This is a genomic window from Sphingobacterium sp. UBA3549, from assembly GCF_002376635.1.
Lineage (GTDB): Bacteria > Bacteroidota > Bacteroidia > Sphingobacteriales > Sphingobacteriaceae > Sphingobacterium.
Map to the genome: position 1 here is coordinate 1 of NZ_DFOE01000002.1, position 364,870 is coordinate 364,870.

268 protein-coding genes, 4 tRNA genes, 1 pseudogene and 1 riboswitch are annotated in these 364,870 nt (G+C 41.2%); of the genes and pseudogenes, 107 read left to right on the top strand and 166 right to left on the bottom strand.

The features are described 5' to 3' along the window. Positions 1-97: 97 nt before the first annotated feature. The 3 genes from B2W36_RS00925 to B2W36_RS00935 all read right to left on the bottom strand — a co-directional run bounded on the left by B2W36_RS00925 (position 98) and on the right by B2W36_RS00935 (position 3,160). A complete protein-coding gene (locus B2W36_RS00925) occupies positions 98-1,345 on the bottom strand; it encodes a hypothetical protein (protein ID WP_293881600.1) in 1,248 nt (415 codons plus the stop codon). Between the two features lie 133 nt (positions 1,346-1,478). Beyond that, positions 1,479-2,555, bottom strand: a complete 1,077-nt coding sequence (locus tag B2W36_RS00930) for a Gfo/Idh/MocA family protein (RefSeq protein WP_293881602.1) — start codon at positions 2,553-2,555, stop codon at positions 1,479-1,481. A gap of 14 nt (positions 2,556-2,569) precedes the next feature. Next, complete coding sequence (locus tag B2W36_RS00935; RefSeq protein WP_286776925.1) at positions 2,570-3,160, bottom strand: phosphatase PAP2 family protein; 591 nt, start codon at positions 3,158-3,160, stop codon at positions 2,570-2,572. Positions 3,161-3,632: 472 nt separating this feature from the next. Here B2W36_RS00935 and hisG point away from each other — a divergent pair, with 472 nt between their 5' ends. Together hisG and hisD are read left to right on the top strand one after the other, a co-directional pair. Further along, the gene (hisG, locus tag B2W36_RS00940; RefSeq protein WP_293886155.1) at positions 3,633-4,484 is read left to right on the top strand and encodes an ATP phosphoribosyltransferase; all 852 of its coding nucleotides are present in this window, start codon (positions 3,633-3,635) and stop codon (positions 4,482-4,484) included. Positions 4,485-4,505: 21 nt separating this feature from the next. Next, a complete protein-coding gene (gene hisD, locus B2W36_RS00945) occupies positions 4,506-5,795 on the top strand; it encodes a histidinol dehydrogenase (protein ID WP_293881609.1) in 1,290 nt (429 codons plus the stop codon). 94 nt (positions 5,796-5,889) lie between these two features. Here the strand turns inward: hisD and B2W36_RS00950 are convergent, their stop codons facing one another. From B2W36_RS00950 to B2W36_RS00960, 3 genes are read right to left on the bottom strand one after another with little or no spacing between them, the layout of a single operon-like run. Then, positions 5,890-6,783: a YARHG domain-containing protein gene (locus B2W36_RS00950; protein ID WP_293886156.1), complete on the bottom strand. Its 894-nt coding sequence runs from the start codon at positions 6,781-6,783 to the stop codon at positions 5,890-5,892. Beyond that, on the bottom strand, positions 6,783-7,442 hold the full coding sequence (locus B2W36_RS00955) for a DUF2306 domain-containing protein (protein ID WP_293886157.1): 660 nt from the start codon (positions 7,440-7,442) through the stop codon (positions 6,783-6,785). Before B2W36_RS00955 ends, B2W36_RS00950 begins: the two co-directional genes overlap by 1 nt. A 9-nt stretch (positions 7,443-7,451) precedes the next feature. Next, a complete protein-coding gene (locus B2W36_RS00960; protein ID WP_209574629.1) occupies positions 7,452-8,696 on the bottom strand; it encodes an ABC transporter permease in 1,245 nt (414 codons plus the stop codon). A 185-nt stretch (positions 8,697-8,881) separates the two neighbouring features. Between B2W36_RS00960 and queA the strand changes: the two genes are divergently transcribed. Further along, positions 8,882-9,931, top strand: a complete 1,050-nt coding sequence (gene queA / locus B2W36_RS00965; protein WP_209574631.1) for a tRNA preQ1(34) S-adenosylmethionine ribosyltransferase-isomerase QueA — start codon at positions 8,882-8,884, stop codon at positions 9,929-9,931. 79 nt (positions 9,932-10,010) lie between these two features. Then, positions 10,011-10,694, top strand: coding sequence for a 2-C-methyl-D-erythritol 4-phosphate cytidylyltransferase (locus tag B2W36_RS00970; protein ID WP_293886158.1), 684 nt, complete (start codon positions 10,011-10,013; stop codon positions 10,692-10,694). Positions 10,695-10,700: 6 nt separating this feature from the next. On the opposite strand, the gene B2W36_RS00975 is transcribed toward B2W36_RS00970, so the two are convergent. The 9 genes from B2W36_RS00975 to B2W36_RS01015 form a co-directional block, all read right to left on the bottom strand. Next, complete coding sequence (locus B2W36_RS00975; RefSeq protein WP_209574636.1) at positions 10,701-10,856, bottom strand: lmo0937 family membrane protein; 156 nt, start codon at positions 10,854-10,856, stop codon at positions 10,701-10,703. An 81-nt stretch (positions 10,857-10,937) separates the two neighbouring features. Then, positions 10,938-11,705: an MBL fold metallo-hydrolase gene (locus B2W36_RS00980; protein ID WP_293884272.1), complete on the bottom strand. Its 768-nt coding sequence runs from the start codon at positions 11,703-11,705 to the stop codon at positions 10,938-10,940. After that, positions 11,702-11,971: a hypothetical protein gene (locus B2W36_RS00985; protein ID WP_349678844.1), complete on the bottom strand. Its 270-nt coding sequence runs from the start codon at positions 11,969-11,971 to the stop codon at positions 11,702-11,704. Before B2W36_RS00985 ends, B2W36_RS00980 begins: the two co-directional genes overlap by 4 nt. 89 nt (positions 11,972-12,060) lie before the next feature. Beyond that, positions 12,061-13,188 (bottom strand): glycosyltransferase, encoded by a 1,128-nt coding sequence (locus B2W36_RS00990; RefSeq protein WP_293884274.1) that lies wholly within the window; start codon positions 13,186-13,188, stop codon positions 12,061-12,063. 6 nt (positions 13,189-13,194) lie between these two features. Further along, positions 13,195-14,145, bottom strand: a complete 951-nt coding sequence (locus tag B2W36_RS00995; protein WP_209575127.1) for a glycosyltransferase family 2 protein — start codon at positions 14,143-14,145, stop codon at positions 13,195-13,197. Positions 14,146-14,243: 98 nt separating this feature from the next. After that, positions 14,244-14,846 carry a DUF4199 domain-containing protein gene (locus B2W36_RS01000; protein WP_293884276.1) on the bottom strand — a complete coding sequence of 201 codons (603 nt, stop codon included), beginning with the start codon at positions 14,844-14,846 and terminating at the stop codon, positions 14,244-14,246. A 4-nt stretch (positions 14,847-14,850) separates the two neighbouring features. Further along, positions 14,851-15,525 (bottom strand): hypothetical protein, encoded by a 675-nt coding sequence (locus tag B2W36_RS01005; RefSeq protein ID WP_209574645.1) that lies wholly within the window; start codon positions 15,523-15,525, stop codon positions 14,851-14,853. A 5-nt stretch (positions 15,526-15,530) separates the two neighbouring features. After that, positions 15,531-16,799 (bottom strand): dihydroorotase, encoded by a 1,269-nt coding sequence (locus B2W36_RS01010; protein ID WP_293884279.1) that lies wholly within the window; start codon positions 16,797-16,799, stop codon positions 15,531-15,533. A 215-nt stretch (positions 16,800-17,014) separates the two neighbouring features. Further along, entirely contained in the window at positions 17,015-17,584 is a 570-nt protein-coding gene (locus B2W36_RS01015) for a UbiX family flavin prenyltransferase (protein WP_209574649.1), read from the bottom strand. Between the two features lie 347 nt (positions 17,585-17,931). Here B2W36_RS01015 and B2W36_RS01020 point away from each other — a divergent pair, with 347 nt between their 5' ends. Continuing rightward, positions 17,932-18,582: an ankyrin repeat domain-containing protein gene (locus tag B2W36_RS01020; RefSeq protein ID WP_209574651.1), complete on the top strand. Its 651-nt coding sequence runs from the start codon at positions 17,932-17,934 to the stop codon at positions 18,580-18,582. Here B2W36_RS01020 and B2W36_RS01025 read toward each other — a convergent pair. Next, positions 18,579-19,862 carry a DUF2851 family protein gene (locus B2W36_RS01025; protein ID WP_293884283.1) on the bottom strand — a complete coding sequence of 428 codons (1,284 nt, stop codon included), beginning with the start codon at positions 19,860-19,862 and terminating at the stop codon, positions 18,579-18,581. The genes B2W36_RS01020 and B2W36_RS01025 overlap by 4 nt on opposite strands. A gap of 61 nt (positions 19,863-19,923) precedes the next feature. Continuing rightward, positions 19,924-20,970: a bifunctional diaminohydroxyphosphoribosylaminopyrimidine deaminase/5-amino-6-(5-phosphoribosylamino)uracil reductase RibD gene (gene ribD, locus B2W36_RS01030; protein ID WP_293884285.1), complete on the bottom strand. Its 1,047-nt coding sequence runs from the start codon at positions 20,968-20,970 to the stop codon at positions 19,924-19,926. A gap of 34 nt (positions 20,971-21,004) precedes the next feature. Here ribD and prmC point away from each other — a divergent pair, with 34 nt between their 5' ends. The 3 genes from prmC to B2W36_RS01045 all read left to right on the top strand — a co-directional run bounded on the left by prmC (position 21,005) and on the right by B2W36_RS01045 (position 23,372). Then, positions 21,005-21,865: a peptide chain release factor N(5)-glutamine methyltransferase gene (prmC, locus tag B2W36_RS01035; RefSeq protein ID WP_209574658.1), complete on the top strand. Its 861-nt coding sequence runs from the start codon at positions 21,005-21,007 to the stop codon at positions 21,863-21,865. Between the two features lie 116 nt (positions 21,866-21,981). Then, positions 21,982-22,054 (top strand) — tRNA-Lys (locus tag B2W36_RS01040). 280 nt (positions 22,055-22,334) lie between these two features. Continuing rightward, positions 22,335-23,372 carry a LacI family DNA-binding transcriptional regulator gene (locus tag B2W36_RS01045; RefSeq protein WP_293884288.1) on the top strand — a complete coding sequence of 346 codons (1,038 nt, stop codon included), beginning with the start codon at positions 22,335-22,337 and terminating at the stop codon, positions 23,370-23,372. A gap of 99 nt (positions 23,373-23,471) precedes the next feature. On the opposite strand, the gene B2W36_RS01050 is transcribed toward B2W36_RS01045, so the two are convergent. From B2W36_RS01050 to B2W36_RS01080, 7 genes are all read right to left on the bottom strand, one after another. Further along, complete coding sequence (locus B2W36_RS01050; protein WP_293884290.1) at positions 23,472-24,317, bottom strand: hypothetical protein; 846 nt, start codon at positions 24,315-24,317, stop codon at positions 23,472-23,474. Beyond that, complete coding sequence (locus B2W36_RS01055; protein WP_293884292.1) at positions 24,314-24,697, bottom strand: GntR family transcriptional regulator; 384 nt, start codon at positions 24,695-24,697, stop codon at positions 24,314-24,316. Before B2W36_RS01055 ends, B2W36_RS01050 begins: the two co-directional genes overlap by 4 nt. 1 nt (position 24,698) lies before the next feature. Beyond that, positions 24,699-25,508 (bottom strand): hypothetical protein, encoded by an 810-nt coding sequence (locus B2W36_RS01060; protein WP_293884294.1) that lies wholly within the window; start codon positions 25,506-25,508, stop codon positions 24,699-24,701. Then, positions 25,492-26,343, bottom strand: coding sequence for an ATP-binding cassette domain-containing protein (locus B2W36_RS01065; protein WP_293886159.1), 852 nt, complete (start codon positions 26,341-26,343; stop codon positions 25,492-25,494). The genes B2W36_RS01060 and B2W36_RS01065 overlap by 17 nt, the downstream gene beginning before the upstream one ends. Positions 26,344-27,533: 1,190 nt before the next feature. Then, positions 27,534-28,310, bottom strand: coding sequence for an enoyl-CoA hydratase/isomerase family protein (locus B2W36_RS01070; RefSeq protein WP_293886160.1), 777 nt, complete (start codon positions 28,308-28,310; stop codon positions 27,534-27,536). Positions 28,311-28,319: 9 nt separating this feature from the next. Continuing rightward, positions 28,320-29,159: a hydroxymethylglutaryl-CoA lyase gene (locus B2W36_RS01075; RefSeq protein ID WP_293886161.1), complete on the bottom strand. Its 840-nt coding sequence runs from the start codon at positions 29,157-29,159 to the stop codon at positions 28,320-28,322. Positions 29,160-29,163: 4 nt separating this feature from the next. Then, on the bottom strand, positions 29,164-30,312 hold the full coding sequence (locus tag B2W36_RS01080) for an acyl-CoA dehydrogenase family protein (protein WP_293884304.1): 1,149 nt from the start codon (positions 30,310-30,312) through the stop codon (positions 29,164-29,166). Between the two features lie 153 nt (positions 30,313-30,465). Here B2W36_RS01080 and B2W36_RS01085 point away from each other — a divergent pair, with 153 nt between their 5' ends. Next, positions 30,466-32,073, top strand: a complete 1,608-nt coding sequence (locus B2W36_RS01085) for an acyl-CoA carboxylase subunit beta (protein WP_293884306.1) — start codon at positions 30,466-30,468, stop codon at positions 32,071-32,073. Positions 32,074-32,155: 82 nt separating this feature from the next. On the opposite strand, the gene B2W36_RS01090 is transcribed toward B2W36_RS01085, so the two are convergent. After that, complete coding sequence (locus B2W36_RS01090; protein ID WP_293886162.1) at positions 32,156-34,084, bottom strand: acetoacetate--CoA ligase; 1,929 nt, start codon at positions 34,082-34,084, stop codon at positions 32,156-32,158. 121 nt (positions 34,085-34,205) lie between these two features. Next, complete coding sequence (locus tag B2W36_RS01095; protein ID WP_293884310.1) at positions 34,206-35,252, bottom strand: ferredoxin--NADP reductase; 1,047 nt, start codon at positions 35,250-35,252, stop codon at positions 34,206-34,208. A 443-nt stretch (positions 35,253-35,695) separates the two neighbouring features. On the opposite strand from B2W36_RS01095, the gene B2W36_RS01100 reads away from it, so the two are divergent. Then, positions 35,696-36,412 carry a superoxide dismutase gene (locus B2W36_RS01100; protein WP_293886163.1) on the top strand — a complete coding sequence of 239 codons (717 nt, stop codon included), beginning with the start codon at positions 35,696-35,698 and terminating at the stop codon, positions 36,410-36,412. Positions 36,413-36,466: 54 nt separating this feature from the next. Here the strand turns inward: B2W36_RS01100 and B2W36_RS01105 are convergent, their stop codons facing one another. Next, on the bottom strand, positions 36,467-36,865 hold the full coding sequence (locus tag B2W36_RS01105) for an SRPBCC family protein (protein ID WP_293886164.1): 399 nt from the start codon (positions 36,863-36,865) through the stop codon (positions 36,467-36,469). A gap of 20 nt (positions 36,866-36,885) precedes the next feature. Next, complete coding sequence (pyrE, locus tag B2W36_RS01110) at positions 36,886-37,536, bottom strand: orotate phosphoribosyltransferase (protein ID WP_209574687.1); 651 nt, start codon at positions 37,534-37,536, stop codon at positions 36,886-36,888. Between pyrE and B2W36_RS01115 the strand changes: the two genes are divergently transcribed. The 4 genes and pseudogenes from B2W36_RS01115 to B2W36_RS01130 all read left to right on the top strand — a co-directional run bounded on the left by B2W36_RS01115 (position 37,535) and on the right by B2W36_RS01130 (position 40,576). Then, positions 37,535-38,146 carry an NUDIX domain-containing protein gene (locus B2W36_RS01115; RefSeq protein ID WP_293886165.1) on the top strand — a complete coding sequence of 204 codons (612 nt, stop codon included), beginning with the start codon at positions 37,535-37,537 and terminating at the stop codon, positions 38,144-38,146. The two genes, pyrE and B2W36_RS01115, sit on opposite strands and share 2 nt — an antisense overlap. A 59-nt stretch (positions 38,147-38,205) precedes the next feature. Then, positions 38,206-38,922, top strand: coding sequence for a 3-ketoacyl-ACP reductase (locus tag B2W36_RS01120; protein ID WP_293885073.1), 717 nt, complete (start codon positions 38,206-38,208; stop codon positions 38,920-38,922). 118 nt (positions 38,923-39,040) lie between these two features. Continuing rightward, entirely contained in the window at positions 39,041-40,102 is a 1,062-nt protein-coding gene (locus tag B2W36_RS01125) for an NADH:flavin oxidoreductase/NADH oxidase (RefSeq protein ID WP_293886166.1), read from the top strand. Positions 40,103-40,182: 80 nt separating this feature from the next. Next, positions 40,183-40,576, top strand: a pseudogene (locus B2W36_RS01130) (VOC family protein). 68 nt (positions 40,577-40,644) lie between these two features. On the opposite strand, the gene infB reads toward B2W36_RS01130, so the two are convergent. From infB to B2W36_RS01150, 4 genes are all read right to left on the bottom strand, one after another. Continuing rightward, the gene (gene infB / locus B2W36_RS01135) at positions 40,645-43,791 is read right to left on the bottom strand and encodes a translation initiation factor IF-2 (RefSeq protein WP_293885070.1); all 3,147 of its coding nucleotides are present in this window, start codon (positions 43,789-43,791) and stop codon (positions 40,645-40,647) included. A 103-nt stretch (positions 43,792-43,894) separates the two neighbouring features. Beyond that, complete coding sequence (gene nusA / locus B2W36_RS01140) at positions 43,895-45,136, bottom strand: transcription termination factor NusA (RefSeq protein ID WP_046675481.1); 1,242 nt, start codon at positions 45,134-45,136, stop codon at positions 43,895-43,897. A gap of 5 nt (positions 45,137-45,141) precedes the next feature. Next, entirely contained in the window at positions 45,142-45,606 is a 465-nt protein-coding gene (rimP, locus tag B2W36_RS01145) for a ribosome assembly cofactor RimP (RefSeq protein ID WP_293885069.1), read from the bottom strand. A 135-nt stretch (positions 45,607-45,741) separates the two neighbouring features. Continuing rightward, positions 45,742-46,518: an XRE family transcriptional regulator gene (locus B2W36_RS01150; RefSeq protein WP_209574703.1), complete on the bottom strand. Its 777-nt coding sequence runs from the start codon at positions 46,516-46,518 to the stop codon at positions 45,742-45,744. 101 nt (positions 46,519-46,619) lie between these two features. On the opposite strand from B2W36_RS01150, the gene B2W36_RS01155 reads away from it, so the two are divergent. Continuing rightward, positions 46,620-46,943, top strand: a complete 324-nt coding sequence (locus B2W36_RS01155) for a hypothetical protein (protein ID WP_293885068.1) — start codon at positions 46,620-46,622, stop codon at positions 46,941-46,943. Between the two features lie 73 nt (positions 46,944-47,016). On the opposite strand, the gene B2W36_RS01160 is transcribed toward B2W36_RS01155, so the two are convergent. After that, a complete protein-coding gene (locus tag B2W36_RS01160; protein WP_293886167.1) occupies positions 47,017-49,305 on the bottom strand; it encodes a transglycosylase domain-containing protein in 2,289 nt (762 codons plus the stop codon). 447 nt (positions 49,306-49,752) lie between these two features. Here B2W36_RS01160 and rpoN point away from each other — a divergent pair, with 447 nt between their 5' ends. The 3 genes from rpoN (at position 49,753) to B2W36_RS01175 (ending at position 53,342) form a co-directional block, all read left to right on the top strand. Further along, positions 49,753-51,219, top strand: coding sequence for an RNA polymerase factor sigma-54 (rpoN, locus tag B2W36_RS01165; RefSeq protein ID WP_209574710.1), 1,467 nt, complete (start codon positions 49,753-49,755; stop codon positions 51,217-51,219). 81 nt (positions 51,220-51,300) lie between these two features. After that, a complete protein-coding gene (locus B2W36_RS01170; RefSeq protein ID WP_293886168.1) occupies positions 51,301-52,176 on the top strand; it encodes a carbon-nitrogen hydrolase in 876 nt (291 codons plus the stop codon). 89 nt (positions 52,177-52,265) lie between these two features. Beyond that, positions 52,266-53,342 (top strand): agmatine deiminase family protein, encoded by a 1,077-nt coding sequence (locus B2W36_RS01175; protein WP_209574714.1) that lies wholly within the window; start codon positions 52,266-52,268, stop codon positions 53,340-53,342. 96 nt (positions 53,343-53,438) lie between these two features. Here B2W36_RS01175 and agaR read toward each other — a convergent pair whose 3' ends face one another. The 3 genes from agaR to proS form a co-directional block, all read right to left on the bottom strand. Beyond that, positions 53,439-54,200: a transcriptional repressor AgaR gene (gene agaR, locus B2W36_RS01180; protein ID WP_209574716.1), complete on the bottom strand. Its 762-nt coding sequence runs from the start codon at positions 54,198-54,200 to the stop codon at positions 53,439-53,441. Positions 54,201-54,438: 238 nt separating this feature from the next. Continuing rightward, on the bottom strand, positions 54,439-55,227 hold the full coding sequence (locus B2W36_RS01185) for a GDP-L-fucose synthase (RefSeq protein WP_293886169.1): 789 nt from the start codon (positions 55,225-55,227) through the stop codon (positions 54,439-54,441). 11 nt (positions 55,228-55,238) lie between these two features. Then, entirely contained in the window at positions 55,239-56,711 is a 1,473-nt protein-coding gene (gene proS, locus B2W36_RS01190) for a proline--tRNA ligase (protein ID WP_293885064.1), read from the bottom strand. Positions 56,712-56,888: 177 nt separating this feature from the next. On the opposite strand from proS, the gene B2W36_RS01195 reads away from it, so the two are divergent. The 6 genes from B2W36_RS01195 (at position 56,889) to purH (ending at position 63,854) form a co-directional block, all read left to right on the top strand. Continuing rightward, entirely contained in the window at positions 56,889-58,067 is a 1,179-nt protein-coding gene (locus B2W36_RS01195) for a hypothetical protein (RefSeq protein WP_293885063.1), read from the top strand. 72 nt (positions 58,068-58,139) lie between these two features. Continuing rightward, a complete protein-coding gene (locus B2W36_RS01200) occupies positions 58,140-59,732 on the top strand; it encodes a hypothetical protein (protein ID WP_293886170.1) in 1,593 nt (530 codons plus the stop codon). Between the two features lie 121 nt (positions 59,733-59,853). Continuing rightward, positions 59,854-60,609 carry a hypothetical protein gene (locus B2W36_RS01205; RefSeq protein WP_293886171.1) on the top strand — a complete coding sequence of 252 codons (756 nt, stop codon included), beginning with the start codon at positions 59,854-59,856 and terminating at the stop codon, positions 60,607-60,609. Between the two features lie 11 nt (positions 60,610-60,620). Then, positions 60,621-61,544 (top strand): LysM peptidoglycan-binding domain-containing protein, encoded by a 924-nt coding sequence (locus B2W36_RS01210; RefSeq protein ID WP_293886172.1) that lies wholly within the window; start codon positions 60,621-60,623, stop codon positions 61,542-61,544. Continuing rightward, positions 61,526-62,215, top strand: coding sequence for a uridine kinase family protein (locus B2W36_RS01215; protein WP_349676356.1), 690 nt, complete (start codon positions 61,526-61,528; stop codon positions 62,213-62,215). Before B2W36_RS01210 ends, B2W36_RS01215 begins: the two co-directional genes overlap by 19 nt. 112 nt (positions 62,216-62,327) lie before the next feature. After that, positions 62,328-63,854: a bifunctional phosphoribosylaminoimidazolecarboxamide formyltransferase/IMP cyclohydrolase gene (gene purH / locus B2W36_RS01220; RefSeq protein ID WP_293886173.1), complete on the top strand. Its 1,527-nt coding sequence runs from the start codon at positions 62,328-62,330 to the stop codon at positions 63,852-63,854. A gap of 46 nt (positions 63,855-63,900) precedes the next feature. On the opposite strand, the gene B2W36_RS01225 is transcribed toward purH, so the two are convergent. Next, a complete protein-coding gene (locus B2W36_RS01225; RefSeq protein WP_209574734.1) occupies positions 63,901-64,272 on the bottom strand; it encodes a YkvA family protein in 372 nt (123 codons plus the stop codon). Positions 64,273-64,588: 316 nt separating this feature from the next. Here B2W36_RS01225 and B2W36_RS01230 point away from each other — a divergent pair, with 316 nt between their 5' ends. Continuing rightward, on the top strand, positions 64,589-65,302 hold the full coding sequence (locus tag B2W36_RS01230; protein WP_293886174.1) for a DUF4397 domain-containing protein: 714 nt from the start codon (positions 64,589-64,591) through the stop codon (positions 65,300-65,302). Positions 65,303-65,395: 93 nt separating this feature from the next. Here B2W36_RS01230 and B2W36_RS01235 read toward each other — a convergent pair whose 3' ends face one another. Further along, a complete protein-coding gene (locus tag B2W36_RS01235) occupies positions 65,396-65,701 on the bottom strand; it encodes an FtsB family cell division protein (RefSeq protein ID WP_209574738.1) in 306 nt (101 codons plus the stop codon). Positions 65,702-65,932: 231 nt separating this feature from the next. Here B2W36_RS01235 and lpxB point away from each other — a divergent pair, with 231 nt between their 5' ends. Then, positions 65,933-67,048, top strand: a complete 1,116-nt coding sequence (gene lpxB, locus B2W36_RS01240) for a lipid-A-disaccharide synthase (RefSeq protein WP_293886175.1) — start codon at positions 65,933-65,935, stop codon at positions 67,046-67,048. Positions 67,049-67,104: 56 nt separating this feature from the next. Next, positions 67,105-67,740: a hypothetical protein gene (locus B2W36_RS01245; RefSeq protein ID WP_209574742.1), complete on the top strand. Its 636-nt coding sequence runs from the start codon at positions 67,105-67,107 to the stop codon at positions 67,738-67,740. 67 nt (positions 67,741-67,807) lie between these two features. On the opposite strand, the gene B2W36_RS01250 is transcribed toward B2W36_RS01245, so the two are convergent. From B2W36_RS01250 to B2W36_RS01260, 3 genes are read right to left on the bottom strand one after another with little or no spacing between them, the layout of a single operon-like run. Then, on the bottom strand, positions 67,808-68,890 hold the full coding sequence (locus tag B2W36_RS01250) for a DUF3810 domain-containing protein (protein ID WP_293886176.1): 1,083 nt from the start codon (positions 68,888-68,890) through the stop codon (positions 67,808-67,810). Positions 68,891-68,906: 16 nt separating this feature from the next. Further along, complete coding sequence (locus tag B2W36_RS01255) at positions 68,907-69,965, bottom strand: nucleoid-associated protein (protein ID WP_293886177.1); 1,059 nt, start codon at positions 69,963-69,965, stop codon at positions 68,907-68,909. Positions 69,966-69,974: 9 nt separating this feature from the next. After that, a complete protein-coding gene (locus tag B2W36_RS01260; protein ID WP_293886178.1) occupies positions 69,975-70,901 on the bottom strand; it encodes a histone deacetylase family protein in 927 nt (308 codons plus the stop codon). A gap of 178 nt (positions 70,902-71,079) precedes the next feature. Between B2W36_RS01260 and B2W36_RS01265 the strand changes: the two genes are divergently transcribed. The 3 genes from B2W36_RS01265 to B2W36_RS01275 are packed head-to-tail and all read left to right on the top strand — an operon-like array spanning position 71,080 to position 73,807. Beyond that, on the top strand, positions 71,080-71,721 hold the full coding sequence (locus B2W36_RS01265) for a YceH family protein (RefSeq protein WP_293886179.1): 642 nt from the start codon (positions 71,080-71,082) through the stop codon (positions 71,719-71,721). A 6-nt stretch (positions 71,722-71,727) separates the two neighbouring features. Continuing rightward, positions 71,728-72,918: an MFS transporter gene (locus tag B2W36_RS01270; protein ID WP_293886180.1), complete on the top strand. Its 1,191-nt coding sequence runs from the start codon at positions 71,728-71,730 to the stop codon at positions 72,916-72,918. Position 72,919: 1 nt separating this feature from the next. Further along, positions 72,920-73,807 carry a DUF72 domain-containing protein gene (locus B2W36_RS01275; RefSeq protein WP_293886181.1) on the top strand — a complete coding sequence of 296 codons (888 nt, stop codon included), beginning with the start codon at positions 72,920-72,922 and terminating at the stop codon, positions 73,805-73,807. Positions 73,808-73,927: 120 nt separating this feature from the next. Here the strand turns inward: B2W36_RS01275 and eno are convergent, their stop codons facing one another. From eno to B2W36_RS22605, 3 genes are all read right to left on the bottom strand, one after another. Then, a complete protein-coding gene (gene eno / locus B2W36_RS01280; protein ID WP_293886182.1) occupies positions 73,928-75,223 on the bottom strand; it encodes a phosphopyruvate hydratase in 1,296 nt (431 codons plus the stop codon). A gap of 210 nt (positions 75,224-75,433) precedes the next feature. Further along, a complete protein-coding gene (gene carA, locus B2W36_RS01285) occupies positions 75,434-76,534 on the bottom strand; it encodes a glutamine-hydrolyzing carbamoyl-phosphate synthase small subunit (RefSeq protein WP_209574758.1) in 1,101 nt (366 codons plus the stop codon). A gap of 231 nt (positions 76,535-76,765) precedes the next feature. Continuing rightward, positions 76,766-76,966, bottom strand: coding sequence for a DUF2752 domain-containing protein (locus B2W36_RS22605; protein WP_414712058.1), 201 nt, complete (start codon positions 76,964-76,966; stop codon positions 76,766-76,768). On the opposite strand from B2W36_RS22605, the gene B2W36_RS01290 reads away from it, so the two are divergent. Continuing rightward, positions 76,901-77,047 (top strand): hypothetical protein, encoded by a 147-nt coding sequence (locus B2W36_RS01290; RefSeq protein ID WP_293886183.1) that lies wholly within the window; start codon positions 76,901-76,903, stop codon positions 77,045-77,047. The two genes, B2W36_RS22605 and B2W36_RS01290, sit on opposite strands and share 66 nt — an antisense overlap. 23 nt (positions 77,048-77,070) lie before the next feature. Here B2W36_RS01290 and B2W36_RS01295 read toward each other — a convergent pair whose 3' ends face one another. From B2W36_RS01295 to B2W36_RS01320, 6 genes are all read right to left on the bottom strand, one after another. Continuing rightward, positions 77,071-77,424 (bottom strand): TM2 domain-containing protein, encoded by a 354-nt coding sequence (locus tag B2W36_RS01295; protein WP_293886184.1) that lies wholly within the window; start codon positions 77,422-77,424, stop codon positions 77,071-77,073. Positions 77,425-77,601: 177 nt separating this feature from the next. After that, complete coding sequence (obgE, locus tag B2W36_RS01300; protein WP_209574762.1) at positions 77,602-78,600, bottom strand: GTPase ObgE; 999 nt, start codon at positions 78,598-78,600, stop codon at positions 77,602-77,604. A gap of 36 nt (positions 78,601-78,636) precedes the next feature. Beyond that, complete coding sequence (locus B2W36_RS01305; protein ID WP_293886185.1) at positions 78,637-79,206, bottom strand: adenylate kinase; 570 nt, start codon at positions 79,204-79,206, stop codon at positions 78,637-78,639. Between the two features lie 74 nt (positions 79,207-79,280). Beyond that, positions 79,281-79,354: transfer RNA gene (locus tag B2W36_RS01310), tRNA-Arg, on the bottom strand. Positions 79,355-79,523: 169 nt separating this feature from the next. Beyond that, positions 79,524-79,597, bottom strand: a tRNA-Arg gene (locus tag B2W36_RS01315). A 29-nt stretch (positions 79,598-79,626) separates the two neighbouring features. Further along, a tRNA-Arg gene (locus B2W36_RS01320) sits at positions 79,627-79,700 on the bottom strand. Positions 79,701-79,886: 186 nt separating this feature from the next. Here B2W36_RS01320 and B2W36_RS01325 point away from each other — a divergent pair. Continuing rightward, positions 79,887-80,729, top strand: a complete 843-nt coding sequence (locus B2W36_RS01325) for an alpha/beta fold hydrolase (RefSeq protein WP_293886186.1) — start codon at positions 79,887-79,889, stop codon at positions 80,727-80,729. A 90-nt stretch (positions 80,730-80,819) separates the two neighbouring features. Here the strand turns inward: B2W36_RS01325 and B2W36_RS01330 are convergent, their stop codons facing one another. Then, positions 80,820-81,155, bottom strand: coding sequence for a DUF3276 family protein (locus tag B2W36_RS01330; protein ID WP_209574768.1), 336 nt, complete (start codon positions 81,153-81,155; stop codon positions 80,820-80,822). Between the two features lie 266 nt (positions 81,156-81,421). Between B2W36_RS01330 and B2W36_RS01335 the strand changes: the two genes are divergently transcribed. From B2W36_RS01335 to B2W36_RS01390, 12 genes are all read left to right on the top strand, one after another. Next, the gene (locus B2W36_RS01335) at positions 81,422-82,303 is read left to right on the top strand and encodes a LiaF transmembrane domain-containing protein (RefSeq protein ID WP_293886187.1); all 882 of its coding nucleotides are present in this window, start codon (positions 81,422-81,424) and stop codon (positions 82,301-82,303) included. 3 nt (positions 82,304-82,306) lie between these two features. Continuing rightward, positions 82,307-83,353, top strand: a complete 1,047-nt coding sequence (locus tag B2W36_RS01340; protein WP_293886188.1) for a sensor histidine kinase — start codon at positions 82,307-82,309, stop codon at positions 83,351-83,353. Then, positions 83,346-84,086 carry a LytR/AlgR family response regulator transcription factor gene (locus B2W36_RS01345; RefSeq protein ID WP_209574772.1) on the top strand — a complete coding sequence of 247 codons (741 nt, stop codon included), beginning with the start codon at positions 83,346-83,348 and terminating at the stop codon, positions 84,084-84,086. The genes B2W36_RS01340 and B2W36_RS01345 overlap by 8 nt, the downstream gene beginning before the upstream one ends. A gap of 31 nt (positions 84,087-84,117) precedes the next feature. Beyond that, positions 84,118-85,548 (top strand): serine hydrolase domain-containing protein, encoded by a 1,431-nt coding sequence (locus tag B2W36_RS01350; RefSeq protein ID WP_293886189.1) that lies wholly within the window; start codon positions 84,118-84,120, stop codon positions 85,546-85,548. 106 nt (positions 85,549-85,654) lie between these two features. Continuing rightward, complete coding sequence (locus B2W36_RS01355; protein WP_293886190.1) at positions 85,655-86,629, top strand: 2-hydroxyacid dehydrogenase; 975 nt, start codon at positions 85,655-85,657, stop codon at positions 86,627-86,629. Positions 86,630-86,640: 11 nt separating this feature from the next. Then, on the top strand, positions 86,641-86,799 hold the full coding sequence (locus tag B2W36_RS01360; protein ID WP_209574778.1) for a hypothetical protein: 159 nt from the start codon (positions 86,641-86,643) through the stop codon (positions 86,797-86,799). A gap of 562 nt (positions 86,800-87,361) precedes the next feature. After that, positions 87,362-88,228, top strand: a complete 867-nt coding sequence (locus B2W36_RS01365; RefSeq protein WP_293885048.1) for an AraC family transcriptional regulator — start codon at positions 87,362-87,364, stop codon at positions 88,226-88,228. Positions 88,229-88,230: 2 nt separating this feature from the next. Beyond that, entirely contained in the window at positions 88,231-88,656 is a 426-nt protein-coding gene (locus B2W36_RS01370; protein ID WP_209574781.1) for a DUF983 domain-containing protein, read from the top strand. A gap of 35 nt (positions 88,657-88,691) precedes the next feature. Beyond that, entirely contained in the window at positions 88,692-89,861 is a 1,170-nt protein-coding gene (locus B2W36_RS01375; protein ID WP_293886191.1) for a cysteine desulfurase family protein, read from the top strand. 81 nt (positions 89,862-89,942) lie between these two features. Then, on the top strand, positions 89,943-90,269 hold the full coding sequence (locus tag B2W36_RS01380) for a HesB/IscA family protein (protein ID WP_293886192.1): 327 nt from the start codon (positions 89,943-89,945) through the stop codon (positions 90,267-90,269). A 295-nt stretch (positions 90,270-90,564) separates the two neighbouring features. Beyond that, positions 90,565-91,572 (top strand): aspartate--ammonia ligase, encoded by a 1,008-nt coding sequence (gene asnA / locus B2W36_RS01385; protein ID WP_293886193.1) that lies wholly within the window; start codon positions 90,565-90,567, stop codon positions 91,570-91,572. Positions 91,573-91,758: 186 nt separating this feature from the next. Continuing rightward, positions 91,759-93,063: a DEAD/DEAH box helicase gene (locus tag B2W36_RS01390; protein ID WP_293886194.1), complete on the top strand. Its 1,305-nt coding sequence runs from the start codon at positions 91,759-91,761 to the stop codon at positions 93,061-93,063. A gap of 727 nt (positions 93,064-93,790) precedes the next feature. Here B2W36_RS01390 and B2W36_RS01395 read toward each other — a convergent pair. From B2W36_RS01395 to B2W36_RS01410, 4 genes are all read right to left on the bottom strand, one after another. Beyond that, a complete protein-coding gene (locus B2W36_RS01395) occupies positions 93,791-94,519 on the bottom strand; it encodes a menaquinone biosynthetic enzyme MqnA/MqnD family protein (protein WP_293886195.1) in 729 nt (242 codons plus the stop codon). Beyond that, positions 94,512-95,138: a histidine phosphatase family protein gene (locus tag B2W36_RS01400; RefSeq protein WP_293886196.1), complete on the bottom strand. Its 627-nt coding sequence runs from the start codon at positions 95,136-95,138 to the stop codon at positions 94,512-94,514. Before B2W36_RS01400 ends, B2W36_RS01395 begins: the two co-directional genes overlap by 8 nt. Before the next feature lie 13 nt (positions 95,139-95,151). Beyond that, positions 95,152-96,351, bottom strand: a complete 1,200-nt coding sequence (mqnE, locus tag B2W36_RS01405; RefSeq protein ID WP_293886197.1) for an aminofutalosine synthase MqnE — start codon at positions 96,349-96,351, stop codon at positions 95,152-95,154. A gap of 103 nt (positions 96,352-96,454) precedes the next feature. Beyond that, a complete protein-coding gene (locus B2W36_RS01410; RefSeq protein WP_209574794.1) occupies positions 96,455-98,278 on the bottom strand; it encodes an ABC transporter ATP-binding protein in 1,824 nt (607 codons plus the stop codon). Between the two features lie 267 nt (positions 98,279-98,545). Here B2W36_RS01410 and B2W36_RS01415 point away from each other — a divergent pair, with 267 nt between their 5' ends. Both B2W36_RS01415 and B2W36_RS01420 read left to right on the top strand, forming a co-directional pair. Beyond that, positions 98,546-99,706 carry a pyridoxal phosphate-dependent aminotransferase gene (locus B2W36_RS01415; protein ID WP_293886198.1) on the top strand — a complete coding sequence of 387 codons (1,161 nt, stop codon included), beginning with the start codon at positions 98,546-98,548 and terminating at the stop codon, positions 99,704-99,706. A gap of 130 nt (positions 99,707-99,836) precedes the next feature. Continuing rightward, complete coding sequence (locus B2W36_RS01420; protein ID WP_293886199.1) at positions 99,837-100,676, top strand: prephenate dehydrogenase; 840 nt, start codon at positions 99,837-99,839, stop codon at positions 100,674-100,676. Positions 100,677-100,734: 58 nt separating this feature from the next. Here B2W36_RS01420 and B2W36_RS01425 read toward each other — a convergent pair whose 3' ends face one another. The 3 genes from B2W36_RS01425 to B2W36_RS01435 all read right to left on the bottom strand — a co-directional run bounded on the left by B2W36_RS01425 (position 100,735) and on the right by B2W36_RS01435 (position 105,101). Beyond that, complete coding sequence (locus B2W36_RS01425) at positions 100,735-101,955, bottom strand: tetratricopeptide repeat protein (protein WP_293886200.1); 1,221 nt, start codon at positions 101,953-101,955, stop codon at positions 100,735-100,737. Positions 101,956-102,001: 46 nt separating this feature from the next. Then, the gene (locus B2W36_RS01430; RefSeq protein ID WP_293886201.1) at positions 102,002-102,388 is read right to left on the bottom strand and encodes a hypothetical protein; all 387 of its coding nucleotides are present in this window, start codon (positions 102,386-102,388) and stop codon (positions 102,002-102,004) included. Positions 102,389-102,488: 100 nt separating this feature from the next. Next, the gene (locus B2W36_RS01435; protein WP_293886202.1) at positions 102,489-105,101 is read right to left on the bottom strand and encodes a TonB-dependent receptor; all 2,613 of its coding nucleotides are present in this window, start codon (positions 105,099-105,101) and stop codon (positions 102,489-102,491) included. A gap of 355 nt (positions 105,102-105,456) precedes the next feature. On the opposite strand from B2W36_RS01435, the gene B2W36_RS01440 reads away from it, so the two are divergent. The 10 genes from B2W36_RS01440 (at position 105,457) to B2W36_RS01485 (ending at position 113,656) form a co-directional block, all read left to right on the top strand. Next, positions 105,457-106,086: a Crp/Fnr family transcriptional regulator gene (locus tag B2W36_RS01440; RefSeq protein WP_293886203.1), complete on the top strand. Its 630-nt coding sequence runs from the start codon at positions 105,457-105,459 to the stop codon at positions 106,084-106,086. A 65-nt stretch (positions 106,087-106,151) separates the two neighbouring features. After that, positions 106,152-106,994 carry an NAD(P)-dependent oxidoreductase gene (locus tag B2W36_RS01445; protein WP_293886204.1) on the top strand — a complete coding sequence of 281 codons (843 nt, stop codon included), beginning with the start codon at positions 106,152-106,154 and terminating at the stop codon, positions 106,992-106,994. A gap of 97 nt (positions 106,995-107,091) precedes the next feature. Beyond that, a complete protein-coding gene (locus B2W36_RS01450; protein ID WP_293886205.1) occupies positions 107,092-107,835 on the top strand; it encodes a dienelactone hydrolase family protein in 744 nt (247 codons plus the stop codon). Positions 107,836-108,111: 276 nt separating this feature from the next. Beyond that, a complete protein-coding gene (locus B2W36_RS01455) occupies positions 108,112-108,948 on the top strand; it encodes a VanW family protein (RefSeq protein ID WP_293886206.1) in 837 nt (278 codons plus the stop codon). A gap of 68 nt (positions 108,949-109,016) precedes the next feature. Further along, positions 109,017-109,109: riboswitch (TPP riboswitch) on the top strand. A gap of 81 nt (positions 109,110-109,190) precedes the next feature. Beyond that, the gene (gene thiM, locus B2W36_RS01460) at positions 109,191-109,994 is read left to right on the top strand and encodes a hydroxyethylthiazole kinase (protein ID WP_293886207.1); all 804 of its coding nucleotides are present in this window, start codon (positions 109,191-109,193) and stop codon (positions 109,992-109,994) included. After that, entirely contained in the window at positions 109,984-110,616 is a 633-nt protein-coding gene (gene thiE, locus B2W36_RS01465) for a thiamine phosphate synthase (protein ID WP_293886208.1), read from the top strand. Before thiM ends, thiE begins: the two co-directional genes overlap by 11 nt. After that, complete coding sequence (gene thiD, locus B2W36_RS01470) at positions 110,613-111,452, top strand: bifunctional hydroxymethylpyrimidine kinase/phosphomethylpyrimidine kinase (RefSeq protein ID WP_293886209.1); 840 nt, start codon at positions 110,613-110,615, stop codon at positions 111,450-111,452. Before thiE ends, thiD begins: the two co-directional genes overlap by 4 nt. Then, positions 111,439-112,095 (top strand): thiaminase II, encoded by a 657-nt coding sequence (gene tenA, locus B2W36_RS01475; RefSeq protein ID WP_209574816.1) that lies wholly within the window; start codon positions 111,439-111,441, stop codon positions 112,093-112,095. Before thiD ends, tenA begins: the two co-directional genes overlap by 14 nt. A gap of 243 nt (positions 112,096-112,338) precedes the next feature. Continuing rightward, on the top strand, positions 112,339-113,082 hold the full coding sequence (locus B2W36_RS01480) for a GIN domain-containing protein (protein WP_293886210.1): 744 nt from the start codon (positions 112,339-112,341) through the stop codon (positions 113,080-113,082). A 274-nt stretch (positions 113,083-113,356) separates the two neighbouring features. Then, positions 113,357-113,656, top strand: a complete 300-nt coding sequence (locus B2W36_RS01485) for a DUF1572 family protein (protein WP_293886211.1) — start codon at positions 113,357-113,359, stop codon at positions 113,654-113,656. A gap of 120 nt (positions 113,657-113,776) precedes the next feature. Here the strand turns inward: B2W36_RS01485 and katG are convergent, their stop codons facing one another. The 5 genes from katG to B2W36_RS01510 form a co-directional block, all read right to left on the bottom strand. Next, positions 113,777-116,056: a catalase/peroxidase HPI gene (gene katG / locus B2W36_RS01490; protein ID WP_293886212.1), complete on the bottom strand. Its 2,280-nt coding sequence runs from the start codon at positions 116,054-116,056 to the stop codon at positions 113,777-113,779. A 302-nt stretch (positions 116,057-116,358) separates the two neighbouring features. After that, positions 116,359-116,814, bottom strand: coding sequence for an Hsp20/alpha crystallin family protein (locus B2W36_RS01495; RefSeq protein ID WP_293886213.1), 456 nt, complete (start codon positions 116,812-116,814; stop codon positions 116,359-116,361). Positions 116,815-116,893: 79 nt separating this feature from the next. Then, positions 116,894-117,187 carry a hypothetical protein gene (locus B2W36_RS01500; protein WP_293886214.1) on the bottom strand — a complete coding sequence of 98 codons (294 nt, stop codon included), beginning with the start codon at positions 117,185-117,187 and terminating at the stop codon, positions 116,894-116,896. A 223-nt stretch (positions 117,188-117,410) separates the two neighbouring features. Beyond that, complete coding sequence (locus B2W36_RS01505) at positions 117,411-117,749, bottom strand: hypothetical protein (protein WP_293885039.1); 339 nt, start codon at positions 117,747-117,749, stop codon at positions 117,411-117,413. A gap of 10 nt (positions 117,750-117,759) precedes the next feature. After that, positions 117,760-118,317, bottom strand: coding sequence for an RNA polymerase sigma factor (locus tag B2W36_RS01510; protein ID WP_209574828.1), 558 nt, complete (start codon positions 118,315-118,317; stop codon positions 117,760-117,762). A 319-nt stretch (positions 118,318-118,636) separates the two neighbouring features. On the opposite strand from B2W36_RS01510, the gene B2W36_RS01515 reads away from it, so the two are divergent. Further along, positions 118,637-119,578 (top strand): alpha/beta fold hydrolase, encoded by a 942-nt coding sequence (locus B2W36_RS01515; protein ID WP_293885038.1) that lies wholly within the window; start codon positions 118,637-118,639, stop codon positions 119,576-119,578. Between the two features lie 173 nt (positions 119,579-119,751). On the opposite strand, the gene B2W36_RS01520 is transcribed toward B2W36_RS01515, so the two are convergent. From B2W36_RS01520 to B2W36_RS01540, 5 genes are all read right to left on the bottom strand, one after another. Further along, positions 119,752-120,861 (bottom strand): family 43 glycosylhydrolase, encoded by a 1,110-nt coding sequence (locus tag B2W36_RS01520; protein ID WP_293886215.1) that lies wholly within the window; start codon positions 120,859-120,861, stop codon positions 119,752-119,754. 43 nt (positions 120,862-120,904) lie between these two features. After that, positions 120,905-123,379 (bottom strand): glutaminase family protein, encoded by a 2,475-nt coding sequence (locus tag B2W36_RS01525; RefSeq protein ID WP_293886216.1) that lies wholly within the window; start codon positions 123,377-123,379, stop codon positions 120,905-120,907. Positions 123,380-123,468: 89 nt separating this feature from the next. Then, complete coding sequence (locus B2W36_RS01530) at positions 123,469-125,313, bottom strand: glycoside hydrolase family 2 protein (protein WP_293886217.1); 1,845 nt, start codon at positions 125,311-125,313, stop codon at positions 123,469-123,471. Between the two features lie 38 nt (positions 125,314-125,351). Next, positions 125,352-127,397: a beta-L-arabinofuranosidase domain-containing protein gene (locus tag B2W36_RS01535; RefSeq protein WP_293886218.1), complete on the bottom strand. Its 2,046-nt coding sequence runs from the start codon at positions 127,395-127,397 to the stop codon at positions 125,352-125,354. Between the two features lie 200 nt (positions 127,398-127,597). Next, a complete protein-coding gene (locus tag B2W36_RS01540) occupies positions 127,598-128,758 on the bottom strand; it encodes an aldose epimerase family protein (protein WP_293886219.1) in 1,161 nt (386 codons plus the stop codon). 174 nt (positions 128,759-128,932) lie between these two features. On the opposite strand from B2W36_RS01540, the gene B2W36_RS01545 reads away from it, so the two are divergent. Both B2W36_RS01545 and B2W36_RS01550 read left to right on the top strand, forming a co-directional pair. Continuing rightward, complete coding sequence (locus tag B2W36_RS01545; protein ID WP_293885032.1) at positions 128,933-132,088, top strand: sensor histidine kinase; 3,156 nt, start codon at positions 128,933-128,935, stop codon at positions 132,086-132,088. 2 nt (positions 132,089-132,090) lie between these two features. Then, positions 132,091-132,858, top strand: coding sequence for a response regulator transcription factor (locus B2W36_RS01550; protein WP_209574840.1), 768 nt, complete (start codon positions 132,091-132,093; stop codon positions 132,856-132,858). Between the two features lie 232 nt (positions 132,859-133,090). Here the strand turns inward: B2W36_RS01550 and B2W36_RS01555 are convergent, their stop codons facing one another. From B2W36_RS01555 to B2W36_RS01575, 5 genes are all read right to left on the bottom strand, one after another. Then, entirely contained in the window at positions 133,091-135,268 is a 2,178-nt protein-coding gene (locus B2W36_RS01555) for a hypothetical protein (protein WP_293886220.1), read from the bottom strand. A 167-nt stretch (positions 135,269-135,435) separates the two neighbouring features. Then, positions 135,436-136,248 (bottom strand): DUF3823 domain-containing protein, encoded by an 813-nt coding sequence (locus B2W36_RS01560; protein WP_293886221.1) that lies wholly within the window; start codon positions 136,246-136,248, stop codon positions 135,436-135,438. 157 nt (positions 136,249-136,405) lie between these two features. Further along, positions 136,406-138,466 carry a RagB/SusD family nutrient uptake outer membrane protein gene (locus B2W36_RS01565; protein ID WP_293886222.1) on the bottom strand — a complete coding sequence of 687 codons (2,061 nt, stop codon included), beginning with the start codon at positions 138,464-138,466 and terminating at the stop codon, positions 136,406-136,408. A gap of 105 nt (positions 138,467-138,571) precedes the next feature. Next, positions 138,572-141,754 (bottom strand): SusC/RagA family TonB-linked outer membrane protein, encoded by a 3,183-nt coding sequence (locus tag B2W36_RS01570; RefSeq protein ID WP_293886223.1) that lies wholly within the window; start codon positions 141,752-141,754, stop codon positions 138,572-138,574. A gap of 125 nt (positions 141,755-141,879) precedes the next feature. Continuing rightward, positions 141,880-143,337 carry a glycoside hydrolase family 76 protein gene (locus B2W36_RS01575; RefSeq protein ID WP_293886224.1) on the bottom strand — a complete coding sequence of 486 codons (1,458 nt, stop codon included), beginning with the start codon at positions 143,335-143,337 and terminating at the stop codon, positions 141,880-141,882. Positions 143,338-143,510: 173 nt separating this feature from the next. On the opposite strand from B2W36_RS01575, the gene B2W36_RS01580 reads away from it, so the two are divergent. Together B2W36_RS01580 and B2W36_RS01585 are read left to right on the top strand one after the other, a co-directional pair. Continuing rightward, positions 143,511-143,684, top strand: coding sequence for a hypothetical protein (locus B2W36_RS01580; protein ID WP_293886225.1), 174 nt, complete (start codon positions 143,511-143,513; stop codon positions 143,682-143,684). A 15-nt stretch (positions 143,685-143,699) separates the two neighbouring features. Beyond that, a complete protein-coding gene (locus B2W36_RS01585) occupies positions 143,700-146,210 on the top strand; it encodes a kelch repeat-containing protein (protein WP_293886226.1) in 2,511 nt (836 codons plus the stop codon). Between the two features lie 8 nt (positions 146,211-146,218). On the opposite strand, the gene B2W36_RS01590 is transcribed toward B2W36_RS01585, so the two are convergent. From B2W36_RS01590 to B2W36_RS01660, 15 genes are all read right to left on the bottom strand, one after another. Beyond that, the gene (locus B2W36_RS01590; protein ID WP_293885024.1) at positions 146,219-146,968 is read right to left on the bottom strand and encodes a YoaK family protein; all 750 of its coding nucleotides are present in this window, start codon (positions 146,966-146,968) and stop codon (positions 146,219-146,221) included. Next, positions 146,952-147,452, bottom strand: coding sequence for a hypothetical protein (locus B2W36_RS01595; RefSeq protein ID WP_209574856.1), 501 nt, complete (start codon positions 147,450-147,452; stop codon positions 146,952-146,954). The genes B2W36_RS01590 and B2W36_RS01595 overlap by 17 nt, the downstream gene beginning before the upstream one ends. After that, positions 147,439-147,957, bottom strand: a complete 519-nt coding sequence (locus B2W36_RS01600) for a hypothetical protein (RefSeq protein ID WP_209574858.1) — start codon at positions 147,955-147,957, stop codon at positions 147,439-147,441. Before B2W36_RS01600 ends, B2W36_RS01595 begins: the two co-directional genes overlap by 14 nt. 129 nt (positions 147,958-148,086) lie before the next feature. Beyond that, on the bottom strand, positions 148,087-149,517 hold the full coding sequence (locus B2W36_RS01605) for a TolC family protein (RefSeq protein ID WP_293885023.1): 1,431 nt from the start codon (positions 149,515-149,517) through the stop codon (positions 148,087-148,089). A 7-nt stretch (positions 149,518-149,524) separates the two neighbouring features. Continuing rightward, on the bottom strand, positions 149,525-150,886 hold the full coding sequence (locus tag B2W36_RS01610; RefSeq protein WP_293885022.1) for an HlyD family secretion protein: 1,362 nt from the start codon (positions 150,884-150,886) through the stop codon (positions 149,525-149,527). Continuing rightward, positions 150,876-151,877 (bottom strand): ABC transporter transmembrane domain-containing protein, encoded by a 1,002-nt coding sequence (locus B2W36_RS01615; protein ID WP_293885021.1) that lies wholly within the window; start codon positions 151,875-151,877, stop codon positions 150,876-150,878. The genes B2W36_RS01610 and B2W36_RS01615 overlap by 11 nt, the downstream gene beginning before the upstream one ends. A gap of 67 nt (positions 151,878-151,944) precedes the next feature. Beyond that, positions 151,945-152,430: a hypothetical protein gene (locus B2W36_RS01620; protein WP_293885020.1), complete on the bottom strand. Its 486-nt coding sequence runs from the start codon at positions 152,428-152,430 to the stop codon at positions 151,945-151,947. 126 nt (positions 152,431-152,556) lie between these two features. Next, complete coding sequence (locus tag B2W36_RS01625) at positions 152,557-153,915, bottom strand: HAMP domain-containing sensor histidine kinase (RefSeq protein WP_293886227.1); 1,359 nt, start codon at positions 153,913-153,915, stop codon at positions 152,557-152,559. Positions 153,916-153,925: 10 nt separating this feature from the next. Then, positions 153,926-154,642, bottom strand: a complete 717-nt coding sequence (locus B2W36_RS01630) for a response regulator transcription factor (protein WP_293885018.1) — start codon at positions 154,640-154,642, stop codon at positions 153,926-153,928. Between the two features lie 261 nt (positions 154,643-154,903). After that, complete coding sequence (locus tag B2W36_RS01635) at positions 154,904-157,366, bottom strand: phosphocholine-specific phospholipase C (RefSeq protein ID WP_293886228.1); 2,463 nt, start codon at positions 157,364-157,366, stop codon at positions 154,904-154,906. Next, complete coding sequence (locus tag B2W36_RS01640; protein WP_293885016.1) at positions 157,366-158,859, bottom strand: SusD/RagB family nutrient-binding outer membrane lipoprotein; 1,494 nt, start codon at positions 158,857-158,859, stop codon at positions 157,366-157,368. Before B2W36_RS01640 ends, B2W36_RS01635 begins: the two co-directional genes overlap by 1 nt. 12 nt (positions 158,860-158,871) lie before the next feature. Beyond that, positions 158,872-162,093: a SusC/RagA family TonB-linked outer membrane protein gene (locus B2W36_RS01645; protein WP_293885015.1), complete on the bottom strand. Its 3,222-nt coding sequence runs from the start codon at positions 162,091-162,093 to the stop codon at positions 158,872-158,874. Between the two features lie 151 nt (positions 162,094-162,244). Then, complete coding sequence (locus B2W36_RS01650) at positions 162,245-163,084, bottom strand: glycine betaine ABC transporter substrate-binding protein (protein WP_293886229.1); 840 nt, start codon at positions 163,082-163,084, stop codon at positions 162,245-162,247. A 1-nt stretch (position 163,085) separates the two neighbouring features. Further along, positions 163,086-163,913 (bottom strand): ABC transporter permease, encoded by an 828-nt coding sequence (locus tag B2W36_RS01655; RefSeq protein ID WP_293885013.1) that lies wholly within the window; start codon positions 163,911-163,913, stop codon positions 163,086-163,088. A 5-nt stretch (positions 163,914-163,918) separates the two neighbouring features. Then, on the bottom strand, positions 163,919-165,157 hold the full coding sequence (locus B2W36_RS01660; RefSeq protein ID WP_293886230.1) for a quaternary amine ABC transporter ATP-binding protein: 1,239 nt from the start codon (positions 165,155-165,157) through the stop codon (positions 163,919-163,921). 384 nt (positions 165,158-165,541) lie between these two features. On the opposite strand from B2W36_RS01660, the gene B2W36_RS01665 reads away from it, so the two are divergent. Further along, on the top strand, positions 165,542-166,387 hold the full coding sequence (locus B2W36_RS01665) for a cold-shock protein (RefSeq protein WP_293885011.1): 846 nt from the start codon (positions 165,542-165,544) through the stop codon (positions 166,385-166,387). Between the two features lie 179 nt (positions 166,388-166,566). Here B2W36_RS01665 and B2W36_RS01670 read toward each other — a convergent pair whose 3' ends face one another. Together B2W36_RS01670 and B2W36_RS01675 are read right to left on the bottom strand one after the other, a co-directional pair. Then, positions 166,567-167,850 (bottom strand): Gfo/Idh/MocA family protein, encoded by a 1,284-nt coding sequence (locus B2W36_RS01670; RefSeq protein ID WP_293886231.1) that lies wholly within the window; start codon positions 167,848-167,850, stop codon positions 166,567-166,569. A gap of 254 nt (positions 167,851-168,104) precedes the next feature. Then, positions 168,105-169,091: a Gfo/Idh/MocA family protein gene (locus tag B2W36_RS01675; RefSeq protein ID WP_293885009.1), complete on the bottom strand. Its 987-nt coding sequence runs from the start codon at positions 169,089-169,091 to the stop codon at positions 168,105-168,107. A gap of 400 nt (positions 169,092-169,491) precedes the next feature. On the opposite strand from B2W36_RS01675, the gene B2W36_RS01680 reads away from it, so the two are divergent. The 5 genes from B2W36_RS01680 to B2W36_RS01700 all read left to right on the top strand — a co-directional run bounded on the left by B2W36_RS01680 (position 169,492) and on the right by B2W36_RS01700 (position 176,257). Continuing rightward, positions 169,492-170,532 (top strand): sensor histidine kinase, encoded by a 1,041-nt coding sequence (locus B2W36_RS01680; RefSeq protein ID WP_293886232.1) that lies wholly within the window; start codon positions 169,492-169,494, stop codon positions 170,530-170,532. Continuing rightward, the gene (locus B2W36_RS01685; RefSeq protein WP_293886233.1) at positions 170,522-171,235 is read left to right on the top strand and encodes a LytR/AlgR family response regulator transcription factor; all 714 of its coding nucleotides are present in this window, start codon (positions 170,522-170,524) and stop codon (positions 171,233-171,235) included. Before B2W36_RS01680 ends, B2W36_RS01685 begins: the two co-directional genes overlap by 11 nt. Positions 171,236-171,359: 124 nt before the next feature. Then, the gene (locus B2W36_RS01690; protein WP_293886234.1) at positions 171,360-173,891 is read left to right on the top strand and encodes a TonB-dependent receptor domain-containing protein; all 2,532 of its coding nucleotides are present in this window, start codon (positions 171,360-171,362) and stop codon (positions 173,889-173,891) included. A 321-nt stretch (positions 173,892-174,212) separates the two neighbouring features. Further along, positions 174,213-175,094: a helix-turn-helix domain-containing protein gene (locus B2W36_RS01695; RefSeq protein WP_293886235.1), complete on the top strand. Its 882-nt coding sequence runs from the start codon at positions 174,213-174,215 to the stop codon at positions 175,092-175,094. A 164-nt stretch (positions 175,095-175,258) separates the two neighbouring features. Next, a complete protein-coding gene (locus tag B2W36_RS01700) occupies positions 175,259-176,257 on the top strand; it encodes an alpha/beta hydrolase family protein (RefSeq protein ID WP_293886236.1) in 999 nt (332 codons plus the stop codon). Here the strand turns inward: B2W36_RS01700 and B2W36_RS01705 are convergent. From B2W36_RS01705 to B2W36_RS01730, 6 genes are all read right to left on the bottom strand, one after another. Continuing rightward, a complete protein-coding gene (locus B2W36_RS01705; protein ID WP_293886237.1) occupies positions 176,190-177,185 on the bottom strand; it encodes a hypothetical protein in 996 nt (331 codons plus the stop codon). The genes B2W36_RS01700 and B2W36_RS01705 overlap by 68 nt on opposite strands. Positions 177,186-178,304: 1,119 nt before the next feature. Then, complete coding sequence (locus B2W36_RS01710; RefSeq protein WP_293886238.1) at positions 178,305-180,803, bottom strand: sugar-binding domain-containing protein; 2,499 nt, start codon at positions 180,801-180,803, stop codon at positions 178,305-178,307. Between the two features lie 29 nt (positions 180,804-180,832). Further along, positions 180,833-182,734 carry a family 43 glycosylhydrolase gene (locus tag B2W36_RS01715; protein ID WP_293886239.1) on the bottom strand — a complete coding sequence of 634 codons (1,902 nt, stop codon included), beginning with the start codon at positions 182,732-182,734 and terminating at the stop codon, positions 180,833-180,835. 104 nt (positions 182,735-182,838) lie between these two features. Further along, on the bottom strand, positions 182,839-184,554 hold the full coding sequence (locus B2W36_RS01720) for a RagB/SusD family nutrient uptake outer membrane protein (protein WP_293886240.1): 1,716 nt from the start codon (positions 184,552-184,554) through the stop codon (positions 182,839-182,841). Positions 184,555-184,569: 15 nt separating this feature from the next. After that, positions 184,570-187,662, bottom strand: a complete 3,093-nt coding sequence (locus tag B2W36_RS01725) for a SusC/RagA family TonB-linked outer membrane protein (protein WP_293886241.1) — start codon at positions 187,660-187,662, stop codon at positions 184,570-184,572. Between the two features lie 253 nt (positions 187,663-187,915). Next, a complete protein-coding gene (locus B2W36_RS01730) occupies positions 187,916-191,932 on the bottom strand; it encodes a hybrid sensor histidine kinase/response regulator transcription factor (RefSeq protein WP_293886242.1) in 4,017 nt (1,338 codons plus the stop codon). 336 nt (positions 191,933-192,268) lie between these two features. On the opposite strand from B2W36_RS01730, the gene B2W36_RS01735 reads away from it, so the two are divergent. Further along, complete coding sequence (locus tag B2W36_RS01735) at positions 192,269-194,560, top strand: family 20 glycosylhydrolase (protein WP_293886243.1); 2,292 nt, start codon at positions 192,269-192,271, stop codon at positions 194,558-194,560. Positions 194,561-194,668: 108 nt separating this feature from the next. Here the strand turns inward: B2W36_RS01735 and B2W36_RS01740 are convergent, their stop codons facing one another. Both B2W36_RS01740 and B2W36_RS01745 read right to left on the bottom strand, forming a co-directional pair. Next, positions 194,669-195,355: a class I SAM-dependent methyltransferase gene (locus B2W36_RS01740; protein ID WP_293886244.1), complete on the bottom strand. Its 687-nt coding sequence runs from the start codon at positions 195,353-195,355 to the stop codon at positions 194,669-194,671. Positions 195,356-195,521: 166 nt separating this feature from the next. After that, on the bottom strand, positions 195,522-195,971 hold the full coding sequence (locus B2W36_RS01745) for a protein-disulfide reductase DsbD N-terminal domain-containing protein (RefSeq protein WP_209574944.1): 450 nt from the start codon (positions 195,969-195,971) through the stop codon (positions 195,522-195,524). A gap of 346 nt (positions 195,972-196,317) precedes the next feature. On the opposite strand from B2W36_RS01745, the gene B2W36_RS01750 reads away from it, so the two are divergent. Continuing rightward, positions 196,318-196,875: a ClbS/DfsB family four-helix bundle protein gene (locus B2W36_RS01750; protein ID WP_293886245.1), complete on the top strand. Its 558-nt coding sequence runs from the start codon at positions 196,318-196,320 to the stop codon at positions 196,873-196,875. A gap of 71 nt (positions 196,876-196,946) precedes the next feature. Further along, complete coding sequence (locus B2W36_RS01755) at positions 196,947-197,099, top strand: lmo0937 family membrane protein (protein WP_112376008.1); 153 nt, start codon at positions 196,947-196,949, stop codon at positions 197,097-197,099. 87 nt (positions 197,100-197,186) lie between these two features. Here B2W36_RS01755 and B2W36_RS01760 read toward each other — a convergent pair whose 3' ends face one another. Continuing rightward, positions 197,187-197,693, bottom strand: a complete 507-nt coding sequence (locus B2W36_RS01760) for a pyridoxamine 5'-phosphate oxidase family protein (protein ID WP_293884989.1) — start codon at positions 197,691-197,693, stop codon at positions 197,187-197,189. A 187-nt stretch (positions 197,694-197,880) separates the two neighbouring features. Here B2W36_RS01760 and B2W36_RS01765 point away from each other — a divergent pair, with 187 nt between their 5' ends. Continuing rightward, positions 197,881-199,134 carry a putative DNA modification/repair radical SAM protein gene (locus tag B2W36_RS01765; protein WP_293886246.1) on the top strand — a complete coding sequence of 418 codons (1,254 nt, stop codon included), beginning with the start codon at positions 197,881-197,883 and terminating at the stop codon, positions 199,132-199,134. Continuing rightward, entirely contained in the window at positions 199,134-199,892 is a 759-nt protein-coding gene (locus B2W36_RS01770) for a TIGR03915 family putative DNA repair protein (protein ID WP_293886247.1), read from the top strand. Before B2W36_RS01765 ends, B2W36_RS01770 begins: the two co-directional genes overlap by 1 nt. Positions 199,893-199,925: 33 nt before the next feature. Here the strand turns inward: B2W36_RS01770 and B2W36_RS01775 are convergent, their stop codons facing one another. Further along, positions 199,926-200,099: a hypothetical protein gene (locus B2W36_RS01775; RefSeq protein WP_209574955.1), complete on the bottom strand. Its 174-nt coding sequence runs from the start codon at positions 200,097-200,099 to the stop codon at positions 199,926-199,928. A 579-nt stretch (positions 200,100-200,678) separates the two neighbouring features. After that, the gene (locus B2W36_RS01780) at positions 200,679-201,695 is read right to left on the bottom strand and encodes a zinc-binding alcohol dehydrogenase family protein (protein WP_293886248.1); all 1,017 of its coding nucleotides are present in this window, start codon (positions 201,693-201,695) and stop codon (positions 200,679-200,681) included. A gap of 397 nt (positions 201,696-202,092) precedes the next feature. On the opposite strand from B2W36_RS01780, the gene B2W36_RS01785 reads away from it, so the two are divergent. Then, positions 202,093-202,956: an AraC family transcriptional regulator gene (locus tag B2W36_RS01785; protein ID WP_293886249.1), complete on the top strand. Its 864-nt coding sequence runs from the start codon at positions 202,093-202,095 to the stop codon at positions 202,954-202,956. 17 nt (positions 202,957-202,973) lie between these two features. Here B2W36_RS01785 and B2W36_RS01790 read toward each other — a convergent pair whose 3' ends face one another. From B2W36_RS01790 to B2W36_RS01845, 12 genes are all read right to left on the bottom strand, one after another. Then, entirely contained in the window at positions 202,974-203,945 is a 972-nt protein-coding gene (locus tag B2W36_RS01790; RefSeq protein ID WP_293886250.1) for a glycoside hydrolase family 43 protein, read from the bottom strand. Between the two features lie 5 nt (positions 203,946-203,950). Continuing rightward, positions 203,951-205,102 carry an endo-1,4-beta-xylanase gene (locus B2W36_RS01795; RefSeq protein ID WP_293886251.1) on the bottom strand — a complete coding sequence of 384 codons (1,152 nt, stop codon included), beginning with the start codon at positions 205,100-205,102 and terminating at the stop codon, positions 203,951-203,953. A 12-nt stretch (positions 205,103-205,114) separates the two neighbouring features. Continuing rightward, entirely contained in the window at positions 205,115-206,527 is a 1,413-nt protein-coding gene (locus tag B2W36_RS01800) for an MFS transporter (RefSeq protein ID WP_293886252.1), read from the bottom strand. Between the two features lie 322 nt (positions 206,528-206,849). Then, positions 206,850-208,949 (bottom strand): hypothetical protein, encoded by a 2,100-nt coding sequence (locus B2W36_RS01805; protein WP_293886253.1) that lies wholly within the window; start codon positions 208,947-208,949, stop codon positions 206,850-206,852. Positions 208,950-209,046: 97 nt separating this feature from the next. Continuing rightward, positions 209,047-210,423: a glycoside hydrolase family 43 protein gene (locus tag B2W36_RS01810; RefSeq protein ID WP_293886254.1), complete on the bottom strand. Its 1,377-nt coding sequence runs from the start codon at positions 210,421-210,423 to the stop codon at positions 209,047-209,049. A 6-nt stretch (positions 210,424-210,429) separates the two neighbouring features. Then, positions 210,430-211,986 (bottom strand): glycoside hydrolase 43 family protein, encoded by a 1,557-nt coding sequence (locus tag B2W36_RS01815; protein WP_293886255.1) that lies wholly within the window; start codon positions 211,984-211,986, stop codon positions 210,430-210,432. Positions 211,987-212,014: 28 nt separating this feature from the next. Next, positions 212,015-214,471 (bottom strand): glycoside hydrolase family 95 protein, encoded by a 2,457-nt coding sequence (locus B2W36_RS01820; RefSeq protein ID WP_293886256.1) that lies wholly within the window; start codon positions 214,469-214,471, stop codon positions 212,015-212,017. 107 nt (positions 214,472-214,578) lie between these two features. Beyond that, on the bottom strand, positions 214,579-215,412 hold the full coding sequence (locus B2W36_RS01825) for an alpha/beta hydrolase (RefSeq protein WP_293886257.1): 834 nt from the start codon (positions 215,410-215,412) through the stop codon (positions 214,579-214,581). A 12-nt stretch (positions 215,413-215,424) separates the two neighbouring features. Continuing rightward, the gene (locus tag B2W36_RS01830; RefSeq protein WP_293884980.1) at positions 215,425-216,384 is read right to left on the bottom strand and encodes a transketolase family protein; all 960 of its coding nucleotides are present in this window, start codon (positions 216,382-216,384) and stop codon (positions 215,425-215,427) included. Positions 216,385-216,412: 28 nt separating this feature from the next. Further along, a complete protein-coding gene (locus B2W36_RS01835) occupies positions 216,413-217,270 on the bottom strand; it encodes a transketolase (RefSeq protein ID WP_293886258.1) in 858 nt (285 codons plus the stop codon). 7 nt (positions 217,271-217,277) lie between these two features. Beyond that, entirely contained in the window at positions 217,278-217,946 is a 669-nt protein-coding gene (fsa, locus tag B2W36_RS01840) for a fructose-6-phosphate aldolase (RefSeq protein ID WP_121123024.1), read from the bottom strand. A gap of 183 nt (positions 217,947-218,129) precedes the next feature. Beyond that, positions 218,130-222,206: a two-component regulator propeller domain-containing protein gene (locus B2W36_RS01845; protein WP_293886259.1), complete on the bottom strand. Its 4,077-nt coding sequence runs from the start codon at positions 222,204-222,206 to the stop codon at positions 218,130-218,132. 441 nt (positions 222,207-222,647) lie between these two features. Between B2W36_RS01845 and B2W36_RS01850 the strand changes: the two genes are divergently transcribed. From B2W36_RS01850 to B2W36_RS01885, 8 genes are all read left to right on the top strand, one after another. Then, entirely contained in the window at positions 222,648-225,830 is a 3,183-nt protein-coding gene (locus B2W36_RS01850) for a SusC/RagA family TonB-linked outer membrane protein (protein ID WP_293884977.1), read from the top strand. Positions 225,831-225,843: 13 nt separating this feature from the next. Continuing rightward, positions 225,844-227,742, top strand: a complete 1,899-nt coding sequence (locus B2W36_RS01855) for a RagB/SusD family nutrient uptake outer membrane protein (protein WP_293886260.1) — start codon at positions 225,844-225,846, stop codon at positions 227,740-227,742. Between the two features lie 26 nt (positions 227,743-227,768). Further along, a complete protein-coding gene (locus tag B2W36_RS01860; protein ID WP_293886261.1) occupies positions 227,769-230,648 on the top strand; it encodes a SusC/RagA family TonB-linked outer membrane protein in 2,880 nt (959 codons plus the stop codon). 24 nt (positions 230,649-230,672) lie between these two features. Next, positions 230,673-232,433 carry a RagB/SusD family nutrient uptake outer membrane protein gene (locus tag B2W36_RS01865; RefSeq protein ID WP_293884974.1) on the top strand — a complete coding sequence of 587 codons (1,761 nt, stop codon included), beginning with the start codon at positions 230,673-230,675 and terminating at the stop codon, positions 232,431-232,433. A 16-nt stretch (positions 232,434-232,449) separates the two neighbouring features. Then, positions 232,450-233,475: a DUF5627 domain-containing protein gene (locus B2W36_RS01870; protein ID WP_293884973.1), complete on the top strand. Its 1,026-nt coding sequence runs from the start codon at positions 232,450-232,452 to the stop codon at positions 233,473-233,475. Positions 233,476-233,498: 23 nt separating this feature from the next. Then, positions 233,499-235,184 carry an endo-1,4-beta-xylanase gene (locus B2W36_RS01875; protein WP_293886262.1) on the top strand — a complete coding sequence of 562 codons (1,686 nt, stop codon included), beginning with the start codon at positions 233,499-233,501 and terminating at the stop codon, positions 235,182-235,184. A gap of 30 nt (positions 235,185-235,214) precedes the next feature. Beyond that, positions 235,215-236,945, top strand: a complete 1,731-nt coding sequence (locus tag B2W36_RS01880; RefSeq protein WP_293886263.1) for an RICIN domain-containing protein — start codon at positions 235,215-235,217, stop codon at positions 236,943-236,945. Positions 236,946-237,016: 71 nt separating this feature from the next. Continuing rightward, a complete protein-coding gene (locus B2W36_RS01885; RefSeq protein WP_293886264.1) occupies positions 237,017-237,868 on the top strand; it encodes a sialate O-acetylesterase in 852 nt (283 codons plus the stop codon). A 131-nt stretch (positions 237,869-237,999) separates the two neighbouring features. Here the strand turns inward: B2W36_RS01885 and B2W36_RS01890 are convergent, their stop codons facing one another. The 7 genes from B2W36_RS01890 to B2W36_RS01920 all read right to left on the bottom strand — a co-directional run bounded on the left by B2W36_RS01890 (position 238,000) and on the right by B2W36_RS01920 (position 248,313). Next, complete coding sequence (locus tag B2W36_RS01890) at positions 238,000-239,142, bottom strand: TlpA disulfide reductase family protein (protein WP_293886265.1); 1,143 nt, start codon at positions 239,140-239,142, stop codon at positions 238,000-238,002. A 51-nt stretch (positions 239,143-239,193) separates the two neighbouring features. Continuing rightward, on the bottom strand, positions 239,194-240,642 hold the full coding sequence (locus B2W36_RS01895) for a PKD-like family lipoprotein (protein ID WP_293886266.1): 1,449 nt from the start codon (positions 240,640-240,642) through the stop codon (positions 239,194-239,196). 1 nt (position 240,643) lies between these two features. Further along, positions 240,644-241,450 carry a DUF4843 domain-containing protein gene (locus B2W36_RS01900; RefSeq protein ID WP_293884967.1) on the bottom strand — a complete coding sequence of 269 codons (807 nt, stop codon included), beginning with the start codon at positions 241,448-241,450 and terminating at the stop codon, positions 240,644-240,646. Between the two features lie 11 nt (positions 241,451-241,461). Then, positions 241,462-242,955, bottom strand: coding sequence for a RagB/SusD family nutrient uptake outer membrane protein (locus B2W36_RS01905; RefSeq protein ID WP_293886267.1), 1,494 nt, complete (start codon positions 242,953-242,955; stop codon positions 241,462-241,464). Between the two features lie 23 nt (positions 242,956-242,978). Further along, complete coding sequence (locus B2W36_RS01910) at positions 242,979-246,350, bottom strand: SusC/RagA family TonB-linked outer membrane protein (protein ID WP_293886268.1); 3,372 nt, start codon at positions 246,348-246,350, stop codon at positions 242,979-242,981. Between the two features lie 112 nt (positions 246,351-246,462). Beyond that, the gene (locus B2W36_RS01915; RefSeq protein ID WP_293884964.1) at positions 246,463-247,659 is read right to left on the bottom strand and encodes a FecR family protein; all 1,197 of its coding nucleotides are present in this window, start codon (positions 247,657-247,659) and stop codon (positions 246,463-246,465) included. A gap of 66 nt (positions 247,660-247,725) precedes the next feature. Next, the gene (locus tag B2W36_RS01920) at positions 247,726-248,313 is read right to left on the bottom strand and encodes an RNA polymerase sigma factor (RefSeq protein ID WP_293886269.1); all 588 of its coding nucleotides are present in this window, start codon (positions 248,311-248,313) and stop codon (positions 247,726-247,728) included. Between the two features lie 234 nt (positions 248,314-248,547). On the opposite strand from B2W36_RS01920, the gene B2W36_RS01925 reads away from it, so the two are divergent. Continuing rightward, positions 248,548-250,239 (top strand): trypsin-like peptidase domain-containing protein, encoded by a 1,692-nt coding sequence (locus B2W36_RS01925; RefSeq protein ID WP_293886270.1) that lies wholly within the window; start codon positions 248,548-248,550, stop codon positions 250,237-250,239. A 20-nt stretch (positions 250,240-250,259) separates the two neighbouring features. Here the strand turns inward: B2W36_RS01925 and B2W36_RS01930 are convergent, their stop codons facing one another. The 3 genes from B2W36_RS01930 to B2W36_RS01940 all read right to left on the bottom strand — a co-directional run bounded on the left by B2W36_RS01930 (position 250,260) and on the right by B2W36_RS01940 (position 256,872). Then, positions 250,260-251,894: an alpha-L-fucosidase gene (locus B2W36_RS01930; protein WP_293886271.1), complete on the bottom strand. Its 1,635-nt coding sequence runs from the start codon at positions 251,892-251,894 to the stop codon at positions 250,260-250,262. Between the two features lie 249 nt (positions 251,895-252,143). Further along, the gene (locus tag B2W36_RS01935) at positions 252,144-253,757 is read right to left on the bottom strand and encodes a RagB/SusD family nutrient uptake outer membrane protein (RefSeq protein WP_293886272.1); all 1,614 of its coding nucleotides are present in this window, start codon (positions 253,755-253,757) and stop codon (positions 252,144-252,146) included. Positions 253,758-253,764: 7 nt separating this feature from the next. Next, positions 253,765-256,872, bottom strand: a complete 3,108-nt coding sequence (locus tag B2W36_RS01940; protein WP_293886273.1) for a SusC/RagA family TonB-linked outer membrane protein — start codon at positions 256,870-256,872, stop codon at positions 253,765-253,767. A 553-nt stretch (positions 256,873-257,425) separates the two neighbouring features. On the opposite strand from B2W36_RS01940, the gene B2W36_RS01945 reads away from it, so the two are divergent. Continuing rightward, positions 257,426-257,641: a hypothetical protein gene (locus B2W36_RS01945; RefSeq protein WP_293886274.1), complete on the top strand. Its 216-nt coding sequence runs from the start codon at positions 257,426-257,428 to the stop codon at positions 257,639-257,641. Positions 257,642-257,717: 76 nt separating this feature from the next. On the opposite strand, the gene B2W36_RS01950 is transcribed toward B2W36_RS01945, so the two are convergent. After that, a complete protein-coding gene (locus B2W36_RS01950; RefSeq protein WP_293886275.1) occupies positions 257,718-261,125 on the bottom strand; it encodes a family 43 glycosylhydrolase in 3,408 nt (1,135 codons plus the stop codon). 248 nt (positions 261,126-261,373) lie between these two features. On the opposite strand from B2W36_RS01950, the gene B2W36_RS01955 reads away from it, so the two are divergent. Continuing rightward, a complete protein-coding gene (locus B2W36_RS01955) occupies positions 261,374-264,103 on the top strand; it encodes a DUF5695 domain-containing protein (protein WP_293884956.1) in 2,730 nt (909 codons plus the stop codon). Between the two features lie 145 nt (positions 264,104-264,248). Here B2W36_RS01955 and B2W36_RS01960 read toward each other — a convergent pair whose 3' ends face one another. From B2W36_RS01960 to B2W36_RS01980, 5 genes are all read right to left on the bottom strand, one after another. Further along, complete coding sequence (locus B2W36_RS01960; RefSeq protein ID WP_209575022.1) at positions 264,249-264,905, bottom strand: response regulator transcription factor; 657 nt, start codon at positions 264,903-264,905, stop codon at positions 264,249-264,251. An 83-nt stretch (positions 264,906-264,988) separates the two neighbouring features. Continuing rightward, positions 264,989-265,816 (bottom strand): CheR family methyltransferase, encoded by an 828-nt coding sequence (locus tag B2W36_RS01965; RefSeq protein ID WP_293886276.1) that lies wholly within the window; start codon positions 265,814-265,816, stop codon positions 264,989-264,991. Next, a complete protein-coding gene (locus B2W36_RS01970; protein ID WP_293886277.1) occupies positions 265,813-266,187 on the bottom strand; it encodes a response regulator in 375 nt (124 codons plus the stop codon). Before B2W36_RS01970 ends, B2W36_RS01965 begins: the two co-directional genes overlap by 4 nt. Before the next feature lie 37 nt (positions 266,188-266,224). Continuing rightward, positions 266,225-269,845: a response regulator gene (locus B2W36_RS01975; RefSeq protein ID WP_293886278.1), complete on the bottom strand. Its 3,621-nt coding sequence runs from the start codon at positions 269,843-269,845 to the stop codon at positions 266,225-266,227. A gap of 138 nt (positions 269,846-269,983) precedes the next feature. Continuing rightward, positions 269,984-271,708, bottom strand: coding sequence for an FAD/NAD(P)-binding protein (locus B2W36_RS01980; protein WP_293886279.1), 1,725 nt, complete (start codon positions 271,706-271,708; stop codon positions 269,984-269,986). A 199-nt stretch (positions 271,709-271,907) separates the two neighbouring features. On the opposite strand from B2W36_RS01980, the gene B2W36_RS01985 reads away from it, so the two are divergent. Continuing rightward, entirely contained in the window at positions 271,908-272,375 is a 468-nt protein-coding gene (locus tag B2W36_RS01985) for a PA2169 family four-helix-bundle protein (protein ID WP_209575031.1), read from the top strand. Positions 272,376-272,545: 170 nt separating this feature from the next. Here the strand turns inward: B2W36_RS01985 and B2W36_RS01990 are convergent, their stop codons facing one another. The 7 genes from B2W36_RS01990 to B2W36_RS02020 all read right to left on the bottom strand — a co-directional run bounded on the left by B2W36_RS01990 (position 272,546) and on the right by B2W36_RS02020 (position 288,640). Next, complete coding sequence (locus B2W36_RS01990) at positions 272,546-275,029, bottom strand: glycoside hydrolase family 2 TIM barrel-domain containing protein (RefSeq protein ID WP_293886280.1); 2,484 nt, start codon at positions 275,027-275,029, stop codon at positions 272,546-272,548. A 64-nt stretch (positions 275,030-275,093) separates the two neighbouring features. Beyond that, positions 275,094-276,125 (bottom strand): glycoside hydrolase family 53 protein, encoded by a 1,032-nt coding sequence (locus B2W36_RS01995; RefSeq protein WP_293884950.1) that lies wholly within the window; start codon positions 276,123-276,125, stop codon positions 275,094-275,096. 36 nt (positions 276,126-276,161) lie between these two features. Then, a complete protein-coding gene (locus B2W36_RS02000) occupies positions 276,162-277,214 on the bottom strand; it encodes a DUF5111 domain-containing protein (RefSeq protein WP_293886281.1) in 1,053 nt (350 codons plus the stop codon). Between the two features lie 107 nt (positions 277,215-277,321). Continuing rightward, positions 277,322-278,797 (bottom strand): RagB/SusD family nutrient uptake outer membrane protein, encoded by a 1,476-nt coding sequence (locus B2W36_RS02005; RefSeq protein WP_293886282.1) that lies wholly within the window; start codon positions 278,795-278,797, stop codon positions 277,322-277,324. A 122-nt stretch (positions 278,798-278,919) separates the two neighbouring features. Then, positions 278,920-281,901, bottom strand: a complete 2,982-nt coding sequence (locus B2W36_RS02010; RefSeq protein WP_293886283.1) for a SusC/RagA family TonB-linked outer membrane protein — start codon at positions 281,899-281,901, stop codon at positions 278,920-278,922. 110 nt (positions 281,902-282,011) lie between these two features. Further along, positions 282,012-284,588, bottom strand: coding sequence for a hypothetical protein (locus B2W36_RS02015; RefSeq protein ID WP_293886284.1), 2,577 nt, complete (start codon positions 284,586-284,588; stop codon positions 282,012-282,014). A 149-nt stretch (positions 284,589-284,737) separates the two neighbouring features. Beyond that, positions 284,738-288,640, bottom strand: coding sequence for an ATP-binding protein (locus B2W36_RS02020; protein ID WP_293886285.1), 3,903 nt, complete (start codon positions 288,638-288,640; stop codon positions 284,738-284,740). Between the two features lie 694 nt (positions 288,641-289,334). On the opposite strand from B2W36_RS02020, the gene B2W36_RS02025 reads away from it, so the two are divergent. The 5 genes from B2W36_RS02025 (at position 289,335) to B2W36_RS02045 (ending at position 298,393) form a co-directional block, all read left to right on the top strand. Further along, positions 289,335-289,517 carry a hypothetical protein gene (locus B2W36_RS02025; protein ID WP_293884945.1) on the top strand — a complete coding sequence of 61 codons (183 nt, stop codon included), beginning with the start codon at positions 289,335-289,337 and terminating at the stop codon, positions 289,515-289,517. A 39-nt stretch (positions 289,518-289,556) separates the two neighbouring features. Beyond that, the gene (locus B2W36_RS02030; protein ID WP_293884944.1) at positions 289,557-290,288 is read left to right on the top strand and encodes a PRC-barrel domain-containing protein; all 732 of its coding nucleotides are present in this window, start codon (positions 289,557-289,559) and stop codon (positions 290,286-290,288) included. Between the two features lie 237 nt (positions 290,289-290,525). Continuing rightward, positions 290,526-290,684, top strand: a complete 159-nt coding sequence (locus B2W36_RS02035) for a hypothetical protein (protein WP_293886286.1) — start codon at positions 290,526-290,528, stop codon at positions 290,682-290,684. A 91-nt stretch (positions 290,685-290,775) separates the two neighbouring features. Beyond that, positions 290,776-296,097 (top strand): translocation/assembly module TamB domain-containing protein, encoded by a 5,322-nt coding sequence (locus tag B2W36_RS02040; RefSeq protein ID WP_293886287.1) that lies wholly within the window; start codon positions 290,776-290,778, stop codon positions 296,095-296,097. Continuing rightward, positions 296,063-298,393 (top strand): BamA/TamA family outer membrane protein, encoded by a 2,331-nt coding sequence (locus B2W36_RS02045; protein WP_293886288.1) that lies wholly within the window; start codon positions 296,063-296,065, stop codon positions 298,391-298,393. The genes B2W36_RS02040 and B2W36_RS02045 overlap by 35 nt, the downstream gene beginning before the upstream one ends. 274 nt (positions 298,394-298,667) lie before the next feature. On the opposite strand, the gene B2W36_RS02050 is transcribed toward B2W36_RS02045, so the two are convergent. Continuing rightward, positions 298,668-298,853 (bottom strand): CsbD family protein, encoded by a 186-nt coding sequence (locus B2W36_RS02050; RefSeq protein WP_046675215.1) that lies wholly within the window; start codon positions 298,851-298,853, stop codon positions 298,668-298,670. A 94-nt stretch (positions 298,854-298,947) separates the two neighbouring features. Then, positions 298,948-299,931 carry a YihY/virulence factor BrkB family protein gene (locus tag B2W36_RS02055; protein ID WP_209575065.1) on the bottom strand — a complete coding sequence of 328 codons (984 nt, stop codon included), beginning with the start codon at positions 299,929-299,931 and terminating at the stop codon, positions 298,948-298,950. A gap of 392 nt (positions 299,932-300,323) precedes the next feature. Here B2W36_RS02055 and B2W36_RS02060 point away from each other — a divergent pair, with 392 nt between their 5' ends. Continuing rightward, complete coding sequence (locus B2W36_RS02060; RefSeq protein ID WP_209575067.1) at positions 300,324-300,779, top strand: PA2169 family four-helix-bundle protein; 456 nt, start codon at positions 300,324-300,326, stop codon at positions 300,777-300,779. A gap of 144 nt (positions 300,780-300,923) precedes the next feature. On the opposite strand, the gene B2W36_RS02065 is transcribed toward B2W36_RS02060, so the two are convergent. The 7 genes from B2W36_RS02065 to B2W36_RS02095 form a co-directional block, all read right to left on the bottom strand. Beyond that, positions 300,924-302,804, bottom strand: a complete 1,881-nt coding sequence (locus tag B2W36_RS02065) for a sialate O-acetylesterase (protein WP_293886289.1) — start codon at positions 302,802-302,804, stop codon at positions 300,924-300,926. Positions 302,805-302,875: 71 nt separating this feature from the next. Then, positions 302,876-304,837: a RagB/SusD family nutrient uptake outer membrane protein gene (locus tag B2W36_RS02070; RefSeq protein WP_293886290.1), complete on the bottom strand. Its 1,962-nt coding sequence runs from the start codon at positions 304,835-304,837 to the stop codon at positions 302,876-302,878. 11 nt (positions 304,838-304,848) lie between these two features. Next, on the bottom strand, positions 304,849-307,932 hold the full coding sequence (locus B2W36_RS02075) for a SusC/RagA family TonB-linked outer membrane protein (protein WP_293886291.1): 3,084 nt from the start codon (positions 307,930-307,932) through the stop codon (positions 304,849-304,851). Positions 307,933-308,012: 80 nt separating this feature from the next. Continuing rightward, positions 308,013-309,752, bottom strand: a complete 1,740-nt coding sequence (locus tag B2W36_RS02080) for a glycoside hydrolase family 43 protein (RefSeq protein WP_293886292.1) — start codon at positions 309,750-309,752, stop codon at positions 308,013-308,015. Positions 309,753-309,934: 182 nt separating this feature from the next. After that, complete coding sequence (locus B2W36_RS02085) at positions 309,935-311,983, bottom strand: alpha-glucuronidase (RefSeq protein ID WP_293886293.1); 2,049 nt, start codon at positions 311,981-311,983, stop codon at positions 309,935-309,937. Beyond that, the gene (locus tag B2W36_RS02090; protein ID WP_293884935.1) at positions 311,983-312,117 is read right to left on the bottom strand and encodes a hypothetical protein; all 135 of its coding nucleotides are present in this window, start codon (positions 312,115-312,117) and stop codon (positions 311,983-311,985) included. Before B2W36_RS02090 ends, B2W36_RS02085 begins: the two co-directional genes overlap by 1 nt. Before the next feature lie 27 nt (positions 312,118-312,144). After that, complete coding sequence (locus tag B2W36_RS02095; protein WP_293886294.1) at positions 312,145-314,712, bottom strand: glycosyl hydrolase 115 family protein; 2,568 nt, start codon at positions 314,710-314,712, stop codon at positions 312,145-312,147. Between the two features lie 314 nt (positions 314,713-315,026). On the opposite strand from B2W36_RS02095, the gene B2W36_RS02100 reads away from it, so the two are divergent. Further along, positions 315,027-319,031: a hybrid sensor histidine kinase/response regulator transcription factor gene (locus tag B2W36_RS02100; protein WP_293886295.1), complete on the top strand. Its 4,005-nt coding sequence runs from the start codon at positions 315,027-315,029 to the stop codon at positions 319,029-319,031. A gap of 84 nt (positions 319,032-319,115) precedes the next feature. Continuing rightward, complete coding sequence (locus tag B2W36_RS02105; RefSeq protein WP_293886296.1) at positions 319,116-323,162, top strand: hybrid sensor histidine kinase/response regulator transcription factor; 4,047 nt, start codon at positions 319,116-319,118, stop codon at positions 323,160-323,162. A gap of 121 nt (positions 323,163-323,283) precedes the next feature. Here the strand turns inward: B2W36_RS02105 and B2W36_RS02110 are convergent, their stop codons facing one another. Further along, positions 323,284-325,275: a RagB/SusD family nutrient uptake outer membrane protein gene (locus B2W36_RS02110; protein WP_293886297.1), complete on the bottom strand. Its 1,992-nt coding sequence runs from the start codon at positions 325,273-325,275 to the stop codon at positions 323,284-323,286. Positions 325,276-325,286: 11 nt separating this feature from the next. Beyond that, a complete protein-coding gene (locus B2W36_RS02115) occupies positions 325,287-328,559 on the bottom strand; it encodes a SusC/RagA family TonB-linked outer membrane protein (protein WP_293886298.1) in 3,273 nt (1,090 codons plus the stop codon). 509 nt (positions 328,560-329,068) lie between these two features. Here B2W36_RS02115 and B2W36_RS02120 point away from each other — a divergent pair. From B2W36_RS02120 to B2W36_RS02145, 6 genes are all read left to right on the top strand, one after another. Then, positions 329,069-329,659 carry an RNA polymerase sigma factor gene (locus B2W36_RS02120; RefSeq protein WP_209575077.1) on the top strand — a complete coding sequence of 197 codons (591 nt, stop codon included), beginning with the start codon at positions 329,069-329,071 and terminating at the stop codon, positions 329,657-329,659. A 73-nt stretch (positions 329,660-329,732) separates the two neighbouring features. Then, positions 329,733-330,830, top strand: coding sequence for a FecR family protein (locus tag B2W36_RS02125; RefSeq protein ID WP_293884928.1), 1,098 nt, complete (start codon positions 329,733-329,735; stop codon positions 330,828-330,830). A gap of 53 nt (positions 330,831-330,883) precedes the next feature. Further along, the gene (locus B2W36_RS02130; protein ID WP_293886299.1) at positions 330,884-334,093 is read left to right on the top strand and encodes a SusC/RagA family TonB-linked outer membrane protein; all 3,210 of its coding nucleotides are present in this window, start codon (positions 330,884-330,886) and stop codon (positions 334,091-334,093) included. An 18-nt stretch (positions 334,094-334,111) separates the two neighbouring features. Beyond that, positions 334,112-335,491 carry a RagB/SusD family nutrient uptake outer membrane protein gene (locus tag B2W36_RS02135; RefSeq protein WP_293886300.1) on the top strand — a complete coding sequence of 460 codons (1,380 nt, stop codon included), beginning with the start codon at positions 334,112-334,114 and terminating at the stop codon, positions 335,489-335,491. 12 nt (positions 335,492-335,503) lie between these two features. Next, entirely contained in the window at positions 335,504-336,637 is a 1,134-nt protein-coding gene (locus tag B2W36_RS02140; protein WP_293886301.1) for a TlpA disulfide reductase family protein, read from the top strand. A gap of 25 nt (positions 336,638-336,662) precedes the next feature. Then, complete coding sequence (locus B2W36_RS02145) at positions 336,663-339,509, top strand: M16 family metallopeptidase (RefSeq protein ID WP_293886302.1); 2,847 nt, start codon at positions 336,663-336,665, stop codon at positions 339,507-339,509. Positions 339,510-339,680: 171 nt separating this feature from the next. On the opposite strand, the gene B2W36_RS02150 is transcribed toward B2W36_RS02145, so the two are convergent. Further along, a complete protein-coding gene (locus B2W36_RS02150) occupies positions 339,681-340,484 on the bottom strand; it encodes a hypothetical protein (protein WP_293886303.1) in 804 nt (267 codons plus the stop codon). Between the two features lie 208 nt (positions 340,485-340,692). Here B2W36_RS02150 and B2W36_RS02155 point away from each other — a divergent pair, with 208 nt between their 5' ends. After that, the gene (locus tag B2W36_RS02155) at positions 340,693-343,140 is read left to right on the top strand and encodes a mechanosensitive ion channel family protein (RefSeq protein WP_293886304.1); all 2,448 of its coding nucleotides are present in this window, start codon (positions 340,693-340,695) and stop codon (positions 343,138-343,140) included. A gap of 79 nt (positions 343,141-343,219) precedes the next feature. On the opposite strand, the gene B2W36_RS02160 is transcribed toward B2W36_RS02155, so the two are convergent. From B2W36_RS02160 to B2W36_RS02200, 9 genes are all read right to left on the bottom strand, one after another. Then, positions 343,220-343,675 (bottom strand): hypothetical protein, encoded by a 456-nt coding sequence (locus B2W36_RS02160; protein WP_293886305.1) that lies wholly within the window; start codon positions 343,673-343,675, stop codon positions 343,220-343,222. An 11-nt stretch (positions 343,676-343,686) separates the two neighbouring features. After that, positions 343,687-344,301 carry a CHAP domain-containing protein gene (locus B2W36_RS02165; protein WP_293886306.1) on the bottom strand — a complete coding sequence of 205 codons (615 nt, stop codon included), beginning with the start codon at positions 344,299-344,301 and terminating at the stop codon, positions 343,687-343,689. Beyond that, positions 344,220-344,606, bottom strand: a complete 387-nt coding sequence (locus tag B2W36_RS02170) for a hypothetical protein (RefSeq protein WP_293886307.1) — start codon at positions 344,604-344,606, stop codon at positions 344,220-344,222. Before B2W36_RS02170 ends, B2W36_RS02165 begins: the two co-directional genes overlap by 82 nt. Before the next feature lie 26 nt (positions 344,607-344,632). Next, on the bottom strand, positions 344,633-345,208 hold the full coding sequence (locus B2W36_RS02175) for a DUF6266 family protein (RefSeq protein WP_293886308.1): 576 nt from the start codon (positions 345,206-345,208) through the stop codon (positions 344,633-344,635). A 91-nt stretch (positions 345,209-345,299) separates the two neighbouring features. Beyond that, positions 345,300-345,944, bottom strand: a complete 645-nt coding sequence (locus B2W36_RS02180; protein WP_293886309.1) for a DUF6266 family protein — start codon at positions 345,942-345,944, stop codon at positions 345,300-345,302. A 145-nt stretch (positions 345,945-346,089) separates the two neighbouring features. Beyond that, a complete protein-coding gene (locus tag B2W36_RS02185; RefSeq protein ID WP_293886310.1) occupies positions 346,090-346,218 on the bottom strand; it encodes a hypothetical protein in 129 nt (42 codons plus the stop codon). Between the two features lie 239 nt (positions 346,219-346,457). After that, a complete protein-coding gene (locus B2W36_RS02190; protein WP_293886311.1) occupies positions 346,458-346,916 on the bottom strand; it encodes a hypothetical protein in 459 nt (152 codons plus the stop codon). After that, on the bottom strand, positions 346,913-347,959 hold the full coding sequence (locus B2W36_RS02195; protein WP_293886312.1) for a hypothetical protein: 1,047 nt from the start codon (positions 347,957-347,959) through the stop codon (positions 346,913-346,915). Before B2W36_RS02195 ends, B2W36_RS02190 begins: the two co-directional genes overlap by 4 nt. A gap of 170 nt (positions 347,960-348,129) precedes the next feature. Next, positions 348,130-349,134 (bottom strand): hypothetical protein, encoded by a 1,005-nt coding sequence (locus tag B2W36_RS02200; protein ID WP_293886313.1) that lies wholly within the window; start codon positions 349,132-349,134, stop codon positions 348,130-348,132. A gap of 236 nt (positions 349,135-349,370) precedes the next feature. Between B2W36_RS02200 and B2W36_RS02205 the strand changes: the two genes are divergently transcribed. Beyond that, positions 349,371-349,985: a hypothetical protein gene (locus B2W36_RS02205; RefSeq protein WP_293886314.1), complete on the top strand. Its 615-nt coding sequence runs from the start codon at positions 349,371-349,373 to the stop codon at positions 349,983-349,985. A 270-nt stretch (positions 349,986-350,255) separates the two neighbouring features. Then, complete coding sequence (locus tag B2W36_RS02210; protein ID WP_108632577.1) at positions 350,256-350,480, top strand: hypothetical protein; 225 nt, start codon at positions 350,256-350,258, stop codon at positions 350,478-350,480. A gap of 54 nt (positions 350,481-350,534) precedes the next feature. Here B2W36_RS02210 and B2W36_RS02215 read toward each other — a convergent pair whose 3' ends face one another. The 4 genes from B2W36_RS02215 to B2W36_RS02230 are packed head-to-tail and all read right to left on the bottom strand — an operon-like array spanning position 350,535 to position 356,799. Beyond that, entirely contained in the window at positions 350,535-351,779 is a 1,245-nt protein-coding gene (locus B2W36_RS02215; protein ID WP_293886315.1) for a TlpA family protein disulfide reductase, read from the bottom strand. 2 nt (positions 351,780-351,781) lie between these two features. Continuing rightward, positions 351,782-353,131, bottom strand: a complete 1,350-nt coding sequence (locus B2W36_RS02220; RefSeq protein WP_293886316.1) for a RagB/SusD family nutrient uptake outer membrane protein — start codon at positions 353,129-353,131, stop codon at positions 351,782-351,784. 4 nt (positions 353,132-353,135) lie between these two features. Further along, complete coding sequence (locus B2W36_RS02225; protein WP_293886317.1) at positions 353,136-356,441, bottom strand: SusC/RagA family TonB-linked outer membrane protein; 3,306 nt, start codon at positions 356,439-356,441, stop codon at positions 353,136-353,138. 4 nt (positions 356,442-356,445) lie between these two features. Next, the gene (locus B2W36_RS02230) at positions 356,446-356,799 is read right to left on the bottom strand and encodes a hypothetical protein (RefSeq protein ID WP_293886318.1); all 354 of its coding nucleotides are present in this window, start codon (positions 356,797-356,799) and stop codon (positions 356,446-356,448) included. 512 nt (positions 356,800-357,311) lie between these two features. Between B2W36_RS02230 and B2W36_RS02235 the strand changes: the two genes are divergently transcribed. Further along, complete coding sequence (locus B2W36_RS02235) at positions 357,312-357,581, top strand: helix-turn-helix domain-containing protein (RefSeq protein WP_293886319.1); 270 nt, start codon at positions 357,312-357,314, stop codon at positions 357,579-357,581. A gap of 2 nt (positions 357,582-357,583) precedes the next feature. Here the strand turns inward: B2W36_RS02235 and B2W36_RS02240 are convergent, their stop codons facing one another. The 5 genes from B2W36_RS02240 to B2W36_RS02260 are packed head-to-tail and all read right to left on the bottom strand — an operon-like array spanning position 357,584 to position 361,414. After that, positions 357,584-358,453, bottom strand: coding sequence for a HEPN domain-containing protein (locus B2W36_RS02240; protein WP_293886320.1), 870 nt, complete (start codon positions 358,451-358,453; stop codon positions 357,584-357,586). Positions 358,454-358,487: 34 nt separating this feature from the next. Then, the gene (locus tag B2W36_RS02245; RefSeq protein ID WP_293886321.1) at positions 358,488-359,375 is read right to left on the bottom strand and encodes a restriction endonuclease; all 888 of its coding nucleotides are present in this window, start codon (positions 359,373-359,375) and stop codon (positions 358,488-358,490) included. Positions 359,376-359,400: 25 nt separating this feature from the next. Continuing rightward, positions 359,401-359,640: a hypothetical protein gene (locus B2W36_RS02250; protein ID WP_293886322.1), complete on the bottom strand. Its 240-nt coding sequence runs from the start codon at positions 359,638-359,640 to the stop codon at positions 359,401-359,403. 21 nt (positions 359,641-359,661) lie between these two features. After that, positions 359,662-360,210, bottom strand: coding sequence for a hypothetical protein (locus B2W36_RS02255; protein ID WP_293886323.1), 549 nt, complete (start codon positions 360,208-360,210; stop codon positions 359,662-359,664). Between the two features lie 10 nt (positions 360,211-360,220). Then, positions 360,221-361,414, bottom strand: a complete 1,194-nt coding sequence (locus tag B2W36_RS02260; RefSeq protein WP_293886324.1) for an ImmA/IrrE family metallo-endopeptidase — start codon at positions 361,412-361,414, stop codon at positions 360,221-360,223. 240 nt (positions 361,415-361,654) lie between these two features. On the opposite strand from B2W36_RS02260, the gene B2W36_RS02265 reads away from it, so the two are divergent. The 4 genes from B2W36_RS02265 to B2W36_RS02280 are packed head-to-tail and all read left to right on the top strand — an operon-like array spanning position 361,655 to position 364,666. Further along, positions 361,655-362,704 carry a CHAT domain-containing protein gene (locus tag B2W36_RS02265; protein ID WP_293886325.1) on the top strand — a complete coding sequence of 350 codons (1,050 nt, stop codon included), beginning with the start codon at positions 361,655-361,657 and terminating at the stop codon, positions 362,702-362,704. Between the two features lie 6 nt (positions 362,705-362,710). Then, positions 362,711-363,202 carry a hypothetical protein gene (locus B2W36_RS02270; protein WP_293886326.1) on the top strand — a complete coding sequence of 164 codons (492 nt, stop codon included), beginning with the start codon at positions 362,711-362,713 and terminating at the stop codon, positions 363,200-363,202. 35 nt (positions 363,203-363,237) lie between these two features. Continuing rightward, positions 363,238-363,951: an AAA family ATPase gene (locus B2W36_RS02275; protein WP_293886327.1), complete on the top strand. Its 714-nt coding sequence runs from the start codon at positions 363,238-363,240 to the stop codon at positions 363,949-363,951. 10 nt (positions 363,952-363,961) lie between these two features. After that, positions 363,962-364,666 (top strand): hypothetical protein, encoded by a 705-nt coding sequence (locus tag B2W36_RS02280; protein WP_293886328.1) that lies wholly within the window; start codon positions 363,962-363,964, stop codon positions 364,664-364,666. Positions 364,667-364,870: the final 204 nt, after the last annotated feature.

The following is a 364,870-nucleotide window of genomic DNA, read 5'->3' on the forward strand; positions in this document are numbered from 1 at the left end:
AGTCGACACGAAAAATTAGTCCCATAAAAAAAGCTGCCCTTGTCGGACAGCTTCTTTTTTTTGTAACCGCTAAAACATAGATTGTATGGATTTAAAATTACTTAACATAAGAATTTAAGAAAGTATTTAAGTCCATCTTCTTCGTTTCTTCGCCCTCTTTCTCGCGAATCAAAACATTCCCGACGTGATCAGCATCTAGAAATAGTAGATTCGCTTTTAATATAATCTTTCCCTGTTCGTCCAGCAATCCAATTTTACCATTTTCAGAGAACATCAGATAATTGTCCAAAAATTTACTGATGTTTTCTTTCTTATCGAGCAGAATTTTCCCTTCTTCTGTGACCAATCCAAAATTACCGTCTTTTTGGAATATGGCAATTTTTTGATTTGCTGGCGTCAGCCAGTCAAATCCTTCTTTATTTACCTTTCCCCCCTTCTTATCCAATAACCAAAAATAATTATCTTTATCTGAAACAATGGCAGTGTGTTCATTAAAGTATGCTAAAGAGAAAAGAGAGCAAGGCAATACTTCTTCTCCTGCCGTGTTTTTTATACCATAATATTCATCATTGGTATTTTTATCCTTAACCATCGTCCATTTAAGTGATCTATCCAATGGAAAAGTGTCTTCAAATAAACCGACATCTTCTGCCTGGCTATCATTATCTCCCCCGGAGATATCAATAACCTTCGCGTTTTTAGGCAATTGAAAGTCTGCAACAAAAGATGTATTGGCCACTTTTGTTGTTTCGAAACCAAGCTCATTGCTTTCACCTAAAGACAATTTAAGCACACCACCAGGCAAATCATTTATAAATGGAAAGGCAGTCAAATAATAAGTCGGTACTGCTTCCGAATACCAAACAGTTGCGATAGCCGAATCCGCATTGTTTTTAAAAAACAACTTTGCTTTTTTACAGGTAATGCCCGCTATTGATTCTATTTCGCCCATATCTTGCAGCTGCACATAAGGGCCTTCGGATTCTTCCGGCTTTACACCAACAATCTTATACGATGGATGATATACTTCAGCAGTGACGACATCATCTCCTGCTGAATACGAATACGTTTTTGCTAACTTTCGATTTAAAACAGCATGTGTCTTTTGATTCACTATAGTGGAAGAATAATAGGCATCAGCCAAAACCTCTACATTCCGATAAGCCATTTTTCCTTTCAAAAATGGCTCATAAAACTCCTTTGCAAATTCTGGAACGTCATTTTCAAACTTTTCAGGCGACACTTCACCTTTAAAAACCAACTCCATCTGCCATTGCTTATCTTGCGCATAAGTTGTCGAAATTGATAATCCAAATAATAGTGCAACTTTGAGTAAATTATTCATAAGAATGTTAAATATGTAGCTAAATAACAAAAGACAGACCAAAAAGTCTATTTTTTTAAGCTATTTTTTTATTTAAGCACTTTCTAGCTGTATATTCTAGTACAATATTCATAAGATATTTTGTGAAAAAGCACTACAACTTTATCATCAATTTAGTTTTCACAGCTTCATCGCATGCCAAAGCGATTCGCAGACTGTTAATAGCATCTTCCATTGAATCAGTAAGATCCAAATTCTCTAAAATTGCCCGCAGAAAGAATAGCTGCTCCCGATTACATAATTCTTGATGACCAGGCTCATCCGATAAGTTAATCCATTCATCGGCCTTCTTAAATTCATTGGCTGAATCTAAATCACTATAATGTATTCTTAGGCTTTCCGTTTGTGTGTGTGAGGCGACCGAATCCGATTTCCCCTCATCGCTGGCTTTGTTAGCGACAATGGAAACTGCACCATTTGGTCCAAAAATATCTTTTACAAAAAAAGCGTTCTGACTCACCATTGGCCCCCATCCGGCTTCGTACCATCCTACAGAACCGTCCTCAAAATGCAACTGAAGTTGCCCATAGTTATAGTTCCACGCTGGAATCTCATCGGTTAATCGTGCACCTATTGCAGATACATACAATGGTTTTGCGCCCACCATTTGACACATGACATCAATATAGTGGACCCCGCAATCAACAATGGGACTTAAGCTAGACATTAAATTTTTATGCACATCCCACATATATCCATGACTCTGTTGATTGAGGTTCATACGCATAACAAGTGGCTTTCCCATCGTTTTAGAAATCTCGATGAACTTGATCCAGGATGGATGGTATCTCAAGATATAACCAACAACCAATTTTCTATCGTATTTTATTGCCGCATCCACTACCTGCTGTGCTGAAATTACGTTTTCAGCTATGGGCTTCTCGATAAAGACGTGAGCCCCAGCCTGAAAGGCTTTTATAGCATAATCTCTATGCGTATCTGGATAGGTGGCTATACACACGGCATCCGGTTTCGTTTCCTCAAGTGCCTGCTCATAAGACGAAAATAATTTATAGTTTCCTCCCAATTCTTCATTCAGCTTACCTTTGCTCTCTCCACGAGCTACTAGACCTACAATTTGAAAGCCATCTAAATCGTGATAAGCCCTTGCATGAGATGCGCCCATATTTCCACATCCAACAACTAATATTTTAACAACCTGTTGCATCATTTTTTCTTTTTATATTATCTCTTTAATCCATCTAAAGCGAATGCTGCTCCTGTTCCCAGTGCAGCACCAGCCAATACATCGGTGGGAAAGTGTACGCCCAAATACATCCGTGAATAACCAACACTACTTGCCCATAAAAGGGATGGGGCGACGACGTACCACTTCGAATAGGCACGTGACAAAGCAGTTGCGGTAGCAAAAGCGGAAGACGTATGCCCAGAGGGAAAGGAATATCCACTGGCCGTACGAACCGATATGAAATTAGGATATTTTTTAAAAGGTCTACTGCGCTTAAACAAATGTTTCAAACCCACATTCACCAAAGCAGTTACAGCCGTACTGCTAGCAACATACAAAGCATTCTGACGCATCATTTTATCATCATTGACTGCACCAGCAACCAGTAAACCGACGGGAACTGCAATCTGAACATAATTATTGATATCAGAAAGCACTTTAAATGTTTGTGTTTGCGGCACAGTCCTGGTTTCAGCAATCGACTCCAATATCCGGATATCTAATGTAGAAGCAGGTATTTCCTGCGCTACAGCGCCTATATAGGAACAATTCAACCAGCAAACAAAAATAAAAACTAATCTTTTCATCCAGTAAATAATCTCTCTATTTATAATTTCTTCACCCCTTAAAAATAAGGAAATTTATGTGAGTTGTCACCTTATTAAAGACGTTTAAATTTGAATCAAACTCATTACTGGTCTGTAAAGTATACGAAACAGTATGCTCCAAGCTATCAAATCAGTATTGTCATACGCCCAGATTTTGCATGTAGTATACACTAGCCATATTTTCACTTATTTTTGTATCCAAATTAGAATCCGCTTAATAATAAGCCTGTTTAGATGACAATTTTAAAATGATGGCCTTGGATTTCCAATTAATTTACTATACATTTGCTTACAGTTATTAATACAAACATGGTTTATACTTACGTACATCATTTTCATTTCCATCATCGCCGTTGTGGCGATATGTTAATTTAATGTGTTCTTACGTAGAATACCTTCCCTCTTGTTTGATTTCTTATTATTAATAATTTACTGCTAACATTATAAAGCGTTGAAAAATCTTAAAATTGCTATCCAAAAATCGGGTAGGTTAAACGAAAAATCTGTTCAATTACTGAAAAACTGTGGTTTAGACTTCGAGAACTACAAGAGCTCTTTAATTACCACTGTGGGAAATTTTCCATTGGAAATATTGTTTTTGAGAGACGATGATATTCCGGGTTATGTAGAACAAGGCATAGCCGATCTTGGTATCGTCGGTGAAAACATCATTGATGAGACTGAATCCAAAGTAGAATACATCAAGAGACTCGGTTTTGGAAAATGCACATTGAAATTAGCTATCCCCAAAGATAGTAGCATTCAGGACATTAAAGACCTTAATGGTAAAGCAATCGCGACCTCTTATCCAAATATCCTCAAGAACTTTCTAAACGAGTACAATATTAATGCAGACATCCGTTTGATCTCTGGCTCCGTTGAGATTTCTCCCGGCTTGGGCCTTAGTGATGCAATCTGTGATATCGTATCTACAGGTGGAACGTTAAAAAGCAATGGTTTAAAACCTTTTGCTGATGTGAAGAATTCAGAAGCCATTTTGGTGGGAAGAAAAGGATTAGAGGGTAATGAAGTTTTGACTGAATTAGTACAACGCATCGAATCTGTTCTTTTAGCAAAAGAAACCAAATATGTGGTATTGAATGTCGAAAAGAAGAATTTGCCGGCTATTACTTCTTTACTCCACGGCGTTAAGAGCCCTACGGTTGTTCCACTTGCAGAAGAAGGCTGGGTAGCCGTACATACCGTTATCGCCGAAGATGACTTTTGGGATAAGATCAACAAATTAAAAGCTGAAGGTGCCCAAGGTATCGTTGTGATGCCCGTTGAAAAAATCATTCTTTAAACTTGATGCACTTATACAACCATGTTAAAAAAATATGATTACAAGACGTTAGGAAAATCCGAAATTCAACAACTGGTTGCCAGGAACACGGATCCGAACAATGCAATACAAGAGGTTGTCCAGGAAATTATTCAACAGGTACGCCAGCAAGGAGATGTCGTGTTACGCGAATATGCTGCTAAATTTGACAATGTTGAACTCGAGCGACTGTATTTGGACGAGGACGATATCGATGCGTTAGCATCTACCATAGACCGTGATCAGCAAAGAGCACTGGAAATTGCTTTTCAAAATATTCATAAGTTTCATAGTACGCAATTAAAAAGAGAACGCACTGTTGAAACCATGCCCGGCGTAAAATGCTGGCGGGAGGTGCGCCCTATTGAAAAAGTCGGTCTCTATATCCCTGGAGGATCAGCGGTCTTACCTAGCACACTTTTAATGCTTGGTATTCCCGCAAGAATAGCTGGGTGCAAAGAAATTGTCGTTTGTTCTCCCCCCCAATCCAACGGAAAAATTAATGGATTTGTCGCTTTTTGTTTAAAATTACTGAAGATAAATAGAATATACTTGGTTGGAGGTGCTCAGGCTGTTGCTGCTATGGGATTTGGAACAAAGACAATACCCAAAGTCGATAAGATTTTTGGCCCAGGCAATCAATTTGTCACGAAGGCAAAATCCATTATACAGGGTCTGGCAAATGTTAGCATAGATATGCCTGCCGGCCCATCCGAAGTATTAGTCGTCGCTGATGACTCGGCTAATCCGGCTTTTGTTGCCGCCGATCTTTTGGCACAAGCCGAACACGGCGTCGACAGCCAAGCTGTCTTGGTTGCAACTTCTACGGCTATAGTTGATGCGGTCAACACAGAACTAGCAGCCCAATTGGCGGTCTTACCGCGCAAGGAACTTGCTGCAAAAGCTATTGACAATTCTTATGCGGTAACTGTTGATAACCTTCAGGAAGCGCTACAATTTTCAAATGATTACGCTCCAGAACACCTTATTTTGGAAACGGATCAATGGGAGTCTTTAACACGCTATATCAGTAACGCTGGTTCAGTATTTTTAGGACACTTAACCCCGGAAAGCGCGGGTGATTATGCTTCGGGTACTAATCATACGCTGCCTACATCGGGATATGCACGCTCCTACTCAGGCGTATCGGTGGATTCTTTTGTAAAAAAAGTTACTTTCCAACACATTAGCGAAACTGGGCTCCAACACATTGGGACTGTAGTTGAAATACTCGCTGAACTTGAGGGTTTGCAGGCGCATAAAAATGCGATTTCCATTCGAAAAAAATCATAAAACATAGACCGTTTAAATCACAAAAAGGGCTTTACAATGTAAAGCCCTTTTTGTGAAATTGATCTTTCGAATGTTTCGGAATGGATTTTATACCTTATCTTCCAAAGGTGTCATAATTATCCGTTGCATATTTTTCAAATCTCGTCAATAAAGCGATATTATCTTTTTCCAATGGACTCAAATCTGCATTCACATCTTTTGAAATAGGCACATACCAGTCTACAGGCTCAAAAAATTGGCGAATGCTTGGTTTAGTAAACGCATAGCCATGTCGGGCAAAAATCGTATTCCGAATAATCTCAAGATCCAACTTCTTAAGATTTTTCAGGTCTTTCTCGGTCAACTTTTGTTTAGATGCATTGACCGTAAAAACTGCAGGGGATGCCGACCTATAATATTGTATAACGTATGTATAAGTTGAATCTCCATCTACATCGGTTTCCTCTTTTCTCTTTTCGTTAATCCAGTCAACCAAAGTCCCATTTTCCTCATCCTGATTTTTCAGCATCAGATTAGGATTATATGCGAATTGCTTTTTCAACAGTTTGAAACTTCGTTTTTTTATCTTTACCCCTGGATCGTAGGCAGTCCAACTGCCAATTAACGTATCATGATTAAGCTTAATTTCAAAACGGCCATCGGACTTTTTATCGCCGGGCTCATCCAACAATAGCCGAAAGTCACTACCGTTTTCTTCCAGCTTTCCCACAAAAGAACGCAGATTTCCTTTCACCACATTCTGTCCGAATACACGCCCCTTATCTGTGATTTTTTTTATGGTCAAATTTATCTTTGGAGAATAATCTGTAATTGGCAAACCGTCCCCATCTTCCAGTGTATTTTCATCAACCACAAATTCTCCCACCCAGTTGCCGTATAGTTCCTGATGTGCCTCATGCTCAACAACAACGCTATCTTTTGTTCCGGGGGCTTCATTCTTTCTGTCTCTCCCTTCCTTACATCCTACAATGACCACAAGCAATAACACTAAACAAATATTTCTCTTAATAATTTTTGATTTTTTTGATAAATAATAAATTCCGCCAATAACAAATTTGGTATCCATCCCAGCCATGCGATAATCTGGTACACGTCCATTGGATTGGGCTGGAACAAATAGACTAAAGCCAGCTTCCAAAAACGTAGCGTCAGTGCAGAACAGGTTAATGCAAAGCTACGGATCATAAAATCGTGGTGTTTATTAAATTTTCTCTGACGCGCAAAATGAACTGCCTGGTAGGTAAAATAAAACCATCCCAATCCCAGTAATTCAAATGCAATAATAGATGTTATCCCACCATTCGCAACCAAACCAATCAGTAATCCTGATGGAGCGGCGCAAACCAAAATGGCGTATACATACAAATATCCTATACTTCTATGGACTCGCGGATATTTATTCAATAGGTAATTACTAAACTGAGTGAAGCCAGCCGGCAGCGCGAAGATAGCAGTACAGACATGGACATAAAAGACGTAGCGATACCACCAAAGTTCTTCTATTTCAGTTTGCTTGATCAGTAATAAGTTAGCATCCAGCTCAAACCCACGGTAGCGCAGTGTAATCTCTACCATTAGCATACAGCTATAGGCAAAAGTTAAAAGCCAAAATCCCTGCAGTATCGAAAATTGAGCTTTTTTAAACATATCTTCTCTTTAATTGCTTCGGATAGCTTCCACGGGATCCAATCGAGAAGCCATTAAAGCAGGAACAATGCCGGATATTAGCCCGATAAAAGTAGAAAGTGAAATTGTCAGGATAACCATTTTCAAACTAACGACGATAGCAACACCAGTCGCAGCCTGCACAAGAAATGCTAAAAAATAAACAACGATCAGACCTATTCCTCCTCCCAAGAGGCAGAGCACGATAGATTCTATTAAAAACTGAGAAAGGATAAAGAAATTTTTGGCTCCCAGCGCCTTTTGAATTCCGATGATGTGTGTACGCTCCTTAACGCTGACAAACATGATATTGGCAATACCGAAACCACCGACTAGGATTGAAAAAATACCAATCGAAAAACCCGCAAGATTAATTATTCCAAAAAGCTGATCCAGTGCACCTGTAATCATTGTTGTCTGATTAATAGAAAAATTTTCCTCCCGTTGAGGAGATATACGACGAATTGAACGCATAAGTGTCTTTGCTTCACTCTCTGCTTCAGCCAGCGTATAGTTCGGTTTAATTACCATCGCTATACTTGGTGAAAAATTATCATAATTGACCAAATTCCTCGCGAGCTCAAATGGAATAAAGGCGGTATCATCAGGTGAGGTATTGATTAATACACCATTTCCTTCTTTCTTTAACACTCCAATAACTTGAATTTTTCGGCCTAGCATGTTGATATATTTACCAACCGGTTCATCATTAGGAAAAAGTCCTTCCGCTATATTGGCCCCCAATACAGTCACGAGGGCGCCCCCCCTCGATTCACTTTCGGCAAAGTAACGGCCATCTACGATATTTAAATTTTGAATATATAGGTTTTCATAGGTCGCGGCATTAACCGATGAGCCCTGTGCAGAATTACTTTTATATTTTATTGTCGTATTGCCAATATTGATCATATAAGCCATATATTCAGCAGTCGTCATTCGGCTTTTTAAATCCAAGTAATTATTATATGTGGGTTCCGGTCTATTCAAGTACTTCCACCAGGGGAAATTTGGTCCTCCATCCCAAGGCCATTTTTCTATGTAGAGAGTTTTGCTTCCTATCTTCTTTACTGACTCCTCGATATTATTTCGAAGTGTATCTACAGCGGAGAATACGCCAATAATCGTAAAAATACCAATGGTCACACCCAACAGCGACAGTAAGGTGCGTGTACGATTGTCTTTTAATGCCGAAAAAGCAAACTGACAACTCTCCAATATCAATCTAAAGAATAGCATAATTTGTATTCTAAAATACAATATAGTTTTGATTTAATGTCAAAATCCTTAAAAATATCTACATAAATTAGAATTACCGCCCTTCTATACCCAAAAAAGTTATAACTTTGTATGCTTTTTGCAACCTAATATTTGGTGCACTGTAATGCACTAAAAGGTAGACATTAAAATATATATCATTAAAGATGAAGTTATCTCAATTTAAATTCAACTTACCAGAATCATTACTTGCTTCTGAACCTTCTGAAAATCGTGACGAATCGCGCTTGATGGTCCTACACAGAGATAGTGGTAAAATTGAACACAAAATTTTCAAAGATGTATTGGATTATTTCGATGACAAAGATGTCATGATTTTAAACAATACTAAAGTTTTTCCAGCGCGTCTTTATGGGAATAAAGAGAAAACTGGAGCTACTATTGAAGTTTTCTTGCTGCGTGAATTGAACAATGAGCTTCGCCTTTGGGATGTATTGGTCGATCCTGCACGCAAAATACGTGTTGGCAATAAATTATATTTCGGCGATGAAGACTTACTGGTTGCTGAAGTAGTGGATAATACAACTTCTCGGGGCCGTACGATCCGGTTTTTATTTGATGGTACCGATGAAGAGTTCCGCCGTAATATCGAGATCTTAGGTGAAACACCACTACCTAAATACATCAAGCGTAAAGCTACACCAGAAGACAAATTCCGCTACCAAACTATTTATGCAAAAAATGAAGGGGCTGTTGCCGCTCCTACAGCGGGACTTCATTTCTCTAGAGAATTGATGAAACGCTTAGAATTGAAAGGCGTTGATTTTGCAGAGGTTACTCTTCACGTTGGTCTTGGAACTTTTCGTACTGTTGAAGTGGAAGATTTAACTAAACATAAAATGGATTCTGAACAGTTTATCATAACTGACGAAGCTGCAAAAGTTGTCAATAAAGCTATCGACAACAAACGTCGCGTATGTGCTGTAGGAACGACTTCTATGCGGGCAATAGAATCTTCTGTGTCTGCTGACCATCATTTAAAGGCGGCATCGGATTGGACAAGTAAGTTTATTTATCCGCCTTACGATTTCAGTATTGCAAATTCCATGATCACAAATTTCCATACACCGGAATCCACTTTGCTTGTGATGATTGCCGCGTTTGCAGGTTATGAAAATGTAATGAATGCATATGAAGTTGCTGTGAAGGAAAAATATAGATTCTATAGCTATGGCGATGCGATGTTAATCGTTTAATCCTATGTTTAATAATAAATAAAAAACGTGGATAGTCTCAAGCTATCCACGTTTTTTATAAATCTTAAATTTCAATAACATGAACTTTGTCATAATCGTTGCAGCCGGAACAGGAAGCAGAATGAATAGCGACCTTCCAAAGCAGTTTCTTTGCTTAAATGAACTGCCCATTGTCATGCATACAATTAATCGATTTTGTCAATGTAAGATTGTATCGGAAGTAATACTAGTGATCAGTGAGGTAATGGAGGAATTGTGGAATGAACTGTGTTCGGAACATGACTTTACTTTACCTATCCATCTCACTTATGGTGGTCGAACCCGATTCGAAAGTGTTAAAAATGGAATTAATTACATTGAGGAAAATTTCAAAATCCGTTCAGAAGATTATATTGCAGTACACGATGGCGCTCGTCCTATTATTACTGAAGAGCTAGTGAACAAAGCATTTCAAGGCGCTTATGCCCATCAGGCAATTGTTTTGGGACAAAAGAGTATTGAATCCGTCCGCATGGGAGATGTTTCCTTTAATGCTGCTGTAGATAGAAACCATACCTGGTTAATTCAAACTCCGCAGGTATTTCATGGAGAGTTGCTACTAAAATCATATCAGCAAGTGGAAGACCCCCTTTTTACGGATGATGCGTCTGTGGTAGAGAAGATGGGCAACAGTATCGCTATTATTGAAGGTGATGCTAAAAATATAAAGATCACCTACCCTCAAGATCTACAAATTGCCCAGCTTTATTTAAATTTGATTTGAAATGTATTACGCGTTACCACGGATGACACGCAATAATACCACAATAATTGCAATCACCAAAAGGACGTGAATAATGTTATTGCCAGCTGCATAACCTCCAAAAAAACTTATCGCCCAAATGATGACCAAAATAACAGCGATGATATACAGTAAATTTCCCATTTTCTTTTAATAATTTAATACCTAAATCTATTTTTATAGGTATAACAAAGAAAATGGAAATATAGTTTTATAATAAATAGATTAGCTGATCTCCAGCTGTAACCTATCGTAGGCTAGCAACATATTTTTCGGCAATTCTTTTGAAACAATTTCATGCAATCCCATTCGGTGCCCTATATGTGTAAAATAAGTTTTATCTGCCTGAATATCATAGGCAAATTCAATCGCTTCGTCCAATGTTAAATGGGAAATATGAGATTCTTTCTGAAGTGCATTTACAACAAGTACCTTAACACCTTTCAATAGCTGCCGCGATTCTTCACTGATAAATTTTGCATCAGTGATATATGCAAACTCTCCGATCCTGAAGCCCAAGACTGGCATTTTATAATGAAGCACCTCGATAGGCATAATTTCCGTACCGAACAAAGGCAAAGATACACCAGCCCTTACCTCCTCCAAATCCAATCTCGGCGCTCCTGGGTATTTTGTTTCAGTAAACGCATAATAAAATTCGCGCCTTAGCGCTTCGTGTAGATCAGCTGTACCATAAATGGAAATAGAACTATGCTGCTGATAATTAAACGCTCTTACATCATCCAAACCAGCAATATGGTCTTTATGCGAGTGTGTCATTAACACAGCATCCAAGTGCATAACTTTCTCACGCAACATCTGATACCTAAAATCCGGACCAGTATCGACCACTAATGTGTGTTGATTATATTCAATAAGGATAGAAGAACGCAATCTTTTATCACGCTGATCTTCAGATTGGCAGACCTGACATTGGCACGCTATGACAGGTACCCCCTGGGATGTTCCGGTTCCTAAAAATGTAACTCTCAAGCTATAATTTTTGATTTCAATACCTCTTCATAAATTGGAAGAAGCTTCTCAGAAATGGCTTCCGAATCAATTTCAATATCCAATAATATGTTCCACAATGACTGGATTTTTATTTCAAGATTCGAAAACTTATTGACTACTACAACTTTTGTCGTCTGCAACATACAAGCACCTGTACGGAATGACCCTTTTTCATACCTAACTTTATACCCCTGTTCCTTAAAAAATTCTTCTAGCTTAGTTAAGCTGCTTTGTGTAAACGGCAACAAAATCTCTCCTTCTTTTAAAATTCTACCTCAGTATTCCAAACTTAGATAAATTTGATTTTATATACAAATAAAATAACCCTTAGCGATCAATGCGCCAATTTAAGAAGTTCATTACCGAAAGTTTCCCAGCTATATTTTCTTTTTTCGTCTATGATATTTGTTCTAAATTGTTCTTCTTTGTTGTAATGGTAAAAAGAAAAAATGCGTTCTGCGATTTCCTCTGCTTTGGGCTCGACAACATAACCAACATAACTATCTCGAACCAATTCGGGCAACCCACCGACATTACTTACAATCATTGGAAGATCGAAATGATAAGCAACTTGGGTGATTCCACTTTGAGTAGCGCTACGATAAGGTAACACGACACAATCCGCGGCTGAAAAATAACGCCCTACCTCCTGATTTGGAATAAAATCGGTATGCATAAAAATAAACTCTTCGAGTTTATACTTCTTTATAAGATCCAAGTATAACGCAGGGTCATCATAAAATTCTCCAGCAAGCAATAATTTAACCCCCATCTTACGTAGCCTGGTATCGTTTAAAGCTTGCAACAAGATATCTAAGCCTTTGTATTGACGAATAAATCCAAAGAACAAGATCACTTTCCCCTCTTGATCAATGTTAAGTAGTCTACGAGCTTCCTTTTTACTTTGATGAGTGCCATAGTTATCGTAAAGGGGATGAGGGGTATACACTGCTGGCATTTTCGGGCTTAGCAATTTGAGGTCCAACAGAACGCTTTTACTCATGGTGAGACAAGCATCAACAGATTTCAAAAAGTACCGGATCAATAGCTTATCCCCTGGTCGCTGTTCATGGGGAATTATATTATCAGCGATACATACTATTTTAGTATGCCTATTCTTCCGAACCTGTCGCTGGATTGTTCCCAAACACGGCCCGAAAAAGGGCATCCAAAATCGTACGATAAGGAGATCATATTTGGCATTTCTAAGTTCCTTGCCCACACTAATCCAATTAAATGGATTGATAGAATTTACTTTTGTTTTGATATGGAGTCCCTCTGGTGCAGGCTCATCCGAGTATTGTGACTTTCCAGGAAAAAGAAAATTTGGGTACTGCAGACTGAAGGAGTAGATATCCACTTCATGGCCCAACTGCTGAAAGTGGGATGCTAACCGTTCATTAAAAGATGCTATCCCTCCACCCCTTAATGGGTAAGCAGATCCTAAAATCACAATGCGCATAACGACTTAAATGACTTTCTCAATTTGATAGTCGTTCCGATCGGAGCTGCTTCTAGAGACTAATTCTGCCAAGAAACCTGTCAGAAATAATTGCGTGCCCAAAATAATAGCGGTTAGCGCAAAGAAAAACAATGGTTGATCTGTTATATCTCTAAAAGGTGTTCCGCTGGCAATACTTATCAATTTATGGCAAATTAGATAAATAGATATAAATAAACCTGCCAGAAAACTAATAACGCCCATAACCCCAAAAAAATGCATCGGCCTCTTCGAAAACTTACCAACGAAAAATATGGACAATAAATCGAGGAAACCTTTCACAAAGCGGCCAGGGCCGAATTTGGTTGTACCGTACTTACGTGGATAATGCTGTACGATCTGTTCTTGTATATTTGTAAATCCTGCCCATTTTGCAATTACAGGTATATAACGATGCATTTCACCATACACTTCGATATTTTTAACAACTTCCTTTTTGTAGGCTTTTAGACCACAGTTAAAATCATGCAGGTTGTGAATTCCAGACATCGACCTCGTCACCCCATTAAACAATTTGGTAGGTAGTGTTTTGGTTAATGGATCATATCGTTTTTGTTTCCATCCCGATACTAGGTCAGCCCCCTTATTTATGATTCGGTCGTACAATTCAGGAATCTCATCGGGACTATCCTGGAGATCCGCATCCATTGTAATAACGACATCACCCTGTGCAGCAGCAAAACCCACATTTAATGCTGCAGATTTTCCATAGTTACGTCGGAATTTGATAGCAGAAATATTCGTGTTGTTTAACTTTAACTCTTCGATAACCTTCCAGGAATGATCTTTACTTCCATCGTCAACTAAAATAATTTCGTATGAAAAATGATTGGCCGCCATAACACGGTCGATCCAAGCTGTTAATTCGGGTAAGGATTCTTCTTCATTAAACAAAGGAACAACAACAGAAATATCCATGTGAATGTTAATCATGCTAAAAGTATAGTGTTATAATACCAACAAAGGTATTACTTTTTCAGCAATACCTTGTAGGAACAGTTTTATTTTGTTAGGCACTAAATGGCGTCTTGTCTAATCGCTAATTTTTCTCGCTTTGTCAAAGCTGATAGTAACAATGCAAAAACAAATTGAAACATCAAGGTGATCGCCAACCCCTTCAAAACTTGTCCTAAGGTAATTTTGCCGATAGAATCAACTTGTTTTTCAAGCTCCGCTATTTTTGAATCTATAACTTCGTCAGGAACATTATTCTTTTCCATATACTCAATGGTTACGTTAATGGTGTGAGTCACAACCTTTTCTTGTAACGTTGGATTAACGAAGTTGACATAGAGCTGTGTACCGATCGTGGAAATAATAGTAGAAATAGCAAGCATCATAAAGATCGATTTTAATGCTATTGAAAAATTCCAGTAGCCACCATTTGCTTTCCGAAGAGCGAAAGCGAACAAGGCAGCGATGATAACAAAAACCGCTGTATTAACGATAAATGACATCGACATTACCCCCCAGAAGGAATTTAAGTCTTTGACAACAAACAGGACAATTAGTCCTAGGATAAAAGAAATTATTCCCAATATGACACCATAGATAATACTTTTCTTTTTGTCGATTACCGCATCAAATCCTACATTACTTGGGTTGATTAAATCTGCCATAAAATTATTTATTATAGTAAGTACTCATTATTTGGTAAAGGGCAATATCAAAAGCCTTATTGGAAGACGCTTCAGCATATTCCTCAAATTGCTTTTCAGAGGGCTTGAATTCACTAAAGAAGCTCATAATAGGATAGAAAAGTTCATATACCTCGCTTTTCGGATTTATTCCTTTACCGACTTTCGCGATTTCAGCATATGGACTATCTACCACAATTTGGTTAGCAATGATATCTTCATAAATTTCATGCTCGTCTTGAAATTCGTCTTCATCAACCAGTAAAAACTCTTTTAAGAAGTCATCCAATTCAGGTTCAATCTCATCGTCTTTACATTCCCCTAAATAAAGAAAAATATTCAATAATTCAGTCCCACGATCTATGGTTTCATCTTCGATTGCTTCCCATTCTTCTGAATCCAAATAATCATCTTCCAGCTTCAATACATCGTTGGAGAAAAAATTCATCAATAAAAGATCAACATATACTTCGCGAAGTTCGTCAAACAAAGGATAGTCATCGAAAGACTGATCCAACAGTTCTAACTTTTCCAAATAGCTTACTTCCGTGTTGAATACGCGAATAATCTTTTCAAGGAATTCCGGGGCTGTCGAAATTCCATCTACCTTGCCATAATTTAATATACCTGCCTCAACGGCTGCTTTAATATTTGCTTCCATGGTTTTTAATCGTTTTTAACAATTTGACTATTATTAATGACCAATTCGACAGCACCGTTTAAGGTCTTTCCGAATAAAGGTGAATTTTTTGATTTGGATTTATTGGTTTTCTCATCGAAATTCCATGCTTTCGATGCGTCAAATAAAACAAGATTGGCTGCTGCTCCCTCTTCAATCTGAGGTACTTCAAGTCCTAAAATTTGCCTTGGTCTGACGGACAGACTATTTACAATTTGTTCTTCGTTCAATCCGGCACGAATCAACAGCGGCAGCACGGTCTGTAAACCAATAATGCCATTTTTGGCAATATGGAATTCGACATTCTTGAATTCTACTTCTTGCGGTGTATGTTGCGAGACAACAGCATCAATAGTTCCATCCTTGATTCCTTTAAGTAATACCTTAAGATCTGCTTTCGTTCTTAATGGGGGGCTAACCTTGTAATTGCTGTCGAAACCAACGATATCTTCGTCAGTAAACACCAATTGATGTGCGGCAACATCGCATGTGACTTGAAGACCTTTTGCTTTCGCTTTTTTTATCAGATCAACAGCTTCTGGTGTGCTTATGGAAGCAAAATGAATAGGAGCTCCTGTATATTCTGCTAGATAGAGATCGCGAGAAACCATTAATGATTCGGCAAGGTTTGGAATACCCTTCATACCTAAATAAGTACTCATAGCGCCTTCATTCATCTTGTTTCCTCCTGCCATCGACTCATCTTCCGCATGCGAAAAAATTAATCCATTAAACCCCTTAGCATACAACAACGCTCTGCTCATTAGTCCCGCTTGTTGAACACTCCTGTTTCCATCACTAAAAGCAACAGCCCCGGTTTGCTTCATATCAAATAATTCGGCCAGTTCTTTGCCTTCTCTCTTTTTGCTGATCGCACCAATTGGATGTACATCCACAATATTTCCTTTCGCAGTATTGACAATTAGAGCGACCTCTGAACGGCTTTGAATAGCTGGCTCAGTATTGGGCATCACGGCTACTCCAGTGAAGCCACCTGCAGCAGCTGCTGCTGTTCCGCTTAAGATATCTTCTTTGGTTTCTAGCCCAGGCTCTCCAAAATTGGCATGTAAGTCAAAAAAGCCAGGCGCTAATATTTTTCCGGAGCCATCAATGGTCTCACTATCTTTATCCGCTAATTTGACAGATTTTCCAATCTGTGCAATCTTTCCATCTTCAATAAATACATCCACTTGCTGCTGATGAAATTTATTCCCAGGTAAAATTACTTTAACAGAAGTAATCAATAAGCTTTTCATATATGATTGTGATTGAAATTAAAAGGATACAAAGTTTTAATCGAAGCACATAGATTGTGCATTGTGAACAGATAGAAAGGCGCTTTATCACTATAAATCATATAGCTATAAATAACTTTTTCGCTTGATGCTTGTGACTGCTTCATTTCGAGAAACAAAGTTACAAAATACAAATTTATTAAAGAACATTAAAAATAGATTTCGGCAACGATTACCTAGGAATTTTCCCCCCACTGATAATGCTTAAAGTCAAATCCAGCAAGACTCAAAATACGATCAACAACGGTTTCTGCTACCTCTTCAAACGTCTTTGGTAAGCTATAAAATGAAGGTGATGCCGGACAAATGATGCCACCTGCCTCTGTCACCAGTTTCATATTCTGAATGTGAATGATACTTAAAGGTGTCTCACGTGTAACCAAAATCAGTCGTCGCCGCTCTTTTAAGATGACATCAGCAGCGCGTGTTGTCAGATCAGAAGATATGCCATGCGCTATTCGCGACAATGTACCCATCGAACAAGGACAGACAATCATAGTATCATAGCGGGCGGAGCCCGATGCAAAAGGAGCAAAAAAATCACCTTTATCATAAAATTTGAAAGGTACATCCTGGTAACTTTCATCGCCTAATTCCGCACGCCATACATCCTTCGCATTATTCGACATGACAATACCAACTTCAGCGATTTGTGTTTTTAACACCAAAAGCTTTTTAAGTAAAACTTTAGCATAAATTGAGCCGCTAGCTCCCGTAATAGCTATAACTATCTTCCTTTTAGACATCTCTTTTAAAATATAAAACAAAGCTATAAAAAAAGGGTCGTAGTGAGAAACACCCGACCCTACATCTACCTATGAAAAACATGCCCTTGGGAGGGGCTTAACAAAAGTACATCTACTTTTTAATTTACGGAAATATTATGTGCATTACTACACATTTGTGTATATAAAAAATCAAAAAGCACGCTTTTTGGGCTCTTTCCATCTCAACAAATCTTTCAAAAACAGCTAACCGCCCACTTTTAATTGGGATATGGAGCTTCATAAAATATCAATAATTTCTCCCATCAAACATTTATTCTCATGAATAAAGTTTATTTTAGTAAAGAACTTAGACAATTAACAAACACATGAATCTCTCTATTTTAGAACAATACATAGAACAAGGAAAAAGCCACGACATAGATCTGTTATTAATTGGAAATCCCGAACTTTTACAGGAAACAACAAGTCATGGGATTTCGCCCCTTCTATTAGCTTGCTATTACAACAAACCTCAGATCATACGGGTGCTTTTACAACACACCAAGTCCATGACTATACATGAGGCTTGTGCAGCAGGATTAACATCCTATCTTGAGGCTATTATTTCGCAGGTACCTTCGGTTATCAATGAATGGTCATCGCAGGGTTTTACGCCATTGACCTTAGCTACATATTTCAACAAAGTAGACATTGTACGTCTATTGCTATCCAAACGGGCGAATCCAAACACCGTAACGAAAAATGAACAACTCACTACAGCACTGCATATTGCCGCCGCTAACAACAATGAAGAAATCGGGAAATTGCTTATCGATGCGGGCGCTAATGTCAATGCCATTCAGGCCACAGGCGAAACTCCACTCCATTTTGCGGCCCAATATGGTAACATCGATTTTATTGTTGCTTTACTTGAAAATGGAGCCGACACAAGAATAATCAATAGTGCCGGATTATCTCCAATGGATCTGGCGTATGAAAAAGGCCATAAAGAAATTGCAGAAATTTTAAAGAACTAGGTACTTTTTAAGATCTCCATACCGATTCTGCAATGAAGACAACGTTTCCTATCGCAGTAAAACTCCTTCAACTGCAACATTCCCTGCGTCTTGCCTGCATCTTTAACATCCCAATCATATTTAGCAAATTGCCGCACGATATTATTTTTTTCAGCAGGAAGCTCCTCCAATAACTGTAATGCCTTTTCGATATAGGACTGAATGCCAAAATATTTACCATATGAAAAAAGAAACACAACAACTACATTAATTACCAGAAGATCAACAGTTTCTTTCCCGATCCACGCACATTTTTTAACTTTTTCTTTTGTACTTAAGGAAAAATGTGATTCCCAAAAATCACCTGAAGGTTCTATTTTGAACAATTTTCTCGCCGCCTCCAAGCTATCTACGGCCAAAAGCTTTGCCACCCCCAACTCATTCTTACTGAATAAAACAACTAATTGAGCAATACGCCGTTCGGGAAAATTATATGGTCTCATCCTCAACCTCTTCCATACACCAAAAACGATTTCTATCTTGTGAATGTGCTGTTGGTACTTAAATTCGTCGACTAATCGCTTCACATACCCACTAGTTGGTCTACCAAGCAATAAACCACTGATACCAAAAAAAATAGCTTCCGTTTTAAATAAGTTTGAACGGTATTTTTTTAGAACATGCAAAGGCAGTTTTTCGCCGAATTCCTGGAAAGTATCTGCGTTAACTTTTAAACCCATAGATCTACACATCCATATCCAGAAGGTTTTTTCCCAATCAGTATCAAAATGTTTCAGTATTTCGAAAATCCGCTGAACTTTCATTTCCAAACGCTCAATTGACAAGGTATTCAACCACATTGATTTTTTAAAAATATTGATAGGCCCAAGCTGATATTCGCAGGGAATCCAGCTTTTGGTATTCATCATATTGGCATATTTTTCCAATAGATTTTTATCTACGTAGTCCGAAAGCACTAAAGTAGGAATAGACGTGCCGTCACTTCGGTAGATAACTTTATCATTTTTCCAAACTACATGTAGGATCACGTTATTGTAAGCAACATCTTCTTGATGAGCATGTCGATCCCAATCTGAGGATTGAATATGCATTTCTACATGACCGAACCAATCCTTATCTCCATATCTAATGTGCGACATGAGAAAATCGGGGCCAGAATCTGTGTTGTATCGCCCCACTTGAACAACGGCTAAGGCCCCACCATCTGTGGAATTTAACCCATTTGCACGGAATAGCCGAAGTTTCCAGATAAACTGCATTAAGTTTTCTGTAACTAACATAATTGTAATTTAAGAATTAAACTAACCGGCTATGGCTTATAATTCCCTAAATATACAAAAATTACTGTTTCTTATAGATCTTTAAAATATCATTGGAAACTAATTTACTTTCTAGTAATTGCCCCTTGAATAGAGGAGCCTTAATCCCGCTCAATAAATTCGCCTCAGACTCAAAGACTCTTGCCTCATCCCACAGGTTCGCATCTATAAACATCTGCAAGGTCGCACGCCCGCCTTCTATGATTATAGACTGAACATCCATTAAATAAAGTTGATAAAGGATATTTTGCGGTAGATATAATCCATAATTTTCAAGCTCAATATACTTAACATTTGCTGTCCACTCTGTCTTTTTAGCATTAAACACAATAGTATCGGCCTGATCATCGAGAATAGGGGCATCCATCGGAATGGCAAGGTCTCTGTCTAAAAGAATACGCAATGGATTTTTACCCTTCCACTTTCTTACGGTCAGACTGGGATTATCCACAATTGCAGTATTTGTACCAACCAAGATAGCATCCTCTTCTGCTCTCCAACGATGAACGAGCTGTTGGCTTGCAGCATTACTGATCCAAACCTGCTTATTTTTTTTTCCTATAAAACCATCCCTGGTTTGCGCCCACTTTAAAATAACATACGGGCGGTATTCACCAATACGGGTAAAAAAACGGCGGTTGAGCCAAATGGACTCTTTTTCGAGCAGACCAATTTCAACTTCAATACCAGCTTCTCGCAGTATCTGCGCTCCTCTACCATTGACTTTTCCGAAGGGATCCAAACATGCTATAAAAACTTTCAAAGGTTTTAGATCAGCAATCATATTGGCACAGGGAGGTGTCTTCCCATAATGCGCGCAAGGCTCGAGGCTGACATAAAAATTACTTCCTTCGATAAGCTCCTTTGCTTTTTCACCGTACCTTTGCATAACCTGCTGTACAGCATTGACTTCAGCATGCGCTCCACCGTAAGGAGATGTATACCCTTCACCGATAATTTTACCATTAAAAACGATGACAGCCCCAACCATTGGGTTGGGACTTACTGAACCTACACCGATTTGGGCTAGTTCCAAACAACGCTGCATATATTGGCTGTGCATATCCATAGATACAAATCTATGAAAATCGTACCTTTGCTGAATGAAAATACTTCAAGATTTCGAATTATTATTTCAACAAGAGCTTCATAAGTTATACGATAATGATGAAATAAAAGCAATATTCTTAGTCGTTATTGCTGAAAAATTAGGGTTAAATACCGCTAATTATCAGTTGAGCAAAAAAGATCCTGTAGATGATAAGAATAGCGCTGAAATACTTAGCATTCTTCGGGATTTAAAAAAGCATAAACCTATACAGTATATACTCAACAAAGCAGATTTTTACGGTGAAGTTTTTCAAGTCAACGAATCAGTTTTAATTCCTCGACAGGAAACTGAGGAGCTTGTTGATCTGATTATTAAGAACCACAAATTTTCTCAAAACCTCAATATTATTGATATAGGAACTGGTTCTGGCTGCATTCCGATCACTTTATCAAAACATCTCACGAATGCTAGAGTAACAACGATAGACATCTCAAAAGAAGCGATAAAAACCGCGCAAGAAAATGCTAATATCTTAAAAACTGCAGTTCAATTTATCAACGCAGATATCTTTGAGTGGGAATATATATTCTCCAATCAACACTATCATATCATTGTATCCAATCCGCCATATATTACTCCTGGAGAAAAAAAATATATGAATGAAAATGTATTGGCTTATGAACCCGAGCTAGCGCTATTCATTGAAGAAAGCACTCCATTGATTTTTTATGACGTTATTTCATCCTTTGCCCTTAAACATTTAGCTCCAGATGGAGATCTATATTTCGAGATCAATCAGTATCTGGGTGCAGAAATGAAAGATCTTATGATCAAAAAAGGATTTGAACAAGTCAAATTGATCAAAGATATCAATGGAGCAGACCGAATAATCCATGCAAAAAAAGCATGGTAAAAAAATAATCCTTTTATTTATTAAGCAGTTAAGTTGTTTCAATCAAATTTCACAACCAATTATTTGGCATATATCAAAAGAAATTCTACCTTTGCATCACTTTCAAAAACAGAAAAGATTCCGTAGCTCAGCTGGTAGAGCAATACACTTTTAATGTATGGGTCCTGGGTTCGAATCCCAGCGGGATCACAAAAAAAAAGCTAATCGCAAGATTAGCTTTTTTCGTTTAATACTCCCCTACATTCCGCAAACTGATTCGTTAAAATGAAAAGCTAAAAAAACAAACTTCTCGTTCATGATGGTTTTCTTGGTCCTCATTTGAAAACATCTTTTTTATCTTATCTTTATAATTTCAAAATTTTACGGGCTTAAACATTAAAGATAGCAACCGATAATTCAACAATAATTCTAGTTATATCTTACCCTAGTGAATCTAGGATATTGTAATCAATGAAAGAAGATCGAGCACATGAAGAGATTTACGTTAAAAGAGATTGGCCAACAGTTAAAATTATCTCCGGGCACTATTTCTAAAGCACTCAACGATAGCCATGAAATAAGTGCAGAAACAAAAAAAATAATTTTAGATTTTACGAAGAAAATCAATTATATACCAAATTTCTCTGCCAAAAGCTTAAAGACAGGACGCTCAAATACTTTGGCCATCATTGTTCCATTTATTTCAAGCTCATTTTTCTTCGATTTCTATGAAGAGATCTCTCTTATTCTGTCGCAGACGAATTATAAACTCATCCTTTTACAGACCTTTAACGATGAGAAAAAAGAAAAAGAAGCACTAGAACTCTGCATACAAAGCAATATTGAAGGAATAATCATTTCCCCTGTAAAAAATGATTCCAGCTTATCGCTCCTGTTCTATATAATGGATCAGATTTGCCCTGTCATTATTTTCGACCGAATAAACCATCAGCTTGACACTTTCAAAATCGGAATTCAAAACAATAAGGTGATCTATCAGGCAACGGAAGAAATGATCAAAAACAGAAGGGAAAATATCATTCTTTTATTATGTAAGGATATCGGTGGAAATGTAAGCAGAATAAAAGGATATAAAGATGCGCTCTTTAATGCCTCTATACCCTTCAAACAAGAGAATATGATAGAAATATCCTATTCTAGCCCTAAAGACAATATCGATGATGAGTTAGAACGCAAAATAAGTGACTTATTAAACCGCCAGATACCACCCAACGCGCTCCTGTCGACAACCGACACCTTGTCATTAAAAGTGTTGCATATACTAAACAAATTGAAGGTAAAAATTCCTGATGACATGAACTTAATAGGATTCAGCAATACCCCTTTTGCCAACAGTCTTAACCCTTCCTTGACAACAATCACTCAGCCAACAAAGCTTATGGCGGAAAAATCAGTAGAACTCCTACTAGAGATGTTAAAGAAAAGAAACAAAAAGAATTATTTCGAATTCGAGACGTATTTTTTGGACTGCAGCATTGAGCACCGAAAATCTACATCTTCCATTTAATAGAAAAGGAACAAGTTCCGTACAGAATTTGTTCCTTTTCGGCGCATTCAGTCGATATGATATCTTTGGTAGCCAATAGCTGTATTTCGTAAAAAAAACTTATTTAATCAAGGTTCGCAATGCATGTATAGGTAAATCTATCTTAGTATCATTAGATAAACTTCCATTCAATGTACCCCATTGCAAACTATCTAATCGAACAGATGACTTCCCTTCTGTTTTAATCTTTAGAAGGTCAACCTTAGCATTAGCCCCTTTACCATTGAAATATACCTCTGAATTGTTGGCAACGATATCTGCACTTTGATAATTAACACTTGGCAACCCCAAAACAGTATTCGTAGTGTTAACAGATAAATGGCCCACAACAGCATTTCCCCGCGCATCTGCTCCACCGAGATCTTCAATAAAAGAATTTGTCAGACTCAAATTCAACGTATTTATAACAGATTTATCAGAAACGTTAAGCACCTTAACACTATCGCCTATAACGGTCAATTCATTCAGCTTGGCAGACAGCTCACTAACACCCACATTTTTTAATTTCAACAGTTTAAGATCAGGTGAAAAAATATAAATTGACTTATAGCCACCCTCACCTCCCGGCAAAAGATTTAAAGTAAGACTTCCCGATTGATCAACATTCGCTTTCACAAAATCAGCTTGACTCTTATTAACTTTAACCGCAAACTTATCACTTTTCACCCAGTACAACCCAACATCACTAGCATTGTTTCCAACCATAAAAAGCTTATCAAAGGAAGTCAGCGGGAACGATCGGAAATAAACATCCTTACCACCTGGATTAGACACTTCGTGTTCAATATCAGCATTATATTGTTTTGCATCCACTCGATTTATACGAAAAAGGTAGGATGCGACAAGCATCGGAATTGCGAATAAGCCTATTGCTAATACCATTGTTATTTTTGCACTTAGTTTCATAATTCATTTTGGTTAAAATTCTGACTAATAAATTGTTTATAACGCTTCTCTAGTTCATCCAGACCAATTTCCAATAAATAAATATTACGGAAAAACAGCGGAAGATCTTCCTCTAGAAAAATCCCCTTTCTATACAACTTCACATTTTTCACCGATTCTTGCGTCAGAAAAAAGCCAATTCCACGTTTATTTGCTATAATTTCTCTCTGCTGAAGCATATCATAGGTTCGCATCACCGTATTGGGATTAACCTCCATTTGAACCGCCAATTCCCTTACAGAAGGAAGCTTTTCATTAACCTTCCAGGTTGCTAGCAAAATATGGTCACATACATATTCAGCAATCTGAAGGTAAATAGCTTTATTTGCATTGAATTCCATATTAAATCTCCTTTTCCTTTAATCTTAAAAAAGCAACGCACCATAATACCAATGTAAGGAATAACGCTCCAGCGCCGATCAGTGCAAAAATGTGATTTGAATCAGACCAATAATTATTGCTCATTACCCCGACTGTATCTTGGGTTTGCATTTTTATCAGATAAACAAAAAAACATATCCAAACAACGCAGTAAATCACTACGGAAATAGCTGTCTTTACATATTGATAGTTTTGAAAGACAATCCCGCCGAGCAAGAAAATAGCATTCAGAAGAATCGGCGCGAAATAAAAATAGTATGCCGAATGCGGATACTGAACCTTATAAAAGTATTGCCAAAGATCTATACTGCCCGCTTTTCCTGTGGACGCCGTTTGATTTAAAACCATCGAACCAAAACCCTTCAAATATGCTACAAATGCCAAGTCAATCAAGTAAAATACCAACAAATAAGAACCAATACTTACCACAACGGTATAGAATAGGCTAACCAGAAATTTTTCCAACTGTGAGGCTGGAATCATTAATTCAAAAATAGCACGTGTCTTCTTCCCTAGATCGGCAAAATAGCTGCTGGAAACAACTGTTACAAAGAATAGTCCCAAGATACAAAATAACGGGGTCCTGAAATTTAGCAGCGAGTAAGCAGTTTGATTTTTCATCCCGTCATAATTCGAAGCAAAGTTAACCGCGTAAAAGCCAAAAATCACACCTGCAATAATTCCTATTGACATTAGGTAAATTCTTCCAAAACCAATCCACTGTCTTCGAATCAGTCCTAAAAATCGCGTAGAATTAAAAATGTTTGACATCTTTATCAATTTTATTAAGGTTCGTAATTTTTTCTTTGCATTGCAAAACAGCATTAAATAGCAATTCTAAATCCAGCTTTGAATCTTCCATTGCTGTGTTTGGAAGAATTACATTGAAACCACCTACTCCCTCTTCGTGGTAAATCGCATCCAAAGGCAACTCTCTTACTCTTTTAAAGCATAGATGATCAGTAATAACATGCACCGGCGCGTTTAACGCAACCTTATGATCGTCAAGCAAAATAACGGCATCAATAAGATTATCGAGATCTCGCACTTGGTGTGTCGAAATGATTACACATCGCTCGTCCGTTATTGCTGACGCCATGATCTTACGGAACTGAGCTTTTGAAGGAATATCCAGACCATTCGTTGGCTCATCCATAATGATCAATTTTGTATTGGATGCTAATCCGAAAGAAATAATGTATTTCTTTTTCTGACCATAACTCATGTTTGCCAATTTTTGCTTAATAGGGATATCGAACTCATGGACGAGCTGATCAAAATACTTCTGATCGAAGTTGGGATAAAATCCCGCATTTGCCTTTAGAAAATGTTCAGATTTTACTGCTGGGAGATAAAACTCTTCTGGAATAAAACTAATCTCCCTTAACAATGAAGGCTCCCTTCGAGTTGGATTATGTCCAAGTACATCAACCTGCCCCGAAACAGGGTATACTAAGCCGGCGATATTCTTAAGCAAAGTCGATTTGCCAGCACCATTCTTCCCCAACAAGCCATAGATATGGCCCTGCTTCAATTCAAGATCCATATGCAGAAATAAGGGCCTTGATTTACTATAGCTAAAATTTAGATTTTGGATAGTAACCATACTACTGTATTATTTAATTAATACACTAATATAGAAAACAATTATTTACAATTCCAAAAATAATTTCAAAAGAATAGCGCTAGAACATTACTTCGACTCGCCCAGCTGCGACAGAAAGCATGTAAACTTTACAACAGATTAACTTAAATATTAAATTCATATAAAACACAAAATACCATGAAAAACATACAGTTAATAAATAAAATTACGAAATTCATAATCACCAAAAGCGATATTATTCTACATTCAATACCTACTCTGTTCATTGCATAAATCACGCCTCAGGTACAAACGCGAACAACTACATTTAAATCAAAACAGCCCATCAATTCTACATTGACTGATAAATAAAGTGGCAGAATGGCTAAAAGCAACCGAAAATAGCACCTGTGGTATATACATACTAAGCAAGATGGGCTCTTTATTATATCCTCGGCACGGTCATTCCTCCGAGTTATTCCTAATTGCCCACCTGTCAACAAACAATTAAATACGGTCGCGAGCAGTATTAACCGACAGTTAAACAAAAGTTTAAAATACTTGTTAATCAAAATAATATAAAAAATACCTCAACAATAAATACATATAATATTTAACAAAAACAGCTTCGCACCTCGCAAAAGAACCGCTATTTTGTATGTTTTTTATCGCTTGAAATTGCTTTAGATCTATTTTATTCTCCATCTTTGTCTGTATGATGAATCACACATATCCTTTTATTTTAGCGTTCCATTCTTTATGGCGATGGGAAGTATTGATTATACTGGTATGTAGTCTTTCAATCTTTTTTTATAAAAGAAAGCGGAAGCTACCATTTTCATCTACTGATCATTTTCTATTGAAAGCAACGGTTATTTCTTTCTACATTCAGCTATGTTTAGGATTTATCCTCTATGTATCAAGCCCAATAACACAGTATTTTCTGCAACATTTCGGTGAATCCATTCACCTCAGGCAAATCCGCTTCTTTGGCATGGAACACAGCAGCATGATGATTATTGCTGCAATTTGTTTGACCGCAGGTATGCTTAAAAGCAAAAACGCCGATACAGACGATCGACGTTTTAAAATATTATTAATCTGGTTTTGTATCGCCCTAATGATTGTTCTTAGCTCTATCCCTTGGGAATTCTCCCCTTTGACCAGCAGGCCCAGCTTTAGATCATTTTAGTTAATTAAGGAATAAGTGATCAGCTATTTTTCCAATTGGCTTTTCGTTTATTATGCATTGCGTCCATTCCCTCTTTGAAATCATTGGTTTTCCGCAACGCTGATAAGCTCTGTAAGAGAAAGGTATACTTATCATTAAAATCTTGCTCTTTTAATTTTCTAAGCGCAGCAAAACCTCTTGAAATAGCCAAGGGAGCATTCTCCAGAATTGTTGCTTTCAATTCCACCAACCCTGTCTCTTCTTTATCGAGAATTTCATACAAGATTCCCTTTTTTAAAGCCTCTTGAGCAGAAAAAGAACTTCCTCTGATACAAAGGTCCATTGCCTTTCTCTCCGGCATAAATTCTATTAGCAAAGCCAGTACCTGAAATGGGAAAAGTCCAATTTTTACTTCTGGCAAAGAAAAACGCACATTTGGGAGAGCAAACAAATACGTACAGGATAATGCAATTAAAAAACCACCTGCAATAACATCACCTCTCAACACACAAATTGATGGTTTGTCTAGACAGGAAAATATTTCCGCCAATGATTTTTCAACCTTGGGAATTGCCGCATTTCTGGTATCCGAGGTTGGATCCGCAAAAGCTTTTAGATCCATACCAGCACAAAAGACAGGCCCCTCAGCTTCTATCTGCACTAAATAAATATTTGGATCATTATTCGCAAGATTCAATGCATACGCAATTTCGCTCACCATAGTCGGACTAAAAGCATTTCTCTTTTCCGATCGCGCTAGCGTCAGGTTGAACACATGCTCTTCAATGTGCACTTTTATAAAATTCAGTCTTTCCATTAAAAAATATTACAAAATCAACTGCCTAAAACTATGCTCCAATGTATCTATTTCAGCATCTGTTCCTCGTCTAAAATAGTGTAATAAAAGTTCGGAAGGTATATTACCAACTAAATCATTTTTCGCAAATGGACAGCCGCCATAGCCAAGTAATGCACCTTCAAATTTACGACAGCCCGCAATATAGGCAGCTTCAATCTTTGCGAGACTTTCTGCTCTACTTGCATGAAAATGCGCACCAATATCGAATGTTGGAAAACGGGCATTGACAGCGTTGAATAATTCGGCAATTTGGTTCGCATCGGCTTCTGATGTGGTGTCTGCCAAAGCAAACTCCCGGATGCCAAGATCGATTAGCTTTTCAATCCACTCTTTCACTAACACCGGTGACCAAGGATCGTTGTAAGGGTTCCCAAAGGCCATGCTAATATAGACAACCAGCGATTTATGGTACGCCGCAGCCAAAGCTGTCATTTCTTTTACCTGTTGGTAAGATGCAGCTAAGTCCATATTGGTGTTTCGCAATTGGAATGTTTCTGAGATTGAAAATGGGTACCCTAAATAGTCGATTTTTTCCTCTTGAACCGCTTCTATCACCCCTCGTAGATTAGCAACAATGGCTAAAAGCTTCACCCTCTCACTCTTTCGGATTCCCTTTAGCACCGCTTTTGTATCGGCTAACTGTGGAATAGCCTTCGGAGAGACAAAAGATCCAAAATCAATAACATCAAACAGTCCACTATCGATTAACGTATTAATATGTTTAATTTTTTTATCTGTATCAATAAAGCTGTGAAGCCCTTGAATAGCATCCCTTGGGCAATCAACCAATACAACTTGATCCCTCATAACACTATAAAATATCTTTCTGGATCTCTCTGGCGATCACCATTTTTTGAATACTTGAAGTCCCCTCCCCTATTGTGCATAGCTTAGCATCTCTAAAAAACTTCTCCGCGGGATAGTCCTTAGTAAACCCATATCCGCCAAAAATCTGAACGGATTCGTTGGAAACGTTGACAGCAGCCTCTGAAGCATAAAGCTTAGCCATCGCTCCTATTTTAGAAACACGTTGCCCATGATCCTTCAAATAGCCGGCTTGTCTTGTTAACAATTCGCTAGCTTCAACTTGGGTAGCCATATCTGCAAGTGAAAATGAAACTGCTTGAAAGTCGTAAATCTTTTTTCCAAACTGCTCACGCTCGTGTGCATATTTTAGCGCACACTCATAAGCTCCTCGGGCGATACCTAACGAAAGTGCCGCAATAGAAATACGCCCCCCATCCAATAACTTCAACGCCTGTACAAAACCTTGTCCTTCTTCTCCAATAAGTTGATCGCGATGTATCCGACAGTTATCAAAAAACAGACAAGCTGTTTCCGAAGCTCGCATCCCCAATTTATTCTCCTTCTTGCCAGCGGTAAATCCGGGAACTCCTTTCTCAACAATGAAGGCTGACATTCCTTTTTTATCACCTTTGGTCCCCGTTCGCGCGATAACTACCGCTACGCTCGAACTGATAGCATGGGTTATAAAATTCTTGGAACCATTTAAAATATAATAATCACCATCCCTTTCAGCAAACGTCGTCATTCCGCCTGCATCCGAACCTGACCCTGTTTCGGTGAGCCCCCAAGCGCCTATCCATTCGGCTGTCGCTAGTTTCGGAAGATAATGCTTCTTTTGCCTTTCACTGGCAAAGCTCAAGATATGATTTGTACATAAGGAATTATGCGCCGCTACAGAAAGTCCTATAGAACCACATACTTTAGAAATCTCATCCAAAACGGTAATATATTCCTGGTATCCGAGCCCAGACCCACCATATTCTTCGGGAACAATCACGCCCATGAAGCCGTGTTCGCCTAACTTTTTAAAAACTTCTATTGGAAAAATTTGGGCTTCGTCCCATTCCATCACATAAGGTTTGATATGATACTGTGCAAAATCTCGCGCACTTGCTCTGATCATATCCATTTGTTGTTTATTTTCAATAAACATAAGCATGAATATTAAATTTACAATCGGTAATTCTATTCAAATATATCAAAATATTTAGGAATAAAATTGCAAATATTTTAAAATTTTATTTTAAATTTATCTAAAAATAAGAAATCCTTAATTCAACAGCTTTTTAAACCAAGATTATAAATTATGAAGGAGCTACTTGCATTACTTCGCAAAAAAAGAGAAAATCTAAAATTCGGTGGTGGTATAGATAAAGTCAAAAAACTTAAAGAAAAAGGGAAAATGTCGGCTTGGGAAAGAATAGAATATCTACTCGACCCAGATCGGGAATATATCGAAATAGGAATGTTTGCCGGCGAAGGGATGTATAAAGAATATGGTGGCTGCACAAACGCAGGCTGTGCCGCTGTACTGGGCTACGTAAAATCGAAACTATGCGTTATTGTCTCTAACGACGCAACGGTAAAGGCTGGAGCCTGGTTCCCTATTTCTGCTAAAAAAAATCTACGCGCGCAAGAAATTGCTATGGAAAACAATCTGCCGATTATTTATTTGGTAGATTCTGCCGGTGTTTTTTTACCCATGCAAGATGAAATATTTCCCGATAAAGAACATTTTGGACGCATATTCCGTAATAATGCACGCATGTCTTCGATGGGTATCCCTCAAATTGCAGCAATCATGGGAAGCTGTGTCGCTGGTGGAGCTTATCTTCCAATTATGTCTGACTACGCCTTTATCGTGGAGGGGACAGGGTCTGTATTTTTAGCAGGTCCTTATCTAGTTAAATCCGCGATCGGTGAAACCGTAGATGCCGAAACACTAGGTGGAGCTTCTACACATTCGGAGATATCTGGTGTAACAGATAATAAATTCCCCGACGACCAGAGTTGCTTGGAAGCAATAAAAAATGTTATTGATAAAATTGGAGGACATGCCCAAGCTAATTTCAATAGAACGATAAGCCAGCCCCCAAAAACAGATCCGGGTAAAATAGCGGATATTCTCCCCGAAGATAGAACCAAACCGTATCGTATGCAGGATATTTTACATGCAATCGTCGACGCAGAAACTTTAGAGGAATACAAACCAGATTATGGGAAAACAATTGTATGCGCCCTTGCACGTGTAGATGGTTGGGCTGTTGGAATCGTTGCCAATCAACGTGAAATTATCAAAGCCAAAAAACCAGGTAACGCTATGGAAATGCAAATGGGAGGAGTTATTTACAGTGACTCTGCAGACAAAGCTGCACGTTTCATTATGAATTGCAACCAGCAACGCATTCCACTTGTATTTTTCCAGGATGTCACTGGGTTTATGGTAGGAAGCCGCTCCGAACAAGGCGGAATCATCAAAGACGGAGCAAAAATGGTAAATGCAATGGCTAATTCTGTAGTTCCGAAGTTTACTTTTATTGTCGGGAATAGTTATGGTGCCGGAAACTATGCCATGTGCGGCAAAGCGTATGACCCACGATTAATCTATGCATGGCCTACTGCCCAAATGGCTGTTATGAGTGGTGCTGCTGCTGGCAAAACTCTCTTCCAAATCCAAGAATCAGCTTTAAAATCCAAAGGTCAGGAAATAACCGAAGAAGAGAAAAATAATCTTCTCAAATCAATTGAAAATCGCTATAACGAACAACTCAGCCCCTATTATGCCGCAGCGAGATTATGGGTTGATGGAATAATATCACCCGAAGAAACTAGAAAAGTCATTAGCATGGGTATAGAAGCGGCCAACGAAAAGCCTATCCTGGAGCGATATAATGTAGGCGTTATACAGGTTTAATGGTAACAATCGTAAATTCCCCTCACCCAGAAGAGCCCGTGAAATGTGAGGGGGATCGATAATAAATGATAATACGGAACATTTAATGTTGTTTCCAAGTTTTGCTAAGTTCTTCAAAATCGGACAAGCACTCTGGGTTTCGCATAATATCTACTGAAACCGCTTTCTCTATAGCCATCCCTGAAAAAATCTTCTTGACCGGTAACTCCAGCTTCTTTCCGCTTAACGTGTAGGGGATAGCTGCTACCTGAAAAATATAGTCAGGTACGTGACGTGGACTATACTGCTGCCTAAGTGCTCGCTTAATATCTCCTTTTAATGCATCGCTCAATAGACTATCGTTCAATTGTACAAAAAGTAACATGTCAGAAGATCCATTTTCGTGATCTACACAAACAACCAGGCTATCCAAGACTCCTTCGGTTTTATTTAACACATTATAGATTTCTGCTGTGCCAATACGTACGCCACCTCGGTTCAACGTAGCATCTGAACGCCCATACATAATGACTCCATCGTGTGATGTAATCTGAATCCAATCACCGTGATTCCACACCCCTGGGTATTTATCAAAGTAACTATTAAAGTATTTTTTATTAGCTGGATCATTCCAAAAATAAATAGGCATGCATGGCATAGGTGCTAAGATAACAAGTTCTCCTACCTCTTTATAAAGATTATGACCATCGACATCAAAGGCTTCAATCTTAGCTCCTAATGCACGGCATTGAATTTCACCGGCATACACATCGCGCAATGCACAGCCAGAGAGAAAGGCACTGCAAACATCCGTTCCACCACTCAACGAAATAATTTGACTCTTCGGAAACTGTTCATTTAGCCACTCAAAAACATCAGGTGGAAGCGGTGAACCAGTTGATCCTATTGTTTTGGGCTGATAAGACAGCGACCTTAAATCTTGATCCTGACACGATATGAGATAAGCTGCGCCAACACCAAAGTGATCCACCTTATTTTCCTGCGCAAATTTCCATAAACTAAGTTTATCAGGATAATTTGTTGCTCCGTCATATATACACAATGTATTTCCCATTAAGAGGGCCGAAAGTGCGTAATTCCACATCATCCATCCGGTAGTTGAATACCACATAAAACGTTCGCCATTTTGTACATTTTGATGCAACCCGACTGCTTTCACATGCTCTAGTAGCATGCCTCCAACTCCGTGTGTAATGGCTTTAGGTTTTCCTGTCGTTCCGGAAGAATACAAAATCCATATTGGAGAATCAAACGGTACTGCTGTGAACTGAAGCTTATGTTGGTTAACATCTTTTCCCATAATCCCTTCCCATATATTGTCATCAATAAAAACGCAGGCCAATAACGAAGGTAACTGTTCTGCGAGTTGTTTGATATTTTCAGACTTCTCAAAATGACGACCATTATAGGAATAACTACTGTTAGCGAACAGAACTTTAGGTTCTATCTGCTCAAAACGATCCTGAATACTTGCTTCCCCAAAGTCGGGAGAACAACAGGACCAAACAGCTCCGATGGAATTTGTAGCCAAAAATAATGCGACTGCTTCAATACCATTAATTAGCACACCTGCTACACGATCTCCGCTTTGAACACCTATTTCTTTCAAATAGATCTGAAGCTTGAGCACGATAAATTCTAATTCAAGCCAAGAAACCTCTCTCCTAACTTGCTGCTCCGATTGAAAGATTAACGCCGGACGCTGCTCTGAAGCTTTGCGAAATACGTGTTCGGCATAGTTCAAGGTCGCTCCAGCAAACCACTTTGTACCAATAAAGCTTGTTGAATCTGCAGGCAGCTCGATAATATTTGTAAAATCTGAATGAAACGCCAAATTGAAATAGGTCGCTATACTCTTCCAAAAATTGGATAGATCTGTCGTTGACCACGCCCAAAGTTCATGATAGGAACTGAAGCACAAACCATACTCCTTTTCAATATATTGTTTAAACTTATTGATCTCAGATTGAGATTTCTGCTCTTCTGTTGGGCTCCAGAGTAATTTCCCCATAATAGTTAGATATAAAATGGTTATATCCAAACATAAATAAATTTACTTGTATGTGCAATTTTAATTATTACCAATAAACATAAAGAACAACCATATCGCTACTTTAAATACTAGATCTAGTTTACAACACTTCAACCTCTGTATCCATCTCTAACGGGTGACTAGTACACAATAGTGTTCTTCCCTGCTCTACCTCTCGATCTGTTAGTACTTCATTATAATCCATCTTCACCTTTCCTTTAATACACTGCGCAATACAGGTACTACACATGCCGGATCTACAGGAATAAGGTAATTTGATTTTATGTTCCAGAGCTACATCTAAAATAGATTTATTGTAGGGAACTTCAAGAATATAAGTCTCCCCTTGAAAATATAATTTTATAGCATAGACTGCTTTGTCGACTTTCTTTTCAGTTTCATCATCATCGTCCTCTTCATTTTCAGGCAACAAAAATGTCTCCCTTTTTATCTGATCAAAACCAAATCCCATCCCCAAAAGTGTAAAACGGCATAGATCCATGTAAATCACAGGACCACAGGTATAGAACAGGGCCTCCTCTCTACTTCCAAACAAATGATTTTTGACAATATCATAAATATAATCTCTGTTTAATCTAGCTTTCATCAAGTTTTTACTATCGGAGTAAATCCATATAATTGTTAAACGATCAGGAAATTGATCCGCCCAATGTTCCAATTCCGATCGAAATGGGGTAGATTCCAATGTACTATTGCTATAGACTAGTACGACTTTAGATTTAGATTCTGCAACAAGTGCTGTTTTTAAAATAGCATATAATGGTGTGATACCAATTCCTGCGGCAAACAGAAATAGTGTTCGAACCTTTTCCGGTTCAGGTTCATATACAAACAAACCTTGAGGCTCCATGGCATTGACAACATCTCCCTCTACAATAGTATGATGGAGCAATCTAGATATTTCGCCATTTTCGACACGCTTCACAGTGATACTAAGGGGCTCATTATTATCTGGCGAACTATTTAAAGAATAAGAACGACGTATCTCCCGCTCACCAAACACAAAAGAAAGAGTAATGAACTGCCCAGCTTTATAAGGAGGATAGCCTCCTGCTACTGGCTCAAGCTGAAAGGTTATATTATTGTTGGGTTGAGGGATAATTTTTGAGATCCTTAATGTATACATAGCTCAAAATTACATAAAAATCAGAAATTATAAGTGCTTTGATAGAATGGAGACGACCCGAATACCTAAGCACTATCTAAGCTTATCCAAAAAAATCATTCAAGCATAATAAACAATATATTAGACTCCCAAGCCCCGTCAATGCGACATGAATCAGAGTTCAATCAGTCTTGAGAGCAAATACATTACGTCCTCAAGTTGGTGTAACCTTCTAAGCACCACGAAAGCACCTCTATTGTTAATACAATCTAAACTGTATCTCAATCCAAACTATAATGACCATGATTCATCTCTTAACAATGGTACTAATCTGAAAGACTATGGCAAGGGAAAAAGTCGAATTGATAACAATTTTATTGTATTACAATTAACAGACAATTGGAGAACAATAATTGCAAAATTTCACGTTATATTTATATCAAAACTAATCACAATAAGATTATATGCAAACACGCAGAAACTTCCTTCAAAATGCAGCAAAAGCAACACTTGGCATTGCTGTATCTGGATCAATATTACAAGATATTGCCTCCGCGAAAGCAACGGAATTAAATGCCGCTACATTAAAGTTTTCCCAAGTCAAATTACCGTTCAATTATGCCGCTTTGGAGCCTAATATTGATGCGTTGACCATGGAAATCCATTATACAAAGCATCATATAGCGTATATTAATGCTATTAATGAAGCTATCCTTGCTGAAAATATCAAAGAAGCATCAGAGGAACAACTTTTAGCAAACATATCCAAATATTCTCCCAAAGCAAGAAATAATGCGGGTGGGGCTTGGAACCACAATTTCTTTTGGGAAAGTATATCTGATAAGCCGGGCGAGCCTTCCGAGAAATTATTGAAGATGATCAATAGCACATTTGGCTCATTAGACAAATTTAAAGAGCTATTTGCGGCTGCAGCAACCTCAAGATTCGGTTCGGGATGGGCATGGTTAATTTTGGATGATTCTGGTAACTTGAAAATTACCTCTACCCCAAATCAAGACAATCCTTTGATGGACGTTGTTGAGGTGACAGGAATTCCTATTTTAGGTCTTGATGTATGGGAACATGCTTATTACCTACACTATCAAAATAAAAGAGCTGATTATATCAAAAATTGGTGGAATATTGTGAACTGGAAAAAAGTTAACGAAAGGTTAGCATAAAGAAAAGCTCGATTAGTACTAATCGAGCTTTTTTATATATCCGTTATAAACAACCTACCCAAACACTTCTTTTAACTTGCTGATCTGAAAATCAACTAATTTTTGAAGGGGGCCAGAAGCGATCATTTTCATCATCATATTCAGCTCCGCATCAATAATAAAGGTTGCTTTTGTCACTGTAGCTTTAACATCTTGTAATTCCCAGCGGAGCGTAACTTCGAAAGGTGCCTTCTCCAAAGGAACCAACTTAATAGCTTGATTTTCAATACGATCCTCAACTTTGAGAGCCAGTTTTGCCATATTCTGTATCGTAAATCGAGCTTCGTCCGAAGTAGAAGACCAATTATAAATATTTTCGGGCATCAACTGTTCATGATTGTTGAGGTCTGCCAAAAATCTATACACCTCAGCTACATTTTTATTGATCTCAGTTGTGTTCTGAATAGTCGTCATAACGATAAATTAATGCTTTTTTATTGAAAATTTTCTCCCCAAGCAGCGGGGTTCAAGCGCCATTTCTTCAAGATTTCGATATCCTCTTCCAATACATAACTATTTTCTGCTGCGACCTGAATCAGCGCATCATAATTACATAAGCTAAAATAAGGACACTTTGCTTCCGCAAAATTATCAACTGCTTGCTGTAGCCCATAAGTAAAGATAGATACCAATCCAACAACATTACAGCCAGCCTCACGTAACGCTTTTACCGCAATTAGGCTACTTTTACCCGTCGAAATTAGATCTTCAATTACAACGACACGTTGACCGCTAACCACTTCACCTTCAATTAAATTTTGACGACCATGATCCTTAGCTGAGCTTCTAACATAAGAAAATGGCAGTCCCAAATCCTGTGCTACCAAAACTCCTTGTGGAATACCTGCCGTAGCAACTCCAGAAATCATATCCACTGATCCAAACTCCTCTTGTATAAGCTTAGAAAGCTTCTGACGAATGTATGTACGAATCGACGGATGAGATAAAGTGATACGGTTATCACAGTAAATTGGAGACTTCCAACCTGATGCCCATGTAAAAGGACTTTTAGGTTGCAATTTTATTGCTTTAATTTGCAATAAGGATTCAGCAACTTTTTGTTCAACCTCATTTAAATTATTCATGGCGCAAATTTATAAAATTTATATGAACGAAACCCTGCTAATTTTAGCAGATTTCGTTCCATCGAAAACTAAAAACCCGCAAACAATTAGTTTTCAAGAGATTGACCTCCAAAAACTTTTCAAACAATCTGAAATTGATAAGGTTCCAAAAACATATCTCTACATCAACAAAGATTTTGAAACAGTATTTCAAAACTTAAAAAACAAAATGAAGATTATTAAGGCAGCCGGGGGGCTAGTTAAAAATGGTGATGGAGATTATTTATTTATCTACCGCCTCGGCAAATGGGATCTTCCTAAAGGTAAAGTGGAAAATAATGAAAAAATGCGAGAAGCGGCAGTACGTGAAGTCGAAGAAGAATGTGGTATAAAAATTGACTATTTAGGGAAGAAAATTACTACGTCATATCATACTTATTTTTTGCGTAACGGTGAATTCGTTCTAAAAACAACAAATTGGTATGAAATGGGTGTTAACAAAGTCCCTAAATTAATACCGCAAACATCGGAAGATATTACAAAGGCAGAGTGGCGTCATGCAGACCAATTTGAAGAAATACGGGCAAATACCTACCCAATTATCGAAAACATTATAAAAAAAGTAAAGTAACTTACCTTTTTTGAGTTTTATTTGACACGAGTAAAAATGTATATACTTAATTTTATGTTATGGAAAATATAACAGGAAAAAGAGCCTTAATTACAGGGGCAGCTCGAGGATTGGGAAAAGCGATTGCTTTTGCGTTGGCTAAGGAAGGTGTTCATATCGCCATTACAGGAAGAAATGAATCTAGTTTAAAGGTTACCGCTGCTGAGTTGGCTGAGTTGGGTACTGAGGTTACTTATGCTGTTTTTGATGTGTCCGACTATTCAGCCGTACAACAGGAAGTTCAGCGACTTACAGAAAGTTTTGGAAAATTTGATATTCTAATTAACAACGCTGGTGTGTCATCTTTTTCCACTGTACTTGACATGGATATTGCAGAATGGACATCTATCATTCATGTCAATCTATTGGGTACATATTTTGTTACAAGAGCAATTCTTCCACAATTGATTGAGAAAAATCAAGGTGATATTGTTATGGTCTCTTCTACTGCTGGATTAAATGGATCGGCAACCACCTCTGCTTATAGTGCTTCAAAATTTGGCGTGATAGGCTTTGCGGATTCCTTAATGCGCGAAGTAAGAAAAAACAATATTCGTGTCTGTACGCTAATGCCAAGTACTATTGCTTCGGATATGTCCAAAGACCTTGGCCTAACAGATGGCAATCCAGAAAAAGTTCTACAGCCTGAAGATTTTGCAGAGTTGGTCGTAGCCAACTTAAAACTACCTAGACGGGCTATGCTGAAATCGGCTTCTTTATGGTCTACAAATCCGTAATGATCGAAAAAAGATGGGATGGGCTAAATAAAAGCCTTTCAAAGGCTGCTTTTAATGATGTATTATATGTATTAAGGCAGGAGCGTTCTTTACTCCTGCCTCATTTAAACAAGGAATTATGAGTCAATTATTTTCACCAATAAATATTGGAAATATACTATTAAAAAATCGCCTGGTTGTGTCTCCAATGTGTCAGTACTCGGCAACGGATGGATTTGCGAATAATTGGCACTTAGTACACTTGGGCCAGTTTGCCGCCGGTGGTGCTGCCGCAATAATACAAGAAGCAACGGCTATTACTGCTGAAGGCCGAATCAGTGAGGGAGACCTTGGTATATGGGACGATCGCCACATCGGCAAATTAAAAGAAATAACCACGTTCATCAAAGAAAATGGCTCTGTTCCGGGGATACAGCTAGCGCACGCTGGCCGCAAAGCCAGCAATAATAAACCTTGGATAGGCCGAAAACAACTTTCGCCAACCGATCCTCAGGGCTGGCAAACAGTGGCTCCATCTCCCATCGCTTTCCATGCGGGAGACCACGAACCACAAGAGCTCAGTATTGCCGCTATTGAAATATTGATTGAACAATTCAGAGCAGCAACGAGAAGAGCGATACAAGCCGGTTACGAAATTATTGAACTTCATGCTGCACATGGATACCTGATCCATCAATTTCTTTCCCCATTGAGTAACTTACGAAGGGATAGTTATGGTGGTACATTCGAAAATAGAATCCGTTTTCTTGTTGAAATCGTGAAAAAAGTAAAACAGGAAATAACAACTCAAAATTTATGGATACGTATTTCTGCGACAGATTGGGCTGAGAATGGTTGGGATCTACAACAGTCTATCTCTTTATCAAAATTATTGTACACATTGGGCGTAGATCTCATTGATGTGTCAAGCGGAGGCTTAGTCTCTCATCAAAAAATAGCTATCAAGCCTGCATATCAGCTCCCTTTTGCCACAGCGATTAAAGAGAATACTGAGAACAAGGTGGGCACTGTAGGTTTGATCAAAACAGCTTTTCAGGCCTCCGAGATCATTGAAAAAAAACAAGCTGATTTAATTTTAATCGCTAGGGGATTTCTTGACGACCCTCACCTTCCTTTACATTTTGCGAAAGAATTAGCTGCTGACATTCCATGGCCTAAACAATATGAAAGAGCAAAATAACTTTCAACATAATATCATATGTTTTTTTACCATATAAAGGCAGAACTGTATAAACAGCTCAAAGCTATAAGTATCGATAGATGAAATTAAACCTAAATAAAATACATCATATTGCCATTATATGCAGCAATTATGAGCGTTCAAAAGAATTTTATACCGACGTACTAGGCTTGGATATTATACAAGAATATTATCGCAAAGAACGCGATTCGTATAAACTGGATCTCAGACTAAATGATCACTATATTATCGAACTTGTTCTCTTTTCCTTCGCCACACAAAAGGCTTAGCTTCCCAGAAGCTGCAGGTTTAAGACATCTTGCGTTCGAAGTAGATAATCTCGACTTAGAATTAAATAAGCTTGAAAAAGCAGGGATATCACACGAAGGAATCAGAATAGATGAGCTAACAAATAAACGCTTTACATTCTTTTTTGATCCTGATCAGCTCCCGATTGAATTATATGAAGGGTAAAAACAAAGCGGCATTGATTTTATTTAATCAATGCCGCTTTCTATTTTATACGTATATCACCTCAATGATTACAATTTACGTTTCACTTCAACTTGTTCGTAAGCTTCAACAATGTCTCCCACTTGAATATCATTGAAACGGTCAATATTTAAACCACATTCGTAACCCTGTGAAACTTCTTTCACGTCATCTTTGAAACGCTTCAAAGATGCCAGTTTACCAGTATGGATCACAACACCCTCCCTAATTACACGGATATCATTGTTTCTATTAATTTTACCCTCGCGAACCATACATCCCGCGATGGTACCAACTTTAGAAATTTTGAATGTTTCTCTGATTTCAACCTCAGCAACAATTTTCTCTTCAAATTTCGGAGCTAACATACCTTCCATCGCAGACTTGATTTCATCAATCGCATCATAGATGATCGAATATAAACGTACATCAATTTGCTCGTTCTCAGCTAACTTACGTGCGTTTTGTGTTGGGCGTACTTGGAAACCTATGATGATCGCATCGGAAGCAGAAGCTAACAATACATCCGATTCAGAGATCGCACCCACTGATTTATGAATGATATTAACTTGAATCTCGTCAGTAGACAATTTCAATAATGAATCTGATAATGCTTCGATAGAACCGTCCACATCACCTTTAACGATAATATTAAGTTCTTTGAAGTTACCAATAGCTAAACGACGACCGATTTCATCCAAGGTGATATGCTTAGTAGCACGCATGCCTTGCTCGCGTTGTAACTGAAGACGTTTGTTGGCTACAGTTCTAGCTTCAGACTCGCTTTCAAGAACATAAAGCTTATCCCCTGCTGTCGGCGCTCCTGCCATTCCCAAGATTTGTACTGGAACAGACGGTCCCGCCTCTTTAACACGTTCACCTCTTTCATTAGTCAACGCTTTAACTTTACCGGAATGCGATCCCGCTAAAATAGGATCTCCAACACGTAATGTACCACTTTGTATCAATACCGTTGTCACAATACCACGACCTTTATCCAAAGCTGCTTCAATTACTGAACCAACAGCTCGTTTTTTCGGATCAGCTTTTAGATCTAACATCTCAGCTTCCAATAAAACTTTCTCTAATAATAGGTCGACATTCTCTCCAGTTTTTGCTGAAATCTCTTGCGCTTGGAACTTACCACCCCAGTCTTCAACTAAGATATTCATCGCAGAAAGCTGCTCGCGGATTCTATCAGGATTTGCTCCAGGTTTATCCACTTTAGTAAAAGCAAATACGATTGGCACACCTGCCGCTTGCGCGTGGTTGATTGCTTCTTTTGTTTGTGGCATGACAGCATCGTCCGCTGCAATAACGATAATAACAATATCAGTAACTTTGGCACCGCGGGCACGCATAGCCGTAAAAGCTTCGTGACCAGGCGTATCCAAGAATGTGATTTTACGGTCATCTTCCAATTTAACCGCATATGCACCGATATGTTGGGTGATACCACCGGCCTCACCAGAAGTAACGTTTGCCTTACGAATGTAATCCAGTAATGAGGTTTTACCATGATCGACGTGTCCCATTACAGTTACAATAGGTGCTCTCGAAATCAAGTTTTGTTCAGTATCGGATTCTTCAAGCTCAGCAGTTTCTTCATCCTCAGGTTTGATAAACTCTACCTGATAACCAAATTCATCCGCTACTATTGCTAAAGTTTCAGCATCTAGACGTTGATTAATTGACACAAACATACCCAAACTCATACAAGTTGCAATAATCTGAGTTACTTGAACGTCCATCAAGTTAGCTAATTCGTTTGCAGTTACAAACTCTGTAACACGCAATACTTTCGCCATCATCTCTTGCTCCATTGCAGCTTCTTCTGCATGTTGGGCAACATCATCACGTTTCTGTCGTCTCAATTTGGCGCGCTGCGCAAATTTCCCCGACTTACCTGCACCACTTAGGCGAGCAAGTGTTGCTTTGATTTGGTCTTGTATTTCCTTTTCTGTAGGCTCTTCCTTATTCTCAACAGGTCTTCCTTTTCCTCTATTGTCAAAACGATTTCCGTATTGCGGTCTGGTCCCTTGCCCCGGTCTGCCTGGGTGTTGGTTATTTCCACCACCTTGCCCTGGCCTACCTTGTTGGTTTCCGGTTTGCCCTTGACGATTGTTAGGATTATTGTTATTACCATGATTCCCACCACGATTACCTTGTTGGTCTCGGTTATTGGGATTATTACCATCACGTGGCCCACGGTTTTGATTATTATTACCATGACCTTGAGCCGCGTTCGGATTAACTGGACCATTTGGATTCGTACGCTTACGCTTACGTTTCTCGTTGTTATTTCCAGCATTTGAAGATGAAGCCACAGGTTTGTGGGAAGGTCTCGCTGTTGGCAATTCAATTTTACCAACGACTTTAGGACCTGTCAATCTCTCTGCGCGAGCAGAAAAAATATCATCACCTTGTTTTTTTACAGGCTCCACTATTGGAGTTACTGGTACAGCTTTTGGCGCTGTTTCTTCTTTTTTCTTCTCTTCTACCTTCACAGGTTCAGTTTTTGTCTCTACAACCGGAGTTGCTTTTACTTCAGTTTTATCTACTTCCGGTTTTTGAATCTCCGCTTTGGGCACTATAGCTTCTTGCTTATTCTCAGTAACCTTTGGTTCTTCTTTTTTTGCTTCAACATTAGGCGTTTTCACTTCGGCATCCTTCTTTTCTTCCGCCTTAACTTCTGCTTTTACCTCCGCTGGTGCTTCCTTGGTAGTTTTAGGCTCTTCCTTAACAGGTTCTTCCTTCTTAACCTTATTTCCGCCTCTACGTAAAGCGTCAAGATCAATTTTACCAACAACCTTCATACCACCTTGGTGCGTAGGTTCCTCTACCTTTTCAGGAGTAGCTTCTTTAGCTGATGGAATTTCTACCGTATTCTTGACCAAGATTTCCTTGGACTCATCACGATCTTCGTTATCCTCATTCTTAGATGATTCCTTAGGAGAAGTGGACGGCGACTCCTCACGACGAATTTTGCCAATAACGATTTGTTTAGCTTCATCTTTCAGTGATTTGTCTCCCTGAAACTCTTTTAACAGCACACCATACATCTCTCCGTTCAATTTAGTGTTAGGCTTTGCTTCTACATCATATCCTTTTTTCACTAAACATTCGACGGCGGTATGTATCCCGATGTTGAGTTCCTTTGCTGCTTTAAGCAAGTTTGTTCCTTTTCCTTCAGTCATCTATAATATAAACTATTTTAATATAATTACAAAAATATGTTTTTTTCCATCCATAAACAATTTATTCCGAATGTTAGATAGAAAAAAATTAATGAGCTGAATTTTATTCAAATTCAGCTTGCAAAATACGTACAATCTCGCGAATTGTATCTTCTTCTAGATCTGTACGTCTCACTAACTCTTCCTCACTAAGAGATAGCACAGACTTCGCTGAATCCAAACCAACACGTTTTAATTCATCGATTACCCAGCTTTCAATCTCATCGCTGAACTCTTCTATATCAACATCCTCATCGAACTCATCATTCTCGCGATAAACGTCAATTTCATATCCAGTCAATTTTCCTGCCAATTTAATATTGTGCCCACCACGTCCAATTGCCAACGAAACTTGATCGGATTTTAGGTATACAGCTGCAGTTTTATTTTCTTCATCAATTTTGATTGAACTAATCCTTGCAGGACTCAGAGCACGAGCGATATATAAGGAATGGTTTGTCGTAAAGTTAATAACGTCGATATTCTCATTACGCAGTTCACGTACGATACCATGAATACGGGACCCTTTCATACCCACACAAGCTCCTACCGGATCAATACGGTCGTCATACGATTCAACAGCAACTTTCGCTCTTTCTCCAGGTTCGCGAACGATTTTTTTGATGGTAATTAAACCATCAAAAATTTCAGGGACCTCCAGTTCAAACAAACGTTGTAAAAACGCTGGTGCGGTACGTGAAATAATAATCTTTGGATTATTATTCATCATATCAACTTTATGCACGACTGCACGTATACCATCGCCCTTTTTGAAGTAGTCGGCAGGAATTTGTTCAGACTTCGGAAGAATTAATTCATTACCATCCTCATCTAATACCAAGATCTCTTTCTTCCAAATCTGATACACTTCACCAATAACCAACTCTCCTTCTCTATCCTTATATTTTTTAAAGACCTCATCTTTTTCTAATTCCAAAACTTTCGACACAAGCGTTTGGCGAGCCGCTAGGATTGCACGGCGACCAAAACTTTCTAAGGTGATCTGCTCAATAAAATCATCACCTACTTCTAAGTCTTCGTCATGTTTTCTAGCTTCAGCTAATTCGATTTCAAGATCATCATCCTCTGAAAATTCATCTTCAACAACGACACGAGTCCTCCAAATCTCCAAATCCCCGTTATCTGGATTCACGATAACATCCACATTTTCATCCGTACCAAAACGACGACGGATCATACTACGAAAAACCTCTTCCAATACTGTGATAACAGTAGGTCTATCGATATTCTTAAACTCCTTAAACTCTTGAAAAGAGTCTATCAGATTGATGTTGCTGTTACTCATTATTATTAAAATGAAATTACCACTTTTGTTGCTTTTATTTGATCAAAAGGAAGTTCTTTTTCTACCTCTTGCGCTTTTTTACCTTTTTCTTTAATCTTCTGAAGAACATTGATCTTCGTATCATCCAGCGTCACCAATGTACCTTCAATTTTAGTATTATCAATCAACTTAACCTGAATCGTACGACCTATATTCTTTTGATACTGTCGGATATTCACAAAATTAGCATCGATACCTGGTGAGGAAACCTCTAAACGATAGGCATTATCAATTACATTTTCTTCTTCCAGATGAAAACCCACATGACGGCTCACCTGTGCACAATCGTCAATATTAATACCATTATCCCCATCCAAAAGAATCTCTAGAATTTTATTTGGATGCATCTTCACGCTGACAATAAATAAGTCATCGCGATCCGCTATTTTCTCTTCTATGAGTTCAACAACTCGTTTCTCTATATGCTGCATTGTTCTTTCTGTAGAAATGCTATTTAATTGAATTAAAAAAAGGGGGCAATACGAGCCCCCTTCCTTTCAGATATGCAAATATAGCACTTTATAAAATAAAAAACAAATATCGCTCAAAATGCTAAAAATATTTCACTACTTTGAATTGTCAACAACTGCATTAATCGTTTTCTGCATTTGTGCCATCATACTCGTCAATGTTTCCATTGTCGGCTCAGGCGTCGGTTCAGGGAGCTGCGTACTTATAAAAGCCTTCGCCTTCCACACTTCAAGGATATCCGACGTCTCAACCCAATAAGGCACATATGTTTTGTTATCAGAAACGAGCTTCAAGCCTTTATCCTCTTTAAATTTAAAAGCGATACGTTTATACACCACGCCATCTTCCTTCGACACGACTACGTACGTACTTCCAGGCTTAATATCATGCCAGTTTTCCACATACTCCGCCACGACAATAGATCCTGACGGCAAAGGCAACATCGAGTCTCCTTTAATTTCAAAAGCGCGAAATGTGCCCTGACCAAACATTGGAAGCGAAAACTTAGGTAATTCTGCGACATACTCCGGATCACCATACCCATTTAAATACCCAGCACTAGCCTTTACAGGCACCAGTTCAATATTCTCACGGTTATCCGTATCCACAGTGACACTTAGCACCCTTAAATTGGATGCATTACTTTTGGGAACTGGCTTCCACTTGTCGTCAATAACATCGTTTGCCAGTTCATCCATAGTCAACCCATAGAATTCAGCAATCTTCTTCAACAACTCATATTTAGGCTCAGCCCTATCTTCTTCATACGCCCCGACAGACGCTCGCTTAATTTCCATGATATCAGCAAATTGTTGCTGTGTAATTTTCTTTCCTTTTCTAAGGAACTTCAGATTGGACGAAATATTTGACATGTTATTTTTTCAAAAAATATTTTGCAAAAACTAATTTTATTAGTAATATTGTGCCAATAAAATTAGTAAATATATTTTAAACGTCCAAATAATTTAGCATTATGAGCAATTTTATTCTATATATAGTGACAGATAGCAATCGGAAACGCTTCGAAATTGGTCTCAGCACCAACATATTCACTACAGTAATGAAGCTACAGCAATCCAACAGTTTCATCTTCAATCAAGGCCCAAGCCTAAATAGAATAATCTATACGGAAGATTTTACAAGTTTAGAGACAGCAAACAAAAAGATAGACGAACTACAGCATTTTACAGCCATGCAGATTGAAAGACTCATCCGTAAATCTAATCCAAACTGGAATAATCTTTTCCCGCAGCCACACCGAGATTTCGCCAAAAGAGGCACAAGCTACGCCGCTTAGCAAAAAAAAGCCACCTGTATAAAAACTAGGCGGCCATTTCATATTTTTGAAGACAAGTATTAAAAGCAGTTATTTAATTCTGAACAGGCCCATCTTCAGACGATGATAATTTTTCACTTTGCAAACTATCCGCACCACCTTCAGTATTGTTACGCTCAAGTTGATCCGTATTATTGCGTTCAAGTTGACTTTCTTCACCACCCTCTTCTTCCGGCCCGATAAATCCTTCATCAGTAGGCACCTCTAACTGAGTAGAATCCATCTGCTCTGGTTCCGGATCACTGTAACGCGGCGTTTCACATTTGTATGATTTTGTAATTTCAACAGTAGGGCTTGGAAACTTACCCATGGTGTACCCTAAATTCTTATCTTTATAAACGGATTCAAGGTAAACTCCGAAAATCGGCAATGCAGTACGAGAACCTTCTCCCGTATGCGAGTTCTTAAAGTGAATGCTCCGCTCGTCACACCCTACCCAAATACCTGTAACCAGATCTTTTGTCACCCCCATATACCAGCCATCTACATATTCAGAAGAAGTACCTGTTTTCCCTCCTATTTCATTTTCCTTTTTAAATAAATCCCACTCCCACAATCCTTGAGAAGTACCACCTGGCTCTTCCATCCCACCACGGAGCATATACGTCATTAACCACGCATCTTGCTTATCAACGACCTGTTTACGTTCTGCCTGAAACGTTGCAATCACGTTACCATCATGATCTTCAATCTTAGAAACCAGCAAAGGTGTCACGCGCTCGCCATGGTTCATCATTGTTGAGTACCCATTCACCATTTCAAAAACAGAAACATCATTAGGTCCAAGCCCTACAGAAGCAACCGGATTTAATTTACTCGTAATACCACAACGGTGAGCCGCATCAACAACTTTCGAAGGCGTGACCATATCAGTTAACTGAACTGTAACCGAATTGATGGAGCGGGCCATCGCATGCCGCAAAGACATTTCACGGTAGGAGAAATTCCAGTCAGCATTTTTAGGTTCCCATATCTCAACAGAATCACCTTTATCAATCTTGATGGTAACAGGCTTATCTGTAATTTTATCACAAGGAGACATTCCCGATTCTAAGGCTGCTAAGTATACGAAAGGCTTAAACGTAGATCCCGCTTGTCGTTTCGCTTGCATCACGTGATCATACTTAAAATATTGATGATTTATTCCACCAACCCATGCTTTGATTTCACCTGAATACGGATCCATTGACATCATCCCCGCATTCAGCATCATCGCATAATATTTCAAAGAGTCCATTGTAGACATCTCCTTTTCAATCTTGCCTCCATCCTTCCAATTATAGACTTCCATCTTCTTCTTCTTGTTGAGGAAATAAGAGATACTATCAGGAGTATTGGCGTACTTTTTACTCAAAAAAGCATAATAAGGGATCTTTTTAGCCAAATTATCCAAAAAATTAGGAATAACTTTGCCTGACAAATCGCGCCATGGCTCCTGTCCATCCCAAGTATTATTTAAACGTTGCTGCAATTCTACCATTTGCTTGGCGACCGCTTCTTCAGCATGCTTTTGAAGTTTAGAATTTATAGTGGTATAAATTTTCAGCCCGTCAGTGTAGATGTCATAATTATTTTCCTCTGACCATTTCTCCAACCACTTCGCTACAGCAGTACGTAAATAAGAGTCTCCACCAGCATTTATATCTTGACTATTCGTATTCAAAACAATCTTTTCTTTAATCAGACCATCATACTCTTCTTTTTTTAAAAAGCCACTTTTATACATTTGACTTAATACGATATTTTTTCGTACAAATGCATTTTCAGGATTTCGAATCGGATTATACAATGTAGTACCTTTTAGCATCCCTATTAAAACAGCCGCTTGGTTTTGAGTCAACTGATTCGCTCCTTTTGAAAAATATCGTTTTGCAGCCGTTTCAATTCCATAAGCGTTATTACTGAACGAGACAGTATTCAAATACATTTCCAATATCTGGTTTTTGGAGTAACGCTGCTCCAGTTTGTAAGCTGTCATCCACTCCTTAAATTTAGTCACCACTAATCCGGCAACAGGAAGACGTGTCAACAAACCACCCGACTTATTATAGCGAGTACGATAAAGATTTTTAGCTAATTGCTGCGTAATTGTACTTGCACCCCGCTTATCTCCTTTTAAAGTCGATAAAATTCCCGATCCTAATCCAAAAAAGTCAACACCCTTATGACTATAAAAACGTACATCCTCGGTTGCTATCAAAGCATTCGTTACTGTTTTAGGGATACTGTCAAACGGAATTGGATTTCTATCCTCATCGAAATACCGGCCAATTAAAACACTGTCCGCGGTATATAACTCCGTTGAGATATTAACACTAGGCATAACAATATCCTTTTTAGTCGGAGAATAACCGAAAAGCCAAAGAAAATTCAATTGTATAGCACAAACCAATATAATGACAAAGTATATTGCTATAACGAAATAACGAAGAATTCTATTCTTAATACGTTTAAACATAAATGGAAATTTACCTTATATTCAACACATCCGACCAGCAAAAGGTTTAACCCCGCCTGACATGCCTTTCTATCTATTTTCAGGGGCTAAATATACAACTAAATAAATCGCTGTAATCAACTATTTACATTTTTTAACAATAAATGGTATGCGTAAAACAACCCAAAAATTGAGCATAATTCGATAGGTCAAATTTCCCTTTTTAAGCCGCCTTCCACAAATATTATACCCCTTTTTTATTTATTATCGATTTTATTTTAAAATAATAATGATATTTGTTTAAATTTAGATGTAAAAAAGTCAACTATTAGCATGTTAAAACAAACATTACAACAAAAGCTATTACAGAAATTGTCTCCGCAACAGATACAATTTATAAAATTGTTGCAGGTTCCGACTGTTTCATTAGATGCAAGAATCAAGGAAGAATTAGAGGAAAACCCTGCGTTAGAAGATGGTAGCTTGACTAATATGACCGATCCTATAGAAGAATATCCTGACAAAGATCCCGATGATAATTTTGACAATGAAGATGGATTCGACTCAGACGACTTTAGCTTGGAAGACTATATTCAGGAGGACGATTTCAAAGATTATGGTAACGGCTATGAGTATGGCGATGATGATGATGATCGGAAAGAAATGCCTGTTGCAATCCAGCATTCCTTTTATGAGCAGTTACAACAGCAATTAGACCTGTTGGCTTTAGATGACAAGCACTTTCTAATTGGCCAGCAAATTATTGGCAGTCTTGATGACGACGGGTACTTACGCCGTCCTATTATCAATCTTGTAGACGATCTAGCGTTTGGGCAAAACGTAATGACTGAAGAAAATGAAGTGCTTGATATGTTGAAAGTCATTCAAGATTTTGAGCCGGCCGGAATTGGCGCTCGGGATTTACAAGAATGTCTTTTGATCCAGCTGCAAAAAAAAGACACTCAAAATCCTACAATTAAACTTGCTATTAAAGTAGTAGCGAACTACCTCGAAGAATTTACCAAAAAGCATTATGATAAATTAGAAAAATCATTGGGTATTTCATCCGAGGATTTAAAAAATGTAGTGAATGAGATCCTAAAACTTAATCCAAAGCCTGGAGACTCTGGCGCGGTGGCTGGTAAACAGCTTCATATTATCCCGGATTTCCATATTAGCAACAATGATGGTATTCTACATTTGACTTTAAATGGCCGAAACGCGCCCGAGCTCCGTATAAGCCGTGATTACCAGCACATGTTCGAGCACTATGAAAAATCGGATCAAAAGGATAAAAAAATGAAAGAAGCTGTACAATTCGTCAAGCAAAAGCTTGACTCAGCAAAATGGTTTATTGATGCCATAAAGCAACGTCAGCAAACCTTACTCAAAACAATGAATGCCATCATGGAATACCAATATGATTATTTCCTGACAGGTGATGATCGAAAGCTAAAACCCATGATATTGAAAGATATTGCGGATAGAATTGACATGGATATATCGACAGTATCGCGGGTGGCAAATTCAAAATATGTACAGACAGAATTCGGCACTTTTCTCCTAAAATCTTTTTTCTCCGAAGCTATTCAAACAGATTCTGGGGAAGAGGTATCCAATAAAGAGGTTAAAAAAATATTGGAGGAGTGTATTTCAAAAGAAAATAAACGGAAACCGCTAGCTGATGAAAAGCTTACTGAGATCCTGAAAGAAAAAGGCTATAATATTGCACGACGAACAGTAGCAAAATATCGGGAGGCATTGAATATCCCTGTAGCAAGATTACGAAAAGAGCTCTAAGAGCTCTTTTTGTTTTTACCTAAAGACCAAATCCAAATTAAGAATAGTATCTTTGTGCTTGAATTAAATAAGCATTAAAGAATGAGCAAAGTAAAAGTTGGAGTTGTACAGATGAGCTGTACCGCAAGCAAACAAGAGAATCTCGAAAAAGCTATCGCTAAAGTAAAAGAGGCCGCTGCAAAAGGTGCGCAAATTGTGTGTCTGCAAGAACTATTTACCTCTTTATATTTCTGCGATGTAGAAGATTATGACAATTTCGCATTGGCTGAATCCATCCCCGGTCCATCCACAGATGCGCTATCGGCTATCGCCAAGGAAACTGGAGTCGTCATTATCGCTTCATTATTTGAAAAAAGAGCCGAAGGACTTTACCATAATACAACCGCGGTACTAGATGCGGATGGCTCATATTTAGGAAAATATCGGAAAATGCATATTCCAGATGACCCCGCTTTTTATGAAAAATTCTATTTTACGCCGGGTGATCTAGGCTACAAAGTATTCAAAACACAATTTGGCAAAATAGGAATTTTAATCTGTTGGGATCAATGGTACCCTGAAGCATCTCGGATTACCGCCTTAATGGGCGCTGAAATTTTATTTTATCCTACGGCTATCGGATGGGCAACTGATCAGGACGAAGAAACCAACAAAGATCAATATAACGCATGGCAAACCATACAACGCTCCCATGCAGTTGCTAACGGCGTTCCAGTGGTATCTGTTAACCGGGTTGGATATGAACAAAATGGTGCCATGAAATTCTGGGGTGGAAGTTTCGTAACAAATGGACAGGGGAAATTGCTTTACCTAGCTTCTCATGACAAGGAGGAAATTGAGGTCGTCGAATTAGACTTAAATGAATTGGATTATTTTAGAAAACACTGGCCATTTCTGAGAGATCGAAGAATTGAAACATACTCCCCAATCACCAAACGTTTTATTGACGAAGACTAATATTGCATATACTTGCCATTTCGGTTGCGAAGGTACATAGCTGTGCTGAGTTGAACTGAAATGGCTTTTTTAATCCCCTTAAAATAAGTATGGAACAGAAAAATACATTTATACAGACCTATTTTGACAATTCCCCAAAAAAACAGGGATTCTCATTTCCTCCAGAATGGGCTAAGCAAGAGGCCTTATGGCTGAGCTGGCCACACAAAGAGGAATCGTGGCCTGGAAAAATCGAAACCATATACGAACCTTATTGTCAATTTATTAAGGTCGTATCCGAAGGCCAAAAGGTAAGAATTAACGTCGCTAATGAGGAAATGCAAAATTTTGCTATACAGGCCCTGAAAGACGTGACGACAGATTTTAGCAATATCGAATTTTATTTTAATCCAACCAATGATGCTTGGTGTAGAGACCACGGCCCTGCTTTTATCATTAACCCGTCGACAAATCAAAAAGCAGTTGTTGACTGGGGGTACAACGCGTGGGGTGGTAAATATCCTCCATTTGAACTTGACGATATCGTTCCAACTCGCATTGCCCAAAAATTGGGTCTTCCTTTATTTACCCCTGACATCGTCATGGAGGGAGGATCAGTTGAATTTAATGGTGCAGGAACAATTATGACAACAACGGCGTGCCTGTTGAATAAAAACCGAAATCCGCACTTAACGAAAGAACAAATAGAAATATATTTAAAAGAGTTTTACGGTCAAGAACAAGTGTTATGGCTTGGTGATGGTATAGTTGGAGATGATACAGACGGCCACATTGATGATATTACACGCTTCGTTAATGAAAATACAGTACTAACTGTTGTAGAAGAAGATCCTTCAGATGAGAATTACCAGATTCTTCAGGAAAATCTGGAAATGCTTCGTTCATTTAAACTCTTAAACGGAGAACCCCTGCATATCATTGAGCTCCCAATGCCGGCCCCTGTTATTTATGATGGTACCAGATTACCCGCTTCTTATGCTAATTTCTACATTGCCAATGATGTTGTTGTTGTGCCAGTCTTCAACGACAAAAACGACCAAAGAGCACTGGACATCATCCAAAGCTGCTTTCCTAAACGTAAAGTCATTGGAATAAATTCGGTCGACATCATTTGGGGACTGGGAAGTTTCCACTGCCTGAGCCAGCAGGAACCAGCGATTATTTAAACGAACTATTCAAAAATAGAAATTCCCCCATAAAGTCATTCAGTTATTGGGGGAATTTTAATTAAAAGATCAGAATGGTCTTGAGCTTAATTCTTATTAAACAACAATCACGTTTACACCAGCTTTTTCCAATGATTCTACAAAGCTTGCATTAACCTTATCATCTGTAATTAACATATCAATTTTTTCAAAACCACAAATTCTCCCAAAGCTTCGCCGGCCAAATTTAGAAGAATCTGCAAGCACCACCACTTTTTGAGCAGTATCGATCATAATCCGATTTAATTGTGCTTCCTGGGCGCTTGAAGTTGACACACCATATTCCAAATCGATACCATCCACTCCCAAAAACAATTTACTGCAATAAAAATCTTTTAACAAATTTTCTGCATATTTCCCTGTGACGGAAGTAGATGTCTTGCGAAGCGTCCCTCCCAGCTGCATAATTTCAACAGAAGGATATTTTATTAACTCCATAGCAACATTCAATGCCGAAGTTACTACAGTGATATTGCCTTTTGGAACAATCTGCTTGGCAAGCGACTGCATCGTTGTGCCAGAAGCTATAATGATAGAGTCGTTTTCCTCGATCAGCTCAGCTGCTTTCTTTCCAATCCTACTTTTATCATCCGAACGAAGTTTCTCTTTTTCGAATACAGTACGGTCAGTCGTATACGGATTATATTGTGTCGCCCCGCCATGCGTTCTAAACAACAATCCACTATCTTCCAACAAAGTCAAATCCTTCCGAATAGTTACAGAAGAAACTCCCAATTCTTCACACAGATCAATTACTTGAACTACGCCGACTTCTTTTAATTGTTTTAAGATATATTGATGTCTCTCTACATTTGTCATGGCTTTATATAATAAGCTGTTAAAATAATAAATCTATTACTCGGTTTGTTTAAAGGAAATCCTGATGTCCGGAAATGATCCGTGGCTATCGACAAATTTCAGCGCACAAGATCTTTTAAGTGAATTTAACGTAACTGAATTTGCTTCGCAAGGACTAAGGTTAAATTAATCAATTTATTTAATTTTCTCCACCCAGACAATCAAAATTTCTTTTTCATTTTAAAAAAGAAAAATAAGACTAAAACTGCAATGGGTCAGGCAAAACAAATTGATAGTCCAGCTCTTCTTGCAGTAATTCTCCGCTCACTATTTTCTGAGTCGTTTCAGCTGCTTCGAACGCGAGAGGCAAAGCATAACCATATTTTTTTGCAGAAGCAATAATGACATCTTTTTTCTTAGGATGTAAGGGAGCAACAACATTATAAATGGTATGTTTAAGTGTGCGGTTAGTGGTCGCTTCCAGCAGAGCGACAACGTCGTCAATATGAACAAAATTAGCAGGCTGCTCTCCAGTGGTACAGATACGCTCAGAGAAATATTTTGCAAAGACACGATTCTTACCAAATAGGCCGCCTAAACGATAAACAACGGTATTGGCCAATTCCAACATAGACTCTTCAGCCATCAAGAGCTTTGGTGCAAGCTCAGCCCTATTCGTAAAAAATTCATCAAACACCACATCTTTAGAGGGATAAATTCCAGTAGAACTTAAAAACACATGCGTTTGCCAACTAATACGGCTAAAAAATTGCTTGATATTAAAAAATCTGTTATCTAGCATTTCTACGCTATTTTTCTGACTTGCTGGTATACTATTTAACACGAAGTCAAATTGAATGGGTATATCAACCTTTTCCGGAAAGCTTTCTCCATCAAAATCAAGCATAAACGAAAAAATACCCTCAGCTTTTAGCCGATGGTATTTTTCATATGTTGTTGTGCTTACCCAGACTTCATGGCCTTGATGCTTCATGTATACCGCAAAAGACTCTCCAAGCCAACCACATCCTAAAATGAGTATCCTCATATTGCAAACGATTAATAAGCTTTAGCAAAAAGCACACGCCTACTGGATGGTTTGCCGGTAAATATACAGACCCCTTGCTCTTCCTTTGCTTCCAAAGGAATACAACGAATTGTTGCTTTAGTTTCTTCTTTTACACGCTTCTCCGTTTCTGTTGTCCCATCCCAGTGACAGGAGATAAATCCACCTTTACCTTCCAGTACTTCTTTAAATTCTTCATAAGAATTTACTTCCGTATAATGAGAAGTTCTGAAATTCAACGCTTTTTGATAGATATTTTCTTGTATTGTATCCAATAACGTATTAATCGTACTGGCTAGGCCCTCTTGAGCAACAGTTTCTTTAGTTTGTGTATCACGACGGGCCAATTCTACTGTACCATTTTGCATATCTCTTGCACCGACAGCGACGCGAACAGGTACTCCCTTTAATTCCCATTCAGCAAATTTAAAACCCGGACGCTGTGTATCGCGATCATCATATTTTACCGAAATATCTTTCACCCGCAGTTCAGTTGTTAACTGATTCACAAATACATCAATTTGCGCCTTTTCTTCCTCAGTCTTAAAAATCGGAACAATCACAACCTGAATCGGGGCCAATTTCGGTGGCAATACCAACCCTTGATCGTCGGAATGAGCCATAATCAATGCACCCATGAGTCGGGTAGAAACCCCCCACGAAGTTGCCCATACATGTTCTAACTTGCCTTCTTTAGAAGTAAATTTCACATCAAATGCCTTGGCAAAGTTTTGGCCAAGAAAATGGGATGTCCCTGCTTGCAATGCTTTACCATCTTGCATCAATGCCTCAATACAATAGGTATCCAATGCTCCCGCAAAACGCTCATTTTCTGTTTTCCTTCCACGGACAACGGGTACAGCTAAAATCTTTTCTGCAAATTCGGCATATACATCAAGCATACGTTCTGTTTCCGCAATAGCTTCCTCTTTTGTGGCATGTGCAGTATGCCCCTCCTGCCATAAAAACTCAGCTGTACGTAAGAAAAGACGTGTTCGCATTTCCCAACGCACCACGTTTGCCCATTGATTGACCAAAATAGGGAGATCACGATAAGATTCAATCCATCCGCGATAAGTATTCCATATAATCGTTTCTGAAGTTGGACGCACGATCAACTCTTCCTCCAATTTCGCCTCTTCGTCCACGACGATCTTACCTGTACCATCGTTTTTTAACCTATAATGGGTAACCACGGCGCACTCTGTAGCAAAACCTTCCACATGCGCTGCTTCTTTAGAAAAAAACGATTTGGGAATGAATAAAGGGAAATAAGCGTTGCTATGACCAGTCTCTTTAAATCTTTTGTCTAAGATTGCCTGCATTCTTTCCCAGATAGCATATCCGTATGGTTTGATCACCATACATCCTCGTACAGCTGAATTTTCAGCCAGATCAGCTTTGATTACAAGCTCATTATACCATTGCGAATAATCTTCTGCACGACTTGTTATTCCTTTACTCATATGTGATTGATAAATTATTGTAACATTATTACCTTAAATCCCGTCTGTAATTCCAATGCGAAAAGCGTTCAAAAAAAATATTTGTATTTTTGATTACTTCGATTAAACCACCTCGAGAAATTTGCGTCTAAGATAGTAAATAAGGCTGTATAATCGAAAATAACGATTTAGGATATTATGAAAAAAAATAGATTATTTATCGGAGCACTTGCCATAACAGGAGCGTTCATTTTAGGTTCCTGCGGTACAAGTAGGCAAATTTATGGCGACGATGTCTACGGCAATAATGGGCAAGCGAGACAAAAGGTTTACCAAAGCCCAGATTATTATTACACAGACGCAGATCAATCCGAACAAAACGGACAGTCGCAAGGCGGCTATTATGAGGATGAATATTCTGATCAGGATTACAATAGTGATTCTTATGAAGATCTTGAATATGCCAATCGTATCAACCGTTTTTACTACGCTAGTCCAGGTATGACCTACTTCGACCCATTTTTTGATCCATGGTATGGTTATGGATTTGGAGGATGGTACGGATACGGTCCATCATTCGGAATGGGATGGGGATGGAACTCTGGATGGGGTTCTTCATGGTCAATTGGTCTCGGATGGGGATCTAGCTGGGGATGGGGATCGCCATGGTATGGTGGCTACAGACCTTGGGGTGGCTGGTACGGCGGAGGCTACTGGGGATCTGGTTGGTACGGAAATGGTTACTGGGGTGGTGGTTACTGGGGCAACTCAAGACCACGTTATGCTTCAAGTAGATCAGTTTATAGGGACAACTATAACACGCGTAGTTCATCCTCAAGATCCCGCACTTCTGGAGGATATGACCGCAATAGCGTAGCTAGAAATTCTGGCGGATACGATCGTACTGGGGTAGCTCGTGATTCTAGAGGTCGTATTACGTCTGTTTCCAACAGGTCAAGAACTTCTGACGGTTCCGTAACACGCAGTTCTTCTTATGATAGATCAGGAAGCCGAACAAGAACATCTGATGGTGTATCAAATAGAGCTTACTCAGATGGTACACGCTCAAGAACATCGGATAGAGTGAATGGTTCTTATCAAAATAGTACCAGACGCACAAATGGTTACTATAATAATGGTTCGAGAACACGAAACAGTTCTGGTGAAGTATCACGGCCAATGAGCCGGTCTGTGGAAACACGCTCAAGCAACCCGAGTTCAACATCACGACCTTCATATACACCACCGACTAGAAGTTATGATAGTGGTTCTTCTCGCTCTAGTGGAGGCTTTTCTGGAGGCGGAAGCTCAAGATCTTCGGGAGGAGGTTTCTCTGGAGGAGGTAGCTCAAGATCAAGCGGAGGACGTACTCGCTAATTAAAGGCATTTTGAATAGTAGCATACACTTCGTTGTGTGCTACTACTTTATTATTGATGATATTTCAGCATATGACAATCAAAAGATTACTTTTTGGAACTGCATTCATTTTAGGTGCAGCAGGGACTACTCAAGCGCAATATACGAAAGATGTACTTCTATTCTCCCAAGGGGACAATGGGGGAACAGCTCGTTTTAAAGCCATGGGAAACGCATCTACCGCATTAGGTGGAGATATAAGTTCGATTACTGGCAACCCAGCGGGTTTGGGGTACTTTAATCAATCTGACGTATCAGTAACAGCCAGATACCTTAACAACAAAAATAAAACCGACTATTTTGGTCAAAATTCAAACAGCAGTAAGAATAATTTCAATCTGGATAATGCGGGTATTGTTTTTCACCTGCCAACCTACCGAAATGGTGGAAATTTAGATAGGGGCTGGTTAAATTTTAATGTGGGTATTGCCTATAATCGCAACAATATCTACAATAATTTATTACAGTATAATGGTGTCAACAACACAAGCTCAATTGCGAATGCCTATTCTGACCGGCTATCGTCACCTGACGGTATGAATGGCTGGGGACAGGAAGTTTATGGTAATTCATTATTATTCGATGTAGATCCTAAAAAGGCAGGATCATATATACCGATCACGGTTGGCGGGACTTACGATGGAAAGAATGGCTTTAATCAAGTCAATTCCATATTAGAAAAAGGCAGTAAATCCGAATCTGTTTTGTCGTTTGGTGCGAATTATAGCAACAAACTATATTTGGGAGCTGCTCTAGGATTTACAGCGTTTAGCTATGACAACTCAAGTTGGTTTACTGAATATGGTAAAACCGTAAATGCCGAAAATTTGGCCAAAAGTAATCCAGACTCTCAATTTTTAGATCCTAAAAACGTCAGCAAGAATGAGATGTTGAATAAAGATTATGAACTGTATGATGATTATGCCCAAGCAACGGATGGTACTGGTGTAGATTTTAAACTTGGGGTCATATACAAGTTCACACCTACTTTCAGCATGGGATTTACGGCCAAATCTCCAACATTTATGAGCATCAGGGATGAATCATATAGTAATTCAGAATTTCGTTATTTCAGACGTAATGAGGACAAGTCATTTAAAGATTACCGAACCAGCGATGACGCAGGACATAGTTACCTGGAGTACAATATGAATACACCTTATAAATTAGCTGTGGGTGCAAGCCAAATTTTTTCAAGAGGATTAATAACCGCAGATGTGGAGTGGGTGGATTATGCTGCTATGCGTTTTAGGGATGTAGGTAACTACAGCAAAACGTTAGAAAAAAACATGAATCAAAATATCAAAGATACGTATCAAGGCGCATTTAATGCCAGAATCGGTGGTGAAGTTTTGTTTGATAATGTCTTCAGTGGGAGAGCTGGCTTTAATTATAGTGGTAACCCTTATAAAAATGCAGATTATACAAATTATACGGCCTCGCTGGGCATCGGCGCAAAACTAGGCCGTGGCATGTATATTGATTTGACGGGAGCTTACAATGCCATCAATTACAAAGAAAGTCCTTATACTATCGACGAAAACTATTGGAATACTGCAAGCCCCGCTGCAGATATAAAAAACCAACGAACAAATGTTATACTAACAATTGGTTCAAAATTTTAAGATATATTTTTCTTCAAGAAAGTCCAGCGTTGTCTGGACTTTTTTTTGCCACGTCCATTGGCAATTATTTTTGCATTTAACTCATACTTTATCTAAGTTTGTCCCCTTGGATTTAAATCACATGGCAAATCAGGAAATTTCAAAAGCTTTCAATCTCATTTTTACATACCCAATTTGGCGCATAGAAATTGATGCAAAAAATAAATTGATCGCCATAGAAACAAGAAATCCAGAAGATACCTTCCCTTATTTCAACGTCATCACTTTTGAAGGAACTTGCGTCCTGCAAGACTTCAAGGCAATCACCAGAGAATGGGTACTTGGTGGAATCCAATGCAAAAAATTAATACTAAAGAAGATTTCCAATAATTCACCGATCGATGCAGGGGTACAGGTAATCGATTGCTACAACCCACAGTATCAAGAAACCTGGTTTAATTACGTTTTCATAAGTCTGGTTGATCAAGGATTGCTCATTAGGCCCAAAACGGTAGCGCAGGGCCAACAATTGTTTTTGAATATCCAATCGATGTCAATCGAAAGCAAAAATTTGATTACCATTAAACCTTATACCAGTGAGCTCGTCTATCCAATTATCTATAATGGTGAAATACCCCTATTTCTGAAGGACTTCCCTATTGATGGTGATATCTGGATAAATAGAGTAAATGACTACTTTATTTGGGCTTTCTATGAAAAACAAAAAAATAATCACTATCAAGTCAGGTTAGTTCAATCAACAAGAGAAATGTTGACAGAGTCTATCCTTGCGGTTTCGGGACTGGAATTAAAGCTCTTCAACATTTATTTTCTTATTCACGGACAAATATTCCTTTTGACAGATAATAAACGGGAGTTTGTTTCGTATTTAGTATAATTGCAAAATATATGAAAGTTTTATTCGAATTAAAGACATATAAAAAGATAGCTATGCTATCCATCGCGCTAGTAGCTATTCAACAAGTTGAAGCGAAAAATTCAACATCTTTATCTACTTATTCTATTCCCGATTCAATCGGAAATGAGGTGATGAATGGTGAAGAATTCGTACTATTCAAAATTGAAAAAGGAGACAATTACTACCAACTAAGTAAGAAGTATAAAACAACGGTAGGACAATTGACTCAAATAAATGGTAATGGTACGCTAAACCTTGGTCAGATCGTTAAGATTCCGACCGGTCGAAAAGCGAAACCTGTCATTACTAACGACCGTAGCAATCCGGTAGCGCTAAATCCGCGTAATCCGCAGCAGCAAGAAGGTTTTACGGAATACATTGTTGGTGAAAAAGAAACACTTTACGCGATATCCAAAAGGTTTAGTATTTCTGTTGAAGATATCAAAAAGGCGAACAATTTAAAAAATAATATCATTAGCGGTGGAATGAAACTCATGATCCCCAATCAGCCGCTCCCACCGGAAAGACCAAAATTAGTAGAGCCTAAAGGAATCGAAATTGTAAGACCCGACTCCACAGACGATGATAACAAAGAAGAAAATCAAATTTCAACAAACCGTTATGGAATCCGTGAGAAATCAGAACGTGGTATTGGTGTGTGGATTGATGGACTTTCATCTCAAGGCACCAATAACCTCGCATTACACAAGTCGGCTCCAGTAGGTACCATTCTAAAAATTACTAACCCGATGACGAAAAGCGTTACATACGCAAAAGTAGTGGGCAAATTTAATGATAATGCCGAGAACCAAAATGCAATTGTCGTGTTGTCAAAATCAGCTGCCGCAAGTATAGGAGCATTAGATAAACGCTTCCAAGTGGAAATTGCGTATGGATTACCGCTAGAAAATTAACACAATCAAATAGCTTTTATAGCACAATACAAATGAATAACAAACCGTATGTCATAGGAATTGCCGGTAGTAGTGGCTCTGGGAAGACTTTTTTCTTAAATAGTTTTTTAAAACATTTCAAGCCCAGTGAGGTCACCTTAATTTCCCAAGATGATTATTACATCCCTGCCAATACCAAAACTCAGGAGGAAAATAGGCTCTATAACTTCGATATTCCAACATCAATCGACAGACAAGCTTTTTACAAAGATATCAAAGCACTTTTTAACGGTGAAACAATACATAAGGAAGAGTATACCTTTAACAATCCTGCCCTAACACCAAAAATTTTAGAGATTAAACCGGCTCCGATTTTAATTATCGAAGGCTTATTCATTTTCTATTATACAGAAATTAATGATTTAATTAATCATAAGATATTTTTAAGCGCCGATCAAGATATCGCATTGAGACGACGCCTACACCGCGATTTGGTTGAAAGGGGCTACTTTGAAGACGATGTGATGTACAAATGGGTGAACCATGTACTCCCATCTTATAACGAGTATCTATTACCCTATCAAGATACTTGCGATCAGGTAATATTCAATAATACCGATGAGCCAGAACCAATATGGGAGATCACCAATCAAATTTCTAAAGAGCTAAAGTTAAAGCTCAATTTGGTATAAAATTACGAAGGAGAAGCTATCAAATAGATTCTCCTTTATTTTTAAAGTATTTGATTTATTGATATCAAGATTTTAAATACCTATCTTTGCGCCACGAAACAAATCCATCATAATGAACCATCCTGTAAAGATTAAAAATGCTTTGGTTTCAGTCTATTATAAAGACGGCCTAGCTCCTTTAGTTGAATTATTAAACAAATACGGTGTTACCTTCTATTCCACTGGCGGAACAGAGACATTTATCAAAGATTTAGGTATAGATGTTGTTCCAGTGGAAGACCTCACGAGCTATCCTTCTATTTTAGGTGGTCGTGTAAAAACTTTGCATCCAAAAGTGTTTGGAGGTATTTTGGCTCGCCGCCCCCTTGAGTCTGATCAACAGCAGCTAGCCCAATACGAGATACCTGAGATCGATTTGGTTATTGTGGATTTGTATCCGTTTGAAGAAACAGTTGCTTCTGGTGCATCCGAACAAGATATTATCGAAAAAATTGATATCGGCGGAATTTCTCTGATCCGTGCGGCGGCTAAGAACTTCAACGATGTTGTAATTATCTCTTCCAAAAATGATTACCAAGCATTGGAAGAAATACTCGCGAATCAAGAAGGTAATACTTCGCTAGAACAACGTAAAGAATTTGCCAAATGCGCATTCAATACATCGTCGCATTACGATACCGCAATCTTCAATTACTTCAATCAAGAAAACCCACTTCAAGTTTTTAAACAATCTGAACAAAAAGCCCAAGTACTGCGCTATGGTGAAAATCCTCACCAAAAAGGCGTTTTCTTTGGCGATTTAGATAACATGTTTGATAAATTAAGCGGCAAAGAATTATCCTATAATAATCTTGTTGACGTTGATGCGGCGGTAGATTTAATTGATGAGTTTATAGAACCTACATTTGCGATTCTAAAACATACAAATGCGTGTGGAGTTGCCTCCAGACCAACCATCAAACAAGCCTGGTTAGACGCATTGGCTTGTGATCCTGTTTCAGCATTTGGTGGAGTTTTAATAACAAACGGTCAAGTAGATGCTGCAACAGCTGAAGAAATTAATAAATTATTCTTTGAAGTATTGATCGCACCTTCTTATTCGGAGGAAGCTATCGCTATACTTACCGCGAAAAAGAATAGAATTATTCTTGTTCGTAAAGAGGTTACATTACCTAGTCAACAGTTCAAAACATTGTTGAACGGCGTTATTCTACAAGATAAAGACAAAACAATTGAAAATGCAGAGCAAATGGTTACTGTAACGAAAGTAGAACCTACTGACGAACAACTTCAAGACCTATACTTTGCGAACAAAATCGTTAAACATACCAAGTCAAATACAATCGTTTTTGCCAAAAATGGCACTTTATTAGCGTCAGGAGTAGGTCAAACATCTCGTGTAGACGCATTAAAACAAGCTATCGAGAAAGCTGTTTCTTTCGGTTTTGATCTCAAAGGCTGTGCGATGGCATCAGATGCTTTCTTCCCTTTCCCTGATTGCGTTGAAATCGCTTCGGAAGCAGGTATTGCAACCGTATTGCAACCCGGCGGTTCAATCAAGGATCAGTTGTCGATAGATATGGCCAATGAAAAAGGAATTTCAATGGTGACAACGGGGGTTAGACACTTTAAGCACTAAGCAGTCTTCAACCATTAATAAAAAAGCTACTNNAGTAGCTTTTTTATTAATGGTTTATTTCAAAGTTCAATCTTTCGAGCTTATAACGCTCTATCTCCTCCGACAGCTTACGGATGGCATAAGCTACAATAGCAACATCATCTATCCAGCCGCCGACAGCAATAAAATCAGGGATAGCATCTATCGGAGAAATCACATAAATGATCGTTCCGATGATGATGGATAGATTCCAGTTGTTCATCTTAAACTTACCTGTGATTGCGTCTTTACACATCGCGATCAGTAATTTAAATTCGCCAACATAGCTACCTAGGTTTTTTGCCTTAGATTCCGCCTGAGATAACTCCGCCTCCGTAATTTTACGTTGTCTAAAGCGCTCAAACATACCTGTTGCAATCTTCTTAATTCTACTGTTCATAATCCAAAATTAGGATTACTAGATTAATAATCCAAATCCCAACTTTTCAGCGGATTCACTCTCAATAAGGATCACTAATCAGGACGACCAACTATTTGCACTACAGTGATAATATGATACGACAAACATTTACTATCAAGCTGCTATACGACCTATTTTACACTTGGAATAGCCGAAGCACGCTTGATTAAATAACAACTACACACAAATTTATTATTTTTATAGCTAGCTGTAGCAAACTATCTTTAATGTGCGTATAATAGACAACACAAGCGCAATGTGTTTTATACAACAAAAGATTTAATGTTACACAGTTATGAAAAACTATAGATTATTCAATTTTATCTCCATCGTTCTAGCGACATTCTTACTTTCAAGCTGTCTGAAAGATAATGATGACCAAAAAATTCCTATGGCGCTCTTTACCATGGTTAATGGTTACAGCGACGCTAATGCTGTCGTCTATTATGCGGATGGCGGGGCTTTACAAAACCCCAATTATCCTATGGAATTCAAAAGCTATAGGCCAATCGTTGGACTATTCACCGGAGCTCGAAAAATAGCTGTTTCCTCCGAATATAACAGTATCTTGACAGATACAACAATTACTGTAAAAGACAGTACGATATATACATCCTTTCTATTTGGAACAAAATCAAAACCGGTACAGATAATCACGACCGACAGAATCAACAAGGAAATTAAAAACACCGAATCCGGTTTACGTTTCTTTAATCTTGCGGAGGGAACAGATCAGGTCACCCTTCAGATCGGCAGTGAGACCTCCCCGTCAGAATGGACAAATAGAGCTAAAGAAACACAGAACTCAGCAAACGCGCATCAGGGATTTATTGCGCAAAAAAGTGGAACATTCACTGTCACAGCACGTGATAAAGCAGGGAAAACAATCGCGACCCGGAGCGAAATTAAATTGGCTGAAGGCTATTATTATTCTTTAATACTCATCGGTAAGGCAAATGATGAAAACAAACCATTATATATTGGTTTAGTAGCTCAAGCTGCAAATTAAAATACCCATATCTATACACTTTTTATAACGGCGGCCATCATGTACATGTGATGGCCGCTCGCTTTTTATTTCTCTGAATATACTTCTCAGCTATTAAGGATTTTCTTTAGGTGCCACTTTAGAAATAACATAAATATCCTCATTATCTTTTTTCATCTTATACTTCTCACGGGCAATACGCTGTACTTCTTGCGGGTTGGAACGAATATCGTTAATTGTTTTAATGATTGCCGCATTTTCCTTAAGGTAAAAAGAGCGCTCACTCTCCAGGTTCGCTTTCTGTTTTTGATAACTATACTGTGTGGCAAAGTCATTTCTATCAAAAAATAACATCCACACCAAAAAAGCCAAAGCGGCTAACAAATACTTATTTCTTATTAAATACCACAATCGTTGCATAAGGCAAAAATACTATTTAGCTTTTATACTCAAGATTTTTTCTTCACAAGTTGACCATCTTTGATTAAATATATGGAATATTATAGGCAAATTCATCATATGCCTAGAATAATCTTATCTTTAACAGTTCATAAACAATCATTTCAAGGGAATATCCATTTTAAAACTACACCCGATTTTAAAATAGAAAGGTATATTCGATGGGATGATTAAAGAATAAATCATTGACATATGAAATACTATCTTATAGCAGGCGAAACTTCAGGAGACTTACACGGTGCAAACCTTATTAAAGCATTAAAAATTGAAGATCCCGATGCAACTTTTCAAATTGTTGGAGGAAATCTAATGCAGGAAGAGGCTGGGAAAAAGCCATTAATTCATACATCGCAAATGGCTTTTATGGGCTTTATAGAAGTTATAAAAAATCTGCCAAAGATATCAAGGAACCTCAAACAAGTTAAAAATGATCTATTAAAAGAAAAACCAGATACTGTCATTCTGATAGATTTCCCTGGCTTCAATTTGAAAATTGCTGATTTTGCGAAAAAACATGGAATTAAAACCTGCTATTATATTTCCCCTAAAGTATGGGCCTGGAATCAAGGCCGTGTAAAGAAAATCAAACGGATTGTCGATCACATGTTTTGCATTCTGCCTTTTGAGGTGGATTTTTACAAAAAATGGCGCATGCCCGTAGATTATGTTGGAAACCCACTATTAGATGCGATTTCAACCTACCAATTCAACCCCAATTTCAGAGCAGAAAATGGTTTTTCAGAAAAACCACTCATCGCCCTCTTGCCGGGAAGCCGGGAAATGGAAATTACTAATATTCTGCCTATCATGGCCGAACTTCCGTTCTTTTTTCCTGTTCATCAATTTGTAATTGCAGGTGCTCCCAATTTTGATGAAGCGTTCTACAAGCAGTTTTTTAAAGGTATCGATATTCCCATAGTTTTCAATCAAACTTACGATATTCTCAATAACGCGGAAGCCGCAGTCGTTACGAGTGGAACTGCTACGCTCGAAACAGGTATTTTGAAAGTACCCCAGGTAGTCGTCTATAAAGCTAACCCAATATCGGTATGGATAGCTAAACTAGTTGTCAAAGTCAAATTTATCTCGCTCGTAAATCTAATCAATAACTTTTTATCAGTAAGGGAATTGATTCAAGACGACTGCACAGCGTATGATATTTCCTATGAAGTAGGTGAATTGATCAATAACAAAATGCATCGCGAAAGTGTGATGGAAAACTACGATATCCTTGCCGAAAAACTGGGTTCTCCTGGGGCTTCAGAGAAAACTGCCAAATTGATTGTAAAATATCTCGCTAAAATTTAAACTCTTTTACCTTTCATTTGTCAAACTATCAGTAGTCACTATTAATTAAAAGGGTTATGAAATGTAAAATTATTCTAGGCTTTTTTCTTTGTTTTGCAATGACCTTAACAGGTAAAGCACAGGAAGTACAACATATTTCTAAATTAGAAATTGGTAAAAAGGCAAAAAAAAATATCGATAATAGAGATTCTACTGTCGCTATACACATCGATACCTTGATCATGAAGGATAATTCTACTTTTTCTTTCTATGGTAAGAAAAATGTTAAGCTCACCATTGGTTATGCTGAAATTGGAAACAAAGCAACTATCCATGGAACAGATGGGAAGAATAACGGAACTAATTTTGACATCAGTGCTAATTTTCAAAAATTAGGGTCCCTATATATCATTGCAAAAGGAGATGACGCTTTCAATGGAACCAAAACTTTTCCGAACGGAAATGGAGGAAAAGTTAAAGTCACTTTAACAAACGGAAGTATTAAACCTCAAACAACGGACAAGAAAGCGACAAATTATATTTATGCAGATGTAGTAGCAGGTGGACGTGCCGTCAATGCAAATTCGGACTTAAGAAATATTTACGACCGGATTAAAACCGCCCCCACCGGATTAAGAGGACTACCTCAAGGGCAAATTTTCTCTGGGAGCCCCGGAACAGAAGGAACATTTGAACTAATTTCAACCCAATAACACTAAAGTTAAAATCATAAAAAAGCCGTATTGTTTTTTTAATACGGCTTTATATATAATCCCTATCCTACTGCCTACACGCTCTTGTTTTAAGCTCATAGGCCAATACCAGCCGCGTCATCCGATCATATCGGGCTATTCCTTCCTGCTGATTATTGTGTTTTAGGTATTGGTTATAGAACAAGCCCATTACATCGTCGACCCACCCAGTATATTGACTCCAAAATTGTCTTTCTCCTGCTAAGTCTCTCAACACCTTTACACTTAATCGCCCTTTAAAATCTTTCCATAACTCAGGATACATGCCCTGAAGCTCACGCAACATATATAGGGAGGTCTGTAGATAGGCCGAATACCGGTAAAAGGTTTGAGGATGATTCTGTAAGCGCACGAAAGCAATAAAATTTGCCTCATCTTCAAAACCGATGCCTTGCTGGTGAGCAAGTTCATGCACAGTAGTAAATGGTAAAAAAGTTGCTGGCATGGCTTTATTCACTTGAGCTTCGTGGGTAAATGGATTAAAATATCCCGACACACCAAAAAAAGAAACCATACGGCTATTAATCGGTGATTTTACGCCAATTTGATCTGTTGATAAAAAATCCGCAAACGTTGTATCGTTTTTGACCCATCTTGTCAACTCTTTTTGAATAAACTCTTTACGCTCTTCCCATTGCGATGGATTTACATGTTCACGCAAGGTATTTGTACTATCCAAAAAATCATTCAATACCATTAGATAATCCGCTAGTCTTAAGCTATCGACTTGCAGATGTACATTTGTACTGATTGGCTGACGGTAATAGTTGAGCCCCCAAGATAGGTAAAAGAAACAATAGAGTCCGAATAACAAATTGATCATGGACAATACTAATCGAACAAATCTTTTCCATCTTCTTTTCCATATGTTTCCAATTAATTTCGCAGCTAAATAGAAAAAAAACACAACAACTGCAACATACAAGAGATCGCCTAGACTAAAGGGAATATAACCAAACACAAACCTCGGCACATGACTATAAAAACGATAAAATCCCTGTGCATAAAAGACCTCAATCCATTGGCTGTTTTTCTCGGTCACGGAGAAAAATAAAGTCCCAATAAATAGAGCGAAAAAAGTAAAAACTGCTATTTTATCCCGCTTTTCCATTCAATAATTAAAACGATTAACTTTCGTTCTCAAAATAAACCTTATAGAAATTCATACCCTTATCCTCATCATAACCTTTTTCCAGATATTCACGTTTACCATGAACATAGATATGAAAATTCTTATCAAGCTTTAAAACAGACTTGTAAGAAGATTCCATTTTTTTTACGGCTTTGTCTGCTATTTCAAAATTTGCCTGAAATGGCGTGTCAAATTCATCCTCAAAACCAGCTTTAAAATCTTGGAATAAAGCAATTGCCTGTGGATTCCCCAACACTTCCTCCTCAAACTCTTCTTGTACAAATGTTTCCTTTTCCTTAAAGTAGTTCATGGATTTATTTAACAGATCAATCTTGTCCGCTTTTTCCAATTCAAAAGTCTCATCCAATTTTTGCTCCACAAAATTCTTATAAACTTTCAGATAATTGCCTGTTTGATTAAAGTTATCATTGCGCACGCGCAATTGAAGAAAATCATCCTTCCAGTAAACCGCCTCCTGCTGCCTATTTGTCTGGTCAAGCACCAATACCTTATATCCTTCTTCCTCTTCTACATTGATAATAATACAGCCTTTATCCAGTTTATTAATATTAATTGCTTCTTGTTCATACTCCAATAAAAATGCACCTTGTTCTGGATATACTTTCAGATAAGTTTCTTTATTCTCGGATTTGAATATACCGATGGCATCATATTCTTCCCCTTCGATCTGAACGTTCTTCAACGCTACGACATACACCTCTCCTGCTTTGATTTTAGGATGATTGGAAACTTCATACAGGTGTTTTGAAATTTGTTGGGAAAAATCATGAAATGGAAGCTGATTCTTGAAATACTGTCTTACAAAATAGAAAATCTCATTCAGCTCTAATTCTTCATTGGGATGATACAGACGATATACCTCGTTCACCTTTGCAAAGGGACTCATAAAATATTGCATCAGTAGCCCAGGTAGCACTTCATCTTCCGCAAGAGAAACGGGGGCATCTGACAAAATATAAAATTCATCCTGGGCCTTATTACCCACGCGATGAATAGATAACGCTTCAAAAGTTGCATCTTGGTGAAAAAACATATTTTTATCTTATAAATTATATAAATCTATTGCTATTTTAAAAGTCTGACAATGTGCATTGACAATATCTTTAATTTCGGGAGAATAGCCTCCTCCCATGCTTACCTGAATAGGGATGCCGTTTTTATGGCATATCTCAAAGACCAGTTCGTCTCTGCGACGACAGGTGCTAATACTTAAATTTAACTTCCCTAGCTTATCTGTTTCTAAAATATCCACCCCAGCTTGGTAGAAAACAAAGTCAGGCTCAAATTTCCTGAATATATCCGCTAAGTTATCTTCCAATAAACCAAGATATTCTGCATCCGAGATATCATCTGATAAACCGATATCCAGATGCGATCGCTGTTTGATAAAGGGATAATTTTTCTCGCCATGCATCGAAAATGTAAATACCTGCTGATGTCCTTTAAAAATATGCGCAGTACCATTACCTTGATGTACATCCAGATCAATGATCAGGATACGACTGGCATATTGCTGCTTCAGTAGGTACCCAGCTGCGGTTGCCTGATCATTTATCAAACAAAAGCCTTCACCAAAATCATAGCCAGCATGATGGGTTCCTCCGGCAATATTAAATGATACCCCATACGCCCTTGCATAGTTTGCACTTTGGATTGTCCCATCGAGAATATAGCGTTCCCTGTCAATAAGACCTTGGGTCAATGGAAAACCTATTCTACGGACCATTTTGGAATCCAGTGTAAGCTCAAATAACTGCCTTACATATACCGGATCATGCACCAGACAACAGGATTCAAAGCTCGCAAGTTCAGGACTGAAAAAATTAGACTCATCCGCCATCCCTTCATGTTTTAACTGTAGAGGAATGAGCTCATACTTCAACATCGGAAAACGATGCCCTTCTTTTAGGGGGTGGACAAATTCTGGACGAAAAGCTATCTTAAGCACCTTAAATCTTATATTACTCATGCGAATATAAGAAATCTAAATACATAACCCGTACCAATTTATTTCAACAATATCGATTGGATCTTTGGAGTTATATGAGAAAAAGGGCATCTTTGAGAAAGAACAACCGGCAAGCCAATGTTATTACACCATAACAGCATACTTGTACTCGATCATAAATTTTTATTATTGAAAATAAATGGAAACAACTAATTTGCCTCAATTGTCTGCCATGGAACAACGTGTGCTAGGCTCACTAATCGAAAAATCGAGAGTTACCCCTGAATATTACCCAATGACCATCAACAGCTTACAAGCTGCTTGTAATCAAAAAACTTCCCGTAAGCCAGTTGTACAGTATACAGAAGAAGATATTGTTGCTACGCTGGATGTATTGAAGAAAAAGGGCTTAATCGCTACTGTTATAGGTGGCGGGTCACGTGTCACGAAGTATAAACACAATTTTGCCATCCAGTTTCCACTCGTGCCTTCTGAATTATCCATTATTTGTTTATTGCTTCTTAGGGGGCCAATGACCGCAGGTGAAATCAACTCAAACTCCGGAAGATTGTATGAATTTGAGTCATTGAGCGAAATCAATGCACAATTGGAAAAATTAACCCAAGAAGGTTACATTAAATCTTTACCGAAACAGATGGGACATAAAGAAGTCCGCTATATTCATTTATTGGGAGAAATCAATCTTGAAGTTTATGAAACTAGCGGTCCCGTGGGCAGCGCCTCAAATGACCAGCTCTTACTAGATCGAGTAGCTCAATTGGAGGAAGAAGTGGCAGCGTTGAAACAGAAGTTTCAGGATCTTTGGGATGAATTACATTAAACACCCATGTTGCAAACAATAGATTCAAAAAAAGAATTACCGAAAGCAACCTTGTGGCTTATGACCATCGCCACTGGTTTGGTTGTCGCCAACAATTATTACAATCAGCCCTTACTAGGATTGATTGCCAAAGACCTCCATGTTGATGAGGCTACGGTTAGCAATTCAGCTATGTTGACTCAGATTGGATATGCATTTGGTCTCTTACTGATTGTTCCTTTAGGAGACATGTTTAAACGGAAAAAAATGATCTTGATCGACTTCGTTTTTATTATCTTTTCCTTAATAGGTATGGCTATTTCCACCTCAATTCTATCGATTTTAATATTCAGCTTTTTGATAGGTTTTACGTCCGTTATTCCTCAAGTTTTTGTTCCTATGGCTGCGGAACTTGCGCAGAAAGAAAAGCAGGCTTCGGCCATAGGAATGGTCATGTCGGGTCTGCTGATCGGTATATTACTTTCGCGGGTTTTAAGCGGATTTATCGGTTCTTATTTCGGATGGCGTGAAATGTACTGGATCGCCGCAGTAATCATGATCGTTACGGCCATAGCCATAGCCATCAGGTTACCTGAAGTGATGCCTAATTTTAAAGGTACCTATAGCGAATTGATGCGTTCGGTCTGGGGCTTTGCCAAGAAACAGCCCGTACTGCAATTAGCTGCATTCCGTGGAGCCATGGGCTTTGGCGCTTTTTCTGCATTCTTCACAACACTTGTGTTCCACCTTGCGGCCCCACCTTTCTTTGATGGCCCGGCAACCGCCGGAGCATTTGGCCTCGTAGGCGCATGCGGCGCACTAGCCGCTGCTTTCGTCAATAGACTGACTGTATACATGAGCAAAGCAAAAATTATCCTGTACGCTATTCTATTAATGTTGTTTAGCTGGTTGTTATTTGCCCTCTTTGGTAATTATTATTGGGGACTGATCTTCGGCGTTATTTTGATTGACCTTGGCCTACAATCCATGCACATCCTAAACCAAAGTGATTTCTATGCACTAAACCTTGGCGCCAATAACCGACTTAACACGGTATACATGGTCAGCTATTTTATTGGCGGATCAACAGGCACCTTTTTTGCTGCACAGGCATGGCAACACTTTCAATGGCCAGGCGTTATTTTCGTAGGTACATGCTATACGCTTTTGGCCCTGTTGGCTCATGTATTATTTGATTATAAATTAAGAAAAAACTGATATGAAATTCGGCCAAGTAGAACATCCTGAGGAAATCGACTTTACCCTTCCCCCAACTCCACCAGAAACATTAAACCTATTGCAGCATTTCAAAAATGACAAGCCTTTCGAGGTATATGTAGGTTGTGCAAAATGGAATAAACAGGATTTAAAAGGTTTTTACCCGAGAGGTACAAAAGATGAACTTGCGTATTACTCCACACAATTTAACAGCATCGAACTCAATGCTACATTTTACAATTCGCCTAGCATAGATCAGGTGGAGACCTGGAAACATAAAACACCTGCTAACTTCAAGTTCTTTCCAAAGATTCCACAATCTATCAGTCATTTCAGCCGATTGTTAAACACTGCTGATAAGGTGAAACTTTTTACAGACGCTATCGTTCATTTCGATGAAAAACTGGGTATGGCCTTCCTACAGATGCATGACAATTATAACCCAAAGGATATGGCCCGTTTAAAACTATTCTTACATGACTGGCCTACAGAAGTTCCTCTGGCATTGGAAGTGCGAAATAAAGAGTGGTTTTCAAAACCCGCTGTCACAAAAGAACTATATGCTCTGTTGGAAGAGACCAATGTGACTAATATTCTGGTCGATACTGCAGGCCGACGAGATATGTTGCATATGCGTCTAACCACGCCTACTGCTTTTATCCGTTATGTCGGTGCCAACCACGCGTCAGATTATGATAGACTGGATCAATGGATCGATGTGTTGAAGTTGTGGCGAGAAAATGGCCTACAAAAACTGTATTTCTTTATTCACCAAAACATTGAGGTGGAATCCCCCCTACTGGCGACACATTTTATCAAAAAACTGAACACAACATTAAACTTGGATCTGACTCATCCAAATAAAAATACTCCCAATACCCTGTTTTAATAAAGACAAAGCACGAGCGTAAATGAGTTGACCATCGAGAAAATCGTTTGAAAATTCATTACTAAAGAAAAGCCGAAGTAGCATATACTTCGGCTTTAATATTTAAAAACAAGCTTTTGCTTACTTTTTAGCGTATTTAAAGTTTTTACCTATAAAACGGGCATTACCACCCAATTCTTCTTCGATACGCAACAATTGATTGTATTTAGCCATACGGTCAGAACGGGAAGCAGAACCTGTTTTGATCTGACCACAGTTTAACGCTACAGCTAAGTCAGCGATAGTAGCATCTTCCGTCTCTCCAGAACGGTGCGACATGACAGAAGTGTATCCAGAATTTTGTGCTAAAGTCACTGCGTTGATCGTTTCAGTCAATGAACCAATTTGATTTACTTTTACCAAAATAGAGTTTGCAGTATGCGTATCTATACCTTGTTGAAGACGCTTTGTGTTTGTTACAAAAAGATCATCACCAACCAATTGAACATGGTCACCGATTTTGTCTGTCAATGTTTTCCATCCTGCCCAATCATCTTCAGCCATACCATCTTCAATAGAGATAATTGGGTATTTTGCTGTCAATTCTGCTAAATAGCTCGCTTGTTCTTCGCTCGAACGTACAGCACCTTTATCCCCTTCAAACTTGGCATAATCGTATTTACCGTCTTTGTAGAATTCAGAAGAAGCACAATCCAATGCTAAACAAATGTCTTGACCTGGTTTGTAACCAGCAATTTCAATCGCTTTGAGCACGGTTTCAATAGCATCTTCAGTACCTTCAAAAGTTGGTGCAAAACCACCTTCGTCACCTACAGCTGTTGAAAGACCTCTGTCATGCAATATTTTTTTCAACGTATGGAAAACCTCAGTACCCCAACGCAAAGCTTCAGAGAACGAAGGAGCACCAACAGGCATAATCATAAATTCCTGAAATGCGATAGGCGCGTCAGAGTGAGAACCACCATTGATAATATTCATCATCGGGATAGGCAACGTATTTGCATTTACACCACCAATATAACGGTATAATGGTTGGCGTGACTCTTGGGCTGCAGCCTTTGCCACCGCTAATGATACACCCAAAATAGCATTTGCACCCAAATTACCTTTATTTTCGCTACCGTCTAAATCAATCATGATTTTATCGATGGCATTTTGTTCGAAAACATCTACACCTTCTAAAGCTTTGGCAATTGTAGTATTTACATTCTCAACAGCTTTCAAAACACCTTTTCCCAAATATGTTGACTTGTCGCCATCGCGCAATTCAACTGCTTCGTGAATACCTGTTGAAGCACCTGAAGGTACAGCTGCACGACCAACAAAACCATTTTGTGTAGTAACATCTACTTCAATTGTAGGGTTACCGCGCGAATCCAAAATTTGACGCGCATGAACATCGATAATTAAACTCATCTCTTTATTAGACTATAATTTATTTTCATTACTTAGTGTAGATAAGACACACTCTCATCTACAGACATTTTTCACAACCAAATATAACAAAAAATGTATTTATTCCCTTATTTATTCTGAATAAAATGTGCGTATTCTGAATAATTGGTATGGTGGCTTCAATAAAAAACCCCTCAAAATATGAAGGGTTTTTATATAATATTATACGTTTTAGTTTTTGATCAGTGCTACAAAATCATCAAACAAATAACGTGAGTCATGAGGACCTGGTGATGATTCGGGGTGATATTGCACCGAGAATGCTTTTTGCCCTTTGATACGGATTCCCTCAATAGACTGATCGTTCAAATTAACATGCGTTACCTCAACGCAATCAGAATTTTCAATGTCTTCAGCTACAACCCCAAAACCATGGTTTTGCGACGTAATTTCACAACGATTAGCAATGATATTCTTCACTGGGTGATTGATCCCACGGTGCCCATTATGCAATTTACTGGTGCGGATACCATTTGCCAATGCGAGGATCTGATGACCTAAACAAATGCCGAACATTGGTTTATTCGCGTTCAAAATAGCTTTTACTGTCTCGATAGCGTAATCCATCGGAGCTGGATCACCAGGACCATTGGAAATAAAGTAGCCGTCAGGATTCCATTGTTCCATTTCTTCGAATGTCGTCTTCGCAGGAAATACCTTCGTATATACATCCCGAGCTTCAAAATTCCGCAAGATATTTTTCTTGATTCCCAAGTCCAAAACCGCTACACGCAACGAAGCATTTTCATTACCGAAGAAATAAGGTTCTGCTGTCGTTACTTTTGAAGACAGCTCGAGTCCATCCATTGAAGGAACTTCCGCCAATTGACGCTTTAATGCTTCCACATCCAATGTTTCGGAAGAAATAATTGCATTCATTGCTCCTTTATCACGTATATGTCTTACCAAAGAACGCGTATCCACATCAGAAATACCAACTAAATTCCCCTCTTCAAAATAGCTTTGGATAGATTCATCAGCCATTTTACGACTATAGTTGATGTTGTAATTCTTACAAACTAATCCCGCAATCTGAATGTGATTTGATTCGGTATCGTCCTCATCAATACCATAGTTACCAATATGGGCATTGGTCGTTACCATGATTTGTCCAAAATAAGATGGATCTGTAAAAATCTCTTGATAACCGGTTGTCCCTGTGTTGAAACAGATTTCCCCAGTAGTCGTACCAATTTTACCAGCGGCTTTACCGTGATAAACTGTACCATCTTCTAAAACTAAAATTGCAGGCAATTTGCTGTAGTTGGTCATTATCGATGTAATATTATAAAATGTGTATCCTTACTTTTATGAATTTTAAAGCCTTCTTGATTGGATATAAAAAAAGCCCTCAAATGGGCTAAATATCAATTAACAATGCATCATCACGATTGACAAACCGTTTCCTAAGGCACCTACCAATAAAGTCTTTTCTTTAATTTTCACGGGAGACAAAGTTAAGACTTATCGCTTAAAAGTGAAAACATTTTTCATTTTTTTATTTCACCTTGATTCCAACTGCCAAAAACGAATAAAGTCTCTCAAAGTCAGCGCAGTCAACACCGGCACAATCAAGTAAATCAATGGATTTTCTAACCACGCCTCTTGCCACCGCAAGTGCAACAACGCAATAAAAGCATGCGTAAGGCCACAGCCCGGACAGTTATATCCACTTATCGCCTTCCAAACACAGGGGATAAGAATGTGTATATCTGCCAAAAGGTGCAAGCCAATGGCGATCCCGAAATACCCGATGATCAGCGAGTATATCCAATGATGTTTTAGATATTTCAGGAAAAACATAATCATTAATTGTTGATCGGACTTTTGATATAATTGCCGTCCGCATCCTTATATTTTCCGACAATAATCATAATCAAATCGATCAGATACCAAATACCACAGCCGCCTAAAGTGACCAACTGAATAACTGCCGTACCAATTTGTCCCAAATAAAACCGATGCGCACCAAATGGCCCCAAAAAGATACAAAACAACAGGGCCGGCAACCATCTATCGTCCTGGAACGTACTATTTTGCTGCTGAAAGGGCTGGTTAGCATAAAATATCGGCTGTCTTACACCGCAATACGGACAAACTTCGGCCTTGATCGTAATCAATTTACCACACTGCACGCAATACTTTTCGTCTTCTGTTTTCATTTAGATTTAGTTTGGCGACGGAATGGAAACTTTCCTCCCATCATGGATAAAATAATGGAGTTAAATTAGCAAAAAAACTTAAAAAAAAATCTCTTTTTTTATTGCCTATGGAAATTAACATAAACAGTAAAGGCGCATCGTATCTTGAAGCGCCCTTACTATTTATATTTTCGAATTTTAAGAGTTGATCGCTTTCCAGATCATATCTTTCAATGGCAATATATTCTTACCAGTCACCGAAGAAATGAAAATATAAGGAATATCTTCCGGTAGTTCCTGTTCCATCTCCTTCTCCAACTCTTCGTCGAGCATATCAGACTTGGTAATAGCCAACAGTTTTGGTTTATCGGCCAATTCAGGATTATAAGCGGTCAATTCATTTAAAAGAATGGCATACTCTTCACGGATCGTCCGGTCCGTATCAGCAGGGACCATAAATAACAACACTGAGTTCCGCTCAATATGTCGTAAAAAACGATAACCCAAGCCTTTCCCCTCAGAAGCCCCCTCAATAATTCCCGGAATATCAGCCATTACAAAGGAACGATTGTCCCGATAGCTCACCATACCCAAATTAGGTACGAGCGTCGTAAAGGGATAGTTCGCGATTTCTGGCTTTGCAGCAGATACGACCGACAGCAACGTCGATTTACCCGCATTTGGGAATCCTACCAATCCAACGTCTGCAAGAACCTTCAGTTCCAGTATCATCCACTGCTCTTTACCAGGAAGGCCTGGTTGCGAAAACCTTGGTGTCTGTTGCGTAGGCGACTTAAAATGCCAGTTACCCAGACCACCTTTTCCACCCGGCACCAGTATCCTGGTTTCACCCTCCTCTGTAATATCAAATAACACCTCGCCAGTCTCCGCATCCTTTGCTATAGTACCCAGCGGAACCTCCAATATCTCATCGCGACCAGTTGCACCCGTGCGCAGCGAGCTGCCTCCAGATTCACCGTTTGATGCGATAATATGTTTACGATATTTTAAATGAAGTAACGTCCAGAGATTAGTCGTTCCTTTTAGGATAATATGCCCTCCACGACCGCCGTCACCACCATCAGGCCCGCCTGTAGCCGTGTGTTTATCACGGTGCAAATGAGCCGAACCCGCCCCTCCATGTCCAGAACGACAACACACTTTCACATAATCAACAAAATTCGAACCTTGCGCCATTATAATTTATTACAGTCTAAAAAGTATTTACCTTAATTAATAATTATCGATGATATCGGTTAAGCTCTTAAAGATAGTCTCGATCTCGCCGATACCATTCACTTTAGAAAGCTTACCCTGGGCCTCATAATAAGGCAATACATGAATCGTCTTTGTGAAATATTCATCAATACGCTTCACTAATTTATCTGCGTCATCATCCGCACGTCCAGAAATCTCCCTCCGTTTGGCAATACGATCTTTCAATTCATCCTCATTTACATCCAGTGCGATTACGACTGAGATGGAGGTGTTGATACCTTCTAAAAAAGCATCCAAAGCCTCAGCCTGCGCAACAGTGCGAGGAAATCCATCGAAAATAAATCCTTTTGCATCTGGATTTTTCTTTACTTCCTCCTCCAGCATTGCTATTGTAATCGAATCTGGCACTAAATTCCCCTCAGCAATAATCTGGCTCACTTGTTGACCAAGCGGGGTTTGACCTTTAATATGTGCTCTAAAAATATCACCAGTAGAAACGTGTACCAATTGATATTTTTCAATAAGCTTTGCAGATTGGGTTCCCTTACCTGCACCCGGAGGGCCAAATATTACAAGGTTTAGCATAGTTTTATTTAAGAAATTAAAACGAGTTAAAAAATAAAAGCCTAATCACAGATGATGACTAGGCTTTTCAGTCGTGCGCTCCAAGGGAGTCGAACCCCTAACCTTCTGATCCGTAGTCAGATGCTCTATCCAATTGAGCTAGGAGCGCAATAAACCAATACGTTTAGAACTCTGTCCCATTTGTTTTGGTGATGCAAATATAGTCAGAATTCGTTTTTTTACAAATTTTTTTTCAAAAAGAAGTCTATCGCCTTCCTTTGACAACTGGTAAACAGCTTCCAAAATAAAAGCCAATCAAATTGACTGGCTTCATTACGTGCACTCCAAGGGAGTCGAACCCCTAACCTTCTGATCCGTAGTCAGACGCTCTATCCAATTGAGCTAGGAATGCCTTTTTTTTATCGTACAGAATCTGTATCGTGCGCTCCAAGGGAGTCGAACCCCTAACCTTCTGATCCGTAGTCAGATGCTCTATCCAATTGAGCTAGGAGCGCTAGGCAACCAAAATAAAAGAGTATTCATTTCCGTTTTGGTGATGCAAATATCGTTATATTTATCAATTTAACAAACATTTTTTCTCTTTTTTCAACTTTACACAACAACATTTCTTTTATCTCGTTGATAATATTATATTTAAAATATCAACTTTTTTTTTCAGACACGGACAAATGCTATTATTCATGAACAAAAGAGAATTAAAGCGCAGTAAAATACGCATTGGAGATATTAGTATCTCCTATTACATCAGACCGAGCATCTTAGCCCCTTCCCCCAAAACCATTATATTTATCCACGGTTTCCCTTTTAATAAAAACACCTGGAAACAACAGCTTCAAGATTTGGATGAAGACTATACGGGTATAGCAATTGATGTTCGAGGACATGGCCTCAGTACCAACGGTCATGGTTTTTTCTCCATTGATGTCTTTGCCAAAGATCTGGTAGAATTTATTCGCAAACTCGACCTCAACCACGTCATCCTGTGCGGCATTTCCATGGGAGGCTACATCGCACTGCGAACCTACGAATTGATCGGGCAACAGCTTAAAGGGCTTATCCTATGCGACACTAATTCCCTTGCTGATGACAACAAAGCCAAGCAAAAAAGATTTGATTCTATCCAGGCTTTACTAAAATATGGCAGACGGCCTTTTGCCATTGGTTTTATAGGCAATTTATTTCACGACAAAACAATCCGCGAAAATCCCGAAGCTGTTGAACTGATCAAAAGCTGTATACGCAGAAATGAAGTCGCCAGCATCTGCGCGACACAGCTCGCTCTCGCATCCCGGACAGACACAAGCCATTCACTAAAAACAATTATTATCCCCACATTGGTTATAAAAGGAAAACACGACAAGCTGATGAGTGAGGAACAGACCAATATACTCATCGAAAATATCCCCGATGTCCGCTATGTGGAATTTGAAGAATCTGGTCACTTGCCCAATCTTGAGGAACCCGAAAAATTCAATATCGTATTAAATGATTTTCTGCGAAGCATTCCGCTAGTCTCATCCTAGGACGGCATACAGGGAATACTCGTCAAACAATAAAAAAGCCACATCAGTGGCTTTTATTTCTTTTTTTCATTAAGATTTCGCTCTACAATACTAGAACGAAAAATCGTCTTTGGAACGCGCTCCCGCTTCTTCAGCGTATGCATCGTCAAAGTTAGGCTCATAACGTTTCTCGATTACCTCCTGGTTAGATTTGATGTAGTTCACCACATCCGTCAAACCTTCTGCGAACTTTTCAAAATCTTCTTTGTACAAGAAAATCTTATGCTTAATAAACTGGCCATCCTCAAAGCGCTTCTTGCTTTCTGTGATAGTAATGTAGTAATCGTTCGATCGAGTTGCTTTTACATCAAAAAAATAAGTACGCTTACCTGCTCTCACCTTTTTTGAAAAAACTTCTTCACGTTCTTTGTTTTCAAAATCTCCCATTGGTTGTTATTTAAGTTTAAAGTAATCTTAATCTTTGATAAATATATAATAATTCATTTTAATCCACCAAATAATATTAAAAAAAAACACAATAACGCGTAAAAATGGCAGTCTACTCCTTTTTATAATAGGGAGAAAAATTGAACAACGAGATTTTTTACCGACGAAATCATTACATTTACCGAAAATATAAGTTGTATTACCTAAAGCAAATGTGTAGAATATATTGGTGACGCTATCTTTGAGTCATAAATAGTAAAAACATTATGGAAAAAGAACCCATCATACCAAACAGCAATAATAGCCGCAATATTGTAGGAGCGATTGTGATTATCGTAGGTATATTCTTATTACTGAATAATCTAAATCTAGGAAGCTGGTTTCCAGATTGGTTATTTGGTTGGCAAACGATATTAATTATTATTGGATTAGTCATTGGAATAAATTCCCAATTTCAGAAAAAATCGGCGATTATTCTATTGATCATCGGTGGAGCAAGCCTCATCTCAAGAATGATGCGTACCGACTTTGGTTCGGTAACCGTTCCTATCATTATCATTTCTCTTGGGATTTACTTTATTATGAGTAAAAGGAAACCTCCGATGGTTCCACCCACTTACACCAATCCGCCTCAAGGATCTTACGACTGGGACAAGCGAGTAACTGTGCCGACCGAAGGGAATACAGACGTTAGCCTTACTGACCAGGAATCAAGACCATTTAATGAACAATACGATCCAAGCCAACAAGCCTCGCCTAATCAGCAGGCTTTTGGCGACAAAGGAAAAGATCCTTTTCAACAGTCGTTTGAGGATAACCTCAATCTGAATACAATCTTTGCGGGACAAAAGAAAGTAATTTACTCTAAAAATTTTAGAGGAGGTAATTTGACCAATGTATTTGGAAGTATAGAACTGGATTTAACAAAAGCTGACATCCAACAGCCGATTGTGATCGATACGTTTCAATTGTTTGGTAGCGCACGCATTATAATCCCTCCGCATTGGACGGTGTTCAGTAACGTGGCTTCCATCTTAGGATCTGTCGATGACCGCCGATTCCAAACGATCTATAATCCCGATACGGATAAAAAAATCTATATTACAGGCACCTGTATTCTAGGTAATTTAACCATAAAAAATGCTTAATAAATGAAAAACAAGCTGTTCCTCAGTGTTAAAAGTCGTTTAATTGGCATTATATGTATATCCGTATTTATCGGATATCTCGCGTTACAATACTTATTGATGCTTCGTTCTGGCTTTGACCAACAACTCGCATTCAAAGATTCCTTTATCAATAGTGTAGTCATGATGTTCTGCTGTTATGGCATGTCATCTGCACTAAACTTCTATACCCCACAACCAAGGGAAATATGGAAAGTATTGATTATCGGCTTAATCATGGGCGGAATAAGCATCGGATTAAGCCGATTCTTAATGAGTTATTTTATTCAATCTAACTTCACCCCTCTTCTGGATTTAACTTTACCGTATCGCGGCATTGTTAATTTCCTCATTTTAACATCGGTTGCCATTATCAACATCGTTTGGAATATTCAAGAAGACAATATCAATAATATCAAACGAAAACAAGAGTCCGAAAATCTGCTTCGGGAAGCCGAATTATACAATCTCAGGCAACAATTGCAACCACACTTTCTATTTAATAGCCTCAATTCCATTATAGCGCTTATTGGTGCAAATCCCGACGAAGCCCGTAATATGACATTCCAGCTCTCGGATTTTCTGAGAGGGACGTTAAGGAAGGAAAATAACCAAATCATCACACTCGAAGAAGAACTTGACCATCTACAGCTTTATCTCGATATCGAGAAAGTACGTTTTGGTCACAGACTAAATACATCCATTTCTTCGTCAGAAGAAATTTTTAACAACAGACTACCCGCAATGATCATCCAACCCCTTGTAGAGAACGCTATTAAGCATGGACTCTACAACGTGAGGGATCAGGTCGAAATAAAAATAAAATGCCAGTCAAATGAAGGTCAATTATGGATTCAAATCACCAATCCTTTCGACACTGAAGAACAATCAAAACAAAAAAAAGGCACCGGGTTTGGACTCTCGAGCATTCAACGTCGATTGTATCTGCTCTATGGAAGAAATGACCTGCTGGAAACGCAAATACTAGACAATATATTTATCAGTACCCTAAAAATACCTCAATATGATTAAAGTCGTTATTATCGATGATGAACCCTTGGCACGCTCCATTATTGCCGGTTATTTAAAAAACGAGACCGATGTAACTGTCGTTGCCGAATGTGGAGATGGTTTTGAAGGCGTTAAGGCTATTCATACCCATGAACCTGACTTAATTTTTCTGGATGTTCAGATGCCCAAATTAACAGGTTTCGAAATGCTTGAACTCATAGACAGTCCGCCAGCCGTTATCTTTACGACCGCTTTTGATGAATACGCTTTAAAAGCTTTTGAAAAAAATGCATTAGATTACCTGTTAAAACCAGTATCACCTGCGCGTTTCAAAAAAGCATTAGAAAAATTTAGGACAAACTTCTCGGCTCCAGAAAAAAAAGTACAGCCCAATTATGAGGTACTTACAGCCCAAGACGAAACAAAAATTGACCGTATTGTTGTCAAAACAGGTACACAGATCAAGATTATTCCAATTGACACAGTCAAATATCTCGAATCTTACGATGACTATGTTAAAATTCATACTAAAGACGGTATGTACCTTAAAAATAAAACCATGGCATTTTTTGAAAAAGCGTTGGATTCAAATCAATTTGTGCGTATCCATCGTTCTTTTATCATTAAAGTCGATCAATTAGCCAAACTAGAACCTTATGAAAAGGATTCTTACATTGCAGCACTAGTATCAGGCGAAAAGCTCAACATCAGCAAATCAGGCTATGCGCGATTAAAACAATTGATTGGAATTTAAACATTCCGTAGATTTGTGCCCATCAATAGTTATGAAAAATTTTATTACACTCATATTGCTGGGCATCTCATCGTACTCTTTCGCCCAAACAAGTTCCGAAGAACAGATCAACAGAGGAGTATATAATAAGCTGGAGTTTTTTATCAATTCGCAGATGACTGACTCAGCCTATAATTTGGCTAGCGATTCATTCAAACAACAATTTAATCTTTCTCGATTCACGCAGGTACTCGAAAATCTATACCCATTAGGAAGAGTAAAAAGCTCAACACGAAAAGGATTTGAAAAAGGGATCGCAACTTATCAGATGGATTTCGATAGCAAATCTTACGATGTCCTGTTCGCAACAGATCCGACCCTAAAATTCCATACGCTAAAGTTTACTCCTTCGACTACAACACCACAAGTCGAAAAAACGATCATGGTGCCTGCCACACAAAAATCGGTAGATAACGACGACCTGTTTATTGATTCTGTTGCGCACGCTTACCTCAAACAACAAAATACACAATCCCTTGCCATTGGTATTATAAAGAATGGACAAACCAAAACTTATCTTTATGGCGAGACGGCCAAAGGAAACCAGACTCCGCCCACAAAAACGTCTATTTATGAAATTGGCTCGTTGAGTAAAGTTTTTACCGCTATCCTTTTGTCAAATCTTGTCGAAGAAGGAACAGTCACTTTAGATCAACCTATAGCCCTATTCCTTCCTGACTCACTCAAAAAAAATGAAGAGCTTTCAAAAATAACATTTCAAATGTTGGCTAATCATACCTCCGGCTTACCGAGGCTTCCAGATAATTTTGACAAAGTAAACGGTTTCAACGAGAACGATCCTTACAAAACGTATGACAAAAAAGCACTTTACAACTATCTTTCAGGATTTAAAAACAAGAAAAATCCGGGCGAAGAGTATGAGTACAGCAATCTAGGTTATGCTGTTCTCGGGGATATCATATGCAGTCTTTATAAAAAAAGTTACGATCAGCTTGTAAGGGATATCATTTGTAAACCACTTGAAATGAACAATACTTTTCAAGTATTAGAACCTAAAAGGAAAGATACTTTTAAAGTATACAACAAAGAGGGTCACGAAGCATTACCTTGGTCATTTGACGTATTTGCCCCAGCTGGTGCGCTAAAATCCACGCTCGAGGATCTACTGAAATTTGCGAACGCGCAATTCAAGATGCCGCAGACTCCACTCGAAAATGCCATGGCAAATACCAGATTATTTACATTTTTTCTACCACCCGACACAGACCTCGGCCTGGCATGGCATATGAATTTGATTGACAACCTTACGGTCTTCTGGCACAACGGCGCAACGGCCGGAAGTAGCTCGTATCTCGCCTTATCCCCAGATAAAAAAAGTGGAGTGGTCATGCTGTCAAATTCAGCTATCTCTACCGATGATCAGGGTAAAGCTATTTTAAATTATCTCCTTCATCAGAATTAAAGATTAAAACATCACGAATAATAAGCCATATTGAAACAACAATATGGCTTTTTTTGTTGTCCTAATGACAATAAGTTTTTATAAGAATAAAAAAGCATTTACATACATGAAGATATTCATCACAAAAAAAATTCCACAAAAAGGTATAGATCTATTGCAATCTGCAGGCCACGAGATTACAATTCACGAATCGGCCAGCCCACTTTCCGAAAACGAGCTCATCGAAGCCTGCCAACAATGCGACTACGTCCTTAACGGTGGGATGCAAAAGTTTGATGCCGATTTTTTTGAAAACTGCCCCAACCTTAAAGCCCTATCACTCATGAGCGTCGGCTATGATAATGTGGACATTGCAGCCGCAACACATCATCGGGTCCCTGTGAGCAACACCCCGGGTATACTTTCTGGGGCAACCGCAGACGTCGCCTTTCTTTTAATGCTAGCGGTATCGAGAAAAGCCTTTTTCAACCATAAAAGAATATTGCAGGGTAAATGGGAAGGGTTCGATCCTACTGAAAACCTAGGGATCGAACTCAACAATAAAACTCTGGGCATCTATGGACTGGGGCGGATTGGCTTTGAACTGGCCAGAAAAGCCAGAGCAGCATATAACATGGAAATTATCTACTATAATCGGAGCAGAAATGAGGAAGCAGAGCGAGTTTTGGGTGCCAAATATGTAAATTTCGATGAATTGCTAATGCGTAGCGATGTACTTTCCATACACGCTGCTTTGACAGCGGAGACTAAAAGGCGGTTTGACAAAAATGCATTTGCACGCATGAAAAACTCCGCTATATTAGTGAATACAGCAAGAGGTGGATTGGTCAATGAATTCGACCTGACAGCAGCACTGCAGGCTGGCGAATTATGGGGTGCAGGACTTGACGTGACAGACCCTGAACCGATGAGGCCAGATAATCCACTCTTAGCAATGGAAAATGTATGCATTCTTCCTCATATCGGGTCTGCCACCGTAGAAACCAGGGATAATATGGCCTTAATGGCTGCCAACAATTTATTGGCAGCAATCAGAGGTGAAAAAATGCCACAAGTCATCAATAAAGAAGTATACCAATAATAAATATACGAATGAAAAGAAGATTTTATCAGCTGTTGAACAACTTAAATAAGGCCATCTTACCTCGATACAGTCAGATGGATCCTCTAAAATTAAAAAAGTACCAGCAGGCGATTATTGCCTACAGGTACTTTGTTCTCCTCAATGCCTTGGGAAATGATCAGGATTGAATTTTCGGAAGGGCTTCGTTAATTAAATTGGAAGTCCTATAAATTTCCTTTCTCTTCAACTCCAGCATATTCTCCTGCGTGGAATTTCGGGCATTTCGCTAATCAGCTCTTCTCGTTCAGGCACAAATAGTCAATATCGTGACACTATCGCCCGAACCAGAATAAAACAGGTGGCCTGCGACTTTTACATACGTTTCCAGTTGAGAGGAGCACGCTCAAGGTGATTTCCCCCTCCGCTTTTATATTTCTACCGTACGAAGAGTATTGATCGCATGCTCAAACATCCATAGGAGCATTCTGCCCGCAAAATTACTCAAGCGTCCCTAAGACATCATATCCACATCCTATTCAAAAACAGAAAACTTAGCGATAAACAATGTGCTCCAAATCCCAATCTGGTTTGCGTCATGAGCAGTAACATGTGTCAATACCGAATAAAAGCTAAGAACACGATTTTGCCAATAGGATCTTCTTGTAATCAAAGTGACAAAATCATTGAAAAACACCACAGAATAAAAAATAAACACCACTTTAGAAAGAATATTTAACTTAATTTTGTCATATGATTAGAAAAAACACCATACCTATTCTTGATAGTTGTAGTATTGACCTGAACAATAACACAACGCTTCATATTGATGATCTTAAAGCATATATCATCAAACATCAGGATATGGTGTTTCCACACAAACATAATTTTTTTCATTTTGTTCTTTTCACGCAAGGTTCGGGCGAGCATATCATTGATTTTAATCAGTATAAGATTGAGCCTTATCAGATTTATTTTATGGTTCCTGGTCAGGTCCATACCTGGAATTTTGTGGGAGATGAAGCCGGTTATGTTGTCAATTTCTCTATCGACTATTTTCAATCCTTTCTTTTACGTACGGATTACCTCGAACGCTTCAGTTTTTTACAGGGCAAAATTGAACATCTAATATTCGTTTTGGCTGAACAATATCGAAATCAAGCAACAGCTATTCTGGATCAAATCATATTTGCGAAAACCGAGCGGCTATCGGAAGATTATATCCGTACACTTTTGTTGCAGTTTATATTATTTATATCAATTGGTACAGAGAAGGAGCACCTCGAAAAAGGCAACCCTTACAATCATAAAATATTCAATAGCTTTCAGCAATTAGTTGAGCAGCAGTTTAAAGCCACAAAGCTGCCCAGCATTTATGCAGATCAGCTATTTATCACACCGAATCATCTCAATGCGATCTGTAAATCCTACATTGGTCAATCTGCTGGAGAAATTATACGGAACCGTATTGTTCTTGAAGCGAAACGACTTCTGGTCAATAGGAATTTAAATATTACCGAAATTGCAGATGAACTGCAATTTAAGGACAACTCTTATTTCACTAAATTTTTCAAAAAATCTGCTGGACTCACACCTGAAGAGTTCAGAAAACAACTATAACTATGGAAGAAGTTAAATACGAATTATCTGAATTTAAAGCTGCATGGCGAGCAAAATGTCCAAGATGCAGAATCGGCCATGTGTATCAAGGACCTGCCTACGGTATGAAAGTCCAAAAAATGAACAGCCACTGTGAATACTGCGGCCTGCGCTATGAGCGTGAACCAGGATATTTCTATGGTGCGATGTACGTAACCTATGCTTTTGCAATCGCTGAAATGGTTACCGCCTGTATGGCAACTTATATTTTAACCGGCAACGATTCTTCATTCATACTCTATGCCACAGTCGCTATTATGAGCGTTGTGTTAATGTCTCCATTCAACTACCGCTATTCCCGTATCATACTGATGTATTGGTTAACTCCAGGCTTAAGGTATGACCCAAATGTCAAAAAAAAGGAAGTTGACGTTAAGGCTTCAGCATAACTTTCATTATTCATATCTTTATCCGAATGAAGGATATGATATATTTAGACAATAATGCCACGACGCGTATTTTGGATGAAGTATGGAACGAAATGACACCTTACTTCCTCCAAAACTATGCAAATGCATCAAGTGTCTATCACCAAATGGGCCGTGAGTGTAATGCAGCGGTACAGCAAGCCCGCAACAATATTGCAGCTGCGCTTAACTGTGCTCCAAAAGAAATATTCTTCAATTCTGGCGCGACGGAGAGTATCAATACCGTCATTAAAGGTATATTCGAAAAATATCAATCGAAAGGAAAGCACATTATCACCGTCGCAACAGAACACAAAGCCGTATTAAGTTGCTGTGAGCAATTGGCTAAAAAAGGAGCAAAAGTTACCTATCTTCCAGTAGACGCCCAGGGCATGATTGCCCCGCATGATCTAAGAAGTGCGATAACCGAGCAAACAATATTGGTCTGTATTATGGCGGCCAATAACGAAACAGGTGTATTGTCTGCGATCACGGATATTGCCGAAATCTGCACCGAAAAAGATGTTTTGTTTTTTTGTGATGCGACACAGGCCATCGGAAAAGTCAATATCGATTTACAGCAGTTGAATATTGATATACTCTGCTTAAGTGCCCACAAAGTTCATGGGCCAAAAGGAGTCGGCGCACTCTACATCCGGAGAAAGTCGAGACCGATTCAGATTAGCCCGCTTATTATAGGTGGAGGCCAAGAAAATGAATTTAGGGGCGGTACATACAACGTTCCTGCAATCGTAGGATTTGGAAAGGCTATCTCCTTCATTCATCCAGCACTATATAGCACAGTTGAAAGAAACCGTGACCTCTTGGAAGATTTGCTAAACGATATCCCCGAAATTATCATTCACGGGAAAAATGTACCGCGTCTACCAAATACCAGTTACATCAGCTTCAGACATATCCTAGCCAGTGAAATAATGAATGCCTGCCCCAAACTTGCACTTTCCTCTGGCTCGGCTTGTGTGACCGGATCCAGGGAACCTTCGCATGTGCTAATGGCCATGGGACAATCCAAAGAAAACGCATTATCTGCTATTCGATTTAGCTTAAGCCTATTGACCACCAAAGAGGAGATTATCCAGTGCGCAGAAATGATCAAAAAAGCTGTCAAAAAAATACGCGATCAATCGCCTATATGGCAAATGTTCAAAGATAGTCTGATCAATTAATTTATGACATTCTAAAAACTTTATTACAGCAGAAATATAGCAAGATTGTACGTATCTTTGCGGTATACAAAGGATAATACTATGATTACAGTTACTGACAAGGCAAAAACTCGTATCGAGGAAATCATGAAGGATGAGCAATATGACAGCAATTACTTTGTGCGCGTTGCTGTAGAAAGCGGAGGCTGCTCAGGTTTAAGCTATAAGCTTAACTTCGACAACGAAGAAAAAAAAGGTGATCAATTTTTTGAAGATAAAGGAATAAGAGTCTGTTTGGATATTAAATCATTTTTGTATTTGGCTGGTACAGAGCTTGATTATTCTGACGGTTTGGAGGGAAAGGGATTTGAATTTCACAATCCCAATGCAAGTCGCACATGTGCTTGTGGCGAAAGCTTTTCCGTATAGCCAATACCTATAATGCAGTCTATACAAAAGAGCCTTGAAGATACTTCAAGGCTCTTTTGGTAACTAACCCAACACTTTTAGCTGTTCAAAAGATTATTAGTTTTATAATTAAATATTAGCCTGTCTCCATTTTGTTAGAATTTTTTTATTTTTTCAAGTTTTTAATAGATAAATATTAAAAATCACAATCAAACACATTAACCAATGATATTTTCATACTTTTGTAGGAAATAACTGAATAAAAAAATAAAAAACTGTGCGTAGCAGTCCGCGCATGGTATTTCATTTAACACATATGGAGGGAAGAAAACTTTTAAATACCGAAGTTGCTATCAGCTTCGTTAAAGATACATTTGTCCAACAATTAAAAAAAGCCTTAAATTTAATTCCAATCTCTTCACCACTGGTGGTTTTGGACGGGACCGGGTTAAATGATGACCTGAATGGAATTGAGCGTCCGGTATCATTTCCAATAAAATCATTGAATGAAAAAAGAGCTGTCGTCGTACATTCCCTTGCAAAATGGAAAAGAGTACGTTTAAAAGAGCTCGAGATGTTATCTGGCGAAGGCATCGTTACAGATATGAAAGCACTGCGTCCTGATGAAGATTACACCCCTATTCATTCCATCTATGTAGACCAATGGGATTGGGAAAAAGTAATTGATAAAAATCAACGCAATTTGGCTTCATTAAAAGAAACAGTACTAAAAATTTATGAAGCTTTGCGATTTACCGAATTACAGGTTGAAAGCAAGTATCCAACTATAAAAGCGATTCTTCCAAAAACCATTACATTCATTTCATCTGAAGACTTGTTGCAAAAATACCCCAACCTAACTGCTAAAGAACGTGAAAATGCAATTACAAAAGAACACGGTGCCGTATTCTTACATGGCATTGGAGGCGCCCTCAGCAATGGCGTAGCTCACGATGGTCGCGCAGCGGACTACGATGATTGGAGTACAGCTAATGAAGCCGGTCACAAAGGATTGAATGGAGACATTCTTGTATGGAACCCAATTTTAAATTCAGCTTTTGAACTTTCATCCATGGGAATCCGCGTTGATAAAGTGGCGCTAGCACATCAAATGGAAATCAGAAACTGCACAGAAAAATCAAAACTGACTTTTCACAGCATGCTGCTGAATGACGAATTGCCTGAATCCATGGGCGGAGGTATCGGACAATCGCGCGTCTGTATGTTTATGCTCAAGAAACAGCATATAGGCGAAGTTCAAGTCAGTATATGGGAAGAGGACAAAAAAGAGTCTTTAAGAAGAGAAGGTATTGATATTTTATAAATCGATACCTATTAGGAATCAATATAATCCTATCTCCAACCTTATTCTAGTTATACTATAAATAAGCACCCGGTAACTATCTTTTGTAGACCGTTAACCTGGTGCTTACTGTATCGATCAACTTGTGTTTGAATATTCATTGCTGTTTGTTCTCTGCAGAATAGTAGTATTTCGTATTTTTGTCGAATGCAGTTAAAAGCTATTTTAGACAAATTAGATATTTCATCCTTAAATGAAATGCAAGAAAGGGTGTTGGAATCGTATCAGAAGGATCGCGATTTTCTCCTACTTTCGCCAACCGGATCTGGCAAAACTTTAGCCTTTTCATTACTCATCTTGCAACAATTGAAGGCGGAGGCTCGAAAAGTTCAAGTATTAATAGTAGTGCCTACACGCGAGCTTGCTTTACAGATTGAACAAGTGCTACGCAAGGTCGCTACAGGCCACAAAATCACTTGCGCATATGGTGGACATCACACACGCATCGAAAAAAATGCTTTCAAGGATGCCCCTGCAATTATCATTGGAACACCAGGACGTATAAAACAGCATATTGAAGAGCAAAATTTTGATCCCTCCAACATCCATACTCTTGTGCTGGACGAGTTTGACAAATCATTGGAACTCGGATTTCAGCATCAAATGGATTTTATTATTCAACACATCCCCACGATCAAATCAAGAATATTAACTTCCGCAACGATGATGGAAACGCTCCCACCGTTCACGCAAATAAAACAGCCCATCCTTGTTGACTTTCTTCACAACTCAAAACATACCCCGCAGATTACAATTAGAAAAGTAGTTACTCCAGTTCAAAAGAAATTAGAGGCACTACTTAAACTCATCTGCAAGATTGGCACAAAAAAAATGATTGTCTTCTGTAATCACCGCGATGCAGTAGATCACATTAGTGAACTTCTCGACAACCGCAATATTATCCACGATACCTTTCATGGGGGACTTGAACAACAGGATCGCGAGCTGGCACTTCTAAAATTCCGAAACCATTCTAATCATGTACTGATCACAACAGACCTTGCTGCAAGGGGATTGGATATTCCAGAAGTTGATGCCATTATACATTACCAGTTGCCACACAAAGAAGACGATTTTACTCACCGTAATGGACGCACAGCCCGTATGCAAGCTAAGGGTGATGTCTATGTAATCCTCAAACCGGAAGAAATATACCCTTACATTCCAACAGAAATACCTGAGGAAGAATTCCCGGAATTCTATAATCTCCCTGAAAACTCACCATTTACGACACTCTATATTAGTGCCGGGCGAAAGGATAAGATCAACAAGATCGATATTGTCGGATTTTTGCTCAATTTGGAAGGAGTTGAGAAGGATGACATTGGTATCATAGAAGTAAAAGACAAATCAGCATACGTTGCTGTCCGAAGAAAATTTGCTTCCATTATTATCAATAAAGCGAATGGGCAAAAAATTAAGGGACGTAAAGTGAAAATTGGACGCACCTAATTACCCCAAGATAAATCCATTAGAGATGCAAGTATAAATCAAATTTTATGCTTGCATTTCTTTTTTCAGGATATGATGCCTTCTCCCCCCGTATTAATTCCATCCTTATTTAGCTTATATTCTCTCTTTCAAGAGATAAATTCTTGATCAATCATTGCGCGTGCCGTTGCCATGGAACAATGATCCATCATTTATGATACGGGAAGCGCCTTTTAAAAGTCGAGATTCGACACGTGTGACTAATGAACTAGCACTCGACATAGCGATAGCAATTTAGCTTTAAAACAAGCGCGTTCCCAAGAAATTAAGACTTTTCTTGGCGATTAAATTAACCTTTAAACAACACCACCTTGACCATTATCAAGGGGATAACAGGGGGTTAACAGGGGGTCATCAGGGGTATACCGGTGCTACCCCCTTGTTAAATCGGTGTTAAATTAGTGTAATGCCCTTTTTAATGATGAATTTGGTGCACACTTGGTTATAATAATTACTGGCAAGGGCAATATAATGGATAAACAATGCGAGTTATCCATATAACTATTCATACGAATTTGATGACAGAAAAATTCGGTGATAAGATGAAGGTAGGGTTAGTTTAGGCTACAAATACAATCGTCAGATAAGCAGTATACATCAATGTAAATAGCTCGTCTGGCGATTGAATCCGAAAATCTTTAGGGTAGTAATTTTAAGCATTATTCCGCCCAGGTCAAACACCTCACGATTAATCCAATGCTTTTAAGTAGCGAAGATACAATTGTACAGCCTCTCGCTTTTTATCTGTTAAATGGAAATCGAGATGCTGTGTTAAATATTTTGTGTAATCAAAGCCTTCAAACTCGGGTAGACCGGCAATAACATCAGTTGCATGTTCCACACCATACGCTAAAGCCTCATTAAATTGTTCCACAAAAGATACTGGAAGCACTTTGTTGCTTACCCATAAAGCGAAAGCGAAGGGCAGTCCTGTAAAATTAAACCACTCTTTTCCCAAATCATAGACATAGGGAACTGCGTTCTTTTTACCGAAGGTGCGATCTCCAATTAATACATAAGCATCTGGCTCGGTAGATTCGTCAGTGATCAATTCTACTTCTTTTTTCCAATAGTTCTTAATCAATACACGGGCTAATCCGTTTGAAGTGCGCGATTGTCTATCCAAGCGTAAGGTTTCCACCTCTTCAATAGGTTTATTAGCAAAAATAAATACGGAATCGACGGCACCTTCTGTACCTATACAAAAATCCGTATTGATATAATATTCAGGAAGACTTAACAAAGCAGCTGTCGGGATAATACCGATATCAGCTTCGTCATCAATTACTTTCTGTGCACATGCACTTGGGTAATCGACACTCAAGTCAATCTGTTCCATTATTTTTGATTGACGTATACCATTCAGAAATGGATACGTATTTGTATACGATACGGCAGAAACTCTAATTTTATTCATCTATCAATGCTTCTAAGTGTGCAATATTGTAATGGTCTACAATCTCAAATTGACCATTATCATACAGCAATTTATATAAAGCAGTATTGGTGTGCGGAAAATCATCCATATAGCGGGCCTCTACGCCCGTCATGAGGCAAAGCATAATCCTTAATGCACGTCCGTGCATACATACGAGAATATTCTTTTCGTCTGTCTGAGCTAGCATATGATCCAAGGCGACCTGCTGACGGGCCATCAGCTCATTGGGAGACTCTCCGTTTTCAATACTTACATCCAATTCTCCATTGCGCCATGCTGCTACTAATTTTTCAAAACCAGCTAACAACTCCGGTGTTTGCTCTTTTCCCTCATAAACTCCCCAGCTTATTTCATCCAATCCAACGAGCTGTTCCCAAGGTAAGTTCAAATCAAGAAATCCCTGCACAGTTTGATGCGTACGCAATAAGGTTGAGGTATATATTTTATCAAAAGGCACGGTATTGTAACGATCAAAGAAAGCCTGAGCTTGTGCTATCCCCATCTTGTTCAGCGGCGAATTAACTCCTCTCCCCTGTACAATGCCTTTTAAATTTAGATCAGTCTGTCCGTGCCGTATAAAATAAAATGTCTTTTTCAAAGTATGAGTCTAGTTATGAATTAACAACGGGTAATGCGTAATAGCTTTTCTTTTGATTACCTTGATCAAATACAAAATCTTTATAATCTGTAACCACGTTATACAGCGTATCTCTTTCAATAGGATGACGGCCAACATTTTTTATGAGTTCAACAACTTCTTGTGTGGTCATTCCCGGCTTTTGCTCCTCCGCTCCTGCCATGCTGTATATCTTTGTTGTATCGTCCAATGTTCCATCGATATCATCTACGCCAAACGCCAAGGATAACTGCGCTGTATCTCTTGAGATCATTGCCCAATAGGCCTTAATATGATCAAAATTATCCATGTATATCCGAGCAACGGCATAATTTCTCAAGTCCTCTATCACGGATACTTCTGGAATATGGGACATTTGGTTCCCTTTATTTCTAAATTTCAAAGGAATAAATGTCTGAAAGCCCCCCGTCTTATCCTGCAATTGTCTTAAGCGATCCATGTGATCTACGCGGTGCCAAAACTGTTCTATATGACCATAAAGCATGGTTGCATTGGTGTGCATACCTAGCTTGTGTGCCTGCTCGTGAATATCTAACCATTGTTCAGCCGTACATTTATCATGCGCGATCTGTTCTCTGATTTCTGGATGAAAAATCTCTGCACCTCCCCCCGGCATAGAATCCAACCCACAAGATTGCAAATACTTGAGGCCATCGTAATGGCTCAGTTTTGCCTTCTTAAAAATATAGTAATATTCAACAGGTGTAAGTCCTTTGATATGCAGTTCAGGACGATGCTCCTTACATCTACGGAAAAAATCGGCGTAAAACTCGAGGTTTTGTTTAGGAACGACACCTCCCGTGATATGAACTTCCGTCACAGGCTCATTGTCATACTTTTTGACAATATCCATCATACCGTCAACCTCCATCTCCCAGCCTTCTGCCCGCTCCTTTATGAGCCTGGAATACGAACAGAACTTACAGTCATAGACACAGACATTGGTCGGCTCGATGTGAAAATTACGATTGAAAAAAGTACGGTCACCATGACGTTTCTCACGGATATAATTCGCAAGTACACCAAGATAGCCCAATTCACCTTTTTCATACAAAAGAACTCCTTCATCAAACATGATACGTTCCTCTCGCAAAACTTTCTCCGCTATATTTCTCAATTCGACTGCTAAGTTTTTGTCGTTAATCAAGAAATTCAAATTATCTATTGCGTTCATTAAATGTATCTCCTATCTTAAATCAAATGTACCGAAAAGGCTACAAAAGTTATAATAAAAAAATGTGACAACAACTAATTTGACAAAGCGCTTAAAAAGTGGCCTAATCCGTAAATTGTTGCATTTCGATTAATTTCCGATACAATCCTTCGCGCTGTATCAGCTCACTATGGCTGCCCATCTCTACAATCTTCCCCGCTTCAATAACCACAATTTTGTCAGCATTCTGAATGGTACTTAAGCGATGCGCAATGACAACTGTTGTTCTATTATCCATTAATTTATAAAGAGAGTCCTGTACCAATTTCTCAGATTCAGTGTCTAAAGCGGAAGTCGCTTCATCGAGTAGCATGATTGGCGGATTTTTTAAGACGGCTCGCGCAATACATATGCGCTGACGTTGACCACCTGATAATTTGCCGCCCCTATCGCCGATGTTGGTCTGGTAACCATGCTCCGTTTTTAAAATAAATTCATGCGCATTCGCAATCCGTGCAGCAGCTTCTACTTCCTCCTGACTCGCAGAAACATTGGCAAAAGCAATGTTGTTAAAGATCGTATCATTAAATAAAATAGATTCCTGATTGACTACACCGATCATATCCCGTAAAGAATCCTGATTTAACGCCCTTAAATCTGTACCATCAAAGAGAATCTGCCCATCCGTAACGTCCATAAATCGCGGAATTAAATCGACTAAAGTCGATTTACCACCTCCTGAAGGACCTACCAATGCAACGATTTTCCCTTTCTCTATCGTTAAATCAATATGCTGTAAGATTTCTTTGTCTTGGCTATACGAAAAACTCACCTGATTAAATACGATACTTTTCTCAAAGCTTTTAACAAGTTTGGCATCTTTGGAATCTTTGACTTCAGTCTTTTCATCAATAAGTTCCAAAACCCGTTCACCCGCGGCAAGACCATTGTGGATACCACTAAAAGAATCTGTTAAAGCTTTTGCAGGACGCATGACCTGTGAAAAAATAGCGATGTAGGCAATAAACTCCGGTGCGGTCAAGCTTTTGTCGCCTGAAAGGACCAAATGACCTCCATACAGAAGAATAATTGCCACCATAATAACGCCAAGCAATTCAGAAACGGGTGAACTTAACTGTTGCCGTTTAGCCATAGCGCGTCCGATATTCGCATAATGTTCGTTCTCATTATGAAACCTGTTCTTAATAAACGATACCGCATTAAAAGCTTTAATTATTTTGATGCCAGACAACGCTTCATCCAAATAGGATATCATATTTCCATAAGATTCCTGAGCAGCATGGGCCTGAGTTTTGAGATTTTTAACAATCCTAGCGATAAAAAACCCAGAGATGGGAATAACCAAGAGCGAAAAGAATGTCAATTGTGCTGAAATGTTAAACAGCATGACAATATAGGCTATTAGCTGCAAAGGCTCTTTAAAAACAACTTGTAAAGTGCCTGTAACAGAATATTGCACCACCTGTACATCTGAAGCAACCTTAGACACAATATCCCCTTTTCGCTGCCCCGTAAAATAGCCAACATGCAGATCCATCACGTTATCAAAAACCGCTCTGCGCAATTTGAGTAAAGTATGAATGCGAAAGTTTTCCATGATACGTTGGCAGAAATAACGAAACAGATTGCTGATAAAAACTGAAATTACAATAACAATACACACGTATTTCAACGCACCATAGGCTCCAAGCTGGTTATTGGCAACACTTGCATAGTAATTAAACCACGCGAGAATGTCGGTATAAGTCTCGGGTTTTACCGCTTCGACGGTCGTATTACCAGCGTTAAAAAGTGTATGGAGTAATGGAGCAAGCAATGCTAAATTTAATGTACTAAAAATAACCGTGATCAGCGTGAAAATTACATATGGGATTGCAAATTTCTCAATGGGTTTAGCAAACGATAAGAGCCTAAAATATGTTTTCATTTAATTTCAACTTAGACAAACTACTCTTCAACAAAAAAGTAACTCGTCGATCTCTCCTCTTCCTTTCAGATTTTTATGGAGGAAATTGAACAAAAATAACAAATTAATCAAGAAAAGCACCTATCGTGTTAAGTGACTATAAAATTGTTGCATCCAAAGAACAAAAGCGTTCAACCTGCTCTGCTTGAAAAATCGATAAAAAAATCTCATTTTAATGGATAATTCCCTAATTTAGCCTTATTCAAACACCATATTTAGTAAAATAAAATGCAAATAGACGTTGCCAAAAGATTGCAGCACACCGAAGAATATTATTTCTCCAAAAAATTAAGGGAAATAGATGATTTAAATAAACAGGGTATGCGCGTGATCAACCTAGGAATCGGAAGTCCAGATTTGCCCCCGCATCGGGAGGTAATCGAGACATTAAGTACGAATGCCCAACTCCCAAATGCGCATGGCTATCAAAATTATAAAGGTGCTCCTGCCCTACGACAAGCCGTTGCGGATTGGTATCAACGTTATTATCATGCAACTTTTAATCCAAACACAGAGATACTCCCCTTAATTGGATCAAAAGAAGGGATTGTGCACATCTGCATGACCTATCTTCAAGAAGGAGATAAAGCGCTTATCCCCAATCCTGGATACCCCGCTTACGCTGCAGCCGTACGGCTGAGCGGTGCCGAAGCGATTACCTATAACCTAACGCAAGAGAAGAATTGGCTTATTGATTTGGATGAGCTCAAAAAACAGGACTTGTCAAAGGTTAAATTGATGTGGATAAACTATCCCCACATGCCAACCGGTGCCTCTGCGCCTGATGCATTTTATCAGGAACTGATTCAATTTGCCAAAATGCACAACATCCTGATTTGCCACGACAATCCATACAGCTTTATTTTAACGGATACGCCAAGAAGCATTATGAGCATGCCTGGTGCGAAAGACGTGGCCATTGAATTGAATTCCCTGAGCAAATCTTCCAATATGGCCGGATGGCGAATTGGTGTACTTGTCGGTGCCGAAGAACGTATAAATCAAGTGCTGCGTTTCAAAAGCAACATGGACTCCGGTATGTTTTTACCTGTTCAGCTGGCGGCTGCAAAAGCCTTACAACTTGATGCATCCTGGTATGCCGATCTAAACAAAATTTACGCCGAAAGACGTCAACAGGTTTATGAAATTATGGATTTACTTGACTGCTCCTATCAAAAAGACCAGGTAGGCCTGTTTGTCTGGGCACGTATCCCCGAAAAATATAAAGATGGGTATGCGCTCAGCGACGCTGTTTTGGAGAAATCACGCGTATTCATCACACCTGGGGGAATTTTCGGAGATAAAGGCGATCAATACATCCGCATCAGTCTCTGCGCTACAGTAGCGGTACTCAAAGAATCAATACAGCGCATTCAAGATAATTTCTAACCCCTTTAATGTCTGGAAGCCTTAAAAAAGCGTAGAATTTTAATTAGTATAATTGATCAACACACAACCAAGGTATAAGTGTTCATGTATAACCCTTGAACACTTATAGGCTTAATATAATTGTTTACATATGAACATTGCCATTGTAGGCGTAGGCTTGATCGGCGGATCGGCTGCCATTCGCCTAAAAGAAACAAAATTCTGCGACAAAATCATCGGTGTAGATAAAAGTCAGAAGAACTTAGATAAAGCAATGCATATCGGCTTCATTGACGAAACGGCAAGCTTAGAGGATGCGATTAAAAGGTGTAAAGTATTGGTGCTTACGATTCCTGTCGATGCCATTTTACATGTTGTTCCTCAAATTTTGGATCTCGCCACCGATCAGGTCGTCATTGACATGGGATCAACGAAAACAAATATTCTTCATAAAATTAAGAATCATCCTAACCGGGGGCGTTATGTAGCAGCCCATCCAATGGCCGGAACAGAATATTCGGGACCGGAAGCAGCTGTAGCCGGCTTGTTCAAAGGCAAAATGATGGTATATGTCGAAGCATTTAAAACCGATGAGGATGCGTTCGAGATCGCCGATGCTATTACGGACCAACTGGAGATGCGAAGTTGTTTTATGAATGCCGATGAACATGATGTACATACCGCTTATGTATCCCACATCTCCCATCTCACTTCTTTTGCACTTGCCTTAACGGTATTGGAAAAAGAAAAATCTCAAGGACGTATTTTCGAACTTGCAGGCTCAGGATTTGAATCCACCGTTCGTCTGGCCAAAAGCTCACCGGATATGTGGACACCTATTTTCAAGCAAAATCGAGAAAACGTACTCGAAGTGCTCGAAGAGCATATCAAGCAACTTCAATCCTTGCATGACGCTATTGCCACAGAGGACTATGACAAATTACACAAACTCATTACCCGTTCCAATAAAATAAAAAGGATTATCAAATAAGGGTTTATCACTAGAAAACAGTGCGCATAAACAAGGCCCCTACTCAGGTCGGCCTTGTTTATTCATCTTCCAATTCATTGAACTTATCCAAGTCTGCTCTCGCTCCGACAGCGTCACCCAGTTTTTCGCGAATTGCGGCACGATAAGAATACAAATCAGAATAATATGGATTCAGATCGATCGCTTTGGAATAATCTGCCAGCGCTTGCGTAAAATTCTCGAGCTTTTCATTCAGATCGGCTCGCAATGAATACACATAAAAATCTTCCGGATTGAGGCTTACAAGGCGGTCAAAATCCAGTAATGCTTCCTTAAAATTACCCAAACGCTCGAATAAAGAGGCTCTTTCTTCATACACAATTGACGAGTTACCATCGATTTCTTCTGCCTGAGCATAGTCTTGCAATGCACTCTGGTAATTGCGGTAAGATTCAAAAACTTTTGCGCGAAATATATAAGCAGCAGCTCGGTTCTTATCAAGAGCGATGGCCTGATTGAAATCAAACAATGCCAATTCAAAACAGGTCAATTTCAGGTACAAACTTCCCCTGAAAACAAAAAGATTACTATCGCTACTCTCAGAATTAACAATAGCCAAGGAATAAAGATTGATCGCCTTTAGATAGCTATAGGAATGAACATATTCAAGCCCCAGTGAATTTATCTCATCTATACTTAGCTGTTGAGATTTTGATTCCAGCTCCTGAATAACCAGGTTTTCAGCTTCGAAGTAAGTTAATTCAGCCTGATTTTCCTGCCATTCCAATACACTATGATAATTAAAATCCAGTCTCTTCGCAATCTGATAGTCATAAAATGCCCCCTCATCTTCTTCGATCTGTCTGTAGATTAAACAACGGCTGGCATAGAAAAATGGTTCTTCTGGAAAGTGCTCGATAGCATTAGTGAACGTTGCAATGGCCTTGTCATAAGTCGCTATCTTAAGATAATAAAGTCCCAAGTAGCTATAGGCAAGCGCGTGATCTGTCAAATCAATGGCCTCCTCAAACAAAGCAACAGGATTACCGTTTCCAAGGATACCAATATTAAACCCTTCCAATAAGCATCGAAGAGCGCGATCGCCAACTGCAGAAAGCCAATCAGACGGAAAAGGCGGACAAGATTGAGGAAAAAACGATGCAATGGGCAAAAAAGAAAACTTAGCAAGAAGTATGGGTACTGGCAGTGTAAAATCTGATTCCACAAGAGTATTGTTTTGAAGAATAACAGCTAGATTCGAAAACATATGCTTCATACCCAAAACTAAGCTAAATTTCATTACAAAAGAAATTTAACCAGCGATCAGTTCCCCTATTTAGATATTCTTATCCATGAATTTCTCCGGTTAGGTACAAATATTTATAACGGATAATATCTCTTGAATTGGTAAACCGGATTAATTTTTCCTTTTTAAAAACATAATTGGAAACTTTTTCTTCCATCAAACGCAAAAATTCGACAAATTCGGCAAAAAAGTTTTGACGTTCAACGGGTGTAAATTGACTATTTTTAACAATCCAGAAGAATTGCTCTTCATTCACATGGAAGGAAACCTCATTGTGCTTTTCTTTTCGAAAAATAAAGATTGGATCATTTTCCTGGTTAATAAATAAAGCAAAGCCAGTATTTCCACCATCCAGATTAACGACAAAAGCAGAAAAATAGATAGTACCGATCTGTAAACTTTCCAGACAAATTAATTTATGCAACATCAGGTTGACAATTAGATCACCTAAAATTATTAAGTTTTTATTTAAAAACAAAAAAAGCTCACAAAATATTGTGAGCTTTTTGTAAATAGAGTAAAATTTACTAGAAGGTAAATTTCACCGATGCGTTCCACGTTCTACCCTGTCCGATTAAAACGAAATTGGATGTATCTATACCATTCCAAGAATTGTTAACATCTGTGACCAAGTTGCTGGATGTTGCTTCAGAAATATAAAACTTATTCAACACATTGTTCATGTTAACACGGAAACTTATATCGTTCTTATCACTCACCTGCAGATGGTAAGAAAGACCTGCGTCCAAAAGATTGAAAGACGGTAATTTCAGATAACGCCCATAAGTTTGCCCATCGATTACTTCTCTGCGATAATTCGATGCGTACAAACGCTCATAATATCTATAATTTGCGTCTACAGATAGCCCCTTAAACACCTTATATTTAGCACCAAATCCATAGGAAGTTTGGGCAGCGTTACCAACATGTTCGCCTGTCAAGTTTACCTGTGAGCGTCCCAATTCTATGCGGTTATCGTTACGCACGACCGAGTTTACTGCGCCATCGTACTTCCAATCACCGATAGATAAAAATCCTGTCAGACTCAACTTTTCTACAGGACGGGCTTCAAAATCTACTTCTACGCCTCTATGGACCTGCTTAACACCGTAATTTGTTGTATATAAATAGGCTCCCTCTACCAAAATGCCAGGGTCGTTTGTCGGGTTATATTTTTTCACATCATCTGCTGTTGCTAAACTTGAGCTTCCAGTAACACGATTTTCCCAGGTTGTGCGGTAAACATTGACGTTCACATCCAAAAATCGAGAAGCAAATTTATAACCAGCCTCTAAACCCAGGATTTTTTCGTTTTCGGCATTTTCATTGATATCATTGGCATAATTCATGAAAATATTGTTTTGATATGGCTGACGGGAATAATACCCTGCATTACCAAAAATACTATGATGCCCCAAAGTATAACTTACACCACCTTTCGTATTGTATCCAAAGTTGTTCACGTCTTTAGAATCCTCATTACCCGGTGTATATTGAAAATAATCAGAACGTTTGTTTTGCTGTTCAGAAACCGATCCTTGGAAAAATGCCGTAAAGCCATTTTTCGCATACTCCAATTGACCAAACAGACCTCCATAACGGATGTACTGATTGTAATCCCAAGCTAAACGTTCATCACGCGAATCAGGTTTACTGGAGAACGCCTTCCATGGATTTGTCGAATAGGTGTTCGTAACTAGCGGTTTGTTAGGAAAATTAACATTACCACCTAATACAACACCATTTGTATTACCTAGCGGATTGGTCAATTTACGATAGTGTGTACCTTTGTAATCCCTTACATCAAAGCCCACATTAAAATTAAGGGATTCTGAGAGCTTACGGTTATAATTAGAAACTATACCAAACCATTGGTGATTGTTCACATCAGCAGCCAAATATTTACCTGTATTGTATTTATCACTCCGCAAAGATTGGCCCCCACCTGCCGCTAAAGAAGCATATACAACGGTAGATAAAGATGATTTATCGTCGATCGTCCAGTCCCAGTTTAAGTTGGCTACAGGCTTATGATAAAAATTCTTCTGCGCATTCATCATCACGCCATTTGCATCCTTATAGTTGTCGTTGTAACGTCTGCCATTAGCAAGATAGTTCGACAATTTTGAGGTATATCCTTGGTTATGCCATTGTGGAGCACCTGTTACCATAAAGTTCAGGTTGTGCTTTTCATTTGCTTTATATCCAACAGACAAGAAATAACTTTGTCCAGCACCTTCTGTATGGTCCATATAACCGTTACCTGACCACTGTGTAAACATAGCCGAAACAGCAAAACCGTTTTTCATAAGACCGGTATTGTAACCTACCGTTGCCTTCATAAACATATCGTTACCAACAGTGGTGCGGACAAAACCGCCCTCTTTCATTGCAGTGGATTGTGTCACGTAATTTACGGTTCCGCCGACAGATGAAATCGCTAACTTAGATGATCCCAAACCACGTTGAATCTGCACTAAAGAGGCGATATCTGTAAGTCCCGACCAATTTGACCAATATACACTTCCATTGTCCATACCGTTGATCGGCTGGCCGTTCAACAGAAATGCGGTATTGGACTGATCAAAACCACGTGTTGTCATAGAAGACTCACCAAAACCTTTTGCCTGACCAGTGATATAAACCGAAGGGGTATTAGCTAATGCTGAAGTAATATCCTGTGCTCCTACCCTTTCCTCTAAATCCTGCTTACGGATCGTCGAAACGGCAATCGGCGTCTTTCTTCCTGCCGCAATATCGATAACCCCATGACCGACAACAACAACCTCATCCAAATTTGTTGAAGATCCAGCCGTAAAAATTGGATTGATATTCAACGATTCCCCCGATTTCAGCATGATGTTTTCGAAAACAACAGGCGTTTCGCCAATGTAAGTTACCTCTACTTTGTAGGGGCCTCCTTCTTGAAGATTTGAAATTTGAAATTTTCCTTCGGCATCGGCTGAGCCACTTATTACTTGTCCACTTGGGATGTGGGTAATTTTAATGGTTGCTCCTTTAACCGTTTGTCCAGTAGCTTCTTTGACAACTCCTGAAACCGAACCAGTATTTGCTGTTTGACCTTGAACGGCACTATAACTAGCAAAGACAAGGGCAAAAAAAAGTAAAGACTTTTTCATGGTAGATGTGATTGTTTTGTTTTTGTGCTGCAAAACTAGGAATTGATTGTCTTTTTAACTAATTTTAACATGCGTGAAGTCCCATCTTATCTCGATACGTAAAAAAATATTTTTAGCCTTCCTTATAAAAACATGGATTCCCTGAAAAAATGGGCAACAGATAATAAATATGGCTAAAATAAACACAATGTATTCATCATATTTTTGAAAAAACACTAAATTTAACAGGAATAAAATTTTGTCTTATTTGAATAAGTAACCTTTTTGAGTTTCATGCGGGGATTTTGCAGTAAAGTTTTTTCTGCAAACAATCCAATAAGGTTATATTATAGATACATTCAACTAACTGAAAAATATGTTGTCAATCCAACAAGCTTATAACGGAATTCTTGAACCGTCATTAATCGCGGAAATAGCGGAAAATGCGCAGATAAAAACGTTTAATGAGGGGGATCTCATTATCGATACCAATCAATATATCAAGTCCATGCCCCTGCTCTTAGATGGAGCAATAAAAATTGTTCGCGAAGACGAAGATCAGGGAGAATTGCTGCTTTATTATCTGGAGCGAGGTCAAACCTGTACGATGTCAATTGCCTGCTGTCTAGGAAATAAAAAGAGTGAAATCCGTGCACGTGCTGAGAAAAAAACTACGGTGGCCATGATTCCCAACGAACTTGTCAATCTTTGGATGGGAAAATATCCTTCTTGGCGAAATTTCATAATCTCAAGCTATTCAAGCCGCATGGAGGAAATGTTGCAAGCCATTGATAGCTTAGCCTTCTCTAATATGGAAGAACGAATTATCAACTATCTCCAGGCGAAGGTAAAACTGAATGACGACCGAATACTCACCCTCACCCATCAAGATATTGCTTCCGACCTCAACACATCCCGTGTGGTTGTCTCCCGAATTTTAAAAAAGCTGGAACAGGAGGATAAAATTGTATTGCTTCGGAACGAAATCAGGGTATTAGTGGATTGAGCAAAACATTCGTATCTTTAGCTATAAGTAAATTTCGAAAGGTACTCATATCATTTTTATTTTAGATGAAGATAGAAAAATTAGGATTTATAGGACTAGGAAATATGGGTTATCCCATGGCTAAAAATCTAGAAAAAGCCGGATTCCCGCTTTCTGTTTATAACAGAAACAGCAGTAAGACACTGGGTTTTGAAGAGCATTTGATCAGAAAAGATATCGCCGAACTCGTCGATCAAAGTGATATCATATTTTCCATGCTCACGAATGATGATGCTGTCGAAGATGTATATGAAAAAATCCTTCACTGCAATGTCAAGGGTAAACTATTTGTCGATATGAGTACGATCTCGCGCGAAGGCTCTGTTTCTACTGCATCGAAATTAAAAGAAAAAGGCGGGGCTTTTATTGATGCACCTGTAGCCGGCAGTACTAAACCAGCGGCTGAAGGTTCCCTTATTATTATGGTCGGTGGCGAATCAGAACATGTTCATCGCGCTACACCTTACCTTGAGAAAATGGGCAAATCGATCAAACATCTTGGGGAAAATGCCCAGGGGATCTCGGCTAAACTTGCCATAAACTATTTTCTTTCCACCATTTATCAAGGGCTTGCGGAGACGATCCTGTTTTCAGACAAATTGGGCATTAATCGGGGGCAAATGCTCGAAATTATCAACGATAGTGCCAGTGGCAGTGGTGCGACAAAAGTGAAAACACCTTTGCTTGTGGAAGAAAATTATGCTCCAGCGTTTGCACTGGATCTTATGCTAAAAGATATCCGGCTGGCCCAACAGGCTGGCGCCGATTATCCGCTTTTAAAAGCACTGCTTGAGACGTACGGAAAAGCGCATGAAAACGGTTTTGGACAACTCGACGTTATCGGCATTATTGAATCTATAAAGTCTTGATTCACGTTGCAAAGAGCAAAAGGTAACCCAATCAAAAAGGATAAATATAATAGCCTAACGACGATTGCAAATACATAGACAGAAAAATTATTTACATATGAAAAAAGTAATGACCCTATTGCTGCTTACCATGGTTACCATGACTTCACAAGCGCAAGAACTAAAACAAATTTCGTATCAAGATGGTGAGCAAAAACTCAAAGGATTGATTACCGCCAATACGGCAAAAAAAGGAGCAGCTGTCCTCATTCTCCCGGCATGGAAGGGAATTGACAACGAAGCGAAACAAGCCGCATTACAACTGGAAAAAGAAGGCTACATTGCTTTCATTGCTGACATTTACGGTGAAGGGAACATTCCCTCAGACAACACGGCAGCATCGAAAATAGCTGGACATTACAAAACCGACTATAAGGCTTATCAGCATCGCATCACGCTAGCATTAGAACAACTAAAAAAAGAAGGAGCGGATCCCAACAAGATTGCTATCATTGGCTACTGTTTTGGAGGTACCGGCGCGCTCGAAGCCGCAAGAGCACATTTACCCGTCAATGCAGTGGTCAGTATTCATGGCGGCCTATCCAAATCTGCAGACAGACCCAATGGTGCTATCAAAACAAAAGTGCTTGTTGAGCATCCTGCAGACGATAAAAGTGTATCCAAAGAAGATTACGATGGGTTGGTCAAGGAATTAAACCAAGGGAAAGCAGATTGGCAAATAATCACCTATGCAAATTCTGGACATACCTTTACCAATCCAGAGTCGCCACAGTATAATCCAGTGATGGCGGAACGCGCCTGGGCGCATACGTTATTATTTTTGAAAGAAGTGTTAAACTAGCTAGCAACACGAACAACAGCAATATCTCTCCACATGAATGATAATTCGAAGCTGAAAATCTATCCGACTATTGTTCATTTCTTGATATTGCTGTTGTAAAGCATCATCGCAATCCCCCATCCTTTAAAATCACTAAAGATAGCAAGCCCTCAAAACCAGGGGACAAATCGTGTCGCAAATCGTGTGACAAATTGCGGGACAAACTTTTAAAAAAGGAGAAAAAAAGTGTGAACACATACATTTCTTGATTAATTTTGAAAGCAAAATAAGGTCGAATTGAGAAAAAGAATACTAATAAGTCAACGTCATCCAATACTATATTTTCTTGCGGTATGGGCACGAAGAATGCACCGAAAAGCCGTTTGGCTGTTGGATGATAAAAAATACGCTGCTGTTAAATCAGCTGATAAACTTCCCTTCCGCGTTAAAAAACACCAGTCTGTATTGTTAAAGAAACTGGGCGAAAACAACATGCAATTGCAGATCAATAAAGTTATCAATCTGAAAATTGCAGCATCACAGATCACGAGCATTCTGATCAGGCCAAAAGAAACTTTTTCATTTTGTAAATTGGTAGGACTACCTACCGCAAAAAAAGGGTATCTGCCGGGAATGGAACTTTCTTTCGGCGAAGCGCGAGCGGGCATTGGTGGTGGAATCTGTCAAATATCAAATCTCATCCATTGGCTTGTCATTCACAGCCCGCTTACGGTCACTGAACGCTACCACCACTCTTTTGATCCTTTTCCCGACGATGGTCGTGTACTACCTTTCGGTAGTGGCGCTACCGTATTCTATAATTATCGGGACTATCAGTTCACTAACAATACCCCTTACACCTTTCAAATAAATCTGTGGTTTACCGACAAATGTTTAGAAGGTGAATTGAGAATCGATCAAGAGCTGGATTTTGCGTACCATGTATTTGAAAAAGAGCACCAATTTCTTAAAATAGACAATCAGTTCTTTCGGAAGAACGAGATCTGGCGCGAGAAGTTTTTAAAATTTCAAGGTGGAAAGATTTTAGAAACAGAACTTTTAACCAAAAATTTTGCGCGCGTTACTTATACCCCGGATGAATATACTGAAATTAGTTCCGACCGAAAGGCGTAATTCATTTTCATGATGATGATGATGCACGTTCTTTTAATATGAAAAGTCCACTTTTTTGTTTAAGTTTGGGATGGCTTTGGGGGTATTCTGTATAGAATTGAGATAGTCCCTTTGAACCTGATTCGGTTTATACCGGCGTAGGGAAAAGCAACAATCCACTGTACAGCATACCTTTATACTGCACAGCCCATCGCTCTTCCTTCCCTCAAAGCCACACGAATATAGCTTAACATGCAAAAAGAATGGAAGATTCTATTATCAATTTATTGGAGAAGGTGAGGTTTGAAAAACCGCTCGTGCATAACATCACAAACCTCGTTGTGATGAACACTACGGCCAACGCACTTTTGGCCTTAGGAGCATCCCCTGTAATGGTACACAGCCCATTGGAAGTACGCGAAGTTGTGGACATTGCACAAGCGCTCGTCATTAATATCGGTACTTTAAGTGAACATACAGCCGAAGCGATGCTGGTCGCTACGGAACACGCCAATACCATTGGACGACCGTGGGTATTGGACCCTGTTGGTGCCGGGATATCAGCATTTCGCAATGACTTACTTTCCAACCTATTAGCACTAAAACCAACAGTAATCCGTGGCAATGCATCGGAAATCATAACGCTGTACAATTCCAACCAACCGAATACAAAGGGTGTTGACAGCACCGCGGATAGTAAAGATGCGCTCAGGTTTGGAAAGCTATTGCAACAACATACTGGCTCCATCATCTGTATTTCTGGAAATGTAGACTATATTCTTTCGGAAAAACACACGGTTGAAGTGTATAACGGCCACCCCTTAATGACGCAAGTGACAGGACTTGGCTGTAGTGCTACTGCACTCATTGGTGCATTCCTGGCTGTTACGGATGGCCACTTTGAAGCTGCTGTCGCAGGGGTCTCCCTCTTAAGCCTGGCCGGAGAGCTCGCAGCCAAATCGGCCAGCGGCCCGGGCACACTGCAATTGAATCTTTATGATGAACTCTATCGGCTTAATGCAGAACGTCTGCAATCAAGTCTCAAGATCAAACACTATGCACATTAATCCGCTTTTCCCATATCCTTTATATTTAGTCATCTCAGAGCGGGATTGTTATCCCAAAAATTGGCTTCAGGTCGCCGAAGAGGCTATTATTGGTGGTGTTGATCTGATTCAATTGCGAGAGAAAACGGATAATCCCGCTACCTTTTTAGCAAAGGCCATACGCTTGAAAAAGATTACCGATCACTATGGTATTCCTTTGGTAATTAATGATGCCGCAGCAATTGCCCACCAGATCGGGGCCTGGGGAGTGCATGTGGGTCAAAACGATCTCAAACCAATCGCCATTCGAGAAAAATATGGAGACAGATTAACTATTGGATGGTCCATAGAAGCTGTGCAACAGCTAGAGAGCCAACAGCTGCTAGTCGTCGACCATCTTGGTGTAAGTCCCATCTTTTCAACACCTACCAAAAGAGATACTGTTACCGAATGGGGAATTACGGGTTTAAAGCACCTTCGGAATAGGACCGAAAAGCCATTGATTGCGATCGGAAGCATGAATTTCCACAACGCACAACAAGCTTGGAAAGCGGGCGCAGATTCCATTGCAGTTGTTTCGGCCATCTGTCAAAGTGCCGATCCCAGACAAGCCAGTGCACAATTAAAAGCCTTACTAAAATGACAAAAAACAAAAAATATAGGGTTCCTACTGTACTCAGCATCGCAGGATTCGACGGAAGCGGCGGAGCCGGCATACAGGCAGATACCAAAACGATATCGGCACTGGGCTGCTATGCGATGAACGTTTTAACCGCCCTCCCCGTTCAGAATACGCAAGGTGTGAGACGTATTTATGAGATACCTACCTCGGCTGTACAAGATCAGCTGGATGCAATCTTTGAGGATATTTATCCAGATGCAATCAAAATAGGCATGGTGCACAATATTGAGCTTGTAGAGCTCATCAGTAACTATTTGACAACGTATAAGGGACCAATCGTATTTGATCCGGTCATGGTATCGACGAGTGGGCACAAACTTATTCATGACGACACCATCCAGGCCTGCGTAACACGTCTTTTTCCCTTAGCAACACTGATTACACCAAATTTAGATGAGACGAGTGTCTTAGTGGATGAACCTATTCATACTGTCCAAAAGATGGAAAAAGCTGGAAATAGTTTACTGGCTGCGGGTTGTCAATCTGTTCTGATTAAAGGTGGACATCTACAGAGTGAAGAGTTAACATCCCTCTTATTTCAACAGCAAAAGCCTCCAATTGAATTCAAGTCACAAAAAATTAACAGCAAAAATACACACGGTTCCGGCTGCTCGCTTTCTTCAGCAATTGCGAGCCAATTGGCACAAGGCATTGCTCTCGATCGCGCAGTAGACATCGCATTATCCTATATACACGCGGCGATTTTGGGAAGTAAAAATCTTCGCATTGGCAAAGGAAATGGGCCATTAAATCACTTCCATAACCCCCTTAAACTTATGCAATATGAACTGGACTGATCATGCCTGGGATGCTATAACACCAATTTATTCGGATATACTTGCTATGCCATTTATCGTTGAGCTTAGTGATGGAAGTCTTCCCTTGGATAAATTTCAATTTTACATGCGGCAAGATGCATTCTATTTGGAAGAATTTGGTCGTGTCCTTGCTTTTATAGGTGCAAAGAGCGCTGACAACCAACAAGCATTGGACTATTTCGAGTTTGGGCGCAATGCACTTCTTGTTGAAAGAGCACTGCATGAAAATTACTTTCGAGAATTTGGTTTAACATCTGGAGACAACAGTAGCAAAATTGAGCCAACCTGCCATCATTATATCCATTTTCTCAAAAGCGTAGCTGCATTCGAAAGTATTGAAGTCGCCATGGCTGCAACACTCCCATGTTTCTGGATCTATAAAGCAGTAGGTGATCACATTGTGTCGACCGCAAATACGCTTGATAACCCTTACTCCAAATGGATTGAAACCTATAGCGGTGACGATTTTGCACAGGGAGTTATCAAAGCCAAAAATTATGTTGATAAAATTGCTGCAGAAACTACTGCAACAAAACGGGAGAAGATGCGACAAGTATTTATAACAGCTTCCCAATTAGAGTATCAATTCTGGTTAGCTGCGTACATAGGGCGCATATGGTAAAACAAATAGACTGTCCGATACCGAACAGTCTATGTTCAAAAATGAGCACTAAGGAAATCCGAAACACATAAAAAGACAACTATGAATCAACACCTTAGATATATCAATAATTTTGGCACTACTATTATACTATATGTTCAACAAAACAATCAGGTGCATGTTTATGTAAATTGGAAATGATAAATGGGAAAATAAAATAAAACTTTTAATCTACAATAATTTTAAACTAATAACAAAAAGATAATGAAAAGAATCTTAACCATTGCCTTTATTTCATTTTTATATGTAGCGCAGGCACAAGAACGGGAAACACGTAAGATCGCTGCTCCAGATGGCATTTCATCGGCAACCTCGCTTCGTGTGGATTACATCCATTCTAATCGCAATGAGGTTGTTGTTGAAGCGGATAATCCCGAGCATTTATCCCTTATCGAAACGACTGTAAAAAATGGTACCCTCTATGTACAGTATAAAAGAAACAGTTCAATCAGAAATGCAAGAAACAATCGTGTAATTGTTTATTCGAGCAAGATACCGTCACGTTTCTCGGCATCTTCAAGCAGCTCGATTTATACCGATGAGATCATTAAGAGCAACAAAATTACTGTAGACGTGTCGTCTTCAGCCAGCGTATCCCTGAAGAAAATAGTAGCGGATGACATTAGTCTTGCAACAAGTTCTTCGAGTAAATTAACAACCGAAGTAAGCAGTAAAAATTTGCAGGTTTCGGCAAGTAGTTCGTCCAGGCAGAATATTTCAGGGAATGCTTCAAATTTAAATTTGAACACCAACTCATCCGCATCGGTTGATATGAGTCGTTTTACAACGACAAATGCTCAAATACAAGCAAATTCATCTGCAAATGTAACGCTAAGTGTGAAAGAAAACTTACTAGGAAAAGTTTCCACATCTGCAAAAATTGTATTAAAAAATCAACCAAAAAATGTGCAGGTTGACAAATCGACCAGCGGCAGAGTAGTCATGTAATTTTTAGTGTGGTCTTGAAAAAGACTGTTTATTTATGTTTAATGTTTAGTTAGCAAAAAAGGTGGTACTTCCCCAGTATCACCTTTGCTTTACCTGCCCTTAGACTGCTTATTCTTACTCCTTCTTCAATGCCTTGTCAATAATAGCGTTAACATGCACATCCGTGAAATTAACTGATCAATAACCACTAATCTCGCGTTACACAACTTAAGTTGGGATTAGTTTCACGACATTTTTGTATATTGATACCATAAGTTGACGATTTAATAGGGCTATGAATAATTTTTTAGGGACTTGTATAAAACAATTTCAATATTATAAATCATTGGGTGATAAAACATTTGAACAGTTGAGCACGGAACAATTATTTTGGCATCCAAACGATTCGAGCAACAGCATTGCATTAATTGTAAAACATTTAGGCGGCAATATGCTTTCCCGTTGGACTGATTTTCTAACCACCGACGGAGAAAAAGATGATAGAAACCGGGACCGAGAATTTGAAAACACCTGGACAGACCGTGATGAACTGATATCGTATTGGAATGCTGGGTGGAAAATTTCTAACGGATGATCAGGAGAATACGCCTGAACATTAAAATACAATCAGGGCTGGCACCACAAATGTACCAGCCCTGATTGTAAACTAACCCTAATCTTAAAATACGATGATCGAATTAATTGTCCAGTCGTATTAGCGATGTAAATCAAAACGATCTAACTCCATCACTTTAGTCCAAGCCTTCACGAAATCTTGTACGAATTTATCTTTCGCATCGTCACTTCCATATATTTCGGAAACTGCTCTCAACTCCGCATTCGATCCAAAAACAAGATCTGCCCGTCCCGCTTCCCATTTTTTAGCACCGGATTTGCGATCTGATCCTTCAAAAACTTCCCGATCCTGCGAGATTGCTTTCCAAGCTGTCCCCATATCCAATAGATTAACAAAAAAGTCGTTGGTCAATTGGCCCGGACGATCTGTCATTACTCCCAGTTGAGAACCGTCAAAGTTCGCTTGAAGAACACGCATTCCGCCAATAAGCACAGTTAATTCCGGTACAGAGAGTGTGAGCGATTGTGCTTTGTCAATCAAAAGGGACTCGGTAGATACGGTATAAGCGCCTTTACGGTAGTTTCTGAATCCATCTGCAATTGGCTCGAGATATCCCACAGATTCAACATCAGTTTGTTCCTGAGATGCATCCATACGTCCAGGACGGAATGGGACTTCGATGTCATGTCCTGCCGAGCGAGCTGCCTGTTCTATCGCTGCCACCCCACCCAGGACAATTAAATCGGCCAAAGAGATTTTCTTTCCAGCTTGTTGTTTTCCATTAAAATCCTGTTGAATTTGCTCGAGAGCGGTAAGCACTTTTTGTAATCGTGCTGGATTATTAACTTGCCAATAACGCTGTGGAGCCAGACGTATCCTAGCGCCATTTGCCCCGCCTCTCTTATCTGATCCTCGGAAGGTAGATGCCGAAGCCCAAGCTGTTGTAACAAGCTCGGAGATACTGAGCCCAGTATTCAATATGGTCGTTTTCAACGCACGAATATCATCCGAATCAACAAGAGCATGATCAACAGCCGGAATGGGATCTTGCCACAATAATTCCTCAGCAGGAACCTCGGCACCGAGATAACGTTCGCGCGGTCCCAAATCACGGTGTGTTAATTTAAACCATGCCCGGGCAAATGCATCTGCAAATGCTTCTTGATCTTCATAAAATTTACGCGAGATCTTTTCGTAAACTGGATCAAAACGTAAAGACAAATCGGTGGTCAGCATCGTTGGCCGGCGCTTTTTACTTGGATCGAAAGGATCGGGAATAGTTGAATCGGCACCTTTAGCTACCCATTGGTGTGCTCCTGCAGGACTTTTTGTTAATTCCCATTCATTTTCAAACAGATTTTTAAAGAAAAGATTCGTCCATTCTGTTGGTTTTTGTGTCCAAATGACCTCCAGTCCACTGGTAATGGCATCAGCTCCCACTCCACTGCCGTAAGTGCTTTTCCAACCGAGGCCTTGTTGTTCTATACCAGCGGCTTCTGGTTCTTTTCCGACATTGTCTGCAGGTCCTGCACCGTGAGTTTTCCCAAAAGTATGTCCTCCTGCAATCAAAGCAACGGTTTCCTCATCATTCATAGCCATCCGACCAAAAGTGTCCCGTATATCTTTTGCTGCAGCAATCGGATCAGGATTTCCATCCGGTCCTTCTGGGTTCACATAAATTAATCCCATCTGTACCGCAGCCAATGGTTTTTCAAGATTGCGCGTGTGCAGCTTACCATCTGCATCATCATCGGCAGATAAGACTCCGTGCGGTTCGGCCACTCCTTCCGAGCCGTGCGCATAACGCACATCGCCACCCAACCAGGTGGTTTCAGACCCCCAATATACATCCAATTCTGGTTCAAAAGCATCAACACGTCCACCTGAATAACCGAAAGTTTTGAAGCCCATAGACTCAAGGGCAACATTACCCGTTAATATCATTAAATCTGCCCAAGAAATATTCTTACCATATTTTTGTTTGATAGGCCACAACAGGCGGCGCGCTTTATCCAAACTAACATTATCTGGCCAGCTATTTAGAGGAGCAAAGCGCTGTTGACCAGATCCTGCGCCACCCCGACCATCACTTACACGGTATGTTCCTGCACTATGCCACGCCATCCGGATGAATAATGGGCCGTAATGTCCAAAATCTGCTGGCCACCAATCCTGAGAATCAGTCATCAATGCATGCAAATCTTTTTTTATGGCTTCTAAGTCCAATTGGTTGAATGCCGCTGCGTAGTCAAAGCCTTCATCCATTGGATTTGACTTGCTCGCATGCTGTCTCAACAGGTCTACACGTAGTCTATTTGGCCACCAATCTTGATTCTGAGTTCCACCTCCTGCGACGGAGTTGCTCATCGTACCATTGTGAAAGGGGCATTTGCTAATGTCTTTTTCGTTGTTGTCCATATTAAAAGAAAGTTTTTTTATATAATACCTTAATTGATCAAATTGTTTGAATTCAACTTTCATAAAAGTACATAAATACAGTCGATCCGCTCCATCGAATGATTTGATAAACTATAGACAAAACTTATATCATAATAAATACACTATCTAAATGAATGATAATACCTTTTCGACATTTTAAGCGTCGTATAATGGAAAGTGGTATGATAGACATACGTGGAAATAAAAAAGGACAGCTAATTTCTGTATGCTGCCCTTTTTCAAAATCAGCTCAAATACTGATTTACGTTTACTATTTGTTGCTAATCAATAACAACCTCTTGTGGCCTCGCTACCTTTTCGAGATCTTTTGGGAGAATGACCGTCAACACCCCATCCTCAAAACTGGCATGTACATTATCGGTAAGCACGTGTTCATTTAATTGGAATTCACGCTCAAATGCTAATCCATCGTCCTCTTTATAAATATAATCTATGGCATTGTCTTGTCTGTTTGCAGTACATGAAATTTTAAGTATCCCTTCTTGGATGCTGACTTGGAACTGTTCTTTCTTGCGGCCAGCAGCAAAAAGCTGTACTTCAAAGAATTCTTGATTCTCGACAATATTTACAGGAAAAAATTGCTGTCTCCTTCCGCTTTGCATGGGTTCGCCTTCAAAAAAATGCTGCTGAAATTTTTCAAAACGGTCCTTGAAATGCTTTCCGCAAAATTTATTATGATTTGAATATCCGCTGTTGTAATTATCTCTTTTAAACATGACTTTAATTTTTAATGTTGAATACTAAGTGTAAATTGATGATCGCAGGATTGTTTCCACAATCGGGATTTTCTAACTATTAATAAACGGGAACTATTGTTGCCCTCTTCGAACGGCTTTGTGCATTTAACGGCACGATCGCTACGACTGTATCATAGTGACGCTGAACATTCGGGTGTACTGGGGTCGTGTCCATTTGGAAAGCCCGCCGATCTCTTCTGCGCATTCTTGCTGCGGCAAAGCTTCCTATACCAAACAGCACTGTTCCAAACAACAAGAGTTTAAAGATCGTCCCAATAATTAGCGTTGCTAATCCTGCTATTGCCGTAAGCACGATCAGGCGCGGCAATATAAATCGAAGTTTATTTTTCATTTGAATACATCTTTTTTAAGGTTTCCGTCAGCACATACCTTCATCTGTCTGAAATTGTACTTCTTCTTGACCTTCATATTTGTAATTAATTTAGTGTCGCCAACATCCATTCTGACAGATCATCGCGTTCTGTCATTTCTTTCGGTATATCGACATAAAAAAGGCGCCTTTATAAAAGAAGACGCCCAACAACAGTTTTTACTTTAAAATTTTTATTGTTTTTTCAGAATCCGCATCGTCCGCTGAAACGACGCTTCCATTCCTCACGCAAACGCTCCCTCTCCTCTTCGGAAAGATCCTCTCCGTTTTCCATTTGAGTTGGAAAACCTTTTCGAAATCTCCCGCCCCCCGGTTTACCAAATCCCCTGCCGAACAGGATTCTTGACAAAACAAAGAGTCCTAGTGCCTGCCAATAGGTAATTGCTTTTAAATGGAAAATATCCACCATTAACGTATTCCATAAATATTGTAACAACGCCACCAATAAAAAAACACCAACAATAATAGCGACAAACATAAAAGCGAATTTACCCTTCCGCTGTCTTTTCATTCTTCCATTCATAGCTTAATCCTTAAAATTTTAATTCTTCATATAAACTCCGCAATCGTACTCTTAGATGCTTCACTGCATACCCTTTGCGACTGATGATTGTCTTTAAATGCTCATTTTCCATCACAGCAATTTCTTGAAGTGTTTTGTCTTCCAGTTCATTCAACATAAAAACCCGGCGTTGCTTTTCAGGCAATTCGTCCAATGCTTTCATCAATTCGTCCCAAAAAATATCCTTAAATAATTTTAGCTCGGGATTGTTGGAGTCGTCAGCCAAAAGAAACTGACGGATGGGAAATGAACTTTCACTATCATCGTCGCCTGCGATCAGATCATCAAGTGATTCACTTTTCTTTTTTCGATAGCTATCTGTAATTTTATTGCGTGTGACGGCATAAAGCCAGGCTCCAGCATTCTCCAGTTCATCCATATTCGTTAAACGGCTGAATTGATACCAAACTTCCTGTAAGATATCCTCTGCATCCTCAGTTTTCTTTACTTTCCCCTTAACAAAACGCAGCAGCTGACTCCCATAAGTCTTAACGGTATCCGTAAATGATCTGGAATTTTTCTCTGCCATATGATTTTGGTATGCAATGTCCATAGCAGCCTAGACGAACCAGCAAAACTTTTACTTTAAATTATTTACAGCAATCTCTTCTCACTCACTCCGCATCATGAACAACATGTCAGGTTTCTTTTCTTCTTGTTTCGTGTACGCTTTGTACATTCTAAATTAAGTAAAATCTAAAAAATATGCTCAAACAACAAAATTAATAGTGCTTTTTTTTTGTCCCTATTTTAGGCAATAACAGTAATGTTCTTGAAAGCTACAACGATTACTGACCTTGTAAATACCATAAATTTGTCTTAGTTTACTATAAATAACAAAACGCACCATGAATAGGGTATCGTCAAATTTTTATGCCGTTAATACGGCAGAAAATAAGTATAAAATTTCTTATAACATCTATGAGCCTACAGATCATCCTGTATTGGCCACGATCCTCATCATCCATGGTATGCAAGAGCACAGTGGTCGATATCAGGAACTGGCCAGTTATTTGACAGCACAGCAATTTGCAGTTTTAACCTACGACCAATTGGGTCACGGATTAACGGCTTCACAACCCGCTCTTTTGGGCTATTTCCAAAAAGAAAAGGCCAAAGAACAGCTTGTCGATGACGCAATTGCGATGAGTAGTTTCTTACGGGAAGCCTATCCAAAAACACCGCAATTTATTTTAGGACATTCCATGGGATCCTTTGTTACACGTTGCGTATTACAAAAAATTGGGGGCCAATTTAAGGGGGCGATAATTGTGGGTACCGGACAGCGTCAAAAGGGCTCCACCGCTTTTCATCTTTTACTCGCTTTTCTAAATACTGTTGCACCCAAAAAAAGAAGTAAATTGATTAATCGTATTTTTGACAAACGCAACAACGCCCGTTTTAAGAACGAACCGAACCAATGTAACAGCAATTGGCTAAGCGTTAATAAGACAAATCGTATTTCTTTTTTGGAAGATCCACTCTGCGGAGGTCTATTTACCAATAATGGGTTTCATACGGTACTGGATCTTTCACTACAGGCGACAGATCCTATTCCTACACAGCTTATCCCAAAAACGCTTCCGATAGCTTTTATCAGTGGACAGGATGATCCAATTGGCGATTTTGGCGCTGGAGTTGAAAAAAGTGCAGAGCAGCTCCGCAACCAAGGGCAAGCTGATATTACGGTCAAATTATATCCGGGAATGCGACATGAAATTTTAAATGAAGAATGCAAAAAAGAAGTATTCGAGTTTATCAGCAGCTGGCTCCATAGCCATTTAACTTAGCTACCGCTCACAAATATTTACCACAACGCTCATCGCACCCCAAAACAGCATACAGCACTTCGAGATGTTTTTTCTTTTGCTGTATCTTATGGTGCTATATCGTGTAAGGAATAGGCAGCGGAAGTCCTACCCGACAAAGATCGGCCATCCGCTGCTACTAGCTATTGAAAATGCTATTTAAAATTAAATGTTGGTGCCGGTTGCACTGCAACACTACTGGTTGCCCCTTCAATTTTGGGCCAGTCCTTATCCCAGACGATCTGATCCAAAAATAGCATCCGACGATTTCCACCCGTCGCAACACGAGGCTGCTTTGGGTCCATACCATGATAGAGTATCCAATCTTTTCCCTTATCGTCTGTAATAATGCGCGAAGTATGACCTGTCCCCACAAATTGATCATTTCCCCTTAACAGCAACGTTCCGCTCCCTCGCTGTACCAGATTGCGTCCCTCCCGATCCATATAAGGCCCTTTCAAATTTCTAGACCGTCCTACAAGAACATGGTAACTGCTTTTTTCCCCTTCACAACAAGATCCTTTGGATCCGATAAAGTAATAATACCCTTTCCGCTTATGAATTACAACAGCCTCAAAATCACCGGCAGCAACTTTAAATTTTTTATTTAGATCAGGTACAGCTGTTCCATTTTGATCTAATTCCACACCATAAGTGCCCTGCGTTTCAGCATCGCTAAAACTACCCCAAAACAAATAGTTCTGTCCATTCTCCATAAAAAAGTAAGGGTCAATTGAATTGGGTACATTGATCTGCTTGCTATCGAAAAGTTTACCTTGATCTATAAATGGTCCTTCCGGTGCATCAGCAAGAGCAATTCCTATCCCTGGATTAGGATCTCCCCATGTCGAATAGGCATAATACATCAGGTATTTCCCATTGAGCTCTACTACGTCGGGAGCCCAGATTCCACCTTCGGCTTTCCAGCTCGGTTTTGAGCTGAAGGCTGTACCAATCCAGGTCCATTGAACTAGATCGGAAGATTGTAGAATGGATACCAGACGCTGGCCTTTGCCATCTCCCCAATTGTCGGCTGTCCCGTAGGCATAAAACATGTTGCTTTTGGGGTCTCTAACAACTGTAGGATCAGCAAGTATAGGCTCAAAAACCGGATTGGTATAGGTCTTTTGCTGCACCTTATTAGCTCTTGCAATTGTCTCTGGTCCAAGTTGCGTTACTGAACCTGAAAAGCTTCCGCAGGAGCTTAACACGTTCAGTACAACAACTCCACCGATCCAATATCTTAACAACATTGTATTCAACATCTTATTATTTTATTATATTATTTCTCTACATCATAGGAAAACGCTATTTCGCCTTTGCCAATTTCTCTTCCAGCATTTTGATAAAATAGCCTCCTACAACGGATCTTGCCTTAAATCCAGCTCTTTTAGGTCGATCCGTATACGTCCAGTCGGACATCGGAACCCGATCTGTTGTCTCATTCATAAAACGGTATACTGGCTTTACAAAGGTTTCAAATGTAGGTTTATCATTTGCCATGGTCGCCGTCCAAATAATCCAATCCGTCTTGGTGTAAGGCTGACGGTTATCCAGTGGTAATCCATATTGGTTTTGTTTGCTGAGATAGTAGCTTAGTTCGGTTTCGCGAATAGCAGGATCAAAAATATTCATCTTGAGCAATTTATCCCATACCATATTATACTTTTGGCTCCAGGTTCCTGCCTTGTCAAAAGTCAACTTATAATGATCCCCATCTTTGGCCATGCCTTCCCATTTCATAGCCATCGCTTTCGCTTCCGTCAAGTATTTTTTAGCAGTAGCCTCTTCACCGAGCATTTGGGCCAGATAACCATAAGAAGCAATCCCCAAGATAGCTTTGATGGATAAATTAGCATTGTGTGCAAAATGGCCAGCGAAATCGTCTGTACATAATTGATTTTCGGGATCCAGACCTTTATCAACTAAATAATCTGCCCATGTCGACAACACTTTCCAATGTTTATTTGCATAAGTGGCATTTCCTTCCACTTTAGCTAATGCATAGGTTAGTATCAACATATTTCCGGATTCTTCCACAGGCATATCTCCACCATAGGTTTGACCATTTGCCAGCGGATAAGTTCCAACGTCGTGCGCAGCAAAAGGTTTTGTCCACTTATTGCTTTCGCTGTAATAAAAAATAGCGTTCATTAGCGCTTTTGCCAATTCCGGATTATAGTACAGGAAAATCGGAGCCGAAGGATAGGTTACATCAACAGTTCCTATTGACCCATTGCTATCATTTTCTTTGGATAATAAAAGTAAATCGCCATTGGATGCCTTCACAAGTTTATGGGCAGCGATTGCTTGCCGATAGGCCAAGGCACACAATGCGGCATAGTCCTCTCCCCCATTACGAAGAGCTGTACTCCATAATTCGGCATCAAATTTATCAGCAGCCTTTTTGAGAGCAGCATACTCTTTATCGGCCAATTCAAATTGTTTCTCAATTGTATGATTTCCATTTGTATTCCAATACGGCCGTAAATTTTGTTCGAAATATTGGATAGAATACAAGTCATCATACCCCAATAAGATCTTATCCTGATAGCTTGATGAGACATCAAAAGTTTGTATTAAAGCCAGCTGCTTACCTTCTTTTGAAGGTAATGTATGTTCGTTTTTTAGAAATTTAACACGCAATTCCTGACTGTTGCCAACAATAGATTTCGTTTTTGCAGCGTTACCAGCCATATAAAAATATCCCCAATCTATTCGTAAATCATCTCCTTTTTTTTCGAGAATCTGCTGACTTTTACTTCCAGTCTTCACAAACTGCAGGTTTCCACTGCGGAATGAGCTGCTTACAGCGTCTTGTGCCGGAGAATTCAAAGCCCAGTTTGGAGCAGCTTCCAAATAAAGCTGTACGTGATGTTTTTTGCCATCCTTTACCTGGATCTGATAAGAAAGGTAATTTACGGGTCGCGACATTAGGTCCAAATTATCCATGAGCAACGGTGCCATAAAAGTAATATTTAGATTGACTGGACCGCAATCAAACGAATAATGTGTTTGTGTGGCCTGAACATTGGCGGCAAGCTGCTTTGCTTCCCTTTCGAATTGAATACTACCTTCTTTTTCTGCAAACAGTCCAAAATCAAAATAACCATTCGCTACCCTATTATGGCAATAACCAGCAAGTATATTTTTCCCCTTTTTCAGTGTCTTCACGATATGTTCGGGCAGTTTGACCCGATTATTTTTGCCTGTCGAATTCCCCGTATTAACAACTTCAAATCCGTTGACATACAAAATGGCATCATCATCGTGCGTAAATTCGATAAAAACAGGCTTTCCGGTGAGATCTTCATCAAGTTCAATTACTCTCCTGATCCAGATCTTAGGTTCCTGCCAATCCGTATTCACCTGAGGTTCTTTATCTTTGGTACCGAAAGGAGCGACGCCAGTTTTCCATTGCTCTGCATCGTACGAAGGTTTCATCCAATCTGAAGCGGGTTCGCTAATGACATAACTTCCGGTCCAGGCCGCATGTTCGCCCATCCGTGCCAAAGACAGAGGTTCAGCTTCTTCTTTTCCTAGGAAGCGATAGGATTTCCCATCCACTTTAAGGACACCCAGTAAAGGAAATGACTTTCCAGTCCAATGGTGGACAACATCTGCATTCAATTCGTTGCTATAGGACCAAGCACTTGTATTGGGATCTATTGTTATTAAGGGATAGGCAGGCGCCCGAAGGTCATTCTTAGGAGGCTGTTTTTGTGCAAACGACGATACCGACTGACATACAATAGCCGCTGCAATTAGTAATTTTAATTTCATTGATTTGTATCAAATAGATTTAGGTTGACCGGTATATTTTCACCGTTAAATTTAGGCCGCAACTCGAGTTGCGGCCATATCGCTATCAATTACTTGGTAGGTGCATTGTAGAGCGCACGATGAGCAGCGTTCAACTCTGCCTCAGGCATTTTGACAACTTTACGGTCATAAGTCATCAAGCCATTTGTTTCTACTTCCACATCTGTTGTCTGGGTATACACAGCGGCAGACAATCCCATAGGAATTAGACGTGTCAAGTCATGGATCAGGCGTTTGTAACGCTCCAATAATTCCGTTTTATTCTTAAAACTTTGGTATCCCCAATTATCTTTTTGTTGCCATGAGTGTCCATCTATCGGCAAACCCAAACCTCCAAATTCACCCAATGCAAGCACTTGTTTGGCCCCAAACAAATTTGGATCAGGCATGGCTGCGTCTGGGTAATTATGGATATCCAAGATATGTCCAGTTTCCATAAAGTTACCGCCACTAGCGCTATTAACCAGTCTTGAAGGGTCATTAGCCATAGTCCACTCGGTAATTTCCTTGGTTTTGAATTGTCCCCAGGCCTCATTAAACGGCACCCAAATAACAATGCTTGGATAGTTATGCAATACCTCCATAATGGCTTTCCATTCTTTTTTGTAGTAACCTTCAGATTCCTGCGAACGCTGTTTATCCCGATTTCCACCAGAAATTTTCCCTGGCTGCATATCCCAATGATTTCCGCCAAGATCACCACTAGGCATATCTTGCCAAACGAGCATACCTATACTGTCGCAGTAACGGTACCAGCGCGCCGGCTCTACTTTGATATGCTTGCGGATCATATTGAATCCCATTTCCTTTGTTTTGATCACATCAAATTTCAAAGCCTCATCCGTTGGTGCTGTATGTAGTCCATCCGGCCACCAACCTTGATCCAATGGGCCATACTGGAAGGTAAAATGATTATTCAGCATCAACCGCTGAATACCATTTTCGTCTTTTTGCATGGCTATTTTTCGCATGGCAAAATAGCTTTTCGCTTGGTCAACAATCTTGCCCTTACGAATTAACTGGATTTCTAAGTCATAAAGTTTAGGGTTACTCGGCGACCATGGTTGCAAATTAGGTACTGCAAGATCAAAAGATGTATTGGGCTGCCCGACCTGTTCTTTCACAACTTTCCCCCCATCTAATGCACGGACCTTTATTTCATCACCCGCTTGGCTTCCTTCGACAGTAGCCTGAAATGCTAAGATCCCTTCATCCAATCGTGGTGTTTGTTTGGTATTAACAATATAAGATTGTGGAACACTTTCCAACCACACGGTTTGCCATATTCCTGTGACAGGCGTATACCATATCCCATTCGGCTTGTTCACCTGTTTACCGCGTGGTTGAGGTCCATCATCCGTAGGATCCCATACCCGGATGGCAATTTCCTGCTTTGCACCTTTTTTTAGAAAACTGGTCACGTCCATGGAAAAAGGGTCAAAACCACCCTCATGTCTTCCAACCAATTGGCTATTTACATACACATCACATTGCCAATCCACTGCCCCAAAATGCAACAGAACCTTGTTTTTATTGACAGACTTATCCAGTGTTATGGTATTATTATACCATAGTGCCTTATCTTTTCCTACTTCTTTACCAACACCCGACAACGCCGACTCAATAGCAAAAGGAACAAGGATATTCCCCTCCCATTGACGCGGAATCTCTTTATTACCTACTGGAGTAATTGCATATTTCCATAAGCCATTTAAATTTTGCCAATTGTTGGTTCTGGTTAATTGTGGTCTAGGATATTCAGGATGTGGCTTTTGTGCTGTTACTTTCTCGCCCCAAGGGGTTAATATATGTGACCCCGCGGGTTTCCAATCCTGAGCAAAGTTCAATTGTGCTGCCATCATCAAACTGGCAAAAAATAAGGTTTTCTTCATCATAAAAATCGTTAAGTCATTTATTTTATATCGTATTTACATTATTTCACGGTTGGAAAAGCAGCAATGCGTAAACGTGCTGCTCCCATGGGAATCAGTTCGACTTCCTGTACCTCGCCCATACTTTCCACTGGACTAAGTGGCAATACGCCTGTCAGACCATTTTCATCAATTTTCCACCCGTCAATACGTTTCGCTTTGACAAGGATAGAAATAGGTACTGCCTCTGCATCGAAGGGAAACGCATCCTTAGGCCACGCCCTTTTCACAACTTTCAATTGGTCTAATGTTTGCAACTGATTTTGTACAAGTCCGTAATTCCAGTCACTTGCAGGAAGGATTTCATAGGATGGCCATTTTGATGGATCTGCAGTCTCCTGCCATTTCGAATCGCCAATTGCCGAGGTTTTAGTATCTTTTTTTACGTAGTTCTCTTTTATTTTGAGGGCATAGGTCAATGGTCCCCGTTGGATACTCACTGAATTTTTATTGGCGTTCCATGTTTTCAGATCAATGGTCATCGGTAAGGAGAGTTCGACTTTGTCACCGTCTTTCCATTTCCGTTCAATCCGAATATATTTTGCTCCAGCTTCAACCTGCTGGCTTTTACCATTGACAGTAACTTTCGCTTGTTTGGCCCAGGCAGGTATACGGAGATAAAATGGGAAATCAACAGTTTTACCCTGGGTGCTTATTTCAAATCGCAAAGACTCTTCAAAAGGGTAATTGGACTGTTGTTTGATCTGAACAGCTTGGTTGTTTCCGACTTTTATTTCAGCCTTCGATGCAGCATATAATAACGCCGCAATACCATTGTCATTGGTTGCCATGTACAGATGTTCGGCATAATAGGGCCAACCCTGACTGTGGTTGTGCTGACAGCAGCGGGAACTGAAGGGATTCATCATTAAGAATGGTCCATTGTTATCAATTCCAGGAGCATGATTATGACTGTCGCTGATGGTCATATTGGGACTTGTAATATACCTTAGCGCTTTAAAATCGGCTGTTACAGCTGCGGGGTAGGTATTAAATGCAACTTCTTCGGCATGATCTGCCCAAAAAGGGTCTCCGGTTATTCCGAGAAGGATCTCGTTAGAGGCCATCTGTTCCACCATACCACAGGTTTCTACCCCTTGACGGGGGTCGGTATATCCAGGACGGGCATTTTCATCAGCACCGAACATACCCCCTGGAACCTGACCAAATACCTGCCGGACATAATGAAAGTTAGCGTAGGTCGCTTTCAGATCGTCACTCGACTTGCTTTTCAAATAATAGGTTGCTGGCTCTCTGAAACATTGGGCAACATTGACGTTATGCCAATTGGGCAAATCGTCTTTTTGTCTCCAATTGGCGGTATTCCGATGGATTTTATCCGCCAAATCCATCAACCATTCATTACCTTGTGTTCTGTTATAGAGCCAATAAACGGATAGCAAATTGTCACCACCACGACTGTTCTCCCAATAATCCTTGAGAAAAAAACTATCCGGCAAATTGGCCTGCCATTTAAAATAATTGGTCATCAACGTTAAAACACGCTGGTCAGCGCTATATTCATAATAAGATTGCAGGCACCATAACATTAACATATTACCCCAAAGATCCGGTTTGTTATTACGCAGGATCAATGGGCCAAAGTATCCATCAGGACGCTGGCTTTTAAGGGCCGCTTCTAACCAGATCTTCGACTCCGCTATGATTTTAGGATCTTTCAAGATGTAGCCCAAATTAGCGTAGCCTTTTAACCAATAAGGAACTTCTTCCCAACCATAGTCTCCTTTCCCATCTGTACTTAGCCAAGCATTATTTTTCTTGGATAGCCAAGCGCTAATTTCTCCCAGATGGCCTGTAAGACCATCTTTCTGCAGCTGCAGATATTTCCCAAGCCAACCTTCGGGTACGATGCTTCCTACAGGTAATTTTAGCAGGGCATTCTGTTTTAAAGGCAATCGGTTATTAATATAGTTTAAATTTTTCCCCTGCACCGGCAAATGATCAACAGCAATTACGACATTGCTTTGCGCTGAACTTAGAAAACAAATTCCAATCAAATAAGATAATAAACCGATTTTTTTCGTCATTGTTGGCTTGATTAGTTTATAACAGATTATCCAAAAATAAGGTTTAATGAATGAGTTGGATGATTGATTTTTCTCAAAAAACTGCCTATTTGTATCAAATCAATAAAACGGAACTGCAAAATGCATTTAAGCCTATTAAATGAAGAAAGCGCACCACTTCACAGCGGTGCACTTTCAAACCAATCACTATTAAATATGTATTATTTTACCGAAAAACGATACAGGGATTTCGTCTGATAAACTTCTCCAGGGTTAAGGACTGTAGTTGGAAAAGCAGGTTGATTCGGAGCATCCGGGAAATGCTGCGGTTCTAGACAAAAAGCGGTGCGAAATGAATCTTTTTTTCCATTCTTCAATTGTACCTGCTCATTCATAAAATTGCCACTGTAAAACTGTATACCCGGTTCAGCCGTCAATATATCCATGACGACACCTGATTTATCACCGACCACATGCGCCGCTTTATACCAGTCTCCTTCCTTTTCTCTACTCAATATAAAATTATGATCATATCCCTTTCCAAAGCTAAGTTGCTGGTCATTTGCGTTGATATCTTCTCCAATCGACTTTAAATTCGTGAAATCAAAAGGCGTTCCTTTCACCGAAGTCAACTGTCCAGAAGGTATCAAGGTGCTGTCAACAGGTGTATATTGGTTGGCAAACAACTGAAGTTGATGATCCAGAATTGTACCGCTTCCCTCACCATTTAAATTAAAGTAAGCATGATTTGTTAAGTTGATCACCGTCTTTTTATCGGAGGTAGCCCGGTAACCAATCATCAATTCGTTATCGTCGTTAAGCGTATACGTCACTTCCATTTGAATATTGCCCGGAAAGCCCTCATTTCCGTCCGGTAAGGTATAGGCAAAAGTAAGCGATGATGGATCGGAAGATTTTAATGACCAATGGGCAAAATGCACCCCTTTGAAACCGCCATGTAAGGTATTGGGGCCATTATTTACCACCAACGTATAGGTTTCGTCACCCAGTTTAAATTTCCCTCCGGCGATACGATTGCCAAAAGGTCCAACAATGGTACCGAAAAATGGCTCTTTTGGATTATTATAATCAGAAGCTTTAGAAAATCCTAAAACTACATCGCATAACTCCCCTTTATTATCTGGAACCCACAAACCGACTAATCGTGCGCCAAAGTTGGTGAAGTAAGCCTGCACGCCATTTTTATTGCTCAATTTATAGAGGTAAGCCTGTTTTTGATCAATGGTTGAGCGGAACTGCACAGTATCCATCAGGGCCGCTAAAGAATCTGCTTTAGGAGTTTTGGAACCAGTCGATTGCTGACAAGACACACAAAAAGCGAGCATTGCAGAAAGACCAAGCAAGGTCATTTTTCCTTTCATTCGTCGTATTTTAAAATGGTTTATAATCTTTGTTTAGATAGAACTTGTGTCCTTTTCTAGATTTTTTATAATTTTAGCGATTACTATACATAGGCTAAAGTCTTAAATTTTTGAGAAATTTTAAGATTAAATTGTTTCATTTTAGCACTATTTTGTATCAATAACCAAATGATCATGATCAACCTGAAGTCTCTACGCTTTCTATTCTTTCTGTTTCTTCCACGGTTGCTCTATGCACAGCCCTATTATTTTAATCATTATCAAATTAATGAAGGCTTGTCAAACAATGCAGTTATCTGTAGTATGCAGGACAGTCATGGCTTTCTTTGGTTTGGTACAAAGGATGGGTTAAATCGCTTCGACGGCAATAATTTCAAACATTTTGACGCCCCGAGCCTTGGGAAAAACACCCTAGGTGGCAACAACATCATTTCGCTGACAGAAGACTTTCGAAAAAGAATATGGATTGGTACAGATCAGGGAATCTACTGCTACGATCCCGTGGATGAACAATTTAGACTTTTGAGCAAACAATTTGAAAATGCAGATGTCCCTGTTATCATTACCGATCAACGCAAAAAGATTTGGTTTATATCCAATGGAATGCTCTATTACCATGATTTGATGAGTCATGAAATTCGACAATTGACTAAATCAGACCTGTACATCACCTCCATCAGCTGCACGAAAAACGGAACGGTGTTTTTTGGCACTCCTGAAGGGAAGATTTTCCAAATAGATGCTGCGGGCACCCCTGTGCTGATGCTCGACTTTCAAGCAAAATATGGTGCTAAAGATTGGTTTAGTATTGAGAAAATAAAAGAAAATCGCGAAGGAGATCTATTGATCGGCACTTCCAAAACGGGGGTCTATAGCTACCGATTCAAAGACAAATCGCTTAAACCCATACTGGGCCCCCAACAATTGAAGCAATTTCTCTATGTAAGAGATATTTTACAGCCAAACGATCATGAATATTGGTTTGCAACAGAATCTGGTCTCTTTATATATCAAATAGCTAGTCAACAATTCATCAATATTCAAAAAGAGCAAGAAAACCCTTGGGGCATATCCGACAATGCTATTTATAACGTCTTACAGGATAAAGACGAAGGTATCTGGTTGGGGACGTATTTTGGTGGAATCAACTATTATCATAAAAACAACAGTATAATCGAAAAATTCCTGCCACAGGACCGCCCAGGGAGCTTAAAAGGGTCTGCCGTACGCATTATAAAAAAGGATATCGACCATAATATTTGGATAGGCACCGAAAACGGTGGATTATCAAAACTCGACCCCATATCGGGTAGAATTCAAAACTTCTCGGACAAACAAGGCAATCTGGCAAATAACAACATCCATGGAATTCTCCCTATTGGCGACAAATTGCTGATAGGCACTTTCGTCAATGGTCTCGACATTTTTTCGCCCAAGCTTCAAAAAGTTATCTATCACATCGACCGCAACAGTAATGTGGCATCATCCGATCTCCAAAGTAATTTTCTATTTTATCTCTACAAAACCCGGAAAGGGGATATTCTCGTAGCTTCAACGCGTGGATTATACCGCTTTGATTTTGATAAAAAATCGTTCCACCTCATCAATAATGTTCCAGAATATATGTTTTACACAAGCATTTTGGAAGATAAAAAGGGGAATATCTGGGTTGGCACGTGGCGAGATGGACTGTTTTGTTATCACCCGACGACGCGTTACTTCAAACATTACACACATCGGCAGAACGACCCTAGCTCCTTGCCAAATAATAGGATCAATAGCTTATTTGAGGACTCTCAACAGCAGATTTGGATAGCCACAGAAGGTGGAATGGCAAAGAAAAAAATAAATCAAGAGGGCTTTCAAAACATTGGTCTAGCCGAAGGAATGCCCAGTAATGTGACGCTAGCCTTCTTAGAAGATAAACAAGATAATCTTTGGGTGAGTACGTCTAAGGGCTTGGTACGCTACCACCTTCCCAATGGTAGAAAACGGATTTTCAACTTGGAGTCAGGCCTTCCGACTATTCAGTTCAATTACAATTCATCTTTTGATGATGAGAATGGAAACTTCTATTTCGGCACCATCAATGGACTTATTCGCTTCAACCCGGAAAAGCTAAACCAAATTAACTATAAGAATCAAATACCGATTTATATCACTAATTTTTACATCAACAACAGAGCGATCAATCAATATACCGATCCCAATATTCTATCCAAATCAATATTATTCACTAAGAATATAAAACTAAAACACGACGAATCATCTTTCAGCCTTGATTTTGCGGCTTTGCATTATCAAGCCCCCCACTCTATTCATTATAGTTATAAGATGGAAGGCCTTGACGACAAGTGGATAGACATTACAAGCAATCAACGTGCATATTTTACCAAGCTCTCTCCCGGAAAATATATTTTTACAGTAAAAGCAGAAGATCCCAATGGCAATACAATCCCTACTTTTGCTAGTCTTAAAATCACGATCCTTCCACCGATCTGGGCAAGTGTACCGGCCTTTATTTGCTATGCATTAATAGCCGCTGGACTGATTATATTTATAATTTATCATTTTAATGAAAAGATCAAACAACGCAATCGCCAACATCTCTTAACCGTACAGAACCTACGCGAACAAGAACTCTATCGTTCAAAAATCAATTTCTATACCGATGTTGCGCATGAAATACGCACGCCATTGACCTTGATCAAAGCCCCCCTAGAAAAACTTATGGATAAGGTAGATCACAATCCCGTCACCGACAAACTATTATTGACCATGCAAAACAACACGGAGAAACTAATTGCCCTTAGCAATCAATTGCTGGATTTTAGGAAAGTCGAAACGGAAGGGTTTAAATTGCACTTTGAATCAGAAAACATCAGCCTGATGGTTCAGGAAATCATCGGTAACTTTACAGTGACTTTACAGTCGCAAGGAAAACAGATTGTATCGAAAATTATACCCGATATTATCGGTCAAATCGATGCGGACGCATTTGACAAGATATGCTATAACCTATTGAATAATGCCCTTAAATATTCCTTATCCTTTATTGAGGTAAATTTGAATATGGATATACAGAAAAATATTTTTATATTGACCGTGAAAAACGACGGCGCTTTAATTCCTTCAGAAGAAAGGGAAAGAATTTTTGAACCATTCAATCGCTTAAAACAAAATAAGAATGTTCCTGGAAGTGGTCTGGGCTTGGCATTGACAAGATCCCTAACGTTGAAACACCAAGGTACCTTGTTATATACTACAAATGACCTTCAATTGAACGTATTCACTTTGACGTTACCTTTGAATCACAATACAAATCCATAATTATGAATGCCAAATCCAATTTATTACTAGTAGATGACCATACCGAACTGCTCGAATTCATCGCAGATGATCTCAATGAAGATTATCAGATAACGACAAGTTCTAATGGAAAGCAAGCGTTGGATTTACTCGCTTCTGAATATTTCGATCTGATTGTAAGCGATGTAATGATGCCGGAAATGGATGGTTTTGAGCTTTGTCAAAGAATCAAGGAAAATATCGCTTATGCACACATTCCAGTGATACTTTTGACTGCAAAAAATAGTATTGAATCAAAAATTCAAGGACTGGAATTTGGTGCTGATGCTTACATTGAAAAACCTTTTTCGCCTGCTTTTTTGAGGGCGCAAATAGCTAGCTTGTTAAAGAACCGGATAAAGGTTAAAGAGTTTTTTATCAAAAATCCAATGTCCCAAATACAGCAGATTGGCCAAAACCAAAGTGAACAGGAGTTCTTGCTGAAGATTGAAGAAATTATTATGCAGCACCTCGATGATCCACAGTTCAATGTGGACCGCATGGCCGACATTCTCTGTATGAGTAGACCTACACTGTACCGCAAAATCAATGTTGTATCGAGCCTCTCGCCCAATGAATTGATTAATTTGACCAGGCTCCGAAAAGCAGCAGAACTGCTTATTCAAAAACAGTATAAAGTGTACGAAATTTCAAATTTACTAGGTTACAGTTCCGCAACACATTTTTCGCGTAATTTTCAAAAACAGTTTGGACAAAGTCCAACTGAATTTCAGGAATCACAATCGAGGTGACCTATTACTTGAACCATAATCTCCATTCTAGACACATTAAACTTAGGTTAACAGGCAGCCTTTCAATACATATGTCCGAAATTAAATTCAAATTGCTCTTCAATTGGAATAAATAAAAGAACCAGATTTGCTAGGAATCTGGTTCTTTTTTTAGAATCGGATCTGCCGATTGAAGCATATTTTAGCTCAGGTTTTCCTGATACAGATTGGTATCTTTATCTTAACATCGAGGTTACCATTCAATATCTACCTGAACACCATCAGGACTATTTTCAAATCCCAGTAAATAGGTTTTTGTTCTCGTATCCCAATTTGCTTCTGAAAAGACATTGTGTTTACTTACCAAAATACGTTTTGGCTTATTAGGCAATAATATACGCGAAATGTTGGTCGTATTAATCGGGCTTTTTGCAGTAAATGAATACCGATAATTAGCCGTTATTTCGTTGTAGATACGACTTGCGGAGGCCAACACCTGTGGTTGTTGTTTGTTCTTTATGTGATCGATATTCACAAACAAACACTGCTCATTCGGCTGTATACTTTTAGACGTGATAATGGGCAAAGTCGGATCGTAAAGATCGATTAGATTTCCCTTAACCTGATAAGGAAGATTGCTCACACTCTCATCCAATACAGCTACCAGATCGTAATTGCCTCGCGTCAGTGTAAAATAATTTTTAAATTGCAGCTTTTCCCCTTTACCATTACTTTCATAAAGATTCTTGGTCACATCCAGCAGTTTCTGACTGTTATCAGGTTTAATCACAAATTCCTTAGGATCGGATCGTAATACGTACAAAGTGCCTTTCCCATACCTGTATTTTCCCTCTTTTGCCATTTCGTCCTTCAGTCCCATCTGCTCAAATAGATGATCGGATGGCCTTTGATACTTTCTACCATTCATATTCCACCATTCCTGCACCGTTTGAAAAGGATCAAGATCCGTTCCACAATACATCAAGACGCCACCATTTTTTACCCAATCTGCAAGGTACTGATGTGCTTCAGGGACTAATGGCTTCATATTGGAATAAGACATGAGCAGGACTTTCGTGTCCGCGAGGGCATTCTTTACCGCTAAATTCTCCAAATGAACTGTTTTTATAGGTACACCGCGCTTTAGGAAAGGAAGGGCGAGCCCATAAAAGTTGGCTAGTTGTGGATCATCATATCCGGCATGTGTCGGAAAACGCTGGAACATCAATGAATTTGCCAAAAGCACACTGATCCCTGTCGATCCAGAGACTTTGCCGGTTGATTTGGGCATACTGTTCAGGCTATTGATCATAACCTGCATCTGGGTCGAATAATGTCTTGGTATTTTTTCTTTTTGATCACTATTAGGGCTTGTTTTATACAGTCCCTCATAAATACGTTCGGGCCAGGGCATCACCTCATAATTGGCGATATTTGGATATAAAAGCTGTGCTGTGAATGTCGCCTGATAGTTTTTCTTATAATCGGCCCAATCCCGGGGCCAATCTTCGATCGGATCTGTCAAAAAAAACATCTTCCTTCCGGTAGGAGCCGTCATAGATTCCATTGCACCATATTCCAAAAATGCCGTTTCGAAAACGCGTTCTTTCGCTAATCCATTAAAATAATTCGGTTCACGTGAAGTTCCTGTCCATACCTGCGCGATATAACCATCCACACAGGGAAGAGAAGCCAAACTCGCTTCGGGACTGACGATCATCCACTGCGAATAATTGATCAAAGAGTGCGTCGGCACATAACATTTTACGTCCATTCCTTTGGTTTTACCGTAAGATTTAGCATAAGTAAAGACTTCATTCAGCGCATGGAGATATAAAGCATACTTTAACTTATTGGATAAGTAGGTGTTCTCTGGCGACTCATGCTGTGGTCGCCATTCAAAACCATAGTATTTTTTCCATTCTTTTTTAAACGATTCACTGTATCCGGCACGTGCCCAGAATTCCGGTTCCTCCATAAATATGGCGTCGATGCCAGCATCAATGACCCTTTTGACATGCATCTGCTTGATATATTTTAAATAATTTTCAGTAGGAACGATATAGGGTACCATATGACCATGCCAGATGGTATCGCCTTTGACATCGACCTGTCCCTCATCCAAGTGCATCTTCCCATCCCATTTCCCTGTAAAGTAATCTTGGTACTCGCCCCAGGCAATCCCAGTCATAAAATGAACAATATACCCCTTATCGCGCCAGGACTTGACACGTTCTTCAAAAGGGGGCTTTCGGGATTTGTCTGATGGATTCCCTCCTGTTCCATAGACCATCACCGCGTCCGCCCGATTATCGATTGTAGGGCGCCACTCGCTGGAGGTTTGAAATGTCGTCTTTACCGGATCTCTCTCTTGGGCGACCGTCGTCAACGCCGCCAACATTATTAACGAGAGTATATTCGTTTTTATCATAATTTATTGTCTACTTCTTTACGTACGGTTTACGCCTATATTCCCCCTACTATTCAACAGGTTTACCCCATTAGATCGAGCAAATGAGGAGTGAGCCAGTCCTATTGAAAATTCAAATTTTATCATGGTATTTTTAACAGACTGGCTCAACATGGCTACAGATTCCCTTAGGGAATATCGACCCTTTTGGCTTCGTTGTAATTCCATCTGCGCGTTCCCGTTCCACGGGGAGTGTCGTAATTAATTCGCGAGGCTGCCCGAATGAAAACAGTCCGCCCTTTTGGGATTTCTCCCACAGATTCGAGATCAATAACCTGCCCTAATTTTGCGTTAAAACTGTTGCCCCCATACTCGATTTTGCTAGACCAACGTTCGTCCCGCGCTCTATACCCTACCGTGGAGGAATAGCTGACAAAGAATTGTATATCTGTCACATTTAAAAAATCCCCATTATAATTTCCCAAAGGTTCAATTTTATCCCGAAAAAACTGTTCGGTTATGGCGCGGGTAACTTTTACCTTGGCTTTTACCTTTCCGTTTTCCACAACCGGATTTCCGACCCATTCGACTTTGAGAAAAGGATGCACCTCCATCTTGATTTCATGAGAGCCATTCAGCTCCATGTTTTTGCTGTCATCTGATAGCACCTTCCCATCGCCATCGGTACGCACCAATGGAATAAAAGGTCCATCAACAGTGATATTGTAATTACCTTTAAACAATTTCGTGTTCTGAAACGTTCCGTCAGGCATACAATAGAAATCAGGGTTGTGTTCCACATTATCGCCCCAACTGAGTTCTTTTAACCGAACGCGAATCCCCTCACTTCCCTGATCGGTCAATATGGGTTCGTCGGTCGATGCGTCGACCACAACACCTTTTAATGCCACCGAAGGCGCTTCATAATTATCTGCCTCAAAAAGGCTGCACGAACTTAGCATACATAGGATGCCTATCGCGCCGAAAACACTATTTTTCATCTCTTTTACGTTTAGTGATGGTTTGAATATTCCGAATTGATTTGCTTGCTATTTTCCGGAACGCTGCTCCACCAGTCATTCACTTTGTTATTAGAATTTCAGACCTTCCAAGTGACCTGTGCTTAGCGCCTCTACGCTCTCAGCACAGCATACTTGTTTATCGGTTAGGTTGCTGGTCAATCACGGGACTTTTAGCTACCTCTCCTCCGGGGATTTCAAAATAATAGTCTATAGGTGTATACCGGAATGTTTTGGTACTTACCCATTGAAATCGTGCATCAAAGAAGTATTTACCCGTTGAGGTGGAAAAAAAAGGATATAACCCCCTGAACCTAAAATTTTCATTGTTGCTATATAAATTTTTATCCTTCTGTGTTCCCCAAAAACCATCCCGGCCTTCAAAATGCAGCACTCGCCATCGACGCAAATCCCATTTTGCTTTATGTTCAAACGCAAGTTCCTTGCGACGCTCTCTCCGGACAATATCTCTTCCGGCATTATCTCCAGAGATCGCACCTGTTAGCAAATCTGCTCCCGCGCGCGAGCGAATCTCATTGACAGCACTGGTTGCCATCTGTAAAGGGTCGCTTCCATCAGTAGGATTCGCACCCAGCATTTTGAGTTCGACAGCTGCTTCAGCTGCATTTAATAAGACCTCAGCGTAACGCATTAAAATAAAGTGCTGATCAGATTTCCCTTCCCCTACTTCTTTTGCTGGATTTGTATTCAGCCATTTACGCACATAAAAACCGGTTAATGTCGCTTCACCATTATCAAAGAATGGTCCTTCGTTTCCGGCAGCATTCATTTTTTGTCCATTATAATCAACAGTTTGCTGACCACCACCATCTCTTGGACTCAGGTAAAGCGTCTTTGGTGAACCTGTGTAAGCACCCAGCTGTTGGTAACGTGTATCCGCGCTTGCATAAGAATAATCCGTGAACAGCGGCTTTATGGGTGCTGAACCGGTGTAAATGCCCGCCCGTATTTCCATTTTTCGATCCTTAAAAATATCATCGGGAAAGATAACATAAGCACGCAAGCGAGGTTCAGCATTTTTAAAGAAGTCCATCGGTTTGTCGTACAGTCTATACTCCCCGTCCTTGCTGCTTTGTCCGGTAGTCACTTTAACTGTGCCGTCGGCGTATTTGTCAAATCCATCAAACAGTTCCATAAAATCTACCGTTGGACAAGTACCCGCAGACAGTGGCGATCGAAAAGTGAAGGGCGAACTAAATGCATCAAAACTATGTGTCAATGTCGGATAAACATATTGTTTAACGTATATATTTTCCGGACTACTGAGGTCACTAAACATGTCCACCATATTTTGATACTGAGCTTCTTTATCGTTAGCTGCCCATTTCTTTTTATACAGCGAATACCCCCCAGCTGCTATTACCTGTCGAGCTGCGGCGTAAGCTTCTCCAAAGTACTTTTGTGATGCAGCTCTTGCTGTGGTGGCATCGAAACCGATCACCCGTACACCAGTTTTTCTTCCGAGACCAGTCAAGCGACCAGAAACAGTTTCATTATATTTGGCCACACTTCCAGCATAGAGCATGGCTTCGGACTTAAAAGACAGGGCTACAAACTTGTTGGAATAACCTGTTTTGGGACTCTTCGCCATGAGTAATTTAATGGCCTCATCGTAGTCTTTGAGGATTTGATTCCAGGTATCTTCCTCACTGGAACGAGGTATTTCCAGATTATTCAATGTATTCGGATATTGCAGTTCTTTCGTCACCAAAGGAATTCCCCCGAAGCGTCGTGCCATGGCGTAGAATACGGTTGCCCGAACATAGTATCCCTCACCTAAGTAATGATTATAAAGTTCTTCAGAAAATTTATCCTTGTAATTCGGTAGAGTTTCAATGAGATGATTGGCATCCCGAAGTAATTCGAACGCTCTTTCCCAATACGCTGTCCGCTCGCCAGTAAACGAAGTACTTATTCCATCCCTGGTCACAGCTTCGCCCGTTCCTTCAATTCCAATGGCAGCCAGCCAACCATTAAATTCTATCCCCCATTGTGCCATATACTTAAAATCTTCAAAAGGCATTAGGCTGTACATCCGAGCCATATAGATATCCATACCGGCTGGGGTATTCAATAGATCTTGATCTGTGACAATATTTTTTGGCGTGATATCCAGATCGGCACAACCTATAAATCCGATGGAGCCAGCTAATGATAATATAACGAGTAATTTTTTCATCTGTATAAATTTGCTTTTCAATTGTGATGAAGCTATCCGATTTATCCATTCCCCAATAAGATTAAATAAATCATGATGGCTCCATCGTAATGTATTTTTTGCTTGCTAAAAAGTAAGCGATAAGCCTAATGAATAGGTTTTATTCAATGGATACATCCGACCTAAATTATCGTCTGGGTGTTCGGGATCCACATATCGCACGCCTGTGATCGTAAATAAATTGTAAGCATTTGCATAAACACGTAATCGCATCGATGAGGAGGATGGTTTTAAATTCGAAAAGGTGTAGCCCAATTCAATGCTTTTAAGACGTAAATAAGCTGTACTCACCCGATTAAATTCAGAATTGGATTTTGGGTATCGTCCTGTGAAACCATAATAGCCCTGCACCCATTCTGTTACGGGATCATAAGGATCGGCCAATGGATTAACAGGGTGCCAGCGGTCAAGATATTGCTCAAGCGTTCCGCCTCCGTTTGTGCCCCATATTGCATAAAGAGGTTCTTTATATTCCATTGACCCCAAAGCTGAGCCTTGAAATAAAAGGTTAATATCGAAATTTTTATACGCAGTTTCGATATTCAAACTATAATTGACCCAAGGCGTTTGGTCAAAGGCAAATGGATGTTCATCCTGATCGTTAATTTCGCCATCCCCGTTCCAATCCAGGTATTTATAATCTCCAGGCAATACATCACGTTCCTTGTAAATTGGATAGCTCCAGATATCGGCCCAATTTTCAAACCGTCCTGCCGATTCATAGCCAAATTGTATTCCTTGATACCGGTCATTGAAGTTGTCATTACGCCAACGGTCGTACGAGTTTTTGTACGGACCATTTTGAACTGCTGTGAGATATTTATTTCTGGTCACCGTGGCAATCGCGCGAATATTATAGGAGAAATCGTTGATTTTATTACGATGTTTCAATTCCAATTCCATTCCCATATGACGATCACTATTGGCATTTTCCATCGGAGCTATGGCCCCGATTACCGTAGGAAATTCACTTGTACGCCGTTGAAATAGCCCTGATCGCGTTCGTTCAAAATAATCTAAGGTAAAACCAAATAAACCGTTCCAGCCTTCAAAATCTAAACCGACATTGAAGGTTTTCGCTTTATACCAAGTAATTAATTCATTGGCGATAGCCTTTCGGCTTACGCCCGTAATGTATTTATCACCGAACATATAGCCTGGCGCGTATTGATTGTTATATCCATTTTCAGCATTTCCGCTTGTAGCAGGATAAACATAACCAGGCACCCAACCAAAATCCCATGAATCTGACAAGTCGTCACCCAGCACACCGTAGCTACCGCGTAATTTGAGTTGATTGACAAAAGAGAGTGCGTCAATCGATTTGAAAAATGGTTCTTCAGAGATACGCCATCCTATAGAAGCGGAAGGGAAAAAACCCCATTGATGCCCTTTTGCAAAACGGGAAGATCCATCATAGCGAAACTGGAATTCGGCAATATAACGTCCAGCAAAATCATAGTTAACACGTCCAAATAGCGCAGACTTCGCTTCATTATAGTAGTCACCGATTCCGCCATACATGGAAGTCATTTGTCCGTCTTCTACACCAGCGAGCAATTGATCTGAACCAAAAGCAAGATTTTTCAATCCATAGAAGTTATCACCATCGTTTTTTTGTGATTCCCAGCCCGCAAGCACAGCTAGCTTATGTTGCTCCGCAAAAGTTCGATCATAATTCAAAATAAATTGTCCCAATACCTGTTGCTTATCGTAAAACTCCCGCTTCATTTGATTTGGACTGCTCAAGTTATAGAGTTTCTGATCATATTTACCTGTTGTTTTATTCAATGCATACTGATAATATTCCTTTCTGAACAGGGAATTGTTATCCGCACGGTAATCGTAACTAATTAACGCTTTTGCTGAAAATCCTTGAAGCAAAGGGGATAAATTACTCAAATCATAATTTAACGCAGCGGAAGATTGAAAAGTCTTCTTTTTGAATTTGCGATAGCCGGAAATAGCGGCATCCATCATCGCGACGGTATTTTGTTCTAAATCTAGTCCCTCATAATTTAACAAAGTATTGTCAGGATCTGCGTATGCAGGAAACAATACACCCTGACGCCAATAATTCCGAATGATATCAACAGCACTGTTGTAAGGATTATTTTGTTGATCGGCCATGCCGCTGATATTTAAGTCAAGTTTCAATCCCTTGGCCAATTCTGCCGAAATGTTGGACCGCAAGTTGTATTTATTATAATTAAGATCACCTGATTTAAAAAAGCCTTGCTGGTATGAATAACCGCCCCCAATATAATATTGAACTTTATTACTTCCACCCGAAAAACTAATATCGTGTTGAGTCTGCGGCGCATATTTTGAAAAGATCAGACCAGTCCAATCGGACGAACGTCGTGTCCCATTTCTAAAATCTTCAAAATCTTTTTCGGTATATATGGGACTGCCACCATTGATATTATTCATGGATTTCTCATTGTAGACCGTCATGGCACTGATCGCATCAGCCAATACAGGCAGTCCCGAAGGCCTTTGAAAAGTATAAGATCCATTATAATTGACGTTCGTCTTCCCTTCCTTTCCCTTTTTTGTCGTTACCAGTACAACACCATTTGCCGACCTCACTCCATAAATGGCAGCCGATGCATCCTTTAGTACCGAAACGTCTTCAATATCACTCGGGTTGAGACGTTGAAAGTCTTCACTTGTACGGGGTACCCCGTCAATTACGACTAAGGGAGCTCCCATGCCACGTATATCAAAATTTGCACTATAAGCTCCTGGCTCTGCACTCTTCTGCCAAACGCGTACACCAGCCACCCGACCAGTTAGCATATTCTGCGGATTTTCGTTTTTCGTCTGCCTCATTTCTGTCCCCTTGACAGATGCAATGGCACCGGTTAGTGATTGTTTACGCTGCGTACCATAACCGACTACAACAACTGTTTCCAACTGCATATCATCGCTTTGCAATACAACATTAATCGTGGATTTCCCATCAGTAACCTCTTCCTTAGCGCTGAAGCCAAGAGACTTAAATAATAGTTTTTTACCTTCAGGAACACTAATGGAATAGCTTCCGTCCGCGTTGGTCGTTGTCTCTATACGGCTATCTGCGTTCTGAACCGATATCGTCACTCCAGCAATCGGCTTATTGTTACTATCCAATACTTTTCCCCTGACATTCCGTTGTTGGGCCCATCCGATGGACGGAATACCCAGCGCCATCAGCACAAGCAGTGTGCTGAGTCGCCGCCTCGATTTCCCTATATCCTTTTTCATCTTAATAAATTGGTTTTAACTAGTGATTGTGCTATTTGAAGTATTTCATGAGCTTGTAGGCTCGGTTTTATTGGTATTTGTTTCTAAAGTAAATCTTGCTTCCGTTGATCTTCTACCTCATCCGGTTATTTCCCGTCATGATCCTGAGCCAGCATTGCGTACTGTGCCGCATAGGCAAACATGAACATTCCCTCTAGGTTATTTTTACCTTTGTCTGCATGCCATCCCCCGAGAAGATCTTGTGGTAATAAGCCTGAACGTAAAAAGTGTGTATATCCATAGTCCAAATTCTGTTGAAAGGATTCCTTATAACTTCCAGCTTTTTTGAAAATTGGAGAAATCTGAAGAAACCCTCGAAGCAATACACCATTAAACCAGTTGTTAAATCCATCCGAAGCATAAGTATAGTGCGCAGGAACCTGCGAACCTAGTTTAGCAAAATATTGGAAACTGGCATCGGCCAACTGCTCGCCGTCTTCCAAATAGATTTTTGATTGGGTCGCCCGATACAGATCAGCAGCTCCAGAAATCATCGTGCCGCTGTTATAGGAAAAAGAGGTGCCAACGGCTTTCCTCAGTTGGGTGTTTTTTCGGTACTTTATGCCATCCACTATTTCGTAGGCAATACTGCAATCTGGATAACAATCGCCCAGCATATCATCATATACACCTTTATCGTTCAATAGATGATCCTTTTGCCAAGCGTAAATCCTTTTAGCAAAATCCAAATAAAACTCGCTCTTCCGAATCGTTTTGGAACGACGGGATTGTTGGTCTTTTATATCAATATACCGGTATGTTATGAGGTCCTTCTTGGATTTATAGATTTCGTGTAACCAAATCAGCGGGCTAACCATTGGTGCATTGCTACAGGCATGTTTCGTTACATAGCCCGGTCCCCAAGGTATTCCACCATTTTCATGCCCTCGATTATCACGTGTACAGTCCCATCCATCGAGGACATAAGCAGTCAGATACTCGGCTTCCTTTAGATATGTATCTTTACCAGTCAGACGGTAACCCTCTATCAACTCCCGTATAATCCACATCTGATCGTCATAAACATTGAGAACGCCGGTTACATTGGCTTTACCTTTTTCCCCAACACGATCTACAGCGTAAACTGTCCAGTCCTGTGTCTGCGTAAAGGAAATAAGGTTGAAGGAACCTAAATAATAGGCTGCATTACCATGGAGCTGGGCCAACAGGTTAACATAGCGCTTATAGTATTGATCAAATAAACGATGGTTCCCATTTTCTTTCTGCGACTTGAGACCACCTAAGATGGCATTGACAGCCTCTATCGAGGCGGAATACATCCATACACTTGCTTTTTCTTGGGAACGCACCTTTGTATCCGGGTTATAAAAACGATACATAGCTTGTCCATCAGCCGAGAAATAAACTTCCATTGATCGTTCAAAAAGTTCCATCGCACGGAGTAAGTTTTGCTCTTGAATATTGTGACTGTTTTTGATATCGGCAACGGAAAAAGATGTTTGTGCCTCGGCATATCCATACGGAACAATCATCATGGATACAGAAGCAACAATAACAAATTGCAGCTTTTTAAAGACTTTCATAAGTAAGATTTTCGATTTATAATTAGTTCGAGTTTCTACCGGAAATACCTGTAGGAATTCGAACGCAAGGTAGTATTGACTGATTATTTTTTGGGTTAAATTTGGGTTAAAACGCAAAAATAAAACGATAACCCTTGCCGCTATTTGTTTTTATATAATCATTAATGATACAAATGCCACTTGGTGATTGTAACATAGGTTTTATTTTATTGGCCGCATTTTTTTGCATACTTTTAACGCTGTTAGATATTGATAAGGGATATCCTAACCGTTACGATTTCATTAAAAGCCGACAAGGGGCAACAGGTAACATGAAGCAGCTCATTGTCGACGACGAATTGGTTTAAGTTTTTGATTGTGCTATGCCACGCTGTACACTATATATTGTTTTTTTGCTTTTAATTCCGATACTTTCCCTATCTCAGGGGCTCAAGTTTAGCGCCGGCCATGAACCTATAGATAAACGAACCTCCTATGAATTATTTAATAAAAAGGATATTTCATTTGAGAAGCAGTTTACCTTAGCATTTGAATTATCCATTTATTCATCCAACTCATTAGGTAATATCTTCCGTGTCAAGAATAAAGACAACAATACGATTTATAATCTGTTTTATGATGAAGAGGGAGAAAATTGTATCTTCCGACTGAATGAAGAAGGTAAGACTAGTCTGATCATCGCGAAAATAAATCAACAGCGCCTGTTTAAGGAGGAATGGATAAACATTCAGTTGACCTTTGATCTTGAAGAGCAAGCATTTAAGCTCAAGATCCAGGATCAGACGTATGAATCACCAAGGGTCAAGCTACCACAAGTATACACTCCCCGGATTATTTTTGGAAAAAGTGATTATCTAATTGATGTACCTATGATGTCCATCAAAAATGTACGTATTGGAAATGCAACGCATCAGTACTTCTTTCCACTAAAGGAAAATGCGGGAGGTATTGTCCACGATGAAGACGGCAATGCTTACGGGAGCGTTTCCAATCCAACATGGCTGATTCTAGATTCTTACAAATGGAAAAATATTTTTTCAAACAGTTCACCGTCGCAAGCTGGCTCATGTTACAATCAGCGAACAAAAGAGATTTACTATTTTAATCAGGATTCCATAACCATATACAATATAAAAACCAATCAGACAAATAAGTTGGCATTTCAAAACCCCTGTCCTGTTAAACTGGTTTTAGGAAATAATTTCATCGACTCCGCGACAAATAAACTCTATGTTTATGAACTTTTTTATACGCAATCTTATTTCGGTCCTACAGTCGCGAGTCTCGATCTTGAAAGTTACAAATGGACAGTTGAGAGCTCCGACCTGATCAAGAAGGAGCTAAATCATCATGGCTCTTTTTATGACGAAAGAAATCGGCGATTCTATATTTTCGGGGGCTATGGCAATATGACATACAGTGATGAATTTAGACGTTACGATGTCGACTCCAACAAATGGCAAACCGTACAGGGATGGTCAGGTGATAAGATCTTCCCACGTTATTTTCTTACTGCTGGAAAAGGTACCGAAGATCATACCGCCTATATATTTGGAGGTATGGGCAATGAATCCGGAGAACATATTGTTGGGCGAAAATATCTGTATGATTTTTATCAAATTAATTTGAACAGTAAGAAAATCATTAAAAAATGGGACATCATGTGGAAAGATAAGCATATCGTACCGGCCCGAGGTTTGGTCTTCCCTGATGAAGCGCACTTTTATGCTTTATGCTATCCAGAGTATCTAACAAAATCACATATTCAACTTTATCGCTTTTCGATTCAAGATGGAAGTTTTGCCATAGTAGGCGACTCCATCCCGATCTACTCAGATAAAATAAGTACACATGCCCAACTTTATATGGATAAGCAGTTAGGCCGACTCCTAGTATTGGTTCAGGAATCAAAGGATGATATCCAATCGACATTAAAGGTTTATTCATTAAACATGACTCCTATAACCTTGACAGAGCTAAACAGCTTTCCCAGATATGGTTCACAGCGCAAGGTATTCCTATGCTTGATGGTATTGGGAATATTTGGATTGAGTACTTACTTTATTTGGAGGCAAAAAAGAGGAAAAAGACAATTAACTAATCTACTAGAAGAGACGGCCGTTATCACTAATCCAATAGTAGTAACTGCTCAATTGCCACAAAAAAACGATTCTGTCCGTCCGAATGCAATTTTTCTATTCGGTGAGTTCCGTGCGTTTGACCGAAACAAACGGGATGTCTCCTATTTATTTAGCACAAAACTTAAGCAGGCATTTTGCCTCATCCTATCCCACCGATGGGGTATCAGTTCTCCATATTTCAGCCAGATGATGTGGCCTGACAAATCAGAAGATAAGGTCAAGAACTCACGAGGAGTTACGATCAACCATTTAAGAAAAGTACTGAGCGAATTTACAGGAATAGAACTTGTACATAAGAAGGGCCGATTTATTATTGAAACAACAGAAGAATTCTATTGTGATTATGTAGCATGTACCCAGTTAATGGATGATCCTTCGTACATCAATGAAAGCAGATTAACTCAAATCATTCAGCGGGGAAAGTTCTTGCAGGGATTGGATCACCCTGTATTTGATACCTTAAAAACTGAAGTTGAACAAAATTTGCTCCCTATTTTGCTGTCGAAACTTCAGCAAGCGGACCTCGCACATCAACATAAAAAAAGCATTGCGTTAGCCCATGCCATACTGTTATTGGATCCTTTGAATGAACAGGCTATATTCTCTCAAGTAAAAGCGATGTTTGCCTTACATCAGCAAGAGGATGCCCGTATAAAATTTCAACAATTCTGCCACAATTATAAACAGCTGATGAACGAAGATTTCCCATACCAACTGGATAAAATTATATAGCCCCCAGTTTAGGTCGCCACTCCCTCACGATGACGATTTACAAATTGTTTTTTCAACATATACAATTTATAATGATCGTACAAGCCGATAATTAAAAGAACAAAACAGACTATGTAAAAAGTTTTATTCGATAAGTAGGTAAAAGAAATACCGCTTAAAAGCCCTCCAAGTACATAAGCTCCAACAATGCTCAAAAGCAAATGAAATTTGTCCACCAATGCCTTATTATTTCGGTTTGATTCTTTAGTGAACATCGAAATTAATATTGCAAGATCTGTCGTCAACCCTGTTAGATGTGTCGTTTTTACGACAAAATTTGATATGCTCGCCGTTAAACCATTTTGTAGTCCCATCGAAAACAATAGTGCACCAACAAGTATCTCTGTTTCTTTTAATGAATCCTCATAAAATACATCCAGATATATCCCTACAAACAATATACTCAGTATTTCCAACGCCAAGGGAATAGAATGAGTCAGGTAGGAACTAAAACGTCCTTTACCATGGATAATAATAAGATTCGAAAGCATGCTTCCCGTCAAAAAAAGTAATATCCAAAACAGCACCACTGCCCCTTGATACCAATTTCCTTTCGCTATCTCCTGCGCAAAAACGGCGTAATAGCCGGTTACATTGGATGTAAACGAGAAAAAGACGATGACGGAAGCGACATTAACCATTCCCGCCGAAAAAGCGGTAATCCCTCCCAACTTAATATTATCTTCGATGGTCCTATGATTGCTATATTTTCTCAGCATATTTTTCCTTTCCTCCTTTTTTCAACACGATACGCGCTATCCCTTTTGTCTGCATATCCAAATTAAGGTGCAGCACCAATTGGTTTTTATTCAGTTTCTGAATAACAAAACTTTCGATAAGCTCATCATTCTTTCGAAGCTCAAGGATGTGCCCCCTCCCCTTCAAAAACCAGTTGTATTGTTTATCCTCATGATGCGCAATAAAATTTTTATCGCCCATCCTCTCAAAGTGCCATAACCCATCCTGCAAAGGCGGAAGATGAGCTATTGCGGCATCCTTTATTCCTTCATGAATAACCGTCTGCTTTTTAAACATAGGAGACTTCTCCACTTTCTCAAAGTACCAACCTTGCTCTTCCCATTCCCCCTCTAAAAGCCGCTCAGGGTTTTCATAAAAAACAACCATTGAACTTGCTCCCAAAAGCAAAAAAGTCAACAATACAAAGTTGAATTTTGCCAGTATTTTTCTCTTAATAATTAACATCCCATTTTTTGTTAAAAAATAAATCCGCTAACACATTTCTCCCTGTTTTATTTGTTCCAGGTTTTTCTACAATCCTGACATTCTTCTGTTTGCTTCTATTCAAATGAAGCAAAGCCTGTCCGACGTCAAAAAAATGCCGTGTTCTTTTTTCAAATTCATAATCTGTTGGAACTTTGACTTCATCAATCCGAGCTCCACGCAAATAATGCTGTAAATAATTGAGATTGTCCGAGCTGAGGATATCGGTATAGATTGTTAGCTTACGATTTTCATACCGATGACAGATCATTTGGCAGGCTTTCAAGAAATCTTCGGATTGAAGATTGCTGAGTTGGTCTTCCAATGTAATTCCTAATAGTTCACTGATCGAAGCACTACTCTTATTGCCATAGACTAGAATGATGTCAAGCTCTTCCGCTGTAGATTGTTCGATGCTGTGAATAACAAAAAAAAGCGAATCAATTGTAAAATCACTTGGGATCAATACCCGCGTTGCCTTTGCCATATCCAATTATTTTTATACAAAATTAATAGGCCACCATGGCAATCGAATGAATCTGGAATTAACTTTCTATTAGAATGTTCGAACGGATATTAAAATGAGATTAAAAAGAATACCTAGATTAAAATCAGATTAAAATTTGGTTCCGGCCTTGTAGTATAACTCTGCTAGTGCCTTCCGAAAATCCGTAAAAAGCTTCTCTTGCTTTATGCGCATTTCGATCAGTTTGCTTTCTCTGCTATTAACCACAAACAAGGTTGATTCACCTAGTTCAAACTTGTTTAACTCTCCCTTAAGTAAACGTTCCTGGTTACTTACATTTAAAGCATGAAGTTCGAATTGCGTACTATAAGCTGTTAATTCGTTGTATTTTCTAATAACATCATTGTAAATGTTGCGCTCGGTAACCACCTGTTCGTAGTGTAATTGATCTAACTTAATTCTCACTTCTTTTAATTTCCCCCTTTCACTTCGAATAAATAGGGGAAATGCAAATTCAAACCCCAGTTTATAATTCTGCCAGTTGAAATCATACTGTGGTGGTATAAAATCATTGAAACTGCGGCGGTTCGATATCAATGTGCCTGAAACCGTAAGTTTTGGTTTCAGCATTTCCTTACGGTAGCGTTCCTCAAATTCGAGCTGTTGATTTTTACTCGCCAATTTGATCAATTCAGGATGGGCAATTTTAGCTGAATCAAGAAGTGCATGGATCACTTTATTGTCCGGTAAGAGAATTTCGCCAGCTGCCTTATGAGGAACTGCATAGTCTGGAAGTTCCACTGGAAATTGCTGATCATTCCAAAGGTGATTGGACAACAAAATTCGGGCATTTTTTAACTCGGCTTCATACTTGGAAAGCTCTATCCACCTTTCTTTGACCACAACAGAGGCCTCAATCGAGTCAATCACAGGTTTATCACCCAAGGCAGTTTGTTCGCTGATAGCCTTAAAGCGTTGATCTGCTAATTTTACACCTTCCAGTAAAAATTGATACTGCTGATAGGCAAAATACCAATTCCAGTAGTCTGAAACTGCCTGAAACCAAATGCTGTTGATTTGCTTTATCTTTTCGCCTTCTAAATAGCGTATCATTGCTTTTGCCTGCTGTAACGTATTTCTTCTGCTATCAATAATCAATCCTTGTCCCAGTGGTATACTTAAGCCCACGGCAGACAGGCCAGCGTTGTTCGTCCTAGATTGAGGGTTGGTATAGTCACCGACATTTCTGTCGTAAGCAATTTTAAGGTCGGCTCCAGCCAACCAAAGTGGAATTTTCAGCTCACTATTCCACTCGTTATAGTATTCCTTACTGCCGAAGTATTTATTTTTAAAACTTGCATTGATAGTTGGATCAAACTTACCTAATGCTTGCATCACATGCGCTTTAGCAGTCTCACTCAATAGATTGACTTGTTTAACAATCGGATGGTTAGCCATCAAAAGTGCTTCCATATCATCCAAAGTGAACGTTTTTCTTGCCGTATTCACCTTTTCCTGCGCGGGAAGCAAATGGCATAGAAAAACATACAATACAATAAAAATGAGATTCAATTTGCACATAGTATAATCACTTTTTTCCACTATCCTTAGGTTCACGCTCCAAACTCGGCGGAAATCCATTTAACTGTCGCCATATCTCGTACCATAAAGGGACTTTATTTAAAATAACTCTTCCGAATGCTCCTGACCCTTGATTTAACTGGACCGGCCAAGGTTCATCCCCTTCAGGCACCGGCGCTGTTGCGCGCACCAAGATCCTAAATTGACCATTCGTACTGCTCACTTTATCGATAACCGACACTTTTCCTGCAAAAGTACCAACTGCCACCGAAGGCCATCCGGAAAACTGAATCGATGGCCACCCATCAAATTGTAGCCGTACATCGCTTTCCGGTGCTATCAATGGCACATCCATCGCATTTACATAAAGTTCAACGGCAAGCAAGGGGGTTTTTGGCTGCAATGTCGCCACAGACTCTCCCTCCTTCATATTTTCACCTATTCCAGCTTTGAAAGTCTTGACAATAAATCCGTCCTGTGGAGCTCTAACAATATACAGTCCTCTTCTCACATCGATATTGGAAATCTCATTTCTAAGCTTAGCGATATCACCTTGCACAGAAGCTTTGGAGGAAAAAGCCGAACTTAAATCAGATTGTGCTTTCGCCAAAGACTCGTTATATTTTGCACGAATGTTATTTAATTCTATTCGGGCATTGGTTAAAGATTGCCTTGAATTTGAAAGCTTATTTTCGGCACTAACAACTTTAGCTCGGTCATTTTGTAGATTCAGACGTCTTGTTTCAATATCTGTCAAAGAAAACAGCCCATCTCGATACCCCTCTTCGTAGCGCTTAAGCCGCTTTTCACTGGTCTCGAAAAAGCTCATAACCGCAACGAGTTCAGCACTATCAATTTTCACTAGATTTTGAGACTGTATCACCTTATTTTTAGCAGACTCGAGCTGAAATTCCAAACCGTTGCGTAAAGCCAGAATCTGCGCTTCTGTAGCTTTCATCTTTTGATCTGCGGCATCCTCGCCGCTTTGTTTAGCATGCAATTGTTCTTTCAAGCGCAAGGGTAGCATTGGATCAAAATAAGATTGGGCAGTTTCCGAAAGCACTAAAATTGTGTCACCTTTCTTTACTTCCTGTCCCTCTGTAACCGCCCAATACTCGATACGACCGCCAATTTGATTTTGTATCGTCTGTGGTCTATCTTCTGGCCGCAGCGCAGTTACCGTACCTATTCCAGCAATTGTCTGCCTCCAAGGCAGGAATAATGCAAGCGCAAAGATAACCGCAGAGCATACCAAAAGGCGTCCCAAAACAAGTGATCCCCGTTCTTTTAATAGTTTAGATACTGCATCCTGAGAGAGATCTCTCCACGAGACTGTCTTTTGACTCGTCTCATCCTTGTTAATCCACATAATTAGCAGCGTCCTCCTCCAACGCAAGATCTGTTATCGCCGCTAACTTGACTACTCCTGTCAGCATATCAAAAATTGTATTTAGATTGGTCATCAGTTTCTCGATCGCATAACCGATTTGAACGATAATGACTTCGGCAGCCACAAATTGCCCAAAAGTCATTTGTCGCTCAACAACATAATAAGATCCCAGTAAAAGCATCGCCCCAAACAGTAGGGTACGAAGCATGACAGAGCCTATGAAAAACCTTTTTAAGACCTTAAAATGATCATTGCGAGCTCCTAAATATTTACCGACAATATGATCTGTATTGTCTGTCACTGCCTGCATTTTTTCTTTGTCCCCGCGATAAAGCGCTATATTCTCCGCAACAGATTCTAGATAGGCCACCGTCTTATATTTGTATTCGGACTCTTCTATGCTCGTCCGTAATCCCCTTTTATAGTATAGCGCCAATATAATGATAACAACACAGATCACGACCAGCCCAAAAGCCAAAAACACAGGATGGTAAAAGGACAATAACACCACGCTAAAGAAGATGGTTACAACTGCAGCAATGATATCGATCAAAAGTTTAATAATCCCTTTTTGAATAATGATCACATCAAAAAATCGATTCACCAATTCCACAAGATTTTCCCCTAACAATTCCTTGGGATCAATTCGCGGAAGGCGATACGAAAATTCCATTGCTGATTTTAGAAAGATCTTCTGTTCTAAATATTCAACCAGCGTGAGTTGTCCGATCAGTAACGTGCCGGCCATGACCACGCCAAACAGCACAAAAGCAATTAAAATATAAGTAGAGCTATACATGGCTCCGTTGCTTAAAAAATTAAATATCGCTGTAATCCCTATTGGAATTGTCAGACTAAACATACCAATGACGATAGCATAAATAAATATAAAATTGATTGTTTTACGTTCGGGATGTAGGAGGCTAACCAAACGCTGCAAAGGGGATGGTCCGCCATGTAATTTCGCCATAAAAATAAAAAATAGATAATTTGAAAATTATGATTTAATCCAAAGACAGTTGGACAATTTCTGCTGATTATCCATTCGTCAGTGCCATTTTATGATGAGAGGGATCTCCCTTATCGCTAAAAAGTATGGTCGAACGAATTTGGCCCCCGAGATTTCCAAGCGCTTCAGCAACATTAAAAAAATGACGTGTCTTCTTTTTATAGTTATAATTGCATGGAATTCTAATTTCGTCAACAGCTTGCCCACGGAGGTAATGTCGGAGATAATTTTTATTGTCTGTACATAAAATATCGGCAAAGATATTGAGATGGCGGTCTTGATAAAGCTGATACAGCACACGACAAGCATTTAAGAAAGATTCAGATTGGAGCATATCGAGCTGATCATCCAATCCAATACCGAGCAATTCACTTGCTGAACTACTGCTTTTATTACCGTATACCAGGATGATATCAATTTGCTCGGCCACCGATTCTTCTATACTCTGCCGGACAAACTCAAGCGAATCAACCGTAAAATCGCTGGGAATTAATATGCGCGTTGTTTTAGCCATGCTATTTTTTTAAGCAAAGTTAAAACGCAGTTATGGCAATGGTATGAATCTAAAATTAGCTTTTCATTAGAAAGTTAACAACAGTATTAAAATTGGATTAGAAAATGCACTGAAATTAAAACTGGATTAAAATCGCAGATAAGTCGGTAATTCCACTTCAACAGTTGTCCCTTCCCCTACAATAGAGTTGACTTTCAACGAACCGCCATGCAGCTTAATGATATTTCTTGCCAAAGGTAAGCCAATTCCATAGCCATCGATACCACTCGTATTCGAAGCTCTAAAATAGGGGTCGTAAATATGATCTAATTCTCGGGATGGTATTCCTATACCCTTGTCTTTTATAAGAATAAAAACTTTGTTGTCCAATGCACCCAATGCGATGTAAGCGGTTCTATCGGATGAATATTTACAGGCATTACTGATAATATTAGACAGTGCAAGCTGCAGCAAAATTTCATTTCCATTCACCTTAAGTCGCATGCTATCATCCGGCAATAGGCTAAAATCTGTTATAATCTTAAATTTATCATTGATAGCCTTCACTGTCAGCTCGGCATCCATTACGATCTGATCAATACGAACCGGATTGAACGCTGTCGCGTTGTTCACAAAACCTGTACGCGCCAGCAATAAGAGTGCTTTAGTTTTTTTCTCCAGATGCTCTGCAGATTCAATGATTTTGGATAATGTGCGTTGGTACTCCTCATTGCTACGTTCTTTAGATAAGGCAAGATCTGCCTGCCCGATAATGGAAGTTAATGGCGTGTTCAGTTCATGGGATGCATTGCTAATAAAGTTTTTTTGAGTTTCAAAAGAGGTCTCTAACCGCGTCAACATCCGGTTGAATGTCTGTGCAAGACCATGAAGTTCACCTTTATACTTTTCTTCATCCAATCGCTTATAGAGATTTTCGGAACCAATCGCCTGCACCTCCTTCATCATGGTCAATATTGGCTTTAAGAATGAGCGTTTCATGAAAACCGAAACGACGAAAATAAACAGAATACCCAAAATCAGGCTTATAATAAGCAAGTTCCGGAGATAAGCCAGATGATGGGTATAAAAATAATTTTCCGCAGATGCCCCAACGATATAGTGACGCCCGTTTTGCGAGAAATATTTGGTTGAATAAAATTGCTTGCCCGACTTGAAATTTGACGTTCCCTCTTTACTAATTTTATCCCAAAGTTCATTGTGGAATCCCTGGCTTCTTAAAATAGAATCCTTGCCATCAAATTCCACTAAAAATTCATGCTGATTATTGAGATTCTCAATAAAATCAAGGCTCCATTGATCCGATTGGGAAGCAGATTTACTATTCAGGAACTTTTCAGCGGCAATATTTCGCCGAAGATCCAGTCGCTTATAAAAATCAGTAAAAGCAAAATTCGTAACGGAATAAAAGATAAAGCCAACAAAACAACTCACGTATATGACTAGAATTGCAATGAGATAGATAAGCTTTCGGTTATAGTTGTGCATTTCGGAATATTCAATCTTCAATTTTTAGTACATATCCCATACCAATAACCGTATGGATCGCCTTCTTTCTCGTTACTTTTTCAATCTTTTTTCTCAGATAATTCACATAAACATCGACAACATTTGATCCAATATCAAAATTAATTCCCCATATTTTGTCTAAAAGCTCGGTTCGCTCAAATACCTTTTTCGGACTTTGAATAAACAATAAGAGCAAACGATATTCGGTACTTGTTAAATTAAGTTCCTGGCCGTCGCAATAGGCTGTTTTTTTATAATCATCGATACTTAAAAAACCATAACTATAGGTGTCTTTTGATGGTTGAAGCTCACGCTGTGTGGCCTGGACAATAGACTTTTGCCGGCGAATCAATGATCGAATGCGTGCTTTAAGCTCAATAAGTTTAAATGGCTTTGAAAGATAATCATCAGCTCCATTATCAAGCCCTAAAACCACATTTTCGGGTGTTCCCAAGGCTGTGAGCATCATTACTGGAAGATCCGTATACCCCCATTGCCTGATTTGTTTACAGATATCCAGTCCATTAGTTCCTGGCAAGAGGATGTCCAACAGCACAAGTGAAACATCTTGCTTCGCCAAAAGCTGCTCCAATCCGTCCGACCGACCCAAATGAATGACCCGATAACCATCCTCGCCTAAGCCTTGTACAATCAAATCAGCGACGTCCTGCTCGTCCTCAACCAAAATAATTTTTTGCTTCTCCATATTCGTCATTACGTTTAGCTCTGTTTAATGAACTCCCATCCAAACCATAAAAATAACGTTTTGACTTAAGAGACACAAATCCCATTTTTTGCCCGAATGCACACAAAAAGAAACTTGCTCTATTTTGCAAAAGCAAAAGCGCTGTGTTCATCGATCGTGAAACAGCGCTTTCGTTTAATGCTTCAAGTTAAAACATGAGGTTAAACATCATCCCCTCGAACTTTTCTGCCAAGCATAAGTTTCTCTGATTAGCACTGATAGCTACAACTTTACTTTGCCCATAAGCGGGTCTGTCTTACTCGACTTGCCAGTCTCGATATGTCCAGCATAGCGGAATCTTATCGCTTGATCATTTGAACATGTAATTTCAATATCATACCAACCTTCACTCTTGCTGCAATCGATTTCAACCAAAGCAGGATCATCCTTGCGCATGGCTTTAGTTTGGAAAAGATCATAGGAACAGTCCTTCAGAATTAAATCCAAATTTGGCGACACTAATTGTACACAAAGAATAGGTTTTCCAGCGACAACTTTCGTATACACATCAATTGCAGGAATATATGACTTTGCGGCTTCAATCGCACGGTAAAAACCGTTGGGGCCATGCAAAGCAAATGATATGTACTCGCCCACAATTTTATCGAGTTCCCATTCATACGCTAATTGCTCCCCTTCCCGTACCGTAAAATTCCAAACTTTACCCACTGGATGTCCATCGTAAGCCACATAGGAAATAACCTGATAAGGCAAACCCGCTCCCGCTTTAGCCGTATTGAGTCTTCTTTCCAAAGTTGAAGCGATGGAAAATATAGTTGATGTTTGCCGTACTTTTAACTGCAATTCATATGGTAAAGCACAGGCATCCTTCCAACCCTCCTCTTGCATCTGCATCGCAGCTTGATACTGACCTGTCAATTTGATTTCCTCCAGTTTTTGGCTGTCTATTTTCACAAAATCTGTTGGAAGCTTTTTATTTCTGGCGGAGAATATACGTTCAACATACCCATCTCGATCCACTGGATTAAGCCTTGTTTTGGAAATTTCATCTATAGGTCGAAAAGAAGTTGTTAAGTCGCCACAGACCATTCTTCGCCACTGGCTGATGTTTTCTTCCTGTACCACCTTACCCGTTTTCTTTTCTAAAAAAAATTCTAAAAACTGCAGGCAAGAAGTGTGATCAAAAACTTCGGAATTGCCCCAGCCCCCCTTCGACCACGGAGAGGCTATCACCATGGGTACACGATAGCCCAAACCAATAGGACTTTCAAAACTTACATTCTTACTATTTTTCCTTTTTCGCTCTTGTTCTAGCGTAACATATTCATCCGAAGTATCGATTTCCGACACAGCGCCCTGATCGCTATCCGAGCTCAATGGTGGAACAAAGGGAGCTATATGGTCAAAATATCCATCATTTTCGTCATAAGTTAAGATGAAAATCGTCTTTTTCCAAACCTCAGGTTCTTTGGTCAATATATCGAGGACTTCGGATACGTACCATGCCCCGTACCAAGGCGAGCCCGGATGATCCGAGAACCGACAGGGAGCCACTAACCAAGATACAGTAGGCAGTTTGCGGTCTTTAACATCTTTTCTAAACTGATACAGGACATCTCCGGCCGGCACCTCAACTTCCTGCCGCTTTCCACCTTCTTTATAACTTAATTTATCAAGTTTGTGAAAATTGGGATCAGCTAGATTAGTGACAAATGCATTGTGATGGATATCTTTTTCGAATTGGGATAGCTTCTCAAAATTCTCAGGGGTATAATGAATGACATCTTTTTTCAAATCTTCCAATTCCGCTTTGGCTTTGTGCAGCAATTCTTCTTTTGGATTTGTTTCCAAAAATTTATGCAGCTCTTTTACCCGTTCTTTCATCCACTGATAATGTGCCAAATGATATCTTACACCATATTGTTGATGAAACTCCAGGTTGTTATCTGTAAAATTAGCCAACCAATCTTCCTCTTCTCCTTTAAAGCCTACTGGTAAACTTAGTTCATTTTGATAAACTTTCCACGAGACCCCTGCTTTTTGCAGTCGTTCAGGATAGGTTTTCCATTTGACATCCTTGTAGTTGATCTGACCATTGTCTACATGCGCAACAGATTCGGGATTACGGGGTTCTTCGCGCACTGTACCAGTCCAAAAATACGATCGATTAGCGCTCGTTCCCGTCAGTGACGAACAAAAATGCTGGTCACAAACCGTAAATGCATCTGCAAAAGCATAATAAAAAGGAATATCTGCACGGTTATAATAGCCCATTGTTAAAGGCATGGCCTTATATTCTGAATTACCAGAGCTCTTTGCTTCCAACCAATTATCCATTTTCCCGTCATGACGAGCCGCAACCATATCACGCCAGCCATGCGGAAGCGACCCCATCCAAGTCGATTTACTATTGACGATATCTAAATGGAAAGGTGCAAAATATGCACCTTCCTTATTTCCTTGTATCCATACAGGTAAACCATTCGATAATTTCATTGCGCGGGGATCGTTAAAGCCGCGTACGCCCTTCAACGTCCCAAAACAATGGTCAAACGATCTATTTTCCTGCATCAAAAATACAACATGCTCGGCATCCAAAAAAGTTGATCCTTTTGGAGCTTCAATCGCCAAGGCTTTTTGTATTGATTCAGGCAGCCAGTTTATAGCGACTGTACTCCCAGCCAGCATGGCTGCTTTTTTTAAAAATACCCTCCTTGAATCCATTATTTTAACCACCAAGCCTGTAAATTAATATTGTCATTTCCGCCAAATTGTGATTTGATCGCTTCAGATACATTCGCAGTATTATTATTGTACTCATCTTGAGGATACATCCAGCGATAGGCTGTTTTCACATTCGCAGATTTACGGAAACTCGGATATCCTGTGCGCAAATGATCAAAATAAGCCGAGTATCCCCCCTGATGAAATGAGCGTAGGTATTTCTGCATCAAGATACGTTCTAGCTTTTGCTCATTGGAGCTAGCTCCGTCAAGACTTACCGAATTTTGTGCAAGATATTTGGCCGCTTGTGCTTCATTTGTATAAGTTCCTAAATTTTTCGCATACTTTTCATAAAATTTGAACGATGCCTGTACTCCTTTGGTATACGTTGCATTGAGATCGCCCGTTATCCAACCTTTCAAAATGGCTTCAGCCAAAATAAACTGCATCTCCGAACAGCCCAATAAGACCAATGGCTCAGCTGTAGGATCTTGATAAAATCGCTCGTGGACTTTCGATAATTTACCTAATACAGCTTTTGCATTCACCTGTGCATAAGGAACAATCGGATCACCGCCTTCATAAGCCGTAAAGTCATTAATCGCTTTACCCGCTTCTTTACCCAGTCTTGTTTGTGTAGCGACGACAAATAACCGCGGATCTTTCAGGTCCTGCAATCGTTGGATAAATGTTGAATCCATATACATTCCCGATCCATAACCGCTAGAGTTAAACTCCGGATAACGATTACCCTCTTGATTCAAAAAGACGAGTTGCCCATCTTCAGCACCACTAACATCAGTGATTCTAGACTCATTGGTAAATATTTTTGAAAATTCTGTTGCTGCATTAAATGGGAGATCAGTCGATTTCTTCGAAAGCGTAAATAATACTTTTAGGCGAAATGAATTGACTAACTTGTTCCAATTACCACTATTTCCACCATAAATAATATCCCCATTTATGGTGTTATTGTTCTTCTTCAGAATAATACTTGCTTCCTCAAGTTCCTTCAATACCCCCACCAAAACGTCTTTCTGTGTATCGTATTTCGGTGCAAAAATTGCAGAATTTTCACCCTTTGCTGCTTCTGAATAAGGTACATCGCCAAACGTTAAAGTAAGATTATAAAAATAATACGCACGGAAAAATTTTGCTAATGCCAAATAACTTTCAGCGCCAATACGTTCAGCTTCTTCAGTCATCTTGGTAATATTGCGAAGATTACCATATTGCTCAAAGCTTCCTCGTTGCCAATTATAAATTTGATTCGCATTTTCACCATCCGTTTGCACAATCATTTTCAAGGCATATAGTGGTGAGGTACCGTGCCAGGTCCGAAAAGCATCCCATTCTACCTTCGTCAATAAAGCTTGCGGGTGGGTTGTTGTCGCTTCATTTGGATTAACATTTACTTCAGTCAATTTCTGACAAGAAGTCATGATTGAAAGAGAAAATAATCCAAGAAATATATGTTTATTAAATAATTTCATCGTACTATTTTGTTAAAACTTAAAATCTAGAGAAAAACCGATATATCGTGTGGAAGGATCCTGAAGATTACCATCATTTCCAACGCCAAAATCAGGATCGATATAAGGCACTTTCTTCCACATGGCTAAATTATAGCCAAATAGTGATGCATTTAAGGCCGTAAGCTGTTTTAATTTAAACACCTTATTGACATCATAACCTACCGACAGTCTACGTAGTTTTACAAATGATCGATCAAATACATTGGCAAACAGTTTACTTTCAGACTCTGTAACTCTGGCCTGGTAAGGATAATTTTGACTCCAAGCCTGCCAATCAACAGCTTTTGTATTACTAGTATACGTTCGGGTATCTGAAGTAATATTACCGTTCACGTCGCGGGTAAGCTCACCTCCTGTTACGATCACCCCATCTGGCACAAAAACTGGTTTTCCAGCATCATATTGTTCTTGACGATATAATACCGAAGAAGGATGCTTTCCACCCCACCACATTTTTTCTATGGTAGTCGAATTCATTACACCACCAATAGATCCATCGAAATCAAGATTTACCTGGAATCCCTTAAACTTAAACTGATTTGCAAAACCAAATTGCCAGTCCGGCTGAAAGTAACCTAGATACTGTGGAAATGGGTTTTTAGTCGGCATACCCGTATTTGGATTTAAGATCACCTTACCATCAGCCGACTTTTCCCAAACAGTGCTATAATAGCTGTCTGCACGATCGCCTTTTTTAAGATTGCCGTATTTCCCCTGATTATTGTAGATCTCTTCCAAACGCTGAATTGCCCGAGACCAGTTAATGGTAGATGTCCACGAAAATTGGTCATTTTTAATTATATTTCCTGTTAAGGAGACCTCCAATCCTTTTGTGCGGTATTTATTTCCATTTACTTTACGTGAAGTAAAAGCGGAAGCTTGAGAAATACTCAAATCGATAATCTGATTTTTATCAACAACATTATAGTACGTCACATCAGCCGAAAGCCTATTTCTAAAAAAAGCCATAGCAGCACCAACTTCTAAAGAAATGGACTGCTGAGGAAGGATATTGGGATTAATAATACCTGCTGGATAAGTCACAGAAGGTGTTGAACCATAAGTAACATCTTTCTTATAAGTCGCGGTAATGCTATAGGGATCCAGATCTGAAGATACCGATGCCCAGGAACTGTACAATTTGATAAAGTCAATTTGCGCTGGCAGTTTGAAATAATCTGAAACAACACTGCTCAGTGAAACCGATGGGTAAAAGAATGACTGATTAGCTTTAGATAAAGTTGATGACCAGTCGTTTCTTCCAGAAAAATTCAGATAGGTAGACTTAAATACATTTAAATTTACCGAAGCATAAGCGCTTCGAATTATTTTCTCAGTCGTTGTATTTGTTGCCTTAACTGGGCCTTGGGTATTGCCCAAATTATAGACAAATGGTACAACCAAACCATCCGTAGTTTGATAAAGTTCGCGATAATCCCTTTTGAAAGTAGACGATCCGGCATTAACAGTTACACCAAAATTATCAGATAATTGTTTAATATAGGTTGCCAAAACATCCGCATCAAAATTTAGTTGTTTACTATCCCAGTTTTTATAATCCCCATTACGCGAATCCCCATAATTCATATAGGATTTGGGGCTTTGCATATCTTGGAATAGATTTTTTTGTCTTGCTGCTGCACGACCTTTGATGGTAATTTCGGGTGAAATACGCCAAGTTAAAGCAGTCTGCCCCGCCAAAATATCCTGATCGTATACCTGATTTAGCTCATTGGCCGCAAAGTAAGGGTTGTTGTACCAAGCATAGTTGTAGTTTGCCTGGCGGTAACCCTCCTGTCCTGGAATGTAGAGGTGATCCTTTAATTCCTGTCCATTTACATCATTTCCCATCCACAACAAAATGGTATACATATGATTTTTAGGCCCATATCCATACCTCGGATAATTTGGAGATTTTACTTTATTATAGGATAAGTTAAGATCTAATTGAACTTCGGGTGTAAAACGGTAAGAGGTATTTAAATTTAATCCACCTGTGGAAAGCTTTGTATTGGGTACCTGACCTTTTTGATAGGCATATTTTCCTGTTCCAAATATGCTTACCTTTTCAGATCGATACGATAATGTCGCATTGTTTTCTGTGATCAATCCGGTGCCAAGGAAATCCTCTAAATTGTTATGTGCAATCCAATCAATCGGCACTCTTTCGTAACGTGACTTATCGTTATACTTGGTTCCACTCACATCACCCCACCAAGGAATCACTTCACCTGTTTGCTTATCGCGAATCGGACTGTTCCACTGTGCAACCTTTATTCCTGAGTTCAATTTGGGTCCCCAGGTCATATCCCCATCTGAAATCCCCCCATCGGCACCATCCCAAAATTCATATTTGCCATTAGATCCACTACCAAACTCTTTCTGTGACTCAGGAAAAACGGTAAATCCTGCAGAGAACATATTACTGGTTCCAACCGAAAACTCCAATCGATCACTTTTTGCACTTTTGGTTGTAATTAAGATAGCGCCGTTTTTACCACGTAGTCCATATAAAGATGAAGCAGCCGTTCCCTTCAGTACATTGATATTCTCAATATTTTGACTGGACATGTCATAAAAATCTGATTCTACAGGAATACCATCTACAACAATCAGCGGGGTTTTACCACGCAATTGAAAAGATGGTGCCTGAAAAATTCCCGTTGGATTATTAACAATTAGACCCGATACTTGCCCTGTTAGGGCTGTACCAATATTCATTGTTTTGGACTCTTTAAGTACGTCTAATTTGACTTCTTGGGTAGCGTAACCAATTTGCTTCTTTTGTTGCTTAATACCAATTGCCGTTACAACAACCTCATCCAGCTTAGAATCATCTTTTTCCAAAACTATCACAAGATCCCCATCTGTCGCAGTGATAGACGCTGTTTTGTACCCTAATGAAGAAACACGGATTTGGTCGCCAACGCGACCTTTCAGATTGAATTTGCCATTAAACTCAGTACGCGTGCTTTGCTTGCTGCTTTCATTGATAATCGTGCCGCCATCAATGGGTTTGCCGTCCTGATCCTTAACAATACCCTTGATAGTAGATTGGTCGTTAATTTCGAGTTGAATAGTTTCACTCGCCGGGTTTGCCCGTGCACTATCGACAAGCGCTGTATTTAGCAATGCGATAGCCAAGGATGCCTGAGCAGTTTTCCTAAATTGAGGTAGTAATATAGGTTTCATTATTTTAAATTTTCACCAAAAAAATGAAAGCTATATTACTAAAAGATCAGTAGCATGTTAACAATACAACCTTAAAGATTGCTTAACCTAACATTAACACCACATCCCTTATTTTTCTGAGAACCAAATTTAAATTTATGCATTTGGACACTTACTCTAACCATCCCGCTACAAGATTGTTATGCTGCTCAATCCATTGCTTTGCGGTACGATCCTTATCCTTGCTATCTTCCATCTTCGATAACAAGTCTGCCATTGTTGATTCGTCAAAACTAACTTTAGAGAAAAAGACGGCCAACTCGGGCTGTTCAACGTTAAAGTTTTTCCGGGCAAAAATCTTAATTTGCTCGGCTTCGCCCAATGTCTTTTTGGGATCTTCCAAAAACTTCAATTTCATTTTAGCAAACATCCAATGCGGTTGCCATCCAGCCACCACAATCCATCGCTTTGCTTTGATCGCGTTTTGTAATTCAGTAATCATGGCGACTGTAGAAGAATTCACATGTTTATAATCGAGTCCATAATCTGTGACTACTTGGTCTATTGCACGCGTGATGCCAGCGCCCTTTTCTATACCAATGATGCGTTTATCAAATTCTTTCTCATGTTTTTTTAACTCTTCAATCCTATCTATAGTTACATAATCTGGTACAACGAGGCCATTTCGGGCATGGTTATAACTTGTTCCAAGCGCTTTAAGATTTGGGAACTTAGCCACTTTGCTGCCATGAGTCAATGGCAGCCAGACATCCATATATAGATCGGTATCACCATTATTCATGGAGGCTAATATCATATCAGGGGTAGCCCGTTGGATAACGACACGATACCCTTTTTCCTCCATAATTACCTTTGCAATATGTGTCATTGCTACCCCTTCGGCCCAGCCGTCCACCATCCCAATATGGATAATATTTTTATTTCTGCCTGTCGTGCATGCGGTAAACATACACACGAACAGACAAAATACCATACTTTTTATTTTCATCATACTATGCTTTCTTTTTTACAAAACCCTGAGTAATACGATCCAAAATAATAGCAAGAATCACAACAGACAATCCGCTTTCAAAACCAAGACCAATATCCAAGTTGTTAATACCCTCAAGTACTTTTTCACCCAATCCCCCTGCAGCAATCATTCCGGCAATAACAACCATAGATAGAGACAATAGTATAGTCTGATTAATTCCTGCTAATATCGTTTTTGCAGCCAAAGGCAATTCTACTTTAAATAAGATCTGACTATTAGTTGCTCCAAATGAACGCGCAGCTTCCACGATATCTTTCGGAACAGCATCAATCCCCAAGGTTGTCAAACGCACAGCTGGAGGCATAGCAAATATAATAGTCGCAAAGGCCCCTGGTACTTTACCAATACTAAAAAATAACACTGCCGGAATCAAGTAGACAAAGGCTGGCATTGTCTGCATCAGATCCAGTAAGGGGCGAATAATGCTTGCCGCTAATTTATTTTTTGCTGCCCACACGCCCAACGGAACCGAGATAACTAATGCCGTTGCCGTAGCGACTAACACTAATGCCAAGGTCTCCATAGTAGCCGTCCAAAACCCCATCACATAAATCAATGTTAAACCTAGAACTGTGGTCAATGCAACCCCCTTTCCTGATTTCCACCAGGCTAATGCCGTAAAAAGACCGATGATGATAAAAAAGGGAATTGTGATTAATATCCACTCTAATCCAAGAATTGAGGCATTGCCAGTATTCTTTATCAGATTAAAAAATGGCTCTAAATGCGCTGTTAGCCAATTGACCGCTACGGCTATATATTGTCCTATATCAATTACTTTATTCATTTCTACTACTTATTTGCTTTCTCTTTTAATTCTATTATTTCCTCTTCATTATACTTTGTTGCTTCAATGATCAAAGACGTTTGGGTGACTATACCCAATAAACGATTATCATTATTCACAACAGCAATAGGCGACCTAATCTCAGATATGAGCGGCAACATTTCTTCCACAGTTACTTCTTTAGATACTGTTGGAACATTTGTATGAATAATCGATTCGACGGTAAGCTCCTTGCGCTTGGCCGATTGGATGACTTCACTTATATGCACAAAACCAAGAAAGGTTTCATGTGCATCTACTACAGGAAGAATTTCTATTCCTGTGCTACGCATTTTACGTAAAGCTCCCTCAGGGCCATCTTTTTTGAAACGTACTACAGTCGGTTTTTCAAACATTAAAGAGCCAGCGGAAATAATGGATTTGCGATCGACTTTTTCGACAAAGGCTTTAACATAATCACTTGCTGGATTTGTCAAGATATCTTCCGCTGTACCGATCTGTTCGATTACACCATCTCTCATAATGGCAATACGATCGCCTAATTTGATCGCCTCGTCCAAATCATGGGTAATAAAAATGATCGTTTTTTGTAAATTATCTTGTAACTCAAGCAACTGATCTTGCATTTCCGTTTTAATCAGCGGATCAAGCGCTGAAAACGCCTCATCCATAAGCAATACTTCGGGATCATTAGCAAGTGCACGAGCCAATCCAACACGTTGTTGCATTCCCCCAGATAACTGTGAGGGAAGCTGCTGTTCAAACCCGTTCAGTCCAACGGTATCAAGTGCTTGCTGCGCTTTAGATTCCCGTGTTTCACGCTCTTCCCCTCTTAATTCTAAACCAAAAGCAGCATTGCTCAATACGGTGTGATGTGGCAACAGACCAAATTTCTGGAAGACCATGCTCATCTCCGTCCTTCTCACTTCGAGAAGATCCTTATTATTTTTTCTCGTGATATCCTCCCCATTGATAAATACCTTGCCTGAAGTTGGCTCATTTAAACGATTAAGGCAACGAAGCAACGTAGATTTTCCACTTCCTGAAAGTCCCATGATAACAAAAAATTCGCCTTCAAAAATTTCGAAAGTAGCTTTATTGATGCCAATTGTACAACCTGTCTTTGCCAAGATTTCCTTTTTGGAGCATCCTTCATTTAGTAACTTCAAAGCTTCTTTCTTCTGCTTTCCAAAAACCAGCACCAAGTCTTCAACTTTTACCTTTAACTTTCTAATTTTATCCATATATTAATTTTTTTAAACACCAATAAACCACAACGGCATAAGTAATCCACTAAGGCCATACGCCTACGTTATATTTTTTTAAAATCAAATAACACTCCGGTGGAGTTCATTTGATTGAAATCCAACGAATAACAGTCCAATCAACTTATTAACTAACATACTTTACTCTCCGTTCGGTAAGAGCAATGATGAAAAATAAACTAAATGGTCTTTAAGAAACACAACAAACTGAAAAACAATATGTTATAAATAACGCAAAATGCTAGTAAATACTTTTACCTTTTAACCAAATGTTTGGATAAGTGTACGATGGATCGAACAACATGGTATATAGAACAATTTTTCATTTTCAATACGTAATAAACGCATTTATTACTTATCTTTATGCTATTGAAACAAAACTCAACCCCAGCCATGTTTATCGGCGCAGTCAAATGGTTCGACAATAACAAAGGATTTGGTACGATTGCATTACCTGCCGGAGAAGAACTCTTTGTACATATACGTAGGTTTAAAATTCCTCCAGAACATATTATTCAGCCTGGAGAAGTTATTGTCGGTGATAAGAAGGCCGATCCCAAGAGGAGTGGCTATCTCGCTCATAACTGCAGGATTCTCAAAAGGCCCGAAGATTGGAAATTCGTCATCTCACTCCTCAACAAAGAACATACAGTACACCTCCCCGACAGCCACGGTCGAGAACAAAAGCACAATTTAACCTCCTTAACAGCAAGACAACTTTTAAGAATCCAGCCCAAAGAACTTATCCCCAAAATGCTCACCGCTAATTTTGATGTTGATTTTGAGAGCACAATTTTTATTCCCTATGCCGAATTGATTGACAAAAGCATTACGGGCATATTTGAGCGCGAAACCGCATGCGATCTACTTTCCAAGGTATTCGAATACTTCGGAAAACATGTCTCCCATCAGATTTTATTTCGTGTATGGAAGGAAAGCATGTTTAAGTATATTGGCTATCCGTCGGAAGGTGACTACGAAATTCCTGAACTTGTATTTAATTTGAATGCTACAGAAATCAATTATGAGGATCTTACCCGAATTAGCACCTATAGTTTTGGAAAATCCTTCTGTGCTGATTTTGTAAATGCTTTATTTGACGACGTAGAAACAATGGACAAGAACGATCTCGAACCTTTGCTACCTTATATTGAATTTTTGGAGAACGAAGCGTCTATTGAAAAAATTCATACTCTTCTGCAAGAATAGCTGCAATGGATTACGTGTTGAAAATCGATATTCAAACCATTGCAGCTATCCATGGTGCAGACTGATCAATCGTCTGCCTTACTTTTGTACATATCCTCAGTCTTTATCTGCTATCGTAAGGAAGAATGGCTAGCAATTCATTCTGCTAAGATCACATAGACCAAGGTTGTTTGCAGGTCTTATACCTTGGGCAAATTATAGCCATTATGATACACTTTTGCCAAGTATTGGTCTGCATCTTTATCGTTAAAACTGCGCTTTTGTTTATCCCAAAATAATTTCTTTTTAGACCTATACGCTATGTTTCCCATCTGCGAGAAAATGGCTATATGCGCACCGGCTTCTATCGGAGCATTTAAACTTTCTGCTGACTTATTTCTAACGGCTTCGACAAAATTTACCATATGCTTGTCCAATCCATTATCCTGTGAACGTTGAAAAGAGACAGCATCCATTCGCCCTTTTTCTGGAATAACTTCCCAGCCCTCGCGATTTACCATCAGGGTACCGTTATTACCAATAAATGCTACTCCGTGATTCTTTTGGTAAGGCCCCAAATCAATACCTGTTGCCTGCTCCCATTGAACATTGAATCCCTCAAACTCATAGACCGTAGTTAAGCTATCTGGTGTTTCAGCAGCGTCTTCTGGATAAGCAAATTTACCCCCCGCAGCCATTACAGACACCGGATCCGACACTTTCATGCCAATCAAAGCGTAATCCAGCATATGTACTCCCCAATCGGTCATCAGACCACCTGCGTAGTCCCAATACCATCTAAAATTGAAATGAAAGCGATTGGGATTAAATGCTCGTTTTGGCGCTGGTCCTAGCCACTTATCATAATGCACTCCGGCTGGAACAGAAGCATCTGGCTGCACTGGAACACTCTTCATCCAGCCCTGATAAGCCCAAGCCTTAACAAGACGTATCTTTCCAAGTTTTCCGCTGTGGACAAAATCCATAGCATCTTTGAAATGCTGCTGACTTCGTTGCCATTGCCCGACCTGAACAACACGTTTATGCTTTTTAGCAGCTGCAACCATAATTTCACATTCGTGAATGGAGTTACCGATTGGTTTTTCGACGTATACATCTTTTCCGGCTGCAACAGCATCAACCATTTGCAGGCAATGCCAATGATCTGGCGTAGCGATAATAACAACATCAACGTCTTTTGCTTTCAGAAGATCTTTATAATCAACGTAAGCTTTCACATTTATCTGGCGCTTCTTTAATTCCTCAACTCGATTCCGCAACACATTTTCATCGACATCACATAATGCTGTACACTCCACCCCAGGTATATGCAAGATCGCATTCAAATTTGACCAGCCCATACCGTTGGTACCGATCAGCCCCACACGGACTGTATCGGCTTGAAAACCGAATACTTTAGACTGTGCAAAAAATGCTGATGCCGCCAATAGGCCCGTGCTTCGGATAAATTCTTTTCTCTCCATTGTTTAATTTGGTTTATATTGATATTGTGTTCAACACGAAGAAGATGATTAGCTTGGCATCTCCCCAGTTATAGTACTAATATAACATTTAGTCTTTAGTATGAAGAATATTAATTCAAACAAACAACCTGAGATAAAGTCGTTTGAATGTCTCAGAAGAGTCTTCGGTGAATATCAGTGCATAAGACGAACTTAATAGTAACTGACACAAATACTGCAGCGAGCAGACACCGGTGTATCAACAGCGCCATGTATTATGATCTTATTGCCGAAAAATTATCAATAATCTTCATCAAAACCAATGCTTCTTCAATCGGAGATGGATTTGGCCCGGTACCCGTGAAATATTCTACTGTACGCGAAATCATCGGCAATTGAATATTTTCAGGATGGTCAAATGTAAATTCCTTCTCTTCTAACGTAGTATGAACAGAAACAGTATTTCCAAAAATGGGAAAAGTAATACGACCAAGGCTTCCAATAATTTCACACCTGTCTATCTGATTTTCTTTGGCAACATTGAAACACCAACTTCCTTGAAACACAAGCCGGTTTTCAAACAAAATGGTCCCTGTCGTTTGATCTGCAACGGCACTTTTATCATCCTGAATTAAACTAAAACCATCATAGGATACAGGCATCCCAAAAAGATGGAGCATCAAGTCTAGCTGATGAGGGGCTAAATCAAAAAAATAACCTCCTCCGGAAACGGCAGGATCAGTACGCCAATCGCCGGCATCCTTCGTCACCAAATCTGGTGTTCTGCTTTGCCACAAACGTAGTTGCACCGTTCTCAACTCGCCGATTGCACGTTGGTCAATAAGTTCCTTAACTTTCAAAAAAAGAGGCAATGCTCTTCGATAATGTGCTACAACCAACTTTCCGCCCCTGGCTTTTACTTCCTCCAGTAAAGATTCAGCTTCCTGCGCATTTAACGTGACAGGTTTTTCTACATAAACATGTTTTCCTTTACGTAAAGCAGACAGTGCGTACGCAAGATGAGACGACGGCGGTGTCGCAATATAAATCGCATTGATATCGATATTATCAAGTAAATCTTCGGCCTGTGAATACCACAAAGGAACGTGGTGTCTCTCGGCATAGTCAGCAGCTTTGGCCGCATCCCTTCGCATGACAGCCATAAGCTGACTATTAGCAACAAGATTTAGCGCAGGCCCGCTTTTTTTTTCCGTGACATCACCACATCCGATGATGCCCCAAACAACTTTATGATTTTCCATAAGATATTTTCAAATTATTGCTAAAACGCCCCCCCATTTCTTCCCTCATCTAAGACCAATTATGTGATACCAAGATCCAAAGCGGCAACTGCTGTTTTCCGCTATACAGATTAAATATCAAGTTCATGTTCTGCTATCGGTTTGGACTGATTGCCGCATGCTAAAATTTATACCTGCAAAATACAAAACTATTTGCAACGGTTCAGCTTATTTTCCGCTTTCATATGGTCCAACCGAATGCCTTAAATATCCTATCGATTAGCAGCAAGATCAGATGAATTTGTACAATAGGCTTTGCTGAATAATTTTTTTTGCTTTGAAAAGCATTTATATTGCATATAAAAAGCATTTTATCTAAGTTTGGGGTTATCCAAAACTAAAGGGATTAATTAGGCATCACATGATCGGCAGATTTTTCAGAAAATTCTATTTACATATTGTCATATGGACAATATTACTGCTCTTACCCTTTATTATCTATCTTTACCAACCAGATAAGATTGCAGATTTCAAGCCCTATTCAGCATTATCGCATTTAGTAAATATCGTATTCCTGGCTACCCATTTTTATTTACATTGTTACATTGTCGCTCCGACCTATTTTTTCGGCCGTAGAAAGATCTTTGTGCTATTGATAGCACTGGGATTCGCTACTTATGTAGCCCTGAATTATACCATAGTCTATTTTAACCCAGATGGAGAACTCGCTCATCTGATGAAGGAGAATATTCTTTTTGTCCGCCTGGTGATCGGTCCGGGTATTATTTATTCCCTCTGTATGATTACTTCTTCCATGATCTTTCTGTATGACGAACAGGCTAGACAAAAAGAACTCAATAAACAGATTGCACTGGAAAAAACGACGGCAGAACTAACCATGTTAAAACTTCAGATCAGCCCGCATTTCCTGTTCAATACACTCAATAATATCCGTTGGCTTATCCGCAAACAGTCTCCCGATTCCGAAGGGACTATTGTTAAGCTATCTGAAATGCTTCGGTATATTCTTTATGAAGTAGATGGCCCCAAAGTCGAGCTGTTTAAAGAAATCGATCATATGCGCAACTTCATTGATTTACAAACTCTTCGTCTTCCGATTGAAGGAAATGTAAGCCTAGTTATTGAAGATACCGTCAAAAACAGGCTCATCCCCCCTCTTCTGTTCATACATTTTGTAGAAAATGCTTTCAAGTACGGTGTGGACAGTAAAACTGCACCCCAGATACAATTTCAATTTAAGGAAATTGAAGGTGGAATTGTCTTCACATCCCGCAATAGAATCTTAAAACATACAGAAACACGTCCAAATGAAGGTATAGGACTGATGAATGTACATAGAAGATTGCAATTACTATATCCCAATCGTCATGATCTTAAGATTATAAAGACCGACGACGGAGATTTTGAAGTAACACTCAAACTGATGACTGATGAAGATTAAATGTATATTGATTGATGATGAACCCTTCGCGCTCAATATTCTTGAAGACGACTTATTAAATTTTGGACATATTGAGGTCGCCAGTAAATTTAATGCCACGGCCGAAGCTAAAGAATATTTAAAAGATCACCGTATTGACTTGATTTTTCTTGATATCGAAATGCCCGATCAATTGGGCACGCAATTTATTCGGGAACTCACTCCTCGCCCGCTGGTTATCTTTACCACTGCCTACCACCAATATGCAGTCGAAGGTTTCGAACTAAATGCCCTAGATTATCTCCTTAAACCGATTTCAAAGACCCGACTTGCCGCCGCAGTCCAAAAAGCGGAAGAAAGCATGCTGCTCCGTTCGAAACAACCTGCTGTACAAGATCACATTATGGTCAATGTAGAATACAAAAAGACAAGAATATCACTCCATGAGATCAGTTACATTGAAGGTTTGAAAGACTATGTAAAGATTTATCTGGTAGACCGAGAATCGCCACTTCTTACGCGTAGTAACCTACGCGGGATGGAAAAAATATTACCTACTACAGACTTTCTCCGCGTACATAATTCCTTTATCGTCAACAAAAACCGTATTGAGAAAATCTCCCAAAATAGACTAATCTTACCCGAAGCAGCTCTTCCTATTGGTAAAAAATACATCAAAAATATTGAACAGTTTACATCATATCTCCGGATTTCATCGCTCTAAAGATCCATTCGTCTACACATTCGCTCCTTCGGTCTACAGATGGTTGCATAGCTAAAAAATCCTTTTCAAATTTGTGTACTATTATGTAGCCTAATCTGCATAAAGATAGTATAGCAAAGAAAAAATGAAAAGATTGATAGCAATAGCATTAATGGCAACCACAGTTGCCGCTGTACACGCTCAAGCCCCCGCAGGAGGACGACCTGCTTTCGCAATTTCTGAAGGCCAGATCTCGGGCCAAATTGTAGACAACGAAGGGAAACCTATTTCGCAAGCTTCGGTTAATTTATTAAAGGTCATTATAGACCAAACGACAGGTAAGGAAAGGGAAATTCTTGTAAAAAGCACCAGTTCATCGGAAAACGGAAAGTTCAATTTCTCCGCCATTTCGGCAAGAGAAAAATGGAAGCTTAAAATCAGCTCTGTCGGATACACTCCAATAGACCTTTCGGTAGATTATAGCGACAATAAAGCAACAAGTAAAGATCTGGGTGCAATCAAATTGGAAAATGACAACCGTAAACTCGATGAAGTTACCGTCACCGGCCGCAAGGCACTTCTCGAAATGGACATCGACAAAAAAGTATTCAATGTGGAGAAAAATATTGTTGCTGCTGGTGGAACAGCAATTGATGTACTCCGAAATATGCCTTCGGTACAAGTCGATATTGACGGAAACGTAAAACTGAGAAATGCAGCTCCGACCATTTTTGTCGATGGAAAACCGACCACACTCACTCCCGACCAGATTCCTGCCGACGTGATCGACAAAATCGAAATTATTACAAATCCATCGGCCAAATATGACGCTTCGGGAAGTATGGCCGGTATCCTCAACATTATTCTGAAGAAAAATAAGAAAGCCGGATATAACGGTATGGTCACCCTGGGTGGAGATCGTTTTGGCGGCACCAACTTTATGGGTAGTCTAAATCTACGTCAGAATAAAGTCAATATATCACTGACCGGAATGAATATGCGCATGCGCACGAACACCGAAGGCGACAGTCGCCGTATCAGTACAATTAACGGTGTGGAGTCTGAAGTAGATCAGGATATCGAAGGCAAAACAAAAGGTATGATCACCTTTGGCCGATTGGGTGTGGATTACGATTTAAGCCCCAAAACTACCCTATCTGTTGCAGGAGTATTGGTACAAGGTAAATTTAAGCCCAATGAAAACTCAACAATATCGACCACTTCTGCGAGCAGTACCTCAATGAGCGATCGGATCTCCGAAGCTGAAAGAAGCTTCAAACCACGCGGATTGCAAGCAGGCCTTGTCCAAAAATTCAAAACTGAAGGCGAGGAATTGTCTGTCGATTTCAACTACTTTGGCGGCACCAACACATCAAACGGCCTGTATACAACCAACTATCTCAATTTCGACAGGAAGATCAGCGGAACACAGATCCAAAAAAACATCGGTTCCGGAGACAATCAGTTCATGACTGTTCAGGCAGACTATGTCAAACCATTCAAAAATGGCATGAAACTCGAAACTGGCGTACGAGCGCAGATCAATAAACTTAAAAACCTCAACAATAACTTCTTAAAAGCCGTAGATGAAGATGATTTTGAAAATATCACCGCAGCTTCAGCAAACTATAACAATAAGAACAGCGTTTATGCTGCCTATGCCTCATTGGGTGGCAATTTAAAAGATTGGGTTTCTTATAAGGTTGGTTTACGTGCCGAGAGTTCAACTTACGACGGAGAACTTCTGAATACACATGAAAAGTTCCACAATAAATACCCGCTTAGCTTATTCCCTTCGTTATTTTTGAGCAAAAAAATAACCGAAAAAGACCAAATACAGATGAGTGTAACCCGTCGTGTCAACCGTCCTAATTTTTTCCAGCTCATCCCTTTTGTTGACTACACGGATAGCTTGAATATTACGCGCGGTAACCCGGATCTTGTACCTGAATTTACTACATCCGGCGAATTGTCCTATAGTCGTACACATGGAAAAGGTACATTTTTGGCAACGGTATACTATAAACGTACAAACAACCTGATTACACATTATCTGACACAGGAACTGAATCCGGTCACAAACAAAATGGACTTCATTAACACCTATATCAATGCCAACTCCAGCAAAAATTATGGGGCGGAATTCACGTATACCAATACGCTTAAAAAATGGTGGGATCTGACGGCAGACCTTAACTTCTACAATTCTAAAATTGAAGTCGACGAACAAACACCATCGGAAGGTATGTGGACCGTATTTGGAAAATTGAACAATACGTTCAACTTACAGAAAAACTGGAATCTGCAGCTTGCCTTTGAATATCAAGGCAAAACAAATATGCCTGTAACGCAGGCTCAAACATTTGGCCCACCTATGAACCAAGCGCAAAGCTCTTCACAAGGGTATATCAAACCATTCTATGGCATCGACTTTGCCATCAAAAAAAGCTTCTTAAAGAATCAGGCTGCCTCAGCAACTCTGGCAATCAAGGATATCTTCAGAACACGAGGCAATACAATCGTTTCCTCCGGAGAAGGGTTTTCTCAAACCTATTACCGTCTTTCAAATCCACAATTGATCAAATTGAATCTTTCCTACCGCTTTGGAAAAATGGATATGAACATGTTTAAGAAAAATAAAAACACGAATGCCATGGAAGGCATACAAATGCAATAACGAATATTTTATAAAAAAAAGGGTATTTTCTAACGAAAATACCCTTTTTTTTTGTTTAATAGCCTCGAAGAAGTGGACCTCTAAAATCACCGTATCACGATCCATTATTCATTATTCAATCGATTATCTTTCAATAAAAATACCATATTTCAAAAAAAAATATTAACTTGAATACTAGAAACATTAATCACAAATGTTTTTCAATCAAAAAAGTTTGAGCGTCGACTGCGCCGAATACATCAATATTTTTTTTCACGTGTGAATAGAAAGCGGAAACGTCCGTCAAATACGCACGCAAACATTATAAAATAGTTAAAATTTGTGCCAAATTATCCTCTCGCATTAAAATGGATTACATTCTGTGCAGGCAATGTAAAAGTTTGTGGTTCACATGTAGAACATCAAGGTTTTTTATTCAAATTATGGAGGGTTACAAATTACACCATTCAAGTTAAGAACAATGAAAAATTTGTATTTACTTTATTGCAATCAAAAGGTGGTATTCATCTAATTGACCAGAAAAAATATCCGTTAGAAAGCTATCAAATTCATTTAATTTTTCCAGGACAGTCAAGTTCCTTCTCTTGTATGGAAGAGACCACTGCTTATCAGTTTAAACTCTCTAGACAAAATTTCGAAAAGCTATGTCTTTGCCTTCCTATCAATATGAAGTTACTAATGCATCACCCTATAATAGACATCACGGAATACCAATTTGAAATACTACGTAACGATTTACAACAAATAGGATCGGAACTTTCTCGAATTCAACCGCTATTTCCACTTTTAGGGAATCGTGCATCAATTAGCTTACAGGAAATTAGTCGGATTCTGATGGATCGGATTGGATATCCCCAATCGTCATCCCTTTCAGTAACTTTAAATAAATTCCTGGAGTTGATCGAGCTACATTACAAGGAGCACCATGATGTTGCCTATTATGCAGATGCGCTTAATATGACTGAAAATGCACTTAGGAAGCTCACTAAATACCATATGAGTGTTGCTCCACTTAAATTGATACACCTGCGCTTATTAAGAGAAGCTATGCATCTCCTAAGCGCTGCGCCTAATCCGATCAAGGCGACCATGATTGAACTCGGGTTTCAAGACCTGTCTACATTCTCGCATTTTTTCAAGAAACGAACAAAAATGTCTCCATCAGCATATCAACAAAAATACTTCCCGCCTAAAAATTCTTAAAGTGATTAGCATGCGATCTGATCCGGCGTTGGAATAGTCCTAAATTCATTCACAGCGGAAAAACTGCTATTTACCGACATAAATGGACAGTCTGCCTAAAAAACAAATTATTTAAAGTTCAAGTGATTAACTTCGATAACAACAAATATAACAGAGAAATTCTTATGCCTAAGATCCATTTATTAGACTATTTTCCGTCGAAGCTCATTTCGGTAAAAAGGATCAGATTCAACATGCTGCTATCGTTGATGGTTCTATATTTTATACCCTATCCACAGAATGCAAAATCCCAACAATCAGATTGGTTAACAAAAGATATCATATTTAGGAGTGAGGGCATTCAATTGGCAGGTTCCATACTTCAGCCTAAACATGCCCGTGCGGCCATTGTCCTTGTTCACGGCTCTGGGCAAGAGAAAAGGATGACGGAGTTCGCTTCATTTTTAGCCCGAAATGGTATCGCTGTATTTACCTATGACAAACGCGGGGTTGGAAAATCGGAGGGAATCTATGCGGGCCCTGAGGTTGGTACAAATAATATTGACTCCGCTAACCTCAACCTGCTTGCAAAAGATGCACAGGCGGCTGTAACAACTTTCCGTCAACAACTGGACAACCCGAATATTCCAATCGGACTTTTGGGATTTAGTCAAGCAGGATGGATCATCCCGTTGGCGGCCAACAAAAATCCATTGATCGACTTTTTTGTCTTGTATAGTGGTGCAGTAATTCCGGCACGCGAACAGCTCCGATTTCAGTTTTTCACAAACGGAAGAAAAGACTTTTGGGATAAACATACGGAAACTGAGGCTCGTCAACATGTGATGAATGATCCAGACCGTTATCAATTTATCAATACCGATCCAGTCGCATCGCTAAAAACGACAGCTGCACCTGGACTTTGGCTGTTCGGTTCGCAGGATATTCAAATACCGGTAGGCTTATCCATAGAACGCCTCAATGCATTGAAAGCGCAGGGAAAACCGTTCGAGTATTGCCTATTCCCAGCACTAGATCACAACACAAACCTTTCAGCCTCGGATGAACCAAGTGCTATTGCACTTCAATGGATTAAGAGCAGGACTAAACTCAAATTCACTCCTTCTCCTCCCGTACAAGAAAATCATAAGAATACCAAAATTTTAGGTGTCCATAAGAATTGAGATCACCTAGACTATAGCTAACAGGATAATCATAGCTATGCTGTTGCAATTCAAGTTCATTTTTATAATCTGCAACAAGTTTTTTAATGGGATTGAGACCTGTTGCGCGTCTAATAAAGCCTTTTTGTCGTCCGCCGCGCAGATATATTAATACGTCTGAACCATTTAAAATCGCTTTATCCAGTTCGGTCAGTTCTTGGTTGTAAAGTAATTTTTCCAGGACATTTTTCAGATCACCACGCGGAAAATCGCTTTCTCCCATTACAATGGAATGTGTACCGTAATTTGCGGATGAAACATAATAAGGATGATATCCAGTCTTTTTTAACTTTTCAACTTCCTCCTTGTTAAAACCCTTTACATAATCCGCTAGATCAACTTGAAGGCTAAATGCAATATGTTCCCGACGCAATAGTAAGCTGTTTGCCCTCTTTATTGTGGTCGAATCGTGATGGCGAATCAACTTCAGCACACTATCTACGTCAGGGCTGTTATTGAGATGATAACGTATCGCCCTATAGTCGAAAAACGCGCCTACAGAAGATTGCTCCAAAACAGCTGGTTCGCCCCTGCTTTTCTTTGCAAAAGCTCGAATAGCATCATAACTTGGGATAATACGAATCGAAGGTAAAGTTGGCTGTGTGGATGAAACTGTGTTTTTAAAAGGTTTATAATAAGAGCGAAGAGCGGTTAACTTTAGCTGCGGCGTCGTGTCTTTCAATCCCCATACCGTGCCCAAATAGAAATTTTTATCTACCGTACCATCTACGTAAAACTGACTCACAGAAAATCCAACAGAACGTCCTTCAAAATGATACCTTTTGCCCATTGCTATTCCATCAATCTCTGTAGCGTCAATATCAGCATCCTCTTTGTCACAACTTGACAAAAAACAAATGCTTAACAACAACAGGAATAGATATTTCATAATTTAAAAAATCAATAGTCGCTTCTGGTGAAGCACTTCTAACTCATCTACCCGTCGGACAATGGCCTTTAGATTCTTCTCAAATATATACAAAATTCCTAACCCAACATACATAAAAATAAGAATAACAACACGATACAATGCTAAGGGAGGCTACGCACCTAAAAAATTAAAATAAGATCAACTATTAATACGTGCAAAAAGATCATCTAAAACACGAAACTTTATTCATCCTTATGGAATCGACAATTTTTTTAATGATTGCCACCATTAAGTCTAATTTCCACAATCAAAAGACTATAAATAGCCAATATAGCGATTAAAACTAAAAAAACCTAACACCAAATTACAACTAATAACAGTTTTCATTTACTTTTAATACAGTAGTTACTCATTGCTCATTCAGTGTTTACTGAATCATCAGTGAGCAAGCACTGAACGAGCACTGAACAAGCACTGTCATAATGCAGGATTTGGTTGCCCTTTGATCATAAGGTAATGCCGCTAAAAATTGAAGAAAAAAAAATGAAAAAGCTATGCTTACGTAACAAAAGGTGGATGCTGTATAGGAAGAAAAAATACTGATGACAAAATTTCGGTATAGCCCGATCATTTAGGGCCTCATAGAAGGTGATAATTAATCAAAAAAACACCCGAAAGCATGGGGTACCCCGGGTGTTTTAGCCATATTATTAACCTATTTTATGAAAAGTGCCCTTGAATGGGCAACACTAAAGTAGAAAATAACTTTGTATAAACAAAATAAAACTTTAAAAAAAAGCATTTTTTATCATTCACTAAATCGGTTAAACAGGACTTTAGCAATACGAATAGAAAAAACTAATCGTTGTTAGAAATATTGAAAGCCAGTTGCTTACAACCGGCTTTCAACCCTATATACTTTTCTTTGAACAATCTTAAAAACCGACCCCATTAATCACAACAATCTCCCCTCCTTTTTTGAGTTTAGCTGCATTTTTATTTTATAACGAAGTCAGTTTTTCAATTCACCTTAAATAAAAAGAGCATTGGAAAAACTTCCAATGCTCTTTTAGCTTGATGATTTAAAACGCTAATTAAATCAACCAGCCTTCCTATTTCTTGTCACTTATTATGCCCTTATTTTATCAGACACTGTACCGTTGCTGTTTTTAGCCAAGGTGATGTGAACCTTATATCGACTTTGTCGCCAGATTGACCTAATACTTGAACATAAGCAATCATTTTACCATGATATACCCGCTGTTTGTTATCAGTGTAATCGCCCATGTCGGCATTATTTCCTGCTTCCATTCCCAGCAGTCGTGCATTTCCAATGAGGTCGCAGGTTACTTCATCTTCTGACAGTATGACGGGTTCATCGTTGGCATCTACCAACTGCAAAGCAATTTGAATGATTGCGCCCGATTTTATGTCTTGTTCTCCAAGAATGGTGGCATGAATAGCCGTGGGCCGTTGAGTTGATTGTATTGCATGACGGACGATCTCCTTTTTATGATTGTCTAAACCTACAACTTCCAATTTGCCCGAAGTATAGGGAATATCCCAAAAGATAATACCTGTTTTCTCATCATATTTCTTTTCTTCGCCAACAAGCTTACCATTGAGTTCCAATCGTGCCTGCGCACTATTAGTATAGCAAACGACCCGAATTTTTTGTCCCTCTTGATAATTCCAAATTGGCCAAGCGTCCATAGAAGGGGCTTCATTCTTGCGCTGCCCTTCCTCCGACTCCAATGCCGACCACACATCGGTTGCTCCTGCCCCTCCTTTCAATGGATAAGTACCTAAGTAAGCCATAGGTTTATCCGACCACAGCGATTGGCGATAATAACCTCTCGGTTTGACAAATCCCGCAAAATCCAGCAGTCCCGAATAGAATCCCCGGGAAGGCCAACGTCCGGATTCGCCGAGATAATCGATTCCTGTCCATAGAAATTGACCAAAAATATGCGCATTGTCACGTACCGCTAACCAAGCAGAAAGATCATGCCTATTTTCGCTGCCGAAAATAACGCGTTCAGGAAAGCGTTGATGATCCAGTTGATAACGGCTTTCTGTATAATTGTATCCAGCGATGTCAAGTGCGCCTGGATAGGCGGTTTCGTTAGACATTGCTACACCTGCAAGCCCTGCTGTAACCGCTCTGCTTTTATCGTATTTTTTTACAACCGCGACCAAGCGTTTGGCAATATCACCCAACCGCATCGCATCAGGTGCATCCTTTTTGTAGCCCCCATACGAAGCTTGTGTAAAGCCACCCTCTTTCTTTTCTCCGTTAAGAATAGGATGTGAGTAAGGATCATTTGGATAATCCACTTCATTGCCTATACTCCACGCAAAAATCGAAAGGTGATTGCGATCTCTTTTGACCATGTCAGCAAGATCCTGCTCTCCCCAGGATTCAAAAAAGTCGTATGATCCTTCGAAGCCGGGCGTACCAAAATTCCACCCCTGCAACCATTTTCTTTTTGGAAATTCCCATTCATCAAAAGCTTCATCCATCACCAAAAGACCAAGCTCGTCACATAGTGCATACAAAGAAGATGCCTGCGGATTATGACTTGTACGAATAGCATTGACTCCCAGTGATTTTAAGGTTAGGAGACGTCGACGCCATACTTCTGGATACACTTCAGCTCCCAATACACCAGCGTCGTGGTGCAAACACACTCCTTTTACCTTCATCCACTCTCCATTTAAAGCAAACCCTTTGTTGGCATCGAACGTAAATGCTCTGAAACCAGTCTTCACCTCCGACCGATCGATCTGCTGGCTATTTTGCGTCACAATTGTCCGTAAGGTATACTGTTGGGGTTGATCCAAACTCCATAGTTTGGGGTTCGACACGCTCAACTGCTGTTGTACGGTTGCCTTATCAGTGGCACCGACTTGTACTTTTTGCGTTTTCTTTGCGACAATACGGCCTGTCATGTCAATCAACTGCTGCTCGACTGCAATTGCAGAAGATGCTGCAGCGCTATTGACCACAGTTACTTCGGTATTTAAAATTCCCTTTCCGCCTTTCATTTCTGGATAGGCGTACACACCCCATTGGTCGATATGCAGCGGATTGGCCTTAACAATCCATACATCCCGATAGATTCCAGACCCAGTATACCACCGCGAATCGGCGCTTTGGCTATGGTCTACCCTAACGGCTATGGTATTTTCTTTGCCAAACTCAATGTATGGCGTAATATCGTAAGAAAAGGACACATAACCATTAGGCCTTTTGCCAACAGATTTACCATTGATAAAGACTTCACTTCGGTTGTACACTCCCTCAAAATAGATAAAAATCTTTTTACCTTGATCGTCTGCGGGTATAGTCAATTGTTTGCGGTACCATCCTATGCCGCCGGGCAAATATCCTGTCGCACTGGCTAAATTAGGACTTAACGGGTATTTTACACTCCAATCATGTGGCAAACTCACCTGTTGCCATCCAACGCGATTCATTTCCGTTCCCGCTTTTATCTCCATGTCCCCCAAATGGAAGCGCCAGTCTGAGTTTACGCGTTCGGCGATGCCAAACCCGGGCTGTGCATATAGGGTATTGATACCTATATAGCTGGAGATCGCTAACACGGCCAACTTTCTTATTATTCTTTTCATTTTATTTATATGTAGATTTGGTTTAGTGATTAAAGCGTGGGAACTACTGGTATTACATGGCCCTCATCGTCAAAATACAACCGATCCATACACACCTCGCGATTAAATCCTGCAGCGTCACCCATATCGATGCCTTTGGGATAATTAAAACGATGGTAAACAATATACCATTCATCTTTCCCTGGAATCTGCAAAATAGAATTATGTCCTGTTCCATATATCCCCTTTGCAGGATCTTTTTGTAAGACTAGATTATTTTCCGGAACAGTGATCGGTCCATCGGGGGAAGTGGCTGTTCCATAACGTACCCGATAATTTTCACTCCGTGTATCGTCTTCTGACCAAAAGAAATAATAGCGGCCTTTACGGTAGACTACATATGCACCTTCGCGAAACGTCTTATCAGGAGTTATGACTTTTACAGTGTTTTTTTTGATGCTAACCATATCCTTGTTGAGTTCAGCTACCGCTAGATAGCCATTTCCCCAATATAGGTAGCTTTTACCAGATTTTGGATCGTTAAACGCCGCCGGATCTATCTCCTGACCACCTTTTACACCTTCAGGTTTAAAATCTATCAATGGTTTTCCCGAATCCTTAAAAGGACCTGTCGGCAAATCTGCTACCGCAACGCCTATCTTTTGCGCCGCCGTGAAATAATAATAGTATTTATAGTCGTTCTTAACTTTCTTTTCCGTAATTGTTGGTGCCCACGCATTTCTAGGTCCCCAGGCAACATCTTTTTTCAGGTCCAAAATCACCCCCTCGTCTTTCCACTTGCTGAGATCCGAGGACGAAAAGGTCTTAAAATAATAGCCGCCCCAACCGTCAAAACCATCGCTCGTAGGGTAAATGTAGTATTTTTTGGTTTTATTGGAATAGAGTACATCCGGATCAGCATAAAAACCATCCAAAACTGGATTCTTTCTAAATGTGAATTGCATGTCTTTGGGTTTTCCCCATTTGCTGGTCAGATCAATTAGTTCTTGTCTGGAAACGGGGATAATGGTACCATGTCTTGGATGGAAATCCATATCAATTTCATGATCAATAACTTTAAAACGATCAAGATCATCAGAGATGCAAAATTGATATTTTCCTTTGCCATATACATCATACATAAGGATGTATTTGTCGGACTGATTGATCTTAAAGACGCTAGATCCTTCCACAGCATCGTTCGTCTGCTGTTTATACCCTGGCTGTTCAATCCATTTTCCTGATGTCAGTGAGTCTGTTATCGCTAGTTTGATACCATTGCCGTGACCTTCAGTCTTATAGAAGAGGTAGAATAGACCATTCTTTTCAATAATATCACCATCAATACAAGATTTACCGTTTTTCGGCAGAAAAAGTACTTTAGGATCAGACTCAAAATCGGTAAACTCCTTATTAGCATAAGCGTAATAAATGATATCGGGATCGTTTCCATGCTGCATAGACCAATACACCATATATTTTCCTACCGAAGGATCAAATATTGTCTGCGGTGCCCACACCCTTTTCAAGGCTTCCTGGCCTTTAAAGCGCAGCTGAATGTCGATTGTTTGATGCGACCAATGCACAAGGTCTTGGGACTTCAACAAGACCATTCCGCGGTTGGAGTCCCAGCCTTTGGAGGAGGTCATGTCAGTCAGTACCATATAAAATGTTTTCCCATCGTCGCCACGAAGAATATGCGGGTCTCTTACACCACCAGTTTTACTGATAACCTTTGAGTCTAAGATGGGTTGATTATCGTTTAGAGCCCTATATGTATAGCCATCAGTGCTAATCGCAAAACACACAGCCTCATCAGCTACAGCGTTCCCTTTAAAATAGGCGAATAGATAACCGGCAAAATCTTTTTCTGCTGGGCCATACTTGTATTCTTGTGCGTAAACTGCCGCCGCAACATTCATCAATAAAAATGTAATAAGTGTTAATCGCATGGAGTATTTGATTTATTAAAGGTTTTTTTATTTCTCAAAAACATCCTCTTGACTCTTATTAAAGAACCAAGAGGATGAATAACTTACGTAAACAAATATGCTAATTAATAGCCAGGATTTTGCTCCAATTGTCCATTCGAAGATAATATCTCAGAGCGTGGAATCGGTAGCCAATAGTGCTTTTCTTCAAATCGGCGTCCTGAAAGCGCTTCCTTGCGTGTATACGTAAAACTCTCACCATTTTTATCTATAGTCACGCCATAAGCAGGGATATTTTCTGTTACCATCGCAATCTTCCATCTTCTGACATCGTAAAAACGATGTTCTTCAAACGCTAACTCAACTCTGCGCTCGTAACGCACTTGCTTTCTAAACTCATCTTTCGACTGTCCCATAGGAATTTCGGGCATATCGACAGATGGCCGTGTTCTAACCAAATTTAAAGCCTGTCGCGCTGTTAAGCTACCACCAGCAGGTAACACATCTGGACCGTAAGCTTCATTTGCTGCTTCTGCAAAATTCAAAAGGATTTCTGCATAGCGGAAGTAATTCCACGGTTGAAATCCCGCATTACCCCAAGGATTTTGAAGCGGATAGGCATCGTTCATAAATTTACGCAGATAGTATCCGGTTTTAGAAGTATTCCAGTTGTCACTTCCTTGCGGACTATCTTGTCCCTTTGGTATAAATGTTTCCACGGCCCTACCCCTGTATAAAGCGCCATTATATAAAATAGTCGCGTCAAAACGGGGGTCGCGGTTAACATAAGGATTTTTCGGATCGTAACCTGAAGCCGTGTTGACGGTGCCGTCCTCGTTGAAAGGGGCTTTTCCATTTTTCATTTCATAGGCATCGACTAAGTTTTGGTATGGTGTATTTCCGCCCCATCCGCCATAGCCATTCGGTCCGTTGGCAATTTCGAGGTGCACGTGATTGGCATTTTTGGTATAGTATCTTGCAAAAATAGTTTCCGGATTTCGGTCTGTTAAAAACAACGATTGGTATCCGCCCGTGTATAGCTTGTACTTATTAAGGGCGATCACCTCCTGCGCTGCATGGGCAGCGGCCGCCCAAGTTCCGACATTATACAATGGACTTGCAGCATACAAAAGTAATCTCGATTTTAAAGCCATGGCTGCAGCCTTTGTGGCCCGTCCAGCGACCCAGGTTTTGTCGTTATTTTCAGCAGGCAGCTTTTCAATCGCTTCATTCAATTCTTTGATCACATAATCCATACCTTCTTGCATGGATTTTCGCTCAAAAAGACTTGCTTTGGTTAGATCATCCTTCAATCCATATACTGTATCTCCCACCAACACAACCCGTCCAAAATTTCGAATGAGATCATGATACCTAAATGCTCTTATAAATTGAAGTTCGCCTTCCAATTGGCGCTTATGCAACGTACTCATCTGTATATTTGCCAATACTTTTTTAGCGTAATTGCACTCGCGGATACTTCGGTAGCTACGCGCCCAAAGCGACCCGGCAGCACCTAAATTTTCTGGAGACAATTGTCCCCGGGTAATAAGCCAGGTATTATCATCATTGGTATACATGGATTCGTCTGTGAGAGAAGACCACAGCGCATATTCAAATCCGCGACCGAAGCCCGGATTAGTACCATCTGCCTCATTTGATATTATTTTCTCGCCAATATATCTATTGATGACAAAGGCTTCTAAAACGGCTGTATCTGTTTCAATTGCTTCTGTAGAAATACGATCAGTTGCTGTAACGTCCAACAAATTTTTGTTGCAAGCTGAAAAGATAGTCGTTCCCAAAGCCAAAGGCAGGAAATATTTACTTAAAGATTTCATCTGTTATGTTCCTCCTTAGAATTTTAAATTTACACCTACATTAATAATTCGTTGTTGCGGATAAAATTGTCCGCTGCCGCTACTTCCCTCTGGATCATAATCTTTGACTTTTGTCCAAGTCAACAGATTGAATCCATTCGCGTAGAAGCGCAGTCCACCCAGTTTCCATCGCGAAAGAACCTCATGTGGCAGTGTATACCCTATTTCAACATTTTTCAAACGCAGAAAGGAAGCATTATTCAACCAAAAATTATTTCCATACAGCCCTCCGCTGACCGCAGAAGAAGCACGTTCGGGAACCATTGGATATGTGCCATTCGGGTTATTAACGGCATTAAATCGGTTGTCGGCCCAACTGCTGTAGAAGTTCCCTACCGTACCAGATTCGGGAAGTACATGTTGGCTAACCCTGGCTTGCCCAGAAAATAATACTGCTGCATCAAAGTTTTTATAAGCCGCATTTAAGCTAAAACCATAGGTTATCTGTGGTATATTTCCATACTTTGTCCGCAGCATATCATCTGCGGTAATCTTACCATCTTGATTATAATCTTCGAAAATTAAATCGCCTATTTGCGCACCAGGAGCTTGCGGAGATCCTTTAAGATCTGCCTCAGTTCTATTTAATCCAATAGCATTATAGAGCAGATAAGTTCCCAAAGGTCGTCCTGTCTGACGTTGGTAATCTAATGTCCCGCTTGCCTCGTCAATAAAGATAATTTTACTCTTAGCAAAGGTAAAATTACCCGACATTCCCCAGCTAAATTCTCCCGGTTTTTGATAAGACAAAGTTCCTTCAAATCCTTCGCTATTCACCCTGCCGATATTCTCCGAAGGGACTAATGGTTTGGAACTGCTCTCTTTATAGGGATTGACAATACCTGAAACTCCCGGAATCGATGCATTTCGTTCGGTCAGAATATCTGATCTCTTTTGTTTGAAATAAATGGCCTCTAATGTAAAATTCTTAAGAAATTGTGCATTTAGTCCGACGTCAAGCTTCTTCGATACTTCCCAAGTGATATCAGGATTGGCTAATTTCGCTAATTTAACATTCGGCTCGATCTGACTTTTTTCATTTAAAAGTGCGACTAATCCATTTCCCACGAGTGTATAATTATCAAAATATTGGAATGCATCCACATTATCGTTTCCAAGGCTACCGTAAGAAGCTCTCAGTTTTAAGTCATCTAAAAATCCAATCTTGTCGGAAAACCAATCTTCTTTGCTGATTCGCCATCCAGCGGACACGGAAGGGAAGTACCCCCAACGCTTATTTGAAGGAAAAATTGACGAACCATCAGCCCTGAGTTGTCCTTCAAACAAATACTTTTCGCTATAATTATACGCTATACGGCTAATGATACTTTTACGCGTGTAATTGTTGCTATATCCGGAGTTGAGATAATCTGTAGCAGCGGATCCACCTTGGGATAATTCGGGCAATTGCGTAGAAAGATAATTGAAACGCTGTGCATCGAAATACTCCAAATGTCGTTTACTCTGCTCATATCCTACAAAGGCATTGATAGCATGATCTCCAAATTTTCGTTCGAAATTCAACTTAATATTACTTGTAATCAACGACTCGTTCGTATGCGACTCAGTCAGTGTAGCTTTATTATTGTTTCCACCAACAATCGACTCCTCATAGCTATCTTTTTCTTGCTTATATTCATTTAAAACATACGGAACACTAAAATTCTTACTAAAATTTGTGGATTTATCTATTGAAAGAAAACCATCTACAGATAATCCTTCTACCCAAGGAAGTTGATAACTCGCTTTGAGGATACCGTTAAACACCTGCTTGGGATTGACAACAGTGCCACCTATATCGGTCACCATTAAAGCTGGATTAGAGCCTTCGATGCCCCGTGTAGGCAAGCCATTCGGATAATATGCACTTACTGTGGGGTAAGCACGGTAGATCGAACGGAAAATATCTCCAGCCGACGCTATCGGGAATTTGCGGTCTTCTTGTCTGCCCGAAAGCGATAGGCCAACTTTAAATCGATCGGTGATATTGGCCTCCAGATTTGTTCTAAAATTATATTGCTTATATTTCGTGACACCTTTTTTGTAGATCCCGTCTTGATAGACCGAACCTAAGGACATAAAATAGCGGACATCCTCCGTTCCTCCTGCAATAGATAGATTTTGTTGACTTTGTAAGGCGGTATTTTTCAGGGTGACATCAGCCCAGTTGGTATTGGGATACAATAAAGGATCGGATCCATCCCTAAACTTTTGAATCTGTTCTTCTGAATAGATTTGGTTCATTCCACCTGAGGAACTGTTACCATAAGCGATTTCGTTCCGCAACAGCGCATAAGTTGCCGCATCCGCCATTTTGGGCAATCTCGTTGGTGAACTAAATCCAAGATTCCCGCTATAGGTGATGGATGGCTTACCACTCTTTCCGCGTTTGGTGGTTACTAAAATTACTCCGTTAGCAGCCCTATTTCCGTAAATTGCAGCGGAAGCATCTTTCAACACCGAGATACTTTCAATATCGTTGGGGTCTAGGCGCTCCAGACCTCCTATCTGCCCCGGCACTCCATCGACAACAACCAACACGTCATTACTACCTGTTGTCGCTTGGCCCCGCACCGTGATTGATGAACCATCGTATCCAGGCTCTCCACTACGATTGTTGATCACCACTCCCGAAAATCTTCCAGCTAAAGAGTTGGACAAATTTGGCTGCGGACTTTTTACGAGATCTTTTCCTTTTACTTCTGAAATGGATCCCGTTAACGTCGCCTTTCGTTGCGTACCGTAACCTACAACGACGACATCTTCCAATACATGTTCATCACGTTCTAACTGAATAGTTAAATCTGATTTTCCATCCAATGGAATTTTTAAAGTTTTATACCCGACAAATGATACGACGAGAATACCTTTATTGGCATTGAGTTCAAACTTACCTGACATGTCTGTCTTCGTCCCTTTACCCGCCCCCTCGACGATAACACTTGCGCCAAGAATCGGTTCGTTTGATTTGTTCAAAACCTGCCCCGTAATTTTCCCTTGTTGTGCGTATACCAATGTTGGCGCAACGCTCAACAGGGTATAAAGAGAAACAATTTTTAGGTTGTTCATAAAGTAATTATGCTAATTAAACAGTAAAAAATATAATCAGGTCAGAATAGACAAAAAGATGTCGCACCATGGTTTATATTGGTTATATCAGCGGCATCGCTGCCCTTCCTCCCTAGATTTATAATTGAATTGTAAGCCAAACTTAGCGAGTTTTACCTCACCAAAACATATATAAATCCGTCAAAAAACATACAATATTCGGTCAAAATCAATGATTAGAAACCCCTAGAGCTTATTTTTCGGCCTATGGAAGCTATTTCCCCTTTCCATCTGATTTTTGGTATTCAGACGGAAGTTTGCCAAACTCTTCTTTAAAACATTGACGAAAATAGATAGCGCTATTGATACCGACCAAGAAGGAAACTTCTGTCACATTATGATTCCCGGAACGAAGCAGTTCGGCTGCCTTATGTATCCGGATCTTACGTACCAGTTGGTTGATATTCTTCCCCGTAATCCCTTTAAGTTTCCTATACAGTGTGGACTGGCTCATATTCATCCGTTCTGCTAGCGTAGCGGCGTCCAAAACTTCATCCTGCATATGCTCTTCTACAATAGTGATAAAATCCTGAACGAATGTATTCTCACGCCATAAATTATCTTTTTCCATCATTTCACCTTTTAGTTCCGGCGGATTATCCGATTTTATCTTTTGCAATACAACGGCGTTCATTATTTTTTGCTTCTGCAAAAGATTTTCAATACGTTTCAACAAAAGCATGCTCCCAATAGGCTTAGTTAGATAAGAATCAATCCCAAGCTCATAACCACGTTGTCTATCCAAATCGGTATCTCTTGCAGTTAATAAAATGATGGGGATATGACTTGTCACCCGCTCTGCTTTGAGCTTTTCAGCCAAAAGAAAGCCGTCCATATCGGGCATCATGACATCACTTAACACTAAATCAGGAACGACAGCTTGAGCACGCTCAAATCCTATAGCTCCATTTTCGGCCGTCAGTACATCATAATGATTGCTTAACACCTTCACCATGTATTCGCTCAAATCCACATCATCCTCAACCAAGAGTATCAGCGGACGAATAGGATCAAGCGAAGGACGACTTTCTTCCACAATTAACGCTGGTTCTTCAGATTTTTTAGAGACCACTCGATTTAATAAAAATCGGACTGAAACTGTTGACCCAACACCTTCCTTACTTACTACACCTATTTTTCCTTGGTGAATTGCTGTTAACTCCTTAACTAAGGCTAGACCTATTCCTGTACCTTGAACTCCAACTTTGGAGATTTGATAAAATTTTTCAAAAATTCGTTCAATATCCTTAGCAGGAATACCACAACCAGTATCTTCTACCGTTAATACCGTCCAGTTGGCAAGATTGGTTTCCTCATATTTGAGACTCAATCTGATATAACCTGCATCTGTATATTTATAGGCATTTGATAGAAGATTATCAACAATCAATTGCATAATTTCGGCATCAAACAGCGTACGAGTTTCAACTTCGGGAAAATCCGATAGTATTTGGAGTTGCGGCTTAGTGTTTAGCGTTTTATATTTATGAATGATGTCGTTGAGCAAGTCACGTAAAGATCCGGATTCAAGTACCAAAGGTTTAAATTGTGATTCCACTTTGCGAAACTCCAAAAGTTGATTCACCAACGTAAAAAGTCTATTTGCACTTTTCTGTACAGTCTGAACCAAACTTCTATTTTTTGCTGACAGCTCCCCTTCTTGTGATAAATCATCCAGAGGCCCTAAAATAAGTGTCAATGGTGTACGGAGCTCATGCGTAATTCGCGTATAAAAATTCATCCGTTCCGAGTGTAACTGCTCATCCTGTTGATGTTGCCTCTCTTTAAGTTTCAATTCGGTTTCCGCTTTCATTCTTTTGAAGTAAAAGAATATGAGTGTATAAACGATAAGCAGTATCAGAATCAAATAAACTATTTTAGCGCCTAAACTTAAATATATCGGCGGTGCAATCTTAATAAGCAGTCGTTCATATGTCTTGGACCATTGCCCATTCTTCATCCGCGTCCGGATCAACAATTCATGATCCCCATATGGAATATTCCGAAAATCTAGATTCGTCTCGTTCCCAAGGAAGATCCAATCATTGTTGAGTCCTTGTAGTTGATAACTGAATTCAACCAATCCATCCAACGCAACATCCATTACGGCAAGTTCGACACGAAAGCTATTCTCCTTATAGTTGAGGTTAATCTCATTTTTAGGCGAGGGATATTCGTCTTGTTGGGTATTTGATTCGCCGGATCTAAAAACAATAAATCGGCTTACCCGGACAGGCGATAACGGTAGATTTGAGGGGATCTCATTCGGATCAAAATAACAGATTCCGTCTTGCATTCCAAAGAACAGCCTATTTTTCAAATCTTTTCCCACGCTACCATTAATAAACCCGCCAAGTGGTAGGCCAAATGACTGATCATATTGTAGAAAGCGATTTTCTAAAGGTAGGAACCTGAGCATTCCAGACTTCGTCGAACACCAGATGTGACCATTCTGATCCTCCGCAAGACCATTGATAAACAGCCAGGCATTGCCGCCAGGAACGGACAATATTTTTAAGTCTCCAATTTTTTTCTGAGACTCCTGCAGTGCCAAACCTTGGTTTGTTGCCACCCAAATGTTATTATTCCTATCACGCAAGAGATAGTTGATGGTATTATTTCGTAACCCATTCTCACTATCCATTTTTCGAATTAATTGATGATTGCTGTTGTAGATATAGAGGCCTTGTCCATAGGTGCCTACCCACATATTATGCTGCCCGTCCTCGACTAGCGTCCTAGGCGCATAGTCACCTAACATAGGGTTATTAATCAGCATTTTTTCTACAGTATGTTTTATGGGATCATATATAAATATACCTTGATATCCAGCAATCCAAATTCCTCCGCGGTGATCTTCATAAATTGCACGGACTTCTGTAACGCGCTCTCCAAGATCAATTTCATGCCATGCGGACGAGCCAGCATATCTAACAGCTACTCCACCTTTCCGCAAACCTGCCCAAACATGTTTATTGTGATCGCTAAAAGCAGTCAATATATAATCGTCCGGGCTGCCTTGCTTATGCGTTATCTGTTTGTTCAAACGACCATCTTTGTCCATCTCAATAATACCCGATCCTTCTGTTGTTAACCAAATTGTTTGGCTATTGCGAACGATGATATTACTTACTGTTGCTAGGCGATCAGGCAGCGTATTTTCTTCGGGGAATACATTAAAAAAAGGGCGTATATGATTTATAACACCAACACCTCCACCATACAACCCTAGCCAAACATTCCCAAATCGATCTGCTACAATACGTTGGACCATTGCATTATTGCCCTTTCCCAAATCAATAGTTTTTAGCTCTTTAACACCCGAGATTTGCTGATCAAAACCATATGCTGGTTGAAAAAGAAAAAGCTGAGAAGATTCAGCCCCGATCCAAATCGTATTTCCGATTTCATCAATCGTATATACAAATGGTTCATTTCCATTTTTTGATGCTCCGGCCAACGGTATGTGCATAATTTCACCTGTTGAAGGAGAATAGACAGCAAGCCCTTTTCGGGTACCTATCCAAATGTTATCGAAACGATCACAAAACAAAGCTTTCACTTCGTTATCAGGCAATTGCCCATTTGTATTTTGAACAGTCAATCTTTTGGAAGATTGACTAATAGGATTAAATATGGTCACCCCTTCATTTACATGACCAATATAAAGTATCCTGTTTCTATCTTCAGCCAACGACCAGATACTATTTTCGGGAAGACCAGGCAAACTCTTTTTATTGAAACAGCGAAATTCTTTCTTTGTGATGTCAAAATACTGTAATCCCTGATGGTAAGTTGCCAACCATAGATTGCCGTCCGCACCTTTGATCATGTCCGTAATATCGTTGGTGGCGATAGACTTCGGATTATTCGAATCGTGCGTATAATAACTGAATTTATTGGTCTTCAGATCGAGAACATTGAGCCCATTGGCACGCGTACCTATAAAAACTTTTTTATTATCGTACAGTAAGGTATTGATTTCATTACTATTGACAGACAAGCCTTCTGGTTTCTCCAAAGCGTAATAGCTCTTAAATGCTTTTCCTGCAAATCGATTTAAACCAAGCTCTGTCGCTATCCACATAAATCCTTCATCATCATGAACAAGGTCCAAGACCTGTTGATTGGTCAGACCATCTTGAATAGAAAAAAAATGAGCGCGACTAGGCTGCGCAAAAACTTGGCTCAAGTGCCACAGAAAAATAACGACAACTAGCAAATTTTTCATAGATACAACATTCACAACACCATAAAATCAAACGTCACAATAACCACAGTTTACATTCAATTGGGATACACTGCGCCCGGTCAGGAAACAGTACATTATCAAATAGTAAACAGGTTAAAATATCAAAAATAGGGTGTATTACACAATATTTCCTCGTCTAAAGGTTATTTCAGCGCTAAATATACTACATTATTCATAAATGTCGGTCAAACAGTTATAAACAGAAATTAATCGTATTAGCAACAGTAAGTGAAGCGTTTTGCGATCGAATACCTGAAATATTGGTATATTGCAGCTCATTCTAACATACTTGTGGATTACTAAAGAGTACAATTTATGAATAAAATTCTATCAACCATTCTTCTGTCCTGCGCCCTATACTTGCCAACGACAAACTTTGCGCAAAACAAAACTACTGTTCCGCAACTCATTCCTTTTCCTCAACAATTAGCATCCAATCCCGGTCTTTTTCAGCTAAAGGGACAAGAATTGGGTTACTACATCGATCCAGCGCTATCTTCTCCATCTTTATCGGGATGGATCGACCATGCGCTGTTCGGGAAATTGAATAAAAAAAGCGTTAAGCGGGCTGGTGCTTCGCTACAATTGATCAAAGGTCAAGGGCTCTCAGATGAGGCCTATGAATTGAAAATAGATCAAAAAGGCATTCAGATCGTTGCTGCTTCGGAGAAGGGGGCATTTTATGGTTTACAGACAGTTCAGCAATTATATTTACTTTCGGGCACAACAGCTAAAGTGGCTCTTCCGTATATTACAATCAAAGACCAGCCTGCTTTTCAATGGCGTGGGGTCGAACTCGATGTTGCACGCCATTTTTTCCCAAAAGAGTATCTCTATAAATTTATCGATCTCATTGCAAGCTACAAGTTCAACAAATTCCACCTCCACTTGACGGACGATCAGGGTTGGCGGATAGAAATTAAGAAGTACCCTAAACTTACCGAAGATGGTGCCTGGAGAACGTATAACAACCAAGATTCCGCCTGCTTTGTAAAGGCCAAAGAAAATCCAGACTTTAATTTGCCCAAAGAATTAATACGCACAACAAACGGAAAAGAAGAGTATGGGGGATTTTATACCCAACAGGATATCAGAGACATTGTTGCTTATGCGCAGCGCCGACAAATAGAAATCATTCCCGAAATAGATATGCCAGGGCATATGATGGTAGCTACAAAAGCTTATCCCGAACTGCTGTTGGACAGTCAAACCGCCGGCTGGGGAAAACAATTCTCCGTACCGATCAGTCCGTGGAAAGAAAGCAGTTATACTTTTGTTGAAAATGTGCTCAGTGAAATCATTGAACTATTCCCCTCCCACTATATTCATATCGGTGCCGATGAAGTAGAAAAAGATTCTTGGGCAAAATCTGCTGCTGCTAAAGCTTTTATGGAAGAAAAGCAAATTGCCAATTTACATGATCTTCAGAGCTATTTCGTCAAACGGGTAAACAATTTTATCCGTTCAAAAAATAAACAGAGCATCGGCTGGGATGAGATATTGGACGGCAGCTCAGACACTAGCATGATGGTTATGTACTGGCGTGGCTGGGAAAAAAATGCACCTAAGGAGGCTGTGAACCGCGGTCATAGGGTCGTTATGACACCCACCAATCCGCTATATTTTGATTATCTTCCGAATAGCAGCAGCCTTGATGCTGTGTATAACTTGAACGTGATACCTTCAGATATATCTAGTTCAAAAGCTCATTTGATCAAAGGTGCTCAAGCCAATATATGGACAGAAATGATTCCAACCACTGCGCGATTAGAGTTTATGATTCTCCCGCGTTTAAGTGCGCTATCTGAACGCGTATGGACCAACAAACCGTTATACGATAGCTATAGAAATCGAGTAATTTCCCACTTTGGAATCTGGGACAAAATGGGTTTGCGCTATCGCATGCCTGACCTCGAAGGTTTTGCCGAAACACAGGTGATTGTTGATGGACATTCTATATTAAAGGTCGCGAATGAACTTCCTCAAAATCCAATACACTATACCACCGACGGTAGTCTTCCAACCCAACAAAGCCCCGTACTGAAAGATTCTCTCGCAGTAAAAAAAGAAGGTCCTATTCGATTTGCAACAATCTCGTCTTCAGGTGCAAAAAGTGAGCTCTACCAAATTAATTTTAAGTATGATACCTGGAAAAAAAGTGTGAGAGTGGATGAAACAACATTGGCACCAGGCCTTAAAGCAACTTTCTTTAATGGAACTTTTGCTAATACATCTGCCATTGCCGGTCCCGAAGTACGCCACGAAGTGATCAGCAATGTATCACTAAGCGATACCATCAAAATGCCTTCTTTTGGTGCTAAAATAAGAGGATATCTCTATGTCAAAGAAAAAGGAGTCTATAATTTCTATTTCACTTGTGATGATGGTGGTGTCCTTCGGATACACGATCAGCCTGTCGTCGATAATGATGGACAGCATGCGCCAATTATGAAAAGTGGACAGATTGCGTTAGAACCTGGCTACCATTCAATTGCTATAGATTTCATCGAAGCAGGTGGAGGATTCACCCTAAAACTTCAATATAGCGTCAAAGATTCACCGGTGATCGATATCCCCAAAGCATCTTTTTTCCATAAGAAAGATTAGTAAGATCAATAGAAAATGTATAGTAGCATATCCCCAGTGAAGTTGATAGCACTGGGGATATTTAATGGTATATGAATGTGGGGCTTTCCTTTAATCCCTTTGCTTTTGCTAAGAAAAGGAAATAATATCTTTTTTTCGGGTTATCCAGCCCATATATATTGAGGATTGAAAGAATCGAACAGGAGGTTCAAATCCAGCTTCTTCACAGAGTTCGGCTAAGCGCTCTTCAGAAACATGCAACAATTCATGTTCGATTCGTTGCAATCTTTGAGCGACCTGTGTCTCATCTATGCCCTTAGGCAGAAGAAGTCTCAACAGCCGCAAGTTTTGCTGAATTTGCTCCTTATTGCCTGTTATATCTAATAATACCAATGGTGCTTGAGACATCATTCTTTTACAAATATCTTGCAACATACCCAATTTTTCGCCATCGTCTTTTAAAAAGTGTAATACAAGCAAAAGCGTCGCGGCGCCATATTGTTTTCCTTCATCCAAATCACTTACTAGACCTTCCACAAGGTTAACATTCTCATCTGCTTCAAATTTCTCCCTCGCTTGACCAATCATCTCGGGTGAGGGATCGACCCCTGTTATTTTCCAAGATTCTGATGTGTCGACAAAGCGTTCGATTTCATTTCCTGTACCACATCCGACCACTAATAAATCTTTGTGCTCTATTTCGGACAGGATCTTAGGCAACTGATCTAAAAAATAATGGTAATTGGGGATCCAGGTTTCAACAAATTCATCATAGCCACTTGCACGTTCATTTTCAAACAGTTCTACTGTATTCATAATCATAAGAATAATCGTTTAACTTACATAAGTAGAGATATACCCTATCTTATTCCAATATACAAGCAAAGATAGTTATTTAAAATAATTCTAAATAACTATATTCATAGTCGTCCAACTGTGGTAGATGAAGCATCCAATTGCTTTAGTTTTGAATTGCTTTAGGCTATTTGACCGTTACAGCAAAAGCGTATTCATCTGGAGGAAGACATTGTGAAGCATCACAAGCTTGCCATTCCACAGTGCCTTTTACTGTCGCCGCTCCTTTAGTAAGAGAAACTTTTTGTTGAAAGATTACCTCATTGGTGAAATACCCTACATCCATTTTGAAAACCTCTTCGTGTTTGATCTTGGGTTTTGGTTCGGCCGTATTACCGACTAGCGCATAATCAGTAGCTTTACTGAAATTAAAGGAAGTTGATATCGGGCCACCATCTTTCACATGTTGGGAATATATGTGCCAACCATTTTGAATAGTCGCCTTAACGTAAATAATTGCTTCCTTGTTATTGAGTTTTTTACTAGCAACAGTCCATTTAACAGGTTTATGAATCTGAGCAAAAGCACCTGTAATGGAAAACATAACCAAGGTTGCTAAAATTAAAATCTTTTTCATCTTTTTATAAATTTTTCAGTTTATTATTTTATTGGCATTAGATATAAACAGTATCCTTACTACAAGAACCTGCACCTGAATACACACGTCAATATTCGTTATAAACAGAATAAAACACAACCATATTATATTTAAACAATAAATTTTACAAAAAATAACGCCATAAGCCATATTATTTTCATTTTAAATAATGGAATTTTATCAAATTCAATAATAAGTTCAAAAGAACTATTGCTTTGAAACAATAGCTCAATTCAGATAATGCTGTTTGCCGATCAGCATTTCAGCAACGCTAAGAGCATAACATTATTTTATAATCACCTTTTTGAGAAATTAGCTGTAAATTATGTTATTTCAAATTTATATCATGGCAATACCAACTACAAAAGAGGAACTCCTTAAAGCGATCCAAACAAATCACAACAAGCTCGTCCATGAACTGTCCAGTATTCCCATTGATCAAACCAGTTTATTGACATTAGAAGGACATAGCAAAGGAACGCTAATGAGTGTAAATAACCTACTTTCTTATTTGATTGGATGGGGTGAATTGGTTCTCAAATGGAATAGGAAAAGCGAGGAAAACAGCCACATCGAACTCCCTGAGACAGGCTTTAAATGGAATGAACTAGGCAAATTAGCGCAAAAATTCTACCGGGATTATGCCGATTTAGATTTTACGACTCTGTGTACGAAACTCAATCAAACATTTTTTAAAATCTCGGATTTAATTGAGCAAAAAACAAACTATGAACTCTATGGAGTGACGTGGTATGGCAAATGGACCTTAGGCCGCATGATACAATTTAATACCGCTTCACCATATCAAAATGCAACCGGGAGAATTCGTAAATGGAAAAAAATACAAAAAAATAACCAGCAATTGGATTCGGTTAATGAATAAAAAAGATTAAATATAGTAAACCATCGTTCGATAAATATTGTTATTCAATAAACAGATATATATTTATTACTATGGGAAATTTATTATATACAATTGCAGTTATTTTGGTGCTCATATGGGCCATCAGCTTTTTTGGCGGCTTTGTGGGCGGGGGACTAATCCATATACTATTGGTAATCGCTATCATTGCGGTTCTCCTTCGTGTTATTAAAGGAAATGCATAACTGGTCGGGCCGTTGCTCCTGTCATAAAAAAGGCTCCCCAATTTTCAATACTGAGAAGCCTTTTTTATACATTTAATATGAAGCACACTATATATTAAGATCTCCCTCTTTACCTATATCTTCTGTCTCGCCTGTTACTCTCGACTTAAGCATTTTAAACAAGTTGACAATCATATTAGAGTTTGAATCCCAATAATGAGCATCTTGGGGAATAACTTTTAACAATTTAATATTTGGATCTTCTTTCCCTTTTTCAAACCAGCCTTCCATCATCTTGTTCCAATAACGATCTATCCTTTCTTGATCCCGCGAAAGACTCGCCTCGCCATTTATACTGAGAAAGGTATAATTTCCAGGATCTGCGTAAAACAAAGAAACTCTTGAATCTTGTGAAAGATTTGTAAAGGTTTCACTTTCTGCCGAACAGATATACCAAATGTTACCTTCTTTATCAACTTCTTGTCTACTCATCGGGACACCATGGGGATAGTCCGAATCTTTTGGAAAAGAGCACACTGTACCTACGTCAATCTTATCAACGATTTCTTTTAGCTTTTCTAAAGCGTCTTTATCACTTAAATTATTCTCTGCCATAATACTATTTTTAATAAAGAACAACGTCCCCTCATAAATCGTTTTCTATTTAACCAAATTCAGGCAGTATACTTTATACTTTACATAAAAGGGGACTATACTTTTTAAAATTAAAACACGTAATTCTACGCGCGTTATTTACTAACAATATTAGTATTTTTACCTATGTAAAAATGATGTATTGAATATGTTTGGATTTGATGATAAACTACAGATACTAGCGGATGCTGCTAAATATGACGTAAGCTGCAGCTCAAGCGGAAGTAAGCGAAAAAATAGTGGTGGTATCGGTGATTCATCAGCAAGTGGTATCTGCCATACGTATACCGAAGATGGGCGCTGTGTTTCCCTTCTAAAAATCTTAATGACTAACTTTTGCATTTACGATTGCTCCTTTTGTGTGAGTCGGCGCAGCAATGATGTGCAGCGGGCAGCATTTTCGGTTAAGGAAGTTGTCGAATTGACGATGAATTTCTACCGTCGAAATTATATTGAGGGACTTTTTTTAAGCTCAGGTATTTTTAAATCTGCAGACTATACCATGGAACGCTTAATGTTAGTTGTCAAGAAGCTTCGAACTGAAGAGCGGTTTAATGGTTATATTCATCTTAAGGCTATTCCTGGAGCAAGTGAATCTCTGTTAAAAGAAGCAGGTCTATATGTTGACCGTATGAGTGTAAATCTCGAAATACCTACTGAGGAAGGACTAAAACTTGTCGCTCCCGAAAAAGATCATCAATCTGTTCGCGAACCGTTGACAATAATTAAAAATGAAATCCAAAATCTTCAGCAGGACCGAAAAATCAATAAGAAAACACCTTTATTTGTGCCGGCAGGACAAAGTACACAAATGGTTATTGGGGCAACACCAGAGAGTGATTTCCAAATTATGCTGGCTGCAAATACATTCTATAAAGATTATAATCTCAAAAGGGTTTATTATTCGGGTTACATTCCTATAAATGCAACGGACTCCAACCTTCCTCAAATTGGAACAGCACCACCGCTGGTTCGTGAAAATAGACTTTATCAAACAGATTGGTTACTTCGATTTTATGGCTTTTCGCTTCATGAAATACTTAATAGTAAACATCAGGACCTCGATCTAGAAATAGATCCTAAACTTGCTTGGGCACTTCGCAACCCACAATTCTTCCCTATTGACATTAACACCGCTACCTATAATTGGATCATACGAATTCCGGGGATAGGAAGACAATCCGCTAAAAAAATAATACAGGCACGCAAATATGGAAAATTAAAAGAACAGCAAGTGCAAAAAATTGGAATAGCTTATAATCGAGCGAAATATTTTATGCTTTGTCAGGACACATTGATCACTGCGGGCTTTCACTATCCGGAAAAAATCAGAAAGTCCATTCTGGAACATAATCCCCAGTCGCAAATTAAAGGTCCGAATAGCCAGTTAACTTTATTTTAATGGACTATATTTTTGACGGCAGTTATTTGGGTTATCTGTGTTGCGTATTTGAAGCGTTTGAAAGGAAAGAGTTCGACAGCATTCCTAAAACAGGAAAAGCGGCAGAAATTACTCTTTTTTCGGAAAAACGACTGATTTCAACAGATAATAAGAAAGCTAACCGCATTCTCACAGGGATGGAAAAAATAATTGGAAAGCAAGAAACGATTTTTTTTTACCATAATTTTCTGTCCGATAATCAGATCGAATGGCTCAATGGATTTCGGCTGATTGTCGAATTATTTCGCAAAAAACAATTGGATATTCATAATTATGGTTATCCTCCTATACTACGTTTGCATCAATCGATTAAAAAGATCAATCGGGAACGGCACCGTATGAAAGCATTTATACGATTTGTCAAATCTAATGACCATCTGTATACAGCGGTTGTTGAGCCCGATTTTAATGTCATTCCACTTGTTGTACAATTTTTTAAAAATCGATTTGCAGACCAATGTTGGTTAATTTATGATTTAAGAAGAAATTATGGCTTTCATTATGATGGAAATACTATTGTCGAAGTATCGCCAAATGAAAGTGATGAAATTCGAGATCCATATCAACTAGAAGTGGATCTCGATCCTCAAGAAAAGGCTTATCAGCATCTTTGGAAAACCTACTTTAAGAGTACAACCATTGAATCACGTAAAAATCTGAAACTTCATTTAAGGCATGTTCCGAAACGTTACTGGAAATATCTAGTAGAAAAAATATAGCTTTCTAAGCATGTAAATATCAAATATTCGTCATCATCTTGATCCACCAAATAATTTGCTTACCAACCAAATTACAAGAGCAACAACCACTACAACTAATAGAATACCAGACCATACGCCGGCTTTAAATATACCTTCAATCGCTGCACAACTTGATACGAGCACCAATAAACTCGACATCAGTGCAAATGGAATTATCTTTTTCATAAATACCTGTTTTAATTATTAATCTGAAATAAAGACAATATTGGCCTGAAAATGTTTTACCTCAAACATGTTCAGGTTATTATTACGCCAAACTCGGGTCGAACTTATAATTGCATCGCATTTAATACCCGCATTACACGTATTTTTTTGTTAAAAAGTGAAAACTCTACGCGATTTAACGCTTAAAAATACGGGTAGCTCGTAATTAGCGGATTTTAGGTATAGCATTTGATTCTACTTAACCAAATACAAATTAGTTAAGAAACAATAATTGAATAAAGATATGGACACTATCAACCAAAAAGCACAAAAAATGGGATTAGAAAAAGGCTATTATCTACTATTGATGGCTATTTTAGATTTACCTGCTGAAGAAGAGAAAAAATCCAGAAAGAAAAAATAAGTTTGAATCTCCGCCACATCAGTTATGGACGGATAAGAGATTTAAGTCAAAGCCTTTTCCAGCTATATGAAAAAGGCTTTTCGTATTTTTTTAAAAACAAATTATTGCTCCATTATTGGGCATAAAGATGATGCATCGCACTATTGTTCGGTCCTTGACAATAGACATATAGAATTTTAAAATTCGATTAAAAGCCTAAAAACGCGCCCAGGATCGCTTAGCCATGATTCTAAAGCTAACTGTGCATCTTCTACACGATATACTCCTGTTATAAGCCGTTCGATTGGGCACTTTTTCATTTTCAAATAATGCATTACCGCTGCAAAATCTTTCGCTGTGGCATTGCGTGAACCTCTGATATCCAACTCTTTTTTGACAAAAAACTGTGTATCAAAAGGGATAGCTTCTTTTGCATAACCTATATACATAACCCGGCCTGTATACGCAGCGGCATCAATCGCCGCTAAATAGGTTTCCTTGCGTCCTACGGCTTCAATAACAACGTCAGCTCCCATAGAGTGCGTCAATATATCCAAGCTAGCCGCCAAGTCTTCCTCAGCGCTATTGATGGTAAATGTCGCTCCGAGACTTTTTGCCAACTCAAGTTTTTCTTTGCTCACGTCAACTGCTATAACGGTGGCACCCCGTAAAGCAGACCGAACAATCGCTCCAACTCCGATCATACCACATCCCAACACCAATACGATATCGCTGTCGGTGACATCGGCCCGATCAACGGCGTGGAAACCTACACTCATAGGCTCCACCAAGGCCAATTCTTTGGACGATAGTTGTCCACCCACAATGACCTTTTGTATTGGTACGACAAGGTATTCTGTCATGGCACCGTCGCGCTGTACCCCCATCGTTTCATTGTAGCGGCAAGCATTAGGTCGATTATTTTTACATGCAGTACAAATACCGCAGTTCGAATACGGATTTACGGTAACTCTGTTACCAATCTTAATATCAGGTCCAACATCAGTCCCCAATCCAACTACTGTTGCCCCAATTTCATGTCCAGGTATAACCGGTAGCTGAACTAATGGATTCAAGCCCCGAAATGTATTCAAATCAGAGCCGCAGAAACCAACATAATCTATTTTTAAAAGGACATGTCCATCCTTAACGGTAGGCTGAGGAATATCCGTGATTTCCACACGTCCCTCTTTTACTATTTTTATAGCTTTCATTTATAAATGGCATCAAGATTTAAATAGCACTTGCGATTGTTATTTATCACAACAAAGCTCAAGCTCAAACTTAAGAGATTTACTGGCTTGAGATCTTTGATACTATGGTATAGCCAAAAATAATTATATAGAACGGATAAAGAAACTCCATTAACGATAAAAAATAACACGATATCGATGCAAGCGCAATGATCCACTACCATACTGCTAGCAACGAAAATAAAAAATTAGCAAACTAAATACCAAACACTTACATACTGTTTAAGAGAGAAAAATATGTAAAAAAACGCTATATACAGATAAATCAACTATAACATTATCGATATTTACACTTTAAAAACGCTATTCTTTTTAAGAAAACGACTAATATTGTATCTAACTATTTCTTCTTCGCGTAATGATAAATAACGAAAATAATAAACTTGATTTTACACTATTGAACATTGGCTATGCGGAACATCAGGCGAATTGGAATTTCAAAGATATTCAGAGCCCTTTTGCGCGGATACACTATGTGTGTGAAGGAGAAGCATCAATAATTTTAACGGGCGAAACCATCAAACTTCGGCCCGGCCATCTCTATCTCACACCTGCGTATATCCAACATAGCTACGCTTGTTCCACTAAACTATCACTCTACTATATCCATATCTATGAAAATCCAGAGTTAAGATCGAGTATTTTCGACCGCTACTCTTTCCCGAAGGAAATCAAATCAGATCAGCTGATAGCAACAGTCATTCAGCATCTCTACGATTTAAATCCCGGTCGTGAGTTAAAAATGTATGACCCGAAAGGTTATGATAATTCAACAGAATTAATGAAAAACATGGCGCTGCAAACGGCGTCACCTATCGCCAGAGCAGCCGAAAACCAAGCTATCATCCATTTACTAATGAGCCGATTTCTAGCCGAAGCAACGAACAAAATACCACAGGTGGAAAAACGACTCTTGCGTGTACTTGATTACATAGACGAAAATATCCATCATCCGATCGCTATAGAACAACTTGCCAATCTGATTTTTATATCCAAAGATCACCTTATCCGACTGTTCAAAAAACACATGAATGCCACACCTGTACATTACATCAATCAAAAGAAAATAGAAAAAGCACAATTGATGATGTTAATCGATGAAGATAATATCCAACAATTGTGCTTTAAATTAGGTTTTGAAAATATCTCTTACTTTAATCGACTATTTAAAAAATTCACAGGTGAAACACCAATGAGTTACAAACGCCGAATAAGTAGATAAATCGTGCTTCACATCATCTATGACGACAATCCATCGATTGGTATAATGTGACCTTTCTCATCATATGTTAACTCAATAACTTTCATGCTTCTCAACCAGGTCTTTCCTCCTGAGGGCACTGAATCATGATAAAATAGATACCATTTACCTTTGAATTCCAAGATACTATGATGAGTGGTCCAACCGACAACCGGTGATAGAATTACACCCTGATAGGTAAATGGACCATATGGATTGTCTCCAGTGGCATAACAGATTAAATGACTATCTCCTGTAGAATAGGAAAAATAGTATCTCCCTTGATATTTGTGCATCCACGAAGCTTCAAAAAATCGCTTTTCCGTGTCCCCATGTTTCAATGGCGTGCCATTTTTATCCAAAATGACAAGATCCTTTGGCTCTTCCGAAAATTCCAGCATATCAGCAGACAGCTTGACAACTTTTGGAGACAAAGCATCTTCGTGATCTTGAGGCAATTCATTGGGAGATATAATCTTATTATTTCGATAAAATTGGAGCTGCCCCCCCCAGATACCGCCAAAATACAGATAATAGTCTCCACTAGTATCTTTAAATGCACAAGGGTCAATACTATAACTACCCTTAATTGGATGCTCCTGCGGAATAAATGGCCCATAGGGCTGACTTGCAACAGCAACACCTAGTCTGAAAACATCATTTTTATCCTTCATGGAAAAATACATATAGTACGTTCCGTTTTTCTCAGTCACATCTGAATCCCAAAGCTGACGACCAGCCCAAGGAATGTCTTTTACATCTAACACCTTACCATGATCAACCACATCCCCCTCAATATCCTCAAGAGAAAATACGTGGTAATCCTGCATATCAAAATGGTCTCCATTGTCATTTTCCGGTATTCCACTTTCTCGATCATGAGAGGGATAAATGTAAATTTTATCTTCAAAAACATGTGCTGATGGATCAGCCATATAATCTTTGGGATATAAATACTTGCTCTTATTCATGCTTACTATTTCTTTTTTTTTTGTGTTAATGAAGTGATATCTTTTAAAAAGGGCTTAGGCTGATAATTCCGGTCAAATAATAATGGATAGTCTGTACGTCCCGGAATAGGCCAACCGTTCTTCCATGAGTCTCCGTCACCAACACCCCACAACGTCACACGTGATATTTTATCCTTATGTTTGAGGTATAACTTAAAAAACGCTACGTATCGACTCCCCAACTCATCCATTTTCGCTGCAGGCAACCCTTTTTCGTATGGATTCATCTCCTTGGTATAAGCATATTGCTCTCCAATTTCGGCGCCCATATTAGGTCGAGCATGCGGCAAAACCGAAATATCCATTTCAGTAACCATTACTTTCGCATCAAGTCCCGCAAATCCAAGTATAGTTTTTTCGACCTCATCAATAGGTGGATTATCCAGTGCATTGTGCTCTTGCATACCAATTCCGCTGACGCGACCACCCGCTGCTTTTACTTGACGAATCATTTTAATAATGCCTTTTCTTTTTTCTGGAACGGCGGTTGAATAATCGTTATAATATAACTCCGCATTTGGATCTGCCTCATGTGCAAATTTAAATGCCAATTCAATAAACTGAGGACCAATAATATCGTAAAATTTACTTTTGCGCCATTCTCCATTATCCAATATGGCCTCATTCACCACATCCCATCCGTGCACCCGTCCTTTATAGCGGGATACTACAGTATGAATATGCTTCCGCATGCGTGCTATAAGTACGTCTCGAGACACCTCTTTTCCATTTTTATCTACAAAAAACCAATCTGGTGTCTGGGAATGCCAGATGAGCGTATGCCCAATAATCTGCATTTTATTCTTTTCGCCAAACAATACGAAACGATCCGCATCTTTAAAATCGAACACGCCTTCCTGTGGCTGCAGGAACATACTTTTCATACAATTTTCCGCTACAATGGAATTGAAATGCTTTTTGACGACCGCTACTGCGGCGGCATCCCGCTCCCAGATTTGATCAAGGTTTAAAGCCGTTCCTATAAAAAACTTACCTTCAAATGCATCCTTTAAAGTCAACGTATCAGTTGCCACCTTCAGTTTTTGCGAGGTAGCTGAAGCAGGTAGATTTGATAGCAAGGCTGCTACGGCCACAACAATAGTTTTTAACATCTTCATGATTATTTTTAATTAATAAGTATGTCTAGACTCTATGTCCTGATTGATTGCATCAATAGTCTTATCGTCCAGTTCGTATTTGGAAATAACATACATAGCCACTACCAAGAGTATTGCCGGAATAATGGCTACCAACCATAGAATTCCCATTTCAGCACGTGCTGACTGGGCTGTTGCATTATCTTTGTCAAAGTTAACATATGCCAACACCAGTCCCGGCACCACACCTCCAAGGGCCATCCCGGCTTTGTAAAAAATACCGGTAAGCGCATTGACAATACCTGAAATACGCTTCCCAGTTTTATATTCGCCATAGGAAATGACTTCAGGAACGAGCGCCCACATATATCCCGTTGCGACAATTACTCCGGTTGACTTGATAAACTGAGCAGTCAATACCAAAACAATATTCCCCTTGAGGTTTTCATTGGATGAAATGACATATAGCATCAGCATTCCGAGGATTGCAATAGTCAAGAAAACATAGAACATCTGCTTTTTACCAATTGCGCGTTTGATGGCTGGCACTAAAGGCATAAAAATAAAAGCAGGCAAAGATCCTAATGCCATAAAATATGGTAGCATATCCGGAGCATGTACATTATAAATCATGTAGTATGATCCTGCCGAGTTACCGATTGCCATCATAGCAAATGCAGTAATGAAAAAAAATGCCAAAATACGCAAAGGGCGATTATGCTTAAATTCTCGCCACAGGTCGGAAACGTGAACATTATCCGTATCCTTCTCATCCATAATGACACGTTCTTTTGTTTGTGAAAAGCAAAAGATTAAAAGCACTAATCCAACTAAAGCATAGATCAGCATCGTTGCAAACCAGGCTTCGGCAGAATCTTTCGAGTTTATCTTTCCATCTGGAGAGAAATACTTTACGACAAGCGGTACACCATATCCAACGGCCAGTCCCCCCACGTTCGCCATAAACATACGTGTAGATGTCAGTTTTGTAATCTCATCCGTATCTCTGGTCAAGGAGGCATTTAAAGCACCATACGGAACATTCACCAACGTGTACAACATCGATAAACCAACATAGGTGATATAAGCATAGGTTAAAGATCCCGAAAAGCCATTCCAAAAACACAAAATTGCAAATCCTGTCAGCGGAATTCCTCCCAGCACCAAATAAGACCTATACTTTCCCATGCGGGGATTTCTTTTATCAACAAATGCGCCTACGATGGGGTCCCATAGTACATCGACAATTCGAACAATGAGAAACATGACCCCTGCAGAAGCTGCAGAGATCCCATAAACATTGGTATAAAAAATCAGTAGATACATCGAAACAGTCTGGTAAATGAGATTCTGTGCGAGGTCGCCAGCACCAAACCCTACGCGCTGCTTCGTTGAAAGCTTGTAAAAACCTCTGAAAGGCTTCACTTCTGTCATATTTTGGTCCATATAATTGGTTATTCGATTAGTTATATTACAATGGTAAAACTACAAGTAGCTTTTTTCCATTACCCATTACAAATGTTTTATATTCCAATAAAAATGTTTAAAAAACCAACTTAACAAAGAATAAATCGATAAAAATCTTCATCGTAAGCACTGAGCCCTTCCTGTAAAAAAGAACTTCTTTAAAAATAAATCTAACTGTCGCTATGCGGATAGCAGAAATGATATTATCAAAGATATTACGTAGCCTGAAAAATATAGGCTGCCCAAACTTTTTTTGGACAGCCCATTTCTACCTGCTATTAAACTGCTTAGTTTTTACCGTTTAATTCGTAGTATATTTTACCACATAGCTTTTTGTTTGCCCCCTATAAAGGCAATCAACTTGAGCGTAATCCGTCGGCGAAGTGGCTTGATTCACTTTAATCTTAACTTCAGGATTATCGGCGGTCGCTTTTACCAAAGGAATGTTTTTACTTTTTGCTTCCATCGGAAAGGAAACTTCATAAACATGATAACCAATAATACCGTTCTGATCCGTAGATCGTACAGGAATGGATGGCAAAGCTAGTTTGGTCCCATTTACTGTAATGGTGACCGAAGGTGGTATTGGACGTTCAATTTTTTTATCTTTTGAACTAAATCCTAGGCCTATAAAATCGAAAAGCGGCTTTCCTTCCTCACCCTCAGCAACTAAAAATAACGCGTGTTTACCGTCCAATTGATCTACAAATTTGGAGACGTCGACCGTGAATTGCTTGACTTCAGCAGCAGAATTCGCCGGAACAGAAATTTGGGCAATTCGTTTACCTTTCCAGGTTTCGTTATCCCAAGGGCCATCTAACCATACGTTGACCTTAAATGCAGCTTTTGTTTTTGGTGTAATAAACACATTGAAAGCAGTTTGATTTCCAATTTTGGTTCCCTCAAAAGCTTTCAATCCAAACTTATCCTGATCTAAACCTCCAAATCCGAAATATTTAAAACCTGCAATATTTCCGTTTTTCATATTTGTCACCGGCATATGATTATCCCATACATCCCATGAATCCTGTTGCAAACTGATATCAGACAGGTAGCAAGCATATCCAGCCGAATAATACTGATAGGGATTTAATCCATAAAAATGAAATCCTTCCGATGTCACCTCTGCACCTTTATACTCTTTGCCCTGTTTATCTTTAATAGTCAAATTCTCTTGAAAAGGGTCAAACGCTCTTAGGGACACCATTCCGCCATCTTTAACACTTTTCTCATCCCAAGATACTTTGATAGGTTCAACCACCGCCTGACGTGCAAAGCCAAATCCACGCGGTGGTCTATGGTAAAATACATACCATTGTCCATTGATCAGTTCGATACTACCATGTGTGTTATGACCTGCATTGCTCGTTTCAATAGCAGATCCGTCCTTGTTTAAGACTGGAGCACGTGAATCGACTAAAACGCCGCCGCTCTTCCATGGTCCTAGTGGTGAGTCTGCTACCGCATAGCGCAAAGTGGAATTTGAACTTCCTACGCCATATTCCGGGCCGGAGTAACCACTATATACCGAAACATACTTGTTTCCCACTTTACGAATGGATGATGCTTCAAAAAAATTAAAGGTTCCCAAATCCTCACCTTCGAAAATATTAGGATAGGAAGTTCCTTTTGGGTCGCGTAATTCGCCATATCGCGCACTTGCCGGCAATAAATAATTGATCACCTCCGTACCAGGCCTCAACGAATACATTGTTTTCTGATCCAGTTGTGCAGCCATAGAACGTTGGAATCCCCAAAAACCATATGCCCGGAATCCAATGTCAAAATCAGGATCTTGAGGGTCCGTAACGTATTCGATATAAATTGCAGGATCAAATCCTAAGATACTTCCAGGTAAAGTACGCTTGCCATCTTCAGTCAGATTGACAGGTTTAAAGGGACCATTAGGCCTGTCACCTTTAACAACCATCGCTTCACGGCCCTCACCCCTGCTATGGGGAAACAAGTAATAATCCTTTTTTCCATCTTTTCGCTTAACCTCTACAAGATCTGGCGCGTACATCACATCCCATTTACCATCGATCGCGTATGTAAAAATAGCTCCCTCGTCCCGCCAGCTGCTCAAATTCTCAATGGGAGCTGACCACATTCTAATGTCAGGCCCACAATAACTGCTAAAACGTAAGTCGTGGGAACCAATGATGTAAGCACGATATTTCCCAGGCTGGTCAGGATCTTCGAAAACACGGGGTTCGCCATCCGGAAGATGCTCCCATAGCGGTAGGTAAGGATTTCCTATAGACTGGTGCACAAACCCCTTACTAGGATCGTTGAGGTGGTTTTGCTGCTGCCCAAGGGCTGTTGCTGCTGATAAAATTCCTGTAACGGATAATAAAAATACCATTGTCCGTTTTTTTAAGACAATATTTAGTCCCTTCATAAATTGAGTAAATTAATTTTTCTTAAATTGCTGAGTTATCTTGTATGCTGTTGCATTTTTTCTATTGGCTCAAATTACTTTGCGTCAAGTTACTATCTTACCTCCCAAATTTCCAGCAATCGAAAAACAGGATATTTGATGGTGCCTTACCTTTAAAAACAAAATATAGATCGTGTAGTCCCGATACTTTATCCGACAGTGCAGTCTCAACTGTAGTCCATCTGTCATCTCCCCCCGTCATCGGCACCTGTATCGTAGCTAACAACGCTCCATCAAGCGCTCCCGAGCGTACTTCCATACGGATACCTCCATTATGAGTAGTTCCTACCCGTGCAAAAAAATTACGCGCTCCATCCGCGCCAAAGTCAACATTCTTCACACAGGTGAAAGCTCCATCTTTTTTTGCCTTTATAAAAACACCCACCTTTTTATTTTGGTAGGATTTAACGTGTTCGGACCAAGCGATCGTTTCAGCCTGATGAAGTTCATAGGGATTCACTTTGCCGGTCGCATGAGTAATTCCAGTCGTCATTTTCATTGGATCGATACTGCCGTCTGGATTAAAATTCAGTTCCTGAACAGCGACAGATCGCGTAAAGCCCCCCCCTCCAGGTAAGGCCCCATTATGGTAAAAGAAATAGGTTTTTCCTTTAAAATCGACAATGCCAGGATGATTTGTGAATGCTTTTCCTTGCGCAGGCATGATTATACCCCCGTACTTCCAAGGTCCCTCGGCTTTATCGCTTGTGGAATAACCAATAAATTCAGGCAAAGGACCTCCCGGCCAAAAAAGATAATACAAACTATTTCTTTTATACAACCAAGGCCCTTCCTCATAGGTCGTAGGTCGCTTCGGGTCGCCCTCCCTCTTTCCGAACGATGCTGCAGTCATCGGAACCTCAACAATATCACCTTTATAGGAGATCATATCTTCATTTAGCTTAACATATTTCAGCTGGGGGTTACCCCAATACATATGAGCTTGGCCGTCATCATCAATAAACACAGTAGGATCGATATCTCCCCATTCAGTTTGCAATAATGGTTTTCCCAGAGGATCATAAAATGGTCCCAATGGGCTATCTCCGACAGCGACGCCGATCGCACCTCGATTGTTCACTTTGGAAATAACAGGTACATAAAGATAAAATTTACCATTTTTTTCAACACATTGCGCCGCCCAAGCATCCCCTTTTGCCCATTCAAAATCTGTATAAGAAAGAATTGCACCGTGATCGGTCCAATTCACCATATCATCGGTTGAATACACACGCCAATTGTTCATGTTAAACCAGGTGGATTCTTCCTCATCCTGTGTAGTATACAGATAGAGTCGGTTGTTATACACCAAAGGGGCTGGATCCGCAGTATAAGCAGTCTGCACAATGGGGTTTTGTGCCCTTAATTTACCCACCATGACGAAGAATAGGAGCAAAAATCCGAATTGGGATTGTATAAAAAAACGTTTCATCATATCATCTTAATTTGTCAAATGGAAATAATCAAAATCTACATAACCACCAGCGGATTTAGCTGCATAGTTGAATAGTCCGAACCGATAGCCCATAAAATGAGGAATGGTATAACTCATTTTTAACTCATTACCTATCCTGTTCCAATTGCGCCCATCGGTACTATAAAAAAATTGAGCGAGATCTCTTTTGTTTGTAAAGTCACAGCTTGCTTTAAGATAGATGCGCTGCTGTTTAAGGCCAACCTTGGCCACCTCTTGCGGTACGCCTGTCGTCGCATTGATCATCACCAATGATTTTGTATTTCCTTCCATACGGACACCAACTAACCCATAATTTTTTTGCAATAGCGATAGGCCCGCAAAATCACCATCTTTCATGTTAGCAACCTCTATAGCAATAGCGGCACTGCAAGTCGGCCCGATGGTACGCTGGGTGAGGGTGTTTTTGGCCGAGAGAAAATCGTCGGTGCGATCGCCAGTATGCATTCTCAAAAAGCCCGTTCGCGCTGTTACAGACCATAGATTATTGTCTGGATTATGGTTCCACTGCCACACCAGTGGAAGAGCCGCATCTCCATGTTTCCGGTCAAAATCATCGGAGTTAACGATTCCGGGAATTAAACTTTTATTTGCAGGAAGATTTAAGGTAGTCGGCACTTTTCCGCCGATACCGAGCACGGGCCATCCATCTTCCCATATGACAGGGACCAAAAATGGAATACGTCCTACAGCACCATAATCCTGAAAAAGATACGCATACCATTTTCCTTCGGGCATATCAATCAGCCCCCCCTGGGCCACACCTTGATCCTGCAAAACCACTTTCCCTTCATACGGACCTTCCAGTTGACTTGCCCGATGGACAATCACCGTGCGCATTCCTCCAGCTGGCCATGAAATATTAAAAAGGTAATAAAAGCCATTGATCTTAAACATTTGGGACCCCTCAGCCGGTAAACCCACTTTACCTTCTTTAGGTTTAGCAGGTAAAGAAGCATCATCTAATAACACGCGTTCTGTCCCAGCTTTAATACCTGAAAAGTCGGGCGACAATTCGGCAATATGGATCTGTCCGCTACCCCAGATCATATAAATTTTTCCTTGGTCAAAGAATAAACTATGATCGTGCATCATCGGCCTAAACTCGGTAGAAACCCAAGTTCCCCCCTCAATATCTGCCGTGCGATAGACATGTGTTTTACCTGTATTGGAAGAAAATGTACTTACATAGTACTGTCCATCATGAAAGCGTAAACTGCTTGCCCAGGAACCGTGCCCATAGGCATTCTTCTGATTCGACAAATTGAGCTCATCCTGATCTCCAAGACGATCATACACATAATTAACCAAGGTCCAATTGACTAGATCTTTGGATTTCATTATCGGAACCCCGGGGTTCATGTGCATGGTGGTGCTACTCATGTAATAGGTATCACCAACGCGTATCATGGACATATCGGGTACATCGGCAAAGATGATTGGATTACGGGCTTGCTGCGCTAATGAATCCAAAAACAGGATCATAAAGCAGAAGACAAAAGCACTAATTTTCATTCTTAACATAGTAAAATGATTAAATGGTCACATTAATTCAGTCAGCCGTTAAAGTGTAGTATTTTCCTGGCATGGTCAGCACATCGTATTCGTAATAGTGAGGTAATTTAATTCCTTTCAGATGTGATTCAGCTGACTGGATAGGTTTTGGTGTTCGCATTGGAGCGAGCAGCGCATTGCGCTGATGACCTTTTGCGATCTGAATTCCAGGCCCTTCCAACGCCGAAGCTGCACGAAGCCGCAAATTGCCCCCTACGGTAGAAAATACCCTCACTTCCTTTATCTTTCCTTCTTTCCACTGCATTTCAATTTCAAATCCGCCACGCGCCTTTATGCCTTTTACCCATCCCTCGCCCCACCGATCGGGAATTGCTGGCAGGAGATGCACAGCACCATCGTGACTTTGGACCAGCATTTCTGCCACACCTGCTGTTAGCCCAAAATTACCATCTATCTGAAATGGAGGATGTGCTGTAAAAAGATTAGGATAGGTACGTCCCTCTGGATGCTTTTCATCAGAAAGGGTTAGCATATTTTTTATAATTTCGTACGCATGGTTTCCATCCAAAAGGCGGGTCCATAAGTTTATTTTCCAGCCGATCGACCATCCTGTTGCGAAATCCCCGCGATAAATCAATGAATTACGGGCTGCTTCAAACAATTCAGGTGTGCCAAAAGGTGAAATTTGGCTCCCTGGAAATAATCCATATAGGTGTGAAATATGCCGATGTTGATTTTGCGGATCGTCCACATCTTCCATCCATTCTTGTAGCTGGTTATATCGACCGATATGCATCGGTGGAATACGGCAAGCCGTAGTTAGCAATGTATCCCTGTAACTAGAATCGATACCCAAAACTTCTGCAGCCAAAGCGGTACGCATGAGCATGTCATAACACAGCTGGTTATCCATCGTCACTCCGGCAGCGAGTGGACCTTGTTCGGGCGAAATTGAAGGACTCAAAACAAGCCACTGCTGATCTGGATATCCACGATGCACTATAAGTGTAGACAAAAGAAAATCACAAGCGCCTTTCATAGCGGGGTAATATTGCTTTAAAAAAAAACGATCTCCCGTAAAAAGGTAATGCTCCCATACATGTTGCGACAACCACAGCCCCCCACTGGGCCACATTCCAGCTGCCGCAAAATCAATAGGACTCGTCACACGCCAAATATCTGTATTATGATGAGCTACCCAACCGGATGCATTATACAATGTTTTTGCCGTCTCTTTTCCACTTTCACTGAGTTCTTTAATCATGGAAAATAATGGCTGAAGGGTTCCTGACAGGTTAGTTACATTCGCAGGCCAATAGTTCATTTCCGTATTGATATTGATCGTATATTTACTGTCCCAAGCGGGCTGCATGGAGGGGTTCCAGATGCCTTGTAAGTTAGCAGGTTGACCACCTGGCTGCGAAGAACAGATAAGTAAATATCGGCCGAATTGAGCCAATAGGGTAACTAGCGCTGGATCCTGCGTATGGGCAAAATTAGCAATTCGTGTTGAAATAGGCTGTTGCTGTTCGTCGTTGACGCTGCCCAAATGCAGTTGAAAAAGGTTAAACTGCTTATTGTAAGCGGTTTTATGCTGCTGAAAAGCTAACTGATAATCCTTTCTCATCGCTTTTTGCAACCTTTCCGTAGCCCCCTTGGAGGGATCCGATCCCAACTGTTTATAATTTTTGAAATTACTCGCCATTGAAATATAAAGACGAATGGAAGTGGCATCTTTTATAGTAATCGATTCGTCATCCACAACTAGCTCTCCATCCGTAAGGTTTACTCCGGTATGGATCTGATAAACAACCTCCCCTTTAACACCTTCATGATCAGTACCTCGTCCTTCCAAAACAAGTCGATCACCGCTCTTAAAAATAGTATGCTTCGACTCATTCTCATACGCCAAGGTGCAGTTAAGTTTCCCTTTCATGCTCGATCGGATCTGCATTACGATCACATCATCAGCAAAGGAAGTGAAAACCTCCCTCGTATATTTTACTCCATCTACTGTATAATGAGAACGCGCTACAGCGTGCTCGATATCCAATTCACGATAATAGTCCTGATAGTTATCATGCCCCGGAAATCGCAACAGAATATTGCCGGCAGTTTGATAAGGCATACCATGGGTCTTTGTAAAGAAAGTTTCATTTGCAAGCTTTTCAGCTTCAGCTGATTTCCCATCAAATATATAATCCTGAATAGTTTTTAATGCCCCACTGCCTTTCGGGTTATCGTTCCGATAAGGGCCACCCGCCCAAATAGTTTCCTCATTGAGCTGCAGGCGTTCACACGATGGAATTCCATAAAACATAGTACCCAACCGACCATTTCCTAGCGGTAAGGCTTGCTCCCATATCTTTTCGTCTGCCGGCCGATCATACCATAGGGTTAAAGCCGACTGCTTTTGCGCAAACAAAAGTGTTGTATGCAATGTTACGATTCCAATGAATGTGATGATATGCTTCCAAATAAGGTTTTCAATCATTTCTCTTAATCCTAATTTTTACCGTTTCGGACTTAAACCTCAGTCTTATCCACGTTAAACCCAGACAGGCAAAATGCGTACTAGTTTATTCCTACTTAAAAGGGGATTTATTTTTTATTTTTAAATAGCAATTGCGAAACATTATAAAGGTCATTTTTCCACACATTGAAATCATGTCCTCCAGGCTCCAGATAATAAATATGAGGCACCCCATTTTGCGAAAGGTATTCGTGCGTACGTTTACTAATATGAAGCAAGCCATCCTGATCACCACAGGATATCCACAGTAGTTTTAGTTTGTCTTTAGCTTCTTGTGGATTAGGGAGTAAATCTTGTGGCATCTTCGTATTGGGTGCAGAAGAAAAGCCTCCTACCCAAGCGAACGTGTCCATATGAGCCAGTCCAAAATTCAGCGACTGACCGCCCCCCATCGATAATCCAAAAATCGCACGGTGTTCGCGATCTTTGATAACGGGAAACTGATTTTCAACATAGGGAATAAGGTCATTGAGAAGATCTTGTTCAAAAGTCGAAAACGCTGCAACCCGATCAGGTGCCATCACATTACCACCAGCTCGATCATCCTGCATAGCGCGGCCATTCGGCATAATCACCAGCATGGGTTCCATTTTTCCCTCGGCATATAGATTATCGAAAATAACCTGCGGGGTTCCATGTCTGAACCATTCCCTTTCATCCCCACCTATTCCATGCAGCAAGTACATTACAGGATATTTTTTTGCAGCATTATATCCAGGCGGCGTATAGATTAAGGCTTTTCTCATTACCCCAACAGTTTTTGAAGGATAAACTATGGAATCTATTTTTCCAGTTGAGCCCAATGCTCGCTCAAGATCAAATCCTTGTGGAGCAGCCTGCTGAGCTTGAGCGATTAAACTGACGGAGAAAACACACAATAGTGTGCAAATTATCTTTTTCATATTATAATTGATTTACATCTCTTTCCTTTTAAGTACCCGCAGCGCAGCTGCTACGATTGCGTCTGCATTCAGGCCATATTTATCCATCAATGCACTCGGTGGCCCCGATTCACCGAAGCTATCATTCACAGCCACATATTCCTGCGGCCTCGGCATTTTCTTTGTCAGCAATTGTGCGACACTATCGCCAAGTCCACCGATACGGTTATGTTCTTCAGCGGTAACGACACAGCCGGTTTTAGCAATAGAATTCAGTATGGCATGTTCATCCAAAGGTTTGATGGTATGGATATTAATGATCTCGGCGTCAATACCCAAAGTTTCCAACTCTTCGCCCGCACGGATGGCTTCCCACACAAGATGCCCTGTCGCCAATATAGTCACTGCGGTGCCTGGATTCAGCATCACGGCTTCACCAATCACAAATTCCTGATCTTCGGGCGTAAAAACCGGCACCACGGGACGACCAAATCGCAGGTAAACTGGCCCCTTATGTTTAGCAGCAGCTAGTGTCGCGGCCTTCGTCTGGTTATAATCGCAAGGATTGATAACAGTCATTCCAGGAAGCATTTTCATCAATCCGATATCTTCCAATATCTGATGGGTCGCCCCATCTTCACCCAACGTCAGACCAGCATGTGAAGCTGCTATTTTTACATTTTTATCCGAATAAGCAATTGATTGCCGAATTTGGTCGTATACTCGCCCTGTTGAAAAATTAGCAAACGTTCCTGTGAAAGGTATTTTTCCACCGATGGTAAGTCCAGCCGCGATTCCCATCATATTTGCCTCTGCAATCCCTATCTGAAAAAAGCGTTCAGGAAAGGCTTTGATAAAATCGTTCATTTTTAGCGAACCGATCAGGTCGGCACATAGTGCGACCACATTTTCGTCCTGCTTTCCTGCTTCAAGCAAACCGGCTCCAAATCCCGAACGCGTGTCTTTCGACTCTGTATATGTATATTTTTTCATGTTAATCTATTTCAAAATCCTTTGCGTATTAAGCGATATAATCCCCCAATGTTTCTGCATTCTGATTTAAGGCCAAGCTTAGTTGCTCATCGTTGGGAGCAATGCCATGCCATTTATGTGAACCCATCATAAAGTCGACGCCATTCCCCATTTCCGTATGTAACAACACCATTACTGGCATGCCTACGCCAATTGAAGCTTGAGCTTTTCGAAGTCCCGAAATCACCGATTCAATATCATTTCCTCGCATAATTTCAATAACGGTCCAGCCAAATGCCATCCATTTTCGCGGTAGATCGCCCAGCGAAAGCACATCATTGGTAGCGCCATCAATCTGAGCGCCATTGTAATCTACAATGGCAATCAAATTGTCCATTTTGTTATGCGCGGCATACATAGCCGCTTCCCATACTTGGCCTTCCTGTAATTCGCCATCCCCCATCAATGCATAAACTAAATGATTGTCATGGTTTAGCTTTTTAGCCTGTGCAGCACCAATAGCGACAGAAAGCCCCTGTCCTAAAGACCCTGAAGCAACACGAATACCAGGAAGTCCTTCATGCGTCGTGGGGTGTCCCTGAAGGCGTGAATTGAGTTTTCTGAAGGTGGAAAGTTCATCTACCGGAAAATAATCTGCCCGTGCAAGAACACTGTAAAAAACGGGAGATATATGTCCATTGGAAAGGAAAAATAGATCCTCTCCTATGCCGTCCAAGTCAAAATGGTCGTTTCGCTGCATCAACTCAAAGTATAGGCACACCAACAATTCGGTACAACCCAACGATCCCCCAGGATGTCCTGACTGGCATCCATGCACCATTCGGATTATATCTCTCCGTACCTGCTTAACAATAGCTTCTAAATTATGTATACTATGTTTTGTCATGACCATCTCAATTGTTACTTTGCGCAGCAACGCGTTTATGATCAGCTAAAAATTGCGCTAGTCCACTATCCGTTAACGGGTGTTTTAATAGTGAAAAGATCGCCTGCAAGGGCCCTGTCATCACATCTGCGCCTATTTTGGCACAACCCAGAATATGCGCACTGTGGCGTACCGAAGCCGCAAGAATCTGGGTTGGGAAAGCGTAATTATCAAATATCGTCCGTATTTCGCGGATCAGTGCCAGCCCATCGACAGATATATCATCCAGCCTGCCCACAAAAGGTGATACATAGGTTGCTCCGGCTTTAGCGGCTAAGAGCGCCTGACCAGCTGAAAATACCAAGGTACAGTTGGTCTTAATTCCCTTAGTACTAAAATATTTGATAGCTTTAATACCGTCTTCGGTCATCGGGACCTTAACCACAATCTTATTGTCTAAAGCCGCCAAGAGCATACCCTCTTCAATCATTGAACTGTAATCAGTTGAGATCACTTCAGCACTTACATCACCGTCTACAATATCACAGATAGCTTTGTAATGTGCGTGAACATGAACCGTTCCTGCAATTCCCTCTTTTGCCATCAGCGAAGGGTTGGTCGTTACACCATCTAGGACACCTAAATTCTGAGCCAAGCGAATCTCACTGAGACTTGCTGTATCGATAAAAAATTTCATTTTTTTTAGTTGATTAGTTTTGTATTCGCTAGCTCCCTAGCGATTGGTTATAAGACAAAACTATTGTTTTCAGGTAGATAGGATTGCAACAAATAAAAAAAAGAAGGGTAAAAATGTTTAAAACAGCATACCCTTCTAAAAAAGTAATCTAACACAACCTTTTAAACAACTATTATATACCGCTCACACAGACGCGCTTTTCTGCGATTGAATATATTCACTCGGCGTCATCTGATACTTCGCTTTGAAGACTTTTGTAAAATAGTTTGGATTGGCAAATCCCGTTTCATAGGCAATTTCAGAAATAGACTTATCACTTTTCTCTAACAGGCTCGCAGCCTTTTCTAATTTTACTGAACGGATAAAATCTACGGGTGACATACCCGTAAGTTCCAATAATTTGTTATACAGGGAGGCTCTGCTCATCAACGTATGAGCACTTAACGCTTCCACCGATAATTGTGGATTGTCAACATTATCGTGGACATACTTGAGTACCTTTTGTAAAAATTTATCCTTTTCGGATTCTATAGTGACTTCGGGCGCCAAAATAGATACCTGTTTACTATAGACTTCCTTGAACGCCTGATTTAGCTGCAACAAGCTATTAACCTTAGCGACTAGTACATCCATATCAAACGGCTTAGTCAGGTAACCGACTGCTCCCGACTCAAGGCCACAGACAAGTCCATTATCGACATGTGAAGCAGTCAGTAAAACGACCGGGATATGTTTTGTCCGTTTATCCTGGGCAAGCTTCTGAGAAAATTCCATACCATTCATATAAGGCATCTGAACATCGCTCACCACGAGATCGGGATGATGAAAAAGCGCCTTTTGCCAGCCGTCCTTCCCGTTCGTAGCTTCAATGATCTGATAATGCTCTTTTAAGGACTCGTAGAGATAATACCTAAAATCTTCATCGTCTTCAATAATCAGTACTAGTGGGCTCTGCCTAAGTTCAGTTGGCTGTACCGCCGTTATCGCTTCACAATCGGGCACCTCTTCATATTGCGGTTCAGCCTGATCCAACCACAGATCAAATTTAAAGACACTGCCGCTGCCCGGTTGGCTGTCTACAGAAATCTCACCACGGTACATCTGAACAAATGATTGGGCAATCGATAGCCCAATTCCAGAACCTTGACTTGCCACTTTACCCTCATTATCGTATTGGAAAAAGCTTTCAAATATGGACTTTTGAAGCTCCTCCGGAACACCGATACCTGTGTCACGAACTTCAAGATTGACATGAAGCTTTTTGTCGACCATATTTGCCATTGTTATACTTACGGCGATATCCCCGCCCTTTTTTGTAAATTTAAAGGCATTATAAATTAAATTAAATAAAATACGTTCAATCTTATTGCGGTCAAAACGGCAATACAATTTTTCCTGACAGGGAACAAAGGAATAATCTATACCTTTTTGTAAAGCCATGTCCTGAAAGGAGCGGTATACTTCCTGTACAAACGACACCAATTCACCATCCTCGTCCTGCAATTTTAGCTCATGGTATTCCATTTTACGAAAATCGAGCAACTGATTGACCAAATTCAATAGCCGGCGGGCGTTGCGGCTGATCAAATTAAGCTGATCGCCCAGTTTGTTATCTTTACTTTTGGCCAATAACGCATCGATGGGTCCCATGATTAAAGAGATTGGTGTGCGAAATTCATGACTCAAATTGGTTAAAAACCTGATCTTCATCGCATCCAACTGATGTTTGGTCTCAGCATCTCTTTTTTGCTGTTCAATAAGCTGCCTCGCCTGAATACGTTCCTGCTCCAGCGCAAATTTTTGCTTTAACTTTTGAATTCCTCGATGCCTGATAGACAAAAGTACCCCAGCAAAGGCAAACACATAAAATAAATAAGCATAAATTGTTCGCCAAAAAGGTGGTGCAACGTGAATAGCTATCGATTTAATTTCCCTGTTCCAAATGCCATCATTGTTACTTGCACGTACCTCAAAGACATAATCTCCAGGATCTAAATTAGTGTAATAGGCGCTGTTTTCCTTTCCGTTTCGAATCCAGTTTTTGTCAAAACCGACAAGGCGGTACTCATATTGGTTATCTTCGGGCACGGTGAGGTTCAGCGCAGCAAAAGAAATGGAAAAATTCTGCTTATACTTCAGGTTGATACGATCCGCAGTCAGGAGCGACTGTTGTATTGGACCTTTGTCTGAAGGTTGAATAATCACATTGTCAATTTTTAGATCCGTTAGTGCGACCCTGGCAGGATTACTATTCGTTTTTAAATGAGCAGGATAAAAATGGTTAAAACCCTTCTGACCGCCAAAGTAAATTTCACCATCATCTGTTTTCAACGATGCTCCAAGCATAAAAGCCCCTTCTTGTAATCCTACGGCATTTGAATAGTTTTTAAACTTATTATTTGTCAGAGAGTAACAACTCAATCCTTTATTAGTCGAAAACCAAATCCGCCCCATATCGTCTTCAATAATACTCTGGATCGCGCCATTCAGTAAACCATCTTTCTCGGAAAGAGTCTCAAACAATGTCTTCCCTTTTCGTAGCAAACCCACCCCATTTCCATTTGTTCCGACCCACAAATTGCCCTTTTTATCGGTATGTACAGCTAATATATAATTGCTTGGAAGCTTACTTTTTGCTTTATCATAAGTTATAGTATGTCGTTTAATAGGGTCGTACATCACTAGACCCGATCCATAGGTACCTATCCACATGTTATGTTCTTCATCTTCCGCCAGCGCACGTATAAAATTCCCAGGCAACTCGATCCCATCATCTGACGGCTCCTCTCGCTTGTATTTTTTGACAATCCCGCTTCCCTTTTGGATGATGTTTATACCACCTCCATTTGTCCCAACCCAGGTGTCTCCCCGGAAGTCAACTTTTAAACAAAAGATGTCGTTATTATTTAAGTTGTCTGTCCTATTGCCAACGGTGTATCGTTTGACATTTCCAGAATTGAAATCATAACAAACCACCCCTTGCTGATAAGTACCGATCCAAAGTTGATCGAGCTTTCTTTCCAAGGCTAGTACCGTAAGATCTTTAGGCAGGCTAGCAGAAAGTGTAAAAGGTGACAATCGATCAGCTGTTCGATCATATTTCCAAATACCACCACCATCAACTCCCAAAAAGATCTTATTTTGATAAGCAGCAAACGAGGTTACGATGGCCGGATCGCCATTCCTTCCTTCCAAAAAGTCAAGACTTTTTAAGCTAAACTGGCTTAAATTGGTATCAAACTTATTTAAGCCACCCTGAAAAGTACCAATCCAATAGATCCCGCTGCTATCCATACAAATCGACCGTATCGATTTATGAGAAAGGCTATGGACATTACTTGGGTCCGGCTTGAAGGTCCGAACGGTAAAATTATTGGTATTCAATACATCGAGACCATTATCCGTTCCGATCCATAATTCCTGCTTTTGATTATAGCACAAGGTATAAACCCGGGGGCTGCTCAACGCTCCTTTTCCGACCTCCGATTTAAATTTCTTGAATTCGGTATCTCCAGGCGTCAAATATTTAAGTCCTAGCATAGATCCCATCCAAATCCTGCCTTTATCATCTTCCACAATGGAAGTAATATCAATACCATTTCCGTAACCATCCTGTTCCGAAAGAACCTCAAAACGCTTTATGGTCTTTAAGTTTGCTGATATACGGAATATTGCGTTCTCCGACGATACCCACATATTGTTATGTCTATCCCGGAATACGCAACCCGTTACTTTACCAGCAAACGTTTCCAAAATGTATCTATAGGTGGGATCCATCTTCTTTTGTAGATTATCTACATCCAAAACATATAAAGCACCGTAAGAAGCAATCCAAATATTTCCATTCGCATCCTGGTCAATCGAATTGATTGCAGTACTCACCCATTTACCATCAGGCGTAATATTATAGGAGCGAATTCGGTCGGCTTCCCGATCATAATAACTCAATCCACCACCGTTCGTACCAATCCATATCCTCCCCTTTCTGTCTTCCTTTAACGCCGAAATATGGTTAGCCATTAAACTATTCTCCTTATTGGCGTCATACCGGTATACATTGTAATGACGTCCGTCGAAGCGATTAAGTCCATCCTCTGTTCCCAACCAAAGAAAACCATAACTGTCACGACAGATGCTATAGATAGTATTGGAAGCAAGGCCGTCCTTCGAATAATAGCGTTGAAAGGTTACGGGTTGGTTTTGCCCATAAGAAAAAAACGTCAACAACAGCCAAGTAAATAACAGTAATGTCCGTATCATATATTTAGGTGTGTAATCTGCAGCACAGAAAATCGATGCTGAACTGTCAACTAAATTATCAAATTAATACCTACTAAACTAGTCGAAACGATTATTTATGCTGTATGGATGGCAATTTTTGACATTATTTTCCTTCATTTAAACATTCTTGCTATCCAAAAAATTTAACATTGGCTAGCTTTGATTTACAATTATAAACTGATTTGAAAGGCATCTCCTAGTGTTGGAAATTGCATCTCAACCATGCAACCGGTTGCGAAACAGTTATAATAGAGAATTTAACCAATTATAATATACAATTTATGACAGTATCTGATGATCCTTGACTGTCCCCTCATATCTATCAATATGAGCTAAGGGGATAGGGATACAAAAGTATCACGCCAATTAAAGAACATTTAACCAATAATTCTTCAACCTATTTATCAATCCAAAAATGCGATGATGATTACATATAAAATCACACGAGTAAGGCGTTGGAAAAAGCTATGGGGTATAGCTAAACCATTCACTTTACTGCTTTTCCTACTTTACGTGGGGCAAGCAACACTCTTTGCACAGGCCAAAAGACAGATAAAGGGCATTGTCGTCGATAGTAACCATAAAAAAGTGAGCGGTGCATCCATTCGGGTAAAAGGCACATCGCTGGCCACGGCTACTGATGATAATGGAGCATTTACAATCCAGGTCCCGGCAGATAACACTTTGTTGACTGTTTCTAAGCTAGGATATGGCAAAATAGAAGTCGATATCCACAATAAAAACACCATTGAAGTACAGTTAACCGATCAGTCAATCGAAATCGAAGAAACGGTAGTTGTCGGGTACGGTCGTCAGAAAAAGGAGACCGTTGTAGGAGCTATTACGCAGACTTCCGGTAAAATTCTTGAGCGCGCAGGAGGTGTTTCCAGCGTAGGTGCCGCACTGACAGGCAATCTACCGGGCGTAATTACCACTGCAAGTACTGGTATGCCTGGTGAAGAGGATCCTCGTATCGTGATCCGCGGCCGTAGCACGTGGAATAATACCGACCCTTTAGTGATGGTCGATGGTGTGGAAAGGCCGTTATCCGCGGTAGATATCAGTTCTATTGAAACAATCTCTGTACTAAAAGATGCCTCGGCAACTGCTGTCTATGGTGTTAGAGGGGCAAACGGCGTTATTTTAATTACCACTAAGCGGGGTAAAGAAGGACAAATGATGATAAGGGGTACCGTCAACAACATTGTAAAGACCGTTTCCCAGCTTCCAGGCAAAATGGATTCTTATGATGCATTGATGCTACGCAATAAGGTGATTGAGTATGAATTGGGCATCAACCCTACAAGTTGGGCCGATTATTCACCGCAGGATATTATCAATAAATATCGTTTCCCGGTAGATCAAACCGAAAGAGAACGCTATGTAAATACCGATTGGGCGAAGGAACTCTTTAGAAGTCAAGCGTTTTCACAAAACAGCAGTATTAATATTGCCGGTGGCACCCCATTTGTCAAATACTTTGCTAACGCGGATTACCTCTATGAAGGCGATATGTTCCGCCAATTTGAAAACGCCAGGGGTTATAAAGCAGGCTATGGCTTCAACCGCCTTAATGTGCGCTCAAATCTGGATTTCCAGCTTACGCCAACGACCAAATTTTCAACAAATCTAGCGGGCTCCCGTGGTGTCCGAAAAAGTCCATTTGGCGGCGGCAACAATTATTCCTATTGGATTGCAGCCTACACCGTAGCTCCCGATGTAATATATCCACGATATTCGGATGGTACCTGGGGATTCAATGCGCCAAATCCGAATGCGGGAATAAACTCCGCACGTGTACTGGCCATCAGTGGAACAGAGTATACAACCACCAGCCGAATCACAACCGATTTTACACTAGAACAAGACCTCAAATTTTTGACAAAAGGACTGAATGTACGTGGAACGCTGTCACTGGACAACACCTTTGTGGAAGCCAACCGCGGTATCAACGACGCGAATAATAACACACAGAGCAAGTGGATAGATCCCAAAACTGGACTTCCGACTTACCAGATCCCTTTCGATGGCACCAATAGATTTGATTTTGTGGAAGGGATTGACTGGACAACAGGAGCAGGATTTGTTGACGACAGACTCACTTATAGAAGATTATTTTATCAGTTGCAATTAAACTATGCAACTACCATTGCTCAAAACCACAATATTTCGGCTATGGGATTAGTCAACCGGAATCAATACGGAAAAGGCAGTACTATTCCTTCCTATCGGGAAGACTGGGTATTCCGTACAACCTACAACTATAAAAACAAATATATGCTCGAATATAACGGTGCTTATACCGGTTCAGAAAAATTCGCACCTGAAAATAGATTTGCTTTTTTTAACTCAGGAGGTATTGGTTGGTTAGTTTCAGAAGAAGAGTTTTTAAAACCATTATCCTTTTTGAGTATGTTAAAGCTGCGTGGTTCTTATGGTGATATTGGTGACGACAGTGGTGGTGGGCAATTTCTCTATCTTACGCAATGGGCTTATGGCGGTACTTCAGGAATGGGTGTCGACGGTCGGTTCTCCTACTCCGATGGAAATACCAGTCCGTACATCTGGTATAAAGAAAATATACTGGGAAATCCAAATATCCGCTGGGAAAAAGTCAAGAAGCTAAACTTCGGTGTCGATTTTGGACTTTTCAATGGACAGATCTCCGGAAAGGTAGATTTCTTCAAAGATCACAGGACGAATGTGCTTATTACCGGTAGCGGACGGTCTATTCCATCCTATTTTGGTGTTGAGGCCCCAACGGCCAACCTTGGAGAGGTAGAAAATAAAGGTTATGAAGTTGAACTTAAATTTAATAAGCAACTCAATACCGAATGGAGAATATGGGCTGATATCAATTTTACCCATGCTAAGGATAAAGTCATCAATGCTGATGCAGCTGAATTGCTACCAGAATATCAGAAACCGGATAACAAACAGGTAAATCAAACCTATTCCTACGTGAGCTCGGGATATTACAATACTTGGGACGAACTTTATGGCAGCACCATTCACGAAAGCAATGATCTTGCAAAGCTTCCCGGTAATTATCACATCTTGGATTATAACGGTGATGGTATTATTGATGCCAAGGATAATATACCTTATGCCTTTCCTTCGGTTCCCCAAAATACATACAACTGTACAATTGGCTTCGACTGGAAAAATTTCAGTGTCATGACGCAATGGTATGCTGTCAATAATGTCACCCGGCAGGTTGTCTTCAATAGTTTCTCGGGACAGCTTAATCTGGCCTACGATGAAGGCTCCTATTGGTCAAAGGATAATATCAATGCCGATGTGCCACTCCCACGCTGGCTATCGCAACCGAGCAGTTATAACGCCGGCAACAGGTATATGTTTGATGGCTCATACATTCGATTAAAGACCGCTGAAATAGCCTACAATTTTAATCGTGAATCGAGCGTAATCAAGCGCATGGGGCTACAGAATCTGCGCCTATTCCTAAACGGCAACAACTTAGTATTCTGGTCGAAAATGCCCGATGACCGAGAATCCAATTACGCCGGTACAGGCTGGGCCTCCCAAGGAGCATATCCTACTGTAAAACGGTTTAATCTAGGTGCAAACATTACTTTTTAAAGCAATTAGACAGATGAAAAAATATTTCAAGGTAATCTTTATAACTGGTGTGCTGTGGTCATCCACATCATTACTCTCCTGCAATAAATATCTAGATAAAGAAGAGCAGTCCAACGTATCATCCAAAGAAGCATTTAAAAATTTTATAAACTTCCAGGGGTACACCGAAGAGCTGTATAACTGTGTAGTCAATTTCAGCAACAACTACTGGACCAACTCCTGGAACTGGGGCGAAGATGAAATAACTTCCACAGCAAACAATTTTCATTTCGTCAACAAAATAGACGAAGGTAATTTTTGGGGTTGGCAAAGAGACTTTGATGGTTGGGGTGCCGGTTGGATGGATCAGGGTGATTTCACCACCAAAAACGACGATGTATTCGCCAACCGTGCCTTCCGCGACCTATGGAGCGCCTCATGGTTTGGGCTTCGCAAAATAAGCTTAGGCTTAGAAAACATCGATAAACTGACCGAAGCAACACAAGAAGAAAAGGATCTGATCAAGGGGCAATTGTTATTTTTCCGAGGTTGGTTTCACCACCGGCTGATGGAATATTTTGGCGGTATGCCCTACATTAATTATGTACTTCCGAGCGACGAGAAGCTCCGGTTACCACGACTGAGCTATCAGGCCTGTGCAGATCTTGCCGCAGCCGATTTTAGGGAAGCGGCAAACCTTTTACCCATCGACTGGGACAATACTACTGCCGGAAAACGTACGCTGGGTAAAAACCAGTTGCGCATCAATAAGATCATGGCACTGGCCTACCTTGGCAAAAACTACCTTTGGGCAGGTAGTCCGTTGATGAACTTTCAGTCTACAGGAAGTAAAACCTATCACGCCGATTATTGTAAAAAAGCTGCCCAAGCCTTTGGCGAATTGCTTTCTCTGGTCGAAAGCGGCCAGACAAATTATGCGCTGGTACCGCTAGCGAATATCCATTTAAACTTTTATACTACCGGACAAAACTGGGCCATGCCCGGCAGCACAGAAGCTATTTTCAGAGGGCCTTACATTGATGCATGGGCATCTAACTGGGGGACGAGCAAACAATATATCCCATTGGAGGTCGGAGATGGCGACCTTAAGTTCAATCCAACCGCAAATTATGTCGACTACTATGGCATGAAAAGCGGCTTACCGATAAAGGACATTACTAAGTCCGACTCGGAGTCGGGATATAATGCCGAATATCCTTGGAAAGATCGGGATCCACGTTTTTATAAGGATATCATTTTTGACGGCACAAAAGTAGTTCAGGGCAACATGTCCGCATCAGAAGAAAAAAACCGCAACGCCAACCTATATACAGGCGGAAGCTATCGAGATACCCGTACCGGTAGTCAGACAGGCTACGTCTTACGTAAATTTATCCCTTTGACAGCCAATAAATATGACCAAGCCTATAGTTACGGAACCACGCTCCATATTTACGTCCCTTACATGCGCCTTGCCGATGTTTATCTGATGTATGCAGAAGCTGCCATGATGGCTTCCAATTCGGCTACGGGCAAAGCAGACAATTATGGTAAAACTGCGGTCGACGCAATCAATATCGTACGCGACCGGGCTGGCGTGGGACATGTGGACAGTAAGTTTCTCGGTTCTGCCGAATCCCTGCTTTCCGAGTTACGCCGCGAACGTGCTGTCGAACTTTCTTTCGAAGGGCACCGCTTTAATGATCTGCGCCGCTGGTTGTTATTGACCGAAGCGCCTTACACCTTAAAAAAAGCGGTTTCCTTTGATCGAGCAGGCGTATTTAACAACCAAGATCCGTCTCAAAATCGCGTCGTCAATATTCAAGAAAATATCATTTTGGAGCGCAAATTCACGAGCAAACACTACTGGTTGCCACTAAAAGTCAGAGATGTCAGTATGTATCCCGAGTTCTATCAGAACCCAGGCTGGTAACAAGTTTTCATTTAATCATTCAAAAAATGAAGTACAAAAAATTAACGATAGCACTATGTCTTGGATTAAGCTCGATCGCCACCACTGAAGGAATGGCCAAAGCATCACATGATCCAAACGTTATAACAGATAAAAATATATTCCGGGAATTTTTGACAGTCGCAAGTCCAGACAGTAGCGGCACAGATAGTACATCAATTGTACAAATCGCATTCCGCAAAGTTCATAAAAATGATCTCATGGGCAATGTGCAGACCATCAATATTCCTCAATTGCTCGATAAGAGCTATAATACCTACAGTCTAGAAAATCTCGACGCATTTATTCCAGGTTATAATGGAAATATTTGGGGAATGAGCGGTTATCTGGTCTTAGTGGATGGATTTCCGCGCGATGCCAACAATGTGATGCCCACAGAGATTGAGCAGATCAGTGTGCTAAAAGGAGTCAATGCCATTGCACTTTATGGGAGCCGGGCGGCCAAAGGCGTCATCAGCATTAACACAAAACGTGGAACGGCCGGGGGGCAGAAGATCAAAATCAGGGCGAATGCTGGTACCAACGCTGCGATAAGCTATCCGCAATATTTAGGCTCAGCAGAATATATGACATTGTATAACGAAGCCCGACAAAATGATGGGTTAACACCGCTTTATAGTGCTGAAACGATCTATCAGCATGCAGCTGGAACAAACCCCTTTCGCTACCCTAACGTCGATTACTATTCATCGGACTATATTAAAGATCATTACAACCGCTACGATGCTACTGCCGAAATATCGGGGGGCAACCAGCGGGCGCAATACTATACCAACTTTGGATTCTGGTCAGAAGGTTCTATGCTCAATTTTGGACAAGCGAAAAAAAATGGTGGTGCCAATAGATTTAATATGCGCGGTAATATAGATGTCAAAGTCAGCGACCTCATCTCATTAAATGTAGATGCAGCAGCCAGTTTCTATGTTTTAAAAGGAGTAAATGCAAACTATTGGGATGCAGCGGCCACGATACGGCCACATCGCTTCTCCCCACTCATCCCGATTGATATGATTGAAGAAGGAGACATCAACTCGATGGTCTATGTCAACAACAGTAATTTTCTTATCGATGGCAAATATCTCCTGGGGGGAAGTCAGCTTGACCAAACCAATGCTTTTGCAAATATTTACGCCGGTGGCACAAATCGTTATCTCAACCGGCAGTTTCAATTTAATACGGGTTTGAATTTTGACTTGAAAAATATACTGCAAGGCCTTGTTTTTAAAACTAACCTCGCCGTGGACTATCAGTCAAATTACAACCAGTCTTACAACAACAATTATGCGGTGTATCAGGCTTCATGGAATAACTACGATGGAAAAGATCGAATCAGTAGCCTCACAAAGTATGGCGATGACCGCATTTCAGGTATCCAGAATATCAGCAGCAGTACCTATCGGCAGACCATCGGACTCAATGGCTCCCTAAACTTTAACCGCACCTACAATAACAACCACCATGTTTCGGCAATCCTTTTGGCCAATGCATTTCAGATCGCTGCCTCCGGCAGCTATCATAAAGTCAGCAATGCTAACCTAGGGCTACAATTAGGCTACAACTATTCAAGCAAATATTATGTTGACTTTAGTAGCGCTTACAGCCACTCTGCAAAATTACCACAGGGAAACAGGCAAGCCCTATCCCCAACACTGGCACTTGCCTGGCGTTTGTCAAAAGAAAACTTCCTCGCCAACAGTAGTATCGTCAACGAGTTAAGATTGTCCGCTTCAGCAGGTATTCTAAACACCGATCTGGACATTAGCGATTATTTCCTTTATCAAGGCTATTACACCTACAACGACGGAGCTTGGTATAGCTGGGCAGATGGTGCATTGGTGCACTCTTTTGACAGACGAAGAGGGGACAATCCAAGCATGAAGTTTCCAAAACGCAAGGAATTTAATGTCGCCCTGGAAGGAGGACTTTACGATAACCTGATCACCTTCACTACCGCTTACTTTTTTAATCGTATGAGCGGCGGTTTGGTACAGGCTACAACACAATATCCCATGTATTTCATGACAGGTTGGCCTGTTTACTCGGATCTTCCCTATATCAATTATAACATTGACGAACGCCGGGGAATTGACTTCGGCATCAATCTGAACAAACAGATCAACCAAACTTTTGTATCGCTGGGTTTCAATGGCATGTATTATACAACAAAAGCAGTCAAGAGGGACGAACTCTATCAGTTTAGCTATCAAAATAGAGCCGGAAAGCCGCTCGATGCATTGTGGGGTTTACAGCACGACGGTTTCTATATGAGCCAGTCCGATATCGACAATTCGGCCTTCTCTTCATTTGGGGAAGTAAAGCCAGGGGATATTAAGTATAAAGATCAAAATGGAGACGGCACCATCGATACACGAGACGAAGTATATTTGGGCAAAGGCGGATGGGCGGGGTCGCCACTTACACTAGGACTGAACCTAACAGTGAAATGGAACAACTTTACCCTATTTGCAGCTGCTACAGGCCAATTCGGTGCCAAGGCCATGAAAAACAGTTCATATTTTTGGGTAGATGCAGAGGATAAATATTCGGTGGCCGTGCGTGACCGTTGGACCGAGTCGACCAAGGAGACCGCAACTTATCCACGCCTAACCACTTTCAACAGCGATAATAACTTTAGAAGTTCAGACTTTTGGCTTTATAAGAACGATCGTATAAATCTGTCCAAAGTGCAGCTTTCCTATGATTTTCCCAAACGTATACTCAGCTCCAAATTCATCCATGAACTGGGAATTTATGCCAATGGATCCAATCTGTTGATGATTGCAAAGGAAAAAGAAACCATGCAATTGAATATTGGACAAGCGCCCCAAACCCGATTTTTCAACGTCGGTCTAAAGGCTTTATTTTAATCATGAATAGTTAAAAAGAGAATGATGAAAAAAATACTAACGATAGCTATCCTGAGCAGCCTGTTATTTTCTTCCTGCGAAGATATGTTTGAGCCGGCTCTAGAGAACAATCTCGAAATTGAAACAGCCAATAGCCGTCCTTTGTATGCCCAGGGACTGCTCCTAAATGGATATAACCGGATTCCGAGCAACAGTTACAGCTTTGACGATGTAGCAACCGACAATGCCGTGAGCAACGACAAGAACAATACTTTTCTAAAAACGGCAACCGGACAGTGGACAAGCATAAACAACCCTTTCGATCAATGGCGAAACAGCTACGCAGCCATACAATATCTAAACAATTTTCTGTCCTTAACCGATCAGGTAGAATGGGCAATGGAACCAAAAGTCAGCGCCCTATTCAACGACCGGATGAAAGGCGAAGCCTACGGTCTTCGTGCGCTATTTATGTTCCATCTCCTACAAGCGCATGCCGGCAAGTCAAGTACAGGGGAAATACTGGGCGTACCTATTCATTTGACTCCCGAGACCGTCAATTCGGATTTCAATCAACCTCGAGCTTCATTTGAAGCCTGTATGCAACAGTTGTACGATGATATAAAAAATGCAGAAGACCTACTACCAATGGATTACGAAAATATAACTAGCGATGGTCAGGTTCCAGCCAAATATGCAGGATCCATAAACGCCAATGATTACAATCGTGTATTTGGCGCTACATTTAAACTACGGATGACCAAACGCATCGCACAAGCTATTCGAGCCAGAGCAGCGCTGCTGGCTGCAAGTCCAGCGTACAGTGAAGGGAGCAAAACCACTTGGGAACAAGCCGCAAACTATGCAGGACAGGTCATTCAAGCCAAAGGTGGAGCCAGTGGCATCGATCCTAAAGGATTTACCTGGTACAATAAAGATGTGGTCGATGGCCTGACCTCCGGATCCAATCCGGCCGAAATTCTTTGGCGCACCGACAAAGGAAATAGCAATAGTATGGAGCAAGACCATTTTCCGCCCACATTATTTGGCAGAGGGCGACTCAACCCGACACAGAACCTGGTCGATGCCTTCCCCATGGAGAATGGATATCCCATTGGCGATGCCAATTCGGCCTATAATACGGCCAATCCTTACGACAAAAGGGATCCCCGGTTGAAAACCTATATCATTGTCAATGGAGCAACAGCGGGGGTCAGCAACACAGCGATCAATACAACAGCCAATAGTCCAACAAATGACGGCTTAAACAAAGTGGAAACCTCCACACGGACGGGGTATTACCTGAAAAAGCTCCTACGTCAGGATGTCAATCTCAATCCATCATCTTCAACCCAGCAAATGCATTTCAACGCACGTATACGCATGACAGAAATGTATCTAGCCTATGCCGAGGCTGCTAATGAAGCTTGGGGACCTACCGGCATGGGAACCTTTACGTTCTCTGCATACGATATCATCAAAGCTATCCGCAGGCGTGCAGGTGTAGGCACCAACAATGGTGATCCATACCTCGAGCAAGTAAAAAACAATAAAGATCAAATGCGGCAGCTGATCCGAAACGAACGCCGACTGGAGCTCTGCTTTGAAGGATTTCGCTTTTGGGATATCCGCCGTTGGAAAATGGACATCAATGTCGCCGCCAAGGGAATAAGCATCACTAATAATAACTATACCGAAATACCTGTAGAAAATAGAGTCTATGAAAACTATATGAATTATGGCCCAATCCCCTACAGTGAGGTACTTAAATACAGTAATCTTATACAAAATATAGGTTGGAATTAAACTTAACAAGCACACGATGAAAAAGATCAATATCCTCTACGCGATGGCCTTAGTTAGCTTGGCGTCTTGCAAAAATAATGACTGGGAGTTCCCAGACTTTGAATTTCAATCGGTATACTTCGCCTATCAGACACCCGTCAGAACGGTAACGCTGGGCGAAGACATCTTTGACAACACCCTCGACAATCAACATAAGGTTCAAGTCATGGCGACTACGGGCGGCGTGTATAACAACAAGAAAGATATTCGTATTGACTTCGTTGTCGACAACAGCCTCACAAATGGACTCAGCTACCCGAATGGGCAGTCGATCACACCTTTGCCGACCAGTTACTACCAACTTGCCAGCAACCAGATCAGCATACCAAATGGTAGCCTCACGGGCGGTGTAGAGGTACAGCTGACAGACGCATTTTTTGCCGACCCTAAATCCTTGGAAACCTATTACGTACTTCCTCTAAGGATGACAAAAGTTGCCAATGCTGATTCTATACTATCCGGTAAAACTTCTTTACAGACAGCCAATAGGGCTATCGCATCCGATTGGGATGTCGCGCCAAAAGATTTTATCTTTTATGCACTCAAATATATCAATCCTTGGCACGGCAACTATCTCCGCCGGGGCACCGACCAAATCGTGGGCAAAGGTGCTAACAGCAACTTAACTAAAAATGTTGTCAGGCACCAGGCTTATGTCGAAAAAGATGAAGTCAAAAGCGTCAGCACAGCAGCACTTAAAAAGTCGATTTTGCCGCTATCTTTTAAGGGAACTGATGATGTTAATATCAATGTGAATCTGAACTTAACTTTTGATGATGATAACAATTGCAGCGTTAGCTCGGGCAGCGCGGGTGTATCCGCGTCAGGGACCGGAAAGTTTGTCAAACGGGGCGAAAAAAATAGCTGGGGCAATGCAGACAGAGATGCACTTTATCTATCCTATACGATCGATATGGCACAAATGAGTGTCACAAGCAAGGATACCCTCGTGATGCGGGACAGATCTGTCAAAATGGAAACTTTTACACCCACTAAAAAGTAGTATCAAATCAATTATGAACCGCGATGAAAAAAATCAATAAAACTATCGTCATCCTACTTTCGCTCGGCGCCGTATGGAGTTCATGTTCCAAATATCATGCCCTGGAATACGCCGTCGACAAACCGGAGAAAGTACTAGCGCAGGAAGATATCAATGCTTACAACCCATTAAAAAGTTATTTGGATAAGCAAGCCAACCCCAGATTTAAGCTGGGTGTGGCGCTCAATATAAACGACTATTTAAATAAAGGGGTGCTTTACCGCTTATCCAACCTAAATTTTGAAGAAATGGTCATGGGCTATGAAATGAAGCATGGTTCCATTGTGCAAGCCGACGGAAGCCTGAATCTATCTCGTGTAGAACAGCTGATCACAGCTGCACAGGAAAACAACATGGCACTGTATGGCCACACGTTGTGCTGGCATTCGGGACAGAATGCCGCCTACCTGAATAAGTTAATCGCTCCTGTGGTTATACCAGGTTCTGGAGGACCAGCTCTAGCGGGCCATGCACTAAAAATGAGCAATCCCTCTGTTGTCAATGCCTGGGAAGCACAGACTGCCACAGACATTAACCCAACGGAAATAGGGAAAGAATATGTATTGAAGATTGTAGCCAGGGGCAGTAAAGCGGGCAACATTGGTATCGATCTACAGAGCACCTCCAATTATACGGGCGACAATATGGGTTCATTGGCATTAACAACAAGCTACAAGGAATACGAACTCAAAGTGACCGCAACTGCAGCGCGTAACCGTTTTATCATCAATTTTGGTCAATATGATGGAACTATTTTCATCGACAAAGTCGTGCTGACAAAAACAGGTAGTTCGGCAAGCCTTATTGCCAACAGTGATTTTGAAAACAATATTGATGGCTGGTTTGGCTGGGGAAACAACTCCACTAGGGCACAGTCAGCAGATGGTGAGGGTTATGGCAGTCCTGGAGGCAGCACGATAGAGAAAAGCCCTGCCGAGAAAGAAGCCATACTGACCAAAGCGCTGGAGACATTTATTGCTGGTATGCTGGAAAAAACCAAAGGTTACATCAAAGCTTGGGATGTCGTCAACGAACCGATGTCCGACTGGCCAGACCAACATGCCTTAAAGACCGGAATCGGAAAGACCGATCTGGCGGATGACGAATTCTACTGGCAAGATTACTTAGGGAAAGATTATGCCGTAAAAGCCTTCCAGCTTGCCCGCAAATATGGCAATGCCAACGATCTCCTATTCATCAATGATTATGGCTTAGAAGGCAGTGGCGACAAATGTAAGGGGCTAATCGCGTATGTCAGCTACATCGAAAGCAAAGGTGTTAAAGTAGATGGGATCGGCACCCAGATGCACATTGATATCAATACCAGCAAAGACAATATCGTCAGTATGTTCAATCTATTGGCCTCCACAGGTAAGGTGATCAAAGTATCCGAGCTGGACATTGGCTTAGGAAATGGCATCAAGACTAGCAATGCCACGGCTGAAATGTATCAGAAACAAGCTGACCTGTACAGATATGTCGTTGAGAAATATCTCGAAATCATTCCAAAGGATAAGCAGTACGGTATTACCATATGGAGCCCATTGGATAGCCCCGATCAGGAGAGTTCATTCTGGCGTCGCGGAGAGCCGATTGGTTTATGGACCGAAGGATTTGTCCGAAAGCCAGCCTATCAGGCAGTGGCCGAGGCATTGGTAGCTAAAAAATAAGATCATTAATCACCCTTAAATATTTAAATTATGAGAACAAACAACATGTGGTTACTGGTGGTCTTTTTAATGACCTTCCTTTTCAGCTGTTCGCGGCTGGAAGAAAAAACGCTAACCAGCGAATCCGAAAGAAGTCTTAAATCCAATGTTTCTGCGCAAGCCGTTACAAACTGGCCTCGCCCAACTCCAACATTACATGTAGGAGGAAAGTACCTCAAAGATCCATGCGATAACAACATCGTCCTTCATGGGGTCGCCATTACTCCAAGCCCATGGTTCAACGGCTGTCAGTACGGTGCCAACTCAGGGTACTGTACCTGGGATAACTACAATGTACAAGGTGCCCTCAACTACAACAAAGCCGTCATTGACAAACTCACCAGTGCAGCCGATGGTTGGTACCTGAATTACATTCGTCTCCACATCGACCCTTATTGGACCAACGATCCAGGAGCGCCCATTCCTGAAAACGACATCTCCAGGTTTAACTATAATCGCTTGGTTACCTACACCAACCAGGTTATTATTCCTTTGATCAATCACGCCCGTAGCCGAGGTATGTATGTTATCTTACGTCCGCCGGGGGTATGCCCACACCGTATTGCAGTAAACGATGCGTATCATACTTATCTTAAGACGGTATGGACTTTTCTTTCGCAACACGCTTCACTGAAGAATGCAGACAATGTGATGTTTGAGTTGGCCAACGAGCCCGTTGAAATATTGGGAACAAATGGTACCTGGGGGATGACTGGCAACGAGCATTTCGCTGCACTGAAAAATTTCTTCCAGCCATTGGTAAATATTATCCGTAACAACGGTGCCAATAACGTATGCTGGATACCCGGTACCGGTTGGCAGTCCCATTACCAAGGCTATGTCAATAACCAGATTACCGGTGGTAACATCGGCTATGCGGTACATATATATCCAGGGTACTGGGGTGGTGTCAATACCTATCAAGCCTTTCAAAGTGCCTGGAATACTAACGTGAAACCTATTGCTGACATTGCGCCGATCGCGATTACAGAGACAGACTGGGCTCCACAAGGATATGGTACCTTCGGTACAGGTTCCACAGGTACCGCTGGTGGCAATGGCTTTGGAGCAAATTTAAAGTATATCGTGGATCAGTCCGGCAATGTGAGCTGGAATCTTCTTGCTCCGGACAATCTGCTCCACAAAGGAGATCCCAATGGTGGCACAGCCTACAACAACGATTGGGAAGCATGTGCAGCACCAAGCAAACAATGGTTTCAGCAATATGCAGCCTCCAATTATCCGATGTCTAACTGCAATGTCACTAGTCTGGTCAATAATGGGATTTACGAGATTGAATTCCAAACCGACGCCAACAAAGTCCTTGATTTAAAATCAGGTCAGGATGCCGATGGTGCTGTACTCAGACCATGGACTAGAAATGGTGCAAATGCACAGCGATGGGTAGCGATCGATGCCGGTAACGGATATTGGCGCTTTGTATCCAAAGCGAGTGCGAGCAATCGTTGCATTGATCTAGCCAGTAACAGCAATGCACTCGGAACCTCCATCCGCCTCTGGCAGAATTACAGCAATGATGCTCAGACATGGAAGGTAACTGCTGTAGCAAATGGATATTACAAAATCGTATCAAAAGTCGATGCCACACGCGGATGGGATATCCCCAGCTGTACAATGGATGGGAACTCCAACCTGCAGCTTTGGGACTACTACGGTACATCCTGTCAATTGTTCAAATTCAAATTTATAGCGATGAACTAAATAATATCTTTTCGCGGTAAGCTGTGCTTACCGCGAAATATGTTAATTTTAGAAATATAAAAAACTCCACGATGCGACAAACACCATTTAAAATCTTGCTGTTCATCTTCCTGCTGGGGAACGTTTTAAGAACAGCAGCTTTCGCCCAAGACAAAAACTTTCATATATACCTTTGTTTTGGACAATCCAATATGGAGGGGCATGGCCAATTCGAACCACAGGATACCATCACCAATAGTCGGTTCCATGTACTTGCGGCAGTAGACTGTCCCGAGTTGGGAAGGCAGTATGGCAAGTGGGCTCCCGCCCGTGCACCGCTCGCGCGCTGCCACACGGGACTTACACCTGCAGATTATTTTGGCAGAACGCTTACAGAAAATCTTCCTCAAAATATCGAGATCGGTGTCGTCAACGTTTCGGTAGGTGGTTGTCATATACAGTTATTTGATCAAGACAGCACGGCCAGCTATGTTGCAAAAGCACCGGAGTGGATGAAATCCATGCTTGCAGCTTATGACAATAATCCGTATCAAAGACTTGTAGCATTAGCCAAGATAGCACAACAGAAAGGTGTCATCAAAGGCATCTTACTTCATCAGGGCGAATCCAATACTGGCGATCGCCAATGGCCTAATAAAGTGAAAAAAGTATATGAAAATCTATTACGCGATTTGCACTTGAGAGCAGATGAAGTGCCCCTACTTGCAGGCGAACTCCTATCGACCGAAGCCGGTGGCAAATGCGCAAGTATGAACAGCATCATCCAAACTTTGCCCGCCACTGTACCGACAGCCCATATTATATCCTCCGCAGGCTGCGAAGGGATAAGCGATGGATTGCATTTCAGCCCCGCTGGATACCGAAAGCTGGGTAAAAACTATGCGGCAAGCATGCTTAAATTGTTAACAGAAACAACGAAATAAAAAAGCTAGGGAATCCAATCCCTAGCCTTAAAACATAATCAGCGATACAGATGCTCCTCGATATTGCCATTTCTTCCAAAAATATTATCCTTTTAGAATTAAAGGGAATAACAATACGGCGTATCTGACCATTAATTATCAAAAATTTTGGCCAACTCCTGGTGTAACAGTTCACCTTTGATATTGATAGCAACAATATTTCCTTGAGGATCTACCAAATAATTTTGCGGTACAGCACGCACACCATACAATACCGCGGCCTCATTGCTCCAGCCCTTTAGATCTGCGACATGTACCCAGGGCAAACCATCATCTTTGATCGCTTTTAACCAGGCATTTTTCCCCTTTGTATCATCCAAAGAGACTGCAAGTACTTCTAGCCCCTTACTTTTATATTTGTTGTAGGCCTTCAATAAGTTAGGGTTTTCGGCACGGCAGGGGCTACACCAGCTCGCCCAAAAGTCGATCAGCACATATTGGCCTTTAAAGTCCGATACCTTGATCATTTTTCCCTGGGTGTCGGGCTGTGAAAAATCAGGTGCTTTATGACCAATTTTCACACTTCTTTCCGCCAAGAAACGAGCCTCCAGCTGTCTCCCATTCGTGGTTTGACGCACCTCTTTGGACAGCTTTAAAAATAGCGGTTCGATCTCACTGAGCTTACGTTTATTGGCCGCATCAATAAGTGCATCCACCGCAAAGATCGAATTGGGGTTTTTGGCAGCAAAAGCCAACTCTTTAACCCGTCGTGCTTCAAACCGCGCTTCAAACTGCTCATGGATAGCCTTATACTGCTCATTGGCATCAGGAGCATCTTGTTTCACAGCCCCAAAAGCTTTATTCCCCGCATCAATGATATCCATGAAACCACCGCCAATTTCCTTTAAATAAGAAACGTAAGCATCATGCAGCGGCGATCCTTTTATGGCAGCAGTACGCAGCGAATCTTTGATAGCTATGTTGTAAGTTTCATTGCCTAAATAAAAGTATAACCGATCCCCGATATTTTGTGCGATCAATTTACCTTTACCGTCCTGATCAAACACCATTCTGGAGTAAGCAGGCTCCTCAACAGCTCCTTTGAAACTAAACTTTCCATCCACAATAGCCGATGAATCCGAGACTGGAAATCCGTCTTTTGTATAATCTAGATACACTTTTTTACCATTAAAAGCTTTTGGTGAAGTTCCTTTTATGTAAAAGCCGCCTTGTTGTGCGTACAGCCCAAAAGGGCTAACAGCGAACAGGAATAGCACAATTTTTAAAATTTTCATCGTTTTTTGAGTTATTTGAGTTATTTGAGTTATTTAAATATTTTGTTAATGTTACTTTCTCCAAGTTATATCCACCAAATCGCCTGGAATCCCATCAATTTTCTTGACAAGCTCGCCATTTTTTCCAACCTGTACAGCTAAGTAGTAAAGCGATCCTCCGGCGCCAACAATCAGCGTATCCTCACTTTCATCCAATTTTAGTAATGTAACTGTTGATTTGAAAGCCATTTGCAATTCTTGCACTTGTTCATTCAATGGGTTATATCTAAATACTTTATCTTGATAAGCTATATAAATATAGCCTACACGGCTCGCCACCATTTTTGTATCTGCATGTATCCACTCGGAATGAGAAAACAGCTTTTTCTGTAATGCCTCAAACTTAAATTCCCGCATAAAATCGGTCTTAAATTTAAGTTCATATATTTTCCCTGCATCATCTTTCATATACGCATAAATATCCGTACTATTAATCTGTACCATTTGCATAAGATCCATTTTCACATTAGTCGGATCAAATACTTCTCTGCCAACCGTACTGTATTGCGTACCAAAATACATCGCACCCCCATACAGATTAACCCGTACAAACTGTCTCTTGTTACTTTCATAGGCTGTAATGAAATGGTCATTTTGTACCTTCGTAATAATAAACTGTGGCGCCAACACATAATTTCCATCTGCAGGTGTTCCAAACATGCCGTAAGTATTACTTTGATTCCAGGTGCTGGTAGCCCCACCATAAAATTTACCATTGATAACCCCAAGCAGCACCCCTTGCTCATACATTTGCAAATCCCCAACATCGATATTTTCTGGTGGTAAGAAAAAGTTTTCTTTCAGTGTACCGGGTTTAACCTTTTCTTTTTTAAGCTCTTCCAAAGTCATGCGAACCCCTCCATGCTTTCCTATATACCAATACGCTAATGGAGTATTGGCAATGGAGTGATTGGCATAAATAATGTGAAGCGGTTCTGATGGCAACACCTCATTGTTAATAATTTCATAAATGTTTGGCAAAATCGAGTTATCAGGTTTTATGAAAGTAAGTTTGCTTACGCCCTTGTCGTTGGACAGCACAAGTGAACCTCTGGAAAATTCAGTAATTCCTTGAATATAGAAATCATGGAAATACTTCATATTATTGCTAAGATCTGAAATGGTAAACCTCACCTTATATCGATTTGCTCCCAGCCCAAACGCCAGGCGCAAAGTCGCCCCGCTGTAATGATTTGCCTCTGGACCAATGGCCTCTGGCGCACTAATTTGCCAATCGTACGATAGATTACTTAGCTCTACACCCGTTATTTTCGGTTTAATGATCAAACTATCCCCGACGCGTACTTCATAGACTGTATCCAATCCCTGAACAATAGGTTCATTGGGAATATGTATCGAATAATTCCCCTTATCCTTGTAACAACCGTAAAAAAAGGTGCAAATTAAAAGGATAAAACTATATTTAATTATTGCAGTTAGCTTAAGTTTGTTGAATTTCATGTTATCTCACCTCCTTTCCATTTTCATCAATAAAGAAATACTTACCAGTGGAATTATTTCTCTTAATTAATATTTTCCTACCGGGATTATTAATAGGATAAAAATCATATGTTTCGCCATTATCTTTTGTAGTTAGTGCATAACCTTTTTCCGGATGATCGTTGACCCATTTAAATGGATCGTTCAACATAGCTAGTAAAAGATTGACGAAATATAGATTTTTAGGGGCATCTAAGCCATTTGTGGTTAGCGACTTCTGCTCAGTTACAATGTAAAATAACTGATGTTTCACTTGAGAATAATTATTCAACCAATTGTCCCACCAACTTGGGCGCTCCAATTTTGCGGATAAAACCAATTTGACACGAATAAGATCTGGATTTCGGATACCGAAATCTGAATTTTCTTTTAATTTGATGATCAATGATACAGCACGATGCTCCAGATCCTTTACATTATGTACAATAATGGGCAAGTAAGTTCGGCCTTCTTCTGCCTTTAGGGTATATGCCGTCTCCAGTTTGTCATAATGTATTCCTGTTTTAGCCGTAGATGAATCAGCTACAACATAGGCCTCATATTTTCGAGGTTTAGCCTCGCGATACCCCATAACCTTTACGGGAACGTAAACTGTATCACTCGATTTTTCCAAATCATAAGCAAAGGTGTAAATGATACTATCCCGATCGACATCATTCAGGTCAAAATAGACGTTTGCTGGTTGGCCGTAGGTTATCAAGCTTGCTTTTTTACAAGAAAACAGCAAGAGCAGGCCTAATAACATAAATAAAATAGGGTTAAATTTCATGTAATTATCTTTTAACGTTGTCCATAAATAATCTCATCATCAGGAAGCGGCCAGACAAAAATTTCCTGTTTAGCCGGAATAACCTCACCATGTTGGCCATTGATTGGTAAATTCAACCGCTTATAGAGATAAAACAATTGCCCTTCAGCATACATTTCTTTTCGGTATTCTTTGACTAGTTCGCTGATAAATTGATTCTTTGTACTTACTTGCAATTTTTTCCCGATCTCGCGGTGTTCCCTCACCTCATCCACTAATGCTAGCGCTTTAGTAGGATTACTGTCATAAGTACATTCAGCGGCGATATAATACATTTCACTTAATTTGATCGCCGGAGCGACCAAATAATGTAGATTAGCGCTAAAACTGTCACTAAATGAATTTCTCCTAAACTTCAGAAGTGTAGATGCACGTTGCGTGCCCAAACTCCTGCTTTCAAACCACTGGGTGAATCGTATATCCGTGCCCCCATCGCCAGCAACATTATAGATGGTTCGCGTTTCATCTTCGTCCAAATACATCCCGACCGTTCCGTCCACAAACCAGTCATTATTATAAGTTCCACTCATGGCAGGTATATACCAAGCAAAAAGCAATTCCTTATAAAAAATGCGATCTTTCTTATCAGCTTCTAAAGCCAAAAAATCTGTTTTATTGGTCCACGGAAATTTGTTCGCATTGATAACCTCGTTGGCATTAGCTAAGGCTTTCACTTGATCGCCCTGATACAAATAAATCCTAGCCAGCAAACCACAAACAGCGAAATAATTCAATCGGTGTCTTCTATTTTGTAAAAACAGCTCACTGCTATTTAACTCTGAATTTTTTAAAGTATCCGTTATAATTGGGTAGCCTATTAAATAAGAAGGCTGCCTAATTGGGTCTACTTTAAGGAGATTTTTAGCTATTTCCAGATCTCGAATTGCTGAGTCTAGCACTTGCGCCACCGTAGAAAGCTTGGTTGATTTATTCGAATAGCTTGTTACATAAGGAATGGCATCGGACTTGTTATTTAGCATCGGAGAAGGAGCAAAGAGTCGAAGCGCATCAAAATGAAGATAAGCCCGCAATGCCAAAGCTTCTCCTTTAATTAATGCGTAGTTATTGCCTACAAATAGTTTCTGCTTCTTATCGATCTCTTCTAAAATTAAATTCGAATTTACAATCCCATTGTACAGACCCTTCCAAATGTTATCCTTCCTAGTAATAAAATTAGCGTCTTGATATTTAAATTTTTTAGTCTCCTCGTACCTTAATTTATCACCACTGGCCATGACATAATTTTGAGCCAAAACTTCTGGCGTTCCTATGGTCAATTCCAATCCGTACAAGTCACTTTTTGACGCACGCGTATATACCCCTAACAATGCCTCTTTAAACCCATCCTCAGTAGAAAAAAGCACATTTTTGTCTACATCACTTTCTGGTTGTATATCCAACCATTTAGCGCAGGAAAATAAGCTCAATGTGGATATCAGTATTAAAATTTTATGAATATTTTTCATATTGTCTACTCTTATATTTTCGATTATAAACCAGCCTGAAGGGTAAACGTGACACTTCGTGCAAAAGGATAAGTAATCCCTCGTTCCACCTTAATGGAAGACCAACGGAACAAATCATTAGCTATGACACCTATACGTAGGCTAGATAAGGCCAATTTTTTAGCAAACTCTTTACGGGCATCGTATGATAAATTAAACGATTGAAGGGCCAACAATTTATCGGGCATAATAAAGCGTGAAGAAACACGGGTTTGGCCAAGATCTTGAATGCTTTTGTAGAAAGTTACATCTCCAGGATTTTTCCATTTTTCCGCTAACACGCGACTGTCCACATTATAGCGTGGATCGGCATTTTCGACGCGGTCAACCAGCGTCTGATTATAGGTTTTTCCACCAAACCTAGCTTGAAAATAGGCCACCACCATAAATTGTTTATACCGCAAAGTTCCACCAAAAAATCCTTCCAGTTTTGGCGTTGCCACAGCAACAACATCAATATCACGTGAATCCCAATCATACGTTAATTGACCATTCTTTTTCAGAAATACCTCTTTTCCACTTTCTGGATCAATACCTAATGAGGGAACAGCATAAATTGCATCCAAAGATTGTCCCTCGTTATAGCGCAATAACGGTACAGCTTTTAAATCGTCTCCCTCTTGAGCCTCATCGACCCGCTGGTTATAGCTTTTTAGGGCATTTGATATCCGGACAATCTTATTTCTATTTCGGACCAAGTTTGCCATCAAACTCAGGGTCCACTGCTCATTTCGAATCGGAATCCAATTTGCATTAATTTCAAAACCTTTGTTTTCCAGATCACCTAAATTCTCCTTATATGAACTAAAACCCGTCGAAGGAGCTAGATTAATATCAGCTAAAATATCCCGTGTAATTTTATAATAATAACGTGGCGATATCGTCAAACGATCCTTCCAAAGCCCCAGGTCGATCCCAAGATCCGTGTTTTGTGTTTTTTGCCAAGTCAGGTTTTCATTTCCGTAATTCCTAACCGAACTCCCCAAGCCCGATGAATACCAATTGCTTTTATCATAACTATAGGTGGTACGGGCCATATATGGATCAAATTGTACCGATCCTGTAAGACCCACCGTTGCTCTTAATCTTAATTGACTGATGACGTCATTGCTGAACCACGATTCTTTATGCATATTCCATCCAATACCAGTCGACCAAAATGGGGCTGTCCGTCTATTCGCTCCGAATTTTGATGAACCATCCATACGAAATGTGGCGTCAAACAAAAAACGGTTGTCATAGGAATAATTTGAACTTAAAAACACACCAAATAATCGTGAAGCACTGATGCTACTTGCAGGACTTCCCCCCTCTTCATAACCTTTAGCAAATCCTATACTAGTAAATCTGTCATTTGGAAATCCTATCGCCTTGAATGAACGCTCATCGAAGTTTTCTGTGCGGATATTAGTACCTCCAACAATATTAAAATTATGTTTATCAAGGGTACGCATCCAGTTTAAGCGTAGATTGGCATCCCAATACAATTCGTTATTTGAATAACTTTCATAGCTGCCTTTTTCGTCTGTACGGGAAGTAGCATAGGTATAAAAATCATTTGCCGACGGTGAGCGGAAATTGTCATTTGCGTTGAGGCGTTTTAATAAACTGACCTGACCACGTAAGCGCAAACCATTACCCAAATCAAAATCCCCTGAGAAGTTGTTCAGCAATTCGGTATAGCTGAGTTTATTAAAACTATTTAATGTTGCATTATAAAGTGGATTTAATACAACTTCTCGATTAAAGTTACCCTCGTTTGTGCGCCGGTTCCATGTATCCACTTCTTGTAATATATTGCCGTTGTCGTCAGTCATTCGATAATATGGGTTCATATTCACGTATTCAGAAAATGAGCCATAAGGGGATTCCGTACCTCGCACTATCGTTACCGCAAGTTCATTCTGAAATCGGAGCTTATTTTTCACATTGTACGTAAAATTTAAGCCTCCAGAATACTGATCTCGTCCTGAACCCTTCATTACCCCAGGTCGAGTTTGATAACGTAAATCTACACCATAGCGGAAAGTTTCAGCTCCACCTTGAACGTAAAGGCCATGTTTTTGTCCAATCGCAGTGCGAACGGGTTGGGACAACCAATACGTATCTACCCCACCCAATACATTCGCTAATTTGTTATAGTACTTTTCATCCAGCTCTTCTTTTGATCGCTGCTGTATGACCGGATCATATAGTCCTGCTAATTTCTCATAAGCTAATTTATCGCTTGCATGTAATAAACTGTATCCTGTAAGATCAGGTGTATTTACATTGCTTTCATGCGTATAAGTCAATTGCAGTCTACCTTCCTTAGGCATCTTGGTTGTGATGACCATAACGCCATTGGCCGCTCGAGAGCCATAGATCGCTGTCGCCGCCGCATCTTTCAAAATTGTAACACTCTCTATTCGGGTCATATCAAGGTCGAGCACTTTTTGAACACTGACTTCGAAACCATCTAAAATAAACGCCGGCATATTGATGGCCGTCGTAATATTATCTCTTCGTAATACCTCACCGCTACCAGTAGGCAGTGACGACGATCCACGCACATTGATATTTGGCAAGGCATTCGGATTGGAGCCCGCAAGATTATTGTCGAGTAATTTAAACGATGGATCGAATACCTGCATCGCTTGTAGCACGTTTTGCGGATTTACCTGCCGCAGTTCATCACCGCTTTTGGTAATCGCGGTTCCCGTATAGGAATCTTTTTTTAGCACTTGATAACCTGTAACAACCACTTGCTCCAGTGCATTTGCCTCTTCTTCCATCACGATGCTATAATCGTCTTTAGTTTCAATCAAAGCGAGGGTGAAGTTTTTATAACCAACCCGACTTAATGTAAGCGGTTGCGTTGTGCCAACAAAGGAAAAACGCCCTTCTTGATCGGCTACTGCAATGGTATTACCCATTTGTGAAATATTCACTCCGGAAAGAGGCACCCGGTCTTTTCCCAGGATTTGCCCCCGGATCTGCTTTTGCAATGGTTTTCCCCCTTGTGGAAGGCTTCTGGGTTCAGCTTTCGGTGGACTAGCTTTCCGTTCCAGGAAAATTGTCTTCGATTCAATTGTATAGCCGATATCCTGCGGACTTAATATTTTATCAAGAAATAATTTAAGGGGCATTTTGTCCGCTTTGATGGAAATTGGCTTTGCCGATTCCAACATTTTTTTGGTTCCGAGCACCTCATAATTCGTCTGAATCTTGATAGCCTGCAGCACATCCATTAGCGGAACATTGCGCCCGGAATAGGTTACTGTTTGCGCATTTACCTTCTGGCCCAGCTGGAGTAAGACAGCAAAAACTAGCCATAAAAGGGTTCTGGTCGCTTGTGAAAAACAACTTAATTTCATTAATTCTAGTTAGTTTAGTTAGGTTAGATTGCAGAATCCACTGATTAGCTAAGTGGATTAACTGTCCAAATTGTTAATTTATGTTGTGTGGTCAAGTATAATTCTCTGTTCTCTAATGGCCTCCTTTCTGTGCTTTAGAATCATTATGTTCAATGATGAGTTTCCCATCGTCCGTCAGATGATACGACAGATCCTGATCTTTTAATATATTGAGGATGGTTGATAACTTGCTCGTTCTGAATGTTCCTCCAAAGAAGGAAACATCAGGCACATCGCCCTTATAAACCACATCAACCGCATACCATTGGGACAGTTCATCCATGACCTGCCGAAGTGACTTTCCATCAAAATTAAATTTGCCGTATACCCAGGCGATTTCCTGCTGTACGTTTACGGATTGTTTGATCAGCTGCGTTCCAGTGTTGACCGACTGATTTCCAGGCAGCAAGTTTACTTTTTGGCCTTTGATCAGTTCCTTTACCTGTACGCTACCCTCTAGCAGAGTTGTTTTAATTTGGGTTGATGTCGGATACGCGTTAATATTAAACTGCGTTCCAAATACTTGTACCTGCTGATTTTTGGTATGGACTATAAAAGGCTGATCTTTTCTTTTGGCAACTTCAAAAAATGCCTCGCCTTGGAGACTGACCTCGCGTTTGTCCTTTGCAAACTCCGTTGGATAAGAAAGTATCGTTCCGGCATTCAGCTTAACCCGCGTGCCGTCGGGCAAAGTGACATCATAGGTACCACCACGAGGAGTTTCTATTTTGGCAGACACCGCCGCATCGATCGAGGCTACTTCATGACCGTCGTCATAGCGTATATTACCCCCATTGATAACCACTTGTTTTTCATCTTTATTCAATGCATACCGTCTACCGTCCGAAAGTGTAATGATAGCCTGATGTGAGGCTGGAAGCCGGTCAATTGCAACTGTGCGCTGCGTTTCAACCGGATGACCGTTGTCCTGAAACCAATACCAGACGACAGACAGTGCCAAAAGCACGCTCGCGACAGCGACGTAAGGCCATAGACGCTTCACGAGTCCAACTCTTTCCTTTGAAGAATGGAACGAAATTTTAGTCTTTAGCGACTCGAAATTATGTTGCTTATCAAAATGCGCCAGACGGGCATACCCCTCACGTTGTTGTGCCTCATCCAGGCAACGTTGATAGACCTGTTGGTTCCATATCGATTCTTGCAGCCAGCTCTCCAAAAAAAGACGGTCTTCGCCACTGAGCGTTCCCCGCATTTCACGCAGTACAAGCGAACTGATAAGGATAAGTTTTTCTTCTTCTTTAGGATCCATTTTGAGCTATTTCATCTATAGATACCACACCGATTTAAAAAAGTACCAAAGACAACTGAAAAAAAATTAAATTTTTCCAAAAAGAACGATCAATGAGAGTAGATAATTAAAAGAATCGCGCTTCAAATGTTGGCGTAAAAGGCTTAGAGCACGTAATTTTTGATTTTTTACCGTTTGGATACTTAACTGCAGTAGATCCGCAATTTGCTGGTTGCTGTTGCCTTCGAGATAGCTCAACTGTATAATTTCGCGAGCTTTGGGTGGAAGCTTCTGAATAGCTTCATAAAGCTCGGCCATCGCTTCAGTATAAACTATTTCATGCAGATAGGATTTCTGATGCTGTTCCTGCTGCGCCATATAACTATCCACCCGATTCAATCTTCTGCTCCGGGCGGTCTGATGATTGATCCCAACGTGCCGGGTAGCCTGATAGAGTGCTGCCTTCAGATGTGACAAGCTCTCATAGCGTCGTCCACTTTCCCACAAGCGAATAAAGCCCTCTTCGGCAATATCTTGAGCTTCTCTGCTTTCATCCACAAAGCTTGATGCATATAAACAGATACGGCTGAAATAACGATTATAAACATGCGCACAAGCCTGCTCCTCTCCCTTTAGGAAAGCTTCAAGCAGTTCTTTTTCGCTCGTATAATTCATGGGTAGATTCGTTTAGCTAGCGGTATATCTTTTCGTGGATAAAGATAATTGAGTTTTTCATAATTTTAGTAATTCAGCCATAAATTTTTCAGCAAACTGCTTTGAAAATCAGTTAAAGTCAGTAATTTATTCAGAACTGTATCCTTACTCTTGTTTTTTGGCTCACAAATCCGCTACCTTTGAGCTATGCTTTTCAAAGCCAAACCTAAACCGTTAAATCAGCTTCTTTGTAGTATGACACGTTCCGCCAGAAAATTTCCTGAAAATAGCATGCTCCGATATTTTATGATCTGGAAAATCCTGTGTCTCACCACATTTTTCACCTACTGCCCAGCACAGGAAAGGCATACCGCCAACCGCGAAATACCGAGGGCTATTATTGAACGTGCCCTAGCGGCTTCCATAAAACTATTTGGTATCGACAGTGTAAGCCGCCAACAAAATAGTGCGCCTTTCAGTGGTGTCATTGTACGCTCAGATGGCTTTATCCTCACTGTGGCACATGCCACAAAGCCCGGCAATTATTATCAAGTTATTTTTTCCGATGGCAGCCAAGGTATTGCTAAGGCGCTCGGAAGATTGGTCGTCGACCAACAGCATAACTTGCCCGATATTGCCATGATGAAAATGCAGGGCGAAGGCCCCTTGCCTTTTGCAGAAATGGGCAGGTCCTCATCCATCATTGAAAACCAACGCTGCTTTGGACTATCGTATCCGGAAACACTACCTTTCAATATTCCCTTTCTCCGTGCTGGACGCATTCTAAAAAAAATGGATGAATATGGTTTTATTCAAAGCAGTAGTATTATGGAACCAGGTGATTCTGGCGGTCCCTTATTTGATACGCTAGGGCGCGTAATTGGTCTTCATAGCCGCATTGATGCTCCTGAAGGCACCAATTTCGAAGTTCCCGTAAACAGCTACCGCAGATACTGGCGATCATTGACCCAGCCAGCAGCGATCCATAGTTACCCCGCGGCGAACGATTCAATGGACAGTGATCCTTTAGCGGTGAAACTCATGGCATTAGGATTAGAAAAAACAGTAAAACCTCCAAAAACAAAATTTCAGTCCATTTCGATCAGTAGTACATTAGGTGGAGATAGCCTGCATATTTTAGGCACTGCTTTTAACCTGACAAACAATAAACAGGTAATTTTATCCAAAAGCAGTCAGGTCGGCGAAGCGCCAATTATCAAATATGGAGACAAGGCCTATGCCTTGAAGATCCTGCTTAGAGATGACAAAAACGACCTTATAGCGCTGGTCAGTGACCATAAATTTCCCGCTTTCACAATAACCAAGACTACCGCACAAGGCATTCCTGATTCCTTACTCGGAATAAAGTTGTGGTCGCTACTTTCGGCCAGTCAGCGTAAAACCGGCGTCCTCGGCATGTTGCCCCAAAGATTTCCAAGAATTTCCATCCCCGGAACTTTCGATGCACAGATGCAAGAAGTTCAAGGCCTTCCAACCTTAACACAAGTAGATAGCATGGGTGCTGCAGACCGAGCTGGACTTCATCCTGGCGATGGAATAATCGCATTAAACGAACATGATGTGGCGAGCGCCGCTAAAATCAACGCGGCGATGCAACAATTTTATGCAGGTGATACACTCGAAGTTCGCTTCCGACGTGGCGTGAACGAGCTGCAAACGAAACTTATTCTTTCCAAATGGAACCTTCGGGAAAACCCGCATCCCGCAAACAACATTCCGCAAGGGAAGTCATTGCGAAGGGATAATTTTCCGCGAGTATTTATCCACGATTCTCGTATCCATTCCGACGAATGCGGGAGTCCGATGATCGATAGCAACGGTAACTTCATAGGCTTCAACATTGCGCGCTTTAGTCATACCGCCTGCCTTGCTATCCCGCGAGATACAATTATAGCGTTTTTATCCAGCATCCAACACATGCTGTAGCAACAGAAAAAATCAAAACTTTACGTTATTTTTAATACCATCGCAATGTTGTTTTGAGCGAAGCTCTCCGGTAAGGAGACCTGAAGAACATTGTCGAGTTGCTGATAGGAAATACGATCATCACTCCCGAGCAGCTGTATCCGCCTTACTTTTCTCGAATTCGGGGCCGAACGGCCTAAAGACTTAATTTTGATTTGCTTTTCGGTCGGCATCCCCATAATAAAGGCATACAAGACATTCCCCTTCGTGGTAAAACGGACGTCATCGCTGGTAAAAGCTTTTCCTTTCCCTTCATTGAAACCCTGAACACTCAATGACGGAGCCTCCTCCTGTGCAGGTCCCTCCCCAAAGATAAGCCATGGTCTCGTTCCAATGATGGCTTCCTGATGAACAGCCATCCAGTTTCCTATTCCTTGTACCACCGCCTTCGCTTTCTCGTCAATGGAACCATCTCCCCGCAAAGGTACACTTAATAATAAATTACCATTTTTACTGACCACATCAATCAACATGTGGACCACAGTTTTAGCAGATTTATAGTGATTATTATCATAAATACGACGGTCGTAATGCCAAGAGCCTATACAAGTACAGGTCTGCCATGGCTGCGGTTCAATGGTATTGCTTTGCCCCCGTTCGATATCCCATACCAAGCATTTACGTTGCTTTTCATTCAGGATCTTCCCATTAATGACTACATCAACTTTACCATTATTTTCCTGCATGCTCTTATTATAAAAATCGGCGGCAATCTCCAGTCCAACATTACTTATTGGATAAAGCGGTAGCACCGTATCGTCGAAATAAACGATATCAGGATTGTAATTATGGATCAATTCCATCGTCCGCGCTTTAAAATTTTCACAGTATGCTTTATTAGGCACACTCACGCCAGAGTCGACATCCCAATGCCATTGCCGATGGACGGTATGATCGTCTTTGCTATCCAAACTAAGTTCATGCTCCTGCGCGTAAAGCTCCTGAGGGTCGTAGTCTGCCCACCATGTCCCTACACCATCTTTTTTTGTCAATTTACCATCATAAGGAACTCCGGCAAACTTTCCTTCTTTGTCACTTCGCTGAGCCGTTTCATACCAGGTCCAAGCATGTGCTGCATGAACGCTCACGCCAAATTTAAGCCCTCTTTTCTTTGCTGCACTTTCCCAACCGCCTACAATATCTTTTTTAGGGCCAACATTGACGCTGTTCCAGTTATGGTGGCTGCTGCGGTAAAGGTCCAGATTATCATGATGATTCGCTAGCGCCATAAAATATTGGGCTCCAGCATTTTTGTACAATTCCATCAATTCTTCAGGATTCCAATTTTCAGCTTTCCACTGATGAATAACATCCTTAAACCCAAAAATGGAAGGATGCCCATATTTTTGAACATGGTATGTATATTGATCCGAACCTTCCTGATACATGCCTCGCGCATACCAATCTCCCCTTTCCGGCTCACACTGTGGCCCCCAATGTGCCCATATACCAAATTTAGCATCCCTAAACCAATTAGGAACCTGATAGCTTTCTAGCGAACGCCAGTCGGGGTGAAAAGGAGCTTTTCCGAGGTACGCATGTGCCGCGCTGAATTTACCAAGGAAAAGGGTCGGAATAGTTGCACCGAGAAACTTAATTGCTGTTCTTCTGTCCATGATATGATGATCTGCGAAATGCCTCACCTAAAGATGTTCGACAAAGGCATTTGGTTTATAATCTGTTATCTTCTTGAATATCAAAAATACCTGAATTGAACCAACAAAGAAACTACATAATCGATGAATACTAATACAATATCGACACAGACACCTTTTTTTGTGCCGTTAGGCAATAAAAAAGGTGCCCTAAAAAGGGCACCCCCACCTAACACTAACTATGAATAAATAACCAATAACTTTCTCAGATCAATTGTTCATCTCATTACCTTTTAAATTTTTATTATTATCCAGTTCAGCTTGAGGGAAAGGATAATACATGGCTTTCGGCGACCAGCCCCCTTTCTTCAACGGCTCCAACCAGACAGGATCAGCCATTCCCCACCGCAACAAGTCGAAATACCGTTGATATTCACCAAGGAATTCGACAAATCGCTCATGAACGATAATATTTTTGACGGTATTCAATGAAACACCGTTTTTTACTAAACCCTGCGCAAGCAATCCGTCTACGTCAGGAATTGTTCCATTCGATTTTTGATACCAAAGATGCGGCTGTTCATCAGGAACGATATTATTGGCACGCTTCCTAACCAGGTTGATGTATTGCTTGGCTCCGGTGACATCCCCCCGCTCGTTGAGGCACTCCGCATAAAGAAGCAGCACATCACTATACCGAAAAATGCGGTCGTTATTACCATTATCGAAATCCGCTATTTGAACATCAGGACAATATTTTCTTGTACCATATAAATCCTTATTAGTCGCCAAATTCTTCATCCAGTCCGTATAAGTGGTGACCTTACCATCCAATTGCGTAAAATTCGCACCATTCTCACACCATAAAGTCATGAACTTTCTAGGATCGCCGTCCTCAAATTGATCATGCGCCATTTTATTGGGAGCGAGATTCCACCAAGCGCCACCAGTACCGTCAAACATGCCGATTTCCTGCCATCGCCACGAACTCGATATATCGTCACCTAGCCAACCCGGGCCATTATAAAGCTGCACTTCAAAAACAGACTCCTGATTATTCTCTTTTGTCTCCAAGAAATTGTCCCTGTACGAGGACATCAACTGGTACTCCTTACTATCAATAACACTTTTTAATTGAATCTCAGCATTTGCAAAATCCGCCGCCTGTCCTTTGGCCAAAATGGGTTTATAAAGGTAAGTTTTGGCGAGATAAGCTTGAGCAGCACCCTTTGTTGCTCTACCGATCATTTTACTGTCGGCATAAAGTGCTGCCCGTGTTGGCAACAATTCCGATGCCTTCTTGAAATCATCCACGATCTGCGCATAAACGGCTCCCGCCGATGCATTGCCTGGATAATAATCTTCATTTGTTTCAACAGGTTTACTCATTAGCGGAATGGTTTCTCCAAACAACATGCCCAGATGCAGATAATTCAAACCTCGCAGAAAATACGCTTCCCCCAGCAGTCTATTTTTTCTATTCTGGTCTATTTCGCCCTCAAATTTCTGAATACGGTCGATAGCTAAATTAGCTGCAAATACCCCGTTCCAAAAATCTCGCCAGGTCTGAGCTGTCATCCCATCGCTCGCAGGCGTATTGTAGCTATCCTGATACATAGGCTCCCACTTAAACGTGTGGTTGTAATCATCTCCAGGAGCCAAAAGCTCAAAATACAAACTACGGGCATATCCACCCTGCGTACGCCCGATCAACGCCTGATATGCAGGTATAACCGAATTCTCCAATTGATCTGCTGTCTTATAATAGGTGTCTGTCGACAATTCCTGCGGATTGGAGAGATCCAAATTTGGTTTACAACTCGAAAACTGTAACAGCAGAGCAGCAGCAGCAAGTTTTATATAGTGTCTATTTATGATGTCCATATCGTGGTTAGAATGTAAATTGAATACCCATAAAATACTCTCTAGAATTTGGGAAGCTTAGTCCCCATGGCGTTTGCCCATCAATTCCACGGCTCAAATTGGAGCGTGTATCGCCCGACCCCACTTCAGGATCATACCCCGAATATTTGGTAAAGGTCAGCAGGTTTTTTGCGCCGACATAAAACCGTAATCGGTCGATCTTCCAGCGTTCAAGCGTTGGGCTAGAAAAACTGTAACCAATATTGACGACTTTGAGCCGCAGATAAGAACCATCCTCAACAAACCTGCTCGAAGCCCTTAAATTCTGATTAGGATCACCAAGCACCGCACGTGGAATATCGGTATCTGTATTTTTGGGATACACTGTCGTTTCACCGGATACTGGATTTTTGAAGATAAGTTCCTCCGCACGGTAGCGATCCAGCGTAGAAGCAAAATTGTTATAGTAATGGTACATTCCCTCGCCCCAATAGCGGCTATTGTTGTAGATATCGTTCCCTTGACTTCCCTGCCACATCATCGACAAATCAAAAATCCCGATAGCACTGCTATAACTCACGTCAGCATTGAACCCATAGCTAAAATCGGGTATTGGGCTTCCCAAAAAGCCCTTATCCTGATCATTTAAGACCTTGTCGCCATTTCGGTCGTTGAACCGCACATCCCCAAGTGCTGCATTGGGCGCAAAAGCTTTATCTTCTTCTAATTGGGCTTGGTTTGTATATAAACCGTTGGTTGTGTAGCCCCAAAATTCCCCCACTGAACGGCCAACGGCTGTCCTCGTTACATTTTCTCCACCGGGCGAGATACTTCCCCACAAAATTTCATTATTGTTGCCCAAGCTGAGCACACGGTTTTTCACAAAAGATATATTGGCTCCGATTTGATAGCTAAAATTGCCTGCTCGATCTTTATACGATGCCAAGACATCCCAGCCCCTGTTCCGTATGCTACCGGCATTCAGCACCGGAAAGTTGTTGCCATACCCAGCAGTGAACGAAATAGGCACATTGATCAGCATGTCTTCAGTCCTTTTATTGTAATAGTCGACAGTCAAAGCCAATTTATGATCAAAAAGTTCCAAATCGACACCAATATCAGTAGAGTACTGGCTTTCCCACTTTACATTCGGATTAGAAGGAGTCTGTGGTAAAGCACCAGTCACCATCACATTGTTGAGATAATACCACACATGATCAAAACTAACCGTCCGTTGATATTGATATTGTGCAATATCCGAATTACCCAGAAGTCCATAGCTACCGCGGAGCTTCAATTCGCTGATTGCAGGAAATGCTTTCATAAATGATTCCTGACTGATGCGCCATCCCGCAGATACCGAAGGAAAATTTCCATAACGATATTGGTTGCTAAAGTTGGCCGATCCATCCCGTCGCATATTAAATGTCAGGAGATATCGATTGTCGTAATTATAGTTGACACGTCCAAGCATAGAATACATGGCCGACTGCCCCACGCCTGACCCAACAAGGCGGGAACTCGCCAAGGAGGCCGAATTGAGAATCAAAACATCTGGACTTGGCAAGCCCCGGGCCCCGGCATTCACCGCATTGTAACGGGATTCTTCCGACGTGATACCTGCCAAAGCCGAAATGGCATGTTTGCCAAAATTATTTTCATAAGTCAGCGTATTTTCAAATAACCATCGGTTATTCTGACTACTGGATATATTGAGTTCATCAGGACTATGGTTTTGATATTGACCGACCGAGTAGTTGCCAATGTAACCCTCATTCCGCACACGGCTAAGGTCTATTCCCATATTAAATTTATAGACCAGTCCTTTTATAATTTCATAGGTAGCCCAGGCATTCCCGTTTACCGAAAAGTTATCATTGACGTTTTTATTGAGGTATGCATTTGCCAATGCACTCTGCACGTCGGTTCCGTTGCCAGCTCCTGCAAATCCCGTACTGCTATTCGCATCATATAGCGGCAATGTCGAAGACCACTTCTGCGCATCGATGATATTTTTATCACTCCAGTTCCGGCGGGTATAGCCCAAGGAAAGTGTTTCCCCTATCTTAAGTTTACCTTTGGTAAAATCAGAGATGAATTGGGCGCCATAATACTTGTTTTTATCTTGAATAATAATGGATTTATCTGTAGCATAAATACCACTTAACCGAAAATTGGCATTTTGAGAACCACCCGAAAGGGAAAGATTATGCCGTTGGTAATTGCCGGTCTGCAACAGTTCATCCATCATGTTATATCCTTCCCCAATGGCCGTCGGTTTAGCGAGCGCAGCCAGGTAGTCTTGACGTGAAGGATCTTTATTATACATTTCCTCATTAATCAATTCCGCCAGCTGCTGTCCGTTTAATAGCGGTACATCATGAGAGATATTTTTGATGCCAGCGAAAGCATTGTAATCAATCTTCACATCTCCGGCTTTACCCCGTTTTGTGGTGACCAAAATAACGCCATTGGCACCCCGGGCACCATAAATGGCACTAGATGCAGCATCCTTCAACACCTGAATGCTGGCAATATTATTCTCGTCGGGCATTGCCCCGCCGATCATGCCGTCTACCACATAGAGGGGATCGGTTCCGTTAATGGATCCTACACCACGGATACGGATAGCTCCATTGGTTACCTGCACACCGGGCACAGCACTCTGAAGCGTGGCTATCGTTCCTCCAGGTACTTTTACAAGATCTTTAGTATCGACAACCGCAATAGAAGATGTTAGATCCACCTTCTTCTGCTTACCATATCCAACCACCACAACCTCATCCACCGCAATGGTTGTGGCAACAAGTGGAATGCTCACCTCTGAAGAGTTACCGATGACATATTCGACGAGTTTATAACCTACATTGGACACAATAATAGTCTCGCCCGGATTGAGCTTGAGCACAAATTCGCCTTTCTCATTTGTGGATGTACTGAGTGTTTTATCTTTCACGCTGATCGATGCCCCGATAATGGGCTTTCCCTGATCACTTATGATCTTCCCATGGATCACTTTTTCTTGAGCAGACAGTCGTCCAATGGACATTAACATGGAAGCTATTAACAACCACTTCACTTTCCTATTCCTCTCTTTGGAAAAACAAAAGAAAGATGACACATAATTTCTGTTCATAATCTTACTTGATATAAATTTCTTGCTGCCTATTAAGGCAGGTACTTGGTTATTTATTGCTATGAATTGGTTATTACTTACTTTCAAATTGTATATACTCACCCGATATGTGGGAAACGTATGCTTAAAAAATCATTATTCCCTTTATCAGCTCATTCCTTGTAAAATGAGTTAGCTATTTGCCGGTTGGTTATAAAGCAAAACTATTGTTTTCATTAAAATCTCTTTGCAACAAATATTTAAAAGAAGGGTAAAAATGTTTAAAACACAGGATCAAAGCGATCGATAAAGAGGTTCAATATCGCGCCATATAGCACAAATGACGCTCTTTTAGAAAAGATTACGAAGTGTTTGTATCAAAACAGGGAAATTCAATCGCTCAACGAAAACAATTCTATACCAAAAAAAAATAGTGCAATAATTTCTAATCATTTAAAGAAATATAAAATATTTTTTTGCATCTTTGATATGATTTATACAATCTATTGAATTAACCATTTAATGATGTTTTTGGATATTTTATCCAACCTACTAAAAATAAGAGCCAAACGTTATGGACTATTTTTCGCCATTGAAACACCGTTCCGATGAGATCACAAAATTCATTGCTAATTGTGGTATATTTTCCTTGCTCCTGAAAAATGGTCAAGTCATCCAGTTTATCCCAGAAAATCCAGATCAGTTTACCGAATGGCTGAACAGTAAGGGGATTAAAAACATTAGAGGAAAACAGACCAATCCGTACAAATCTATCTTTGAGGAGAAATAGACTTTTTCTAGCTATTGGGTAAAGGCCATTATGCGCATAAAACCATATTATGCGCATAATACAATTAGAAATAGATTTATTTCCATATCCGGAATGCATCAAATACGACATAGCCCAACGCATTGTTACCTGCAATTTGATACAGTCCAACGCGCAACTTTTTACCATTCAGATCATTTCGTACAAATGGTGTGCCCGGTAAATCCTTCCAATCCAGACCATCTTTTGAGGAACGTAAAAAGAAATAATCACCCACCTTTTGAACCTGAAGATAAGGCGAAAAATTGATTCCCGTGCCCGTATTGTCTTCCTGAAAAATTTGCGGTCCAATGCTTCTCGAAAGATTGCCGAGGTTCCATCCCGTTAAAATACAATGATTGATGTAAACATCCTTTCTGTCCGCCGGTTGAATCATAATACCGGCTTCGTTTGATGTGCGTATCCCACGAGCCAATCCCGCTACATCGCTTACCTTGACTTCCACAGTAAAATCACCTTCCACCTCTTTATAAAGAAAAGGGCCGGGATGTAATTTGTCACCCCACTTGGTGTCTTTGGACTGTATTCTCCAGCTGCTGTTCTGCCAAGAAACCCCAGTCTGTGTACTATCATTCCAACCAATAGCTTCATATCCATCCCAAAAAGGGATCTTCTTACTTTTGGCTGTATCCCCCTGTAGTTGTGAGAACTGGAGCAAGTTAGGCTTTAGCTCCCGAACAGACAGTCGGGTGGGCTTGCTCACATGTCCAAAGACATCTTTGGCAAACACTTCGATGGCGTTCTCAATTTTGGACGATTTAAAAAGATGGTAGGGCTCTTGTTTCCAGCCCGATAGTTCACCTTCTCCCCGAAACAGATACCAAAGCCCTTGCTGTTTTTCCACCTGCACAAAGACCTGATTGCCATTGATAAAGTGCGGTGGCGAAAGTACCTTTGGAACATACCCTTCCAAACCATTAGCCAACCCTTCCTTCCACTGACTGAACCTATTATTTACTACATCCGATGTTAAGCGATGTGGATAAGCACGAAAGAAATGAAAGGGATAAGTCAATTGGATACCGTTGTTCATGATCCGCAGCAGTTTGTCTGAATGACCCAGCTGTTCAAATTTACCATTATGATAGAATTTCTTCTTCCCATTATCAGCTGTAATCACAGCATGTTGCCACGCAGTACCATCGTACCAGTCGAAGTCCAAAGCATAGTTTTTTTCCTGCAATATCGCTGTCAAAGCCTTACTTTCAACGGTGTTTCCTTTTATTGACAGTCTGTTCCCCTTCACAACGACTTCCGCATCTTGAAGCGTTACCAACGTGTCTGCTGCTGTTCCCTGGTTTCGTAAGGTAGTGAGCTTACCCAAGTTCAAATCATCACTTTGCAGCGCAAAAAATTGCCATTTCGGGTCAACATTTGCCAACTTGACTACTGTTTGCTCATCCAAGGCGGTATTATACAGTTTCAAACCCGCTACATAACCCGAAAAGTTTTGATTGAGTATGTCTGAAGCCCCAAGAACAAAAGACCTTCCCGGATTAACGAATAGCATTCTGTTTTCCGTACGCTGCAGCTTTCCATCCACATAAATAGACTCTTGATAGCCATCGAATGAGAATACAATGTGATGCCAGGCATTTGCCTCTGGAACAGACGAATACCCCATATCAGGCCACGATCCATGAATGATGGCACCCTGTTTTGGATCGCTGCCATAACCAAATAGCGCCTTACTGAGGTCCTGCGATCCCGACGACCAGGCGAGCAGCTGTTCAAATCTTTCGACCGTAGGATTATTTACCCACAGCGCAAGGCTAAACGAGCTGTTCCCTTCCAGCGACTGCGGTACGGCAAAACTCGATCGCAGCGCGGTGGTTCCATTAAAGAAAAAGGCTCGCTTTCCCTGATAATTTTTAACGGCCAGTGCCTGTTCAGAACTAAACACTCCCCCTATCAAACCCTTATTTTTAATACTTTTCACATGTTGCCCCTCCTCGTAATCCGCTGCATCAATATGGATCAGATCACCTCGCGTTACTTCTTTAGCAGGCATGTGTTGTGGTGGCGACCACAATGTCTCCTGAGCGAGCTGCTGTGTATAAACCTTCATATTCCACAGACCACGAGGAAGGCCATTCAATTGCGTATTCAGTATGTGCAGTCTAACATATCGCCCCAAAGCTTTACCATGTTCAACGATAGGACTTGCCCAACGGCTGTTATCCGAACGATCCACATAACTTGTCCAGCTTATTCCGTCGACAGAAGTCTCCAATCGGTACTGATAGGCATAAGTCGGATACTCAAATTGAATGGCTATTGTCTGTATATCCACCACCTTACCCAAGTCTACTTCTACCCAGGCCGGTCCTTCGTTGTTCTTGGCCCGCCATAATGTTCCATTATTATTATCTACCACGAAAGAGGGTCTAAAATCCATAGTGTAGAAAGAGGATGCCCTCACTGCTTTCCCAAAAGCCAAATCGACCGGCTCTGCCTGAGAAGGTAGTACATCCTGCACGCCAGTATGTGTAGGCCGCACCGGAACGATATCACCCTCTGGCGTAAAGAAAATTTCGTCCATCGCCACCTGACGGTGGAAACCACCTCCCGAATGCGGATTATTGTGTCTGTGATAAACAATAAAATAACGGTTGTCTAGCTCCAGCACACTATGATGTCCTGGGCCATGAATGCTACCATCCTCATTGGTGATCAAAATGGGATTGGTAGAGGGATATTCAAAAGGTCCCATAGGGCCTGCTTTACTTTTAACGTATTGTACGCGGTAGCTATCATCTTCACAATGCCCGGAAGAGTACATCAGATAATAGATGCCCTTACGTTTAAACATATAAGGAGCCTCAAAAAAGTCCTTCGCCACCGTATTGGGGATCAACGCTGTCTTTTCGAAAGTTTTCATATCGTTATTGAGTATCCCTACAGCGCATCCATGATCGGGATAGATACCCCAGGTTCCCCAATACATATAGATACGGCCATCGTCATCTCGAAAAGTTTGCCCGTCTAGGGTAATCACGCCCGGAATCATATAATTTGGGATCATCGATTTGCCGTCAGGCACTAAAGGTTTCCAGGGTCCCGTTGGGCTGTCGCCCACCGCCCCAAAAATTTCAACAGGCTGACTATAATAGAGGTAATAACGGCCATCGTATCCCTGTGTCATATCCGGCGCCCAGTACCAATGTGTATTGGGCCAGTTCATCGGTTGAATCTTCCAGTTTCTTAAATCCTGCGATGTCCATACTTGTGACGGGCCCGCACCCCAGCCATTCCCATCAGTCGTCGCAAAAATATAATAGGTATCAGCAATTTTCTTAATCGTCGGATCAGCGAAATATCCAGGCAGTAGCGGATTCAACACATTCGGTTGCTGCCAAGGTTGTAACGACTGCGCGAACGTCTTGTTGCCCAACGACCAGTACATTATAGCCAGCACCGTAAAATAGAAAGAATTCATCCTCATAACGCAAAGTTTATTGGTTCAAAAATTGACAGCTCAACCAATCGATTTTATCACGAATAAAATCTACGATAAATGTCAATTTTACATTAAATTTATAAATCAGCAGCGGTATTCCAAATTTTGAAGTCAAATCGGTTAAGAATGGGCTATTTAAGGTTAAAATTCACCCATAAATACAGGGTACAATCATCCATCTTTGTAAGAGCAATGACCTTCGCTGTCTTAAAATGGTTACTAAAATGTCTAAAATGAATCTAAAAAAAAGCTATTGGATCCTATTTGCGCTCTTCTGCACACAGTTGTCAAATAGCGTGTATAGCCAGCAGGATGAACATCCGGTATGGAAAGCAGTAAAAGCACAGCAAGCCACTTTGGGCTTGGAAGAGGGTGCAAAAAGCTTCACCCTCAAAAAACTCAATGTGGCTATACTCAACGCATCGCAGACACTATCTTCCTTTCGACCCAATAGCGGCGAAAAGGGTTTTGACTATACGCCAGTTGAACTTCTAAACAAAAGGGATCGCAATCAGTTTTTTCATATCGGCGATATCAATATCCGTTTGCGTCGTCAGGGAGACAGCTCATGGACGGCCTATTCATCAGCTGCCGAACGTAAGCATGTCATCGCAATACCTCCTGCGAAAAACAACCTCGCTAGTGCAGATATCACTCCCACGCTTAACCATATCCCTTTGAAAGTGATCCGTCACTGGCAAGATGACCATGGTGATCTGATCTTGAGTTTTGAACTCACAAACCCCAACGATTATGCGATCGAGATTGGATCAATGGGTATCCCTCTCCCATTCAATAATAACATGGACTGGAAGAATCTCGATCAGGCACACGCCCAGAATGTCTTTTTCGATCCCTACATCGGTAAAGATGCCGGATATCTGCAAGTCAACCGCCTGCACGGCAACGGTCCAAGTTTGCTGGTATTGCCCTATAAAAATGCAGGATTTGAAGCCTACAATCCGCTTAATACAGACCCTACTCCCCGAAGTATTACTTTTGAGGGGTTTCATGAATGGCTGATCCACAGTAAGGCTCATGCCGAGACTGAATGGAAAGGTGTAGAACAATGGAATACACCGACTTCTACGTTCTTGAAACCACATGAATCAAAGACCTTTGCCTTGAAATTTGTCCTTGCCCCAAGTATCCGGGAAATAGAGTCGGAATTAGTGAAGAACAACAGGCCTGTAGCTATTGGCGTACCTGGCTATCTTGTTCCGATGAACAATCCGGCCAAACTTTTTATCAAGCACAACAAAGCTATTAAAAGTATCAGTGTTTATCCCGAAGGAGCATTAACCTTGACAAAAAAAGGAAACACACCGCAGCAATGGACCGAATATGAAGTGAAAGGCAACCGTTGGGGACGTGCAAGACTAACAATCAACTATCGGGACGGTATTACGCAGACAGTCCAATACAAAGTAATCAAGTCCGAAAAAGAAGTGGTTCAGGATCTCGGCCATTTCCTTACCACAAAACAATGGTATGAGAATGACAAAGATCCCTTCGGCCGCTCCCCGGCTGTCATATCATACGACTATGAGGAACAGCAGCCCATCACCCAAAATAGAAGTGCCTGGTTTGCTGGTCTCAGTGACGAAGCTGGAGCGGCAAGCTGGCTTGCCGCACTGATGAAACAAGTATTGCAGCCCGATCAACAGGAAATAGCCAAATTGAAACGATTTGTCAATGAGACCTTATATGGCCATATCCAGCACAAAGAAGGAGACAAAAAATATGGGGTTGTTAAAAGCCTATTTTATTATGAACCCGACTCCATGCCAGCTGGCACCTATCGTACAGACATAAACTGGAAGACCTGGTCTGCCTGGCCGAAAAAAGAAGCCGACGATATTGGTCGTTCCTACAATTATCCTCATGTGGCAGCAGCGCACTGGGTGATGTACAGACTCGCCCGCAACTATACGAATTTAGTGAATGAAGAAAGCTGGCAAACTTACCTCGAACGGGCTTACCAAACGAGTATCGCCATGGTAGAAAAGGCACCTTACTACGCCCAGTTCGGCCAAATGGAAGGCAGTATCTTCCTTATCGTCTTACAAGATCTTCGCCGAGAAGGATTGACGACGATGGCCAATAACCTTGAAGCTGCTATGCGCAAGCGGGCAGAGCATTGGAAAACTCTTAATTATCCGTTCGGAAGTGAAATGCCTTGGGATTCCACGGGTCAAGAAGAAGTATTTCTTTGGTCGCGCTTTTTTGGCTTTGATGAGAAAGCACAGGTGACGTTGAATGCTATTATCGCCTATATGCCTACCGTTCCACACTGGGGTTACAACGGCAGTGCGCGGCGTTACTGGGATTTTGTTTATGGTGGGAAGCTTTCACGAATCGAGCGTCAGCTACATCACTACGGTTCAGCGCTTAATTCCATACCTGTTCTGACAGCTTATCGGGACCATCCCGATGATTTCTACTTGCTACGTATCGGACATGCAGGCATGATGGGAGCGCTGGCCAATGTCACAGCCGACGGCTTCGGTCCCGGAGCATTCCACTCCTACCCATCCACCTTGGCCAATGACGGGATCTCCGGAGATTACGGAACCGGTTTTTATGGCTATGCAGTCAATTCGGGAACCTATATAGTGGAGCACCCTGAATTTGGGTGGCTGGCATTCAGCGGTAATCTAAAAACCGAAAAACAGCTGGTCAAAGTTGCACTAACGACAGCATCCAAAGGCCGCGTGTTCCTTGCCAAGGAGAATCTTTGGCTCACAACAGATGCCGGCGAGATTGCCGAACTGCACTACGATCAAAAAGACCGCAGCATCACGCTGGTCTTCAATAGCGCTAGTCAGCAACCGATTACGAATATTTTGCTTAATGTTAATCCCGAAAGCAACTACGTAGTAGAAGGTTTCAGTAAGGATTCATTTAACCGTTATACAATACCTGCGTCAACGAAAATGATAAAATTGAAAAAGTTGAAATAAAAGTGCTACACTCGAGCACGCATAAGACAATAATAAAGGTGGCTTCCAACTCATGGAAGCCACCTTTTGCTTTCAATTGAGACCCATCCAGAAGGCTTATCCATAAAGCCATAGGCCATCCTTTTCATCCCCAAAAAAACCTCCACTAACTCAGTAACTTTTGCTGAAATGCAAAACGGATCAGGTCGGCTGTATTTTTACTTTTGGTCTTATCCATGAGATTTTGACGGTGCCCTTCAACAGTCCGTTTGCTCAAAAAGATCTTATCTGCAATTTCCACAGCAGTAAAGCCTTGAGCAATGAGTTCAAGTACAGCAAACTCCCGCTCCGTGATTTCATATTGCGAAAGACGTGAAGCCACATCGACACTGGTACTACTCTCCACGTCAAAATTTTCCATAAACCGTAGACCGAAATTGGTCATCAGATATTTATGCCCTTGGGACAAACGTAATAATCCAAATAAGATTTCATCATAATCGCCACCCTTCGACAGATAACCATCTGCACCGCTACGAAAAGCTTCTGCCACTTCATTCGGTTCTTCCACCATCGACAAAAGCGCAAATCTGACGTCTGGATAGATCTTCTTGGCCATTCGGATGAAAGTTATTCCATCCATACCCTGCATATTCAGGTCAGTTAAAACTAAATCCGGCAAGATATTGTTTTCAAGGTACATTAATGCATCCTCTGCACTATCTACTTCCGCTACCACAGAAAGCTTGTCGTGGGTATCAATGATCAATCGTATCCCGTTTCTTACAAGCCGATGGTCATCAACTAAAAGAATTTTAGTCATTTTTCCTCCAATCCCACTAAGATACTTTATTTTTTTTAATAAGTTAATTTTTTAAAAATAGTTCAATGAAATATGAACCCATTTTATTTAACCTTACGCCATATTTTTTCATTACCCACTTGCTGATAATCTGGTGCCAGCACCGAGAAGCGTAGCGTTTCCTGACTGCCCAACGCTAGGTATCCGAGAGTCTCCAAACTCTCATCAAATAAAGATAGGACTTTAGCCTGCAGTTGCGTATCAAAATAGATGAGTACATTGCGGCACAGAATCAGCTGAAAGGAATTGAAAGATGCATCACTTACCAGATTGTGTGAAGCAAAGACAATCCTTTCCTGCAAGCTGGATGTTAGCTTCACCCACTTATAATTGGCTGTATAATAACTGGAAAAGTCCGCTTTTCCGCCCGAAAGCTGGTAATTTTCCACATAAGATTTTAGATTTGCCATGGGTATAACAGCCCGCTTAGCCTGCTCTAGAACAGAAGGATTAATATCTGTTGCATAAATCAGTGATTTGTGCAGTAGTTTGGCTTCCTGCAACAAAATGGCCAACGAATATGCTTCCTCCCCTGTCGCACAGCCCGCTATCCAAATTCGGATAAAGGGCGAAGTGCCCAATTTGGGTAGGATTTCATGCCGCAGACGCAAAAAAAAGCTTGGATCGCGAAACATTTCTGTAACGTTGACCGTCATCTTTTCGACAAATCGTTGCATGTACTCGGGTTCATGTAACACACGGTACCGCAATTCGGCAAAACTAGCAAAATTATCCAGTAGGCACAGCTGGTTGATCCGCCGCAATAAAGACGCTATGGTATAATGGGTAAAATCGTAACCATAGCGACGCTCCACATCTTCCATCAATATCATCACCTGCTCTTGGCTAACAATTTTTTTGCCATTGATCATTTTGCAATTTCCCCCATTAACCGCACCAGAAGTTCGATGTCGATCGGTTTTGAAATATAGCCATTGGCTCCCGCTGCCAGACACTTTTCACGGTCTCCAGTCATCGCCTGCGCCGTGACTGCGATGACCGGCATTTCTTGGGCATCCCAAGTTTTGCGGATCAGCTGGGTAGCTTCATATCCGTCTATCTCGGGCATCATCATATCCATCAGCACCAGACCGACGCCAGCACGATCCCGCAGATGAGCAAGCCCCTCTTCCGCAGACAGGCAACCCAAGGCTTGAAAGCCTCTCGATTTTAGGGCCAATTTCAATGCAAATATATTGTTTTGATCATCATCGATGATTAATACGGTTTTGTTCTTGTCCATGCTCTTTTATCTATTGCCTTTTATTTTACTACAACAACTATTCATACATCCATACCCGTAGCAGGGACAAGAGTTGATCGATATCCACCGGTTTAGATATATAATCTGACGCTCCTGCAGCGATACATTTTTCCCTATCTCCCATCATTGATTTGGCAGTAACAGCGATGATCGGCATATCCTTATAACGGAGATTACTTCGAATCGACGCAATCGTTTCGTAACCATCCATTTCGGGCATCATCATATCCATCAGGATCACAGCCACATCTTCATTTTCTTCTAGCTGTTTCAGTGCATCCTTTCCATCCGTTGCTGGTACAACCGTCATCTGATATTTCTCAAGCGCTTTGGTGAGCGAGAAAATGTTACGGATGTCGTCATCCGCTACAAGCACCTTCTTACCCTTCAACACATCTTCCAAAAAGCCGAGCCTAGCGGGAACTTTCGCCGAAGTGCCTTTGTTTTCTTCTACAAGATGTAAAAATAAGCCTACTTCATCCAATATGCGCTGATAGGAATTAGCGGTTTTAACGACGATTGTATCCGCATAACGTTTTAATTTCATTTCCTCCACCTGCGATAGATTCTTACCGGTAAACACAATAATCGGTAATTTTTCTAGACCCTGGTTGCGTTTTACAGCCTCCAATGTCTCGTATCCAACCCGGTCCGGAACGCCCATATCGAGTATAACGCAGTCTGCAGTATCAGAGCTTAGCGCCGCAATGCTGTCTTCCACGTTGCTTTTGATTTCAGAGACAATGTCAAAACTCCCGAGAAAAAGAGATAGCGCTGCTGCATGCTTAGGGTTTTCTTCGACGATAAGTACCTTTTTAGGATGTCTGGTGAGTGCATCCTCTATGCTGCGAAACATATCACCCATTTGTTCCAACGCCATAGGTTTATTTATAAAATCGATAGCACCCTGCAGCAGACTCTCTCTTTTAACCTGCAGAGAAGACATGATATGCACCGGAATATGTCGTGTTTTGGGATTTTCCTTGATCTCAGCCATTACTTGCCATCCATCTTTAAGTGGCAGCTGAATATCCAGCAATACCGCGAGCGGCATATATTGCGCTACCACTTCCGCAGCAATGTCGCCACGCACCACCACAATCCCCTTATAGTTTTGCTGGCGCGTATATTTGAGTAGAATCTTTGCAAACTCGATATCATCCTCGACGATCAAAATAAAGCGGTCGCCAGGAACGATACTATCGCGATCGTCCGGAATATCGGCTGGGATAGGTATTTGCAACGTCTTTTCTGCAGGTAAAGCTGGTACCGTTGGAATTTGTTCCAAAGATGTAGTCTCCACAGGTAAAATTTCCACGCCGTCGGTTGCTAACAACGTCTGCGCAGCGCCGAATAGGGATGTACTTTCGCCCGAAATGCGCTCGGGAATAATCAGTTGAAAGACACTACCTTCTCCTTCTTCACTATTCAATAAGATTTCACCGCCAAGTAAGCGGGCCAATTCCCGGCTTATGGAAAGCCCCAGCCCTGTACCACCAAATTTACGGCGCGTAGAGCCATCAGCTTGTTGAAAAGCCTCAAATATTAGATGCTGCTTATCCTTTGGTATTCCAATTCCGGTATCGCGCACTTCAAATACAATCCCGTTTCGGGGCGACTGCTCCCGATCGATATGTAGCGTTACTTTGCCCGATGCCGTAAATTTAATAGCATTAGAGAGTAGATTACGTAAAATCTGTTCTAGCCGCTGTTTATCTGTTTCGATCTGAGCGGGCAATTGCTCCGCTACGCTCATTTCCAATCCAAGTTTCTTGTCGGCAGCAATTGGTCCGAACATCGCCGACAGACCATGCATTACATCCGCAAAAAATACGGGCTGTACATCCAAATCCATTTTGCCGGATTCTATTTTAGAAAGATCCAAAATCTCGTCTATCAGGGTCAGCAGACTCTTTCCCGAACTCTGGATCACGGCTGCCGATTCCATCTGTTCGTCATTGAGGTTACCGTCCGTATTTTCGGCCATCAGACGAGAGAGCAGCAAAATTGAATTGAGCGGAGTACGCAGTTCATGCGACATATTAGCTAAAAATTCAGACTTATAGCGTGTACTCTGTGCAAGCTCTGCCGCTTTCTTCTGAATTTCTTGGTTACGTTCGGCTATTTCCAAATTTTTATCTTCCAACAACCTGGAACGCTCTTCCAGCTCACGGTTAGACTGTACCAACTCTTCTTGCTGAACACGAAGTTCTTCCTCAGAAGCCTGTAATTTATAGGTATGCATTTCTAGACTAGAATTGAGTGATTCCAACTCAGTATGTTGCGCCTGCAGCTCTTCGGTCTGCGCCTGTGTCTCTTCCAACAAGTTCTGTACAACCAATCTCGCTTGCGATGCAGCGAGTGTAGCACCCACTTTTTGCACCGCATCTCTAAAAAACGCAAGCTGTATCGAAGAAAAGGGCTGCAATGAGCCAAGCTCCATTACACCGATACATTCGCTTCCATCAAAAATAGGAAGGATAAAAAGGTTGTTTACCTGTACCTTTCCAGTGGCAAAGCTGATGACATAATGTGCATCTTCGAGGTTTTCGAATAATTTCTCCTGGCCATCTTTAAATACCTGCCCTACCATGCCATCCCCTGCAGCAAAGCGTTTATGCTCCGGATCTTCAAGGCCATAAGATCCCCTTAACATCAACTGATCCTGCTCCATGAGATAAATGGCCCCATTGACACAACTGCCATACGTCGTTAGATGTCGTAACGTGACGGCCGTGAGCTCTTCTTGGAGTTTATTGCCCATTAAAAGATTGCTCAGCTGCGTTAATCCAGCTTGATGCCAATTATTGTTATTGAGTTCATCAAAAGAAATTTTTAGTGACCTAGCCATTTCATTGAGCGATCCCGTCAAGCTTCCCAAGTCATCCTGTTCAGCATCCTGTATCTGCATATCATAATTTCCCGCTGCGATTTCACGGGCAATGCGCTGCGTAATGCTGAGCCTCCGCTGGATCTCCTCATCTTTACGTTTCAGATCATGCTGTAACTGTTCTCGCTTAAAGAAATCAGCCCGCAAACGGAAGTAAAAAAAGACAGTGATCAGCAAAGAAACTGCTGCGGCCAGCAACACAAAAATAGATGTATAGCCAGAAGATCGTCCGAGTTCATTTGAACGCTTGTTTAATAAGGATTCTTCTTTATCTATGATGTGGCCAATTAAAATTCGACAGCTATCCATATAGGATTTCCCTTCTTCGAGTTGGGAAACCGTCACCATTCCGCCCCGCCTTTTGATAGTAACCAGATTTTCAAGTTTGGTCAGTCTAGACCTTACCAGTGTGGACAAGGTATCGATTACCCGCTGTTGATCGGGGTTATCAGCTGTCAAATCGTGCGCACGGCTTAGCGATTGAGGCAGCGACTCAAGACCAGTTTGATAAGGATTTAAAAACTTATCCAGCCCAGTCAGTAAATAACCTCGCTGACCCGTCTCGGCATTCTGCAGATCCTGTAGAATTTTATTAACACGGCTCATCACCCGACGGCTATGGTCCACCATCTCACTATTATGAATCTGCTTACGAATACTGACATAAGAAGCCGTTGAGCTGGCTAAGAGCAACAGTAGCGATATTCCAAAACCTATCTGCAGGTTTTTTAAAATAGTTTTAGGCATACTTTTTCATCCATTGAGTTAAGACTATGCCAACTGATGGTCTAGATGGCCGCCAAATATAGCAATAGGGGACCTAAAATGAATATCGGCCAAGCAAGCACGGAGGATGATACCGTATTTTAACAAAAAGTTACGTATTTATCCCCCCTCAGCAATCCTTTGGGCGATGATTTCCGAAGTTGCTGCACAAAAATCAAGACCTGAATAGTCAGGATTATAACCGCCGATATAAGGTACAGCCATCATAAAAATACGTTGGTTGGAGCGTCCGCTGTGATCAACAAGCTGAAAGCTGTCGTCTATCTTTATCCCCGGCACCCGCAAAAAGATAGCCCCATCCGGTGCCACAAACATATGATCATTACCCGCCAATAACTGTTCCTTGGCATGCTCAACAGAGCGGAACCTCAAATAAGCGGGACTAATATTACCGTTGTCGATCAAACTCTTAAAAGGGAAATCTTCAAAATTCAAAGGCTGCTGACCTACGCAATCGACAAATGTCTTATAATATGTTTTACTTTCTATACCTTGCTCATTTGTATAAAAGTAATTGGCTCCACAGTCCTTTGCAGGTTCAACCCGGCTTTCGGTACCAACGTTCACCACCTCGAGACGACCAGCATCGTGCAATGCGAGCAACTCGCGGCTAGAGCCCTGCGGCACGAAAGCAATCACAATAGAAATCAGGGGCATTAACACCTTCTTTAAACGAAGCATATCTTCTGCAGACATGTATTTTGCTGGATAATTCAATGTAAAGCTCAGCGCAGAAAGCACTTCCTTCCAATAAATCGATTCGTGCCTTTTGATGGACTTTAGCGCTTGGGCGTGTTCCTGACGAAAACCTTCGAAGGCATCTTTCTGCTCCCGCAAGGCAAGTACCGCTTCCACAAAATCTTCGAGACTGAGCTTTTCTACCATGTCGTAGAAAACAGGATCTTTCTCCTTAAACTGGGCTTTAAAATTTCGCTCAAATAAAAAATCAAGCGATACAAAACCTTCATTTTCGAGCCTATTAAGCATAAGTTCCTCTTCTGAAATCAAGAGATTGTTGGCTAAGAACGGATCTTCTTGATGAAAGCGGATCGCAGGGAGAAGCCCACTGCGTGTATGCATCACTATTTTAAAATTTTCGCTTCCCGCATCAATGTGATATTTTATCTCCCCTGTTTCAAGCACGTGAAAAGAGCCATTGTGCCGAGCCAGTGTACGTACGGCATCTATCGCAGTCAGCGAAGCTCCACGTATCCCAACGGCATGATCAGTCTTTAAGGCGAGTTTAGATGGTGGATAAGGCGATTCAAAGTAGTGTTCGACATTACCCTCATGTTTAGTTGGCCATTTGTGTCCAGTGCAAATAATGGCCTTATCCACGATATACGTGTCCGTGCTTCCAACCATTATTTTTACCTGTGCCTGGCTTTCTAGGTCGATGATATCGCTTACCTGGCTGGCTAGGTACACCTGGGTTTCAATACCTTTAGCATCAGCCATACGCTTTAATAGCGTAAATTGTTCCGATAAATAGCGGCCGAACAGCAATCGCGGTACTACTTTATAACGATTAAAATCCTCCACATCAATTCCATAGGTACGAAGTGTAGTTGCCGACAGCGATTTGACATACTCTTCAATGGTGGTCACCAGTGCCGGGATTTCATGATCCGAGACATTGGTCAAGTGCTCAGGTGTAGCACCTTCATAGCTGTAAGGCATCCCTGCACCTAACTGTTTTCGCGACTCAAAAATAGATATTTTGAGCTCCCCCATATTCTTTTCAATCAATCTTTTGTACATAAACAGGCCACTGGGTCCGCCCCCGATGATGGCTACATGGATGTGTTGTTGCATAGTTTTCATTGCGCTGCCTGAATGGCAGTTTTCGGTGATAAGAACAACAATAAATTACATAAAGTTTTAAATTGCATTTATTACGCTGCAATAAAAAGTGCGATAAATACGGGTTACGATTTAAATACCTGAATCTGCGATTCTGCAAACGAAGGGTGTGTGGGTGCTGTTTTCCGAATAAACAAAAATGGTAACAAATAATAATATTATGGAAAACAACATCAACAATCCAGAGATCATCAATGACATCATTAAAATCAACAATGACCGTATTGAAGGTTATAAAAAAGCAATTGATCTGGCAACAAGTCACGGACTAGATAAGCTGATTCCCACCTTTCAAAAATATATCGGACAATCGGAAGAATTTATTGCCGAGTTAACTCCTTATGTTGAGCTTGAGGGCAAAGAGGCAACGGATAGCACCATGCTGAGCGGCAAACTATTCCGCGCCTGGATGGGAATCAAAGTAAATATCACAGGCGACGATGAAAGAAGTTTACTGGAAACCTGCGAACAGGGCGAAGACGCGTTTAAATCGACGTACCAAACAGCGTTGGCAGATGGATCTGATGAACTCTCGCAAAATGTGCATAGTTTGATCAATACCCAACTTAGCAAACAGCTTGAAGCACACAATATTATTAAAATGTTGCGCGACAGCAAAACAATTTAATCTTTTAAATAAATTTAATCTTTTAATATTTGTGGTATGCTGACAAAATAAAAGTCTTTTTACACAAAAATACCGAAGGGATTTAAACTTCGGTATTTTTGTTCAATATCCGTCGTGACAATCGCCACTGAAAACCAGGAAGATGGTTAAATATTCAGAAGACTTAACAATCAATCATTTGCGCGTACAACGGTGGTCTGCACAATAAATAAATCCTCTTTCAGTCCTGTACTCTTTGCCTTTATCCGGATACTTCCCGATTTTTCACCTGCCTGAACAATCAGCGTAAGCTGCCCATTGAACAGGTGCATCTGTGGTTTTTCAAAAGACTCCAAGCTCGTTGGATCTCCATTAGCCAAAGCTTTAAACGCACCAGCTCCCCCGACTTCAAATCGCACTAATCCATTGGCATGTGGGCAGAGATTCCCTTGTTTATCCACTGCTTTGACACGGATGTAAGCCAACGAACGTCCATCAGCAGCAATGGAATCATGCACCGTTTCCATTTTAATCCGGAACGGCCTTCCCGCTGTTCGTACGCTCTTTTCAGCTACCGGCTCTCCCGATTCATCATAAGCAACAACCTTGATTTCTCCGGGTTCATATCGTGTTTCCATCCACATCAGGCGATAACGCTCCTGTAAAGAATGCTTATTTTTACTTCGTTTCCCCTGACTCTTGCCGTTGATAAAAAGTTCTGCACTTGGATAGTCCGTATAAACGAACACAGGTGTCTGCTGGCCCACCCGATCTGGCCATGTCCAATGTGGAAGAATGTGCAAAGTATGTTCATTTTTATTCCACAAACTTCTGTAGAGGTAATAACGGTCCTTGGGAATACTTGCCAGGTCAATAATGCCAAACATGGAACTGTGGTTGGGCCATGCATCGGTATCGTATGGAGACGGCTCACCGAGGTAATCAAATCCAGTCCATACGAATTGACCCATCGTCCAATGATGGTCTTCTGCCAAGGCAAAATCCTCATCCGGTAGATTGGACCATGAACAATATTCCATATCGTAAGACGATGACTGATGATCTGGATATAGCATGTCGCCCTTTTTGACCACAGGAAATTTATATACTCCTCTGGAGCTTACTGTGGATGCCGTTTCAGAACCCAATACCATATTTTGTGGCAATTTTGAATAAGCCTCTTCATAACGGTGCGTACGATAGTTGAGTCCCGGAACATCCAGTAAACTGGCAAAACCATTTTCCAGCACACAACTAACCTGGTCCATACCACAGGTCACCGGTCGAGAGGGGTCTTCCCGATGGCAGATAGCCTGTAAAAATGAAGCCACTTTATATCCGTCGGCACTGCATTGTGTCGGCACCTCATTCCCGATACTCCACATCACCACGGAGGGGTTATTTCTAAAATGATGAATCATATTGACCATATCCCGCTCTGCCCAATCCGCAAAAAAACGATGGTATCCATTTTTACATTTGGCAATGTCCCATTCGTCAAAAGGCTCGATCATCATCATCAATCCCAATTCATCGCATAGCGAAACCAGCTCCGGCGCGGGCATGTTGTGAGCGGTGCGCACTGCATCACAACCCATATCTTTGAGCAACTGTAATTGATAGCGTAAAGCCGACACATTTATTGCCGCACCCAATGGACCGAGGTCATGATGATTGCATACACCTTGAAACTTTCGAATCTTTCCATTTAACATAAATCCCCGATCGGCAATGATACGCACCTCACGAATACCAAAACGAGTCTCAAAACTATCCATTAGCTTACCATCGACATAAACTTGCGTAGAAGCTCGGTATAAATTAGGCTGTTCGGGGCTCCATAGAGCAGGTTTTGGAACTTCAAAATTTTGTACAAAGGCCTTACCATAATTTATTTTTTGCTCATTTTCTTTTTGCGCCACGACACGGCCTTCTGCATTCAAAATTGCAGTTACCATGCGCACCGATTTACCATCAGCATGCTCCAAAGTGGTCTCCAACTTTACTGAAGCTAGGCTGTCTGAGACAAATGGCGTTGTGATATGGGCGCCCCAAACAGGCATGTGAATCTTCTCGGTAACGATTACATGCACATTCCGATAGAGTCCTGCACCGGGATACCAACGCGAAGATTGGGCTTTATTTTCCAGTCGAACGGCAATTGTATTGTTCCTGCCATCCCGATGCAGCAGTTCGGTCACATCAAAGTGAAATGCATTATAACCATACGGCCAGAAGCAAGCTTCCTTTCCATTGACATATACCCGGGCTTCACTCATTGCACCATCAAATTTAAGCACCACGCGTTTGCTGCTCGGGTCAAACTGAGGCACATCGAACTTGGTACGATACCAGCCTACACCAACATAAGGTAGGCCTCCGGTTCGGCCGGTTTTTACAGTCGCTTTTTTCTCTCCATTTTGTGTCACAGCAACATCTTGTAAGTCGTGTGCACGGTCAAAAGGTCCGGCAATAGCCCAATCGTGCGGTACAGTCACATTTTTCCAATTCTTGTCGTCCAAGGTCGTCCGTTCGCCCTGGGCAACTTCACCCTGAAAAAAGCGCCAGTTTTTCTCCAATAAGAAAGACTGACGTACCGACTGTCCATGCAATGCTATTGGCACGACTAAAAACAAAAAGAATAATACGAAAGCGATATGCAATAATCTCATCATCAAATTATGGGTTTAGGGTCTAAAGTTGAATTTCATTAGCATCATTCAGCGCTGTAAATATAGTCTATTTAAAAGCGTTCAAGGCCTTTGTGGGACGTCCATTGTTATCAAATGCGCCTAACGTGTAGCCATTCCAACCGCCATAAGCCAAAGGTTCCCAATAAAATATTCCCAACACCTTGTGATCCGGCACGGTATTAACCGAGCTAAAAAGATCTTTGAGCCATATTTCTGCAGTATCCGCGGCATCCCAGCTCATGCCCACTTCGCAGATCATCACCTCTGAATTGTATCGCGCAATCATATCTTTAATGTTACTGACGCAGGCTGTATTCCGTTCCTTCCAATTTTCGGGGGTCGGGTAAAGTGACATGCCGATTACATCCCATTTTCCACCGTTTTTCTTCAGACCATCGAACATCCAACGGAACAAATTATTATCAAATCCATTGTGAAGATGGATAATCACTTTTGCTGCCGGAAAAATCGCTTTTACCGCATCATAGCCTGCGTTATTCAATATGGCATAATTAGCCATGCTCTCCGAGGCCTTGCCCTCATTCCACAGCATGCCATTCCCGGTTTCATTCCCTACCTGCACCCATTCCGGTGTAATATCGTTCTCTTTCAGTAATTGTAGCACCTCATTTGTATGGTCACTCACAGCTTTCTTTAAGTCATCAAATGCCAAACTCTTCCATGCTGCCGGCTTTGTCTGCTGTCCAGGATCTGCCCAGGTATCACTATAATGAAAATCCACCATGATGCGCATTCCCAAATGTTGTGCGCGACGTGCTTTAACCAACACGTCGTTCTTATTGCACCAACCACGTTCGGGATCTACCCAAACGCGTAGGCGTACAGCATCCATCCCCAATCCACGCAATAATTTCAGTCCATCTACTGCATTTCCTCCAGCATTGAAAAATTGTACACCCGAAGCCTCCATTTCCGTAATCCAGCTGACATCAGCCCCTTTTGCCAAATGCGATGCGGTTGCAGCGGGCTCGAAGCTATCTTTTTTGCTGCAGCTAGATAGCACCAAACAAAAGCCTATCGCTGCGGCAAATACCTTTCCTATTGTTAATTTTTTCATTCGATTCAATTATTTAAGGAGTTATCTTATTGATGTTTACTCCACATGATACTTAAACTGTTTTGGATCGCTCAGATCGAGGATCAAGGTATGTGTGCCCACCTTGTCATAAGCAAATCCACTGCCATCTGCTGTATATAGTGCGCAGTTGCCATCCCCTTCCGCAGCTCCAAAAAACCAGGTCCAACTGCCATTGATCAACACTTTTATGCCCCACTGTTCAGCTGCTGTTGTCGTGATTGTTGCCTTCCAAACTTTCGCCGTTTGGTCATAGGTCATCGGCGTGGCCGTTGCACTCCAACCGTTAAAATCGCCCGTAACCGTCATGGATTCCACCGCAGTTTCTTTCCAGGCCAACTTATTAACATCGGCGGTCAGGTACAGATATCCGCCTTTGCTTGTCCAGCAGTTCCAGCGATCTGCCCCGCTATATAAAATATATTGGCTACCATCCAATGGATAAGAACCATAGATCAGTGATGCACTGGCACTTTCTGCATTGGCTAAATAAAAGTTGTACCATTGGTCGAGACGAACAAAACCATCGTAGAAACCATCTTCTTTTCGTGAACACAGTTTCCATGGGAATTGTGTCATCTCTTTGTTCGAAAGATAAAGGTATGCAGCCTCATCAACCGGTTGGTAAGACGTGATAGTCAAGGCGATCACGTTACTATAGAGCCATTCTGTATTAGCACCCAATCGAGAAGCAATACGGACATAGCATGTTTTCTTTTGATCGGGTACAAATCCCATACCCGTGACGAGATTATTCAATTGTTCATGCGTATAACTGATGGAACTCGCCACCTGCTCGGCGCTTTTGGCAATGACAGTAAAGGCGGGATCTGCCGCTATTTCTATCTTATTTTTTAAGGCCGACTGCGCCATCGGTTCTTCGCTGGTCAAGATCGCCTCGTCCCAAACAAGCTGCAGTGCCACAGCTTTGCGATCTGTAGATTTTAAAACCAATTCCGATGTACTACTATGCAGCACTGCAGGTTTTATTCCCCCGACAGCTGGTGTCCCGCCCTCCTTTTTGCAGGCAGCGAAAAGCAATACCAAAATATAAAGTGTTAATTGTTTCATAAGTCATCATTATCTTTAAAAACCCCTATGGAAATACCCGTTTATGCGCTTCAGCTCCACTGCATGGTCGCAAAACTATCCCATCGATTTATCAATACCATACTAGGCTAATAGCCTGCGTTTTGAATTAAATTTGGATTAGCGCTCATATCTGTTGTTGGAATCGGATACAGATTGAACTTTGCATCCACAGAACGACCATTCATATCCCCTCCTTTCCATTGCCAGAGGTAAGCGCTTCCGGTAAATTTCCCAAATCGAATGAGGTCTGTGCGGCGCGTACATTCCCAAAACAGTTCACGTCCGCGCTCCGCAAGGATAAAATCCAGCGTGAGCTGTGCCTGCTCGATTGTGCCAGCGGAACTTCCATATCCCCTTTGTCTGATCGCGTTGACTAGAGTAAGGGCTTCCTGTACACTACCGCCGCCACCGCGCAGTACGGCCTCGGCATACATGAGATACACATCGGCCAGGCGGATCATCGGAAAATCCGTGCTTACCAAACCTTCGTCTGTCGTATAGGTGCCATCATCTTTCAAATTTGTAAACTTCACCAATCCATAACCCTGGCTTGATGCGGCTGGATCTTCTACGTCCAAAGACTGCCCATTTTTCCAAAAATCACCTCTCTTATCTTCCGCTTGAAAAATGCCGACAAATTCGCGAAGTGTACGAAAACTATTCCAGCCAGAAAGTACACCATAGTCTGACGATTTCATGCTCCCCACAATAGGGCCATTCACCAGATAAGTTGTCGCACCCCAGGTCGTCGTGTGTGCCACATCGGCTTCTATCGGGAAGATAATTTCGTTGGTGCGCTTATCGTTATCGGCATTAAATACCTGCTTATAATTCGCATTTAAAGTATATCCGGCATCAATCACTTTTTTTGCATAGTTCAGACAGTCTGCGTTCCGTGCTGTACCCGTATACACCTGAGCATTCAGATAATTCTTGGCCAATAACGACCATGCGGCAGCACGGCTCACTCGCCCATATTCATTTTGACGCGCTTCTGGCAAGATTGCTGCGACCTCCAGAAGTTCCTTTTCAATAAATTTGAAAAGATCACCCCTCGTCATCCGTGGTGGAAAAAATGCAGCTACAGGATCGTTCTCAGTCACAAACGGCACGTTTCCGTACAAGTCCATCGCATGACTATAGGCTAGTGCACGCAGAAAACGAGCTTCAGCCGCAAATGTCAGGATCTGCGTCTGCTCGGTCGAACTAAATGTCGCCAGTTTCTCTGTGGTGGCATTGCGTAGAAATTCGTTGCAGATAGCGACCGTATAATAAATCCGGTAATACATGGCATTGACCCATGTATCGGACGCTCCCCAGGTCATATACTGAATATCGGTCATGTTATCACCACCCGCCCAGGTATAGATCACCTCATCTGTAGGTACTTCCTGCAGATTAAAATACACCCGAAGGTAGCCCCAAGAGGCTGTGCTACCCGCCATGTCCGGATCGGCATCACCACGGCCATTGCCTGCAACGGCAAATGAGGCATACAATTTAGCAAGGACCGAACGGTACCCCTCTACCGAAGTATAGACCGACTCCGATGTAGTTTCCACAGTTGGATATTGGTTTAAGTCCTTGGTGCAAGCGTGTAGCAACAAGATTATACTAAACAATCCAAAACAAAATCTTTTTATATTTTTCATCGTTATATAAGTTTTCTTTTTTGAGGTAGCCATTAAAAATCCATATTGAGACTTAAGGAGAACGTTCTGGAGCGCGGGTAGAACGAACTGTCAAACCCACTCGGAACCTCGGGGTCCATACCACTATATTGGCTCACAATAAAAACATTCTGTGCTACTGCACCCACGCGTAAATTGGAAATCTTGCCCACTTTGCCAAAATTGTAATTCACGGAAAGATTTTCCATTCGAAGGAAGGAAGCATTTTCAACGTAGTAATCTGAATAATACTGTCTAGTTTGAAATCCCGTATGCAAGTAATCCCGATGAAGGTTATTGATCGACGGATCCACATATTGAACGGTTTCCCACGCACTGAGGTTCATTTTTGTATTATTGAAGACGTAGTTCCCCAAATTTGCGCGTAACGTAGTAGCTGCTGTCCATTTTTTGTACGTTAGCTGAGTATTGAAACCGAACAGCCATTTTGCGGCCGGGGATTGATAGCGATACAGGTCTTTTTCATTGATCGCACCATCACCATTCAGATCAGCGTACACGCCTTCCAACGGTTTTCCTGCCTCGTTGTACAATTGCTTGTACACATAAAACATGTAAGGTTGATATCCTGTTGTCAGGATCTGTATGCCACGGCCACTGACATTAGGACCGACGTACGTTCCAACCGCATTCGCATCCTGTACCAAGGCTATATTGGTTACTTTCGTGTGTTGATTGGTTGCATTGATATTAACTTCCCAACGCAGGTTATCTTTTTGAATAGGGACGGTATTCAATTGAAATTCGAAACCACTACTTTCAACATTTCCGACGTTAATGGTTGCGTTCTGGTCAAAGTTTGTTCCTGCCGCCACCGGCACATTGGCCAGTAGATCATGTGTTTTTCTTGTATAATATTCAATTGCACCAGATACCCTATTCTTCCATAGTCCAAAATCCAGACCATAGTTAAATGCTTTGGTTGTCTCCCAGCGTAAATCCCTGTTGTAGACCGATGGCCGATACACCAGATGATACTGATCGCCAAACCGATATTGGGCATAAGCGGTTCCCAAATTATAAACCGGCAAATACTCATAATTGCCGATACCTTCCTGCTGTCCTGTTATACCATAACTTGCACGGAGCTTCAAATCGTCCAAAAACGAGATGCCTTTCATGAAAGATTCCTGTGAAAGACGCCATGCCAAGGCGACAGAAGGAAACGTTCCCCAGCGATTTTCTGGACTGAATCGTGATGTACCGTCCTTCCGGACCGTTGCTGTCAGTAAATAACGGCTGTCGTAATTGTAGTTGATCCGACCATACCAAGAGATCAGCGTATGGCGCTCGTCTGATGCGATAGCGGTAGAACGTATATCGCCTGCTTCATTATAGTACACGATCGGTGGGCGCCCTGCACTCCAATATTGATAATCGTGGCCAGCAGTAATGTCAACCGTGCTTTTTAAGTCTGCAAAAAACTTGTTATAATTTAGATAACCTGTGAATAGTTTATTTTTAAGAGTCTGTTCATAACGGTCAAAAGCGCCTCCAATCGTAAAATTATTGGCTGCACTTGCAGGAATTAGATTTGACCCATTCCCTTTCGCATAGTCATATCCGAGCGTTACGTGAGCTTTTAATTCGGGTAGCATATGAAACTTATAATCAAGATCAAGATTACCTACAGCTCGATTGACTGTACTAAGGTGCTTCTCCTGACGAAGCAGGCCCAGTGGATTGAGATTTGCACCTGTTGCTGGGAGACCGGCATTGTCGAGACTCTCATAATAACCCCCATAAGCAGCTACCCCAGAGTAAACGGGCTGCGTGGGATTGAACGCCACAGCAGACCATATCGCTTCGGTATTGGCAAAACTGTTGTTATTTCGGGCTCCTTTAACATTCAGGTTTACCGCGAGGTGTTTGTTAAAAAATGTCGGATTTAGCACAAACGCCCCCGTCATACGCTCCGTCTTGTCGGTGCGCAAGGTTCCCTGCTGATTGTAATAGCCAGCAGAAGCTCGAAAAGGCAACGTCTTACCGATATTTCCCTGCAAACTTAAATTATTGTCCGTTCCTATGGCATCCTGAAAAACCTCAGAAAGCCAATCTGTCGAGGCATTACCCAATAGCGCTTTTTGCGCAGAAGTTCCCTTGCTATTGATCAGGTTAGCAAATTCATCGCGCGACATCATATCAGCCACACCCATCGCCTGTTGCATGGACACAATGGAGGAAAAAGAAAGCCGTAATGTATCCCCTTTTCCTTTCTTAGTCGTAATCAACAATACCCCATTTGATGCACGAGATCCATAAATCGCTGTGGAGGATGCATCTTTGAGCACGGTCATGCTTTCAATATCATTGGGATTGATCAGACTGAGAAAATTGCCACTGTTGCCGCTGATGCCGCCAGTTTCCAAAGGTACCCCATCCAACACGATCAGTGGATCGTTGCTGGCACTCAAAGAAGCCCCACCACGAATACGTATGGTACTTCCCGAGGAAGGCGAACCACTGTTGGACATCACCTGTACGCCAGCCGTTTTCCCATTGATCAGCTGTTCGGGAGAACCGACCAATCCCGTATTAAAATCTTTGCTACCTACCGTGTTGACGGCACCCGTTAGATCCTTTTTTGTACTACTGCCATAACCTACGATTACCAGCTCTTCCAAAACATTTCCCGCCGATACCATCTTAATATCTAAAGATGTTCCCGATACCGATAATGTTTGACTGGTATACCCCACTATCGAGAATGATAGTTGCGATTTGCCCTTCGGCAATGAAATACGATAGGTACCATCGTTGGCCGTAGAAGTCCCCACGGTGGTTCCAGTCACCAACACCGTAACACCGGCCATCGGTTGCCCCTGTTCATTGCGGACTACCCCCCGGACATCCTGTTGTTGCATCAACCTGATCCATTTACTCTCCCCTTTTGTTGCCGCATAGAGCTGCGTTTCCCCAAGGCAGGATAGCAATGACAAGCCTAATAAACTTGTTTTAAATGCAAAACCTTTCATTTTTTTTAATTTATGTGTTTATAATTGTTTCTTTCCTTTGCTGCAATTCCTTCGCTACACTCACCTTAGCGCTCGATTCGGCCAATTTGCCAAACTACTGTTTTTATACCCTACTCCAGCCAGACCGCGGCTACAGACAGCACAACGCCCGCCATATTTTCGCCTGAGATAATGAGCTTTTCGATCGCTCTTTTATCAAATTGATCAGAAACTACCGGTTTAAAAAACCGTTCAAGAAAAACGGGATAAGGGGCAGGCAACAAAGCCGTTGGTACCAGCTGTAAATCTGTTAAATCCAGGCAAACCAACGTTTCAGTAGCTGAAACTGCATCTATTTTTTTGACGTAGGTGTACCCTTTCTTTGTGACAAAACCTGCTTTTAGCGTCGGATTGCCACCGGTATGTTTTAAAAGTATACAAAGTTTTTTAACATGTTCGAGCCCCACTGGCCGATCAAGAATTTTTGTTCTTATATCTTTAAGCCAGAAATACTGGGCGCTAGAATCCTTGCCGTGAAAGCTATACGCCCAGAAAGGCAGCTTCCCTAAATGCTGCTGTTGCCATTCTGCAGTTATATAAGCGGTTTCCGGAATGGCGAAGGTCTCGAATGTAGCGACCTTGGACAATGATTCAAACAGCGAAATTGGTGCATGCTGGTCATATAATCCGACCGTCCAATAGCTATTGACGCGATAGTCCCAGTCGAGCGGAGCTCCGGCCTGATTGTCAGGATAAGTAAACTGCTTACCACCAACGAACACTGTGGCCGAATATTTTAACGCATTGCCCTTTAGCAATGCTGCCGGAATATCCGCCTCATACTTATAACTATCTTTCGGAATCAGCTTGATGTAAGGATTATGGTCGTTCCAAAATGAGACCTGATCCGTCTGTAAAATAATCGAATCGGGCTGCTGTTCAAAGATGTAGCGGAACTCCAATTTGGCACTGCGCCCTTTCTCCAGTGCCTCGGGCTGCTGGTGTATTAACAAAGCTTGTTTCAGTGGCGCAGCTGCTGGCGCATAATATTCGCCCAGGCTACCATTTTTCCAGGATGAAGAGGCTGTCCAGCTATTTTTTAGCTGCACATGCTTTCGCTTAAGCAGGTAAACTCCTGGTTCAACGCTGAAGCTGGTTTTAGGTACTATAAGATCTCCAATCACCCCAGTTTTATGTGAAAGTTGCTGCACGGTGAACATCTCGCCAAGGTCAGGAATTTGAATATCGATCGCCTGAGATCGGTACAAGATATGTACCACCTCGCGGCTTGGCGACGGCTTGGCAAAAGGATCGGCGATTTTTTCTGCATCCGGCATCACTTCCAAACGCCATAAGCCTTCTTCCAAACGATCCAAAAAATACGCACCAGATCCGCTATAATCCACCACAGGCGAAGAACCATGGCCGGCAATATGCATCAATTTCTCTGGCTTTACAGGTTTGACTGCTGTATTATTCGTATAAAAATATTTATCCGGCGCATTCATCATGGCGAGATCCTGATCATAGCTCACCTCAAAATCGCCAAAAGAAGTATTCTGCGGGTATGGATTAAATTTTTTATTCCTGGGGATCGTATAGGCCACCTCGGCAGCAATTAACGTACTCAATGCTTTCGCCGGTGTGTAGGCTAAATTGAGATAATGGGTCTGATATTCGGTATTGTAGGCGGCGATATCCATCGGATCGTAAGCAAATTGCGTGATCCACTGAAATCCAGCCGAACGAAATGTACGACTCATCGCGGGATGCAGGTAGCTGTAGAGATTGTCTGCAGGATCATACTCGTATACGGCCTTTGCTTTATTGGCAAACCCTTTCAAGTTTGCAAAGGGAATGTGGTACTGATCGATGTAAGGAAGGAAATTCCCCAGACGTTCTCTTCCTGCAACCAGTCCCACAGGATACCATTGATAGGTGGTTCCTTGGATATCAGCATTGAAATAAGCCTGCACATGATCCATATTATGGCTGACATTATAGAAAACTGGCTTTTTATTACCACTTTTTTTCATGGCCTTAACCATCCGTGCAATATAGTCCGAAGTCGTTTGAACGGTACCCGTATGGCACGGCTCGTTATTAATTTCAAATCCAATAACGTAAGGATCTTCCTGATAAGCGTAGCCTGTATAAGGATTGACATGGCGAAGCAACTGGCTGATATACTTTTCCTGTGCTGCGATTGCTTGTGGATTGGCATGGATCTGACACTTATCATAATGGTAGGTAAAGGCATCCGTATTTTCATTTTTTTCGGGATAGCCATTTCCAAAATTCGTCATGCCGGTAATTAAAATCCGGATGCCACGCTCCTGCAGTTTGAAAAAGAGGTAGTCCAATAGATCCAGGTGTTCATTGCTCTTCAAGTTTCCATTTCGGTCCGAGATCTCCACATCCCAGATATGGATACGATAAGCATTATACCCCAAACGGGCAAAGTGGTAAACGTCCCGATCAATGGCCTGCTTACGGTCGATTCCTCTAGCCTGAAGTGCCCGAAAGGCATGGGCAAAAGGAACGGTATAGTTGACCCCATAAAATGAAGCCTCAGCTCTGCTGTCGGACCAGCGCATCACACCTTCGTGATCAACAAAGACCGTAGGAACATTTGTATTGGCCTTAACCTGTGCATAGGTATTGGCGTACCCCAAAAGAGCAAGGCAGCATAAAATAATTACACGCATGGATTGTATCGATTTATAATTTTTTGGTTATTACGATTACAAACCTATCAAACCACATTATTTTTTAAGGCCACATATCGGACAAAGAACAACACAAATTGGACATCTCCACATCTCTCATCCATTAGACAATACTGACCAACAACACTTTACGAATAAGACTCCATATAAACCTTTGGTGACATACCAAATTCCGACTGAAAACATTTTGAGAAATACGACGAATTGGAGAATCCGACCATATACATCACTTCGGCTACAGTAAACTTCTTTTGCTGTAGCAACAGCGCTGCTTTTTTGATGCGGATACTGCGAATATATTCCACAGGAGTATACCCCGTGAGCTGCTTCATTTTTCGGTAGAGTTGCCTTGCCGCTACATCAGTGAGTTCGCTGAGCCGCTGTACGGAAAATTCCGAATCGTCCATATTTTCTTCAATCAACTGCGTTACTTTTGCTAGGAATTTTTCATCTGGTGAATGTACCGCAACTGGTTCTGCTGGTTGACTGATTTGATCGATACGCACTTGAGCGACAATCTTATTTTTTCTTTCCAGGAGCTGCTGTAGCTGCATTTGCAGCAAATCCAGATCGAAAGGCTTAGCCATATAAGCATCTATGCCAACAGCTACCCACTCACGTTTGATGAGCTCATCGCTTTGCGCAGTTAACAAAATGATGGGTATTGTCGCTGTCAATGTATTTTGGCGCAGCTTTTTGACCATTTCAATGCCTCCCATATTGGGCATCATGGCATCTGTAATGATAATATCCGGCACAAAGCTATGCCCATCGATCAACCGTAATGCCTCACTTCCGTCACCAACGATACTGCAATCGTAATTTGCTTGAAGGGTATTTCTTAAAAAATCAGCAAGCTCGGCATTATCTTCGACGATCAACAGTTTTTTTCTACTTGAGGTGTTGGTGTCAGCGGCAGGATTCTTGCTGTTTATACGATCCTGCTTCCAGCAAAGCGTTGCAGTTGTGCCATTTTGATCGCTCGTTATCGCAATGTCCCACCCTAATTGTTCACAATAACTTTTGACTAAGTAAAGGCCTACTCCCGTTCCCTGTACCTCGTTGAACTCTCTTAAAGAAGAGCGATAAAATTTACTGAATATATAAGGGAAATCTTCGGAAGCTATGCCAATTCCGGTATCCCGAACGATCAGCTTAACGTCGTCACCATTTACTTCCAGCCGCAGGTTCACGCTACCCTCCGGTCGATTATACTTACAGGCGTTGGCGATCAGGTTGTTGACGATTGATCCTAATTTGGCAACATCCGTCTGTATAAAGACGCTCTCTACAGTCGTGGAAAATCCAATATGGATATTGCTGTATTCAGGCACTTGCTGCCATTCAGCTATGAGCTGTGCACAATAATCGACCAGATCAATTTGAGAATTCAGCAATCCCTGTAAGGGCATTTGCTGCTGCTCCACCTGGTCAAAAGTCATCAATTCCTGAATAAGCTGACTGATTTTTAAGGCATTTCGATGTACCCCATCCAACTGCTTCTTTTTGTCGCTGTTCTTGGTCTGCCGCATCATTTGGCTCACGGGAGCCAAGATCAGACTCAAGGGTGTTTTCAGCTCATGTGATACAGCAGTTAGAAAATCCATTTTCATCTTTGTGAGCTCCTGAACCTTACGTCGCTCACGTCTCTCCCATTTCAGCGTACTGCGTACCCTGAAAAAGTTGACTATCCAGAGGATCAAGAAACCAGCAATGAGTACATAAAGACTTTTGGCCCAATAGGTCGCATACCAAGGGTAGCGTATTGTAATTGAATAGGTATAGATTTCAGAAACTACATGTCCAGCAATATCCACCCGCGCCAACTGAAGATCATAGCTTCCGGAATTTAAGTTGGACAGTAATACCTTATTATCTCCACGTTCCATTGGAATCCAGGTTTCATTTTTACCTTTAAACGAATAGGCAAGTCGATAGCCGAGATGATTTCCATAATCCAGGTCGGAAAACTCCAGCCGAAGATTGTTCTGATCATGCGCTAAGGTGATTTCGTGTCGGTAGCGCAAACCATAATCATAACTACCAAACCTTTCATTATTGACATACACTGCGGTGAGTACAATCTTTTTCGAGCGGTCTACATCTGCTTCCTCCTTTTGTGCAGGCAACAAAACTACTTCATCAACCCCTCCCAGGATTACTTCGTCTCGCTCCGTATCGTAGTACATAGAAGATACACGCTGTCCATACCGCAATAATTCAGCCTTTAGACTTTGCTTATTAATCTGCCAGACTCCAGCACTCGTTGCTACCCAGATATAGGCATTGACTTCGGCCATAGCGGTCACTTCACCCTTGTCAACAGGATCAAAACGAATCAACGTGTTTTTTCCATCCGCTGCAATTCGTCGCAACTCGCCGTGTTCCCCTACCCACACCGTATGCTGTTTATCCTTGAGCATAAAGGTCGCGCGATCTAACGGGTGCCCCGCACTATCCGTCAGATCCCTGATCTTCCCAGTAGCCAAATCAATGCTGCTGATTCCTTTGTTATAGAAAAGTGCCAAGATCTCTCCCCTTCCATTGTCGACAATCTGATTGGCGAAATCTTCTAAGAGGCCATCCTCTTTGCTGAAATTTCGGTTTGCGACGACCTGCCCAGTAGCTTCCAAGAGTCTATTTCTGTTGACCACAAATATTCCCCCCATATAGGAGGCTATCCACAGATTACCTTGTCCATCTTCCAGCATATTATAGGACCATTTCGCATTCCGTTTGCCGGTAGCATCGATAATCGTCAGGTTTTTAAACTGCTTGGTCTGCGCGTCGAACACATCGACTCCACCATCGGAAGCAATCCATACCAATCCCGCACGATCCTGATAGATATCGCGGATACGGTTATGGGTCAGCCGATAGGTTCCAGCATCCATCCGATACCAATTGCTTTCAGCATTTCTATCGCCCAGTCCATGTACCCGAATTAAACCATTGTCGCCACCCAGCCAATACCAACCGTTACGGTCCTTCGCAATTTTGTAAAAACGGTTACCGTCGTTACTTGCTGTCAATTGGTATATTGGAAGTGTTTTTTCTACCTTGCGATTAGACCACAATGAAAAGCCAAAATCCGTACCTAACCAGATATTTCCCGCTCGGTCTTTAAAGATACTCCATATAATATTATTGGCCAGCGAGTTTCTATTACGGGAATCATGTTTGATCCGCTTCACGAGCTGCTGATTCAGCTGATAAGTAAAAAGACCGTCATCTGTTCCGACCAATAAAGTGTTGGAATCTTTCGACGTCATCGCCTTGATCGGATGGTTCTGTAGCACAGGAGTCTTACGAAGCATATGTTTTTTAGCATCATACAAGTATAGCCCATATTCTGTCCCAATAAATGTTTTGCTTACCTCCGGAATAGAAAATATGGAATTTACAAATTGGTTGCTCCCTTTTTTATAATCGGGCAATGTTAAGGCAATAATCTCTTTATGAGCTGCATCTAACTCAAAAAGTCCATTATACGTGCCTATTAAGATGCTATCGTCGATCTTATCAAGTGCGTAAACGGCAGGTCTGCCTTTATTAGTAGGAAATGACTTGGTGTAGTCGATAAGTTTATGAGTCTTTATATCATAGCAGTACAAACCAGCAATGGAGCCTATCCATAATGTATTACCCACGACCAGTAGTGACCTGACGTCAGAAGGACCTCCTGAAGGGAAAGAATCGAAACGGTCTAACTGGTAATTATAGAGTAGCACGCCTTGTCCGGTACCCAACGCAAAATGCTTATCATCGACCATTTCAATACAATATACAAAGGTCTGAAAAGGATATTTAGTTCCCGTAAGCGGCTGCAGCGCATAGCCATCATAATTAAATAGGCCATTGTTACTTCCTAGCCATAGCATTCCCAAACTATCCTGCGCAAATGAGTGTACGGTATTTGCGTTCGTACCCAAAGAAATATTCCGGAAAGACGGATAATCCAGCGATTGTCCAACAACCGAAGTACTGATGAAGGAACAAAAAAATAAACAATAGAAATAAAAAGATTGCATTTCTCAAAAGCGCTATGCTACAAACTTAGTTAATTCTTATGGAATACATCATATGCCTAATGGAATACATCATAAGCGGTTTGGCACTGATATACGCCCCTTTTAATGACAAAGCCTGCCCGATGATAAATAATTAAATCAAACATTAAAATGTATACAACGTAACATCAATTTATGGCTAACACCAATTTTTAATCAATTTTTAGACAGTGATTCGTCATTGATTATTCAGTCCACACTGAGCAACCACTGAACAAGCACTGAACGAGCACTGAACAAGCAGTGCAAAATGGGTCAATTTGGTTACCAGTTGATTCTCATTTGCTGCCCCTAAAAAATAAGAGATAAAAAAAAGTTAGCAATCGTTTGTACAAAAAAAAGGCTAGGTCAACCACGAACCTAGCCTCTACAAAAAACAATCCTTTAACCTGCGTTTATTTAACTAATTAATACATTTCCGATCAATTAACAGTGTCCACGGCAAATCGTTTAAATTATTTTTATTTTTTTGATAGTGTCCCATCAGAAGTTATATAATACGCGACCTTCAAAGTTAGGGTCATCTGTGATCAGCCAGCTATATCGTTCATACCAATCGTGCGGTATAGCTAACAAAATATAATAGCCAGACCTATACATAAGAAATTTTTTCAAACGAAGCCTGTGAAGTGTTGTTCTTTTAAAAAAAATATATATGGCACATTTAGAAGTAAAACCTAAAAATGGAGCTCCTTGGTGGCTATGGCTCCTGCTATCACTCCTTGCATTGGGATTGGTCCTTTATTTTGTAAACCGCTACAACAGCGGCGCGCGGATAAATGAAGCTGCTCCAGATACAAGTGTAAATACCACAGCGCCACTAACGGATACCCTTTAGACCCTCGTAAAAAAATTGAATAACTCAAAAACTAAAGACATGGCATTAGAAGACAAAAACTATAATCATTTAATTGAACTCGGAGGAAGCGATTATGAAATAGTCGATGGAGAACCTGATATCCGCGGATGGAAAGTAAAAAATGAGGCTGGTCAATTGATCGGACAGGTAACCGATCTACTGTTTGATCCGCAGAGCCAACAGGTTCGCTATCTCCTCATCGACCTGAATGATGCTGAATTTGTTGTGGAGGAAGATAAGAAAATACTCGTACCCATAGGTCTTGCCTCGCTTTATGACGGCACGAAGATTCAGGCGAGTAATGATACCGCCTACCCAACTCCTCCCGTTGAGCCGGTTAATCCTGGCGAGATCTTTACTGTCGACGAGATTCCGACAGAAGAGCCTGCAACGGATTATCTATACAATCCTGCTGATGACGGAGAGGTGGTCGTGCTATCCATCACGGAAGATCAAGTCATTCGGCTGCCTGCTTACCACGCGCATCATGTCGATCCGGAAACGGAATTATCCATCCGTCACGTCTTTGAAGGCACAGGCGATGTTGGATTTGTCGTAAGCGACAATCGTTATGATCCATCCACATTCTATACGCATTATCACTTTAGTGAAGATACTTTTTATAGCGACGGAAAACAGATGGATACACTTCCTTCTGATCAAGCGCAACGGACTAGACGAGTGGCTGCTCGACACGACTATGGAACAGCACATGAGCCTGATACGCGCAGCGACAACAACCAACTATAACAAAATATAAACAAACTATATTCCACTCATTACGGCTTCGATATGCTATTCGCGAAGCCGTAATTAGCGTATACAGGCAGCATTACCTTTGGTGTAAACTCAAGTGCAGCGTTTAAATACGCCTTGACAGTGTATTTTATTACCTAAACCACCACATCAACTACCTAAATTCCCTTCTAATTCGCCAAAATTGCACCATAATTGCATACTGTTAAAAGACATCAATATAAATCGGTTATGAAAACATATTATAAAATTGTCGGCGAGAAAAACAGGAAAACGATCAGCAGATATTACGAAAAATATAGCTGGTATAAGTTGGATCGCGAGGAGCTTGCGCAAGAATTGCTTATCCGGGGCGGCTTTTTGATTATACTGACGTATATGCTATGGTAAAAAAATGACATTATAGCGATATCTATTTATAATTTCCAAACCATTTGCAGGGTTGTGTTGTCTTATGTGTAAACTTAAATCAGAAAACACATTGAACAGATTTACCCGAATTGCTTTAAAAACGCTATTGTGGATTATTGGCGGAATCATTGGACTCTTCATTCTAATTATCTTTTTGCTGCGTCTTCCCTCGATACAGAATTATATTGCCGGAAAAGTAACCCATTATGTTGAAGGCAAAATTGGCACCCCCGTTAGAATTGGCTATATCAATATTGATTTTCCCAAAAAACTGGTCTTGGAAAACATCTATCTCGAAGATCAGAGTAAGGACACTTTAGTTGCTGGAAAGAGCATTGCGGTGGATATCAATATGCTAAAACTACTGAAAAATACGGTAGAGATCCAAAGTTTGGAAGCTGAGGGTATTACGGCCAAAATACAACGTACTTTACCCGACAGCGCCTTTAATTTCGATTATATCGTTAAGGCTTTTGCGTCTGAAAAAGAAAGTCAACCTACTGTTGATACCACATCCGCCCTGTTGTTTAACCTCGATAAAATTAAATTTTCAAAAATACATGTGGTCTATACCGACGAAGTAATCGGTACCGGTGCTGACGTCTATCTAGGCAGTTTAAACACCAATATAAAGAAGTTTGACCTCACGAACAACATGGCCTTTGAGCTGCCAAAAATTCATATCGACGGATTAAATGCCACTGTTAGGCAATGGAAACCCGCCGTAGATGGCTCGGGCCCTTCTGTTGAAGACTTTGGGATCAGCGATAAAACCGCGCAGACGACGTCCCTCCTCCCCGATGTCGGCATCCAAGTGGCAGACCTCAAAAATATTCTGGTCCGATATGAAGATCAGGCCAGCGCACTTAAATCCGAATTTAAGATAAAAAGCTTCCATGCCGACCTCAATAAAATTGATCTGAACAAAGAGTTTGTGGATATTCAAAAGCTTGATCTAGACGGGTCGGACAACAATGTCCTGCTGGGAAAAATTCAAAAAGCGTTGTCCGAAGAAGGAAAAGCTAATCCGACAAAAGCCGATGCTGCTCAAACAGATTCAAGTGCGGCTGGAAAAATGAATTGGGTGGTCTCGGCCAAAGACATCCGCATTAATAACACCAATATTCGTTTCAAAGATGACAACCAGCCCCGCATGAAAGGTTTCGATTATTTTAACATCCACATGCCGGGTCTTAAAACGCAACTGACTGATCTATACTATAGCGCCGATTCCATCAGCGGATCATTGAAAGAGCTCGTAGCTTCTGACCATTCTGGCTTCGTTATCAAGCAGCTGAAAGCCGATTTCAACTATACCAATACCGGTGCCGAAATCAAAAACCTATATGCGGAAACGCCAAGGACACTCATACGGGACTACTTCAAAATCAGTTACCCTTCACTAGATCTGATTGCCAAAAAACCAGAACTGATCACGGTGAATGCCAATATTAACAAAAGCCATATCGATATGCGGGATATCCGGCTTTTCGCACCCTTCCTCGATACCATGCAGGTGATGAAGCCGCTGCTCGACAAGAAATTTTATATCGACACCCGCGTTATTGGTCGTGTAGATGATCTTCATATCCCTACAATCGATTTTCAAACGTTATCAAATACGCGTCTGATCGCCAGCCTTCATCTAAAGGGGCTTCCCGACATGAACAAATTATCGGTAGACCTCAATTTGAAAAAACTGACGACAGGCCGTTCGGATATTGAAAAACTGGTTGCTAAGTCCATGCTGCCGAGTGGTATCGAACTACCCAACACCATCGGCCTAAACGGCACATTTAAGGGCGGAATGAATGCCTTTAACACCAAACTTGCATTGGTAACCGAAAAAGGAACTGCCAAACTCGATGGAAAGGTCCATATGACTAAACAAGATACCAGCTACGATGCCGCAGTCAGCGTCCGCGACTTCAACATCGGTCAGATCATGCAGATGGACAGTACCTTGGGCATTCTCTCATTTGAAGGAAAAATCAAAGGAAGGGGAACCGACCCCAAAAGACTTATGGCAAACTTTGACGGTAAAGTAAACCGGCTCGATGCCATGGGTTACCGCTATCACGATATCGGCATGAAACTTTCCGCAGATAAAGGTGCTATCAAAGCATCCGTTTTAAGTCCCGACCCAAATATCAAACTGAAACTAAATGCTACGGCAAATACAAGGGCTAAGTATCCCAAAGTGGCCTTTGAACTACTGGTCGACAGCATCAATCTGCAAAAGTTAAATTTAATGCCGGATGCTATCAGCTACCGGGGTAAGCTAAGCGGTAATTTTGCTACTGCTGATCCAAACTTCCTCAACGGTGAAGCACATATTACCAATTCGCTGATTCGATACAACAACGATCGTTATGCGCTGGACTCTGTATCGTTACTCGCCAAGGCCGATACGAGCCGCAACCAGCTGATCTTAAAATCTGATTTTTTGAATGCCCACCTGGTTGGCAAATACAAAATTCTGGAACTGCAAAGTGCCGTACAGGATCTTCTGCAGGTCTATTATAAACCAGAAAAACCCGTTTCGATTCCCCCATACTCGCCGCAGCTCATCGAATTTTCGGCGCAGCTGACCCGAAATAGACTGATTCAGGATTTTCTTCCAGAACTCACTGAAATGAAAGCTATCAGTTTGGACGGCCTGTTTAACAGTGCGTCCAAAAACCTGTCAGCCAAGTTGGATGCACCGCGCATTGTTTATGGCGGTACAGAAATAAACAATGTAACCCTGGATATCAATAGTCTCGATAGTGCACTCTATTATTCGGCACTCATCAACAAGGTTAAAGTCAGCAGTATCGAGCTGACCAATACGGTTTTCAGCGGAAAGGTAGCTCAAAATAGGATTAATATGGGGCTGTGGATCAAAGATAAACAAGATAAAGAGCAATATCACGTTGGGGCAGACATGCAGGCGCGAAATGGACTATTTGAATTCAGTCTGCTGCAGGACGGCTTGATGCTCAACTACGATAAGTGGGATGTAGCCCCCAACAATACGCTGAAATTTGGTAGCGCCGGCCTATTGGCCAACAATTTTGTACTGCGTAACAAGGGCCAAGAATTGCGCATTGCTTCCCAGGATAGCCTATTCAATTCACCGCTAAATGTAGCGTTCAACAATTTCCGTATCGAGACGCTGACCAAAATGGTGATGAGCGACAGTCTCGATGTGGGCGGCGGTATTAACGGACAAACCACACTATCACGACTGGAAAGTAGTCCTGTGTTTGTTGCAGATCTTGTGGTAGATAAGTTTTACTTCGGAAAAGATACCGTTGGCAATATTAATATCAAAGTCAATAATGCACGTGAAAACACCTACAATGCCAATGTGAGCATTACTGAAAACGGAAATAATCTCGTTCTGAGTGGAGACTTTATCAATCCACCCCAGGGTGATGCCACGCTTGACTTTACTCTGGATGTCGCACCTCTAACCATGAAGACCGTACAGGCCTTTAGTATGGGTAACCTGAAAGACGCCAAGGGTAATCTCGAAGGTCAGCTAAAAATAACGGGCTCGCCTTCAAAACCACAGATCAGGGGCGACCTTAATTTTAGGGATGCCGAGTTCAATGTTGCGATGCTCAATTCACTTTTTAAAGCAAAAGATGAACAGATCCGTTTTGACCAAAACGGTATATCCTTCCCAAATTTCGAGCTGGAAGATAGCAAAGGGAATATGGCTCAGGTTAGTGGTTCGATCCGTACACAGACCTACACCGATTTTGACTTTGACCTCAACATCGCTATGGACAACTTTGAAGTACTAAATTCCACGCAAGCGGACAACGATATGTTTTATGGAAAAATGTATCTTGGCACCAATCTGCAAATCGGCGGAAATCTGGACAAACCCATTGTGGATGGTACCATCAAGGTACTCGATAGCACCGATTTTACGCTGGTGATGCCCAACAATGAGCCTGGGATGGCCGACCGGAAAGGGGTGGTTGAATTTGTGGACAAACGCGATACCGCAACGGCGAATGCACTTGCCCGACTAGATTCCATGACCGTCACGAAACTCACTGGAATAGACGTCGACCTCAATCTACAGACCGATAAGGATGCCAAGTTTAAGATTTTGCTCGACGCAGGTTCTCAGGACGCCCTCAACATTCAAGGGGAAGCCGAACTGAATGCCGGGGTGGATGCAAGCGGTAAAATTACGATGTCAGGTACATTTACCGTGGAGAAAGGAAGTTATTCATTCAGCTTTGGACCTGTCAGTAGAGACTTTACCTTTCAAAAAGGAAGCACAATAACCTGGAATGGCGATCCTTTGGACGCACAGCTAAACATAACGGCCGTATACACGTTGAAGGCGCCAACGTTAGAATTGGTTGCGCCACAGCTCGGTACCCAAAATGCTAACTTATATAAACAAAAGATTCCATTCGACGTGCTGTTGAAGATCTCGGATCAATTGTTTCAACCACAGCTCAACTTTGATATCGATCTAAATGCCAATAATGCCATTGTATCGCAGGATGTTATCAGTAAGGTGGACAACGCTCTGACGACATTGCGCGATAACCCATCTGATCTTAACAAACAAGTATTCTCGCTGATTGTACTAGGTAGGTTTATGTCAGCCAATCCATTTGAAAGCCTTTCTGGCGGTGGTGGTACAGAAGCACTGGTACGGAATAGCGTCAGTTCGTTTTTGAGTGCTCAGCTAAACCGACTCGCTTCGGATCTGATTACAGGGGTGGAGCTCGATTTCAACCTTACGTCGGAAGACGATTACAGCACGGGCGCGGCACAGACACGTACCGACCTCAACATTGGCGTTTCCAAGATGTTACTCAACGACCGCCTGAAAGTCAGCATCGGATCTAATTTTGAGGTAGAAGGAAATTCCCGTCCCGGGGAGGCTTCCAATAACATCGCAGGTGATATTCAACTGGATTACCAACTCTCCCAAGATGGACGCTACTTTGCGCGCTTCTACCGTAAAAATCAGTATCAAGTTACCCTACAGGGGCAATTTGTTGAAACCGGAATCGGGTTCATTATCAACATGGACTACAACAGATTTAAGGAGATCTTTATGCGCTCCAAAAAATTGAAGGAATTCTACGATACCGGCAGCAAGAAGTTTAGGAAACGCTTTGATGTGGACCGTATGGAGCAGGATTCGGCTTATCGCGATAGTGTTAGAACAGTGATACGCGACAGTCTAATGCTTCATAGCCCAGAATACCGCAAACGGATTGAAGAGCAGAAAAAAGAACAGCAACGCCGCCAGGAGGTGGATAGCACAACAAATAGGACGCAAAAAAATAATGCGCCGAAACATTTAGATACGATTAAAACTACAGCGATTAAAAATGAAGATGAGGAAAGGGCTTACCATGCAAATTAAATTACAATGGCTTATGGCCTTAGTGACAATAGGGGGACTAATTGCTGCTTGTTCTTCGACCAAGAACCTGCCTGAAGGTGAGAGTTTATATGTCAAAGGGAATGTCAAGATAGCATCGGATACCATTTCAAAGAAAAACAAAGAAAAGCTGGCGACCTATTTAGCGGAGTCGCTTCGCCCCAAGCCCAATAAGCGGGTATTGGGAATGCCATACAAGCTTTATTTCAATAACATGGCCGGTGATACAGCCCAAAGCAATTTTATCAAACGATTTCTCAAAAAGATCGGCGAAGAACCGGTGCTGCTAAGCGATGTAAACCGAGAATACAATGAGAATCTTCTCCGCAATAGACTGGAGAATATTGGTTTTTTCAATGCAGAAGTCACCTCAGACACCATCGTCGAAAATAAAAAAGCTACGGTAGACTATACCGCCACCCCTAATTTGATTTACCGCATAAAATCCGTCACTTTCGACGTCGACAGCACAACCCAACTCGGCCGCGATATTCGGGAGACCTCAAGCGCGAGCCTCTTGCGGGTCAATAACAACTATAGTCTTGACGTGGTGCTCAATGAAAGGGATCGCATCGACAATGTATTGAAAAACAAAGGCTATTATTACTTTAGTCCAGACTACATCCTCGTGCAGGTAGACAGTACAATCGGCGACCACAAAGTCAACCTCTATGTGACGGTCAAAAAGGAAACGCCTGAACAGGCGCGGATCCCTTCCAAGATTAACAAGATTTATATCTACCCCAACTATAACGAGACCGGGACGGGATACCAACGTTCGGCCAGAAATGCTGAATTATTCGACAGCAGTTATTATTTTATCGATCCAAATCATACCTTTCGCAAACCCGTTATTGCAAATCACATCTTTTTCAAAGAGGGCGATCTGTATAACCGGGATAACCACAACAGGACCATCAGCCATCTCGTGAACCTGAATAGCTGGAAATTTGTTAAAAACAACTTTGTCGATAGCAAAGAGGTGCCCAATGCGCTGGATGTTTACTATTACCTTACACCGCTGCCCAAGAAGTCCATCCGGGTAGAGCTACTGGGCAAAATGGCCAGCGTGTACAACGGGACCGAAGTCAATGTCAACTGGACCTTGCGTAACGCCTTTAAAGGTGCCGAAAAGCTTAATATCAATGTATTCGGCGGTTACGAATTACAGACGGGTGGCAATGCTGATCTCAACTCCAGCTATTTCCGCTACGGTACCGAGGCTACGCTGACTTTCCCCCGCATACTAACGCCATTTGGCACCATCAATCCGTCGCGCCAATTTATTCCGAATACCTATATCAAAGCACGTTACGAATTTTTAAATCGGAGAAAAGCCTATACCCTCAATTCCATTGCTTTGGACTATGGATATACCTGGCAGGAGAACGAAGAGAAACAGCATGATCTGGCATTGATGGAAATTACCTATGTGCAACCGCGGGGTATTTCAGAAAGCTACAAAAATCAGATGGATACCATTCCCGCGCTACGCCATGTGATAGACCCCCAATTTACCATTGGTCCCAACTATAATTTCACCTTTCAGAATACCATGAAAAAACATCTACAGAACACCTTTTATTTTAAGGGAAATCTGGACTTTTCGGGCAATATTCTGGGGCTTATTAAAGGTGCGGACTTCAATAAGGGCAAAACCTTTAAACTCTTCGACGCCTACTTCTCACAATATATCAAAGCAAGTGTTGACGGCAGGCATTATTTCAAGCTTAGCGAAAATTCACAGCTTGCCTCGCGGGTAAGTATCGGGATGAGCTACTCGTATGGCAATTCGCGTTCCCTCCCCTATTTGAAACAATATTATGTGGGCGGACCAAATAGCATCCGTGCCTTTGGTGCGCGTGCAATCGGACCGGGTACTGTGGCACCAGAACGTCTTGGTAACGGCCTTTTTTACGCCGATCAGACGGGTGATATCAAACTGGAGCTCAATACCGAATACCGCGCAAAAATTACTGGCCCAATACATTGGGCAGCCTTTATTGACGCTGGGAATGTATGGCTTCAGCGTGAAGATGAGACCAAACCGGGAGGAAAATTTAGTAAAGATTTTCTCCAGGAGCTTGCTGTGGGCGGTGGACTAGGATTACGTTTCGACTTTACCTTCCTGATCCTGCGTACCGACTTTTCTATTCCACTCCGCGTTCCTTACTTACCGAAGGGTGAGCGCTGGGTGTTAAAGGATATCGACTTTGGAAGTTCCAGATGGCGTAAAGACAATTTGATGTTTAACCTTGCGATCGGTTACCCGTTCTAAGGGATGTGGGATTGTTTCAAGCAGCTGAGTGCTATAAAACGTAATTTCTATGCTACCGCAGCTAATCAGGGTTTCGAAGGAAAAGAATGCGGACGATCTTTCGCCCTTGATGCTGCGGACGCTTATTGTAGGACTTTAGCACTACGATCTATTCCAACAGTTTCGCAGTTCTCGTGAACTGAAGTCTTTAAAGCAGTTATGCTTTTTAAAAAAAGTGTCCATAAAAAAGGCGGATAACATTGCTGTTATCCGCCTTTACCATAAAAACACTATTCTACAAACCGTTCAACCAGCTATTAACCTCATCTTGTGTTTTTCCTGTTTTCTTTTGAAGTTTACCTACCAATTCATCTTCTTTACCCTCTGCGTATAGTAAATCATCATCTGTAAGATCTGCATATTGCTGTTTTACCTTACCTTTAATTTCGTTCCAACGACCTTTCCATGTTAATTCACTCATAATATTTTCCTTTCGTTTTTTATAGATATAACAGCCTACAGCTACAATCGTTTTAAAAAAAATGTTATCAAATGTTAAAAATATTCCCGCTCTTTTACTCCGTTGTATCGATTGTCGTTTCCTCTGCATCCAGCGGTGCTGGTGGGATCTCATCGACATTGCGTTCGATCTCCTGTGTCTCGACATGTACCGCAAATTCAGAAGGTTCTATGGGGATAGCCATCTCTGTCGCATATTCCCGCGTAAAGATCGCCCCAAAATAAAGAATTGCCGCCGTATAATACACCCAAAGCAGAATAAGCACAAATGAACCAGCCGCGCCATAGGTATCCTGAGTCGCTGATCGTTCCAAATAGATTCCGATCAGGTAGCGACCGATGACAAATAAAATGGCCGTAAACAAAGCCCCTGCGCGCACGGTCTTCCATTGGATCTTTACATCCGGCAAGGTTTTAAAAATAACGCTAAAGAGCACAACAATGACGATAAAGGAAATGGCAAAATTGATTACATTCATCAACACAACAGTGATATCTGGAAAATAGCGTTGCAACTGCCCCGTTAAGGCCAAAATTATTCCATTGATAATCAATGTGACGACCAATAAAAAGCCCAGTCCGATCACAAGCGACGATGACAGCAATCGATCCTGAATCATTTTTAACCATCCTTTCTTGGGTTTTGGCCGCACGTGCCATATTTTATTAATGGAATTTTGCATATCGCCAAAAACAGTCGTGGCACCGATAATTAAGGTAACAATACTGATGACCAGTGCCATGTTTGACTTGCCCGATAATTGGAGGTTTTGGATGACCTCTTCGATCTGTTTAGCGGCATTGTTGCCTACCAATCCATTTAGTTCGTCAAAGACTTTTCCCTGAATTGCTTCGGCTCCATAGAATATTCCTGCCAATGAAATCATCAAAACCAAGATTGGGCCGATGGAAAAAACGGTGTAGTACGATAGAGACGCACTATATTTCATCGAGTCTTCATTCGTAAATCCGGATACGGTATTTTTTAATATCGTCCAATACGTCTGTAGCTTGCTTTTCTTTTCCTTTTTTACATCCATTGTATTTAGTGTTTTTAAGAAATAAACCCTTTAACGAGGCAGAACGTTTGTTTTTATGAGAAAATTTTGCATATCCTACGCCTTTATACAGGGTTAGCATACGGATCGACGACTATCATTCGAATTAAAATCACTCAAAATCAAGTACTAACACTTTTTTTATTATCATTAAAGAAATAAAGACAAACTAATGATTAATCTTTCGTGTTCCTCTTTACAAATAGTATGGGAAGGAAGACAGCATGGGAAAGAAAGCAGCATGGAAAGGGAGACAGCATAGGAAAGACGATAGCATGGGAAGGAAGACAGCATAGGAAAGACGATAGCATGTGAAGGGAGACAGCACAGGAAGAAAAACAGTATAACGGAAAACAAAAAGCATAAAGGAAAAAATGAAAAGTAATCAGAACGACCCTAATATTTTAAATGACCTTATTAAAATCAACAATGACCGCATCGAAGGTTACGAGCTTGCCATTGACTTAGCTAATGAGCAGGGCGAAGGTGCCCATGAGGCTGTGTTCAAAGAACGTATTGCGCAGTCCGAAAAGTTTATCGCTGAACTCACTCCTTTGGTTGAGCTTGCCGGTCAATATGCGACGGACCGCACCAAATTGAGCGGCGAACTTTTTCGGCTATGGATGGTGATTAAATCAAAACTGTCGCGCGGTGATTTACAGGATTTATTGCAGCAATGCGAGCGTGGGGAAGCTGCTTTCAGCGAGGTCTATACCAAAGCACTCGAGGAAGCGGATAAGTTATCTGTGGGTGCTAAAAATCTGATTCAGATTCAACTCAGCCAGCAGCGGGAAGCGCATGAAAATATTAGAATTATGCGTGATATCTAAATCCAAAGTTATTAAAAAGAAAGACTGGCCCATACACGGGTCAGTCTTCCTTTTTAATGTACCATGCGCTGCACAACGAATCAATTCCTTCTGTATAACGTCATCCGGGCTTAGGTACGGCTTACCCGTTAGCTCAGGTATGGCTCACCAATTATCTGTTCTAAATGGGGAAGCCAACAAATCTTCTTTGTTTACGAGGTTCGCATCGGCTGGATTATCAGCCCATGCATAACGTACGGCTACTGGATGGGATATATCCGGATGGCTAACAACGACTGTATTGCCGCTAATAACCGCATTTGCCCATCTAAATTGGCGGTTCTGTCCCGCAAGAGCAAAATGTTTTAGCACCTTGCCATCTCGGATCGCTAAACCACTTCCGACGTTGGTAAAAAAGATTACGATTTTGTTCCCTTTGACTTCCATACGCTGATAAGATGGTCCTGCGCTGACCAATTTTTCACCATACACCAACTTGCGGGCAGCTAGCAGTAGCCGTGCAGCAAGGTCTTTTTTATTTAAAGGATGGATATCATTCCATTCACCAATATCGTAGTTGACTGTTAGCGCCGTATAGGGAACCTCTTTCGCTACTTTAAACTGTGCCTCCCGTATGCTCGCCCACCCCGATTCAGACGGACGTTGTTGCTGGCGCATGTAGTTGGGCAACTGTACGAGCAAAAAGGGCAGCTGAGGCCGATTTAGTGTGAGCCGCCAGTCTTTTATCAGCAGCTTAAGGTACTGTTCGTAATCCTGGGGCGCATCTGAATTGGCTTCGCCCTGATACCAGATAACCCCAGTCACTTCCACATCCTTCAATGGGTAGATCATACCCTGATAGAGCGTTGACCCGACTTCATTTTTATTTTTAAGTCGCGCGCGATAACTTTTGGATAACTCCAGATCCACTCCGACCCGGTATTTCCATTGCCCTGCCAAATTGATTTCCTTATCATTTACAACCAGTTTATAGGACTTGCCTGCTACAAACCCGCCATTCCCATTATTTGACCGAAGGCGTATCGTAACCATATTTGAACCTTCACGTAAAATGCCCGCTGGCACAGCATACTTACGGGGTGGATACATATAGCCTGTGGCTCCCACAAAACGTCCGTTCACAAATACCGAATCGCTGTCGATCATGGTGCCTAAATAGAGCATTCCGTATCGACCTGATAGTTCGGCGGGCAACTCAAACGACTTTCTGAAATACAGTACTCCCTTGCTATCCACTTGCTGCTCGCGCCACAAGCCCGGTACCGTAAAGGTGGGCCAATTGCTATCGTCCAATTCGGGTTTTACCCAATCGTTGATACCTTGGTCACGTTCGGCGAAGCGCATACTGTCCAGCGCTGGACGGTCAAGCAGCAGCTTCGGAAATTCCTTTAACTGCTCTTGGCTGATCCAGCTTTCGATGGTAGATCCGCCGAGGCTGGAGACAAGCATACCGACGGGTACGCCGTTATGTGCATAGCTCTGCTGCGCATAGAAATAAGCCAGTGCGGTCCAATTCATGACTTCCGAAGCTACCGCGGAGCACCATCGCCCACCACTGGCAATTTCGCTTCGGTTTTCTAGCGCGCGCTGTGTTGGCACCTTAAAATAACGGATCATATGGTTGTTGGATGCGTTAATCTCCGGAAACCGTTCGACCAGCCGCGCGATTGGCGTTTCCATATTGGATTGTCCCGAGCAGAGCCACACGTCGCCAATCAAGATATCCCGGACGGTAATTTCATTAACCTGTAGCATATAAGGACCACCCGCCTTTTGTGCGGGTAGCCTAACAGCCCAGTTGCCTGTAGCATCCGTCTCCGTCAGATAGTTTTTATCCCGGAAACGTACTGTTATTTTTTCACCAGGGTCTGCCCATCCCCAAATTTTAAGTTCCGTATCACGCTGCAATACCATGCGATCCGCAATCAGTGCGGGAAGCCGTATCGCTGCGGAAGAAACTCCGGCACAGAAGAGTAATGCTAACGATAGCAGAACAACACAAAATCGTCTTCTTTTTATTTTCATGCGATGGAATAGTATAGCGACAGAGGCATTGCTCCTGCCATCCTACGCGGATGGCAGGAGCAGCACGCCCATTAATTATAACCGGGATTTTGATAAGCTGCTTTTTCAGCTGCCGACATGTCCATAGCATCCAGCTGTCCCTGCGGAATAGGTCGCAGATAATGAAAAGGTTGTATGGATCGGGTAAAGGTCGCCGCTGTGTGGTCGCCAACATTGGAACCAGCAATGCGGTAGGTTTTGGCGATATCAGACCAGGTTTGCGTACGCACCAGATCATACCAGCGATAGCCCTCGCCATAATACTCACGGGAACGTTCTGCCAGGATGTAGCTGAGTGTGATCTGCGCCGGTGTTGCTGCGATCATGTCGTCACGATGGTTGGCTTCCTTGGCCATGTTTCCATTGTTGTCCCAACGCCATACCCCCGCACGACCGCGAATGACATTGACCAGATCCCGAGCACTTTTGCCGGCTTTGGCCGTAGCTCCTTTTACCGCTGCTTCTGCAGCGATAAAATATAACTCCGAGAACTTGGCAATATTGAACGGCCGGGTGCTGCCCGCGTTAGGTTGCCCCAGACCATTGCCGTTGTCCGTGCGGTAAGGTCCCAACTTCCAAAGCCCTGGATAAACGCGGCGGCTGATGCCCTCTGGAGAGATCACATAATCCGCACGACCTGGCAATACTCCAGCGCCGATACTACTCTTATAGGTTTTATTGTCGTAGTTGATAGGCGTCTGCGGTTCTTCATTCAAGAAAGTTAAGATCGCTTCTTTTGGTTTGACGGGCATATTGTTGGCATTGAACAACGAAGGATTGCTAATATTGGCCTTATCCCAGTTGCCCCGGTATACTGTTGTAAAGGTGCCGTCGTAACGCGAGTCGTTGGTTTTATCAGCAAAGGTTTCGGTGACCACATTGATGGTCGGTGCCATCCGTGTCCAAGGACGTCCCAGTGCTTGTGCTGCCTCGCGTTGTACCGAATTGACGAGGTCGGCTGTCGCCCAGGCGGTTGTTTTCGAACTCGTCAACGAAGGGTAGTTCCAGGTCATCATCCAGCCCGCAAAGTTATCCGGTGCACCGCCGCTTCCATAGCTGAGACTTCCGCCATTGTACAGCTCACTGCTCTCGGTATGGTCGGCAAAGAGCAAGATTTCGTTGTTCCGGTCATTGGTTCCGACATTGACGTCATAGAACGTGGGCTGCAAAGCAAAAGGTCCTGGATTTTCTATTGCGCCGACCGCTATGTCGTAAGCCTGCTGGAAATACCATGCACTGGTCTTACCGTCAGGATCCGTGCGAGCGGTTTCGGGATAAGTGGGTATATTTTTAGGATTTTCCAGCCACCAGGCATAGGTCAGGTAGGCCTTTGCGAGATACAAGCGGGCAACAGTTTTTGTGGCAGCACCTTTTAAGCGCGGTGCTTCCGGCAAATCGCCGATCGCCTGCAGCAGATCAGGAAAGATGGCACGGGTATACACCTCAGCCACGGTATTGCGTGTTGATTTGCGCTCTACAGACGTACTATATTTGAGTTCGCCTCCACCCAGGTCGAGCGGCACGCCACCAAAGGTCTGCACGAGCAGGAAATAGTCAAATGCGCGAAAAAAATGCGCTTCGGCAATGATCGCCGGCGATGTACCTACTGCTGGTGCATTTTCGATGATGCCCGAAGCCATGTTGATGTTGGGCAGGGCGGCCTGCCACGCCACATCCGCCCGGCTATTTACAGCTGTCATGGTACTGAGACCTGAAAAGTCCATCACCTGAAAATTCTCGTCGGCGCTTTGAGCATATGTCACTTCATCTGTCCCTGTTAGACAGGCATTGTAATAATACGCCTGTCCATATATGTTGCGCAGGTGGGCATAAAGTCCCACGATACTGTTATTGATACCATTTGCTGTCTTAAAATCACCCGGTGTAAAGATTCCCCTGGGCTGTTCATCCAAAAATTTGGAGCAGCTGTTCATGCCGAGCATGAGTGAACCGACGCATAGTCCTATAATAAGTTTTGAATTGAAAGTTTTCATGCCTGAATGTTTTAAAATGAAAGATTTAATCCCAAAATATAACTTCTCATTGCTGGCGTATTGGTCCCCACCACAAGGATTCTTCTCAGGCCACCCACGGCCACATTTTCGTCTCCATAAGAATTGGGTTCTGGATCGCCGCCCGACTCCTTATTGTAGGGCGAGAAGAGAACAAATGGGTTTTCCACCGTCGCATATACGCGCAGACGGCCGATCCCCATGCGTTCTACCCATTTCTGTTTAAAATTGTAGCCCATGCTGATTGTGCGCACCTTTAAATAAGAGGCATCAAAATAGCCCAGGGTACTGCCATATTTGGGATTGTCACCACTTTGTATGCCTCCTGGCTTAGGATATTTGGCATCCGTACGGTCTTCACGCCAGTACTCTACACTCACATTGTTGCCTGAGCGGGTATTCAGCTGGTTTAGATAACCGGTGCTACCATAGAGCGAACTGATTAGTGTACCGCCGTTCTGGAAAGTTCCCACCACATTCAGGTCGACATTTTTATAAGCCAGACGCGTGTTGAAGCCTCCCAGAAAATTGGGTTGAATATTAATGATCTGACGGTCTGCTGCACCAATGGCACGTGTTGGTGCCCCCTTCTCGTCGTACTCACCGGTATATTCCACTTTGATCATCCCTACATTGCCGCCTGGCTCAAGAATATCCCTGTATGGATCATCCTGTTGCCATAGTCCAATCTTTTTATAGTCAAAGATGACGTCTATTGGATGGCCTACAAACCACTGGTTGCCTTCATCACGCTGACTTCCAGAGGTCAGTTCAACGAGTTTATTGCGATTGGCATACAGGTTGACCCCCACATCCCATTTCCAGCCACTTTCGTTGTCGATCACCGCGCCATTGAGGGAAAGCTCAAAGCCTTTGTTCTGTGTTTTTCCGATGTTGGCCATATAACTTCCTCCCCCGTTGGTCGGTGGCAGCCCCACACGCAACAGAATATTGTCTGTATTCTGAACATAGTACTCGAAAGTACCGCTCAGCCTGTTCTTGAAAAGTCCGAAATCCAAACCATAGTTATAGGTTTTGGAAAACTCCCATCCCAAGATCGGGTTAGGTAATTCAGACATGTAATAACCCGTCAGGAATTGCGTATCAAAATTATACGGTCTTGTGCTCAGGAGCCCAAGCGTTTTGTACGGATCGACAGCCTGGTTGGAGGTCTCGCCATAGCCTAGTCGCAGCTTAAGCTGATTTACCCAGGATACTGACGACATAAACTTTTCGTTGTGAACGTTCCAACCTGCTGAAATCGCTGGATAAGTATGCCATTTGTGCCCCGGCGCCAAGCGCGAAGAACCGTCGCGGCGCATGGTCATCGTTAGCATATAGCGGTTGTCGAAAGTATACATGGCGCGGCCCATTAAAGACATCAGGCTACTTTTGGCATAGCCCTGCTGATTGGGATCTACGATAATCTCCCCCTGAGCACGGCCAAGGTTATAGAACTGGAAGGCATCGATTGGAATATCGCGTGCCGATATGAGCGTACTGTTGCCTGTATTCTGTTCGGCCGAATACAATGCCACAAGGTTTAGATTATGTTTTTGCGCAAAGGTGCGGTCGTAGGTCAGGAGGTTTTCCATGACCCACTGTACGGTTCTGCCGTTTGCGACCGAAGCAGTGGACACATTGTCGGGCGTACCGCTAAAGACTCCCTGCCCTGTGTAACTTCCATCATTGTTCTGGCGGAAATTGAGTCCAAGATTGGTGCGGTAAGTCAATCCTTCTACGCCAGGAATCTGGATTTCGCCATACATATTATTGTACGAACCAAACACACGCTGCTGGTTGATGTAACTATCCCCCAGTGCTTCGTAGGATTGGCGGGTATGTACCCATTGTTGTCCAGAAATCTGCTGTTGGATTCGCGGCTTCAAGCTGCCGTCCGCATTAAAAGGATTAGCAATCGGTGTCGCGCTGAGCACACCAAAAAGCCCCAGATTATTGCCATTGGTGATACTATAGCTCTGGTTCAGGTTAAACCCAAATTTGAATATTTTACCTACCTGCTGGTCCAGCGCTGCACGTAAATTGTATCGGGTATAGTTCTGCAAGGGTACCACGCCTTCGTCGCGAAAGTAACCCGCTCCGAAATTGTAGTTGCCCTTCTCTGCTCCGCCGTTGACACTGATATCGTGGCTATTGACCATTCCATTTTTGTAAAAGAGATCTTGCCAATCGGTATTGGTATCGTCCGACTCATCGAGGGTATTCTGAAATTGTCCCACATAGCGGCGCATTTCGGCAAATTCCGGACCAGACATCATCGGATATTTGGAAAACACGGTGCGCAGTCCCGTGAAACCGTTATAGGCCAATTGTGCCGCCTGTCCCATACGACCTTTATTGGTCGTTACCAGGATGACACCATTTGCACCACGCGAACCGTAGATGGCTGTTGCCGAAGCATCTTTCAGCACATCGACACTTTTAATGTCTGCCGGATTAATGTCGGAGATGGAGCCTGCAAATGGAATTCCATCGAGTACGATAAGTGGATTGTTATCTGCGGTCAACGAGCGTGTACCCCGGATGCGAATCTGCATTGGCGAGCCCGGTTTTGACGAGTTCTGCTGCATATTGACTCCGGCAATACGTCCTTGTAGGGCACGGCTAATATTGGCGGCAGGCACTTCGTTCATGGTGGCGCCACTTACCGAAGCCACCGATCCAGTGACGGCCTCTTTACGCTGGGTACCATAACCGATGACCACTACCTCCTCCATGGCAATATCGTCAGCCTGCAGGGTCACCTGCACCATTCCGCTGCCAGGTACTTTGACTTCGGTCGTTTTGTAACCTACATTGGTAAAAACCAGTGTGGCACCACTGCCCGCCTCGATGGCGAATGCACCACTTCGGTCGGTGATGGAACTTTTGGTGCCGCCCTTAACAGATACGGTCACCCCTTCAATGGGCTGTCTCTTCGGATCCGAAACCAGGCCCTTTACCAATTTATCTTGTGCAAAAGCCAACTGCAGGGCTGCCAGCAAAAAGAGCAAGGGCAGAATACACTGTAATGCTCTTTTTCGTTGCACAGAAATAATAAATCTCGTCATTCTCATAATTTAGGGATTTAAGAAAATTTTGTTTTCACTTCTGTTTATAATCGTTATTTTAATACTGCTTATTTAGGTCAATGCAGCTACCTGATTTTATTGGCTGAGGTACTGTACAGACCAATCAGCGCACCTGTAAAACCGCCAGCGACGTCTGTCGACAGGATATCGCCCGATACCGTATTGCCGATATGCTTAAACTTGCCGGGTGCCAGGGCATAGGCAAATTGATAGGCATCGCCAATCGCCTTGACCTTTAGTTGCACAGCCCCTTTTAGATTAATCTTCTCCTTCGCGAGGATCTTGGTGCTACCGTTCTCATTTCTCGCCAGCACGATATAGTTTTCTTTGCCCAGTTTTGTCAGGCCCAGCACATAATGGTATTTTTCACTCTGCAGACAGGTGATGCCTGCGAGATCCGAGGGCGCAGATGGCACATAGTTTAGCGATACTGTGCTCTCAAAGTTTTTATGCTGTTGTCTGTAAAAGAGAGCGGATAATGGCTTTTGCTCACTGATATCGATAGCATATGGCTTTAGGATTGTCCCTTTATCGGACTGCTGTACAAATTTTTCGCGGGCTCCGCGCAGAGCAACCCAACGGTGGTCGAGCTTCGCTGCAGTCAACGGGTCGGCGAACGTAAAATTCCCATTGGGAAAATAACCGGGAGCATTCCCTTTGTTTTCCACACCGGCAGGCATTGGAACACTAGGTTTAAGTGGCTCCATGCCGCCTTGAAAGATAGGCCATTCGCCGGACCAATCTACGGGGAGGATAAATGTTTCCCGTCCCGTGTTGACCCGGTTGACTTCATTGGGTCTGACGCCAAGAAATATACCATACCACGATCCACCCGGACCTTCAACTAAGTCGGCGTGGCCCGCCCATTCCACCGGATTGAGCCTAGTTTTATCGAGATGTCGCTGTGAGAGTATCGGATTTTTGGGTGCCGGGGTATAAGGCCCTGCAATCTGTTCGCTCGAAAAGATGACTTCGCTGTGATCACTGCCCGTCCCTCCTTCTGCACACATCAGGTAATACTTTCCTGCTTTTTTGTAAATATGTGGGCCTTCGATCCAGATGGGATTGTCCGCGGGATGCACGCCGCCATCCACCAATATACGCTCACTCCCTTTAATGACCTGATCCTTCTTTGTGTCGTATTCCCAGAGTTTGATGACACGATGCCCCTCATAGCGCAGCTTACCTTTATCTGGCGCATCGTTGTGCACCACATAGGCTTTGCCATCATCATCAAAGAATAGTGCCGGATCAATGCCATCAAAATCCAGCTTGATTGGATCGGACCAGTTTCCAGCTTTGGGGTCTTTGGTTTTGACGACCATATTTCCGATGCCCGATGCAATTTGGGTCGTCATCATGTAGAATGTGTCGTTGTGCCGATTGTACACGATATCCGGGGCATATATTCCCTCGCTAATTCCTGATGTCCCCACTTTTAGCTGCGATTCGCGATCGAGAACATGCCCCAGCTGTTTCCAGTTGACCAGATCAACCGAGTGGAAGATCGGAACACCTGGGAACATCGAAAAAGAGGAATTCACCAGGTAGTAATCATCGCCTTTACGCGTGATACTCGGGTCGGGATAACACCCCTGAAGAATAGGCGAATAAAACTGTCCCGGCTTTAACGGGTTTTCCTTATAAACTGCGTCTTCACCTTCGTAGACAAAATCCGAAAATACAGGTCCAGAAAGACGATCTTTCTGCGGTTTTCTTTTATACTCTTTTGTACTGAATGCCGTTAATGTCGCCAATATAACGACGGACATGCCCAGCATGATTTTCCCTTTCCGCTTTAACATGATTGGTTTATTTATAATTTGGTTTATCTGAATACAAACATACTTTTAAGTGTATTTACAACAATTAAAATATGTAACAAAAGCATTTCAATTTGTTACGTTCTTCCGTTCGCCAAGGGCCATTACTGCTTTTCTGACGGTTTTATTTCTATGAATAGCGTTAATAATTTAATCTAGCGGAGCTAATTATGGTGTTTAAGATTTAGTTTAATTTTTTTCAATTCGTCCAGCCTATGCACCGGTTGCTCCAGCGTGGGCGGAATGGGCATTCTGGAGTAAGTCTGAAAATACAACAGGCAGGCATCGCGCCACCATACGGCATCCTTTGCCTGGATTTTTAATTTTGCCTGCACGTCCTCAAAGCGTTCCGCATCCACCTTGTGTTCAAGACCATCCCATACACGCTGAACATACCGTACCTGATTCACCCCCTCCTGATAGGCATAGCACAGGTTATCCCATAAGGAGCGACCATTTTTCATGCTGTAGCCCCAGGGTACATGGTGAAACCAGAGCAAATATTTTTCAGGGCAGCTGCTCACCACTGCAAACTGCTCCTGGAGTGGGCTATGGTACTGTGCAACGGCATTGCTGCCCGATGCTGTCCGGTCAAATCCGATCCCCAGCGAATCTGCATTATGGTAATACCAAGGCATCCAATCGGGTCTTCCACCGGGAATATCGCCCCAGGGTTCGGGACCATAGTGGTGTTCGAAAGCGAATATATGGTGCAGGCCCAGCGACATCATGTAGTTGACTGCTGCCTCACGCGATTCCAGCATCACCTTCGACAGTGGAGCTATGAGGGTCGGATCTGGCGAAAAGGTTGAAGCGAGCCACTCCCGCGCCACGCTATCGCTGGATAAGTCGCTGTTCCAAGCTAACCTTCCAAAGGCGTACCAGTTGGCTTGGGCAAAGTGGTGACCACACCAATTGCGGTCCTCGCCGATGTTGGCAACACCCGCAATCGCCGATAGCCGTGGATTCGGCCCTTTTTGCGTTAGACCCGCCACCGTACTCGCTTCCTTTCGTGTATAGGTTTCGGCATCGAGCGTCTCCTTAAACAGCGGAGCAAGGTATACCAGGTGATTAGAAAACCCGAGGTACTCCTGAGTGATCTGAAATTCGACCATCTGGCTTGTCTTGGGCATCGCTCCAAACAATGGATTAAACGGTTCACGCGGCTGGAAATCGATGGGCCCATTTTTGATTTGTAGGATCACATTGTCGTCAAACTTGCCGTCTAGTGGCACAAACTCTTGATAAGCCTGTTTGGCGCGATCCTCGGCCGAGGGATTATACACAAAAGCACGCCACAAAACCAACCCCTTGTGTGGTCTCAGCGCAGTGGCCAGCATATTAGCGCCATCGGCATGCGTCCGGCCATAATCCTGTGGTCCAGGCTGTCCCTCTGAATTGGCCTTCACTAGAAAGCCCCCAAAATCAGGTATGATGCTATAAATCGCATCTGCCTTGTCTTTCCACCAACGTGCCACAGCGGGATTCAGCGGATCCGAATCCTGCAGATTGCCCAGAATCGCCGGCGCCGAAAAATTAATGGACAGAAACACACGGATACCGTAAGGACGGAAGCTATCCGCCAACGCCTTTACCTTCTCTATATAGTCTTCGCGCAGGATCAGGGGCGACGCATTGACGTTATTGAGCACAACCGCATTGATACCAATCGAGGCATTTGCACGCGCATATTCGACGTAGCGAGGCGACTTCACCGCAGGTAATTCATCCCACTTCCAAAGCGAGTATCCGGCATAGCCCCGTTCAACTGTACCGTCCAGATTATCCCAATGGTTGAGCATGCGTAAGTGGTAACTCGGCGTTTCAACGATATCTAGCTGTGTAAGCTCACTCCCGATCTGCTGTAACCGCAGTAAGTGATAAGCTCCGTAGAGCAGGCCGGTACTGCTGCCTGCACGAATAATCGTCTTACCCGCTACCGACCGGATACGATATCCGTCAGGCTGGTAATCTGGCCATTTTTTATCCAGCACGAGCGCTACATCACCTCTGCGCCAGTAGTGCTGTAACTCCTGGACTGCGGTATTGGACACAGGATCACGGAGTGAACAGTGAATTTTGCGCAGTGCAGCTTCCCTATCGGCGACCTTGGTGTAGCGCAACCACAGTTGGCTGCCATCTTCTGCCTGACCTACCAGATAGCACAACACGGCTAACAATAGGCAGACCCCATATCGGATCACATGTCCCATCAGCTTCCCTCCACCGCTAGCATACCAACCGTACTCGGGTATGCAATTTCAATTATTTGTACGTTACGTCCACCTCTTGATCCATCCAGATTACGCCTGAAGTTAGGTAGTAAGTAATGTGCGTTGTTTTCCATGACTACAATTATTTTTTTTATTAATATTTATTTACTATCCGTGTCGATCAACTGCGCGGTTGCGCTCTGCCGCGGACCGAGATAAGAGGGTTTCAGCCCCCCAAAATCGATGAGTATGCGCTGCAACACGATTCCCTGATCCAAGAAGCGGATTCGAAGGGTATGTTCTCCCGGCAGCAAGCTGTGTACCGACACACTTTCGATGATACGGCGTGCCTGCCACTGTCCGAGTTCGCCCTTGTAATGTCCATTAAAATTGACCAGTTTTTCGGGACCGTCGTCGATGGAAATCGCATAGCGCAGCCCACGGTTTCCATTGAAATTGAGCGTGGGCGACAACAGTGCTATGATCTTTGCTTCTCGCTTTTCTTTTACGCGAATCTTGTATTCTAGGGCGGTGTTATTTCCGAGGCTAGCTGTAACAGGTTGTGTTGTCATGGCCGACACGGTCTTTCCCAGGTCTGGAATCTCCACCCATTGTACCCCCGGTGCACTGCTCGCTACAGCATAGCTTGCGGCCTCCATTGCAATATAGCCATCGGTCTCGCTAAATACCTTCGGCGAACGGTGAACTGCAGTATCCGCCAAATAGTGAACAGCAGGCATAATAGCCTTAGGCGGTTCATTCCAGCTGCTGTAGCCGATGCGCACCTGATCCATCATGTGGATCCATTTCCCTTTGGCAATGGAATGGTTGTAATGATGGGTAAAAAGTGAATCGCGCAGAAAGCAAGCCTTTACCTTATCGGCCCAGTCATTTGCCCTGCGATCGTTTCTCGCGTAATAGTAGTCGTTCATCGCTTTAGCATGGTACATCTCATACAGGTTCGCGCAGGCGTTGATTGGAAAAGCCACAAGCTGATCGAAGGCATCCTTTAGGGAATCTGGCAGCAAGTAATGGAGTCGCGAGGCTTCCATGGCCAACCTGTTGTAATCGTTGACAACACTGTCAAATTCGTTATAATGTGTGAGGCTAAACGTGCGTTCGTTCAGCAGTTCGGGGGTAACCCGATGGTTATATTTGGTATAGCGGTTGATCATGCTGGCCGCTTCCGTGGCATACGCTTCGCCAAACTGCTGCCTACACCATTCGCGGGTGTAGTCCATCAGGTTATTGGCGTTAAACCTGTCGGGATTCCAGGCCATATCCAGAAAAAATGAAATGGGAAATTCCATCGGCTTAAGGTCGCCGACATTAACGATCCAGATTCTGTCTACGCCATGTCTATAGGTGAGGTTCATCTGCTCCCATATCCGCTGCATCTGGGACACATTGATCCATTTCGTATTGCGGGGGGCACCCACATAATCAAAATGGTAATACATGCCATAGCCGCCCTTTCGTGGCGTGGCATTCGGATCGGGCAGCTTACGTACGTTGCCCCAATTGTCATCACAAAGCAGTAGCGTTACATCGTCCGGCACCCGCATGCCTTTATCATAATAGTCCTGTACTTCTTTGTATAAAGCCCACAGCTGTGGTGTCTCTGCTGCCGGACGCCCTGTGGCTTCCGCAATCAAGCGTCGCTGATCGCGGACGATCTGCTCCAGCAGACTGACATTTTGCTTTTCACTCATGGGTTCATCGCCGTCACCGCGCATGGCAATGGTCAGGATAGACTCCCAGTTTCGTGCACGTTCTATACCGCTACGCCAAAACTTCTGCAACCCGGCTTTATTTTTAGCATAGTCCCAGGCTCCACCATTGCCGTAGCGTTTCCATTCCGCTTGCGCCCTAGCCATCGGCTCGTGGTGCGAAGTCCCCATGATAATACCCATTTCATCCGCCAGTGGTCCATTTTTTGGATCATCATCATAAAAAGCACTCCCCCACATTGCAGGCCAGAGGTAATTGGCTTTCAGCCGTAATAGCAGTTCGAATACCTTTTCATAAAAATCTGCATTAAATCCACCGAACGTCGCCTTGGACCAACCACTTAATGCCGGTGCTTCATCATTCAGGAAAATACCGCGGTAGTTCACCTTTGGTTCCCCCTGCGTGTAGAGACCTGGCTTGGCGTACAATGCGGTTGCTTTGCGGATTGGCACATCTGCCCAGTAATACCAGGGTGAAACACCAATTAGGGCCGACAGCTCATAAATGCCGTAGATCGTACCACGTTTGTCGCTGCCGGCGATAACCAGCGCTGAATCAATGCCCCATAAGGGCTTATTGACCACCGTCATTATAAACTTTTCCCGCTTTCCGGCAAGCGCACTGCTGTCCAAAAGACCTTTATGCATGAGACTGTCAATCAGGCTCGAGTTGCCATAGGTACCTATAATGATGTTGGAGCGCCCGTTTTTTTGCTGGTCGGGCCCATGCCCCGTAACCTGTATAAAATCTTTTTTTAGATTTTCGAAAGCCCGCAATACACCCTTGTGATCTTGCGGATCGACAAGCATAGGTATAGGCACCCCATTATTGACTAAAGCCAGGAAACCGGGACCGGACTCGCGGGCTATAAAATCCCGTGCCACCGTATCTTTGGTACTAGACAACACAGCATGGGCATTGCCTCTACAGCAGTAGATCAGCACAGCGACCAAAAACACTCGCCAATAGCGGTGATGAGTAAACATGATGATTTCCATTATAATTGGTTTTTTCCTTTCCTGAATTCAGCACATACAGTACCCCACTCCCAATGCTAAGTACTAGCACAGCAAGGGATGTTGCATGATGATCATTTTTCAGCAACCTAAAAGTAGTACTCTTAATGAGTCGCCGCATTTGTAACTGTTACATTCCCTTTGGCCATTGTTGCAACGCCTTGCATTGACGTTTCATATTTATTTCAATTTGTTACATCGGCGTGTAAAACAGGGTTTATTGGGCCATAAGCTTTTTTTTCTTTTTAGGGTTGCGCAATAATATGTATCTTCAAAAGCATAAACCAATCATACCAATGCGGAGGGATCTTTTTTCGACAGTCTTACTACTATTTGCTTTTATAGGGTATGCCCATGGACAGGCTACGCGCATCTATGACAATAGGGACTATGGCTTTGGCGAACTTTCATCCAATCTGACCAACAGTATCAGTCAGGACAAACACGGCTATATCTGGACAGGTACCGAGTATGGGCTCAACAAGTTTGACGGCACCCGTTTTGTACAATATCTCCACGATGTGCAGGATAGCACGTCCATATCGAGCAATAATGTCATCATCCTTTATCTTGACCGCGACAAAAGGCTCTGGGTGGGCTGCAATAATGGACTGCAGTATTACGATGAAAATAGCGACCAATTTGTGCGCATCCATTTTCCTGATCAGATTGCACCTCACATTACAGATATCATCCATAAAAAAGATGGTCACATTTGGGTAGCCACATCAGGCTGGGGTATCTTCGATATTCAGGTTAGCCGTAGAGAGGCGCTATCGCTACCGCGACTCAATACGCTGGTTGGCGGCATGTTTGCCCGCAGTCTATTTGAAGACCGGATGAACAGGATTTGGGTAGCTATTGACCGTGTAGGGGTCTCGCAGGTTTCTGCCGACCAGAAGCGGGCAAGGCAAATCGTTTCGGATCTGCTTCCGATGCCCAAGGGCGGCAATTATGACATCGCGCAGCAGCATGACGGCAAACTGCTATTTGCCTCGCCTTCAAAGATCAGCCGCTATGATCCGCAAAACAATACATTCGAAGCCGTTGAATACAAGTCGAAACTGCAGTCTACCGTAACGGAGATCCAACTATCAAAAGGCCAGAAAAACCATCTGCTGATCAGTACCGAGGGTGATGGGTTATGGTATCTGGATCTGGAAAAAAAGCCACTGATTGCTGCACAAGCTGAACTACCTAATTTGGACAATGACTACCGACATGCTCGGATACGTGCGCTGCTGCAGGACCGCGAAAATAATCTTTGGCTTGGCTGGTTTCAACGGGGCCTAGTTTTTATCCCTGTGCAGAGCAAACAGTTTGAATTTTGGCGTATTTCAGGCCGGGAAAAAACCGATCAAAACATCATCAGTGCCATCACGCGTGACCGCCAAGGTAATATTTGGTATGCCGTGGAGCGAGAAGGCGTTTTTAAAACTGACCGTCAAGGCATTTCACATCAACAAATAAATACCATAGCGGATATTAATAAACTGGAAGCGGCTTTGGACGGTACGATCTGGTTCAGTTCATATGATAAAGGCCTTGGACAAATTGATCCTATAGCAGGACAATCCGCCCTCAGGGATATCTGCCCATCCAGACAGGTCAAATCTTTCGCCTTGGGCAAAAACAATAAGCTTTATATTGCTACATTTGGATCGGGCTTTGTGGAATACGATCTCGATACGAAAATTGCTCAAAGTTATAGTATGAATACCAGCAATTCGACGAAGGGCGCCTTAGCCAATGATTGGATTGCTACCGTTTTATGCGCCGATGATGGTCTTATCTGGCTTGGGCATCATAAGGGCGTGAGCTGTTTTGATCCCACTACAAAGAGCTTCTCTCAACAGTATACAGGCCATCGATTATCCGAACAGATCACCATCTCCCTATTGGACGATCATTTAGGTCACATCTGGGCCGGCACCTACAACGGCCTATATCAGATCGATAAGAAATCAGGGTCGGTCAGCATTTACACCACTAATAACGGACTATCCAGCAATGTGATCACTGGCTTAGGTGGTGACAAGAAAGGAAATATTTGGTGCAGCACATTCAAGGGTATCAACTGTCTGAATCCCGGTTCAGGCAAAATTGTCAACTACTATACCGGAGACGGCTTGGTGGATCGGTCCTACAACCGCAGCGTTCACTTTCAGGATACCCAAGGAAAAATATATTACGGCGGACGGCAGGGGATTACTTCATTTTTTCCTGAAAAGATACAGCTGCAGACCTATCCACATCCGGTACTCATTACCAATCTGTATGTCAAGAACCAGCCCATTAAGCCTGGCATGGCACCCAGCGGAAGCGTAATCTATAAGGATGACTTGATCGCTGCAAACGAATTTTTCTTCCATAGCAACGACGACAGTTTCACTTTTGAATTGTCCACAATGGATTTTAACAGTCCAGAAAATGTACATTATGAATACCGCATTAAAGGCATCAATAAGAGCTGGAATGCGACGCTTCCGGGAGTGAACCTGATCACGTACAACAACCTTTCTTCCGGGGAGCATGAATTGGAAATACGCGCCTGTAAATTTGGCATCCATTCACCAAGCTTAATGGTAACGCTGCATATCCAGCCGCCCTGGTATTTAAGTGGAATGGCTTACTGCGTTTATATCCTACTTGCGACCGGTATTCTATTCCTAATCAGTAAGTATCTGCATGAGCGTCGGCTCGAGCGTCTGCATGCTTTCCGGTTACAGCTTTTTACGGATGTATCGCACGAGATCCGATCGCCGCTGACGCTAGTCATGAGTCCGATTGATAAGCTCATGAAAAATGCAGCAGATCCGCAAACCCGATCCACGCTGCAGAACATGAATCGCAATGCACAGCGCATCCTTAGTCTAGTCAATCAGTTGCTTGATATCCGAAAGCTGGAAAGCGGGCACATGAATCTCAAATTTTGCGAAATCAATGCGGTAGATTATGTCAAGCAGACGATCGGCATTTTTGAGGATCAGGCCCTTAGTCATCAGATCCAGCTATCCGTACACAGCGATGCCGACGATATTCCAATTTGGATAGACGTCAACAGCTTTGAAAAAATACTGCATAATGTGATCTCCAACGCGTTTAAATTTACGCCGAGTGGTGGTCACATTGCGGTTTCCTTAGCCGTTCAACAACGGGGAAAGGGAAGTGAAATCTTAGAACTTGTTGTCAGTGATACGGGTAGCGGCATCGCCAAAAGCGATCTTCGCCATGTTTTTAAGCGGTACTACCAGTCTGCTGCGCATAGCACTTATCAGCGGCAGGGTTCGGGCATTGGTCTACATCTCACCAAAGTGCTGGTTAAACTGCACGGTGGACAGATACATGCCGAAAATAGAATGGACTGCAGCGGCAGCCTTTTTGTAATCCGTCTTCCGATGGGCAACAAGCATCTGCGGCAGAAAGATCTTGCTCCTGTGAGACCAACTGATGCGTTGACGATAAAACACGAGAGCCGCCCAGTTTCAGCAACTAACCTACATCCAAAGAACGATTATCAAAAAACAGGCTATAAAGTTCTTGTCATTGACGACGATCGCGACATTCTCCACTATCTGCATCAGGAACTTTCACCATCCTATAAAGTGCTGCTTGCCGAAAATGGTGGCGAGGGGTTTCAAATCGCCCTTGCTGAGCAGCCCGACCTGATTATTTCCGACGTTGCCATGCCATTAATGGACGGCTATACGTTGGTCAAAAAGCTCAAGGGCAATAGCACGACCAACCATATTCCTGTGGTGTTACTGACGGCCAAAACCAATCAGGAAGACCGTTTGGAAGGCATTGGTCGCGGCGCAGATGCCTACCTGACAAAGCCTTTTATGGTGGATGAGCTTCATCTTGTTGTACACAATCTCATCAAAAACCGCATGAAGGTTAAAGGAAAGTTTTCGGGCGCGCAGCAGCAGGAAGGTAAGGTAAAAACCATCAGCTTTAAGTCTAGCGATGAGCAGCTGATGGAACGTATTGTTAAAACGGTAAACCAATACCTGGAGAATTCGGAGTTCAATGTGCAGTTTCTAGCCGATGAAGTAGGGTTGAGCCGTGTACAGCTGCACCGTAAGGTGAAATCGCTGACGGGTATTTCGACCGGTGAATTTATTCGTAATATCCGGTTACAGCAAGCTGAAAAGCTGCTGCTGGAGAAAAAAATGAATATTTCTCAGGTAGCTTATTCGCTTGGATTTACCAATCAGACGCATTTCACTACGCTATTCAAAAAGATGTATGGGTTGAGCCCCACCGAATACATTCAGCGACACAGCTATAAGGAAAATTAAAAATAGGAAGTGATCCTGGTGTCGTGTTTGTTCGTTTCTTAAAAGGATTTCATATTTTTGTTATCAACTAAGGAAACGAAACACGTGACCAATTTTCGCATCTATCTATTTTTGTACCTATTCGCAGTTGTCGCTCCCATCCAAATTAAGGGACAGGACTTCCGTGTTACTCCCTTAAAAATAAACGAAAATCTTCCATCGCTGACAGTCAACAGGACTTACCAGGATAGTAATGGATTCATTTGGTTTGCGACTCAAGGCGGACTTTGCCGTTATGATGGCAATCAATTGCTCAATATCAATCCTGAAGCCCTGCTCGGGGAAGCTGCGATCAGCAATAATATCCGCACCTTGACCGAAATGGACCATATATTACTTGTCGGTACGGAAAAGGGCTTATGTAAAATCGACAAAGCAACTTGCCGGATCGAAAAGATCGCCTGTCCGCAGCTTCTTGGACAATATGTTAATGCTATTCTCATCGACAACAAGCGTCGTATCTGGCTTGGAACGCGTAGCGGCATTTATGTACTCGATAAAAATTTTAACGTCCAGCGGCACTATCATGTGGATTCAAAATATTCTCCGCTGCCCGGTAATACAGTCAGCTCGCTCTATCAAGATCGAAACGGTGTAATTTGGGCTTGCCTCTGGGAAAGGGGATTCGTTCGGCTAGATCAGAACAGCAATCGTTTTATTTCATTGCCCAAGATAGGTATCAGGAATAATCCATTTAAAATTTATCAAGATAAGAATAGGCGCTATTGGGTCTGTACCTGGGGAGATGGACTGTATACTTTTGATCCGAATACAGGTGGCACGCGTACTGATACCTATCAGAAAATACCGCTTAAGAACGACGCGGGACAGCCTGAGAAAATATTTTACAACATCTTGCAGGATAATTTCAACGGCGATATCTGGACCTTATCTTTTTCGGGAATATCTTGTTTCAGAACGATGAAAAACGGTGAGATTAGGGAAATAAATATTAAACCTTTTTTCGATCAGACAGCCAATATTTTCAGTGATTTATATCTCGATCGAAAAGGGTCGATATGGTTAGGAATATTCGATGAGGGAATGAGTACCATTGACTTTACACTATCAGGCATCAGCAACTACCATCTACCCTATATCAAACAGCGTTATCGTATCGCTCCAAAAATCACCATGTTAAACCAAGGTGACCAAGAGGATATCTTATGGTTCAATCAAGACCGACTGGGTCTGGGTTCCTTAAATCTCCGTACGAAGGAAATCATCATGTATAGTGAGCAACCGGACCTGTCCGACAATTTCGCCATTAAAGATGCCAGTTCGGTAATAGATTTTGGGAATGAACTCTGGTTATCTGGTGCATATGACCGAAAAATTTCAGTTTTCAACAAAACAGGCAGTGCTCTCACCAATACGGGCACTATTCAATTAACCGATTATGATCCTAAAATCGGTACACCCAATGATCTATTCCGGGATCGCAAAGGAATTATCTGGGTACTGACCAGTAACGGTATTTTGCAAAAGAAAAACCCGTCCAGCGATTTTGAGCCTGTAAAAGAAATTCAAGCTGCTGTATCCGCAGCTGCGGAATCGGATAATGAAATGATCTGGTTTTGCACCAAAGATCAAGGCGTGTTCGGTTACGACCGCAAAAAAGCTAGGGTCGTCACTGTGCTCAATTCGTCTACGCCCCAATTAAATTCGTCCAGCATACAGGCGATCGCGATGGACAAATATAATTTTTTATGGTTAGCCACTCTGGACGGAAGATTATTGCGTTACAATCCCAAGACAAAAATCTTTCAGCAGTTTCTGCGTAATTATTTTTCCCGGCAGCTGCAGGTATTAAACCTCTACTGGTTTGACAATTTTTTATGGATAACAACTGCCCGTTCCATTTTCCGATTTGATCCGGAAAAGCAGGTTATGGAGGAGTATTCTGCTAAAGATGGTGTCAGTGTAAAAATCTTTTCCCCGCTGGCAATAACTGAGAATAATCAGCGCCATACATTATTTTTTGCAGGAAATAATGGTATTGTGGGCATATCCTCAAAAGAATCACGAAAGCAAAAGAGATTAAAGGTATTCATTACCGACTTAAAAATCAACAACCAGTCCATTTTTGAATTAAGTGATCCATCAAAAATGGATTTCGATAAACTCAACCTGGTATTAAATCCTTCCGAAGAACAGCTAGAGATCAATTTTTCGGCATTACAATATCGTTCGCCGGAAAAAACAAGATTTGCTTATAAGCTGGAAGGGATTGATAAAGACTGGGTGAGTGTTTCGGGATCCCGACCTTTTGCTACGTACCATAATCTCCCCAAAGGAGCGTATACATTTATGGTAAAAGTGCTTGATACCTCCAACAATTCAGCCAGTGAAATTACGAAAATATCCATTAGAAAAAGGGCTGCTTTCTATGAGAGCAATATCGCCTATGCCGTGTATGTTATCCTGGTGTTGCTTATTATCTATTTGGTCGGCCGTTTCTTCTACAGTAAAATAAAATTAAAACAAGAGCTTAAAATTGCGCAGATCGAAAAAGATAAGCTGGATGAACTTACCAATTCCAAAATTAATTATTTTACAAATATCTCTCACGAAATACTTACCCCACTGACCATTTTATTCTGTTTAGTGGATGATATAGAACAGGTAACAAAAAACAGATACCTTCAATTGGATCGTATGCGGTCCAATCTTGACCGCCTCAGAAGACTCTTGCAGCAGGTGCTTGATTTTCGGAAAACGGAACGTCGCACCATGGATTTAAAGGTTGCCTATGGTCATCCAACACAATTTGTTGATCACTTGTGCATTACTTATTTTTATCCACTTGCGGAGAAAAATAAGATCACATTCAACATAACGCACCACCAACCAATTGAAGGAGCATATTTTGATGCGGATAAACTGGATAAAATCCTATTTAACCTTTTGTCAAATGCCTTTAAGTATACCGATGTGGGAGGAAGTATCGAAGTCATTACCCGGCTTGAAAAGGAGCTCGGGAAAAATGTATTGGTGATTGATGTGCAGGATGACGGGACAGGAATACCCAGTGAAGAACTAAGTAAAATATTCGTCCAGTTTTATACCAATAGTGCAACCAGAAAAAAAGGTAGCAACGGTATAGGACTGGCCTTATCGCAAGAATTGGCACACCTACATCATGGAACACTTACTGTAAAGAGCGAATTGGGCGTAGGATCCTGCTTCACACTGCGCGTCCCCATTGATTTGGAAAGTTATCCCCCATCTGAACGCACGCATTTGGATATGACTTTGATCGAGCATACCAAACCAGCTCTCGTACATCAGGAGGTTGAAAATACCGAGAATCCAACGTTAAAAAAGAAAGCGCTTTCACTCCTTATTGTGGAGGACAATGATGATCTCAGGGAGTCAATTCAACGCATTCTTTCGCAAACCTATCATGTTCTAACAGCAACAAATGGCTTGGAAGCATTAGCCTTATTATCTGACCAAGATGTTGACATTATTGTATCTGATGTTATGATGCCTAAAATGGACGGTTGGGAACTTTGCCGAATACTGAAGAAAGACATTGAAAAGAACCATATTCCCATCATTCTTTTGACCGCGAAGATCAGTTTAGAAGATCGGGTAGATTCGTACAATGTCGGTGCTGATGGCTATATTTCAAAACCCTTTGAAATTAAGCTGTTGGAGGCCAGAATTAATAGTTTTGTCATTAACAAGCGGACCCGCCAAGAAGCTTTCAAAGCCGAACCCAAGATTGATATATCTAAACTGGAATATCCAACTGTGGATGAACAGTTTCTCGAGAAAACCATTAAAGCTATTGAGGAGCATATGTCTGACAGCACTTTGGAGATAGGTCCTTTGGCAGCAATCTTAGGACTATCGAAGTCCACACTCAATCGAAAAATAAAAAACCTGCTCGATCTTTCGACCAGTAAGCTTATTAAAAATGTGCGCTTAAAACATGCATATCAAATGCTAGAAAATGATAAAAGCATCTCCATCTCAGAAGTATCCTATGCTGTGGGATTTAGTGACTCCCGATATTTTGCCACATCGTTTAAACAACAATTTGGCATTACCCCTACCGATTTACAAAAGGGTATTAAACATTGATGCTCCAAGAATTAACAATTGGTATAGAAATTAAGACTTGGACGGGGTTAATACAAATGATTCCGGGAAACAGCTTCAGCAACAATTTTGCGATGGCATTTCCCGGAATGATCTGTTCCAATTAGTTCGTAGGAGACTGTCCAGCCACAGTAGGCCAGCCCGGATTTTGATAGATTATAGAATTTTCAACAGACCCGTCGGTCGATGTCAATTGAAAATGTTCTACGGCGATCGGCGAAAGGTAATGTGCCATGACGAATTTTGCTCCGGCATAAGAAAGCGCACTACTTTTTATTTCCAATGGTCTCAGATATACGCTTAAAGCAGGGTCCGATACCACAGCCTTGTCATTGGTAGCACCATAAATCAATTGACCGGCGGTATACCAGCTTTTCATTGGTCCCCATAATTTAAATCCTTCAAAGTGGTATGGAGTCGTGATTAATTGATCTATCGCTCTCCAGCGTTTTAGATCCATTAGGCGCAGTCCTTCCGCCATCAATTCATTCCGACGCTCTCTGCGGATATTATACAGCGTTGCATTCACCTGGATACCTGCGGAATAACTTCCCCAATCCAACTTTTCTTTGGTCATATCTGTTGCACCTATGGTCTTATCGATATCCGTGGATACTTTGGCACGCTCTCTCAATTTTGCCCAATAGTTACGCGCGGTATTATCTAAATTTCCATTACGTTCGTAGGCAGCTTCAATATAATTTAAATAAGCTTCACTGGCGCGGAATGTCACACTGCCCGTATACGCCTGTCCGTTATTAGTCTGCTGGCCATCGTATGAAATTCCTTTGCGGATTGTATACCCAGTGGTATAGCGCGTTTCCCAACTCGAATCGTAGATTCTAGGCACCGGTTCAACGGCGGTTCCATGCGATCCCACTGTTGTGTTGACCAATATATTGCGTTGTCCAGGCTCTTTAAGGAATAACTGCAGTCTGTCATCTCTGTCTTTTCGCACATCAGCAATGTAATCATCGCCATGGTAACCGCTACCCGCGGCATAAATTGGCAGACCATTGCCCATCAAGAAACTTTCGACCATCCCCCTAGTCAAGCCTACTGCATAGTTTCCGCTCTGCGCGTACACGGGTACGTTGTGTGTGACAAGAGAAAGATTGTATTGCCGCCATAAAAGTACTTCACTATATCCGGACATATCCACTGCGCCAAACATACTGAAATACGGATTTTCATTGTTTGGCGATTCGATAATTCCACTATTTTCAACCAAAAGAATATTGTCTGCTACAGTTTTCGCGGCACCCATTGCCTGATCTAAAAAATAGTTTATTTCATTATCAATGCTTCCGAGCGGGTAATTGTAATTTGCCGTGAAGGCCTTGTTTTTACCCGGCCAATTCGGGCCATTAGGGACAAAGGCCGTTCCTTTGAAATATTTTAACCATGTACCCTCGTACAAAGCAACGCGCGATTTCATCAGAAGGGCAACATTTTTGGAAATACGTTGTTTTTTCCCGTCAGGAGATGCACTTTTTAAAAGCGTAATAGCCGAATCCAGATCAGACAGTATAAAACGTGCCACCTCATTTCGAGGCGAGCGCATGCTTGCATTAATCAAGGCCTGTTTGTCGCCGTCGTTATAAACATCTTTTACGATCGGAAAATCCCCGAGATTCTGAAGCTTATTAAAATACTCATAGGCCCTTAAAAAATACGCTTCGCCGATGTAATGCGCCACATTTTCGGAATTTCCGAGGATCTGGTTGTTTTTCCATTTAGGCAGCACATTTTTGAGGAAATAATTCATTTGATAGATATTCTCAAACTTCCAATCCCCATCTTTTGCATCGACACGCCACTGTCCGGGATTATACCGGTTGTCAAAGGTGGGGTTGATCATATTGTCCGAATTGGCATCGATACCAAATGTTCCAAAGTTCCAGTTTGCATGCGAAGGAAGCAGGCCTGCATAGCGGCCAACGGTGTAAGCGGCCAGCTGGGATTCCTCATTCAGGTAAGCTTCCGGTACGATTTGAGAGGGCGGCGTAATATCCAAATATTTATTACAAGAAGCTGTCGCTGCGATCAGTACCGCTCCCAAAAAGAATTTTATCGTTGTTGTATTTAATTTCATGGTATTAATTATTAAAATGTAGCACTTAAACCTGCAGACCAAACTTTAGTTAATGGATAGACCGTTCCGTTGCTGCCGCCATCAATTGTTTCAGGATCATACATGCCCGCAACTTTGGAGCCTGTCCATACATTCTCACCGGAGATATAAACTCTAAGTTTTGAAATTCCAAAGCGCTTTGTTGTCTCCATTGGAACAGTATAACCGACCTGAATATTTTTGATGCGGATATACGCTGCGTTTTGTAAATATCGGGTTTGTGCTTGCTGATTTTTATCGGTACCAAATATCGGACGTGCATAGTAAGCATCCAGATTTTCACCAAGCGCATTATCGGCTGTCCGGAAATAATCTTCATGTTCTTTCAGCCCTGTTGACCACCACTTATTACTTGTAGCTCCCCAGAAGTAGTATCCCCCCTGCCAGTAATCACGTTTCATGACACCTTGTAAGAATAGACTGAAGTCAAAGTTCTTATAATCACCATTGAAGTTGAAACCAAACGAATAGCGCGGTGTACTATTTCCGATGATGCTTCGGTCTCCCGGATTACTTTCGGTACTGCTTCCAGATCCGATTTTTCCATCGCCATTTAAATCTTTGTACATGATATCGCCCGCACCCCATTGGCTTCCAAGGTCATTTTGCCCGCCATTCGGCAACGATGCCAGGTGGGCATCCATTTCTTGCTGCGATTTTGCGATGCCAATGGTTGTATATCCCCAAATTTCTCCCAGACGCTGCCCTGTCCGGTAGGTATTGTTATCGAGACTTCCGGTATTATTCGGATAATTGGTCACTGTTGTACTATAATCCGACACTAAGAATTTGGTACTGTAGCGAAATCCGCCCTCGGTCCTATCGGTCCAGCCAATGGTCGCTTCAAATCCTTTTGTCTCCAAATCGGTATTATTGGTTTGTGGCACCTGCGTTCCCAAGACGGCAGGCAACTGTGGTGCCGGTCCCACCATATCAAGCGTTTTACGTTTAAATACTTCAAATGAACCCGTTAAACGGTTATTCAATAGCCCAAAATCTATTCCCGCATTCAGCGTGTTGATCGATTCCCAGGTTAAGGTCGAACTCACCAACCCTGCTGCGCTAGCAGTATTGGGCCGCGTATTGTTGATCAGCCAGGCTCCGTTGGTAATGCCGACCGGTAACAGTATATACGTAGGATACCAGTCTGTGGTATTCTGATTGCCCAACTCCCCATACGAGGCCCTTAATTTCAAATAGTTGACAAAGGAAACATTATCCGTAAAGAACTTTTCTTTGGAGATGTTCCAGCCTGCAGAAACGGATGGGAACCAGCCCCAGCGGCTATCTGCTCTAAAACGCGACGAGCCATCATAGCGTAAGTTACCTTCTATTAGATATTTATCCGCATAATCGTAATTGATACGTCCAAAAAATCCGGCATTGGCCCAGTTCTGATATTGCCCTGTCACCGTTGGCACGGTAGGTTTTCCATCATAATCTGTGCTAGAGGTCAGATTAAGAACAGGCTGGCCGGGAACCAAAATGCCATCACGCTGTGCCGATAGATCGCGGTAAGCGGTATTTTCAACCTGAAAACCGACCATTGTTTTAAAATGATGATCTCCTATACGTTTATCATATTCTGAATGGGCACTAATGTTATAATAATTTTCTTTCCACGCGTATTCATACACATTGGAGTTGCTTTTGTACACATAAGGCTCGCCCTTCACATCATAGTTGTACAATTTTTGAGAATCCCAATGGCGGAATTGCGTCGTCGTACGATAATTGATGTTAGCAATGGTTTTCCAGCCGCGGATAGGTTCCAAGGTCAATTGCAATTGCTGATAAATATAGTCTTTGGTTGATTTGTCCGTACCACCGTCACGCATACCCAGTGCTGGCGACGGCGAACTGTATAAATGTCCATTCGGATCATAGAGCGGCAGCGTTGGCCATCCTTGGCGACCAAGATCGTCATAAAAGGAATTTGTCAGTGCGGCTGGTCTTTGATAATCCTCCCGAACGAGACGCGCATTGTATCCGACGGTTAAAATATCGGACAATTTGGAATTTATCTTTGCCGAAATTGCGTATCGATCATAATGGTCGGTATTGAAGGCCATCATGCCCTGCTGCTTCATAAAATTTCCCGACAGGTAATAGGTTGTTTTTTCAGTCCCACCATTAATACTTAAATTGTGTTCTTGTGCAAATGCATGGTCTTTATACATGGTATCGAACCAATCCACATTATCGTTGCCATAGCCATAGCCATCTGCCCAGTAGGATTGGTTTTTTGGATTGGGTATGATAGAGGCCGAGATGACGCCATTTTTGTAATCTAAAATACGTTTCAAATCATCTGCACTGAATTCACCCTGGCTTCCAAAATTTTCGTCTGCCTGGTTAAAATAATTGGCAAAAGTCCAGGAGTCCATCATTTTCGGCAACAGTGTCGGCGCATTGATGCGAAAACTATTGTTGTAATTTGTCGTTGTTTTGCCCGACTTACCTGATTTTGTGGTCACTAAAATAACACCAAAAGCTGCCCGTGAACCATAAATTGACGCAGCGCCAGCATCTTTAAGCACCGAAATATTTTCAATATCCTGCGGATTTAATGCCGACAATGAGCCCTCAGAACCATCGATCAGGATCAATGGAGACGATGAAGACGTACCGATGGTACCCGTACCACGAATATTTATAGTGGGATTACTTTCCAGTGTTCCACTGTTTTGGGAGATATTGAGCCCGGGAGCCAATCCCTGCAATGCCTGAATCGCATTTCTAACCGGTCTATTTTCCAATTGTTTCGAATCGACTACAGCTACAGATCCCGTCAAGTTTTCGCGCTTTTGTGTACCGAAACCGACCACCACGACTTCCTCCAATTGAGAAAATCCGGATTTGAGCACAACATCAATCTGCGTTCTACCTGCGATAGAGACCTCCTGACTATCGTATCCCACCATGGAAAATACAAGTACTGCATTCGCATCATTCACGTTAATCTTGAACGCTCCGTTTTGGTCGGTTTTCGTTCCCAGATCAGATCCTTTTACCTTTACAGATACGCCCGAGAGCCGCTCATTATCCCCTGAAACTGTACCACTGATTGTTATTTGGTTTAATTTTCCTCCTGTTTTCAACACGGCAAATGTTGGATCAGTCGCGTAAGGCATTGCTTTTACGGTGGCATTAAATGACACGGCTAACAATGCAATCATTTTCCACGTCACCACGCCTTTATATTTGGCGTGGATGACATCCTTTTCAACATAATTTCTGTTCATTTTTTATAGTTTAATAGTGATTAGTCGATTATTCAGTTGTAATTGCCGGAAAGGCAGCCGCTGTAAAAGCGCCATATAGCTATCCGAAAACTTTAGAACTACAGAATGATCAGGTGTTATTTTTTGTTGGTTATTCCAATTCTTCAAAGGAGTCAGTTATTATATTGCTCAACGATCTTATGAGATTTATAAAACAGAACTGTGTGATTCCTTTTAAAAAAATGGTATTCCAAAATTAGGGGGAATGGGAGAATTGGATGTTCAAATTCGACGCAAAATTGTTCAAATTTTAATGTCTAGGCCTTTAAAATAGCTATTTTACCCAACTATCCTGTGGCATCCCCAAGAAAGGATGACGGTAGTTAAGCAATCCGGTTGGCGCCATTGGAATGAAACCGCCAAAACAAAAATGTCTGCATAAAACAGTTGGGCATTAAAAATCGAGCGGGACCTTTTATTGCAAATAATCACAAATTTATCTAAGTTTGTCGTCACCTACTACGACTAACGTGAATCTTAAAAATGAGATCGAATCTAAATATATCCTTCAGCGCCTACAGCAGGGTGACAGGCAGGTGTTCGACCTTGTTTTTAAATCTTATTGGGATCCCCTATTAATTTATCTGTCCAAACTGGTGAAAGACCAGACCGATGCTGAGGATCTTTTACAGAATATTTTCGTCAACCTCTGGAATAAGACACAATCGTCCGAAATACAGGATATTCACGGCTGGTTATACGGGGCTGCCCGCAAGAGCGCTCTTTTCTATCACCGAACCCAAGGCAATCAAAAAAAGCTGATTGCGTCTATTTTGGAATATATTGAAGTAACCGGATTTTCGTTGAGCGAACAGCAGCAAGGTAAGGAGCTTCAGCAGATTATTGATCGTGAAATTGAACGGCTCCCAGCAAAAATGAAAGAGGTATTTCTATTGAGCCGACAGGAACAACTTAGTTATAAGGAAATTGCAGAACGTCTCGACATCTCTGACCAAACGGTCAAAAAACAGATCAGCAACGCACTGAACATTCTGAGAAACAACCTCAAGAAACAAGGTCTCTATTCGCTTCTCCTCCTCCTTCTCATCGATTTAAAATAAATTTCATCCTTTTTTAATATTTATCTACCACCAAATACGTTTTGGTGCAACTATACTATAAACAATGGCGCTCATGGAACAGAAAAACATTGCAGAAATCTTATTGAAATACGAACTCGGCATAAGTTCAGCGGCGGAAAACCAACTGATAGAATCGTGGTACGAATCGCAGCAAGCTGTGGAATGGGAACTGGACGGCGCCGCACAGGAAGACCGAAAAAATGCCATACTCCTTCAAATCCAGGAGCAGCTTGATGCAAAACCAGCTTCGCGTAGGCCATTGTACCGGAGAGCCGCTTGGATCAGCGCTGCAGCTGCCGTCCTGCTGATTGCTTTTGCTTTACTCTTTATCCCGCGTGGACAGTCGCATCGCGATACTCTAGCCGCGATAGATCAATTCAAACCCGGACAAGAAAAGGCCATCCTGAAATTGGAAGACGGATCAAGCATCGCACTCAACGGAGGCAAATCGGGTGTTAAGATCGTCAACGGTACGGCTGTCTATTTAGATGGATCGCCTGTGAGCGACACGGAATTGCAATCGCGCGAACTGATTGTTGAAGTTCCCAAAGGTGGACAATATCAGGTCAACCTGCCCGATGGGAGTAAAGTATGGCTGAACGCTGCTTCGACACTCACCTATCCAATGCAATTTTCTGCCGCCAAGCGGGAAGTCTCGTTAACAGGAGAAGCCTATTTTGAAGTAAGCAAAAATCCACATCAACCCTTTATCGTAAAATCCAGAAATCAAGAAGTCAAGGTATTGGGCACCATTTTTAACATCAACAGTTATGACAACCGCGAGTTTGTGGAAACTACGCTGCTTGAAGGTTCGGTCGATGTAAATCAACGCCTGCTTGTACCCGGACAGCGATCGCTCATCTCCAAGACATCGATCCAGATTCTACCGGCCAATATCGAAGCAGCGACGGCCTGGAAGAAAGGATATTTCCTATTTGACAACGAACGGCTCGATGCCATTTTGGCTACACTTTCGAGATGGTACAATGTAGATTTTGAATACGAAGACTCTGCTACGAAACAGCTTGTCTTTTGGGGGTCTATCGACAAAAATCAATCATTGACCAAAACGCTTACCTTTTTGGAAAGCACCGGTCAATTAAACTTTAACTATCGTGACGGCAAAATAGTTGTCCACAAAAATAAATAACGAAGCCTTTTTAATACAGAAATCTAAACACATTAACCTAAATCACAGACCCGATGAATCGTCTAAAAAACTTGCTATTGGTCACGTCGCTTCTTGCTGGTAGCACAGTCGTTGGTCAACAGCTCAATTATCAGGGCAAACCAACACTCAAAGAACTTTTTTCAACCATCCGACAACAGACAGGCTATAACATCATTGCTTCCGGCAATCAGATAGACCTTAATACCGTCGTTAAAGTTCAGGCAAAGGATAAAGCCTTGCGCGATGTTCTTGAAGAAGCCTTTAAGGATTTACCGTTCACTTTTAAGATCGTTGGAAAAGAGATCACCATTCTTCCGCGGGAGAAAAGCGGCCAACAGCATCAAAAACAACAGCAACCTGCCAAACAGCTTTTTGTGGACGGCACTGTACGGGACAAATCCGGTCCCGTAGAATTGGTAACCGTTTACAACAAAAGCAACGACAAAGTCACTTTCACCAATGATAAAGGCGCTTTTAAAATCGAGCGGACCAGCCATACGGATACCTTAGTATTCAGTTCCGTTGGTTACGAAGAAAGGCAGCTTGCTGTGTCAACTAGCCAAAACACCGTTACCATGCAACTGTTGCAGACGCAGAACCTGCTCGATGAAGTCAGCGTACTGTCTTATGGACAAGAGGTATCCAAACGGCTCAATACGGGCTCTACTTCTAGTGTCACTGCAGCCACCATTGAGAAAACACCGACAGCAGATCCACTCATTGCGCTCCAAAATCGGGTTCCCGGTATGATGATCAATACCCTCAACGGGTTACCGGGCATACAGACCCAAGTGCAGATACGGGGTATTAATACCGTCAACCAGGATGGTGAAGCGCGACAACCCTTGTACATTGTTGATGGTATTCCTTTTAATAGCAATTCACTCGCCTATATCGGTGCGAATGGCCTCACCTCCTCCTATTTGGGTGAAAGCCCTTTTAAAAGTATCGACCCAAGCACGATTGCCAGCATTGAAGTACTTAAAGATGCAGATGCTACCGCCATCTATGGCGCCCGGGGTGCCAATGGTGTGATCCTGATCACGACCAAACGCGGTAAGGCAGGTCGCCCCACCATCAGTGCTGATTATTACCATAGTTTTGGTTCTATCGCTAACTATGTAAAAATGCTCAATACCGCCCAATATCTGGAGATGCGGCGTGAAGCTGCAAAAAACGATGGTGTCGAACTTACGCCCAATGACTACCCTGACCTGCTGAAATGGAGCCAAACTGAAGATCACAACTGGCAAAAAGAATATTTTGGCAATGTCGCCCATACATCCAATGCTGAATTATCGCTATCGGGTGGATCATCGGGTTTCAACTACCTCCTTGGTGGTGGATTTAGGCGTGAAAATACCGTATATCAAAAGAAAAATGGTCTTTCCGTCGGTAACTTCCGAAGCAACCTCGACTACAACAGTAACGACGGCAAATTTAAAGCTTCCCTTTCGGCGAGCTATGCAACGGATAAAAACGAAGTCATTCCACTATCGTTTACCAACTTTCAGACCCTGCCTCCAAATTTCTCCCTTTACGATGCTGATGGAGAATTGAACTGGACTATAGATAACCCCATTGCTGCGTTGGAGCGTACGCTTGAAAATAAAACTAAAAATTTAATCAGCAATATTGCGCTGAGTTATGAGTTGTTACCTAATCTCGTGTCCAAAATCAATACCGGTTATACGCGCATGAAAATGGACCAGCTCGCCATCAATCCACGGAGATCATTCAGGCCGTCCGAAAACATCTTGGGCAACAACAGTTTTACTAAGGCCAGCGCCGCTACCTTCAATTTTGAGCCTCAGCTGAATTATGATCTGATCGTGGGGCGCAGTTCATTTCGTGCCCTTATCGGGGGTACTTATATCCATCGCGGTAATTCAGCAATTACCACAAGTGGAAACGGCTATACAGACGACAGTCAGATTAGGGACATCACTGCCGCACCAATTATCAACATCGAGCCCAAGGACACTCAGTATCGTTTTCTTTCGGGATTTGCTCGTATGGGATGGACATTTGACCAAAAATATGTCATCAATGCAACCGTCAGACGTGACGGCTCTTCCCGTTTTGGTCCAGGGAAAAAATATGGTAACTTTTGGTCTGTCGGTGCAGCCTGGATCCTCAGCGAAGAGAGCTGGCTAAAGGATAATCAGTTTGGCTTGAGTTTTGCCAAATTGCGCGGCAGCTATGGTCTGACGGGTAATGATAATATTGGCGACTACTCCTATTTCGTCAATTACGAACGTATATTCGACAATTACCAGGGGCAGGGCTATCTTCCCAAGAACCCATTCAATGCAAATTATCAGTGGGAAGTCAACAAAAAACTTGACCTTGCTGCTGAAATGGGCTTCTTGAAAGACCGCATCATCTTTGAAGCAAACTATTACCGCAATCGGTCGGGCAATCAATTAGTTGGCTATGGATTACCTACACAGGTGGGTTTTAGTTCGGTCAATCAAAACCTGGATGCCAATGTACAGAATAGCGGCTGGGAATTTAGCCTCCAGACCACGCCGATCAATACATTGGCTTTCACCTGGAAAACAAACTTTACGATGAGTATCAACCGCAACAAGCTCTTGTCTTATCCCAATCTTGCAAGTTCTTCCAATAGCCTTACTTATCAGATCGGTAAACCATTAAATCTGATCTGGGGGTATGAATATCTGGGAATCAACGCTGCAGATGGGCAACCGCAATTCCGCGATGTGAATGGCGACGGTTTTATCAGTTTTCCAGATGACTATGTTCCTTTGGCGAACAATATTCCGACATTCTTTGGTGGTCTGGGCAACTCGTTCAATTATAAAAACTTTGATCTAGACGTGTTTTTCAGTTTCAAAAAGAACACACATATTTATAATTATCCCTTTACGAGTGCCGGAAGCGTCATCAATGCCCCCGCAATTGTCTTGGACAGATGGCAACATCCGGGTGAAGAAGCTAAATTTCCGGCCTATACCACCAACTCCAGCACCATGTCCAATTACAATTCATCCGGTGCCAATTTTGTGGACGGGTCGTACATCCGTTTAAGCAATATTACTTTGAGCTATTCGGTACCCGGCAAGATTCTCGAGAAGCTAAAACTTAAAAACCTGCGCGCTTATGCTACTGGGGCCAATCTACTGACGATCACCAGCTACAAGGGTACAGATCCAGAGACCGGCGTGGATATGCCGATGCTTCGCACATTTACGCTAGGGATACGGACTTCATTTTAAACCATTTAGACTACGGATATGAAAACCAACTATATCAAATTATTCAGCCTCCTTTTACCTGTTGCTGTCGTTGCAAGCAGTTGCAACAAGCTGCTGGAGGTGACACCAAAATATATCTACACGACGGACCAAATTTATGCGAATGACACCATGGCCGACAGTGTGGTGGTCGGGATGTATGGCCGATTTGCTGCTTATCAAAATGATCTTTCACTGAACACGGGATTATCTTCTGACGAGTTGATACCCGGTGTCAATAGCTTCAACCCAGGCTATAGTTTTATGTACAGCTACAACCTCAATCCCTTTTCGGCGCAGACGAATGACTTTTGGGGAAATCTATATTCCATCATTGGGGTTAGTAATGCAATCATTGAAGGCGTTGGGCAATCCAAGGGCATGACGCAAGCGGGCAAGGATGAAGCCATTGGTCAGGCCAAATTTATGCGTGCTCTCAATTACTATTTTTTGGTCAACCTCTATGGCGATGTTCCTTTGGTGCTGACGACCAATTACCCGGAAGAACGCCTCAAACCGCGCGCGGCGGCAGCGGCAGTGTATACGCAGGTCATTCAAGATCTGCAAGATGCCAGCCAGCTTTTGGCATCAGATTATCCGGGCGAACGCGTCAAGGCCAATAAGTGGGCAGCACTGGCTCTGCTCTCGCGTGTATACCTATTCACCAAAGAGTGGACCAAAGCCGAGGAGGCCGCCAGTCAGGTGATTGCACAGTCGCAGTTGTTCCAACTGGGCCACTTTGACCGTGCGGATGGGGCTGAGCCAATGGATATCTTCACCAAAAATAATCCCGAGCAGATATTGCAGCTATGGAACAGTATGGGCGCCTCCATTGGTATCGGTATAAAAGGAGAATTTGCCAGCTTTGGCGTGACTGAAGATCCAACGGGTCTTTTGCAAGCCTTTGAGGAGAACGATAAACGGAAAGAAAACTTCGTCCGTTTTGAAGAAACGGTAAACGGCTATCAGATCAACAAATACCGTTCGGACGGCGAAGCCGGATCTGCAAACAATGAGTATACGTCGGTATTGCGCCTGGGAGAACAATACCTTAACCGCGCCGAGGCACGTCTGGAACTTGGTCTGCCAACAGCGGTTGAAGACCTCAATACCATACGCAGGCGTGCGGGACTTTCGAATTTATCCGATGGTTTAACCAAATCTCAGGTCAGTGCAGCAATCGTGCAAGAACGCCGTGTCGAACTCTGTTTCGAATGGGGCGACCGTTGGTTTACCCTCAAACGTTTGGGACTAGCCGATAATGTGATGAAAAAAGCAAAACCGAACACCTGGAAGACGTTTGCCCAGCTCTACCCTTTACCGACCGTTGAGCTTCAAAATAACAGGCAATTAACGCAAAATCCGGGATATAACAACTAAACACGATATACAATGAGAGTTACGCTATTAGCTTTTGCCTTTCTTTATTCCATATGCTTCGTTAAGGCGCAGGAAAAAGCAACATACCACCTTCAGGGAACGCTTGCGGGCGTACCAAAAAATCAACAGGGAAAACTGTTTCTGCAACGTTTTGGTTCCGATCTCCTGCTTGATTCTGCCCGGCTGGAACAAGGTCATTTTCGCTTTACAGGTACTTCCGAAGGACCCGAAATCGCGAACCTATTTTACATGGATGCTGCGGGGGAACGATCTGAAACATTGGATTTTTATCTCCACCCAGGCAAGATTAACATTCGGGCCCGGTTTGGTCAGCTCAACCAAGCGGAGATTGCTGGTTCAGCACTCAATACCGAAGCTAGAAGTTTTGACAAAGCGAACGAAATCATACTCGACAGCATCAATACGCTAATGGCTGCCTATTTCGAGGCAGAGAATGCCTTTTCCCAGGATAGTTTTCGCATGGATTCGCCGGCACGGACCACCATCAACACGATTGACGCGAGCCTCAACAAGTGGTCTGCGGCACTACAGACAGCGCAGATCAATTATGTGCAGCAGCATAGCGATCGTGTACTGAGCCTTTTTAAACTGCAAGCGCTGCTGAAAGATTCCAGCAATCAAAAAATTGTATCCGAGTTATTCAACAAGCTGACGCCTTCACTGCAGGAATCTCCGCTGGGACAGGAGGTAAAAAATCAGCTCGCCAACCTCCAAAATCTAAAAATCGACGATATTGCACCAGCGTTTGCATTGGCCGATACTACCGGTCATCAGGTGAGGCTGTCCGACTTTCGGGGCAAATATGTACTCGTTGATTTCTGGGCCAGCTGGTGTGTACCCTGCCGCGTGGAAAACGAGCATGTGCAAAAAGCCTATAATGCTTTTAAGGCAAAGGGATTTGAAGTATTGGGCGTCTCCACAGATTTCGCACTCAACAACTGGAAAAAAGCCGTCTCGGACGACGGTATGACCTGGACCAATGTGGTTGATCCAGAGGGTCAGGTAAGCCTCCAGTATCATATCAAAAGTATCCCCTCCAATTATTTATTGGATCCCACAGGTAAAATCATCGGCATCAACCTTCGTGGCGATGCTCTTTATGAAACGCTAAAAAATATATTCTAATTCGCTATTTTATACACTCAATTATATGCATTTAAAAAGACTGCTCTACCTGTCGTTGTTAGGTTTTAGTCCGGTGCTTGCTTATAGCAATACGTCCTCCGGAGCGATTGAAATCGCGTGGGCACACCACGAAGCTGACACCAGCATTTTACCTTTTGACAAAAGCGTCCGTTATGGTAAACTGGCCAATGGACTCACCTACTATATCCGTAAGAATACCGAACCCCAAGAACGTGTTTATATGTATCTGGTCAACAAGGTAGGATCTATCCTGGAGAACGAAAAGCAACGTGGGCTGGCTCATTTTCTGGAGCATATGGCCTTCAACGGCACGACGCATTATCCCGACAACAGCCTGGTTGACTACCTGCAAAAAAATGGAATCAGCTTTGGAGCCGATATCAATGCGTATACCAGCTTCAACGAAACCGTGTACCAACTGCAGCTGCCCTCCAATGATGGCAAACTTGTTGGCAATGGCTTTCAGATTCTTCAGGACTGGGCACAGGGCATCAGTTTAACACATCGAGAAATCGACAAAGAGCGCGGCGTGATTTTGGAAGAAAAACGTGCCGGCAAGAGCTTGGGCGAGCGCATTCAGGACAAGACCTTGCCCGTAGCGCTTAATCAGTCTCTATATGCCCAGCGTATTCCCATCGGTACAGAAGAAGTCATTCAACATTTTCCCTACCGGGAAATTGAAAGTTTCTACAAAAACTGGTACCGCCCCAACCTGCAAGCCGTTATTGTCGTCGGCGACATCGATGTCGATCAGACCGAGCAACTTCTCAAAAAGCAGTTTTCGGCGCTTAAAAACCCTGTTAAGCCTACACCCCGCCAAACGTATACCATTCCGTTGCAGGGCAAGAACCAATTTATGGTGGTGACGGATCCTGAAATTACCGCAACGTCCATCGATATCAGCATCAAACACCCTGAGCGGAAATTACAGAACCTGTCGGACTATAAGCACAACCTGATCAAGACCTTGTTTAACACCATGATGGCAGGGCGATATAGTCCGTTATTTCGGCTATCCAATCCGCCATTCTTGAGCGGCGGGGCATCACTAAATGGCTTTATGGGCGGACTGGATGTATTCCAGATTCAGCTCACCGCCAAACCCGGCCGTCTGAAAGAAGGATTTGATGCAGTATGGCGCGAGCTGCTGCGAGCCAAAGAATATGGATTTACAGTCACGGAGCTGCAGCGCGCTAAAGATACCTATATGAGCGGAATGGAAAATATGCTGCAAGAAAAAGACAAAATTGCATCCGAACAGTACGTGCAGGAATATATCCAGCATTTTCTGAACGATGTAGCATCTCCGGGCATCGATCATGAAATGAAATTGACGCGCGAAATGCTTCCGGCGGTCAGCCTTTCGGATATCCAGCAGCTCTTGCAACAGTATCTAACCGATAGCAACCGCGACATCATTATTTCAGCTCCTGAAGCCGATCAGGCAAATCTGCCGAAAGAGGCCGATATCAACAGTTGGATCGCTACGTTGTCCAAAGAGAAGCAGACTGCATTCTCGGAGGAAGCCAACGACCTGCCACTGCTCAAACAGGAAGTACAGCCCGGTACAATTGTTAAAGAAGAAAAAGACAGCAGGTTAGGAACCACGACTTTGACGTTGAGCAACGACGTCCGGGTAGTCTTAAAACCGACCAACTACCAAAACAATCAGATCACCTTTCAGGGATATTCCTACGGTGGAACATCGCTTTACGATGACCAAGATTTTCAGAGCGCGACGAATGCCGTTGGCCTTATTGCTGCCAGCGGACTGGGCAACTATACTGCCGACCAATTTGAAAAATCATTAGCCGGACGAACGGCCTCGGCTTCCCCCTTTATTAGTGAGACTGCCCAGGGCGTGAGCGGCTACGCCAATAACAAAGATCTGGAACTTGCCCTGCAGATGATGTATGGATATTTTACAGAACCGCGTCTGGACACGACCATTGTTGCCGGTATCCTGGCCAATGCCAAAGACGGACTGAAAGACCGCGATAAAAATGGCGACGCTGTATTCCAAGACTCGGTGATGGCCATCCTTTCGGGCAATAACATCCGACGGACAGGCCTAACACTGGCTAAAATCAATCAGATCAATCCTCAGCGTGCTTTGGACATCTACAAAGAACGTTTTGCCAATGCTTCGGGATACAATTTTACTTTTGTGGGCAGCTTTGATATTGAAAAAATAAAGCCCTTGCTTGCCAAGTATATTGGTGGACTACCGAGCATCTCGTCGAAAGCACCCGCTTACCGTAATTTAAACATCCACATACCTGCCGGGAAGATCGAGAAAAAGCTGGCGCTGAGCAAAGAAGACAAAGCGATGGTCTATCTTGTTCTTTCGGGTCCATATGACTATAGTGAGGCAAATAACATGGCTTTGCAGGCCTTTCGGGAAGTATTGGATATCCGTTTGTTGGAACGACTACGTGAAGAAGAAGGTGGTGTGTATTCGCCATCGATCCAGATGGATTATAGCAAGCTGCCTGATGCCCGTTACACCCTTACGGTAGCTTTCAGCTGTTCGGTGGCCAACGCGGACAAACTGGCGAAGTATTCACTTGAGGAAATTGAGAAATTAAAAGCAGCAGGACCATCTGTTGTCAATCTCGACAAATTCAAGGCGAACGATAGGCTAAGCTATGAGTCGGCCCTCAAAACAAATGATTTCTGGTCAAACTACCTGTACAGCAACTTGTACAATGGAGATGATATGTACCGTATTTTTGAACGCGCATCGTTACGCGATAAGCTGACTCCAGCGCTGGTTAAAGCTGTTGCCCAACGCTATATCAGTGACCAGAACGTCATCAAGATCGTTCAGCTTCCAGAAGTGAAAAAATAAATACAGCCGGGCTATTGACCTTTCATTATCGTCATAAGCACTAAAAAATGAAAGCCGTAAAGAACTATATTCTTTGCGGCTTTCTTGTGTACTGATATATTTACTTCCTCTTCAAATCCAACGCTGCCTGGTCTATGTGCATCTTTTTGAGCTAAATAAAGCGAAATGATATTATTTTAGCGATATACGTTTTGCTAAAGTTTTCAACGCCCCTTTGTAGGAGTCCAAACCACCCATAAATGGTCTTCTGGTATCGGAAAAAAGCTGTCTTCCGTTGGAATCGTAGATGGATAATTGCACTTTAGTATCATAATTTGTGGAGGTATAGGAATTATTGGACTGCACCGCCGTACCTTTCGATTTATTGTCCTGCTTTTTATCGTTATAGGTAACTACGCCAGATCCGTAACTCATACTACCTTTATTCTGTATGTCATAAACTCCCAAGACCACATAGTTGACATTTAGAAGTTTGGCCAGATCATCTGGGGTGTGGTTTGCAATATCTGCAAAAGCTATTCCAGACTTGGACAAAGCCGCATTTGTGGTACGTGCATCTTGTATCTGGAAAGACATTCCCCTCGATTTGAGCGCATCAATACAGGACTGTTGAATTTCCCGACGCATGGCATCCGTGGTTAAGCCAGATTCGTTACTGACCACCTCAAAAGGGATTACAGCAAGTAAATTTCCTGTCGATGTGGAGACTTGGGAAGTGCTGGCAGTATTCGCAAATACCTCTTCACGACCGTTTGCAAATACAATTTTTGATAACGCTTGTTTCTTCAATTCATACTGCACATCTTCTCCGGTGTAGGAAAATTTTATACCATCATCCGTTATTGATATGACCTTCCCCTTTTTTTGTGTTCCATCAGCAAGATAGATAACGTCCTCTTTGTTCTGGGCTAGGCTCAGAGAAATACTCGCAAACATGATTGCGAAGAAAGTCGAAAGTTTAAGAATTGCTTTCATGATGTGTTTTAATTTAGATCTATCTATTTTAATGATAACACTTTAAGTCATAAATCGTTTGTTTTTTTCTTCGCTATGTATAGACAAATAAAAGCTGCAAAAATGGAGCTGCATAACATGCTATATATCTATAATTTTTTTAATATATTTAGTTCCAGATACTAATCCATTGTCGACTTAATACACTTAAAACGCCCAGCCCGTTGTTATGAGATCACTATATTTTGCCCTTATTTCATTTTATCTTGTCTGCCAACCTTTAATAACCGTTGGGGGACAGAGCAATTCTGCTGATTCAACAGGTGGAGGTTTTGTTGCTAAGATGGAATCTTTTTTTAAAAAATCTGCCAAAATAAGTCAAGAGGATGTGCGTGAAGATCGAGCTTTGATACGCCAGAGTTATGTCATAGAAGAGATTAAGACTCTGGGGCAGCAGGCCCATACCTTTTTAAAGAAAGGGTTTGACACTGTACAGATCAACAATAGTTTAGATCGGATTCTAATACGTCATAAAATTGCTAAGGATGGTGTATTTGAAAATTCGGGTACGGCGCAGTCGTCCAGGAATCTTACCGTTTCATACAATATTTTAAGCGCACTATCCATACAGGTAAAGAGCTACAAAAAGGAAGTTGATCGGTATCAGGCAAAGCTAAATGCTTTTCGTCTCGGTCTGGATTCACTGAGCAATGATCAAGCATTATTTATATTTCCGAAAGACTCCGCGGAGCTGCTGGGTTATGTTGGACGCCTACGCATTCTCGCGATGGATGTATCGCCTGTTATTAATCAGCTGAAACAACGGACAGCAATGATCCATAAGCATCAGATGCGTATCAATCTTGAATTGATGAAACTGGAATCGGATATGGAAGAAATACAGTTTTTTCAAACGTCGATTTCGCAAAAGACTTTCGACAGAGAGTTTGTTAATATTTGGGAGCCCAGTAGATTTGACCGTCCCTTCAACGAAATTAGTTACTATTCTTACACGAAAGCCACAATTCTATCTTATTATTATCTCCGCTCCTATTGGGGTAGATTTATTCTCTTTTTTCTCAGCACGCTACTTGTCTCCACTTACATCTTTTCCCTACGAAAAAAACTTGTGGATTACAGTTCCATATCCGATAGCATTCTGCTCAGGCATCCGATAAGCTGTGGCTTATTAATCGGTTTTGGAGTTGCACAGTTTATTTTTCCGTCACCTCCTTTTATATTAACTTTTTTTATTCTCAGCATTAGTACATTCATGCTATGCCTTATATTAAAAAATTCTATTACTAAATACTGGCTAACGGTTGTTTACCTACTTCTTGCTGTCTTTGTCTTGGTGGGCATTGACAATCTGATTCTTCAGCCGTCGCGGGCAGAAAGATGGGTAATACTGGGTCTAGCGCTATGTTCTTCTTTACTCGGACTTGGTATATTGCTCCATAAAAAGCGCCATAAAGAGCTGAGAGAAGAATGGATTTTATTTCCAATTGTATTGATGGTTGGGATAGCGGTTAGTTCAGCTTTATTGACTCTTTTTGGCCGATTTAACTTAGCTAAAGCGATGCTAATGGCTGGAATAACGAACGTGATTGCTTGCATCATATTCTTATGGATTATCCGCTTGGTCAACGAAGGATTAGAAAAAGCTTCTTCTGTTTATCAAAATCAAGAACGCCGGTTATTTTATATTAATTATAACCGGCTTGGCAAAAGGGCCCCAACATTTTTCTACGCCTTATTGATTGTCGGTTGGTTTATTATTTTTGCAAGAAATTTTTACGAGTTTAAATTTATCACAGATCCATTAAGGGATTTTTTGCAGTCCGAGCATCAGATTGGCAGTTATCATTTTTCCTTTTATAATCTGGCCATATTTTTATTTATCATCGTAATATCCACCGTGCTCTCCAAGATCGTTTCTTTTTTTGCTTCAGACACCCCTTGGAATTCGCGCGAAGAACAGCATCAAAGCAATCGCTTCAAACTGGGCAGCTGGATATTATTGATACGCATCGCTATTATTGTGACAGGCTTCTTTTTGGCGTTCTCCATTTTGGGCATTCCAATTCAGCAAATCGGTATTATTATAGGCGCTCTGGGCGTCGGTATAGGCTTTGGCCTACAGACACTTGTCAACAATCTCGTCAGTGGACTGATTATCGCTTTTGAAAAACCTGTTAATGTGGATGACCAGGTCGAAATAGGAGCTGTGTCTGGGAAGGTCAAGTCCATCGGTTTTCGCAGCAGTGTGATATCCACTTATGGCGGCGCAGATTTAATTTTACCTAATGGCGATCTGCTCAATGCCCATGTGCTCAACTGGACATTATCTGGAGGAAAAAAACGAAGCAGCATAACACTGGAAGTAAAATATGGCGCAGATCTCGAACGCACAAAACTCTTGTTGGAAAATATCATTAAAGCAGAAGGCGAAATCCTACATGCGATGGGTTCGGGCATACAGTTTACACAGGTAAGCGCGCAAGCGGTGGGTATCTTGGTCTATTTTTGGATTAGATCTTCTAAAAATGAAGGGACTATTAAGAGCAATATTTTTACTGCCATATATAGAAGCTTTGATGCCGAAAATATCGAACTTGCTGTTCCAAAACAGGAATTTATTCTTGACCGAAAAGATGCTAGTAAAAAAAAATCTTAGAAAAAAAAGGCTAGGAAACCACCCCTAGCCTATAAAAATACAATGATCTAACTTGCTTAAAGCATCCAAAAAACCATAGTCAGCGCAAGAAAGTTTTAAAAAAGTTTCGAAACTTCCAAGCCAGTGCAAATGCCACCAACAGCAATCCGATGAGCCAAAGATTGGGTACTGCCCATGCACTCCATTTTTCTGTGCTTTGCTGCTTCAGCATTTGTATGCGGCTAGCGCTACTTTTTGTAGAAGCCTCCTGTTTGGCACTTATCCTTACCTGAGATTCCAGCATGGCCAACTGGCCCTTTCGTCCGATTAGACCACTATCCGGGTGAAAGCGAAAACTGCTATCCGTCCAAAAGAGCCAATACCGCGATTGGCTGTCGCTCAGGCCGCTGTACCAAATATCCAGTTGCTGCTTATAATTGGACTGCGTTTGTTCTTGCCACTGAGCTTCCTTCCGCTCGCTTTGATAAAGTTTACAGGAATAGAGTAATGGGAAGATCATGAGAAAGCGCCCACGCTTGAATAAATACTTTAGCATAGCCCCTCCTTTCAGTCCAGCCAATTTGAAAACGCATGAATAGTGGATGCAGGGCGCCGCTTTGAAAGGACCTGATTACCTACATTTCCCTCCACAGTCAGTATCCAGTTTCCCTGCTTTTGACGAATCATACCCACATGGTTGATACGTTGGAGACTGGCGCTATAGATCGCGAATAGATCTGCCTGGCGAACACTCCCCTGCCCGATCTGCTGGGCTGTATAACGCCGAGCCACCGGAAAAAGTGCCGGGCTCCAGGGATTCCGCGGAGCTACTAATCCAGCTTTGCCGTAACACCAGGAGGCAAAAGCCGCACACCAGGCATCCCCCCTTCCCAGTCCGACATACGCGAGGTATTCCTCTACCCTGCTGCCATCGTTGTTGCCTGTGGCCTCGCGCACGCCAATCTCCTTTACAGCAAAATCCACAATACGCGCGCGTACACACGAACTGGAGTATCGTTCCAGTGATGGGTCATTGTCCCGCTCCAGGTCTGAACTGGTACTTCGGAGCTCAGCATAACTGCCTGACCGCTTCTTGTCAGCTACAGCAGTATTGCCAAAACGGCTAAGAACGAGAATAGCGACAGAAAGAATACCGAAAAATAAATAATACATTGTTGCCATGATGTCAATTGATTAAAGTGAAAACTAAATTCCTGACGGAAAAACTTAAAAGGCTGCCACAGGATTTCCTGGAGCCAGCAGCAGCAATAAATAGCCGCCGCGCCAGCCAATACGGCAAAGAGCAGCACGGAGAGGATACCTAGATCCAATACCCCGGCTGTAGGATCGATCGCCTGTAGCAAAAGCCCTGCTGAGATAAAAAATATGAGGAGACCTACCAGTACAATGCCAAGCACCTGTCTTCCTGTTAGCGGCCAATAGATATCCTCGATATCCGAGACCAGTTGTTTTTGTACTATTTTCATTGATTATTTTTAAATTATTCATCTAATTATTCCATTGCGAATTGGCTATACGCAAATAATCCTAGGTATTGACTGTCAGAAAAGCTTGCTTTTTCCCTGTCATGCACGATCAAATAAAGATGCACAGATAGCGTTTCCATTCCCTCAGGCAGCCGCAGCTGCAACTTGCCATCCTGCCGCAGGGCTGCTTCTTCATTGATTGCGGCCAATTCCTGTGCTATTGCGTAGGCACATAGGATGATCCCATCATCCCATTCATTGCGTCTTATCCAGTCCGCCATCGGATCCCAGGTGAGCGCGATATCTGCTCCTTTTCGCTCTATTGAATTTACGTTCAACGCGGACTTCGTGCCTGTACTCAGTTTTGCTTTGGCAGGGTCAACCTCAATATTTGGATAAGCACCCACCATAGCATTCTGCAATATGGCAGACATCGCCCGACCGATAGCCGGCTTTTTATTTTTACGTGAGGCATAGCCCATCTGCAGGATATAATTCACCGGATTGAGAAACTTCCGCGCTTTGGTGAATTTCATGCGGACCGTTTGTGTTCCATTAACCACAAAAGTTTTTCTTTCTTTTTGTTTCGATAATATTTTCATTTGATTTACTATTAAACCCATCTATGTGGGGGTAAACACCTTATAATTTATAATATGACCGGCACTATGTACCGGACATATTACTCATTCATTATACCAGATCAAACTCACCTAGATAGTTTGTCCGACTGATTCGCTTGTTCTTACGATCGGCAAAGAAGAGCCATAGCTGTCCCTTGCCGCCCAGAAAGTGTTCAGGCAGTTCAATATCTGCCGCTCCCAATCCCCTGGTCGGAGTTTCTGGTGCTGTCATAAATTCATCCAACTCAGGATGGTACAGCAAAATGTAGACACGGTCGTCAAGATTACCATTCTGTATTTCAATGGCTTTATTTGTCCAGCTGACCATTAATATGCCTGCGCCTACTTCCGCTTTAACCGTTCCGCCGGGCTGCAAACTTCCCTGGGAAATCTGTACCTTCGCATAGTCAAGCCTAAAATTGGGGTAAGTCCCTACAACAGCTGTTTTAATATTGGCCTGCAGCGCCGCATTTGTCGGCGTCATCGTATTCGCATTGACCTGCGAATAGCCTACCTGCACAAAGGGTGCGATAGGCATAATAAACTTGGCAATGGTGTAAAACCGTGCTTGCTGTATCAGTTGCTCTTCCGTTGCGGGCTTATTGCTCTTTTTTGAAAGCCCACGGATATAATCAATGCTTTTCCAGCTTGCTCCTATTACTGATCCCGCTTTACCGCTGAATCCACCATTTGCGCCTTTTCTAATTGTTCCCATGATATTATTTTTTTAAATTAACACTGTAAAAACTTGATTTATACCGGTATACCACGCTTTACACCAACAAACATAAAATCAATAAAATGGAATATCGAGGGCTAAAAAGGGGTAGTCCGGTCGCTGTCCGGGCTCTTTTTTCTCGTCAATCAATTAGGCTAATAAATGTCCGTTTGCTGTCCACATGAGCTCGGACATTGTAACGGCTATCATCGATAATCGTAGGCATATTGCTCTTGATCTGTTCGGGACTTGTCCATACCTGATTCGACATCCGCCTATTGTTTCTCTACCTATTCCCTACAATTTCCCTACGCTATTAGTAGGCGAACAGTGGAGCACCTGTAGGCGAATACAATTAGCATTGCGAACGAGATACGAATTGCTGGCGAAGAAGATTTAAAGAAAGGGCGAAGAAATACAAAATTAATGGTAGAAAATAAGGGCTGGCCTTGAAGCGTTAAAATCAAAACTAAACGAAAGAAGAAAATAGAAAGATCGGATCGTGGAGAATTAATCCGGAAGGTGGTGGTATTTCTTTTTAAAGTCTACCATATCTGCATGCAAAAAATATTTGCCTGTATGGTCTTTTTTGAATGGGAGGATCAGTCCCTGTTTTTCGCAACGGTATAGTGTCTTTGACACGATGCCCACATAGCGGCATACTTCTTTGCTGTGGACCAGTTGCAAGGGTGGATCCGGCAGTTTACGGAGAATCAACGTTTTGATCTGCTCAGAGGAATCCTTGATCTTGTCAAGAAGATACCTGAATGCGTCGTGCAAACAGGGCTGACGGCATTCTTTTGGCTTTGCAGAAAAGTCAAAACAGCCCTCACAATGTATAAATTTATTCATAGATTGGGATTTAGGATCAATCGCCCTCCCCTTCCATTGTTGGAAAACCAATTGATCGGGTTTATAAAAATTGAAGATTTTCATACCGACACAGCGTACATTATCACATCTATTCATTGATTTTTAAGTATTTTATTGCGGTATTGCACGGTCTGTTCAGAAAGTAAATTAAGAAATTTACTTTTGAGCCGGCTTGAGCTTTTGACCATCAGATTGGACCTTCTTAAAATGGCATGGAATGACAGTTCCAGAAAAGACAGGATTTCCGAATGGGTGGTGCTGACATTTTGCAGCATGAATAAGGTGAAAAAAGCTTTTGTAGGCTTATTCCCCACTCCCATCAATGTAATGCCCTCCCGCATCACCGATTCAAAATCATAGAATTCGATCCATGCTCCTTTAATTTTTTTACCTTCCATAATGACGGGATTGAGGTATTTCACGAGTTTATCAACCTCATCCAATAATCCTTCAACAGTATTTTGCTGCTCAAACTTACCGTATACATGACATTCATCAATGAGCCGGAGCAGCTTTTCAAATGTGTGCCTATCCCATATCTCTTCACTGTCAATAGCAGCATAGCTTTCAAATATGGTACGAAAGCGTGATGGCAAGTCCAAGTGTTTTACTTTTCTCAGAAACTCTTCAAAGGAGATTCCTTCGTCCACAATATGATGATAGTACATAAAGATCTTAAAAAAGGCAAGTTGCTCAAATCCCACCAGATGAAACAATGGCACCTCGGAGCATACCATTTTCATCCAGGGACTTTCGCTACGGACTAGGTTTTCCATCTCCTCACAGAGGGCCTCGATATAATGCTGAAGATCTGTAAATTCAAGGCGCAACAAGGGTATATAGCTGGAATCGATTGTCAATACAGCCTGCGGTGCCGGGCCCAGTGATGTTGTAGGTTTGACCGCAGCAGCCTGTTGTTGCAGTTTTAACTCGATATCGTACATATGGATATCGAAATGGTGAGCAAGCCTATAAAATTCGGCACCAGTCAAATACGTAGCCCCCCTTTGCCGATTGCGCAGCGAACGTTTTTCAATGCAGAGCAATTCCATCATTTCCGCGGTTGCACGAGTAGAATCTTTTATTTTTTCTTCGATAATCTGAAACAGGATAAGTTGTATTTCAATATCTGGTGGCATACATTGGATAAGGCTTGAGTTAATTATGTAAAATAATAAACTTTCAATATAGTATAAATCTTATTTGATTAAAAATAAAACTTTATATAAAACAAGCATTTTACCAAAAGATTTATGCAACGGTAAAATTTTTACCAAGAGGCAGCCAGAAGTAAAATATTGATCCTTTGCTAATCCATTTTGAATGTACTTTTTATTTTGTCTACCAGCGAAGGCTCAATCTGGTAATAGCTTCTTGGCTTATGCAGACACCGGTAAGAATAAAGTTTATTTTGCACACTTTTTTTGGTGATCTTGGCAAACAGCTCTTCAAGCATAGGAGATATAATGATATAGTTATTCTCCAGATCGAATAACATAATATGGTCAGCACGAATATAAAGGGTCTTATTGATCTGTACAAAAATTCCTTCAAAGATTGTATCAAGCGGTTCATTGTCCTTATTTAAAAATGGGACGACATGACCTTCGTTAATGATAACATAATCAAAACCTTCCCCATGAATAAACGCGAAAAAGTCCACATCTAAGACCTCGCTACCTGGATCATTAGCTTTAACGTTCTCCACATCTGCAAATGTATTGGCTAGCTTTTGTGCCTCGTCTATTAACTCCTTATCTTCACGATCTTTTGATCCTGTCTTTTTAGGTAGATTTTTAGACTCGGCACTCAAAATTGCAAACAGTCGTTTTCGATATCCTTTGAAGAAGATCAATACAAAATAACCAATTACTATTGCGGGTAAGTAATATTTTAAATCTGCCTGTTGATAAAAAGCCAAGATTTGTGGTTCAGCCCCCGAAATATACAGCTCATCTAAATTTTCGTTCGGCTCTCCGCTATTCCGGTTTGCATTAAAGATAGCATATCCTAAAAATAAGTTGCTTAGCGTGTAAGGTAGGGCCGACCATACTATCAGATTATGGGGAGGTCTATATTTAAAATCTGATTGTACGACGATTATAACAATAGAAAAGCAAAATACATACAAAGTGGTCGCCGATAATAGCGACCAGATAATCCGATCTACAATCATTTTATCATAAAGGTGCACCGGTAAATATCGGAGCGCAGGAATATAGGCCGTAAAATTACAGATAGCCATCACAACAATAGCGGCAACAATACAAATAACATAATCATACCACTTGGGCTTACTTCTTGTTTCAAGCATAATCAGGTAAATAATTGACTGCAAATATATTATTTTAAACAGGTTCCACCTAGGTAATATATTTACCTAATGCTGATTCATAGGTAAAACAATTACCTTTTGAATAAACTTCTTAGGATCTAAATTTACCCTATTCGAAATTCATTTCTAGTTGGACGCCGACAACATATATAAACCTTGTGAGCAATGGCTATTATTGAATATGCTATGCCATATTAAAACAACAATTTAACTAAATGGGAAGATACTATTCACAAAACGATTCGCTTGTGACATTTTACAGCTATTGGGAAAAATTGCATCCCGGCCTTGAGGATTTTCATAAGCGGTGGCTATTGAAAAATGGAGAGATTATACCGATGAAAAGAGGTCAGACCCTGTCGGAAATGCCGCATATGCAATCCGCGCTCTACATTGTACTGGTAGGCATATTGGCCAAAGAGCGTTACTGCCCTGATCGGGATGAACGACTGATTATGACGGTAGCGCTTCCACTTATGGGATTTTTTACGACTATGCATTTTTTTAGCAAAAGTCCTGCTTTGGGTGATATAGTTTGTTTAAGATCGGGGTTAGTATTAAAGATTCCCTACAAAGCAATAGCGCCTTATCGCAACCAGGAAAAAGCGATTGACACGTTAATTGATCTATTAGTCAATAAGAAAAAATACCAGCTTGACCATCTGCGGGTAATGGATTCATTGCTTATATCCACAGATCGTTATTTCTATTTTGCGGATCATTTGCCGCAGCTCTGTCATGCACTTACGCAAACGCAACAGGCCCAGCTATTACATATGTCGGTACGAACTATTCGGCGGGCTAAACGACTACATGTACGACGAAAGTGATTTTTAGGCCACCTGGTGTCCTCATTTTGACCAAAAGCTCTTCAATATCTTTGATTTAACGAAAGAAGAAAAATTAAAAGATTAAGGACATGGGGAAAAGCAGGAAATGGTTTCGGAATAAATTTGCGGTATTTCCCGTAGGGGTACAGCCAACACAAAATGCTGATTGCGGACTCAAGATTTGAGGCAGCACAGCCGTTCCAGCAATGGGGCGTGACCAATTTGGAGAAAATTATGATAGTTTTTAATCATTAAAGAACGGAGGTCGTTATGGCATGGTTTTCATTAAATCCAGGCGGTAATCCTACAGTTCCAAATGACTATACCATTCAGGGAAGCCAACCTTCCTGTGCGGGTACTGATCATATCTGTGCTGTGCAAGCTACACCCGATAGCAATAATAAGCCACAGTTGACAGATGCGTTGAAAAACGAAATGATCATTGCCCTGGACAACAGGTCTGCTTCTACGAATGTAAGTCTCAAGGACTCGTAGGAAAACAGCATACATTGTTATAGATAGAGGGACGCCCAGGGCGCCCCTCTTCTGTTATTTTCTATCACTGAATTCCAGGACTTCAATGTCAACAACTTTTTCTACAACTTTTAACCCATAATGTTTCAGGTGGTGGTTCAGTTCCAAAAGATTTTTAAATTCTGGTAGTATAATCTGCTTTTTGACATTTACGCGGTCCACGGCAACAGGGTACTTACCTGCGAGATCTAAGTAGAATGCGAGCACTCCTGTGCCCTCCATATTCAGACCGTCCAGAGCCACTTTTGCAGGTTTATATTTCCCCTCTATCACCCAGGCCTTCCTACTTCGTAAAGTCCACCGCACATTGATATTAAGCCAATTATTAAGGTCATTCAGCACACGTACAGCCTGCAGGCTATCTGTTTCCTGTTTTTTGTCAAACCGTTCATAACAGATTCCATTCTGCGCCAGCCAGATCTGTCCGGTACCTGAGCCGCCAAAATTTTTATAACGGCTGGAGTCTGATACCTTCCAGCTGATCCGAGCATCGGTTTTTAAAAACGGGGTCCTTTTTATCCGGCTCCATATCGCGATGTAAGTCCCGAAAATTGGTTGATTGATAAAAGAGGTCCTGTAATACCCGGTGATCGTATCCAACTGACTGGAATAACTGCTAGCGGGTCTGCCATCCTGATACCCGGAAAAACGAATGATTGTACTAAATGCATTGGAATCTGCCGCCGGAGCCAAAGGCATCTCCCGTACGTCAAAATCATTTTTCAAGGGCAACTGAATTTTATTATTTTTGTATAGCGAGCAGACGTTGCTTTCCAAAATGAAATCGGAATGCGTTATTGCCTGCACTTTTCCTTTGTAAATCCAGGCGACATGAGGAATAGCACGGTGTGGAAAATATCTTTTCAACACGGTATCGGCATAGATAAGGGGGAGCTCGATATTATGCTCCCTGATAAATGCGTTGTTTTTCCAAAATCGTTCTATCGTTGCCTGATCCTGCCAGGTCACTAATACTATCCGAACTTTATCGGACATCTCCTGCTGTATCTTCTTGAGTTTGGGCATGGACGCTATACAAGCGGTGCAGTACGTATCAAAAAAATCCAGTAGCACCACCTTCTCATTACTACCCAACTTTTTAGTGGCGCTGGTACCGAACAGCCAGTTTTCTACTTGAATTGCCGGAAAACTATCACCTACTTTCAATTGTTTTCGAAAGAGTGGTAAAGGATCGGACTGTCCATAGACAGTACCCATTCCCAGCAGTGTAATTACGATATGTATTATATATTTTTTCATGGCTATCTCTGATTTTGTGTCATCCCCGACAGGTCAATGACGGTTTTGGGTATTTTGATCGCGTATTTTAATGAATTAGGTTCCAATATATATGTCCTGCCTTCAATTATCCGCTTTAAGGTGGTCGAGGAACTGGCATCTAGGTTTAACCTTTTGAGGTCGGCCCACCGTCTACCTCTAAAAGCCAACTCTTTGCGCCGCTCCTGAAGAATAATTTTTAACAAGCGATCTGGATTGGTTTCTGTGATCGGGGAAAACGAATTCTTGGACCAGCGTTTATTTAACAGCGTATTTAAGGAACTCAATGCTTCCTCTATTTTCCCGAGCCTTACTGCTGCCTCAGCGCGGATCAGTAGGGTCTCACCTGTCGTCAGTCCGACAAATATACCAGTATCGCTTCCATCGTACGATCCTTTGAACAGGAGGCTACCATCAGCTTCCGGAGCCGCGTGAAAGAAAACAATCTTTCGCAGATCCCCCTCATTGTAGAGGGCCAACAATCCTGTATCCACACGTGCGGAATACTGGCTCAGGGCCCCGGCCAGCGTTGTGGAGGCCGGAAAGATCACTTCTGAATTAAACCGGGAAATGGGCTGCGAGCTACCGGGGGCAAGATCATTAAAATCCAATAGATAATTTTTGACCTCGAGTGCCGAACCGGCATAATTAAATGCATGTTGAAAGTCGCTCATATCAAGATATACACGTGCTAGACCAGCATAAGCAGCCGCTTTTGTAGGGCGGCCCAACTTTGTTTCCGTAGCAGGCAATAAGGTTATCGCCTTCTTATAATCATCTACAATACGGTTATAGGTATCCTCCAAGCTAGCCCTTGAAGAGACTTCACCTAGTTCAGGATCAAGTTTGAGCGGTATACCAGGCGCCTGTGCTCCTTTCCCGGCCTCATAAGGCGGTGCATAGACTACTGCGAGCTGATGAAACGCAAAAGCCCTAAAGAAATAAGCTCCCCCCTCAACTCTCCGGTAGTCTACATCCCCGTTTTTGCCGGCAATATCCGCAAGGATTTTGAGAACCTGGTTGGCCTGATAAATTGCTTTGTAGGCACTTTGCCACTGCATGGAAGACATAATGTCATCGTCTTCCCATATATAAGTCTGTTTTTCATCCGCATCGGAGAGTGATTGCCAACTGGCTGTACTGAGGTAGGAATCGTCCGAAGCGATCTGACCCCAGGTCGGATAGACAGTGTTCATTGTCGAGTAATCGTTCAGCAATAGATCTGCATGCGTAAGGGTCTTTGGTACCACCATTTTTTGATTCGGCTTTTTGTCCAGAAACTCATTGCATGAGCTGAGTAAAAGCATAATGGATAATAATAGATAAATTTTCATAAGTCTAGAAACTACAGTTAAAACCTAGGGAATACGTACGCGGCAATGGAATATTGGTTCCAAAATCCGGGTCTACCCCCCATTTATTGGCACGCCAGAGCGTGCAGATATTTTGCACATAAGCATACAACCTTGCATTTTTTACAGGCAATTTTGCCATCATGGGCAGTTGCCAGCTCAGTTGGATGTCTTTCCATTTGATCTGGCTGGCAGAACTGACCAGTGCGGACGAGGCGCGGTAGAAATCCGACGAATACAATGCGTTGGGATAATTGAACGCAGGTACATCTGTCTGGAGCTCATCGCCCGGATTCTGCCACCGCAGTGCATAATCTGCGTGACCAATTCCCTGATCAATAAAGGACTGATTGTCGAACGATTTCCGAATAAATTTATGTCCCAGCTGGTACCCGATATTAAAAGATAGCTCAAAGTCTTTCAGGTTAAATGTATTTCGGAATGAGCCAAAATACAGGGGAACCCTACTTCCATGGTTGTCCACATCCTCGATTTTGGAGTCGTACACGATAGCAGCATAATCTTTAGAGACCTCCCCTTTGACAATCCCCTGCGGTGCACCCGTTGCTGGGTCGAGCCCCGCCCAGGGGAAAGTCAGCAGGCTATAGAGATCCATACCCTCGATGGGGGTCGCCAAGGAAGCACCGATCCCTGCTATATAGTTCCGCGCCACATTGTTGCTAATATAAGATCTGGTCACCTTAGTCCTATTGTAGGAGAAAACCAGATTGGTCATCCAGCTGAACTGCTGCCTTTTGATATTAGTCGAATTGAGCATAACATCCACTCCCCTACCGTCGAGGTTACCACTGTTGATAGTGAGGGATGCAAAGCCCGTGGTCGGATCAACTTCACCTGCAGCGATGAGGTCTTTAGGCCTTTTGATATAGTATTCTATTGCGCCGGACAATCGGCTTTTGAGCATGCTAAAGTCGAGACCAAAATTCCACATACCCACGCGCTCCCATCGGAGTTTGGGATTTGGTGGCGACTGGATACTGGCATAACTCTGTCCGGTCATATAATGGGGGGATGTCGACAGATAAATGATCGGATAGGCAGCGACACTGTTATTGACATTACCATTATAGCCATAGGTAGCGCGGAGCTTGAGCAAGTCGATGGCTTTATTTTTTACGAACTGCTCCGCTGATAAAAGCCATGAGGCCCCAAGGGACCAGAATGGCTGCCCCTTGTCATTGGACTTTACGCCAAAAATATTGGAAGCATCCTTCCTGACGCTTGCGCTGAGGGTATATCTATCTTTATAAGCATATGCCGCATTAGAAAAATAAGAGACATACCTATTTTCATAGGCCTCAATCTGGCTGGCGTCGATCAGGGCTGTAGAACCGGCGATTCCATTTAGATAAGGTACTCTTTTGCCGTATTCGACAGGTTGAAAGGTAAGATAGTCCGGATCATAGCCATAGAACACAGAGGAGATCATATCACTGGAAACCATGCGGAATTCCGCTCCTGCGATAGCATCTAAGCGGTGCTTACCTTTCCATCCCCTGTTCCAATTCACCTGTATACGGCCCTGCTGTGATTTATTGGTTCGGTGAAGCTTATTCAGATAGTCCCCGACGGGATAATGAAAAGTCACCCCCTCCCCGTTCCATGCGGTATGGTAATTGAGCCATTCGCGCTGCTGTACAGATCCGATACCCCGCCAGGACTCCGTTGGCTGATAGGCTCGCAGATAGGAGTATAACATGCTCAGCTTTAATGAGGGCAGCAATTGATAATTTAGTGAGACATTGGCAAAAGTTTCACGTACGGAAGTATTCTGATGGGTCTGACCGAGCTCGTTGAGCGGGTAGTAATCCCAGTTGAGCAATCTTCCACCTGCTACTGTATCCCTAAATATCGGGTTGAGTGCTATGGCATCCACTTTCAGCGGATTTCCCTTTTCGTCTGCGAGCCGCAGGTAAGGATAATTGCGTACCATCATGTTATATCCCATGGGAATATAACTCTGATTGTTATGAGACTCGGTATAGGTAAGTCCGAGGTCAATGGTCAGGTTCTTCACTGGATTGAGCTGCGTATTATTTTTTGCTGTGAACCTATCGTAGGAAGAAGTAATCAGGTTATCCAGATTTTTATCATAGCCGAAGGAGAACGAAGTGTTCAGCTTCTCCCCACCACCGCGCATCTGCAGGTTATATTGCTGCGCTACGGAAGGGCGGTACATATAGGTTAGATAGTCTTTTCTGACATCTACATTGCGCAGCATATCCAGTTCACTTTTCAGTTCATCCGATGTTATGCTATTTTCTTTGAATTTTTTAAGCAATTGGATTACAGGTGTCATACTGCCATTATACCTTTTGATACGTGATGTCCAATAGCCCTTGTCAAAGAGCAATTGCTCCAGATCAATATAGTCCGAACTTTCCATCTGTGGGGCATAGTATAGATCCGGTTTCTCCCCGATGGTAAGATTGGTATTAAAATCTATCTGGAAAGGCTGATTATATTTCCCCCGTTTTGTGGTGATCACGATAACACCATTGCCGGACTGTGCACCCCAGATGGAAGAAGCTGATGCATCCTTCAGTACCGTTACATTTAGGATATCATTGGGATTGATATTCATAAAGTTGCCATTGAGCAGATCAAAATTATTGGGATAAGGAACGCCGTCGATAACGACGAGGGGCCAGCTTTCGGAATTCATTGTACTCACTCCGCGAACATTAATATTGAGCAATCGTCCTTTATTTTCTGGAAAGAATTTCGTGCTCGAGATGCTAGGCACCACATCCTCCAGCCTACTCACAAAATCGGTGGATACTTTGCGATTGAGCAGTTTATTATCGACGAATTCGAAGCTACCTGTCGCCCTTTCCTTGGGAATTTTTTGGTAACCTGTGGAGACTACCTCCACCTCTTCCAATTGATTCTCTACAGGTATCATCTTTATCGTTAATGATACTCCGGCGGAGTATTCGGCTTCAATGGGCTTGTAGCCTATGTATGTAAATTTTACTACCCCATTTCTATGTTCGACCGGAAGTGTAAAACTCCCATCCTCGCTGGATGATGTCCGCTGCTTCTGAGCCTCTAAACGTACAGATACACCCTGCAAAGGCTTTCCATCTGTAGCTGAAACTACAGTGCCTTTCAAATTATATAGCCCATCAGCCCCGCTGTCCTTGCGGGGCGTCTGAGCTGATAAACTAAACATAGAAACTGAGAGGTATAAGATGACGAGTACCGCAATCTTTAGTATTTGAATATGCAGCAGTGCACTGCTATTGGATTTTAGTTTTAACTTTTTCATCATTTTAGGAATTGGTATTGGATTGGGATATGCGATTAAAGAAATCGGAGATTTCCTTGGGTGCCTTTAGCTCTTCTTTGCTAGTTTCGAAAACTTCCGAAAGAGATAGCGGAGCCAAATCCAAATTGCTTAAATGTGCTGTCAGATAAGCAACAAGAGCTTTCAATAAGTTTATAGAGAATACAGAAAGCTGATCTGAATTTACTGTTGATTGGAGCTCAATAATATGGTCTTTGATCATACCAATTGGATATTGTTTCCAAAAAGCTTCAATATCTTTTAGTGGGTAGTAATCAGATTGATGAACGTCATAAATCGTTCTTTCTAATGCGAGAATGGAATTGCATTTGGGTTTCATTTTTTAAGTTTTTAGGGCATAACTAGAAGCAAAATGATCCCATTACGTTAAATTAACGCATATGATGGTCCCTTTGCGAAAAGTTACGCGAGTGAAATAAAATGGCGTCTCAAATGCGGTTATAAAACGATTACACGGAGATTAATAGAAACGGTACCGCATCAGTTTAAGAAGTTCAGACTTTTTGTAGACTGATTTATTCCTCTCCGAACCTGAATTCGAAAAGGAATAATTATTTAAAAACTATTCCGGAGGGCTAATTTTAAGAATCAATTGATCCTTAAATACTATACTCCCAGCATATGATGAATAGAAAAGGAACCTCCCCTGCTCAATGGTTGAGCGTGAGAAACTACGCGACCATATCCTTAAATAAATAAGGGAGGCCTTCTCTACGAATTTTTTGTATTTTTTTAAGTTTATAATTCTCATTCATATTTGGTTTTCAGTTTCTCACGCTGGACCAATGAATGACTATACAAAGATATAAAAAGAGTTAAGACTAAACAAATATGTTTATTAAAATATTTCTTTTTATGCCTTCATTAGCTTACATGGATGATAAGGAAATAAAATTCAGAAAACAGCTAGGGGCTCGGATTCAGGAATTAAGACAAGATAAGGAATTAACTCAACCTCAATTAGCCGCGCTAATTGGCTTTAAAGATTATCAAGCAATAAGTAGGATCGAGAATGGCCGAGTCTCACCATCTATCTATATTATTTATCAAATCTCGAAAGCTTTGGAAGTAAAGATTGACGATCTCTGTAATTTTAAATAGCCTTATAAAGAATTGATTCTGCCTTCGCAAAGTTCAGTGACAACAGCTTCCAATTTCTCAACTTTACTAATTAATTTTTTTAGATCGCTGGGTGCAATATAATAATCGTCCTTATAACGGGCATCGATATAAGCATCGTTTAAGATTTTAAACAATCTATTTTCTTCACTGTCAGTGGGTGGATATTTAAAGACTCGATAAAGATCTTCTGAGACATGTTTAGCATATTTACGATAAGCTTTAATACGGTGTGTTTTAGGCTTATATCCAGTGTATACTAATAAAACGCCACTATAAAATCTTTCTGCTGATTGGTTAAGATTAAAAATCACTTCGTTCAAAGGCAAATTCCTTTTAGAAAAATCATCATACAGAAGTTTAGTGGCTTCCAAAAACCTTGAACCACTTTTAACCCATTTATTAAAGTCTTCAAGAGCGAGCTCCTTTAGCTGTTCATTAGTCAAAGGCTTACTTTCGACAAAAGAATATTCTCCGCTATCATAGAGCGCTATCCCTTCTTTGACAATATCGCTAAAAAAGTATTGACCTCTCTCTAAACCACTGTTAATATAGGAAATCGAATGTACTATCGCGCTTACCTCGTTTTTAAATTTCCCGGTACGGTTATCAATCTTACTCGCGACCTCAACTTCTTCACCTTTTTCCTTATCACATAGAACCACCAAAATATCGTAATCGCTAATATAGCTATAGGTTGTTCCTTTATCGACATACTCATCTTCTACCCACTTACCAGTAGCGTGACTCCCAAACAAAATTACCTTAGCCGGATTTGTGATTTCGCAGATAATCTCTACAATTTCAGTTAATTCGTCTTGTTTTTGTTTGGGTAAGTGGGATAGTTGGTTCATAGGGTAAATTTTTAATTTCATAACTAACAAGTAACTAGGAATTACGATACAACATTCTCGCTTCTATACATTTATTATTCCTCATTAAATAGATTTCCAGGAATTTATCACCAAGAACTAACCGGCAATAAAATTCGTTGATGTTCTCACTTTTAATAGTAGAATACTGTGTACCGTACCAATGTTCGAACCTCATTAATCTGTTTTTTTCGCATTCTTTTAATACTGTTTTAGAATCGTTTTGAGCGATATATTTTAACAAAAAGCTATAATCAAACAATTCTAAATCTTCGTCTTCACAGTAATTTTCAATTTCCTCTTCCCTATTCATAAAATTACAAATCAAAAAAGCTAGTTCCGACTGTGACAATCTCCTAACTTCTAAATATTGGAATAATTTATGTAAAGCTTCTGGTTCTAAAAAAATCCCATGTAAGCTCCAATTCTTATAAGCGGATTTTATTAAATTTAAATAATCATCTAAAAAATAAGCATTAACTAAATGAGGAAAGGACAGTAAACGGATCTTATATTGCTTACCTTCCAACACGTGAATCTCAAATTTCAGATCCAATTTCCGCTTATTTAACCAATCTCGAGTAGCTTGCGTTAAATAAGTTGATGTAATTAATAAAAAGTGATCAATCCCCTCAGCAATACCCCATTCAATTTTAGTTGAAATATCTCCAACCTCCAAACCTTTAGAATGGTTTTTACATTCTACAAACCATTTTTCATCATAAGAACCTATTATCGGATTTGAATTTGTAAATATAGCCTCTATATCTCGACCGCTATCAGCTCCACCTTGCCGCCATAAAAGGCTATGAAAGTGATTACTTATGAGAAAATCAAAACATAATTCTTCAAATCTTTTCCAATCAATTGATCTGAAATCAATATCTTCATCGTATACTACCATCGATAATATTTAATTGTATTACCACTTAGTTTGTATTTCCAAATGTTTCTTGTTCTAGAGCATATATCGAACTCAGAATGTGATCATTCAAATAAAGAAGAGTCAGCCTCTTATTATTTTTCATATCATGAATATCTTTAAAGCATTGATCTGCCAAATAATCGGGATGCTTTCTTATAATCAATTCATATTCCGCTAATAAATTCGATGTCCCTAGCTGTTTCTTTAACAACTCTCGTAATTTATAAATGAATTCTTCATCCATATTATTATTTTTAAATATTTATTATTTAGCTAATACTAACATCGCTTTCGCTACACTCGCAGTAGTGTCATCATATTCTTCATGTTGATATTCATGTCTTTCGTTGAGCATATAGAAATCACGATATAGCTCAAAAGGATTTTGCGAACTACCTACCCATTTTATAATGATATCTAAGATTTCATTCATAACTGGTTGAAAAGTCATGCGACCATCCGAACCCCGAACACCTCCTCCATCACACTTACGTTTACCAAGATTTAAGAAGATATTCTTTTCATCATAGATAATATTACGCATTTCCTTGGCCTCTTCTCCTTTTGGCAGATGATCCATTAACAATTTCCGAATACCGCCATAATAAATATTATATTTTTCCTCAGGATTCTCTAACTGTTTGCCAACCAATTCTCGGAGCTCATCTATTTCCTTCAAAGTACCAGATTCACCGGCAATAGTTAATTGTTTACCTTTTTTCTCATGAGCACGTTGCAATAATTCCAGGCGCTCCAAATCTGCTTTACTGACAATTGCGTCCTGATGTACTTTCTTCTTGTTATTATCTTCCATAAATAATTTATTAATTGATCTCAAATACAGCTTTTATTTTTTCGCTCACTACTCTTACACTTTCCTCATTCCAAGCAATTGGATTCAATCTAGATACAGCAATCCTATAATCTGGATAGAACTCCTTGAATGCCCCAAAATAATTCTTACCATAAAGATCTTTCTGATACCAAGCATAAAACGAATACACCAACGATGGGTGAATCTCCTTATCTTTAGCAAACCGCTCAACAACATAAGAATTCTTGATATAGGTCTTGATATAATCGAAATCTGATTTCGACATAAAGTATTCACGCGCAAAAGTATTTGCCTTTTCCTCAATCAAAAATAGATCCTCATCATCAGACAGATGGTAACGATTGGTACTGATTGCATCATAATCGAATAAAACATGGTGTAACTCGTGAAGTAGCGTAAACCAGATAGTGGGATATTTTCTCGGATTGTCTGTCAGTACAATACATGGCTTACCATTAATAATAAAAGTCGCCCCTTTTACTTGAGTTGTGGTCAAATAATCCTGAAATATAACAGTAACGCCAATATTATATAGAGCTCTACATACCGTATAAAGACCATTCTTAACATCTTGCGAATACGGCTTCATATTAACGATAACGTCTTTAAGCCGCTCACGATCGTATTCATTCGGATTATCAATCAGCTTAAATGTCTGATAAGCAGACCGAACCCAAAAATCCTTCATTTTATCTGAAAACTTACGTTTGATCCTACTGTACAAAGGTGTAACAAGTTCCTCCTCAAACGACCGAATGGAATCATAACCAAAATAATTTAAAACTCGCTCCACAAGTAGATCTACGTCATCGATATTCTCAAAGAAACCTTCTTTAGTAAGTGCCTTTACATCAAAGTTTTTCATTAAAAACCTTACTTTACGCGCACGATCTATTGAGGTTATATTTTCCGTATTCTGATTCTTAAGGACTATCTGTATAAAGTCGTCCACATTGACTTCCAAGAACTCAGCTATTTTCACAACGTGTATAAGATTTGGTTGTTTTGCTGTACCGTTAATGATATCTTCAAATACATCCTTATCTATACTTAACAACTTAAGTGCTTTAGTCTTCGTGATCCCGTATTCTTCTATCTTCTCGTCAAAACGTGCTTTCAAATCGAAGGATACATCATCGTTGAATATATCTTGAAGAAGCTTATCTACATCTATATTTTTCATTTGAAAGTATTTACCCTCAAATATACGGTAATTTTTTAATATAAATCAAAAATAAAGGGTAATTACCCTTTATTTTTGAAAAAAGATAATTAAGGATTGATATTCAAAATCGTTTTGAATTTCTAGTTTTATTTCACATTTTAGATAATAACCAGGATAAGGTATCTATAACCACTATTTTGATGATATACTTACCTTAAATGTTTATCATTAACTTATTCATATAAAACTTAGTAAATCATGGCATTAATTGACTCTTATAAATCAAGCTTAATTTCCAAACAAAAGGAGCTTGGAAGATTACTTAATGATAAAGCAACTGTGCAATTAAAAATTTCAGATTTAAACAAAAAAATCAATACTGCTAATGATACCATTAGACGAACAAAAACAGCTAGTATTATTAACAGTAAAGTTAAAGAAATAGATAGGTTAAGCAAAGAGTCTGTAAATTACACTAAAAAGTTAGCTGATCTAGAAACAAAAATTGCGAAGAAAAATCAGGAAATAACAGGCTATCAAACTAAAATTGATAAAGAACAAGCAGCTATTGATAAAAAACGTTCAACTGAAAATGAAAAAAATAAAAAAATTCAAGAAAAGAACTTAAGAGAAATTAATTCAGCTATTAATCGTCATGATAAGCTCCATGTGGATACGCAAAGGGAAATCAATATATTGAAGACTCCTCCTAAAAAGATTACCGTATTGTTCTTAGCATCTAACCCTATTGATCAAGCTCAATTACGTCTTGACGAAGAAGCACGAGCAATAGCTCATATGATAAGGAATGCCAAACATAGAGACTCAGTTAAATTAGAGTCATCTTGGGCGCTACAGACCATAGATTTGCTGCAAGCCTTAAACGAGTTCAATCCAACAATAGTACACTTTAGTGGCCATGGCTCTGACCAAGATGAAATCGTTTTTCAATCTCCAGACGGTAACACTAAACTTGTCAGCAAAGATGCAATTGTACAAACCATGGTAGCATCATCGGATAACATTCGCTTAGTGTTTTTCAATACATGTTTTTCTAAAAATCAAGCAAAAGCTGTTTCCAAACATATTGAAGCAACAATTGGTATGAATACGAGCATAGGCGATGAAGCCGCCAGAGTATTTTCTTCCCAATTCTATTCCTCTATTAGTTTTGGTTTACCAGTCCTTAAAGCATTTGAGCAGGCCAAAGCGGCTCTTATGTTGGAGGGAATCAACGAAGAAGACACTCCTGAACTATTTACAAAAGAGGGATTTGATCCTAATGACATAATTTTAGTAACTCCATAATAAAAAATGAAAAAAAACATTCTAATCAAAGAGTTTACTTCCGCACCAGAAGATTCTTTTAACGGGCTGATAGCAGAGTTAATTCAACTCGTTCGGCATAACAGGGAAAACTTATCACTCGATGAATTCGAAAAGAATATCCCCGAAATAAAAATTTTGGAAAAAGCCATTAACGACATAAACAGTCAACTGGGAGATGATAGGGAGCCTTATATAGAAATGATCATGGATGCACTAAGTGAAGAAGAAGATACAGCCCTAGAGCTAGTTGATATAATGAAAACTTCAATTTGTGATACAGCAAAATACAAATGGGAAATAGACATAAATCAAGAAGATATAGACATTACAACTACTAAATTTAGATCAACGTATTTTGTAGAGCTTAGTATATTTTCATCAAATTTATCAGATGTTCAGATAGAATTTTTAGAGTCAATTAGTATCCAAATAGCCACATCCTATGATTATATTTTTCTACCGGAAGAAGCTGATTAAAAATCCTCATTTTATCTATAGACCTGAATAATAACATGATTTATATTAGCCAAATCCGGAATAAAAAGCCTCTGGAAGACCGAGACCACTATCCGTATAATATTCCTTCATTGTCAACATTGGATGAACTAAAATTTCGGAACCCTGTGACTTTTATCGTCGGAGAAAATGGTATCGGAAAATCCACCCTTGTAGAGGCAATAGCTATCAATGCAGGTTTCAATCCTGAAGGTGGAAGCCGCAATTTTAATTTTAGTACCATGGATTCCCATTCCGCTTTATTTGAAGCTATTCAGGTAATACGAACGGCATACCGCAACAGAGATGGTTATTTTCTCAGGGCTGAAAGTTTTTATAATGTTGCCACTGCTGTAGATCAATATGAAGCTCAGGAATTCTATGGTGGATCGCTACACGAACGTTCTCATGGTGAAAGCTTTCTCTCGTTATTACATCATCGCTTAAACGGAAACGGACTCTATATTTTTGATGAGCCAGAATCGGCACTGTCTATCATAAGCCAACTAAATATGCTAAGCCGAATAAGAGAGCTTGTAGAACTGAGATCGCAATTTATTATTGCGACACACTCCCCTATCCTGATGGCTTATCCCGAAGCAGATATCTATCAGGTATCTGAAAATGGAATAAAATTAATTGCATATCAGGATACTGAACAGTATAAACTGATGAAGTATTTTATGAATAATCACGAACGAATGCTATCCGAATTGGGATTCGATTTGTAAATCAAACTAAATGGAAGACAAAAATAAATGCAAAGAACTCATTGGAAAAATATATGTGTTATATATCAAAAGTAAAGTTACGCTAGCCGAAGCACATTTAACAAGAAGTCCGAAACTCTATTTTGAAAAATTCAAAACCAAAAATGATCCCGAAATTAACATCGAAATATTGGATTATTTGGTCACCAGAGAATCACCAGTTTATGCAGAACTTTCAAGAAAATGCTGGGTGCTATTTGTCCTCGAAATAACCAAGATATTATCAAAATCCAAAGGAGAAAAATTTGGGATTGGAAAGCTTTACAATAAGCTCATAAACAAAGAATTTAAAGAAAATATTTCGCTGGATTGTTTTATTGAAGTTTTATCTGTAATCAATAATAATGATCAAGATTCAACACTTAATAAGTTAAAATTGTTACGTGATAAATTTTATGCCCATACCGACGACGCAATCAATATACTGACACAAGACCTTTTTCCTACTTACAACGAGGTATGGGAATTAATGGATATTATAGAACGATTCTTGGTGTCAATCTACTCGGAATACGACGCTGGGATAGATTTAAGAATTGATAGATTTCTGACTAAGTATGCAAGAGAATTTGAAAAGACCTACAAATATTTTCAAAATACAACGGATATCGCGGACACCTACCGTTTAGAAAGACATTTCAGTAAAGTGGAAATTGAGGCTTTTAGAAAAAAATAGCTTCTGTATAGAATTATATATTTTCCGAATTAATTTACAGTCTAAATATTACGGGATACCATAAAATAACCTCCTTATCTAACTGTATTTTAGATAAAAGCATTTTTTTATATGGAAACAATTAAAGCAATCAAACCGGGACCAAAGCCCAAGAAACAAGATGGCACCCCCGACAGAAGACAGGTAGTGTAAACTGAACTGTGT

Bases quoted from the DNA above. Each gene is read 5' to 3' on its own strand.
- B2W36_RS00925 (WP_293881600.1), bottom strand. From the start codon at position 1,345: ATGAATAATTTACTCAAAGTTGCACTATTATTTGGATTATCAATTTCG.
- B2W36_RS00930 (WP_293881602.1), bottom strand. From the start codon at position 2,555: ATGATGCAACAGGTTGTTAAAATATTAGTTGTTGGATGTGGAAATATG.
- B2W36_RS00935 (WP_286776925.1), bottom strand. From the start codon at position 3,160: ATGAAAAGATTAGTTTTTATTTTTGTTTGCTGGTTGAATTGTTCCTAT.
- hisD (WP_293881609.1), top strand. From the start codon at position 4,506: ATGTTAAAAAAATATGATTACAAGACGTTAGGAAAATCCGAAATTCAA.
- B2W36_RS00955 (WP_293886157.1), bottom strand. From the start codon at position 7,442: ATGTTTAAAAAAGCTCAATTTTCGATACTGCAGGGATTTTGGCTTTTA.
- B2W36_RS00960 (WP_209574629.1), bottom strand. From the start codon at position 8,696: ATGCTATTCTTTAGATTGATATTGGAGAGTTGTCAGTTTGCTTTTTCG.
- queA (WP_209574631.1), top strand. From the start codon at position 8,882: ATGAAGTTATCTCAATTTAAATTCAACTTACCAGAATCATTACTTGCT.
- B2W36_RS00970 (WP_293886158.1), top strand. From the start codon at position 10,011: ATGAACTTTGTCATAATCGTTGCAGCCGGAACAGGAAGCAGAATGAAT.
- B2W36_RS00975 (WP_209574636.1), bottom strand. From the start codon at position 10,856: ATGGGAAATTTACTGTATATCATCGCTGTTATTTTGGTCATCATTTGG.
- B2W36_RS00990 (WP_293884274.1), bottom strand. From the start codon at position 13,188: ATGCGCATTGTGATTTTAGGATCTGCTTACCCATTAAGGGGTGGAGGG.
- B2W36_RS00995 (WP_209575127.1), bottom strand. From the start codon at position 14,145: ATGGATATTTCTGTTGTTGTTCCTTTGTTTAATGAAGAAGAATCCTTA.
- B2W36_RS01000 (WP_293884276.1), bottom strand. From the start codon at position 14,846: ATGGCAGATTTAATCAACCCAAGTAATGTAGGATTTGATGCGGTAATC.
- B2W36_RS01005 (WP_209574645.1), bottom strand. From the start codon at position 15,525: ATGGAAGCAAATATTAAAGCAGCCGTTGAGGCAGGTATATTAAATTAT.
- B2W36_RS01010 (WP_293884279.1), bottom strand. From the start codon at position 16,799: ATGAAAAGCTTATTGATTACTTCTGTTAAAGTAATTTTACCTGGGAAT.
- B2W36_RS01015 (WP_209574649.1), bottom strand. From the start codon at position 17,584: ATGTCTAAAAGGAAGATAGTTATAGCTATTACGGGAGCTAGCGGCTCA.
- B2W36_RS01020 (WP_209574651.1), top strand. From the start codon at position 17,932: ATGAATCTCTCTATTTTAGAACAATACATAGAACAAGGAAAAAGCCAC.
- B2W36_RS01025 (WP_293884283.1), bottom strand. From the start codon at position 19,862: ATGTTAGTTACAGAAAACTTAATGCAGTTTATCTGGAAACTTCGGCTA.
- ribD (WP_293884285.1), bottom strand. From the start codon at position 20,970: ATGGATATGCACAGCCAATATATGCAGCGTTGTTTGGAACTAGCCCAA.
- prmC (WP_209574658.1), top strand. From the start codon at position 21,005: ATGAAAATACTTCAAGATTTCGAATTATTATTTCAACAAGAGCTTCAT.
- B2W36_RS01045 (WP_293884288.1), top strand. From the start codon at position 22,335: ATGAAGAGATTTACGTTAAAAGAGATTGGCCAACAGTTAAAATTATCT.
- B2W36_RS01050 (WP_293884290.1), bottom strand. From the start codon at position 24,317: ATGAAACTAAGTGCAAAAATAACAATGGTATTAGCAATAGGCTTATTC.
- B2W36_RS01055 (WP_293884292.1), bottom strand. From the start codon at position 24,697: ATGGAATTCAATGCAAATAAAGCTATTTACCTTCAGATTGCTGAATAT.
- B2W36_RS01060 (WP_293884294.1), bottom strand. From the start codon at position 25,508: ATGTCAAACATTTTTAATTCTACGCGATTTTTAGGACTGATTCGAAGA.
- B2W36_RS01065 (WP_293886159.1), bottom strand. From the start codon at position 26,343: ATGGTTACTATCCAAAATCTAAATTTTAGCTATAGTAAATCAAGGCCC.
- B2W36_RS01070 (WP_293886160.1), bottom strand. From the start codon at position 28,310: ATGGAAAGACTGAATTTTATAAAAGTGCACATTGAAGAGCATGTGTTC.
- B2W36_RS01075 (WP_293886161.1), bottom strand. From the start codon at position 29,159: ATGAGGGATCAAGTTGTATTGGTTGATTGCCCAAGGGATGCTATTCAA.
- B2W36_RS01080 (WP_293884304.1), bottom strand. From the start codon at position 30,312: ATGTTTATTGAAAATAAACAACAAATGGATATGATCAGAGCAAGTGCG.
- B2W36_RS01085 (WP_293884306.1), top strand. From the start codon at position 30,466: ATGAAGGAGCTACTTGCATTACTTCGCAAAAAAAGAGAAAATCTAAAA.
- B2W36_RS01090 (WP_293886162.1), bottom strand. From the start codon at position 34,084: ATGGGGAAATTACTCTGGAGCCCAACAGAAGAGCAGAAATCTCAATCT.
- B2W36_RS01095 (WP_293884310.1), bottom strand. From the start codon at position 35,252: ATGTATACATTAAGGATCTCAAAAATTATCCCTCAACCCAACAATAAT.
- B2W36_RS01100 (WP_293886163.1), top strand. From the start codon at position 35,696: ATGCAAACACGCAGAAACTTCCTTCAAAATGCAGCAAAAGCAACACTT.
- B2W36_RS01105 (WP_293886164.1), bottom strand. From the start codon at position 36,865: ATGACGACTATTCAGAACACAACTGAGATCAATAAAAATGTAGCTGAG.
- B2W36_RS01115 (WP_293886165.1), top strand. From the start codon at position 37,535: ATGGCGCAAATTTATAAAATTTATATGAACGAAACCCTGCTAATTTTA.
- pyrE (WP_209574687.1), bottom strand. From the start codon at position 37,536: ATGAATAATTTAAATGAGGTTGAACAAAAAGTTGCTGAATCCTTATTG.
- B2W36_RS01120 (WP_293885073.1), top strand. From the start codon at position 38,206: ATGGAAAATATAACAGGAAAAAGAGCCTTAATTACAGGGGCAGCTCGA.
- B2W36_RS01125 (WP_293886166.1), top strand. From the start codon at position 39,041: ATGAGTCAATTATTTTCACCAATAAATATTGGAAATATACTATTAAAA.
- infB (WP_293885070.1), bottom strand. From the start codon at position 43,791: ATGACTGAAGGAAAAGGAACAAACTTGCTTAAAGCAGCAAAGGAACTC.
- nusA (WP_046675481.1), bottom strand. From the start codon at position 45,136: ATGAGTAACAGCAACATCAATCTGATAGACTCTTTTCAAGAGTTTAAG.
- rimP (WP_293885069.1), bottom strand. From the start codon at position 45,606: ATGCAGCATATAGAGAAACGAGTTGTTGAACTCATAGAAGAGAAAATA.
- B2W36_RS01150 (WP_209574703.1), bottom strand. From the start codon at position 46,518: ATGTCAAATATTTCGTCCAATCTGAAGTTCCTTAGAAAAGGAAAGAAA.
- B2W36_RS01155 (WP_293885068.1), top strand. From the start codon at position 46,620: ATGAGCAATTTTATTCTATATATAGTGACAGATAGCAATCGGAAACGC.
- B2W36_RS01160 (WP_293886167.1), bottom strand. From the start codon at position 49,305: ATGCCTAGTGTTAATATCTCAACGGAGTTATATACCGCGGACAGTGTT.
- rpoN (WP_209574710.1), top strand. From the start codon at position 49,753: ATGTTAAAACAAACATTACAACAAAAGCTATTACAGAAATTGTCTCCG.
- B2W36_RS01170 (WP_293886168.1), top strand. From the start codon at position 51,301: ATGAGCAAAGTAAAAGTTGGAGTTGTACAGATGAGCTGTACCGCAAGC.
- B2W36_RS01175 (WP_209574714.1), top strand. From the start codon at position 52,266: ATGGAACAGAAAAATACATTTATACAGACCTATTTTGACAATTCCCCA.
- agaR (WP_209574716.1), bottom strand. From the start codon at position 54,200: ATGACAAATGTAGAGAGACATCAATATATCTTAAAACAATTAAAAGAA.
- B2W36_RS01185 (WP_293886169.1), bottom strand. From the start codon at position 55,227: ATGAGGATACTCATTTTAGGATGTGGTTGGCTTGGAGAGTCTTTTGCG.
- proS (WP_293885064.1), bottom strand. From the start codon at position 56,711: ATGAGTAAAGGAATAACAAGTCGTGCAGAAGATTATTCGCAATGGTAT.
- B2W36_RS01195 (WP_293885063.1), top strand. From the start codon at position 56,889: ATGAAAAAAAATAGATTATTTATCGGAGCACTTGCCATAACAGGAGCG.
- B2W36_RS01200 (WP_293886170.1), top strand. From the start codon at position 58,140: ATGACAATCAAAAGATTACTTTTTGGAACTGCATTCATTTTAGGTGCA.
- B2W36_RS01205 (WP_293886171.1), top strand. From the start codon at position 59,854: ATGGCAAATCAGGAAATTTCAAAAGCTTTCAATCTCATTTTTACATAC.
- B2W36_RS01210 (WP_293886172.1), top strand. From the start codon at position 60,621: ATGAAAGTTTTATTCGAATTAAAGACATATAAAAAGATAGCTATGCTA.
- purH (WP_293886173.1), top strand. From the start codon at position 62,328: ATGAACCATCCTGTAAAGATTAAAAATGCTTTGGTTTCAGTCTATTAT.
- B2W36_RS01225 (WP_209574734.1), bottom strand. From the start codon at position 64,272: ATGAACAGTAGAATTAAGAAGATTGCAACAGGTATGTTTGAGCGCTTT.
- B2W36_RS01230 (WP_293886174.1), top strand. From the start codon at position 64,589: ATGAAAAACTATAGATTATTCAATTTTATCTCCATCGTTCTAGCGACA.
- B2W36_RS01235 (WP_209574738.1), bottom strand. From the start codon at position 65,701: ATGCAACGATTGTGGTATTTAATAAGAAATAAGTATTTGTTAGCCGCT.
- lpxB (WP_293886175.1), top strand. From the start codon at position 65,933: ATGAAATACTATCTTATAGCAGGCGAAACTTCAGGAGACTTACACGGT.
- B2W36_RS01245 (WP_209574742.1), top strand. From the start codon at position 67,105: ATGAAATGTAAAATTATTCTAGGCTTTTTTCTTTGTTTTGCAATGACC.
- B2W36_RS01250 (WP_293886176.1), bottom strand. From the start codon at position 68,890: ATGGAAAAGCGGGATAAAATAGCAGTTTTTACTTTTTTCGCTCTATTT.
- B2W36_RS01255 (WP_293886177.1), bottom strand. From the start codon at position 69,965: ATGTTTTTTCACCAAGATGCAACTTTTGAAGCGTTATCTATTCATCGC.
- B2W36_RS01260 (WP_293886178.1), bottom strand. From the start codon at position 70,901: ATGAGTAATATAAGATTTAAGGTGCTTAAGATAGCTTTTCGTCCAGAA.
- B2W36_RS01265 (WP_293886179.1), top strand. From the start codon at position 71,080: ATGGAAACAACTAATTTGCCTCAATTGTCTGCCATGGAACAACGTGTG.
- B2W36_RS01270 (WP_293886180.1), top strand. From the start codon at position 71,728: ATGTTGCAAACAATAGATTCAAAAAAAGAATTACCGAAAGCAACCTTG.
- B2W36_RS01275 (WP_293886181.1), top strand. From the start codon at position 72,920: ATGAAATTCGGCCAAGTAGAACATCCTGAGGAAATCGACTTTACCCTT.
- eno (WP_293886182.1), bottom strand. From the start codon at position 75,223: ATGAGTTTAATTATCGATGTTCATGCGCGTCAAATTTTGGATTCGCGC.
- carA (WP_209574758.1), bottom strand. From the start codon at position 76,534: ATGACCAACTACAGCAAATTGCCTGCAATTTTAGTTTTAGAAGATGGT.
- B2W36_RS01290 (WP_293886183.1), top strand. From the start codon at position 76,901: ATGCGTAAGGCCACAGCCCGGACAGTTATATCCACTTATCGCCTTCCA.
- B2W36_RS01295 (WP_293886184.1), bottom strand. From the start codon at position 77,424: ATGAAAACAGAAGACGAAAAGTATTGCGTGCAGTGTGGTAAATTGATT.
- obgE (WP_209574762.1), bottom strand. From the start codon at position 78,600: ATGGCGCAAGGTTCGAATTTTGTTGATTATGTGAAAGTGTGTTGTCGT.
- B2W36_RS01305 (WP_293886185.1), bottom strand. From the start codon at position 79,206: ATGCTAAACCTTGTAATATTTGGCCCTCCGGGTGCAGGTAAGGGAACC.
- B2W36_RS01325 (WP_293886186.1), top strand. From the start codon at position 79,887: ATGAACAAAAGAGAATTAAAGCGCAGTAAAATACGCATTGGAGATATT.
- B2W36_RS01330 (WP_209574768.1), bottom strand. From the start codon at position 81,155: ATGGGAGATTTTGAAAACAAAGAACGTGAAGAAGTTTTTTCAAAAAAG.
- B2W36_RS01335 (WP_293886187.1), top strand. From the start codon at position 81,422: ATGGAAAAAGAACCCATCATACCAAACAGCAATAATAGCCGCAATATT.
- B2W36_RS01340 (WP_293886188.1), top strand. From the start codon at position 82,307: ATGAAAAACAAGCTGTTCCTCAGTGTTAAAAGTCGTTTAATTGGCATT.
- B2W36_RS01345 (WP_209574772.1), top strand. From the start codon at position 83,346: ATGATTAAAGTCGTTATTATCGATGATGAACCCTTGGCACGCTCCATT.
- B2W36_RS01350 (WP_293886189.1), top strand. From the start codon at position 84,118: ATGAAAAATTTTATTACACTCATATTGCTGGGCATCTCATCGTACTCT.
- B2W36_RS01355 (WP_293886190.1), top strand. From the start codon at position 85,655: ATGAAGATATTCATCACAAAAAAAATTCCACAAAAAGGTATAGATCTA.
- B2W36_RS01360 (WP_209574778.1), top strand. From the start codon at position 86,641: ATGAAAAGAAGATTTTATCAGCTGTTGAACAACTTAAATAAGGCCATC.
- B2W36_RS01365 (WP_293885048.1), top strand. From the start codon at position 87,362: ATGATTAGAAAAAACACCATACCTATTCTTGATAGTTGTAGTATTGAC.
- B2W36_RS01370 (WP_209574781.1), top strand. From the start codon at position 88,231: ATGGAAGAAGTTAAATACGAATTATCTGAATTTAAAGCTGCATGGCGA.
- B2W36_RS01375 (WP_293886191.1), top strand. From the start codon at position 88,692: ATGATATATTTAGACAATAATGCCACGACGCGTATTTTGGATGAAGTA.
- B2W36_RS01380 (WP_293886192.1), top strand. From the start codon at position 89,943: ATGATTACAGTTACTGACAAGGCAAAAACTCGTATCGAGGAAATCATG.
- asnA (WP_293886193.1), top strand. From the start codon at position 90,565: ATGGAGGGAAGAAAACTTTTAAATACCGAAGTTGCTATCAGCTTCGTT.
- B2W36_RS01390 (WP_293886194.1), top strand. From the start codon at position 91,759: ATGCAGTTAAAAGCTATTTTAGACAAATTAGATATTTCATCCTTAAAT.
- B2W36_RS01395 (WP_293886195.1), bottom strand. From the start codon at position 94,519: ATGAATAAAATTAGAGTTTCTGCCGTATCGTATACAAATACGTATCCA.
- mqnE (WP_293886197.1), bottom strand. From the start codon at position 96,351: ATGAACGCAATAGATAATTTGAATTTCTTGATTAACGACAAAAACTTA.
- B2W36_RS01410 (WP_209574794.1), bottom strand. From the start codon at position 98,278: ATGAAAACATATTTTAGGCTCTTATCGTTTGCTAAACCCATTGAGAAA.
- B2W36_RS01415 (WP_293886198.1), top strand. From the start codon at position 98,546: ATGCAAATAGACGTTGCCAAAAGATTGCAGCACACCGAAGAATATTAT.
- B2W36_RS01420 (WP_293886199.1), top strand. From the start codon at position 99,837: ATGAACATTGCCATTGTAGGCGTAGGCTTGATCGGCGGATCGGCTGCC.
- B2W36_RS01425 (WP_293886200.1), bottom strand. From the start codon at position 101,955: ATGAAATTTAGCTTAGTTTTGGGTATGAAGCATATGTTTTCGAATCTA.
- B2W36_RS01430 (WP_293886201.1), bottom strand. From the start codon at position 102,388: ATGTTGCATAAATTAATTTGTCTGGAAAGTTTACAGATCGGTACTATC.
- B2W36_RS01435 (WP_293886202.1), bottom strand. From the start codon at position 105,101: ATGAAAAAGTCTTTACTTTTTTTTGCCCTTGTCTTTGCTAGTTATAGT.
- B2W36_RS01440 (WP_293886203.1), top strand. From the start codon at position 105,457: ATGTTGTCAATCCAACAAGCTTATAACGGAATTCTTGAACCGTCATTA.
- B2W36_RS01445 (WP_293886204.1), top strand. From the start codon at position 106,152: ATGAAGATAGAAAAATTAGGATTTATAGGACTAGGAAATATGGGTTAT.
- B2W36_RS01450 (WP_293886205.1), top strand. From the start codon at position 107,092: ATGAAAAAAGTAATGACCCTATTGCTGCTTACCATGGTTACCATGACT.
- thiM (WP_293886207.1), top strand. From the start codon at position 109,191: ATGGAAGATTCTATTATCAATTTATTGGAGAAGGTGAGGTTTGAAAAA.
- thiE (WP_293886208.1), top strand. From the start codon at position 109,984: ATGCACATTAATCCGCTTTTCCCATATCCTTTATATTTAGTCATCTCA.
- thiD (WP_293886209.1), top strand. From the start codon at position 110,613: ATGACAAAAAACAAAAAATATAGGGTTCCTACTGTACTCAGCATCGCA.
- tenA (WP_209574816.1), top strand. From the start codon at position 111,439: ATGAACTGGACTGATCATGCCTGGGATGCTATAACACCAATTTATTCG.
- B2W36_RS01480 (WP_293886210.1), top strand. From the start codon at position 112,339: ATGAAAAGAATCTTAACCATTGCCTTTATTTCATTTTTATATGTAGCG.
- B2W36_RS01485 (WP_293886211.1), top strand. From the start codon at position 113,357: ATGAATAATTTTTTAGGGACTTGTATAAAACAATTTCAATATTATAAA.
- katG (WP_293886212.1), bottom strand. From the start codon at position 116,056: ATGGACAACAACGAAAAAGACATTAGCAAATGCCCCTTTCACAATGGT.
- B2W36_RS01495 (WP_293886213.1), bottom strand. From the start codon at position 116,814: ATGTTTAAAAGAGATAATTACAACAGCGGATATTCAAATCATAATAAA.
- B2W36_RS01500 (WP_293886214.1), bottom strand. From the start codon at position 117,187: ATGAAAAATAAACTTCGATTTATATTGCCGCGCCTGATCGTGCTTACG.
- B2W36_RS01505 (WP_293885039.1), bottom strand. From the start codon at position 117,749: ATGAATGGAAGAATGAAAAGACAGCGGAAGGGTAAATTCGCTTTTATG.
- B2W36_RS01510 (WP_209574828.1), bottom strand. From the start codon at position 118,317: ATGGCAGAGAAAAATTCCAGATCATTTACGGATACCGTTAAGACTTAT.
- B2W36_RS01515 (WP_293885038.1), top strand. From the start codon at position 118,637: ATGAATAGGGTATCGTCAAATTTTTATGCCGTTAATACGGCAGAAAAT.
- B2W36_RS01520 (WP_293886215.1), bottom strand. From the start codon at position 120,861: ATGTTGAATACAATGTTGTTAAGATATTGGATCGGTGGAGTTGTTGTA.
- B2W36_RS01525 (WP_293886216.1), bottom strand. From the start codon at position 123,379: ATGAAATTAAAATTACTAATTGCAGCGGCTATTGTATGTCAGTCGGTA.
- B2W36_RS01530 (WP_293886217.1), bottom strand. From the start codon at position 125,313: ATGATGAAGAAAACCTTATTTTTTGCCAGTTTGATGATGGCAGCACAA.
- B2W36_RS01535 (WP_293886218.1), bottom strand. From the start codon at position 127,397: ATGACGAAAAAAATCGGTTTATTATCTTATTTGATTGGAATTTGTTTT.
- B2W36_RS01540 (WP_293886219.1), bottom strand. From the start codon at position 128,758: ATGAAAGGAAAAATGACCTTGCTTGGTCTTTCTGCAATGCTCGCTTTT.
- B2W36_RS01545 (WP_293885032.1), top strand. From the start codon at position 128,933: ATGATCAACCTGAAGTCTCTACGCTTTCTATTCTTTCTGTTTCTTCCA.
- B2W36_RS01550 (WP_209574840.1), top strand. From the start codon at position 132,091: ATGAATGCCAAATCCAATTTATTACTAGTAGATGACCATACCGAACTG.
- B2W36_RS01555 (WP_293886220.1), bottom strand. From the start codon at position 135,268: ATGATAAAAACGAATATACTCTCGTTAATAATGTTGGCGGCGTTGACG.
- B2W36_RS01560 (WP_293886221.1), bottom strand. From the start codon at position 136,248: ATGAAAAATAGTGTTTTCGGCGCGATAGGCATCCTATGTATGCTAAGT.
- B2W36_RS01565 (WP_293886222.1), bottom strand. From the start codon at position 138,466: ATGAAAAAATTACTCGTTATATTATCATTAGCTGGCTCCATCGGATTT.
- B2W36_RS01570 (WP_293886223.1), bottom strand. From the start codon at position 141,754: ATGAAAAAGGATATAGGGAAATCGAGGCGGCGACTCAGCACACTGCTT.
- B2W36_RS01575 (WP_293886224.1), bottom strand. From the start codon at position 143,337: ATGAAAGTCTTTAAAAAGCTGCAATTTGTTATTGTTGCTTCTGTATCC.
- B2W36_RS01580 (WP_293886225.1), top strand. From the start codon at position 143,511: ATGCCACTTGGTGATTGTAACATAGGTTTTATTTTATTGGCCGCATTT.
- B2W36_RS01585 (WP_293886226.1), top strand. From the start codon at position 143,700: ATGCCACGCTGTACACTATATATTGTTTTTTTGCTTTTAATTCCGATA.
- B2W36_RS01590 (WP_293885024.1), bottom strand. From the start codon at position 146,968: ATGCTGAGAAAATATAGCAATCATAGGACCATCGAAGATAATATTAAG.
- B2W36_RS01595 (WP_209574856.1), bottom strand. From the start codon at position 147,452: ATGTTAATTATTAAGAGAAAAATACTGGCAAAATTCAACTTTGTATTG.
- B2W36_RS01600 (WP_209574858.1), bottom strand. From the start codon at position 147,957: ATGGCAAAGGCAACGCGGGTATTGATCCCAAGTGATTTTACAATTGAT.
- B2W36_RS01605 (WP_293885023.1), bottom strand. From the start codon at position 149,517: ATGTGCAAATTGAATCTCATTTTTATTGTATTGTATGTTTTTCTATGC.
- B2W36_RS01610 (WP_293885022.1), bottom strand. From the start codon at position 150,886: ATGTGGATTAACAAGGATGAGACGAGTCAAAAGACAGTCTCGTGGAGA.
- B2W36_RS01615 (WP_293885021.1), bottom strand. From the start codon at position 151,877: ATGGCGAAATTACATGGCGGACCATCCCCTTTGCAGCGTTTGGTTAGC.
- B2W36_RS01620 (WP_293885020.1), bottom strand. From the start codon at position 152,430: ATGGCTAAAACAACGCGCATATTAATTCCCAGCGATTTTACGGTTGAT.
- B2W36_RS01625 (WP_293886227.1), bottom strand. From the start codon at position 153,915: ATGCACAACTATAACCGAAAGCTTATCTATCTCATTGCAATTCTAGTC.
- B2W36_RS01630 (WP_293885018.1), bottom strand. From the start codon at position 154,642: ATGGAGAAGCAAAAAATTATTTTGGTTGAGGACGAGCAGGACGTCGCT.
- B2W36_RS01635 (WP_293886228.1), bottom strand. From the start codon at position 157,366: ATGGATTCAAGGAGGGTATTTTTAAAAAAAGCAGCCATGCTGGCTGGG.
- B2W36_RS01640 (WP_293885016.1), bottom strand. From the start codon at position 158,859: ATGAAATTATTTAATAAACATATATTTCTTGGATTATTTTCTCTTTCA.
- B2W36_RS01645 (WP_293885015.1), bottom strand. From the start codon at position 162,093: ATGAAACCTATATTACTACCTCAATTTAGGAAAACTGCTCAGGCATCC.
- B2W36_RS01650 (WP_293886229.1), bottom strand. From the start codon at position 163,084: ATGATGAAAATAAAAAGTATGGTATTTTGTCTGTTCGTGTGTATGTTT.
- B2W36_RS01655 (WP_293885013.1), bottom strand. From the start codon at position 163,913: ATGAATAAAGTAATTGATATAGGACAATATATAGCCGTAGCGGTCAAT.
- B2W36_RS01660 (WP_293886230.1), bottom strand. From the start codon at position 165,157: ATGGATAAAATTAGAAAGTTAAAGGTAAAAGTTGAAGACTTGGTGCTG.
- B2W36_RS01665 (WP_293885011.1), top strand. From the start codon at position 165,542: ATGCTATTGAAACAAAACTCAACCCCAGCCATGTTTATCGGCGCAGTC.
- B2W36_RS01670 (WP_293886231.1), bottom strand. From the start codon at position 167,850: ATGGAGAGAAAAGAATTTATCCGAAGCACGGGCCTATTGGCGGCATCA.
- B2W36_RS01675 (WP_293885009.1), bottom strand. From the start codon at position 169,091: ATGGAAAATCATAAAGTTGTTTGGGGCATCATCGGATGTGGTGATGTC.
- B2W36_RS01680 (WP_293886232.1), top strand. From the start codon at position 169,492: ATGATCGGCAGATTTTTCAGAAAATTCTATTTACATATTGTCATATGG.
- B2W36_RS01685 (WP_293886233.1), top strand. From the start codon at position 170,522: ATGAAGATTAAATGTATATTGATTGATGATGAACCCTTCGCGCTCAAT.
- B2W36_RS01690 (WP_293886234.1), top strand. From the start codon at position 171,360: ATGAAAAGATTGATAGCAATAGCATTAATGGCAACCACAGTTGCCGCT.
- B2W36_RS01700 (WP_293886236.1), top strand. From the start codon at position 175,259: ATGCCTAAGATCCATTTATTAGACTATTTTCCGTCGAAGCTCATTTCG.
- B2W36_RS01705 (WP_293886237.1), bottom strand. From the start codon at position 177,185: ATGAAATATCTATTCCTGTTGTTGTTAAGCATTTGTTTTTTGTCAAGT.
- B2W36_RS01710 (WP_293886238.1), bottom strand. From the start codon at position 180,803: ATGAAAAGAATAATAAGAAAGTTGGCCGTGTTAGCGATCTCCAGCTAT.
- B2W36_RS01715 (WP_293886239.1), bottom strand. From the start codon at position 182,734: ATGCGATTAACACTTATTACATTTTTATTGATGAATGTTGCGGCGGCA.
- B2W36_RS01720 (WP_293886240.1), bottom strand. From the start codon at position 184,554: ATGAAATCTTTAAGTAAATATTTCCTGCCTTTGGCTTTGGGAACGACT.
- B2W36_RS01725 (WP_293886241.1), bottom strand. From the start codon at position 187,662: ATGAACAACCTAAAAATTGTTTCTCTTTATACCCTGTTGAGCGTTGCG.
- B2W36_RS01730 (WP_293886242.1), bottom strand. From the start codon at position 191,932: ATGAAAAATTTGCTAGTTGTCGTTATTTTTCTGTGGCACTTGAGCCAA.
- B2W36_RS01735 (WP_293886243.1), top strand. From the start codon at position 192,269: ATGAATAAAATTCTATCAACCATTCTTCTGTCCTGCGCCCTATACTTG.
- B2W36_RS01740 (WP_293886244.1), bottom strand. From the start codon at position 195,355: ATGAATACAGTAGAACTGTTTGAAAATGAACGTGCAAGTGGCTATGAT.
- B2W36_RS01745 (WP_209574944.1), bottom strand. From the start codon at position 195,971: ATGAAAAAGATTTTAATTTTAGCAACCTTGGTTATGTTTTCCATTACA.
- B2W36_RS01750 (WP_293886245.1), top strand. From the start codon at position 196,318: ATGTTATTTCAAATTTATATCATGGCAATACCAACTACAAAAGAGGAA.
- B2W36_RS01755 (WP_112376008.1), top strand. From the start codon at position 196,947: ATGGGAAATTTATTATATACAATTGCAGTTATTTTGGTGCTCATATGG.
- B2W36_RS01760 (WP_293884989.1), bottom strand. From the start codon at position 197,693: ATGGCAGAGAATAATTTAAGTGATAAAGACGCTTTAGAAAAGCTAAAA.
- B2W36_RS01765 (WP_293886246.1), top strand. From the start codon at position 197,881: ATGTTTGGATTTGATGATAAACTACAGATACTAGCGGATGCTGCTAAA.
- B2W36_RS01770 (WP_293886247.1), top strand. From the start codon at position 199,134: ATGGACTATATTTTTGACGGCAGTTATTTGGGTTATCTGTGTTGCGTA.
- B2W36_RS01775 (WP_209574955.1), bottom strand. From the start codon at position 200,099: ATGAAAAAGATAATTCCATTTGCACTGATGTCGAGTTTATTGGTGCTC.
- B2W36_RS01780 (WP_293886248.1), bottom strand. From the start codon at position 201,695: ATGAAAGCTATAAAAATAGTAAAAGAGGGACGTGTGGAAATCACGGAT.
- B2W36_RS01785 (WP_293886249.1), top strand. From the start codon at position 202,093: ATGATAAATAACGAAAATAATAAACTTGATTTTACACTATTGAACATT.
- B2W36_RS01790 (WP_293886250.1), bottom strand. From the start codon at position 203,945: ATGAATAAGAGCAAGTATTTATATCCCAAAGATTATATGGCTGATCCA.
- B2W36_RS01795 (WP_293886251.1), bottom strand. From the start codon at position 205,102: ATGAAGATGTTAAAAACTATTGTTGTGGCCGTAGCAGCCTTGCTATCA.
- B2W36_RS01800 (WP_293886252.1), bottom strand. From the start codon at position 206,527: ATGGACCAAAATATGACAGAAGTGAAGCCTTTCAGAGGTTTTTACAAG.
- B2W36_RS01805 (WP_293886253.1), bottom strand. From the start codon at position 208,949: ATGAAGGGACTAAATATTGTCTTAAAAAAACGGACAATGGTATTTTTA.
- B2W36_RS01810 (WP_293886254.1), bottom strand. From the start codon at position 210,423: ATGATGAAACGTTTTTTTATACAATCCCAATTCGGATTTTTGCTCCTA.
- B2W36_RS01815 (WP_293886255.1), bottom strand. From the start codon at position 211,986: ATGTTAAGAATGAAAATTAGTGCTTTTGTCTTCTGCTTTATGATCCTG.
- B2W36_RS01820 (WP_293886256.1), bottom strand. From the start codon at position 214,471: ATGATTGAAAACCTTATTTGGAAGCATATCATCACATTCATTGGAATC.
- B2W36_RS01825 (WP_293886257.1), bottom strand. From the start codon at position 215,412: ATGAAAAAGATAATTTGCACACTATTGTGTGTTTTCTCCGTCAGTTTA.
- B2W36_RS01830 (WP_293884980.1), bottom strand. From the start codon at position 216,384: ATGAAAAAATATACATATACAGAGTCGAAAGACACGCGTTCGGGATTT.
- B2W36_RS01835 (WP_293886258.1), bottom strand. From the start codon at position 217,270: ATGACAAAACATAGTATACATAATTTAGAAGCTATTGTTAAGCAGGTA.
- fsa (WP_121123024.1), bottom strand. From the start codon at position 217,946: ATGAAATTTTTTATCGATACAGCAAGTCTCAGTGAGATTCGCTTGGCT.
- B2W36_RS01845 (WP_293886259.1), bottom strand. From the start codon at position 222,206: ATGATACGGACATTACTGTTATTTACTTGGCTGTTGTTGACGTTTTTT.
- B2W36_RS01850 (WP_293884977.1), top strand. From the start codon at position 222,648: ATGATGATTACATATAAAATCACACGAGTAAGGCGTTGGAAAAAGCTA.
- B2W36_RS01855 (WP_293886260.1), top strand. From the start codon at position 225,844: ATGAAAAAATATTTCAAGGTAATCTTTATAACTGGTGTGCTGTGGTCA.
- B2W36_RS01860 (WP_293886261.1), top strand. From the start codon at position 227,769: ATGAAGTACAAAAAATTAACGATAGCACTATGTCTTGGATTAAGCTCG.
- B2W36_RS01865 (WP_293884974.1), top strand. From the start codon at position 230,673: ATGAAAAAAATACTAACGATAGCTATCCTGAGCAGCCTGTTATTTTCT.
- B2W36_RS01870 (WP_293884973.1), top strand. From the start codon at position 232,450: ATGAAAAAGATCAATATCCTCTACGCGATGGCCTTAGTTAGCTTGGCG.
- B2W36_RS01875 (WP_293886262.1), top strand. From the start codon at position 233,499: ATGAAAAAAATCAATAAAACTATCGTCATCCTACTTTCGCTCGGCGCC.
- B2W36_RS01880 (WP_293886263.1), top strand. From the start codon at position 235,215: ATGAGAACAAACAACATGTGGTTACTGGTGGTCTTTTTAATGACCTTC.
- B2W36_RS01885 (WP_293886264.1), top strand. From the start codon at position 237,017: ATGCGACAAACACCATTTAAAATCTTGCTGTTCATCTTCCTGCTGGGG.
- B2W36_RS01890 (WP_293886265.1), bottom strand. From the start codon at position 239,142: ATGAAAATTTTAAAAATTGTGCTATTCCTGTTCGCTGTTAGCCCTTTT.
- B2W36_RS01895 (WP_293886266.1), bottom strand. From the start codon at position 240,642: ATGAAATTCAACAAACTTAAGCTAACTGCAATAATTAAATATAGTTTT.
- B2W36_RS01900 (WP_293884967.1), bottom strand. From the start codon at position 241,450: ATGAAATTTAACCCTATTTTATTTATGTTATTAGGCCTGCTCTTGCTG.
- B2W36_RS01905 (WP_293886267.1), bottom strand. From the start codon at position 242,955: ATGAAAAATATTCATAAAATTTTAATACTGATATCCACATTGAGCTTA.
- B2W36_RS01910 (WP_293886268.1), bottom strand. From the start codon at position 246,350: ATGAAATTAAGTTGTTTTTCACAAGCGACCAGAACCCTTTTATGGCTA.
- B2W36_RS01915 (WP_293884964.1), bottom strand. From the start codon at position 247,659: ATGGATCCTAAAGAAGAAGAAAAACTTATCCTTATCAGTTCGCTTGTA.
- B2W36_RS01920 (WP_293886269.1), bottom strand. From the start codon at position 248,313: ATGAATTATACGAGCGAAAAAGAACTGCTTGAAGCTTTCCTAAAGGGA.
- B2W36_RS01925 (WP_293886270.1), top strand. From the start codon at position 248,548: ATGACACGTTCCGCCAGAAAATTTCCTGAAAATAGCATGCTCCGATAT.
- B2W36_RS01930 (WP_293886271.1), bottom strand. From the start codon at position 251,894: ATGGACAGAAGAACAGCAATTAAGTTTCTCGGTGCAACTATTCCGACC.
- B2W36_RS01935 (WP_293886272.1), bottom strand. From the start codon at position 253,757: ATGGACATCATAAATAGACACTATATAAAACTTGCTGCTGCTGCTCTG.
- B2W36_RS01940 (WP_293886273.1), bottom strand. From the start codon at position 256,872: ATGAACAGAAATTATGTGTCATCTTTCTTTTGTTTTTCCAAAGAGAGG.
- B2W36_RS01945 (WP_293886274.1), top strand. From the start codon at position 257,426: ATGGACTATTTTTCGCCATTGAAACACCGTTCCGATGAGATCACAAAA.
- B2W36_RS01950 (WP_293886275.1), bottom strand. From the start codon at position 261,125: ATGAGGATGAATTCTTTCTATTTTACGGTGCTGGCTATAATGTACTGG.
- B2W36_RS01955 (WP_293884956.1), top strand. From the start codon at position 261,374: ATGAATCTAAAAAAAAGCTATTGGATCCTATTTGCGCTCTTCTGCACA.
- B2W36_RS01960 (WP_209575022.1), bottom strand. From the start codon at position 264,905: ATGACTAAAATTCTTTTAGTTGATGACCATCGGCTTGTAAGAAACGGG.
- B2W36_RS01965 (WP_293886276.1), bottom strand. From the start codon at position 265,816: ATGATCAATGGCAAAAAAATTGTTAGCCAAGAGCAGGTGATGATATTG.
- B2W36_RS01970 (WP_293886277.1), bottom strand. From the start codon at position 266,187: ATGGACAAGAACAAAACCGTATTAATCATCGATGATGATCAAAACAAT.
- B2W36_RS01975 (WP_293886278.1), bottom strand. From the start codon at position 269,845: ATGCCTAAAACTATTTTAAAAAACCTGCAGATAGGTTTTGGAATATCG.
- B2W36_RS01980 (WP_293886279.1), bottom strand. From the start codon at position 271,708: ATGAAAACTATGCAACAACACATCCATGTAGCCATCATCGGGGGCGGA.
- B2W36_RS01985 (WP_209575031.1), top strand. From the start codon at position 271,908: ATGGAAAACAACATCAACAATCCAGAGATCATCAATGACATCATTAAA.
- B2W36_RS01990 (WP_293886280.1), bottom strand. From the start codon at position 275,029: ATGATGAGATTATTGCATATCGCTTTCGTATTATTCTTTTTGTTTTTA.
- B2W36_RS01995 (WP_293884950.1), bottom strand. From the start codon at position 276,125: ATGAAAAAATTAACAATAGGAAAGGTATTTGCCGCAGCGATAGGCTTT.
- B2W36_RS02000 (WP_293886281.1), bottom strand. From the start codon at position 277,214: ATGAAACAATTAACACTTTATATTTTGGTATTGCTTTTCGCTGCCTGC.
- B2W36_RS02010 (WP_293886283.1), bottom strand. From the start codon at position 281,901: ATGAAAGGTTTTGCATTTAAAACAAGTTTATTAGGCTTGTCATTGCTA.
- B2W36_RS02015 (WP_293886284.1), bottom strand. From the start codon at position 284,588: ATGCGTGTAATTATTTTATGCTGCCTTGCTCTTTTGGGGTACGCCAAT.
- B2W36_RS02020 (WP_293886285.1), bottom strand. From the start codon at position 288,640: ATGCAATCTTTTTATTTCTATTGTTTATTTTTTTGTTCCTTCATCAGT.
- B2W36_RS02025 (WP_293884945.1), top strand. From the start codon at position 289,335: ATGGCACATTTAGAAGTAAAACCTAAAAATGGAGCTCCTTGGTGGCTA.
- B2W36_RS02030 (WP_293884944.1), top strand. From the start codon at position 289,557: ATGGCATTAGAAGACAAAAACTATAATCATTTAATTGAACTCGGAGGA.
- B2W36_RS02035 (WP_293886286.1), top strand. From the start codon at position 290,526: ATGAAAACATATTATAAAATTGTCGGCGAGAAAAACAGGAAAACGATC.
- B2W36_RS02045 (WP_293886288.1), top strand. From the start codon at position 296,063: ATGAAGATGAGGAAAGGGCTTACCATGCAAATTAAATTACAATGGCTT.
- B2W36_RS02050 (WP_046675215.1), bottom strand. From the start codon at position 298,853: ATGAGTGAATTAACATGGAAAGGTCGTTGGAACGAAATTAAAGGTAAG.
- B2W36_RS02055 (WP_209575065.1), bottom strand. From the start codon at position 299,931: ATGGATGTAAAAAAGGAAAAGAAAAGCAAGCTACAGACGTATTGGACG.
- B2W36_RS02060 (WP_209575067.1), top strand. From the start codon at position 300,324: ATGAAAAGTAATCAGAACGACCCTAATATTTTAAATGACCTTATTAAA.
- B2W36_RS02065 (WP_293886289.1), bottom strand. From the start codon at position 302,804: ATGAAAATAAAAAGAAGACGATTTTGTGTTGTTCTGCTATCGTTAGCA.
- B2W36_RS02070 (WP_293886290.1), bottom strand. From the start codon at position 304,837: ATGAAAACTTTCAATTCAAAACTTATTATAGGACTATGCGTCGGTTCA.
- B2W36_RS02075 (WP_293886291.1), bottom strand. From the start codon at position 307,932: ATGAGAATGACGAGATTTATTATTTCTGTGCAACGAAAAAGAGCATTA.
- B2W36_RS02080 (WP_293886292.1), bottom strand. From the start codon at position 309,752: ATGTTAAAGCGGAAAGGGAAAATCATGCTGGGCATGTCCGTCGTTATA.
- B2W36_RS02085 (WP_293886293.1), bottom strand. From the start codon at position 311,983: ATGGGACATGTGATCCGATATGGGGTCTGCCTATTGTTAGCCGTGTTG.
- B2W36_RS02090 (WP_293884935.1), bottom strand. From the start codon at position 312,117: ATGGAAAACAACGCACATTACTTACTACCTAACTTCAGGCGTAATCTG.
- B2W36_RS02095 (WP_293886294.1), bottom strand. From the start codon at position 314,712: ATGGAAATCATCATGTTTACTCATCACCGCTATTGGCGAGTGTTTTTG.
- B2W36_RS02100 (WP_293886295.1), top strand. From the start codon at position 315,027: ATGCGGAGGGATCTTTTTTCGACAGTCTTACTACTATTTGCTTTTATA.
- B2W36_RS02110 (WP_293886297.1), bottom strand. From the start codon at position 325,275: ATGAAATTAAATACAACAACGATAAAATTCTTTTTGGGAGCGGTACTG.
- B2W36_RS02115 (WP_293886298.1), bottom strand. From the start codon at position 328,559: ATGAACAGAAATTATGTTGAAAAGGATGTCATCCACGCCAAATATAAA.
- B2W36_RS02125 (WP_293884928.1), top strand. From the start codon at position 329,733: ATGGAACAGAAAAACATTGCAGAAATCTTATTGAAATACGAACTCGGC.
- B2W36_RS02130 (WP_293886299.1), top strand. From the start codon at position 330,884: ATGAATCGTCTAAAAAACTTGCTATTGGTCACGTCGCTTCTTGCTGGT.
- B2W36_RS02135 (WP_293886300.1), top strand. From the start codon at position 334,112: ATGAAAACCAACTATATCAAATTATTCAGCCTCCTTTTACCTGTTGCT.
- B2W36_RS02140 (WP_293886301.1), top strand. From the start codon at position 335,504: ATGAGAGTTACGCTATTAGCTTTTGCCTTTCTTTATTCCATATGCTTC.
- B2W36_RS02145 (WP_293886302.1), top strand. From the start codon at position 336,663: ATGCATTTAAAAAGACTGCTCTACCTGTCGTTGTTAGGTTTTAGTCCG.
- B2W36_RS02150 (WP_293886303.1), bottom strand. From the start codon at position 340,484: ATGAAAGCAATTCTTAAACTTTCGACTTTCTTCGCAATCATGTTTGCG.
- B2W36_RS02155 (WP_293886304.1), top strand. From the start codon at position 340,693: ATGAGATCACTATATTTTGCCCTTATTTCATTTTATCTTGTCTGCCAA.
- B2W36_RS02160 (WP_293886305.1), bottom strand. From the start codon at position 343,675: ATGCTAAAGTATTTATTCAAGCGTGGGCGCTTTCTCATGATCTTCCCA.
- B2W36_RS02165 (WP_293886306.1), bottom strand. From the start codon at position 344,301: ATGGCAACAATGTATTATTTATTTTTCGGTATTCTTTCTGTCGCTATT.
- B2W36_RS02170 (WP_293886307.1), bottom strand. From the start codon at position 344,606: ATGAAAATAGTACAAAAACAACTGGTCTCGGATATCGAGGATATCTAT.
- B2W36_RS02175 (WP_293886308.1), bottom strand. From the start codon at position 345,208: ATGAAAATATTATCGAAACAAAAAGAAAGAAAAACTTTTGTGGTTAAT.
- B2W36_RS02180 (WP_293886309.1), bottom strand. From the start codon at position 345,944: ATGGGAACAATTAGAAAAGGCGCAAATGGTGGATTCAGCGGTAAAGCG.
- B2W36_RS02185 (WP_293886310.1), bottom strand. From the start codon at position 346,218: ATGTCGAATCAGGTATGGACAAGTCCCGAACAGATCAAGAGCAATATG.
- B2W36_RS02190 (WP_293886311.1), bottom strand. From the start codon at position 346,916: ATGAATAGATGTGATAATGTACGCTGTGTCGGTATGAAAATCTTCAAT.
- B2W36_RS02195 (WP_293886312.1), bottom strand. From the start codon at position 347,959: ATGCCACCAGATATTGAAATACAACTTATCCTGTTTCAGATTATCGAA.
- B2W36_RS02200 (WP_293886313.1), bottom strand. From the start codon at position 349,134: ATGCTTGAAACAAGAAGTAAGCCCAAGTGGTATGATTATGTTATTTGT.
- B2W36_RS02205 (WP_293886314.1), top strand. From the start codon at position 349,371: ATGGGAAGATACTATTCACAAAACGATTCGCTTGTGACATTTTACAGC.
- B2W36_RS02210 (WP_108632577.1), top strand. From the start codon at position 350,256: ATGGCATGGTTTTCATTAAATCCAGGCGGTAATCCTACAGTTCCAAAT.
- B2W36_RS02215 (WP_293886315.1), bottom strand. From the start codon at position 351,779: ATGAAAAAATATATAATACATATCGTAATTACACTGCTGGGAATGGGT.
- B2W36_RS02220 (WP_293886316.1), bottom strand. From the start codon at position 353,131: ATGAAAATTTATCTATTATTATCCATTATGCTTTTACTCAGCTCATGC.
- B2W36_RS02225 (WP_293886317.1), bottom strand. From the start codon at position 356,441: ATGAAAAAGTTAAAACTAAAATCCAATAGCAGTGCACTGCTGCATATT.
- B2W36_RS02230 (WP_293886318.1), bottom strand. From the start codon at position 356,799: ATGAAACCCAAATGCAATTCCATTCTCGCATTAGAAAGAACGATTTAT.
- B2W36_RS02235 (WP_293886319.1), top strand. From the start codon at position 357,312: ATGTTTATTAAAATATTTCTTTTTATGCCTTCATTAGCTTACATGGAT.
- B2W36_RS02240 (WP_293886320.1), bottom strand. From the start codon at position 358,453: ATGAACCAACTATCCCACTTACCCAAACAAAAACAAGACGAATTAACT.
- B2W36_RS02245 (WP_293886321.1), bottom strand. From the start codon at position 359,375: ATGGTAGTATACGATGAAGATATTGATTTCAGATCAATTGATTGGAAA.
- B2W36_RS02250 (WP_293886322.1), bottom strand. From the start codon at position 359,640: ATGGATGAAGAATTCATTTATAAATTACGAGAGTTGTTAAAGAAACAG.
- B2W36_RS02255 (WP_293886323.1), bottom strand. From the start codon at position 360,210: ATGGAAGATAATAACAAGAAGAAAGTACATCAGGACGCAATTGTCAGT.
- B2W36_RS02260 (WP_293886324.1), bottom strand. From the start codon at position 361,414: ATGAAAAATATAGATGTAGATAAGCTTCTTCAAGATATATTCAACGAT.
- B2W36_RS02265 (WP_293886325.1), top strand. From the start codon at position 361,655: ATGGCATTAATTGACTCTTATAAATCAAGCTTAATTTCCAAACAAAAG.
- B2W36_RS02270 (WP_293886326.1), top strand. From the start codon at position 362,711: ATGAAAAAAAACATTCTAATCAAAGAGTTTACTTCCGCACCAGAAGAT.
- B2W36_RS02275 (WP_293886327.1), top strand. From the start codon at position 363,238: ATGATTTATATTAGCCAAATCCGGAATAAAAAGCCTCTGGAAGACCGA.
- B2W36_RS02280 (WP_293886328.1), top strand. From the start codon at position 363,962: ATGGAAGACAAAAATAAATGCAAAGAACTCATTGGAAAAATATATGTG.